Source organism: Allobosea robiniae (assembly GCF_900102525.1).
Lineage (GTDB): Bacteria > Pseudomonadota > Alphaproteobacteria > Rhizobiales > Beijerinckiaceae > Allobosea > Allobosea robiniae.
This window is the reverse complement of sequence record NZ_FNBZ01000001.1, coordinates 172,614-621,171: the sequence shown is the minus strand read 5'-3', so window position 1 is coordinate 621,171 and position 448,558 is coordinate 172,614. Positions and strand designations below refer to the sequence as shown.

Annotated in this window: 409 protein-coding genes, 6 tRNA genes, 3 pseudogenes and 2 riboswitches (1 of these 420 running past the window's edge); of the genes and pseudogenes, 229 read left to right on the top strand and 189 right to left on the bottom strand. The window is 66.3% G+C overall.

Translation table 11 applies throughout. The features are described 5' to 3' along the window. Positions 1 to 15 precede the first annotated feature (15 nt). The 10 genes and pseudogenes from BLQ70_RS02815 (at position 16) to BLQ70_RS02770 (ending at position 12,775) form a co-directional block, all read left to right on the top strand. Entirely contained in the window at positions 16 to 684 is a 669-nt protein-coding gene (locus BLQ70_RS02815) for a response regulator transcription factor (RefSeq protein WP_061964427.1), read from the top strand. 9 nt (positions 685 to 693) lie between these two features. Beyond that, entirely contained in the window at positions 694 to 2,073 is a 1,380-nt protein-coding gene (locus tag BLQ70_RS02810) for an ATP-binding protein (protein ID WP_091855714.1), read from the top strand. 67 nt (positions 2,074 to 2,140) lie between these two features. After that, positions 2,141 to 3,244, top strand: coding sequence for a c-type cytochrome biogenesis protein CcmI (gene ccmI, locus BLQ70_RS02805; RefSeq protein WP_091855713.1), 1,104 nt, complete (start codon positions 2,141 to 2,143; stop codon positions 3,242 to 3,244). Next, the gene (ccmE, locus tag BLQ70_RS02800) at positions 3,241 to 3,756 is read left to right on the top strand and encodes a cytochrome c maturation protein CcmE (protein ID WP_061964421.1); all 516 of its coding nucleotides are present in this window, start codon (positions 3,241 to 3,243) and stop codon (positions 3,754 to 3,756) included. The genes ccmI and ccmE overlap by 4 nt, the downstream gene beginning before the upstream one ends. Positions 3,757 to 3,763: 7 nt before the next feature. Next, positions 3,764 to 5,740: a heme lyase CcmF/NrfE family subunit gene (locus BLQ70_RS02795; RefSeq protein ID WP_091855712.1), complete on the top strand. Its 1,977-nt coding sequence runs from the start codon at positions 3,764 to 3,766 to the stop codon at positions 5,738 to 5,740. Between the two features lie 4 nt (positions 5,741 to 5,744). Then, on the top strand, positions 5,745 to 6,215 hold the full coding sequence (locus tag BLQ70_RS02790; protein WP_091855711.1) for a cytochrome c-type biogenesis protein: 471 nt from the start codon (positions 5,745 to 5,747) through the stop codon (positions 6,213 to 6,215). Between the two features lie 126 nt (positions 6,216 to 6,341). Beyond that, positions 6,342 to 7,502 (top strand): annotated as a pseudogene (locus tag BLQ70_RS02785) (trypsin-like peptidase domain-containing protein); the annotation flags it as partial. Positions 7,503 to 7,634: 132 nt separating this feature from the next. Continuing rightward, on the top strand, positions 7,635 to 8,318 hold the full coding sequence (locus BLQ70_RS02780) for a response regulator transcription factor (protein ID WP_061964415.1): 684 nt from the start codon (positions 7,635 to 7,637) through the stop codon (positions 8,316 to 8,318). Continuing rightward, complete coding sequence (locus BLQ70_RS02775; protein WP_091855710.1) at positions 8,302 to 9,804, top strand: sensor histidine kinase; 1,503 nt, start codon at positions 8,302 to 8,304, stop codon at positions 9,802 to 9,804. Before BLQ70_RS02780 ends, BLQ70_RS02775 begins: the two co-directional genes overlap by 17 nt. Positions 9,805 to 9,820: 16 nt before the next feature. Continuing rightward, positions 9,821 to 12,775, top strand: a complete 2,955-nt coding sequence (locus BLQ70_RS02770; protein ID WP_091855709.1) for a bifunctional [glutamine synthetase] adenylyltransferase/[glutamine synthetase]-adenylyl-L-tyrosine phosphorylase — start codon at positions 9,821 to 9,823, stop codon at positions 12,773 to 12,775. A gap of 3 nt (positions 12,776 to 12,778) precedes the next feature. On the opposite strand, the gene BLQ70_RS02765 is transcribed toward BLQ70_RS02770, so the two are convergent. From BLQ70_RS02765 to BLQ70_RS02755, 3 genes are all read right to left on the bottom strand, one after another. Beyond that, positions 12,779 to 14,938 (bottom strand): PAS domain-containing sensor histidine kinase, encoded by a 2,160-nt coding sequence (locus BLQ70_RS02765; RefSeq protein WP_244511881.1) that lies wholly within the window; start codon positions 14,936 to 14,938, stop codon positions 12,779 to 12,781. A 361-nt stretch (positions 14,939 to 15,299) separates the two neighbouring features. After that, a complete protein-coding gene (gene pepN / locus BLQ70_RS02760) occupies positions 15,300 to 17,945 on the bottom strand; it encodes an aminopeptidase N (protein WP_091855707.1) in 2,646 nt (881 codons plus the stop codon). A 79-nt stretch (positions 17,946 to 18,024) separates the two neighbouring features. Then, positions 18,025 to 19,473 (bottom strand): cation diffusion facilitator family transporter, encoded by a 1,449-nt coding sequence (locus BLQ70_RS02755; protein ID WP_091855706.1) that lies wholly within the window; start codon positions 19,471 to 19,473, stop codon positions 18,025 to 18,027. A gap of 104 nt (positions 19,474 to 19,577) precedes the next feature. Here BLQ70_RS02755 and BLQ70_RS02750 point away from each other — a divergent pair, with 104 nt between their 5' ends. The 6 genes from BLQ70_RS02750 to BLQ70_RS02730 all read left to right on the top strand — a co-directional run bounded on the left by BLQ70_RS02750 (position 19,578) and on the right by BLQ70_RS02730 (position 24,367). Further along, positions 19,578 to 20,027 carry a VOC family protein gene (locus BLQ70_RS02750; protein WP_091855705.1) on the top strand — a complete coding sequence of 150 codons (450 nt, stop codon included), beginning with the start codon at positions 19,578 to 19,580 and terminating at the stop codon, positions 20,025 to 20,027. A gap of 4 nt (positions 20,028 to 20,031) precedes the next feature. After that, positions 20,032 to 20,928 carry a PfkB family carbohydrate kinase gene (locus BLQ70_RS02745; RefSeq protein ID WP_091855704.1) on the top strand — a complete coding sequence of 299 codons (897 nt, stop codon included), beginning with the start codon at positions 20,032 to 20,034 and terminating at the stop codon, positions 20,926 to 20,928. 113 nt (positions 20,929 to 21,041) lie between these two features. Beyond that, a complete protein-coding gene (locus BLQ70_RS25525) occupies positions 21,042 to 21,389 on the top strand; it encodes a hypothetical protein (RefSeq protein ID WP_170843288.1) in 348 nt (115 codons plus the stop codon). 182 nt (positions 21,390 to 21,571) lie between these two features. After that, positions 21,572 to 22,459 (top strand): DUF1003 domain-containing protein, encoded by an 888-nt coding sequence (locus BLQ70_RS02740; protein WP_091855703.1) that lies wholly within the window; start codon positions 21,572 to 21,574, stop codon positions 22,457 to 22,459. 73 nt (positions 22,460 to 22,532) lie between these two features. After that, positions 22,533 to 23,561, top strand: coding sequence for an ABC transporter substrate-binding protein (locus BLQ70_RS02735; protein ID WP_091855702.1), 1,029 nt, complete (start codon positions 22,533 to 22,535; stop codon positions 23,559 to 23,561). 110 nt (positions 23,562 to 23,671) lie between these two features. Continuing rightward, the gene (locus tag BLQ70_RS02730; RefSeq protein WP_091856148.1) at positions 23,672 to 24,367 is read left to right on the top strand and encodes an urease accessory protein UreE; all 696 of its coding nucleotides are present in this window, start codon (positions 23,672 to 23,674) and stop codon (positions 24,365 to 24,367) included. A gap of 58 nt (positions 24,368 to 24,425) precedes the next feature. Here BLQ70_RS02730 and uxuA read toward each other — a convergent pair whose 3' ends face one another. Both uxuA and BLQ70_RS02720 read right to left on the bottom strand, forming a co-directional pair. Further along, the gene (uxuA, locus tag BLQ70_RS02725; RefSeq protein ID WP_091855701.1) at positions 24,426 to 25,622 is read right to left on the bottom strand and encodes a mannonate dehydratase; all 1,197 of its coding nucleotides are present in this window, start codon (positions 25,620 to 25,622) and stop codon (positions 24,426 to 24,428) included. 46 nt (positions 25,623 to 25,668) lie between these two features. Beyond that, the gene (locus tag BLQ70_RS02720) at positions 25,669 to 26,364 is read right to left on the bottom strand and encodes a GntR family transcriptional regulator (RefSeq protein WP_061964395.1); all 696 of its coding nucleotides are present in this window, start codon (positions 26,362 to 26,364) and stop codon (positions 25,669 to 25,671) included. Between the two features lie 178 nt (positions 26,365 to 26,542). Here BLQ70_RS02720 and BLQ70_RS02715 point away from each other — a divergent pair, with 178 nt between their 5' ends. From BLQ70_RS02715 to BLQ70_RS02700, 4 genes are all read left to right on the top strand, one after another. Then, positions 26,543 to 27,733 carry an extracellular solute-binding protein gene (locus BLQ70_RS02715; RefSeq protein WP_061964393.1) on the top strand — a complete coding sequence of 397 codons (1,191 nt, stop codon included), beginning with the start codon at positions 26,543 to 26,545 and terminating at the stop codon, positions 27,731 to 27,733. 90 nt (positions 27,734 to 27,823) lie between these two features. Next, entirely contained in the window at positions 27,824 to 28,891 is a 1,068-nt protein-coding gene (locus BLQ70_RS02710) for an ABC transporter ATP-binding protein (protein ID WP_170843326.1), read from the top strand. Further along, on the top strand, positions 28,888 to 29,778 hold the full coding sequence (locus BLQ70_RS02705) for an ABC transporter permease (RefSeq protein WP_244492694.1): 891 nt from the start codon (positions 28,888 to 28,890) through the stop codon (positions 29,776 to 29,778). Before BLQ70_RS02710 ends, BLQ70_RS02705 begins: the two co-directional genes overlap by 4 nt. 4 nt (positions 29,779 to 29,782) lie before the next feature. Next, positions 29,783 to 30,613 (top strand): ABC transporter permease, encoded by an 831-nt coding sequence (locus BLQ70_RS02700; protein WP_061964391.1) that lies wholly within the window; start codon positions 29,783 to 29,785, stop codon positions 30,611 to 30,613. Between the two features lie 34 nt (positions 30,614 to 30,647). Here the strand turns inward: BLQ70_RS02700 and BLQ70_RS02695 are convergent, their stop codons facing one another. Further along, positions 30,648 to 32,444, bottom strand: a complete 1,797-nt coding sequence (locus BLQ70_RS02695; RefSeq protein WP_170843287.1) for an ABC transporter ATP-binding protein/permease — start codon at positions 32,442 to 32,444, stop codon at positions 30,648 to 30,650. A 316-nt stretch (positions 32,445 to 32,760) separates the two neighbouring features. On the opposite strand from BLQ70_RS02695, the gene dusA reads away from it, so the two are divergent. After that, positions 32,761 to 33,768 carry a tRNA dihydrouridine(20/20a) synthase DusA gene (gene dusA / locus BLQ70_RS02690; RefSeq protein ID WP_091856147.1) on the top strand — a complete coding sequence of 336 codons (1,008 nt, stop codon included), beginning with the start codon at positions 32,761 to 32,763 and terminating at the stop codon, positions 33,766 to 33,768. Between the two features lie 100 nt (positions 33,769 to 33,868). Here dusA and BLQ70_RS02685 read toward each other — a convergent pair whose 3' ends face one another. The 6 genes from BLQ70_RS02685 to hisD all read right to left on the bottom strand — a co-directional run bounded on the left by BLQ70_RS02685 (position 33,869) and on the right by hisD (position 41,252). Beyond that, positions 33,869 to 35,452 carry an ABC transporter substrate-binding protein gene (locus BLQ70_RS02685; protein ID WP_091855698.1) on the bottom strand — a complete coding sequence of 528 codons (1,584 nt, stop codon included), beginning with the start codon at positions 35,450 to 35,452 and terminating at the stop codon, positions 33,869 to 33,871. Between the two features lie 7 nt (positions 35,453 to 35,459). Further along, positions 35,460 to 36,440, bottom strand: coding sequence for an aminotransferase class IV (locus BLQ70_RS02680; RefSeq protein ID WP_244492693.1), 981 nt, complete (start codon positions 36,438 to 36,440; stop codon positions 35,460 to 35,462). Further along, positions 36,430 to 37,926, bottom strand: coding sequence for a M81 family metallopeptidase (locus BLQ70_RS02675; protein ID WP_091855697.1), 1,497 nt, complete (start codon positions 37,924 to 37,926; stop codon positions 36,430 to 36,432). The genes BLQ70_RS02680 and BLQ70_RS02675 overlap by 11 nt, the downstream gene beginning before the upstream one ends. A 140-nt stretch (positions 37,927 to 38,066) precedes the next feature. Beyond that, complete coding sequence (locus BLQ70_RS02670) at positions 38,067 to 38,960, bottom strand: ABC transporter permease (protein WP_091855696.1); 894 nt, start codon at positions 38,958 to 38,960, stop codon at positions 38,067 to 38,069. Beyond that, the gene (locus tag BLQ70_RS02665) at positions 38,957 to 39,898 is read right to left on the bottom strand and encodes an ABC transporter permease (RefSeq protein WP_091855695.1); all 942 of its coding nucleotides are present in this window, start codon (positions 39,896 to 39,898) and stop codon (positions 38,957 to 38,959) included. Before BLQ70_RS02665 ends, BLQ70_RS02670 begins: the two co-directional genes overlap by 4 nt. A 16-nt stretch (positions 39,899 to 39,914) precedes the next feature. Beyond that, positions 39,915 to 41,252, bottom strand: a complete 1,338-nt coding sequence (hisD, locus tag BLQ70_RS02660; protein WP_091855694.1) for a histidinol dehydrogenase — start codon at positions 41,250 to 41,252, stop codon at positions 39,915 to 39,917. A 143-nt stretch (positions 41,253 to 41,395) separates the two neighbouring features. Here hisD and BLQ70_RS02655 point away from each other — a divergent pair, with 143 nt between their 5' ends. The 8 genes from BLQ70_RS02655 (at position 41,396) to BLQ70_RS02620 (ending at position 47,260) form a co-directional block, all read left to right on the top strand. Beyond that, a complete protein-coding gene (locus BLQ70_RS02655; RefSeq protein WP_091855693.1) occupies positions 41,396 to 42,214 on the top strand; it encodes a helix-turn-helix domain-containing protein in 819 nt (272 codons plus the stop codon). 205 nt (positions 42,215 to 42,419) lie between these two features. After that, positions 42,420 to 43,301 (top strand): PhzF family phenazine biosynthesis protein, encoded by an 882-nt coding sequence (locus BLQ70_RS02650; protein WP_091855692.1) that lies wholly within the window; start codon positions 42,420 to 42,422, stop codon positions 43,299 to 43,301. Between the two features lie 83 nt (positions 43,302 to 43,384). Next, the gene (locus BLQ70_RS02645) at positions 43,385 to 43,729 is read left to right on the top strand and encodes an ArsR/SmtB family transcription factor (RefSeq protein WP_091855691.1); all 345 of its coding nucleotides are present in this window, start codon (positions 43,385 to 43,387) and stop codon (positions 43,727 to 43,729) included. A gap of 23 nt (positions 43,730 to 43,752) precedes the next feature. Next, a complete protein-coding gene (locus tag BLQ70_RS02640; protein WP_061964372.1) occupies positions 43,753 to 44,187 on the top strand; it encodes an SRPBCC family protein in 435 nt (144 codons plus the stop codon). A 71-nt stretch (positions 44,188 to 44,258) separates the two neighbouring features. Beyond that, positions 44,259 to 45,011 (top strand): DUF899 domain-containing protein, encoded by a 753-nt coding sequence (locus BLQ70_RS02635; RefSeq protein ID WP_091855690.1) that lies wholly within the window; start codon positions 44,259 to 44,261, stop codon positions 45,009 to 45,011. A gap of 93 nt (positions 45,012 to 45,104) precedes the next feature. Then, positions 45,105 to 45,827, top strand: coding sequence for a DUF1428 domain-containing protein (locus BLQ70_RS02630; RefSeq protein WP_091855689.1), 723 nt, complete (start codon positions 45,105 to 45,107; stop codon positions 45,825 to 45,827). Positions 45,828 to 45,926: 99 nt separating this feature from the next. Continuing rightward, a complete protein-coding gene (locus tag BLQ70_RS02625) occupies positions 45,927 to 46,766 on the top strand; it encodes a sulfite exporter TauE/SafE family protein (RefSeq protein ID WP_061964365.1) in 840 nt (279 codons plus the stop codon). A gap of 11 nt (positions 46,767 to 46,777) precedes the next feature. Continuing rightward, positions 46,778 to 47,260 carry a GNAT family N-acetyltransferase gene (locus BLQ70_RS02620; protein ID WP_091855688.1) on the top strand — a complete coding sequence of 161 codons (483 nt, stop codon included), beginning with the start codon at positions 46,778 to 46,780 and terminating at the stop codon, positions 47,258 to 47,260. A 2-nt stretch (positions 47,261 to 47,262) separates the two neighbouring features. On the opposite strand, the gene BLQ70_RS02615 is transcribed toward BLQ70_RS02620, so the two are convergent. Both BLQ70_RS02615 and BLQ70_RS02610 read right to left on the bottom strand, forming a co-directional pair. Next, complete coding sequence (locus BLQ70_RS02615) at positions 47,263 to 47,451, bottom strand: DUF1289 domain-containing protein (protein ID WP_425284542.1); 189 nt, start codon at positions 47,449 to 47,451, stop codon at positions 47,263 to 47,265. After that, positions 47,436 to 48,281 carry an adenosylcobinamide-GDP ribazoletransferase gene (locus BLQ70_RS02610; protein WP_091855686.1) on the bottom strand — a complete coding sequence of 282 codons (846 nt, stop codon included), beginning with the start codon at positions 48,279 to 48,281 and terminating at the stop codon, positions 47,436 to 47,438. Before BLQ70_RS02610 ends, BLQ70_RS02615 begins: the two co-directional genes overlap by 16 nt. A 115-nt stretch (positions 48,282 to 48,396) precedes the next feature. On the opposite strand from BLQ70_RS02610, the gene cobT reads away from it, so the two are divergent. Beyond that, positions 48,397 to 49,416: a nicotinate-nucleotide--dimethylbenzimidazole phosphoribosyltransferase gene (gene cobT / locus BLQ70_RS02605; protein WP_244511880.1), complete on the top strand. Its 1,020-nt coding sequence runs from the start codon at positions 48,397 to 48,399 to the stop codon at positions 49,414 to 49,416. Here cobT and BLQ70_RS02600 read toward each other — a convergent pair. Beyond that, positions 49,413 to 50,531 carry a D-alanine--D-alanine ligase family protein gene (locus tag BLQ70_RS02600; protein WP_091855684.1) on the bottom strand — a complete coding sequence of 373 codons (1,119 nt, stop codon included), beginning with the start codon at positions 50,529 to 50,531 and terminating at the stop codon, positions 49,413 to 49,415. The genes cobT and BLQ70_RS02600 overlap by 4 nt on opposite strands. A gap of 91 nt (positions 50,532 to 50,622) precedes the next feature. Next, positions 50,623 to 52,140, bottom strand: coding sequence for a sensor histidine kinase (locus BLQ70_RS02595; RefSeq protein ID WP_061964359.1), 1,518 nt, complete (start codon positions 52,138 to 52,140; stop codon positions 50,623 to 50,625). 87 nt (positions 52,141 to 52,227) lie between these two features. Between BLQ70_RS02595 and BLQ70_RS02590 the strand changes: the two genes are divergently transcribed. The 6 genes from BLQ70_RS02590 (at position 52,228) to BLQ70_RS02565 (ending at position 55,596) form a co-directional block, all read left to right on the top strand. Further along, a complete protein-coding gene (locus BLQ70_RS02590) occupies positions 52,228 to 52,779 on the top strand; it encodes a thermonuclease family protein (RefSeq protein WP_162260055.1) in 552 nt (183 codons plus the stop codon). Between the two features lie 99 nt (positions 52,780 to 52,878). After that, positions 52,879 to 53,331 carry a hypothetical protein gene (locus tag BLQ70_RS02585; protein ID WP_061964357.1) on the top strand — a complete coding sequence of 151 codons (453 nt, stop codon included), beginning with the start codon at positions 52,879 to 52,881 and terminating at the stop codon, positions 53,329 to 53,331. A 96-nt stretch (positions 53,332 to 53,427) separates the two neighbouring features. After that, positions 53,428 to 54,039, top strand: coding sequence for a glutathione S-transferase family protein (locus BLQ70_RS02580; RefSeq protein WP_061964355.1), 612 nt, complete (start codon positions 53,428 to 53,430; stop codon positions 54,037 to 54,039). Beyond that, positions 54,039 to 54,506, top strand: a complete 468-nt coding sequence (locus BLQ70_RS02575) for a hypothetical protein (protein ID WP_061964353.1) — start codon at positions 54,039 to 54,041, stop codon at positions 54,504 to 54,506. The genes BLQ70_RS02580 and BLQ70_RS02575 overlap by 1 nt, the downstream gene beginning before the upstream one ends. Beyond that, positions 54,506 to 54,973 carry a hypothetical protein gene (locus BLQ70_RS02570; protein ID WP_091855683.1) on the top strand — a complete coding sequence of 156 codons (468 nt, stop codon included), beginning with the start codon at positions 54,506 to 54,508 and terminating at the stop codon, positions 54,971 to 54,973. The genes BLQ70_RS02575 and BLQ70_RS02570 overlap by 1 nt, the downstream gene beginning before the upstream one ends. Further along, positions 54,970 to 55,596 (top strand): uracil-DNA glycosylase family protein, encoded by a 627-nt coding sequence (locus BLQ70_RS02565; protein ID WP_091855682.1) that lies wholly within the window; start codon positions 54,970 to 54,972, stop codon positions 55,594 to 55,596. Before BLQ70_RS02570 ends, BLQ70_RS02565 begins: the two co-directional genes overlap by 4 nt. A gap of 9 nt (positions 55,597 to 55,605) precedes the next feature. Here the strand turns inward: BLQ70_RS02565 and BLQ70_RS02560 are convergent, their stop codons facing one another. The 3 genes from BLQ70_RS02560 to BLQ70_RS02550 all read right to left on the bottom strand — a co-directional run bounded on the left by BLQ70_RS02560 (position 55,606) and on the right by BLQ70_RS02550 (position 58,552). After that, positions 55,606 to 55,989, bottom strand: coding sequence for a porin family protein (locus tag BLQ70_RS02560; protein ID WP_091855681.1), 384 nt, complete (start codon positions 55,987 to 55,989; stop codon positions 55,606 to 55,608). Positions 55,990 to 56,127: 138 nt separating this feature from the next. After that, on the bottom strand, positions 56,128 to 57,222 hold the full coding sequence (locus BLQ70_RS02555; protein ID WP_061964347.1) for a TRAP transporter substrate-binding protein: 1,095 nt from the start codon (positions 57,220 to 57,222) through the stop codon (positions 56,128 to 56,130). 244 nt (positions 57,223 to 57,466) lie between these two features. Beyond that, on the bottom strand, positions 57,467 to 58,552 hold the full coding sequence (locus BLQ70_RS02550; protein WP_091855680.1) for a TRAP transporter substrate-binding protein: 1,086 nt from the start codon (positions 58,550 to 58,552) through the stop codon (positions 57,467 to 57,469). Positions 58,553 to 58,740: 188 nt separating this feature from the next. Between BLQ70_RS02550 and BLQ70_RS02545 the strand changes: the two genes are divergently transcribed. Genes BLQ70_RS02545 through BLQ70_RS02535 form a run of 3 tightly spaced genes read left to right on the top strand, consistent with a single transcriptional unit; the run spans position 58,741 to position 61,100 of the window. After that, positions 58,741 to 59,253 (top strand): GNAT family N-acetyltransferase, encoded by a 513-nt coding sequence (locus BLQ70_RS02545; protein ID WP_091855679.1) that lies wholly within the window; start codon positions 58,741 to 58,743, stop codon positions 59,251 to 59,253. Between the two features lie 18 nt (positions 59,254 to 59,271). Continuing rightward, positions 59,272 to 60,324, top strand: coding sequence for an agmatinase (gene speB / locus BLQ70_RS02540; RefSeq protein WP_091855678.1), 1,053 nt, complete (start codon positions 59,272 to 59,274; stop codon positions 60,322 to 60,324). Further along, positions 60,321 to 61,100: a hypothetical protein gene (locus BLQ70_RS02535; RefSeq protein WP_091855677.1), complete on the top strand. Its 780-nt coding sequence runs from the start codon at positions 60,321 to 60,323 to the stop codon at positions 61,098 to 61,100. The genes speB and BLQ70_RS02535 overlap by 4 nt, the downstream gene beginning before the upstream one ends. A 16-nt stretch (positions 61,101 to 61,116) precedes the next feature. On the opposite strand, the gene BLQ70_RS02530 is transcribed toward BLQ70_RS02535, so the two are convergent. After that, complete coding sequence (locus tag BLQ70_RS02530) at positions 61,117 to 61,791, bottom strand: spermidine synthase family protein (RefSeq protein WP_091856146.1); 675 nt, start codon at positions 61,789 to 61,791, stop codon at positions 61,117 to 61,119. Positions 61,792 to 61,970: 179 nt separating this feature from the next. Here BLQ70_RS02530 and BLQ70_RS02525 point away from each other — a divergent pair, with 179 nt between their 5' ends. From BLQ70_RS02525 to BLQ70_RS02510, 4 genes are all read left to right on the top strand, one after another. Further along, the gene (locus BLQ70_RS02525) at positions 61,971 to 63,173 is read left to right on the top strand and encodes an MFS transporter (RefSeq protein ID WP_091855676.1); all 1,203 of its coding nucleotides are present in this window, start codon (positions 61,971 to 61,973) and stop codon (positions 63,171 to 63,173) included. Positions 63,174 to 63,372: 199 nt separating this feature from the next. Further along, on the top strand, positions 63,373 to 64,146 hold the full coding sequence (locus BLQ70_RS02520) for a transporter substrate-binding domain-containing protein (protein WP_061964337.1): 774 nt from the start codon (positions 63,373 to 63,375) through the stop codon (positions 64,144 to 64,146). 74 nt (positions 64,147 to 64,220) lie between these two features. Beyond that, a complete protein-coding gene (locus tag BLQ70_RS02515; protein WP_061964335.1) occupies positions 64,221 to 64,931 on the top strand; it encodes an ABC transporter permease in 711 nt (236 codons plus the stop codon). Further along, a complete protein-coding gene (locus tag BLQ70_RS02510) occupies positions 64,928 to 65,644 on the top strand; it encodes an ABC transporter permease (RefSeq protein WP_091855675.1) in 717 nt (238 codons plus the stop codon). The genes BLQ70_RS02515 and BLQ70_RS02510 overlap by 4 nt, the downstream gene beginning before the upstream one ends. 7 nt (positions 65,645 to 65,651) lie before the next feature. On the opposite strand, the gene map is transcribed toward BLQ70_RS02510, so the two are convergent. Continuing rightward, positions 65,652 to 66,404, bottom strand: a complete 753-nt coding sequence (gene map / locus BLQ70_RS02505; protein WP_091855674.1) for a type I methionyl aminopeptidase — start codon at positions 66,402 to 66,404, stop codon at positions 65,652 to 65,654. 133 nt (positions 66,405 to 66,537) lie between these two features. Here map and BLQ70_RS02500 point away from each other — a divergent pair, with 133 nt between their 5' ends. Further along, positions 66,538 to 67,404 carry an NAD(P)-dependent oxidoreductase gene (locus BLQ70_RS02500; RefSeq protein WP_091855673.1) on the top strand — a complete coding sequence of 289 codons (867 nt, stop codon included), beginning with the start codon at positions 66,538 to 66,540 and terminating at the stop codon, positions 67,402 to 67,404. 23 nt (positions 67,405 to 67,427) lie between these two features. Here BLQ70_RS02500 and BLQ70_RS02495 read toward each other — a convergent pair whose 3' ends face one another. After that, entirely contained in the window at positions 67,428 to 68,609 is a 1,182-nt protein-coding gene (locus BLQ70_RS02495) for a multidrug effflux MFS transporter (protein ID WP_170843285.1), read from the bottom strand. Beyond that, complete coding sequence (locus tag BLQ70_RS02490; protein WP_091855671.1) at positions 68,606 to 69,508, bottom strand: DMT family transporter; 903 nt, start codon at positions 69,506 to 69,508, stop codon at positions 68,606 to 68,608. The genes BLQ70_RS02495 and BLQ70_RS02490 overlap by 4 nt, the downstream gene beginning before the upstream one ends. Positions 69,509 to 69,728: 220 nt before the next feature. Between BLQ70_RS02490 and BLQ70_RS02485 the strand changes: the two genes are divergently transcribed. Then, positions 69,729 to 71,474: a methyl-accepting chemotaxis protein gene (locus tag BLQ70_RS02485; RefSeq protein WP_170843284.1), complete on the top strand. Its 1,746-nt coding sequence runs from the start codon at positions 69,729 to 69,731 to the stop codon at positions 71,472 to 71,474. 162 nt (positions 71,475 to 71,636) lie between these two features. Here the strand turns inward: BLQ70_RS02485 and BLQ70_RS02480 are convergent, their stop codons facing one another. The 4 genes from BLQ70_RS02480 to moaA form a co-directional block, all read right to left on the bottom strand. Beyond that, positions 71,637 to 72,401, bottom strand: a complete 765-nt coding sequence (locus BLQ70_RS02480) for a hypothetical protein (RefSeq protein WP_091855669.1) — start codon at positions 72,399 to 72,401, stop codon at positions 71,637 to 71,639. Between the two features lie 10 nt (positions 72,402 to 72,411). Next, positions 72,412 to 73,842: a hypothetical protein gene (locus BLQ70_RS02475; protein ID WP_091855668.1), complete on the bottom strand. Its 1,431-nt coding sequence runs from the start codon at positions 73,840 to 73,842 to the stop codon at positions 72,412 to 72,414. 28 nt (positions 73,843 to 73,870) lie between these two features. Further along, a complete protein-coding gene (locus BLQ70_RS02470; RefSeq protein ID WP_113586040.1) occupies positions 73,871 to 74,470 on the bottom strand; it encodes a hypothetical protein in 600 nt (199 codons plus the stop codon). A gap of 75 nt (positions 74,471 to 74,545) precedes the next feature. Then, positions 74,546 to 75,559: a GTP 3',8-cyclase MoaA gene (moaA, locus tag BLQ70_RS02465; protein WP_170843325.1), complete on the bottom strand. Its 1,014-nt coding sequence runs from the start codon at positions 75,557 to 75,559 to the stop codon at positions 74,546 to 74,548. A 160-nt stretch (positions 75,560 to 75,719) separates the two neighbouring features. Between moaA and BLQ70_RS02460 the strand changes: the two genes are divergently transcribed. Continuing rightward, the gene (locus BLQ70_RS02460) at positions 75,720 to 76,082 is read left to right on the top strand and encodes a gamma-butyrobetaine hydroxylase family protein (RefSeq protein WP_061964315.1); all 363 of its coding nucleotides are present in this window, start codon (positions 75,720 to 75,722) and stop codon (positions 76,080 to 76,082) included. 42 nt (positions 76,083 to 76,124) lie between these two features. Here BLQ70_RS02460 and BLQ70_RS02455 read toward each other — a convergent pair whose 3' ends face one another. The 3 genes from BLQ70_RS02455 to BLQ70_RS02445 all read right to left on the bottom strand — a co-directional run bounded on the left by BLQ70_RS02455 (position 76,125) and on the right by BLQ70_RS02445 (position 78,763). Then, a complete protein-coding gene (locus BLQ70_RS02455) occupies positions 76,125 to 76,994 on the bottom strand; it encodes a hypothetical protein (RefSeq protein ID WP_091855666.1) in 870 nt (289 codons plus the stop codon). A gap of 79 nt (positions 76,995 to 77,073) precedes the next feature. Beyond that, on the bottom strand, positions 77,074 to 77,652 hold the full coding sequence (locus BLQ70_RS02450) for a L,D-transpeptidase (RefSeq protein WP_061964310.1): 579 nt from the start codon (positions 77,650 to 77,652) through the stop codon (positions 77,074 to 77,076). Positions 77,653 to 77,830: 178 nt separating this feature from the next. Further along, entirely contained in the window at positions 77,831 to 78,763 is a 933-nt protein-coding gene (locus BLQ70_RS02445) for a lytic transglycosylase domain-containing protein (protein ID WP_244511879.1), read from the bottom strand. Between the two features lie 154 nt (positions 78,764 to 78,917). Between BLQ70_RS02445 and BLQ70_RS02440 the strand changes: the two genes are divergently transcribed. Next, positions 78,918 to 79,976: a hypothetical protein gene (locus tag BLQ70_RS02440; RefSeq protein ID WP_091855665.1), complete on the top strand. Its 1,059-nt coding sequence runs from the start codon at positions 78,918 to 78,920 to the stop codon at positions 79,974 to 79,976. 223 nt (positions 79,977 to 80,199) lie between these two features. Further along, the gene (locus tag BLQ70_RS02435; protein ID WP_061964306.1) at positions 80,200 to 80,406 is read left to right on the top strand and encodes a hypothetical protein; all 207 of its coding nucleotides are present in this window, start codon (positions 80,200 to 80,202) and stop codon (positions 80,404 to 80,406) included. A gap of 68 nt (positions 80,407 to 80,474) precedes the next feature. Here BLQ70_RS02435 and BLQ70_RS02430 read toward each other — a convergent pair. Next, positions 80,475 to 80,549: transfer RNA gene (locus BLQ70_RS02430), tRNA-Val, on the bottom strand. 28 nt (positions 80,550 to 80,577) lie between these two features. Continuing rightward, positions 80,578 to 81,276 (bottom strand): phosphoglycolate phosphatase, encoded by a 699-nt coding sequence (gph, locus tag BLQ70_RS02425; protein WP_091855664.1) that lies wholly within the window; start codon positions 81,274 to 81,276, stop codon positions 80,578 to 80,580. A 157-nt stretch (positions 81,277 to 81,433) separates the two neighbouring features. Here gph and BLQ70_RS02420 point away from each other — a divergent pair, with 157 nt between their 5' ends. From BLQ70_RS02420 to BLQ70_RS02410, 3 genes are all read left to right on the top strand, one after another. After that, positions 81,434 to 81,808, top strand: coding sequence for a hypothetical protein (locus BLQ70_RS02420; protein ID WP_061964302.1), 375 nt, complete (start codon positions 81,434 to 81,436; stop codon positions 81,806 to 81,808). Between the two features lie 118 nt (positions 81,809 to 81,926). Next, entirely contained in the window at positions 81,927 to 82,628 is a 702-nt protein-coding gene (gene rpiA / locus BLQ70_RS02415) for a ribose-5-phosphate isomerase RpiA (RefSeq protein WP_061965507.1), read from the top strand. Between the two features lie 113 nt (positions 82,629 to 82,741). Further along, on the top strand, positions 82,742 to 83,239 hold the full coding sequence (locus BLQ70_RS02410) for a DUF2059 domain-containing protein (protein ID WP_061964300.1): 498 nt from the start codon (positions 82,742 to 82,744) through the stop codon (positions 83,237 to 83,239). An 87-nt stretch (positions 83,240 to 83,326) separates the two neighbouring features. On the opposite strand, the gene BLQ70_RS02405 is transcribed toward BLQ70_RS02410, so the two are convergent. Beyond that, complete coding sequence (locus BLQ70_RS02405) at positions 83,327 to 84,754, bottom strand: APC family permease (protein WP_091855663.1); 1,428 nt, start codon at positions 84,752 to 84,754, stop codon at positions 83,327 to 83,329. A 174-nt stretch (positions 84,755 to 84,928) separates the two neighbouring features. Here BLQ70_RS02405 and BLQ70_RS02400 point away from each other — a divergent pair, with 174 nt between their 5' ends. Further along, on the top strand, positions 84,929 to 85,972 hold the full coding sequence (locus BLQ70_RS02400) for an SDR family oxidoreductase (protein ID WP_091855662.1): 1,044 nt from the start codon (positions 84,929 to 84,931) through the stop codon (positions 85,970 to 85,972). On the opposite strand, the gene BLQ70_RS02395 is transcribed toward BLQ70_RS02400, so the two are convergent. The 3 genes from BLQ70_RS02395 to BLQ70_RS02385 form a co-directional block, all read right to left on the bottom strand. Further along, positions 85,953 to 87,452, bottom strand: a complete 1,500-nt coding sequence (locus BLQ70_RS02395) for a tripartite tricarboxylate transporter permease (protein ID WP_061964294.1) — start codon at positions 87,450 to 87,452, stop codon at positions 85,953 to 85,955. The two genes, BLQ70_RS02400 and BLQ70_RS02395, sit on opposite strands and share 20 nt — an antisense overlap. A 12-nt stretch (positions 87,453 to 87,464) precedes the next feature. Then, the gene (locus tag BLQ70_RS02390; RefSeq protein WP_061964292.1) at positions 87,465 to 87,944 is read right to left on the bottom strand and encodes a tripartite tricarboxylate transporter TctB family protein; all 480 of its coding nucleotides are present in this window, start codon (positions 87,942 to 87,944) and stop codon (positions 87,465 to 87,467) included. Positions 87,945 to 88,043: 99 nt separating this feature from the next. After that, on the bottom strand, positions 88,044 to 89,009 hold the full coding sequence (locus BLQ70_RS02385; RefSeq protein ID WP_091856144.1) for a Bug family tripartite tricarboxylate transporter substrate binding protein: 966 nt from the start codon (positions 89,007 to 89,009) through the stop codon (positions 88,044 to 88,046). Positions 89,010 to 89,234: 225 nt separating this feature from the next. On the opposite strand from BLQ70_RS02385, the gene BLQ70_RS02380 reads away from it, so the two are divergent. The 3 genes from BLQ70_RS02380 to BLQ70_RS02370 all read left to right on the top strand — a co-directional run bounded on the left by BLQ70_RS02380 (position 89,235) and on the right by BLQ70_RS02370 (position 93,578). Beyond that, a complete protein-coding gene (locus tag BLQ70_RS02380) occupies positions 89,235 to 90,491 on the top strand; it encodes an O-antigen ligase family protein (RefSeq protein WP_091855661.1) in 1,257 nt (418 codons plus the stop codon). A 9-nt stretch (positions 90,492 to 90,500) separates the two neighbouring features. After that, the gene (gene gor, locus BLQ70_RS02375) at positions 90,501 to 91,871 is read left to right on the top strand and encodes a glutathione-disulfide reductase (RefSeq protein ID WP_091855660.1); all 1,371 of its coding nucleotides are present in this window, start codon (positions 90,501 to 90,503) and stop codon (positions 91,869 to 91,871) included. A gap of 321 nt (positions 91,872 to 92,192) precedes the next feature. Then, positions 92,193 to 93,578 (top strand): class II 3-deoxy-7-phosphoheptulonate synthase, encoded by a 1,386-nt coding sequence (locus tag BLQ70_RS02370; protein WP_061964286.1) that lies wholly within the window; start codon positions 92,193 to 92,195, stop codon positions 93,576 to 93,578. Positions 93,579 to 93,654: 76 nt separating this feature from the next. On the opposite strand, the gene BLQ70_RS02365 is transcribed toward BLQ70_RS02370, so the two are convergent. Beyond that, complete coding sequence (locus BLQ70_RS02365; RefSeq protein WP_091855659.1) at positions 93,655 to 94,485, bottom strand: outer membrane protein; 831 nt, start codon at positions 94,483 to 94,485, stop codon at positions 93,655 to 93,657. Between the two features lie 153 nt (positions 94,486 to 94,638). On the opposite strand from BLQ70_RS02365, the gene gltX reads away from it, so the two are divergent. Next, the gene (gene gltX, locus BLQ70_RS02360) at positions 94,639 to 95,994 is read left to right on the top strand and encodes a glutamate--tRNA ligase (protein WP_091855658.1); all 1,356 of its coding nucleotides are present in this window, start codon (positions 94,639 to 94,641) and stop codon (positions 95,992 to 95,994) included. A 110-nt stretch (positions 95,995 to 96,104) separates the two neighbouring features. Here gltX and BLQ70_RS02355 read toward each other — a convergent pair whose 3' ends face one another. Further along, on the bottom strand, positions 96,105 to 97,427 hold the full coding sequence (locus BLQ70_RS02355; RefSeq protein WP_091855657.1) for an MFS transporter: 1,323 nt from the start codon (positions 97,425 to 97,427) through the stop codon (positions 96,105 to 96,107). 187 nt (positions 97,428 to 97,614) lie between these two features. Further along, positions 97,615 to 98,727 carry a DUF2865 domain-containing protein gene (locus tag BLQ70_RS02350; protein WP_162766322.1) on the bottom strand — a complete coding sequence of 371 codons (1,113 nt, stop codon included), beginning with the start codon at positions 98,725 to 98,727 and terminating at the stop codon, positions 97,615 to 97,617. A 321-nt stretch (positions 98,728 to 99,048) separates the two neighbouring features. On the opposite strand from BLQ70_RS02350, the gene BLQ70_RS02345 reads away from it, so the two are divergent. Then, on the top strand, positions 99,049 to 99,999 hold the full coding sequence (locus tag BLQ70_RS02345; RefSeq protein ID WP_061964276.1) for a phosphoribosylaminoimidazolesuccinocarboxamide synthase: 951 nt from the start codon (positions 99,049 to 99,051) through the stop codon (positions 99,997 to 99,999). 12 nt (positions 100,000 to 100,011) lie between these two features. On the opposite strand, the gene BLQ70_RS02340 is transcribed toward BLQ70_RS02345, so the two are convergent. Beyond that, positions 100,012 to 100,509 (bottom strand): MarR family winged helix-turn-helix transcriptional regulator, encoded by a 498-nt coding sequence (locus BLQ70_RS02340; RefSeq protein WP_061964274.1) that lies wholly within the window; start codon positions 100,507 to 100,509, stop codon positions 100,012 to 100,014. Between the two features lie 20 nt (positions 100,510 to 100,529). Further along, positions 100,530 to 101,615 (bottom strand): TRAP transporter substrate-binding protein, encoded by a 1,086-nt coding sequence (locus tag BLQ70_RS02335; RefSeq protein ID WP_091855655.1) that lies wholly within the window; start codon positions 101,613 to 101,615, stop codon positions 100,530 to 100,532. A 62-nt stretch (positions 101,616 to 101,677) separates the two neighbouring features. On the opposite strand from BLQ70_RS02335, the gene BLQ70_RS02330 reads away from it, so the two are divergent. From BLQ70_RS02330 to BLQ70_RS02315, 4 genes are all read left to right on the top strand, one after another. Further along, complete coding sequence (locus tag BLQ70_RS02330) at positions 101,678 to 102,688, top strand: fumarylacetoacetate hydrolase family protein (RefSeq protein WP_091855654.1); 1,011 nt, start codon at positions 101,678 to 101,680, stop codon at positions 102,686 to 102,688. Positions 102,689 to 102,781: 93 nt separating this feature from the next. Then, a complete protein-coding gene (locus BLQ70_RS02325) occupies positions 102,782 to 103,315 on the top strand; it encodes a hypothetical protein (protein WP_091855653.1) in 534 nt (177 codons plus the stop codon). 23 nt (positions 103,316 to 103,338) lie between these two features. Beyond that, positions 103,339 to 103,737: a lysozyme inhibitor LprI family protein gene (locus tag BLQ70_RS02320; protein WP_061964266.1), complete on the top strand. Its 399-nt coding sequence runs from the start codon at positions 103,339 to 103,341 to the stop codon at positions 103,735 to 103,737. Between the two features lie 91 nt (positions 103,738 to 103,828). Next, positions 103,829 to 104,338: a CreA family protein gene (locus BLQ70_RS02315; RefSeq protein ID WP_091855652.1), complete on the top strand. Its 510-nt coding sequence runs from the start codon at positions 103,829 to 103,831 to the stop codon at positions 104,336 to 104,338. A gap of 179 nt (positions 104,339 to 104,517) precedes the next feature. On the opposite strand, the gene BLQ70_RS02310 is transcribed toward BLQ70_RS02315, so the two are convergent. Continuing rightward, entirely contained in the window at positions 104,518 to 104,844 is a 327-nt protein-coding gene (locus BLQ70_RS02310) for a hypothetical protein (protein ID WP_061964262.1), read from the bottom strand. Positions 104,845 to 105,173: 329 nt separating this feature from the next. On the opposite strand from BLQ70_RS02310, the gene cysS reads away from it, so the two are divergent. After that, positions 105,174 to 106,634: a cysteine--tRNA ligase gene (gene cysS, locus BLQ70_RS02305; RefSeq protein ID WP_091855651.1), complete on the top strand. Its 1,461-nt coding sequence runs from the start codon at positions 105,174 to 105,176 to the stop codon at positions 106,632 to 106,634. Between the two features lie 103 nt (positions 106,635 to 106,737). Continuing rightward, on the top strand, positions 106,738 to 108,336 hold the full coding sequence (gene cimA, locus BLQ70_RS02300) for a citramalate synthase (RefSeq protein ID WP_091855650.1): 1,599 nt from the start codon (positions 106,738 to 106,740) through the stop codon (positions 108,334 to 108,336). A 130-nt stretch (positions 108,337 to 108,466) separates the two neighbouring features. Here cimA and BLQ70_RS02295 read toward each other — a convergent pair whose 3' ends face one another. After that, positions 108,467 to 108,805, bottom strand: coding sequence for a hypothetical protein (locus tag BLQ70_RS02295; protein ID WP_061964256.1), 339 nt, complete (start codon positions 108,803 to 108,805; stop codon positions 108,467 to 108,469). 177 nt (positions 108,806 to 108,982) lie between these two features. On the opposite strand from BLQ70_RS02295, the gene BLQ70_RS02290 reads away from it, so the two are divergent. From BLQ70_RS02290 to BLQ70_RS02275, 4 genes are all read left to right on the top strand, one after another. Further along, on the top strand, positions 108,983 to 110,893 hold the full coding sequence (locus BLQ70_RS02290) for an ABCB family ABC transporter ATP-binding protein/permease (protein ID WP_091855649.1): 1,911 nt from the start codon (positions 108,983 to 108,985) through the stop codon (positions 110,891 to 110,893). A gap of 96 nt (positions 110,894 to 110,989) precedes the next feature. Beyond that, the gene (locus tag BLQ70_RS02285; RefSeq protein ID WP_091855648.1) at positions 110,990 to 111,481 is read left to right on the top strand and encodes a hypothetical protein; all 492 of its coding nucleotides are present in this window, start codon (positions 110,990 to 110,992) and stop codon (positions 111,479 to 111,481) included. A 113-nt stretch (positions 111,482 to 111,594) separates the two neighbouring features. After that, positions 111,595 to 112,344, top strand: a complete 750-nt coding sequence (locus tag BLQ70_RS02280; protein ID WP_082617032.1) for a phosphatidylserine decarboxylase — start codon at positions 111,595 to 111,597, stop codon at positions 112,342 to 112,344. Positions 112,345 to 112,577: 233 nt separating this feature from the next. Then, positions 112,578 to 113,414, top strand: coding sequence for a CDP-alcohol phosphatidyltransferase family protein (locus tag BLQ70_RS02275; protein WP_061964250.1), 837 nt, complete (start codon positions 112,578 to 112,580; stop codon positions 113,412 to 113,414). 20 nt (positions 113,415 to 113,434) lie between these two features. On the opposite strand, the gene BLQ70_RS02270 is transcribed toward BLQ70_RS02275, so the two are convergent. Continuing rightward, positions 113,435 to 113,818, bottom strand: a complete 384-nt coding sequence (locus BLQ70_RS02270) for a hypothetical protein (protein WP_091855647.1) — start codon at positions 113,816 to 113,818, stop codon at positions 113,435 to 113,437. A 303-nt stretch (positions 113,819 to 114,121) separates the two neighbouring features. Between BLQ70_RS02270 and BLQ70_RS02265 the strand changes: the two genes are divergently transcribed. From BLQ70_RS02265 to BLQ70_RS02250, 4 genes are all read left to right on the top strand, one after another. After that, positions 114,122 to 114,730, top strand: coding sequence for a Maf-like protein (locus tag BLQ70_RS02265; protein WP_091856143.1), 609 nt, complete (start codon positions 114,122 to 114,124; stop codon positions 114,728 to 114,730). A gap of 97 nt (positions 114,731 to 114,827) precedes the next feature. Then, positions 114,828 to 115,649, top strand: a complete 822-nt coding sequence (locus tag BLQ70_RS02260; RefSeq protein ID WP_091856142.1) for an SDR family NAD(P)-dependent oxidoreductase — start codon at positions 114,828 to 114,830, stop codon at positions 115,647 to 115,649. Beyond that, positions 115,642 to 115,848, top strand: coding sequence for a DNA gyrase inhibitor YacG (gene yacG / locus BLQ70_RS02255; protein WP_091855646.1), 207 nt, complete (start codon positions 115,642 to 115,644; stop codon positions 115,846 to 115,848). The genes BLQ70_RS02260 and yacG overlap by 8 nt, the downstream gene beginning before the upstream one ends. 83 nt (positions 115,849 to 115,931) lie before the next feature. Beyond that, positions 115,932 to 117,212 carry an NAD(P)/FAD-dependent oxidoreductase gene (locus BLQ70_RS02250; RefSeq protein ID WP_091855645.1) on the top strand — a complete coding sequence of 427 codons (1,281 nt, stop codon included), beginning with the start codon at positions 115,932 to 115,934 and terminating at the stop codon, positions 117,210 to 117,212. 206 nt (positions 117,213 to 117,418) lie between these two features. On the opposite strand, the gene BLQ70_RS02245 is transcribed toward BLQ70_RS02250, so the two are convergent. Together BLQ70_RS02245 and BLQ70_RS02240 are read right to left on the bottom strand one after the other, a co-directional pair. Further along, positions 117,419 to 118,186, bottom strand: a complete 768-nt coding sequence (locus BLQ70_RS02245) for a TIR domain-containing protein (protein WP_091855644.1) — start codon at positions 118,184 to 118,186, stop codon at positions 117,419 to 117,421. 21 nt (positions 118,187 to 118,207) lie between these two features. Continuing rightward, a complete protein-coding gene (locus BLQ70_RS02240; RefSeq protein ID WP_091856141.1) occupies positions 118,208 to 118,714 on the bottom strand; it encodes a DUF4145 domain-containing protein in 507 nt (168 codons plus the stop codon). A gap of 1,854 nt (positions 118,715 to 120,568) precedes the next feature. Here BLQ70_RS02240 and BLQ70_RS02220 point away from each other — a divergent pair. From BLQ70_RS02220 to BLQ70_RS02205, 3 genes are all read left to right on the top strand, one after another. Continuing rightward, a complete protein-coding gene (locus BLQ70_RS02220) occupies positions 120,569 to 121,129 on the top strand; it encodes an HNH endonuclease (RefSeq protein ID WP_091855641.1) in 561 nt (186 codons plus the stop codon). A gap of 876 nt (positions 121,130 to 122,005) precedes the next feature. Next, entirely contained in the window at positions 122,006 to 122,737 is a 732-nt protein-coding gene (locus BLQ70_RS02210) for a recombinase family protein (protein WP_091855639.1), read from the top strand. Between the two features lie 793 nt (positions 122,738 to 123,530). Next, a complete protein-coding gene (locus tag BLQ70_RS02205; protein ID WP_091855638.1) occupies positions 123,531 to 124,193 on the top strand; it encodes a hypothetical protein in 663 nt (220 codons plus the stop codon). Positions 124,194 to 124,495: 302 nt separating this feature from the next. On the opposite strand, the gene BLQ70_RS02195 is transcribed toward BLQ70_RS02205, so the two are convergent. The 6 genes from BLQ70_RS02195 to BLQ70_RS02175 all read right to left on the bottom strand — a co-directional run bounded on the left by BLQ70_RS02195 (position 124,496) and on the right by BLQ70_RS02175 (position 128,783). Then, positions 124,496 to 126,178, bottom strand: a complete 1,683-nt coding sequence (locus BLQ70_RS02195; RefSeq protein ID WP_244511878.1) for a site-specific integrase — start codon at positions 126,176 to 126,178, stop codon at positions 124,496 to 124,498. 110 nt (positions 126,179 to 126,288) lie between these two features. Then, positions 126,289 to 126,383, bottom strand: a tRNA-OTHER gene (locus BLQ70_RS25520). Then, positions 126,378 to 127,094: a hypothetical protein gene (locus BLQ70_RS02190; RefSeq protein ID WP_091855635.1), complete on the bottom strand. Its 717-nt coding sequence runs from the start codon at positions 127,092 to 127,094 to the stop codon at positions 126,378 to 126,380. Before BLQ70_RS02190 ends, BLQ70_RS25520 begins: the two co-directional genes overlap by 6 nt. Beyond that, the gene (locus BLQ70_RS02185; protein WP_091855634.1) at positions 127,084 to 127,425 is read right to left on the bottom strand and encodes a hypothetical protein; all 342 of its coding nucleotides are present in this window, start codon (positions 127,423 to 127,425) and stop codon (positions 127,084 to 127,086) included. The genes BLQ70_RS02190 and BLQ70_RS02185 overlap by 11 nt, the downstream gene beginning before the upstream one ends. Positions 127,426 to 127,557: 132 nt before the next feature. Continuing rightward, complete coding sequence (locus BLQ70_RS02180) at positions 127,558 to 127,791, bottom strand: hypothetical protein (RefSeq protein WP_091855633.1); 234 nt, start codon at positions 127,789 to 127,791, stop codon at positions 127,558 to 127,560. Then, positions 127,788 to 128,783, bottom strand: a complete 996-nt coding sequence (locus BLQ70_RS02175) for a peptidoglycan-binding protein (RefSeq protein WP_244511877.1) — start codon at positions 128,781 to 128,783, stop codon at positions 127,788 to 127,790. The genes BLQ70_RS02180 and BLQ70_RS02175 overlap by 4 nt, the downstream gene beginning before the upstream one ends. 64 nt (positions 128,784 to 128,847) lie before the next feature. Here BLQ70_RS02175 and BLQ70_RS02170 point away from each other — a divergent pair, with 64 nt between their 5' ends. Further along, positions 128,848 to 129,642 (top strand): FkbM family methyltransferase, encoded by a 795-nt coding sequence (locus BLQ70_RS02170; RefSeq protein ID WP_170843283.1) that lies wholly within the window; start codon positions 128,848 to 128,850, stop codon positions 129,640 to 129,642. A gap of 253 nt (positions 129,643 to 129,895) precedes the next feature. Beyond that, a complete protein-coding gene (locus tag BLQ70_RS02165; protein ID WP_091855631.1) occupies positions 129,896 to 130,117 on the top strand; it encodes a hypothetical protein in 222 nt (73 codons plus the stop codon). Positions 130,118 to 130,121: 4 nt separating this feature from the next. On the opposite strand, the gene BLQ70_RS02160 is transcribed toward BLQ70_RS02165, so the two are convergent. The 6 genes from BLQ70_RS02160 to BLQ70_RS02130 all read right to left on the bottom strand — a co-directional run bounded on the left by BLQ70_RS02160 (position 130,122) and on the right by BLQ70_RS02130 (position 134,221). Then, a complete protein-coding gene (locus BLQ70_RS02160) occupies positions 130,122 to 131,024 on the bottom strand; it encodes a hypothetical protein (protein WP_091855630.1) in 903 nt (300 codons plus the stop codon). Between the two features lie 285 nt (positions 131,025 to 131,309). After that, positions 131,310 to 132,467 carry a hypothetical protein gene (locus BLQ70_RS02155; protein WP_091855629.1) on the bottom strand — a complete coding sequence of 386 codons (1,158 nt, stop codon included), beginning with the start codon at positions 132,465 to 132,467 and terminating at the stop codon, positions 131,310 to 131,312. Positions 132,468 to 132,512: 45 nt separating this feature from the next. Continuing rightward, positions 132,513 to 132,842, bottom strand: a complete 330-nt coding sequence (locus BLQ70_RS02150; protein ID WP_091855628.1) for a hypothetical protein — start codon at positions 132,840 to 132,842, stop codon at positions 132,513 to 132,515. 30 nt (positions 132,843 to 132,872) lie between these two features. Next, on the bottom strand, positions 132,873 to 133,364 hold the full coding sequence (locus BLQ70_RS02145; protein ID WP_091855627.1) for a hypothetical protein: 492 nt from the start codon (positions 133,362 to 133,364) through the stop codon (positions 132,873 to 132,875). A gap of 166 nt (positions 133,365 to 133,530) precedes the next feature. Continuing rightward, positions 133,531 to 133,606 (bottom strand) — tRNA-Phe (locus tag BLQ70_RS02140). A 408-nt stretch (positions 133,607 to 134,014) separates the two neighbouring features. Further along, positions 134,015 to 134,221, bottom strand: a complete 207-nt coding sequence (locus BLQ70_RS02130; protein WP_091855625.1) for a hypothetical protein — start codon at positions 134,219 to 134,221, stop codon at positions 134,015 to 134,017. A 158-nt stretch (positions 134,222 to 134,379) separates the two neighbouring features. Between BLQ70_RS02130 and BLQ70_RS02125 the strand changes: the two genes are divergently transcribed. From BLQ70_RS02125 to BLQ70_RS02115, 3 genes are all read left to right on the top strand, one after another. Next, positions 134,380 to 135,129 carry a FadR/GntR family transcriptional regulator gene (locus BLQ70_RS02125; protein WP_061964236.1) on the top strand — a complete coding sequence of 250 codons (750 nt, stop codon included), beginning with the start codon at positions 134,380 to 134,382 and terminating at the stop codon, positions 135,127 to 135,129. 7 nt (positions 135,130 to 135,136) lie between these two features. Next, positions 135,137 to 135,904: an SDR family oxidoreductase gene (locus tag BLQ70_RS02120; protein WP_210184240.1), complete on the top strand. Its 768-nt coding sequence runs from the start codon at positions 135,137 to 135,139 to the stop codon at positions 135,902 to 135,904. A 72-nt stretch (positions 135,905 to 135,976) separates the two neighbouring features. Further along, on the top strand, positions 135,977 to 137,176 hold the full coding sequence (locus BLQ70_RS02115; protein WP_091855623.1) for a mandelate racemase/muconate lactonizing enzyme family protein: 1,200 nt from the start codon (positions 135,977 to 135,979) through the stop codon (positions 137,174 to 137,176). Between the two features lie 72 nt (positions 137,177 to 137,248). Here the strand turns inward: BLQ70_RS02115 and BLQ70_RS02110 are convergent, their stop codons facing one another. Further along, positions 137,249 to 138,583 carry a dicarboxylate/amino acid:cation symporter gene (locus BLQ70_RS02110; protein WP_061964231.1) on the bottom strand — a complete coding sequence of 445 codons (1,335 nt, stop codon included), beginning with the start codon at positions 138,581 to 138,583 and terminating at the stop codon, positions 137,249 to 137,251. Positions 138,584 to 138,790: 207 nt separating this feature from the next. On the opposite strand from BLQ70_RS02110, the gene BLQ70_RS02105 reads away from it, so the two are divergent. Together BLQ70_RS02105 and BLQ70_RS02100 are read left to right on the top strand one after the other, a co-directional pair. Further along, a complete protein-coding gene (locus BLQ70_RS02105; protein WP_091855622.1) occupies positions 138,791 to 140,611 on the top strand; it encodes a sensor histidine kinase in 1,821 nt (606 codons plus the stop codon). Continuing rightward, on the top strand, positions 140,608 to 141,975 hold the full coding sequence (locus BLQ70_RS02100; RefSeq protein ID WP_091855621.1) for a sigma-54-dependent transcriptional regulator: 1,368 nt from the start codon (positions 140,608 to 140,610) through the stop codon (positions 141,973 to 141,975). Before BLQ70_RS02105 ends, BLQ70_RS02100 begins: the two co-directional genes overlap by 4 nt. Before the next feature lie 7 nt (positions 141,976 to 141,982). Here BLQ70_RS02100 and BLQ70_RS02095 read toward each other — a convergent pair whose 3' ends face one another. Further along, positions 141,983 to 143,179: a mandelate racemase/muconate lactonizing enzyme family protein gene (locus BLQ70_RS02095; protein WP_244511876.1), complete on the bottom strand. Its 1,197-nt coding sequence runs from the start codon at positions 143,177 to 143,179 to the stop codon at positions 141,983 to 141,985. After that, positions 143,176 to 143,934, bottom strand: coding sequence for a GntR family transcriptional regulator (locus tag BLQ70_RS02090; RefSeq protein ID WP_091855620.1), 759 nt, complete (start codon positions 143,932 to 143,934; stop codon positions 143,176 to 143,178). Before BLQ70_RS02090 ends, BLQ70_RS02095 begins: the two co-directional genes overlap by 4 nt. 78 nt (positions 143,935 to 144,012) lie before the next feature. Between BLQ70_RS02090 and BLQ70_RS02085 the strand changes: the two genes are divergently transcribed. The 9 genes from BLQ70_RS02085 to BLQ70_RS02045 all read left to right on the top strand — a co-directional run bounded on the left by BLQ70_RS02085 (position 144,013) and on the right by BLQ70_RS02045 (position 154,670). Continuing rightward, entirely contained in the window at positions 144,013 to 145,044 is a 1,032-nt protein-coding gene (locus BLQ70_RS02085; protein WP_091855619.1) for a succinylglutamate desuccinylase/aspartoacylase family protein, read from the top strand. Between the two features lie 57 nt (positions 145,045 to 145,101). Next, positions 145,102 to 146,640 carry an ABC transporter substrate-binding protein gene (locus BLQ70_RS02080; protein ID WP_091855618.1) on the top strand — a complete coding sequence of 513 codons (1,539 nt, stop codon included), beginning with the start codon at positions 145,102 to 145,104 and terminating at the stop codon, positions 146,638 to 146,640. A 212-nt stretch (positions 146,641 to 146,852) separates the two neighbouring features. Beyond that, positions 146,853 to 147,797 carry an ABC transporter permease gene (locus tag BLQ70_RS02075; RefSeq protein WP_091855617.1) on the top strand — a complete coding sequence of 315 codons (945 nt, stop codon included), beginning with the start codon at positions 146,853 to 146,855 and terminating at the stop codon, positions 147,795 to 147,797. Then, positions 147,797 to 148,645 (top strand): ABC transporter permease, encoded by an 849-nt coding sequence (locus BLQ70_RS02070; protein ID WP_091855616.1) that lies wholly within the window; start codon positions 147,797 to 147,799, stop codon positions 148,643 to 148,645. Before BLQ70_RS02075 ends, BLQ70_RS02070 begins: the two co-directional genes overlap by 1 nt. An 18-nt stretch (positions 148,646 to 148,663) precedes the next feature. Beyond that, a complete protein-coding gene (locus BLQ70_RS02065) occupies positions 148,664 to 150,151 on the top strand; it encodes a M81 family metallopeptidase (protein WP_091855615.1) in 1,488 nt (495 codons plus the stop codon). Between the two features lie 11 nt (positions 150,152 to 150,162). Beyond that, a complete protein-coding gene (locus BLQ70_RS02060; RefSeq protein WP_244511875.1) occupies positions 150,163 to 151,341 on the top strand; it encodes a mandelate racemase/muconate lactonizing enzyme family protein in 1,179 nt (392 codons plus the stop codon). Positions 151,342 to 151,376: 35 nt separating this feature from the next. Beyond that, positions 151,377 to 151,588, top strand: a riboswitch (cobalamin riboswitch). A gap of 213 nt (positions 151,589 to 151,801) precedes the next feature. After that, positions 151,802 to 152,839 carry an ABC transporter substrate-binding protein gene (locus BLQ70_RS02055; protein WP_091856139.1) on the top strand — a complete coding sequence of 346 codons (1,038 nt, stop codon included), beginning with the start codon at positions 151,802 to 151,804 and terminating at the stop codon, positions 152,837 to 152,839. Beyond that, complete coding sequence (locus tag BLQ70_RS02050) at positions 152,836 to 153,879, top strand: FecCD family ABC transporter permease (protein WP_091855613.1); 1,044 nt, start codon at positions 152,836 to 152,838, stop codon at positions 153,877 to 153,879. The genes BLQ70_RS02055 and BLQ70_RS02050 overlap by 4 nt, the downstream gene beginning before the upstream one ends. Beyond that, positions 153,876 to 154,670 (top strand): ABC transporter ATP-binding protein, encoded by a 795-nt coding sequence (locus BLQ70_RS02045; protein ID WP_091855612.1) that lies wholly within the window; start codon positions 153,876 to 153,878, stop codon positions 154,668 to 154,670. Before BLQ70_RS02050 ends, BLQ70_RS02045 begins: the two co-directional genes overlap by 4 nt. 10 nt (positions 154,671 to 154,680) lie before the next feature. Here BLQ70_RS02045 and ltaE read toward each other — a convergent pair whose 3' ends face one another. The 5 genes from ltaE to BLQ70_RS02020 all read right to left on the bottom strand — a co-directional run bounded on the left by ltaE (position 154,681) and on the right by BLQ70_RS02020 (position 160,086). Next, positions 154,681 to 155,712, bottom strand: a complete 1,032-nt coding sequence (gene ltaE, locus BLQ70_RS02040) for a low-specificity L-threonine aldolase (RefSeq protein WP_091855611.1) — start codon at positions 155,710 to 155,712, stop codon at positions 154,681 to 154,683. Between the two features lie 79 nt (positions 155,713 to 155,791). Continuing rightward, positions 155,792 to 157,171 carry an L-serine ammonia-lyase gene (locus tag BLQ70_RS02035; protein ID WP_091855610.1) on the bottom strand — a complete coding sequence of 460 codons (1,380 nt, stop codon included), beginning with the start codon at positions 157,169 to 157,171 and terminating at the stop codon, positions 155,792 to 155,794. A gap of 30 nt (positions 157,172 to 157,201) precedes the next feature. Next, positions 157,202 to 158,806: a gamma-glutamyltransferase gene (gene ggt / locus BLQ70_RS02030; protein ID WP_091856138.1), complete on the bottom strand. Its 1,605-nt coding sequence runs from the start codon at positions 158,804 to 158,806 to the stop codon at positions 157,202 to 157,204. 198 nt (positions 158,807 to 159,004) lie between these two features. Next, entirely contained in the window at positions 159,005 to 159,280 is a 276-nt protein-coding gene (locus BLQ70_RS02025; protein ID WP_091855609.1) for a hypothetical protein, read from the bottom strand. 83 nt (positions 159,281 to 159,363) lie between these two features. After that, positions 159,364 to 160,086 (bottom strand): haloacid dehalogenase type II, encoded by a 723-nt coding sequence (locus tag BLQ70_RS02020; RefSeq protein ID WP_091855608.1) that lies wholly within the window; start codon positions 160,084 to 160,086, stop codon positions 159,364 to 159,366. A 70-nt stretch (positions 160,087 to 160,156) separates the two neighbouring features. Here BLQ70_RS02020 and BLQ70_RS02015 point away from each other — a divergent pair, with 70 nt between their 5' ends. Further along, positions 160,157 to 160,759, top strand: coding sequence for a LuxR C-terminal-related transcriptional regulator (locus BLQ70_RS02015; RefSeq protein ID WP_210184233.1), 603 nt, complete (start codon positions 160,157 to 160,159; stop codon positions 160,757 to 160,759). Positions 160,760 to 160,827: 68 nt separating this feature from the next. On the opposite strand, the gene putA is transcribed toward BLQ70_RS02015, so the two are convergent. Then, positions 160,828 to 164,529, bottom strand: coding sequence for a trifunctional transcriptional regulator/proline dehydrogenase/L-glutamate gamma-semialdehyde dehydrogenase (gene putA / locus BLQ70_RS02010; RefSeq protein ID WP_091855606.1), 3,702 nt, complete (start codon positions 164,527 to 164,529; stop codon positions 160,828 to 160,830). Positions 164,530 to 164,677: 148 nt separating this feature from the next. Between putA and BLQ70_RS02005 the strand changes: the two genes are divergently transcribed. Next, on the top strand, positions 164,678 to 165,154 hold the full coding sequence (locus BLQ70_RS02005) for an Lrp/AsnC family transcriptional regulator (RefSeq protein WP_244511873.1): 477 nt from the start codon (positions 164,678 to 164,680) through the stop codon (positions 165,152 to 165,154). A 222-nt stretch (positions 165,155 to 165,376) separates the two neighbouring features. Here BLQ70_RS02005 and BLQ70_RS02000 read toward each other — a convergent pair. Then, positions 165,377 to 165,467, bottom strand: a tRNA-Ser gene (locus tag BLQ70_RS02000). Between the two features lie 215 nt (positions 165,468 to 165,682). Further along, a riboswitch (TPP riboswitch) is annotated at positions 165,683 to 165,784 on the top strand. A 77-nt stretch (positions 165,785 to 165,861) separates the two neighbouring features. Here BLQ70_RS02000 and thiO point away from each other — a divergent pair. Genes thiO through BLQ70_RS01980 form a run of 4 tightly spaced genes read left to right on the top strand, consistent with a single transcriptional unit; the run spans position 165,862 to position 168,433 of the window. Further along, positions 165,862 to 166,857, top strand: a complete 996-nt coding sequence (thiO, locus tag BLQ70_RS01995) for a glycine oxidase ThiO (RefSeq protein ID WP_091856137.1) — start codon at positions 165,862 to 165,864, stop codon at positions 166,855 to 166,857. Beyond that, positions 166,841 to 167,038, top strand: a complete 198-nt coding sequence (thiS, locus tag BLQ70_RS01990) for a sulfur carrier protein ThiS (protein ID WP_061964195.1) — start codon at positions 166,841 to 166,843, stop codon at positions 167,036 to 167,038. The genes thiO and thiS overlap by 17 nt, the downstream gene beginning before the upstream one ends. Position 167,039: 1 nt before the next feature. Then, positions 167,040 to 167,810, top strand: coding sequence for a thiazole synthase (locus BLQ70_RS01985; RefSeq protein ID WP_091855605.1), 771 nt, complete (start codon positions 167,040 to 167,042; stop codon positions 167,808 to 167,810). Positions 167,811 to 167,824: 14 nt separating this feature from the next. Then, positions 167,825 to 168,433, top strand: a complete 609-nt coding sequence (locus BLQ70_RS01980) for a thiamine phosphate synthase (protein WP_091855604.1) — start codon at positions 167,825 to 167,827, stop codon at positions 168,431 to 168,433. 115 nt (positions 168,434 to 168,548) lie between these two features. Here the strand turns inward: BLQ70_RS01980 and BLQ70_RS01975 are convergent, their stop codons facing one another. The 3 genes from BLQ70_RS01975 to BLQ70_RS01965 form a co-directional block, all read right to left on the bottom strand. After that, positions 168,549 to 168,863, bottom strand: a complete 315-nt coding sequence (locus BLQ70_RS01975) for an Rdx family protein (RefSeq protein ID WP_091855603.1) — start codon at positions 168,861 to 168,863, stop codon at positions 168,549 to 168,551. A gap of 134 nt (positions 168,864 to 168,997) precedes the next feature. Then, the gene (locus BLQ70_RS01970) at positions 168,998 to 170,491 is read right to left on the bottom strand and encodes a carboxypeptidase M32 (protein WP_091855602.1); all 1,494 of its coding nucleotides are present in this window, start codon (positions 170,489 to 170,491) and stop codon (positions 168,998 to 169,000) included. A gap of 103 nt (positions 170,492 to 170,594) precedes the next feature. Beyond that, positions 170,595 to 171,686 (bottom strand): NADH:flavin oxidoreductase/NADH oxidase, encoded by a 1,092-nt coding sequence (locus BLQ70_RS01965; protein ID WP_091855601.1) that lies wholly within the window; start codon positions 171,684 to 171,686, stop codon positions 170,595 to 170,597. 171 nt (positions 171,687 to 171,857) lie between these two features. Between BLQ70_RS01965 and BLQ70_RS01960 the strand changes: the two genes are divergently transcribed. The 4 genes from BLQ70_RS01960 (at position 171,858) to BLQ70_RS01945 (ending at position 177,566) form a co-directional block, all read left to right on the top strand. Beyond that, positions 171,858 to 172,649, top strand: a complete 792-nt coding sequence (locus BLQ70_RS01960; RefSeq protein ID WP_091855600.1) for an enoyl-CoA hydratase/isomerase family protein — start codon at positions 171,858 to 171,860, stop codon at positions 172,647 to 172,649. A 109-nt stretch (positions 172,650 to 172,758) separates the two neighbouring features. Then, the gene (locus tag BLQ70_RS01955) at positions 172,759 to 173,229 is read left to right on the top strand and encodes a MarR family winged helix-turn-helix transcriptional regulator (protein WP_091855599.1); all 471 of its coding nucleotides are present in this window, start codon (positions 172,759 to 172,761) and stop codon (positions 173,227 to 173,229) included. A 15-nt stretch (positions 173,230 to 173,244) separates the two neighbouring features. Further along, complete coding sequence (locus BLQ70_RS01950; RefSeq protein ID WP_091855598.1) at positions 173,245 to 174,438, top strand: efflux RND transporter periplasmic adaptor subunit; 1,194 nt, start codon at positions 173,245 to 173,247, stop codon at positions 174,436 to 174,438. Beyond that, positions 174,435 to 177,566 (top strand): efflux RND transporter permease subunit, encoded by a 3,132-nt coding sequence (locus tag BLQ70_RS01945; protein ID WP_091855597.1) that lies wholly within the window; start codon positions 174,435 to 174,437, stop codon positions 177,564 to 177,566. Before BLQ70_RS01950 ends, BLQ70_RS01945 begins: the two co-directional genes overlap by 4 nt. A 240-nt stretch (positions 177,567 to 177,806) precedes the next feature. Here BLQ70_RS01945 and BLQ70_RS01940 read toward each other — a convergent pair whose 3' ends face one another. After that, positions 177,807 to 179,045: an aspartate kinase gene (locus tag BLQ70_RS01940; protein ID WP_091855596.1), complete on the bottom strand. Its 1,239-nt coding sequence runs from the start codon at positions 179,043 to 179,045 to the stop codon at positions 177,807 to 177,809. Between the two features lie 133 nt (positions 179,046 to 179,178). On the opposite strand from BLQ70_RS01940, the gene ubiG reads away from it, so the two are divergent. After that, positions 179,179 to 179,940, top strand: coding sequence for a bifunctional 2-polyprenyl-6-hydroxyphenol methylase/3-demethylubiquinol 3-O-methyltransferase UbiG (gene ubiG, locus BLQ70_RS01935; protein WP_091855595.1), 762 nt, complete (start codon positions 179,179 to 179,181; stop codon positions 179,938 to 179,940). A gap of 3 nt (positions 179,941 to 179,943) precedes the next feature. On the opposite strand, the gene BLQ70_RS01930 is transcribed toward ubiG, so the two are convergent. Continuing rightward, on the bottom strand, positions 179,944 to 180,399 hold the full coding sequence (locus BLQ70_RS01930; RefSeq protein WP_091855594.1) for a MarR family winged helix-turn-helix transcriptional regulator: 456 nt from the start codon (positions 180,397 to 180,399) through the stop codon (positions 179,944 to 179,946). Positions 180,400 to 180,466: 67 nt separating this feature from the next. Between BLQ70_RS01930 and BLQ70_RS01925 the strand changes: the two genes are divergently transcribed. Continuing rightward, entirely contained in the window at positions 180,467 to 181,399 is a 933-nt protein-coding gene (locus BLQ70_RS01925) for a PLP-dependent cysteine synthase family protein (RefSeq protein WP_091855593.1), read from the top strand. A 3-nt stretch (positions 181,400 to 181,402) separates the two neighbouring features. On the opposite strand, the gene BLQ70_RS01920 is transcribed toward BLQ70_RS01925, so the two are convergent. After that, positions 181,403 to 181,705 carry a hypothetical protein gene (locus BLQ70_RS01920; RefSeq protein ID WP_061964173.1) on the bottom strand — a complete coding sequence of 101 codons (303 nt, stop codon included), beginning with the start codon at positions 181,703 to 181,705 and terminating at the stop codon, positions 181,403 to 181,405. Positions 181,706 to 181,905: 200 nt separating this feature from the next. Between BLQ70_RS01920 and ccrA the strand changes: the two genes are divergently transcribed. The 4 genes from ccrA (at position 181,906) to BLQ70_RS01900 (ending at position 186,849) form a co-directional block, all read left to right on the top strand. Further along, the gene (ccrA, locus tag BLQ70_RS01915) at positions 181,906 to 183,177 is read left to right on the top strand and encodes a crotonyl-CoA carboxylase/reductase (RefSeq protein WP_061964171.1); all 1,272 of its coding nucleotides are present in this window, start codon (positions 181,906 to 181,908) and stop codon (positions 183,175 to 183,177) included. 192 nt (positions 183,178 to 183,369) lie between these two features. Then, a complete protein-coding gene (locus tag BLQ70_RS01910; RefSeq protein WP_170843282.1) occupies positions 183,370 to 184,251 on the top strand; it encodes a DMT family transporter in 882 nt (293 codons plus the stop codon). 80 nt (positions 184,252 to 184,331) lie between these two features. Continuing rightward, entirely contained in the window at positions 184,332 to 186,008 is a 1,677-nt protein-coding gene (locus tag BLQ70_RS01905) for an acyl-CoA dehydrogenase family protein (protein ID WP_091855591.1), read from the top strand. Positions 186,009 to 186,108: 100 nt separating this feature from the next. Continuing rightward, positions 186,109 to 186,849, top strand: a complete 741-nt coding sequence (locus BLQ70_RS01900) for an SIMPL domain-containing protein (RefSeq protein WP_091855590.1) — start codon at positions 186,109 to 186,111, stop codon at positions 186,847 to 186,849. Between the two features lie 10 nt (positions 186,850 to 186,859). Here BLQ70_RS01900 and BLQ70_RS01895 read toward each other — a convergent pair whose 3' ends face one another. The 12 genes from BLQ70_RS01895 to BLQ70_RS01840 all read right to left on the bottom strand — a co-directional run bounded on the left by BLQ70_RS01895 (position 186,860) and on the right by BLQ70_RS01840 (position 199,379). Beyond that, a complete protein-coding gene (locus tag BLQ70_RS01895) occupies positions 186,860 to 187,765 on the bottom strand; it encodes a hypothetical protein (RefSeq protein WP_091855589.1) in 906 nt (301 codons plus the stop codon). Then, a complete protein-coding gene (locus BLQ70_RS01890) occupies positions 187,762 to 188,799 on the bottom strand; it encodes an aspartate carbamoyltransferase (protein WP_061964163.1) in 1,038 nt (345 codons plus the stop codon). The genes BLQ70_RS01895 and BLQ70_RS01890 overlap by 4 nt, the downstream gene beginning before the upstream one ends. Positions 188,800 to 188,840: 41 nt before the next feature. Continuing rightward, positions 188,841 to 190,784 (bottom strand): putative bifunctional diguanylate cyclase/phosphodiesterase, encoded by a 1,944-nt coding sequence (locus BLQ70_RS01885; protein WP_091855588.1) that lies wholly within the window; start codon positions 190,782 to 190,784, stop codon positions 188,841 to 188,843. A gap of 103 nt (positions 190,785 to 190,887) precedes the next feature. Continuing rightward, complete coding sequence (locus tag BLQ70_RS01880) at positions 190,888 to 191,109, bottom strand: hypothetical protein (RefSeq protein ID WP_091855587.1); 222 nt, start codon at positions 191,107 to 191,109, stop codon at positions 190,888 to 190,890. Between the two features lie 239 nt (positions 191,110 to 191,348). Then, a complete protein-coding gene (locus BLQ70_RS01875) occupies positions 191,349 to 192,203 on the bottom strand; it encodes an HTD2 family dehydratase (protein WP_091855586.1) in 855 nt (284 codons plus the stop codon). Then, positions 192,200 to 193,345, bottom strand: a complete 1,146-nt coding sequence (locus tag BLQ70_RS01870) for a CaiB/BaiF CoA transferase family protein (protein WP_091855585.1) — start codon at positions 193,343 to 193,345, stop codon at positions 192,200 to 192,202. Before BLQ70_RS01870 ends, BLQ70_RS01875 begins: the two co-directional genes overlap by 4 nt. A 209-nt stretch (positions 193,346 to 193,554) precedes the next feature. Next, positions 193,555 to 194,679 carry a zinc-dependent alcohol dehydrogenase family protein gene (locus BLQ70_RS01865; RefSeq protein WP_091856136.1) on the bottom strand — a complete coding sequence of 375 codons (1,125 nt, stop codon included), beginning with the start codon at positions 194,677 to 194,679 and terminating at the stop codon, positions 193,555 to 193,557. Positions 194,680 to 194,759: 80 nt separating this feature from the next. Next, positions 194,760 to 195,497 carry an ABC transporter ATP-binding protein gene (locus BLQ70_RS01860; RefSeq protein ID WP_091856135.1) on the bottom strand — a complete coding sequence of 246 codons (738 nt, stop codon included), beginning with the start codon at positions 195,495 to 195,497 and terminating at the stop codon, positions 194,760 to 194,762. A gap of 11 nt (positions 195,498 to 195,508) precedes the next feature. After that, entirely contained in the window at positions 195,509 to 196,252 is a 744-nt protein-coding gene (locus tag BLQ70_RS01855; protein WP_091855584.1) for an ABC transporter ATP-binding protein, read from the bottom strand. Continuing rightward, positions 196,249 to 197,244 carry a branched-chain amino acid ABC transporter permease gene (locus BLQ70_RS01850; RefSeq protein WP_091855583.1) on the bottom strand — a complete coding sequence of 332 codons (996 nt, stop codon included), beginning with the start codon at positions 197,242 to 197,244 and terminating at the stop codon, positions 196,249 to 196,251. Before BLQ70_RS01850 ends, BLQ70_RS01855 begins: the two co-directional genes overlap by 4 nt. Beyond that, positions 197,241 to 198,119, bottom strand: a complete 879-nt coding sequence (locus tag BLQ70_RS01845; RefSeq protein ID WP_091855582.1) for a branched-chain amino acid ABC transporter permease — start codon at positions 198,117 to 198,119, stop codon at positions 197,241 to 197,243. The genes BLQ70_RS01850 and BLQ70_RS01845 overlap by 4 nt, the downstream gene beginning before the upstream one ends. A 123-nt stretch (positions 198,120 to 198,242) precedes the next feature. Beyond that, the gene (locus tag BLQ70_RS01840; RefSeq protein WP_091855581.1) at positions 198,243 to 199,379 is read right to left on the bottom strand and encodes an ABC transporter substrate-binding protein; all 1,137 of its coding nucleotides are present in this window, start codon (positions 199,377 to 199,379) and stop codon (positions 198,243 to 198,245) included. A 248-nt stretch (positions 199,380 to 199,627) separates the two neighbouring features. Here BLQ70_RS01840 and BLQ70_RS01835 point away from each other — a divergent pair, with 248 nt between their 5' ends. Then, positions 199,628 to 200,893 carry an alkyl sulfatase dimerization domain-containing protein gene (locus tag BLQ70_RS01835; RefSeq protein WP_170843281.1) on the top strand — a complete coding sequence of 422 codons (1,266 nt, stop codon included), beginning with the start codon at positions 199,628 to 199,630 and terminating at the stop codon, positions 200,891 to 200,893. 13 nt (positions 200,894 to 200,906) lie between these two features. Here the strand turns inward: BLQ70_RS01835 and BLQ70_RS25515 are convergent, their stop codons facing one another. Further along, the gene (locus tag BLQ70_RS25515) at positions 200,907 to 201,428 is read right to left on the bottom strand and encodes a DUF4142 domain-containing protein (protein ID WP_170843280.1); all 522 of its coding nucleotides are present in this window, start codon (positions 201,426 to 201,428) and stop codon (positions 200,907 to 200,909) included. Positions 201,429 to 201,567: 139 nt separating this feature from the next. Here BLQ70_RS25515 and BLQ70_RS01825 point away from each other — a divergent pair, with 139 nt between their 5' ends. The 6 genes from BLQ70_RS01825 (at position 201,568) to BLQ70_RS26220 (ending at position 213,846) form a co-directional block, all read left to right on the top strand. Next, the gene (locus tag BLQ70_RS01825; RefSeq protein WP_170843279.1) at positions 201,568 to 202,323 is read left to right on the top strand and encodes a hypothetical protein; all 756 of its coding nucleotides are present in this window, start codon (positions 201,568 to 201,570) and stop codon (positions 202,321 to 202,323) included. Positions 202,324 to 202,428: 105 nt separating this feature from the next. Then, a complete protein-coding gene (locus tag BLQ70_RS01820; RefSeq protein WP_091855577.1) occupies positions 202,429 to 204,441 on the top strand; it encodes an autotransporter assembly complex protein TamA in 2,013 nt (670 codons plus the stop codon). Next, the gene (locus BLQ70_RS01815; protein WP_091855576.1) at positions 204,441 to 208,760 is read left to right on the top strand and encodes a translocation/assembly module TamB domain-containing protein; all 4,320 of its coding nucleotides are present in this window, start codon (positions 204,441 to 204,443) and stop codon (positions 208,758 to 208,760) included. The genes BLQ70_RS01820 and BLQ70_RS01815 overlap by 1 nt, the downstream gene beginning before the upstream one ends. 408 nt (positions 208,761 to 209,168) lie before the next feature. After that, complete coding sequence (locus tag BLQ70_RS01810; protein ID WP_061964132.1) at positions 209,169 to 210,464, top strand: porin; 1,296 nt, start codon at positions 209,169 to 209,171, stop codon at positions 210,462 to 210,464. Positions 210,465 to 210,732: 268 nt separating this feature from the next. Continuing rightward, positions 210,733 to 213,093, top strand: coding sequence for an OmpA family protein (locus BLQ70_RS01805; protein WP_091855575.1), 2,361 nt, complete (start codon positions 210,733 to 210,735; stop codon positions 213,091 to 213,093). 9 nt (positions 213,094 to 213,102) lie between these two features. Next, positions 213,103 to 213,846: an NADH-quinone oxidoreductase subunit E gene (locus BLQ70_RS26220; RefSeq protein WP_210184232.1), complete on the top strand. Its 744-nt coding sequence runs from the start codon at positions 213,103 to 213,105 to the stop codon at positions 213,844 to 213,846. A 6-nt stretch (positions 213,847 to 213,852) separates the two neighbouring features. On the opposite strand, the gene BLQ70_RS01795 is transcribed toward BLQ70_RS26220, so the two are convergent. From BLQ70_RS01795 to BLQ70_RS01775, 5 genes are all read right to left on the bottom strand, one after another. Then, on the bottom strand, positions 213,853 to 214,746 hold the full coding sequence (locus BLQ70_RS01795) for an alpha/beta fold hydrolase (RefSeq protein WP_091855574.1): 894 nt from the start codon (positions 214,744 to 214,746) through the stop codon (positions 213,853 to 213,855). Between the two features lie 84 nt (positions 214,747 to 214,830). Next, entirely contained in the window at positions 214,831 to 215,256 is a 426-nt protein-coding gene (locus BLQ70_RS01790; RefSeq protein ID WP_091855573.1) for a MarR family winged helix-turn-helix transcriptional regulator, read from the bottom strand. A 13-nt stretch (positions 215,257 to 215,269) separates the two neighbouring features. Next, on the bottom strand, positions 215,270 to 216,565 hold the full coding sequence (locus BLQ70_RS01785; protein WP_091855572.1) for an MFS transporter: 1,296 nt from the start codon (positions 216,563 to 216,565) through the stop codon (positions 215,270 to 215,272). Beyond that, entirely contained in the window at positions 216,562 to 217,716 is a 1,155-nt protein-coding gene (locus tag BLQ70_RS01780) for an amidohydrolase (RefSeq protein ID WP_091855571.1), read from the bottom strand. Before BLQ70_RS01780 ends, BLQ70_RS01785 begins: the two co-directional genes overlap by 4 nt. Positions 217,717 to 217,944: 228 nt before the next feature. Then, entirely contained in the window at positions 217,945 to 220,023 is a 2,079-nt protein-coding gene (locus BLQ70_RS01775) for a lytic transglycosylase domain-containing protein (protein WP_091855570.1), read from the bottom strand. 263 nt (positions 220,024 to 220,286) lie between these two features. Between BLQ70_RS01775 and dapA (BLQ70_RS01770) the strand changes: the two genes are divergently transcribed. Both dapA (BLQ70_RS01770) and smpB read left to right on the top strand, forming a co-directional pair. Continuing rightward, complete coding sequence (dapA, locus tag BLQ70_RS01770) at positions 220,287 to 221,180, top strand: 4-hydroxy-tetrahydrodipicolinate synthase (protein WP_091855569.1); 894 nt, start codon at positions 220,287 to 220,289, stop codon at positions 221,178 to 221,180. Between the two features lie 163 nt (positions 221,181 to 221,343). Then, complete coding sequence (gene smpB / locus BLQ70_RS01765) at positions 221,344 to 221,817, top strand: SsrA-binding protein SmpB (protein WP_091855568.1); 474 nt, start codon at positions 221,344 to 221,346, stop codon at positions 221,815 to 221,817. Between the two features lie 12 nt (positions 221,818 to 221,829). On the opposite strand, the gene BLQ70_RS01760 is transcribed toward smpB, so the two are convergent. From BLQ70_RS01760 to lepB, 5 genes are all read right to left on the bottom strand, one after another. Then, positions 221,830 to 222,462 (bottom strand): LabA-like NYN domain-containing protein, encoded by a 633-nt coding sequence (locus BLQ70_RS01760; protein WP_091855567.1) that lies wholly within the window; start codon positions 222,460 to 222,462, stop codon positions 221,830 to 221,832. Between the two features lie 139 nt (positions 222,463 to 222,601). Then, positions 222,602 to 223,147 (bottom strand): sugar O-acetyltransferase, encoded by a 546-nt coding sequence (locus BLQ70_RS01755; protein WP_091855566.1) that lies wholly within the window; start codon positions 223,145 to 223,147, stop codon positions 222,602 to 222,604. Between the two features lie 17 nt (positions 223,148 to 223,164). After that, the gene (gene era / locus BLQ70_RS01750) at positions 223,165 to 224,082 is read right to left on the bottom strand and encodes a GTPase Era (protein WP_061964108.1); all 918 of its coding nucleotides are present in this window, start codon (positions 224,080 to 224,082) and stop codon (positions 223,165 to 223,167) included. Further along, a complete protein-coding gene (gene rnc / locus BLQ70_RS01745) occupies positions 224,075 to 224,806 on the bottom strand; it encodes a ribonuclease III (RefSeq protein WP_244511872.1) in 732 nt (243 codons plus the stop codon). Before rnc ends, era begins: the two co-directional genes overlap by 8 nt. Then, positions 224,803 to 225,570 carry a signal peptidase I gene (gene lepB, locus BLQ70_RS01740; protein WP_061964106.1) on the bottom strand — a complete coding sequence of 256 codons (768 nt, stop codon included), beginning with the start codon at positions 225,568 to 225,570 and terminating at the stop codon, positions 224,803 to 224,805. The genes rnc and lepB overlap by 4 nt, the downstream gene beginning before the upstream one ends. Positions 225,571 to 225,788: 218 nt before the next feature. Between lepB and aqpZ the strand changes: the two genes are divergently transcribed. Continuing rightward, entirely contained in the window at positions 225,789 to 226,502 is a 714-nt protein-coding gene (gene aqpZ, locus BLQ70_RS01735) for an aquaporin Z (protein ID WP_061964104.1), read from the top strand. A gap of 107 nt (positions 226,503 to 226,609) precedes the next feature. On the opposite strand, the gene acpS is transcribed toward aqpZ, so the two are convergent. Both acpS and BLQ70_RS01725 read right to left on the bottom strand, forming a co-directional pair. Continuing rightward, a complete protein-coding gene (acpS, locus tag BLQ70_RS01730; protein WP_061964102.1) occupies positions 226,610 to 227,011 on the bottom strand; it encodes a holo-ACP synthase in 402 nt (133 codons plus the stop codon). 69 nt (positions 227,012 to 227,080) lie between these two features. After that, positions 227,081 to 227,830, bottom strand: coding sequence for a pyridoxine 5'-phosphate synthase (locus tag BLQ70_RS01725; protein WP_091855564.1), 750 nt, complete (start codon positions 227,828 to 227,830; stop codon positions 227,081 to 227,083). Positions 227,831 to 228,043: 213 nt separating this feature from the next. Here BLQ70_RS01725 and BLQ70_RS01720 point away from each other — a divergent pair, with 213 nt between their 5' ends. The 3 genes from BLQ70_RS01720 (at position 228,044) to BLQ70_RS01710 (ending at position 232,642) form a co-directional block, all read left to right on the top strand. Then, positions 228,044 to 229,753: an ATP-binding protein gene (locus BLQ70_RS01720; RefSeq protein ID WP_091855563.1), complete on the top strand. Its 1,710-nt coding sequence runs from the start codon at positions 228,044 to 228,046 to the stop codon at positions 229,751 to 229,753. A 102-nt stretch (positions 229,754 to 229,855) separates the two neighbouring features. After that, complete coding sequence (gene rpoZ / locus BLQ70_RS01715) at positions 229,856 to 230,245, top strand: DNA-directed RNA polymerase subunit omega (protein WP_061964096.1); 390 nt, start codon at positions 229,856 to 229,858, stop codon at positions 230,243 to 230,245. Positions 230,246 to 230,431: 186 nt separating this feature from the next. Beyond that, positions 230,432 to 232,642, top strand: coding sequence for a RelA/SpoT family protein (locus BLQ70_RS01710; protein WP_091856134.1), 2,211 nt, complete (start codon positions 230,432 to 230,434; stop codon positions 232,640 to 232,642). A gap of 112 nt (positions 232,643 to 232,754) precedes the next feature. On the opposite strand, the gene BLQ70_RS01705 is transcribed toward BLQ70_RS01710, so the two are convergent. Then, on the bottom strand, positions 232,755 to 233,594 hold the full coding sequence (locus tag BLQ70_RS01705; RefSeq protein WP_091855562.1) for a LysR family transcriptional regulator: 840 nt from the start codon (positions 233,592 to 233,594) through the stop codon (positions 232,755 to 232,757). 112 nt (positions 233,595 to 233,706) lie between these two features. Here BLQ70_RS01705 and BLQ70_RS01700 point away from each other — a divergent pair, with 112 nt between their 5' ends. The 3 genes from BLQ70_RS01700 (at position 233,707) to parC (ending at position 237,285) form a co-directional block, all read left to right on the top strand. Further along, positions 233,707 to 234,090 carry a tautomerase family protein gene (locus BLQ70_RS01700; RefSeq protein WP_091855561.1) on the top strand — a complete coding sequence of 128 codons (384 nt, stop codon included), beginning with the start codon at positions 233,707 to 233,709 and terminating at the stop codon, positions 234,088 to 234,090. Between the two features lie 65 nt (positions 234,091 to 234,155). Continuing rightward, the gene (gene recO, locus BLQ70_RS01695) at positions 234,156 to 234,917 is read left to right on the top strand and encodes a DNA repair protein RecO (RefSeq protein ID WP_091855560.1); all 762 of its coding nucleotides are present in this window, start codon (positions 234,156 to 234,158) and stop codon (positions 234,915 to 234,917) included. A gap of 121 nt (positions 234,918 to 235,038) precedes the next feature. Next, on the top strand, positions 235,039 to 237,285 hold the full coding sequence (gene parC / locus BLQ70_RS01690; RefSeq protein ID WP_091855559.1) for a DNA topoisomerase IV subunit A: 2,247 nt from the start codon (positions 235,039 to 235,041) through the stop codon (positions 237,283 to 237,285). A 157-nt stretch (positions 237,286 to 237,442) separates the two neighbouring features. Here the strand turns inward: parC and BLQ70_RS01685 are convergent, their stop codons facing one another. The 12 genes from BLQ70_RS01685 to hemB form a co-directional block, all read right to left on the bottom strand. Beyond that, complete coding sequence (locus BLQ70_RS01685) at positions 237,443 to 238,042, bottom strand: outer membrane protein (protein WP_091855558.1); 600 nt, start codon at positions 238,040 to 238,042, stop codon at positions 237,443 to 237,445. 91 nt (positions 238,043 to 238,133) lie between these two features. Then, on the bottom strand, positions 238,134 to 239,156 hold the full coding sequence (locus tag BLQ70_RS01680; RefSeq protein ID WP_091855557.1) for a DUF2336 domain-containing protein: 1,023 nt from the start codon (positions 239,154 to 239,156) through the stop codon (positions 238,134 to 238,136). A gap of 154 nt (positions 239,157 to 239,310) precedes the next feature. Next, complete coding sequence (locus BLQ70_RS01675) at positions 239,311 to 240,672, bottom strand: PepSY-associated TM helix domain-containing protein (protein ID WP_091855556.1); 1,362 nt, start codon at positions 240,670 to 240,672, stop codon at positions 239,311 to 239,313. 36 nt (positions 240,673 to 240,708) lie between these two features. Further along, positions 240,709 to 241,077, bottom strand: a complete 369-nt coding sequence (locus BLQ70_RS01670; RefSeq protein WP_091855555.1) for a hypothetical protein — start codon at positions 241,075 to 241,077, stop codon at positions 240,709 to 240,711. A gap of 81 nt (positions 241,078 to 241,158) precedes the next feature. Next, the gene (locus BLQ70_RS01665; RefSeq protein WP_244511871.1) at positions 241,159 to 242,355 is read right to left on the bottom strand and encodes a UxaA family hydrolase; all 1,197 of its coding nucleotides are present in this window, start codon (positions 242,353 to 242,355) and stop codon (positions 241,159 to 241,161) included. Further along, positions 242,352 to 242,666 (bottom strand): UxaA family hydrolase, encoded by a 315-nt coding sequence (locus tag BLQ70_RS01660; RefSeq protein ID WP_091855554.1) that lies wholly within the window; start codon positions 242,664 to 242,666, stop codon positions 242,352 to 242,354. The genes BLQ70_RS01665 and BLQ70_RS01660 overlap by 4 nt, the downstream gene beginning before the upstream one ends. Positions 242,667 to 242,696: 30 nt before the next feature. Next, positions 242,697 to 243,344, bottom strand: a complete 648-nt coding sequence (locus BLQ70_RS01655; protein ID WP_061965481.1) for an RraA family protein — start codon at positions 243,342 to 243,344, stop codon at positions 242,697 to 242,699. 112 nt (positions 243,345 to 243,456) lie between these two features. After that, positions 243,457 to 244,221 (bottom strand): arginyltransferase, encoded by a 765-nt coding sequence (locus BLQ70_RS01650; protein WP_091855553.1) that lies wholly within the window; start codon positions 244,219 to 244,221, stop codon positions 243,457 to 243,459. A gap of 114 nt (positions 244,222 to 244,335) precedes the next feature. Next, positions 244,336 to 244,809, bottom strand: coding sequence for an RDD family protein (locus tag BLQ70_RS01645; protein WP_170843278.1), 474 nt, complete (start codon positions 244,807 to 244,809; stop codon positions 244,336 to 244,338). Between the two features lie 58 nt (positions 244,810 to 244,867). After that, complete coding sequence (locus BLQ70_RS01640) at positions 244,868 to 246,112, bottom strand: threonine ammonia-lyase (protein ID WP_091855551.1); 1,245 nt, start codon at positions 246,110 to 246,112, stop codon at positions 244,868 to 244,870. A 42-nt stretch (positions 246,113 to 246,154) separates the two neighbouring features. After that, the gene (locus BLQ70_RS01635) at positions 246,155 to 247,495 is read right to left on the bottom strand and encodes a branched-chain amino acid ABC transporter permease (RefSeq protein ID WP_061964062.1); all 1,341 of its coding nucleotides are present in this window, start codon (positions 247,493 to 247,495) and stop codon (positions 246,155 to 246,157) included. Positions 247,496 to 247,661: 166 nt separating this feature from the next. Continuing rightward, positions 247,662 to 248,711, bottom strand: coding sequence for a porphobilinogen synthase (gene hemB / locus BLQ70_RS01630; RefSeq protein ID WP_061964060.1), 1,050 nt, complete (start codon positions 248,709 to 248,711; stop codon positions 247,662 to 247,664). Positions 248,712 to 248,934: 223 nt separating this feature from the next. Here hemB and BLQ70_RS01625 point away from each other — a divergent pair, with 223 nt between their 5' ends. The 4 genes from BLQ70_RS01625 (at position 248,935) to BLQ70_RS01610 (ending at position 252,723) form a co-directional block, all read left to right on the top strand. Further along, the gene (locus tag BLQ70_RS01625) at positions 248,935 to 249,990 is read left to right on the top strand and encodes an enoyl-CoA hydratase/isomerase family protein (RefSeq protein ID WP_091855550.1); all 1,056 of its coding nucleotides are present in this window, start codon (positions 248,935 to 248,937) and stop codon (positions 249,988 to 249,990) included. Between the two features lie 2 nt (positions 249,991 to 249,992). Next, positions 249,993 to 250,433 carry a DUF6163 family protein gene (locus tag BLQ70_RS01620; protein WP_091855549.1) on the top strand — a complete coding sequence of 147 codons (441 nt, stop codon included), beginning with the start codon at positions 249,993 to 249,995 and terminating at the stop codon, positions 250,431 to 250,433. A 230-nt stretch (positions 250,434 to 250,663) separates the two neighbouring features. After that, positions 250,664 to 251,176: a transcriptional regulator LdtR gene (ldtR, locus tag BLQ70_RS01615; RefSeq protein WP_061964053.1), complete on the top strand. Its 513-nt coding sequence runs from the start codon at positions 250,664 to 250,666 to the stop codon at positions 251,174 to 251,176. Between the two features lie 302 nt (positions 251,177 to 251,478). Further along, positions 251,479 to 252,723, top strand: a complete 1,245-nt coding sequence (locus BLQ70_RS01610; protein WP_061964051.1) for a L,D-transpeptidase family protein — start codon at positions 251,479 to 251,481, stop codon at positions 252,721 to 252,723. Positions 252,724 to 252,799: 76 nt separating this feature from the next. On the opposite strand, the gene BLQ70_RS01605 is transcribed toward BLQ70_RS01610, so the two are convergent. The 3 genes from BLQ70_RS01605 to BLQ70_RS01595 all read right to left on the bottom strand — a co-directional run bounded on the left by BLQ70_RS01605 (position 252,800) and on the right by BLQ70_RS01595 (position 255,187). Beyond that, positions 252,800 to 253,183, bottom strand: a complete 384-nt coding sequence (locus tag BLQ70_RS01605) for an Ig-like domain-containing protein (RefSeq protein ID WP_091855548.1) — start codon at positions 253,181 to 253,183, stop codon at positions 252,800 to 252,802. Between the two features lie 273 nt (positions 253,184 to 253,456). Further along, positions 253,457 to 253,810, bottom strand: a complete 354-nt coding sequence (locus BLQ70_RS01600; RefSeq protein ID WP_139163472.1) for a hypothetical protein — start codon at positions 253,808 to 253,810, stop codon at positions 253,457 to 253,459. A 165-nt stretch (positions 253,811 to 253,975) separates the two neighbouring features. Continuing rightward, positions 253,976 to 255,187 (bottom strand): MFS transporter, encoded by a 1,212-nt coding sequence (locus tag BLQ70_RS01595; RefSeq protein WP_091855546.1) that lies wholly within the window; start codon positions 255,185 to 255,187, stop codon positions 253,976 to 253,978. Positions 255,188 to 255,255: 68 nt separating this feature from the next. On the opposite strand from BLQ70_RS01595, the gene BLQ70_RS01590 reads away from it, so the two are divergent. From BLQ70_RS01590 to BLQ70_RS01535, 12 genes are all read left to right on the top strand, one after another. Further along, positions 255,256 to 255,720: a helix-turn-helix domain-containing protein gene (locus BLQ70_RS01590; protein ID WP_091855545.1), complete on the top strand. Its 465-nt coding sequence runs from the start codon at positions 255,256 to 255,258 to the stop codon at positions 255,718 to 255,720. Positions 255,721 to 255,841: 121 nt separating this feature from the next. After that, positions 255,842 to 257,140 (top strand): serine hydroxymethyltransferase, encoded by a 1,299-nt coding sequence (gene glyA / locus BLQ70_RS01585; RefSeq protein ID WP_061964041.1) that lies wholly within the window; start codon positions 255,842 to 255,844, stop codon positions 257,138 to 257,140. 41 nt (positions 257,141 to 257,181) lie between these two features. Next, on the top strand, positions 257,182 to 257,676 hold the full coding sequence (gene nrdR, locus BLQ70_RS01580) for a transcriptional regulator NrdR (RefSeq protein WP_061964039.1): 495 nt from the start codon (positions 257,182 to 257,184) through the stop codon (positions 257,674 to 257,676). 85 nt (positions 257,677 to 257,761) lie between these two features. Further along, complete coding sequence (gene ribD / locus BLQ70_RS01575) at positions 257,762 to 258,859, top strand: bifunctional diaminohydroxyphosphoribosylaminopyrimidine deaminase/5-amino-6-(5-phosphoribosylamino)uracil reductase RibD (RefSeq protein WP_170843277.1); 1,098 nt, start codon at positions 257,762 to 257,764, stop codon at positions 258,857 to 258,859. After that, entirely contained in the window at positions 258,859 to 259,506 is a 648-nt protein-coding gene (locus BLQ70_RS01570) for a riboflavin synthase (protein ID WP_061964035.1), read from the top strand. Before ribD ends, BLQ70_RS01570 begins: the two co-directional genes overlap by 1 nt. 34 nt (positions 259,507 to 259,540) lie before the next feature. Further along, complete coding sequence (gene ribH, locus BLQ70_RS01565; RefSeq protein WP_061964033.1) at positions 259,541 to 260,050, top strand: 6,7-dimethyl-8-ribityllumazine synthase; 510 nt, start codon at positions 259,541 to 259,543, stop codon at positions 260,048 to 260,050. Continuing rightward, positions 260,047 to 260,514, top strand: a complete 468-nt coding sequence (gene nusB, locus BLQ70_RS01560; RefSeq protein WP_061964031.1) for a transcription antitermination factor NusB — start codon at positions 260,047 to 260,049, stop codon at positions 260,512 to 260,514. Before ribH ends, nusB begins: the two co-directional genes overlap by 4 nt. Beyond that, complete coding sequence (gene thiL / locus BLQ70_RS01555) at positions 260,514 to 261,509, top strand: thiamine-phosphate kinase (RefSeq protein ID WP_091855543.1); 996 nt, start codon at positions 260,514 to 260,516, stop codon at positions 261,507 to 261,509. Before nusB ends, thiL begins: the two co-directional genes overlap by 1 nt. 36 nt (positions 261,510 to 261,545) lie before the next feature. Beyond that, complete coding sequence (locus BLQ70_RS01550) at positions 261,546 to 262,748, top strand: MFS transporter (protein ID WP_091855542.1); 1,203 nt, start codon at positions 261,546 to 261,548, stop codon at positions 262,746 to 262,748. 33 nt (positions 262,749 to 262,781) lie between these two features. Next, a complete protein-coding gene (gene allE / locus BLQ70_RS01545) occupies positions 262,782 to 263,582 on the top strand; it encodes a (S)-ureidoglycine aminohydrolase (protein WP_061964025.1) in 801 nt (266 codons plus the stop codon). A gap of 214 nt (positions 263,583 to 263,796) precedes the next feature. Then, on the top strand, positions 263,797 to 265,953 hold the full coding sequence (locus BLQ70_RS01540) for a sodium-translocating pyrophosphatase (RefSeq protein ID WP_091855541.1): 2,157 nt from the start codon (positions 263,797 to 263,799) through the stop codon (positions 265,951 to 265,953). Positions 265,954 to 266,179: 226 nt separating this feature from the next. Next, positions 266,180 to 267,106, top strand: a complete 927-nt coding sequence (locus tag BLQ70_RS01535) for a DMT family transporter (protein ID WP_091855540.1) — start codon at positions 266,180 to 266,182, stop codon at positions 267,104 to 267,106. Positions 267,107 to 267,191: 85 nt separating this feature from the next. On the opposite strand, the gene BLQ70_RS01530 is transcribed toward BLQ70_RS01535, so the two are convergent. Beyond that, positions 267,192 to 267,686 carry an outer membrane protein assembly factor BamE gene (locus BLQ70_RS01530; protein ID WP_170843276.1) on the bottom strand — a complete coding sequence of 165 codons (495 nt, stop codon included), beginning with the start codon at positions 267,684 to 267,686 and terminating at the stop codon, positions 267,192 to 267,194. A gap of 137 nt (positions 267,687 to 267,823) precedes the next feature. Between BLQ70_RS01530 and BLQ70_RS01525 the strand changes: the two genes are divergently transcribed. The 7 genes from BLQ70_RS01525 to sugE all read left to right on the top strand — a co-directional run bounded on the left by BLQ70_RS01525 (position 267,824) and on the right by sugE (position 272,572). Then, complete coding sequence (locus BLQ70_RS01525) at positions 267,824 to 268,369, top strand: ubiquinol-cytochrome C chaperone family protein (RefSeq protein WP_091855539.1); 546 nt, start codon at positions 267,824 to 267,826, stop codon at positions 268,367 to 268,369. Further along, positions 268,359 to 268,916, top strand: coding sequence for a YceD family protein (locus BLQ70_RS01520; protein ID WP_091855538.1), 558 nt, complete (start codon positions 268,359 to 268,361; stop codon positions 268,914 to 268,916). The genes BLQ70_RS01525 and BLQ70_RS01520 overlap by 11 nt, the downstream gene beginning before the upstream one ends. A gap of 114 nt (positions 268,917 to 269,030) precedes the next feature. After that, positions 269,031 to 270,089, top strand: a complete 1,059-nt coding sequence (gene plsX / locus BLQ70_RS01515; protein WP_061964015.1) for a phosphate acyltransferase PlsX — start codon at positions 269,031 to 269,033, stop codon at positions 270,087 to 270,089. A 12-nt stretch (positions 270,090 to 270,101) separates the two neighbouring features. Beyond that, positions 270,102 to 271,079, top strand: coding sequence for a beta-ketoacyl-ACP synthase III (locus BLQ70_RS01510; protein WP_091855537.1), 978 nt, complete (start codon positions 270,102 to 270,104; stop codon positions 271,077 to 271,079). Positions 271,080 to 271,269: 190 nt separating this feature from the next. Continuing rightward, positions 271,270 to 271,584: an integration host factor subunit alpha gene (locus BLQ70_RS01505; RefSeq protein WP_047573001.1), complete on the top strand. Its 315-nt coding sequence runs from the start codon at positions 271,270 to 271,272 to the stop codon at positions 271,582 to 271,584. Next, the gene (locus BLQ70_RS01500; RefSeq protein WP_244511870.1) at positions 271,581 to 272,108 is read left to right on the top strand and encodes a MerR family transcriptional regulator; all 528 of its coding nucleotides are present in this window, start codon (positions 271,581 to 271,583) and stop codon (positions 272,106 to 272,108) included. Before BLQ70_RS01505 ends, BLQ70_RS01500 begins: the two co-directional genes overlap by 4 nt. Before the next feature lie 155 nt (positions 272,109 to 272,263). Beyond that, a complete protein-coding gene (gene sugE, locus BLQ70_RS01495) occupies positions 272,264 to 272,572 on the top strand; it encodes a quaternary ammonium compound efflux SMR transporter SugE (protein ID WP_091855536.1) in 309 nt (102 codons plus the stop codon). A gap of 10 nt (positions 272,573 to 272,582) precedes the next feature. On the opposite strand, the gene BLQ70_RS25510 is transcribed toward sugE, so the two are convergent. The 4 genes from BLQ70_RS25510 to BLQ70_RS01480 form a co-directional block, all read right to left on the bottom strand. After that, entirely contained in the window at positions 272,583 to 272,753 is a 171-nt protein-coding gene (locus BLQ70_RS25510; protein WP_170843275.1) for a hypothetical protein, read from the bottom strand. An 88-nt stretch (positions 272,754 to 272,841) separates the two neighbouring features. Further along, complete coding sequence (locus BLQ70_RS01490) at positions 272,842 to 273,885, bottom strand: peptidoglycan-binding domain-containing protein (RefSeq protein ID WP_061964009.1); 1,044 nt, start codon at positions 273,883 to 273,885, stop codon at positions 272,842 to 272,844. Between the two features lie 157 nt (positions 273,886 to 274,042). After that, positions 274,043 to 275,008 carry a LysR family transcriptional regulator gene (locus tag BLQ70_RS01485; protein ID WP_091855535.1) on the bottom strand — a complete coding sequence of 322 codons (966 nt, stop codon included), beginning with the start codon at positions 275,006 to 275,008 and terminating at the stop codon, positions 274,043 to 274,045. A gap of 47 nt (positions 275,009 to 275,055) precedes the next feature. Then, positions 275,056 to 275,481, bottom strand: coding sequence for a DoxX family protein (locus tag BLQ70_RS01480; RefSeq protein ID WP_091855534.1), 426 nt, complete (start codon positions 275,479 to 275,481; stop codon positions 275,056 to 275,058). Between the two features lie 202 nt (positions 275,482 to 275,683). Between BLQ70_RS01480 and BLQ70_RS01475 the strand changes: the two genes are divergently transcribed. Continuing rightward, positions 275,684 to 276,616, top strand: a complete 933-nt coding sequence (locus tag BLQ70_RS01475) for a ring-cleaving dioxygenase (protein WP_091855533.1) — start codon at positions 275,684 to 275,686, stop codon at positions 276,614 to 276,616. A gap of 106 nt (positions 276,617 to 276,722) precedes the next feature. Next, positions 276,723 to 277,346, top strand: coding sequence for an alpha/beta hydrolase (locus BLQ70_RS01470; protein ID WP_091855532.1), 624 nt, complete (start codon positions 276,723 to 276,725; stop codon positions 277,344 to 277,346). A gap of 52 nt (positions 277,347 to 277,398) precedes the next feature. Here BLQ70_RS01470 and BLQ70_RS01465 read toward each other — a convergent pair whose 3' ends face one another. Further along, positions 277,399 to 277,641, bottom strand: coding sequence for a hypothetical protein (locus tag BLQ70_RS01465; protein ID WP_091855531.1), 243 nt, complete (start codon positions 277,639 to 277,641; stop codon positions 277,399 to 277,401). Positions 277,642 to 278,229: 588 nt separating this feature from the next. Between BLQ70_RS01465 and BLQ70_RS01460 the strand changes: the two genes are divergently transcribed. Both BLQ70_RS01460 and BLQ70_RS01455 read left to right on the top strand, forming a co-directional pair. Beyond that, positions 278,230 to 278,307: transfer RNA gene (locus tag BLQ70_RS01460), tRNA-Pro, on the top strand. 231 nt (positions 278,308 to 278,538) lie between these two features. Then, a complete protein-coding gene (locus tag BLQ70_RS01455) occupies positions 278,539 to 279,357 on the top strand; it encodes a class I SAM-dependent methyltransferase (protein ID WP_091855530.1) in 819 nt (272 codons plus the stop codon). A gap of 52 nt (positions 279,358 to 279,409) precedes the next feature. On the opposite strand, the gene BLQ70_RS01450 is transcribed toward BLQ70_RS01455, so the two are convergent. The 3 genes from BLQ70_RS01450 to BLQ70_RS01440 are packed head-to-tail and all read right to left on the bottom strand — an operon-like array spanning position 279,410 to position 283,361. Beyond that, entirely contained in the window at positions 279,410 to 280,570 is a 1,161-nt protein-coding gene (locus BLQ70_RS01450; RefSeq protein WP_170843274.1) for an acyltransferase family protein, read from the bottom strand. After that, positions 280,567 to 281,811, bottom strand: coding sequence for an O-antigen ligase family protein (locus BLQ70_RS01445; RefSeq protein ID WP_091855529.1), 1,245 nt, complete (start codon positions 281,809 to 281,811; stop codon positions 280,567 to 280,569). Before BLQ70_RS01445 ends, BLQ70_RS01450 begins: the two co-directional genes overlap by 4 nt. After that, positions 281,808 to 283,361, bottom strand: a complete 1,554-nt coding sequence (locus tag BLQ70_RS01440; RefSeq protein ID WP_091855528.1) for an undecaprenyl-phosphate glucose phosphotransferase — start codon at positions 283,359 to 283,361, stop codon at positions 281,808 to 281,810. The genes BLQ70_RS01445 and BLQ70_RS01440 overlap by 4 nt, the downstream gene beginning before the upstream one ends. Before the next feature lie 522 nt (positions 283,362 to 283,883). On the opposite strand from BLQ70_RS01440, the gene BLQ70_RS01435 reads away from it, so the two are divergent. Together BLQ70_RS01435 and mdtI are read left to right on the top strand one after the other, a co-directional pair. Then, entirely contained in the window at positions 283,884 to 284,237 is a 354-nt protein-coding gene (locus BLQ70_RS01435) for a DMT family transporter (RefSeq protein WP_082617017.1), read from the top strand. Then, positions 284,234 to 284,569 (top strand): multidrug/spermidine efflux SMR transporter subunit MdtI, encoded by a 336-nt coding sequence (gene mdtI, locus BLQ70_RS01430; protein ID WP_091855527.1) that lies wholly within the window; start codon positions 284,234 to 284,236, stop codon positions 284,567 to 284,569. The genes BLQ70_RS01435 and mdtI overlap by 4 nt, the downstream gene beginning before the upstream one ends. A gap of 9 nt (positions 284,570 to 284,578) precedes the next feature. On the opposite strand, the gene BLQ70_RS01425 is transcribed toward mdtI, so the two are convergent. Genes BLQ70_RS01425 through BLQ70_RS25230 form a run of 3 tightly spaced genes read right to left on the bottom strand, consistent with a single transcriptional unit; the run spans position 284,579 to position 286,600 of the window. After that, on the bottom strand, positions 284,579 to 285,745 hold the full coding sequence (locus BLQ70_RS01425) for a glycosyltransferase family 4 protein (protein WP_091855526.1): 1,167 nt from the start codon (positions 285,743 to 285,745) through the stop codon (positions 284,579 to 284,581). Between the two features lie 16 nt (positions 285,746 to 285,761). Continuing rightward, complete coding sequence (locus BLQ70_RS01420; RefSeq protein WP_061963985.1) at positions 285,762 to 286,322, bottom strand: polysaccharide biosynthesis/export family protein; 561 nt, start codon at positions 286,320 to 286,322, stop codon at positions 285,762 to 285,764. Further along, on the bottom strand, positions 286,322 to 286,600 hold the full coding sequence (locus BLQ70_RS25230) for a hypothetical protein (RefSeq protein WP_139163471.1): 279 nt from the start codon (positions 286,598 to 286,600) through the stop codon (positions 286,322 to 286,324). The genes BLQ70_RS01420 and BLQ70_RS25230 overlap by 1 nt, the downstream gene beginning before the upstream one ends. 95 nt (positions 286,601 to 286,695) lie before the next feature. Here BLQ70_RS25230 and BLQ70_RS01415 point away from each other — a divergent pair, with 95 nt between their 5' ends. Continuing rightward, positions 286,696 to 288,858, top strand: a complete 2,163-nt coding sequence (locus tag BLQ70_RS01415) for a GumC family protein (protein ID WP_170843273.1) — start codon at positions 286,696 to 286,698, stop codon at positions 288,856 to 288,858. A 14-nt stretch (positions 288,859 to 288,872) separates the two neighbouring features. Here BLQ70_RS01415 and BLQ70_RS01410 read toward each other — a convergent pair whose 3' ends face one another. After that, positions 288,873 to 290,099, bottom strand: coding sequence for a GNAT family N-acetyltransferase (locus BLQ70_RS01410; RefSeq protein ID WP_091855524.1), 1,227 nt, complete (start codon positions 290,097 to 290,099; stop codon positions 288,873 to 288,875). 183 nt (positions 290,100 to 290,282) lie between these two features. On the opposite strand from BLQ70_RS01410, the gene BLQ70_RS01405 reads away from it, so the two are divergent. Next, the gene (locus BLQ70_RS01405; RefSeq protein ID WP_244511869.1) at positions 290,283 to 291,296 is read left to right on the top strand and encodes a polysaccharide deacetylase family protein; all 1,014 of its coding nucleotides are present in this window, start codon (positions 290,283 to 290,285) and stop codon (positions 291,294 to 291,296) included. 344 nt (positions 291,297 to 291,640) lie between these two features. Here the strand turns inward: BLQ70_RS01405 and BLQ70_RS01400 are convergent, their stop codons facing one another. Then, a complete protein-coding gene (locus BLQ70_RS01400) occupies positions 291,641 to 291,847 on the bottom strand; it encodes a DUF2842 domain-containing protein (RefSeq protein WP_091855522.1) in 207 nt (68 codons plus the stop codon). Between the two features lie 116 nt (positions 291,848 to 291,963). Between BLQ70_RS01400 and BLQ70_RS01395 the strand changes: the two genes are divergently transcribed. Next, on the top strand, positions 291,964 to 293,049 hold the full coding sequence (locus BLQ70_RS01395) for a COX15/CtaA family protein (RefSeq protein WP_091855521.1): 1,086 nt from the start codon (positions 291,964 to 291,966) through the stop codon (positions 293,047 to 293,049). A gap of 68 nt (positions 293,050 to 293,117) precedes the next feature. On the opposite strand, the gene BLQ70_RS01390 is transcribed toward BLQ70_RS01395, so the two are convergent. The 3 genes from BLQ70_RS01390 to BLQ70_RS01380 form a co-directional block, all read right to left on the bottom strand. Then, positions 293,118 to 294,395, bottom strand: coding sequence for an O-acetylhomoserine aminocarboxypropyltransferase (locus tag BLQ70_RS01390; RefSeq protein WP_061963973.1), 1,278 nt, complete (start codon positions 294,393 to 294,395; stop codon positions 293,118 to 293,120). 87 nt (positions 294,396 to 294,482) lie between these two features. Then, positions 294,483 to 295,013 (bottom strand): CoA-binding protein, encoded by a 531-nt coding sequence (locus BLQ70_RS01385; protein WP_091855520.1) that lies wholly within the window; start codon positions 295,011 to 295,013, stop codon positions 294,483 to 294,485. 111 nt (positions 295,014 to 295,124) lie between these two features. Further along, on the bottom strand, positions 295,125 to 295,937 hold the full coding sequence (locus BLQ70_RS01380) for an enoyl-CoA hydratase (RefSeq protein WP_091855519.1): 813 nt from the start codon (positions 295,935 to 295,937) through the stop codon (positions 295,125 to 295,127). Positions 295,938 to 296,027: 90 nt separating this feature from the next. On the opposite strand from BLQ70_RS01380, the gene BLQ70_RS01375 reads away from it, so the two are divergent. Then, positions 296,028 to 296,456, top strand: coding sequence for a PaaI family thioesterase (locus tag BLQ70_RS01375; RefSeq protein WP_091855518.1), 429 nt, complete (start codon positions 296,028 to 296,030; stop codon positions 296,454 to 296,456). 23 nt (positions 296,457 to 296,479) lie between these two features. Here BLQ70_RS01375 and BLQ70_RS01370 read toward each other — a convergent pair whose 3' ends face one another. Together BLQ70_RS01370 and BLQ70_RS01365 are read right to left on the bottom strand one after the other, a co-directional pair. Continuing rightward, positions 296,480 to 296,887 carry a carboxymuconolactone decarboxylase family protein gene (locus tag BLQ70_RS01370; protein ID WP_061963965.1) on the bottom strand — a complete coding sequence of 136 codons (408 nt, stop codon included), beginning with the start codon at positions 296,885 to 296,887 and terminating at the stop codon, positions 296,480 to 296,482. Further along, the gene (locus BLQ70_RS01365) at positions 296,820 to 297,251 is read right to left on the bottom strand and encodes a MerR family transcriptional regulator (RefSeq protein ID WP_091855517.1); all 432 of its coding nucleotides are present in this window, start codon (positions 297,249 to 297,251) and stop codon (positions 296,820 to 296,822) included. Before BLQ70_RS01365 ends, BLQ70_RS01370 begins: the two co-directional genes overlap by 68 nt. Before the next feature lie 336 nt (positions 297,252 to 297,587). Here BLQ70_RS01365 and rplM point away from each other — a divergent pair, with 336 nt between their 5' ends. From rplM to BLQ70_RS25225, 4 genes are all read left to right on the top strand, one after another. Further along, positions 297,588 to 298,049, top strand: coding sequence for a 50S ribosomal protein L13 (gene rplM / locus BLQ70_RS01360; protein WP_061963961.1), 462 nt, complete (start codon positions 297,588 to 297,590; stop codon positions 298,047 to 298,049). Positions 298,050 to 298,051: 2 nt separating this feature from the next. Beyond that, positions 298,052 to 298,531, top strand: a complete 480-nt coding sequence (gene rpsI, locus BLQ70_RS01355; protein ID WP_061963959.1) for a 30S ribosomal protein S9 — start codon at positions 298,052 to 298,054, stop codon at positions 298,529 to 298,531. Positions 298,532 to 298,687: 156 nt separating this feature from the next. Beyond that, entirely contained in the window at positions 298,688 to 300,001 is a 1,314-nt protein-coding gene (locus BLQ70_RS01350) for a site-specific integrase (protein ID WP_091855516.1), read from the top strand. Positions 300,002 to 300,418: 417 nt separating this feature from the next. Beyond that, a complete protein-coding gene (locus BLQ70_RS25225; RefSeq protein ID WP_139163470.1) occupies positions 300,419 to 301,657 on the top strand; it encodes a hypothetical protein in 1,239 nt (412 codons plus the stop codon). 4 nt (positions 301,658 to 301,661) lie between these two features. Here BLQ70_RS25225 and BLQ70_RS01345 read toward each other — a convergent pair whose 3' ends face one another. Both BLQ70_RS01345 and BLQ70_RS01340 read right to left on the bottom strand, forming a co-directional pair. After that, positions 301,662 to 302,333, bottom strand: a complete 672-nt coding sequence (locus BLQ70_RS01345) for a DUF2290 domain-containing protein (protein ID WP_091855515.1) — start codon at positions 302,331 to 302,333, stop codon at positions 301,662 to 301,664. Beyond that, positions 302,320 to 304,479, bottom strand: a complete 2,160-nt coding sequence (locus BLQ70_RS01340; RefSeq protein WP_091855514.1) for a DEAD/DEAH box helicase — start codon at positions 304,477 to 304,479, stop codon at positions 302,320 to 302,322. Before BLQ70_RS01340 ends, BLQ70_RS01345 begins: the two co-directional genes overlap by 14 nt. A gap of 142 nt (positions 304,480 to 304,621) precedes the next feature. On the opposite strand from BLQ70_RS01340, the gene BLQ70_RS01335 reads away from it, so the two are divergent. Together BLQ70_RS01335 and BLQ70_RS25220 are read left to right on the top strand one after the other, a co-directional pair. Further along, positions 304,622 to 305,278: a recombinase family protein gene (locus BLQ70_RS01335; RefSeq protein WP_091855513.1), complete on the top strand. Its 657-nt coding sequence runs from the start codon at positions 304,622 to 304,624 to the stop codon at positions 305,276 to 305,278. A 140-nt stretch (positions 305,279 to 305,418) separates the two neighbouring features. Further along, the gene (locus BLQ70_RS25220; RefSeq protein WP_139163469.1) at positions 305,419 to 306,141 is read left to right on the top strand and encodes a hypothetical protein; all 723 of its coding nucleotides are present in this window, start codon (positions 305,419 to 305,421) and stop codon (positions 306,139 to 306,141) included. A 360-nt stretch (positions 306,142 to 306,501) separates the two neighbouring features. Here BLQ70_RS25220 and BLQ70_RS25215 read toward each other — a convergent pair whose 3' ends face one another. After that, on the bottom strand, positions 306,502 to 306,780 hold the full coding sequence (locus BLQ70_RS25215; RefSeq protein WP_139163468.1) for a hypothetical protein: 279 nt from the start codon (positions 306,778 to 306,780) through the stop codon (positions 306,502 to 306,504). A 90-nt stretch (positions 306,781 to 306,870) separates the two neighbouring features. Then, on the bottom strand, positions 306,871 to 307,473 hold the full coding sequence (locus BLQ70_RS01325; RefSeq protein WP_170843272.1) for a DUF2971 domain-containing protein: 603 nt from the start codon (positions 307,471 to 307,473) through the stop codon (positions 306,871 to 306,873). Positions 307,474 to 307,717: 244 nt separating this feature from the next. On the opposite strand from BLQ70_RS01325, the gene BLQ70_RS01320 reads away from it, so the two are divergent. The 6 genes from BLQ70_RS01320 to BLQ70_RS25505 all read left to right on the top strand — a co-directional run bounded on the left by BLQ70_RS01320 (position 307,718) and on the right by BLQ70_RS25505 (position 313,773). Next, the gene (locus BLQ70_RS01320) at positions 307,718 to 308,446 is read left to right on the top strand and encodes a competence protein CoiA (protein WP_280140785.1); all 729 of its coding nucleotides are present in this window, start codon (positions 307,718 to 307,720) and stop codon (positions 308,444 to 308,446) included. A 180-nt stretch (positions 308,447 to 308,626) separates the two neighbouring features. Beyond that, entirely contained in the window at positions 308,627 to 309,973 is a 1,347-nt protein-coding gene (locus tag BLQ70_RS01315; RefSeq protein WP_091855509.1) for a phospholipase D-like domain-containing protein, read from the top strand. A gap of 200 nt (positions 309,974 to 310,173) precedes the next feature. After that, complete coding sequence (locus tag BLQ70_RS01310; protein WP_091856129.1) at positions 310,174 to 310,926, top strand: SDR family oxidoreductase; 753 nt, start codon at positions 310,174 to 310,176, stop codon at positions 310,924 to 310,926. Positions 310,927 to 310,976: 50 nt separating this feature from the next. Next, positions 310,977 to 311,255 carry a hypothetical protein gene (locus tag BLQ70_RS01305; RefSeq protein WP_091855508.1) on the top strand — a complete coding sequence of 93 codons (279 nt, stop codon included), beginning with the start codon at positions 310,977 to 310,979 and terminating at the stop codon, positions 311,253 to 311,255. 376 nt (positions 311,256 to 311,631) lie between these two features. Continuing rightward, positions 311,632 to 312,567 carry an N-acetyl-gamma-glutamyl-phosphate reductase gene (argC, locus tag BLQ70_RS01300; protein WP_061963955.1) on the top strand — a complete coding sequence of 312 codons (936 nt, stop codon included), beginning with the start codon at positions 311,632 to 311,634 and terminating at the stop codon, positions 312,565 to 312,567. Positions 312,568 to 312,672: 105 nt separating this feature from the next. Continuing rightward, on the top strand, positions 312,673 to 313,773 hold the full coding sequence (locus BLQ70_RS25505; protein ID WP_170843270.1) for a helix-turn-helix transcriptional regulator: 1,101 nt from the start codon (positions 312,673 to 312,675) through the stop codon (positions 313,771 to 313,773). A gap of 303 nt (positions 313,774 to 314,076) precedes the next feature. Here the strand turns inward: BLQ70_RS25505 and BLQ70_RS01290 are convergent, their stop codons facing one another. Continuing rightward, entirely contained in the window at positions 314,077 to 314,925 is an 849-nt protein-coding gene (locus BLQ70_RS01290; protein ID WP_091855506.1) for a fumarylacetoacetate hydrolase family protein, read from the bottom strand. Between the two features lie 430 nt (positions 314,926 to 315,355). Between BLQ70_RS01290 and BLQ70_RS01285 the strand changes: the two genes are divergently transcribed. Continuing rightward, positions 315,356 to 316,699 carry an OmpP1/FadL family transporter gene (locus tag BLQ70_RS01285; protein ID WP_170843269.1) on the top strand — a complete coding sequence of 448 codons (1,344 nt, stop codon included), beginning with the start codon at positions 315,356 to 315,358 and terminating at the stop codon, positions 316,697 to 316,699. A 189-nt stretch (positions 316,700 to 316,888) separates the two neighbouring features. On the opposite strand, the gene phaC is transcribed toward BLQ70_RS01285, so the two are convergent. Then, entirely contained in the window at positions 316,889 to 318,706 is a 1,818-nt protein-coding gene (phaC, locus tag BLQ70_RS01280; RefSeq protein WP_061963946.1) for a class I poly(R)-hydroxyalkanoic acid synthase, read from the bottom strand. 115 nt (positions 318,707 to 318,821) lie between these two features. On the opposite strand from phaC, the gene BLQ70_RS01275 reads away from it, so the two are divergent. From BLQ70_RS01275 to BLQ70_RS01240, 8 genes are all read left to right on the top strand, one after another. Then, positions 318,822 to 319,184 (top strand): hypothetical protein, encoded by a 363-nt coding sequence (locus tag BLQ70_RS01275; protein WP_061963944.1) that lies wholly within the window; start codon positions 318,822 to 318,824, stop codon positions 319,182 to 319,184. A 183-nt stretch (positions 319,185 to 319,367) separates the two neighbouring features. After that, positions 319,368 to 320,588 carry an LL-diaminopimelate aminotransferase gene (locus BLQ70_RS01270; protein WP_091855504.1) on the top strand — a complete coding sequence of 407 codons (1,221 nt, stop codon included), beginning with the start codon at positions 319,368 to 319,370 and terminating at the stop codon, positions 320,586 to 320,588. 105 nt (positions 320,589 to 320,693) lie between these two features. Then, positions 320,694 to 321,125, top strand: coding sequence for a hypothetical protein (locus BLQ70_RS01265; protein ID WP_061963940.1), 432 nt, complete (start codon positions 320,694 to 320,696; stop codon positions 321,123 to 321,125). 83 nt (positions 321,126 to 321,208) lie between these two features. Next, the gene (locus BLQ70_RS01260; protein WP_091855502.1) at positions 321,209 to 322,027 is read left to right on the top strand and encodes a class I SAM-dependent methyltransferase; all 819 of its coding nucleotides are present in this window, start codon (positions 321,209 to 321,211) and stop codon (positions 322,025 to 322,027) included. Between the two features lie 69 nt (positions 322,028 to 322,096). Then, a complete protein-coding gene (locus tag BLQ70_RS01255) occupies positions 322,097 to 323,449 on the top strand; it encodes a homoserine dehydrogenase (protein ID WP_091855501.1) in 1,353 nt (450 codons plus the stop codon). Positions 323,450 to 323,555: 106 nt separating this feature from the next. Then, positions 323,556 to 324,554 (top strand): class II fructose-bisphosphatase, encoded by a 999-nt coding sequence (gene glpX, locus BLQ70_RS01250; RefSeq protein ID WP_061963934.1) that lies wholly within the window; start codon positions 323,556 to 323,558, stop codon positions 324,552 to 324,554. 229 nt (positions 324,555 to 324,783) lie between these two features. After that, positions 324,784 to 326,586 carry a single-stranded-DNA-specific exonuclease RecJ gene (gene recJ / locus BLQ70_RS01245; RefSeq protein WP_091855500.1) on the top strand — a complete coding sequence of 601 codons (1,803 nt, stop codon included), beginning with the start codon at positions 324,784 to 324,786 and terminating at the stop codon, positions 326,584 to 326,586. Positions 326,587 to 326,688: 102 nt separating this feature from the next. Continuing rightward, a tRNA-Glu gene (locus BLQ70_RS01240) sits at positions 326,689 to 326,763 on the top strand. Between the two features lie 82 nt (positions 326,764 to 326,845). Here BLQ70_RS01240 and BLQ70_RS01235 read toward each other — a convergent pair. The 10 genes from BLQ70_RS01235 to BLQ70_RS01190 all read right to left on the bottom strand — a co-directional run bounded on the left by BLQ70_RS01235 (position 326,846) and on the right by BLQ70_RS01190 (position 336,317). Further along, entirely contained in the window at positions 326,846 to 327,571 is a 726-nt protein-coding gene (locus BLQ70_RS01235; protein ID WP_091855499.1) for an aspartate/glutamate racemase family protein, read from the bottom strand. Beyond that, positions 327,568 to 328,716 carry a saccharopine dehydrogenase family protein gene (locus BLQ70_RS01230; protein WP_170843268.1) on the bottom strand — a complete coding sequence of 383 codons (1,149 nt, stop codon included), beginning with the start codon at positions 328,714 to 328,716 and terminating at the stop codon, positions 327,568 to 327,570. The genes BLQ70_RS01235 and BLQ70_RS01230 overlap by 4 nt, the downstream gene beginning before the upstream one ends. After that, on the bottom strand, positions 328,709 to 329,488 hold the full coding sequence (locus BLQ70_RS01225) for an amino acid ABC transporter ATP-binding protein (protein ID WP_091855497.1): 780 nt from the start codon (positions 329,486 to 329,488) through the stop codon (positions 328,709 to 328,711). Before BLQ70_RS01225 ends, BLQ70_RS01230 begins: the two co-directional genes overlap by 8 nt. Positions 329,489 to 329,502: 14 nt before the next feature. Beyond that, entirely contained in the window at positions 329,503 to 330,165 is a 663-nt protein-coding gene (locus BLQ70_RS01220) for an amino acid ABC transporter permease (RefSeq protein ID WP_061965471.1), read from the bottom strand. 161 nt (positions 330,166 to 330,326) lie between these two features. Then, positions 330,327 to 331,154 carry a transporter substrate-binding domain-containing protein gene (locus BLQ70_RS01215; protein ID WP_091855496.1) on the bottom strand — a complete coding sequence of 276 codons (828 nt, stop codon included), beginning with the start codon at positions 331,152 to 331,154 and terminating at the stop codon, positions 330,327 to 330,329. Between the two features lie 125 nt (positions 331,155 to 331,279). Further along, on the bottom strand, positions 331,280 to 332,188 hold the full coding sequence (gene dapA, locus BLQ70_RS01210; RefSeq protein ID WP_091855495.1) for a 4-hydroxy-tetrahydrodipicolinate synthase: 909 nt from the start codon (positions 332,186 to 332,188) through the stop codon (positions 331,280 to 331,282). Between the two features lie 21 nt (positions 332,189 to 332,209). Further along, a complete protein-coding gene (locus BLQ70_RS01205) occupies positions 332,210 to 333,613 on the bottom strand; it encodes an aldehyde dehydrogenase family protein (protein WP_244511868.1) in 1,404 nt (467 codons plus the stop codon). A gap of 7 nt (positions 333,614 to 333,620) precedes the next feature. After that, the gene (locus BLQ70_RS01200) at positions 333,621 to 334,907 is read right to left on the bottom strand and encodes an FAD-dependent oxidoreductase (RefSeq protein WP_139163465.1); all 1,287 of its coding nucleotides are present in this window, start codon (positions 334,905 to 334,907) and stop codon (positions 333,621 to 333,623) included. Further along, complete coding sequence (locus BLQ70_RS01195) at positions 334,900 to 335,163, bottom strand: 2Fe-2S iron-sulfur cluster-binding protein (RefSeq protein ID WP_091855493.1); 264 nt, start codon at positions 335,161 to 335,163, stop codon at positions 334,900 to 334,902. Before BLQ70_RS01195 ends, BLQ70_RS01200 begins: the two co-directional genes overlap by 8 nt. Further along, on the bottom strand, positions 335,160 to 336,317 hold the full coding sequence (locus BLQ70_RS01190) for an NAD(P)/FAD-dependent oxidoreductase (RefSeq protein WP_091855492.1): 1,158 nt from the start codon (positions 336,315 to 336,317) through the stop codon (positions 335,160 to 335,162). The genes BLQ70_RS01195 and BLQ70_RS01190 overlap by 4 nt, the downstream gene beginning before the upstream one ends. A gap of 155 nt (positions 336,318 to 336,472) precedes the next feature. On the opposite strand from BLQ70_RS01190, the gene BLQ70_RS01185 reads away from it, so the two are divergent. The 4 genes from BLQ70_RS01185 (at position 336,473) to ampH (ending at position 346,318) form a co-directional block, all read left to right on the top strand. Continuing rightward, on the top strand, positions 336,473 to 337,357 hold the full coding sequence (locus BLQ70_RS01185) for a LysR family transcriptional regulator (RefSeq protein WP_091855491.1): 885 nt from the start codon (positions 336,473 to 336,475) through the stop codon (positions 337,355 to 337,357). 37 nt (positions 337,358 to 337,394) lie between these two features. Beyond that, entirely contained in the window at positions 337,395 to 338,321 is a 927-nt protein-coding gene (locus tag BLQ70_RS01180) for a GAF domain-containing DNA-binding protein (protein ID WP_091855490.1), read from the top strand. A gap of 200 nt (positions 338,322 to 338,521) precedes the next feature. Continuing rightward, positions 338,522 to 345,118, top strand: a complete 6,597-nt coding sequence (locus BLQ70_RS26100) for an autotransporter outer membrane beta-barrel domain-containing protein (RefSeq protein WP_091855489.1) — start codon at positions 338,522 to 338,524, stop codon at positions 345,116 to 345,118. Positions 345,119 to 345,160: 42 nt separating this feature from the next. Beyond that, positions 345,161 to 346,318, top strand: a complete 1,158-nt coding sequence (gene ampH, locus BLQ70_RS01170; protein WP_091855488.1) for a D-alanyl-D-alanine-carboxypeptidase/endopeptidase AmpH — start codon at positions 345,161 to 345,163, stop codon at positions 346,316 to 346,318. A gap of 52 nt (positions 346,319 to 346,370) precedes the next feature. Here ampH and BLQ70_RS01165 read toward each other — a convergent pair whose 3' ends face one another. Then, positions 346,371 to 347,474 carry a YeiH family protein gene (locus BLQ70_RS01165; RefSeq protein ID WP_425284537.1) on the bottom strand — a complete coding sequence of 368 codons (1,104 nt, stop codon included), beginning with the start codon at positions 347,472 to 347,474 and terminating at the stop codon, positions 346,371 to 346,373. Between the two features lie 355 nt (positions 347,475 to 347,829). Here BLQ70_RS01165 and BLQ70_RS01160 point away from each other — a divergent pair, with 355 nt between their 5' ends. The 7 genes from BLQ70_RS01160 to BLQ70_RS01130 all read left to right on the top strand — a co-directional run bounded on the left by BLQ70_RS01160 (position 347,830) and on the right by BLQ70_RS01130 (position 358,831). Then, positions 347,830 to 350,652 carry a xanthine dehydrogenase family protein molybdopterin-binding subunit gene (locus BLQ70_RS01160; protein WP_244511867.1) on the top strand — a complete coding sequence of 941 codons (2,823 nt, stop codon included), beginning with the start codon at positions 347,830 to 347,832 and terminating at the stop codon, positions 350,650 to 350,652. After that, positions 350,649 to 351,194, top strand: a complete 546-nt coding sequence (locus BLQ70_RS01155) for a (2Fe-2S)-binding protein (RefSeq protein WP_091855486.1) — start codon at positions 350,649 to 350,651, stop codon at positions 351,192 to 351,194. Before BLQ70_RS01160 ends, BLQ70_RS01155 begins: the two co-directional genes overlap by 4 nt. Before the next feature lie 5 nt (positions 351,195 to 351,199). Continuing rightward, entirely contained in the window at positions 351,200 to 352,477 is a 1,278-nt protein-coding gene (locus BLQ70_RS01150) for a cytochrome c (RefSeq protein ID WP_091855485.1), read from the top strand. Between the two features lie 150 nt (positions 352,478 to 352,627). Continuing rightward, positions 352,628 to 353,812 carry a MalY/PatB family protein gene (locus BLQ70_RS01145; protein WP_091855484.1) on the top strand — a complete coding sequence of 395 codons (1,185 nt, stop codon included), beginning with the start codon at positions 352,628 to 352,630 and terminating at the stop codon, positions 353,810 to 353,812. A gap of 103 nt (positions 353,813 to 353,915) precedes the next feature. Beyond that, the gene (locus tag BLQ70_RS01140; RefSeq protein ID WP_061963901.1) at positions 353,916 to 354,929 is read left to right on the top strand and encodes an amino acid ABC transporter substrate-binding protein; all 1,014 of its coding nucleotides are present in this window, start codon (positions 353,916 to 353,918) and stop codon (positions 354,927 to 354,929) included. Positions 354,930 to 355,111: 182 nt separating this feature from the next. After that, positions 355,112 to 357,460 (top strand): molybdopterin guanine dinucleotide-containing S/N-oxide reductase, encoded by a 2,349-nt coding sequence (locus tag BLQ70_RS01135; RefSeq protein ID WP_170843267.1) that lies wholly within the window; start codon positions 355,112 to 355,114, stop codon positions 357,458 to 357,460. 93 nt (positions 357,461 to 357,553) lie between these two features. After that, positions 357,554 to 358,831 (top strand): NAD(P)/FAD-dependent oxidoreductase, encoded by a 1,278-nt coding sequence (locus BLQ70_RS01130; protein WP_091855483.1) that lies wholly within the window; start codon positions 357,554 to 357,556, stop codon positions 358,829 to 358,831. 22 nt (positions 358,832 to 358,853) lie between these two features. On the opposite strand, the gene BLQ70_RS01125 is transcribed toward BLQ70_RS01130, so the two are convergent. From BLQ70_RS01125 to BLQ70_RS01090, 8 genes and pseudogenes are all read right to left on the bottom strand, one after another. Further along, entirely contained in the window at positions 358,854 to 360,596 is a 1,743-nt protein-coding gene (locus BLQ70_RS01125; protein WP_091855482.1) for an ABC transporter ATP-binding protein/permease, read from the bottom strand. Continuing rightward, positions 360,593 to 361,483 carry a ChaN family lipoprotein gene (locus BLQ70_RS01120; RefSeq protein ID WP_091855481.1) on the bottom strand — a complete coding sequence of 297 codons (891 nt, stop codon included), beginning with the start codon at positions 361,481 to 361,483 and terminating at the stop codon, positions 360,593 to 360,595. The genes BLQ70_RS01125 and BLQ70_RS01120 overlap by 4 nt, the downstream gene beginning before the upstream one ends. Further along, positions 361,470 to 362,219, bottom strand: coding sequence for a ChuX/HutX family heme-like substrate-binding protein (locus BLQ70_RS01115; protein ID WP_170843266.1), 750 nt, complete (start codon positions 362,217 to 362,219; stop codon positions 361,470 to 361,472). Before BLQ70_RS01115 ends, BLQ70_RS01120 begins: the two co-directional genes overlap by 14 nt. 91 nt (positions 362,220 to 362,310) lie before the next feature. Then, positions 362,311 to 364,530, bottom strand: coding sequence for a TonB-dependent hemoglobin/transferrin/lactoferrin family receptor (locus BLQ70_RS01110; RefSeq protein WP_170843265.1), 2,220 nt, complete (start codon positions 364,528 to 364,530; stop codon positions 362,311 to 362,313). Between the two features lie 299 nt (positions 364,531 to 364,829). Next, the gene (locus BLQ70_RS01105; protein ID WP_091855478.1) at positions 364,830 to 365,366 is read right to left on the bottom strand and encodes a chromate transporter; all 537 of its coding nucleotides are present in this window, start codon (positions 365,364 to 365,366) and stop codon (positions 364,830 to 364,832) included. A gap of 72 nt (positions 365,367 to 365,438) precedes the next feature. Further along, the gene (locus BLQ70_RS01100) at positions 365,439 to 365,987 is read right to left on the bottom strand and encodes a chromate transporter (protein WP_091856125.1); all 549 of its coding nucleotides are present in this window, start codon (positions 365,985 to 365,987) and stop codon (positions 365,439 to 365,441) included. Positions 365,988 to 366,347: 360 nt separating this feature from the next. Then, positions 366,348 to 367,145, bottom strand: a pseudogene (locus tag BLQ70_RS01095) (endonuclease/exonuclease/phosphatase family protein); the annotation flags it as partial. An 88-nt stretch (positions 367,146 to 367,233) separates the two neighbouring features. After that, positions 367,234 to 368,679, bottom strand: a complete 1,446-nt coding sequence (locus BLQ70_RS01090; protein WP_091855476.1) for a phospholipase D-like domain-containing protein — start codon at positions 368,677 to 368,679, stop codon at positions 367,234 to 367,236. Positions 368,680 to 368,976: 297 nt separating this feature from the next. Here BLQ70_RS01090 and BLQ70_RS01085 point away from each other — a divergent pair, with 297 nt between their 5' ends. The 6 genes from BLQ70_RS01085 to BLQ70_RS01060 all read left to right on the top strand — a co-directional run bounded on the left by BLQ70_RS01085 (position 368,977) and on the right by BLQ70_RS01060 (position 378,245). Further along, positions 368,977 to 369,885: an ImuA family protein gene (locus BLQ70_RS01085; protein WP_210184231.1), complete on the top strand. Its 909-nt coding sequence runs from the start codon at positions 368,977 to 368,979 to the stop codon at positions 369,883 to 369,885. Continuing rightward, positions 369,791 to 371,335, top strand: coding sequence for a Y-family DNA polymerase (locus BLQ70_RS01080; protein WP_091855475.1), 1,545 nt, complete (start codon positions 369,791 to 369,793; stop codon positions 371,333 to 371,335). Before BLQ70_RS01085 ends, BLQ70_RS01080 begins: the two co-directional genes overlap by 95 nt. Then, on the top strand, positions 371,332 to 374,748 hold the full coding sequence (locus BLQ70_RS01075; protein WP_091855474.1) for an error-prone DNA polymerase: 3,417 nt from the start codon (positions 371,332 to 371,334) through the stop codon (positions 374,746 to 374,748). Before BLQ70_RS01080 ends, BLQ70_RS01075 begins: the two co-directional genes overlap by 4 nt. A 154-nt stretch (positions 374,749 to 374,902) precedes the next feature. Continuing rightward, on the top strand, positions 374,903 to 375,712 hold the full coding sequence (locus BLQ70_RS01070; RefSeq protein WP_244511866.1) for a phosphoadenylyl-sulfate reductase: 810 nt from the start codon (positions 374,903 to 374,905) through the stop codon (positions 375,710 to 375,712). Beyond that, positions 375,709 to 376,611, top strand: a complete 903-nt coding sequence (cysD, locus tag BLQ70_RS01065; RefSeq protein WP_091855473.1) for a sulfate adenylyltransferase subunit CysD — start codon at positions 375,709 to 375,711, stop codon at positions 376,609 to 376,611. The genes BLQ70_RS01070 and cysD overlap by 4 nt, the downstream gene beginning before the upstream one ends. Beyond that, on the top strand, positions 376,611 to 378,245 hold the full coding sequence (locus BLQ70_RS01060; RefSeq protein ID WP_091855472.1) for a sulfate adenylyltransferase subunit 1: 1,635 nt from the start codon (positions 376,611 to 376,613) through the stop codon (positions 378,243 to 378,245). Before cysD ends, BLQ70_RS01060 begins: the two co-directional genes overlap by 1 nt. A 9-nt stretch (positions 378,246 to 378,254) precedes the next feature. Here the strand turns inward: BLQ70_RS01060 and BLQ70_RS01055 are convergent, their stop codons facing one another. Genes BLQ70_RS01055 through BLQ70_RS01030 form a run of 6 tightly spaced genes read right to left on the bottom strand, consistent with a single transcriptional unit; the run spans position 378,255 to position 383,750 of the window. Next, positions 378,255 to 378,662: a RidA family protein gene (locus BLQ70_RS01055; RefSeq protein WP_091855471.1), complete on the bottom strand. Its 408-nt coding sequence runs from the start codon at positions 378,660 to 378,662 to the stop codon at positions 378,255 to 378,257. Positions 378,663 to 378,709: 47 nt separating this feature from the next. Continuing rightward, positions 378,710 to 380,350 (bottom strand): benzoate-CoA ligase family protein, encoded by a 1,641-nt coding sequence (locus BLQ70_RS01050; protein ID WP_091855470.1) that lies wholly within the window; start codon positions 380,348 to 380,350, stop codon positions 378,710 to 378,712. Between the two features lie 60 nt (positions 380,351 to 380,410). After that, positions 380,411 to 381,619 (bottom strand): acyl-CoA dehydrogenase family protein, encoded by a 1,209-nt coding sequence (locus tag BLQ70_RS01045; RefSeq protein WP_091855469.1) that lies wholly within the window; start codon positions 381,617 to 381,619, stop codon positions 380,411 to 380,413. Position 381,620: 1 nt separating this feature from the next. Beyond that, positions 381,621 to 382,457: an enoyl-CoA hydratase family protein gene (locus BLQ70_RS01040; protein WP_091855468.1), complete on the bottom strand. Its 837-nt coding sequence runs from the start codon at positions 382,455 to 382,457 to the stop codon at positions 381,621 to 381,623. Continuing rightward, a complete protein-coding gene (locus tag BLQ70_RS01035) occupies positions 382,457 to 382,993 on the bottom strand; it encodes a MarR family winged helix-turn-helix transcriptional regulator (RefSeq protein WP_061963868.1) in 537 nt (178 codons plus the stop codon). The genes BLQ70_RS01040 and BLQ70_RS01035 overlap by 1 nt, the downstream gene beginning before the upstream one ends. A gap of 1 nt (position 382,994) precedes the next feature. After that, entirely contained in the window at positions 382,995 to 383,750 is a 756-nt protein-coding gene (locus BLQ70_RS01030) for an SDR family NAD(P)-dependent oxidoreductase (RefSeq protein WP_091855467.1), read from the bottom strand. 239 nt (positions 383,751 to 383,989) lie between these two features. Between BLQ70_RS01030 and BLQ70_RS01025 the strand changes: the two genes are divergently transcribed. Beyond that, positions 383,990 to 386,320, top strand: a complete 2,331-nt coding sequence (locus BLQ70_RS01025) for a bifunctional salicylyl-CoA 5-hydroxylase/oxidoreductase (RefSeq protein WP_091856122.1) — start codon at positions 383,990 to 383,992, stop codon at positions 386,318 to 386,320. A 4-nt stretch (positions 386,321 to 386,324) separates the two neighbouring features. On the opposite strand, the gene BLQ70_RS01020 is transcribed toward BLQ70_RS01025, so the two are convergent. Next, complete coding sequence (locus BLQ70_RS01020) at positions 386,325 to 387,581, bottom strand: MFS transporter (protein WP_162260047.1); 1,257 nt, start codon at positions 387,579 to 387,581, stop codon at positions 386,325 to 386,327. Between the two features lie 461 nt (positions 387,582 to 388,042). Between BLQ70_RS01020 and BLQ70_RS01015 the strand changes: the two genes are divergently transcribed. Then, the gene (locus BLQ70_RS01015; RefSeq protein ID WP_091855466.1) at positions 388,043 to 389,140 is read left to right on the top strand and encodes a DUF2778 domain-containing protein; all 1,098 of its coding nucleotides are present in this window, start codon (positions 388,043 to 388,045) and stop codon (positions 389,138 to 389,140) included. Between the two features lie 15 nt (positions 389,141 to 389,155). Here BLQ70_RS01015 and BLQ70_RS01010 read toward each other — a convergent pair whose 3' ends face one another. The 3 genes from BLQ70_RS01010 to BLQ70_RS01000 form a co-directional block, all read right to left on the bottom strand. Next, complete coding sequence (locus BLQ70_RS01010) at positions 389,156 to 389,404, bottom strand: hypothetical protein (protein WP_091855465.1); 249 nt, start codon at positions 389,402 to 389,404, stop codon at positions 389,156 to 389,158. 28 nt (positions 389,405 to 389,432) lie between these two features. Further along, positions 389,433 to 392,126: a type I DNA topoisomerase gene (gene topA / locus BLQ70_RS01005; protein WP_091855464.1), complete on the bottom strand. Its 2,694-nt coding sequence runs from the start codon at positions 392,124 to 392,126 to the stop codon at positions 389,433 to 389,435. 216 nt (positions 392,127 to 392,342) lie between these two features. Beyond that, complete coding sequence (locus tag BLQ70_RS01000) at positions 392,343 to 393,467, bottom strand: serine hydrolase domain-containing protein (RefSeq protein WP_244511865.1); 1,125 nt, start codon at positions 393,465 to 393,467, stop codon at positions 392,343 to 392,345. A 151-nt stretch (positions 393,468 to 393,618) separates the two neighbouring features. On the opposite strand from BLQ70_RS01000, the gene BLQ70_RS00995 reads away from it, so the two are divergent. From BLQ70_RS00995 to dprA, 4 genes are read left to right on the top strand one after another with little or no spacing between them, the layout of a single operon-like run. Beyond that, positions 393,619 to 394,563 carry an aspartate carbamoyltransferase catalytic subunit gene (locus BLQ70_RS00995; RefSeq protein WP_091855463.1) on the top strand — a complete coding sequence of 315 codons (945 nt, stop codon included), beginning with the start codon at positions 393,619 to 393,621 and terminating at the stop codon, positions 394,561 to 394,563. A gap of 17 nt (positions 394,564 to 394,580) precedes the next feature. Next, positions 394,581 to 395,897 (top strand): dihydroorotase, encoded by a 1,317-nt coding sequence (gene pyrC, locus BLQ70_RS00990; RefSeq protein WP_061963854.1) that lies wholly within the window; start codon positions 394,581 to 394,583, stop codon positions 395,895 to 395,897. 29 nt (positions 395,898 to 395,926) lie between these two features. Further along, entirely contained in the window at positions 395,927 to 396,550 is a 624-nt protein-coding gene (plsY, locus tag BLQ70_RS00985; RefSeq protein ID WP_061963852.1) for a glycerol-3-phosphate 1-O-acyltransferase PlsY, read from the top strand. 16 nt (positions 396,551 to 396,566) lie between these two features. Beyond that, positions 396,567 to 397,778: a DNA-processing protein DprA gene (gene dprA / locus BLQ70_RS00980; protein ID WP_091856120.1), complete on the top strand. Its 1,212-nt coding sequence runs from the start codon at positions 396,567 to 396,569 to the stop codon at positions 397,776 to 397,778. 16 nt (positions 397,779 to 397,794) lie between these two features. Here dprA and BLQ70_RS00975 read toward each other — a convergent pair whose 3' ends face one another. Next, complete coding sequence (locus tag BLQ70_RS00975; protein ID WP_091855462.1) at positions 397,795 to 398,043, bottom strand: hypothetical protein; 249 nt, start codon at positions 398,041 to 398,043, stop codon at positions 397,795 to 397,797. A gap of 113 nt (positions 398,044 to 398,156) precedes the next feature. Next, positions 398,157 to 399,071 (bottom strand): AEC family transporter, encoded by a 915-nt coding sequence (locus BLQ70_RS00970; protein ID WP_091855461.1) that lies wholly within the window; start codon positions 399,069 to 399,071, stop codon positions 398,157 to 398,159. A gap of 248 nt (positions 399,072 to 399,319) precedes the next feature. On the opposite strand from BLQ70_RS00970, the gene BLQ70_RS00965 reads away from it, so the two are divergent. Then, a complete protein-coding gene (locus tag BLQ70_RS00965; protein ID WP_091855460.1) occupies positions 399,320 to 399,709 on the top strand; it encodes a hypothetical protein in 390 nt (129 codons plus the stop codon). Positions 399,710 to 399,789: 80 nt separating this feature from the next. Continuing rightward, entirely contained in the window at positions 399,790 to 400,191 is a 402-nt protein-coding gene (locus tag BLQ70_RS00960) for a hypothetical protein (RefSeq protein ID WP_139163463.1), read from the top strand. A gap of 69 nt (positions 400,192 to 400,260) precedes the next feature. On the opposite strand, the gene ruvX is transcribed toward BLQ70_RS00960, so the two are convergent. Beyond that, positions 400,261 to 400,767, bottom strand: coding sequence for a Holliday junction resolvase RuvX (gene ruvX, locus BLQ70_RS00955; protein WP_061963842.1), 507 nt, complete (start codon positions 400,765 to 400,767; stop codon positions 400,261 to 400,263). Between the two features lie 169 nt (positions 400,768 to 400,936). Between ruvX and BLQ70_RS00950 the strand changes: the two genes are divergently transcribed. Then, positions 400,937 to 401,521 carry a GNAT family N-acetyltransferase gene (locus BLQ70_RS00950; protein WP_244511864.1) on the top strand — a complete coding sequence of 195 codons (585 nt, stop codon included), beginning with the start codon at positions 400,937 to 400,939 and terminating at the stop codon, positions 401,519 to 401,521. Further along, positions 401,518 to 402,450: a hydroxyacid dehydrogenase gene (locus BLQ70_RS00945; RefSeq protein WP_091855458.1), complete on the top strand. Its 933-nt coding sequence runs from the start codon at positions 401,518 to 401,520 to the stop codon at positions 402,448 to 402,450. The genes BLQ70_RS00950 and BLQ70_RS00945 overlap by 4 nt, the downstream gene beginning before the upstream one ends. 82 nt (positions 402,451 to 402,532) lie before the next feature. Here the strand turns inward: BLQ70_RS00945 and argC (BLQ70_RS00940) are convergent, their stop codons facing one another. Together argC (BLQ70_RS00940) and ade are read right to left on the bottom strand one after the other, a co-directional pair. After that, a complete protein-coding gene (gene argC, locus BLQ70_RS00940) occupies positions 402,533 to 403,507 on the bottom strand; it encodes an N-acetyl-gamma-glutamyl-phosphate reductase (protein ID WP_091856118.1) in 975 nt (324 codons plus the stop codon). Positions 403,508 to 403,828: 321 nt separating this feature from the next. Further along, positions 403,829 to 405,544: an adenine deaminase gene (gene ade / locus BLQ70_RS00935; RefSeq protein ID WP_091855457.1), complete on the bottom strand. Its 1,716-nt coding sequence runs from the start codon at positions 405,542 to 405,544 to the stop codon at positions 403,829 to 403,831. Between the two features lie 122 nt (positions 405,545 to 405,666). Here ade and BLQ70_RS00930 point away from each other — a divergent pair, with 122 nt between their 5' ends. The 4 genes from BLQ70_RS00930 (at position 405,667) to BLQ70_RS00915 (ending at position 408,702) form a co-directional block, all read left to right on the top strand. After that, the gene (locus BLQ70_RS00930; RefSeq protein ID WP_091855456.1) at positions 405,667 to 406,365 is read left to right on the top strand and encodes a metal-dependent hydrolase; all 699 of its coding nucleotides are present in this window, start codon (positions 405,667 to 405,669) and stop codon (positions 406,363 to 406,365) included. A gap of 114 nt (positions 406,366 to 406,479) precedes the next feature. Beyond that, on the top strand, positions 406,480 to 406,767 hold the full coding sequence (gene gatC / locus BLQ70_RS00925; RefSeq protein ID WP_061963832.1) for an Asp-tRNA(Asn)/Glu-tRNA(Gln) amidotransferase subunit GatC: 288 nt from the start codon (positions 406,480 to 406,482) through the stop codon (positions 406,765 to 406,767). Between the two features lie 84 nt (positions 406,768 to 406,851). Continuing rightward, positions 406,852 to 408,366 (top strand): Asp-tRNA(Asn)/Glu-tRNA(Gln) amidotransferase subunit GatA, encoded by a 1,515-nt coding sequence (gatA, locus tag BLQ70_RS00920; RefSeq protein WP_091855455.1) that lies wholly within the window; start codon positions 406,852 to 406,854, stop codon positions 408,364 to 408,366. 129 nt (positions 408,367 to 408,495) lie between these two features. Further along, the gene (locus BLQ70_RS00915) at positions 408,496 to 408,702 is read left to right on the top strand and encodes a hypothetical protein (protein ID WP_091855454.1); all 207 of its coding nucleotides are present in this window, start codon (positions 408,496 to 408,498) and stop codon (positions 408,700 to 408,702) included. Positions 408,703 to 408,788: 86 nt separating this feature from the next. Here the strand turns inward: BLQ70_RS00915 and BLQ70_RS00910 are convergent, their stop codons facing one another. Both BLQ70_RS00910 and BLQ70_RS00905 read right to left on the bottom strand, forming a co-directional pair. Beyond that, positions 408,789 to 411,980, bottom strand: a complete 3,192-nt coding sequence (locus tag BLQ70_RS00910; RefSeq protein ID WP_091855453.1) for an efflux RND transporter permease subunit — start codon at positions 411,978 to 411,980, stop codon at positions 408,789 to 408,791. 121 nt (positions 411,981 to 412,101) lie between these two features. Then, positions 412,102 to 413,256, bottom strand: coding sequence for an efflux RND transporter periplasmic adaptor subunit (locus BLQ70_RS00905; RefSeq protein WP_091855452.1), 1,155 nt, complete (start codon positions 413,254 to 413,256; stop codon positions 412,102 to 412,104). A gap of 380 nt (positions 413,257 to 413,636) precedes the next feature. On the opposite strand from BLQ70_RS00905, the gene gatB reads away from it, so the two are divergent. The 4 genes from gatB (at position 413,637) to BLQ70_RS00885 (ending at position 416,989) form a co-directional block, all read left to right on the top strand. After that, entirely contained in the window at positions 413,637 to 415,133 is a 1,497-nt protein-coding gene (gene gatB / locus BLQ70_RS00900) for an Asp-tRNA(Asn)/Glu-tRNA(Gln) amidotransferase subunit GatB (RefSeq protein WP_091855451.1), read from the top strand. Between the two features lie 4 nt (positions 415,134 to 415,137). Next, complete coding sequence (locus BLQ70_RS00895) at positions 415,138 to 415,644, top strand: GNAT family N-acetyltransferase (RefSeq protein WP_061963820.1); 507 nt, start codon at positions 415,138 to 415,140, stop codon at positions 415,642 to 415,644. A 29-nt stretch (positions 415,645 to 415,673) separates the two neighbouring features. Next, positions 415,674 to 416,162, top strand: coding sequence for a GNAT family N-acetyltransferase (locus BLQ70_RS00890; RefSeq protein ID WP_091855450.1), 489 nt, complete (start codon positions 415,674 to 415,676; stop codon positions 416,160 to 416,162). Between the two features lie 119 nt (positions 416,163 to 416,281). Next, positions 416,282 to 416,989, top strand: coding sequence for a glutathione S-transferase N-terminal domain-containing protein (locus tag BLQ70_RS00885; RefSeq protein WP_091855449.1), 708 nt, complete (start codon positions 416,282 to 416,284; stop codon positions 416,987 to 416,989). Between the two features lie 131 nt (positions 416,990 to 417,120). Here the strand turns inward: BLQ70_RS00885 and BLQ70_RS00880 are convergent, their stop codons facing one another. After that, positions 417,121 to 417,507 (bottom strand): DUF2147 domain-containing protein, encoded by a 387-nt coding sequence (locus BLQ70_RS00880; protein WP_091855448.1) that lies wholly within the window; start codon positions 417,505 to 417,507, stop codon positions 417,121 to 417,123. Positions 417,508 to 417,861: 354 nt separating this feature from the next. Here BLQ70_RS00880 and BLQ70_RS00875 point away from each other — a divergent pair, with 354 nt between their 5' ends. After that, positions 417,862 to 418,131, top strand: coding sequence for a hypothetical protein (locus BLQ70_RS00875; protein ID WP_244511862.1), 270 nt, complete (start codon positions 417,862 to 417,864; stop codon positions 418,129 to 418,131). A gap of 42 nt (positions 418,132 to 418,173) precedes the next feature. Here the strand turns inward: BLQ70_RS00875 and BLQ70_RS26095 are convergent, their stop codons facing one another. After that, a complete protein-coding gene (locus BLQ70_RS26095) occupies positions 418,174 to 418,308 on the bottom strand; it encodes a hypothetical protein (RefSeq protein WP_274532841.1) in 135 nt (44 codons plus the stop codon). A gap of 164 nt (positions 418,309 to 418,472) precedes the next feature. Here BLQ70_RS26095 and ndk point away from each other — a divergent pair, with 164 nt between their 5' ends. Beyond that, complete coding sequence (gene ndk, locus BLQ70_RS00870; protein WP_091855446.1) at positions 418,473 to 418,895, top strand: nucleoside-diphosphate kinase; 423 nt, start codon at positions 418,473 to 418,475, stop codon at positions 418,893 to 418,895. A 112-nt stretch (positions 418,896 to 419,007) separates the two neighbouring features. On the opposite strand, the gene BLQ70_RS00865 is transcribed toward ndk, so the two are convergent. Next, positions 419,008 to 419,850, bottom strand: coding sequence for a MipA/OmpV family protein (locus BLQ70_RS00865; RefSeq protein WP_091855445.1), 843 nt, complete (start codon positions 419,848 to 419,850; stop codon positions 419,008 to 419,010). 1,078 nt (positions 419,851 to 420,928) lie between these two features. Between BLQ70_RS00865 and BLQ70_RS00855 the strand changes: the two genes are divergently transcribed. Together BLQ70_RS00855 and BLQ70_RS00850 are read left to right on the top strand one after the other, a co-directional pair. Then, the gene (locus BLQ70_RS00855; protein ID WP_139163462.1) at positions 420,929 to 421,291 is read left to right on the top strand and encodes a hypothetical protein; all 363 of its coding nucleotides are present in this window, start codon (positions 420,929 to 420,931) and stop codon (positions 421,289 to 421,291) included. Positions 421,292 to 421,478: 187 nt separating this feature from the next. Continuing rightward, positions 421,479 to 422,279, top strand: coding sequence for a helix-turn-helix transcriptional regulator (locus tag BLQ70_RS00850; RefSeq protein WP_082617002.1), 801 nt, complete (start codon positions 421,479 to 421,481; stop codon positions 422,277 to 422,279). Here BLQ70_RS00850 and purN read toward each other — a convergent pair. Next, positions 422,207 to 422,770, bottom strand: a complete 564-nt coding sequence (gene purN / locus BLQ70_RS00845) for a phosphoribosylglycinamide formyltransferase (RefSeq protein WP_425284557.1) — start codon at positions 422,768 to 422,770, stop codon at positions 422,207 to 422,209. The genes BLQ70_RS00850 and purN overlap by 73 nt on opposite strands. A gap of 56 nt (positions 422,771 to 422,826) precedes the next feature. Next, complete coding sequence (gene purM, locus BLQ70_RS00840) at positions 422,827 to 423,900, bottom strand: phosphoribosylformylglycinamidine cyclo-ligase (protein WP_091855441.1); 1,074 nt, start codon at positions 423,898 to 423,900, stop codon at positions 422,827 to 422,829. A 175-nt stretch (positions 423,901 to 424,075) separates the two neighbouring features. On the opposite strand from purM, the gene BLQ70_RS00835 reads away from it, so the two are divergent. The 5 genes from BLQ70_RS00835 (at position 424,076) to ppx (ending at position 430,341) form a co-directional block, all read left to right on the top strand. Beyond that, complete coding sequence (locus BLQ70_RS00835) at positions 424,076 to 424,606, top strand: CDP-alcohol phosphatidyltransferase family protein (RefSeq protein WP_091855440.1); 531 nt, start codon at positions 424,076 to 424,078, stop codon at positions 424,604 to 424,606. Positions 424,607 to 424,699: 93 nt separating this feature from the next. Continuing rightward, on the top strand, positions 424,700 to 425,809 hold the full coding sequence (locus BLQ70_RS00830) for an AI-2E family transporter (protein ID WP_091855439.1): 1,110 nt from the start codon (positions 424,700 to 424,702) through the stop codon (positions 425,807 to 425,809). A gap of 6 nt (positions 425,810 to 425,815) precedes the next feature. Beyond that, complete coding sequence (locus BLQ70_RS00825) at positions 425,816 to 426,514, top strand: P-loop NTPase family protein (protein ID WP_091855438.1); 699 nt, start codon at positions 425,816 to 425,818, stop codon at positions 426,512 to 426,514. A 121-nt stretch (positions 426,515 to 426,635) separates the two neighbouring features. Further along, positions 426,636 to 428,831, top strand: a complete 2,196-nt coding sequence (locus BLQ70_RS00820) for an RNA degradosome polyphosphate kinase (RefSeq protein WP_061965455.1) — start codon at positions 426,636 to 426,638, stop codon at positions 428,829 to 428,831. Then, positions 428,767 to 430,341, top strand: coding sequence for an exopolyphosphatase (gene ppx / locus BLQ70_RS00815; RefSeq protein ID WP_274532840.1), 1,575 nt, complete (start codon positions 428,767 to 428,769; stop codon positions 430,339 to 430,341). The genes BLQ70_RS00820 and ppx overlap by 65 nt, the downstream gene beginning before the upstream one ends. 184 nt (positions 430,342 to 430,525) lie before the next feature. On the opposite strand, the gene metC is transcribed toward ppx, so the two are convergent. Then, positions 430,526 to 431,716 carry a cystathionine beta-lyase gene (gene metC / locus BLQ70_RS00810; protein ID WP_091855436.1) on the bottom strand — a complete coding sequence of 397 codons (1,191 nt, stop codon included), beginning with the start codon at positions 431,714 to 431,716 and terminating at the stop codon, positions 430,526 to 430,528. A gap of 264 nt (positions 431,717 to 431,980) precedes the next feature. Between metC and BLQ70_RS00805 the strand changes: the two genes are divergently transcribed. From BLQ70_RS00805 to BLQ70_RS00780, 6 genes are all read left to right on the top strand, one after another. Beyond that, positions 431,981 to 433,003 carry an amino acid ABC transporter substrate-binding protein gene (locus BLQ70_RS00805; protein WP_061963792.1) on the top strand — a complete coding sequence of 341 codons (1,023 nt, stop codon included), beginning with the start codon at positions 431,981 to 431,983 and terminating at the stop codon, positions 433,001 to 433,003. Positions 433,004 to 433,162: 159 nt separating this feature from the next. Further along, complete coding sequence (locus BLQ70_RS00800; protein ID WP_091855435.1) at positions 433,163 to 434,188, top strand: amino acid ABC transporter substrate-binding protein; 1,026 nt, start codon at positions 433,163 to 433,165, stop codon at positions 434,186 to 434,188. Between the two features lie 381 nt (positions 434,189 to 434,569). Continuing rightward, a complete protein-coding gene (locus BLQ70_RS00795) occupies positions 434,570 to 435,757 on the top strand; it encodes an amino acid ABC transporter permease (RefSeq protein ID WP_425284556.1) in 1,188 nt (395 codons plus the stop codon). A gap of 10 nt (positions 435,758 to 435,767) precedes the next feature. Continuing rightward, entirely contained in the window at positions 435,768 to 437,147 is a 1,380-nt protein-coding gene (locus tag BLQ70_RS00790; protein WP_091855433.1) for an amino acid ABC transporter permease, read from the top strand. 20 nt (positions 437,148 to 437,167) lie between these two features. Beyond that, positions 437,168 to 437,962, top strand: coding sequence for an amino acid ABC transporter ATP-binding protein (locus tag BLQ70_RS00785; RefSeq protein ID WP_377848949.1), 795 nt, complete (start codon positions 437,168 to 437,170; stop codon positions 437,960 to 437,962). Positions 437,963 to 438,082: 120 nt separating this feature from the next. After that, a complete protein-coding gene (locus tag BLQ70_RS00780) occupies positions 438,083 to 438,364 on the top strand; it encodes a hypothetical protein (RefSeq protein WP_061963785.1) in 282 nt (93 codons plus the stop codon). Between the two features lie 84 nt (positions 438,365 to 438,448). Here the strand turns inward: BLQ70_RS00780 and BLQ70_RS00775 are convergent, their stop codons facing one another. From BLQ70_RS00775 to BLQ70_RS25500, 3 genes are all read right to left on the bottom strand, one after another. Beyond that, positions 438,449 to 439,609, bottom strand: a complete 1,161-nt coding sequence (locus BLQ70_RS00775; RefSeq protein WP_091855432.1) for a glycerophosphodiester phosphodiesterase — start codon at positions 439,607 to 439,609, stop codon at positions 438,449 to 438,451. A gap of 147 nt (positions 439,610 to 439,756) precedes the next feature. After that, positions 439,757 to 440,005, bottom strand: coding sequence for a DUF6719 family protein (locus tag BLQ70_RS00770; protein WP_210184230.1), 249 nt, complete (start codon positions 440,003 to 440,005; stop codon positions 439,757 to 439,759). A 220-nt stretch (positions 440,006 to 440,225) separates the two neighbouring features. Next, positions 440,226 to 440,363, bottom strand: coding sequence for a lipoprotein (locus BLQ70_RS25500; RefSeq protein ID WP_170843263.1), 138 nt, complete (start codon positions 440,361 to 440,363; stop codon positions 440,226 to 440,228). 180 nt (positions 440,364 to 440,543) lie between these two features. On the opposite strand from BLQ70_RS25500, the gene BLQ70_RS00765 reads away from it, so the two are divergent. The 3 genes from BLQ70_RS00765 (at position 440,544) to guaA (ending at position 444,277) form a co-directional block, all read left to right on the top strand. Continuing rightward, positions 440,544 to 441,842 carry an RsmB/NOP family class I SAM-dependent RNA methyltransferase gene (locus BLQ70_RS00765; protein WP_091855431.1) on the top strand — a complete coding sequence of 433 codons (1,299 nt, stop codon included), beginning with the start codon at positions 440,544 to 440,546 and terminating at the stop codon, positions 441,840 to 441,842. Between the two features lie 110 nt (positions 441,843 to 441,952). Beyond that, on the top strand, positions 441,953 to 442,639 hold the full coding sequence (locus tag BLQ70_RS00760) for an alpha/beta hydrolase (RefSeq protein WP_091855430.1): 687 nt from the start codon (positions 441,953 to 441,955) through the stop codon (positions 442,637 to 442,639). A gap of 69 nt (positions 442,640 to 442,708) precedes the next feature. Continuing rightward, positions 442,709 to 444,277 (top strand): glutamine-hydrolyzing GMP synthase, encoded by a 1,569-nt coding sequence (guaA, locus tag BLQ70_RS00755; RefSeq protein WP_091855429.1) that lies wholly within the window; start codon positions 442,709 to 442,711, stop codon positions 444,275 to 444,277. Between the two features lie 98 nt (positions 444,278 to 444,375). On the opposite strand, the gene BLQ70_RS00750 is transcribed toward guaA, so the two are convergent. The 4 genes and pseudogenes from BLQ70_RS00750 to BLQ70_RS00740 all read right to left on the bottom strand — a co-directional run. Further along, positions 444,376 to 446,256, bottom strand: coding sequence for an ABC transporter ATP-binding protein (locus BLQ70_RS00750; protein ID WP_425284555.1), 1,881 nt, complete (start codon positions 446,254 to 446,256; stop codon positions 444,376 to 444,378). Between the two features lie 54 nt (positions 446,257 to 446,310). After that, a pseudogene (locus BLQ70_RS26090) lies at positions 446,311 to 447,129 on the bottom strand (ABC transporter permease); the annotation flags it as partial. Next, positions 447,126 to 448,079, bottom strand: coding sequence for an ABC transporter permease (locus BLQ70_RS00745; protein WP_113587409.1), 954 nt, complete (start codon positions 448,077 to 448,079; stop codon positions 447,126 to 447,128). The gene BLQ70_RS00745 and the pseudogene BLQ70_RS26090, both read right to left, overlap by 4 nt. A 26-nt stretch (positions 448,080 to 448,105) precedes the next feature. After that, positions 448,106 to 448,558, bottom strand: partial view of an ABC transporter substrate-binding protein gene (locus BLQ70_RS00740; RefSeq protein ID WP_170843262.1) — the final stretch only. 1,119 nt of this gene lie beyond the right edge of the window; 453 of the gene's 1,572 nt are visible here — the last part of the coding sequence; the start codon falls outside the window, past its right edge; the stop codon is at positions 448,106 to 448,108.

Sequence of the window (448,558 nt, the reverse complement as noted above, 5' to 3'; positions counted from 1 at the left end):
TGGAGTTACCCGACCGTGAGATTGCTCGTCGTCGAGGACGACAAGGACCTCAACCGCCAGATCGTGACCGCGCTTGAGAATGCCGGTTATGCCGTCGATAAGGCCTTCGACGGCGAGGAGGGGCTTTATCTCGGCGAGTCCGAGCCCTACGACGCGGTGATCCTCGATCTCGGCCTGCCGAAGGTCGACGGCGTCGCCGTGCTGCAGGGCTGGCGCCGCGCCGGCAAGACCATGCCGGTGCTGATCCTGACCGCGCGCGACCGCTGGAGCGACAAGGTCGGCGGCTTCGATGCCGGCGCCGACGATTATGTCGTCAAGCCATTCCATATCGAGGAACTACTGGCCCGCGTCCGGGCGCTGCTGCGCCGTGCCACCGGGCACGCGACCTCGGAACTGGTCTGCGGCCCTGTTCGGCTCGACACCCGCGCGAGCCGCGTTGTCGTCGATGGAAACCCGGTGAAGCTCACCTCGCACGAATACCGGCTGCTCTCCTATCTGATGCACCATCAAGGGCGGGTCGTCTCGCGGACCGAGCTGGTCGAGCACCTCTACGATCAGGATTTCGACCGCGATTCCAACACGATCGAGGTCTTCGTCGGCCGCCTGCGCAAGAAGCTGGGCGTCGATGTCATCGAGACCGTCCGGGGGTTAGGCTATATCGCCGCCGCTCCGGAAAAGGTCTGATCGCGGGCGATGCCGCTCAAATCCCATCGCTATTCGCTGGGAGCGCGGCTGTTCTTCTCGGCGGCCGTCTGCTGCGTGCTGATCCTGGTGCTGGCCGGCGTCGGCCTCACCACCTTCTATCGCCGCTCGGCCGAGCGCGGCTTCGACGAGCGGTTGTCGGTCTATATCAAGCAGCTGGTCGCCGACCTTGCCGCACCGCCCGAGACCGAGCGCCAGACGGTCGGCGATCTCGGTGAGCCGCGCTTCGACCTGCCGCTGACAGGCTGGTACTGGCAGATCACCCGGCTCGACGGCGAGCGGCCGAATGTCCGCGCCTCGCGCTCGCTGGTCGGCGGGCAACTCCCCAAGCTGCTCGATCAGTCCATCGTGCCGAACAGCCGGGGGTTGCGCGAAAGCTATGTCTCGGGCCCGGACGATCGCCGCCTGCGCGTGCTGGAGCGCGAGATCGACGTCGGCGAGGACGGGCGCTTCACCGTCGCGGTCGCGGCGCCCGCCGACGAGATCGAGGGCGACATCCAGGATTTCCGCTTCGCGCTGGCGATGACCTTCCTGCTGCTCGGCATCGCCCTGGTCGCCTCGACGCTCGTGCAGGTGCGGTTCGGCCTGCGCCCGCTGGTGCGGCTGCGCGCTGCTGTCGGGACGGTGCGGACCGGCGAGAATCCGCGGATCGTCGGGCAATACCCGCCCGATCTCGCGCCGCTCGCGAGCGAGCTCAACCAGCTCATCGACGCCAATCACGAGATCCTCGACCGCGCCCGGACCCAGGTCGGCAACCTCGCGCATGCGCTCAAGACCCCGCTCAGCGTGATGATGAACGAGGCCGGCACGAGCGGTGACGGCCAGCTCTCCCAGACCGTCCGCGCGCAAGCTGCGATCATGCGCGACCAGGTCCAGTACTATCTCGACCGCGCCAGGGCCGCGGCCCTCTCGGGTGCGCTCGGCGGCGTGACCGAGATCGCGCCCTCGCTCGATGCCTTGCTGCGTACCTTCACCAAGATCTCGCAGGGCAGAGGTATTTCCGGCTCGCATGCGATCCCGCCCGGCCTGCGCTTCCGTGGCGAGAAGCAGGATCTGGAGGAGATGCTGGGCAATCTCCTCGACAACGCCTTCAAATGGGCGTCCTCGGCAGTCGAGGTTTCCCTTGCCAATGAGAAGACGGCCGATACCGAGCGGATCGCGCTCTTGATCGACGACGACGGTCCCGGTCTGCCGGCCGAGGCGATGGCCGAGGTTCTGAAGCGTGGCCGCCGGCTCGACGAGACGACGCCGGGTTCAGGTCTCGGCCTCTCCATCGTCGTCGATCTCGCCAAGCTCTATGGTGGCGGCCTGAGTCTTGATCGCTCGCCGCTGGGCGGATTGAGGGCGCGGCTCGAATTGCCTTCGGTTTAGAGGAATTCTTTGTCGCGTGACCCTTTGTCACCATGAACCCGAGCGGACGATTGAGTAAGAACGCCGCATGATGATCTGGGCCATCTTTGCAGCGATGACGGGAGCGGCGGTTTTTGCCTTGCTCTGGCCGCTCAGCCGTGGCCGGGCGCAGGGTTTCGCCGACGCGGCCGATGCCCGCAGCCTCTACCGCTCCCAGCTCAAGGAGATCGACCGCGATCTCGCCCGCAAGCTGATCGGCGACGAGGAAGCGCAGGCCGCCCGCACCGAAGCCGCCCGCCGCCTTCTGCGCGCCGCAGGCGACGAAGCCGATCCCACCGGCGAGACCGAGCCTTCGCTGCGCCGTCGCCGGGCGAGCTCCGCGCTGATGCTCTCGATCGTGCCGCTGCTGGCGCTGCTGATCTACGGCCTCTACGGCTCTCCCGGGCAGCCCGACCAGCCGTTGGCGGCGCGATTGGAGAAGGCCGGGCCGCAGCAGGATTTCGCCATCGTGCTCGCGCGGATGGAGGCCCATCTCGCCGCCAATCCCGGCGATGCGAAGGGCTGGGCGCTGCTGGCGCCGATCTATCTCCGCCAGGGCCGCTACGACGAGGCCGCGAAAGCCTTCGCCGCCGCGGTCCGCGCCGGAAAGCCCGATGCCGAGCTTTACGCCGGCCTGGGCGAAGCTCGCATCATGGAAACCGGTGGCATTGTGACCGCCGCGGCGCGCGAAGCGCTGGCCGAGGCCGTCAAGCTCGATCCGAAAAGCCCGCGAGCCCGCTACTATCTCGCCCTCGCCAAGGAGCAGGATGGCGACGGCGAGGGCGCGCAGGCGGCGCTTGCCCAGCTCCTCGCCGAAGCGCCCGCCGATGCCGACTGGTCCGGTGCCGTTCGCGCCCGGCTGGAGCGGATGCAGGCCGATGCCGGCCGCAAGGCGGTCGCTGCCCTTCCCGAAGCCGAGCGCCAGCAGGCGATCAAGGGGATGGTCGACGGGCTTGCCGAACGCTTGAGCACCGGGGGCGGCAGCTTGCCCGAATGGAGCCGCCTGATCCGCGCCCGCACCGTCCTCGGGGACAAGCCTGCGGCGCTTCAGGCCGTGAAGACGGCACGCGAGCGTCTGGCTGACGACAAGGCGGCGCTTGCAGCCATCGACGCTCTCGCCGATGAATTGGCCTTGAAGGAGGCCGCGCCATGACCCTAGCTCAGCCGACGCGGCCGCTCCCCGCAAAACGCCGCCTCACCCGCAAGCAGCGCAGATTGACCCTGATCGCGGCGGCCGGTGCCGTCCTGTTCCTGGCGGCCGGACTCGTCCTCTTCGCGATGCGCGACACCATCGTCTTCTTTTACGGGCCGACCGAGATCGCCGAGAAGGGCGTCCAGCCCGGAACCCGCATGCGTCTCGGCGGGCTGGTCGAAGCCGGCTCGGTCCAACGCAATGGCGGCCAGCGCATCAGCTTCAGCGTCACCGACGGCAAGACCTCGATCAAGGTCGGCTATGACGGCCTGCTGCCCGATCTCTTCCGCGAAGGGCAGGGCGTCGTCACCGAAGGCGTTTTCGAGGGCGCCGGACGCTTCAAGGCGGATTCGGTGCTGGCGAAGCACGACGAGACCTATATGCCGCGCGAGGTCGCCGACGCGCTGAAGAAGCAGGGGCATTGGCAGGCGGGAGGCTCCGGCTCCCCCGCTGCCGCGCCGGCAAAGCCGTGAGCCAAGCATGATCGTCGAGATCGGCCATTACGCGCTGGCGCTTGCGCTCGGCGTCTCCGTGATTCAGACGGTGGTGCCGTTCTGGGGCGTGTTCCGGCAGGACCGGACGCTGGCCTCGGTCGGCAGCAGCGCGGCGCTGGTCTCGTTCGCGCTGGTCGCCTTGTCCTTCGCCGCCCTGGTCACGTCCTATGTCCGCTCCGACTTCTCGGTCGGCAACGTCGTCGCCAATTCCCATTCGGCGCAGCCGCTGATCTACAAATTCACCTCCGTCTGGGGCAACCACGAAGGCTCGATGCTGCTCTGGGTGCTGATCCTGACGCTGTTCGGGGCGCTGGTCGCATTGTCGCGCCGCTCGCTGCCGCCGCGCCTGCGTGCCGGCGCGCTCGCCGCGCAGGGGCTCGTCGCGGTCGCCTTCCTCGCCTTCACTCTGTTCACCTCGAACCCGTTCCAGCGCCTGTCGCCGGTGCCGGCCGAGGGGCAGGACCTCAATCCGATCCTGCAGGATCTCGGCCTCGCGATCCATCCGCCGCTGCTCTATATCGGCTATGTCGGCTTCTCCATTACCTATGCCTTCGCGGTCGCCGCCCTGATCGACGGGCGCATCGACGCGATGTGGGCGCGCGCCGTCCGCCCCTGGACGCTGCTGGCCTGGACCTTCCTGACGCTGGGCATCGCGATGGGCTCCTACTGGGCCTATTACGAGCTCGGCTGGGGCGGCTGGTGGTTCTGGGACCCGGTCGAGAACGCTTCCTTCATGCCCTGGCTTGCCGGAACGGCCCTGATCCACTCGACCGTGGTGATGGAGAAGCGCGACGCGCTGAAGGTCTGGACGATCCTGCTCGCAATCCTGACCTTCTCGCTGTCGCTGCTCGGCACCTTCATCGTCCGCTCGGGCGTGCTGACCTCGGTGCATTCCTTCGCGACCGATCCGGCGCGCGGCCTGTTCATCCTCTTCATCCTGATCTTCTTCGTCGGCGGCTCGCTCGCGCTCTTCGCCTGGCGGGCGCCTCTGCTGCGGCAGGGCGGATTGTTCGCCCCGGTCTCCCGGGAAAGCGCGCTCGTCGTCAACAACGTCTTCCTGGCGACGGCCTGCGCCACCGTCTTCGTCGGGACGCTCTATCCGCTGCTGCTGGAGATGGTCACCGGCGACAAGATCTCGGTCGGCCCGCCCTTCTACAACGCGACCTTCGTGCCGGTGATGGTGCCGCTGCTGCTGTTGTTGCCGATCGGCCAGTCGCTCGCCTGGAAGCGCGGCGACCTGCTCGGCGCGGCCCAGCGCAATGCCTTTGCCTTCGGCGTCGCGGTGCTGGCGGCTCTGGCACTGCTGTCCTTCACCCGTGGCGGGCCGGTGCTGGCGCCGCTCGGCGTGGGCTTGGGCGTCTTCCTCGTGCTCGGTGCCGGCTTCGACCTCGCCGAGCGCATCGTCACCCGCGCCAGCGGCTGGCGGGCGATGCTGTCGCGGGCGCGTGGGCTGCCGCGCTCGGCCTGGGGCACGGCGCTGGCTCATGCGGGCGTCGGCTTGAGCATCATCGGCATCGCCGCTCAGGCCTGGAGCAGCGAGGCGATCACGGTTCTGAAGCCGGGCGAGCGCCTGACCAGCGGCCGCTACACCATCACGCTCGAAGGCATGTCGCCTCGCACGGGGCCGAATTTCCGCGCCGAAATCGCCCGCTTCCAGGTTTTCTCCGGTGATCGCGAGCTGGCGCCGATCGAGGCCTCCAAGCGTATCTATACGGCGCGCGCCATGCCGACGACCGAAGCGGGTATCCGGACGGATGGTCTGAGCCAGGCCTATGTCAGCCTCGGCGAGGCGCAGGATGGCGGCGTCGCGGTGCGCCTCTACGACAAGCCGTTGATCCTGCTGATCTGGATCGGCTCGCTCGTGATGGCGCTCGGCGGCGGCCTGTCGCTGACCGACCGGCGCTTCCGGCTGGCGGCGCCGAAGCGCGCCGCGCCCGCGGCCGCCGTGCAGCCGGCGGAATAGGTCGATGCGGCGGATCGCTCTCATCCTCGGTCTGATTCTGCTGGTCGCGCCGGTGGCTCAGGCCGTGCAGCCCGACGAGATCCTGCCCAACGCGGCGCTGGAGCAGCGGGCGCGCAGCATATCCGGCGGATTGCGCTGCCTCGTCTGCCAGAACCAGTCGATCGACGATTCCGACGCGCCTCTGGCCCGCGACCTCCGCATCCTCGTCAGGGAGCGTCTCGTTGCTGGAGACGACGACAAGGCCGTCGTCGATTTCGTCGTGGCCCGCTACGGCGATTTCGTCCTGCTGCGCCCGCCGCTCAACGCGCATACGCTGCTGCTCTGGGGCGCGCCTTTCCTGATTTTCCTGGCCGGAGCCGCTTTCGTCTGGCGTCGAGGCCGGCAGCGCGCCGGCGAGGAAAACGCCACGCCAGCGCCCCTGACGGACGAGGAGCGCAATCGCGTCGACAAGCTGCTGCGGGACGAACAGGGGTAAGGCGCGGCCAGCCGGGCCAACCTTACGAAATCGTCATCTTCAGGCCAAAGCCACGTAAGGCGGCGGGTCTCATGGTTCTCGTCACGAGCAGGGGAAAGCACCCTGTCGCTCCACGAGGTTCCCGCCATGACGACACACACTGAAAATCGCAAGTCCATCCTGAAGCGCGGCGCCCTTCTTGCCGGCACCGCCATCCTCGGCATCGGCCTCGCCGCCGGCATCGCCGACAGCGCCCTGATGCAGAACCACAATGCCATCGCCCAACCGATCCAGCTCTCGGGCGCGCAGACGGCGCTGCCCTCCTTTGCCGACCTCGTCGACAAGGTGAAGCCCGCCGTCGTCTCCGTCCGCGTCAAGACGCAGACCGCCGCCGCCGGCGACGATCAGAGCCTCGAAGACATTCCCCCGCAGCTGCGCCGCTTCTTCCGCGATCAGGAGGGTGCGCGCCAGGGCAGGCCGAAGCCGCAGGTCGGCATGGCCCAGGGTTCGGGCTTCTTCGTCAGCCAGGACGGCTATGTCGTGACCAACAACCACGTCGTCGAGAACGCTGTCGAGGTCCAGCTCGTCACGGATTCCGGCAAGACGCTTGATGCCAAGGTCGTCGGCACCGATCCGCGCACCGATCTGGCCCTGCTCAAGGTCAAGGACGCTGGCAACTATCCGTATGTCCAGCTCTCCGATGCCAAGGCGCGTATCGGCGACTGGGTGCTGGCGATCGGCAACCCCTTCGGCCTCGGCGGCACGGTCACGGCCGGCATCGTCTCGGCGCAGGGTCGTGATATCGGCTCCGGTCCCTATGACGACTTCATCCAGATCGACGCGCCGATCAACCGCGGCAATTCGGGTGGCCCGACCTTCAACCAGAACGGCGAGGTCGTCGGCGTCAACACCGCGATCTACTCGCCCTCGGGTGGCAATGTCGGCATTGCCTTCGCTATCCCCGCCTCGACCGTCCGTCAGGTCGTGGACTCCTTGAAGAAGGACGGCACGGTGGCGCGCGGCTTCATCGGCGTGCAGATCCAGCCGGTGACCAGCGAGATGGCCGATGCCATCGGCCTGAAGGATGCCAAGGGTGCGCTCGTCGCCGAGGCACAGGGCAACGGCCCCGCCGCCAAGGCCGGCATCCGTCGCGGCGACACCATCACCGCCGTCAATGGCGAGGCGATCAAGGACGCTCGCGAGCTTTCGCGCAAGATCGCGACCTTCGCGCCGGGTACCAAGACCACGATCACTCTCTTCCGCGAAGGCAAGTCGCGTGACGTGACCTTCGAGGTCGGCCGCCAGCCGGCGGCCTGATCGGAGCTGGCGGGTCCCTCGGTTCCCTGTCGCCCCAGCCCAGGGACTTTGCCGTCGCGGCGGCAGGCCGGATGCGTATCCTCCGGCCTGCCGTTTTCGCGTTTCTTGAGATAGGGTTGGTCTATGCGACTCCTGATCGTCGAAGATGATGCCGAGGCTGCGGCCTATCTGACCAAGGCTTTCCGCGAAGTCGGCCATGTCGCCGACCATGCCGCGGACGGGCTGGAAGGCTATGCCATGGCCGAGGGCGGCGGCTACGACGTGCTGGTCATCGACCGCATGCTGCCGCGCCTCGACGGGCTCTCGCTGATCCGCTCCCTGCGCGAGCAGAAGGACGATACGCCCGCCCTGATCCTCTCTGCACTCGCCCAGGTCGACGACCGGGTGAAGGGCCTGCGGGCCGGCGGCGACGACTACCTGCCCAAGCCCTATGCCTTCTCCGAGCTGCTCGCCCGCGTCGAGGTGCTAGCGCGACGCCGCGGTGCTCCAGCCGCCGAGCCTACGACCTATCGCGTCGGCGAGCTGGTGCTCGACCGGCTTGCCCATCGCGTCACGCGCGAGGGCCAGGAGATCGTCCTGCAGCCGCGCGAGTTCCGCCTGCTCGAATATCTGATGAAGCATGCCGGGCAGGTCGTGACCCGCACCATGCTGCTGGAGAACGTCTGGGATTATCATTTCGATCCCCAGACCAATGTCATCGACGTGCATGTCAGCCGCCTGCGCGCCAAGGTCGACAAGGGTTTCGAGCTGCCGATGATCCACACCATCCGCGGCGCGGGGTACATGGTCCGTGACAGCGCCCGCTGACGCCTCCTCGCACAAGCGCCAGCGCTTCCTGCCCACGCTGTTCCGCACGACCGCCTTCAAGCTGACGGCGGCCTATCTCGTCATCTTCGCGCTCTTTGCCGCCTTCGTCCTCGGCTATGTCGCCTGGAACGCCAAGCGCCTGCTCGACGACCAGATCCGCTCGACCATCGATGCCGAGATCCAGGGGCTGGCCGAGCAGCAGCGCCAGGGCGGCATCCGCCGTATCGTCAACATCGTCGAGCGCCGTTCGCGCGCGCCGGGCGCCTCGCTCTACCTCGTCACCACGCCGGTGGGAGAGCGCATCGCCGGCAATGTCGAAGCGATCCCGCCCGGCACGCTCGATCGCACCGGCGAGAGCGAGATCGAATATGCCCGCTCCAGCGAGACGGTCGACACACCGAGCCGCGCGTTGGTGCGCGTGTTCTTGCTGCCGGCCGGGTTCCGCCTGCTCGTCGGCCGCGACCTCGAGGAGCGCGATCGGCTCGGCATCGTCATCCGGCGCGCCGCCGGCTGGTCGCTGGCGCTGGTCCTTATCCTCGGCTGCTTCGCCAGCTGGTTCGTGGCCCGGCGTGTGCTGAAGCGCATCGACGGCATGAGCGAAACCGCGCATGGCATCATGGAGGGCGACCTGAAAGGCCGGCTCGCCATCACCGGCACCGGCGACGAGCTCGACCGGCTCGCGCTCAACCTCAACGCCATGCTCGACCGCATCGGTGAATTGATGGCCAGCATGCAGCAGGTCACCGACAATATCGCCCATGACCTCAAGACGCCGCTGACCCGGTTGCGCAACCGGGCGGAGGAGGCGCTGCGGACTGCGAAATCGCCGGATGAATTGCGGGCGGCGCTCGACGGCTCGATCGAGGAGGCGGACAACCTCATCCGTGTTTTCAACGCGCTCCTGATGATCGCGCGGCTGGAGGCCGGTCGCGTCAGCGACAACATGAGCGAGCTCGACATTTCCGAGATCGTCTCCGGCCTCGCCGAGCTCTACGAGCCGCTGGCCGAGGAAGCCGGCCTGTCGCTCGCCAGCGATGTCGCCCCTGGCCTGAAAGTCCGCGGCAATCGCGAACTGATCGGGCAGGCCCTGAACAACCTGATCGACAACGCCCTGAAATACGGCGCGCCGGAGCAGGGCGGCGACGGCACCGTGGCGGTCTCTGCCCGGACGATTGGCGATCAGGTCGAGCTCTCCGTCGCCGACCATGGCTCAGGGATTCCGGAGGCCGATCGCGGCCGCGTCTTCGATCGTTTCGTCCGGCTCGATACCAGCCGCAGTAAGCCGGGCTTCGGGCTCGGCCTGTCGTTGGTGGCCGGTGTGGTACGCCTGCATGGCGGTAGCCTCACGCTGGAGGATAATGCGCCGGGCCTGCGCGTCGTCATCCTCCTGCCCGTCGGCAGCCCCAAGCCTGTGGACACGCCGGCCCTCGCCGAGCCTGCCGCCTCGACAGCGGCGCCAAACCCTGCTGGCGTGCCGATCCACTGAGGCAGGACGATGAACGATGGCGGAACGGCTCTGTGACAGGCTCGAGGCTGCGCCGGTCCTGCCGGCGAAGGCCAAGGCCGATGCGCTGCTGAAGCGAGAGCTGATCGAGCGCCTCCATGACGAGGAAGCGGCCGAGGCGCTCAAGGCGCATCTGGCCGAGCATCGGCGCAGCGCGGCATTGGTCGCCGGCATCCTCGCCCATTCGCCTTTCCTGACGCAGATCATGCGCTTCGACCCGGCCGGGCTGCTCGCCAGTCTGACGGAGGCGCCGGAAGTCCGTCGCGACGCGCTGCTGGCCGGGATCGCGGCCTTCGCCGAGGCGGGCTGTGAAACTGCGGACCTGATGCGCGAATTGCGCCGCTTCCGCCGCGCCATGGCACTCCTGATCGCGCTCGCCGATATCGGCGGTGCCTGGGATGTCGAGACCGTGACGGGCGCGTTGACCGAGACCGCCGACATGGCGGCGCGCCTCGCCACCGACCACGTCCTGCGCCAGGCCGCCGATCTTGGCCGGATCAACCTTGCCGACCCAGCCAATCCCGGCCCCGGCTCCGGCCTCGTCGTGCTGGCGCTGGGCAAGCACGGTGCCGGCGAGCTGAACTATTCCTCCGATATCGACATCGTCGTCTTCTTCGATCCCGAGGCCGCTGAAGCGGCCGGCGTCGCCGAGCCCACGAGCTTCTTCGTCAAGCTGACCCAGCAGATCGCGCGCATCATCCAGGAGCGCACGCCGGACGGCTATGTCTTCCGCGTCGACCTGCGCCTTCGGCCCGATCCGGCCTCGACCCATGTCGCAGTCTCGCTGCCCTCGGCCTATTCCTATTACGAGACGGTCGGCCAGAACTGGGAACGCGCGGCCATGATCAAGGCGCGGCCGATCGCAGGCGATATCGAGCTCGGCCGGCGCTTCCTTGGGGATCTCGCGCCCTTCATCTGGCGCAAATATTTCGACTTCGCGACCATCGCCGACATCCACGCGATGAAGCGCCAGATCCAGACCGTGAAGGGCCACGAGACCATCGCGGTCGCCGGTCATAACGTGAAGCTCGGGCGCGGCGGCATCCGCGAGATCGAGTTCTTCGTGCAGACGCAGCAGCTCGTCTTCGGCGGCCGCCGCCCGGCCCTGCGCGGCCCGCGCACGCTCGAGATGCTCGGCGAACTGACGACCGAAGGCTGGATCACGCCGCAGGCCCGCGACGAGTTGTCGGAATCCTATCGCTGGCTGCGCACCATCGAGCATCGCCTTCAGATGCAGGCCGACGAGCAGACGCAGACCCTGCCCAAGGCGGCGGGCGATCTCGAAGCCTTCGCCCGCTTCTGCGGCTATCCCTCGACGGCCGCCTTCGGCAAGGCGCTGACCGCGCATGCGAAGTGCGTCGAAGGGCATTACGCCCTGCTCTTCGAGGAAGGGCCGAGCCTTGCCTCCGAGGCGGGGACGCTGAGCTTTACCGGCTCGGAAGCCGATCCAGAGACGATCGAGACGCTGGGCAAGCTCGGCTTCCGCGATGGCGCGACCGCCGCGGAGACGGTGCGCGGCTGGCATTTCGGCCGCCGCGCCGCCGTGACCAGCGCCCGCGCCCGCGAGGTGCTGACGGAGCTGACCCCGGCGCTGCTCGTCGCGCTCGGCCGTACTGCCGACCCAGACGGCGCGCTCGCCCATCTCGACAACGCCTTCGTCCGCATGCCGGCGGCGGTCGAATTGCTGACGCTGCTGCGCTCGCATGATTCCCTGCTGACGCTCTTCGCCGAGATCCTCGGCAGCGCGCCGCGCCTCGCCAAGGTCGCGGCCTTGCACCCGCATGTGCTCGACGGGGTCATCGACCCGGCCTTCGGGCAGGCGGTGCTCGATGTCGAAGCGCTGGAGCGGCGCATCCGCAATCATGTCGGCTCGCCGCCGCCCAGCGTCGAGGATGGGCTCGACCGCCTGCGCGACGCAGCCCGGCAGGAGAATTTCCTGGTCGGCGCGCGCCTCCTCTCCGGCGTCTATCCGGCGGAAGGGGCGGGGCAGGCCTATTGCGCTGTCGCCGAGGCCTGCCTGCGCGTCGCCTTCGCCGACACCCGCCGATCCTTCACGGAAGACCATGGCGCCATCGAAGGGGCGGAGACGGTCGTGCTCGGTCTTGGCCGGCTCGGCGCAGGCGAGCTCACGCCTTCATCCGATCTCGACCTGATCCTGCTCTACGACCGGCCAGAGGATGCCGGCGCGAGCGACGGGGCCAGGAGCCTCGATCCCGTCACCTGGCATGTCCGGTTCACCCAGCGCCTCGTCGCGGCACTGACAGTGCCGACGCGACGCGGCACGCTCTATCAGGTCGACATGCGCCTGCGCCCGACCGGCAACAAGAGCCCGGCCGCGACCCAGTTCGCCGGCTTCGAGGCCTATCATCAGGGCGAAGCCGAGATCTGGGAGGAGATGGCGCTGACCCGCGCCCGCGTCGTCGCCGGCGATGCCGGTCTGGCCAAGCGGGTGGAGGCCTCGATCCGCGCGATCCTGTCGCGCAAGCGCGAGCCGGCCAAGGTCGCAGCGGCGGTCGCCGAGATGCGCGCGCTGATTGCCAGGGAGAAGGGCGAGAAGGACCCCTGGGATCTGAAGCTCGCCGCCGGTGGCATCACCGATCTCGACTTCCTCGCCCAGTTCCTGCTGCTGGCCTATGCCAGCGAACACCCCGGCCTGATCGTCAACGACACGGCCTCGGTCTTCGCGGCAGCCAAGGCGGCTGGTCTGCTCTCGGACGGGGATGCCTCTGTTCTGCTCGAAGCGCATCGCCTGATCGGCGACGTCCAGCTCTGGCAGCGTTTCACCGTCGAGGAGGCCTTCGATCCCAAGGCCGTGCCGCCCCGGGTGCTCAGGAGAATCGCGACGGCCGTCGGCCGGCCCGATGCGAAGGTGATGAAAGCGGAGCTCGACGAGGTTCGCGGCGCGGTGAGGGCGATCTTCACCCGCGTGCTGTCGAAGGCGAAGGCTGGCTGACGCTCAAGCTGCCTGCGCGGTGATGCGGTCGGCGCCGCCGTCGAGCGGCAGGTGGATCATGACGATGGTGCCGGCGCCGATCGCCGAGCGCAGCCGGAGCGAGCCGCCATGCAGCTCGACGAGCGAGCGGGCGATGGCGAGGCCCAGCCCCGAACCCTTGTAGCTGCGCACCAGATCGCCCTCGACCTGCTCGAACGGGCGACCGACGCGGTCGATCTTCTCCTTGGGGATGCCGATGCCGGTATCCTCGATGAAGATGTTGAGCGCGCCGGGGACATGGCGGGTACGGACCGCGATCCGCCCGCCTTCCGGCGTGAACTTGGCGGCGTTGTCGAGCAGGTTGCCGAGGATCTGGTAGAGCGCGTGCGGGTCGGCTTCGAGATGGGTGTCGAGCGGGCCTTCGATGGCCAGCACGAGCTGCTTGCGTTCGACCTCCGGCTGGACCTTCCGCAGCGCCTGGTCGAGCACCGGGCCGAGAGCGATCTCGCTCTTTTCCAGCCGCAGGCGGCCGGATTCGATGCGGGACATGTCGAGGATGTCGTCGATGATCCCCAGGAGATAACCCCCGCTGGTGCGGATGTCGCGGACATAGTCGGTGTATTTCTCGCCGAGCGGGCCGAACAGGCCGTTCTCCATGATCTCGGAGAAACCGATGATGGCGTTGAGCGGCGTGCGCAGCTCGTGGCTCATATTGGCGAGGAATTCGGACTTGGCGCGGTTGGCGCTTTCGGCTGAAGCCTTTTGCTCGAGATAGCGCTCAGCGAGATCGGCGAGCTGCTGGGCCTGGGCTTCGAGTTTCTGGCGCGAGGCCTTGAGGTCGGTGACATGCATCAGGAGCTGGTGCTCGGACTGGGTCAGCCGCTCTTCCTGCTGCTTCAGCTTGGTGATGTCGGTGCCGACCGAGACCGAGCCGCCATCCTTGGTGCGGCGGCCGTTGATCTGCAGCCAGCGGCCATCCGAGAGGCGGGCCTCGTAGGAGGCCCCGGCCATGCCGCGTTGCACCCGCATCGGCTCGCGGTCGATCTGCGGCTGGGCCGAGAGCTCCATGATCTCGTCGTAGGAGGCGCCGGATTGCAGGGCGTCGGCCGGGAGTTGGTGGAGCTGCTGGTACTTGGCGTTGCAGAGCACGAGGCGGTTGTCGGCATCCCACAGCACGAAGGCTTCCGAGATCGCCTCGACGGCGTCGCGCAGGCGGGCATCGGAGGTGGCGGTGCGCTCGGCCATGCGGCGCTGCTCGGAGATGTCGACGACGATGCCGACGAGATGGCGCGCGCGGGTGCGGCGATCGATGACCAGCTCGGCACGAGCCTTGAGCCAGATCCATTCGCCGGTGGCGGAGCGGACGCGGAACTCGCGGTCGAGATGGTCGGCCTCGCCGCGGCTGATCGCGTCGGCGAGCGCATAGAGGTCGACATCGTCCTGGTTGATGAAGCTCGAGACCTCGCCGAAGGACATGTATTCGCCGGTGCGGTCATAGCCGAGCAGGGCATACATCGAATCCGACCAGTAGATGCGGCCCCGCGCGAGGTCCCAGTCCCACAGGCCGCAATGGCCGCGGTTGAGCGCGGTGTCGATGCGTTCGCGGACGCAGTCGCAATCCTGGTCGGCGGCGCTCGCCCGCTTCGACTGGAGCATGAAGGCGAGCGTGGTGACGCCGAGGATAAGGCCGGCGGAGCCGAACAGGATGATCAGGCCCGAGCGGCGGATCTGCCAGGTCGAGAGCGCCCGCGAGACCGGCTGCAGCACCGCGACCTGCCCGAGGGGGGCGGCGAGGTTGCGCACGCTGGCGAAGGCGTCGGCGCCGTTCGGCAGGGTAATGCGCATCACGCCGGCGCGGTCCCCGAATACGGTGAGAGGTTGGGTCTGGCCGAGGAAGTCGACGAGCGTGCGCTGCGTCTGGCCGATCACCGGTTCGCTGGCGATGACGCGGCCATCGGCGCCGCTGACATGGACGAAGCGGCCATGGGCCGCGAGGTGGCGGGCGGTGAGTGCAGCGAGGACGGCGGTGGGCTCCTTGCCCGCCAGCGTGGCGGCGTCGAGCTCCCGGGCGACCAGAGCCGAGACCAGGTCCATGTCGCCGGCCGCGTCGATGAGGGCGTCGTCGCGCATGGCCGAGGTCTGGATCAGCGCGCCGGCACCGAGAATGATGAGGAAAAGTCCCACAAACGCAGGGATTGCGGTGCGAAAGGCAGGTTCGAAGCTTTCGAAGCGATGATACAGAGGGTGCGTCAGCGAGCGCGCCACACCCAGAATCGTATCGGCGCGCACAGGTGCGCAGCCCGCGTTTGCACGCGACATGCCCGGTCCCCCTTCGGAACTTTACCGTCAGTAAGATCGGGAGACGTGCCGCATCCCCGCGAATCACCGTCAGTTGAATCCGGGCGCCTCGGTTTGTCTAGCCCTGAGTTGAGTCAGGAGTGTCGAATTCTCCTTTAGGTTGCAGTGCTTATGCCGATGAATCCTGCGCGGGTAATGAAACGTTAATCTTTTGGACAGGTCGGCGTTAACGATTCCCGGAGAGCGCTCAGGCGAGCGCTCTTTCGGCGATGTCGGCGACGTCCCGCGACAGGTTCGGCAGGGCAGCGACGGTGCTCAGCGCCTCCCGCGCCAGGCGCTTTCGGCCGGGCTCCAGCATGCGCCAGCTCTTGAACGAGCCGAGCAGTCGCGAGGCGACCTGCGGATTGGTCTTGTCGAGCGCGACGACGATATCGGCGACGAAATCATAGCCCGCGCCATCGGCCCGGTTGAACTGGGTCAGATTCGCCGCGAAGCCGCCGATCAGCGCCCGCACGCGATTGGGATTGCCGAGCGAGAAGGCCGGGTGCTGCATCAGCGTCTTGACGCGTTCCAGCGTGCCGGGCTCGGCGATCAGCGCCTGCGCCATCAGCCATTTGTCGAGTACGAGGGGTTCGCCCGCATAGCTTTTCGCGAAGCGCGCGATCAGGGCTTCGCGCCGCTCGCCTGGGATCAGCGTCATCGCGGCGAGCGCGGCGAGCCGGTCGGTCAGGTTGTCGCCGGCGACGAACTGCTCCTCGCAGAGATCGGCAGCTTCGGTCGGAGCGGCCAGCGCCGCCAGCCCGAGCAATTCGTTGCGCAGCGCCCGCCGTCCCGCCGAGGCCGCATCGGGGCGATAGGCGCCGCTGGCTGCGAGCGCGCCACGCAGGCCCGGCAATTCGCCGAGCAGGGCGGTGCCGATCGCGGTCGACAGTTTGCGATGGGCGGCGAAGATCGCATCCGGGTCGACATCCCCACCGATCTCACGAGCGATATCGGCCGGCGCGGGCAGGCGCAGCACCTGCGCCGCGAAGGCCGGGTCGGACAGCCCATCCGCCTTGAGGAAGCTACGCAGTGCTTCGCCGAGCTTGTCGGCGGTCGCTGCCAGCACGTCCGCATCGGCACCGGGCTTGCCGGCAGCCACGAGCACGCGCGTCGCGACGCTCTGGAGCGATTGCCAGCGATTGAAGGAATCGCTGTCGGCCGAGAACAGCCGGAGCAGGTCCGCATCCGACAAATCGAGATCGAGCCGCGCAGGCGCCGAGAAGCCACGCATCAGCGAGGGGATCGGCGCTTCCGCGACATCCTCGAAGGTGACCGACAGGGACGGCTGGTCGAGCACCACGAGCCCGTCGCCGGCATAGGCGTTCGAGGTCGTCTTCAGCGGCAGGTCGCCCTTCGCGCCGACGAGGCCGAGCTTGATCGGCAGCACGACGGGCTGCTTCTCGGTCTGGCCGGGTGTCGGCGGCGTGCTCTGCGCCAGGTCGAGCGTGTAGCGCTTCGCCGCGGCATCGTAGCGGCCGGAGGCGACGATGGTCGGCGTGCCCGCCTGCTCGTACCAGCGGGCGAAATGATCGAGGTTCTGGCCCGAGGCCTCGGCGAAGCAGCCGAGGAATTCCTCGATCGTCGCGGCCGTGCCGTCGCAGCGCTCGAAATAGAGGTCCATGCCGCGCTTGAAGGCGTCGTCACCGATCAGGACCTTGAGCATGCGGATGACCTCCGCGCCCTTCTCATAGACCGTCGGCGTGTAGAAGTTGTTGATTTCCTTATAGGCGCGCGGCCTGACCGGATGGGCGAGGGGGCCGGCATCCTCCGAGAACTGGGTCGAGCGCAGGGTGCGGACATCGGCGATGCGCTTCACCGGGCGCGAGCGCTCGTCGGCGGAGAATTCCTGGTCGCGGAAGACGGTGAGGCCTTCCTTCAGGCAAAGCTGGAACCAGTCGCGGCAGGTGATGCGGTTGCCGGTCCAGTTGTGGAAATACTCATGGGCGATGATCGCCTCGATCGAGGCGTAGTCGCCGTCGGTCGCAGTCTGCGGATCGGCCAGGACGTATTTGTCGTTGAAGATGTTGAGGCCCTTGTTCTCCATCGCCCCCATGTTGAAATCGGAGACGGCGACGACGTTGAACATGTCGAGATCGTAGTTGCGGCCGAAGACCTGCTCGTCCCAGCGCATGCAGCGCACCAGCGAATCCAGGGCCCAGCCGGCGCGATCGGCCTTCCCGGGCTCGACATAGACGGCGAGTTCGACCTTATGGCCGTCGGCGGTGACGTAATCCTGCCGGACATGGTCGAGCGCCCCGCCGACCAGCGCGAAGAGATAGGCCGGCTTGGGGTGCGGGTCGTGCCAGACGGCGAAGTGCCGGTCGCCGCCGGGCAGCTCCGCCGCCGCGACGAGATTGCCGTTGGAGAGCAGCACCGGCGCCTCGGCCTTCGCCGCTTCGAGCCGGACGGTATAGACGCTCATCACGTCCGGCCGATCGAGGAAATAGGTGATGCGGCGGAAGCCATCCGCCTCGCACTGCGTGCAATAGACCTTCGAGGAGCGGTAGAGCCCCATCAGCTTGGTATTGGCGGAGGGGTCGAGCTCGGTCTCGATCGTCAGCGTGAAATCATGCGCCGGCGGGGCGGGGATCGTCAGCGCCTGCGGCGTCACCGTGTAGACGGAGGCGTCGAGCGGCTTGCCGTCGATGGCGAGCGACTTCAGCACAAGTTCGTCGCCGTCGAGCTTGAGCGGCGCGCCGGGCTGGCCCTCCGGATTGGGCCTGAGCGCCAGCAGGGCGCGCACCCGCGTCTTCTGCGGATGCAGGCTGACATCGAGATCGACCGTGTCGATCAGCCAGTCGCTGGGGCGGTAATCCTCGAGGCGGATCAGCGGGGCATCTTCGGTACGCATGGGAACCCTGATGGCGAGAGTCAGGGTGCGTGTGTAGCCTTTGCCGGACGGGGCCGGAAGCCTCGTCCGGCGCGACGGGTCACTTTGCCCCGGCCGGAACCGCGGGCTCCGCATGGCTCACCAGCCGGCAGACCTGCGGCCGTGCGATCCGAACCGCGCGCTCGATCGCATCGACCGCGTCATGCACGGCGGCGACGTTAAGCCCCGGGTCGACGCGGCAATGGTAGTTGACGACCAGCCCCTTGGCCGTCTGGCGCACGCGCACGCTGTGGATGTCGTGGATCGGCCCGGAGAGCTTCGCAGCCTCGCCGGCGAGCGCCTTGCCGATATCCTCGACCGTTTCCCAGGCGGCGTTATGGCCGGCGGGCTGGCCCGTCTCCATCGGCTCGATATGGGTCTCGACCTCGGTCTCGCCGCCGAATTCGGCCCGGATCGCGCTTTCCAGCCGGGTCGCGATCTCATGCGCTTCGCCGAGCGGCAAGCCCTGGTCGACCTCCATGTCCAGGCTGACGGAAAGCTTGTCGCCGATCGAGTGGACGGTGACATGGTGCACCGGGATCTTGAGCTTGAGCGCGATCAGCAGCACGCGCTCCAGCGCCGTCTCGTCGTCGACCTGCACGGGATCGGCCGTGATCGTGATCTCGGCATCGGGCTCGACCTTCACCAGCGCCTCGCCGAGCTGGGCCTTGATCGCCACCACCCGGTCGAGCGGCAGGGTGCGCGAGACGCTGATGCCGATCTCGCCATGGACGCGCCCGCCGGTCGGACGCACCCGGAGCCAGTTGACGCCGACCACGCCCGGCACGCCGCGCGCGATCTCGCGCAGCTTTTCACTCATGCCCTCGGGAGCTGTGTCCATCAATGTATCGAGGACGCGCCGGGCGAGGCGATAGGCCGAAAAGGCGGTATAGGCCGCGATCGCGAAGGCGGCTGCGGTATCGGCCCGCTCGATGCCGTACCAGACGCCGATGAGGCCGACGAGCACCAGCGTCGAGCCGACGAAATCAGCCGAGAAATGCGTGGCTTCGGCGGCGAGCGCCTCGCTGCCGGTCTCCTTGGCGACCTTGGTCAGCGAGCGCCAGCGAATTGCGTCGACGATCATGGAGAGCACGAGCACGCCGATGACGAGCGGCGTCACCTCGACATGCGCGATGACGTTGGTCCAGAGCCGGTTGCCGGCCTCCCACAGGATCGCGCCGGCGAGCGTGAACAGGATCGCGGTCTCGACCAGCGCGGCCAGCGCCTCGACCTTGCCATGGCCGTAATGGTGCTCGTCATCGGCCGGCTTGTCGGAGGCGCGCACCGCAAACCAGGTGAACAGCGTCGAGCCGACATCGACCAGCCCCTGAAGCGCGTCGGTGAGCAGGGCGAGCGAGCCGGAGATGATGGCGCCGACGATCTTCGCTGCCGTCAGCAGGATCGTCGCCATCACCGAGAGGATCGCAGCGCGCTGCTTGATCTGCGCGATCTGTGCGGGCGTGGCGCGCACGGCCGGTGCCGTTTCCGGCCCGTCTTGCGTTGTCGTCATGGCGCGTCCTGTTCGGATGGCTTGGCGAGTTGGTCTGAAGTGCCGATGCTCTTGCCTGATTTAGGAAACGGATCAACCCTGCCACCACACAACGAGGATGACCGATGCGATATCTCCACACCATGGTGCGCGTGACCGATCTGGATCAGGCGCTGGATTTCTACGTCAACAAGTTCGGGCTGGTCGAAACCCGCCGCATCGAGAACGAGAAGGGCCGCTTCACGCTGGTCTTCCTCGCAGCCTCCGATGACCTGGCGGGAGCGAAGGCCGGCGCCTCGCGCGGCAGCCCGACGCTGGAGCTGACCTATAACTGGGACCCAGAAACCTATACCGGCGGCCGCAATTTCGGCCATCTCGCCTATGAGGTCGACGACATCTACGCGCTCTGCGACAAGCTGATGAAGGCCGGTGTCACCATCAACCGCCCGCCGCGCGACGGCAACATGGCCTTCATCCGCTCGCCGGACAACATCTCGATCGAACTGCTCCAGAAGGGTGATCCGAAGCCGCCGGCCGAGCCGTGGGCGAGCATGCCGAATACCGGGAACTGGTAAGGCCTTGGCTGGCGTCTTCTGCCTTGGTATCGCGACGCTGGACTATGTCTACAGCGTCGAGACCATGCCGACCCGTGGCGAGAAATACCGCTCGCGCGGGCTCGCCGTGGTCGGTGGCGGCTGCGCCGGCAATGCCTCGGTCGCGATCGCCCGGCTCGGCGGCGCCTGCTGGCTGGCGACGCGCCTCGCCGATGACCTGACCGGCGACCAGATCGTCGCCGATCTCGCAGCGGAAGGCGTCGATGCGGCCTTCGCGCGCCGGGTTTCCGGACTGCGCTCGCCCGTCTCTGCCATTCTGGTCGATGCCGAAGGCGAGCGCATGGTGATCTCCTATTCCGATCCGGCCATGCCGGAGGATGTCGCTTGGCTACCTTCGCGCTTGCCGGCGGGAGCAGGCGCCGTGCTTGCCGATACCCGCTGGGGCGAGGGGGCGCTTGCCGCCCTCAAGCTCGCGCGCGCCGCCGGCGTGCCCGGCGTGCTCGACGGCGACCGCCGGCCGCCGCATCCCGATCTGGTGGGCACGGCGAGCCATGTCGCCTTCAGCCAGCAGGCCCTGCGCGAGATTTCGGGCGAGGACGATCCGCGTGCCGGCCTCTCGAAGGTCGCGGCCGGCGTCCGGACCTGGCTTGCGGTCACGCTCGGCAAGGAAGGCGTGCTCTTCGTCGATGGCGGCGAGGTCCGGCACAGCCCGGCTTTCGTCGTCGACACCGTCGATACGCTGGGCGCAGGCGATGTCTGGCACGGCGCCTTCGCGCTTGCGCTTGCCGAAGGGCAGGACGAGCCGGCGGCGATCCGCTTCGCCTCGGCGGCCGCCGCGATCAAATGCACCCGCTTCGGCGGACGCAGCGGGGCCCCGCGCCGCGACGAGGTCGAGCGCTTCCTCGCGCAGGCCGGCGCCTAACGGTTTCGCCGCTCTCTTCCCCCCGTCCTCCAGCGTCGCGCAGCCGTCACGCGCGTCGGGCATCTGACCCGGCGCGCGCTGCCGCGCATCGGTCGAGCTCAGGAGAGAGCATCATGCTGGCGATCCAGGGTCTGAAATGCATCTACGACACCACGGGGAAGGGTTGGTCGATTGAGCTCGTTCTCCGGGCCGATGGGGAGGAGGCCGTGCGCCGCTTCGATGTCGACGGGGCCGAGGATGCCGAATTGCTGATCGAGGCCTTCGGGGATTCCTCGGCCAGCGCCTTCGATCCGGAAACCGGCGAGATCGTCTTCGGCTACGAATATCTCGACCTCGACGAGGAGGGCGAGGAAGAGGATGAAGACGAAGACGAGGGTGAGGAGGAAGAGGAAGCCGACGAATCCGAAGAGGATGACGAGGATTCTGACGAGACCGGCAAGGACGACAAGCCGAAGGGCTGAAGCCCCGCCTGAAGAGGGCTCTTCCAGCCCCGCGACGATCATGAGCCCGGAGAGGCAGCCGCCTCGCCGGGCAAGCTGTTTTGGGTCGTGGCTGCCATCGGCGCGGCGTTTTCGGGTGCTGGTATCGGCACGGGGATCAGGTGCAATCTGCGCAAGGCTTAAGACGCGATGACAGGCAGGGAATGACACAGGAACAGGATGACGATCGGGTCGCGGAGGCGCCGTCGGGCGCACTCGCGACCCTGGCCGATCCGGCGAGCCTCGCCGGCGCAGCCAGCAAGAAGCGCGGAATTTGCGCCATCAGCGGCCAGGAGATGGCGCGCCGGAACCTCGTCGAGGTCGGCACGCTGCGCCCGGCGCTCGCCGACCATATCCGCGCCGATTTCCCCGACATGCCCGATCACGCGCTGATCAGCCTGAAGGAGCTCGCGCGCTACCGCACCCGCTATGTCGAGGAAATCCTGCGCGAGGAGCACGGCGAATATTCCGATCTCGACCGCGAGGTTGCCGAAAGCATCGCCCGGCAGGAGACCATCGCCGAGAATACCGAGGATGATTTCGAGGAGCACCGCACGCTGGGCGAGCGCTTCTCCGACAATCTCGCGAGCTTCGGCGGCTCCTGGGCCTTCCTGATCAGCTTCGGGTTCGTGCTCGTCGTCTGGATGGCGATCAACGGCCTGATGGGCGACGCCAAGGCCTTCGATCCCTATCCCTTCATCCTGCTCAATCTGGTGCTGTCCTGCATCGCGGCGGTGCAGGCGCCGATCATCATGATGAGCCAGAAGCGGCAGGAATCGAAGGATCGGTTGCGCTCGCTCAACGATTACCAGGTCAATCTCAAGGCCGAGCTCGAAATCCGGCATCTGCACGAGAAGATGGACCATCTCGTCACCCGGCAATGGCAGCGCCTCGCCGAGATCCAGCAGGTCCAGCTCGAGATGCTGCAGGAAACGCAATTGCCGAAGACGCGGCTGAAGCGGCGCAAGAAGCCGGCGACCAAGAAGAAGCGCGCGCAGCCGGCCGAGACGGTCGCCATCGCCGCGGCCGACAAGCCGGAAGGCGAGGCTTAGTCGCCCCTCGCTTGACTCCCCATCCTCCCGCCGGTCATTTCGTCGGCAAACGAATCCGATCGGGAGGATCACCATGGTTGCTTCGCGTTTTGCGCCTGTTGGCGCGCTCTTGGCCGGCTTGGCTTTCTCGGCCCCGGCCTTCGCCCAGGGTCAGGTCACCGTCTATTGCTCGATCCTCGAGGAGCAGTGCCGCGAGGGCGCGGCGATGTTCGAGAAGGCGACCGGCATCAAGGTCGCGATGGTCCGCAAGAGCACCGGCGAGGTCTATGCGCAGGTCAAGGCCGAGGCCAGCAACCCGCGCGGCGACGTCTGGTGGGGCGGGCCGGGCGAGCCGCATCTCCAGGCGGCCGACGAAGGCCTGCTCGACGAGTACAAGTCGCCGAAGCTGCCGGAGCTGCATGATTGGGCGCAGCGCCATGCCGAGCAGTCCAAGTTCCGCACCAACGGCATTTATCTCGGCGCTCTCGGCGTCGGCTACAACACCGAGGTCCTCAAGAAGAAGGGCATCGCCGCGCCGAAATGCTGGGCCGACCTGCTCGATCCCAAGCTGCGTGACGAGGTCCAGATCGCGGATCCCAGTTCGTCCGGCACCGCCTATGTCTTCCTGGCGACGACGGTGCAGCGCCTCGGCGAGGAGAAGGGCTTCGAGTTCCTCAAGAGCCTGCACAAGAACATCAGCCAGTACACCAAGTCCGGCATCGCCCCGGTCAAGGCGGCAGCGCTTGGCGAGACGGCGGTCGGCATCGCCTTCATCCACGACATGCTGACGCAGAAGCTGCAGGGCGCGCCGATCGAGACGGTCGCCCCTTGCGAGGGCACTGGCTACGAGACCGGCTCGGTCTCGGTCATCAAGGGCGGCAAGAACCCTGAAGCGGCGCGCAAATTTGTCGATTTCACGCTCTCGCCCGATGCCCAGAACATCAACGCGAAGCTGAAGATCAACTCGATCCCGTCGAACAAGAACTCGCTGCTCTCGCCGGATGCGCCGAAATTCTCGGAGATGAAGCTGATCGACTACGACACCCCGCGCTGGGGCTCGCCGGCCGAGCGTTCGCGCCTGCTCAAGAAGTTCGACACCGAGGTCAAGGCGCTGCCGCGCTGAGGCCCCTGTGACATCCGAGCTTGGTAGCGCGGCCGCCGGTTTGTGCTACTAAGCTGCGATCCGGGCTCGGGCGCGTGGCGCCCTGGCCTCAAGCCATGGGATCGCCGCCGATGCTCCGCGCCACCTCCGTCCTTCGCAAGGCCGCCGTCAAGGCCGAGCGCGTCGTCGATACGCTGGCCCTCGGTCACCGCGACCGCACGATCAATGGCGTCAGTGTCCGCGCGACGGGCGGGTTGGAATTCGCGATCTCGCTCGACAAGGCGGCGACGCTGAACGACGGCGACGCGCTGAAGCTCGAAGACGGCACGCTGGTCCAGATCAAGGCGGCGCCGGAAAGCCTGCTGGAAATCCGCGCCGAGAACCCGCTGCGGCTGGTGCGTCTCGCCTGGCATCTCGGCGGCCATCACGTCCCGGCCGAGATGACGACTGACGCCCTCTACGTCCCGAACGACGCAGCACTCGGCGAACTGGTGCGCGGGCAGGGCTGTTCGATGACGGTGGTCGAGCGCCCGTTCCAGCCGGAGGCGGAAGTCCACCACCACGCCCATGGCGACGATTGCGGCTGCGGGCACGACCACCATGACCACCATCATGGCCATGACCACGGCCATGGGCATCATCACGACCATCACGGCCACGATCATGCACATGGGCACAAGCAAGAGCATGGTCACGAGCACCAGCATGCCCATGGCGAGGGTTGCGGCTGCGGCCATGACCACGATCATCACGGGCACGGCCACCACGATCATGGCCACGGCCACGGCGCCGCCCATGGCCACAAGGGCCATTCCCACGATCACTGAGGCCGCGGGCGCTTCGATAGTTTAGCAAAGGCGGGCCTTTTGGCCCGCCTTTCGCGTCTCAGGCCGCGTAGCCCTTGACCTGTGCAAGGGCGGCCATGACGCCGCGCAGCTCGGCCAGCCCGCGCAGGCGCCCGACGGCCGGATAGCCCGGGAAGCTGCCCTTGCCGACATCGTCGAGCAGTTCGTGGCCGTGGTCCGGCCGCATCGGGATCTGCCAGGCGCTGAGGCCGGCAGCCTTCCGGCGCTGCTCCTCGGCCATCAGCGCATCGACCAGCGCGACCATGTCGGTGTCCCCGCCGAGATGCTCGGCCTCCATGAACGAGCCGTCCGGGTCCTTGGCGACGTTGCGCAGATGCGCGAACCAGATCTTGTCGGCGAAGCGCCGGGCGATCTTGGGCACGTCGTTCTTCGGATTGGCGCCGAGCGAGCCCGAGCACAAAGTCAGCCCGTTCGCGGGGGATTCCACCGAGCCGAGGATGTAGGCGATGTCCTCCTCGGTCGAGCAGATCCGCGGCAGGCCGAACAGCGAGCGCGGCGGATCGTCCGGATGGATGCACATGCGGATGCCGACCTCCTCGGCGGTCGGGATGATCGCTTCGAGGAAGCGCTTCAGGTTGGCGCGCAGCTTGCCATATGTCATGCCGGCATAGCGATCGAGGATGCGGGCGAGGCCGGGCAGGTCGTAGCGGTCGAACGCGCCGGGCAGGCCGGCCATCACGCTGGAGAGCAGCCGGTCGCGATCGGCCTGCGAGGAGTTGTCGAACCAGGCCTTCGCCTTGTCCATCACCGCGGCGGAATGGCCCTCGTCGGCGCCCTTGCGCTTCAGCATGAAATGGTCGAGCGCGACATATTCATGCAGGTTGAAGCGCAAAGCCGTGCCGCCGCCCGGCAGCTTGTGAGCGAGCTCGGTGCGAGTCCAGTCCAGCACCGGCATGAAATTGTAGCAGATCACCTCGAGGCCGCAGGCGGCGAGGTTGCGCATCGACTGGCGATAGTTCTCGAAGATGGGTTCGAGGTCGCCCTCGCCGATCTTGACGCTCTCATGGATCGGCAGGCTCTCGACCACCTTCCATTCCAGGCCGAGGCTCTTGTCGGCGCGCACGATCGCCTGGCGCTTCTCGATCTCCTCGACGCTCCAGACCACCCCGTAAGGGATCTGGTGCAGCGCGTTGACGATGCCGGTCGCGCCGGCCTGCCGGGCCTGCGCCAGAGTCACGACATCGTCCGGCCCGAACCAGCGCCAGCATTGTTCCATGGTGTGATATCCTTGCAAGAGATGTCGCTGGTCGGGGACGCGGGCGTCAGGAGGCTTCGTGGGCGAGGCGGGAATCGTCGAAGGCGTCCGCATGGTCTTTCGCGATCGTGTCGATCGTCGCGAAGACGGTGCGCAGATGCGCGCGCATCGCGGCCTCCGCGCCTTTCGCGTCGTGCTTCATGACGCAGGCCGCTATGATCCTGTGCTCGTTCAGGATCACCTCGGACCAGGATGGCGTTTCCAGCGAGAGACAGCGCACCCGGTCCATCTGGGCCTTCATGCCTTCGATCATGCTCCAGACGGCGCGATGGCCGGCGATGCGCGAGATCTCGGCATGGAACACCTCATCGAGGCGGAAGATCTCGGTCCTGTCCCCCCGCTGCACGGCTTCCGCCTGCTCCTCGACCTGCGCCGCGAGCCGGCGGCAATCGGCGTCGCCGATGCGCTGCGCGGCCAGCACAACGGTGCGGCACTCCAGCGTCTCGCGCACGAACTGGCTGTCATGGACGGCGGCGAGGTCGATCGGCGCGACGAAGGTGCCGACCTGCGGCACGGCGACGAGGAAGCCTTCGTCGACCAGCCGCTTGAACGCCTCGCGCACGGGTGTGCGGCTGACGCCGAAGCGCAAAGCCATCCGCGCCTCCGACATCGCTTCACGCGGTTTCAGCGCGCCGCTGATCACGTCGGTGCGCAGCACGCTGTAGATCTGGTCCGTGCTATGACGGGTTGCAGGGTGGGCCATTGCCAAGCTCTCGACGACTAGTATACTAGGATACTGATCAACCGGGGGCTGCGTCAACTTGGCAGGTTCGTCGACTTGATAAGTTCCTGGATCGAGGGGCAGGAACGGGATCGCGGCGGCCGGATCGGCGCAGCATAATAAAGTTCATAAGCGGGCATCCGCATCGGGAGGAGAAATCATGGCTCACGACAGCATCAATCGGCGTCATTTCATCGGCGGCGTCGCCGGGCTCGGTGTCGCAGCGCATGCGCCGGGCGTGTTCGCGCAGCAGCTCAAGCTGCCGGCGGCTCCGCTCACCATCAGCGTGATCGACGTCGGCGGGGCGCTCGCCCTCGTCCAGACGCCGCTGGAGAACTATCCAAAGGCGAATCCCAAGGCCGTCTCGCGGATGGTCTTCACCAAGGCCCCGGCGCCAGAACTGCCGGCGAAGATCAAGGCCCAGCAGAACGCTGGCCGCGTCGATATCGACCTCGTCATCGGCGGCCTCGACGTGCTTTCGGCGGGCATCGAGCAGAAGCTTTGGGTCGAGCTGTTGCCGAGCCACGCATCCGAGTTGCCGAAGCCCGAGGATGTCTTCCTCAAGCCGGCGCTGGCCATGCACAATCTCGGCCAGGGCCAGGGCATGGCGATGGTCTATTACCCCTCCGGGCCGCTGCTCGAATATATGCCCGAGCGCGTCAAGCAGGTGCCCACCACGGCCGAGGAGCTGCTGGCCTGGACCAAGCAGAACAAGAACCGCTTCTTCTACGGCCGCCCGGCCAATTCCGGCCCCGGCCGCACCTGGATCATGGGTCTGCCCTACCTCCTCGGCGACAAGGACCCGAAGGATCCGGAGAAGGGCTGGGACAAGACCTGGGCCTATCTCAAGGAGCTCGGCGAGAACATCGAGTATTACCCCGCCGGCACCGGCCAGACGATGAAGGAGCTCGGCGACGGCTCGCGCGACATCATCATCTCGACCACTGGCTGGGACATCAACCCGCGCGTGCTCGGCATCGTGCCGAAGGAAGCCAAGATCCAGGCCCTGAAGGGGTTCCACTGGGTCACCGACGCCCAGTACATGATGATCCCCAAGGGCGTTTCCGACGAGAAGCTCAACGTGCTGCTCGACCTGATCCGCCACATGCTGACCCCGGCGCAGCAGGCCTATACCTATGACGAGGGCTATTTCTATCCGGGTCCGGCGGTGAAGGACGTGCCGCTCTCGATGGCGCCGGCCTCCAGCCAGAAGGCCATCGCCGAGTTCGGCCGCCCCGAATACGAGAAGCTGATCGCCGACAACCCGATGGAAACCCCGCTCAACCCCGACAAGATGGTGATCGCCTTCCGGATCTGGGACGAGCAGGTCGGCGGCGCCAAGAAGAAGTAAGACTGGTTGCGGCGGCGGGCTCCGGCACGCGCCGGGGACCGCCGCCGTCCTTTCGATCCCGTTTCTCAGATTCATCCGGAAGCCATGACCATCAACGCAGCTTCGTTCCGCGAGCTTCGGCTCGACCGTCTGAGCCGTGACTTCGGCACCCATAACGCGCTCAAGGACGTCTCGCTGACGATCGGCAAGGGCGAGTTCATCGCGCTGCTCGGCCCCTCCGGCTGCGGCAAGTCGACGACGCTGAACCTGATCGCGGGGCTGCTTCCGGCGACCGGTGGCGGCATCTGGCTCGACGACAGGCGCATCGATCCGCTGCGTCCGGAAGAGCGCGGCTTCGGCATGGTCTTCCAGAGCTATGCCCTGTTCCCGCATATGAACGTGAACAGGAATATCGGCTTCGGCCTGAAGATGCGCGGCCTGCCGCGCGCCGAGATCGACAAGCGCGTGGCGGAAGCCGCTGCGCTGGTGCGTCTGCAGGGCCAGACCGAGAAGCTGCCGGGCCAGCTCTCCGGCGGCCAGCAGCAGCGCGTCGCGATCGCGCGTGCCATCGTGGTCGAGCCGCCGCTGGTGCTGATGGACGAGCCGCTGTCGAATCTCGACGCCAAGCTGCGTCTCGAGATGCGCGCCGAGATCCGCCGCATCCACAACACGCTCGGCGCCACCACGATCTACGTCACCCACGACCAGGAGGAGGCGCTCTCGCTCGCCGACCGGATCGTGGTGCTGCGCGACGGTCAGGTTCGCCAGGTCGGCGCGCCGGAAGACCTGTTCATGCGCCCGGACCATCTCGACGTCGCCGAGTTCATGGGCTTCCGCAACAAGGTCAAGGGCAAGGTCGCGTCAGCGGGCGAGGGCAGGGCGACGGTCGCTGTCGGCGATGCGCAGCTTTCGGGCCGCGCGCGTCACACACTCTCCGCTGGTGCCGAAGGCTATCTGGCGATCCGCCCGGAGGATCTGCATCCGGTCGCGGCCGGGCAGGCCGGCCTCAAGGCGCAGGTCGTCTCGACTGAGTTCCGCGGCCGCGAATTCGTCGGCTTCGCCCGCATGGCGGATGGCACGGATCTGTCCTTCCTCGCCCATGACAAGCTGGCGCCGGGCGAGACCGTGACGCTCGCCGCCGATCCCGAGCGCGTCCTCGTCTATGGAGCGGCGGCGTGAGTGCGGACATCACCTCCATCCCGCTGAAGCAGCGGCTGGCGGCGCGCGGGCTGGACGGGCTGACGCTGCTCGTCGTCCCCGCGATCCTGTTCCTGCTGGCGCTGTTCATCTACCCGTTCCTGTACGGGCTCGTGCTTTCCTTCGAGCCGAAGCAGGGCGGCATCTTCGCCAACTACCAGCGCTTCTTCTCCGATTCCTTCCTCTATGGGACGATCGGGACCACGCTCTGGCTCGCCTTGCCGGTGACGGTCGCGACGCTGCTCTTGGCGATCCCGATCGCCTTCCGCGTCCGGCTGATGAAGAACCAGCGCCTGCTGACCACGATCCTGGTGATCCCGATCACGCTCGGAACCGTGCTCGTCGCTGAGGGCCTGCTGAACTATCTGGGGCCGCAGGGCTGGTTCAACCGCGTGCTGATGACCTTCGGCATCATCTCCTCGCCGGTGAAGCTGCTGCATAACTACTGGGGCGTGATGCTCTCGCTGGTCATCACCGGCTTCCCCTTCACCTTCCTGCTGACGCTGTCCTACCTCTCCGGCATCGATCCGGCGCTGGAACAGGCGGGCGCGACGCTGGGTGCCGGGCCGTGGGAGCGCTTCAAGCACATCCTGTTCCCGCTCCTGCTGCCGGGGCTCGCGATCACCTTCTGCCTGAGCTTCGTGCAGGCCTTCTCGGTCTTCCCCTCGGCCGTGCTGCTCGGCGCACCCTCGGGGCCGACCCGGGTGATCTCGATCGCGGCCTATCAGGCAGCCTTCGAGGAATACGACTACTCCATGGCTTCGGCCGTCGCGATGATCATGGGCGTGGTTCAGCTCGCCATCGTCGTCGTGGTCCTGGCCGCGCGCGGCATGCTGTATCGCGGCCCTGCCGGCGGCGGAAAGGGCTGATCCGATGGTTAAGGATACCCGTCTCTCGACGAAGCTCTGGGCCGCCGCCAACTGGACGTTGATCGGCTTCTTCATCGTCAACCTCTTCGCGATGATCGCGACGGTGGTGACCTCGTCCTTCTCGACGCGCTGGCTCGGCACCTGGCTGCCGGCCGGCTGGACGACGCGCTGGTATGCGGCCGCCTGGTCCGAGTTCCAGCTCTATGAGGTGCTGCTCGTCACGTTCCAGATCGTCTTCCTGGTGGTGGCGCTGTCAGGGCTGATCGGCGTGCCGGCGGCCTATGCGCTGGCGCGGCGGGACTTCCCGGGCAAGAAGCTCGTCATGCTGCTCTTCCTGCTGCCGCTGCTGGTGCCGCCGATCACCTTCGGCATTCCGCTGGCGACGGTGCTCTACCAGGCGGGCTTCGCCGGCCAGATGTCGGGCGTCGTGCTCGCCAATCTCGTGCCGACGGTGCCCTTCGTCATCCTGGTGATGATCCCGTTCATCGAGCAGATCGACACCAAGATCGAGTCGGCGGCGCGCGTCTTCGGCGCCAACACCTTCAAGCTCTTCGTGCATGTGCTGCTGCCGCTGCTGCTGCCTGGTATCCTCGCCGCATTGCTGCTGGTGCTGGTGCGCACCCTCGCGATGTTCGAACTGACCTTCCTGACAGCCGGCCCGACCAGCCAGACGCTCGTCGTCGCGCTCTACTACGCTGTCTTCGCCTCCGGTGTCCGCGCCGTGCAGTCGATCGACGCGATGGCGGTCATCTACATGGTCACCACCCTGATCTGGCTGGTGATCGCGCTCCGCTTCGTCAATCCGACGCAGATCGTCGCCAGGGCGAAGAAATGACCCGGATCGGCGGCGCTTAAGACGAGCGCCGCCGTCACGGACTGTCGTAAGGTTCCGGGCGTTCGTCCTCATTGTCGGCGCCGCGGCTCCTGAACAGCCGCCACAGCGATTTCCGCAGGCGCCTGGACGTCATGTGAGCGCCTGCAGGCCTGCGCTCCAGCGTGATCTTCTGGTCGTGATAATCCTCGAGGCCGGGACGGTGGCCGACGCTGATCAGCGTCGCCGCCGCGAGTTCCTCCTGGAACAGGTTCAGCAACGAAGCCTGGCTCTCCTCGTCGAGCGCCGAGGTTGCCTCGTCCATCACGATGATGTCGGGCTTTTGCAGCAGCAGGCGGGTGAAGGCGACGCGCTGGCGCTCGCCACCGGAGAGGATGCGGTCCCAGTCGTCTTCCTCTGCGTCGAGCTTCTTTGCGAGATAGCTCAGGCCGCAGCGTTGAAGCGCCGCGAGGACAGCCTCGTCCGTCACGGCGCGGTCCGCATCCGGATAGAGCAGTATGGTGCGCAGAGTGCCCTTTGGGAGATAGGGCTTCTGCGGCACGAAGGCGATCGACTGGCCGGCCGGTACCCGAATCGAGCCGGAGCCCCAGGGCCAGATCCCGGCTATCGCGCGGATCAGCGTGCTCTTGCCGGAGCCGCTCTCGCCCGCGATCAGCGCCTTCGCACCCTGCGCAATCGTCACGGTGGCATCGGCCAGGACGACGCGGCCATTGCTGTGGGCGATGGACAGGTTGTCGAGATGGATCGCGCCGTCATCGCTTTCGCCGAGCTCGATGCCGGTGTCCTTGTCCATGATCGTGCCGATATCCAGCGCCTCGATCTCCTCCATCAGCTCGTCGACACGGGTGACCGAGGCGAACCATTCGGCGAGCCGCACGAAATTGTCGACGAACCAGATCAATGCGGCCTGGACCGCGCTGAAGGCTGCGACGACCTGCACGACCGCGCCCAGCGTGACGTCACCGGACAGGAATTTCGGTGCGATCAGCAGGAGCGGCACGACAGGGAAGAGCGCGGCGTTAGTGTTGAGCACCAGCGCGATCACACCCTGCTGGCGCACGATCCTGAGCCAGGCCGCAACGACGTGGCCATAGCTTTTCCCGGCGGAGCTGCGCTCGTCGGCATCACCCCGGATCAACGCGATGCTCTCGGCATTTTCGCGCAATCGCGTCATCTCCGCCCGGAACTGCGCCTCCATCTCGTTCTTGTGAGCGACACGCGCAACGAGGGGGCGGCCGGCAAAATAGGCGGCAAGCGAAGCGACCACGGCATAGACTACGGCTGCGAGCGCCATATAGCTGGGGATCACGATCGTGGTCCCGCCGAGCGCGAATTCGGCCGAGCCGGCGACCTGCCAGAGGATTGCGGCGAAGGTCGCCGCCGTGACGAAGGCGCTGATCAGCCCGATCGCGAGCTCGACCAGGGGCTCGATGGCGAGGCGGACATCCTCGGCGATGCGGTACTCCGGAGCGGTCATGTTGTTGGCCAGGAAGCCCAGGCGATAATAGCGCTGGTCGGCGATCCACCAGCCGGCGAGGCGACGCGTCAGGTTCTCGCGCCAGCGCACCTGCAGCAGCATCCGGCTGACTACGAGGCCGGACATCGACAGCGCGGCGGCTCCAAGGAGAAAAGGCAGCCAGCCGACTGTCGCCCAGACGGCGCCGACATCGCGCTTTTCCAGAGCATCGAAGAACCAGCGGTTCCAGCGGTTGATGCCGACCGCGGCGCCGGTTTGCGCGGCGATGAAGACGAGAACGGTGATCGTCAGGATCCAGGCACGCCACCGTGCCCTGCCGCGCCAGTAGCGCAGCGCGATCCCGAAGAACTGACGCATACGCGAGCGTCGCAAAACGCGCGGAGCTTCGGCCATACCAACTCCGCTTCTTCCAGGGCTGTGCGGGACGAGGTGACGCGAGACCTCTGCCCTTCCAACCGCAGGCCGGCGGCACAGTTCCATGGCGTTCGTCTCGGACGATGCTCCGGCCGGAGCCGGAGTTTCGCCGCGCCCCTCGCGCATCTCCGCGAATTGAGCCATATACGCCCAAGTTTCGCCGCCTCGGTACCGTTTGACGGCACGGTCGCCATGGCAGCGTCTCCGCATGAATGAACAAGACACCGGCAGGCCACGCGCGTTGAATACACACATCCAGATGACCGCAGCTCGTGTCGAGGCGAGCTTCTGGCGCTTCTCCGTGGCGCCGATGATGGATTGGACGGACAGGCATTGCCGCGTCATCCACCGCCTGATGTCGCGCCACGCGCTGCTCTATACCGAGATGGTGACGGCGCAGGCCGTGATCCGGGGCGATCGCCAGCGCCTGATCGGCTTCGATGCGATGGAGCATCCCGTCGCGCTCCAGCTCGGCGGCAACGATCCCGCGCTGCTGGCGGAAGCCGCGAAGATCGGCGCCGATTTCGGTTATGACGAGATCAACCTGAACTGCGGCTGCCCCTCCGACCGGGTGCAGGGCGGGGCCTTCGGTGCCTGCCTGATGCGCGAGCCGGCTCTGGTTGGCGACTGCGTCGCCGCGATGAAGGCGGCGGTCTCCATTCCCGTCACCGTGAAATGCCGGATCGGCGTCGACGATCAGGACCCTGAAAGCGCGCTTGATGCGCTGACGGCCGCGGTGCGGGCGGCCGGCGTCGATGCCCTGATCGTCCATGCCCGCAAGGCCTGGCTGCAGGGGCTCTCCCCCAAGGAGAACCGCGAGATCCCACCTCTCGACTACGAGCGTGCCTATCGCCTGAAGGCGGCCAATCCGGACCTGCCGATCGCGATCAACGGCGGCATCAAGGCGCCCTCCGAGTGGCCGGCGCATCTGGAGAAGCTCGACGGCGTCATGATCGGCCGCGAGGCTTATCAGAACCCGGAGATCCTGCTTCAGGCCGATCCGCTGCTCTTCGGGCAGGAGGCGCCGGTGACGGACGCCTTCGCCATGCTGGAGGCGCTGGAGCCGTACATCGCTGCGCATCTCGAGCGGGGCGGGCGCGTGCATGCCTTCACGCGCCACCTCGTCGGCCTGTTCCCGGGCCGTCCCGGTGCGCGCGCCTTCCGCCGCCACCTGGCCGAGCGCTGCGTCGGCGCCGAGGCGACGCTGGACGACCTGCGCGCTGCCATCGCCCATGTGTCGCGCCACGAGGCCGCCGCGGCGGCCTGAACCGGCCCTGCTGGGAAAGGAAAAGCCCGCCGGAACTATCCGGCGGGCTTTTCCATATGGGCACGGGCAATGCCGCACGCCTGGTGAATGCGTCAGGTTTTCAGGCCCGGCGAACGTTCCAGAACAACGGAGACGACGCAGTCAGGATGCCTTGCAGGTTGCTGCGATAGGCCGTCTTCGGAATGATCTGCCCAAGTGGCACGACAGGCACGGTGTTGAGCGCGCTGCGCTGGATATCGTCGAGCAGCTTCTGTGCCCGCCCTTCATCGGTGCTGGCCAGCCACTGCGCGGTGAGGCTCTCCATCTCCGGGCTGTCGTGCCAGCCGAACCAGCCGGATGCGCCGGCTCCGCGGATATAGAGGTTCTCCGCCGGATTCGTGACCGAGGAGCCCGGCCAGTTGGTGTGGAAGATGCTCCAGCCGCCGCGTTCCACCGGCTCCTTCGAGGTGCGGCGCTGGACGACCGTGCCCCAGTCCATGGTCTGCACGTCGACATTCAGGCCGAGGCGCTTCAGCAGATCGGCGGTGATGTCGCCGAGCGGCGCGATCAGCGGATGATCCGCGGCGTGCAGCATGACGATCTTCTCGCCCTTGTAGCCGGAGGCCTCGATCGCGGCCCGGGCGGCTTTCAGGTCCGGCGGCTGCTTCATGATCCCGGCGCCGAGCTCGTTCACGCCCGGCAGGCCGCAGGGGAACATCGCCCGGCAGACGCGATAGCTGTCGGTATCGCCCGCCATCACCGTCTGCATGTAGTCGTCCTGCGTGACGGCCGCGAGGATGGCCCGCCGCAGCGCAGGGTTGTTGAACGGCGCCTCGAGATGGTTGAAGCGCATCCCGAGGATGAGGCCGTAGGGATCGAGCGTGCTGGTGGTGACGTTCTTGTCCGAGGTGAGCGTCGACATGAGGTCGGGCAGGGGGCGCTCCCACCAGTCGACCTCGCCGCGCTGAAGCGCGCTCGCTGCCGTCGCCGCATCGGTGATGACATGCCATTCGAGGCGGTCGAAATTCACGCGCTTGCCGCCCGCCGTCCAGTTGGCGGGTTCCTGGCGCGGCACATAGCCTTCGAACTTCTCGTAGACGATCCGCGAGCCGGGGACGAATTCGTTGGCGACGAAGCGGAACGGCCCCGATCCCACCATCTCCTTGACGGGCGTCATCGGGTCGGAATTTGCGATCCTCTCCGGCATGATGAAGGCGGCCGAGGAGTGCGGCTTGCCGAGAGCGCGCAGGAATTGCGGGAAGGGTCGCTTCAGCCTGACGCGGATCGTCTTGTCGTCGACGGCCTGCCATTCGTCGACGACCGTGCCCAGCGCCTGGCCGAAGCTGTCGCGCGTGCTCCAGCGCTTGAGGCTGGCGACGCAATCGCGCGCACGGACCGGCTCGCCATCGTGGAATTTGAGGCCGTCGCGCAGCTTGATCTCATAGGTCTTGCCGTCGTCGGCGGTCGTGGCGCCAGCGGCCATCTGCGGCTGCGGCCGCAACTGGTCGTCGACCGCGAAGAGGTTGTCGAACACGCAGTAGCCATGCGTGGTCGAGACCGCTGCCGTTGTCACCACCGGGTCGAGGATGGCGAGGTTGGTTTCCGGAATGAACTTCAGCGTGCGTGCCGCCGTACCTTGGGCGATAGCGGGGCGGGCGATGGCGGCAGCACCTGCCGCGCCGATGAACTGACGTCTGTTGAGCATGATGGTTCTACTCCGAGGCGAGGGCGGCGGGAACGGTGTAGTCGACGGGCTCGCCGAGCCAGCCATCGGCGCGGCGCTGCCAGTAGGCGGCGTGGATGCGGGCGGTGAACGGGCCGGGGCCGTTGCGGATGGCCTTGGCGTCGACCGAGGCGACGGGGAGAACCCCGCCGGCCGTCGTCGTGAGAAAGGCCTCGTCGGCATCGCGCAGGGCGGCGACGGGCACGTCGGTTTCCTCGACCGAGATGCCGAGATCGGCGCAGAGTTCCATCACCGTGCGCCGGGTCATGCCGTCGAGCATGCCGCTGCGCGGCGTGAGCAGCTTTTCGCCCTTGCGGACGAAGATGTTGAAGCCGGGGCCTTCGAGGAGATGGTCCTGTCCATCGGTCAGCACGACGGTTTCGGCGCCATGGTCGAAGGCTTCGAGCAGGCCGAGCTCGAAGTCGAGCCAGTGATAATGCTTGACCATCGGGTCGACCGAGGTTGCCGGCACGCGATGGCGGCTGCCGATATGGACGTGGAGCCCGCGCTGCTGCACCTCGGGCGTCGCGATCCAGACATAGGGAATGCAGAAGGCCTGGAAGCGCTGGGTGCAGAGCCGGATGTCGCGGCTGCCGATCGGGGGCCGGCCGCGCGTCATGATGATCTGCACATAGGCGTTGTCGTAGCCGGCCGTGGCGATCAGGGCATGGATCGCGCCACGGATCTCGTCCCGGCTGAGCGGGGAGGTCATGCGCAGGCGCTCCAGCGAGCGCCAGAAGCGGTCGAGATGATCGTCGAGCCTGAACAGCAGCCCGTCCCAGGCGGAGATCGTCTCCTGGCAGGCATCGGAGCGCAGGAAGCCCCAATCGAGCAGCGGCAGGCTGGCTTCGGCGACGGGCACGATCCTGCCGTCGATCCAGGCCGTGCCCGCGGCGAAGCGGGCCTCGACCGGAGGAGCGTTCCGGCTGCGCGATGGCGTCGGCCAGGAGAGCAAGGTGTCAGGCGTCACGGTGGTTCTCCATGAAAACGGGCTGCTGCTGGTCGTCGCAGGGCCAGAAAGGGCGCTTCTTCACTTGCCAGGCGATGCTCGCGAGGTCCGGCGCTGTCGGGCCGGCACCACCGACCATCACCCAGGAGGTGTCGGCATCGAGCAGGGTGCGGAAGTTCATCGGGTTCTTGAGGACGGCGATCTTGCAATCGCGGATATCGATGCCCGCCGCCCGATACTGCTCGTCGCCGTACTCGTAGGTCGCGTAGGTCGGCACCACGATCCGCAGCCTGCCCGCCCGCAGGACGGCGGTCGGCCCCATCTGGCCCGGCGTGCCGGCGCTGATGCCGCCTGTATAGGTGAAGTGGCCGTCATGCAGGCTCTCGACGACGACCTCCGTCTCGACCGGGGAGTGGAAGCGCGGGTCGAGCGAGGAGCCGATGCGCATGCGGGCGGTTTTGCCGATGCCGAGGTCGAAGGCCTCTGCCGCCGCGGCCGGATCGACGACAAGGACGGCCGACTCCGCATCGGGGCCGGCACGCAGCAGAGCCGCCAGCACGGCCGGCGCATCGCCGGGCGCCCCGCCCCCGACGCAGTCGGGCGCATCGGAAATCAGGACGCGGGCGGGTCGGTCGAGGGCTTCACGAACGGCTTCGTCGGGAGACAGGCACGCAAGCTCGAAGGCCCGGCGCCGGTCCCACATCGCCAGCACGATCTCTTCGGCGACAGCCGTTGCCGCGGCAGGGTCGGCGTCCGTGACCGCCACCCCGGCAATGCCGAGATCGTCGATGTCGAGCCAGGGCTGGACGGGGAAGTAGCTCGCGGCGAGCGCGCGCCCGTCCGCCTCGATCCGGCGAGCCAGTTCGCGGACCTGGGCCATCGGCGCATCACCATTGGTGGAGCCACCGACGACGGGCAGCAGGGCGTCGATGCGCCGGAGCCGCGTCACCGGCCTGATGCGCCCGTGCAGCGCTCCCGCGAGCAATTCTGCGGCGCGCCGCCCGGTGCCATGGGCGTCGACATGTGGATAGGTCTCGTAGCCGACGAGGATGTCGGCGTTGTCGGCCATGCGCGGCGTAACATGCGCATGCAGGTCGAGGCTCGCGGCGATCGGGATGCCCGGGCCGAGCGCCGCACGCAGGGCCGCGATGAGCGCGCCTTCGGGATCCGTTTCGCCCTCGCAGATCATGGCCCCGTGCAGGGCGAGGAAGACGCCGTCGACAGGCTGTTTCAGGATGCCCGCGACGATCCTGTCGAGGGTCTCGCGGTAGAAGGCGCCCTCGACGACGCCGCCGGAACCGCCATGGGCGACGAGGATGGGGACGATCTCGAGCCCCTCCTTGCGCAGCGCTTCGAGTGCGCCGGTAACCGCGAGGTCGCGCCCCTCGATCGCCGGGAGAACGCCGTCTCCTTCGACGAGCACCTTGCGGCTGAACGTATCCCGGCGGTTGATCTGCGACGAGAGCGTGTTGCCTTCGAATTCGAAGCTGGCCAATGCGACGCGCATGAACGTCCTTCCCTTTGATAGCTGGTTGGCGATGGACGCGATCCGGATCGAAGGCTGCCGGCTTCCCTTGTTTCTCGGCAGCTTCGGTTCTCGGTTCGCGAGGAGGGGCGCATCGCGCCACCCCGGTGTTTCGGTTCCCTTCAAAGGCGCTTGGCAATGCGCGGATCGAGGGAGTCACGCAGTCCGTCGCCGAGGAGATTGACCGCCAGGACGGTGATCGAGAGAAAGATCGCGGGAAACAGCACGATATGCGGCCGGACCTGCCAGAGCGCGCGACCCTCGGCCATGATGTTGCCCCAGGACGGCGTGGCGGGCGGGATGCCAGCCCCGATGAAGGACAGGATCGCCTCGACGATCATCGCGCTGGCGCAGATATAGGTCGCCTGCACCATCATCGGCGCGACTGTGTTGGGGAGGATGTGTCTGACGAGGATGCGCGGCACCCCTGCGCCGCAGGCGACGGCTGCCTCGACATAGGGCTGCTCGCGCAGCGACAGCACGACGCCGCGGACCAGCCGGGCGACGCGCGGGATTTCAGCGAGCGTGATCGCCAGGATGACGTTGCCGACCGATCCCCGCGTCAGCGCCATCAGGGCGATGGCGAGCAGGATCGGCGGGATCGACATCATGCCGTCGATGGCGCGCATGATGACGCCGTCGAGCTTCCTGACGAAGCCTGCGAGCACGCCGATCGCCAGCCCGGCGACCGAGGCGAGCACCGCAACGGAAAATCCCACGACGAGCGAGACGCGGGCGCCGTAGACGACGCGCGAATAGACGTCGCGCCCCAGCATGTCGGTCCCGAACCAGAATTGCTCCGAGGGCATTCGCGTACGCCGGGCCGGGGAGAGCTGCGTCGGGTCTATCGTCCAGAGCAGAGGGGCGAGGATGGCGCCCAGGGCGATGGCGAGCAGCAGCCCGCCGCCGATCGCAACCGAGGGGTGCCGGCGCAGATAGCGCAGGAAGCGTTTTTGCCGCGTCGCTCTCGCGAAGAGCCGGGTCGCGCCCGCTTCAGTGCCGGAGAGCGCGGTCAATAGCTGATCCTCGGGTCGACGAGCGTATAGGCGAGGTCGATCAGCAGGTTCACCAGCACATAGACGAAGCTGAACATCAGAACGACACCCTGAATGACCGGGTAGTCGCGCTGCAGGATCGCATCGACCGTCAGCCGGCCCAGCCCGGGAATCGCGAAGACGCTCTCGGTGACGACCGCGCCGCCGATCAGGAGCGCGATGCCGACGCCGATGATCGTGATCACCGGCACGGCGGCATTCTTGAGGGCATGCAGGAAGAAGACCTGCCGATGGGCCAGCCCCTTGGAGCGGGCGGTGCGGACATAGTCCTGCTGGAGCACCTCCAGCATGGTGGCGCGGGTGATCCGGGCGATCAGCGCGATATAGACGAAGCCGAGCGTGAGAGCGGGCAGGAGCAGGCTGCGAAGCCAGGGCCAGAAGCCCTCCGCCAGTGGCGCATAGCCCTGTACCGGCAGCCATTCCAGCTTGAGCGCGAAGACATAGGCGAGCAGGTAGCCGATGACGAAGACCGGCACCGAAAAGCCGAGCACGGCAAAGCCCATCGCCGCCTTGTCGACGAGGCTTCCCGCCTTCCACGCCGCGAGCACGCCCATCGGGACCGCGACGAACACGGCGACGATCAGGGTCAGCACCATCAGCGACAGCGTCGGCTCGATGCGCTGAGCGATGAGTTGCGTCACCGGCCGGGCCGTGAAGATCGACGCGCCGAGATCGCCTTGCGCGACGCGCCCGGCCCATTCCCCGAAGCGGACCAGATAGGGTCGATCCAGGCCAAGGCTCTGCCGGATGCGCTCGACCTCGGCCGGCGAGGCCTGGTCGCCGGCGACCACGGCCGCCGGGTCGCCCGGGGCGATGTAGAGCAGCGAGAAGACGAAGAGGGCGACGAAGCCCATCACCGGGATGGTCGCGACGATGCGCCTGATCATGAAAGACAGCATGACTGTTTCGCGTCGGTTACGGGGTTGTCGCTCCGGGGCCGTCGGCCGCCGTGCTCACGGCGGCGCCGTAAGGGACGTTGCGTCCGCCGAAGCGCCGGACGCGGATGTTGGCCTGCTCGGCATGGCCCACGAAGCCCTCCATGATGCAGAGTCGGGAGCAGACTTCGCCGATCAGAACGGAGGCTTCGTCGGTGAGCACACGCTGATAGGTGCAGGTCTTCAGGAACTTCCCCACCCAGAGCCCGCCGGTGTAGCGCGCCGCCTTCTTGGTCGGGAGCGTGTGGTTCGTTCCGATCACCTTGTCGCCATAGGAGACGGTGGTGCGGACGCCGAGGAAGAGCGAGCCGTAGTTCTTGAGATGCTCGAGGAAGTAGTCCGGGTCCGCCGTCATGACCTGGACATGCTCGGAGGCGATCCGGTCGGCTTCCTCGACCATCTCGTCGCGGCTGTCGCAGACGATGACCTCGCCATGATCTTCCCAGGCCTTGCGCGCGATCTCTCCCGTCGGAAGGATGGCGAGCAGCCGCTCGATCTCTCGCATGGTCTCGCGGGCCAGCTTCTCCGAGGTCGTGAGCAGGATGGCGGGCGAATTGACGCCATGCTCCGCCTGTCCGAGCAGGTCGGTGGCGCAGATTTCGCCGTCGACGGTCTCGTCGGCGATAACCAGCGTCTCCGTCGGGCCGGCGAAAAGATCGATGCCGACCCTACCGAACAGCAGGCGCTTGGCTTCCGCCACATAGGCATTGCCGGGGCCGGCGAGCATGTCGACCGGCTTGATGCTTTCCGTTCCGAACGCCATGGCGGCGATCGCCTGGACGCCGCCGAGGCAATAGATCTCGTCGGCGCCGCCGAGATGCTGGGCCGCGACGATCAGGGGGGCGACCTCGCCCTTGAACGGCGGTGCGCAGGTGATGATGCGCTCGCAGCCCGCGACCTTGGCCGTGACGACTGACATATGCGCCGAGGCGAGCAGCGGATATTTGCCGCCGGGGACGTAGCAGCCGACATTGGCGATCGGGATGTTCCTGTGTCCGAGGACGACGCCGGGAAGCGTCTCGACCTCGATGTCCCGGAACGCAGCGCGCTGGGCTTGCGCGAAATTGCGGACCTGAGCCTGGGCGAACTCGATATCCTCCCGCTGCCGCGTCGTCAGACTGTCGACGCAAGCCTGGATTTCACTGTCGCTGAGCCGATACGATGGACGGTCCAGCCCGTCGAACCTGTTGGCTAGCGCGCGAACGGCCTGGTCGCCACCCGTCTCGACCTGCTCCAGCAAGTCCTCCACCGCCTTAGTGAGGGCCTTGTCCTGAACCGCATCGCCGGAACCTGCAGCCGTCTTCAAGCGCTTGATCATCTTGGCCTTCCGCGAAATCTGATCCGGCGAGTGTCCTGTGCCGATGCGCCGGCTGACAATTTCGCAACAGCTTGATTGCTGACGCAAAGTGACGCAGTAGTTGCGTCGACCTGCTGCTGGGCAAAAAGGGGAGCGGGAACGCCTTGAAACCGAACGATGTGGAACGGTTCGCCGCGAACCTCAGGTTCCTCTGCGAGCGGCACGGCTCGATCACCGCCGTATGCCGCAAGATCGGGCTCAACCGGCAGCAGTTCAACAAATACCTCTCGGGTGTTCACTTGCCGTCGCCGGGCAATATCCGGCGGATCTCGCAGTTTTTCGGGCTGGGGCCGGCCGTCCTCTTCGCCGAGACCGACGAAGTCCGGATGCTCGTCGATGGCAATTATTTCCCGGTTCTGGATCGCTTGCGGGGCTCGCGCCAGTTCGACGATTTCATGAACGCCGCCGTGCTCGCCTCCAAGCAGGAATCCATTGATATAACAGGTGTTTACGATCGGTATCAGTATTCATCGATCTACAAGGGAGCGATCATTCGCTCCCTTCTGTGCATATACAACAACGAGAACCTCTATCAGCATTGCTATATCGAGCGGTTTCCGAGCGTGGATTCTCCCCCGAGGACCGATTACATCTTCAAGTATCACGGCTTTACGTTTCCGCTCGCCGGCAGGATTTTCTTCATCGATTTCGAAAGCGTGCAGAAGAACGAGCTGACGACATCGATTCTGATGCCCGTCCAGCGCAGCAAGACGAGGTTCATGTTCGGCATCGCCAGCGGCGTCGCGGCGACGATGCTGCGCGAGCCCTACGCCACCAGGACAGCCTTGCACTATCGGCGCTCGGGACTGATCCGCAAGGAAGACATGATAGTCGCGACGACCTTGCCGCCGGACGATCCCTCCATCCCGCGCGACATCCTGCAATATCTGGGCGATGGAGGGGATATGTTGAGAGCCGGTTGAGGCATCCAGACCGCGTCGCATGCGCAGACGGGGTGGAGAAACGATGCTGGACGATCTGCGCGCTGCCATAGCCCATGTGTCGCGCCACGAGGCCGCAGCCGCCGCCTGATTGCGCCGGTTCGTTGCGGGAAACGCGATTTGCTGCGAAGCCGTAGCAGTCCCTCGTAGCAGGGACGATTCCAGTTTCGACGGGGCGGGCAGGGCGATGGCGCAGGGCGGGATCAGGCTGGTCAACGTGTTCACGCATCAGGGGCAGGGCGGCAATCCCTGTCCGATCGTGATCGATGCGACGGCGTTGCAGGATGAGGACATGCGGGCGATTGCGGCCCGCTATGGCCATGAATCCGGCTTCGTCCGACCGCCCTCCGGCGCCGATTCCGATTTCACCTTCCGCTTCTGGGTGCCGCGCCACGAGATGGAGATGTGCGGCCATGCCACGATCGGCGCGCTCTGGTGCCTGGCGACGGCCGGCCGCCTCGATGCCGAGCAGATGCGGATCGAGACGCGCAGCGGCTCCGTGACCGGCTATGTCGAGAACCGTGAGACCGAGAACCCGACGGTCGAGATCAGCCAGCCGGTAGGCAAGGTCGTCGACCTCAAGCGCGCGCAGGAGGAGGACGTGCTCGCGACGCTCCGGATTTCGCGCAGCGATCTGCTCGACCTGCCGATCCAGAATGCCGTGACCTCGCGCGTCAAGACGCTGATCCCGATGAAGAGCCTCGCGCATCTTCAGGCGCTGACGACCGATATGGCTCTCACCGAAAAATGCTGCGAGCGCATCGCCTCGACCGGGCTCTACCCTTACGCCGTCGCGGATCAGGCGCAGCGCCGCTTCGAGGCCCGGCAATTCCCGAAATCCTCCGGCTATCCCGAAGATGCTGCGACCGGAATCGCCGCTGCAGCACTGGCCTTCGGACTGCTCAAGAACGATCTCGTCCCCCGCGACAGCGGCCGCATCACCATCCTGCAGGGCCGGGCGATGAATGCGCTCTCGGAAATCCGGGTCAGGATCGGCTTCGCCGACGGTCGGCCTGTCGGCTGTCTCCTCGGCGGCGAGGTCATGCCGGCGGACGACCACGCGGTCTGATCGCAATCTCTGGATTGTCGCTGGGGAGAGGCACAATCGCCCGTCCTTGACACGTATGGTCGCTGCTGCTTAAACTTAACTCGATGGTTAAGTTTCAGGATGCGCAGCTCGACCGGACCTTCTCCGCCTTGGCGGATCCGACGCGGAGGGCCCTGCTGGCGCGGCTGGAGCGGGAGGACGGGCTGTCCGTCAGCGAGCTCGCGAAACCGTTTCCGGTTTCGCTGCCGGCGATCATGAAGCATCTCGACGTCCTCTCGGATGCCGGGTTGCTGACGCGGACCAAGGCCGGGCGCACCGTGTCCTGCCACCTGATTGCAGAGCCGATGGAGGAGGCGATGGGCTGGCTGGCGCGCTATCAGCGGTTCTGGACCGAGCGGCTCGATGCGCTGGAGGCGCTGCTCGAAGCGCGGCGCAAGGGCGAAGGTTGAGGACGGGAGAGGGAACAGGGCGCATGCATCAACCGGTGACACCGAGCCTCACGATGAAGCGCCGCCTCAATGCGTCGCCGGCCGAAGTCTACAAGGCCTGGACCGACCCGGACCTGCTCGTCCGCTGGTTCGGTCCGGAGAATGTCGTGGCGCAGGAGGCGGAGATCGATCCGCGTGTCGACGGCGCCTATCATGTCGTGATGATCGAGAATACCGGCGAGCGCCACGAGGTCCTCGGCCGCTATCTCGAGGTGGTCGAGAACGAGCGCCTCGTCTTCAGCTGGTCATGGATCACGACACCCGAGCGCGTCTCGCGCGTCACCGTCACCCTGAAGCCGGACGGAGACGGCACGATCCTGACGCTTTTGCACGAGAAGCTCGCCGACGATGCCGCTGTCCGTGGCCACACCCATGGCTGGACCGGGACCATGGTCAAGCTCGAGGCCTATTTCGCCTGAGCGATTGCGTGTGGGAGCACGCCGAAGAAGCCGCCGGCACCACGCCGGCGGACAGCAGAGGAGAGGAGACGATGGAACACAGGATCGTATCCCGTGAGGAGTGGCTTGCCGCGCGCAAAGCCCACCTCGCCAACGAGAAGGAGCTGACCCGGCGGCGCGACGCGCTTTCGGCCGAGCGGCGCGCGCTGCCCTGGGTCAGGGTCGAGAAGGCCTACACCTTCGAGGGTTGGGATGGCGGCTTGTCGCTGGGCGATCTCTTCGCCGGCAACAGCCAGCTGATCATCTATCACTTCATGTTCGGGCCGGGCGCCCGGGAGGGCTGCCCGAGCTGCTCGTTCCTGGCCGATCATTTCGACGGCGCCAACCGGCATCTCAGGCACCATGACGTCAGCCTCGTCGTGGTCTCGCGGGCGCCCTATGCCGAGTTCCAGAATTTCCGGCACCGTATGGGCTGGGATTTCCCTTGGGTCTCATCGGCCAATAGCGACTTCAACTATGATTTCCACGTCTCGCCGAGCCCCGGGGAGAAGGCGGCCGGCCGCTACGAATACAATTACACGATGCATGACGGGCAGGGCGGCGAGATGCCGGGCTTCAGCGTCTTCTATCGCAACGACGCGGGCGAGATCTTCCATACCTACTCGACCTATGCCCGCGGCGGCGACCTCCTGATCGGCGCCCATAACTTCCTCGACATGACCCCGAAGGGGCGCAACGAGGTCGGAATCATGGACTGGGTCCGCCATCACGACCGCTATCCGGGCAAGCCGTTGGGCGCGGCGAGCTTCCAGCCGGAACTCGCGGTGAGCTCCTACAGCGACTGACAGCGGTTTTACGGATCCATTCCGGGTCCGTAGGGTTGATATCAACATTTTCGATGCGGCCGCCGCCGGCGACTGCGAGCAAGGAGAGATGCAATGGCCTATGTCGATGGTTTCGTCCTCGCGGTTCCCGCGGCGAACAAGGAGGCCTACCGCAAGCAGGCCGCCGATGCGGCGCCGCTGTTCCAGGAATTCGGCGTCCGGCGCCATGTCGAGACCTGGGGCGACGATGTCCCGGACGGCAAGGTGACGGATTTCAAAGGGGCGGTGAAGGCGACGCCGGACGAGGTCGTGGTCTTCTCCTGGTTCGAGTATCCCGACCGGGCGACGCGCGATGCCGCCAACGAGAAGATCATGAGCGATCCGCGCATGAAGGCGATGGGCGAGGCCATGCCTTTCGACGGCAAGCGCATGATCTATGGCGGCTTCGCCCCGATCCTCGACGAGGGCGAGGGCGGCGCGATGGGCTATCTCGACGGCGTCCTCGTCGCCGTGCCCGACGAGAGCAAGGCCGATTACCGCGATTTCTCGGCCAAGCACGCGGCGCTTTTCAAGGAATACGGCGCCCGCCGGATCGTCGATGCCTGGGGCGATGACGTGCCGGACGGCAAGCTCACCGATTTCAAGGGCGCGGTGAAGGCTGAAGCCGGCGAAACGGTCGTGTTCAGTTGGGTCGAGTGGCCGTCCAAGGAGGTGCGTGCCGCCGCCTGGGGCAAGATGATGGCGGACCCGCGCATGGAGGCGTTGAAGATGCCCTTCGACGGCAAGCGCGTCGTCTATGGCGGCTTTGCGCCGATCTTCGATACCGGCCGCGGCTGACGCCGCCGCACCGGATTCACGCAACGGCCATGCGGGGAACACCTTGCCCCCGCTGGTCAAATAGCCGAGAGATCGGGCGGCTTCACCGGATCTCTCGTCATGTTTGCTGGCATTCCCCTCGGCGATCTCGCCTTCCTCGCCGTCTCGCTCGTGCTGGCCGGCGCGGTTACCGGCCTTCTGGCCGGCGTCTTCGGCGTCGGCGGCGGCGCGGTCATCGTGCCGGTGCTCTACGAGATCTTCCGCGTCATCGGCGTGGCCGAGGAGATCCGCATGCCGCTCAGCGTCGGCACCTCGCTCGCGATCATCATCCCGACCTCGATCCGCTCCTTCAACGCGCACCGGGCCAAGGGGCTGGTCGATCTCTCGATCCTCAAGGTCTGGGCGGTGCCGGTGATCGTCGGCGTGCTTGCCGGCAGCTGGATCGCTCGCTTCGCGCCCGCCGATCTCTTCAAGATCGTCTTCGTGGCGGTGGCGACGGTCTCGGCGCTGCGCCTGCTCTTCGCGGCGGATCGCTGGAAATTCGGCGAGGACATGCCCGGCAAGCCGCTGATGGTCGCCTATGGCGGCATCATCGGCGTGCTTTCGGCGCTGATGGGCATCGGCGGCGGCCAACTCTCCAGCCTGTTCATGACTTTCTATGGTCGGCCGATCCATCAGGCGGTCGCGACCTCCTCGGGGCTCGGCGTGCTGATCTCGATCCCCGGTGCCCTCGGCTTCATCTATGCCGGCTGGCCGCAGATGGCCCTGGGCACGCTGCCGCCGCTCTCGCTCGGCTATGTCTCGCTGATCGGCATGATCCTGTTCATCCCGACCTCGATCTGGACGGCGCCGATCGGCGCGCGGCTGGCGCATCGGCTCTCCAAGCGCCGGCTTGAGATTGCCTTCGGCCTGTTCCTGCTCGTCGTCGCCAGCCGCTTCGTCTGGTCGCTCATCCACTGAGGCGGGCGGCGATGAGCGAGATCGCGATCCGGCTGCTGCGGCCCGAGGACCACAAGGCGCTGGCCGCATTGATGGTCGAGATGCAGGGCCATTACAGCGTGCCGTGCCCGGCGTCCGAGGAGATCCTCTCGGGGCTCGCGGCTTTGCCGGCCGGCGTGGATATCCTCATCGCCGTCAAGGGCGAGACGGTCCTTGGCTTCGCCTCGGCCTGCAATCTCTATCCGGGACCGGGCCTGAAGACCGGCTATTTCCTCAAGGAGATCTATGTCGCCGATGCCGCACGGGGCGCCGGACTCGGCCGCAAGCTGATGACGGCTCTGGCGGAGCTCGCCCTGGAGCGCGGTCATCGCCGCATCGACTGGACAGCCGATGCCGACGACGCCGCGCTGCTGCGCTTCTATGACGGGCTCGGTGCGGCTGCCTATCCGAAGAAGGTGTTCTATCGCCTGACTGGAGACGCGCTGGTCGGTCTGGCCGGCGCGGTCGAGGACTAATTTCAGCCTTTGCGATCGGCCAATCGCTCAGGCAACACCGCCATGATCGCCAGCCGCTCGGCCTCGCTCAGGCATCCCCATTGCGCGATCTCGGCGAGCGTCCGGCCGCAGCCCTCGCAGAGCTTGCTCGCGGGATCGATGACGCAGACCTTGATGCAGGGCGTCGAGGCGCCGTTCACCGCCCTGGCCACGCGATCGCGAGCGCAAGACCGAGATAGATCGCGATCTCGGCAAGCTGTTGGGCTGCACCGAGGATGTCGCCGGTCTGCCCGCCGATCAGGCGCCGCGCCATGCGCGACAGCACCGCCGCCGCGCCATGCGCCAGTCCGAAGCCGATCACCAGGCCGGCGATCGGCAGTTCAACCGCAAGCCCGATCCCGGTCGCGAGGAAGAGGCTCAAGCCCAGCGCGATCCGCGCCGTCAGAACAGTCGGCTGGCCGACCGCGGCGGCCGCACCGCTGCTGCGTGCAGCCGGCTGGGTTGCCAGCATGAAAAGGCCCTCGGCGCGGGACCAGGGGGCCGCGACGAGCAGCGCCGCCGCCGCCGCCCAGGCGCCGGAGCGGTCGAGGATCATCGCGATCAGGCTCGCCCGCAGCAGCAGCGACAGCCCCAGCGCCAGCGCACCATAGGAGCCGATGCGGCTGTCCTTCATGATCTCCAGCCGGCGCTCGGGCGTATGCCCACCGAACAGGCCGTCGGCGCTGTCGGCGAGCCCATCCTCATGGAAGGCGCCGGTCGTCAGGGCGAGCGCGGTCAGCGCGAGCGCCGCGACGACGAAGCCGCTGAGGCCCGCCAGCCCCGCGCCCAGCGCGACGAGCGCGGCCGGCGCGGCGATGGCCAGCGCAGCGAAGGGCAGGGCGCGCGGCACCTCGCGGAAATCCGGGATGGCGTGGCCGTCGCTCTCGCCCGGCAGCAACGGCACCGGCAGGCGCGACCAGAAGCGCAGGCAGATCGCGGTCGCGATTCCCCAGCCCGGCCAGTCCGGCGGGGGCGTCTCGATCGTCGTTTCCGCCTCAGCCATGTCCGCTGCGCTGCTCCATTCGATTGTCTTCACGCCTCCGACCCTATAGCAGCAGCGTCAATCCTGCCGCCATGCCGATGCGCTGATGCGGCGCCCTTGCGTGATGGATTTGACCATGGCCGCCTCCGGATTGCCCTTTGACGATATCCGCGAACTCATTGCCGCGATGCCCGGTCCCGACATGGAGGCCGCGAACGCGGTCCGCGCCCGTGATGCCAACCTGACCAAGCCGGCCGGCAGCCTCGGCCGCATGGAGGAGATTGCCGAATGGCTCGCGGCTTGGCAGGGCAAGGGGAAGCCCGCGGTCGACCGGCCACTCGTCTGCGTCTTTGCCGGCAATCATGGCGTGGTCGCGCAGGGCGTCTCGGCCTATCCGCAGGCGGTGACGCGGCAGATGCTGGAGAATTTCGCGGCGGGCGGCGCGGCGATCAACCAGATCTGCGCGGCCTACGACCTCGGCTTCAAGGTCTTCGATCTCGCGCTCGACCTGCCGACCGGCGATTTCACGCAAACCGATGCGCTCGACGAGCGCGCATGCGTCGCCACCATGGCCTTCGGCATGGAAGCGCTCGTCGGCGGCACCGACCTGCTCTGCCTCGGTGAGATGGGCATCGGCAACACCACCTCGGCGGCCGCGATCTATGCCGCGCTCTATGGCGGCGATGCCGCGCATTGGTGCGGCCGCGGCACGGGCGTCGACGACGAGGGCCTGAAGCGCAAGGTTGCGGCGGTGGAAGCCGGCCTTGCCCTGCATCGCGCCCATCTCAAGGACCCGCTCGAAGTGCTGCGCCGCCTCGGCGGGCGCGAGGTCGCGGCGATCTGCGGGGCGATCATCGCGGCGCGTTCGCAGCGCATCCCGGTCATCCTCGACGGCTATGTGGTGACGGCTGCCGCCGCGATCCTGCACGCCATCGAGCCGTCCACCATCGACCATTGCATCGCCGGCCATCTCTCGTCCGAAGGTGCCCATGCCGATGTGCTTGCCCGTCTCGGCAAGGTGCCGTTGCTGGCGCTCGACATGCGCCTCGGCGAGGGTTCCGGCGCGGCGCTCGCCGCCGGCCTCGTCAAGGCGGCGGCGGCGGTCCATTCGGGCATGGCGACCTTCGAGCAGGCGCAGGTCGCGCGGAAGGATTAGCCTTCGTAATCCGTCTTCAGGCCCGCCCGCTCGGCATGGCGCTCCTGCGCCAGCTCGATCAGGCGGGTGATGAGGGCGGGGTAGGGCAGGCCGGAGGCTTCCATCATCTTCGGATACATGCTGATCGCGGTGAAGCCCGGCAGCGTGTTGATCTCGTTGAAGAAGAAGGCGCCGCTCTGGCGGTCGAGGAAGAAGTCGACGCGCGCCATCCCGCTGCATTCCAGCGCCAGGAAGGCGTCGATCGCGAGCTGTCGCACGCGCGCCATCTGCTCGGCATCGAGCTTCGCCGGCAGATCGACGCTGGCGCCGTCCTGGTCGAGATACTTGGCCTCGTAGGAATAGAACTCGTGCTGCGGGCCGGCATTGAGCTCGCTGGCGACGCTCGCCACCGGCGGGTCGCCGTCGAGCACCGCGACCTCGATCTCGCGGGCGTCGATGCCCTGCTCGATGAGCACCTTGGTGTCGTACTGGAAGGCATCGTCCAGCGCGGAGCCGAGCGCTTCCCAGCTTTTGACCTTATGGACGCCGACGCTGGAGCCCATGTTGCAGGGCTTGACGAAGACCGGAAGCGTGAGCCGCCCCTGCGCCACCTTGGCTGAGCCTGTCGGATCGCGCCGCCAGTCGCGGCGCGACAAGGCGAGATAGGGCGCGACCGGCAGCCCGGCGAGCGCGGCCAGCCGCTTGGCGATGTCCTTGTGCATCCCGACAGCCGAGGCGAGCACGCCCGAACCGACATAAGCCGCGCCGGCCAGCTCCAGCAGGCCCTGCATGGCGCCGTCCTCGCAGAGCGGGCCATGGATCACCGGAAACACGACATCGACCGGCGCGATCGCCGGTGCCGTGCTGTCGGCCGGCAGGATGGCGGTGCGCCCGCCTTGCGGCTCCAGCCGGATCGCGGGTGAATTGGCGGGGATCGGCAGGCTCTCGGTATTGGCCGTCTCGATCCGGCGCAGGTCGTGGCATTGCCAGCGGCCTTGCTTGTCGATGCTGACGGGAACGGGCTCGAACCGGTCGCGGTCGATATAGCGCAGGACGGAGGCCGCCGATTTCAGTGACACCTCATGCTCGCCCGACTTGCCCCCATAGAGCACGGCGACGCGCGTTTTCCGGTTCATGGTCCGATAGTCCGAGAGGCTGGAGGAAATGCTTCGACGAGGCGGTGAAAGGATGTCGCCGACGGGTGGGGCGAGATTCGGGCGCTCGCGATTACGCCGCCCGGGTCTTCGGCTCGGGCAGGGCGGCGAGCGTGTCCATCACGCGCTCGGCCGGCAGGGTGATCGTGACCTCGGTGCCGGCGCGCGGCCTGGACTTGAGATGGAAGCCGCCGCCATGCAGGTCGATCAGACCCTTGACGATTGGCAGGCCGAGCCCCGAGCCCTGCTCGGCGGTCTTGATCGCGAGCGAGCCGCGCCCGAAGCTCTGCATGACGATCGGGATCTCGTTCTCGGGGATGCCCGGTCCGGTATCGGCGACGGAGACATATTGCCCGCCGGTCGCGGTCCAGCCGACCTTGATCGTGATCTCGCCGCCCTGGGGCGTGAACTTGATCGCGTTCGAGAGCACGTTGAGCACGGCCTGCCGGATCGCGCGCTCGTCCGCCCAGACGCGCGGCAATTGCGGCTCTGCCAGCGCGCGGATGCTCTGGCCCTTCGCCTTGGCGCGCAGCGCCAGCATGTGCTGGCAGTCCTCCACGACGCTGGGCAACGAGAGCGCCTCCTCGTTCAGCTCGTATTTGCCGGCCTCGATCCGCGACAGGTCGAGGATTTCGTTGATCAGATCGAGCAGATGCTGGCCCGATCCGTGGATATCGCCCGAGTATTCCTTGTAGGCGGCATTGGCATGCTCGCCGAAGATCTCGTTCTTCATCACCTCGGAGAAGCCGAGGATGGCGTTGAGCGGGGTGCGCAGTTCGTGGCTCATCGTGGCCAGGAAGCGCGACTTGGCGAGGTTCGCCTCTTCCGCCTTGCGCCGCGCCTCGTCCGAATTGGCGTTGGCGGTTTCCAGTTCCGCGATCAGCGCGTCCTTCTCGGCCCGGAAGACGATCGAATCGACCGAGCTCGCATAGAGGCGGTTGGCGAGGAAGATGAAGAAGAGCTGGGCCGAGGCCGCCATCAGCGCCATGGTGACGCTGTCCATGTCGCGCCGGTCCCAGAAGAAGACCATGATCCCGGCGATGATCGGGGTCAGCCCGGCATAGACCGCGATCGGGATCGTCGCCGAGAGCATCACGGTGAGCGCGCTGACGATCAAAAGGGCGGTGGTGACGAAGACCTTGGCGCCGGGCGCGTCGACCGGGACGAACAAGAGCAGCAGCAGCGACCAGGCCAGGCCGTGCAGGCCCTCGGCGAAGGCGAAGAGCCGGCGCCAGAGCTTCAGCCGGACGTCGTCGGGGACCTGGGCGAGAAAGCGCCGCGCGATCAGCACGATGATCAGCGTCGTGAGCAGCACCGCGCCGCTCCACACCGCGACGATCGGGGTCGGCAGCCAGAGGCAGGCGGCGGCGGCGATGCCGAGCACCAGAACGAACGTGCCGGCCGAGCCGGCGATCCGGTACTGCGCGAAGACACGCAGCAATTCGTTGTCGAAGGCGCGCTCCAGCCCGGTCGACGAGGTCAGCCGTTCGCGCGCGGACCTGACCTCGCGCGTGACCAGCTTCCGGCGCGCCACGGCCGAGGGGTCGGGTCCGCGCCCGCGCTGCACCTGTTCGGCCGTCACTTCCGTCATGGTCGGGAGCGTGTATCCTCATTCGGCCGCTGCGACATGCAGGGGCCGGCTCGCCATCATGGACACCAAATCGTTAAGCTCTTCCTGATGGCACCCTTCGGATTCGGTCGCTCCCGCTATGGACCTTTCGGCTGGCGCCGTGTCGGCCGGCCGGTTGACTTCGTCGTCGCGCTCGGCCTGCTTGGTTTTCTCGGCCTCGCCGGCGCGATCCTGCAATACCGCCTCGGCCCGGCGCGGGAACTCGTCGGCGCCGCCCAGGCGATCGACGGCGATTCGGCGCGCCTGCTCGGCGAGGAACTGCGGCTGGAGGGGATCGACGCGCCCGAATACCGCCAGAGCTGCACCGCGCGCGACGGCAGACGGGTGGCCTGCGGGCGTGAGGCGCGGCGCGCCCTGCAGGCGCTGTTCGCGCGCGGGGTCACGCGTTGCGAGATCGGCAAGGCCGACCGCTACGGCCGCGGGCTCGCCCGTTGCTGGCAGGGCGAGACCGACATCAACGCGACGCTGGTGCGCGAAGGCCACGCGGTCTCCTACGGCGCCTATCGCGCCGAGGAGGACGCAGCGCGGGCGGCCGGTCGCGGCATCTGGGCGACGCAGTTCGAGCGCCCGGAGGCCTGGCGCCGCAGCCAGGGCCGTTAGGAAGAGCCCATCGCAAATCGTTCAAATGACGGACGTCCTGTTCCGCGCCAGTTGCGATCTTCCGATCAGGCGGAAGCGCCGGGCTGGGAGGATTGAAACATGGTCGCGCCGTTCACCTATAATTTCTTCGGCCACCCCGAATTCATCTTCAATCTGAGCGGCTCGGTCGGGTTGAACGGCGCCAACAAGAGCGAGGATGTCCAGTTCATCCAGTTTGCTTTCAAGATTCTGGCGAGGCGCAGTCCCTTCGCGGAGCTGAACGCCGCGATCAAATCCATCGCCGTCGGCGAGCCCTGTGCTGGCCGGGAAGGCGACAAGCTCGTCACGGCGATCCGGGCCTACCAGAAATGCCGGGCAGGCCTGACGGCTGACGGCAAGATCAATCTGGTTCCCGCCAACACGAACGGAAAGCTCTATACGATATACGCGATCAACATGGATCTCGTCGTTGAAGAGGGGGTGGACTACCCTCGCGTCGACCGGGTGTCCGGCTGCCCGGCCCTTGTGAAACAGGCGATCAGGGACATCTTTCACGACACCAAGGGAGATTGAGCCGCTCCCGGTGTCCGCCCACGCCGCATACGCTCAACATGGTTGACCGCTGCGCCGCCGTCGTGATCGGGTGCCCTCCGACACGGAGGCTGTTCGATGAAGCTCTATGATGGCGGACGGGCGCCGAATCCACGGCGGGTCCGCATCTTCTTCGCGGAGAAGGGTGTGCCGCTGCCGGAGCTCGTGCCGGTCGACATCGCCCGCAAGGAACACCGGACCGAGGCCTTCACCAGGCTGAACCCCGCCCAGCGCCTACCCGTCCTCGAACTCGACGACGGCACCGCGCTCGCCGAGACGATCGCGATCTGCCGCTATCTCGAGGCGCTGCACCCGCAGCCGCCATTGTTTGGCCGGGATGCGAAGGAACAAGCCACCATCGAGATGTGGAACCGGCGCGTCGAGCTTGGCCTGTTCGCCAGCGTCGCCGCGATCTTCCGCCACAGCCACCCCTCGATGGCGGAGCTGGAGGACCAGGTGCCGGAATGGGCCGAAGCCAATCGTGACCAGATGGACGACCATCTCTGGCTGATCGAGCTGCAGCTCGCGGCCAATCCCTTCATCTGCGGCGAGGCCCTGACGGTGGCCGACATCACCGCCGGCATCGCCATCGACTTCATGAAGCCGTCGCGCGTGCCGCTGCCGGAGGATTTCGTCCATATCCGCCGCTGGCATGGCGCGCTGTCGGCCCGGCCGAGCTGGAAGGTCTGATGCTTCGCCTGGTCCTGGCCCTGCTTGCCGCCCTGGCCTCGTCCGTTCCGGCGTCGGCCGCCGAAAGGCTGAGCGGCGAGGCGATCGAGCGTGCCTTTCGCGGCAACACGGTCTCCGGCCGCTACACCAATGGCGGCTTCTTCACCGAGTATCACGACCCGAATGGCCAGGCGCTCGGCCACAATGGCTGGCAGGCCAATACCGATGCCTGCTGGATCACCAAGCCTGACCGCATCTGCTATTATTACGGTCCGCAGAGCGACCGGACGGTGCATTGCTTCTCGGTCGAGATGAGCGGCGATCTCTATGTCCTGCGCAACAGCGGCAACGGCATGGTCAATGCTCTGGCCAAGATCGAGCCCGGCAATCCCCGTGGTCATACCGATAACGGCACGCCGTGGTATTGCGACGGGCTGATCTCGCGGGGGACCGAGCCCCCGATGAGCCGGAAACTGGCGCGGCGCTGATGTCCCGGTTTGCAGGCCTCGCGATTCTTGCCTTGAGTCTGCTGGCGGCGGCCCAGGCCGCGGCCGTCGAGCGACTGAGCGGCGAGCAGATCAGGCAGCTCTTCGAGGGCAACACCGTCTCGGGCCGCTATTCCGGCAGCAACCTGCCGTTCAGCGAATATCATCACGCCGATGGCCGGGCGAGCGGGCATAATCGCAACGTGCCGAACACCGATGCCTGCTGGATCACGACCCCGGACGCCGTCTGCTATTACTACGGCCCGCAGGAGAAGCGCCGCACCTATTGCTTCACCATCGAGACCAGCGGTGACCTCATCGTCATCCGCAGCCGCCCGAGCGGCCGCATCAACGGCCTCGCCCGCGTCGAGAAGGGCGATCCCTACGGCTACGCCGCGAGGAAATCCGACTGGGTTTGCGACGGGCTGATCTCGCAGGTGCCGGCTCGGTCGCGGTTGGCGCGCCGATGAACGCGACGGAGCGGCTCGACGAGGTGCTGGCGGAGCTGCGTGCCTGCCGCATCTGCCGCGACGAGCCTCGCTACCTGCCGCCCCTGCCGCATCAGCCCCGCCCGGTCATCCAGGCATCGGTGACGGCCAGGATCTGCATCGCCGGCCAGGCGCCGGGCACGCGCGTCCATGCCAGCGGCCGGCCCTTCACCGACCCCTCGGGCGTGCGCCTCAGGAGCTGGCTCGGCATCGACGAGACGATTTTCTACGATGCGGCGAAGGTCGCCGTGGTGCCGATGGGGTTCTGCTTTCCCGGCCTCGACGCCAAGGGCGGCGACAAGCCGCCGCGCCGGGAATGCGCGCCGACCTGGCGAACCCGCGTCTTCGCGGCGCTTCCCCGGATCGAACTCGTGCTGGCGATCGGACGCTATGCCCAGAACTGGCACCTCGGCCCGAAGCAGGCCGCCAATCTCTCCGCCACCGTCGCCAACTGGCGCGAGATCCTCGCCAGGCCGGTCTTGCCGCGCGTCCTGCCTTTGCCGCACCCGTCCTGGCGCAACAATGCCTGGCTCAAGCGCAATCCCTGGTTCGAGGACGAGCTCGTACCGGCCTTACGGGAAGAGGTGGCGCGGCTGCTGCGCTGACAGATTGGTTCAGTAGCGGAAGGGGCTGGAATCGAGACCGCGATTGACCTGGCCGCGCACCCCGACGACCGAGCGGACGGGCCCCAGCGCCGTCTCTCCCCGGGTTTCCAGATAGACCAGCCCATCGGCCCGGCTGCCGTAGCCGTTGCGCGAACTCTTGCCGAACTCGGCGCGGACCGAACCGCCGGCCCGCACGCAGAATGCGGAGCCCTCCATCCGGACGAATCCGGCACCGTATTCGGGGCAGGGGCGGGTGGCGGCGCCGGGCTTGGGAGCGGGCTTGGCGTAGGCTTCATGCGGCGCGGGCTTTCGCGGCAGCGGTTCGCCGATCGACTGCGCCGAGGCTGCGGACGCGAGGCCGGACAGAAGCAGGGCAAGGGCAGTGCGGAGCATGGCTGGAATCCGGGGCGACGATCCCTGCTACTGAGCCAGCAAGGCGCAGTTGTGGCAAGGCCGCCGGCTCTCGGCCCGCCAATAGAAAACCCCGGCTTGCGCCGGGGTGAGTGTCCCTCGCGCTACGGCTCCGTTGGATCAGAGCTGGTTCGAAACGCGCGAGCGGATCAGGAAATTGTCGAAGGTGTATTCGGCGATCTGGAACCAGAGATATTCGTCGCCGCGGAACGCCGCCATCGAATCGTAGAGCTTCTTGAAGTCCGGATTCTTGGCGGAGGTTTCGGCATAGACCTCCTTCGAGGACTTCAGGCAGGCTTCGAGGATCTCCTGCGAGAACGGCCTGAGCTGGGCGCCGCCGGCGACGAGGCGCTTCAGCGCGGCCGGATTGCGGGCATCGTATTTCGCCTGCATGTCGATATTGGCCTGGGCGGCGGCCGTGGTGAGCAGCGATTTGTAGGTCTTCGGCAGCTCGTTCCATTTCTTGTCGTTGATGAAGAAATGCAGCGCCGCGCCGCCCTCCCACCAGCCGGGATAGTAGTAGTAGGGCGCAACCTTGTTGAAGCCGAGCTTTTCGTCATCGGCCGGGCCGACCCATTCGGCCGCATCGATCGTGCCCTTTTCGAGCGCCGGATAGATGTCGCCGCCGCCGATCTGCTGCGGCACGACGCCGAGCTTGCTCACCACCTGCCCGGCGAAGCCGCCGATGCGCATCTTGATGCCTTGCAGGTCGGCGACCGTCTTGATCTCCTTGCGGAACCAGCCGCCCATCTGGCAGCCGGTATTGCCGCCAGGCAGGGCGTAGATGTTCGCCTTCTTGTAGAACTCGTTCAGAAGCTCGTTGCCGCCGCCATGGTAGAACCAGGCATTCTGCTGGCGCGAATTCAGCCCGAACGGCACCGCGGTGCCGAAGGCGAAGGTCGGGTCCTTGCCGACATAGTAATAGGATGCGGTATGGCACATCTCGACCGTGCCGTTGGTGACCGCGTCCGCGGCTTGCAGGGCCGGTACGATCTCGCCGGCCGCGAAGACCTGGATCTGGAACTTGCCGTCGGTCGCTTCCGAGACCGCCTTCGCCAGCACCTCCGATGCGCCGAAGATCGTGTCGAGCGATTTAGGGAAGGATGATGTGACGCGCCATCTCACCTCGGGCATGGACTGCGCGATGGCCGGGCTGGCGATCACCCCGGCAGCAGCCCCGGCCCCGGCAACCTTCAGGAAATGACGACGACTCATCGATTTTGCCCTCCCCAAGGCCATGCGCGCCGGTTTTCCGGTCGTCGCGAACGCCTGTGAGGAAAGCAGGTCTGTTGGCGGGCGCAAGAGGAATTTGCATGGCAATCATGCAAATTCGTCATGAGTCGGCTGCGAACCTTTTCGAAGCGCGATCGATGAAGCCGCGCGTTTCCGCCGTTTCGATGAAAAAAGGCCCGGCTTTCGCCGGGCCTCCTGTCGATGAGCCGTCGTGGCGCCTGATCGCTCAGCGGGCGCGCGTGCGGACCTGGAAGACGTCGAAGCTGAGTTCGGCGACCTGCCACCAGAGATACTGGTCGGAGCGGAAGGCGGCCATGGCCTCGATCGCCTTCTTGAAGTCCGGGTTCTTGGCCGAGATCTCGGCATAGAGCTCGTTGGAGGCCTTGAGGCAGGCTTCCATCACGTCCTGCGGGAAGGGGCGCAGCTGCGTGCCGGCCGCGACCAAGCGCTTCAGCGCCGGCGGGTTCACCACGTCGTACTTCGCCGCCATCTGCGTGTTGGCATAGGTGCAGGCGGCGGTCAGCGCGGCCTGGTAGGCCTTCGGCAGGGCGTTCCACTTCTCCAGGTTGACGAAGGCGTGGACGGTCGGCCCGCCCTCCCAGAAACCCGGATAGTAGTAGTACGGCGCGACCTTCGCGAAGCCGAGCTTCTCGTCGTCATAGGGACCGACCCATTCGGCGCCGTCGATCGTGCCCTTTTCGAGCGCCGGATAGATGTCGCCGCCGCCGAGCTGCTGCGGCACGAGGCCGAGCTTCTGCAGCACCGAGCCGGCGATGCCGCCGATGCGCATCTTCAGGCCCTGGATGTCGGCGACCGACTTGATCTCCTTGCGGAACCAGCCGCCCATCTGCGCGCCGGTATTGCCGCAGGGCAGGCCGTAGGCGTTGAACTTCTTGTAGAACTCGTTGAACATCTCGTTGCCGCCATGCTGGAACAGCCAAGCGTTCTGCATGCGGGCATTGAGGCCGAACGGCACCGAGGCGGCGATCGCGAAGGTCGGGTCCTTGCCGACATAGTAATACGAGACGGTATGGGCCATCTCGACGGTGTTGTTCGTGACCGCATCGAGGGCCTGCAGCGCCGGAACGATTTCGCCGGCCGCGAAGACCTGGATCTGGAACTTGCCGTCGGTCAGCTCGGAGACCATCTTGGCCATGATCTCGGCGCCGGCATAGATCGTGTCGAGCGACTTCGGGAAGCTCGACGCCAGGCGCCATTTGATTTCCGGGTTCGACTGGGCGACGGCCGGCATGGCGACGGCGGTCGCGGCAGCGCCAGCCGCGGCGGTCTGGATAAACTGACGACGCTTCATCTAGACATTCTCCTCGGATGTTTGGCGGATGCGGGCGTTTCGAAACAGGTTCTGCCGCCCGGCGTTCGGAATCGGGTTGTAGCGAATGGATTTTCGAAGTGCGAGGGATTTCATCGCCGATTCCTGCGACTTTCGGCTAGTTTCCATCCCCATCTTGGCGGGCTTCTGCGGCAGTGGTTAAAGCGGGCATGATCGAGACCGAAAACCTGCGCCTGCGCCGTCCCGAAATCGGAGATCTCGAAGCGATCCATGCGATGCGCAGCGATCTCGCCATCGTCCGCTTTCTCGGCGGCCGGGCGCTCAATCGCGAGGAAGCCTGGCATCGGCTGACCCGCATCGTCGGCCACTGGGCCCTGCGCGGCTATGGCATGTTCGCGGTCGTCGAGAAGCGCAGCGGCGCCCTGGTCGGAGAGGTCGGCCTGTTCGACGGTTGCAGGGGTCTCTCCCCGGATTTCGACAATGCGCCGGAAGCCGGCTGGATTCTGGCCGGCGAGGCGCAGGGCAAGGGCTATGCGGGGGAGGCGGCGGCGGCTGCGCATCGCTGGTTCGCCGCCGCACATGGCGAGCAGCGCAGCGTCTGCATCATTGCGCCCGAGAATCTTGCCTCCTTCCGTGTGGCGCACAAGCTCGGCTACAAGAGCTTCGGACAGGTCGATTACCAGAACGGGCCGGTGGTGATGCTCGAACGCATTCCCGGCTGACGAAGCGGAGCGGGAAATATGGATCAGGACAGGCTCGCGAAGCTGCGGGAGCGCTATTCCGGCAGCGGCGGCGGCGAAATCCGCGACCCGCATTTCGCCAAGGTGGCTGCCGGCCAGTTCACCGGCGACCAGCGCAAATGGCCCTTCGCGGATGTCGCGACCTTCCTCGGCGCGCCCTATCGCCCTGACGCCCTTGCCGCGCCCGGCCTCGGCGGCCTCGATGTCGCGATCATCGGCGTGCCCATGGATCTCGGAGTCACCAACCGCGCCGGCGCACGCCTGGGCCCGCGCGCCGTCCGCGCGATCGAGCGCATGGGGCCGATGGACCATGCGCTGGGCTCCGCGCCCTTCACCATGCTCAAGGCGGCCGATATCGGCGACGTGCCGTTCCGCTCGCGCTATTCGCTGGAGAGCTGCCACGAGGATATCGAGGCGACCTTCAGGACGATCGTCGAGGCCGGCGTTTCGCCGCTTGCCGTCGGCGGCGACCATTCGATCACCTACTCGATCCTGAAGGCGGTCGGCGCGAAGCGTCCGGTCGGCATGGTCCATATCGACGCCCATTGCGACACCTCCGGCCCTTACGAGGGCTCGAAATTCCACCATGGCGGGCCGTTCCGGCAGGCTGTGCTCGACGGCGTGCTCGACCCGCAGCGGGTCATCCAGATCGGCATCCGCGGCGGTGCCGAATATCTCTGGGAGTTCTCCTACGAATCCGGCATGACCGTGATCCATGCCAACGAGGTCGACGATCTCGGCCTCGACGCGGTGATCGCCAAGGCGCTGGCCGTGATCGGCGACGGGCCGACCTATGTCTCCTTCGACGTCGATTCGCTCGATCCCGGCTTCGCGCCCGGCACCGGGACGCCGGAAGTCGGCGGCTTGAGCCCGCGCGAGGCCCTCGCGATCCTGCGGGCGCTGAAGGGGCGCGACATCGTCGCCGCGGATGTCGTAGAGGTGGCGCCGCAATACGACGCGACCAGCAATACGGCGCAATGTGCGGCCCAGGTGCTCTTTACGGAGCTCTGCCTGTTGGCTGAGGCGCGCGCTTCGGGAAAAGGAAGACCATGATTCGGATTCGATCGATCGCGCGGATCGCCGCGCTGAGCGGGTTGTGCCTGCTGGCCCCGGCTGCGCGTGCAGAAGTGCCGGCCAATGGGCAGGCCTATCTGGATGCGGCCCTCGCTTCCGTCGAATCGCTGCTCAGGCTCTACGATGGCAAGGGAGCTCTGCCGCGCCTGTCCGATCCGGTCGATGGCAAGGTTCTCGCCGATGTCTGGAATGTGCCGGCGATTCTCGGCAAGGCACCCTATGGCGCCGCCGATCTCCCGGCGCTGCACGATATCGTGCAGAAGCAGACCCGCGTCCTTCAGGTCTACGCGCTGTTCCAGCCGGGGCAGGGCCGAAAGGAGCCGGACCTGGCCGCGAACGCCGTCGAATTCCAGGATGAATTGACCCGCGCGCGCGTCTTCCTGCTCAAGGCGGCCGGCGGCACCTTGTCGGCGATCAACGATTTCTCCTTCAGGCTGAAGGAGGAAGACAAGACCGAGGCGCGCGCGCAGGGCTTGCGGCAGATGCGGCTCGGCCTGCAGGAGATCGTCGTCGGCGCGGCGCTGGCGCTGCGCGGCGCCGGGCTGAGCGATGCGAATCGCCTGCTGATCGCGCAGGCTTTCGCGGAGAATGCCGGGGGCATCGCCGCCGCGCTCGCACCGCCGGACCGCAACGCCCTCGTCGGCGCGCTCCAGGCGGTGAGCCCGACCCTGAAGCCGGAAGCGCAGAAGGCGGTTGCGGAATTTGCCTCTGTCGTGGCCGCCGCTCCCTGCGAAGGCTTCTGCAAGGTCAATTGAGACAGGCCCGGCCCTTTCAGGGCCGGGTTGCCAGCCAGATCACGTGGCGCGCCCCGCCGCCGGTGCGGCGGGCGCGTGCCGTCACCTCTTCGGTGGCGAAGCCGGCCTGGCGCAGCCGCCGGGTGAAGCCATGGTCCGGCCCCGAGGACCAGACCGCGAGAATGCCGCCGGGCCGCAGCGCGGCTTTGGCGGCCTGCAGCCCCGCCGCCCCGTAGAGCTGGTCGTTGCCGGCCACGGTCAACCCCTCCGGACCATTGTCGACATCGAGCAGGATGGCGTCGTGGCGCCCTTTGCCGGCCGCGATGGCCGCGGCGACGTCGGTGACACGCATCTGCACGCGGGCATCGTCGAGGCTGCCGCCGAAGACTGCGGCCATCGGCCCCCGCGCCCAGGCGACGACGGCGGGGATCAACTCGGCCACCTCCACCTGCGCGTCGTCAGGCAGCTTGGCGAGCGCGGCCCGCAAGGTGAAGCCCATCCCCAGGCCGCCGATCAGGATGCTCGGCTGCCGGCGCTGTCCCAGCCGGTCGCAGACCAGGGTCGCCAGCGCCTCCTCCGAGCCGCTGAGCCGGCTGTTCATCAGCTCGTTGCTGCCGAGCATGATCGAGAATTCGCTGCCGCGCTGCTTCAGCCGGAGGTCGCCGCTGCCGTCCGGCAGCGCTGCGGTATCGAGGGTGGTCCAGGGTATCACGTCGCTCTCGCCTGTCTGGGAAGCCGCCTTATAGCGCATTCGGCTCGAACGCCTGGAAGCCAAAACGATATGCGCTGATTGCATGAAATATCGTCACGCATGACGTTGATCGGTCGATGCTGCATGGCTATCTCATGTTGCGGCGCAGCATTGCGCCTGCTTCTCCGTGAAAGCCCGTCATGACACTCGCCGCGAACGATCGCAGCCTGGATGCGCCGGTATCCGCCCGTACGCCCGTCCCGGTGGGGCTGGTGCTGTTCGCGCTGGCCATGGGCGGCTTCGCCATCGGCACCACCGAATTCGCGGCGATGAGCCTGTTGCCTTACGTCTCGGCGGGGCTTGGCGTCGACGAGCCGACGGCCGGCCACGTCATCAGCGTCTATGCGCTCGGCGTCGTCGTCGGCGCGCCGCTGATCGCGGTGCTGGCGGCGCGGATTCCGCGCCGGACGCTGCTGATCGGGCTGATGGGCCTGTTCGCGCTCGGCAACGGGCTGAGCGCGCTCGCCCCGAACTATCACTGGATGCTGGTCTTCCGTTTCCTGAGCGGGCTGCCGCATGGCGCTTATTTCGGGGTCGCGGCGCTGGTCGCAGCCTCCCTCTCGGCGCCGAACCGGCGGGCGCAGTCGGTGGCGCGCGTCATGCTCGGTCTGACGGTCGCGACGATCATCGGCGTTCCCGTCGCAAGCTGGATGGGGCAGGTCCTGGGCTGGCGCTCGGGTTTTACCATCGTCTCCGCGCTCGCCTTGCTGACGGCCCTCCTGATCGCGCTGTTTGCGCCGCGCGATGCAGTGCAGCCTGGCGCGAGCCCATTGCGGGAGCTCGGTGCGCTGAGGCGCCGGCAGGTCTGGCTGACGCTCGCGACCGGCGCCATCGGCTTCGGCGGGCTCTTCGCCGTCTACGCTTATCTCGCTTCGACGCTGATGGCGGTGACCGGGGTCTCGCCCGCGCTGGTCCCGGTCGTGCTCGCGGTCTTCGGTCTGGGGCTGACGGCAGGCACGCTCGTCGCCGGCTGGGCGGCTGACAGGGCGCTCGTTCCCGCAACCGCGGGCATGCTGCTTTGGAGCGCCTTCTGGCTGGCGGCCTTTCCCTTCGCTGCCGGCAATATCTGGGCGGTGTCGCTGGTCATCTTCATGATCGGCAGCGGCGGCGGGCTCGGTGCCATGCTGCAGACCCGGTTGATGGATGTCGCCGACGACGCGCAGACGCTGGCTGCCGCGCTCAATCACAGCGCCTTCAACACCGCCAATGCGCTCGGCCCCTGGCTCGGCGGCATGGCGATCGCCGCTGGCTACGGCTGGACCTCGACCGGCTGGGTCGGTGCGGCGCTGGCGCTCGGCGGGCTCGCGATCTGGATCGTCGCGGTTCTCGACGCTCGCCGCTGAGTAGGGCGGCGGATCTCCGCCCTGCCTATAGCCCTGCTTCTTTGGTCGCATCCCGGCTCCAGGCGCGGATTTGGACGCGCAAGCTGCGAAAAGCTGCATCGCTCCCTCTTGCGAGTGGAATGAAACTGCGCCCAATCTGTCGCCACAGAACCGGACCGGGACAACAGCAAGACCGGCCGGCTGAATCTGCGGAGGTCCCATGAAGAGTTTCGTTCGTTTTATCGCGGCGGCGGCGTTGACGGTCGTCGGCGCGACAGGGGCGCTCGCCCAGGCCAAGGAGTGGAAGGAGATCCGGATCGGCACGGAGGGTGCCTATCCGCCCTACAACAACCTGAATGCCAAGAAGGAGCTCGAAGGCTTCGAGATCGATTACGGCAACCTGCTCTGCGAGAAGATGAAGGTGAAATGCACCTGGGTCGTGCAGGATTGGGACGGCATCATCCCGGCGCTGCAGGCCAACAAGTATGACGTCATCTTCGCCGGCATGAACGCGACCGATGAACGCAAGAAGCAGGTCGACTTCACCTCGGTCTACAGCAAGACTCCGATCTGGGTGATCGGCCCGAAGACCACCAAGTCGGACGACATCTCGCCGGCCGCCCTCAAGGGCAAGTCGATCGGCGCGCAGGGCTCGACGATCCACGCCAACTACGTCGAGAAATTCTACAAGGATTCGACCGCGCGGCTCTATCCGACGCAGGAAGAGGCCAATCTCGATCTGCTCAACGGCCGTCTCGACTATATCGTCGCCGACGCGCTCGCCCTTGCCGATTTCCTCAAGGGGAAGGGCAAGGATTGCTGCAAGAAGATCGCCGAGGTGAAGCGCGACGACGCCATCCACGGTCCCGGCGTCGCCGGCGCGGTCCGCAAGTCCGACACGGCGCTGAAGGACATGATCAGCAAGGCCATCGCCGAGACCATGGCCGACGGCTCGCACAAGAAGCTCGAGGACAAGTGGTTCAAGTTCGACTGATCTGACATCGACGATGATCACCCGCCGGCCGCATCGGGCCGGCGGGCTTCAGTTCCTCGCGCGCCGGCCCTCCCATGTTCGACAAATTCGCTCTGCTTGGCTTCGGGGCCGGCGGCTGGGGCCTGGCCCTGCTGCAAGGTGCCGCCAACACCATATCCGTCGCGCTCGCGACCCTGCCGTTCGGCCTGGCTCTCGGCCTGATCATCGCGCTGTTGAAACGTTCCGACAGCGTGTTTTTGCGCGCGCTGGCGACGATCTACACCACCGTCTTCCGCGGCGTGCCGGAACTGCTGACGCTCTACATCATCTATTTCGGCATCCAGGTGCTGATGCAGCGAATCTGGACCGGCTTCTCGATCCCGCCCTTCGTCGCCGGCATGGTCGCGCTCGGCCTCGTGCTCGCGGCCTTCTCCAGCGAGGTCTGGGTCGGCGCTCTGAACTCGATCCAGAAGGGCCAGCGCGAGGCCGCTTCGGCGCTCGGCCTGTCGAAGGCGCAGGCCTTCCGGCTCGTCGTCTTCCCGCAGCTGATCCGCGTGGCGCTGCCCGGCCTCGGCAACAACTGGATGGTGCTGTTGAAGGAGACTTCGCTGATCTCGGTCATCACGCTGCAGGACATCATGTTCATCGCGACGCGGGCCAATGTCGTGACCAAGGAGCCGTTCCTGTTCTTCGGCACGGCGATGCTGCTCTATTTCTTTTTCTCGCTGGTTTCCGCCTGGGGCATCGACAAGCTCGAACAGCGCACCAATCGCGGCCAGGCCGCCTTCGGCGGAGCGACGCGATGAACTGGTGCGAATATCCCGGTTATCTCGTCGGCAGCGAGGTCCTGCAGAACTACGGCTGCCGGATGGCGAGCGGCCTCTGGGTCACCTTCGAACTGGTGGTGATCACGGTCGCCATCGGCTTCGTGCTGGCGCTCGGCCTCGCCATTGCCAGGCTCTATGGACCGCGCTGGGCGCGGATGGCCGTCAGCGGCTACACCACCTTCCTGCGTGGCACGCCGCTGCTCTGCCAGCTCTTCCTCGTCTATTACGGCCTCGGCCAGTTCCGCGAGTTCTGGCAGGATGTTGGCCTGTGGTGGTTCTTCCGCGAGCCGTTCTACTGCGCGGCCTTCACCTTCACGATCAACACAGCCGCCTATCAGGCCGAGATCCTGCGCGGCGCCATCCAGTCGGTCCCGCGCGGGCAGTTCGAGGGGGCGCTCTCGCTCGGCCTGCATCGCTGGGCGACCCTGCGCCGCGTCGTGCTGCCGCAGGCGATGATCCTGGCGCTGCGCCCGCTCGGCAACGAATTGATCGTGATGATCAAGTCGAGCGCGATCGTCTCCCTGGTGACGCTGTTCGACCTGATGGGGGCGACGCGGCTGGCCTTCGCCCGCTCCTTCGATCTTTCGATCTACCTCTATGCCGCGCTGATCTATCTCGTGCTGGTCGAGATCATCCGGCGTGTCTGGGACAGGCTCGAAATCCGGCTGAGCCGCCACATGGCATTGCGCTGACCCGGCCTCAACCCGGCAGGGTCAGCACCACCGCGCCGCGAGGCGTCGCGACGACGGTATGCTCGTACTGGACGGTGGGCGCGCAAGGATCGCTGTAGAGCGTCCAGCGGTCGCCGTCGCCATGCTCGGCCCAGTCCGCGCCCAGCGACAGGAAGGGCTCGACGGTGAAGACGAGCCCGTTCGTCATGGTCCGGCGTTCTTTGCGATCCGGCCATGTCGCGATCTCCGTCGGCTCTTCGTGCAGCGAGCGGCCGACGCCGTGGCTCGCGAGATTGCGCACCAGCGTGTAGCCGTTCTTCTCGGCGAAGCGCCCGACGGCCTGCCCAATCCCTGCAAGCGGCTTGCCGGCGCCGACCTGGCCGATACCGGCCCAGAGCGCGCGGCGGCCGTCGCGGCACAAGCGTTCCAGTTTCGGCCTGACCGGCGGCACGGCGAAGGACGCGCCGGTATCGCCGAAGAAGCCGTTCTTCTCTGCGGAGACGTCGATATTGACGAGGTCTCCCGCGAGGATGCGGCGTTCGCCGGGAATGCCGTGGGCGACCTCCTCGTTGACGCTGATGCAGGTCGCGCCGGGGAACTCATAGGCGAGTTCCGGGGCAGGGCGCGCGCCATGGCGTTCGAGATAGTCGCGGCCGATCGCGTCGAGCTCGGCCGTGGTCATGCCGGGTTCGATCGCCTTGCCCATGGCCGCGAGCGCGCGGGCCACGATGCCGCCGATCTCTTTCAGCGCCTGCAATTCGTCGTCGTTCGATATGGTCATGAGCTGGAGCTAAGCCGCTGGTCCTCCGACCGCAAGGGAAAAGCCGCATGGGCGGATGGCGCGCAATCGCCTTCCCCGTCCGGCGTGCGCACGCTAAAGCGTGGACATCTTCGGAGAAAAGCGGGAGCTCGGCATGGCCAAAGTCGCATTCATCGGTCTCGGCGTGATGGGGTTTCCCATGGCCGGCCACCTCAAGGCCAAGGGGCATGAGGTCACCGTCTACAACCGCAACCCGACGAAAGCGCAGGAATGGGTCTCCCGCCATGGCGGCGTCTCGGCGCCGACCCCGGCCGATGCCGCGAAGGGTCAGGAGATCGTCTTCTGCTGCGTCGGCAACGATGACGACCTGCGCGCCGTGACGATCGGCGAGAACGGCGCCTTCGCCGGCATGGAGAGGGGCGCGATCTTCGTCGACCACACCACGGCCTCTGCCAATGTCGCGCGTGAACTCTATGAGGCCGCGAAGCAGGGCGGCTTCGGCTTCGTCGACGCGCCCGTCTCGGGCGGGCAGGCCGGCGCCGAGAACGGCGTGCTGACCGTGATGTGCGGCGGCGAGCCCGAGACCTATGCCCGGGTCGAATCGGTGATCGCGAGCTTCGCCCGCATGTGCAAGCTGATGGGCCCGGCCGGCTCCGGCCAGCTCACCAAGATGGTCAACCAGATCTGCATCGCCGGCCTCGTCCAGGGCCTGTCGGAGGGCGTCCATTTCGCCAAGCGCGCCGGGCTCGATGTCGAGGCCATGCTGGAGGTCATCTCGAAGGGCGCCGCCGGCTCCTGGCAGATGGAGAACCGCGGCAAGACGATGAACCAGAACAAGTTCGATTTCGGCTTCGCCGTCGACTGGATGCGCAAGGATCTCGGCATCGTCCTCGACGAGGCCCGCCGCAACGGCGCGCAACTGCCGGTCACCGCGCTGGTCGACCAGTTCTATGCCGAGGTCCAGAAGATGGGCGGCAAGCGCTGGGATACGTCGAGCCTGATCGCCCGCCTCGAAGGCTGAGATCACGCTGGCCCGGTCTCACATCAGCGACCGGGCCGCGTCCGCACGAAACCGACGGCGGCGAGGCCCGCCGTCGTCAGAAGCCAGATCATCAGGTTCATCGATTGTGGCCAGAGCGTCACGAGCCAGCTGATCAGCACGGTCAGCGCCGCGCTGAAGCCGAGCTGGACAGCCCCCAATAATCCCGCTGCCGAGCCGGCCAGTTCCGGGCGGGCCGACAGCGCTTCGGCCGTCGCGCCGGGGATGGTCATGCCATTGCCGGCCGCGTTCAGCGCCAGAGGCAGGAACAGCGCCAATGGCGACCACCAGGGCGTGAACGACAGGGCCATCGCCACGGCCGTTCCGATGAAGGAAATCACGAGGCCGCGGCGCACCATCGTCTGCGTGCCGACGCGCACCGCCAGCCGCGACATCGCGAAATTGCCGAGCATGTAGCCGAGCGCATTCAGGATGAAATAGGCGCCGTAGACGTCCGAGCCGCGGCCCATCGTCTCGACGACGATATAGGGCGTCGCTGCGATGAAGACGAAGAAGGCCGATGACGCAGACGATCCCGCTACGACGTTCAGCATGAAGTCGCGGTTGCGCACGAGCTCCGGAAAGACGCGGAAGACGCCGAGCAGTGAGCTCTGCCGGCCGAGATTGGGCGCCGTCTCGGGCAGGCGCGCGAGCGTGAAGACGAGCACGGCGACGCCGAACAGCGTCATGAACCAGAAGATCGCGCGCCAGCCGAAGGCGGTCTCGATCTGGCCGCCGAGCCAGGGCGCGAGCATCGGCGCCACCACCATCACCATGGTGACCGTGGCGATCTGGCTTGCGGCGTGGTCGCGGTCGGCGGTGTCGCGGATGATGGCGCGCGACAAGGCGAAGACCGCGCCGCCGCCGGCGCCTTCCAGCACCCGCGCGATCAGCAGGATATGGGTCGAGGGAGCGAGCGCGCCGAGCACCGAGCCCAGCACGAACAGGGCCACGCCCGCATTGACGCAGGGGCGGCGCCCGAAGCGGTCCGATAGCGGCCCGATGATGAGCTGCGTCACGGCGACGGCGACCAGGAACAGGGTCAGCGTGAGCTGGATGGTGGCGTAGTTCGTGGTGAAATGCCGGGCGAGCGCCGGCGTGGCCGGAGCGAGCAGGTTGAGCGCGATCGGCTGCAGCGCCGAGATCGCGACGAGGATCGCGAGTGTCGGCTTGACCGCCGCCGTCACGCCGCCGGCTTTCGCGTGAGCTTCAGGTTGGAATCCGGCCGCACGCGTTGGCGGTGCATGGTGTAGAGGCCGCTGCCGACGATGAGCGCGACGCCGATGGCGGCGTAGAGATCCGGCACGTCGCCCCAGACGACGTAACCCAGCACGGTCGCGAAGACGATGATGGCGTAGCGATATTGCGAGATCACGCCGACATCGGTGCGCCGGAAGGCGCTGATGATGAAGAAGGTGCCGATCGTCACCAGAACGGCGGCGAGCGCGATATAGACGGTTTCCAGCCGCCAGACCGGCAGCCACTCTTCGGTGAGGCCATAGGCGAGCGCGACGAGGCCGACCAGGATCGTCGTCGTCAGCGACACCACGGTCGAGGGGACTTCGGCGCCGATGGTGCGGGTCGTCAGGTCCCGGCCGGCGACGAGACAGGCGCTGATCACGGCGACGATGGCGGCGGCATTGAAGGATTCGGCACCCGGGCGCACCACGAACAGCACGCCGATGAAGCCGACGGTCAGCGCCATCGCGCGCCGCCAGCCGACGCTCTCGATCCGCAGCAGCACCGCCAGCGCGACGATGAGCAGCGGAGAGGCCATGTTGATCGCGGTGAGGTTGGCGAGCGGCATCAGGCCCAGCGACCAGCCGAAGGTCAGCGCGCTGAAGGCCTCGAGAACGCCCCGCTGCAGCACGCGCGGACGGAACGCAAGGTGCAGCCGGTCGCTTTCCCGCGCCGCGAAAACGAGCGCGAGTCCGACCACGACCGCGAAACCGGTCCTGAGTGCGATCGCCTGTCCGGCCGGATAGATCTCGCGAGCGAGCTTCATGAACACGTCGTTGACGACGAAAAGCGACATCGCGACGAGCATGAAGATGATGCCGCGGCGGTTTTCGGCAGCGCTGGCCAAGGGATGAAAATCCTGTTCGGGAGGCTTCAGGCCGGCAGCCTGTCCGTATGGCGCGGAAACCCAGCCATACAGGGGCTGGCGATGCGGGTCCAATGCGTCTCCGGCAGGGGCGGCGCGCGGCAGCGTGGAAGCCTTTGTTAACCAGCCGGGACCATAACCGGACCCGAGCTTGACCTATGGTGAGACTGGGTAGGGGATGCAGGGCAGGATTCGACGCTGGTTGGGCGCCCGAACTCCGGTGGAGGAAGTCCCCGCGGCGCCCTTGCCTGTGGAGGACGTCACGTCTCGGCAGGCCGCCGCGACCCAGCCTTATGACGTGTCCGCCCACGATGCCGTCGACGATATCGAGCGTGACATCCTGTTCGCGATGCAGCGACTGACGAAGGAATTGGGCGAGGTCGAGCAGCGTTCGACCGAGTCCGAAAGCGGCTCGCGTGCCATCCTCGAGAATGCCGGCAGCATGCGCAGCGCCGTCGGTGCCGCCAGCGAGAACGCCTCCGCTCTTGCTGCCGCGACCCATCAGGTTTCGCAGGCGGCGGAGCAGGTCGACGGAGCGGTGGTCAGCGTTCGCGACAGGCTTGATGCCGCCGTGTCGCGGGCTGGCGAGGCTGCGGTGATGCTGGATGGCCTGGCCGACGCAACGGGAGAGATCAGGGGCATCGTCGATTCGATCGCCGAGATCGCGCGCCAGACCAATCTCCTTGCACTCAACGCGGCAATCGAGGCCGCCCGCGCCGGCGAGGCAGGGCGGGGGTTCGGGGTCGTCGCCCACGAGGTCAAGATCCTCGCCGTGGAGGTCAGCGACGCCGTCGGCCATATCCGCGAGCGTGTCGACCGGCTGACCCGTGCCGCGCAGGGCTCGACCGGTATCGTCAACGACACCCTAGAGATCGTCCGGGGCGTCAATCCGATCATGGCGACGATCGGACGGGCGTCCCAGGAGCAGGTGAATTCGACCGCGGAACTCTCCCGCAACGCGCGGGAAACGGCGCTCTTCGTCGAGGGCGTTGCGCGCCGGGCCGACGAGATCGACCGGGTCGCGCACGAGACGGTGGCCGAGAACGAGCGCGCCCGCCGGGCCACGCAGAAGGGCAGCCGCCTGGTCGGCAACATGCTCAGGCGCTTCAAGCCCGTGCTGCGCCATTCGGCCTTCGCGGACCGGCGCCGCTTCGACCGCTTTCCCACGGCCCGCGGCGCGCATCTGACGCTCGGCAGTGCCGATGTGTCCGGCCGGCTGGTCGACCTCGGCCGGGGCGGTGCCTTGCTGGCCGGCTCGCATCAGGCCCGGTTGCCGACCGGTGGCGCCGGCGTGGTCACGATCGAGGGCTTGCCGCCGCTACCTTGCCGCATGACGGGGACCAGTGAGCTCGGCCTGCACCTTGCCTTCGCGGGCGATGCCGCTGCCGGCTGCGGCGAACTGGCGGGCATGATCGAGGAGATCGAACGCTCCTGGCGTCCGCTGATCGAGCGCGCCCAGGATTTCGCACGGGAGACCGCGGCGGCGATGGAAGACGCCATCGACCGCGGTTTGCTCTCCGAGAATGATCTGTTCGATCTCCGCTATGTGCCGGTCCCCGAAGTCGAGCCGCGGCAATATCTGAGCCCGAGCCTGCCGGTGCTCGAAACGGTCCTGCCGCCTTTGCTCGCCGATGCGCTCGGCTCCGACCGGCGTCTGGTCTTCGCCGTGCCGAGCGATCGCAACGGCTATGTCCCGGTGCATCATGCCGCCTGGTCCCAGTCGCCGCGCTCCGGCGATCCCGCCTGGAACGCCGCGTATGCCCGCAATCGCCGGATCGTCGACAGCCGCGCGGGCTTGAGCGCCGTCCGCTCCGTCCGCCCCTTCCTCGTCCAGCTCAGTCGGTACGAGCATGAGGACGGCCGCGCCGAACTGCTGAGCGAGATCAACGCCCCGCTGCGCGTCCGCGGCCGCCATTGGGGCGGTGTACGGATGGCTTACCGGCTTTGACGCGCTGATCCAGGACCGCCTGTCATCCCGTGCGCGCTGCGGCATGGAAATGCCGCTGCGCAGACACGGGACCGTCCTCCGGAAAAGGCGCCTTCTCGTCACGCGGTCCCGTGTCTGCGGAGCATCGCTTCGCGCTGCACCGCGCACGGGATGACAGCCCGCCTACAACCGGTCCCAGTTCACGCTGATATTGAGCTTCTGGAAGGCCTGTTTCCACAGCGTGGCGGTCTGCTCGAGCCGGGCCGGATCGTAGACGCCCTGGACTTGATGCACGCTCAGCTCCCAGGTCCCTGCGCCCGAATCCTGCCAGACCTTGCCGAGCAGCCGCCGCAAACGCTCCGGATCGCGCGCGCCGGCGGCATTGCCGAACATCGTGAACTGACCCGAGTTCTGCAGCATGTCGGAGACGAGCAGGAGCTTGCGGTCTCCGCTCGGGACGCGGTTCTCGCGGCGCGAGACGACATCCCCGATCGCCTCGACGATCGGGGACTGATTGCCCTTTCCGGGCTGGGTCAGCACGGTCAAAGCCTCGTCGAGCGGGCGGCCGAATTTCTCGACCCATTTGACGTATTCGCGCCGCGGGTTGCCGATCAGTTCGCTTGCGGTCTTGCCGGGGTTGCAGAGCGAGACCAGCGCAGGAAAACCCGGCTCGAACACGTCGTTGAACACATAGATCGACAGCATCCGGTCGGTCGGCAATTCGTCGCCGACCTGCTTGACCAATGTCTTGAGACGCCCGGCCTGCACCTCGCTCCATGGGTCGCTCTTGTCGACGAGGATGAGGGTGTGTCCGACGGGCCCGCTCTTCGGGCACAAAGTCTCCTGGTCGCGCGGCGGGCCGCGCAGCAGGGAGGGCGCCGCGAAGAAGCCGACGAGGCCAAGTCCGGCGAGCACGGAGGCGACGATCGCCCAGTTCTCGGTCTTCATCTGTCGACCTTTAGCGCGGCATTGCGGCGAAATCCTCCGCCGCCTGCTTCTGGGCCGCCTCGTCCTGCTCGAAGGCCTCGCGCCCCGCCTGCGCCGCCCTGAGCTTCACCTGCTCGATCTCGCCGGCAAGGTCGACGCCGCGCAGCAATACCAGCCGGTCCTTGAGCTTGGCTTCGATCAGGGCCGGCATGCTGGTGAGCTGCTGCTCGAAGTCGTCGATCTGGCGGCGAGCGGCGACATATTCCGGCAGCTCCGCCGGCTGGTCGATCTCGGCCAGATTGAGCGATTGCGTGAAATAGGCCGGGGGCAGGTCGGTGCGGACCCTGAGATTGGCCTCGCGATATTGCATCATCGCGGCGTCCTTGGCGGCGCGCAGTTGCCCGAGGCGGGAGGTATAGAGGTCGCGCGCCTTCTCGGCTGCCGCCTTCACGCCTTGCAGCTTGCCGAGTTCGTCACGGCAATCCTCGCGGAAGCCGTCGACCTGGGTGCGGATCGCTTCCAGCTCCGGCAGCAATTCGGCATCGAGCCGGCGCCGCTCCTCCTCGACCGCGCTCCAGCGCTGGCGCCAGCGCTTATAGGCGGTGGCATGGCCGGGATAGGTGCCGAAGGCGGTATAGCCCTTGGTCGCCGAGATGAAGGCGACGAGGCAACCGATGATGACGAGCGCGACCGACTTGATGTCGTAGATCGCGAACGGGTTTTCCATCATGCGCGGCATGACCTGGAAGGAGCGCGAATCCGGGTTGGCGATCAGCATCTCGCGGTAATGCCCGACGGCGAGGTTGAACAGCACGATCAGTCCGATCATTCCGGCATAGGCCGGCAGGGCCCAGAACAGGTGCGAGCTCTTCACATGCTGGCAATAGCGCGCCGGGCCGACACCCATGAAGAAGCCGAGCGCGATGTTGAGCGCCGAGATGATGACCGCGGTCGCAGCACCGCCGACCAGGCCGAAATCGCTGGCCTCGGCGAAGAAATTGCCGTTGAGCAGGCTCTCGATCACCAGCGGCACGACCAGGAAGAACAGGATGAACTGCCATTTGTCGAGCTTGGGATCGGCCCGGCGCTTGTTCTCGTAATTGAAGAAGGCGTATTCGCGCTTGGCCCGGAGCGCATCGTAGACGCGCTGCTCCAGCTCGCCGCCATGCTTGCTCAGCATCGCGCGCATCGTCGCCTCGACGCCGCGAACGCGCCCCTCGAAGCGCTGCTGCGTGAACAATTCGCGCCGGCTGGTGATCTGCGCCTGGATGGCATTGAGCCGCTCCGCCGCCTCCTGCCGCAGCGTGGCGAAATGCTCGCGCGCCCGGGCGACCAGCGTCTGCTCGGTCTGCGAGAGCATCGTCGCGTGGGCAGGCGGCTGGTTCTCGACCGCATCGCTCGCGCCGTGATGCCCGGCCTTGACCGACTCGGCCAGATGATGGGCCGTCGGAGCAGGCGTCATCCGCACGACTCGCGAGGTAGCACCATCGTCATTCGCCATGGGCGGCTCGCATCAGGAAATGGCGGGCCTCGACGACATCGACCCAGAAGTCGCGGAAACCGGGATAGGCCGGGCGCAGATAGGCGCGCTTGAACCAGATCGTCAGTGCCACGAGCCCGCAGAGGCCGAGCGTCGGCAGGACCGCGCCGGCAAGAGCTGGAATTCCCTCGGCAGACAGATGCGAAGCCATCAGCGCCAGCCCGAGCGCGCTCGCGATCGCCAGCAAGGCGAGGACACAGTGGCGCCCGGTGTCGTAGGCGAGTTGCAGGGCCGCGGTCATGATGACGATGGCGAAGGCCGCGCAGAGTTCGAGCACGGCAAGCCCCGCGACGACAGCCGCGATACCGGCCATGATTCCGGTCGGGGAGGCTGGCGACAGCACGAGGAAGACGCTGCGCGCCGAAGACCAGGCCAGGAACAGGCAGAACAGCAGCGTCGCGAGAAGAAGCATGGCGAGAAGCGGCAGGGCGCGCCGCAGGCTGGCAGCCATGATGGCGAGCCGCGCCGCATGGGTCTGCCTGATGGCATCATCGATCGCGCTCGCGGCCGCCTTGATCCGGCGGGCCATCGCCTTGAACTGTGACCGCATGCAACTCCACCCGTCGCAGGGACGGTGACCGCATTCGCCCGAAGGGTCAAGCGAGGGGCGGGCGCCCCGGCGGGCTCAGCCGCCGGTGACGCTCATGTGACGGCCGACGGCCGGGCCGGAATGGCGGCGATCGATGATGAAATCGTGGCCTTTCGGCTTGCGCGCGATCGCCTCGTCCATGGCGCGGAAGAGCAGGGCGTCATCCTGCGAGGCCCGGACGGGTGCGCGCAGGTCGGCGGCGTCTTCCTGGCCGAGGCACATGTAGAGCGTGCCGGTGCAGGTCAGCCGCACGCGGTTGCAGCTCTCGCAGAAATTATGGGTCAGCGGCGTGATGAAGCCGACGAGCCCGCCGGTCTCCTTGACGCGGACATAGCGAGCCGGTCCGCCGGTGCGGTAGGGATCGTCGACCAGCGTGTACTTGTCCATCAATCGCCCGCGCACGACCGAGAGCGGCAGGTACTGGTCGACGCGGCCGACCTCGATCTCGCCCATTGGCATCACCTCGATCAGGGTCAGGTCCATGCCGAGTCCGTGCGACCAGAGCATCAGGTGCTCGATCTCGTCGTCGTTGACGCCCTTCAGCGCGACCGCGTTGATCTTGACCCGCATGCCGGCTTTGCGTGCCGCCTCGACGCCGTCGAGCACGACCTTGAGATCGCCTCGGCGGGTGATCTCGCGGAACTTGTCGGGGTCGAGCGTGTCGATCGAGACGTTGATGCGGCGCACGCCGTATCCGGCGAGTTCGGCGGCATAGCGATGCAGCAGCGAGCCGTTGGTCGTCAGCGTCAATTCGTCCAGCGCGCCGGAAGTGAGGTGGCGCGAGAGGGAGCGGAACAGGCTCATGATGTCGCGGCGCACCAGCGGTTCGCCGCCGGTCAGGCGCAGCTTGCGGGTGCCGCGCGCGACGAAGGCGCTGGCGATCCGGTCAAGCTCCTCGAGCGTCAGCAGTTCCTTGCGCGGCAGGAACTTCATGTCTTCGGACATGCAATAGACGCAGCGGAAATCGCAGCGATCCGTCACCGAGATGCGCAGATAGGAAATCTTGCGGCCGAACGGGTCGACCAGGGGCGACCGCGTCAGCGGCTTCATGTCGTCGAGCAGCACGTCTGCCTCACGTTCCCGCATTGTGGAGCGGCCGGTCCGCACAGGATGCGGGCGCGCCTTCACATTGCTATAGCATGACATTGGCACTGCGCCCGTGAAGGTCAAGCGCCTGATCATGGTAGCCTGCGAAGGACGAATACCGCCCATGTCATCCTGGCCGACCGAACTGCGCCTCTCCAAGGACCGCCGGACCCTCCATGTCGCCTTCGAGGACGGTGCGCATTTCGCACTGCCGGCCGAGCTTCTGCGCGTCGAAAGCCCCTCGGCCGAGGTCCAGGGCCACCATCCCAGCCAGAAGACCATCGTGCCCGGCAAGGCCGAGGTCGAGATCCTCCGGGTCGAACCGGTCGGCCACTACGCCGTCAGGCTCGGCTTCGACGACATGCACGATACCGGCATCTATGCCTGGGATTATCTGCGCGATCTCGGTGAACAGGGCGAGGAGAAGATGCGGGCTTATGTCGCGGCCCTGGCCGAGAAGGGGTTGTCGCGCGAGCGGCGGCGGTAAGGAAAGGCTCCGGCTTTCGGCCGACGCCGCTTCGGCGCCAGCTCAGGATGGTGCCACGCCGCCGGAGTGGAGATCGCGCTCGAAAGCGAGATTGGCGGGTTCGAAGCACATCAGCCGCTTCCACTCATGCAGGCCGGGCGAGCCGTGCTCCATGGCGCCATACATGAACCAGCGCAGGCCTTGGGTTTCCGGCGCCTGCCGGTCCAGCAGCCAGCGTGTGGTCTCAAGGAACAACAGCTTCATCGCGCCCGATTGCAGGTAGTCGCCATGGCACATGATGTCATGCGTGCGGCAGAGGTCGCCGACGCGCCGCAACGAGAGATGGGCGACCAGTCGCGGGCCGCTTTCTTCCTGCACGAAGGCGCCCCAGGCCATCGTCCAGTGGCTGGGACAGGGCGGGGACGAGGGCGGCTCCCGCGTATCGGCGATGACGGAAGCCGGGCGGAACCATGCGCTCAGCACCGGCCCGCCTGAGCGGAAGCGCTTGGAGGCGCCGATCGCCGCGATGCTCGCCCTGTAGCTTTCGGGGCGGATAGGCGCGCAGGTGATCCCGAGGCGCGCCGCCTTCTTTGCAGCCCGCGGGATATTGCCGTGCGAACGCTTGGACACGGCGCGCAGATAGGTCTCGGCCGTGGGATAGCGCGTCATGTCGAGGAGCATCGCCGTCGGCACGCCCCGGCGCCGAAAACCCGCCCGCGGGGCGTTGCGGCTGTGAAACCGGATCGCGTCGTCGACGAGGAGCCCGCAGAGCGGATGGTCGCAGCGGTGAGGCGCTTCCGCACGGATATGGGCAATCGGCAGGGCGGCGCCGGGCGGGAGGTCGAAATTCCGCAACCGCGACTTGCGCGCTGCGGATTGCCAGGGTTCCAGCAGCTTATGCAGCCGGCTGGTGAGAAAGCGGGCAAGCGCCATAGGATGGTCGTTCCGGGCAGGGGCGGCCAACGAAAAAGGCCGGCGTCGCCGCCGGCCTCGTTCCAACCTTGCGTTCCGCTCAGCGGGCGACCACGACGCGGGTGCCGACCTTGGCGCGTTCGTAAAGGTCGATCACGTCCTCGTTCAGCATGCGGATGCAGCCCGAGGAGACCGCCTGGCCGATCGTCTCCGGCTCGTTCGAGCCGTGGATGCGGTAGAGGGTCGAGCCGAGATAGAGCGCGCGCGCGCCCATCGGGTTGTCCGGGCCGCCGGCCATGAAGCGCGGCAGGTCGGGGCGACGCTTCAGCATCGAGGCCGGCGGCGTCCAGGTCGGCCATTCCTGCTTGCGCGAAATGGTCTGCGTCCCCGCCCAGTCGAAGCCCGGGCGGCCGACGCCGACGCCGTAGCGCATCGCCTTGCCATCGGCCATCACGAAATACAGGCGCCGCTCGGCCGAATCGATCACGATCGTGCCCGGCCTCTGCTTCGTCGGATAGTCGACGATCTCGCGCGGAATGGCTGTGGCCTGTGCCTTGGCCGGGTCCACATACTGGACCAGCGGCTGGCGGGTCAGAGGGTCGATTTCGGCTCGGGCGGCGGAGCCCAGAGCGAGCAGGCCAAGGCCCGCGAGCGAGGCCAGACGGAGGGAGCGAATCATCGGAGGAACCTCGGGCGGGTCGGGACGGCGGATCGCGAGAATGACGCAGAAAAGTCAACGTCTCATCAACGTCCTGTCAGCTTCCCCGTGACCGTGCAATCGTGCCGCAATCACATCGCCGGGAGCCATCGAGCTTTGCCGCGATGCGTTGCGCGCATGCAACATCGCTGGATTGCCGTCAGCTCCGCAATACGACGCAGGCACCGCGATCGGACTGGATGCGCCGGCACAATGCGATCGCCTCGGCCCGCGTCGCGGCCGGCAGGCGCACCCGGTAGAAGGCACGGGTGCCGCGGCTGCGCAGGCGCGTCCCGATCACCATCGGCGGCAACGCCCCGATGATGGCGCGATGGCGGGCTCCGGCCCGCTGGAAGGTCGCCAGCGCCCGCGCCTTCGAGAAATTGCCGGCGAGCTGAACGCCCCAGGGTGCGAAGGGCGCTTCCGCGATAGCGGGAAGGGCAGGGCGAGACCGTCGGATCGCGACGAGCGTCGGCGCACAGCTCGCCTGCGCATCGCTGTCGCGCGTCGCCGGCGGCATCGGCGGCGAGCGCCCGTCGCCATTGGCGCGGTCGATCGCCTCGTCGGCCCAGTCCTCGGCGGTCCGGCCGGTGATGGCGAACACGTAGTTTTCGGTCTCGCCCGGCAGGAATCGGGCCTGCCCGGCCTTGCGCGCCGCAAGCCAGCCCGCGACGCGATTGGGCCCGCCGTTATAGGCTGCTGCGGCAAGGCCCCAGTTGCCGAAGCGGTCGCGCAGTTCCGCCAGGAAATGCGCTGCCTTGGGCACGGCCTGCTCGGGATCGAAGGGATCGGCGAGGCCGCGCTCGCGCGCCGTGCCGGGCATGAACTGGGCGACGCCCTGCGCGCCGGCCGGGCTGGTGACGCCCGAGCGGAAGCTCGATTCCTGGAAGATCAGGCGGGTCAGGAAGGCGGCGGGCACGCCTTGCGCCTTCGCAGCGTCGTCGATCAGACGGCACAGCGCATCCTGGATGCCGGACGATGCAGGCAACGGCTCTTCCGCCGCCTGTGCGGGGCAGGACAGCGCGAAGGCGAGCAACAGGGCTGCAAGCCCGCGCGGCAAGCGGATCGAACGGTGGAAACGGCCCGGCATCATCCGCCCTCTCTGCCATGTTCGGCTGCTTGCGGCCATCAGGCGCGCCTTTCGCGTTGTGACGAGGTGCCGGCCTGTGCGATGAGGACGCCGCGCGGTCGCCGGGTCATCGAGTGGCCGTGCCTCGGTTCGGTGAAGCTCGCAGCGGAAGGCCGGAATGGCGAAGGCCTGGATTCAGTGGTCGCGATGGTTCCTGGGAGCAGCGGTCGTCGGCGCAGGCGTGCTCTTCGCCTTCGTCGCGACGCTCGATCCCTTCGGCATGCGCGTTCATGCCGGGCAGGCGCCGCGGCCGATCATGGATATCAACCAGCGCTTCATGTACCCGCAGCTCGTCCGCTCCGGGCGTTTCGACGCGGCGGTGATCGGCACCTCGACGATGCGCCTGCTCGACCCCGAGGTTCTGTCGCGCCGCCTCGACGCCCGCTTCGTCAATCTCGCGATGAATGCGGCAACCCCTTGGGAACAGACGCAGATGGCGCGGCTCTTCCGGGAGCATGTCCAGGCGCCCAAGCGCCTGATCTGGGGCATAGACACGACCTGGTGCGAGGCCGACGCGACCGATGAGGCCAGGCGCCTGACGCCGCGACCGGTGCCGGGCTGGCTCTCCCGTGAGGTCGGCTGGAGCGACTGGCCGAAGCTGCTCAACCTGACCAATCTCGAGATCGCCGGCCGGCTGATGGCCTATAAGCTCGGCTGGTCGCGGGAGCGCATCCGCGGCGACGGCTACGAGGTCTTCACACCGCCGGAGGCGAGCTACGATCTCGCCCGGGCGCGCAGCCATATCTATGCGAGCCATGGCGGCGCGATCGCCGATCTGGCGCCCCTGTCGCCTGCGGCCGCCATAGCGCCGGCCGAGAGCGCCGGCTGGCACTTCCCGGCCCTGTCCTGGCTGGAGGAGAGCATTGCAGCCTTTCCGAAGGCGACGCAGGTGATGCTGGTGCTGCCGCCCGCTCATCTTGCGGCCTATCCGCGCCAGGGCTCGGCCGCCTGGCAGCGCTATGCCCGCTGCAAGGCGGATATCGCCGCGCTGGCCCGCCGCCATGGCGCTGTGGTCGTCGACTACGCCCACGCCTCGCCGATCACGGCGCAGGATGCCAATTATTGGGACCCGCTGCATTTCCGGCTGGCGATCGCGGCTCGATTCGGCGAGGAACTCGCGCAGATCGGCAAGGGTGGTACGGCGCGAGATGACGGCGCAGTGATCGTATTGCGCTGACCGAGTCGATCGGCAGCCCTGAGCTGCGGCGTTGAACCGGTTACCCTGCCGCAGCGACTACCTCACGGATGCACAATCCTGTTTTTGACTTTGCCCGCTGGCTCGCGCCGGCGGGCTTTTTGCGTTCGCGGGGAGCGGCCGGTATTGGAGCGTGATGGGTGGCGCATGCCGAACTCTGCCGTGCTGCCGTCGGACGCCCATCAGCACAGGATTGAAACCGATCATGCCGAAGCTCTGCAAGTTCACCTCGCCTGCCGATGGCAAGCCCGTCTACGTCAACCCGGAGCAGGTGGCGGTCGTCTATCAGTTCAAGGGTGAGCCGCCGGACACGATCATCGCCTTCCGGAAGGACTTCCTTCTCGGCGTCAGGGAGAGTGTCGACGAGGTCGTGGCGACCCTGGAGCGGGCGTCGTCGGATAAGGCCGGCTGACGCCCAGGCAGACTGCGGCTGGACGCCGCACCCAGATAGATGATGAGGTTTGGGAGCGTCCGGGAAAATGGTGGGCGATACAGGGATCGAACCTGTGACCCCTCCCGTGTGAAGGGAGTGCTCTACCGCTGAGCTAATCGCCCGAACCCGGCCTCTCCTAGTCGGCGCGCCTCATGCCGTCAAGGATGCGCGGGAAGGAGATTTGAGCACGCGGTCGACCGCCTCGGCCAGCTCGTCGAAATGCTGGATGACGAAATCCGGCTCCAGCGTCTCGATCGGCACATCGGTATAGCCGAAGGGCACGCAGATCGTCGGGATGCCGGCGGCGCGCGCGGTCGCGATATCCGTGCGGGAATCGCCGATCATCACGGCCCGCGCCGGATCGGCCTTGGCTGCCGCGATCGTCAGGGTGAGATGGCGCGGATCCGGCTTGAAATAGGGGAAAGAGTCGCGCCCGGCGACCGCGGCGAAGCGCCCGGAAATACCGAAATGGTCAAGGATAAGCCGTGTGTGCAGGATCGGCTTGTTGGTGCAGACCGCGAGCGCATACCCGTCGGCGGCGAGCGCATCGAGCGCTTCGAGCACGCCGTCGAAGAGATGGCTGTTTGCCGCGGTATCCTCGGCATAGATCGTCAGGAAATCCGCGAAGAGCCGCTCCAGCGTTTCGGCATCGAGCGGCCGGCCCGAAACCTTGAAGCCGCGTTCGATCAGGGCCCGGGCGCCCGCGCCGACCAGTTCGCGCGCCCGCTCCAGCGGCAGCGCCGCGAGGCCTTCGCGCACCAGGATCACGTTGAGGACCCGCATGATGTCCGGCGCCGTCTCGGCAAGGGTTCCGTCGAGATCGAAGACGACGATGGGAGGCAGGCTCATGGTCGGGACTTTCGAGGCGATGCGAGGGGGAAGAGCTTCGGTTAAAGGTCTTCGGCGCCGGGCTGGCAAGTCCCGTGATGACGCCTCCCCAAATTTGCCGCACGGGATGGTATCGTTGCCGCGATTCGTCGCGCGGCCGGCGACAGGGAAGATTGTCATGTCGAAGATTACGGGAATCGCAGGCGCGGTGCTGGGGATTGCGGGCACGCTGCTGGGCGCGGCGCCGGCCTGGGCCGGTCCTTTCGAGTTCGCGCCCGCGCCGCAGAACGATCTCAACCGCGTCTATCGGATCGACAAGGCGACGGGCGAGGTCGGCGCCTGCCAGTTCCAGCTCAAGGAGGGCGGTGTCGGCCTGACGGTCTGCTTTCCCTCGGGCGAGGGGGCCGGCCCGCAGGCGCCCAGCGATTACGGCCTGATGCCGTCGCGCCATGAGAAGGAAGGCGGCATCTTCCGTGTCAATATCCGCACCGGCGAGATGAGCATCTGCTACGTCTTCGACGACAAGACGGTGTGCACGCCCCAGACGAAATGAAGCCGGGAGCCCTCCGCGCGCTGGACTCGAACGCGGCCGCGGGGCAGGAGAGCGCCGTCGTCCGCCAAGGCTAGGATGGGCGGCGGGTGTTTTCCACAAGTTGAGCCGGACGAAGCTGATGACTGCCGACGACCTGAAGAAGCTGGCTGCCGCCCGCGCGCTCGAGCTCGTGCGGCCGGGCATGCGCCTTGGCCTCGGCACCGGCTCCACGGCGAAGCATTTCGTCGATCTGCTTGGCCTGCGTGTCGCAGCCGGCTTCGAGGTTCTCTGCGTCTCGACCTCTGAGGCGACGCAGGCCCAGGCGGTTGCGCTGGGCATTCCGATGTCGACGCTCGACGAGACGCCGGAGCTGGATCTCACCATCGACGGGGCCGACGAGGTCGATCCCCAGCTGCGCCTGATCAAGGGCGGGGGCGCGGCGCTGCTGCGCGAGAAGATCGTCGCGGCGGCTTCCGCCCGCATGATCGTGATCGCCGATGACGGCAAGCTGGTGCAAACGCTCGGGCGTTTCCCGCTACCGATTGAGGTTGTGCCCTTCGGGCTCGAGGCGACGCGCCGGGCCGTGGCGGCGGCCATCGCCGCCGCGGGCTCGGCAGGCCGGCTCTCGCTGCGCCAGCGGGCGGACGGCACGACGCTCGTCACCGATGGTGGCCACTATATCCTCGACGCCCATCTCGGCACGATCGAGCGCCCTGAGTTGCTCGCACAATCGCTGAACGTCGTGCCCGGCGTCGTCGAACACGGCCTGTTCATCGGGCTGGCCTCGGGCGCCATCCTGGCCGGTGCCGATGGGCTCCGGCTGCTCGGCAAGATCGAATGATTCCATTCCGGCGCAAGACACGCTAAGGAACGCGCCACAATGACCGATTCATCGTTGTCGGAGGCGCAATCGCGCGCTCCGGCGGTGGGTCGCTGATAAAGGGGTTTCAACGCATGATCCGTCGTTCTCTCGCCCGGGCTGCCCTTGGTCTGGCGCTCATCTGCGCAGCGCCCGCCTTTGCCCAGGCGCCGGCGCTGACGCCGAGCCATCTGCAGGTGGCGCGCGAGGTCGCGGACGTGACCGGCGTCACGGCCGGCATCACGAACATCTACGGCGAGTTCGAGAAGAGCGTACAGGACATCCTCGCGACCCGACCCGAGATGAAGAAGGACGCGGACGCCGTCGTCGCCGCCCTGAAGCCGGAAGCCGACAAGCGCGCCGACGAGATGGCCAAGACCGCGGCCGAGGTCTTCGCCCGGAAGATGACCGAGGCGGATCTCAAGGAGATCGCGGCCTTCTTCAAGTCTCCGGTCGGCCAGCGCTACAATGCGCTGCGGCGCGAGGCGATGGACGATCTGCTGCTCGTCCTGCAGCCCTGGACCGTGCAGACCAGCCAGTATCTGTTCGACCGCTTCTCGCAGGAGATGCGCAAGCGCGGCCACACTTTCTGAGCCCAGGCGTGGCCTGAGCCGCACGATGTCGAAAAGGGCCGGCGAGCATGCGCCGGCCCTTTCTCGTTGCGGAGCGTCCCGCTTCGGTCAGTTGACCGGGCCGCGGCCGCCGATGTCTTCCATCAGCGGGTCGCTGGGCAGGGTTCCGGTCTTGCGGTTGACGATGACGGTCACGACCCACAGCACCACGCCGACACCGATCAGCACGCCGGCGATCGTGTACTGGACCGACGCGCGTCCGGTCCACGGCCCGGCCAGGAAGGCGCAGGAGATCGCGCCGACGATCGGCAGGAAGGTCGGCGTGCGGAAATGTCCGTGCTCGACCTTGTCGTTGCGCAGCACCAGCACGGCGACGTTGACCACGGTGAAGACGCAAAGCAGCAGCAGCGCCGTCGTGCCGCCCAGCGCCGGCACCTCGCCGACGAAGGTGATCAGCGCGAACGCAAGCAGACTGGTGAAGCCGATCGCGACATAGGGCGTGCGGCGGGTCGGGTGGACCTTGCCGAGGATGGGCGGCAGCACATGCTCGCGGCTCATGCCATAGACCAGCCGGCTCGCCATCAGCATGTTGATCAGGGCGCTGTTGGCGACCGCGAACATGGTGATGAAGCCGAAGATCCAGATCGGGAAGTTCGGCGCGCCGGCCTGCACCACCTTGAGCAACGGCGTCTCGCCCTCGCCGAGCTGCTCGGGCGGGACGAGCGTGATCGCCGAGACCGAGACCAGCACGTAGATCACGCCGGTGATGAAGAGGCCGGCGAGCAGGATCTTGGGGAAGATGCGGCTCGGGTCCTTGGTCTCCTCGGCCATGTTGACCGAGTCCTCGAAGCCCACCATGGCGAAGAAGGCCAGCGTCGTCGCCGCGATCACCGGCCAGAACACGCCACCATCGGCCGTCGTCTTGAACTCCATCACGCGCGAGACATCACCCTGGCCGGCGGCGATCGCCATCATGCCGATGGTGATGATGATCAGCAGGCCGGTGAGCTCGACGCAGGTCAGCACGACATTGGCCTTCACGCTCTCGCCGACGCCGCGCAGGTTCACGATCGCGACGATCACCATGAAGCCCAGTCCGATCAGCGTGATGCCGATGCCGCCGGAGAGCCCCAGCCCGAACGCGTTGGACATGTTGGCGGCGAAGGCGCGCGAGGCGGTCGAGGCCGAGGTGATGCCGGAGCACATCACCGCGAAGGCGACGATGAAGGTGATGAAATGCACCCCGAAAGCCTTGTGCGTGTAGAGCGCGGCGCCCGCGGCTTGCGGATATTTCGTGACGAGTTCGAGATAGCTGAAGGCCGTCACCATCGCGACCGCGAAGGCGACGAGGAACGGCAGCCAGACGACGCCGCCGACCTGGTTCGCGACCTGCCCGGTCAGGGCATAGATGCCCGTGCCCAGGATATCGCCGACGATGAAGAGCAGGAGCAGCCATGGCCCCATGACGCGGTGCAGGCTGGGCTCGGCGGCGGTCTGGCCTTTCCCGGCCGGAGCGCCAAGCGTGGTGTCGCTCATCGATAGTCTCCCTCTGCCGCGGCATCGATGGCGATGCCGGCTCTGGGACAACACAGTTTCGCCGCGATGGTTCATCGGCTGGCCTGCTCTGTCCACTGGCCGGTTGCGCTCTGGCGTCATGGCGAAGCGGGCGTTATGGCCGGACGCTCGAACTGAAACACCGGAGCCGGCGACATGACCCGCGATCTCGTCCTCGTGACCGGAGGCTCCGGCTTCCTTGCCGGGCACTGCATCCTGTCGCTGCTCGAAGCCGGTTACGACGTTCGCGCGACGCTGCGCGACCCGGCCCGCGAAGCCCCTCTCCGGGAGGCGTTGCGCTCGGCGGGGATGGATGCCGGCGACCGCCTGCAGGTCGCGGTCGCAGACCTGATGAGGGACGAAGGCTGGGTCGAGGCAGCATCCGGTTGCGCCTATGTCCAGCACGTGGCCTCGCCGCTGGCCGCCGCCGCACCGAAGGATGAGGACGAACTGATCCGCCCGGCGCGGGACGGGACGCAGCGCGTCCTGCGGGCGGCGCACCGGGCCGGGGTGAGGCGCGTCGTGCTGACCTCGTCCTTTGCCGCGATCGGCTATGGTCGCGCCGTGAAGCGCCCCTATGACGAGCGCGACTGGACGAACGCGGCCGCGCCGGGGCTGGCTGCCTATCCGAAATCCAAGGCGTTGGCCGAGCGGGCTGCCTGGGATTTCGTCGACGGCGAAGGGCAGGGGCTGGAGCTTTCGGTCGTTAACCCCGTCGGCATCTTCGGACCGCTGCTCGGTCGGGACCTGTCGGCTTCGATCCTGCTGGTCAAGACCATGCTGGACGGCCGGCTCTGGGCGGTGCCGCGCCTGATGTTCGGCGTGGTCGACGTGCGCGATGTCGCCGACCTGCATCTGCGCGCCATGACCGACGCGGCGGCAGCCGGCGAACGCTTTCTGGCCACGGCCGGCGACTTCATGACGATGCAGGCGATTGCCCAGGCGCTGAAGGATGGCCTTGGCGAGAATGCCGCGCGCGTCTCGACCCGCGTGCTGCCGGACTGGCTGGTGCGTTTCGCAGCGCGCTTCAGCGCGACCGCGCGTCAGGCGGCGACACCCGAACTCGGCCGCAGCAAGAATGCGACGAGCGCCAAGGCGCAGGCCATGCTGGGCTGGCAGCCGCGCCCGGCCGCGGAGGCTCTCGTCGCCACGGGCGAGAGCCTCATCCGGCTCGGCTTCGTCAGTCCTCGGAAGCCTTAAAGCGGTTCAGCCCCTTCATCGCGAACGGTGCCACCAGCGCCAGGAAGGCGATGCCGAGCAGCGTCGCCGAGATCGGGTTCTCCAGGAGGATCATCGGATCGCCGAGGCTGATCTGCAGCGCGCGGCGCAACTGCGCCTCCGCCATCGGGCCGAGGATGAGCCCGACGACCATCGGCGCCACCGGATAGTCGTAGCGGCGCATCAGATAGCCCATGAAGCCGAAGGCGAAGAGCATGCCGAGCTCGACCGGCGAGCTGTTGACCGCCAGCGTGCCCATCGTCGCGAAGACGATGATGCCGGCATAGAGCCAGGGCTGCGGGATCGCCAGCAAACGGACCCAAAGGCCGATCAGCGGCAGGTTGAGGATCACCAGCATGACGTTGGCGACGAAGAGCGAGGCGATCAGGCCCCAGACCAGGTCAGGCTTCTCGGCGAAGAGCAGCGGGCCGGGATTCAGCCCGTATTGCTGGAAACCGGCGAGCATGATCGCCGCCGTCGCCGAGGTCGGCAGGCCGAGCGTCAGCAGCGGCACCAGCGTGCCGGCGGCCGAGGCGTTGTTGGCCGCTTCCGGTCCGGCGACGCCCTCGATCGCGCCCTTGCCGAACTCGTCCGGGTATTTGCAGAGCTTCTTTTCGGTCGAATAGCTCAGGAAGGTCGGCACCTCGGCGCCGCCGGCCGGCAGGGCGCCGATCGGGAAACCGAAGGCGGTGCCGCGCAGCCAGGGCGCCCAGGAGCGCTTCCAGTCTTCCTTGGTCATCCACAGCGAGCCCTTGATCGGAATGATCTCCTCGGGGTCGCGGAAGCGCTTGGAGGCGACGTAGAAGGCCTCGCCCACCGCGAACAGGCCGACGGCGAGCGTCGTGACCTCGACGCCGTTGAGCAGTTCCGGCACGCCGAAGGTCAGGCGCGCCTGGCCGGTGAGCTTGTCGATGCCGATCAGGCCCAGCGTGATGCCGAGGAACAGGCTCGTCAGGCCGCGCAGTGGCGAGTCGCCGAATGTCGCGGAGACCGTGACGAAGGCGACGATCATCAGCGCGAAATAGTCCCAGGGCCCGAATTTCACCGCGATCTGGACGAGCCAGGGCGCCAGGAACGCAAGGCCGATCGTCGCGATCAGGCCGGCGACGAAGGAGCCGATCGCCGAGGTCGCGAGCGCCGGTCCGCCACGGCCGGCCTTGGCCATCTTGGAACCTTCGAGCGCGGTCGCGAGCGAGGCGCTTTCGCCCGGCGCATTGAGCAGGATCGCGGTGGTCGAGCCGCCATACATGCCGCCATAGTAGATGCCGGCGAACATGATCAGCGACCCGGCCGGATCGAGCTTGAACGTCACCGGCAGCAGTAGCGCCACGGTCAGCGCCGGGCCGATGCCCGGCAGCACGCCGACGGCCGTGCCGAGGAAGACGCCGATCAGGCAGAACATCAGCTTGGCGGGCTCGAAGGCGACGCCGAAACCGTGCATCAGGGAGAGCATCGTATCCATGTCGGGCTCTCCTCAGAGGAACAGGCGCTCGAGCGGACCCGACGGCAGGATCAGCGTCAGGAGCTTGGCGAAGACGAGGTAGATGACGAGGCCGAGCACGAAGCCGATCACGGCGTCGACCAGCAGGCCCTGCCGGCCCATGCCGCGGGCGGTGCAGGCGAAGACCACGGCGATGGCGATGATGAAGCCGCCGCCGAGCCCGATGCAGGCGATCAGGAAGATCAGGCCGCCCGCGATCCAGAGCAGGGCCTTGCTGTCGGCCTCCTCGGGCCGCGGCAGGCCCTCGCGGAAGGCGACCACGAAATGCGCCAGGCCGAGGATGACGAGCCCCGCCGCGACGACATAGGGCATGGCCGTCGGGCCGACGCCGTATGTGGAGGTGATCGTCTGCTGGGAGGCGTCGTAGCCGACGAAGGCGGCGACGATCAGCAGCAGGACGCCCACCAGCAGGGCCGGCTTGTTGGCACCTTGCGTGCGCGTGTCGTTGGTCATGGCGTTCCCGCAGTGGTGGCCGGCGTCGTTCTTGGCGCTTCTGGCGGTTGGAAAAGGGGCCGGTTTCCCGGCCCCTGCTGGTTCTGGTGCGGTGCTGGCTTACTTCACCAGGCCGACATCGACCATGACCTTGGAGACGCGTTCGATCTCGCCCTTCAGGAAGGTGTCGAAAGCGGCGCCGCCGAGGAAGGAATCGTCCCAGCCGCGGGCCTTGAGGATTTCCTGCCATTCCTTCGACTTGACCATCTTCTCGACCGTGTCGGTCAGGGCCTTGGTCTGCTCGGCGGAGAGGCCGGGAGGCGCCACGACAGAGCGCCAGTTCAGGAGCTCGAGATCGATGCCCTGCTCCTGCAGCGTCGGCGCGTCAGGCGCGTTCTCGAGGCGCTTGGGCGAGGAGACCGCGAGCACGCGCAGCTTGCCGGCCTTGATCTGACCCTCGAACTCGCCATAGCCGGAGACGCCGGCCGTGACGCGCCCGCCGAGCATCGCCGCTAGGGCCTCGCCGCCGCCCGAGAACGGGATGTAGTTGATCTTCTTGGCGTCGGCGCCGACAGCCTTCGCGAACAGCGCCGCGAGGATGTGGTCGGTACCGCCGGCCGAGCCGCCGGCCCAGGTCACCTTCGCCGGGTCAGCCTTCAGGCGCTCGGCCAGGTCCTTGGCGGTCTTGAGCGGCGATTCCGTCGGCACGACGATGACTTCGGCCTCGGCGGTGAGGCGCGCGATCGGCGTGACCTGGGTCAGGTTGACCGGTGACTTGTTGAGTAGGATGGCGCCGACCATGACGAAGCCGTTGACCATCAGCTGGTCGCCGGCGCCCTTGGCGCCGATCAGCTGGGCGAGGCCGATGGTGCCGCCCGCGCCGGTCACGTTGTTGACCTGCACGCTCTTGACGATGCCGGCGGCCGTCAGCGCCTGCTGCATCGAGCGGGCCGTGCCGTCCCAACCGCCGCCCGGCGCCGCGGGGGCCATGATCTTCAGCTCGGCGAGCTGGGCGAAGGCCGCCGTCGAGAGGGCAGCCAGGGCCACCGCCGTCAGGGCCGTGCGCTTCAGGATGGATGTCAGCATGAATTCCTCCGCTTGCGGGGCTTTGCCCCCGGGTTTCTTGAGGCGCTCCGCCTGTGGCACCTTGCCGCGCCGGTCGTCAATTGCGCCTGATTGCATAATCGGAAGTCAAGAATTTTCGACGACAGGGCGTTTTCGCCGCATCTTCTATGCCTTTGGTTCTACGACTCGATCGATTGTTCAGGGCTGCCACTGGCCGCGCCCGGCAGGATCGCGTAAGCGCAGGCCATGAGCCCCCCGATAATTCCCGGCTTCCCGCCTTCTGAGCCGATTCTGTCGCGGCGTCTCGTGCGTCTCGGCACGGGCCTGTTGATCGCATTGCCGCTGGCCATGTGGCTCGCGAACCGCTCCGCTCCGCTTGTCCTGGGATTGGCTGCCCTGTGCTTTCTCGCGTCGGTGGTCGCGGCTGAGGGCTGGTCCTCGCTTCTGCAGCGTCTCCGGGCACGGCTGCTTGCGCCGGCCGGGCTGGCGCTCGGCGGTTTCCTGCTCTGGTCGCTGGCCACCATCGCCTGGAGCCACCGCATGGGGCCGAGCCTGGCGATGTGGGGCGAGCTCGCCCTGCCGATGGCGAGCGGCCTCGTCATCGCTGCCAGCGGCCGCTTCCATCCGGATCGGCGGGAAAGCCGCGCTCTGGCGGTTGCGATCGCCCTTGCAGGGGTCCTGATGATGGCAGAACTCGCAACCAACCTGTCCGTACGCATCGCGCTCGATATCGGCAAGCAGGTCACCTACATCTTCAACCGCCCCGTGCTGACCTGCCTTGTCCTGCTGCCCGTTGCGGTTGCGGGGCTCTCCTTGCGGTGGCGCGGCAGCGCGCTGGACTGGCTGCTGGCGGCGGCTGCGGTCGTGGTCGTCGCCATGATCTCCTTCGATTCCGAGAGCGGGGCGGCCGGCCTCGGTTTCCTGCTTCTCGCGCTGACCTGGCTCGCCGCCCGACTGCTGCCCCGCCTGATGCTCGCGCTCGTCGCCCTGGGTTTCGTCGCCACGATGGCGCTGGCGCCGGTGATGGGGCGCCTCGGTGATGAAGCGCTGCCGCAATCCCTGCATGAACGGCTCGCCAATTCCCATTCGCGCGACCGGGTCGACATCTGGCTGAGCTTCGGCGAGGCCATCCGGGCGCGCCCCGTGCTGGGCTCCGGCTTCGGCACGTCGCCCACACTGGATCGTCATCCGGTGGCGCTTGAAGTTTCGCCGCCGCGCCGCCAATTGCTCGCGGTCGGTCATCCGCACAGTGCGCCGGTCCAGGCCTGGGTCGAGACGGGCGCGATCGGTGCGGCCCTGCTGACGCTGGCTGGTCTGGCGCTGCTGTGGCGCCTGAGGCATCTGCCGGCGCGCGACCTTGCACCGCGCCTGGCGCTGGCAGCCTGCGCCTTCGGGGTGGCGACGGTGGCGCACGGGGCCTGGCAGGGGTGGTGGATCGCCGCGCTGGCGCTGGCGGCCGTCTGGTTTTTCTGCGGCGTGCCGTCTGCCGATCGGCACGATTGAGAGGATATCATGGCTGAGTTCGACGTCGATCTCTTCGTCATCGGGGCGGGTTCAGGCGGCACGCGTGCGGCGCGCATCGCCGCCGGCCATGGCGCCCGCGTGATGATCGCCGAGGAGGACCGGATCGGCGGCACCTGCGTCATCCGCGGCTGCGTGCCCAAGAAGCTCTTCGTCTATGCCAGCCGCTTCGCCGAGGATTTCGAGGACGCCGCCGGCTTCGGCTGGACGCTGCCGCAGGCGCCTGTCTTCGACTGGCCGACATTGCGCGATGCCGTGGCCAACGAGGTCACGCGCCTGTCCGGCCTCTATCGCAAGGGGCTTGAGGGCGCCAAGGTCGAGATCCGCGAGGAGCGCGCCGTCGTCGAGGGGCCGCATCGGGTCCGGCTGGCGAAGAGCGGCGAGGTCATCCGCGCCCGTCACATCCTCGTCGCGACCGGTGGCTGGCCCTCCTTCGATCCGCCGATCCCCGGTGGCGAGCTCGGCATCTCCTCCAACGAGATCTTCCATCTGCCGGCGCTGCCGAAGCGCCTGCTGGTCGTCGGCGGCGGCTATATCGCGCTCGAATTCGCCAGCCTCTTCGCCCGCCTGGGCGTCGCGGTGACAGTGCTGCACCGGGGCGACAACATCCTGCGCGGCTTCGACGAGGACATCCGCAACCGCCTGCGCGACGCGCTCGTCCATGCCGGCATCACCCTGCGGCTCGGCTGCACGATCGAGCGGATCGAGGAACTGCCGGACGGTGCCCGCCGCGCTCATTGCGCCAAGGGGGCGCCGATCGACGCCGATATCGTCCTCGTCGCCACCGGCCGCAGGCCGAATACGCGCGGCCTTGGCCTGGAGCAGGCCGGCGTCGCGCTCGGCTCGCTCGGCGAGATCGAGGTCGATGCGGCATCGGCCAGCAGCGTGCCCTCGATCCATGCCGTCGGCGACGTGACCAACCGGGTCAACCTGACGCCGGTCGCGATCCGCGAGGGCCACGCCTTCGCCGACAGTACCTTCGGCAGCCGGAACTGGACCGTCGACCATGCCACCATCGCCTCGGCCGTCTTCACGACGCCGGAGGTCGGCACTGTCGGCCTGTCGGAGGAGCAGGCCATAGCGGCGGGGCACAAGGTCACCGTCTTCGAATCCGGCTTCCGCCCGATGAAGGCGACGATCTCCGGCCGGCAGGAGCGCATCTACATGAAGCTCGTCGTCGACGCGCAGTCGGACAAGGTGCTCGGCGTCCATATCCTCGGCCACGATGCCGGCGAGATCGTCCAGGCCGTCGCGATCGCCGTGACGATGGGTGCGACCAAGGCCGATTTCGACCGCACCATCGCGCTGCATCCCAGCGCAGCGGAAGAGCTGGTGACGATGCGCACGCCGCGGGCGGGCTGAGGCAACGAGCCACCTTTGTCATTCCGGGTTCTTCGCTTCGCGAAGCCCGAGAATGACAAAGCTCGTTCCCGCCGCTGCGTTGAATCGCTCTGTGAAGCGCTTGAATCAGGGTGGCAGGCCGTTGCCGCGATAGGTCAACGGCTTCCGCTATTTCGTTGCGGAGAATCGCCTTTTCCGATGCGTTCGCTGAGCGACGACGCTGCCGGGAGCGCGGCCTTCCGCCAGATGGTGGTCATTCCCACATCATCGGTGTATAGCCGCCCCTTCGCGCTACCAAGAGGTTAACGTTGCGCGATCTCACAGTCAGGAGCACGTAGTCCCATGTCCGAGCGGTGGACGCCAGAGAGCTGGAGGGCCAAGCCCGTCCAGCAGATTCCGGAATATCCGGACCAGGCAGCCTTGAAGGCGGTCGAGCAGCAGCTCGCCGGCTTTCCGCCGCTCGTTTTTGCAGGCGAGGCGCGCAAGCTCAAACGGGCGTTGAGCAAGGTCGCCGCCGGCGAGGCCTTCCTGCTGCAGGGGGGCGACTGCGCCGAGAGCTTCGCCGAGCATTCGGCCGACAATATCCGCGATTTCTTCCGGCTGTTCCTGCAGATGGCGGTCGTCCTGACCTTCGCTGGCGGCTCGCCGGTGGTGAAGGTCGGCCGTATCGCCGGCCAGTTCGCCAAGCCGCGCTCGGCCCCGACCGAGACGATCGGCGGCGTCGAGCTGCCGAGCTACAAAGGCGACATCGTCAACGATAACGAGTTCACGGCCGAGGCGCGCATCCCCGATCCGCGTCGCCAGCTCGAGGGCTATCGTCAGTCGGCGGCGACGCTGAACCTGATCCGCGCCTTCGCGACCGGCGGCTATGCCAACCTCGACAACGCGCATCGCTGGATGCTCGGCTTCGTCAAGGATAGCCCGCAGTCGCATCGCTACCAGGAGGTGGCCGAGCGCATCACCGAGGCGCTGGACTTCATGCGCGCCATCGGCATCGATCCGGAGACCCATCCGGAGATGCGCACGACCGACTTCTACACCAGCCACGAGGCGCTGCTGCTCGGCTACGAGCAGGCGATGACGCGGACGGATTCGACGACCGGCGAATGGTACGCCACCTCCGGCCACATGGTCTGGATCGGCGACCGCACGCGTCAGATCGATCATGCCCATGTCGAGTTCTTCCGCGGCATCAAGAACCCGATCGGCCTGAAATGCGGCCCCTCGACCACGGTCGATGGCCTGCTCAAGCTGATCGACGTGCTCGATCCGCAGAACCAGGCGGGGCGGCTGACGCTGATCGCGCGCTTCGGCGCCGACAAGGTCTTCGACCATCTGCCGGCGCTGGTGCGGGCGACGAAGCGGGAAGGCCGCAACGTCGTCTGGTCCTGCGACCCGATGCACGGCAACACGGTCAAGGCCGCGAGCGGCTACAAGACCCGGCCCTTCGACCTGATCCTGGGCGAGGTGAGGAACTTCTTCGCCGTCCATGAGGCCGAAGGCACCCATGCCGGCGGCCTGCATCTGGAAATGACTGGCAAGAACGTCACCGAATGCACCGGCGGCGCCCGCGGCATGACCGATGCGGACCTCAACGACCGCTACCACACGTTCTGCGATCCGCGCCTCAACGCAGAGCAGGCGCTGGAGCTCGCCTTCATCGTCGCCGAGCTGGTCAAGCGCCAGCGCGCCGGCCGGGCGCGGCCCGAGGTCGAGGCGGCCGAGTAGGGCGTTTCGCCAGCGAACGAAAAAGAAAAGGCCGGGGCTTTCGCCCCGGCCTTTTTTACAGTCCGTCGATGATCGCTCAGAATTTCAGGGCGGCGCCGACACGGGCGGTATTGACGTTGACCGTCACGCCTTCGACGTCGTTGAAGCTGCTGAACAGATACTCGCCGCGGACCACAAAGTTGTCGGTGAGGGCGGCTTCCAAACCACCGCCCACCGAATAGCCGTAGCCCCAGACGTCCTTCTTCGCCCCGCCAAGAATGCGCGGCCAGCCGAAGTAATTGTTTCCGTTGGCGTTTGCCCAACCGGCAGCGACGGCGACGTTGGTGTCGAAGCGGCCGGCGGCGGCGCCGGCCGTGAAGTACGGCATCCACATGCCGTAGGCATAGCCGAGGCGGATACGGGCGTTGACGTAGTCGTTCAATCGCGCATTCTGGACGGAGGCGATCGCCATTGCACCAGAGCTCAGCAGGCGCGCTTCCAGCGTGGATGCGGATGTGGACTGGTCGATGCGGGAGTACTCCGCCTCGAAGCCGATGACCGCATCGCCGAAAGCCATGTTGTACCCGGCGAACACGCCGAAGCTTGTGCCACGATCGCTGCGGGGCGAGGTGAGGACGAGCTGTCCTGGATCGAGCTCGTTCAGGACAGTGGTGCCGTTATAGGCGCCTCTGGCGATGTCGAGAACGCCCTTGTCGGTGCGAAAACGTGTTTGCGAGAGGCCACCGAAGCCACCGAGATAGAAACCCGACCAATTGTAGGATCCGCCGGAGAATGTCGGAGCCGGTGGCGCGTCCTCGATCTGCGAGCCGCGCAGCACCGGATAATCGGCGGCGAGTGCGGGGGCGGTAAGTGTCGTGGCGGCGAGGGCGATGAGCCCGAAGCTTGGCGCGATGGAACGGATGCGCATCCTGATCTCCCCGAGCAGCGGTCCGGTTCCACCCGTTTCACCCTGCTCCAGGGATGATTCATGCCTCGGTAACCCTAATGTCGGGTTAACGATGGGGAACTTCGGTCAACGACGCGATTGTCGCGTGCCGGCAAACGCGCCATAAGCCGGGCCATGACACTGTCTGCTGCAATTCGGCCTCTGGTTCGCTTCGCGCCGTCGCCCACCGGCTACCTCCATATCGGCAATGCCCGGCCGGCGTTGTTCAACTGGCTGTTCGCCCGCCGGCATGGCGGCCGCTTCCTGCTGCGCTACGACGATACCGATATCGCCCGCTCGAAGGCGGAATATGCCGAGGCCATCGCCGAGGACCTGGGCTGGCTCGGGATCGTGCCCGATCAGGTGATCCGCCAGTCAGAGCGGCTGGCGATCTATGACGCCGCAGCCGAGCGCCTGCGCGGGGCAGGGCGGCTCTACCCCTGCTACGAGACGGCAGACGAACTCGACCGGCGCCGCAAGCGCCAGCTCGCCCGCGGCCTGCCGCCGATCTACGACCGCGCCGCGCTGAAGCTCACCGACGAGCAGAAGGCGGCCTTCGCGGCGGAAGGACGTAAACCTCATTGGCGCTTCCTGCTGGAGGCCCGCGAGGTCGCCTGGGACGATCTGGTCCGCGGCGCCTCGCATGTCGATTGCGCCTCGCTTTCGGACCCGGTTCTGGTGCGCGAAGACGGCAGCTATCTCTACACGCTGCCCTCCGTCGTCGATGACATCGAGACCGGCGTGACCCATGTCATCCGCGGCGAGGACCATGTCACGAACACCGCGGTCCAGGCTCAAATCTTCGAGGCACTCGGCGCGAGCCTGCCCGTCTTCGGCCATCACAACCTGCTGACCACGGCGAGCGGCGAGGGACTGTCGAAGCGCCTCGGACATCTCTCGCTGCGCGGCCTGCGCGAGACCGGCGTCGAGGCGCTGGCCGTGGCGGCGCTCGCGACGCTGGTCGGCACCTCCGATGCGGTGCGCCCGGTCGCGAGCCTGGACGAGCTCACCGGGTTGGTCGAACTCGCCCATGTCTCGCGCGCGCCGGCTAAGTTCGACGAGCACGAGCTGGAGACACTGAGCGCTCGCACGCTGCATCAGTTGCCACTGGCAGCGGTATCGGAGCGGTTGGCTGCGCTCGGCCTCCCGGTCGACGAGGCGTTCTGGCAGGCCGTGCGCGGCAATCTCGCGAAGCTGGACGAGGCCGCCCAGTGGTGGCGCGTCGTGCAGGGGCCGGTCACACCGGTGATCGCGGATCCGGGCTTTGCCGCGACGGCGGCTGAGCTGCTGCCGGCAGAGCCCTTCGATGCCACGACCTGGAAGAGCTGGACGCAAGCCGTCTCGGCCGCGACGGGTGCCAAGGGCAAGGCACTGTTCATGCCGCTGCGCCAGGCCCTGACCGGGCTCGACCACGGACCGGAGCTGGCCGCCCTGCTACCGCTGATCGGCCGGGAGAAGGCGCTGAAGCGGCTGGCCGACCAGAGCGCCTGAGCGCTCCCGCCGTCATTCTCGGGCCGCGCAGCGGATCCGAGAATCTCGTTCAGGATAGAGCAGTGGTTTCCGAGATGCCCGGGACAAGCCCGGGCATGACGGCTCTTTCCTCACTCATGCCGCTCCATCGCCGAGGCGTGCTTGGTGTCGCGCATGGTCGAATAGACCAGGAACGACAGGAAGATGATGCCGGCGAGGTAGTAGTAGAACCACTGCTCGTGGCCCTGCTGCTTGAAGAACAGCGCGATGGCCGGCGCGGTGCCGCCGAAGATCGAGACCGTCACGGCATAAGGCACGGCGACGCCGGTGGCCCGGATTGCGGTCGGGAACAGCTCCGCCTTCACCACCGCATTGATCGAGGTGTAGCCCGCCGTGAAGAGCCAGGCGCCGCAGAGCAGCAGGAAGGCGACGAAGGCCGATTTCGTCCCGGCCAGCGTGGTCAGGATCGGCACGGTCAGCAGCGTGCCGGCGAGCCCGAAGAAGATCAGCAGTGGTTTGCGGCCGATCCGGTCGGAGATCGCGCCATAGATCGGTTGCAGCACTGCCGCGAAGATCAGTGAGCCTGCGATGACATAGGTCGTGGTGATGTCGGAGAGGCCGACCGTCTGCTTGACGAAGGTCTGCATATAGGTGGTGAAGGTGTAGAAGGCGGCGGTGCCGCCGGCTGTCAGGCCGACCACGATCGCCACCTCGCGCGGATATTTCAGCAGGCCCTTGAGCGAGCTTTCCTTCTTCATCGTCGCCTTGGCGGCCTCGAAGGATTCGGTCTCGTGCATATGCCGGCGCATGAACATCGCGGTGACGGCGAGAATCGCGCCGATGACGAAGGGGATGCGCCAGCCCCAGTCGACGAGCTGCTCATGCGTCAGGAAGACGTTCTGGAGCAGCAGCAGCACCAGGATCGCGGTGAGCTGGCCGCCGATCAGCGTCACGTACTGGAAGCTCGAATAGAAGCCGCGATGCTCGGGATCGGCGATTTCGGTGAGATAGGTCGCGCTCGCCCCGTATTCGCCGCCGAGGCTCAGGCCTTCGATGATGCGCGCCAGCGCCAGCAGGGCCGGTGCCGCGAAGCCGATCGTCGCATAGGTCGGGGTGAAGGCGATGATCAGTGAGCCGAAACACATCATCAGCACTGACACCATCAGCGAGAGCCGCCGGCCATAGCGATCGGCGAGATGGCCGAAAAGCCAGCCGCCGATCGGCCGTACGATGAAGCCCGCCGCGAACAAGGTCGCGGCGTTGAGCTGTTGCACCACCGGATCATGCGAGGGAAAGAACGCCGGCGCGAAATAAAGCGCGAAGGCCGTATAGGCGTAGAAATCGTACCACTCGACGAGATTGCCGACCGAGCCGATGAAGATCGCCTTGAGGCGGCGTTTGGCATCGCCGAATTCGATGGGATGGGCGGGAGGTGTCGCAGTTGTCTCGGACATGGCGGCCTTCTGAGCTGGGGAGCGTCAGAAGCGGGCGCGCGGCGCGAGGGCCGCGGGACGGGTCTGGCGGCCTCCCGGAGGCGGCTTGGATGGCCCTGTTATGCGGCGGTTTCGGCTATGCGTCCAGCAGCCGGCGTGCCGTTCCGGGGTGGTCTTCCATGCGTCGCTGGCATGGAACTTTTCGCCTTCAGGGCCGCGCGACCTGCGGGCTCAGGTTGGGCGCGAGATTGGGCGCGACGATCCGCACCGCGCGGCGCTCGCCGGTCGTGCTGCGCGATTCGCTCTTCAACCCGTCCTTCTTGTCGAGCACTTTCTCACCCACCGCATCGGGGCCGACGCCGGCCGATTCGGTGCCGGATGTCGGCGAATCCTCGGATGGCATCGGCTTCTCGTCCGGGATTTCCGGAACAGGGGCCGGCGCCGGCGCCACCGCCTGGGCGGCTGCTCCCTTGCGCTTGGGATCGGGCTTCGGGCGCGACAGTTCGGCGGCGCGCTGCTCGCTGACGATGACGTCGCCCTTGCGCTTGTCGAGCAGGTATTCGGCATCCTTGAGGGCGGCCGACCAGCTCTGTCCCTGCCCGCGGCAGGTGCAGGCGGCATCGAAGCTGCGGGTATATTTGCCGGCATTGGCCAGCGAGGAATAGGGCTGGCCGGTCGCGCGCGAGGCAGCGTTCTGGATGTCGCCGCCGGTGCTCATGCCATAGGCCAGCGTCTCGGTGCCCGGGCAGAGCGCCTGGCACATCTCGTCGCCATTGCCGGTATTGTTCGAGAGCGGGAAGAAGAAGCCGTCGCAGGTCCGGACGCAGACGGTCTGCGGGCCGCCCAGGCGCGGCTTGGCCGGCTCGGTCGGCTGCTCGGGGTCGAGTTCGGGCAGGGTCGAATCGATTTCGCCGGGGCCTGGATCGCGCCCGAAGATCGTGTCGAAGAAACCGCGCGGCTGCCCCCGGCAGTTGTTGTTGATGGCCGCCGCGAGCTGGGCCCGGCGCTGCTCGATGCCGCCGCCTTCCGCCTGGCGCTGCAGCGCGCCGTACTGGTTCTGCAACTGGCCGAGCTGCTGGCGGATGAAATTGCATTGCGGCGGCGCCGAATCGAAGAAGCTGAAGCCGCGGTCGCAACCCATCGAGCGGTACTGGTCGCTGAGGCGCGCGAGCTGGGCGCCGACGCGCCGCGCGGCCTGCGCCGCACGGGGATCGCTGCCGCTCCGGCCCTGAAGGCCGTCCAGCTCGGCTCGCCAGGCATTGCAGGACGCCGACTGCGCCACAGCGGTGCCACCGAGGGCCGCCAGCATCAGAAGGGCCATGCCGAAGCGTCTGGAAAGTCGCAGCATCATCGCGGGTCGGGTCACGTCATCCATGGTCGAGCCGGCGGGCCGGCCCTGTTCGGGAGCTTTGGTCTAGAACACCCGCCAAACACGACGGAACTATGGAGCGGAGCCTCGCCTGATAGGCCGCGGGGACGCTCCATCGCGAGGGCCTCGCATGCCACATTCAGGCAGGCGCAGCAATCCGGGGACGCATGCGCCGCGCCGATGGTGGAAAACTTCCGTTCTGGTTAGAAGACCTGTGGCAGCGGCAAGGCCGCGCCGGCCTTCCGTGCAGCGCCAACGAGGCAAGCCCCGCCCATGTCCGATTATCTGCCTCTTCACGAAGCCGTCATCCCGGAGCTGCCGAACTATTATCGCGGCAAGGTCCGCGAGAATTACGACCTGCCCGACAACCGCCGCATCCTGATCTCGACCGACCGGCTCTCCGCCTTCGACCGGGCGATCGCCGCGATTCCGCTGAAGGGCCAGGTGCTGACGCAGACGGCGCGCTACTGGTTCGAGCAGACCGCCGATATCTGCCCCAACCATGTGCTGGAATACCCGGACCCGAACGTGGTGGTCGGCCGGCGGCTGGAGATCCTGCCCGTCGAGATGGTGGTGCGCGGCTATCTCGCCGGCACGACCGGCACCTCGATCCTGACCATGTACAAGCAGGGCCGGCGCGAGATGTACGGTATGACGCTGCCGGAGGGCCTGCGCGACAATGAGGCGCTACCGCAGGCGATCATCACCCCGACCAGCAAGGCTTTCGACGGCGGCCATGACGAGCCGCTCTCGGCCGCGCAGATCGTCGGCGAGGGTCTGCTGACGCAGAAGCAATGGGACGAGGTTTCGGCCTATGCGCTGGCGCTTTTCGCCCGCGGCCAGAAGCTCGCCCGCGAGCGCGGGCTGATCCTTGCCGACACCAAATACGAGTTCGGCACCGATGCCGAGGGCCGCATCGTGCTGGCCGACGAGATCCACACGCCGGATTCCAGCCGCTACTGGTTCGCGGAAACCTATCCCGAGCGCTTCGCTGCCGGCGGAAAGCCCGAATCCTTCGACAAGGATTTCGTGCGCAACTGGGTTGTGGCGCGCTGCGATCCTTATACGCAGGACCTGCCGCCGATCCCGCAGGAGCTGATCGACCAAACGTCGGCGGTCTATGTCCGGGCCTATGAGGCGATCACGGGCACGGCTTTCGCCTATCCGCCGAAGGGCGAGGACCCGGCGCAGCGCATCCGGCGCAATCTGGCGCAGTATTTCTGAGCGGCGGGGCGCTTAAGCCCCGTCTTCCTCGCGATAATTCCCGGCCAGGTGCCGGCCGCGCTCCGTCAGCGTCGAGAGCACGCGCTCGAACACCTTGAGCTCGTCGGGCGCGATGCCGTCGATCCAGCGGGCTTCGAAGCCGAGCGCCAGCGGTACGATCTGGTCGTAGATGCGCTTGCCCGCCGGCGTCAGCGCGACGAAGGATTCGCGCCGGTCCTGCCGGTTCTCGGCGCGCGAGACCAGCCCGCGCTTCTCCAGTTCGCCGACGGCGCGAGAGACCTTGGTCTTGTGCATCTGGGCGAGCTCGCCGATGTCGCGCGAGGTCAGCTTGCCGAACTCGCCGAGCTGCGCGACCACCCGCCATTCCGGGATGCCGATGCCGAAGCGTTCGCCATAGATGCGCCCGAGTGCGCGTCCGCCGAGCGTGCCGACGACGTTGAGGCGATAGGGCAGGAAGCGCTCCAGATGGAGCGCCTGTTCTTCCGGGGGGGCGGATGGTTTCCTTGTCATGGCGATGATCCGGCCACGCTTCAGCGCGCCTTCAGCCGGTTCATGAACGAGTCGTAGGACAGTTCCGCGATCTGCCACCAGAGCAGGTTCTCGCCGCGGAAGGCGACCATCGAATCGTAGCCCTTCTTGAAGTCCGGGCTCTTGGCGCTGGTCTCGGCATAATATTCTTCGGCCGCCTTCAGCGCCGCTTCCATTACCGGCAGCGGGAAGGCCTTGAGTTGCGCGCCCTGCGCCACGAGACGGCGCAGGCCGCCCGGATTCACGAAGTCGTATTTGGCCAGCATCCAGTTATTGGCGGCCTCGCAGGCGTTCTGGACGATTGCCTGATAGTGCTTCGGCAGCTTGGCCCAGGCGTCCTTGCCGATGATCAGGTGCAGCATCGCGCCGCCCTCCCACCAGCCGGGATAATAGTAGTATTTGGCGACGCGGATGAAGCCGAGCTTCTCGTCGTCATAGGGGCCGACGAATTCGGCCGCGTCGATCGCACCGCGCTCCAGCGCCGGATAGACGTCACCGGGCGCGATCTGCGTCGGCACCACGCCGAGCTTGGCGAGAACCGCCCCGCCCATGCCGCCGATGCGGAACTTCAGGCCCTTGAGATCGTCGATGCTCTTCAATTCGTTGCGGAAGAAGCCGCCCATCTGGCAGCCGGAATTGCCGCAGGGGATCGCATAGGCGTTGAAGCGGTCGAGCACGCCGTTCACGATCTGCTCGCCGCCGCCGAAGAACCACCAGCTATGCTGCTGGCGGGCGTTGAGTCCGAAGGGGATGCCGGTGCCGAGGCCCAGCGTCGGGTCCTTGCCGATGTAGAAATAGGTCGGCGAATGCGCGCATTCGACCGTGCCGGACGAGACCGCGTCGAGTGCCTGCAGGCCGGGCACGATCTCGCCGGGCGCGAAGACCTGGATCTCGAACTTGCCGTCCGTCGCCTCGGAGACGAGCTTCGAGAATTGCTGGGCCGTGCCGAAGATCGTGTCGAGCGATTTCGGGAAGCTCGACGTCAGCCGCCATTTCACCTCGGGCTGCGACTGCGCGATCGCCGGCATCGCGACCGTCGTCGCGGCGGCGGCCAGTGCCCCCGATTTCAAAAAGCTGCGACGTTCCATATGGTTTCCTCCCGAAGGCTGGTTATGCCTTTATTGGCGCGTCCGGGAAGGAATGAAAAGACATGAAGCTTGCCTCGCTCGCGCATGGCCGTGACGGCCGTCTCGTCGTCGTCTCCAGGGATCTGACCCGCGCCACCGATGCCTTTCCGGTCGTGCCGACGCTGCAGGCGGCGCTTGACGACTGGGGCCGCCACGCCCCGCGCCTCGCCGATCTCGCCGAGGGGCTCGAGCACGGCTCTGTCCCGTCCTTCCGCTTCCACGAGCATGACTGCGCCGCGCCGCTGCCGCGCGCCTATCAATGGCTCGACGGCTCGGCCTATGTGAATCATGTCGATCTCGTCCGGAAGGCGCGGGGAGCGACCATGCCGGAGAGCTTCTGGACCGATCCGCTGATGTACCAGGGCGGCAGCGATGCCTCGCTCGGCCCGCGCCAGGCCGTGCAGGCCCGCAGCGAGGAGGACGGCATCGATTTCGAGGCCGAGATCGCGGTCGTCACCGGCGACGTGCCGATGGGCGCGACCCGCGAGGAAGCACTCGGGTCGATCCGTCTCATCATGCTCGTCAACGACGTGAGCCTGCGGAATCGAATTCCCGGCGAATTGGCGAAAGGCTTCGGCTTCGTTCAGTCGAAGCCGTCCTCGGCCTATTCTCCGGTCACGGTGACGCCGGACGAGCTGGGCGAGGCCTGGCGTGAGGGCCGGCTGCATCTGCCGCTGCTCGCACTGGTCAACGGCACGCTCTTCGGCAAGCCCGATGCCGGCGCCGACATGACCTTCGATTTCGGCACGCTGATCGCCCATGCCGCCGCGACGCGCCGTCTCTCCGCCGGCACGATCATCGGCGCCGGCACGGTCTCCAATCGCGACGCCGATGGCGGGCCCGGTCGACCTGTTGCCGAGGGCGGGCGCGGCTATGCCTGCATCGCCGAGCAGCGCATGGTCGAGGCGATACGGAGCGGCGAACCGAAGACGCCCTTCCTGCGCTTCGGCGACACCGTCCGCATCGAGATGAAGGATGCCGCCGGCCATTCGATCTTCGGTGCGATCGAGCAGGAAATCCTGCCCCACGGTTGATCGAGTTCCCGGCTGCCACGGCTTGGCGGCAGCCGGGCGGCCGGATAACGTTGCGACCGCAGCGCCGATCCCAGACGCGAGAGCCGAGACGCCATGACCGAGACCGTGCCGTTCTATTCGACCGCCATCCCGCTGGCCTTCTTCGTCTGGGGGCCGGTCCTGGTGGTGCTGCTGTTCTGGGCGGTCGGTGTCTGGTCGAACCGTCAGGGCGTGCCGCGCATGCTGGAAAGCGACTGGGACGGCTACAGCGTCGCCGATGTCGAGAAGCTCTTCACGCTCTATGGCGAGGACAAGCGCGCGCGTTACCGCAACCGCGTGCTGCCGGCCGATGTCGCCTGCGCCTTCACCTATGCGATCGTCGGCGCCCTCATCGTCGCTGGCCTCAGTCTGCGCGGGCAGCCCTGGTGGGTGGCGGCGCTCTGCGGCGGTGGCTGGCTCATCGGCGGACTCTGCGATGTCGCGGAGAATTTCGCCGTGGCGCGGCTGCTCGATCGCTACCCGCAGGTCGATGGCGGCAATGTCGCCTTCGCCAGCACCATGACCCGGCTGAAGCTGGTTCTCTTCGCCCTCGGCGTCGTCGGTGCGCTCGCCGCCGCCTATCTCGTCTTCAAGCCGCTGGCGGGTTGATGGCCGCTGGAGGGAGATGCGTGATGAGACGACGACTGCCTGCGCTTCTGCTCTGGGGAGGCCTGTGCCTCTGCCTGGCTCGGCCGGCGGTGGCCGATGCCGAGCATGACCGCTGCATCGCCGCGTCCGACGGCACGAACACGTCCTGGGCCACCTGCGGCGCTGACCTGCTGAAGCGCGAGGACGGGCGACTCAACGGAGCCTGGAAGCGGGTCTTTGCCGGGCTGCCGGACGAGACGCGAAAGAACCTGCTCGACGAGCAGCGCGCCTGGAACGCCTTCAAGGAGACGAGCTGCCTGTTCTACCGCAGCGACGATTGGGGGCGGGAAGGGCAGGTGCTGCACTTCCCGCTCTGCCGTGCGGCGGTGATCGCCGAGCGCGTCAAGGCGCTGGAAGGTTACGGCACCTTCTTCAAGCAGTGACGGCGCGCTGCGAGGCTGGCATTCCGGCGCGAGCGCTACCATATCGCGTCGGCCCGAAGCCCGCCCCGTTCGAGACCTGCCGGAGTTCACGATGAGCCTGTCCCGCCGCCTGCCAGCCATGCTCCTCCTCGGTCTCGCCTGCGCCGGTCCGGCGATGGCGCAGGAAGACCTGATCTTCCGCAAGTCGACCGTCTGGAAGATGCTGACGCCGAACGACAAGCTCGCCGTCTATGGCGTCGACGATCCCATCGTCGAGGGCGTGGCCTGCCATTACACCGTGCCCGAAAAGGGCGGCGTCTCCGGCATGTTCGGCGTTGCCGAGGAGGTCTCCGAGGTCTCGCTCGCCTGCCGCCAGGTCGGTCCGATCAAGTTCAAGGAAAAGGCCGAGCAGGGCGATGTCGTCTTCCGTGAGCGGCGTTCGCTGGTCTGGAAGAAGATGCAGATCGTGCGCGGCTGCGATGCCAAGCGCAACGTGCTGGTCTATCTCGTCTATACAGACAAGCTGATCGACGGCTCGCCGCAGAACTCGACCTCGACCGTGCCGATCATGCCCTGGGGCAATTCGGGCGAGCCGCCGAAATGCTCGGACTGGATTCGGTGAGGCCGGGCGCTCGCCACGAAACGGGGCTCGGAATATACCAGCCCTCATCCTGAGGAGCAGCCGAAGGCTGCGTCTCGAAGGATGTTCCAGTTATCTCTAGAGCCTCCTGAAGCATCCTTCGAGACGCGCTCCTGCGGAGCGCTCCTCTGGATGAGGGCTCGGTAGATTATGGGCTTGTCTTACTCGCCGCAGGTGATGCTGAGCGGCTGCTCGGCCAGTTGCGCCGGGCTCTGCTTCGTCACCGATCCGGTGAAATCCTCGCGGGCGGCGACGCCGAAGGTGACCGCCTTGCCGAAGCCCTGCGATTCGCACCAGGCGTTCGCGACGATCTGGCCGCATTCGGCCCTGGAGGAGATGCAGTCGGCGACGCCGTAGCCGTCGCTGGCCGGGATCAGGAAAGTGCGCGGCTCGCTTGCGGCGGCTGAGCGGCTGCTCGGCATGATCGAGAGCGAGATGCCGGCGGCGACGACCCCGAGCAATCCGACAAAGGCCACGGCGCGGCGCATGAGGTGAAGTTCCTGATGGATCGCGGACGGAGAGCCCGCGAATCGGGAGGATGGTTCCGCCCGGTTAAATTTGAATGAACTGCGGCAATATCGAGGCGATGCTGCATTGCAGCAATCGGGCGCCCTCTTGACGGAAAGCCCGCGGAAAGGCAATCAGTTCCTCCCATGACGCGAGCCGCCATCAACAGCCTCTGCATTATTTGCCGCTAGCTTTCGCTGGCCGGCTGCTCACGTCCTCGTCCTGAAAACGAACCGACAAAAGCGCCCCGGCCAGCGGCCAGGCCCTTTTTCGTATTTCGCCGTTCGTTTCGTTCCAGGATTTCGCCCCGATGTCGCCGACCCTGAGGCTCTACAACACGCTGACGCGCACGAAGCAGGACTTCGCGCCGATCGATCCGTCGAATGTCCGCATGTATGTCTGTGGCCCGACGGTCTACGACTACGCCCATATCGGCAATGCCCGCCCGGTCATCGTCTTCGACGTGCTTTACCGGCTGCTCCGCCATATCTACGGCGCTGAGCAGGTCACCTATGCCCGCAACCTCACGGACGTCGACGACAAGATCAACGCCCGTGCAGCGCGTGACTATCCCGGCCTGAAGCTGAACGAGGCGATTGCCAGGGTCACTGAGACGACGACGGCGCAGTTCCACGCCGATATCGATGCGCTCGGCACGCTGCGGCCGACGACGGAGCCGCGCGCCACCGAGCATATCGAGGAGATGAAGGCGATCATCGAGCGCCTGATCGCGCGCGGCGTCGCTTATGTCGCCGAGGAGCATGTGCTCTTCCACGTCCCGGCCGTGGCGCATCTCGTGAAGGCGCCGAAATACGGCACGCTTGCCCGCCGCTCGCTCGACGAGATGCTGGCCGGCGCCCGCGTCGATGTCGCGCCCTATAAGCGCGACGCGATGGATTTCGTGCTCTGGAAGCCGAGCCGTGATGGCATCGATCCCGGCTGGCCGTCGCCGGCCGGCATCGCCACGCCCGGCCGTCCCGGCTGGCATATCGAATGCTCGGCCATGTCGATGGCGAAGCTGCTGACCCCTTTCGGCGGCGGTCTCACCTGCGACGATCCCGAGAAGAACGTCTTCGACATCCATGGCGGCGGCATCGATCTCGTCTTCCCGCATCATGAGAACGAGATCGCCCAGTCCTGCTGCGCCTTTGGCGGTGGCGAGGGGCAGTCGCGCATGGCCAATATCTGGATGCATAACGGCTTCCTGCAGGTCGAGGGCGAGAAGATGTCGAAGAGCCTCGGCAACTTCGTCACCATCAACGAACTGCTGGAAACGGATGTCTTCGGCGGTCGCAAATGGCCAGGCGAGGTCCTGCGCCTTGCGATGCTCAAGACGCATTACCGCCAGCCGATCGATTGGACGGTGAAGGCGCTGGAAGAGGCGGAGAAGACGCTGCAGGACTGGGCGGAAGCCGCGCAGGGCGCGGTGGCGTCCAAGCCCTCGGCCGAACTGCTCGACGCACTCGCGGACGATCTCAATACCGCCCGCGTGCTGGCTGAGCTGCATGCCTTGCGCAAGGCGGGGGACCTGCCGGCGCTGCTGGCCGGCCTCGACCTGCTTGGCATCGCTCTGCCGGAAGTGGCGGCCCCCGCCGTCGTCGCGCCCGAGGTGGAGCGCCTAATCGCGGCCCGTCTCGACGCCCGCCGCGCGAAGAACTTCGCCGAGTCCGATCGTCTCCGCGACGAGCTCGCCGCGATGGGCATCGCGCTCAAGGACGGCAAGGACCCCGCCACCGGCGAGCCGACGACCAACTGGGAGGTGAAGCGATGAGCCCGAAGATCCGCCCGGCTGGCTCGCTCTCCTTCGCCATCAAGCTGGTCATGCTGGCGATGGTTGTGCCGCGCGTCGTTCGCTTCAAATTGAGGCGGGAGCGATGAGCGCGGCCCGCGTCCATCTCTTCGACACGACGCTGCGCGACGGTGCCCAGACCACGGGCGTCGATTTCTCGCTCGACGACAAGCGCGCGGTCGCGGCGCTGCTCGACCGCCTCGGCGTCGATTATGTCGAGGGCGGCTATCCCGGCGCCAATCCGCTGGATACCGCCTTCTTCGAGCAGAAAGCGACGAAGCAGGCGAAATTCGCCGCTTTCGGCATGACCAAGCGGGCAGGGCGCTCGGCCGCGAACGACCCCGGCATCGCCGCGCTGCTGGAGGCGAAGGCTGACGCCATCGTCTTCGTCGCCAAGGCCTGGGATTATCATGTCCATGTCGCGCTCGAGATTTCGCTGGAGGAGAACCTTGCCGGCATCCGCGAGAGCGTCGAAGCGGCGAAGGCCGCCGGCCGCGAGGTGATGCTCGATTGCGAGCATTTCTTCGATGGCTACAAGGCCAATCCGGACTACGCGCTCGCCTGCGCCCGCACCGCCTATGAGGCTGGCGCCCGCTGGGTCGTGCTCTGCGACACCAATGGCGGCACATTGCCTGATGAGGTCGGTGCGATCGTGCGCGAAGTCGCGAAGGTCGTTCCCGGCGACAATCTCGGCATCCACGCCCATGACGATTGCGGCTGCGCCGTCGCCAACTCGCTCACCGCCGTCGAGGCCGGCGCGCGCCAGATCCAGGGCACGCTGAACGGGCTCGGCGAGCGCTGCGGCAACGCCAATCTCGTCACGCTGATCGGCGCGCTCAAGCTCAAGGAGCGCTATCGCGGCCGCTTCGAACTAGGTGTCGACGAGGATCAGCTCGGCGAATTGACCCATGTCTCGCGCGCGCTGGACGAGATGCTGAACCGCGCCCCGAACCGCCATGCGCCCTTCGTCGGCGCCTCGGCTTTTGCGACCAAGGCCGGCATCCACGCTTCCGCGGTGCTGAAGGATCCGCGCACCTACGAGCATGTCGCGCCGGAGGCGACCGGCAACACCCGCAAGGTCCTGATCTCCGATCAGGGTGGCAAGTCGAACCTCGTCGCCGAGCTGGAGCGCATCGGCGTCACGCTCGGCCGCGACGATCCGCGCCTCAACCGCGTGCTGCAGGAGGTCAAGGACAAGGAGGCACAGGGCTATGCCTTCGAAGGTGCCGACGCCTCGTTCTTCCTGCTGGTGAAGCGCATTCTTGGCGAGGTCCCGGATTATTTCGCGGTCGAGCGTTTCGCCGTGAATGTCGAGCGCCGCCACAATGCGCTGGGCGAGCTCGTCACCTTCTCCGAGGCGATCGTGAAGGTGAAGGTCGGCGACGAGGTACTGATCTCGGCGGCGGAGGGCGATGCCGGCCCGGTCAACGCGCTCGATATCGCGCTCCGCAAGGATCTCGGCCGCTACCAGTCGCTGATCGGGGGCTTGCGGCTGGTCGACTACAAGGTCCGCATCTTCCAGGGCGGCACCGATGCCGTAACGCGCGTGCTGATCGAGTCCGGCGACGAGACGGGCGAGCGCTGGACCACGGTCGGCGTCAGCGCCAACATCATCGACGCTTCCTTCCAGGCGCTGGTCGACTCGATCACCTACAAGCTGGTGAAGGCCGGCGCGACGGCGTGAGGCCTTGTGTCGTCATGGTCGGGCTTGTCCCGATCATCCACGTCTTCGCTTCGTCGATCGAATGCGGTGTCCAAGGCGTGGATGCTCGCCACAAGGGCGAGCATGACGGCGGAGTGCCTCGATCCGCGCCTCACTCCGTCAGGCGAATGACCCGGTCCCTGCACAGGTCCATATCGGCGTCGCTCTCGGCTTCGTCGTCGAACCGCGCCTGCACCGTATAGGAGCAGCCCTGCGGCTTGTTGAGCTTGAGCGCGATGCTCTTGCCGGGCGCCAGCGGCTTGGCGAGCTTGGCGACGAGACGCGGCTGATCGCCGGGCGTGGCGATCGCGAAAGTGCTCAGCGGCACGGCGCGCTGGTTGGTGATCGTGATCTGCGGATGTGGCCGGGAATTCTGCGCCGTGGCGGGCAGGGCGAGCAAGAGGGCGGCGGCGATGCCGATCCCGGAAGCGACAAGCTGTTGAGCCTTCATGGTGTTTCCTTCCCTGATGGCGGGCGTCGAGCGCCATGGCCGGGATCAGATACCCGGGATGGGGCGCTGGCAAGGCAGCTTTCGGGCAGCCTGCTGCATGTCCCCGGTGCAACGACATTCCCATGCAAAGGCGCGCGATTGCGTCTATACGGGCGCTCTAACTGGAATCGTTTGAAAATGTCCGCGCCGTCTGCGCCGTCCCCGGCGCCGAGCTTTCATCGCTCTGCCGTGATCCAGCCCGGTTCCGGCTTCTTCGCCACTTTCCGTGCGCTCTGGCCCTATCTGTGGCCGGCGGAGCGCGCCGATCTGCGCGGCCGCGTCGTCGCGGCCTTTGCGCTGATGGTGGCCGGCCGGCTCGTGCTGATGGGCGTGCCGTTCACCTTCAAATGGGTGACGGACGCACTGGCCGGCTCCTATTCCAATCTCGAAAAATGGCTGCCCTGGCTGGTCGGCGCGCCGCTGGCGCTGACGATCCTCTACGGTCTCGCCCGGGTCGGCGCGGCTGCCTTCGTGCAGTTGCGTGATGCGATCTTCGCGCCGGTCTTCATGCATGCGGTGCGTACGCTGGCCTTGCAGACCTTCGGCCATCTCCACCACCTCTCGCTGCGCTTCCACCTCGAGCGCAAGACCGGCGGGCTCACTCGCGTGCTGGAGCGCGGCCGCAACGGCATCGAGGAGATGGTGCGCCTCGGCCTCAATCAGCTCGTGCCTGTGATCATCGAGGTTTCGTTGATCATCGCCGTGCTGCTGTATCTGTTCGACTGGCGCTATGTCGCCGTGCTGGTCGCGATGGTCACGGCCTACATGACCTACACCATCAAGGCGACGGAGTGGCGCATCGCCATCCGCTTGGCGATGAACGAGTCGGATACCGACGCCAATGCCAAGGCGATCGACTCGCTGCTCAACTACGAGACGGTGAAGTATTTCGGCGCCGAGGCCCGCGAGACCGCGCGCTACGACCAGTCGATGGCGCGCTACGAGCGCAACTCGATCAAGTCCTACACCTCGCTCGCCTGGCTGAATTTCGGCCAGGCCGCGATCTTCGCAGTGGGGCTGACGCTGTCGATGGTGATGGCGGTGCGCGGCTTCCAGGCAGGCACCAACACGGTCGGCGACCTCATCCTGATCAACGCCATGCTGATCCAGCTCTATATTCCGCTGAATTTCATGGGCACCGTCTATCGCGAGATCAAGCAGGCGACGCTCGACATCGCCCAGATGTTCTCGCTCATCGGCCGCGACCCCGAGATCCAGGACAAGCCCGGCGCCCTGCCGCTTGCGGTCCCGGCGGGAGAGGTCGCCTTCGAGGACGTGCATTTCGCCTATGTGCCGGAGCGGCCGATCCTGCGCGGCGTCTCGTTCAAGGTCCTGCCGGGGCAGACGATCGCCATCGTCGGCCCGTCCGGCGCTGGCAAGTCGACGATCTCGCGCCTGCTCTTCCGCTTCTACGAACCGCAGGCGGGCCGAATCCTGATCGACGGCCAGCCGATCGCCGATGTCCAGCAGGTCTCGCTCAGGGCCGCGATCGGCATGGTCCCGCAGGATACGGTGCTGTTCAACGACACGATCGAGTACAACATCCTCTATGGCCGCCCCGAGGCATCGATGGAGGAGGTTGCGGAGGCCGCGCGCCTCGCCCAGATCGACCGCTTCATCCGCACGCTGCCGGAAGGCTACGCCACCTCGGTCGGCGAGCGCGGGCTGAAGCTCTCCGGTGGCGAGAAGCAGCGCGTCGCCATCGCCCGCACCATCCTGAAGGGGCCGCCGGTGCTCGTCCTCGACGAGGCGACCTCGGCGCTCGATTCCTTCACCGAGAAGGAGATCCAGGATGCGCTCGACCGGGTCAGCGAAGGCCGCACCACGCTGGTCATCGCCCATCGCTTGTCCACGGTGGTCAATGCCGACGAGATCATCGTGCTCGACAGGGGCCAGATCGTCGAGCGCGGCCATCACCGCGACCTTCTGGCCGCGGACGGCGTCTACGCCGCGATGTGGAACCGCCAGCGCGAGGTCGACGAGGCCAAGGCCACGCTCCAGCGCGCCACCGAAGCCGAGGGCGAGAGCGTCAGGGTGACACTGTCGTAAGAGCCAGGTTGGTGGCTCGCCGGCCAGTTTGAAACCGCTCGCAAGCACGGCCCCTTTCCTGCATGCTGCTCCGGCAGGGTGAAGCTGGGGGCTGCCATGTTCGATCCGACCACATTCGTGGGTTTCCACACCTGGCTGAGCCTGGTCGCCATCGTTGCCGGATTCCCGGTGACGGCCGGGCTGCTCCATGGACACACGCGGCCGGGCTGGACGGGAGTCTTCCTCTCCACCGCCTTCGCCACCAGCGCGACCGGCTTCGGCTTTCCGTTCAATGGCGTGTTGCCCTCCCACATTGTCGGGGCGATCCATATCGTGCTGGTCGCGATCGCGGGCTACGCGCTCTATGGGCGGCGGCTGGAAGGCGGCTGGCGCCGCATCTATGCGATCATGGCCGTGCTCTCCTTCTATCTGCTGATCTTCGTGCTGATCGCGCAGCTCTTCGGAAAGGTCCCGGCCCTGCATGCCCTGGCGCCGACGCAATCCGAGCCGCCTTTTGCCGTTGCCCAGGGGATCGTCCTCGTCATCTTCGCGCTGCTGACCTGGAAGGTGGCGGTGCGCTTCGTTCAGGTCCCGCACCGGGCGGCTTGACCGGAGCAGCCGCGACATCGCGCGCCGTCCATCGACGCCGGCCGGGGGCTTTCCCTTCGCGGCGGAACCTCCTAAATCAGCGCAACGCTTGCTGCCGGCCCCCGGCGGCGGCCATGCCATTCCCGTGCGCCCGGCGCCGGCAGCCCAACGGAACCCGCTTCATGTCCCTCGTCGATTCCGTCCGCAAGGTGATCGTGCCCATCCACAAGGAGGGCTATGTCTTCATCGCGATCGGCCTGGTGGCGACGATCATCCTCGCCAATCTCTGGTCGCCTTTCGGCTGGATCGGCGCGATCGTCACGATCTGGATCTGCTACTTCTTCCGCGATCCCGTCCGGGTCACGCCACAACGCGAAGGACTGGTGATCTCGCCGGCCGACGGCCGCATCAGCCAGATCGCGCAGGCCCTGCCGCCGCCGGAGCTCGAGCTGCCGGCCGAGCCGATGACGCGCATCTCGATCTTCATGAACGTCTTCGACTGCCATGTGAACCGGGCGCCGGTGCCCGGCCGCATCGCCAAGATCGCCTATACGCCCGGCCTCTTCCTCAATGCCGAGCTCGATAAGGCGAGCGACGACAACGAGCGCAATGCGCTGGCGATCGAGACCACATCCGGCATCGTCGGCGTCGTCCAGATCGCCGGGCTGATCGCCCGTCGCATCGTGCCCTTCGTCAAGGAAGGCGATGTGCTCGGCACCGGCGAGCGCTTCGGCCTGATCCGCTTCGGCTCGCGCGTCGACGTCTACCTGCCGACCCATGTCGTGCCGCTGGTCGGCGAGGGCCAGACCGCGATCGCCGGCGAGACCGTGCTTGCCGACATGAGCGGCAACGAACTGGTCACGCGCAGCTTCCGCGACATCTGAGGGCGCGACCGAAGGGCAGGGGCATCCCGTGCACGCTGCGGCATGCGAATGCCGCTGCGCAGACACGGGACCGTCCCCCGAAAGGGGCGCCCCCACCTGAACGCTGCCGGGAAGAACTCACTCTCCTGATGACGGTCCCGCATCTGCGCAGCGGCACTTCGCGCGGCAGCGCGTGCGGGATGACGCTTGGCTGAGCCTAGCCTGCGCTCCCAAAACCGCGTATTCCGGCTGACATGAGCGACCTGTTTCCTCCCTTCGAGCCCGAGCGCGTCGAGTCCAAGCGCGCCCGCTTCAAGCCGATTCCCTTCCGGCTGCTGGCGCCGAACGTCATCACGCTGCTGGCGCTCTGCCTCGGCCTGACCGCGATGCGCCTCATCGTCGAGGGCAAGCTGGAGACGGCGACGATCTGCATCCTGATCGCAGCGGCGCTGGACGGCATAGACGGTCGCCTGGCGCGCCTGCTCAAGGGCACCTCGCGCTTTGGCGCCGAGCTCGATTCGCTCTCCGATTTCGTCAATTTCGGCGTCGCCACCGGCTATGTCCTGTGGATCTTCGTCCTGCACGACCTGAAATCCTTCGGCTGGATCATCGTGCTGACGCTGGCCTGCGCCATGGCGCTCAGGCTGGCGCGCTTCAACGTGATGATCGACGATCCCGATCGCCCAGACTGGCAGAAGGATTTCTTCGTCGGCATGCCGGCCCCTGCCGGCGCGATCACGGCGATGCTGCCGGTCTATCTGCACATCATCGGTGTGCCCGTGCAGGAATACGGCGCGCTCTTCGTCGGCATCTACATCCTGTTCATCGCCTTCCTGACGATCTCGCGGATTCCCTGCTATGCCGGCAAGACGCTCGGCACGCGCGTGCCGCGCACCCAGGTGCTGCCGATCTTCGTCGCGGTCGTGATCGTTGCAGGCCTGCTCTTCGCCTACACCTTCGAGGTTCTGACGGTCGTCGTCGTCGCCTATCTCGCGCTGATTCCGGTCAGCGTGGTGCGTTACCGCAAGCTGGAGCGCGCGCATGCCCTGCCGGCGCCGGTCGCGGAAACCGCCTCCGATAGCCAGGCCTGACCGTCTGAATACAGGTCGGTTTAGCGGCGATATCCGCTGAGCCGGGCGGCGTTGGCGCGGGTGCGTCGCGCGAAAGGCTCCAGCGTGCTGTCGGCAACCTTGACCGCCGCCGTCGCCAGATCGAACTGCCCGGGCGGGTGGAGGGCAAGGCCCCACCAGAACGCGGTCGTCGCCTGCATGGCGGCAAGGCTGCTCTCGAACACGGCCGAGGCCTTCTCCATCACGGCCTTGGTGGCTTCGCGCTGACCACGGCTGTCGCCGAAGGCGCCTTTCATCAGCAATGGCATCCGCATGGCGATGGTCAGGCCGGCGTCGGCCTGCATCGACATCAGGCGTGCCGCAAGAGCCTGCGCCTCCGCCCCGGTCGCAAGGGCGGAGCCCGTCGATTTGCGCGATCTCGGCATGGTTAGGACTCCGGTAAGCCGACGAAACCAGGAGACGTAACGCCGAGGGGAAGGGAGTCTGCCGTCAAAGGCCCGGCTTGGCAATGCCTAGTATACCAGAGCCGTCGACCGTGACCGCATGGAACAGGCGTGCTCCGTCCGAAACCCGGAAGGCGATGTTCCGGCCGATACCGTCGTGGATGGATTTATCGCCCTGCCGAAATGCTCTAAGGCTTGATCCGCGCCGAAACCCTGCGGCCCGGATTCCTGTCGAGCAGCCTGTTGAGCCTTTTCTCCACTCCTAAACATCCCGGCTGGCGGCCGATGCTGGTTCTCGCGTCGGCGTCGCCGCGCCGCCTCGCGCTGCTGGAACAGGCCGGGCTGAAGCCGGATGCGCTGCTCCCCGCCGAGCTCGACGAGACCCCGCTGAAGGGCGAGCGCCCGCGCGATCTCGCCCGCCGGCTGGCGCGCGAGAAGGCGCAGGCCGCACGCGAGGGCGCGAAGGCCCGCGCCGATCTCGAAGGCTGCTATATCCTCGCCGCCGACACGGTCGTCGCCGTCGGCCGGCGCATCCTGCCCAAGGCCGAGATCGTCGACGAGGCGGCCGCCTGCCTGCGCCTGCTCTCCGGGCGGGCGCATCGCGTCTATACCGGCGTCGCGCTGGTGACGCCTTCGGGCACGGTCCGGGACCGCATCGTCGAGACGCGGCTGCGCTTCAAGCGGCTCTCCAGCGAGGATATCGAGACCTACCTCGCCTCGGGCGAATGGCGCGGCAAGGCCGGCGGCTACGCCGTGCAGGGCATTGCCGGCTCCTTCGTCGTCAAGCTCGTCGGCTCCTATAGCGGCGTCGTCGGGCTGCCGCTCTACGAGACGGTCAACCTTCTTGGCGGCGAGGGCTTCCCCATCCGCTTCGGCTGGATGAACGCAGCCTGATACGGCGCCGATGCGGGTTGCCGGATCACGTCTCGCGGCCGATCCTGCCGCCGGGAAACGCGTTGCACTGGAAAGCGCCGACAAGGGGGAAGCGGAGATGACGGGACGTCTGAGTGGCAAGGTCGCGATCGTGGCCGGGGCGGGATCGATCGGGCCGGGCTGGGGCAACGGCAAGGCGACGGCGACGACCTTCGCTCGCGAGGGCGCGAAGGTCGTCTGCGCCGACATCAACCGCGACGCGGCCGAGGAGACCGCCGGCATCATCCGCAACGAGGGCGGCGAGGCCTTCGCCATGCAGACGGATGTCACGAAGGCGGAGCAGGTCGCCGAACTCGTCGCCCATGCGCTCGGCCGCTATGGCCGCATCGACATCCTCGACAACAATGTCGGCATCGCCGAGGTCGGCAGCGTCGTCGATCTCGCGGAGGAGGTCTGGGAGCGCGTCTTCAGGGTCAACCTCACCGGCCCTTTCCTGGCGATGAAGCACGTCATCCCGGTGATGCAGCGCCAGTTCGAGGAGACGGGCGAGGGCGGTTCGATCATCAACATCTCGTCGATCGCCTCGATCCGCCACACGGGCGTCCCTTATGCCAGCTATTCCGCGACCAAGGCGGCGCTGAACCAGCTCACCCGCACGACGGCGGCGCAATACGCACCGCAGAAGATTCGCGTCAACGCGATCCTGCCCGGCCTGATGAAGACGCCGATGGTCGAGCATTCCGCCGGCCTCGCCGCCGTCTATGGCAAGGGCGATGTCGATGCGATGTGGGCCGCCCGCGCCGCGCAGGTGCCGATGGGCCATATGGGCGAGGCCTGGGACGTGGCCAATGCCGCGCTCTTCCTCGCCAGCGACGAGGCGCGCTATGTCACCGGCATCGAGCTCGTCGTGGATGGAGGAATCACGCTCAAATATGACTGACACCGAAAACGCCCCGCCGGCCGCGAAGCCCTGTCCGATCTGCGGCAAGCCGGCGGTCGCGCGCTTCAAGCCGTTCTGTTCGGCGCGCTGCGCCGATATCGACCTCGGCCGCTGGCTCAAGGGCAGCTATGTGATCCCCGGCGAGCCGGTCGACGAGGCGGAGGAGGGCGCGCCGCCGCAGCGCGAGGGCGAGGACTGAGTTCTCCCGCTGCGCCTCATGAGTGTCGCCATCCTGCGCCACGATGGTAGCCTTACCCATCCGGCTCCGGAGTGGTTCGACAGATGAGCAGCGGTCCTGAACCCCATATCGTTATTGTCGGCGCCGGTTTCGGCGGGCTGGAAGCGGCGCGCAACCTCGCGGACGCGCCGGTCAGGATCACGCTGATCGACCAGCGCAACCATCATCTGTTCCAGCCGCTGCTCTATCAGGTCGCGACCGCTTCGCTGCCGACCTCGGAGATCGCCTGGCCGATACGCTTCCTGCTGCGCGGCCATAAGAACGTCACGACCTTGCTCGGCACGGTCACGGGCGTCGACAAAGGCCACAAGCAGGTGCTGCTGGACGGAGCGCCGCCGATCGCCTTCGATACGTTGATCCTCGCGACCGGCGCCCGCCATTCCTATTTCGGCCATGACGAATGGGAGCCCTATGCGCCGGGCGTGAAGACGCTGGAGGACGCGACCCGCATCCGGCGGCGCATCCTCTCGGCTTTCGAGCAGGCGGAATGGGAAACGGACCCGGAGCGAAGGGCGGAATGGCTGACCTTCGTGATCATCGGAGCAGGGCCGACCGGCGTCGAACTCGCCGGAACCATCGCCGAGCTGGCGCATGACACATTGCGCGGTGATTTCCGCAATTTCGACACGCGCAGCGCCCGTGTGATTCTGGTCGAAGCCGGTCCGCGCATCCTGGCAGGTTTTACGGAAGATCTTTCCGCCTATGCCGAACGGGCGCTGAACGGCCTCGGGGTCGAGGTCAGGCTCGGCCAGCCGGTCTCCGAATGCCGCGCCGACGGCATCATGCTCGGCGGGGAGTTTCTACCGGCCCGGACCATTCTCTGGGCTGCCGGCGTCGCAGCCTCGCCGGCGGCGGAATGGCTGGGAGCGGCGGCCGATCGGGCGGGCCGAGTCCGCGTCGAGCCCGATCTCTCGGCTCCCGGTGAGCCCGCCATCTTCGTGATCGGCGATACCGCCTTCGTTGCGGGCGCCGACGGCAAGCCCGTGCCCGGCATCGCGCCGGCCGCCAAGCAGCAGGGGCGTTATGTCGCTGGCCTGATCAAGGCGCGGCTGCGGGGCAAGCCGGCTCCGCCTCCCTTCGGCTACAGGAACGCGGGCAATCTCGCGACGATTGGCAAGCGGGCGGCCATCGTCGATTTCGGCTGGATCAAGCTGCGAGGGCGCCTGGCCTGGTGGATCTGGGGCATCGCCCACATCTTCTTCCTGATCGGCCTGCGCAACCGGCTCGCCGTCGCGCTCAACTGGCTGTGGATCTATGTCAGCGGACACCGCAGTGCCCGACTCATCACGCAGCGCGAGCCAGGGGGCAGCCAGGACGCGCGGTGACGCATCACGCGAACTGCTTCAAGCCGCTGATGTCTTTGTGGAGCCGACCGCATAGCGGAAGAATGGTGCCCAGGGACGGACTGCGCTTTTGCGATCCTGTTTTGTTGAAACTAAAGCGAAATTCGGCGCAGTCAAGCGGACTTGTTACACGGCCGGGGCTCACGGTTTGATTCCACCTTTAGGAATCGAAGTGCTCCCCTAGCGTCCTAAAAATAATCGCTCCTCCGAGGAGGCCTCGGGGCTTCCTCAAACAGTATGAAGTCCTTACCTTTGATTCGCGCGACGTAATTCCATTGGGTCGCAGCTTCCTCAATGTAGAGCCGAGCGGAGCCGGACGCCAAACCGAGTTCCTTGTCTACATCATCGTATTTCAGTGCTTGCCTATTTTCGCTGGAGCTGCGGTGCCCCATCCAGGATTGGATTAGGGCAATGCAATCGTTTCGGTCATCCACTAAGGCGTTGTCGCTGCTTGATGCGATACTATCGCCGGAGGCCGCAGTAGCCTCGCGCTGTGTCAGAGAGCCTAGCTTTTTGATCGCCCGGAGGACGCGATTGCACGCGGGGCCTAATGCCGCTTGGAGATTGCCGTCTTGTCTATCCGCATCGAATGAGGCCGGCGTTAGTCCGGTCAAGTCCGTAGGTAGGTGCAGATCATCAACGCCTCGGGGGACCACCACGAAGCAGCGTTCTGCTCCAAGACGCCCGATGAAAAGGCCCAGCTCGAAAATTACATTGTCGCGGACTGTACGCTTCTTCACATCACGCATGGCTGTGATGTCGTCCGGCGAGAAGATGAACAGCCCGAAGTCACTTTCCTCAATCTGATCTAGCAAGGATGCCATCGCCGTACGCGACGGCTCAAAGACCCCCTGTGACCATACAGTTGGCTCAACCTCGTGCTCCAAGTTCTCCTGCGCAGCATAGGCGAGGTTAAGATGCTCAACCGAGGAGCCGATAAAGATTCTAGGTTTCATTTTCAGTCTCGCCCGCCACCTTCACTTCGCCGGAGGCTTGCCGGCTGCCGCAAGCTTCGCATTGAGCGCCGCCTTCCGGGCCGCCGCTTCCGCTGGCCTCACGTAGAAATGCTGGAAAAGCTCCTCGATAATCTCAAGGCACCATTCCGCTTCTTCTGGGTCCACATCGATAACCTGGAGCTGGGTCACATCGGTGATCGGATGCGCTGAGAAATTCCCAAAGTTCCTTATGGCATCCACGGTGTCGCGGATACTGGAGGGTATGCCCTTGGCCGGGTCCGCCTCATTAAGCAGGAGGTCTATCTCGGCGGCGAGGTCTCGGGCTTTGTAACCCTGTGCCCGGAGGATCGCCTGAAGGCAGCGGCGAGAGAGTGCGGCAGAAGCTTTGGGACTGATCGACAAAACAGAAGCAGCTTCCGCGTAATCGCTCGCTAAAACTGCTGGCACTTCCGAAGGTGGCGACCTCCGCCGCGATGCTCCCTTAGGATAGACGCGCTGCCACTTAGCCTCAGTGGGGATCAGGCCCATCTGAATATCTATCGTCTCGCAGTCGCACGCAGGGCACAGAGTCCCCTGGAGGTACCAATGCGCCTGAGTGACATTTTGGAGGATGCGCTCCACTTTCCAATTCGCGTGGATGCCAACTCCGCAGTGCGGGCACTTCATCTCATTCCCCAGCATCCACGTCAGACCTGTAGAGCCGCGCGAGGGGGTCAACCCCATGCCCGCCCGACTCTTGGATGAGCTGACTGTTGGTCATATGGAGCGCGAAGTTAAGCACATCGAGGGCCATATAGACTTGGCCACCCACAGGAATTTCCCCACACCATCGGCGGACTTGGTGATGAAACTCCTGGACCTTCGCCTGCATCTCCGCCGCCTTGCCCGGCCCTAGGCTGCGCTTCGTGCGCTGCACCACGGTTAGACCACCTCGCTCATTGCTCGCCAGCCTCCGCCATGAATGCCTCAAGGTCCCCCGGAAGCTCGCCATAACGCCCCAGCACAACGGCAGGCTCAAAGTCTCCTGACGCCGGGTCTCCAGTCCGCGAAAAGGCGATGGCTCCGGGATGATGCAGGGAGAGACCCCGAGCCCGGCTCTGGGCCTGCCAAGCGTTGAGCGCCTCCACGCCCCCTCCGGGCAAGAGGTCACCGTCCTCCGTGCGGACGATAGGCAGGGCCACATAGTACGTGATGGAGGCCATGGCAGGTCTGAGGCTCCCTTGATGCATAGGAACAAAAAGGGAACAATAGGACTCGCTCGGAGTCAAGCTTTGGGCTTAACCAGACCACCCAACGTCGCGAATGTGCTCAGCCTCCATCTGCAAAGCGTTCGGGGTCGGCGCCGGATCGTAGGCATGCACGAAGCTTCGCCCACCACACGAGGCCCAATCTCGGAGTATAGAGAGTGACCAGTCGCCGCCGTTTCCGGTTCGGCTAGGTGCATCGAACTCAATGATCCACCGCGCCGCCGAATGAGGTGACGCAAAGCGGCCAAGCAATTCGCCATTTCGATGAAGTAGTACGCTTCCCATCCCGATACCCCCTTGGACGGCTCCAAGGCGGCGGACGGCGAAAAGACATGAGGGTGCTCGGCGTCAGCCAAAGCGCGAATTAACGCACCTTGGAACCGGGCACTGACCCATGAGAGACCTTTGGTGAGCAGTATGTGGCTCGGTCTCGACGCAGAGCTAACACATAGATTGGGGCGGAACTTTGTGGCTTTGGGGTGAGACCCCCGACCTAAATCAAAGCTAGCTAGCATCGCGCAGCCAACGCAGCGTAAGCTTCCAAGAAAAGAGGATTTGGGGGAAACGCGATGCGTGCAGTCGGCAGAACGCTTGCCGCAATCTTGCTTTGGGTGGTCTCATGTGGGTTCGCCTTGGCGTTCGCCCCGAGCGACTTCCGGTCATGCCTCGTTAAGGAAGCCGGCACGAAGGAACGCCTAGACTGCTACGATATGATCCTGCCGCCCCAGCCCCGAGCCAGCTTCAAGACCGCCAAGACGATCAACGAATGCCGGCACGCTCGGGAGCAGGACGCACGGCTGGCCTGCTTCGACTCCTTCATGGTCTCGACAGGTCAGGCACGAAGCACCCGCTCCACAGTCTCAGAGCCGCCCATCTCCGCCACCCGCCCGGCTTCGAGCCCGCAGAGCACACCGCGAGCGACGGCATCAAGGAGCAGTGACACGAGCGATACGCTCCGGGCTGCCGCATCGATGGGCCATAAGGCTGTAAAGGCTTCGCGCAGGGCTTCCGGTCCATGCCCCTGTGGCAGCGGGAGGGTCTGCATCGGGCCGCGTGGCGGTCGCTACTGCATGACCTCAGGCGGTAACAAGCGGTACGGGCGATAGATTGGCTAGGATTGGAGTGGGAGGTTTGAATGACGCTATTTGAGATGCTCGTGGAAGCGCTAAGCCAGTTGCCGCAGCCGGCCCATATTGATGCGATCAAAGAGCGCGTGAAGGAGATCGCGGCGGCGCAGGGCATTGAGCGCAAGACTTTCTCAGTTCGGACGGTCCTAAGCCAGAACAAGGACGTCTTTAAGAATGTGAACCCCGGAAGTGGAATGTGGGCGTTAGCGGCAGGCGGGCCTTTGCCGGACGTCTGGGACGAGGGTTTGAACGATCTAGGCGAGCCGGAAGGCAAGCGCGTTCTTGTGGCTCACCTACGTGCCGAGAGATCGCGCAAGCTTGTAGCGGCATTCAAGGCCCGATTGCCCAACTTCAAGTGCACGGCTTGCAGCTTCGACTTCGAGGTACGGTATGGGGAGCTAGGCGCTGGTTTCATTGAGGCCCATCACATCGAGCCCGTCTCGAAGCTAAAGGGCGATAAAGCTCCTGACCTCAATCAACTTGCGGCCCTCTGCTCGAACTGCCACCGCATGATCCATAAAGCTGGCCTGATTAGCGTAGAGGAGCTTAAGAGGCGGATGCAGTTGTGACCCCCATCGGCACCTTCCCGGAGGGTCAACCACGCGAGAGACCACTTAACGTAGCGACGGATGCGCGTTTCCCCCATGCGGGGTCCGGGAATTCCTAAAGCGCCCGCAACTGCCCCCCATCCCCACCGATGCCGGAATGACCTGGAACCCACCCGCTATTGGCGCTGTGCCGGCTCTCGGGATGGCGAAGGGTGGTCTGTTGATGCTCAGGCTCCAAGGGGGCGACACGCGGCCTGCTCTCCTCGGAGCCCACTGCCTGCCTGCCTTCAGCGCCGCAGGATACGGAGGGACCGATAAATAATCGCGTATCCCTCACGCACACGGATTCCCCAAGTCGGGTTCAGGGCGAGAAAGCCGGCAGCCTGGGCTTCAGTCACGAACGCCCGAGCGAACCTCTTACGGTTCTCCGACCGAGGGAAGCACCGAAACAAGCCATCCGAATACCTATGGGCGGTCCTCGCAATGCCGCGCGTATTGGCCGTGATAGTAACCATCTTAAGTCCATTCTCCGAGGCATGATTGCCTTTCTTATATTATAGCGCCCAGCGAGCCCGCTGCGCTTGTTCATGAGCCAGCACAACGGCAGGTGCCGGAAGGCCTCGCCAATCCAACGCGCCGCTGATCGGCTGAGCTTCACTAGTAGATACCCAAGGGGTCCTCCATGTAAGAGGCCTCCTCTACGCGTGGGCTGACGACTTTCCCCCAGTGCCCCTCCCGCTTTCAGCAAACGGCTAGAGCGCCCAGGAGGCCCACGCGTCCGCGATGCCGTCCACTTGCACCACCTTCCGCCCGGCCCTTCCATCTTGCTTGACCGTGACTCCCCCACCTTTTACATCCGTGTCAACGACCGTTGATTAAAACGTAAAGGATCGAGCGATGGCTGATGGGGAGTTCGTTGCCTACTATCGCGTCTCCACCACGCGGCAGGGCGCTTCCGGGCTCGGGCTGGAGGCCCAGCGTGCAGCAGTCGAAAGCTACCTGAACGGCGGAGCTTGGCACATCCTCGCGGAGTTCACGGAAGTCGAGAGCGGCCGGAAGTCAGAGCGTCCCGAACTTCACAAGGCGCTGCACAAAGCCCGGCTTCATCGCGTCCCGCTCGTCGTCGCCAAAGTGGATCGCCTTGCTCGGTCCAAGGGGTTTCTGGAGCACATCCTGGAGAGCGGCGTCGACGTGCGCTTCTGCGACCTTCCAAAAATCGAGGGCGCAACAGGGCGCTTCATTCTTCAGCAGATGGCGGCGGTCGCGGAGCTGGAAGCCGGCCTCATCTCGGCACGCACCAAAGCCGCCCTGGAGGCTGCCAAGCAGCGCGGGAAGAAGCTCGGAGGCAATCGCGGCGTCAAGCTGGCGGAAGCAGCCCAGGAGGCCGGCAGAGCCGCACAGAGCGCACGCGCCAAGCTGCGGGGCCAAGACCTAGCGCCGGTGATTGCGGAGTTGCGCACGGCAGGAATAACCACGCTGTCGGGGATCGCCCAAGGTCTCACCGTTCGCGGGATACCTACGACACGCGGCGGCACAGTCTGGGCGGCGGTGCAGGTGTCGCGAGCCTTGAAGCACTTGGAGCCTTCGGGAGAGGTCACTACGGCCTGCTCACGGGAGTCAAGAACGTAAAGCCGCTCGTTCCCTCCCGGCTCTCATCGCCACCAACACCTCATCACGGCTGAGCACCTGGAGGCTGGCACCGGGTTTGACATCAAGTTCCCGCCGCTCGTGGAAGGCGCTGCGGCTGCGATGCGACGACCCTTTGAGTGACGCCGAATGGCCGTTTACTGAAAACATTGAGTTATTTCGCTTTAATAGGCGTATCTTATGGTAGGGACGCATAGTGCATACCTTGAAGCAGTGAGTGCGGCACTGTAATCATTGAGGAAATTTAGATTAATTCCCTTATCTTATGATAGGGACCCGATGGCTCACCGTAAGGTCGTGGTCGGCCGAGGAAAACAATAGTCTTACCTAGTGAGAGGGCGTCCAGGTTGACCTAATTGGGATACCTTATGATAGCGCGTGGCACTGGCTTAGTGCGGATCAATTCCCGCACCTTATGAGATAGCCCCACCGTCTAGACCCCAATAGCAGGTCAGGCCAAAGCACCCCCACCCACATGCGTCAGACACTATCTGTCGTCTGCAACTCGGTCACTTCAAGCACGGGGTCTATGGCGAGACGCGCGTCAGTGCTCACAGTGACCGACCTGCGATAGCCAGCAGAACTCCTTCCGGCAGCTTCACCATAGACCGGGACGGAGATCGCGACACCGAACGTAGACCTCAAGGCCCCACCCAAAATCCCACCTTTGAGACACCCTCAAAGCCTTCTGCCCAAGAGCAGAGGGAGGGCGGAGCTATGACGCCACCGGGACGCTCCCGGCATCACCCAAAACAAACCTCAAGGATCATCCCACATGACGCAACCCAAGTATCTCACGCCAGACGGCTATGAGGCTGTCGCTACTTACATTGGGCAGGCGGCAGACAGAGGCCCCGACCACCGACTTGACGAAAGCCTTTTGCTCAAACAGCCAGTCCACGGGCCTATTACCCACGTTGAGCTTGCCATGATTGATGAGCGACCTCAGGTCGCCGTTTCGATCCATGGCCGCAACCTCCGCTACTTCGACCCGTTGGACTTTTGCGCGGTTACCTTAGCCACCGCGTTCGGCATGGGCCTTAGCTGCAACGACACCGGGAAAGGCTGGACTTATCCGAGATGCCGGGTGGCCGAGCCGAAGAGCCGCGCCATTCACCTCCTGCGTATCCTCACCGATGCCCAGCCTTGGGAGGTCGCCAAGCAGCATCCGGCGGAAGGCCCGCGCCCCGACTACCACCACCTCTCTCGCCGGGGTCTATCGAAGCAATCCGTCCGCGAGGCGGCTTGGAAGCTGGGCAAACCCTCCCGCGTGCCGAGACTCGGACGCAAAGACTTCTACGATGCCGTCGAATGGTACTGGCAGCGCAACCACCTCAAGGCCGGCATCCCGGTTTCGCTCCCGGAGCACCTCAGCCTGATCAGGACGGCGTTGGAGTTTGGGGACCAGTTCGGAAGCCGCGAGGCCGCCAGCTACTAGCTCCCTCGCGAGGAGGGGGACCGGGGAGCTAGGCTTGTGGGATAGCCAAAACTTCCCGGTCCTTTGGGGCGCGGCCAGAGGCCAGCCATTACTGCCCTGACCCGAGGGCCAATGCCCCCAGGAAATGCGGCAGGTTTAACAGCACGTAGCCAGCCGCAAGGAACCAGAGGTATCGCTGCCACTTGGGCGTGCTTTCGGCTGTCGCTGTCTGCCATACGGCGGAAGCGATACCAAGCGTGGCTCCCCCGAGAGCGGGAAGGACGATAAGCGAGAGCAGTACGGTCAGAAGGCTTTCCATCGGGTCAGCCCTCCAGCTTCACGCGAGGGAACTTCGCCATAGCCAGCGCCATTGCCGCCACCGTCACGTCGCCATAGTCATCGCCGGCCGTCCTCGGTGCGTGGCCTTGGATGGCGTCCACAATGCGGCTTTCTATGCCGGCCGACCTCGCGACCGTCTTGAAGCGGTGCCGCCAGCCATGATTAGGCATCACCCGCTCATCTGGCACCTGCACGCGGGCGAACTCCGCGAGGCGGTTCTTGAGACCCCGTAACGGTCCCCGGACCTCGCCTTCCTCACCGACCTTAAGGAAGAGATGGCCGGCAGCCGCATCCTTCACGAACTGCACAAAGCCTTCGTCCACGAGATGCTGATGGAGCACCACGTCCCGTGCTTCGTCGGTTTTGACCGTGCCGGCATCGGGCGTAATGGTGATGACCCAGTTGTCGCCATCTTGGCGGAGGTCTTGCTTGCGTAGCTGCGCCATCTCCCCGAGGCGTGCCCCCGTGTAGGCGCAGAGCCAGGGCACCCAGCGCTTGGCGGCGGCTGTCTTTGGGGTCTCGTCAGTTTTCCGGTAGTCGTGGGCAGCCGTGAGGAGTTTGGCCGCCTCGTCGTCGGTGAACCCCTTGGAGCGCAGCTTTTTGGATTTGCCGAGCTTGATCGTAATGCCAGCCGCAGGGTTGGATGCCATGCGGCGATTGCTGACAGCCCACGCGAAGATCGTCTTGAGGCTCGCGAGATCGCTATCCTTCACGGTCTTGGCGGAGATAGGTTTGTTGGTGCGGGGGTTGATGCTGGAGAGGCGGTGGTCTTTGAAACCGATGACATTCTCCGGCGTCAGCCGGGCCGCATCATCATGCCCAAGGTAGGCCACCATCCCCGCCATGGTATTGCGATAACTCTCATAGGTGCTCAGCTTGCGGCCGGTGGCTTGCGCCTCTTTCCACCAGTCCTCCACCAGCCCCTTGAGTGAGACCGCAGCGGCAAGTCCAGAGGTGGGCAGGAGCTTGGACTGCTCCGCAGGAGACACCCATTCGGGGAAGCGCTGAGACTTCGGGTCCGGCGAATAGTCGCCCTCAGCGTTCCGGGCGCGATTCTCGAAGGCATCACGTAAAGCCTGCACGAAGGCGACCAGGAGCAGGAGCCGCGAGCCGGCTTCCACCGCTGCTATGCCCCGCGCCAACAATAGGCGGTCCACGAGAGGGCCAACCACGGGCTCCATTTCGCTGGGCACCGGGTTTGCGTGCAGGGCGCCTAGCTTCGCCACCATGGAGTGGAAGCCACTAGCCTCCTCGTCGGGAAAGACCCCGTGCTCCACCACCCAGTCATCGCGGTCTCGCCCCTGGCGACCGGGCTTGAGCGTGATCCCAATGGTCCGCGAGTTTGGCGTCTCCGAGGCCCACGCCCGATAAAGTTCACCGGCCAGCGCATGGGCCTGCCTGTTAGTGAGACTGATGGGTTTGCTGGCGCGGCGGCCCTGCCACACGGTCTCCAGGAAGGCCGCCACCGTCGCGTGCCGCACCTTGCCCTCACTGTGGTCTCGCGTTCGCAGGGAAAGCCGGATGGCCTTCATCGCGGGAGAGATGGCGAGGTGATGAAACTCACCATTGCCGAGCGGTATGGAGAGCTTGAGGCCGGCTGCTTGAGGCAGCACATCGGCGGGAATGCGCTGGGTGAATTGTATGAAGGAGGAGTCGCTGCGCTTCACTGAGCGGACGAGCCTATGGAGCATTGTTGCACACCGTTGTTACACGGTCGCATAGGCGCAAGTCGCTGGGAAGCCTTAAGTTCTTGAGATAAAACGGAGCTCAAGAAGAATGGTGCCCAGGGACGGAGTCGAACCGCCGACACTGCGATTTTCAGTCAGAGCCAAGTATCTGAAATGCTTATGGCGTGTTACCGGCGCCCTAAGCGCTCCCCTTCAAAAGCCCGAGCGACACGAGGCCGGCGCGGATCGCGTTCCCCTGTGCCGCCAGCGTCGCGGCCGCGTTCGCCTGGCTGCGGTTCAGGACCGTGAATTCCACCCAGCCCGAGCCCTCTACGAAAGCCGTCACGGCGGAAGCGGTGACGCCAATCGTCTGGCCGGCCGAGCCCTGATTTCCGGCGGTAATGGCCGTGCCTGCCACCGTGCCGCCGATCGTGTTCTGGTTCGCTGTCGTCAGCGCCATTACGCCGCCTGTCACGGACACGGCGTTCACCGAGGCAGTCAGCGTCGCAAGCTTTGATGCGGTGGAAGCGGGCTTGGCAGTACGAAACAGGGCCGAGATCACCGTGAAGTCGAAGGGCAGGGCGATCTTGAAGTCACCGGCCGCGATATCTGCAAGCTGCAGCGGGAGGATGATCGTCTGGCGATAGGTCGCGGCCGCAAGGCCGGTTGTCGGCGCGGCCGAGCCGCCCGAGTTGTCAGAGATGGCGGCCTGCGCGGCTCCTGCAGGCTGAGCGACCGGATCAGCACCAAAGAAGGAGCGCTGGGCCGCAGCCGTTCGCCCGAGCACGTTGCGCCAGAGAGACCCGAACGTGCGCTTGGCGTTCGGCGGGCCGCTCGTCGGCCGGACATAGAGCAGCTCGCCTTCGGCGGCATCGTCCGGCGCGTCGGGAGATTCGGAAGCGTGGTCATCGAGCATCCACCTTGCGTTCGATCCACTGCATGATGGCCAGGATCACCTTCACGTCGGCAGAGAGCTCATTGGTCTTCTGCCGATCGATCTCAGCCGAGCGCTTGATCTCCATCGTCTCTTCCTTGAACTGGCGCTTCGTCTCGGCCAGATCGTTGGTGAGGCGCGTGATCGCCGCCGCGGTCTGCACGTCGGCGGCTTTGCTATCCGACCAGAAGCCGAGATACTGAGTCTCGAGCGCAACCGCGACGGCAAGCAGCGCCGAAACGAAGTTCGGGATCAGCCTCTCGACGAACTTGCCGTCACGGTTGCCGATCATGGCCTCGACCTTCTCGTTCATCGCCAGCCGCACGCCTTCGCGCCATATTCGTTGTGCTTCAGGATCGAGACCTTGTCCTGCCGATCCATGGCGGCGGCGGCCTGTGCGCTCGGCCGGGTGGGAGAGGAAACGTCGCAGAAGTCCCCGGCGTTCCTACCGCCGCAGCCAGCGGCCGAAACGCTCGTCAACATCAGCATGGCCAAGACCGTCCACTTCATCGTCCAATTCCTTCTTGACCTGCCGGGCCTGCGCTCGCTTCTGATCCTGCTCCGCCTGCAGCGCGGCCTTGCCCTCGGAGCGGCCCTTCAGCCGCGCGACGAACAGGAGGCTGAGGGCGATGCCGACCGCTGAGGCCGCGCCTGTGATTTTCGACCAGAGCCAGGTCATGCCGTGATCTCCCGCTTGAGGTCGCGCACGGCCGCAATGATGCGGGCATGGAACAGGATGTCGAGCCCGCCCAGGACGATGCTCGCGCCGGCGATGGCGACGACAACGCGCCAGTCTCCGAGCAGGGCGGCGAACCTGCTCCCGCCGGCAAGCGCGATCTGGCCGATGCGCTCCCAGAAGCCGCCGGTCTTGTCGACTGGCTTGTCCAGGGCGGGCGGCGTCACCGCGACCGGCTTTTCCTCGACCACGGGCGCAGACGCGGCATCTGCCGGCTGATCGCCCTTCGCCGTGAAGGCCAGCAGTCGGGCATGGAGGGCGGCGCGCGTTTTCGGCCCGGCGCTGCCGTCGACGACGAGGCCGGCATCCTCCTGGAAGCGGCGGATGTCGTTGGCGTTGTAGCCGAGCAAGACGAGCGACGCGCGCGCCAAAAGCGCGAGGCGATCGGCGTAGCCGTTCAGGCCGCCATTGATCTTGACGGTGATGTTCTCGACATCGCCCTGATCGGCGAACCTGTTCAGGTTGCGCGTGTCCCAATACCAGAGCGGCCCGAGGTCCTCCCAAGGATCGGTGTTAATCAGGTCGGGGAAGCGCAGGAAGTCCGGCGCGCTGGCGTCGATATGCTTCCGGCACCAGTCGCGGAATGCCTTGGTGTTGGCGCGCCCGGTGATTTGCATGGCCGTATGGCCGGCGAACTTCCGTCCGTCGCCAGGCTGGGTGTTGCCAAGATCCGCCAGGCCTTCATAGCGCCGCTGCGCGTCGGTCGGCCCCACACCTCGCGATCGTGCCGGAACTCCCCGCTCTCGTGCATGAGCTGCGGGGTGAACTGCGCCAGCCGGTGCGGTTGGTCGAGGCCGAAGCGGCTGCCGTAGCGCGACAAGGCGACCAGAACGGAGCTCGCGTTCACCACGGCCGCTGCATTCAACGGCTTCCGCGCGATCTCCCGGACCTGTTCGATGGAAAGCTGCATCTGGCACCTCGTGATGCCAGACCATGGGCGGCAGCGGGATCAGCCGCACCGCACACGGGGGCGCCCACCCCCTTGCGGGCGGAAGTGGGATGACGCAGAAGTTCCAGCCGAGAGAGATGGAGCGACTGATGGCTGCGATAGCGCGCGTAGAAGGGCCTATGTTGAATGATCTGGCCCCGCCCCCGGACCGTAAAAGGCCCCTGAACTCACGCGAGCGGCGCGCCATCTATTCCCACAAGCTGAAAGTACCAGCAGAACTCAACGGCCAGGGCCGTATTGCCGAGCATCTATTGAAAGGGCTGTTCTACGAAGCCAATCTACTCGTGCACATCTGGCAGGCCGACATCCCGGGCATCTATTTGGACGTCGGCGCCAATGTCGGAAATCATATGGCGTTTTTCGCTCACAAGACGCGCGCAAGCCACGTTTTCGCTTTTGAGCCAGTTTGCGAACATGTCGGATCATGTCTCGACATCGCCCGTTTGAATGGTTTCCCCCACAAAGTCTCAGTCGTGCCTTTCGCGGTCGCTGAACACCCTGGCATGATCAATTTCACATACCAACTGCTGGACCATTACCCCAAGAGGACAGCCGCCGCCGTAAGATTGGACGACGTTGTCCCGCCGGGAGTGGGTCTTATCAAAATGGACATCGAAGGCGGCGAACCGGCGGCCTTGCGCGGCGCCACGAGGATTCTCTCTCAGGACCGCCCGGCACTATACATTGAGGCCCATGATGACGCTGCGCTGGACGAATTGATGAGCGTGCTCAGGCCTTTCGCCTATGAATTGACGGGCGCGGTCTTTAACGCATCGCCAACCTATGAGATCGTACCCAGCGAAAAACTCGAATATTTCGAGGACATCCAAAGTGAGCACAATTAATGCGCTCGATCGAAACCGCAGCAGACTATGATTTGGCACTGGCAACCCTGCGTCGCCTTATCCGATCTCCTGAAGGTTCGAGAGAAGACGAAGAGGGGGCTCGGCTCCTGACGCTTATCGAGAAATGGGAGACAGAACGCTTGGGCGAACCAATGAACCGCGTGTTCTCTCGCGACGGGCGTTCCTTTGTTACAACCGTCGAGCGCAGGCCTTAGGCATAAGCCTGAGGCCTCATAAGGCCAGGACCCCGACCATGGCGGCAAAGAGTGACCTCGAAACAGTCGAGGCCCTGAGCGACCTGAACAAGGCCTATCAGGCCGCGGTTGATGCCCCGTCCGAAAACCTTGTTGGCTGGGATGACCATGAGGCTTTCCGAGAGGCCATGCGCCGGCCAGTGAAGACCACAGACGCGGCCGGTGCGGCGCTCATTGCCAAGGCGCTAGGCGACGCAATCCGAGTCGGCTCGACAAACTGACGCGTTAAACCAGCGTCGTTGTCAAAGCCCCGGCATTATCGACAGCGATCCGATATCGTTTGGTCCCGTCTGGTGTTTTAATGATCGGCCCCTTGCCGGCCGTAAAGAACTCCAGATCGCCGCCAGCATCGAAACAAGTGTGCTCGTATTCCTGGTCGGCCGCTAATGAACCAACGCCAGTCATCACCGACAAGCCGACCGCCGACGCCGAAGCGCCCTGCTTCGCAACGAGACTCGCGCCACGCCGATCCGAGCCAGGACGGCCGAGAACGAGCGCGCCGCCATAGGCTCCCGCCCCCGCCGTCGCCATGACCGCAGACACGAATAGAGCGCCGAACTTTCCGGCGGCCGGTGTCGCAGCGAGATCGAACCCAGCGCTCGCGACCGTCAGCCCCGCCAAGAACCGTGCGGCATCGGGGCGTCCGACCCGGCGCTTGCCGCCCTGCTCGATATCGATGAACACGAGATCGCTGGCGGGCATGCCCTGGAATGTGGCGTTGCCGTTCACCCGCCCGATCAGTCGGAACGGACCAGTCAGGTTGCCAGCGATCCAGCGGCAGAGGTTCGTCGTGTAGCCGGTGATACCGTCGAGCTCGATCAGCATGTTCCCGACGTCGAACGTCGTGGACACCGCAATAGCGTTGGCGCCGGCACACGAACCAGCAACCCCGTAGATCCTCACATTAGTGACGGGTCCGCTGAATTGATTGATGCCGTCGACGTCATTGGTGCCGTCAATGTAAATGAACGCTGCATTTATGGCATCGCCCGAGAGGCCGAATACCTCGACATCGTCGCAGTCGTTCAGGATTGCGCCATACTGCCCCGAAACAAGGGCATCATTTCGGTAAAGCCGGATGAAGCCGACGCGCAAACCCCTGATATGCGTGAACCGCGTCGCGTCCATGTTGCCGATGGGCGCTCCATCGCCGCAATCGATCCCGACGACACCGGCGACCGTTCCGTTCCATGCTTTCTCGGTAACGCCGGGCGAGATGAGAAGCGATGGATTGATCTTGAACGGACACCCTCGGCAGTTCTCCGCGGTGATGACGCCGATCCGGTAGTTGCGCGTTTCGGCATCCGCGATCCGGGAACCGCCGATGCGGAAGGCATGCTCGTTGGAGCCCTCGATGTAGCACGGGCCGATATTCCAGTCGGCGCAGCCTTCAACGAGTACACCATTCTGCCCCTACATAACGCCGGCTGCATGGGAGCTGCGCCCCGTCATCTGCAGATAGCCGATATTGAAGGACAGATAGTTGAAGCGCGCTCCCGTCAGATAGCCATCACCGTCGATGATCCCGATGATGCCGCCGGCGGGTTGGGTCGGGGCCAGGGCTCGACCGTCGAACCAGAGCTGATCATCAAAGCGGCGCATCATGATCCGCTCGATACAAACGCCTTCGCCTGTTCCGGTGATAGCGCGACCCGCGCGCTGCACATCAGAGATCGCGAATAGCGACTTTCCTCGAACATTTTTGCCGACGCTGATCAGGTTGGCCGCCGTCTCAGTGCCCGGCGTGGTTGCGAAGATTTCATCGAAAATCACGCCGTCACTGATCGTCAAGGCAATCTGCCCGCCGGTCGTTGAACCATCGTGCCGCCATACAGCGCCTGAAGATCGAACAACGAGACCTGGCTTCAAGTCGACCATGTCGTATTCGTAGGTGACACCGCTCCGCAGCCGCAGCGCACCGCCGAGCGCCCAAGCCGCATCAGCCGCCGCCTGCACGCGGCTGAGTTCCGGCACGAGCGGGAACTGCTCTGGTCGGAACTCAAGCCCGTCGATCGGGAAGGGCACTCCTGCGATGATGCCGCCCAGTGCGTCGATCCGCTGATCCTGAAGGACAAGCTCGCCCTCTGCGGTCGTCACCCGTCCATCAAGCGCCGATACATCCGCCTGACGCGCCGCCGTTTCGTCGTCGATCCGGCCATCCAGCCGGACGATCTCGGATTTCCGCTTGGTCTCCTCGCGGCCGACGTCGCGGCGGAGTTCCTGATCGGTTGCCGTCAGAATGTTCAGTTCGGTGTTGTGATCGCGGGCCGGGATGCCGCGGCCTTCCGCATACTGCCCCTGCCGGCGCGGATCGCGAACGCCGTCGATGACGAGGGCGCCGGTGATCGGTGCGGCGAACGTAATCGAGCCGCTGACCCAGGTATTCGGCTCCCCGTAGAAGCCGCTCTCGATGGTGCCGCTGAAGGTCAAGCCGGTGACCTCGACATCGTCAAGCGTGACGCGGAGATCGGCGCCGGTGCCGTCGAAGACCGGGAAGTCGATCGGGAAGGGGCCAGTCGCAGCGACCGGCGCGTAGGACATCGAGCGTTCGGAGGCGGGGATCGTGGTCATTACGCGACATTCGCCGCGCCTTCATCGACCTGCACCGCACATGAATCAGCGCGGCGCCCGCTCCGGGATGCCGAGCTGATGGTTGACGCCCTTCTCGACCTCGTCGAGCAGCCGCCTGACGAAAAAGAGATTCTGGAACGGCAGCAGCCGGCGCACGGCGGTGGTGTCCGAGGCGTTCCATTCGCCTGTCGCGACTGAGCCGCCGATCTGCGCGAGGCGCTCGATCTTGTTCGCAGTCGGGCCGGCGAAGGTACCCAGCACCCCGCGGGACTGCATGCGCGACAGCGGCTTGTCCGCGCCGATCACGCGGTAGATGTCCGACTGGCCGCGCGTGAACTTCGCGCCCATGCTGTTGATCTCGTCGAACCAGCCCATGACGCCAGAGCGCGAGATGCCTTCCTTGACTCAGTCCTGCGGGCGCTCGCTGGCCTTCTGGCCGGAGACGAGCGTGTAAAGCCGATAGGAGAGCATGCCGAGCGTGATCGCGGCGAACAGGCCCTGCAACGTGTTCCAGTCCGAGCGCTGCAGGTTGGTGATCAGCATCCGCTCGTTGGCTGCCGCGATGAACGCCTTGAACTGCCCGAGCATGGACATGACGGGGCTCGACATCCAGAGCGGCTTTTCGAGGCCGGGCGTGATCACCGCGATATTGACCTCTCGCTGAAGGGCCGCCTCGAACGCCTTGGCCGCGTTGCGATCCTTCCACGCATCCGTGTTCGGCAGCCGGGAGCCGTCGACCTTGGAGCCGCCACCGTCCGCATAGGCGGCGTGGATGCGCCGGGCCATCGCGTCGTCGATGCCCGACTCGGCAAGGTTCGCGATGTCCCTGGCCGTGCGCTTGCCGAGCGCGATCCGCTCCGTGGCGCGCACCCAAGCCAGCACGACGCAGAAATACAACCGCGGAAGGCTGGTTCAGACCGGTCGTGTCGCAGAGCTCCGGCTTGCCCGACGCAAGGCCGAAAACGAGGCGTGAACAGAGCGCCCTAACACGCACCCTAACACCGAGCCTCGAACTGACTTAAGCCTTTGTCCGCATAGTACTGATTTCATTGCGGAAAGGCGATGGTGCCCAGGGACGGAGTCGAACCGCCGACACTGCGATTTTCAGTCGCATGCTCTACCAACTGAGCTACCTGGGCGAACCGGGAGCGGCGCGGGGCCGTCCGTGTTGGTGGGGGCGATATAGAGGCAGGCGCTCGGCCTGTCCAGTCACTTCCGCCGGCTTTCTTCACCGCGGCCGCCAACGGGCTTCCGGCCTGTGGATCGGATCGATGCAATCCGGTGCCGCCTGGTGGCGGATGCGATCCAGGAAGGCGCCGCTGCTTCCGGGATCGGCTGCGGCCGAGCACCGTGCGAGGCCATCGATGGCGGCAGGCGCCGCGCGCGGGCCTGCCCGATTCTCCGGTCGCGTCATGGCCATGACGCGACGGGGCGAAGCCGATGACATGGCTCATGACCTGGAACGAAGCTTCGTCCAGCTCGCAGGATTCGCGCTTCCAGCCGGTGGCGGTCAACACGGGCTGGCCCGGGCGACCGTGAGGGACCGGTCAGTCTTCCGAATCCTGGGCGATCGGCGTTTCGGCAGGACGGAAATGCTTGCCGTTGATGACGCGGACAAGGGTCCGCACGAGGGCGCTGACGACGATGACCAGCGGCAACGCGATCACGGCGTTGCCATCCAGCGCCAGCCAGATCGCAAGGCCGCAGCTCACGACGATCCCGAGGACGAGCAGGAGCTTCATCTGGATGAGCATGGTCCCAATGCGGGAATCGGGCAAGTTTTGCCCGCAAACGAGGTTCATCGCCGGCTTCGATCAGCAAACGACGCAGCGTTCGGAACCTGCGGAGAGGCATAACTTCGGTTGTCAGACAACTGATAACATGACAATGCTGCGCACAGCAGGAAACCGCCATGCAGTTGTCGTCCATCGGATCCAGGCCCAATCTCGCGAGCGATGCCGCCACCGCGCTGGCGACGTCGATCCGCTCGGGTGCCTTGCAGCCCGGCGCGCGTTTGCCTTCCGAGACCGAGCTCGCCCGCCAGCTCGGCGTCAGCCGGCCGGTGGTGCGCGAGGCCATCGCCTATCTGAAGGCCGACGGCATCGTTGAAACCCGCCGGGGGCTCGGGCTCTTCGTCAACCAGCAGGATTCCCTGCGCCTGCGGCGCGCGGAGATCGCGGCTTCCGAGCAGTCGATCCTGCAATTCCTGGAGTTCCGCCTCGGGCTGGAAGTGGAGGCGGCGCAATTGGCCTCGCTGCGCCATACGCCTGAGAATCTTGAGCATATGGGCGCCGCCGAGGCCGCGCTGAATGCTGCCGACGATGCGGGGGAGGACAGCTCCGCTCATGACCTGGCGCTCCATCTCGCCATTGCCACGGCCGCGCATAACCCGCTCTTCCTGACCGTGCTCCAGTTCGTCTCGAGCCCGCTGCTGAACTCGATCCGCAGCATGCGCGACAAGGATCGCGGCGAGGAGGCCAACGTCGCGATTCGCCGCGCCGATCATGCTGCGATCCTCGACCGCATCCGCGCCAGGGACCCGGCCGGGGCCGGCGAGGCGATGCGCAAGCATATCGGCGAATCCTATCGCCGTTACGCAGCCCAGCTCGCCGCGGGCGGCCCGATGCCGGCCCACCCGGCGCTCCAGACCAAAGCGAAATAGGACCTCCATCGTGACCTCACCTTTCGATCTCTCGGGGCGCACCGCGCTCGTGACCGGTTCCTCGCGCGGGCTCGGCCGTGCCATGGCCGAAGGGCTCGCGGCAGCCGGCGCGAGCATCATCCTCAACGGCGCCGATGCCGGGCGGCTCACCGAGGCGGTTGCGGCAATGACCGCGGCCGGCCACACCGCGCGCGGCCTCAACTTCGACGTCACAGACGAACAGGCGGTCGTGGCCGCCTTCGCCGCGCTCGATGCCGAGGGCATTGCGGTCGACATCCTCGTCAACAATGCCGGCATCCAGTTCCGCAAGCCGATGCTGGAGCTGGAGACGGCAGACTGGCGCCGCGTGCTCGACACCAACCTGACCAGCGCCTTTGTCGTCGGCCGCGAGGCCGCCCGCCGGATGGCGAAGCGCGGCCATGGCAAGGTCATCAATATCGGCTCGCTGACCAGCGAGCTCGCCCGCGCCACGGTCGCGCCCTACACGGTGGCGAAGGGCGGCATCAAGATGCTGACCAAGGCCATGGCGGCCGAATGGGGCGAGCTCGGCATCCAGGCCAATGCGATCGGCCCCGGCTACATGATCACCGACATGAACCAGGCGCTGATCGAGAACCCGGCCTTCGACGCCTGGGTGAAGGGCCGCACGCCCGCCCGCCGCTGGGGCCGCCCGGACGAGCTCGCCGGCACCTGCGTCTACCTCGCCTCCTCGGCCGCCGATTATGTCAGCGGCCAGATCATCTATGTCGACGGCGGCATGATCTCGGTGCTGTGAGCCTCCAATAGCCAACAAGCGGCGAGGGGCCTTGGCGCCCGCTCCCGAAAAGATCCAACAGGACGGAACGCCATGAAGATCACCGCCATCGAAACCCTGTGCGCCGAGGAATTCGGCAATGTGCTCTGGGTCCGCGTGCACACCGATTCCGGCCATATCGGCCTGGGCGAAACCTTCTACGGTGCCCGTTCGGTCGAGGCGCATATCCACGACACGCTGGCCGGCCGCCTGCTCGGTAAGAACCCGCTGCATATCGAAGCGCTGCATCGCGAGATGACCAACCTGCCGATGGCGCAGTCCTCGACCGGTGCGGAATCCCGTGCGACCTCGGCGATCGACATCGCGCTCTGGGACCATTTCGGCAAGATCTGCGGCCAGCCGGTGCATCAGATGCTCGGCGGGCTCTGCCGCGACAAGCAGCGCATCTACAACACCTGCGCCGGCACCCGCTATGTCCGCTCCAGCAACATCAAGCCGGTCTCGAACTGGAGCCTGGGCGACGAGGCCAGCCCCTATGAGGATCTCGACGGCTTCATGAACCGCGCCGATGTCCTTGCCGAAAGCCTGCTGGAGCAGGGCATCACGGCGATGAAGATCTGGCCCTTCGATCCCGCCGCGATCGAGAACCACGGCCTCCACATCACCGCCGAGCAGATGAAGAAGGCGGTCGAGCCCTTTGAAAAGATTCGCAAGGCCGTCGGCGACAAGATGGAGATCATGGTCGAGTTCCACTCGCTCTGGAACCTGCCGACCGCCAAGCAGATCGCCCGCGTGCTCGAGCCTTACAAGCCGACCTGGTACGAGGACCCGATCCGGATGAACTCGCCACAGGCGCTGGCCGAATACGCCCGCTCGACCGATGTCTGGGTCTGCGCCAGCGAGACGCTGGGTTCGCGCTGGCCCTACAAGGACATGCTGGAGCGCGACGCCGCCCATGTCGTGATGGTCGACTTGTGCTGGACCGGCGGCCTGACCGAGGGCCGCAAGATCGCGGCGCTGGCCGAGACCTGGCACCGCCCCTTCGCGCCGCATGACTGCATCGGTCCGGTCGGCTTCGTCGCGGCGGTCCACACCTCCTTCAGCCAGCCGAACACGCTGATCCAGGAATCGGTGCGCGCCTTCTATCGCGGCTGGTATCTGGAGCTGGTCACCGAGATGCCGCGGATCGAGAACGGCTATGTCTATCCGATGGAAGCGCCCGGCCTTGGTGTCGACCTGCTGCCGGCCGTCTACGAGCGCTCCGATCTGACCGTTCGCCGCTCGACGCTCTGAGACGACAGCGTTCGAAAACAAAAAAAGCCGCCGCCGGATGCCGGCGGCGGCTTTCGCTTTGTGAAGCCCGGCTTACTCGGCCGGAGCCATCAGCGGCTCGTCGAGGAAATCGGGCAGCTTGCCGGCAAGCGCCGCCTTCAGGCGGTTCTCGTCGAGTTCGCCTTCCCAGCGCGCCACCACGACCGTGGCGACGGCATTGCCGATGAAGTTGGTGACCGCGCGGCATTCCGACATGAAGCGGTCGATGCCGAGGATCAGCGCCATGCCGGCGACCGGTACGGCCGGAACAACGGAGAGGGTCGCCGCGAGCGTGATGAAGCCGGCGCCGGTGATGCCGGCAGCGCCCTTCGAGGAGAGCATCGCGACGAGCAGCAGCAGGATCTGGTCGCCGAGCGGCAGATGGATGTCCATGGCCTGGGCGATGAACAGAGCCGCCAGCGTCATGTAGATATTGGTGCCGTCGAGGTTGAAGGAATAACCGGTCGGGATGACCAGGCCGACGACCGAGCGCTTGCAGCCGGCCGCTTCCATCTTCTCCATCAGGCTCGGCAGGGCCGCTTCCGAGGAGGAGGTGCCGACGACAAGGAGAATCTCGTCCTTGATGTAGCGGATCAGCGCCAGGATCGAGAAGCCGTTATAGCGCGCGACGATGCCGAGCACGCCGAGCACGAAGACCGCCGCCGTGATGTAGAAGGTCAGGATCAGGAAGGCGAGATTGGCGACCGAGCCGATGCCGTAGCGGCCGATGGTGAAGGCCATCGCGCCGAAGGCGCCGATCGGGGCAGCCTTCATCAGGATCGCCACCAGCTTGAAGATCGGCGTCGAGAGCGCCTGCAGGAAGTCGAGCACGGGCTTGCCGCGCTCGCCGACCATCGCCAGGGCCAGACCGAACAGTACGGAGAAGAACAGCACCTGCAGGATGTCGCCCGAGGCGAAGGCGCCGACGATCGTGTCCGGGATGATGTTCTGCAGGAAGCCGACGACGCTCGCGTCATGCGCCTTGGCGGCATAGCCCTGGACGGCCTTGGCATCGAGGCTGGCCGGGCTGATATGCAGGCCGGCGCCGGGCTGGACCACGTTGCCGATGATCAGGCCGACGATCAGCGCCAGCGTCGAGAAGCAGAGAAAATAGATCATCGCCTTGCCGGCGACGCGCCCGACCTTCTTCATGTCGGTCATCCCGGCGATGCCGGTCGAGACCGTCAGGAAGATCACCGGCGCGATGATCATCTTCACCAGCTTGATGAAGGAGTCGCCGAGCGGCTTCATCGCCGTGCCCTGGTCCGGCCAGAAATGGCCGAGCAGGATGCCCGCCGCGATGGCGAACAGCACCTGCACATAGAGATGCTGATAGAATTTTCTGGGATGCGCCGGATGAGCGGGCGCGATGTCGATCGGGGTCGCCATGTTTTGCTCCTTGGGTCGGCGGTCGTCTTGGTTTTGTTCGAAACCGCTGCCCCTCTTTCGCAACCCGCGTGCCAACCAGGCCGTTTTCAAGAAATCAAAATAAACCAATGAGTTGCGGTTCATTTCGGAATCGTTTTGCGAGCGTTGCGGGCGGAATTCCGCACCCCGCCTCTTGATTTGTGCGGGATTCCGCACAACGACAGATGGATGAGCCGTTCCGGGCGCGATCCGTGGAAGAGTGCCGCAACGCTGCGCTGGCTGGTCTTCGGGCTGGTCGTCGCGGGGCTCGCGGTCGCCTCGCTTTTTACCGCCGGTGAGATCGGCCGCAGCCGCGCCATCGCCGCGACGGAGAGCCGGGCGACGGATGGCGGCACGCTGGCGCTTGCGATCCTGCGTGGCGAGCTGGAGAAGCAGCGCGCCCTGCCGGTGATCCTCGCCCGCGACCCCGATGTGCGGCAGGCCCTGACCGGCGGCAGCCGCCATGGGCTCGACCTCAAGCTGGAGGCGATCGCGAAGGAGGCCCGGGCAGCGGTGATCTATCTGCTCGGCCCGGACGGTGTCGCGATCGCGGCCAGCAACTGGAACGAGCCGACGAGCTTCGTCGGCAACGACTACAGCTTTCGCGACTATTTCAGGGGCGCGGTCGCGAATGGAGCGGCCGAGCAGTTCGCGCTCGGCACCGTCAGTCAGCGCCCCGGCCTCTATGTCACTCGGCGGATCGAGGAGGGCGGCCGCAGCCTCGGCGTCATCGTCGTCAAGGCCGAGTTCGACCGCGTCGAGGCCGATTGGCGCGCGCTCGGCGGCCAGACCTATGTCGTCGACAAGCGCGGCGTCGTGCTGCTCTCGACGGTCGAGGACTGGCGTTTCGGGGTCGAGGCGCCACTCGATCCGGCGACCGCGGCGGCGATCCGGGACTCGCTTCAGTTCGGCACCGCGCCGCTGACCTTGTTGCCCCTGCAGGAGCGCGGCGATCTCGTTCAGGGCGCTGGCGCCTTCGCCGGCCGCTATGTCCGCATGCGCCAGCCCGTCGCGACGACGGATTGGTTGCTCGAGGTGCTTCAGCCCGTCGATGCGGCGATCACCGCCGGGCGCTCGCAATCGCAGGCGCTGGTCGCGCTCCTGCTGATGCCGGGGGCGGCGCTGGCCGGTTTCGCCCTCTATCGCCGCCAGCGCAACCTCGCTCGGCAGGAGGCCGATGCCCGCTCCAAGGCCGAGCTGGAGGACCGCGTCGCCGAACGCACGGCCGAGCTCGCCGGTGCGAACGAGCGCCTCGTGGCCGAGATGGCGAAGCGCACGCGGGCGCAGGAACGGCTCTCCAATCTCCGCGAGGAGCTGGCCAAGGCGAACCGCCTCGCGACGCTCGGCCAGATCACGGCCGGCGTCGCCCATGAGGTCAACCAGCCGCTGGCGGCATTGCGTACCTATGCCGAGAACGCGCGCACCTTCCTCAAGCGCGCCGAGCCCGCGGATGCCGACGGAGCACTAATCCGCATCGTCTCGCTGACGGATCGAATCGGCACGATCACCGAGGCACTGCGCGGTTTCGCCCGGCGCGGCAAGGAACCGCTCGCACCGGTGCCGATCGGCACGATCATCGACGGTGCTCTGACCCTGCTCGAAGGCCCTCTGCGCCTGGCCGGCGTGACACCGCTCGTCACCGCCCCGCCGGAGCCGGTCCACGTCATCGCCCGTCCGATCGAACTCGAACAGGTTTTCGTCAATCTGCTGCGCAATGCGATCGAGGCCCTGATGGAAGGCGGGCAGGGCGGCGAGCCTGCGCTCGCGATCACGGTCACGCCGAAGGACGAGCGTGTCGAGATCGCGATCACCGATCGCGGCCCCGGCCTGTCGGAGCAGGCTCTGGCGCAGCTCTTCACGCCGTTCAGCACCTCCAAGCCCAAGGGGCTCGGCCTTGGGCTGGTGATCTCGCAGGACATGATCGTCTCCTTCGGCGGCACCTTGACCGCGACAAGCGCTCCCGGCGCCGGCGCCAGCTTCGTCATCACTCTCGAAAGGGCGGCGGCATGAGCGATTCCGCAGGCTCCATCGCCGCGATCGAGGTCTCCTTCGTCGACGACGATCCCGACCTGCGCGACGCCAATGTCCAGGCCTTGGGCCTCGCCGGGTTCCGGGCGGTGGCGCTGCCGTCCGGGGAGGCCGCACTTGAGCGGATCGGCCCTGATTACGCTGGCATCGTCGTCACCGATATCCGCATGCCCGGCATGGATGGGATCGAACTGTTCCGGCGCTTGCGGGCGCTCGATCCCGATATCCCGGTGATCATGATCTCCGGTCATGCCGATATCGCCACCGCCGTGGGCGCGATGAGCGAGGGTGCCTACGACTTCATCGCCAAGCCCTATGCCGGCGAGCGCCTCGTCGAGACGCTCCGGCGGGCCGCCGAGAAGCGTGCGCTCGTCCTCGAAAACCGGCGACTACGGGCGCTGGCCGAGCAGGGCGAGGAGGAGACAGCGCTCATCGGCGAGACAGCTGCGATCACGCGGCTGCGCCAGACCATCCGCGAGCTCGCCGATGTCGATGTCGATGTGCTCGTCCTCGGCGAGACCGGCACCGGCAAGGAGGTCGTCGCCGGCCTGCTGCACCGGCTCGGACGCCGGCGCGACAAGCCTTTCGTCGCGCTGAATTGCGGCGCGCTGCCCGACAGCGTCATCGAGAGCGAGCTGTTCGGCTACGAGCCCGGCGCCTTCACCGGCGCGCAGAAAAAGCGGATCGGCCGCATCGAGCATTCCAGCGGCGGCACGCTCTTCCTCGACGAACTGGAGAGCATGCCGCTCTCGGCGCAGGTCAAGCTGCTGCGCGTGCTGGAGATGCGCGAGATCGCACCGCTCGGCTCGAACGACCTGCGCCGCGTCGATCTCAGGGTTGTGGCCGCGACCAAGGCCGATCTCGGAGACCCCGCCCAGCGTCGCGATTTTCGTGAGGACCTCTATTACCGGCTGAACGTGGTGACGCTGCGTATCCCGCCTTTGCGCGAGCGCCGCCGCGATATTCCGTTGCTCTTCACCCGTTTCCTGGCGCGCGCGGCGGAAAAGTATCGCCGGCCGGTGCCAGCGCTGGATCGGGCGGTCGAACGTCATCTCGTAGAGAACGATTGGCCCGGCAATGTCCGCGAGCTCGTCCATTTCGCCGAGCGTGTCGCGCTTGGCCTCTCCAGCGATCTGCCGGCGCAATCAGCCCGCCCTGACGTTCCGGTCGCGAGCCTGCCGGATCGCCTCAATGCGATCGAGGCGAACCTGATCCGCGAGGCGCTGGAAGCCAATCGCGGCGATGTCCGCGCGACGTTGGAGATGCTCGGCATCCCCCGCAAGACCTTCTACGACAAGCTCACCCGCCACGGAATCGATCGGGCGGCTTACGCGATAACGGAGTGAGCGAGGCTCAGCCGAACAGCGCCTGCGGATCCGGCGTGTAGCGGCCGAGCTTGTCGCGATCGATTGTGACGCCGAGCCCCGGCAGGTCGGGAATCGTCAGCCAGCCTTCGGCATCGAGCGCGAAGGGCTTCGCCAGGATGCCGTCGACATAGGGGCTGCCGCCGATGAACTCGACGAGATCGGCATCCGGGAAGGCCGCGGCCATCTGCAGGTCGGCGGCGAGGCCAAGCGCCGTGTTCCAGCCATGGCCGACATATTTGATGCCGAGATCATAGGCCATCCAGGCGATACGGCGCTGCTCGGAAATGCCGCCGACCTTGGTGACGTCGGGCTGGACGATGTCGAGCGCGCCGGTCGTCAGCCAGGGAATGAAGCTCTGGCGCCGGGTCAGCACCTCGCAGCCGGCGATCGGCACGGGCGAGGAGCGGCGCAATTCGCGGTAATCGTCGATGGCGTCGGGCCTGACCGGCTCCTCGAACCAGCCGACCTCGTAATCGGCCAGCATCTCGGCCGTGCGCTTGGCCCATTTCAGCCCATGCGGCCAGAGCGCGTCGCTGGCGCCGGCATCGACGAAGAGCCTGGATTTCTCACCCGCCGCCTCGCGCGCCGCGCGCACGATCGCCTCATCGAGCTTGACGTCGAGCGCCCGGCCGAATGGCCCCCAGCCGATCTTGAAGGCGCTGAAACCCTTGTCGCGATAACCCGCGACGACATCCTTCATCGCCGCCGGCTCCTCCATCAGGAGCGAGCAATAAGGCTGCACGCGCTCGCGATAGCGTCCGCCGAGCAGGCGCCCGACGCTGAGCCCCGTCGCCTGGCCGAGGATGTCCCACATCGCGATGTCGATGCCGCTGATCGTATGGGTCAGCGTGCCGCCGCGCCCCATCCAGAAGGTGTTCTGGTGCAGCTTCTCGCTGACGAAATCGGGCGAGAGCGCATCGGCGCCGAGGAAGAGCGGCTCCAGCACCTTCAGGCCTGCCTGAACGAGCCGGCCATCGGTGAAGACGCTGCCATAGCCGATCAGGCCCTGGTCGGTATGCACCGCGATCAGCGCATGGATCGAATCCTCCGGCCGGATCTCCGCCGACCAGCCGCCCTTGGGGCTCTCGCCGAAGAGGGGAGCAGCCTCGATCCGGGTGATGCGGAAGGGCGGGAGCCCGGCTGCCCGGCCTGCTGCGCGCGTCTGGATGGGCTGGTCGTTCACGGCATATCCCTTTCCCTGCGGCGCTTGGCGACGATGGTCTCGTAATCCATCGCGTGGTTCATGACGGTGATGTGCTCGTCGAGCGTGCGGGTGATCACCGCGATATCGCCGGCCTCGAAGGCTGCGAGCAGGTCGACATGCTCCTCGACTACGCCAGCCATCGGCTTGCCGAAGGTGGCGAGGCCGAAGATGATCGTGCATTGCGGGGCCAGCGTCTCCCACAGGTCGAAGGTGACACTGTTGCCGCCGAGCCGGCAGAGCGCACGGTGGAAGTTGGTATCGGCGACCGCGACGCCATAAGCGCTGCCGCGCGCTGCCATCAATTCCATCTCGGCGACGGCGCGGCGCAACTCGTCAAGGTGATGGCCGCGGTTGCGACCGGCCGCGACGGCGCGCACCACCGCGCTGGCTTCAAGCGCAATGCGCGCCTCGATCAGGTCCGAGACGCGCTCGTTCGTCACCGGGCGGAGCCGAATGCCCTTGTAGGGCTCGCTGATCACGACGCCCTGGCTCTCGAGCAGGCGCAAAGCCTCGCGCACAGGCACGCGGCTGACCCCGAGCTTGCGGGCGAGATCGACCTCGACGATCCGGTCGCCCGGCAGGATCAGTCCTGCGGCCGCCCCGGCGATGATCGCCTCGATCGCATGGTCGACGAGCGTCTGCGGCTGCAGCGGCTGCCAATCGGGGGCGGCGCTTTTCGCTCGCTCCGGTGTCGCTGTTTCGGCTGCCCGCACTTGTCCGCCCGTATCCGTCATCCGGCTCTCTGCCTCTCGCTTGACAGGTCGTATGATCGTATACAATCATACGAAACGCAAGAGCGAGAGGGGTTCGCCATGGCGTCCGAAAGCCGGGTTCGTTGCGAGATTGATTTCGAGGTATCCGGGCGGCAGGCCGGTTATCTGCGGGCGCCGCTGTCGCGCAATACGTCCGGCTGGGGCGTCGTCGAAATCCCCGTGATCAGCGTGAAGAATGGCTCCGGCCCGACGATCCTGCTCACCGGTGGCGTCCATGGCGACGAGTACGAGGGGCAGATCGCTGTCTCGCGCCTCGCCCGCAGCCTCGATCCGGCGAAGGTGCAGGGGCGGGTCATCATGATCCCGGCGCTCAACATGCCTGCCGTCCTGAACGATACGCGCCTCTCGCCGGTCGACAACCGCGACATGAACCGCTGCTTCCCCGGCAATCCGCGCGGCACCTTCTCCGAGATGCTGGCGCATTTTGTCGACACCGTCGTGCTGCCGCTGGTCGATATCTCCGTCGATCTCCACACCGCCGGCCATTCCGGCGACTCCGCGCTCTCGACCAACATGCACTACGTCGCCGATGCCGAATTGCGCGAGCGCACCATGGCGGCGGCGGCGGCCTTCGGCGCTCCTTACAATGTCGTGTTCTGGGGCGTCGACGAGGGCGCGACCCTGACCTCATCGGTCGAGCGGCGCGGCATCCTCTCGCTCGGCACCGAGCTCGGCGGCTGGGGCCGCGTCAATGTCGAGGGCGTGCGCATCGCCGACCGGGCGCTGACCAACATCCTCAAGCATTTCGGCCTGATGGACGGCAAACCCGACACGACGCAGCGCGACGGTTCGCCCGGCACCCGCCACATGATGGTGCGCGATGCCGCCGGCTATTCCTTCGCGCCCGCGGGTGGTCTGTTCGAGCCGCGCAATGTCGTCGGCGATGCCTGCCGCGCCGGCGATCTCGCGGGTTACCTGCATTTCGTCGAGGACATCGATCGCGACCCGCTGGAGGTGCGCTATCGCCGCGACGGCGTGCTCTGGATGTCCGCCGGCCCCGGCCGCGTGCAGCGCGGCGATGCGGTTGCCGTCCTGATGGAGGATTACGACGCGGTGCGCGCCGCCGCCTGACCAACCTTACGCCTGAACCACCACGTGCCTGACCATCAATCCTGAGGGGACAAAAACATGGCAAAGCACATCATCGTCGGCGCGGCCCTCGCGGCGGCGCTCATGCTCGGAGGGGCACAAGGCGCGCTGGCCCAGCGCAAGGGCGGCGACGTCGTCATCGGCATCAGCCAGGCGCCGCCTTCGCTCGATGCGCAGATCACCTCGGCGCAGGCCTCGCGCAACGTCACGCTCCATATCTTCGAGACGCTCTATGCCCGCGACGAGAACGCCAAGCCCGTGCCGGAACTGGCCGAGGGCGTGACGGTCTCGCCCGATGGCAAGACCTATGTCTTCCCGATCCGCAAGGACGTGACCTTCCATAACGGCAAGAAGCTCGATGCCGCCGATGTCGTCGCCTCGCTGGAGCGTTATCGCAAGGTCGGCGCCTCGCCGGCGCTGGTCGCCGCGATCGACACGATCAAGGCGAGCGGCGAGCATGAGGTCACGGTTACGCTGAAGCAGGCGCAATCGACCTTCCTCGACAATCTCTCGTCGCCGCGCGCCCCGATCGCGATCTATCCCGCGAGCGAGGCCGCCAAGGAGGCCGGCAAGATCGAGATCATCGGCACGGGTCCGTACAAGTTCGTCGAGTACAAGCCGGACAGCCATGTCAAGCTGACGCGCTATGACGGCTATGCACCCAATCCGAAGGGCACCGGCCGCGACGGCTTCGCCGGCAAGAAGGAAGCCTTCCTCGATACCGTCACCTTCCGCTTCATGCCGGAAGGCGGCGCCCGCACCGCGGCGCTCGAAGCCGGCCAGATCCAGTTCAACGAAACCGTCGATGGTCCGACCGCGAAGCGGCTCGGCACCGACAACCGCTTCACCATCCACAAGATGGTGCCGTTCGGCCTGCAGGTGATCAAGTTCAACCAGGCGCAGGCGCCGGCCAACGACGTGAACTTCCGGCTCGCCGTCCAGGCGGCGCTCGACATGGAGGAGATCATGGCGATCTCCTATGCCGATATCTACCAGATGGACCCGAGCTGGCTCTATCCGGGTTCCGCCTTCCATTCGACGGTCGGCAGCGACAAGTACAACAAGCACGACCTGAAACTCGCCAAGGAGCTTCTCGCGAAATCCTCCTACAAGGGCGGCAAGGTCACCTTCATCACCGACAATCTGCGCCCCAATGTCGACACCGCGACGCTGGTTCAGCAGAAGCTGAAGGAGATCGGCGTTGAGGTGGATATTTCCGTCGCCGACTGGCCGACCGTCTCGAAGATCGGCTTCACGCCGACGGGCTGGACCTTCTGGACGCATGGTTTCGGCATCGAGCCCTATGAAGGTCCGGGCTCGGTGATGGCGCCTTGGGTCAACGGCCTCTCGCAGCAGGCGAAGGACCCCGAGATCGACCGCATCGCCGCCGCTTTCAACGCCGAGATGGACGAGGGCAAGCGCAAGGCGCTCTACGACGCCTTCCAGAAACACATGTACGACGCGGCAGTCGCGATGAAGGCCGGCAATTACGGGATCTTCCAGGCCTCCACGTCGAAGCTCAAGAACTTCAAGCCCTATCGCATCCCGCGCATGTGGGGCGTCTGGCTGGAGCCTTGAGCGCATGCGAGGTCGATGCCAGCCGTCGTAGGTACCGATCGCCGTCACATTAGCCGTGTCATCCCGGACAAGCCGCAAAGCGGCGCAGATCCGGGATCCATTCCTGAACCTTTGCCGGAAGCGTTCCGGAATGGATCCCGGTTCTCCCTTCGGTCGCCCGGGATGACGCGCACTTATCAGAACTAAGGCCTAACGCTCGGAAGGAGGGCGGCATGGGAAGCTTCCTGATCCGCCGGCTCGCGGGCGCCTTTCTCGTGCTCGTCCTGGTTTCGCTGATGTCCTTCGCGCTGATCTGGCTGGTGCCGGGGGATCCGGCGGCGGCTTTCCTCGACGCCTCGGCGACGCCCGAGCAGGTCGCCAAGCTGCGCAGCGCGCTCGGTCTCGACCTCTCGCTGCCGCAGCAGATGTTCGGCTGGTATGGCCGCATCCTCAGCGGCGATCTCGGTCAGTCGATCCTGCTCAACCGCTCGGTGACGGCGGCCCTGATCGAGCGCCTGCCGGTCACGCTCTCGCTGGCGGCGCTGGCGCTGGCCTTCGCCGTGTTCTTCGGCGTCGCGGCGGGCATCGTTGCTGCCGTCAATCACAACCGCTGGCCCGACCAGGCGGTGATGACGACGGCCCTGCTCGGGCTCTCGGTGCCGGATTTCTGGCTCGGCCTCGTCCTGGTGCTGGTCTTCGCCGTCTCGCTCGGCTGGCTGCCGAGCGGCGGCTTCACGCCCTTCCTGCAATCGCCGGCAGAATGGCTGCGCGGCATGATCCTCCCGGCACTGACGCTGGGGCTGGTCCAGGTCGGCTTCATCGCCCGGATGGCGCGCGCCTCGATGCTGGACACGCTCTCGCAGGATTATGTCCGTACTGCCGATGCCAAGGGGCTGGCCAAGCTCCATGTCGTCCTGCGCCATGCCCTGCCCAACGCGATGATCCCGATCCTCACCGTCATCGGCATCGTCTCCGGCGCTCTGCTCGGCGGCGCGGTCATCGTCGAGCAGGTCTTCTCGATCCCCGGCATCGGCCGTCTGATCGTCGGCGCCATCGCCTCGCGCGATTTCCCGGTGCTGCAGGGTGGCTTGCTCTTCCTCGCGGTCGTCTATCTCGCGATCAACCTCGTCGTCGACATCCTCTATGCCGTGGTCGATCCGCGCGTGAGGCTGGCCTGATGCAGGGCACGCCACTCGTCGGCCGCGCCCTCTGGGGGCGCCTGTTGCGCAATCGCTCCTTCGTGATCGGCGCCGTGCTGGTGCTGCTGATGGTCGCCGTCGCGCTTGCTGCCGATTGGCTCACGCCCTTCGATCCGCTCAAAAGCAATGTCCGGGCACGGCTCGCCGCGCCCAGCGAGATGCACTGGTTCGGCACGGATCATTTCGGCCGCGACATCCTCTCCCGCGTCATGATCGGCGCCCGCATCTCGCTCGCCATCGGTGCCTTCACGGTGGTGCTGGCCGGGATCGCCGGCACGCTGAGCGGCGCGATCGCCGGCTATTTCTACCATCTCGACCAGCCGATCATGCGAATCATGGACGCGCTGATGGCGTTTCCGTCGATCGTGCTCGCCATGGTTGTCTCTGCGGTGCTCGGCGCCTCGCTCACCAATGTCGTGATCGCGCTCGCCATCGCCACGACGCCGCATACCGCCCGCATCGTGCGCGCCTCGGTGCTGCTCGAAAAGGAGCAGGAATATGTCTCCGCCGCGCGCTCGATCGGCGTCGGCGAGATGACCATCCTGTTCAAGCATGTGCTGCGCAATGCTGCCGGCCCGCTGATCGTGCGGCTGACCTATGTCTTCGCCATCGCGATCCTCGCCGAAGCGGCTCTGTCCTTTGTCGGTGCCGGCCCGCCGCCACCGGCCGCCTCCTTCGGCTCGATCATCGCGCAAGGCCGCGATTTCATGCGCGAAGCGCCGTGGATCACGGTGTTCCCGGGCCTCGCGATCATCACCTGCGTGCTCGGCCTCAACCTGCTCGGCGACGGCCTGCGCGACGTGCTCGACCCCCGCCTGAAATTCTGAACCCGCCGGAGCCGCCCGATGAAGCGCATCCTGATCGCCGACTGCAAGCAGGAGATCTCCTCCTTCAACCCGCTGCCGTCGCATTACGAGAACTTCCTGATCCACCATGGCGACGGCCTCTACGTCCAGCGCGGCCAGAACCAGGAGCTCGGCGGCGCGCTCGCCGTCTTCGAGGCCCGGCCCGATATCGAGATCGTACCGACGATCTGCGCGCGCTCCGGCAGCGCCGGGCCGCTCTCGGCTACGGGCTGGAAAAAGCTCTCCGAGGAAATCCTCGCCGCGATCTTCGCCAAGCTCGACCGCATCGACGGCATCTATGTCTCGCTGCATGGCGCGATGGGCGCCGATGGCGAACTCGACCCGGAGGGCTATCTGCTGGAGAAGCTGCGCGAGCGTGTCGGCCCGGACATGCCGATCGTCATCTCGCTCGACCTGCATGGCATCCTGACCGACCGGATGCTCCGCAATGTCGACGGTTTCGCGATCTACTGGACCTATCCCCATGTCGACTTCGCCGATACCGGCCGGCGCGCCGCCGAACTCCTGCTGAAGCTGATGGCCGGCGGCATCAGGCCTGTCGCTGCCCGCGTCGTCATTCCCGCTCTCGTGCGCGGCGACGAGCTCATCACCAAGACCGGCTGCTATGGCGAGCTTCTGGCCGAATGCCGCCGGCTGGAGGAGGAGGGACGGGCGCTCGCGGCCGGCATCATGATCGGCAACCCCTTCACCGACGTGCCCGAACTCTGCTCGCAGGTGCTGATCCTCACCGATGGCGACAAGGCGGCGGCCGAGCGCGAGGCGATCCGGCTCGCCGAGGAATTCTGGCCCTTGCGCTTCCGCATGCAGGGCAAGCTCGTGCCGCTCGACCGCGCCATCGCCCAGGCCCGCAGCATCGACGGCCCGGTGATCTTCACCGATGCCGCCGACGCGACCTCCTCCGGCGCGTCCGGCGACAGCAACCTGATCCTCGCCGCTCTGCGCAAGGCCGGTTACGGCAAGCGCGTGCTCGCCCAGATCGTCGATGCGCCGGCTGCCGCTGCTGCGCACAAGGCCGGAATCGGCGCGACGATCACGGTCACGCTCGGCGGGTCGATCGATCCGGCGCGCTTTCCGACGATGCAGGTGAAGGCCAAGGTCAAGCTGCTCTCGGACGGCGAGGCGGCGCTGGAGACGATGAAGGCGCCCTTGAGCGCCGGGCCGACCGCGGTTCTGACCTGGGACAACGTGACCGTCGTGGTGATGAGTCGTTCGGTCAGCCTGTTCGACAGGGCGATGTACTACGCCAACGGCATCGACCCGACCGATTTCGACCTGATCGTGGTGAAGTCGCCGCACACCGAGTTCCACATGTTCGACCAGTGGTGCGCGCGGAACTTCAACATCGACGCTCCGGGCGCGACCTCCGCCAATCTCCGGAGTCTCGGCCACACGATCTGCGCCCGGCCGATCTACCCGCTCGATGAAGGCGTCGCCTTCGCGCCCCGCGCCACGATCTACGAACTGTGAGGATGAAGCCCGTGCCCAGGATCGAGGCCGTCGATTTCTTCTATCTCGCCATGCCCGTCGTCACCGACGAGGCCGATGGCAGCCAGGATGCGCTGCTGGTCAGGGTCGCGGCTGGCGGCCATGTCGGTTGGGGCGAATGCGAGGCGGCGCCGCTGCCCTCCATCGCCGCCTTCATCTGCCCGATGTCGCATGGCGTCTGCCGGCCGGTGGCCGATTCCGTGCTCGGCCAGAATCTGGAAAGCCCGGAGGACATCGCCCGCATCGCTGCCGCCGTCGCCTATAACTCGATGGACCTGCTGCAGGCGCCGCACACCTTCTCAGGCGTCGAGATGGCCTTGTGGGACATCCTGGGCAAGATGCGTTCCGAGCCGGTCTGGCGCCTGCTCGGCTACGCGAAAAGCCATCCCAAGACGCCCTATGCCTCGGTCCTGTTCGGCGACACGGCGCAGGAAACCCTTGAACGCGCCCGCGATGCTCGCAAGCGCAGCTTCCGCGCCGCCAAGTTCGGCTGGGGGCCGATCGGTCGCGGCAGCGTCGAGGCCGATGCCGAGCATTTCGTCGCGGCGCGCGAAGGGCTGGGGCAGGACGGCATCCTGCTCGTCGATACCGGCCAGATCTTCATCGAGGATGTCGAGCTCGCCGCGGCTCGTCTGCCCGCGATGGAGAAGGCGAACGTGCTCTGGTTCGAGGAGCCCTTCCATGCCAGTGCGCTCGAAGCCTATGGCGGTCTTGCCAAACGCAGTCCCAAGGTCCGGCTGGCCGGCGGGGAGGGCGCCCATAACGAGTCGATGGCCCGGCAGCTCATTGACTATGGCGGCATTGGCTATGTCCAGATCGATTGCGGGCGCATCGGCGGCATCGGCCCATCCAAGGCCGTGGCGGATTACGCGGTCGCCAAGGGCGTGACCTTCGTCAATCACACCTTCACCTCGCATCTGGCGCTCTCCGCCTCGCTCCAGCCCTATGCCGGTCTCGCTGCGCACGAGATCTGCGAGTATCCGGCCATGCCGAAGCCGCTCGCGACCGCGATCTCAGCCAATCACCTGGAGCGCGATACGAACGGGCAGGTCGCCGCGCCTGATACTCCCGGCCTCGGCATCGAGGTCGCGACGACCGCGCTGCGGGGCTACCTGCAGGAGGTCGAGATATCCGTCGACGGCAAGCGGCTCTACAGCACGCCGCGCCTCTGAAGCGATGTTCGCTTGACGGCGCGCCGCACCCTTATAGGGTGTGCGCCGATCGAGGTTCTCCGGGTTGCTCCCGGAGCTAAGAGGGAATTCGGTGAGGCACTTCCAGTGCCAAAGCCGAGGCTGCCCCCGCAACTGTAAGCGGCGAGCTCTCCGTCCATCGTCCACTGGCGCTTGCCGCGCCGGGAAGGCCGGGCGGAACCGGCATCGACCCGCGAGCCAGGAGACCTGCCCCGGTCGTCGAAGACGTCTTTCGGACGGGGTGTTCCGGAGCCTGTGTGTCGATGGTGGCCCTGCGCCGCTTGTCCGCCCCACATGCCCAAAGCTCCCCCGGCCGTCATCTCGGGGAGCGATGAAGTCCATGTTCATGAAGTCCACTGCACAGGCCACTCAAGGCGGCTTGACGTTTGCCTGCCGCGCACTCTATCAGAAATGCAACATTGTTACATTTCGGATGGCCTCGATGCCGGCTGCGCGCCCCTTCAATTCACTTCTTCGCCTGTCTGCCGCCGCGCTGTTCGGCGCTCTCGCCGCCGGCACGGCCACTGCGGCGCCCACCAAATATCCGCTGACGCTGGAGAATTGCCGCGAGACGATCACCTTCAACACCGCGCCCAAGCGCGTCGTGGCGATCGGCCAGACCCAGACGGAAATTCTCTATGCTCTCGGCCTCGGCGACCGCGTCGTCGGCACGGCGGTCTGGTTCTCGCCGGTGGCCAAGCCCTATGAGGCGGTCAACGCCAAGGTGAAGCGCCTCGCCGACAACGATCCGAGCTTCGAGGCGGTGCTTGCGCAGGAGCCCGACCTCGTCACCGCGATGTTCGAATGGCATGTCGGGCCGAACGGCATCGTCGGCAAGCGCGACCAGTTCGCCAAAGTGAAGGTGCCCACATATGTCTCCCCGACCGATTGCATCGGCAAGGACAATTCCGGGGCCGGCGACGGCGTTCGTACGCAGATGTTCACGATGGAGCTGGTCTATCGCAACATCCGCGAATTCGGCGCGATCTTCGATGTCGCCGACCGGGCCGAGACGCTCGTCGCTGAGCTCAAGGCCCGCGAGGACAAGGCGGTCGAGCAGGTCGCCAAGCTGAAGGCGCAGGACGTGCCGGTCGTCGTCTGGTTCTCCAGCAAGGACATCAAGGGCGACGGCTTCATGGCCGGCAAGAACGGCGTGCCCGCCTATATCCTGTCCAAGCTCGGCGCCCGCAACATCATCTCGACCAATGAGGAATGGCCGCTGGTCGGCTGGGAGAGCATCGCCGCCGCCAATCCGGCCGTGATCGTCACGGTGAAGATGGATCGCCGCCGCTTCCCGGCTGATGATATCGAGAAGAAGCTGGACTTCCTGAAGACCGATCCGGTCGCCAGCAAGCTCGATGCGGTGAAAAACAACCGCGTCGTCATCATGGATGTCGGGGCGACCCGCGCCGGGCTCGATACGGTCGACGGCATCGAGACGCTGGCCAAGGCGATCGCCGGCTTCGGGCTCTCGCGTTGAGCCACGCCGCCCATGGGCCGAACTGGCCGGCGCGGATCGGCATCGCGCTGGCCTCGCTGCTGGCGCTGACCTTCTCGGTCGCGCTGGCGGTGACGATCGGCGAGATGCGCATCCCGCTGGACACGGCCCTAAAGGCACTCGGCAACGGGCTGTTCGAGCTCGACTTCCCGGTCAGCGCGATCCAGCAGGGCGTGATCTTCGATTATCGCCTGAGCCGCGCGCTGATGGCGGGGCTCTGCGGCGGCGCGCTCGCTCTCTCGGGCGCGATCCTGCAGGCGCTGCTGCGCAACCCGCTGGCCGAGCCCTATATCCTCGGCATCTCGGCGGGTGCCTCGACCGGCGCCGTCGCGGTGCTGATCCTCGGCATCAGCATCGGCGGCACGGTGCTGTCGGTTTCGACCGGCGCCTTCATCGGCTCCTGCGCCGCGCTCGTGGTGGTCGCCATGCTGGCGGCGGGGGCGGGCGGGGCGAGCGACCGCGTCATCCTCGCCGGCGTCGCCACCTCGCAGCTGTTCAACGCAGCGACGGCGACGATCGTGACGACGCTCGCCAGTGCCGAACAGGCCCGCGGCGTCATGTTCTGGCTGCTCGGCAATTTCGGCGGCGTGCGCTGGCCCGATCTCTGGATGGCGGCGCCGGTCGCCTTCATCGGCTTCGGCATCTGCATGCTCCACGCCAAGGCGCTGGACGCCTTCGCCTTTGGCGTCGATGCGGCGGCCTCGCTCGGCGTCGCGGTGACGCGGGTGAAGGTCGTGCTTTTCGCGACGACGGCGGTGATGACGGCGGTGATGGTCTCGATCGTCGGGACGGTCGGCTTCGTCGGGCTGATCATCCCCCATGCCGCACGCTTCCTCGTCGGCTCCGGCCATGCCCGCCTGCTGCCGGCCTGCCTTGTCGTCGGCGCGATCTTCATGATCCTCGCCGACATCCTCTCCCGCATCCTGATCCCGCAGCAGATCCTGCCGATCGGCGTGGTCACCGCCCTGTTCGGCGCCCCTGTCTTCGCGCTCATCCTTTACCGTGCCCGGAGGCCGGCATGACGCTCGCCACCCGCGAGGTCCGCTGGGGTGCCGGCGGCCGGATGATCGTCGATGGCGTGACGCTGGAAGCGGCGCCCGGCCGGGTGCTCGGGTTGATCGGCCCCAACGGCTCCGGCAAGTCGAGCCTGCTGCGGTTGCTCTGTCGGCTACGCAATGTCGCGAGCGGCGTCGTCACCCTCGATGGAAATGACATCGCCGGCGTGCCGCGCCGCGAACTCGCCCGCCGCCTCGCCTTCGTCGAGCAGCAGGCGATGACCGAGATCCAGCTATCCGTCTGCGACGTCGTCCGCCTCGGCCGCACGCCGCATCGTGCCGCGCTCGCCTCCTGGGGCGAGGCCGACGAGGCTGCCGTCAACGAGGCGCTGGCGCGGGTCGGGCTGACCGAGCGCCACGATCAATTCTGGCACACGCTCTCAGGGGGAGAACGCCAGCGCGTCCATATCGCCCGCGCGCTTGCGCAGGAGCCGAGCGAGCTGATCCTGGACGAGCCGACCAATCATCTCGACATCCAGCACCAGCTCTCGATCCTGAGCCTCGTCCGCCGCCTCGGTATCACCTGCATCATGGCGCTGCACGACCTCAACCTCGCCGCCATGTTCTGCGACGAGATCGCGCTGTTGCATGACGGGCGCTTGCAGGCGGCCGGCGCGCCGGAGGAGGTCCTGACCGCCGAAGCGATCAAGGACATTTTCGGCGTTGCGGTCTCGATCCGACTGGGAGATTCAGGCCGCCGGCACATCGAGTATCTGATCGAGGCCGAGCCGCGGAAAGGCGTGCCCGGAAGCGGTTAAGGCGGGGCTTTTACTCCGCAGCCGCCTGCCGCTTGCCGAAGAAGCTCTCGCAGGCTTCGGCGACGCGCGCGACGGAGGCGTCGTTCACATCGAGATGGGTCACCCAGCGCAATGTGCCGTACCGTCCGCTAACGGCGATGCCGCGTTCGCGCAGGAAAGCGGCGAAGGCGGCGGTATCGAGCGCCTTTGGCGACATGAACACCATGTTTGTGCGGGCAGGCCCGGCGCCGAGCTCCGGGAAGCGCGCCAGCACGTTGGCGAGATCGGCCGCACGCCGGTGATCTTCGCTGAGCCTCGTGATATTGTGCTCCAGCGCGTAGATCGCGGCTGCGGCGATCACGCCGGTCTGGCGCATGCCGCCGCCCAGCATCTTGCGGATCCGCCGGGCCTTCTCGATGAAATCCTTCGGTCCGACCAGAATGGACCCGACCGGTGCGCCGAGGCCTTTCGACAGGCACAGCGAAACCGTGTCGAACTGCCCCGCGATCCAGGCGGCATCGCGGTTGCTCGCCGCGGCCGCGTTCATCAGGCGGGCGCCGTCGAGATGGGTGGCGAGGCCGCGCGAGCGGGCAAGCCCGGTTGCAGCCTCCAGATAGGCGTCGGGTAGCACCTGGCCGTTGAAGGTGTTCTCCAGCGCCAGAAGCCGCGTCATTGCGAAGTGGAAATCGTTCGGCTTGATCGCATTGGCGATGGCGTCGAGCGCGATCGTGCCGTCGGCCTCGTTCGGAAGAGGCTGCGGCTGGATCGAGCCGAGCACGGCCGCGCCGCCACCTTCCAATCGATAAGTGTGGGCCATCTGGCCGACGATGTATTCCTCGCCGCGGCCGCAATGGGCCATCAGCCCGGCGAGGTTCGCCTGCGTGCCCGTCGGGAAGAACAGGGCCGATTCCTTGCCGAGCCGTTCGGCTGTGATGGCTTCCAGGCGCTTGGTCGTCGGGCAATCGTCATAGACGGCGTCGCCGACTTCGGCCGCGGCCATGGCGGCCCGCATCCCTTCGCCGGGGCGCGTTACCGTATCCGAACGGAAGTCATCCACGATCATCGATCCGATCCTTGCAGGCTGTGCGTCCACCCTATCGGGCGCTCGCCCGATCCATCATGCAAAAATGACAGGGGAGGGCTCAGCATTCCGGCAGGTTGACCGCGAGCCCCCCGAGGCTGGTTTCCTTGAAGCGCTCGTTCATGGCCTCGCCGGTCTGCCGCATCGCCTCGATGCAGTTGTCGAGCGGCATGAAATGCGAGCCGTCACCGCGCAACGCCAGCGACGCGGCCGCGACTGCCTTGATCGCGCCGATGCCGTTGCGCTCGATGCAGGGCACCTGGACGAGGCCGGCCGCGGGGTCGCAGGTCATGCCGAGATGGTGCTCCAGCGCGATCTCGGCCGCGTTCTCGATCTGCGCTGGCGAGCCGCCGAGCACGGCGCAGAGCCCGGCCGCGGCCATCGCGGCGGCGGAGCCGACTTCGCCCTGGCAGCCGGCCTCGGCCCCGGAGATCGAGGCGTTGTGCTTGATCAATCCGCCGATCGCTGCCGCCGTCAGCAGGAAATCGGAGACCTTTTCCGGCTCCGCCCCGACGCAATGGTCGAGATAATAGCGCAGCACCGCCGGCACGACGCCGGCGGCCCCGTTGGTCGGAGAGGTGACGACCCGGCCGCCAGCCGCGTTTTCCTCGTTCACCGCCATCGCATAGACGCTGAGCCAGTCCGTCGACGCATGCGGCTGCGAGCGATTGGCCAGTTTCTCGGCCGCCAGTTGCCGGTGGATATGCGCTGCCCTGCGGCGCACGCGCAGACCGCCGGGCAATTCGCCCTCCTGGTTCATGCCGCGCTCGATGCAGTCGTTCATCACCGACCAGAGCCGGGCGAGGCCGCTTTCGACCTCTTCCGCCGGCTGGAGATGGATTTCGTTGGCGCGCTTCATCGCCGCGATCGACAGCCCGCTCTCCTTGGCCATGCGCAGCATCGTTGCCGCATTCGCGAATGGATAGGGCCAGGACGATGTCTGCGTGGAAGCGGTCGGCGCTTCACGCTCCTGCGCCGTCACCACGAAGCCGCCGCCGATCGAATAATAGGTCTCGGACAACAACTCCGCCCCGGCAGAATCGCGGGCGCAGAAGACGAGCCCGTTGGCATGTCCGGGCAAAGGCGGCCCGTAGTCGAAGACGATGTCGGTCGCGGGATCGAAGGCCAGCGGCGGCAGGCCGTCATGGCGCAGCAGGTGGCTGCGGCCGAGTTCGTCGAGCTGGCGTTCGGCCGCATCGAAGTCGAAGGCTGCCGGCGTCCAGCCGAGCAGGCCGAGCGCCACGGCCCGGTCGGTGGCGTGGCCCTTTCCGGTGAAGGCGAGCGAGCCGTAGAGCGTCGCCTTGACGGCTGCCGCGCGATCGCGCGCTGGGTCCCGGCGCAGCAGGTCGAGGAAGTGCCCCGCCGCCGTCATCGGGCCCATCGTATGCGAGGACGAGGGGCCGATACCGATCTTGAAGACGTCGAATACGCTCAGGAACATCCCCGCCCCCTGTCGAAGCCGGTCCGGAAATCAGACGGAGATCGCCATTCCGTCGCGCTGCGGGTCGGCCCCGCCCGAACACGTGCCATCGACGATCCCGATCGCATGAAGGGCTGCGAAAGGGAATGTCTGGGCCGAACGTTTGACGTCATATCCGGCGGCGGTGAGTTCGGCGCTGACATTGCGACGGATGCGGTTGGAGAGGTCGATCGTGTTCGAGACCGCCATGACCCGCGGTGCCGCGACGGCCTCGAAGGGCGACATGCCGAAATCGATCATGTTCATGATGCCTTGCGCGATCGCCGGCGCGATATAGCTGCCGCCGGGCGCGCCGATGACGATGCGGGGCGTCTCGCCGTCGAAGACGATGGTCGGCGCGGCGGAAGAGGCGCGGCGCTTGCCGGGCGCGATCGACGCCGCCCGGCCGGGGCGCGGGTCGAAGCGGCTCATCGTGCCGTTATAGATGAAGCCGAGCCCGTCCGAGATCGCGCCGGAGGGGCTACCCAGGGTATGGGTCAGCGCCACGGCGTTGCCCTCGCGGTCGACGACGGTGACATGGGTCGTCTCGCGCTGCGACTTGTCCAGCCTGTCGATGACCGCGCGCTCGCCGCGCCGGATCGCCTCCGCCTGCTCGGCGGCGTGCTCCTTCGAGATCAGCCGGTCGAAGGGCACGTCGACATAGGCCGGGTCGCCCATGAAGCGGTCCTTGTCGATGGTCATCCGCCGCATCGCCTCGGCGAGCAGGGTAATGTGCTCGGCGCTGCCGTGCCTGAGCGCGCCGATGTCGAAATTCTCGAGGATGTGCAGGATCTGCAGCATCGACATGCCGCTCGCCGGCGGCGGCGAGGTCGAGATCCGGTGGCCGCGATAGGAACCCCAGATCGGCTCGGCGACCGAGAGTTCATAGGCCGCGAAGTCGCGCTCGCTGATTAGCCCGCCCTGGGCCGCGAAATCCGCCGCCATCCGGGCGGCCAGCGCGCCATGGTAGAAATCGTCCGGGCCGCTCTTGGCGAGATGCTCCAGCGTGGCGGCGAGATCGGGGTTGACCAGCGTATCGCCGACGCGCCTGGGGCTGCCATCGGGCCGGAAGTAGACGTCGCGTCCGGTCTTGCTGTAGCGCAGCTTGTCGCCGGTATTGACCTCACCGCCGCCGCTCTGGTCCTGGCTCCAGAACCAGTGCATGTGCGGCCGGACGAGCACGCCTTCATGCGCCTGCCTGATCGCCGGCGCCATCACGTCGCGCCAATCCATCGTGCCGAATTGCGAGAGCGCATGGGCATAGCCCTTGACGCTGCCCGGCGTGCAGACGGCGAGATGGCCGAACTCGTTGATCCCGCCCTTGAGCAGGAAGGCGAAACCGTCCCGCGTCTGCCCCTGCAGATGCTGCAGCCACATGTCCGGCGTCGCGGCCAGCGGAGCTTTTGCATAGAACTCGACGATCTCATGGACGCCGCGGCGTGGCATGTAGACCTGCATCGAGCCGAATCCGCCGATGCCGCACATCAGCGGATCGACCACGCCCTGCATGAAGGCGCAGGCGATCGCCGCGTCGATGGCGTTGCCGCCGCGTTCCAGAACCTCGGCCCCGGCCTCCGCCGCTTCCGGCTGCGGCGCGACGATCATCGCGTTCTTCATCGTCGGCATCGGTGGCGTTTCCTCGTCCCGGTTCGCGTCGGCGGCATCATCCGCACCGCTGCGAATCCTGCGGCCCCATCACTGCCTCATAATGCAGCGCGGGGTCCATCCTGATCCCGGCGGCCTGCGGCGGGACAGGCATCCTTTTGGAACATGGGCGAGGCGGTCGAGCGGGACCATCGTCACGGGTCCGATGGTCTAGGCCGGCTTCCTGAGGTCGACGATCTTGATCGTTCCGCTCGGCTTGCGTTCATTCACCGCATCTTTGGAGATCTCGACGGGGTCCGAATGATGTTTCTCGGCCGCCAGGCCTTCGGGATCGTGCGGCTCGTAGGGAGCATGGGGACCGGTGGCGTGAGCCGAGCGCGGGTTCGGGCCGGCGCGGCTTTCGTTTTCGTCTCCTGGCTGCCCGGGCCTGCGAGCCGTGCTGAAGGCAGCCGGGACGCCGCTCGCCTGATCGGAAGCTTTGCTCATCGATCGATCCTCCTCGGAGGTGAACCTCCGCGGGGCCGATCGGGTTCCGCATAGGCCTTGCCGATGCCCGGCTGCCGGCAGGGTCAGCCGCCAAGCGCTTCCCGATGCGCCTTCGCGAGATCGGCCATGCTGTTGAAGCGGAAATCATATCTCGGCATGTCGCCCGGATGCATCGTCGCGCCGAAGCCGTCCTTGTCGTGGCGGCGATAGATCCAGCAGGAGGCCAGTCCGTGTCGGTTTGCCGGACCATGGTCGTGGAACATGCTCTCGGCGGTGTGCAGGATCTCGTGCTTCCGGATGCCCAGCGTCTCCAGCTTTTCGAACATGTAGTCGAAATTCCGATCTGCCGGCTTGTAGGAGCCGATATCCTCGGCCGTGTAGATCGCGTCGAAGGCGACCTCGAGCTTCGCATTGCTTGCGGCGAAGCTCTCATTGTCGACATTCGACAGGATCACGAGCTTGTAGTGGCGCTTGAGGTACCGGAGCGCTTCAGCGGAATCGGGGAAGGCCGGCCAGTTCTTGACCGATTGCCCGTACGCCACGCATTCCTCCCAGGACGCCGACAGGCCCCATTCCTCGGCGAGGCGCTTGTAGACGATCGGCAGCAGGTCCCGGTAGATCCGGGTCGGCGTCTGCAATTGCTGCGACGATTCATGCCGCGCATGCGCTTCCAACACCTGATCACGCGTGGGCGGGGTCGCGAGCCGGCTGGTGAGCGGCTTCAACCCTTCGAACATGCCGGTTTCCCAGTCGATCAGCGTGCCGTAGCAGTCGAAGGTCAGAGCCTTGAAGTCGGTCAGTTGCATCGGTCTTGTCCCTTCTCCGAAAAAGGCTAGGCTACCTAAATACCTAATTCTATAGGTATCGGACACTTAAGTGTGCGGCTGGCTTGTCGGCCTGAAAACCGGGCTGGAGGCGGTTCCGATGGATGTGGATTTCCGGCAGGCTTTCGAGAATGCCCCGGTCGGGCTTGTCGTGGGCCGCAATCGCATCATCCTGGCCTGCAATCATGAGTTCGCCAGGATATTCCGCGGATCGATCGGCGATCTCGTCGGCCGGACCTTCGAGCGGCTCTACCCGACGCAATCCGATTACGAGGAGACCGGAAAGCGCGTCGGCGCGCGCCTGTCCGATGAGCACAGCTATACCGATGACCGCGTGATGCGGCGCCTCGACGGCAGCCTGTTCTGGGTCAGGGTCAGCGGCTTCACCTATACGCCTGATGATGCGCACGGACATGCGCTGTGGGTGTTCTCCGAGCTCGCAAAGGCTGAAGCTGCCGGGCCGTCGCTGCGAACGTCGCTGACGCCGCGCGAACGCGACGTCGCCGCACTCCTGATCGAGGGCAGGACGGGCAAGGAGGCCGCCAAGGCACTGGGCATCAGCCCGCGCACCGTCGACATCTATCGCGCCCGGCTGCTCCGGAAATACAACGTCAACAGCACCAAGCGACTGGTCGAGCTTCTGCTGAGCGGCTGACCGTCCGGCAGGCCGTGGGGATGATGCCCACGGCCTGCCGGCTCGAGCGCTTTCCGTCTCCGGGAGCTTCAGCCGATCGTCATCAGGCTCGCATTGCCGCCGGCTGCCGTGGTGTTGATCGAGGTCGAGACCTCTTCCAGCAGCCAGTTCAGGCAATAGGCATCGGGATCGCGCTTCAGCTCCTCCGTGCTCGCCGCCTGGACCAGCACGAGCGGGCCGGACAGCCCGGCGATGCGGCGGTTCACCTCGCCGATCCGCTGGGTATCGCCCTCGACCAGCGCGCCCGAGAACGGGCCGTCAGCCTCCCAATCGGAAGTCCAGCTCACGCGCGCTTCCACCGCAGCCGGCAGGCCCGACAGCGCTCCCTTCAACCCGGAGGCCGCGTCGATGACGAGCTGGTTGCCGGTCGCCAGCGCCGCCGCGACCTGCCGATGGAGGCCTGCTTCCGTCTGCGGTGCGAGCAGGATGCGGCCGCGCGGGTGCAGCGCATAGAGATTGCGCTCGCCGACCGGGCCGGCCAGCTCGACATGCAAGCCCAGCGCCGAATGGCCGCCGGTCTCGCGGGCGGCATCCGCTTCCGCCTTCAGCCCCTTGCTCGCGAGCCAGGCGGCATATTCGAGCAGCGCCGGATCGATATGGACCGAGCTGTGCTGGGGCGGCACCGGCGCCTTGCGCACAAGGCGCCCGATATAGAGCGGCCCGCCGGCCTTCGGCCCGGTGCCGGAGAGGCCACGGCCGCCGAAGGGCTGCACGCCGACGACGGCGCCGATGATGTTGCGGTTCACATAGAGATTGCCCGCCTTGATGCGGCTTGTGACATGGGCGATCGTCTCGTCCAATCGCGTGTGCAGGCCGAAGGTCAGGCCGTAGCCGGAGCCGTTGACCTCGTCGATCAGCTTGTCGAGGTCCTGGCGCTCATAGCGGATGACGTGCAGGACCGGCCCAAAGACCTCGCGCTTCAGGTCGGTCAGGCTCTTCAATTCGACGATGGTCGGCGGCACGAAGGTGCCCTTCGCGGCGGCCTCCGGCAGCGGGAGCTGCTCGACCTTGCGGCCGAGGCCGCGCATGCGCGCGACATGCTCGTCGATTTCGCGCTGGGCACCCTCGCTGATCACCGGGCCGATATCGACACTGAGCTTGTCGGTGCGGCCGATGGTGAGTTCCTTGAGCGCGCCCTGCAGCATGTGCAGCGTGCGGTCGGCGATGTCCTGCTGCAGACAGAGCACGCGTAGGGCCGAGCAGCGCTGGCCGGCGCTGTCGAAGGCCGAGGCGATGACGTCGGCGACGACCTGCTCGGCCAGCGCGGAGGAATCGACGATCATGCCGTTCTGGCCGCCGGTCTCGGCGATCAGCGGGATCGGCTTGCCCTCGGCCGAGAGACGCTCGGCCAACTGGGCCTGGATGCCGCGCGCGACCTCGGTCGAGCCGGTGAACATCACGCCCGCCGTCTCCGCCGCGCCGACCAGAGCGGCGCCGAGGCGCCCGCTGCCCGGCGTGAACTGCAAGGCGCCGCGCGGGACGCCGGCCTCATGCAGGATCTTGACGCTTTCATGCGCGATGATCGGGGTGACGCCAGCGGGCTTGGCCATCACCGCATTGCCCGCGACCAGCGCTGCGGCGACCTGCCCGGTGAAGATCGCCAGCGGGAAGTTCCACGGGCTGATGCAGACGATCGGCCCGAGCGGCGCATGCGCCGGGCCCAGCGTCTTGCGCGCCTGGTCAGCATAATAGCGCAGGAAGTCGATCGCCTCGCGCACCTCGCTGATCGCATTGGCGGCCGATTTGCCGGCCTCGCGCATGGCGATGCCCATCAGCGTCTCGATGCGCGCCTGCATGATGTCGGCGGCGCGGTCGAGGCAGGCGGCGCGTTCGGCCGGGGGCACGGCGGCCCAGGCCTTGCCGCCCTCGGCGGCGAGGCGCGCGATCCTGGCGGCATCCTCGACCGCAAGCTCGGTGACCTGCCCGACGACGTCGGCATGATCCGCCGGGTTCAGGACCGGCCGCGTCGTGCCCGCGGTCGAGTTGTCCGCCAGCAGCGGCAGGGCATGCCAGTTCTGCCCGACCGTAGCAGTGAGATTGCTCGCGAGCTCGGCCAAAGCCGCCTCGTTGGAGAGGTCGATGCCCTTCGAATTGACGCGGTCGGCGCCGTAGAGGTCGCCCGGCAGCGCGATCTGATCGTGCAGCATGCCGATGACCGGCATCGCTTCGACCACGTCGACGGGGTCAGCGACGAGCGAGTCGATGGTCACGCTCGGATCGGAGATGCGGTTGACGAAGGAGGAGTTCGCGCCGTTTTCCAGCAGGCGCCGCACGAGATAGGCGAGCAGCGTCTCATGGGTGCCGACTGGCGCATAGATGCGGCAGGGCCGGTCGAGATTGTCCTTGCCGACGACCTCGTCATAGAGCGGCTCGCCCATGCCGTGCAGGCACTGGAACTCGTATTTTCCGACGGCAAAATCGTTGCCGGCGAGATGGTAGATCGTCGCCAGCGTCTGGGCGTTATGTGTCGCAAATTGCGGGAAGATCGCGTCGGGAGCTGCCAGCAGCTTGCGGGCGCAGGCGACATAGGCGACGTCGGTATGGACCTTGCGGGTATAGACCGGGAAATCGGCGAGCCCGTCGACCTGGGCGCGCTTGATCTCGGCATCCCAATAGGCGCCCTTGACCAGACGCACCATCATGCGCCGGCCGGAGCGGCGGGCGAGATCGATGATCCAGTCGAGCACGAAGGGGCAGCGCTTGCCATAGGCCTGCACCACGAAGCCGAGGCCGTTCCAGCCTTGCAGCGCGTTATCGAAGCTCAGCGCCTCCAGCAGGTCGAGCGAGAGCTCCAGCCGGTCGGCTTCCTCGGCATCGATATTGAGGCCGATATCGTAGCTCTTGGCGATCAGCGCGAGCTCGCGCACCAGCGGCAGAAGCTCCGACATCACCCGGCCGGCCTGCGCGCGGCTATAGCGCGGATGCAGGGCCGAGAGCTTGATCGAGATGCCCGGGCCTTCAAACACACCGCGCCCGTTCGCGGCCCTGCCGATCGCGTGGATCGCGTTCTCGTAGTCGCGATAGTAGCGGGCGGCATCGGCGGCAGTCGTCGCGGCCTCGCCGAGCATGTCGTAGGAATAGCGGAAGCCGCGCGCCTCCAGCGGCCGGGCGCGCTTCAGCGCCTCGTCGATCGTCTCGCCGGTGACGAATTGCTCGCCCATCATCCGCATCGCCATGTCGACGCCGCGCCGGATCACCGGTTCGCCCGCGCGAGCGATGAGGCGGGTGAGGGCAGCGGCGAGGCTGCGGTCATTCACGGTGGAGGTCAGCTTGCCGGTAACGACGAGGCCCCAGGTCGCGGCATTGACGAAGAGCGACTTGCCGCCGCCGACATGGGACTTCCAGTCGCCATCGGCGATCTTGTCGCGGATCAGCGCGTCGCGCGTCGCCGTGTCCGGGATGCGCAGCAGCGCCTCGGCGAGGCACATCAGCGCGACGCCCTCCTGGCTGGAGAGCGAATATTCCTGGACCAGACCCTCGACGCCGGTGCCCTTGTGTTTGGCCCGCAGCGCTTCGATCAGCTTGCGCCCGGTCGCGGCGATTTCCTGTTTGCTCGCCGGCGCCAGCTTCGCGGCGACCAGCAAAGGCGGAAGGCATTCAGTCTCGGGACGGCGATAGGCGGCGGTGATCGCCTGGCGCAGCGCCGACTGCTCGCGGATCGGCGGAGCGAAGCCCTCGAAAGGCGCCGGGCTGGAGGCGGTGTTGGCGGCGGCAGCGGTGGCTTGGCTCATGGCTTGTCCCGGCGGGTTCGAACACGACGGGCCGGGGGCGATACCCTCTCCCGTTCTTTGCGCGGGAGCTTATCATGAGCGCGATTCTCAGGCGGTCTAAATTTTGTTATCCTGCAGTCCGTCCAGACTTCAGATTTGAGGATTGCAAGTGAAAAAGCCTAAGGAAATACCGATCGAAGGCGATCTGGACGCCCTGGATCGCAAGATCCTCGACGTGCTCAGGGAGGACGGCCGGATCTCGATCGCCGAGCTCGGCGCGCGGATCGGCCTCTCCAAGACGCCCTGCCAGATCCGGTTCCGCCGGCTTGTCGACGACGGCTATATCGAGGGCTTCCGGGCAACACTCAACCCGGCGAAGCTGAAGCTCGATCACATCGCCTTCGCCGAGGTCAAGCTGTCCGACACCACGGAAAAGGCGCTGACGAAATTCAACGAGGAGGTCAAGAAGATCAGGGAGGTCGAGGAGTGCCACATGATCGCGGGGCGCTTCGATTACCTCCTCAAGATCAGAACGCCGGATATCCGGCGCTACCGGGCCGTGCTGGGCGAGAAGATCTCGAACCTGCCCCATGTCGCGAACACCTCGACCAATGTCGCGATGGAAACGGTCAAGGAAACCTGGTGAGGCCCTCGCGCTTGCGGTGTCGGCATCGCCGGTCGGCGGCCCTGCTTGATCGCGACGACCCAATCCAGCCGCCGACCAGCGCACCTGCCGGGCTGGGAGATCGCCGCAGCGATGAACAAGGTCCGACCGGGCGCTCGCGGATGCATGAGAGTGCACGCGCCCGTGCAACGCAACCGCATGCGAATTCAAGTTCAAGCGAACGAAGGAAGGGCAGAAAAAGAGTGGCGGAGACGGAGGGATTCGAACCCTCGATACCCTTGTGGGGTATGCTCATTTAGCAAACGAGTGCCTTCAGCCTCTCGGCCACGTCTCCGGCGAGAGGCTCTATGCCCGATTGCAGAGCCGTTTGACAAGCCTCGTCGGCAACTTCCTTCGCTTCGCCTGTGCATGCACGCGAAGCCGATCATAGAGCACTCCGTTGGTAATGGAGAGGCCAAGCGGCACGGACTGCTGCTGCGGGCTAAAGCTGCTGCACAGGAGCCCTGCATTGGCTCGTCTTGCTCCACCGTCGGGCAGCCATTAGATTGAGCCTGTCCGTTGGGGTGCCGAGAGGCTGAGAGGCGTGGTCAGCGCCAACCCATCGTACCTGATCCGGGTAATGCCGGCGAAGGGAACGGTCTTCGGCTCGCAGACACTTTGCTCGTGCCCAGGCCGCTGCCTTCCCGGGAGCAGGGAAGAGCATGACGGCAGAACGCCCTCATTCCAGCCTGAAGGTCGCGGTGGTCGGCGCTGGTGTCGTCGGCCTGGCCTGCGCCACCGAATTGCTGGCGCGCGGCGCGCAGGTCACGGTCCATGAGCGCGGTCCGCGCATCGGCGCCGAAGCCTGCTCCTGGTATGCCGGCGGCATGCTGGCGCCGTGGTGCGAGGGCGAGAGCGCCGAGGAGCCTGTGATCCGGCTCGGACAGCAGGCGGCCGATTGGTGGGCGCGCCATGCCGGCGGGGTCGTCCGCAACGGCACGCTCGTGGTCGCGCCGAGCCGGGATCGTTCGGAATTGCGCCGCTTCGGGCAGCGCACGAGCCATTTCGAGGAGATCGATGGCGATGCGGTCGCCGTGCTCGAGCCGGATCTCGCCGGACGGTTTTCGCGCGGCCTGTTCTTTGCGCGTGAAGGACATCTCGATCCGCGTGAAGCCATCGCCGCGCTGGCCGAGCGCCTCGTCGCGAACGGCGGCACAATCCATTTCGACAGCGCCGTCGAGCCCGTCGATCTCGATGCCGATACCGCCCTCGATTGCCGGGGGCTGGCGGCGCGTAATGTCCTGCCGGGCCTGCGCGGAGTAAAAGGCGAGATGCTGCTGCTGCGCAGCGACGATATCAGCCTGTCGCGCCCGGTCCGGCTGCTGCATCCGCGCATTCCGCTCTACATCGTCCCGCGCGCGGACGGGCTCTTCATGGTCGGCGCGACGATGATCGAGAGCGGCGAGCGGCGTCGCATCTCCGCTCGCGCCATGCTGGAACTGCTGGGCGCGGCCTATGCGCTGCACCCTGCTTTCGGCGAGGCGGAGGTGGTCGAGATCGGCACCGATGCCCGCCCGGCCTTTCCCGACAACCTGCCGCGGCTGACGCGTCGCGGCCGGGTGATCCATGTCAACGGGCTCTATCGCCACGGCTTCCTGCTCAGCCCCGCCATGGCGCGGATGGCGGCGGACGCCGTGCTGGACCCGCAAGCAACACCGGAGATGCTGCATGACCTTGCTGCTTAACGGCGCCCCGCAGGACGTCGCGGCGAAGACGCTGGCCGAGGCGCTGGCGGAGCTGGGCTTCGGCGGCCGCATCGTCGCGACCGCGGTGAACGGCGATTTCGTGCCGGCCCGCAAGCGCGCCGAAACGGCCCTGAGCGAAGGCGACCGCATCGAGATCGTCGCGCCGATGCAAGGAGGCTGAGATGGCATCCTTCTATGGCTTCGAGCCCCAGAACCCGCTGTTCCTCGGCACGGCGCAATACCCGTCGCCTGCCATCCTCGCGGAGGCTGTGAAGCGTTCCGGCGCGGAGGTCGTGACCGTGTCGCTGCGGCGGGAATCCTCCGGGGGCGCCGGCCAGGCCTTCTGGGCGCTGATCCGCGAGCTCGGCGTCAAGGTTCTGCCGAACACGGCCGGCTGCCACACCGTCAAGGAAGCCGTGACCACGGCGCAGATGGCGCGCGAGGTCTTCGGTACCGACTGGATCAAGCTCGAGGTGATCGGCGAGGACGACACGCTCCAGCCGGACGTGATCGCGCTGGTCGAGGCCGCGCGGATTCTCGCCGATGACGGCTTCAAGGTCTTTCCCTACACGACCGAGGATCTCGTGGTCGGCGGGCGCCTGCTCGATGCCGGCTGCGAGGTGCTGATGCCCTGGGGCGCGCCGATCGGGTCGGGCAGGGGGCTCAACAACCCCTATGGCTTGCGCAGCATGCGCCAGCATTTTCCCGACATCCCGCTCGTCGTCGATGCCGGTATTGGCCTGCCGTCCCATGCCGCGCAGGCGATGGAGATGGGTTATGACGGCATCCTGCTCAACACCGCAGTCGCCAAGGCGGGCGACCCCGCCGCGATGGCGGAGGCCTTCGCGCTCGCCATCCGCGCCGGCCGCCAGGCTTTTGCCGCACAGCCGATCGAGGCGCGCGACATGGCCGCTCCCTCCACGCCCGTCATGGGCAAAGCCTTCCTGGCCTGAAAGATCGCTCCCGCATGAAGCTCGATCCGTTCTACCCCATCTTCGACAGCGCCGACTGGCTGGAGCGGATGCTGCCGCTCGGCGTCAAGCTGGTGCAATTGCGTGTCAAGGACCGACCCGAGACCGAGGTCGCGCGTGAGATCGCGCGGGCGAAGACACTCTGCGCTGCGGCCGGTTGCGTGCTCGTCATCAACGACTACTGGAAGCTCGCCATCGCCGAGGGCTGCGACTTCATCCATCTTGGCCAGGAGGATCTCGACGACGCCGATCTCGGCGCGATCCGCAAGGCCGGCCTGAAGCTCGGCATCAGCAGCCATGACGAGCCCGAACTGGAGCGCGCCCTGGCGGCGAAGCCCGACTATGTCGCGCTCGGCCCGGTCTACCCGACGATCCTGAAGCAGATGCGCTTCGGCCCGCAGGGTCTTGAGCGGCTCGGCGAATGGAAGCGCCGGATCGGTGACTTGCCGCTCGTCGGCATCGGCGGCATCTCGCTGGAGCGGGCGCCGGGCGTCTTCGAGGCTGGCGCCGACATCGTCGCGGCGGTGACGGACATCACGCTGAACGCCGATCCCGAGGGGCGGCTGAAGGCCTGGATCGCGGCGACGCGGAAGCACGCTGCCTGAGAGGCGTCATTCTCGGGCGGAGCGAAGCTTCGACCCGAGCATCTCATGACGAGAAGGCACTGGTTTCCGAGATGCTCGGGTCAAGCCCGAGCATGACGGCCAACGAAAGGGCGCCTCAGCTCTCCGCCTCCGCCGACATCGTGTGACCGTCGACATGGCCGAGGCTGCGCTCGGGGTCGAGCCGGTCGCGCACGCGCTGCTTCAGCACCTTCGAATCCGGGAAGCCGCCATCGGCCTTGCGGTCCCAGATCAGTTCGCCGTCGTAATGGATCTGGAAGATGCCGCCGGTGCGCGGGATCAGCGCGACCTCGCCGAGATCCTGCCCGAAGGTCGAGAGCAGTTCCTGCCCGAGCCAGGCCGAGCGCAGCATCCAGTTGCACATCGAGCAATAGGTGATGGCGATGCGGGGGGCGGGCTTGGTCTGGATCATGAGCGGTCACCGAAGCAGGAGGTCGTCTCCGACATCCCGCTTCGGAAGCCCCGATGCAAGTCCGAAAGCTGCATGGCCGATCGGCACGAGGCGTTTGTCTAAGTCTTTGTTTCGAATAAATAAAATGAGTGAGCTTAGACCTCGTTGATATAGCGCTGGCGCAGGTGGGCCTTGAACACCGCGGCGTCGAGCGGGCGACCAGTCGCTTCCGTCAGCAGCTCGTCGGTCGGGAGCAGCGAGCCCTTGCCGTGGATATTGGCGCGCAGCCAGCCGACCAGCGGACCGAAATCGCCCTTGCCGATACCGGGCAGGATCGAGGCCTCCGCCTTGCAGGCGGCATCGAAGATCTGGGCCGCGGTCATGGCGCCGAGCGTATAGGTCGGGAAATAGCCCCAGCCGCCGGACGGCCAATGGATATCCTGCAGGCAGCCGAGCCGGTCGTTTGGAACGGTGACGCCGAGCAGGGACTTCATCCCGGCGTTCCAGGCAGCGGGCAGCTCGGCGAGCGCCATCTCGCCGGCGATCAGCGCCTTTTCCAGCCGGTAGCGCAGGATGACATGGGCGGGATAGGTGACCTCATCGGCATCGACGCGGATGAAGCCGGGCTCGACGCGGGTATAGCGATGCCACATCGCCGTGCTTTCCCACGCCGGCCCCGCACCTCCAAAACTCTCGCGCATCAGCGGCGCGGCGTAAGCCAGGAACTGGCGCGAGCGGCAGGCCTGCATCTCCATCAGCAGCGACTGGCTCTCATGCAGGCTCATGCCGCGCGCCGCGCCGACCGGCTGGTTGAGATGCGCTTGAGGCCGGCCCTGCTCGTAGAGCGCGTGGCCGGTCTCGTGCAGCACGCCCATCAGCGCCTTGGTGAAATCGGTCTCGTCATAGCGCGTGGTGATGCGGACATCGTTGTCGGCGCCGCCGCAGAACGGATGGGTCGAGATGTCGAGCCGGCCGCGCTCGAAATCATAGCCGAGCGCCGCCATGAACTTGAGGCCCAGCGCGCGCTGCGTCTCGGTCGCGAAAGGGCCTTCCAGCGCAGGCAAGGCAGGCCGGCGCGCCTGCACCGCCATCGCTTCCTGCGTGAAGCCCGGCAGGAAGGCGGCAAGATCGTCGAACAGCCCGTCGATCTTGGCGGAACGGCCGCCCGGCTCGTAATCGTTGAGCAGGGCATCATAGGCGGAGAGCCCGAGCTTCTCGCCCTTGGCTCGGCCGATCTGGCGCTGGAGATTTAGCACTTCGGCGAGATAGGGCAGGAGACCGGCGAAATCGGCATCGGCCCGCGCTTGGCGCCAGCGCATCTCGCAAGCGGAGATCGCCTTGCTCGACGCTTCCACCAGTTCGGAGGGCAGGGCGGTGTCGACCGTCCAGACGCGTCGGATCTCGCGCAGGTTGGCCTTCTCCCAGGCGCCGAGGCTGCCGTCGCTCTCGGCCTCGCCGAGCCAATCGCCGATGCGGGCATCGGTCGAGAGACCGTGGCGCATGACCTGGAGCAGGGCCATGCTTTCGGCCCGCGTCTCGGCCGCGCCCTTCGGCATCATCACATCGTTGTCCCACTGCAGGATGCCGATGGCATTCGACAGGGCAGCGATGCGGCCGAAATGGGCGGAGAGGTCGGAATAGGCGGTCATGCGGCTCTCTGATGTGGGAAGGGGCGGCGCAATTGAAGTGCTTTTCCCGGCCCGGACAAGCTGCGTCAGCAGCGCCGGGCCGGAATGACGATGGTGGTACGGTTCAGGCGAACAGCTTGGAATACTGGCGCGGCTGCGAACGTAGATACTGGTTCGGCGCCTTGACGGTGGCGCCGAGCTGGGCTGCCGCGTGCCAGGGCCAGCGCGGGTTGTAGAGGATGCCGCGCGCCAATGCGACGAAATCGGCCTCGCCGGTGCCGATGATCGCCTCGGCCTGCTCGGCCTCGGTGATCAGGCCGACCGCCATGGTGGCGATGCCCGTCGCCTCCTTCACGGCGCGCGCCAGCGGCACCTGATAGTTGGGGCCGAGCGGAACCTTTTGCGTGGCCGAGAGCCCACCGCCGGACATGTCGATGAAATCGGCGCCGCGCGCCTTGGCGGCTTGGGCGAAGGCGATGCTCTGCTCGATGTCCCAGCCGCCCTCGACCCAATCCGTGCCCGAAACGCGGAAGCCGACCGGATAGCCTGCCGGCACCACGGCTCGCACCGCATCGAGCACCGCGAGCGGGAAGCGCGTCCGGTTCTCCAGCGAGCCGCCATACTCATCCTCGCGCTTGTTCGAGAACGGCGAGAGGAACTGGTGCATCAGATAGCCATGCGCGCCATGCAGCTCGATCGCGGCGAAGCCGAGCCGGACGGCCCGGCGGGCCGAATCCGCGAAGGCTTCGATCAGCCGGCCGATATCGTCGCTTGTGAGGGCACGGGGCGGCCGCGGATAGGTCTCGAAGCCGATTTCCGAGGGGGCTTCGACCGTCCAGCCGCCCTGGTCGAGGCCGAGCTGGCCGCCACCCTTCCAAGGCTGGGCGAGAGAGGCCTTGCGCCCGGCATGGGCGAGCTGGATCGCAATCGGCATGTCCGACCAGCGGCGGGCGGAATCCAGCGCCTTGCCGAGCGCGGCTTCGGTCTCGTCGGACCAGAGGCCGAGGTCGAACGGGCTGATCCGCCCGTCCGGCTCGACGGCTGTCGCCTCGATGATCAGGAGGCCGGCGCCGGAGAGCGCGAGATGGCCGAGATGGATGGTGTGCCAGTCGCTGGCGCAGCCATCCTGTGCCGAATACTGGCACATCGGGGCGATGACGATGCGGTTGGCAAGCGTAAGGCTGCCGAGCTGATAGGGGCTGAAGAGCTGGCTCATGTCGGGAATGGGTCTCGAAGGGGCAGGTTTCCGGCACAGTCTAGAAGCCTTCGCGCCGGCAAGGCCAGTGGCCCTCGCGCAAACGCGATGCCCGATGCGTGCAGATGCACCTCGCGGCGCCGGCGCTCTCGATGCTAGCCTCGACGCGACCCTTCGCGCTTGGAGACCGCCATGTCCGACGCTTCCGATTCCGTTGAACTCACCCGTGACGGCGGCGTCGCCATCCTGACGCTCAACCGGCCGGCCGTGCTGAACGCCATCGACGCGCCTATGGCCGAACGCTTCCTCACGCAGGTGAAGGCGATCGCGGCCAGTGGCGACGTGCGTGCCATCCTGCTGCAAGGCAATGGCCGGGCGTTCTGCGCCGGCGGCGACGTCTCGCAGTTCCTCGCGGGCAGCGACATCGCGGCCGGCATCGAGGCGATCATGGCGCCGCTGCATGAGGCGCTGCGTCTGCTCGATTCCCTGCCGCAGCCTTCGGTTGCATGCCTGCACGGGGCCATCGCCGGCGGCGGCTTCAGCCTCGCGCTCGCCTGCGATCTCGCCGTCGCGGCCGATGATGCCCGCTTCACCATGGCCTACGCCCGGATCGGCGCGACGCCCGATCTCGGCGGCACCTACCGGCTCGCCCGCCTCGTCGGCCAACGCAAGGCGCGCGAGATCGCGCTTCTGGCGGAGACCTTCGGAGCGGAGGACGCGCTGAAGATCGGGCTCGTCAACCGCGTCGTGCCGGCTGCTCAGGCGCGTGACGAAGCCTTGGCGCTGGCCCGCAAGCTCGCGGCGGGGCCGACCGGCGCGTATGGCCGCATCCGCACCCTCCTGACGGAGGCGCCGGATGCCGATCTCGCTGACCATCTCGACGCGGAGCGCGACGCCTTCCGCGAGACGACGGCGACTGCCGATTTCCGCGAGGGCGTGACGGCCTTTCTGGAAAAGCGGTCAGCCGCCTTCACCGGCCGGTGATAGGCACGGCTGCAACGCCGGTTCACCTTTGCGTGCGTTGCACAATCTGCTCCTGAAAATGCCGTAATCTCACATATGATAAGCAGGCTTACGGTTGGGAGGCCTGTGAATGAAACGACCCCTGCGGCGGGAACTGATGTTCCAGCTCGTCGAAACCTCGCGTCTGCTCAGGACCTATGTTGAGCAGCGCGCCCGCCAGCACGGCACGACGCGGGCGCAATGGGGCGTGATGTCCCGGCTCAGGCGGCAGGAAGGGCTGAACCAGGCCGCCCTTGCCGAGCAGATGGACCTTCAGCCGATCTCGCTCGCCCGCCTGCTCGACCGCTTGCAGAGCCAGAACCTGATCGAGCGCCGCGAAGACCCTGCCGACCGCCGCGCCTACCGCCTCTTTCTCACCCCGGAAGGCCGGGCGCTGGTCGACGATCTCGATTCGGTGCGCACCGAGATCGCTCAGGAGGTGCTCGGCGGCGTCGAAGAGGCGGCGATCCTGTCGGCGCTCGAAACCTTGTCCGCGATCCGCGAACAGACCCGTACCCGATCCGAAGACAAGGCGCCGGCCTCTGCCGGCAACGCAGCCTGAGCGAGTGGACAGACAATGAAGCGTTCAGGATTGATCATCGGCGTCATCGTCCTCGGCCTCGCTGCCGGCGGCGCCTGGTATTTGCATTCGCGCACTCCTGAGGCCGCTCGCAGCGCGCGTGGCGGGAGAGGCGAGGGGGCCGCCGTGGCGGTGGTGTCCGCCGCCGCGATCCAGGCCGATTTCCCGGTGCGCAAGCACGCCATCGGCTTCGTCGAGACACCGGCGAGCGTGCTCGTGCGCTCGCGCATCGACAGCCAGATCATGGCCCAGCACGTCACGGACGGACAGTTCGTCAAGGCCGGCGACCTGCTCTTCACCCTCGATGATCGCGACATCAAGGCCCAGATCGCCAAGGACGAGGCGATGCTGGCCCGCGACGAGGCGACCCATACCCGCAATCTCGCCGATCTCGACCGCTACAGGCAGCTCTTCGCCCGCAATGCCGGCACGCAGGCGCAGGTCGATCAGGCGACGGCCGACGAGCGCAGCTCCGCCGCCTCGATCCAGGGCGACCATGCGACGCTCGACGCCGACCGGCTCAAGCTGGGCTACACCCGCATCACCGCGCCGATCGACGGGCGCATCGGCACGGTGCAGGTCACGCCGGGCAATCTCGTCAATGCCAGTGCCAACAGCAATGGCACCGGCCTGCTGACCATCACCCAGATGAAGCCGCTGCGCGTCTCCTTCGCCATGCCGGAGAGCGAATTGCCGACCCTGCAGGGAGCGCTCGCCGCCGCGAAGCCCGTGCCGGTCACCGCGCGCGTGCCGAATGCCGCCCGAACGGCAGCCGAGGGCAAGCTCAACTTCGTCGACTCGACCGTCGACGTCACCTCCGGCACGATCACCGCCAAGGCCGCCTTCGCCAATGACGACCTGAGCCTCTGGCCGGGGCAATATGTCGATGTCGAGATCATCCCGGAAACGCTTTCCGGCGTCACGGTGATCCCGACCGTCGCCGTGCAGACCGGCCAGAAGGGGCCTTACGCCTTCGTCATCAAGCCGGATTCCACGGTTGATCTTCGCCAGATCAAGGTCGCGCTCAGCGATGGCGAGCGCACGGCGGTCACTGAGGGCATCGCGCCGGGCGAGCGTGTCGTCACCGACGGCCAGATGCGCCTGAAGCAGGGCACGCGGGTGCGCGAGCGGGCGGCTGCGGGCGAGAAGCCGGCGCAGGCCACGCCGGTCGCTGAGGGCGCACGGTCATGAACGTCTCCGGTTTCTGCATTCGCCACCCGGTCGCGACCATCCTGATGTCGGTCTCGCTGGTGCTGGCGGGGCTCTTCGCATACCGCTTCCTCCCGGTCGCGGCGCTGCCACGCGCCGAGTTCCCGGTCGTCAACGTCTCCGCGCAGTTGCCGGGGGCCTCGCCGGATACGATGGCGACCTCGGTCGCGACGCCGCTGATCAAGCAGTTCGGCACCATCGCCGGCATCGATTCGATCTCGACCACGAATTCGCAGGGCTCCACCTCGATCGCGATCCAGTTCGTGCTGAACCGCGATATCGACGCGGCCGCCGCCGACGTGCAGGCCGCGATCGCCCGCACCCAGCGGCAATTGCCGGCCGAGATGACGACGCAGCCGAGCTACCGCAAGGTGAACCCGGCCGATGCGCCGATCATCCTGCTGGCGCTGAAGAGCGATGTGGTGCCGTTGTCGCAGCTCGACGCCTTCGCCCAGCAGGTCATCTCGCCAGCGCTCTCCACCGTGGACGGCGTCGCGCAGGTGCTGATCTGGGGCAGCCAGAAATATGCGGTGCGTATCCAGATCGACCCGACCGCACTCGCCGCGCGCGGTATCGGCCTCGACGAGTTGCAAGCCGCGATCACCGCGACCAACGCCAATACGCCGGTCGGCACGATCCAGAACACGGCCCAGCAGCTGACGATTCAAGCGAAAACACAGCTCGCCAATGCCGCGCAGTTCGCCAACGTCATCATCACGACGCGCTCGGGCAAGCCGGTGCGGCTCGGCGACGTCGCCAAGGTCATCGACTCCGTCGAGAACACCCAGACCCGCAGCACCTATGACGGCACGCCGGCGATCGTGCTCGCCGTGCAGCGCCAGCCCGACGCCAACACCGTTGAGGTGGTCGACCGCGTCAAGGCGATGATCCCGGCCTTCGAAGGCCAGTTGCCGGCGGCGGCCTCGCTCTCGCTGCTCAACGATCGCTCGACCTCGATCCGCCAGGCCGTGGACGACGTGCAGTTCACACTGCTGCTGACCATCGCACTGGTCGTCATGGTGATCTTCGTCTTCCTGCGCCGGGTGGCCGCGACCTTCATCCCGGCCGTTGCGGTGCCGATCTCGATCATCGCCACGCTTGCCGCGATGTACCTGCTCGGTTTCTCGATCGACAACATCTCGCTGCTGGGCCTGACGCTCTCGGTCGGCCTCGTCGTCGACGACGCTATTGTCATGCTCGAGAACATCGTCCGGCACATGGAGGAGGACGGGCTTTCCGCCTTCGAAGCCTCGCTGAAGGGCGCCAGCGAGATCGGCTTCACCATCATTTCGATCTCGCTTTCGCTGGTCGCGGTCTTCATCCCCGTCCTGCTGATGGGCGGCGTCATCGGTCGCATCTTCAACGAGTTCGCGGTGGTGGTGACGGTCTCGATCCTCGCTTCCGCCTTCGTCTCGCTGACGCTGACGCCGATGCTCTGCTCGCGCCTGCTCTCGGGTTATTCCGAGCACCACCAGGAGAACGCGCTCGGCCGCTGGCTGGAGAAGGGCTTCGACAAGCTGCTCGCCGGCTACGATGCCGGCTTGAAATTCTGCCTGCGCTTCCAGCCGGCGATGCTGCTCGCCTTCTTCCTGACCATGGCCGGCAGCGTCTGGCTGCTCCAGAGCGCGCCGAAAGGCTTCTTCCCGCAGGAGGATATCGGCCAGCTCCAGGTCTCGACCGAGGCGCGGCAGGACATCTCCTTCGAGGCGATGCAGAAGCTGCAGGCCGAGGTCGCCGACATCTTCCGCAAGTCGCCTTATGTGGCCCATGTCGCCTCGACCGTCGGCGGCAATGGCGGCGGCGGCAGCGCGCTCAATGCCGGCCGCCTCTTCGTCGAACTGAAGCCGCTCGACGAGCGGCCTCATATCCAGGCGGTGCTGGCCTCGCTCAGGCGCGATCTCGCCCAGGTGGCGGGCATCAACACCTATATGACCCCCGTGCAGAATCTGCGCATCGGCGCGCGCTCCTCGAAGAGCCAGTACCAGCTCGTCGTGCAGGGGCTCGACCAGCAGCAGATGAACGGCTGGGCGGTCCGCCTCGCCGACGCGATGAGCCGCGACCGCTCGGCCTTCGTCGATGTCACCACGGACCTGCAGGACAATGCCCTGCAGGCGACCGTCATCGTCGACCGCGACAAGGCCAATGCGCTCGGCATCGGCTCCGATATCCTGCGCTCAACGCTCTATTCCGGCTTCGGCGTCCGTCAGGTCTCGACGATCTACACCGCCGGCGATAGCTACGATGTGGTCGTCGAGTTCAACCCGAACGAGCACTGGACGCCGGAGCGGCTGAACGCCATCCGCATCCGCACCAGATCCGGCACGCTGGTGCCGCTCGGCGCCATCGCCCGAATCGAACGCACGGCCGGGCAGTTGACCGTCAACCAGCTCGGCCAGCTTCCGGCGGTGACGATCTCCTACAACCTGCCGGCCGGCGTCGCGCTCGGCGACAGCGTCAACCGCATCGAGGCGATCAAGGACGAGCTCGGCCTGCCCAAGTCGATCTCGACGACGCTCGCCGGCACCGCCAAGACCTTCCAGGACTCGCTCGCCAACCAGGGCCTGCTGATCGCCGGTGCGATCCTGACGATCTATATCGTGCTCGGCATCCTCTACGAGAGCTTCATCCACCCGCTGACGATCCTGACCGGCCTGCCATCGGCGGCGGTCGGTGCGCTCGGCGCGCTCAGGCTCTTCGACCTCGAACTCTCGGTCATCGCGATCATCGGCCTTCTGATGCTGATCGGCATCGTCAAGAAGAACGCGATCATGATGATCGACGTGGCGCTGGTGCTCAGGCGGGAGGGGAAATCGGCACAGGAGGCGATCCATCAGGCCTGCGTGATGCGCTTCCGGCCGATCCTGATGACGACGCTCGCTGCCCTGATGGGCACCTTGCCGATCGCGCTCGGCGCCGGCGCGAGCGCCGAACTGCGTCAGCCGCTCGGCATCGCCGTGGTCGGCGGCCTGATGATCAGCCAAGTGCTGACGCTGTTCATCACGCCCGTCCTGTTCCTCTACATGGACAGGCTGTCGGAAGGGCTGGTGAAGCTCGGCGGCTTCTTCCGCGGCACGAAGCACGCTCCGCCCGTCACGCATCCGGCGGAGTGAGCCGTTGTCCAGCCAAGAAGGGACTGCGTTGAAAACCTCTTCCGGCAGAAAGAGGGCAGGATAGGGGGAGGGGCCGTTGGACAGTTTGGCCGGAACCCACCCGCTCAACCGAGGAGGGAACGCTCTACCAGTCCAACGGCCCAAATTTCGCCGCCCGCCTCTCTCCCTCTTGCCGGAGAAAGGCCCGCGCGGCCTGTGTCGAGCCGGTCTCGTGGGAGAGGTATGAGTCCGATCGCTGCCTCAGGCCGCGTCGAGCCCATAGAGCGAGTGCAGCGTGCGCACCGCAAGCTCGGTATAGGCGGCGTCGATCAGCACCGAGAACTTGATCTCGGAGGTCGTGATCGCTCGGATGTTGATGCCCTTCTCGGCCAGCGCGCGGAAAGCGCGGGCGGCGACGCCCGCATGCGAGCGCATGCCGACACCGATCGCCGAGATCTTCACCACATCGGTCGCGCCCTGGATCTCCTGGTAGGAGATCGTGTCGTGCTTGCTTTCGAGCAGCGCCTTGGCGCGCTCGTAATCGGCTGTCGGCACGGTGAAGGTGATGTCGGTCGTCGCCTGGTCGTCCGAGACGACCTGGATGATCATGTCGACATTGATGTTGGCATCGGCGAGCGGGCCGAAGATCGCCGCGGCGACGCCGGGCTGGTCAGCCACGCGGCGGAGGGTGATCTGGGCTTCGTCCCGGGAGAAGGCGATGCCGGTGACGATGGGCTGTTCCACGATGTCGTCCTCGTCGCAGATGAGGGTGCCAGGATTGGGGTTTTCGGGGTCGTCGAAGGAAGAGCGCACATAGGTCGGCACGCGCTGCGTCATGGCGATCTCGACCGAGCGCACCTGCAGCACCTTGGAGCCGAGCGAGGCCATTTCGAGCATTTCCTCGAAGGAGACCTTGTCCATGCGTTTGGCCTTCGGCACCACGCGCGGGTCGGTGGTGTAGACGCCGTCGACATCGGTGTAGATGTCGCAGCGATCGGCCTTGAGGCCGGCGGCGAGCGCGACCGCGCTGGTATCGGAACCGCCGCGGCCGAGCGTGACGATGCGGTGCGTGCGCGGATTGACGCCTTGGAAGCCGGAGCAGACCGCGATCTCGCGGTTGCGGTCGAAGCCCGCAAGAATGCCGGCGCCGTCGACGCTCTCGATCCGGGCCGAGCCATGCGCGTCGGAGCCGTAGAGCGGAATCTGCCAGCCCTGCCAGGAGCGCGCCGGCAGGCCCATCTCCTGCAGCACGATCGCCATCAGCCCGGAGGTGACCTGCTCGCCCGAGGCGACGACGGTATCGTACTCGGCCTGGTCGAAGGCCGGGGCCGCTTCCTTGCACCAGCCGACCAGCTCGTTGGTCTTGCCGGACATGGCGGAGACCACGATCGCGACCTCGTTGCCGGCGTCGAACTCGCGTTTGACGTGGCGCGCCGCGTTCTTGATGCGCTCGACAGTGGCGACTGAGGTGCCGCCGAATTTCATCACCAGACGGGCCATGACGGTCTTTTCGATAGCTGACCCAGCCGAGGCCGGGTCGAAAGGTCGCCCTCGCACTTGCAGCGGGGCGGGTGTAGATGACGGGCGTCAGGCGCGGTGTCAATGCGGCATCGCATCAGCGAAGGACCGGTTCATGGCGGCTGAGACCCAGCGCATAAGCTCGACGATCGACCCGGCCGAGGTCGCCCGCTTTGATGGGATCGCCCGCGACTGGTGGGACCCGAAGGGCCCGATGGCCGTCCTGCACAAGTTCAACCCGGTCCGGCTCGCCTTCGTCCGCGATGAGGCCTGCGCGCATTTCGGCCGCGATCCCAGGCGGATGCGGGCGCTGGACGGCTTGAGCCTCGTCGATATCGGCTGCGGCGGCGGCGTGCTCTCGGAGCCGCTCGCAAGGCTCGGCGCCGAAGTCACGGGCCTCGATCCGGCGCCGACCAATATCGCCGTCGCTCGTGCCCATGCCGAGAAGGGCAGGCTTTCGATCGACTATCGCGAGGAGACGATCGAAGCGGTGGTGGAATCCGGCAAGCGCTTCGACATCGTGCTGGCGATGGAGGTCGTCGAGCATGTCGCCGATGTCGAGGCCTTCGTCGCGGCCTGCTGTGCCGCGGTGAAGCCGGATGGCCTGCTCGTCATGGCGACGCTCAATCGCACGCTGAAATCCTATGCGCTCGCCATCGTCGGTGCGGAATACGTGCTGCGTTGGCTGCCCAAGGGCACGCATGACTGGGAGAAGTTCGTCACACCAGCCGAGCTCGGGGGCGCCATCGAAGGCAACGGCTTCACGCTGGGGACGCAGACCGGCGTGGTCTTCAACCCGCTGACCGGCCGCTGGACCGCCGCGCGCGACATGGACGTGAACTACATGCTCGCCGCCAGCCGGGGTGGCGGAGCCTGACGTTCAACCCTCTTGCCCGGCGAGCCTTTCGCTCGCCTTGGCGATCTGTTGCAACAGATCCGGCGAGAAGAGCTCCGCGGCCCGCGCCTGAGCATCTCGCCAGGCCGGCAGCGCGCTCTGAAGGCGCCTGAGCCCTTCCTCCGTCAGCCAGACGGCGCGACGCCGCAGATCCTTCTCCACCGAGGCGATCTCGATCAGCCCGTCGCGCTCCAGCGCCCTCAGATTGCGGGACAGGGTCGAGGGATCGAGCCCGGCGCGTGCCGCGAGGGCTGCCATGCGATCGTCCGTGCTTGTCGCGACCAGCGCCATCAGCCCGATCTGGGCGAGGCTGAGCCCGCTCTCCCTCAGCGCCTCGTCATAAAGCAGCGTCGCGCGGCGCGCAGCCTGGCGTAGGTTCAAGCCCACGCAGCCGGTGGCCAGCGCCCGTAACTCCTCGCGAAATCCGCTTGCGTCCTTCATGGCGAATCAGAATTTACATGTAGATACAATAATTGCATATACATCTAATTACCTTCCGGGGATCGCCATGCCCATCGACATCCTGAGCCGCATCGGCGGTACCACGCTTCTGCCGCTCCGCCGGATCGTGCCGGCGAAGGGCGCGCGCGTCCTGCTGAAGCTGGAGAGCGAGAACCCGACCGGCAGCATGAAGGACCGGATGGCGCTCGCGATGATCGAGGCGGCCGAGCGCGACGGCCGTTTGCAGCCGGGGGGCAGCGTCGTCGAATACACGGGTGGCAGCACCGGCGTTTCGCTCGCCCAGGTCTGCGCGGTGAAGGGCTATCGCCTGCATATCGTCACCTCGGATGCCTTCGCTCGCGAGAAACTGACCCATATGCGCCTGCTTGGCGCCGAGTTGACGATCATCCCGAGCGAAGCCGGCCGCATGACCGAGAAGCTGACCAAGGACATGATCGAGGCGGCCCGCGGCATCGCGACAGAGACCGGAGCCTTCTGGACCGACCAGATGCGTAACACCGACCAGCTCGCGGCCTATGACAAGCTGGCCGACGAGATCTGGGAGCAGACGGAAGGCCGCATCGACGGCTTCGTGCAGAGCGTCGGCACGGCTGCGTCACTGCGCGGAACCGGCGAAGCGCTGCTCCGCCGTGACTCCAGGATCGCGCTGACGGCGGTCGAGCCGGCTGAATCCGCCGTGCTCTCCGGCGGGCCGACGGGTGCGCACAAGATCGATGGCATTGGGGCTGGCTATGTCGTTCCGCTCTGGCGGGCCGATCTCGTCGATGCGATCGAGCGGGTCTCGACGGCCGAGGCGGCGGCGATGGCGCTGCGCCTGGCACGGGAGGAGGGGCTGTTCGCGGGGACCTCGACCGGCGCCAATGTCACAGCCGCCTTGCGCCTGGCCGAACGCCTCGGCCCCGACGCGATTGTCGTTACGGTGATGTGCGATACCGGGATGAAATACCTGAACAGCTTCGGCGCGCAGCTCGCGAGCTGATGCTCACGGCCGGATGACGGCCATCCCGATCAGCAGCAGCAGGCCGGAACCTGTCGCTATCACGACCCGCAGGGCTTCGGCCGGAAAACGCGTCGGAATGCCGTAGCGGTGCCAGAGCCAGGCGCCGGCGAAGGCGCCCACCAGCAGGATGCCGGTGTTCAGCATCACGCCGAACCCGCCGTCGCCGAGCAGCAGGTCGGCGAGCCAGCCGAACAGCATCGCGCCGAGCACGATCATCGCGAGGACGATGACCACGGACATCAGGGGCATATCGGGCAGGCCGACCATCAGGAACAAGCCGCGCATCGTTTCTCCTTGGCGCCGCGCAGGACGTCAGCATCTCAGCAAACGATGAAGAAAGCGCAAGCGCCGGAAAGAAAGGGTTTTGCGCTGCAATGTGATTCCTTAGAGTAATGGCGCAGCGCAGCATAAGATGCATGATCGGCATCCCATACCGCCGACACGCTCCGGGCTGGGCAACGACGGAACAGAGCAGGGAGACGACCATGTCGAAGTCGCAGGCCGCCGTGAAGCCGCTCAAGGATCTCTACGAGCTCGACGAACTGCCGCCGCTCGGCCATGTCCCGGAGAAGATGTATGCTTGGGCGATCCGGCGCGAGCGCCATGGCCCGCCGCAGGACTCGTTCCAGGTCGAGGTCGTGCCGACCTGGTCGATCGGCGAGGAGGAGGTCCTGCTCCTCGTGATGGCCGGCGGTGTCAACTACAACGGCATCTGGGCGGGCTTGGGCCAGCCGATTTCGCCCTTCGACGTGCACAAGGCGCCGTTCCATGTCGCCGGTTCCGATTGCGCGGGCATCGTCTGGGCCGTCGGCTCCAAGGTGAAGCGCTGGAAGGTCGGCGACGAGGTCATCGTCCACTGCAACCAGGACGATGGCGACGACGAGGAGTGCAATGGCGGCGACCCGATGTTCTCGTCGACCCAGCGCATCTGGGGCTACGAGACACCGGACGGCTCCTTCGCCCAGTTCTGCCGGGTGCAGTCGCGTCAGCTCATGCAAAAGCCCAGGCACCTCGCCTGGGAGGAGGCCGCCTGCTACACGCTGACGCTGGCCACCGCCTACCGCATGCTGTTCGGCCATGCCCCGCACACGATCAAGCCGGGCGACAACGTTCTCGTCTGGGGCGCTTCGGGCGGCCTCGGCGTCTTCGGCGTCCAGCTCTGCGCGGCCTCCGGCGCCAACGCCATCGGCGTGATCTCGGACGAGACCAAGCGCGACTACGTGCTCGGCCTCGGCGCCAAGGGCGTGATCAACCGCAAGGACTTCAACTGCTGGGGCCAGATGCCCAAGGTCAATTCGCCCGAGTACAACGAGTGGACCAAGGAGGCCCGCAAGTTCGGCAAGGCGATCTGGGACATCACCGGCAAGAAGGATGTCGACATCGTCTTCGAGCATCCGGGCGAGGCGACCTTTCCGGTCTCCTGCCTCGTCGCCAAGCGCGGCGGCATGGTGGTGTTCTGCGCGGGCACCTCGGGCTTCAACATCACCTTCGACGCCCGCTATGTCTGGATGCGGCAGAAGCGCGTGCAAGGCTCGCATTTCGCCCATCTCAAGCAGGCAAGCGCGGCGAACCAGTTCGTCATCGACAGGCGCATCGACCCCTGCATGTCCGAGGTCTTCCCCTGGGACAAGATCCCGCTCGCCCATCACAAGATGTGGAAGAACGAGCATGCGCCGGGCAACATGTCCGTGCTGGTCTATGCGCCGCGCACGGGCCTGCGGACCTATGAGGATGTTGCCGAGGCGCTGGCGGGCTGAGCGTCGCGGAAGGGCGGCGGGCGTAAATCGCTTGTAATACGCAATCGGATTGTCTGTTCCGAGGCTGCGAATTGTCGTCGGTCCGCGATTGAGCCCATCGACGATGGAAGCATGGGGGTGGGGGCGCTTGCGCTCTGTCAGGTGCCGTCGATTGGCGCTAGAGACGGTGAGGTCCAGCGGTTCCGGGTTTCGATGTCCTCGCCTCTCATTCTGCGCGCGATCCCGCTGCTCTTCACCTTCCTCTGGTCCACGGGCTGGGTGGTCGCCGGCTATTCGGCCCGTCATGCCGATGCCCTGACCTTCCTCGTCGTGCGCTTCTCCTGCGCCGCGGCGCTGCTGACGCTGATCGCGCTTGCGACCGGCGCGCCATGGCCGCGCAGCCGCCGCGCCGTCATCGACGTGGCGATCACCGGAATCCTGCTGCACGGCATCTATCTCGCCGGCGTCTGGTGGGCGGTGCGCCATGGCCTGCCTGCCGGCATTTCCGGCCTGATCGCAGGGCTGCAGCCGATCCTGACGGCGCTCTTCGCGCCCGCGCTCGTCGGCGAGCGCATTTCGGGCATCCGCTGGCTCGGCATCGCCTGCGGCTTCCTCGGGATCGCACTGGTGCTGGAGCCGCAGCTCGCCAATGTCGAGCCGGCCGCGCTCTGGGGCATCGCCGTGCCGATGCTGATCAATATCGGCGGCATGTTCGCGGTGACCTTCGGTTCGTTCTACCAGAAGGCGCGGGTCATCTCCGGTGATCTGCGCACGATCACCGCGATCCAGTATGTCGCGGCAGGCCTTGTCGTGCTGCCCTTCGCGGTGGCCTTCGAGCCGATGCGGATCGACTGGAACCTGACCATGCTGCTCGTGCTGGCCTGGTCGGTGATCGTGCTCTCGATCGGCAGTATCTGGCTCTATCTGTTCATGCTCAGGCGCGGCGAGGTCTCGCGCATCGTCACCTTCCTCTATCTCGTTCCGGCGCTTGTCGCGGTCGAGGCGTGGCTGCTCTTCGGGGAGACGCTGACGCCGCTCCAGATTGGCGGCATGGCGGTGACGATCCTCGGCGTCGTGCTCGCCAGCCGGAAGTAGCCGTCTCCCCAAAAAGGAGGGTTTCGGTTTCCAGTGATCTCCCCTTATGCTGCGTCGCAACAAAGGGAGGGTCGAAGACCATGAATGCCAATACGGCCGCAAAGGCTGAGAATCGCGCGAATGCGATCGCGCTGATCGCGGCGGCGCTGCCGGGCTTCGAGACCCTGTTCCAGGAGGCCGTTGCGGCAGTGCGGCAGAAGGTGCTGGTCGATGGCCGCATCTCCTCCGCCCGCCTGGAGGCCGAGCAGCACGCCGCCCACGGGCTGTCCTGGCTCGCGACCTACGTCACGGCCCTGCGCGAACTCAAGGCCTATGGGGAGCGCCTCGAGGCCGAAGGCCGCTACGGTGCCGTCGAGGATTACGCCCTGCGCATCGGCGCTGGCGAATACGCTGCCCAGATCTTCGGCGGCATTCCGATGAGCCAGGGCGAGATCGTCAGGCTGCCGGCACTGGGCCTCTCGCAGAAGGCCATTGCCGCCGCCGGCTCGGCAGCCGTCGATGTCCTGATCGCGGAGGGCAATACGCCTGAGAACCGCGCCCGCTTCGTCGCGCTCTTCAGCCAGGACCAGGGTGCGGCCAGCATCGGCGACACCGGCCTCGACGAGACGCTCGAAGCGATCCGCTCGGAAATGCGCCGCTTCTGCGCCGCCGAGGTCACGCCGCATGCCCATGAATGGCATCTGGAGAACGAATACATCCCGATGCCGGTGGTCGAGAAGATGGCCGAGCTCGGCGTCTTCGGCCTGACCATCCCCGAGGAATTCGGCGGCATGGGCCTGTCGAAGGTCTCGATGTGCGTCGTCTCGGAGGAGCTCTCGCGCGGCTATATCGGCGTCGGCTCGCTCGGCACCCGTTCGGAGATCGCGGCCGAACTGATCCTGTGCGGCGGCACGCTCGCGCAGAAGGAGAAGTGGCTGCCGAAGATCGCTTCCGGCGAGGTCCTGCCGACCGCCGTCTTCACTGAGCCCAATACCGGCTCCGACCTCGCCTCTCTGCGAACCAGGGCGGTGAAGGAGGGCGATGTCTGGAAGGTCCATGGCAACAAGACCTGGATCACCCATCCCGTCCGCGCCGACATCATGACGCTGCTGGTGCGCACCGATCCCACGGAGCCCGGCTACAAGGGCCTCTCGATGCTGATCGCCGAGAAGCCGCGCGGCAGCGATGCCGATCCCTTCCCGGTCGCAGGCCTCACCGGCGGCGAGATCGAGGTGCTCGGCTATCGCGGCATGAAGGAATACGAGCTCGCCTTCGACGGCTTCGAGGTCAAGGGCGAAAACCTGCTCGGCGGCGTGCCGGGCCAGGGCTTCAAGCAATTGATGCAGACCTTCGAGGCGGCCCGCATCCAGACTGCCGCGCGCGCCATCGGCGTGGCGCAGTCGGCCTTCGATCTCGGCTTGCGCTATGCGCAGGAGCGCATCCAGTTCGGCAAGCCGCTGATCGCTTTCCCCCGTGTCGCCGACAAGCTCGCGATGATGGCGGCCGAGATCCTGATCGCCCGCCAGCTCACCTATTTCGCCGCCCGCGAGAAGGATGCCGACCGGCGCTGCGACCTCGAGGCCGGCATGGCCAAGCTGCTCGGCGCCCGCGTCGCCTGGGCAGCCGCCGACAACGCACTCCAGATCCATGGCGGCAACGGCTTCGCGCTGGAATATCCGGTCAGCCGCGTGCTCTGCGACGCCCGCATCCTCAACATCTTCGAGGGCGCGGCCGAGATCCAGGCGCAGGTCATCGCGCGGCGGCTGGTGGAGGAATAGCCGGCGCGGCGGCCTGCCGCGTCGCATCGTGATAATTTCGACAAGATGTCCCGGCTCGGATGCGCGGCCGGCCGATGGAGCCGGCAGATCAGGAGACATCATGTCGAATCGCCTTGCCTTCGCTCTGGCCGGAACCGTGCTCGTCGGCGCCGCCGCGCTGCTCTCCGCTCCCGCGATGGCCCAGCAGAATCCGGCCGGTCAGCAGCCGAGCCCGCGCATCAGCGTGATCGGGGAAGGCGAGGTCGGCGTCGCGCCGGACATGGCGATCCTCAACCTCACCGTCCTGCGCGAGGCCGATACGGCCCGAGCGGCACTCACCGCCAACAACGAGGCGATGAAGCAGGTGCTGGCCGCGCTGAAGGAAGCCGGAATCGCCGAGCGCGATCTCCAGACCGCGGGCCTCAACATCCAGCCGCGCTATACCCAGCCGGGCAAGGACCGCAATGGCGAGCCGAAGATCGCGGGCTACAGCGTCAGCAACGCGGTGACTGTCCGTGTCCGCAATCTCGCGGATGCCGGCGGCATTCTCGACAAGGTGGTGGGGCTCGGCGTCAACCAGGGCGGCGGCATCGCCTTCGTCAAGGACGATATCAAGCCGACGCTCACCGAGGCGCGCAAGCGCGCCGTTGCCGATGCGGTGGCACGCGCCAAGACTTTGGCGGAAGCGGCCGATGTGAAGCTCGGCAAGATCCTGTCGATCGAGGAGCAATCGATCATGCCGCGCCCGATGCCCTATGGCGGTGGCGTGCGCATGGCGGCGAAGGATGCCTCCGTGCCTCTGGAAAGCGGCGAGAGCACCTACCGGACGCAGGTCAACGTGATCTTCGAGATCGCGCCCTGACCTCGCGTTTCTAGGCGCGCCCGGCCTGTTCCGGGCGCAGCTTCGATCCGGGGGCGGCCGGCAAACTGGTGATGACGACGCCGCAGAGGACCCAGAGCCCCGGCAGCAGAAGCTCGGCCGGCGGCAATTCCGCCAGCAGCAGATAGGCGGCGAGCGTGATCAGCGGCACGCGCAGGGTGTCGCCGCTGCAGAGTTGCAGCGGCGTGGCATGGCGGGAGGCGTTGGCGAGCGCGGCCTGCGAGACGAAGCCGCCGACGATCAGCGCGAGCACGGCGCCGCCGATCACGGCAAGCTCGGGCAAGGCGAAGGCCAGCCGGTACGGCTGCGGCGGCGGCGACCACTGCTCCGGCACGAAGAACCAGAGCAGCAGATAAAGCGGCAGCTGGATCGTATGCATCAGCAGCACGATGGACAGCGTGCTGCGCTGTGCCGCCAGCCGTGCCAGCATGAGATTGGTGCTGGTCAGCGCCGCGACGGCGCCGATGGCGATGGCGAGGTCGCGATTGGGGACGGCGTCGAGCCTGAACACCAGCAAGCCGATCCCGGTCGCGAGCACGGCAAGGCCGACGGTTGCACCGGTGCCGGGTCGGCGGCGCAGGACCAGGAAGAGCAATACGCCTGCGAAGAGCGGACCGGTGAACTCGATGGTGGTGACGAGCGCGAGCGGCAGGTGCGCCAGGCTCCAGATCAGCGCGAGCGAGCCGACGAGATGCAGGATGCTGCGGGCGATATCCTCGCGCAGCTTCGGGGGGAGAATGGTGCGACGCTGTTCCGCTCCACCGGCCCAGACGGCCGAGCCTGCGATGGCAAGGCTGCCGATCGAGCGCAAGAGCCCGATCTCGATGACGGTGAGATAGCCCGAGAGCAGCCGGATGGAGAGAGCGATCGCGAGATAGGAGGCGAGATAGGCGCTCATCCACCCGAGGAAGGCCGGAAATCCTCGACCTGCCCCGTCCAGGGAATGCCCAGCAACATGCGCTCCAGGATGGCCATTCGCATCGGCACGGAGAGCTGGACCTGGCGGAAATAGCCTGCGTTCGGGAGGCTGTCGCATGAGGTGTCGAGCTCCGAGAAGCGCGGAAGAGGGTTGAGGATCAGTGTGTCCGAACGGGCATCCAGGACCTTGCGGGCGGTCAGTGTGAAGGGCTCGCTCTCTTTTTCCTTGTCGACGGCTTCATTGCCGAGGGAGGCGTGGGCGAATTTGCTCATGTCCTGCATCTGGATGCTGAGCACGTCATGGTCGAGCGTATGGCGGATGTCGTGGACGAGCCCGACCTGCGTGCCGAGATCGGCGAGCACGGTCATCGCCTCGCGCATCGCCGGGTTGAGCGGCGTATCCGGCAGGCAGCACAGCGTGAAGCGCTTCGGCGGGGAAAGGCGCAGCATCTTCACGAAGGAGATCGCGAAGCGGGCGCGTGAATCGCTCGACAGGGCGATGCTGAGATTCTCGATCGCGCCGCGCATCTGTCGGATCGCGAAGATGTCGACCAGAGCCTGGGTCGGGTGCTCGTCGGCGCCGTTGCCGGCATTGATGACCGGCAGATAGCTCAGCCGCCCGACGCGGTAGGGCATGTCCTCCATATGCGAGCGCACGATCAGCACGTCGCTGTAGAGCTCGACCGTATGGATATGGTCCTCGATCGATTCGCCGGTATCGGTGCCCATGCGGCTGCGGTCGGTATCATAGGCGTCGATCGACTGGTGGCCGAGCCGGGCGGCCGCGGTCTGGAAGCCGAGGCGGGTGCGGGTGCTGCGCTGGTCGAACAGGGTGGCGATCACCTTCGGCCGGCGGCGCGGGGCGGGCGGCTGCTCGGGCAGGGGCAGGCCGGCTTTTTCCAGCTCTTCTTCGTGGAGATGCCGCTCGGCGCGCGCGATGATGTCGTCGAGATCGAAGCGCGAGACGGCATCGGCGCTCAGCAGATCCTTCCCGCTCGGATAGTTCGGGCGCATCAGGGCCTCCGGCTCGCGCGATCGTCTGCGTCCGGGGCGCGTCAGGCAACCTGACTGAAGCGGCCCGGCTTGCGCGAGCCGGAACGCGAGCGCGTCGACCCCATTCGCCCCGTCGCCACACGATCGCCGATCATGGGCAGCAAATCCTCCGCTGTCATCGGCTGGGCGAAGATATAGCCCTGAATGCCGTGGACGGCGTGCTTTTCGATGACGGTGAGTTGCTCCTGCGTTTCCACGCCCTCGACGATGAGGCGCAGCTTCAGGTCATGCGCGAGTTGGGCGATTGCGTTCATCAGCGAATCCGCCTTGCGCGAGGTCCCGAGTTCCTGGGTAAAGGCCTGGTCGATCTTGATCGTGTCGATCGGCAGATGTGCGAGATAGCTGAGCGAGGAGTAGCCCGTGCCGAAATCGTCGAGCGCGATCCGCACGCCGAGCGCGCGCAGCGCGACGAGGCGCGAGACGACATGGTCGGGATCGTCGATCAGCGAGCTTTCGGTGATCTCGATCGTCAGCCGGTGAGGTTCGATGCCGCTCATCCGCAGGAGCGCCTCGACGACGCCAACGATGTCGTGGCCATGGTCGAACTGGCGGGCCGAGACGTTGACGCTGACGCCGACGCTGCGCGGCCAGGACAAGGCTGACCGGATCGCCTCGCCGAGCACCCAGGAGCCCAGCACGGTGATCAGCCCGGTCCGCTCGGCCAGCGGGATGAAGACCGCGGGGCTGATCATGCCGCGCCGTGGATGCTGCCAGCGCAGCAGCGCCTCGGCCATGGTCGCGGTGCCGGAGCGAGGGTTGTAGATCGGCTGGAAATGCAGCTCGAACTCGCCGCGGCGAATGGCGTCGCGCAGTTCCGTTTCGAGCGCCACGCCGTCTTCATGCTCATTGCGGATCGCATCGGTATACATGACGAAGCGGTTCCTCCCGTCGAGCTTGGCCCGATAGAGGGCGATGTCGACGCATTTCAGGGCCTCGTCGATCGAGGCGGCACAGCCGGCCGGCGCGATGCCCATGCTGGCTGTGGCGGTGACGTGGCGTCCGCCGATGACGCGCTGGCTGGCGAGCATCATGACGAGGCGGGCCGCCAGCGCGCTGGCACCCTCGGCATCGCGCGTGGTGGCGACCATGAATTCGTCACCGCCGGTGCGGGCGGCGATGTCGCCGACGCCGAGCTCGGCGAGCAGCGTTTCGCTGAAGCCCTGCAGCAGCGCATCGCCGATATCGTGGCCGAGGCTGTCATTGATGCTCTTGAAGCGGTCGATATCGATCGAGATCAGGGTCACCGGGCGGCCGGAAGCGGCCATCTGCCGGATCTCGCGCATGAAGCCGCGGCGATTGTAGAGGCTGGTGATCGTGTCGTTGACGGCCAGATGCTCGAGCTCGCGCATGGTGCGCAGCCGGGCGAGGAAGATCCGGTGGATCACCTGCGCACTCGAAAAGGTCAGGACGGCCGTGAGCGCGACTGAAAGCCCGATCACCAGATAAGCGGGGTCCCGCGTCCACAGCAAGGCGAACGTAAAAGGCGTGGCCGCCGCCAGCACCTGCACGCGGGTGATCACCGGCCGCGAGCTGTTGCGCCCGGAAATGCCGGCGAGATAGCCGATCGTCTGGGCGATCGCCAGCGCCGCGACGGGCTCGTAGGTATAGCGCAGAATGGCATAGCAGCCGAAGGCCGAGATCAGAGCGGCGGTCGACCAGGCGCCGGCCATGGCAAGGTTTTCGAGCGTGCCGATCTGGCGTTCCGTCGATGTCGCGAGGTGGATGCCCGTGTAGTAGCGGTGCGACAGGTAGCGGAACACGCCGATCGCGACCATCGCTGCCGCCATCAAGTGGAAGACGACATCGCCACCGGTCAGTAACGCGCTCGCGGCCATCACGGCCGCGACCGTGACGGTGCCGATGAAAATCGTGCCCGGCGTGGCATAAAGCGCTGCCACCAGTTCCGATTTCATGGCGAGATCGTTTTCGTGAACGTCGACGATCATCAGGCGTCCCGTCGCTGTGTCTGCTTTTTGGCCGGCGTAGGTGCTATTCTCGCTAAAAATCTATTAAAGAACTGTATGTCGCTTCGGAGGTTTCGCCGACAAATTATAATTCTACGCCGATATAGCGCGGCCGGCTGCGCAGACGGTACTTGGCGAAATCTTCAAACCCGCCTCTGGTCGGCTCCGCCTTCAGGCCTGCGGGCCATTTTCCGGCGCCGTGGGCGAGGTCGAGGATGCGGTGCGCTTCCGGCGCGACGCGCTGGCCATCGGCGCCGTAGCGCGAGGTTTGCGTGACATCGATCCGATAGGTCACGCCGTCGATCACGGCGAAATCGCATGCGGGGCAGGCTGGGCTGATCAGCGGCTGCTCGCTTCACTCAGCGCGGGCGATGCGGTTGAAGATGCCGGCAACGCGACCAGATATTCCCTTACGTCAGAATTGCTGACTTTCACGATCTGCACCGTATTCGGGTACAGGCAGGTGTCGGCGATACTCTTCAGCGCCGGCGGGCCAGCGGGGTTGACGATTCCGGCCTTGAGCGTCCTGCGGCGGTTGAGACGCTGTCACGCCGGGCGGTGGAAGCCTTCCATGCGCACCCGCCCGTCCGCGCCCTCGGTCCAGCCCCGGACGCTGCCATCCGCCTGCCGCTTCGCCTTCACCCGGAAGGTGCCGCCCGCGACGAGCGGGCTCAGGCCCCGGTAGTCGAGCCGGATCGGTGCGCCTCCGGTCAATGTCGCCAGGATGTTGGCGATCAGCGTCGCCTGGATCGGCCCGTGCACGACCAGCCCGGCATATCCTTCCGTCCCGGTCGCATAGGGGAAATCGTAGTGGATGCGATGGCCGTTGAAGGTCAGCGCCGAGTAGCGGAACAGCAGCAGCGGGCTGGCCTCGACCTCCCAGGTGAGGTCGGCAGGCTCGCCCTCGGCGGCGGGGCCCGGGGCGCCGGCAGCGGAAGCGCCCGGCTCCGCCGCCTCGCGATAGACGATGTCGTGCCGCTCGCGCAGCGCCACGCCGCGCTCGGTCGCGTATTCATGATGGACGGCGACGAAGCAGAGCGGGCCGCTGCGACCTTCCTTGTAGGCGATGTCGCCGATGCGGGAATGCCTGATGACGCGGTCGCCCTCGCGCAGCGGCGACAGGGTTTCGATCCGCCCGCCGGCCCACATCCGCCGAGGCAACGGCACCGGCGGCAGGAACTCGCCCTTGGCGGCATGCCCATCGGGTCCGCAGGCGCCGATATCCGAGATCGGCGGCGCCAGGCACCAGTGCAGCGCCAGCGGCGCCTCGCCGGGATGGTGAGGGGCGAGATGGCGGCCGAAGGTGGCGGCGAAGCTCTGCACCAGCCGCGGCGTGACGATGTCCTGCGCTTCCTCTGTCCTGCCGGTCCAGGCTGCGAGCTTGGCGATGTCGATGCTCATGAGGGGCTTTCCTCTGTCTGGCGGGCGAATTCGGCGCGCAGTGCCGCGTCGTGTTGGCCCAGCGCCGGAACCGGCCGCATTGCGACGCGCTTGCCATCGACGATAGCGGATGGCGCCAGCACCTCGACGGGGCCGTTCGGTGTCGGGACGGGCAGGGCGGTCGCCGCCGGATGGTCGATCAGTCCGCCCACGGTGGACACCGTGCCATAGGCGATGGCATGGCGATCCAGCGCGGCGGCGATATCGGCAAAGCGCCGCCGGCCAAGGAGCACCTGCACCTCGCCATCGAGGGTCGCGCGCTCCTTCACCCGCAGCACATTGGAGGCGAAGCGGGGATCGGCTGCGAGCTCGGGGCTTTCGAGCACGTCGCGGGCGAAGACCTGCCATTCCCGTTCGCTCTGGATCGAGACGAGAACCTCGCCGTCAGCGAGCGAGAACACGCCATAGGGCGCGATCGAGGGATGGGAGAGCCCGACCCGCGCCGGCTCGATGCCGCCATAGCGGCGGGTGAGATAGGGCACGTTCATCAAGTCGGCGAGCGTGTCGAACAGCGAGAGCGCGATCGCCGAGCCCTCGCCGGTGCGCGCCCGCTTCAGCAGCGCTTCGAGGATCGCGGCATAGGCCGCCTGTCCCGTGGCGATGTCGGCGATCGAGACGCCGATGCGCGACGGACCGGATTCGGCCGTGCCGGTGATGGCGGAGAGGCCCGATTCCGCCTGGATCAGCAGGTCATAGGCCTTGCGCCGCTCATGCGGCGTGCCCGGCGCATAGCCGGAGATGTCGCAGGTGATCAGCCGCGGATGGCGTTGCCGAAGCGTCCCGCTGCCGAGCCCGAGCCGGTCAGCCGCACCGGGCGCCAGATTCTGGATGAAGATGTCGGCCGACGCGATCATCGCCTCAACCAGCGCGAGGTCGTCAGGCTGTCGCAGGTCTACCCGGCAGGATTCCTTGCCTCGGTTGATCCAGACGAAATAGGAGGACTGCCCCTTGGCGAAGCCGTCATAGCCGCGCGCGAAATCGCCTTCCGGCCGCTCCAGCTTGATCACGCGTGCGCCGGCATCGGCGAGCTTGCAGCTCGCGACCGGCGCGGCCACCGCCTGCTCCAGCGCGACCACGACGATTCCTTCGAGCGCATTCGACATTGGCATCCCCTGGGCAGAGTGGAGAGGAAGAGCGCCCCGGTGACTGCAAGTCAAATGGGGCGGTTGGTTGGTGCGGGATGTGGCGTCTCGACAGATGGGAGCGCGGCGCCCGCGAGGCCGGCGCAACTTGAATCAACATGTCACGAACAGGCGCTATGTCTCTGATGGAATGCTGAAAGAGCCGCTGCCCAAGCTTGGCTTTGCCCGCCTCACATCCTGACGATATGCCGGATCGTGCGGCCCTCGTTCAGTGCGTCAAAGCCCTCGTTGATCTCGTCGAGGCTGCCGGAGCTGGTCCAGAGCTTGTCCACCGCCAGTCGCCCGCGCTGGTAGAGCTCGACGAAGCGCGGGATGTCGCGCGAGGGCACGCAGGAGCCGACATAGGAGCCCTTCAGCGTCCGCTCCTCGGCGACCAGCCTGACCGGCGAGAGCGACAGCGTATGGGCGGGGTTGGCGAGGCCGGCGGTGGTCGTCGTGCCGCCGCGCCGCGTGATCTGGTAGGCGAGGTCGAGCGCCCTGACCGAGCCGGCCATCTCCAGCCCGTGATCGACGCCGCCCTTGGTTGCCTGTTTGATCGCTTCGATGACATCCGGCGTGTCGGCCTTGAAGGCGTCGGTCGCGCCGAGCGCCATTGCGAGGTCGAGCTTGTCCTGCGCGAGATCGACGGCGATGACACGCGAGGCGCCGCAGGCGATGGCACCGAGCAGGGCCGAAAGCCCGACGCCGCCGAGCCCGACCACTGCCACCGTCTCGCCCGCTTTGATCCGCGCCGTGTTCACGGCGGCACCGACGCCGGTCAGCACGGCGCAGCCGAACAGGGCCGCGATCTCATGTGGGATATCGGCCTCGATCCTGACCAGCGAGCGGCGAGAGATCACCGCATGCTCGGCGAAAGCGGAAACGCCGATATGGTGATGCACCGGCTGGCCATCGACCGAGAGCCGGCGCCCGCCACCGAGCATCTCGCCACGGCCATTGGCGGCATTGCCGGGCTCGCACAGGGCAGGGCGTCCCTCGGCGCAGGGTGCGCAATGCCCGCAGGACGGCACGAACACCATCACCACCCGGTCGCCGGGCTTCAGGTCATCGACGCCCTCGCCGGTCTCGACGACCTCGCCGGCGGCCTCATGGCCGAGCACCATCGGCACCGGGCGCGGGCGGTTGCCGTCGATCACCGAGAGGTCGGAATGGCAAAGACCAGCGGCGCGGATGCGAACCAGAACCTCATCGCGCCCGGGCGGGGCGAGGTCGAGCTCCTCGATCCGCAATGGGCGGCTCTGCGCATAGGGCGCCGCAACCGGGCTCGCGTTCAGGACGGCGGCGCGAATCTTCATGGGGCGTCGGGCTCCGGTCTCGATATTCGTCGCCATCCCGACAGGAGAGGGCGCCGCTGTCAAAGCCTCAGGGCTAGCCTTCAGGCCGCGTCGGTCAATGTGCCGCCGAGGAAGAGCTGGCCGATGCGCGGATCGGCGAGGATCTCCGCCGCCGGCCCCTGCATGCGCGTGCGGCCGAGTTCGAGCACCAGACCCTCGTCGGAAATCTCCAGCGCCGAGCGGGCGTTCTGCTCGACCATCAGGATCGAGACGCCCTTGGCGCGAAGGTCTTTCAGGATGCCGAATGTCTCCTGCACCATCAGCGGAGAAAGGCCGATCGAGGGTTCGTCGATCAGCACCAACTTGGGGTCGAGCAGCAGGCCGCGCACGATTTCGAGCTGCTTCTGCTCGCCGCCTGACAGCGTCGAAGCCTGCTGGCCGGCCTTGGCGCGAAGCGCCGGGAAGCGATCGAGCGCCGCTTCCAGCCGTTGCGGCATGTCGGTGATCGCAGAGCCCGCGGCGACCGTGCCGAGCTCGATATTGTGGCGCACCGAGAGTTCGGGGAAGATGTTGCGCCCCTGCGGGACATAGCAGATGCCGGCTTCGAGCAGCTTGCGCTGGCTCCAGCCGGTGATGTCGCGACCGTCGAAGCGGATGCGGCCCTCGCGCAGCTTGATGAGGCCGAAGATCGCCTTGAACACGGTCGATTTGCCGGCGCCGTTCGGCCCGATGACGGTGGTGATGGCGCCGCGCTTCACCGCGAAAGAGGTGCCGTTCAGGATGGTCATGGCGCCATAGCCGCCGACCACGCTGTCGAGTTCGAGGATGGGGGTGTTCATCACCATGCTCCTCAATGTCCCAGATAGGCTTCGATCACGGCCGGGTTGGCGCGGACCTCGGCCGGCGTGCCCTCGGCCAGAACCTTGCCCTCGGCCAGCACGATCACGCGCGTGCAGAGCGACATCACGAAATCCATGTTGTGCTCGATCACCACGAAGGTCGCGCCCTGCTCGGCATTGATGGCGCGCAGCCGCTCCTTGAGATCGCCGAGCATGGTCAGGTTGACGCCGCCGGCCGGCTCGTCGAGCAGCACCAGGCGCGGGCCGGCCATGAAGGCCATCGCCGCGTCGAGCAGCTTCTGCTGGCCGTAGGAGAGGCCGCCCGCCTTGGCATCCGCGAGATGGCCGAGCTTGAAGAAGCCGATCATCTGCTCGGCCTTCTCCGATAGGCCTGCATCGCGCGCGCCGAACAGGCGGCCGAGCATCGAGCCCTGATGCTCCTGGCCAGCGAGGATCAGATTCTCGCGTACCGAGAGTTCCGGGAAGACCTGCAGCAGCTGGAAGGTGCGGCTGACGCCGAGCCGGTTGAGCGCGGACGGGCGCATGTTGGTGACATCGCGTCCGTCGAGCTTCACCGCCCCTCGCGTCGGTTCAAGCTGGCCGAGGATGCAGTTGAACAGGGTCGACTTGCCGCAACCGTTCGGCCCGATGATGCCGAGGATTTCGCCTTCCTTCACCGAGAAGGAGACGCCGTTCACGGCCTTGATGCCGCCGAAGGCCTTGTGCAGGTCGTGGACTTCGAGGACCGGGCTCATCGCGCGCCTCCGGTCTTGCGGCGGAGCGCGTTCCAGCCGCGTTCGATCAGGCCGCTGACGCCTTGCGGGCAGATGACGAGCAGCGCAAGCACGATTGCGGCGAAGATGATCAGGTAGAGCGAGCCGGCGAAGCGCAGCCATTCCGGCAGCACGACGCCGAGTAGCGCACCGACGAAGGGGCCGAAGAGATAGCCGGCCCCGCCCGCCACGACCATCAGCAACAGGAACAGGCTCTGCGACAGCGAGAAGGGCGATGGGTCGATGAACTCGACCAATGGCGCATAAAGCGCGCCCGCGAAGCCGCCATAGGCCGAGCCGATGGCGAAGGCGAGCAGCGTGTAGGCGCGGGTGTCGATGCCGAGGCTCGCGGCTCGGACCGGGTTCTCGCGGAGCGCCGTGAAGGCGCGGCCCCAGGGCGAACGGATCAGCCACCACAGCTTGAGCGACAGGATCAACGTGACCACGACGACGAAGCGGTGGAATTCCAGCGCGCCGAACAGCTTGATGCCGAAGAAATCAGGTCGGTTGATGTTGGAGATGCCGAAGACGCCACCGGTGAGCCATTGCTCGTTGCGCAGCACCAGCCAGATCAGTGTCGAGAAGGCGAGCGTGACGAAGGCGAGGTAATGCGTGCGGACACGCAGTGCCGGGAAGCCGAGCAGCAGGCCGACCGCGAAGGTCAGCAGGCCCGAGAGCGCGAAGGCGGCATACCAGCTCACCCCGTATTTCGTGGTCAGGATCGCGGTCGCATAGGCGCCGAGCCCCATGAAGGCGGCCTGTGCCAGCGAGGTCTGGCCGGCATAGCCCAGCGTCAGGTTGAGACCCATCACGCCGATGCTCATGACGAGCCAGAGCGAGAGCACATAGGTGCCGTAGCGACCCATCCCGACCGGCGCGAACCAGAGGATGATGGCGCCGAGGATGAGGCCGATCAGCGCGGCGTCGATCCGGCGGGCCGGGGCTGCGGAATTCTGGGCGGCGGGGGCGCTCATACGCGGCGCTCCTCCTTGCGGCCCATCAGCCCTTCCGGCTTGATCAGGATGATCGCGACGAGCAGCACGAGCGGCACCGCCAGCCGGTATTGCGACGAGACATAGGCGGCGGCGAGCGAATCCGCGACGCCGATCAGCAAGCCGCCGACCAGCGCGCCGCGCACCTGATTGAAGCCGCCGACGATGGCGGCGATGAAGGCGAAGAGGCCGATCGTCTCGCCGTTCGAGAACTTCGCCAGATAGATCGGGGAGATCAGGAGCGAGGCGACGACCGCGAGCGCAGCATTGAGCAGGAAGGTGAGCAGCACCATCCGCTCGACGGGGATGCCGAGGATACGCGCCACCGTCGGGTTCTGCGCCGTCGCCTGCATCTGCCGGCCGAGCCGCGTGCCGCCGACGAACCATTGCAGCAGGCCGATCGCGGCGAAGGCGACGACGATGATCGCGAGATGCTGCAGCGAGATCGATACGCCGAGCAGGTTGATCATGTCGGTCGGCACCAGCGAGGGGAAGCTTTGCGCCTCGGCCGAGAAGCCGTCCTTGGCGCCTTCCTTCATCACGATCGACAGCGCCATGGTGGCGATGGCGAGCGGCAGCACGCCATGCTTGATCATCGGGTCGACGACCACGAGCTTGAAGCCCGCGCCGAAGATCAGCAGGAAGACCGCGATACCGAGCAATCCACCGGCCCAGAGCGGCAGGCCCAGGAGCTTGACCGCGAGCAGGATCAGCACGGCCGGCAGCATGACGAACTCGCCCTGGGCGAAATTGATCGTCTGCGATGTCTGCCAGACCAGCGTGAAGCCGATCGCGGCGAGCGCGTAGATCGCGCCCGTGGCGATGCCGGCAATGAGATAGGCGATGAATTCGGCCATGGCTGATCTTGTGTGGTGCAGGAAGCGTCATGGCCGGGCTTGACCCGGCCATCTCGGAAACCAGCTTCTCGTCCTGAGATTCCCGGGTCGACGCTACGCGCCGCCCGGGAATGACGGTTTAGCTTACGGCTTGATCCGCGGCAGGGTGGTGTTGATCACCTGTTTGCCGTTGACCACCTCGGCCAGGAAGCTCTCGCGGTCGAGATCGCCGTTCTGCTCGATCACGGTGTCGATCAGGATGCCCGGCTCCTCGCTCGCCTTGATCGTCGCGCCGCGCAGCGTGTCGGCGAGGCCCTTCTTGTCGAGCTTCTTCTGCTTCTCGGTCGCCCATTTCACCATGAACACGGCCATGTATCCCTTCACGCCGTTATGGTCGGAGGCGAAGCCGTACTTTTCGCGGTAGCGCTTGCCGAATTCCTGCAACGCCGGGATCGGCGCGTCGGTCGAAAGGCCGACATGGCCCTTGGCGCCGTTGGCGGCGTCGCCGGCCAGCTCCAGTACCTTGGCGCCGAGCAGGGTGGTCTCGCCGATCATCGGCTTGGCGATGCCCTGCTGCTTGGCGGCGCGTAGGAAGCGGGCGCTCTCCTCTTCGTTCAGATAGACGAAGACGGCGTCGGCATTGGCGTTCTTCACCTTGATCGCATCGGCGGTGAAATCGGCCTGGCCCTGCTCGGTCGCGACGTCGACGGCGACCTTGATGCCGGCCTTCTCGAGTTCGGGCAGGATGGCATCGCGGCCGCCCTTGCCGAAGTCGTTATTGACCCAGACCACGGCGATCGAGCCGGCCTTGACGGTGTCCTTCAGGTACTTGGCGATCTTCGGCATCGCCGCCGTCTGGCTGAGCGAGGTGCGGAAGATGTAAGGATTGCCCTGCTTGGTGAAGCCGGCCGCCTCGCCGCCGACGATCTGGGCGATCTCGGCACGCTGCGAGATCTGCATGGAGGCGCCGATCGGTCCGGAGAAGATCGGGCCGAGAATGGCATAGGCGCCCTCGTCGATGCCGCGCTGCACGGCGGCGCGGGTGTTCCCCGGATTGGTCTGCGTGTCGTAATGCACGATCTCGACGGGCTTGCCGAGGATGCCGCCCTTGGCGTTGATGTCGGCGGCGGCCATGTCGGCGCCGTTCTTCCAGTTGGTCCCGGCGGCGGCGCCCGCACCCGACAATTCGATGACGTCGACCAGCTTGACCTTGTCCTGTGCCTGCACGGGCAGGCTGAGGGTGGCGCCGAGCGCGGCAGCCATGACCCAAAGCGATTTCATGTTCCTGTTTCCTCCCGGACGTGTCTTGTCGCATGCGCGGTCTTGATGCCGCGGGCGCTCGTCGGCTTTTTGCGCGGCTTTGGGGCGTGATGTCCAGAGGCGTCGAGGCCGGGCGGCGCCGAGGCTTTCGCTTTGCCGGGGATGGCGCTGGAACGGCCGCTGACGCGGGCTGTCAGCATGCGGCCGGATCGGCCTGCCGCGACGGGCCGATGGTGCTAGACAGGAGGAGCCTAGCCGGAGGACCCCGCATGAAACAGGACCCGTTGTTCGAACGCCTCTGGGATGGCACCGCCGCGATGGAGGAATGGACCGCCGCAGTCTCGCATGGCGCGATCACCCAGGTGGACGACAACATCATCACCGTTCACACGACCTATTTCTGCGGCAGCGTGACGGCGATCCGCACGGCGGAAGGCCTTGTGCTGATCGACACGGCCAAGCCCGACACCGCCAAGCAGACGCTCGACGTCATCCGCTCCTGGGACGATGCTCCGATCCACACGGTGATCTTCACGCATGGCCATATCGACCATACCAGCGGCATCAAGCTGATCGACGAGGAAGCCGAGCGCCGGGGCGTTCCACGTCCGCGCATCGTCGCCCATCGCAATGTCGCCCGGCGCATGCAGCGCTATGTCGACACGCACGGCTTCAACAGCTTCGTCCAGGGCCAGCAATTCAACATGCCCGGCTATGTCTATCCGATCGGCCAGCGCCGCCCGGACGCGGTCTATGACGATACGTTGTCGCTCTCGATCGGCGGGGAGAAGCTCGAACTCTTCCATGGCCGCGGCGAGACCGATGACGCGACCTTCGTCTGGTTGCCCGAGCGGCGCGTGTTGGCGAGCGGCGATTTCGTGATCTGGGTGTTCCCCAATGCCGGCAACCCCCGCAAAGTCCAGCGTTACGCCGCCGAATGGGCACAGGCGCTCCGGCGGATGGAAGCGCTCAAGCCGGAAACGCTGATCCCCGGCCACGGACCCGTCGTCTTCCGCGCGGAACGGGTGTCGCGGATGCTGAGCGACGGCGCTGAGGCGCTGGAGCATCTTGTCGGCGAGACGCTGGCGCTGATGAATGCGGGAGCGACGCTCGAAGACGTGCTGAGCAAGGTCAAGGTGCCCGCGAACTACCTCGCAAAGCCCTATCTCCTGCCGAAATACGACGATCCCGAATTCCTCGTCCGCAGCATCTACCATCTCAACGCCGGCTGGTTTGACGGCAACGCCGCCCATCTGAAGCCCGCCCGCACAGCCGAGTTGGCTGCTGAACTCGCTGATCTCGCCGGTGGCGCCCGCAAGCTGGCCGAGCGTGCCGAGACTCTGGCGGGGCAGGGGCAGAGCCGGCTCGCCGTGGCCCTGGCGGAACTCGCGGCGGCGGCCGCACCGGGCGATCCGCAGCTCCAGGCGATCCGCGCCGCGACGTTGCGCAAGCTGATCGACAGCGAATCCTCGCTGATGGGCAAGGCCTTCCTTGCCGTCTACGAGCGCGAGGCGGAAGGGCGCTCGAAGGGCTGAGGGCGGATTTTGTTTATGGCGTGACCGCCAGTTCCTGCGACTTCCGGTCGAGCGCGCGGAACACAGGCAGCGACTGCGCTGCAAAGCTCTTCAGCTCGGCGTCGTCCCCTTCGTTGGCGTAGCGCTCCATCATCCGCGCGGCTTCGCGATGCGTGCTGCGCTGGGCTTCGACATAGGCCTTGTCGAAGGCGGCGCCCTGCTTGTCGGTGAGGTCGCGCAGGAGGTCGAGATGGCGCCCGTCCGGCCGGTCGGGCAGGGCGATATCCGAACGCTTGGCGATGATGCGGCGCAGGCCGCTCGTCACCGCGCCCTGTTCGCTGGCGAGAGCGTGCGCGAAATCCTTGATCGCGGGCGAACTGCTCTTGTGCAGCGCCAGTGTCGCCGATTCCATGCCGAACATCTGGGCGATCGCGGTCTGGCGCACGAATTCCGCGGCCGGAACGGCGGACTGCGCTGTGGCGGCGGAGCCGAGCAGAACGAGGCCGGCGACCCCCTGCAAAAGCGTCCGCCGGGTACGAAGGATCATCTGGGTCATGTTCGGGGAACCGAAAAGCCGCCCGGAGGTTCCATGGCGCCGAAGCCGGGCACCGGTGCATCGCCTCGCCTTGTCGCGCCCGGCCGGCTGCGATAGCAGGACGTGACGCGCTTGCCCGTCCGGATGCAGAGGAATTCCCATGCCGACTACCATCGAGACCGTGCGCGATGCGCTGGTGAAGGCCCGCCGCGACCGCTCGCTGGCCGAGATCGCGAGCCTGCCGGTGCCGGCGACCCTGTCCGAGGGGCTCAAGGCGCAGGCGGCCGTGGGCGAGGCGCTTGGCCTGGCCGAGGCCGGCTGGAAGGTCGGCATCGCCGAAGACGGCACGGCGGTCGCCGGCCTGATGCCCGGACCCTGGCTCGCGCCCGGCGAGGTCTATGAGGGTGCGATAGGTGCCGAGCTGCGCATCGAGATCGAGATCGCGCTCAGGCTTGCCCGCGACGTGCCGTTCCGCCCGGGCCAGCCCTGGTCGCGCGCCGAATTGCTCGCCTGCTGCGACAAGGCCTATCTCGGTATCGAGATCGTCGAGAGCCGCCTCGCCAACTGGTCTGGCAATGTCGCGTTCCCGCTCTGGCTCGCCGACGCGATGGGCCATGGCGGCTACCTCATTGGCCCCGAGCTCGACATCGCCACGTTGGACGATCTCACTGGCCTCGGCTGCTTCATCTCGCTCAACGGCGTGACGATCTACGACCAGCCGGCCGTTCACGGTAACGGCGACCCGATGACGCCTTTCCTCGCCTGGGCCAACCGCCAGAGCGACGATCTCGGCAGCCTGAAGGCGGGCCAGATCGTGACCACGGGCAGCCTCTGCGGCGGCGTGCTCTCTCCCGGAAAGGGCGAGGTCGTGACACGACTTTCGCCGCTCGGCACCGTGACCTTAACCCTTCGTTAGCGGGAACGGTCGAGTCCTTGAGCATTGCGCATGTGGGCTCGCTGCCTATGATGGCGGCGGGCATGGGCATGATTTTGAGTGTGGCGGGGGTTGCTTGGAGGGTGGATGCGGTTCTGGCGTAGGGCAAGGCATGCGGTCGCGCTGAGCGGCGGCTGTGCGTTTGCCACACTGCTGAGCCTGCAGGCTGAACCTGCCCGGGCTTTCGACCTTTCGTCGCTCGACGTGTTCGGCCTCTTCACCAAGAAGGACGAGCCGCCGGCGCCGAGCCCGTCTGCCTTGCCCTACAAGCTCGAATTCGATCTCGGCGAGGCCGATGATGCCAAGGCCCTGACGCGCTCGCTGCAGGACGCCTCGCTGCTCTATCGCCTGCGCCAGGACGCCCCGCCCGACGGCGAGAGCCTGTCGCGCCGGATGGCGACCGATCTCAACCCGATGCTCGATGCGCTCTGGTCGCAGGGCTATTTCAACGCCGATGTGACGTTGATCGTCGACGGCGTCCCGCTCAAGGTCGGGGCCGAGCCCAACGCCACGCTGGTGCGGGTGCTGGAGGCGCATCGCAACCGCGACGCCGTGCCGATCACGGTCGTCGCCCGGCCCGGCAAGATCTTCGGCCTGCGCAGGATCGACATCGTCGAGCGCGACGAGTCCGGCTCCCCCGCGATCGCCGATGCGGTCAAGGTCTCTCGTCTGAAGGCCGGCGATCCCGCGACCGCTGCGGCGCTGCGGGCGGCGCAGGCGGCGCTGGTCGATCATATGCGGGCGCAATCGCGTCCGCTTGCCAAGGTCGTCGAGCTGCGCCCGGTCGTCGATCATGCCGCCGGCATCATGGACGTGACCTACGTCCTCGCGCCCGGGCCGCTCGCCGGCTTCGGCGACATCACGGTCGGCCAAACCGACGAGATCCCGCCGGAGGTCGTGCGCTCCTTCATCTATCTCGAACCGGGCGATCCCTACTCGCCGAAGGCGCTGGCCGATACCCGTCGCTCGATCGCGACGATCCCCGCCGTCGGCTCGGTCCGGCTCCGCGAGGGCGACAAGCTCGACGGTGCCGGCAATCTGCCGATCTTCGTCGAGGTGACCGAGCGGCCCAAGCGCCTGCTCGGCTTCTCGGCCCGCTATTCGACGATCGACGGCCCGGCGGTGAAGACCTATTGGGAGCACCGCAACCTGTTCGGCGGCGCCGAGCGCCTGCGGCTGGAGGCCAGCGTCTTCTTCGCGCCGCGCATCGACGGCACCAAGATCCAGCGCTTCGGCGACTTCAAGGAATCCGATCTCGGCGGCCGCTTCGCCTTCAGCTTCATGAAGCCGGCGCTCGGCGGCAGCCGCAATGACTGGCTGCTCGACGGCGTCGCGACGCGCGAGCGCGTCGGCCTCAACCGCTATGGCGGCTATACGGCGCGCTACGGCAACGTCACCTCGGCAATCCGCCACCGCTTCAGCGATACCTTCTCGGTCCAGGCCGGCATCGAGGTCGAGCGTGGCCAGACCAGCGACGTGCTGGGGCAGGTCGACTACACGCTGGTCGGTATCCCGCTCTCGGTGAAATACGATTCCACCGACAACCTGCTCGATCCGACGCGCGGTTTCCGCGCCACGGCCTCCTTCACGCCCTATCCGACCTTCCTCGGCTCAACGGTCGGCATCTATCAGACCAAGGCGGCGGTCTCCGGCTATTACGCGCTCGACGAGGACAAGCGCTACGTTCTCGCCGGTCGCGTCGGCTTCGGCTCGATTTCCGGCGCCAGCCTCGACGAGATCCCGGCGACGCGGCGCTTCTATGCCGGCGGCGGCGGCTCCGTGCGCGGCTATGCCTATCGCAGCCTGTCGCCGCTCGGCCCCTTCAGGCAGATCACCGGCGGCCGCAGCCTGCTGGAAGCCTCGGTCGAGGCCCGGATCAAGGTCACCGACACCATCGGCATCGTGCCCTTCTTCGATGCCGGCACCGCCTTCGAATCGAGCCTGCCGGACGGCAAGCAGAAGCTGCAGATGGCCGCCGGCCTGGGCTTCCGCTACTATACCGGCATCGGGCCGATCCGGGTCGACATCGCCGCGCCGCTCAATCCGCGCAAGGGCGACAAGCCGGTCGCGCTCTATGTCAGCATCGGGCAGGCCTTCTGATGCGCCGGCTCCTGACCATTCCGCGTCTCGCTCTCCTGGCCCTGCTGCTGACGGCGGGCTTCCTCTTCTCGGCGCATTTCGGTGGCTTCGCCCAGAACGCCCAGACCGATCGTGGCGTCATCGCCGACCTGATCTCCAAGGCCCTGTCGAGCAGTACGAGCCAGGTCTCGATCGGCGAGGTCAACGGCGCGCTTTCCTCGGATGTCGAGATCCGCGACATCGTGCTCTCCGATCGTGATGGCGCCTGGCTCAGGCTCGACCGCGTCCGCCTGATCTGGACGCGCAGCGCCCTGCTGCTGCGCCGGCTCGATGTCGACCGGCTGGAGATCGGCAAGCTCGAAATCCTGCGCAAGCCGGCGCCGCAGCCGGCCGGCGCGGCTCCGCCGAGCAATGAGCCGATCCTGCCCGAATTGCCGCTCAAGGTGATCATCCGGGCGCTCCAGCTCAACGAGCTCGCACTGGGCGAGCCGGTACTCGGCGTCGCCGCTCGCTTGAGCGCCAGTGGCGCGGCGCGGCTGGGGCCGCCCAATGAGGGGCTCGACCTCAAGCTCGAGGCGAAGCGGCTCGATATGGGCGGACTCTTTGACGTCACCATGTCCTTCGTGCCCGAAAGCACGCGCCTGCAGCTCGCGGCCAAGCTCGACGAGCCGGCGGGCGGCCTGATCTCGAAGGTCGCCGGCTTGCCGGGCGAGCCGCCGGTGAAGCTCGACCTCAAGGGCGATGGCCCGCTCGATTCTTTCCGCTCCAGTCTCGTCTTCACGGCAGGCCCGACCATCGGCGCCGACGGCTCCGCGACGCTCACCCGCGCCGGAACCGAACGTCAGCTCGCGCTGGCCCTCGATGCCCGCATCGAAGGGCTGATGCCGGCGCCGGTGGCGCCGGTCTTCGCCGGCTCGACCCGGCTCGATGGCTCGGTCGGCTTCCGCGACGATAGCGGCATCGACATCCGCAATCTCGCGCTGGTCTCGGCGCTGGCGCGCCTCGACGTGCTCGGCCGCTACAATTCCGACAAGACGCTTGATCTGCGCGTCACCGCGGCTTCGCGTCCCAACGAGGGCGGCCGCACGGTCGCGTCCGGCACCGAGATCGGCAAGCTCGCCTTCGACGCGACGATCCGCGGCCCGGTGGCCGGACCGACCGTCGTCGCGAAGCTCGACGCAAACGACGCCAAGCTACCGGCGGGGCAATTCGGCAAGCTCGCTCTTTCCTTCAACGCGACGCCAACCGGCACCATCGGCGAGCCCGGCACCCGCATCGCCCTGACCTCCGATGGCGAAGCCAGCGGCATCGTACTGGCCGACAAGGCGCTGATGCGCGCGGTCGGCGACAAGGTCACCTTCACCTTGCGCGGCACCGGACAGGATGATGGTACGGCCGATTTCGAGATGCTGAAGCTCGCGCTCTCCGGCGTCGAGCTGGATTACAAGGGCAAGCTCGGCCAGGCCCGCATGCTCGGACAGCTCAAGGCGGTTCTCCCCGATCTCGCCCGCTTGAGCGGGCTGGCCGGCCGCCCGCTCGGGGGCAGGGCGGATATCACCGCCGATCTCGACGCGACCCCGCGCACGAACAACTACACCGCGACGCTCGCGGGCAAGGCCGAACGCCTCGCCACGGGCGAAGCCGCGCTCGACCGCCTGCTCGCCGGTAGCCTGACGCTGGCCGGCCGCGTCAATGCGCTCGCCGGCGACTATACGGTGACCGGCCTGCGCGTCGCCGGCCAGCACGCGGCCTTCACCGCCGACGGCTCGATCGGACAGCAGCAATCCGACCTGAAGCTTGCGCTGAACCTGCCTGATCTCAAGCGCGCCGATCGGCGCCTGTCCGGTCGTGGTGACGTTACCGCCCAGATCACCGGTCCGCAGAACAGGCTCGATGCCACCGCCCGCATCGCCGTCGCCAACGCCACCGCGCTCGCCCGGCCGATCCCGCGCCTGACCATCGATGCCGTCGCGAAGGATCTGCAAGGTGCGCTCGACGCCAGCGTCACGCTGGCCGGCGAGGTCGATTCCAAGCCCGCGACCGGCTCGCTGCATCTCGCCCGCCAACCTGACGATGGCTGGAACCTCTCGACGCTCGATTTCGCCCTCGGCTCGGTCCGCCTGAATGGCGGCCTCACCCTCGATCCGGCGAGCCGTGCCGCCGGCCGTCTGACGCTCGCGGCGCGCAATCTCGACGATCTCTCGGCCCTGGCGCTGACCAAGCTCGGCGGCCAGCTCGATGCCGATATCGTGCTGGCGGCGCCGGAAGGCCGACAGGATATCGACCTGACGGCGCGCGGTTCGCGTCTCGTCGGCCCCTCGCTGACCATCGACAAGCTCGATGCCCGCGCCAATGCGAAGGATATCTACGGCCGCCCGATGCTTGACGCAGCGATCGCCATCGACCGCGCCGTTGCGGCTGGCGAGGCGATCAGCGGCATCCGCTTCGATTCGAAGGGCGCGCCCGACGCCAGCGCCTTTACGCTCAGCGCCAATGCTCGCGGTTTCGCGTTGAAGGGGGCGGGTCGGCTTGTTCCGGGCGAGCCACTGAAGCTGGAGCTCGCCTCTTTCGACGCGCGCCGCGATGGCCGCGCGATCACGCTCGCCAATCCCGCTGCATTCAGCTTCCCGGCCTCCGGCGTCGAGATCGCCAATCTCGCCCTGCGGATCGACAAGGGGCGGGTGACGCTCGACGGTCGCGCCGGTGAGACGCTCGACCTGCGCTTCGCCGCCCGTGACGTGCCGCTGTCCGCCGCGAGCATCGCAGTGCCCAGCCTGAAGCTCGGCGGCACGCTGAACGCCGAGGCGCAGGTCAAGGGCAGTCCGGGCGACCTCTCGGGCCCGTGGAAGCTCAGGATCGCGCAGCTCGTTACGCCCGAAACCCGTCAGGCCGGCCTGCCGCCGGTCGAGATCCAGGGCGAGGGCGCGCTCAAGGGCGATGCCGCCGGCATCTCCGCGACCGTCAACGCCGGCAAGGGCGCCAGCCTGACATTGCGCGGCACTGCGCCGCTCAACGCCACCGGCCCGCTCGACCTCACCGCACAAGGCCGGGTCGATGCCGCTCTCGCCAACACCATGCTGGCCGCAGGCGGCCAGCGCGTCACGGGCGCGGTCGCCCTCGACATGCGTGCCGGCGGAACTGCGTCGGCCCCGCGCCTCAGCGGCAACGCGACCTTGACCGGCGGCAGCTTCACCGACGCTCTGCAAGGCATCCGCTTCAACGCCATCGAGGCGCGGATCGCCGCCAACGGCGACAACCTGACGATCGAGCGCGCCTCCGCCCGGACGCCGAATGGCGGCACGATCTCCGCCAGCGGTCAGGTCAAGGTCGATCCGGTCGCCGGCTTCCCCGGCAATATCCGGATTCGCGGCGATCGCGCCCAGCTCGTCTCGAGCGGACTGGTCACCGCCGTGGCGGGGCTGAACCTCGAAATCACCGGCCCGCTGGCGCAGCGTCCCCGCCTCGGCGGCCGGATCGATATCGCCTCGCTCGAAGTCTCCGTGCCCGATCGCCTGCCGGCGACGCTTCGGCCGGTCGACGGCATCAAGCATGTCAATGCCAAGGGCGCGGCGGCTGCCCGCCTCGCCGCCGCGCGCAAGGCGCAGAAGGCCAAGGGGCGCGGTGGCCGTGCAGCGCCGGCCTTCGATGCGGCGCTCGCCCTGACGGTCTCCGCTCCCAGCAAGGTCTTCATCCGCGGTCGCGGCATCGATGCCGAGCTCGGCGGCGAGATTCGTGTCGGTGGCACCTCCTCCGCGCCCGCATTGGATGGCGGCTTCGAACTGCGCCGCGGGCGGCTCAGCGTCCTGACCCAGCGGCTCGATTTCAGCCGCGGCCGGCTGACCTTCGCCGGCGGGCTGATTCCCGACCTCGACTTCATCGCCCAGACCAGCGCCGGCGACGTCACCGCTCGCATCATCATCAGCGGCCCGGCCGACCAGCCGGTCTTCGCCTTCACCTCGCAGCCCGAACTGCCGCCTGACGAGGTGCTGTCGCGGCTGCTCTTCGCCCGTGCCTCGGGTTCGCTCTCGGCGTTCCAGGCCCTGCAGCTCGCCCAGGCGGCGGCGCAGTTCGCCGGCGGCGGCGGTGACGATACCTTCGAGCGGCTGCGCAAATCGCTCGGCGTCGACAATCTCGACATCCAGATGGGCGAGGGCGGGCCGACCGTGGGAGCCTCGCGCTATATCAGCGACAATGTCTCCGTTGGCGTGAAGGTCGGCTCCAAGCCGGAGGATAGCGGCGTCTCGGTCGGCATCGACGTGACCAAGCGCCTGAAGCTCCAGGCCGAGACCGGGGCCGATGGCAGCGCTGCTGTCGGAATCGGGGCCGAGTGGGAGTACTGAGCAGGCCGCGTTGCCCGAAGAGGGCGCGCGAAGGGATTCGGCCCGATTCTGCTTTTCAGGGACGCGATTCCCGGGCGAGGCAAGCCGAAAACCTCTTGTGCGGTGCCGTTTCGGTTAATGCTTGGTGAATTTTGCCGGTCAAAGCGTGGCTCCCCTGCAACACCGGTTTCCAAAGCACCCCATTCACAGGCTCGGGCGGCGGATCGAGGTTGATCGGCGGGGCGGCTTTCGTATGGTGGGAATGCGTCGGGACGTTCCCGGTCGCTGTTTTTCGCCTTCGCCTCCGAAATAGGTCGGTGACGCAGGCGAAAGACCGGGAACAGGCAGGTTCTGCGATCAGGCTAGAAAGCTTGGGGCGGGGGGCAGGCTGAAGCCCGAGGGTCTCGAAACTCTTTTGGAGGTTACCAAATGAAGCTCGTCAAGAGCCTCCTCCTCGGTTCCGCCGCCGGCATCGCCGCGGTCGCCGGGGCTCAGGCCGCCGACCTTCCCTCGCGGAAGGCCGCTCCGGTCGAATACGTTCGTGTCTGCTCCGCTTTCGGCGCCGGCTTCTTCTACATCCCGGGCACCGACACCTGCCTTCGCATCGGTGGTCGTGTTCGCGCCGAGTACACCTTCGGTGAGCGTTGGAACGCTGGTCAGGACTCGTACGGCACCCGCGCTCGCGGCCGTATCTACATCGACGCTCGTAACCAGACTGCCTATGGCACGCTGCGCACGTTCGTTCGTTACGACCTGACGACCAGCACCGGCTCGTACCGCTACGGCGGCTCGAACGCTGGCGCCAACCGCTTCTCGGGCGTCAACGGCGTCAACGACGACGCTGCCTTCCTCGATAGCGCCTTCGTTCAGCTCGGCCCGTTGACCGCTGGTAAGATCCAGTCGTTCTACTCGTTCTACGCGAACGACTACGGCTTCCAGGTCCTGCGCACCTCTGACCGCCAGGTCAACACGCTCGCCTACACCGCCACGTTCGGCGGCGGCTTCAGCGCCACGATCTCGCTCGAAGACCCGAAGACGACCAACCGTCGCGCCTCGGTTCTGGCCTATCAGGGCACGACCTATCCTGACGTCGTCGCTTCGCTGCGCGTCGATCAGGGCTGGGGCTCGGCTCAGCTGTCGGGCGCCATCGGTGACCGTGGCATCTACTCGTCGCCGTGGGCGGTTCCCGCCGGCAACGGTGCCAAGAAGGACGAGATGGGCTGGGCAATCCAGGCCGGCGTGAAGTTCAACCTGCCGATGCTGGCTGCTGGCGACGCCCTGTTCCTGCAGGCCGGTTACGCCGACGGCGCTCTCGAGTACCTCGGTTGGGGTGGCACGGCCGGTCACGGCCGCCTGGCTGCCTACACGGTCAACAACTTCGGCGCCAACGCTTTCGGCAACCTGAAGTCGAACACCGGCTACAACCTGGTCGCGGCTCTGCGCCACTTCTGGACCCCGTCGATCCGTTCGGACTTCTTGGCTTCGTACTCGGCTCTTCAGACGAACGACTTCGCGATCAAGTCGGTCGACCCGAAGGAGCTGATGCTCGGCGCCAACCTGGTCTGGATGCCGGTCGCCGGTCTCGACATCGGTGTCGAGGTCCTCTACTCGCGCACCGAGTACGGTGTTCGCGTTCCGGACGCCAAGGCCTTCGCCGTCAACGGTCGTACGATCAAGTCGGACGACGCCTGGACCGGCCGTCTGCGCATTCAGCGCGACTTCTGATCGGTCTCCGATCTCTAGTCAGGAAGCCCCGGGGAAACCCGGGGCTTCTTTTTTATGTGGGTTGTTCCGGCTTCACTGTTGACGGGAGCCCGTCCCCCGGCCTGATCTGGCATAGGCGTCCCAGCCACGATCCCGCCAGGGATCGTCTACGGGCGCCCGTTGAATCGATATCTGCGGATCGCTCGACAAGCCTTTGAGAAAACGAGGGCGATCCCGGTCATGGGGTACCGCGCCAGGCCCTCGGTTGGCGCGGCACAGGGGGCTGTGCATGTCTCAACCGGCGCGTTGGCTCTGGGGCCTGATCCCATTGGGCCTGTTGTGGGGAGCCGGCAATCTCGCGCTCGATACCGCGATCGAAGGTGATGTCGGGCTGCGTGCCGAGCAGGCCGTCGCTGCGGTCGCCGGCACGACGCCTGGTGCCCGCCCGGTCGTTGCCCAGGTCGATGGCCGCGACGTCACCATCGGCGGCGAGGTCTTGTCCTCGGACGGCGCGAACAAGGCGATGGCCCGGCTGCATGGCGAATTCGGCGTGCGCAGGACGCTTGGCGGGTTGTCTCAGGTCGTCGCCCAGAAGCCCTATTCCTGGTTCGCCAGCCGCCAGTCCGACAGTGTGACGCTCGGCGGCTTCGTGCCCGATCTCGACACAGCGGCCGCCAATATGGCGGTGGCATCGGCAGCCTTGCCCGGCCTGCGGATCGACGATCGCCAGACCGTCGCCTTCGGCGCGCCCGAGGGCTTTGCCGCAATGGCAGTGGCGATGCTCGCCGAGCTGCCGAAACTGGCCTCGGGCCGCGTCGCCCTCGACGACGGCCGCTTCTGTATCGAAGGCAAGGCGGCCAGCTCGGATTCGTTCCTGGCCCTCGAAGCGGCGGTGGCACAGGCGCAGCGGCCGGGCTTCCGCTCCGTCAAATGCGATATCGAGCCCCCGACCGTGGCCCCCTATCGCTGGAGCGCCGAGCATGAGGCCGGCGCAGCATTGGTCGTGCGCGGCTTCTACCCCGATCAGGACGCGCGCAAGCAGATGCTCGCGGCGGCGCGGCAGGCCTTCGGCGCCGGGGCTGCTCTTCGCGACGAGATGAAGCCGGCGCTCGGGGCGCCTTCGGCTTTCCTTGTAAAAGTGACGCGCGCCCTCGGCGATCTGGCGCGGCTTCGGCAAGGAAAAGCCGAGATCGACGGTGAGAATTACGCCCTGACCGGGAAGGGGCCGGAGACCTACGAGGCCTGCCAGGCCTTGCGCCTGCAGATCGCCCAGTTGGACGGGCCGGATTCGGTGGCTCGGGCTGCGATCGAATGTCCCCCAATGCCCTCACCGCCAGTGCCGGTCGTCGTGCCGATGCCGGAGGTGCCGGGGCTGATCCTGCATGACGTGCTGCCCGCTTCGCCCAAACCGCAGGGTTCTGCGTCCGCTCCGGCACCAGCTCCTGCAACGCCGCAAACCCCTGTCCCGCCGCCGGCAAGCACGCCGCCAGCGAGCACGCCGGTGGTGCCGCCCCGTGTGGCGGCGTCCGTGCCGCTGGAATGGAGCGCGGCTCGCAGTGACAGCGGCCTGCGCCTGAACGGGAAGTTGCCGGATGAGGCGGCGCGCACGAACCTGCTCGCCACGGTGCGGGGTCTCTTCGGCGACACGGCCGTCGACGATCGCATGACCGTCGAGCCGGCGTTGCGCTCCGATCTCGACCTGCCGGCCTCGACCGCCTTTGCGCTCGAGGCTCTGTCGAAGCTCCGGACCGGCTCCGTCAGCATCCGCGACAAGGTCTTTGCCATTGCCGGCGAGGCTGCGGATGCCGCGAGTCTTGCGGCGCTGCGCGACCTGTTCGCGCGCAATGCTCCCGCCGGCCTGGCATTGGCCGCCATGCCGGAGAGCGTCGTCGTGCGACCATACGGCTTGTCGCTATCGGCGGATCGGACCGGTTTGCGGCTCTCCGGATATCTGCCTGACCGAGCAGCGCAGGCTGCGTTGCGGGCATTGGTCGCGGATTCCCCGCTGAAGGACCGCTTCGAGGACGCGACGACCCTCATTCCGGGCGCTCCGGCCGGCTTCGCCGAGGCGGCCCGCGCCGTCCTCGCCGATCTGCTGCGGCTCGATCTCGGTTCGGCCTCCATCGTTGACGACCGCGTGACGCTGCGCGGATTGACCTGCCGTGACCTGATCAGAAGCGAGATCGAGACCAGCGCCGCAACCGGCCTGCCAGCGGGTTACAAGGCCGATGCGGTGGTGAGCCTGCGCCAGACCGGTTGCGTGGTCGATCCGCCGGCAAGCTGCCAGAACGATCTCGACGGGCTGACCAAAAGCAACACCGTTCTGTTCGGCCAGGGGACTTCGGTGGTGGAACTCGATGCCACGACCGAGCGCGTCATCGGCGAGGCCGCGACCATTCTCAAGAAGTGCCCGGGCTCCCCTGTCGTGATCGAGGGGCACGCCAATCGCGATGGCGAGCGGCGCGGCTTCGACAATATGGATCTGTCGTTGCGCCGGGCCTTGCGCGTGCGCGACGAGCTGGCGCGGCGCGGTATCGAGACAGGCCAGCTTGCCGTCAAAGGCTATGGCAGCACCCGGCCGCTTGTGCCGCATGAAGCGCCGGAAGCACGAGCGATGAACCGCCGCGTGCAGTTCACCGTGGCGAAGTAGGAGTCCGATATGCTCTATCTCGCCAGCCAGTTCCTCTGGTTCCTGGTCGCCGCCTTCGGCCTCGGCTTCGCCATGGGCTGGATCAGCCATGACGGCGGCAAGGCACGCTTCTGGAGCGGCGCCTGGACCGCGGTCGCCGCGTTCTGGGTCGCCGGTGCGGCGCTGACCTGGCTGCAGCTTCTGAACGGCATGCCGGCGACCTGGGTCGAGACCGCGCTGCTGTTCACGGCGGCCTACTGGCTGGGCTGCGTCTGCGCGAGCCTTCTTCGCAAGCCGGCCGCCCTGCGGGCTTCGCAGGCTGGTGCCGCGCCCGTCGCGGCCGCTTCTTCGCCGGCGGTATCGCCCGCGCGACCACAGGCCCAACTGCCGCCTGTCGAGAACGAGGCTGAACTGCCCGGCCAGCGACCGGCGGGATTCGTCGCGGCCCGCGACGGCAAGGCCGATGACCTGAAGCTGATCAAGGGCATCGGCCGGCAGAACGAGGGCCGTCTGCATGGCCTCGGCATCTGGCATTTCGAGCAGATCGCCGGCTGGACCTCCGAGAACGTCGAATGGGTTGGCGGCTATCTCGCCTTTCCCGGCCGGATCGAGCGCGAGGACTGGGTTGGCCAGGCGAAGCTCCTGGCGGCGGGAACAGAGACCGAGTTCGCCAGGCGGGCCAAGGCGGGCGAGGTCGAAAGCTCGCGCGATGACGGCACGGCGGGGCAGAGCAATGTCGCCGACATCGCCGAGGATGGGCGTTCGAAACCCTGAAACGGATCAGCCAGCGCGCCGCTCGGCCCGCGCGACCAGCTTGCCGATCCGCCGGATCATGTCCTTCGTGCCGAGCAGCGGGGCATGGCCCTGTCCAGGCGCGGTGTAGATCTCGCAGTCGGGATGGCGTTCCGCCATCTCCTCCAGCGTCTTCTCCGCCAGGAGATCGGAATTGGCGCCGCGTATCGCCAGCATCGGCACGGTCTTGAGCGCGTCGAAATAGGTCCAGAGCACCGGCAGGGGCGCTTCGAGATCAAGCTCTTCCAGCACCTTCATCAGCTTGACGTCGTAATCGGGCCTGAGCGCGCCGTCGCGATCCGTCCAGGTGCGGCGGGCCATCATCTCCCACTCCGCTTCGCCGAGGATCGGGAACTGCTGATCGGAGAGCCGTTTCAGGATCTCGGCGCCTTCCTGGAAGCTGCGCGGCACCGGCAGCTTGCCGACATAGCCACGGATGCGCAGCAGGCCGCGCGCGTCGATCACCGGGCCGACATCGTTGAAGACGACGCCGCGGATCATCGCGGGGCGCGCCGCCGCCAGCGCCATGGTCAACAGGCCGCCGCGCGAGGTGCCGACGAAGATAGCCTGCTCGATCCCGTTTGCGACGAGCACCTGGACGAGATCGTCGAGCTCGATGCGGATATCGTAGTTCTTCCAGTCCCTGTCGTATTCCGACAGGCCGCGGCCGCGGTAGTCGAGCGCGAGCACGCGACGCGGCTTGTCCTCGTCCTGCGACAAGGCGAGCGCCAATTCATGGAAGTCGGCAGCGGTGCGAGCGAAACCGGGCAGGCAGATGACCGGCAGCGCGGTCGCGGCGAGGGGCCCGTAATCGCGAAAATGCAGCTTGAGCCCGTCGCTGGCGCTGATGAAGCGGGAGGTGAAGCCGGTTTCGGACGTCATGGCGGACTCAAAGGCAGGCGCGGCGGGAGCGCACCTAACCATGGTCGCGCCGGGCATGAAAGCCGGCTCTCTGGATGCTCCGACTTAAGAAGCGCCCCAGCGGCGCAGCTTGGCCAAGCAATGGTTGAACTGGGCAAGTTCCTCCGGCGTCAGCACCGAGAGGAAATCACGCTCCATCTCCTCGCCGAGCCGGTCGGCTTCCTCACGGATCGCTTCGCCCTGCGCGGTCAAGTGCAGGGCGACGCGCCGCGCATCGGCGCTTTCCAGTTCGCGTTGGACCAGCCCTGCATCGACCAGCTTGCGCAGATGCTTGGAGACCAGCGTCTGCTCGATGAAGGTCGCTTCCGACAGGCTCCGGGATGAGAGCCCCGGCTGGTCGCCAATGGCCCGCATCACCCGCAATTCGCGGATATTGAGGCCGAGCCGCTCCTTGTAGACCTGCGAGGCCTTGGCCATCGCGGCCTGGCTCAACTGGTCGAGCCGGAAGGTCAGGAAGGAGTCGCGGACCATCTTGCTCCCTTGCTCAGCCTTGCGCGCGCGTTCGGCTGGCCAGTCCGAGCGCAAGCAGGGAGACTGCCGTGCAGGCGAGGAGATAATAGGACGGAACCATGTCCGAGCCCGTCTTTGCCACGAGCCAGGTCAGGGTGAAGGGCGCGAGCCCGCCGAACAGCAGCACCACGACATTGTAGGCGATCGACATGCCGGTCGAGCGCACCTGCGTCGGGAACATGCCGGCAAGGAGACCCGGCGTTGGTGCCCAGATCGCGGCGATCGAGAGCGCGCAGATCGCTTGCGCCGTGAGGAGCCGCTCGAAGCTCGGCTGCGCCACGACATAGGCGAGTAGCGGATAGGAGAGCAGAGCGAAGCTCAGCATGCCCAGGAGCCAGACGCGGAAGGCGCTCCAGCGATCGGCGAGATGGCCCATGATCGGCACAAAGATGAAGAGCAGGATGCCGCCGATCAGAGAGCTCAGCATGGCGCTGGTGAAGGGCAACTTGAGCTGGCGGATCACATAGCCCGGCAGGAAGATGAACCAGACATAATTCGAGGCCGTGCCGGGGATCATGATGCCGAAGCAGCGCAGCAGCGCGTTGCGGTGCTCGGCCAGCACGGTGCGGAATGGCGTCTGGCGGGTGCTCTGCTTCGTGTCCTTCTCGTATTCCGGGGATTCATCGACGAAGCGGCGGATGTAGAAGCCGAGCGGCGTGATCAGAGAGCCCAGCAGAAACGGGATGCGCCAGCCCCAGCCTTGCAGAGCTTCCGGCGTCAGCAGCGTCGCCAGCGCATAGCCGGAGAAGGCGGCGAGCGCGAGCGCCAGCGCCTGCGAGCACATCTGGAAGCTGCCGAACATCATCTTGCGGCCGGGCGGCGCGTATTCGACCAGCATGGCGGTGGCCGAGGCGAACTCGGCGCCGACCGAGATGCCTTGCAGGATGCGGGCGAGGATCACGAGGATGGGCGCGAGCATGCCGATCGTCGCATAGTCCGGCGTCAGCCCGATCAGCACGGTCGAGAAGCCCATGATCAGGATCATCACCGTCAGGATCGGCTTGCGACCGAGGCGGTCGGCATAGGTCGAGAGGAGCACGCCGCCGACCGGCCGGACGAGGAAGGAGATCGCGAAGGTTGCCGCCGTCAGCAGGGCCGAGACCAGCGGGTCGGAGGTCGGGAAGAAGACCTGGGCGATGATCGTGGCGAAGAAGCCGTAGACCAGGAAATCGTACCATTCGAGGCCGTTGCCGATCACCGAGGAGAGCACGGCGCGACGGACCATGGCCGGGGAGCGCGGCTCGGCGCTTGGGATGGCGGCGGCGGTCATGCGTTGGCTCCGGTCTGGCGCTCGACGAGGCGGCACAGGATGCTGGCGCCGACCGGCAGCAGGCGGTCGTCGAAATCGAAGGTCGGATGGTGGCACATCGCGCCGGGCTGGCCGAGGAAGATATAGGCGCCGGGCCATTGCCGCAGCATCAGCGCGAAATCGTCGGAGAAGGGCAGGGGCGTCAGGTCGGTCTGCACATTGGCCTCGCCGAGCACCTGTCCCGCGGCAGAGGCCGCCGCAGCGGCGGCACGAGGATCGTTGAGGCAGGGCGGGCAGCTCGCCTTCTTCACGCAGGTGATCGTGCAGTTCGACATCAGCGCGAAGCCCCGGCAGGCCGCATCGAGCTTGTCGACGATGCGGGCCTCCGTCTCGGGATTGTAGGTGCGGATCGTGCCGCTGAGCTCGGCGGAGTCGGGGATGATGTTCGAGGCCGTGCCGGCGACGAGCTTGCCGAGGCTGATCACGGCCGGCTGCATTGGATCGACATGGCGGCCGACGATCGAGGCGATTTCGGTCGCGAGGCGCGCCGCGACCTGCAGCGGGTCGTCGGTCGTATGGGGCGCCGCGCCGTGGCCGCCCTTGCCCTTGATCGTGATCTCGAACACGGTCGTGCCGCTCAGCGTCGGGCCAGGGCGCACCGCGGCGGTACCTTCCTCATAGAGCGGGATGGTGTGGAGCGCGTAGACCTCGGAGCAGGGGAAGCGTTCGAACAGGCCGTCCGCGATCATGCGCTCGGCGCCCTGGCCGATCTCCTCGGCCGGCTGGAAGATCAGATGCACCTTGCCGCGCTTCGGCGGGTTGGCGGCGAGATGGCGGGCCGCGGCGAGCAGCATCACGGTATGGCCGTCATGGCCGCAGCCATGGAACTGGTTCTTGGTGGTCGAGCGGTAGTCGAGCCCGGTATCCTCCTCCATCGGCAGCGCGTCCATGTCGGCGCGCAATCCGATGGCCGGCCCCTCAGCAGCGCCCCTGATGACGCCGACGAGGCCGGTGCCTCCGAGCCCGCGATGCACTTCGATGCCGAAGGAGGCGAGTGTCTTCGCGACGAACTCCGAGGTGCGGAATTCCTGGAAGGCAATTTCGGGATGGGCGTGAAGGTCGCGGCGCCAGGCCTCAAGCGTGGGCGCGAAATCGGCAATGTCCTGCAGCATCGAAATTCCTCCGCTGCCCCGCAGAGGTAGTTGAAAGTTTCAAATATTGCAATCGTCAGGGGAGATCGTTGCCGGGCTGGACAACGACGGTTGTCATCCCGGGCGCAGCGAAGCGGAGAGCCGGGATCCATTCCGGAGCGAGTATTGGAAAGGCTCCGGAATGGATCCCGGATCGGCGCGGCTGACGCCGCTTGTCCGGGATGACCGTGCGGTTGAGAAGAAGCGCTGCTAGTCCCGCTTGCCGCCGCGCTTCAGGTCGTAGTCGATCAGGTAGGCCGTGCGCTGGTTCAGGCGCTCGCGATAGACCTGCAGGTTCTCCATCACGCGCTGGACGTAGTTGCGCGTCTCGGAGAAGGGGATGCGCTCGACCCAATCGACGGCGTCGACCTCGGGATCGCGCGGGTCGCCATAGGCCGCAATCCATTTCTTCACATTGGGCGAGCCGGCATTATAGGCGGCGAAGGTCAGGACATAGGAGCCGCGCCACTCCTTGAGCAGGTCGTTGAGATGGGCCGCGCCCATCCGCGCCGCATAGAGCGGGTCCTGGCCCAGTTTCTGCCAGTCGAAGGGCAGGCCGGCGCGGCGCGCCGTCTCGCGCGCGGTCGCCGGCATCATCTGCATCAGCCCGCGCGCGCCGGCATGCGACATCGCGGTCGGGTCGAAGGCACTCTCCTGCCGCGCGATCGCATGGACGATGGCGCGCTCCATCGGATCGCCGAGCACGTCGAATTCCGGGATGCCATCGACCGGATAGGCGGCCATGTCGAGCGGGAAGCCGCGTTGCAGCGCCGCCTTGCCGATGCCGACCAGCGCACGCGCATCGGTCTCGCGCCGGGCAATGGCGGCGATCGCCTCCAGCGCCTCGGTGGTATGGAGGCGCTGCGCCAGGTCCTTCAGCATCAGCGTGGCGAGGTCGCGCTCGCCGATACGATAGAGCAGGCGCACGGCCCGGTGTCCTGGCAGGGTCTCGAGCCCGGCGGCGACCGTGCGCCGCAGCGGCAGGCCGGAAAGCCCAAGCTTCGCCCGCGCCAGCTGCCCGTAATAGGCGACCGGCTGCTCCGCGGCCTTGCCATAGGCGGCCCTGGCCTCATCCGCCTTGCCCAGTTCCTCATAGGCGCGGCCCTGCCAATAGGTGGCTCGTGCGACCGAGATCGGCGTCTCCGCAATGCCCGCTGCCGCGTCGAAATGCTTCAGCGCCACATCCGGCTTCTTGAGAAAGCGCAGCGCGACGAAGCCGGCACTCCATTCGGCTTCGATCCGCTCGGCCGCATCCTCGGCGCCGTGACCGGAGGAAACCTCATAGGCCTTCTGCGGCTGGCCGGCATCGAGGAGCTTGCGCGCGATGATGCGCCGCTCCTCCCACCAGCCATCGCCGTCGCCGAGCAGGGCCGGGTCGCGCGGGATCGCGGTCAGCGCCTTCACGGCATCGTCGAGCTTGTCGCCCCGCCGCGCCTGCTGTGCCTGCAGGAAAGCGAAGGAGACATCGCCGCGCAGTGAGGCTGGCACCGCTGAAATCAGTTTCTCGGAGATCGGCCGACGCGCTTTGGCGCTCGCCAGCCGCGCCTTGGCCAGCACGATATAATCGGGCGAGACCCGGGCGGCATTGCGCAGAGCCGCCTGACCGCTCTCCCGGAACAGGAAGCGCTCGGTGCGCAGGCGGTGATCGTCCTTGGTCAGCGCCGCCTCGAAATCCTTGAGCACGATCTTTTCGAGCGCCTGCCCGAACGAATCCTTGCGCCAGCTCTGGCGGATGATGTCGGCGGCTTCTTCGGCCTTGCCTTCCTCCTTGAGCGCGAGCGCCAGCGCGATCCGCCCGGCCGCCGAGACGGGCTGCTGGCCATGGAAGAAGGCGCGCACGATCGCCGGGCTCTTCTTCTCGGCGATCAGCGCCTCTTCGGCGCGGCGTCGAAAACGGGTCGTGGCCGGATAGTTCGGATGCTCGCGCAGGAAGGCGTCGATCCGCGTGAAGGGAACGGCGCCGGCATTGGCATGGATCGCCACCCATTCGAGCAGCGAACGCGCGGTGCGGTCATCGATGCGTGCCGCGAGATCGTCGCCCTCGGTAAGCGCATTGCGACGATAGGCGGCGACAGCCGCCTTCACGGCCTCCGCATTGATCGGGCTTTCGCCACGCAAGGCGTCGGCGGGATAGGGCGGCAGCGCGCTCGTCGTCTCGACATCGCCGAGCATGGCGAGCTTGCGCTGGCTGGCGAGCATGCCGTCGTCGCCCGCCTGCGTCGTCGAGGCGGAGAGCAGGGCAGGCAGCAGCAGGCCGATCAGTCTCCTCGCGGCGGCAGGCGAGGCCATGGCGGAACTCCAGGCTGGAGCATCGGACCGAAAAGTGGAATCCACTTTTCGGTCCGATGCTGAACCAAGATTTAGATCGCCACTTCGCGCCCGTTAGGGCGCTCGGCGATCTAATGCGGATATCTGTGATGGTCGGGGAAGCGGGTTGATGAACGCTTAACTATGAGGCCACGCATTTTCATGGCTTGCCGGCTTTGCCTTGGCGGGATGACGGTTTATGTGTGGCGGCCCCGCAACCCGCGTTTTCGTCCCAGGATCGTCCCATGACCAAGCACATTGCCTTCACCGGCTCGATGCCCGCTCTGGTCACGCCGTTCAAAGCCGGCAAGGTCGACGAGGTGGCGCTGCGCGCGCTGGTCGATTGGCAGATCGGCAACGGCTCGACCGGGCTCGTGCCCGTCGGCACCACCGGCGAGAGCCCGACGCTCTCCCATGACGAGCACAAGCGCGTCGTCGAGATCGTCATCGACCAGAACAAGGGCCGCGTCCCGGTCATCGCCGGCGCCGGCTCGAACAACACGATCGAGGCGATCGACCTCGCCGTCCACGCCGAGAAGGCTGGCGCCGATGCCGTGCTCGTGGTGACGCCCTATTACAACAAGCCGACCCAGGAGGGCATGTACCAGCACTTCAAGGCGGTGAACGATGCGATCGGGATTCCGATCATCATCTACAACATCCCGCCGCGCTCGGTGGTGGACATGTCGGTCGAGACGATGGCGCGGCTCTACGAGCTCAAGAACATCGCCGGCGTGAAGGACGCGACCGCCAATCTCGCCCGCGTCTCGCAGCAGCGCCACGCCTTAGGTGCGGATTTCATCCAGCTCTCGGGCGAGGACATGACCGCGCTGTCCTATATGGCGGCCGGCGGCCATGGCTGCATCTCGGTCGTCGCCAATGTCGCGCCGCGCCTCTGCGCCGACCTGATGGAAGCCGTCCAGAAGGGCGACTATGCGGGGGCGCTGAAGGTGCAGGACCGGCTGGTGCCGCTGCATGACGCGATCTTCAAGGAGCCCGGCCTCGCCGGGGCCAAGCATGGCCTCGCGCTGCTCGGCCGCATCGAGGAGGAGGTCCGCCTGCCGCTGATGCCGGTGACCCCGGCGACGGGCAAGGTCATTCGCGAGGCCATGGTTTTCGCCGGGCTGTTGAATACTTAAGTGAGATAGGTGGCCGCGCCGCCCGGCGCGGTTATTCGCTGGCCGATCGCGGCGGGCGGTAGAACGACAAGGTCGGCGTTTCCAGGCGCTTGGGTGCCGATCCCGAATCGGATTCTCAGGTTCTGGCAGCGCCGGTCGAGCAGCATGGATTCAGCGGAACGGCATGAAGAAACCTGATCCGGAGCGCTATCGCCTAGCAGCGGACAACCGCAAGGCGCGCTTCAACTACGAGATCAAGGAAACCGTGGAGGCGGGCATCGCCTTGCAGGGGACCGAGATCAAGTCACTGCGCGGCGGCAAGGCGACGATTGGAGAGAGCTATGCCGGCCCGATGGGGACGGAGCTCTTTCTGTTCAACGCCCATATTCCGGAATATCTCGAGGCGAACCGCTTCAATCACGAGGTCCGCCGGCCGCGGAAGCTCCTGCTTCACCGGCGGGAGATCAACAAGCTGATGGGCGCGGTCCAGCGCGAGGGCATGGCCTTGATCCCGCTCAAGGTCTACTTCAACGACAGGGGCAGGGCGAAGGTTGAACTCGGCCTCGGCAAGGGCAAGAAGCTCCACGACAAGCGCGAGACCGAGAAAGAGCGCGACTGGAACCGCGACAAGCAGCGGCTGCTGAAGGCGGGCGGGTAGGGGCCGCTGGCCTCACCCCTCGACCGGCTCGTCGCCCTGGCGAATGCCGTAGCGCCGCTCCAGTGACGGGTTTCCGGGAGTGCCCGGTGCGGCGCTGGCCCCTGTGCGATTGGCGCGCTCGGCCGGGTCGCGGCCGATCTTCTGCATGAGCTGGGCAAGGTCGACGAATTCGTCGCATTGCCGGCGCAACTCGTCCGAGACCATCGGCGGGTTGGTCGAGATCGTCGAGACCACCGAGACCTTGACGCCCTTGCGCTGCACGGCCTCGACCAGCGGCCGGAAATCGCCGTCACCGGAAAACAGGTAGATCTGGTCGAGATGCGGCGCGAGTTCGAGCATCTCGATCGCCAGCTCGATATCCATGTTGCCCTTGACGCGGCGCCGGCCAGTGGCGTCGGTGAACTCCTTCGCCGCTTTGGTGATGACCCGGTAGCCGTTGTAGTCGAGCCAGTCGACCAGCGGCCTGATCGAGGAATACTCTTCGCTTTCCACCAATGTGGTGAAATAGAACGCGCGGATCAGGTTGCCGCGGCCCTGGAACTCCCGCAACAGGCGCCGATAGTCCATGTCGAAGCCGAGCTGCTTCGAAGTCGCGTAGAGATTGGCGCCGTCGATGAACAGCGCGATGCGCGGTGCGGCGCTCATGGCAATCACTCCTGCTAAAATATCTTTAGGTATGAAAATGGGCACCAAACGCGTTCTAACAATGTCGTTTTGCGACTGAAATTTGACAAGTTACAAGGAGGAGCCGTGGCACACTGACGCAGTTCGGTTTTCCGTTACGTCAGGGTCGCAGGCGCGCCGGATTGCCGACCGCGGTGCCGCCGGCCGGCACGTCGCGCGTGACGACGCTGCCCGCGCCGATGATGGCATCGTCCCCGATCGTGACGCCGGGCAGGATGATCGCGCCGCCGCCGATCCAGACATTGCTGCCGATGCTGACGGGGCGCCCGAATTCCAGCATCTGCCGGCGCTGGCCGGGATCGCGCGGATGATCGGCAGTCAGGATCTGGACACCGGGCCCGATCTGCGTGCCATCGCCGATGGTGACCGCGACGACGTCGAGGATGATGCAGTTGAAGTTGAGAAAGACGCCGTCGCCGAGGCTGATATTGTAGCCGTAATCGCAATGGAAGGGCGGGCGGATGACGACGCCTTGCCCGACGTGACCGGGCGCCTCGCGGAGCAACGGCAGCCGCTGTTCTGGCGCCGTACCGGGCGCGTTGAAGCGCTCCATCCAGGCGGTGGTACGGAGATTATCCGCGACGAGTTCGGGGCTGTCGGCGCGATAGAGCTCGCCGGCCAGCATCTTGTCCTTCTCGCTGCGCATCGCGCCTTCCGTGCCGCTCAGCCTTTGCCCTTCGGAAATTCCAGCCCCATCTCGCGATAGCGTTCCGGGTCGTCGCTCCAGTTTTCGCGCACCTTCACGAACAGGAAGAGATGCACCTTGGCCTCGGCGGCCTCCGCGATCTCGACCCGGGCCTTCTGGCCGATCGCCTTGATCGTCTGGCCGCCTTCGCCGAGCACGATCTTCCGCTGGCCTTCGCGCTCGACATAGATCGTCTGCTCGATGCGGACGGAGCCGTCGGACTTCTGCTGCCAGCTCTCGGTCTCGACGGTGGAGCGATAGGGCAGTTCGTCATGCAGCCGCTCGAACATCTTCTCGCGGGTGATCTCGGCGGCGAGGAAGCGCAGGGGTGCGTCCGAGATCTGGTCTTCCGGATAGAGCCAGGGGCCGAGCGGCAGCCGCTTCTCCAGCCAGGCCAGGATGTCCTTGACGCCGTAGCCGGTCAGCGCCGCGACCATGAAGGTCGTCTCGAAGCTGCCGAGCTCGTTCACCTTGGCGGTGATTTCGAGCAGCTTCTCCTTCGGCACCGTGTCGATCTTGTTGAGGATCAGGAATTTCGGCTGCTTCAGCTCGGCGAGCTTCTCGAACAGCGCCGTGTTTTCCTCGTGGTCGAAGCGCGCGACATCGACGAGGACGCCGATCAGGTCGGCATCGGTGGCGCCGCCCCAGGCGCTCGTCACCATCGCGCGGTCGAGCCGGCGCTTGGGCGCGAAGATGCCGGGCGTGTCGACGAAGATGACCTGCGCCGTGCCGGAAAGGGCGATGCCGCGCACCTGCGTGCGCGTCGTCTGCACCTTGCGCGAGACGATCGAGATCTTGGCGCCGACGAGCTGGTTGAGCAGGGTCGACTTGCCGGCATTGGGCGCGCCGATCAGCGCGACGAAGCCGCAGTGCGTGGCTTGGTCGGATTCAGACATTGTCGCCTTCCGGGTTGTCGTTCCACAGGCCCTCTCGCCTGAGAAAGGCTTCGGCTGCGGCCTGCTCGGCCAGTCGCTTGGATGGGCCGCGCGCCTCGGCGTCGGCAAGCCCCGTGATCTTCGCCGCGACGACGAAGACGGGCGCATGATCGGGGCCGGAGCGGCCGCGCTCGCTATAGGTCGGCGTCGGGTAGCCCTTTCCTTGCGCCCATTCCTGCAGCGCGGTCTTGGCGTCGCGTAAGGGTCGGACCGGCTTCAGCATGCGTTCGCCGAAGGCGCGCTCGATCAGCGCGCGCGCCGCCTCGTAGCCGCCATCGATGAAGACCGCGCCGATGATCGCCTCGCACGCATCGGCCAGGATCGCCTTGTTCTTGCGGGCGCCGCCGAGGATCTCGCCTTCGCCGAGTCGCATGAACTGGCCGAGATTCCAGCCTTCGGCCACCTCCGCGCAGGTCTCCTTGCGCACGAGATCGGCGAGCCGGCGCGAGAGATTGCCTTCTTCCGACTGCGGAAACTGCCGAAACAGCAATTCGGCGACCGAAAGGCCGAGCACTCGATCGCCGAGGAATTCCAGGCGCTGGTAGCTCGCCAGCCGCGAGTCCTCGGCGCTCATATGGGTCAGCGCCGTCGCGAGAAGGCTCTGGTCCGCGAAACGATGCCCGAGCACGGCCTCGAGCCGCGCCGTATCCGGGGCCTTGCGCCCGCCGTCGCCTACCTTGCTCACTTGATGGAGCTGAACAGGCGGCTCCAGCGAACCGTGGAGGGCCATTCCCAGATCTTCCAGGCCGAGGCACCGTCGTCGATCGAGAAGAAGATGATCTCGGCTCGCCCGACGAAATTCTCGAACGGCACGAAGCCGACGCTGCGATCACGCGAGTCGAGCGAATTGTCGCGGTTGTCGCCCATCATGAAGAAATGGCCGGGCGGCACGATGAAGACCTGCGTGTTGTCGAAGGTGCCGGTATCGCCCTCGCGCTCGATGATCTGGTGGCTGACGCCGTTGGGAAGAGTCTCGCGATACTGGATCACCGGAGCGCTGCGGCCCCAATTGTCGGTCGTGACGAAATCGGCGATGCGCTCGCGCTTCACGGGCGTGTTGTTGATGTGCAGGATGCCGTCGATCATCTGGATGCGGTCGCCGGGCAGGCCGATGACGCGCTTGATGTAATCGGTCGAATTGTCGCTCGGCAGCTTGAACACGGCGATGTCGCCGCGCTTCGGCTCGGCCGCCCACACCCTCCCTGAGAACAGTGGCGGGCTGAACGGGATCGAGTGCTTGGAATAGCCGTAGGTGTATTTCGACACGAACAGATAGTCGCCGATCAGCAGCGTCGGAATCAGCGAGCCGGACGGGATGTTGAACGGCTGGAACAGCAGCGTGCGGATGACGAGCGCGATGAGCAGCGCCTGGACGACGACCTTGATCGTCTCGAGGACACCGCCCTCTTCCTTGGCCGCCTTGCTTTTGCTGTCGACGTCGTTGGCCACGCGGGCGCTCCTGAGGCTGCGATCCTGCGCGCGGTCTAGCCGACTATCGCGCCTGCGACAACGCGCAAGAGCGGGAGGGGGAGGGCATCGGCGGATGGCGCATGCGAATCGAGAATGGGAGAGTGGCGATATCAGGGCGGCTTTGGCCCCGGACACAGATTGACGGCCCGGATTTTCGCCAACAGCATCACGATTGCGCGTCAATGGGGGAATCATTCATGAGCACGAAGAAATTAGCCGCCGAAGCCATCGGCACGTTCTGGCTGACTTTTGCGGGTTGCGGCAGCGCGGTCATCGCCGCGGGATTTCCGAATGTCGGTATCGGGTTGCTCGGCGTTTCGCTGGCGTTCGGCCTCACGGTTGTGACGATGGCCTATGCGATCGGCCATATCTCCGGCTGCCATCTCAACCCGGCAGTGACGGTCGGCCTCGCGGCCGGCGGGCGCTTCCCGGCGGGGCAGGTCGTTCCTTATATCATTGCGCAGGTGGTCGGCGCCGTCGTGGCGGCGGCCGTTCTGTATCAGATCGCCAGCGGCGCGCCGGGCTTCGATCTTGCCGGCGGTTTCGCCTCGAACGGCTATGCCGAGCATTCGCCCGGCAAGTACAACCTCGTCTCGGCCTTCCTCATGGAAGTCGTGATGACCATGATGTTCCTCTTCATCATCATGGGCTCGACCCATGGCAAGGCGCCGGCCGGCTTCGCCCCGCTGGCGATCGGCCTCGGTCTCTGCCTGATCCATCTCGTCAGCATCCCGGTGACCAACACCTCGGTGAACCCGGCCCGCAGCACCGGCCCGGCGCTCTTCGTCGGCGGCTGGGCGCTGCAGCAGCTCTGGCTGTTCTGGCTGGCGCCTCTGATCGGCGGCGTGCTCGGCGGCGTGATCTATCGCTGGCTGAGCAACGAGCCGGAAGGCGAAATCACCGGCCGCTGAGCGGCCGGGCAGGCAGGTAGAGCCTCAAGGAAAGCCGTCGTCGTCCCGGGCGCATCGCGATGCGGTGCCCCGGAATGGCGGCGGCTTTCGCACGAAACGAGGGTGCCTCAGGCGACCGGCCGGGCCTCGATCACCACGAAGGCTTGCGCCAAAGGCGGATCGTCTGTCAGCGAGACATGGACGAAGGCTTCATGGCCCGGTGGAGTCATGGCCTTCAGCCGCTCGGCGGCGCCTCCGGTCAGGCGCAGCGTCGGGCGTCCGCCCGGCAGGTTGACCACCTCCATGTCGCGCCAGAAGACACCGGCGCGCAAGCCGGTGCCCAGCGCTTTCGAGCAGGCCTCCTTGGCGGCGAAGCGTCGGGCATAGGAGGCGGCACGGGTCGCGCGACGATCGGATTTCGTGCGCTCGCCTTCGGTGAAGACGCGTTCGGTGAAACGATCGCCGAACCGTTCGAGCGAGCGCTCGATCCGGCGGATGTCGCAGAGGTCGGAGCCGATGCCGAGGATCATGCTCGCGATGTAGCGCGCTTTTCGCCCGACAGGAACCGCTTCCGGAGCTGAAAAGGCGGGAGCGGTCGTTCAGCCCCCGGCGCGCCCCTCGTCCATCGCCTGCCGCATCCGACGGATCGCCGCTTCGAGGCCGATGAAGATAGCCTCGCCGATCAGGAAGTGGCCGATATTGAACTCGACGAAGGCCGGTACCCGGGCGAGCGAACGGGCCGTGTCGTAGTCGAGCCCGTGCCCGGCATGGACCTCGAGGCCAAGCTTCGCGCCCAGGGCGGCGCCGTCCGCCAGGCGCTGGAACTCGACCTTCGCCTTCGCTGCCTCGCCATCCAGGACGGCATGGCACCAGCTCCCGGTATGCAGTTCGATGACCGGCGCGCCGAGCTTGGCGGCCATTGCGATCGGCGCCTCGTCCGGCTCGATGAACAGCGAGACGCGACAGCCGGCCGCCTTCAGCCGGGCGATCGCCGGCGTCAGGTGGCTCTCCTGCCCGACGACATCGAGCCCGCCCTCCGTGGTGCGCTCCTCGCGCTTCTCCGGCACGAGGCAGGCCGCATGCGGCTTCAGCCGCTCCGCCAGCGCGATCATTTCGGGGGTGGCGCCCATCTCGAAATTGAGCGGCCTGGTCAGTTCGGTGGCGAGGCGCTCCATGTCGGCGTCGCGGATATGGCGCCGGTCCTCGCGCAGATGGGCGGTGATGCCGTCCGCGCCGGCGGCAATCGCGAGATGCGCCGCCCGGAGCGGGTCGGGCAGGGCGCCTCCGCGCGCGTTTCGCACCGTGGCGACGTGGTCGATATTGATGCCAAGACGCAGCCGATCGGCCATGATGCCCCCCTGTGTTCTTGCGTCCTGCTTAGACGAAAGCAGCGCACCGGCTCAATGCAGGGATTGTGATGCCGGGCTCACGAATTGTGATCGGTCCGAAAGCGTGCCGAACCATTACCATTCGATGAAGCGGAATAAACGCTCCGCGTGAAGGTAATCGTAACCGGAACTCCGTAACGTCGACATCCGACATTGCAGAATTCAATCGGGCCGATGCAACTCCCACTGAAGAACGCGACTTTCCACACGGATGTTCAGCCGGACAGGCGCGATGGCCATCAGCCGCCGGATCGGGCGCTCGGCCGCGTCATCGCTTGCGACGGCTCGCGTGCCACGATCCTCAGCGCGGTCTCGACCGGCAACTGGCTGGCGGCCGATGCCTGGGCCATCGGCCGTATGGTGTCGATCAACCTGGGTTCGAGCCGCATCGTCGCGCTGGTCTACAAGCTGCAGGCCGTCGACGACGCCTGGAGCGAGGCGGAGGAGAACCCGATCCGGGTCGAGGTGGAATTTCTTGGCGAGGTCTTGGAAAGCGCTGAGGGCCGGCTGCGTTTCCAGAGCGGCATCAGCAACTTTCCGCCCATCGGCGCGATCGCCCATCGCATCCGCTCCGGCGATCTCGCGCTCGTGCACGACCTCGGCGACCGCGCCGGCGTCGAGATCGGCCATGTCACGCAGGACGCGAGCATCCCTGCGACCGTCAGCGTCCAGGACATGCTCTCGCGCCATTTCGCCCTGGTCGGGACCACCGGCGTCGGCAAGTCGAGCGCGGTTGCGCTGCTGCTGCGCCGCGCCGTCTCCGTCCGGCCGCGCCTGCGCGTGCTGATCCTCGATCCGCACAACGAATATTCCAGCGCCTTTCCCGACCTCGCCCTGACCATCGACGGCGAAAGCCTCGATCTGCCATTCTGGATGTTCAAGCAGGATGAGCTGGCCGATGTCGTGTTTCGGGCGCGCGCCGCCCTCGACGACGAGCCGGACATCTTGCGCGAGGTCGTCTCGGCCGCGCGGGCGCGTTACCGCATGCCCAATGCGCAGGATAGGGCGCGCGATCTCGGCTCGAGCCTGTTGAAGCGTCCGCTGGATCTCGGCATCGCGCGCCAGTCGGCCGATACACCGCAGGTCGGGCCTGTCGATGCGGTCACCCCCTATCGGCTGAAGGACGTCTTCACGGTCATCGACGAGCTGATCGGCCTGCACGAGCAGCGCTGGCCCCGCGCGGCCCTGCGTTCGCTCAAGGTGCGGCTGGAATCGCTGCATGCCGATCCGCGCTACCGCTTCATGTTCGGGCGGGCGAACATGTACGAGACCGTCGCGCCGATCCTGGCCCAGATCTTCCGCATCCCGATGCATGGCCGGCCGATCACGGCGTTCCAGCTCGGCGGCTTGCCGGGCGAGGTCGTCAATGCGGTGGCCTCGGTGCTGTCGCGCCTGGCCTTCGATCTCGCCACCGCCAGTCAGGGCGCCTGCGAGATTCTGGTGCTGTGCGAGGAGGCGCATCGCTATGTCCCCTCGGACCCCTCGCTCGGCTTCTCCCCGACGCGCCAGGCCCTTGCCCGCATCGCCAAGGAGGGCCGCAAATACGGCGCCTATCTCGGCATCGTGACGCAGCGCCCCGGCGAGCTCGATCCGACCATCCTGTCGCAATGCTCGACCATCTTCGCGATGCGGCTGGCCAACGAGCGCGACCAGCAGATCATTCGCTCGGCGATCTCCGACGCCTCCGCCAGCACGATCAATTTCCTGTCCTCGATCGGCAATCGCGAGGCGATCGCCTTCGGCGAGGGCGTCGCCACCACGATGCGGATGCGCTTCGCCGAGCTCAAGCCGCACGAGCTGCCGGCGATGGGCGCGCGCGGCGGCGAGGTCACGAGCCGGTTCGAACCGACACTGGACGACATGGTGCGCCGCATGGGCTCCTGACACGGCGCCGGCGGCGAGTGAAATTCTTGCATCGCTGTGGCTTTGCCTGTAAGGCCGTGCTCAATCCATTCCCTGCATCGCTGAGATCGGAAGAAGCCGGCCATGGCTCGCGTTACCGTTGAAGACTGCATCGACAAGGTCGAGAACCGCTTCGAGCTGGTGCTGCTCGCCAGCCACCGCGCGCGGATGATCCAGTCGGGCTCGTCGATCCTCGTCACCCGCGACAACGACAAGAATCCCGTCGTCGCACTGCGCGAGATCGCCGACGAGAAGCTCAAGCCCGAGGATCTGAAGGAAGACCTGATCCACTCGCTGCAGAAGCATGTCGAGGTCGATGAGCCGGAGCTGGAGACCGTTCCGCTGCTCGCCAGCCCCACCAGCGCTGCGACGCCCGACAGCGAAGTCCAGTTCGACCGGATGAGCGAAGAAGACCTTCTGCGCGGCCTCGACGGCCTTGTGCCGCCGACCGAGAGCGCCGACGACGAGGACTGATCCTCGGTCAGGAAATCCGGTGCGCTGATCGAATGTGAATCGATTGTTCACCGTTTCCCGCTAAAGCCCGGCAGTGCCGGGCTTTTTTCATGGCCCCCTTCCGGAAAACGCCTTGCTGCCGCCAATGCCTGTGCAAATAATAATGTGTTGCAATGATCGCAGGATGAGGCTGGGGCCCGCATGGGCATGATGCGGCAATACGAGCTCGTTGACCGGGTCAGGAGCTACAATCCGAATACCGACGAGGACCTGCTCAACCGGGCCTATGTCTATGCCATGCGCGCGCATGGCACGCAGAAGCGCGCCTCCGGCGATCCGTTCTTTGCGCATCCGCTCGAAGTCGCGGCGATCCTGACCGATCTCAAGCTCGACGATGCCACCATCGTCGCGGCCGTCCTGCACGACACGGTCGAGGACACGACCGCGACGCTCGAAGAGATCGAGAGCATGTTCGGGCCGGATATCCGCCGGCTGGTCGATGGTCTCACCAAGATCAAGAAGCTCGATCTCGTCTCGAAGAAGGCGGCGCAGGGCGAGAATTTCCGCAAGCTGCTCCTCGCCATCGCCGAGGATATCCGCGTCCTGCTGGTCAAGCTCGCCGACCGGCTGCACAATATGCGCACCCTGCATTTCGTCCCGCCCGAGAAGCGCCTGCGCATCGCCGAGGAGACGATCGAGATCTACGCCCCGCTCGCCGGGCGGATGGGCATGCAGGAACTGCGCGAGGAGCTGGAGGAACTCTCCTTCCGCCACATCAAGCCCGAGGCCCATGCCACCGTGACCAAGCGGCTGGAGGAGGTGACGGTGCGGGAGGGCAAGGTCATCGGCGAGATCGAGGAGGACCTGAAGGGCAAGCTCGCCGCCAGCGGCATCCGGGCCGAGGTCTTCGGGCGCCGCAAGCGGCCCTATTCGATCTGGAAGAAGATGGAGCGGAAATCCGTCTCCTTCGAGCAGCTCTCCGACATCTTCGGCTTCCGCGTCATCGTCGCGAAGCCGGAGGATTGCTACCGCGTGCTCGGCATCGTCCACATGACCTGGCCGATGGTGCCGGGCCGCTACAAGGACTACATCTCGACGCCCAAGCAGAACGACTACCGCTCGATCCATACGACCGTCGTCGGGCCCGGCCACAGCCGCGTCGAATTGCAGATCCGCACCGACAACATGGACCGCATCGCCGAATACGGCATCGCCGCCCATGCCCATTACAAGGATGGCCGGGCCGGCGAGCCGATCAGCCTGGCTGACGAGAGCCGCGCCTATCAATGGCTGCGCCGCACCGTCGATCTGCTGGCCGAGGGCGACAGCCCTGAAGAGTTCCTCGAACACACCAAGCTCGAGCTCTTCCACGACCAGGTCTTCTGCTTCACGCCGAAGGGGCGGCTCATCGCCCTGCCGCGCGGCGCGACGCCGATCGACTTCGCCTATGCCGTCCATACCGATGTCGGCAACGGCGCCGTCGGCGCCAAGATCAACGGCCGCATCGCCCCGCTGCTGACCGAATTACAGAACGGCGACGAGGTCGAGATCACCCGTGCCGACGGGCAGGCCCCTCCGGCCGCCTGGGAATCGCTCGTCGTCACCGGCAAGGCCCGTGCCGCCATCCGCCGTGCCACCCGCACCGCGGTCCGCCGCCAATATGCCGGCCTCGGCCGCCAGATTCTTGAACGCGCCTTCTCGCGCGCCGAGCGCGCCTTCTCGGACGACAAGCTCAAGGCGGCGCTGAAGCGTCTCGCCCGCAACACCGTGGACGACGTGCTGGCAGCAGTCGGGCGCGGCGAGATGTATTCGGGCGACGTGGTCAAGGCGGTCTACCCGGATCTCGAACCGGAAAAGCGCGTCTCGACTGAGGGCAAGCCGGGCGCCGCTGCCGATGGCAAGGGCTGGTTCGAACTGCGCAAGGGCGAGAACCTCAAGTTCAAACTGCCGGGCGAGGAGCCGGACACTGCCATCCCGATTCGCGGTCTCGGCGGCGACCTGCCGGTGCGCTTCGCGCCGCAGGGCGGGGCGGTGCCGGGAGATCGCATCGTCGGCATCCTGACGCCGGGTGAGGGGGTGACGATCTATCCGATCCAGTCGCCGGCGCTCGCCGCCTTCGACAACGAGCCCGATCGCTGGCTCGATGTCCGCTGGGATCTGGACGACAAGGCGCCGCAGCGCTTTCCGGCCCGCATCGCCCTGAAGTCGATCAACGAGCCCGGCTCGCTCGCCCAGATCACCACGACGATCGCGGAGCATGACGGCAACATCGACTCCGTTTCGATGAACCGGCCGAACCCGGACTTCACCGACGTCACCATCGACCTCACGGTCTGGGACCTGAAGCACCTCTCGGCCATCATCAGCGAGCTCCGCGAGAAGCGCGTGATCAGCCGCGTGGAGCGCGTGGTCGGGTAGAGCGCTGCCAACGCCATCATGCTCGGGCTTGACCCGAGCATCTCGGAAACCAGAGCTAGCTGGTCATGAGATTCTCGGGTCGCCGCTTGTGCGGCGCCCGAGAATGACGGGTTTATCCCCGGAACGCCGCCGCCAACTCGCGCACGAAGGCGCCCGCGCGTGGCGTCGCGACATTGCTTCTGAGGACGACCTGCGATCCGCCGAGCGAGGGTAATCCCCAACCCGGACCGACATCCACGCTTCCCGTCGGCGCGATCCGCGCGGCCAGCGGCGAGATGCCGAGCCCGACCTGAACGGCGGCCGCGACCGCCGCCATGCCGCCGCCGACGAAGGCCTCGCGCCAGGCGATGCCGGCGCGATCGAGCGCGTCCATGCCGTGCCGGCGCAGGCGGCATTCGGCGACGAGGCTGACGAGCGGCACCGGCGCGTCGGCTTGCCTTACGAGATCAGGTGCCGCGAACCAGCCGACGGCGTCATTGCGCAGGACCTCTCCGGTGCGGCCCGGCCCAAGCCGGCGGACGACCACGACATCGAGTTCGCCCCGCTCGAATGCCTCCTCCAGAGCCCGTGACGGCTCGATCCTGAGATTGATGACGATGCCGGGATCATGGGCGGCCAGGCGCGCCAGCACCGCGGGAACCTCGGCACCAACAGCCTGTTCGCTGATGCCGACCGCAATATGCTCCGGCGCCACCGTGAAGGCCGAGAGCGCCTTGCCATGCGCCGCCAGCAAGTCGCGCGCGGCAGGCAGGAAGCGCTCGCCCTCGGCCGTCAGGCGGACGAGCCGGGGATGACGCTGCAGCAGCAAACGGCCGAGCCCGTCTTCCAGCCGTTTCACGCGCGTGCTGATCAGCGACTGCGTGGTGCCGAGCGCCTCGGCGGCGCGGGTGAAGCTTTTCAGTTCGGCCGCGCGCAGGAAGGAGGCGACGGCGTCGATATCCAGTGAAGTCATACATCATGATACCATATCATTGATATAGAGATAGATGTTGTTTTCAGATCATGGGAGCTGGCCTAGGGTTGCCCTCGAAAGGCGCTGTCGCGCCTCGACAAGGAAACGAGCCATGCCCCTGATCCGGATTTCCATGCGCCGTGGCCGCCCGGCCTCCGAGCCCGCCGCCATCGTCGACGGCGTCTACAAGGCGCTGCGCGAGACCTTCGAGGTTCCCGAGAAGGACCTCTTCGCCATCGTCCACCAGCACGACGCCGACGAGTTCGTCTTCGACGCCAACTATTTCGGCTTCAACCGCAGCGAGAGCCTGGTGATCATTCAGCTCACCGTCGCCAATACCCGCGGCGTGACGCAGAAGAAGAAGCTCTATGCGGCTATCGCCGCGAACCTCGCCCGCGAACCAGGCCTCAGGCCCGACGACGTCTTCATCAACCTCGTCGAGGTCAAGCGCGAGGACTGGTCCTTTGGCGGCGGCATCGCGCAATACGTAGCCTGAAGGCGCTGCGCGTATAGACAGCCCGCGGTTCCCTCCGAAGCGCTCCTGCCCTAAATCCTGTCCTCATGGAATGGACCGACGAGGGCACGATCATCGGCCTCAAGGCTCATGGCGAGAGCGCCGTGATCCTGGAGGTGATGACGCGCGGGCACGGCCGCCATCTCGGTCTGGTCAGGGGCGGGCGCTCGGCCAAGGCGCAAGCCTCGCTCCAGCCAGGCAATCATGTCTCGCTGACCTGGCGCGCCCGGCTCGACGAGCATCTCGGCGAGTACAAGGTCGAGCTCCTGACCTCTCACGCTGCCCGCTTGATCGCCGCGCCGGTCGCGCTCTACGGCCTCGGCACGATCACCGGCCTGCTGCGCCTCCTGCCGGAGCGCGATCCGCATCCCGGCCTCCATGAAGGGCTCTCCGTTCTCGTCGCCCATCTCGACGAGGCGGAGATGGCACCGGCCCTGGTCATCCGCTTCGAACTGGCGATGCTCACCGAACTCGGCTTCGGGCTCGATCTGGCGCGCTGCGCCGTCACCGGCTCGCCTGACGATCTCAGCCATGTCTCGCCGAAATCCGGCAAGGCCGTCAGCCGGCGGGCAGCGCAACCCTATCTCGATCGCCTGTTGAAGCTGCCGGCGTTTCTCGTCGAGGGGCAGGGCGGGCGCCGCCCTTCGCCGGCCGATATCCTCGCGGGCTTCGCCCTGACCGGCTTCTTCCTGCGCCGCCACATCCTGGAGCCGCGCGGTCTGCGCGAGCCTCCGGAGCGGGCGCGACTGGTCGAATTGGCGACGCGCGCTGCGGCGAATTCGCCCTCGGTCGAATCATCCACCGACTAAGCGCGAAATACCGGCTTCCGCGTTTGCGCGGGCCGCTTCGTACCTGCATTGTTCTGGCGGGGCGACTCGCGCTGTGCCATAGAGACCGCGCGAAATACGACGAGACGAGGGCTGACGCAGCATGGGCAAACCGGTCGATCCGCCGCCGGAAGATGAAGCCGAGCGCATCGATCTGAAATCGGCGCTCGAAGAGCGCTATCTCGCCTATGCGCTCTCCACCATCATGCACCGCGCCCTGCCGGATGCGCGCGATGGCCTGAAGCCGGTCCACCGTCGCATCCTGCATGCGATGCGGCTGCTCCGGCTCGACCCCGGCCAGGTCCACAAGAAATGCGCCCGCATCGTCGGCGACGTCATCGGCAAGTTCCACCCGCATGGCGACCAGTCGGTCTATGACGCGCTGGTGCGCCTCGCGCAGGATTTCGCCCAGCGCTATCCGCTCGTCGACGGGCAGGGCAATTTCGGCAATATCGACGGCGATAACGCCGCCGCCTATCGTTACACCGAAGCGCGCATGACCGAGGTCGCGCGGCTCCTCCTCGAGGGCATCGACGAGGACGCGGTCGATTTCCGCGAGACCTATAATGGCGAGGACGAGGAGCCGGTCGTGCTCCCGGCCGCCTTCCCGAACCTGCTCGCCAACGGCTCGCAGGGCATCGCGGTCGGCATGGCGACGTCGATCCCGCCGCACAACGCGGCCGAGCTCTGCGACGCCGCGCTCTACCTGATCCAGCATCCGGAAACCTCTTCCGAACAGCTCATGACCTTCGTGCCCGGCCCGGATTTCCCGACCGGCGGTATCATCGTCGAGACCCGCGCCTCGATGGCGGAGACCTACCGCACCGGGCGCGGCGCCTTCCGCACCCGCGCCCGCTGGGTGAAGGAGGATCTCGACCGTGGTGCCTGGCAGGTCGTCGTCACCGAGATCCCCTACATGGTCTCGAAGGGCCGGCTGATCGAGAAGATCGCCGAACTGCTCAACGACAAGAAGCTGCCGCTGGTCGCCGACCTGCGCGACGAGTCCGCCGAAGACATCCGCATCGTCATCGAGCCGCGCGCCCGCAATGTCGATCCCAACCTGATGATGGAATCGCTCTTCCGGCTCTCCGAGCTCGAAGCGCGTATTTCGATGAACATGAACGTGCTGACCGGCGGGCTGGTGCCGCGCGTGCTCGGGCTCAGTGAAGCCTTGCGTGCCTGGCTCGACCATCGCCGCGAGGTGCTGCAGCGGCGCTCGCGCTTCCGGCTCGGCCAGATCGACAAGCGCCTCGAAATCCTGCGCGGCCTGCTGATCGTCTATCTCGACCTCGACCAGGTGATCAAAATCATCCGCGAGGAGGACGAGCCGAAGATCGAGCTGATGCGGTATTTCGAGCTCACGGAAGTGCAGGCCAACGCGATCCTCGATACGCGGCTGCGCGCCTTGCGCAAGCTCGAGGAGATGCAGCTCAAGACCGAGCTCGACGAATTGACCAAGGAAAAGGAGCAGGTCGAAGGCCTGCTCGCTTCCGAGGCGACGCAGTGGAAGACGATCGCCTGGGATATCCGCCAGGTGAAGAAGACCTTCGGCCCGGAAACGGCGATCGGCAAACGCCGCACCGATTTCGCGGACATGCCGGACACCACCGATATCGACCTGACCCAGGCCATGGTCGAGCGCGAGCCGATCACGGTCGTGATCTCGAAGAAGGGCTGGATCAGGGCGCTGAAGGGCCATGTCCAGGACCGCTCCAGCTTCTCCTTCAAGGGCGACGACGCGCTCCAGACCGCCTTCTTCACCGAGACCACGGCGAAGGTGCTGGTGCTCGCCTCGAACGGCAAGGTCTTCACGCTCGATGCCTCCAAGCTCCCCGGCGGGCGCGGCTTCGGCGATCCGATCCGCCTGATGATCGAATTGGAGGAGACGGCCGAGATCGTCTCTGCCTTCCCCTACAAGCCGGGCTCGAAGCTCCTGATGGTGACGAGCGAGGGCAGGGGCTTCGTCGCGCCGGCCGACGATGTCGTCGCCAATACCCGTAAAGGGCGGCAGGTGCTCAATGTCGATGGCAAGACGGTCGCGATGCTGGCGGTGCCGGCCGATGGCGACCATGTCGCGATCATCGGCGAGAACCGCAAACTGCTCTGCTTCCCGATCTCGGAAGTCGCGGAGATGGGCCGCGGCAAGGGCGTGCGCCTGCAGCGCTACAAGGATGGCGGCCTCTCCGACGCGAAGACCTTCAACCTTGCCGAGGGGCTGACTTGGCTCGACACTTCCGGCCGGACCTGGACGGTGACGCAGGCCGACCTGCTGGAATGGCTTGGCCACCGCGCCGAAGCCGGCCGCCTGCCGCCCAAGGGCTTCCCGAAGAGCAATACGTTCGGGGGATGAGGGAGAGGCGCCCGCGTCATGCTCGGGCTTGACCCGAGCATCTCGGAAACCAGCGCACTCCCGGCATGAAATTCTCGGGTCAAGCCCGAGAACGACGCCAGATCAAAAGCTTATGCGAGAAAGCGGAATCAATCCCGTAACCGCCTGAATCAAATCCTCAGCGGATCGCCTCGCCGACGACGCCGACTTCGAGACCCATCGTGATCTTGTCGGTGACGGCCCAGAGCACGCCGGCGCGGGCCTCGGGCCGCACGGCGATGCTGCTGCGGCTGAAAGGCGAGGAGAAATTGGTGGCGCCGAAGCGCCAGGTCTCGTTGGCCGCGCTCATGCCGACCGTGGTGTAGAGCATGACGTCAGGCGTCACCAGGACGCCGGCCTTGACCTTGAAGGCGCCGGCGAGGTCGCGCGTATAGGCGGCATTGCCGAAGCTCGGATAGCCGTAGCCGCCCATGGCCGGCATGTAGTCGATCGCGCCGGCGATGCCATAGACGAAATTGCCTTCCCGCCGCATCGTCCCGGCTTCAAGCCCGATCGTCGGCCCGGCGCTGGTGCGCATGTGCTTGCCGCTGGTGACCTGGAAGCCCGAGGAGATTCGGGCATAGGACCCCTCCCATTTCGGCGAGAGGCTGGGCTGGTCCCAGGCGAAGGAGGGCAGCGGCGCGAAGCCGGAGAGAGGCAGGAGCGCCTGCGCCTCAGCCGATGCGCCCGCTCCCAGCAAGGCGGTGAGCGTCGCGGCGGAAAGAAGCGGAAATCTCACGTCGAAAGCGTCCTCGCGACAGCGTGCCCCGTTGGAAGCTAGCATGGAGCGGGGCGAATGTCGCGGTTTTGTGGCCGGGCCCGGCTGCGGCTCAGGCGATCTTGGTCCTGAGCTTGAGGAAGCGCAGGGTGCGTTCCGCTGTCGCGAGGTCGAGCTTGTCATAGGCGTCGACATCGTCGTCGACGTCGCGGGAGGAGAAATAGAGCCGCCGTGCCCGCAATTGCAGGATGGCGCGGAAGGCGGTGGAGCCGATACCGAGCGAGCGGCAGGCGACTGCGATGCCGCTGGAATCCCGCTGCATCAGCACGCGCAGCGCCTGTTCGATCGAGATGCCGCCGATTTCCGCGAGCACCTGCGAGAGGTGATAGGCGCGATCCTCGTCCGCCAGCATGGTGAGCACGTCGTCGACTTCGCGCACCTTGGCGGCGAGGTCGGAGAGCAGGAGCTTGACCTCGAGGCGTTGCTGGCGGGCCTGCCGGGCGAGCGAGACATTCGCGTCCGAGGCAGGCGCCGCGCCGCCGCCGTCAGAGAATTGCTCGACGATCCGCAATACGCGCTGGGCCCGGTTCGGCGCGAGATCGGAACGGCGGGCGAGCGCGTCGGTAATGGCGGCGTCGCCCTCGCCGCGTTCGAGCAGCCGGTCGAAGCCGCGGTCGGAAAAGGCCGCGCCTTCGTTGGCGCTGACTGTGTGCAGCACCTTCTGGTCGCCGCGCTCGACCAGGATGTCGGTGACGCCCTCGGACAGGCGCGCACGCTCGGCGATGGCGACGAGGTGCTGCTGCGACTGGCTGACGGCGATGGCGGCGAGGTCGGTATCGGTCAGGACCGGGGAAAGCGACAGCACCAGCCGCGCGACCTCGGCATTGCTGTCGCCGCCGAGCGTGACGGCGACATTATGCGGCAGGGTCGGCATGGTGGCGACGCGGTCGGCATAGCCCTTGCGATCCTCGTCGCCGAGATGGCCGAGCGAGCCCGTCGCGATCTCCCCGTAATGCTCCTTCGCGGCCTCGTTGGGGTCGTGGTCGAGCAGGAACAGGTCCGTGACGGCATGGAGAAGCTGCCGGCGCGAATCCGACGACATCTCCGCCGGCATCCGGGTCAGGTTACGCAGCATGATGGCTCCCACGGCAAAGCAGTGGCAGCACTCTGCGCAGGTCCGGCTTGATTTACTCTTAAGGCGACAACGCTCTTTATCTGAACAACGGGGCGATGGTGCCCCGTTGTTCAGACCGTGGAGGCCTGCCGCTCGGAGAGGCAGGCTCCTTCATTTATGCACCTATAGGTTGCATTTTTCTTACCAGAATACCGTCGACCGCGACCATGACGATGAGCGACAGCCCCACCAGCGGAAAGGCGAGCCCACCGATGGCGAGCAGTGCGACGACCCCCCGCAGCGTCGCCTTCTCCGCAGGCAGCGGCGGCACGCCGAGCGACCCTTGCGGACGCCGCTTCCACCACATCACCAGCGCGGAGACGCAGAGCAGGACGATAGCCAGGCAGGCAGCCAGCAGCACGAGCTGGTTCGCCAGCCCAAATTCCTGGCCCATATGGACATTGATGCCCCATTCCAGCGCCTTGCCGAGCGGGCCGTAATCAGCATAGCTCATGTCGATCAGGGGCTTGCCGCTATACTGGTCGAGATGGATGACGCGCTGGAGCGCCATGTCCTTCGGGTAGACCGAGCCGGTATAGACGCCGCCCGGACCGCCCGGGAGATTGACGGCATAGCCGCGGGTCAGGCCCAGACGGTCGAAGGCCGCGACGGCGGCGTCGAGGCCGATCGGTTCGCCCCCTGCAACCTGCGATACCGGTAGTTTGGCCTGCTCCAGCGACCATGTGGTCGGTGCGACATGGGCGAGATGCTCGTCCGACATCGGCAGGGCAACGCGGACACCGGCCGGATAGCCGAAATTATGGCCGTTGGCCCATTGGTTGACCTTGTTGCCCCACAGCACCGACCAGGGCATGCCGGTGATCGCCAGGAACAGGATGAAGCCACCGGCGACGAGCCCGGTCACGGCATGGAGATCGCGCCAGAACACGCGCTGGCGCGGCTTGCCCCTGACCGTGACCACGCCGCCGCTCTGCTTGCGCGGCCACCACAGATAGAGGCCGGTCAGCACGAGCAGGATCGCCCAGCCGCCGGCGATCTCGATCGCCCCGTTCGCGACCGGCCCGAAATAGGCGAGGCTGTGGATCTGCCGGATCACCCACATCACCGTGCCCTTGTCCGGAATCTGGCCGAGAACGCGGGCATCGTAGGGATCGACATAGACGACCATCCGCGTCCCGCCCGCGTCGCGGATGGTGACCTCGGCGGAGGCGGTCGCGCTTTCCGGCGGGGTATATTTCACGGCCTGGCCGGGGAAGGCCTTCACCGCTTGCGTCACGATTTCGCTGGGCGGCCGCTCGCCCGTCATGCGGGCCTCGACCTGTTTGACGTCGCGATGGATCAGGCCGTCGATCTCGGCCTTGAACAGGTAGAGCCCGCCAGTCACGGCCAGCAGGATGAGGAAGGGCAGGGTGATCAGGCCGGCATAGAAATGCCAGCGCCAGACGGCGCGATAGACGGATGCGACTGGTCGGCCCGCGCGTTCGGGCGCGGCCGTCGCCGTTGAGACGATTGTCATGGATAAATCCTGGTCTGAGCTGAAGGGAGAAGGGCTTCAGACCGGGAGAGGGGGAGCGCGGGCACCGAGCGGATAGCCCGGCGCAGGCGGCGCCGAGACTTGCTCGGACGGCAGATGGCGGGCGAATGCGACGGCGGGCCGGCGCGCCACGAAGACAGCAGCCGGAGATGGTGGCGGCAAGGCGATTGCCGCCGACAGGCACAGCGTCGCGCAGCAATCGGGCAGTTTCGCGCCGCCACTATCGGAAGCCGGGTCGAACGGGGCCGTCTGGCCGGGCGCGCAGAGCGGATGCACGAGGCCGGCGGAGGGCTGCGCCGACAAGCCGGCCGCAAGCGCGACCAGCGTCGTCTGCAGCACGAGGACATAGACGGCGACGAGCGCGATCGCGCTCCTCCGCCAGTTCATCCGTCCCGCCGTTCCCGTCATGGGACGAGGCTTAGCCAATCCGCTCGACCAGCGGAAGCGGGCTTCGTGACGCGCCTCGGCTCATGCCGGCAGGCAGGCCGGGCCGAGCGGCTCGAAGCTCTTGTAGGTCAGGATGAATTCCTGATGGCCCAGTTCTTCCGATTTGGTCCGACCGCCCTGGCCGAGCGAGACGACGAGATCGCGGATCTCGGTGCCGACCTCGTCGAGCCCGGCGCGGCCTTCGAGGATGCGCCCGGCATCGACGTCCATATCCTCGGACATCCGGCGATAGGTCTCCGGGTTGGCGCAGATCTTCACCACCGGCGAGATCGCCGAGCCGACGACCGAGCCGCGCCCCGTCACGAACAGCACGCAATGCGCGCCGCAGGCGATCAATTCCGCGATCTCGGCATTGTCATTGATATTGGGGAAGCCGAAGCGGACCTCGCCATCCGGCACGACGTCGAGCAGATAGAGCCCGCCATGCGGCGGCACGTCGCCGGGCTTGATCAGGCCGGAGATCGGCGAGGCCCCCGACTTGGCATAGGCGCCCATCGATTTCTCCTCGATGGTCGAGAGCCCGCCCTCGGCATTGCCGGCGGCGAAGGAGCCATAGCCCAGCGTCGCGTAGTAGCGCGCTGCCTTGGCCACGGATTTCTCCAACTCCAGGCCAAGTTCAGGTGTGATCGCGCGGGCCGCCATGATGTGCTCGCAGCCGATCAATTCGCCGGTTTCCTCGAAGATGCAGGCTGCGCCGTCCGCGATGAGCTGGTCGAAGGCTCTGCCTGCTGCCGGATTGCCGGTGATGCCGGAGGTGCCGTCCGAGCCGCCGCAGACCGTGCCGACCACGAGTTCGGAGACCGCCATCGGCACGGTCTCCTGTGCATCGAGCAGGGTGCGTTGCTCCTCGACCCAGGCGCGGCCCTCGCGGATCGAGGCGCGGGTGCCGCCCGTGCCCTGGATGATGATCGTCTTCACCGGGCGGCCGCTGGCGCGCACCACCCGCTCCAGCGCGTATTTGTTGAAGCTCTCGCAGCCGAGCGAGACGAGCAGCACGGCGCCGACATTCGGATGGGTGCAGAGCTGCTCCATCATCCGCTCGGCATAGGGGTTCGGGTAGCAGCCGGGGAAGCCGATGGCGTGTACGCCTTCCTCGCGCCAGGGCAGGGCGATTTCGCGGGCGACATGGTGGGCGCATTCGACGAGATAGGCGACCGCGACGGTGTTGCGGATGCCCTTGCGTCCATCGGACCGGAGATAGCCGCGCATCGCGCTCATACCGAGGCTCCCGCCTTGCGTTCGTCTTCGAGATGATAGGTCGGCGTGTAGTCGCTGCGCATGTTGTGGACGTGGACATGCGCGGCCGGCGCGATCGCCTCGGTCGCGACGCCGATCGGCGCACCGTATTTCAGGATCTTCTCGCCGGCGGCGATGGCGCGCCGCGCGACCTTATGGGCGAGCGCGATGTCGCGGTCGAGCGCGGCCGGGCCGGCGCCGGTCTCGACGCTCTCGCCGGCTTTCAGCCGAACCCGCGCGACGAGGACATTGTCGCGCGGGTCGAGCAGGATGAGGCGCGGATCGTGGGTCATGGTGAGCCGCCCTTCGAAGGAGGGATCGCGTCAGAACTTGCCGTATTGCAGATAGGCCTTCTGCGGATCGGTGCCGGCGAGGATCGCGGTGCGGACCTTGTTCTCGGCCGAGATCGCCGTCTCCGACTTGTCCAGCACCTCCTCGATGATCTCGACGGGAATGCGGACGACGCCATCGCGGTCGGCGAGGATGTAGTCGCCCGGCCGAATCCAGACCTCGCCGATCTTGATCGGCTCGTCCACGGCCTTGGGCAGCCATGCGCCGACGATGTCGCGCGGCGTATAGGCCTTGAAATAGGCCTGGAAGCCCATTTCGACCATGAACTCGGTATCGCGCGAGAGCCCGTCGATGACGCAGCCGCGCACGCCCTTGTTCTTCAGCGTCTCGGCCGAGAGCTCGCCCATCAGCGCGATCTCGTTGGTGTTCGGCTGGCAGACCCAGACATGGCCGGGCTTGGCGGCCGAGAGCAGGCCGGTCCAGCCCAGCAGCGTCTCATGCGCGTCGAACTCGCCGGTCTTGCCCTCGACGGTGAAGGCGGGGCCAGCGAGCTTCTGGCCGGGCAGGAGCGGGCGCAGTTCCGGCGGCAGGACGAAGTCCTTCAGGCCCATCGCCCGCATCGTGTCGTGGATGATGCCGGTATAGCAGCGCTCCAGCCTGTCGGTCAGTTCCTGGCTCATCATTCCTCCGGTTCGGCCCCTGTCGCGCGGATCTGCTGCCGGGCCGCTAGCGATAGAGTGTCGGGAGGAGCGAGGCGCGGCAAGCGCGTTTTCCGCGCGTCGCGAATGCGTTTCAATCGGTTGAATCGTTGTGGTCGACGCGCTCCCAGCCCTGCGGCATCAGGCGCTCCTGCGGCAGGAAGCGCGATTTGTAGGCCATCTTGGGCGAGCCCTCGACCCAGTAGCCGAGATAGACGTAAGGCAGGCCGAGCCGGCGCGCCCGGGCGATATGGTCGAGCACCATGAAGGTGCCGAGCGAGCGAAGCTCCAGACCGGGGTCATAGACCGAATAAACCATCGAGAGCCCGTCGCTGAGCGTATCGGTCAGGGCCATCGCGAAGAGATCGCCTTCGCCGCGTCCGGTGAAGCCGGAATCGGGGCCGCGGCGGCGGTATTCGATCAGGCTGGTCTCGACATGGCTGTCCTCGACCATCATCGCGAAATCGAGCGCCGACATCGTCGCCATGCCGCCATCGGGATGGCGCTCGTCGAGATAGGAGCGGAACAGGGAATAGTGCTCGGAGCGCGGCCGCGGCGGCAGGGCCTCGCCGATCAGGTCGCTGTTACGTGCAAGCACCCGGCGGAAACTACGCGACAGGCGGAAATCGTCGACGCAGACCCGGACCGAGACGCAAGCCCGGCAGATTTCGCAGGCCGGCCGGTAGGCAATGCTCTGCGAGCGCCGGAAGCCGCCCTGCGAGAGCACGTCGTTGAGCTCGCGCGCCTGCGAACCGACGAGGTGCGTGAACACCTTTCGCTCCTCGCGCCCCGGCAGATAGGGGCACGCGGTCGGCGAGGTCAGGTAGAATTGCGGGGCATCCCGCAATGGGCGCGTCACGTCGGTTGGCTCCCCGGAAGCTTCCACCTTCAATGTAGCATCGGCCGCACCGGCAACAAGCGCGGCGCGGCCGATCGGGAAGCGGTTCTCGGCTTTTTGATCTGGCTCAACCGGTCAGGCGCGCACGACGACCAGTCCGGTCAGCAGGTCGTGGCCCATGCGCCGGTCCGCGCGGGCGAAGCCGCAGGCGACGTCGACGAGCCAGAGCAGGAAGGTGCCGGCCGCGACATAGAACAGCAGCGCATGCACGGCAGCGGCCAGCCCGTCGGGGCGTCCGCCGGAAGCGGTCTCGACCCGCAAGCCCGCGATGCGCATGCCCCAGGTCGACTGCTTGCGCCCGCCGATCGTCAGCGCGGCATAGCCGAGCGCAGTCGCGACCGTGGCGATCGGAATCAGCAGCCAGGTCGCGCCGAAGGTGACGATGCCGAGCGCGAACAGCAGGAAGAAGACCAGCCAGCCCAGAAAGAACAACGCGACGATGTCGACGAGCCAGGCGAACAGTCGCGAGCCGAGAACGCCGCTGACGTTCTGGTAGGGACGCGGCTCCAGCGCCGTGATCGGCGGCTGGCCATGACGGGTATCGCTCATCGGGATTTCGATCCTCCATCGGCGCGCGGGAAATTGGCGCCCGGGAGATAATGTTTGATCAACGGGCCGGTTCCGCAAGACCGCGCGGCAGAATCCGCCGTGGTGCGAAGCCGTTTTTGGCGAGCGCATCCTCGATCGCGCGCGAATGCGCTGCCCCGCGCGTCTCCACCGTGACGTCGAGTGAGACGCCCTTGGCGGGCACGTCGAGGAAGAGGCGGCCATGGCTGACCTCGAGGATATTGGCGCCTTCCTCGCCGAGCAGGCTCGCGATCCGGCCGAGCAGGCCCGGCCGGTCGCTGGTGGTCAGGCGGAAGGCGACGATGCGGTCCTCGCGCTCCAGCTCGCGCACCATGATCGCTGCGAGCAGGCGCGTGTCGATATTGCCGCCGGTGAGCACGAGTCCGACCTTGCGACCGGCATAGCGCTCCGGTTCCTTGAGCATCGCAGCAAGGCCCGCCGCGCCCGCCCCCTCGGCCAGGCTGTGCTGAAGGCTCGCATAGGCGTTGACGGCGCGCTCGATCAGGTCCTCGCCGACGAGGACGATGTCGCCGACGAGGCTCGATATCACCGGCAGGGCGAGCTGGCCGACGGTCTTGACTGCGATGCCTTCGGCCAGCGTCGGCCCGCCGATCGGCTTGTCCTGCGCCTGCACGGCGTTGAAGAAGGACGGGTAGAGCGCGGCTTCGACGCCGATCAGTTCGATGCCCGGCTTGATCGCCTTGGCCGCGATCGCGTTGCCGGCCATCAGCCCGCCGCCGCCGAGCGGGATGACCAGCACGTCGAGATCGGGCTCGTCGGCCAGCATCTCGCGCGCGATCGTCCCTTGCCCCGCCATCACCGCCGCGTCGTCATAAGGGTGGACGAAGGTGAGCTGCTCGCTGCCTGCGAGCTCGTGAGCCTTGTCGGCGCATTCGTAGAGGGTCTCGCCATGCAGCACGACGCGGGCACCATGGGCGCGGGTGTTCTCGACTTTCACCAGCGGCGTCGTCTCCGGCATCACGATCGTCGCAGGCGTGCCGAAGCGCCTGGCGTGGTAGGAGACGGCCTGGGCATGGTTGCCCGCCGACATTGCGATGACGCCGCGCGCCCGCTCGGCCTCGCTCAGCGAGAGCAGCTTGTTGACCGCGCCGCGCTCCTTGAACGAGGCGGTCGCCTGCATGTTCTCGTGCTTCACCAGTACGGTCGCGCCGGTGAGCTCCGACAGGCGCGGCGCCGGCACCAGCGGCGTGCGCAGCACATGCCCCGCGATCCGACCGGCGGCTGCGTCGATATCCTCAGGGGTGATCGCGAAGCTCTCGCTCATGCTCGGGTCTCGATTCCGGTCGACGCAGGAGGAGAACAGGCCTCACACCCGTCGCGGCGTCAATTCGCCATCGCCGAAAAAGCCGCCGGGGCGCCAGATCAGCACGATGGCGAGCAGGCAATAGACGGCAAGGTCGCGCTGCTCGATCGGCAGCGTCGCCGACCAGACCGCCTCGAAGGCGGCGATGCAGAGGCCGCCGAGCGCCGCCCCGCTGACCGAGCCGATGCCGCCGAGGATCGCCGCGACAAGTGCCTTCAGGCCGAGCGAGAAGCCGCCCGCGAAGCCCATGCCGCCATAGATCGCGGTGACGATGACGCCGGCGATGCCGCAGGCCGCGCAGGCGATGATGACGGCGACGTCATGGACGGCGCGGGCATCGACGCCGAACAGCGCGGCGGTCTTCGCATCGTCCGACACCGCCCGCCAGGCGCGGCCATAGGCGGTGCGCCGGATCAGCAGGACGACGCCGAGCGTGGCACCAAGGCCGATGGCGGCAAGTGCCAGCGCGAGCGGATTCAGCGTGACCACGAAATCGCCGGCATGCGCCAGCGCGATCGGTGTGTTGAACACCGGCGGCAGCCAGCGCAGTTCAGGCCCCTGCGCCAGCCGGAGATATTCGGACATCGCGATGGCGAGCCCGATCGTGGCGATCAGCATCTGCTGGCCGGTGGCGCGTTCGAGATGACGCAGCACGAAGCGGCCCATGGCAAAGCCGTGCAGGGCGCAGACAGCGATCGCGACGGTGAAGGCGACGACAAGGCCCGAGATGGGCGTCGAGATCGCAAGCGAGAGCAATAGCGCGACCCCGACGACGGAGGCGAGCGCGCCGAGCGCAGCGAATTCGCCGAAGCTCAGGATGATCCGCCCGGTCAGGCCGTAGACAAGCGCATAGGCCGCCGCGAGCATGCCGTAGATCGCGGCAGAGGGCAGGGCGCTCAGGCCTTGCTGCAGGCCGTAGGCGAGGCCGGCCGGGATCGCCGGCAGCGTCTCGGCAGCGGGTTCGGCCGGGTCCGGCGGCGGCGACGCCCGATCCTCCAGATAGAAGCGTCGCAGCAGATAGAAGCTCGCATCGGCCATCGGCCGCCCATCGGAAGCGATGCCGACAAGCGCGCCGCGGCTCGGCCCGCTGCCCTCGCCGGCGAAGAGGCAGTCGATGCTGCGATGACGCGAGAGGCCGTCGCCGAGCTCGACCCGGTAGAACAGCCGCAGCGCCCGCGGCACCGGACCGTTGGTGGTCCGTTCGATCTCTATACGGGCGTTCGGCGGATTGAGCGGCGGGATCGCCTGTCGGCAGAGCCGCATCTGGTCGGTATCGAAATCGCTGCCGCAGCCCGCGAGGGCGAGCGTGACGACGGCCAGAATCGACAGGAGGAGCGGGCGCATGCCGGGCGACGGTAGCGCTTGCCGGGGCGCGCTGTCATCCCGTGGGCGGTGCAGCGCGCAGCTTTGCGCCGCAGACACGGGACCGTATGACGAGAAGACGCTTTTCCGGAGCACGGTCCCGCATCTGCGCAGCACTATCGTGCCGCAGCGCGTGCGGGATGACCCGTTACGCGCCGGCCTTCAGCTTCTTCGCCACGCGCGGCGCGAAATAGGTAAGCACACCGTCGGCCCCGGCGCGCTTGAAGGCGAGCAGGCTCTCCAGCATCGCCTTGTCGCCGTCGAGCCAGCCATTGTTCGCGGCGGCCATGATCATCGCGTACTCGCCGGAGACCTGGTAGGCAAAGGTCGGCACGCGGAAATGGTCCTTCACCCGCGCCACCACGTCGAGATAGGGCAGGCCGGGCTTGATCATGACCATGTCGGCGCCTTCTTCGAGATCGAGCATCACTTCCGCGATCGCCTCGTCGGAATTGGCCGGGTCCATCTGGTAGGTGCGCTTGTCGCCGACGAGCGTGGCATTGGTGCCGATCGCGTCACGGAACGGGCCGTAGAAGGCCGAAGCGTATTTCGCCGCATAGGCCATGATCTGCACGTCCTCATGGCCGTCGCCGTCGAGCGCGGCCCGGATCGCGCCGATGCGCCCGTCCATCATGTCGGAGGGCGCGATGACGTCGGCCCCGGCATCGGCGAGCGCGAGCGCCTGTCCGACGAGGATCTGGACGCTGGCGTCGTTGAGGACGCGCTCGCCCTCCATGACGCCGTCATGGCCATGCGAGGTGTAAGGGTCGAGCGCGGCGTCGCAGATGATGCCGATCCCCGGCACCTCGCGCTTGATCGCGCGCACGGCGCGGCACATCAGGTTGCCGGTATTGAGCGCTTCCGAGCCGGTCGGGTCGCGCAGGGCCTTGTCCACGAAGGGGAAGGGCGCGATGGCGGGGATGCCGAGCGCGGCCGCCTCGGCTGCCTGGCGCACGGCCTCGTCGATATTGAGCCGGTCGACGCCGGGCATCCATTCCACCGGCGAGCGGGCCTCGCTCGAATCCATCAGGAAGATCGGCCAGATCAGGTCGTCGGTCGTCAGCGCCGATTCCCGCACCAGCCGGCGCGACCAGTCCGCCTTGCGGTTGCGCCGCATGCGGCGCGTCAGGCCGAGCGAAGGCGCCTCGTCCTGACGGGACAGGGGAGTGGGGAAAGGCCGCACGACCCGGGATTCCATGGCAATTGCCTCAAGCGATAATCGGTACAGGCGCGGCTTTCGTCATGCGGGCGAAACCGGCCGACGCTTTCCATAACACATCGGAACGATTCCAAAACAGGGCGCATGGTCGCAAGTTTGCCGGCGTCACCTCAGTCATGGCCGCCCGCCGCCCGCAGATCCATCGCGTTGACAAGCCTTGCCCCGCCTTCCAGAACCGCAGCCCATCGAAGCGGGATCGGACATGATTCAGGATCGAGAGATCATCTGCGAGATTCGCGGCGCCGCCGGCGTCGTGGTGCTCAACCGGCCGAAGGCGCTGAACGCGCTGAGCCTCGGCATGGTCCGCGAGCTCGCCCGTGCGCTCGACGCCTGGGAGCACGATCCGCAGGTCGCGCGTGTCGTCGTCATCAGCACCAGCGAGAAGGCCTTCTCGGCCGGAGGCGATATCCGTTGGCTGCATGATTGCGGCAAGGCCGGGCGGCATGACGAGATGCTCGCCTTCTGGGGCGAGGAATACATCCTCAACCACCGCATCAAGACCTATCCCAAGCCCTATGTCGCGCTGATCGACGGTATCGTCATGGGCGGCGGCGTCGGCATCTCCTTGCATGGCAGCCACCGCATCGCCGGCGACCGCTATCTCTTCGCCATGCCGGAGGTCGGCATCGGCTTCTTCCCGGATGTCGGCGCGACCTATGCCTTGCCGCGTCTCGACGGCGGCTTCGGCAATTTCCTGGCCCTGACCGGCGAGCGCGTCGGCGCGGCCGATGCGATTTCGTCCGGGCTGGCGACCCATGGCGTGCCCAGCGAGCGGATGGCGGAACTCGCGGATGCGCTGACCCGGCCGGGCGCGATCGACGATATTCTCGCCGGCTTCACCTTGCAGCGCGGGCCGGGCCCCCTGCACGGCGAGCGGGCGATGATGGCCGAGGCCTTCACGGCAGCGACCTTGCCGGAGGTGATCCAGCGCCTGCGCCAGGCTGCGGAAAGCGGAAGTGGCTTTGCCGGCAAGCTGCTGCAGACCATCGCGGTCAAATCGCCGACCAGCGTTGCCATCGCTTTCGAGCAGATGCGCCGCGGCGGCGGCCTCGGTTTCGCGGAAGCGATGCGCACCGAATACCGCATCGTCTCGCGCATCGCCCGCGGCCATGATTTCTATGAGGGCGTGCGCGCCGTGGTGATCGACAAGGATCAGGCGCCACGCTGGCAGCCATCGACGCTCGATGCGGTCGATCCGGCCGCTATCGCTGCCTATTTCGCGCCGCTCGGCACCGGTGAACTGAAGCTGGAGGGCTGAGCTTGGGTTTGGGCGGAAACGGCGAGGCCCTGCGCGGCACCGGGACGGGCGAGGCCGAAGGCAAGCAGGCGAACCGGTGGCGGCTCGTCCTCGTCTGGTTCCTGCGCCTGCTCTCGGCCTTCTGGCTCGCCAAGGGACTGACGGCCTGGGCCGTCATCTTCGGCCTGCCCGGAAACCCGCAGCCGCCCTTCGAGAACCGCCTGCTGAGCTATCAGGCGATCATCGTCTATTTCGCGGTGATCGACCTCGTCGCCGCCGTCGGCCTCTGGCTGACCTCGACCTGGGGTGGCGTGCTCTGGCTGCTGGCCGCGATCAGCCAGATGCTGCTCGGCTTCCTCTTCCCGCGCTTCGTGCCGATGACGGCCTGGCTCGTCGGCCTCTATATCGGGCTGATCGCCGTCTATTTCCTGGCGACCTGGGCGGCCGAGAACGAGGCGGAATAGCGGGTGCCGCGACAGCCCGGCCACCACGCGCGGCCGGTCGATTGCGCCGAGTCATGGTAAGAATCGCTTTAGCTTAAGCGTTTCTGGCTTCACTTACGATTCACCCAAAGGGGTAAATCCCTGATTCATCCTGATATTTAAACTCGTTTTCATCCGGTCCAGCTTATGGTGTGTTTCAGAAGCGGACCGGGAGACAAATCCTGGCCGACACACAACAGGCGGGATATACCATGAAAGCGAGCGTCAAGACTTCTGAGGTTGCCAAGACTGGTGATGCAGATCTCAACGTGAAGCCTCTTTATCTTGAGTCCCTCACGCTGGTGGAGCGTCTGCATCGCCGCCTGCTCGACGTCATCAAGGATGAGTTCGAGCGCCGCGGCCGTGACGACGTCAACAGCGTGCAGGCGCTGCTGCTCTACAATATCGGCGATGCCGAGCTCTCGGCCAGCGAGTTGCGGACCCGCGGCTACTATCTCGGCTCGAACGTCTCCTACAACGTCAAGAAGCTGGTCGAGCTCGGCTATCTCCACCACGCCCGGTCGCGCATCGACCGCCGCTCGGTTCGCATCAGCCTGACCGAGAAGGGCGCGAGCGTGCACGATATCGTGAAGGGCGTGTACGACAAGCATGTCCGCACGGTCGAACAGATCGGCGGCATCGCGGCCGATGATTTCGAGCGGATGAACAACGCCCTGCTGCGCCTGGAGCGCTTCTGGACCGACCAGATCCGCTACAAGCTCTGAGATAAAGCGGTTTTCCTGACCGCATCATATCCGCCTGCCTGAGCGCGGCTGGGACGACGTCCCGGTCGCGCCGGCGCGTTTTCGGTCGGTGATGAGCCTCGACTGTGGTTTTGCTGCCATGCATGCGGCAAAACGTGGCCATGCCCTAAAATCGCCTCTGTCATCACGCCTCGTTAACTGTGCTAGGACACCGTCGATCGCCGAGAGGTCGCCGTCGCACCATTGCGTCGCCAGCGTCGCCCCATCAGGCGACGTTTTCTTGTGGCCTGCGTTGCAAGCGTGAAGCCTTGAAGAGGGAAGAGATGTCGCAATTGAGCCTGACCCGCCGCGAAACGGTGCTGGCCCTGCTTTCGGGCGCCGCCACGGTCGCCGCTGCACCGGCGCTCGCCCAGCAGGCCGAGTGGCGCCAGAGCTACGATGCCGGCGCGCGCAATGCCGTGGCGCGATCCTCGACGCCGATGCTGTCGGCCGAGGCTCTGCAGGCGACCGAGCAGGCGATCGTGGCCTATCGTGACCTCGCCGCGCGCGGCGGCTGGCCGCAGGTCCAGTTGCCCGATCGCATGGGCGTGGGCGCCAAGGGGCAGGGTGTCGTGACCCTGCGTCGCCGCCTGATCATCACCGGCGATCTCGATGCCGCGGCCGGCGACAGCAACATCTATGATTCCTATGTCGAGGCGGGCGTGCGCCGCTTCCAGTCGCGCGTCGGCCTGTCGACGACGGGCGCGATCAATCGTGCGACCGTCGCTGCCCTCAACGTGCCGATCGACCGCCGTATCCGCCAGCTCGAGACCAATGTCGTTCGGCTGCGTAGCTGGTCCGGCAATCTCGGCGGCCGCTATGTCGTGGCGAATATCCCGGCCGCTATGGTCGAAACCGTCGAGAACGGCCATGTCGCGACGCGCCATGCGGCCGGCGTCGGCAAGATCGACCGCCAGTCGCCCTTGCTCCAGACGCGGATCCCCGAAGTCAATTTCAATCCGACCTGGACGGTTCCCGCCTCGATCATCCGCAAGGATCTGATCCCGAAGATGCGCAAGGAGCCGGGCTATCTAACCGAGAACAAGATCCGCATCATCTCGTCCAGCGGCAGCGAGATTTCGCCCGCCAGCGTGAACTGGAATTCCGACGAGGCGACGCGCTACACCTTCCGGCAGGACCCGGGCGGCGAGTTCAACTCGCTCGGCTTCGTGCGCATCAACATTCCGAGCCCGCACGGTGTCTACATGCACGACACGCCGTCGAAGGGCATCTTCGGCGACGACTATCGCTTCGTCTCCTCGGGCTGCATGCGTGTCCAGAACGTGCGCGACTACGTCGCCTGGCTCCTGAAGAACACGCCTGGCTGGGATCGCGCCAAGATCGACGAGACGATCCAGTCCGGCCAGCGCGTCAACGCCCGCATCGCCGATCCGGTGGCGTGCTACTGGGTCTATATCACTGCCTGGGCCACGCCCGATGGCGGCGTGCAGTTCCGCGACGACATCTACAACAAGGACGGCCTCGGGCCGGCGCCGGTCGCGGCGCTGCAGGGCGATCAGGACATCTGACGCTCCGGTTTCGGCTGTGCTTTTCGAACCCGCCGGTGATCCGGCGGGTTTTTCTTTGAGAGCGGCTTCGCGGGGCTTAGCGCACGGTGACTGTGATGCATCCCGAAAGGGTGACGCCCGGTACCTTCGGCGTGGTGTTGCTGGTGCAGAACGTGTCGCTGCCCTGGAAACCCTTGTTGGGCGTGTAGGTCAGTCCGCTCCTTGTCACAGCGACCTTGCCCGAGCCGGGTGCTCTGGTGACGGTGACCTGGGTTGCCGGGATTCTCGTCTTGGCGGTTTCGTTGATCACACCCGGGAAGCTTATGCGGCACGTCTTGTCCGCCATGCTCATCCCGAATTGGCCGGCCCCGTTACCGGTGCCCCAGCCCCTTCCGTTGGTTCCGGTGCAGGCGGCTTGGGCAGACGAAAGCGCGGCATATCCGGCGGCGACGAAGGTGATCATGGTGATGAGAACGCGCATATCTTTCCTCCCTGAATCTATACGGAGACTACTTTCGGGCAGGAGAGGAGCAACGGCAAGCATTTCGTGAGGTTGAGGGGCCTCGACGGAAATGCAGGGCTGGCAGCGAAGGGATTATCGCCCGCTCAATAGCAGGTTCGCCGCCAAGGATGCTGGCAAGGCGGAGATCTTGACTGCCTCACTCTACGACAGGACAGGCCAGAGGCGGCTCAATGAGATATTCCACTGCGATTGAGCTGTGCCGGTTGCTTCCGAGGCCGGCGCCGGCAGGCTTCAGCGCGTCAGCCAGGATGGCATGACGTAACCGACGCAGCGCGCTTCTCCAGGCCCTGGATTCATGACCTCGAAGGCCGGGACGGGGCAGTTGTTTCGGGGCGCGGGGTTGCCGAGGCGCGTGATGCTGCCGTCGCCGTCGCCGTCAAACCAGCGATGGACGCTGGTCGAGCCGCCCGGGTAGTATTGCGTGGTCACCTGCCATCCTTCGGCTGCGGCATCCTGGCTGATCAGCGGCATCGACAGGACGAAGACGCTCGCGCTGCCGAGCAATACCTTCCTGACTTGCTTGGAGATCGGTAGAGTCGAAGTCGGAACACGGCTCGCGTTCTGTTTTGGGGCGTTCTGTGTCATCGAGAGGCATCCAGTGTTGCGCTAGGTCATGCGCAGCAAGCTGCAAGCCATAAATCGTTAACCATGATGGCGGCCCGATGTCTTTGCGTCGACGTCCGGTTCCGGCTCCTGCGATGCGGGCAGGAGGGGAGCCGGCCGACCGCTCCTCATCTTGCGAGAGGACGATCAACGCTTCGAGCGGACGATCGCCCCGAATCTCGCCAGCAGGGCTGCAAGCGCCATGATCGTCAGAAGCCAGGCCGTCCCGCGGAACAGTTCGCCATACCCATGGGCGGCGATCAGGGGCGTGCTGACCAGAGGCGAGCAGAACTGGCCGATGAAGATCGACGCGGTCAGGATGCCTCCCGCCATGCCCCTTGAGCGCCGGGGCGCGAGATCGAGCGCCATGGCGACGAAGCTCGGCGAAACCAGCGCATAGCCGGCCCCGATCAGGAGCGCCGCTGCAAACAGACCCGGCAGCGACGCCGTGCGCGACAGGAGCAGGAAGCCCAGCGCCATCGCGGCGTAGCCGATCGCGAAAACGCCCGCCGCACCGCTCGCCCGCCGGACATGCCGGTAGAGCAGGGCGGTGCAGCCGCCGGAGATCATCAGCAGGCCGAGGACCGTCCCGGTCATGACCGCGCTCTCGTAGCCCCGAGCCTCCAGGAAGAACGAGATCTGCGTCGGCATCAGGAAGAAGATCATGTTCGTCGCGCCCTGCAGCAGGACGAGCCCAGCGAGCAGGCCGCGCCAGGACGGGTGTCCGTCATGGTCGCTGGCAGGCATCGCGCCCGTCGCGGCAGCGACGCGCGGCGGCTCGACGATGGCCAGCCACATCAGCGGCAGGAAGATTGCGGCCAGCCCGTAGATCGCGAAGGGCAGGCGAGGTGACAGCGTCGCCGCCCAGCCGGCCAGCGAAATGAAGACCAGCCCGCCGAAATTCCGCGCCGAAATCTGCAGGCCGGTCAGCGCGTTGCGGTCGTCGCCGGTGAAATAATCGCCGATCAGCGCGGTCTGCGCCGTCATGATCAGCGCGACGGCGACGCCGAGCACGAGACGGCTTGCGAAGATCGACGGCAGGTCGGGCAGGACAAGCCCGGCGCTGCCCGCGATCACGAACAGCACGACGCCGACGAGAAGCATCGCACGCCGGCCGATCCGGTCGGCAGCGAAACCCGCGAGCGGTGCAAACAGAGCGACACTGAGCGAGGGCGCCGGCACCAGGAGCCGCGTCAGCAGCGCCGCGTTGGGGTCGTCGGCGAACAGGCGCTCGATGCCCGGAAGCGCGGGGCTGATCGTCGCGTTCGCCATGGTGGTGAGCGATGCGGCCATCAGCAGGGCGATGGCGCGCGAGTCCACCCAGATCGGGCTTTCTCGTGTTGTAACAATGCTTTCCATGATTTTTCCTCTTGCCGAATTCATGCGTTCGGCAGAGCCTACGAATTCAAGTCGACTTGAGGTCAAGCATGCTGTTGCTGGATATTGGAAAGGTCGCGGAGCGCTCGGGCGTGCCGGCCTCGACCCTGCGCTATTACGAGGAGGTCGGGCTCATTCGCTCGGAGGCGCGTCACGGCCTTCGGCGGCAGTTCGACCCCGATGTCCTGCTCAGGCTGTCGCTGATCGGGCTGGGCAAGACCGCGGGCTTCTCGCTGGAGGAGATCGCCGCGATGTTCGGCGCGGACGGAAAGCCGAACATCCCGCGCGAGCAGTTGCGGGCCCGGGCCGACGAGCTCCAGCGGCAGATGGTCGGGCTGAGGACCCTGCGCGATGCTCTGCGCCATGTTGCGGATTGCCGTGCGCCGACTCACCTGGAATGCCCGACCTTCCGGGCGCTGTTGCGCACGGCGTCGCGCCGCCAGCTCGCCTACACGCCGTCCCGGCCGGAGAAGGAGAAGAAAATGCTGTCGAAGCGGCGCGCTCCGGGCAATTGACCGCTGCGGCGATGCAGCTTTTCCCGCGCGCGATCTATCGCTTGGACAGCCCTCCGCCGCATGATAGGGGAGCCGCGACGAAGCCGGGCGCCCACCGGCCGTTGAACTTCAGGAGCCGGACATGACCGACGCCGCGCTGAACAAGCACCTCTCGAACTCCTTCTTCGGCGCTTCGCTGCATGACGCCGATCCCGAGATCGCCCGCGCGATCGACCTGGAGCTCGGTCGCCAGCGCGACGAGATCGAATTGATCGCCTCCGAGAACATCGTCTCCCGCGCCGTGCTCGAGGCGCAGGGCTCGGTGATGACCAATAAATACGCCGAGGGTTATCCGGGCCGCCGCTATTACGGCGGTTGCCAGTTCGTCGACATCGCCGAGAAGCTCGCGATCGAGCGCGCCACCCGGCTCTTCGGCTGCACTTACGCCAACGTTCAGCCGAACTCCGGCTCTCAGGCCAACCAGGGCGTCTTCATGGCCCTGATGCAGCCGGGCGACACCTTCATGGGCCTCGACCTCGCCGCCGGCGGTCACCTGACCCACGGCGCGCCGGTCAACCAGTCCGGCAAGTGGTTCAACGTCGTCTCCTACGGCGTCTGCGTGGTCGACCAGATGATCGACTACGACGCGATGGAGCGGCTTGCCGTCGAGCACAAGCCGAAGGTCATCGTCGCCGGCGGCTCGGCCTATGCCCGTCACTGGGACTTCGCCCGCTTCCGCGAGATCGCCGACAAGGTCGGCGCCTATTTCATGGTCGACATCGCGCATTTCGCCGGGCTCGTCGCCGGCGGCGCGCATCCCTCGCCGTTCCCGCATGCCCATGTCGTCACCACCACGACGCACAAGACCCTGCGCGGCCCGCGCGGCGGCATGATCCTGACCAATGACGAGGCTCTGGCCAAGAAGTTCAACTCGGCGATCTTCCCGGGTATCCAGGGCGGCCCGCTGATGCATGTCATCGCGGCCAAGGCGGTCTCCTTCCACGAGGCGCTGCAGCCGGAGTTCAAGACCTACGCCCACGCCGTCGTCGCCAATGCCAAGGCGCTGGCCGAAACGCTGAAGTCGAAGGGCTTCGACCTCGTCACCGGCGGCACCGACAACCACCTGATGCTGGTCGACTTGCGCTCGAAGAAGCTGACCGGCAAGGCGGCGGAAGCTGCGCTCGGCCGCGCCCATATCACCTGCAACAAGAACGGCATCCCCTTCGACCCCGAGAAGCCGATGACGACCTCCGGCATCCGCCTCGGCACGCCGGCGGCGACCTCGCGCGGCTTCGGCATCGCCGAGTTCAAGCAGGTCGGCGAACTGATCGCCGAGGTGCTGGACGGCCTCAGCCAGAATGGCGAGGAAGGCAATGCCGCTGTCGAGCAGGCTGTGACCGCCAAGGTCAAGGCGCTCACCGCGCGCTTCCCGATCTATTGAGGCTTCGTTGAAGGGGCTCTGAGAAAGGCTGGCGAACCGGAATGCGCTGTCCCTATTGCAGCTCCCTCGACACGCAGGTGAAGGACTCCCGTCCCACCGACGATCACGCCTCGATCCGCCGCCGCCGGGTCTGCCCCGATTGCGGCGGCCGCTTCACCACCTTCGAGCGCGTGCAGTTGCGGGAGCTCACCGTCGTGAAGCGTTCGGGCCGGCGGACGCCCTTCGACCGCGACAAGCTGGAGATCTCGATCGCGCATGCCCTGCGCAAGCGCCCGGTCACGCCGGAGCGGATCGAGCGCATGGTCAACGGCATCGTGCGCCAGCTCGAAAGCTCGGGCGAGGCGGAGATCCAGAGCTCGACCGTCGGCGAACTGGTGATGGAGGGGCTGAAAGGCCTCGACGACGTCGCCTATGTCCGCTTCGCCTCGGTCTACAAGAACTTCCGCGAGGCGAAGGATTTCGAGGAACTGCTCGGCCAGCTCGGCACCATCGACGAGGAGGGCATCTCCGCCCCGCCGCCGCGCGCCGATGACTGATCCCAGAGCGTTTTCGCGCGAAGCGGGCACCGCTTCGCATCGGGAAAATGCGCCAAAACAAAAATCTGCGATCGACCGCGCCTTCATGCGCCAGGCGATCGCCTATGGCGCGCGGGGTCTCGGCACGACTTCGACGAACCCGTCTGTCGGCGCCATCATTACCCGCGATACGCCGGACGGTCCCGTGGTGGTCGCGCGTGGCCATACCCAGCCCGGCGGTCGCCCGCATGGCGAGGCGCATGCCTTCTCGCGAGCCGGCGCTGCCTCGATGGGCGGCACGCTCTATGTCACGCTCGAACCCTGCTCGCATCGCTCGGTGCGCGGCGGCATTCCTTGCGTCGAACACACCATCCTGTCGGGCGTGAAGCGCGTCGTCTCCGCGATGTCCGACCCCAACCCCTTCATCGCCGGGCTCGGCCATGCGTTGCTGCGCACAGCCGGCATCGAGGTCACTGTCGGCGTGCTGGAGGAGGAGGCGCGGCAGGCCCATCGCGGCTATCTCACGCGCATCACGCAAGGCCGCCCGATGGTGACCTTCAAGATCGCCCGCACCGCCGATGGCTATGCCGGCGGAGCAGGGGGCGTTCCGCTCGCCGTATCGAGCCCGGTCGCCGGCGGCTGGGTCCATCTCCAGCGCGCGCATCACGATGTCATCATGCTCGGCATCGGCTCGGTCCTTGCGGACGACCCGCAGCTCACCGTGCGCCTGCCCGGCATGGCGGATCGCTCGCCGATCCGCGTCATCCTCGACACCCATCTGCGCCTGCCCCTAACCTCGAAGCTCGTCCGCACGGCCCATGAGGTTCCCGTCTGGGTGATCGCGGCCGAGACCGCTCCGATCGAGCCGGAACAGGCGCTGGTCGAAGCCGGCGTCGAGGTCATGCGGGTCTCGCTGGGGTCCGACGGCCATCTCGATCTCGGCGAGGCGCTGACCTTGCTCGGCACACGCGGGATCAACCGCGTCTTTTCGGAAGGCGGCCCGCGCATAGGCGAGAAGCTGGCGCTCGCGGGTCTGGCGGATGAGGTCATCGTCTCGACCTCTCCGAAAACGCTGGGGCAGCCCGGCATCCTTGCCGTGCGTCCGGGGCTTGCCGCTGCGCTGGCCGACCCCGATCTATACGCCCTTGTCGAGGTCGGTCAGATCGGTCACGACCGTTTCGAGCATTTCGAGAGGAGAGGCTGATGTTCACCGGCATCGTCACCGCCATCGGCGAGGTCGTGGAGGCGCAGCGCAAGGGGCCGAGCCTCAAGCGCCTCGCCATCGCCTGCCCCTATGAGGCCGAAGGCATCGCGATCGGCGCTTCGATCGCCTGCGCCGGCGTCTGCCTCACCGTCACCGCATTGCGCGCCCGCACGGATGGCGAGCCCGGCTGCATCTTCCAGGTCGAGGCTGCAGCCGAGACGCTGGCGAAGACGGTCGTCGGCACCTGGGAGCCGGGCACGCGGATCAATCTCGAGCGCTCGCTCAAGGTTGGCGACGAACTCGGCGGCCATCTTGTTGTCGGCCATGTCGACGGCCCCGGCCGCATCCTGAAGATCGACGCGATCGAGCCCGACCCCGACGAGCCCTGGGGGGCGACGGCACGCTTCCACATCCGCGCCCCGCAGGGGCTGGAGCGTTTCATCGCGACCAAGGGCTCGATCTGCCTCGACGGCACCTCGCTCACCATCAACACGGTGGAGGATGATGTCTTCACCGTGCTGCTGATCCCGCACTCCTTCGCGGTCACCACCTGGGGGGAGCGCAAGGAGGGTGACTCCGTTCATGTCGAGGTCGATCTGATGGCACGGTATGCCGCGCGGCTTGCGGAGGCGCGCCCGCAAGGGTAACGAGCCCGATCACGTTCCAAGAAGGACACAAGAAATGGCCGGACCCCGGCAGACCTCGGCCGACAAGGCCGCAACTCCTGCCGTCGAGATCGACGGCGCCCGCGTCCTCGTCGTCGAGGCACGTTTCTACGACAAGCTTGCCGATGAACTGCTGGCCGGCGCGACTGCCGTGCTGGAAGAGGCAGGCTGCCGCGTCGACGTCGTCACCGTCCCCGGTGCGCTTGAAATCCCCTCGGCGATCGTCATCGGCCTGCGTGCCGCCGACGAGTCAGTCGATCCCTATGAGGCGGTCGTCGCGCTCGGCACCGTCATCCGCGGCGAGACCGGCCATTACGACATCGTCGCCGGCGAAAGCTCGCGCGCGCTGATGGACCTCTCGGTCGCTTTTGCGCTCCCGCTCGGCAACGGCATCCTCACCGTCGAGAACGAGGCACAGGCCTGGGCTCGCGCCAACCGCTCGGACATGAACAAGGGCGGCGGGGCCGCCGAAGCGGCGCTCGCCGTGCTGCGCTACAAGCGCTCCCTGGCGGAGCCGTCCCAATGAGCCGCGCCGAGAAGCGGCGCGGGGCGCGGCTCTCGGTCGTGCAGGCGCTCTACGAGATGGAAATCGGCGGCCGCGGCGTCGTCGAGGCGATGGCCGAGTTCGAGCATTTCTGGATCGGCAAGGAGGTCGAGGAGATCGAACTGCCGCAAGCCGAGATCGCCTTCTTCCGCGACATCCTCGGCGGCGTCGTCCGCGAGCAGCGCCTGGTGGACCGCACGGTCGACGAACTACTGGCCAAGGACTGGCCGTTGAAGCGCGTCGAGGCCGTGGTGCGTGCGATCCTGCGCGCCGGCGCCTATGAACTCGCCTTCCGCAAGGACGTGCCGGCCCGCGCGGTGATCTCCGAATATGTCGCGGTCGCGCGCGCCTTCTACGAGGGCGACGAGATCGGCATGATCAATGCCGTGCTCGACCGCATGGCCCGCGACTTCCGCGCCGAAGAGTTCGACCCAGCCAGCGCCTGATGACCGAACCGTCCCGCCCCGGCGAATTCGAGCTGATCGCCCGCTATTTCGCGCCGATCGCCGGGCCGGGCGGCTTGGGGCTTCTCGACGATGCCGGCCTGCTGCGGCCCGGCCGCGGCTATGAGGTCGTGGTCACCGCCGACGCTCTCGTCGCCGGCGTCCATTTCTTCCCGGACGATTCCCCGGACGCGATCGGCTGGAAGGCGCTGGCCGTCAATCTCTCCGATCTCGCCGCCAAGGGCGCCAAGCCCGAAGGCTTCGTCCTGACGCTCGCTTTGCCGCGCGGCTGGACCGAGGGCTGGCTCGCCGATTTCGCGGGCGGCCTCGCCCGCATGGCCGAGGCGGCGGGCTGCCCGCTCATCGGCGGCGATACCGTTTCGACCAGCGGGCCCCTCACCCTCTCGATCACCGCATTCGGCACGGTTCCGGCCGGGCGGATGGTGAAACGCTCCGGCGCGAAGCCGGGCGATGTCGTGCTCGTCTCCGGCAGCATCGGCGACGGCGCGCTTGGCCTCAAGGTCCATGGCCCCGACAAGCCGGACTGGGTCGCTACGCTCGGCGCCGAGGATCGCGCCTTCCTCGCCGATCGCTATCTGCATCCGCAGCCGCGCCATGCTCTGGCGGACGCCTTGCAGCGCCATGCTTCGGCGGCGATGGACATCTCAGACGGACTCGTCGGCGATCTCGCCAAGCTGTTGAAAGCGTCGAGCGCAGGCGCCGAGATCGATCTCGACGCTATCCCGCTCTCGGGCCCGGCCCGCGCCGCGCTCATGGCCGCTCCCGCACTGGCGGAACTGGCCTGGACCGGCGGAGACGACTACGAAATTCTCTGCACGGCCTCGGAAAGGGAATATCCTGCTCTGGTTGCGGCGGCGGAAGGATCAATGCTTCTGCTGACGCCGATCGGGCGGATCACCGCCGAGGCCGGTGTGGTGACTTATCGCGGGAAGGGTGGGGCGCACAGCTTCGCGCAGGGCTCCTTCTCTCATTTCTGACGGCGGCGCATCACGGCGACCGCGAGGCGCGTTGTGATGAATCAGCATGTTCCGGCTCTTGATGGCGACGGGCTCGCAAAGCGCAATGCGCTGGTCCTCGCTGGTGCCCAGGCGCTCGGCGGCGCCAATCCGGCGATCATCGTCTCGCTTGGCGGCATTGTCGGGGCGCAGCTCGTGGCCGACCAGGCTTTTGCGACCGTGCCGGTCAGCCTGCTTCAACTCGGCATCGCTGCGGGCGTCATCCCGGCTGCGATGATCATGCGCCGGCTGGGCCGGCGCAGCGGCTACCTGATCGGAGCGCTCGTCGGCGCGGCAGGTGCGAGCATTGCGGCCGGCGGTGTCTCGCTGCGCCTGTTCTGGCTGTTCTGCCTCGGCACCTTCGTTTGCGGGCTCTATGGCTCCTTCGTCCAGAGCTACCGCTTCGCGGCGGCCGATACCGCGACCGATCATTTCAGGCCCCGCGCGATTTCCTGGGTCATGATCGGCGGCCTTGCCGCAGGCGTCATCGGCCCGCAATCGGTCTACTGGACGCGCGACCTGACGCCGGCCGCGCCCTTCGCCGCCAGCTTCATCGCCCAGGGCATGCTCGCGCTGGTCGCGATCCTGATCGTCTCGCGCCTGCGTGCGCCGCCGGTGGCCGCAGTCCGTTCAGGCGGCGGGCGTCCGCTCGGCGAGATCATGCGCCAGCCGAAATTCATCGCCTCGGTCACGGCCTCGCTCGTCGCCTACGGGCTGATGAGCTTCGTCATGACGGCCGCGCCGATGGCGATGGTCGCCTGCGGCCATTCGGTCGGCGACGCCACGCTCGGCATCCAGTGGCATGTGCTGGCGATGTTCGGGCCGAGCTTCTTCACCGGCCGCCTGATCGCTCGCTTCGGCAAGGGCACGGTCACAGCGGTTGGCCTCGGCCTGACCGCACTTGCCGCCGTCGTCGGCCTCACCGGCCTGAGCGTCGGCCATTTCTGGCTGGCGCTGATCCTGCTCGGCGTCGGCTGGAACTTCGGCTTCATCGGCGCGACGGCCCTGGTGACGGATTGCTACCGGCCGGAGGAGCGGGTGAAGGTCCAGGCGGCCAACGATTTCCTCGTCTTCGGTTCGGTCGCCATCGCCTCCTTCTCGTCGGGCGGCCTGCTCAGCCATGGCGGCTGGAATGCGGTGAACTGGCTGGTCTTCCCGCCGGTGATGGTTGCTCTCCTGCTGGTGGCATGGCAGCGCTTCCAGCGGCCCGCCACGGCCTGAGCCAGGCCCGCTAACCTCGATCGGAGCAAACTGATGAACAACCGCGCCTTCCCGCCCGCGACCGGCCAGGTTCCGCCCGGCGCCATCGGGCATAATCGCGGTGTCATCAAATCCAACTACGCCTTCATGCCACCGGAGGGCGTGCTGGTCAGCCGCCTGCCGCAATATCGCGACACGATCGTGCGCGTCCTCACCGGGCCGGTCATGGGCGCGGCCTTCGCTCAATACGTCCTCGAGATCGCGCCCGGCGGCGGTACGCCGGCCGCCTTCAGCGAAGACGGCATCCAGCACTTCTTCTATGTCCTCTCCGGCGAAGTCCGGATCGCCGTCGCAGGCGGTGCGATGCAGGCGCTCACGGCGGGCGGGTTCGCCTATCTGCCGCCGGCGACCGCGTTCACCCTGCGCAACGAATCGACGGAAGGCGTCCGCGTGCTGGCCCTGCGCAAGCGCTACGAGCCGGCGCCGGGGCTCGCCGTGCCGGAGCCGATCGTCTCGCATCAGGACGCCGTGCCGATGGCGAATCACACCGGCATGGAAGGGCGCGGCTTCCAGTTCCTGCTGCCCTATGGCGACATGCGCTTCGATTTCGAGATGAACCTGATGTGGTTCAAGCCGGGCGTCTGCTTCCCGGCGGTCGAGACCCATGTGATGGAGCACGGCCTCTACATGCTGGAAGGGCAGGGACTCTACCTGCTTGGCGCCGACTGGCACGAGATCTGGGAGCGGGATTTCATCTGGATGGGCGGCTTTTGCCCGCAGCAATTCTATCCGACCGGCTACGGTGACGCCTGCTATCTGCTCTACAAGAACGTCAATCGCGACCTCGCCCTGTGACGATCTACCGGTTCGCCTGACATTCGAGCGGATTTGTCAGTCGAGGCGTTTGCGCTCTTCGCCGAAACTTGCCACAAATTCGCCTGACACTGGCGACGCGGAGCGGGCCCTGAGTCTTGAGGGCCCGTTTTTTCGCTGCCTGACGTCCAATGCTGCAAAAAATGAGGAGCGACAGCGCTCCCGCCGACTGCAAGCTCTAGGGTCAGGAAATCGAATGTCAGCTCTGCTTCTCATCATCATATTGAGTGCGCTTTCCATAGCCTACGGCGTCTGGGCCTATGGCGATGTGATGAAGCGCGATGCCGGCAACCAGCGCATGCAGGAGATTTCCGGTGCGGTCGCCGAAGGCGCGCAGGCCTATCTCAAGCGCCAGTATCTCACGATTTCCATGGTCGGCGTCGTGCTCTTCATCGCGCTCGCCTGGCTGCTCGGCAAATGGGTGGCGATCGGCTTCCTGATCGGCGCGGTGCTCTCGGGCGTCGCCGGCTTCATCGGCATGAACGTTTCGGTGCGTGCCAATGTCCGCACCGCCCAGGCTGCGATGCAGTCGCTGGGCGAGGGCCTCGACGTCGCCTTCAAGGCGGGCGCGGTTACCGGCATGCTCGTCGCCGGCCTCGCGCTCCTTGGCGTCGCGGTCTACTACGGCGTCCTGACCTCCTATCTCGGCTTCGAGCCTTCCAGCCGCACGGTGATCGATTCACTGGTGGCACTGGGCTTCGGTGCCTCGCTGATCTCGATTTTCGCCCGTCTCGGCGGCGGTATCTTCACCAAGGGTGCTGACGTCGGCGCCGACCTCGTCGGCAAGGTCGAGGCCGGCATCCCCGAAGACGATCCGCGCAACCCCGCGACCATCGCCGACAATGTCGGCGACAATGTCGGCGACTGCGCCGGCATGGCGGCCGACCTGTTCGAGACCTATGCGGTGACGCTGGTCGCGACCATGGTTCTCGCCGCGATCTTCTTCGCCGGCCAGCCCGTGCTCGGCACGATGATGCTCTATCCGATGGCGATCGGCGCGGCCTGCATCGTCACCTCGATCATCGGCACCTTCTTCGTGAAGCTCGGCGCCAACCAGTCGATCATGGGCGCGCTCTACAAGGGCTTCATCGCGGCCGGCGTGCTGTCGGTCGGCGCGATCGCGGCGGTGAACTACGCCATGTTCGGCGGCTTCTCGGCCTCCTTCACTACGACGCAGAACGTCACCTTCACCTCGGGCAGCCTCTTCGCCTGCGCGCTGGTCGGCCTCGCGGTGACGCTGCTCATCGTCGTCATCACCGAATACTACACCGGCACCGGCAAGCGCCCGGTGGTCTCGATCGCCCAGGCCTCGGTGACCGGCCACGGCACCAACGTCATCCAGGGCCTAGCGGTCTCGCTGGAATCGACGGCGCTGCCGACCATCGTCATCATCGCCGGCATCATCGTGTCCTACAGCTTCGCCGGCCTGTTCGGCATCGCCATCGCGACGACGGCCATGCTGGCGCTGGCCGGTGTCGTCGTGGCGCTCGACGCCTTCGGCCCGGTCACGGACAATGCCGGCGGCATCGCCGAGATGGCGGGCCTGCCCAAGGAAGTCCGCCACTCCACCGACGCGCTCGACGCGGTCGGCAACACCACCAAGGCGATCACCAAGGGCTATGCCATCGGCTCGGCCGGCCTCGGCGCATTGGTGCTCTTCGCGGCCTATACCTCGGACCTGAACTTCTTCATCGGGGAAGCCAACAAGGCGGGATCGACGACCTTCCAGTACTTCAAGGGCGTCACGGTCGATTTCACCCTGTCGAACCCTTATGTCGTCGTCGGCCTGCTGCTCGGCGGCCTGATCCCCTTCCTCTTCGCCGGCATGGGCATGACGGCGGTCGGGCGCGCGGCGGGTTCAGTCGTCGAGGAGGTCCGCCGGCAGTTCAAGGAGAAGCCCGGCATCATGCAAGGCACGGACCGGCCCGATTACGGCCGCGCCGTCGACATGCTGACGCGCGCCGCGATCAAGGAAATGGTGGTGCCCTCGCTCCTGCCGGTGCTGGCGCCGATCGTGACCTATTTCGTGATTTACTGGATCGCCGGCAAGAACAACGCCTTCGCAGCCGTCGGCGCCATGCTGATGGGCGTCATCGTCACCGGCATCTTCGTCGCGATCTCGATGACCTCGGGCGGCGGCGCCTGGGACAACGCCAAGAAGAGCTTCGAGGACGGCTTCGTCGACAAGGACGGCGTGCGCCATCTCAAGGGCTCCGAGGCGCACAAGGCTTCGGTGACCGGCGACACCGTCGGCGACCCCTACAAGGACACGGCGGGCCCCGCCGTGAACCCCGCGATCAAGATCACCAACATCATCGCGCTCCTGCTGCTGGCGATCCTGGCGCATTCCTGATCGCAGGCAGCATCGAGACAATTACGAACCCGCGGCGCAAGCCGCGGGTTTTTCTTTGGACTCGCCGGAGAGCGGAAAATGTTTGAAGGCAATAGCTTGCGGACCTGACTTGAATCGGTTCGACAACCTCTTGAATCAAGCTCCGAAGCTACGGCCGGGTCCGTAGCGTTCCCGCATGCGCCGGTGCCGCCCCGCTGGCATGGTCCCGCCAACCCCAGGAGGACCCATGTCCACGCAAACGCTCGACCGCCCCGCCGCTGCCCCCAACCGCGCTGTGGAGTTCGCACTCCTGCTGGTGCTGGCCGTGCTCTGGGGCGGCTCCTACACCTTCATCAAGCTCGGCGTGGAGACGATCCCGCCGCTGACGCTGATCGCCGCCCGGACCCTGATCGCTGGCCTCGTTCTGCTCATGGTCGTCCGCTGGCGCGGCCTGCGCTTGCCGCGCGACCTCGCGACGTGGCGACTGTTCATCGTCCAGGCCTGCCTCAACAGCGTCGTCCCCTTCACCCTGATCGCCTGGGCAGAGCGCAGCGTCGATGCCGGGCTGGCGACGATCCTGAGCTCGACCAGCCCGATCTTCGTCGTCCTGCTCTCCTGCCTGTCGGCTTCGGCGGAACGCCTGCCGCGCCTGCGCCTGGCCGGCATCGCCGCCGGTCTCGCCGGCACCGTCCTGATCGTCGGCAGGCAGGCGATGTCGGGTTTCGGCGAGCAGCTCTGGGCCCAGCTCGCCCTGGTCGCCGCCAGCATCTGCTATGGCGGGGCGGCCTTGTTCGGACGCAGCTTCAAGGGGCTCGATCCGATCATGCCGGCTGCGGGTTCGCTGCTCTGCGGTGCGCTCGTCTTGCTGCCGCTCAGCCTGGTGCTGGACCGGCCCTGGACGCTGGCGCCCTCGGTGCAATCGATCCAGGCGCTGGTCGCGCTCTCGCTGATCTCGACCGCTCTGGCCTTCGTGATCTATTTCCGGCTGATCGCGCGGCTGGGCTCGGTCGCGACGACATCGGTCGCCTATCTGCGGGTGCCCACCGGCGTGCTGATCGGCATGGTCTTCCTCGGCGAGGCGCTGGTGCCGACCGCCTGGGCCGGGCTCGTCCTCGTCATCGCCGGCGTGCTGGCGATGACGTTGCCGCTGCGCAGTCGCTCGCCGGCAGCCTGATCGACCCTCAGTGCTGCGAAGGCGCAAAAAAACCCGCGGTTCGCACCGCGGGCTTTTGATGTCCGGTGACCTGAAGGCGCCCCGCTTACGAGCCGAGCGGGTTGAACTTGGTGACGCCCTTGAACAGGTTGCGCAGGAAGCTCTGCTCCTCGCCGCCCGTCGGGGTGGTGCGGCTGATGAAGTCGAAGATGATGCCGTCCTGCAGGCCGTAATGCGCGATGCGCTCGACCTTGAAGCTCTTGTTGAAATAGATCACCAGCACCTGCTGGTCGATGGTCTGCGGGTCCTGGAACTGGAACCGGCGACGCATCGTCTGGCTGATATAGTAGAAGGTCCGGTTGCCGATCGTCGAGGTGGTCGACGGGGTGCCGAGCGTCGTCAGCACGGCCTGCACGTCCATTCCCGGCTTGACCTGCGCGATCAGCGCATCGTCCATCACGAAGCCGCGCTTGAACTCCTCGTTGATGCCCGCCGAGGTCGGCAGCACGAAGCCGCCTGCATCGGGGCCGCAGCCTGCAAGCATGAGGGAGGTGGTCGCGAGGGCTCCGAGCAGAGCCGTGCGGCGGGTGATCTGGGTCATGCGGGCACGATCCGAAAGGCGAGCACGGCCCGGGACGATCCCAAGCCGCTTGTCAAAAGGGTAAGGGTTGGCGTAACGCCCGAGAATGGCTTTGGCAAGGCGAGTGCGCCCCGGCAGCAGCGGGCGGGAGTAAACAGGTGATTTTCGGGTTGTTCGGCAAGCGTGCCAATCGGCGCTCTCCTGTGGACACGCTGTTCGGGCGGGTCGCCGAGGCCTCGCGCCTGCCTGCGCTTTATATCGATGGGGGGATTCCCGACAGCTTCGAAGGCCGTTTCGAATCGCTGACCCTGCATGTCCTGCTGGTGCTGCGCAGGCTGCGTGAATTGCCGCCTCCGGCCGCCGATCTGGCGCAGGAATTCATCGATGCCTGCTTCGCTTATCTCGAGCTCGGTTTCCGCAATGGCGGCATCAGCGATGTCGCCGTGCCCAAGAAGATGAAGAAGATTGGCCAGATGTTCTACGGCCGGGTGCAGGCTTATGAGGCCGCGCTGGCCGCTCCCGGCCTGGAGGCACTGGCCGAAGCGCTGGGGCGCAACGCCTGCGCACCGGAAGCGGCGCCTGCGCTGGCTGCCTATGCCCGTGCCGCACAGGAGGCGCTCGCCACCGCCGATCTGGACGGCATCATGAACCGGGACAATCTCTTTCCCGCCTTCTCGGCCCGGGAGGTCGCTCATGACGCCTGATCGTGCCCCAGCCTTGCCGCTCAGCCATCCGATCCGGATCGAGGCGATCCGCACCCGAGGCACCGAGGTCGTGGTGCGGGCGGAGCCCGCGCAGCTGCCGGCCATCGCGGCGCAGCTCGGCCTCGTGTCCATCGAATTGCTGGAGGCGCGCCATGTCGTGTCGCGCAATGGCGAGCGCGTGAAGCTCGAAGGGCGCATCGCGGCCCGGCTCCACCAGGCCTGCGTCGTGACGCTCGAGCCGTTCCCGGTTCAGCTGGACATACCCGTCAAGCTCGATTTCACATCGGAGGAGGAGGCTGCGGCCTTCGCCCGGCGCAACGAGCGGGACGATACCGAGATCGATATCGAAGTGCTGCTGAACGAGGACGATCCGCCCGAGCCGATCATCGACGGCGTGATCGATCTCGGCGGGGTCACGCTGGAGTTCCTCGCGCTGGCGCTCGACCCCTATCCGCGCAAGCCCGGTGCCAGCTTCGACTCGTCCGCGGGCGACGCCGCCGTGGAATCGCCTTTCGCGGCGCTGGCAAAGTTGAAACGCGGTGACTGAAGCGCTTCGCGGCCCTTGCGCGGCTTGCGGCGCTGGCCCAAACCGCTATTGTCCGGCCGGCACTGAGCCGCCCCGGATTGAAGGTCGGCCATCTCCGGGACACGCCAGAATTCCATGACAAGACCGGTTACAATCGCGCTCGATGCGATGGGCGGGGACCACGGCCCGACCATCGTCATACCCGGCGCCGCGTTGATGCTCGAGCGCCGTCCGGATGCCCGATTCGTCATCTTCGGCGACGAGAAGCAGGTGCTTCCGCTGATCGACCAGCACCCGAAGCTCAAGGCGGTCACGACATTCCACCACACCGAGGTCTCGGTGAAGATGGACGACAAGCCGAGCCAGGCGTTGCGCTATGGCCGCTACAAATCCTCGATGTGGCGCGCGATCGACGCGACCAAGACGGGCGAGGCGGATGTAACGGTTTCGGCCGGCAATACTGGCGCGCTGATGGCGATGTCGAAATTCTGCCTGAAGTCGATGGCGCAGGTCGACCGGCCGGCGATCGCCTGCCTGTGGCCGACGGCCCGCGGCGAGAGCATCGTGCTCGATGTCGGCGCCACCATCGGCGCGGATGCGCGCCATCTCGTCGACCTCGCCGTGATGGGCGCGGCCATGGCCCGCGTCGTGCTCGATCTCGACCGGCCGACCGTCGGCCTGCTCAATGTCGGCGTCGAGGAGATCAAAGGCGTCGAGGCGGTCAAGGAAGCCGGCCGCATCCTGCGCGAAAGCAACCTGCCGCATCTCGCCTATCACGGCTTCGTCGAGGGCGATGATCTCGGCAAGGGCACGGTCGATGTCGTGGTCACCGAGGGCTTCACCGGCAACATCGCCCTGAAGACGGCCGAAGGCACCGCCCGTCAGATCGCCGATTACCTGCGCGCCGCGATGAGCCGCTCGCTGATGGCGAAGATCGGCTATGTCTTCGCCCGTGGCGCCTTCGCGGCGCTGAAGGACAAGCTCGACCCGCGCAAGTCGAACGGCGGCGTCTTTCTCGGGCTGGAAGGCATCGTCATCAAGAGCCATGGCGGTACGGATGCGATCGGCTTCGCCAGCGCCGCCGAATTGGGCTATGAAATGGCACGCGAGGACCTGATGGCGAAGGTCCGCGAAATGGTCGCCGCGAGCACGCGTCCGGAGCTGATGGCCGCGCAGCCCGCCGAGGCGGAATAGGGAACAACCTTCTTGTCCATCCTGCGCTCTCAAGTCGTCGGCTGCGGCTCCTACCTGCCCGCGCGCATCGTCACGAATGCCGAGCTGGCCGCCCGCGTCGACACCAGCGACGAGTGGATCGTCCAGCGCACCGGCATCCGCCAGCGCCATGTCGCGGCCGATGACGAGCCGACCTCGGTGGTCGGCCTCAAGGCGGCGCAGGCGGCGATCGCCGACGCCGGCATCGATCCGTCCGAGATCGACCTGATCATCGTCGCGACCGCGACGCCGGATCACACCTTTCCCGCCACGGCGACGCAGATCCAGGCGGCGCTAGGCATTACCGGCGGCGCGGCCTTCGACCTGCAGGCGGTCTGCTCGGGCTTCGTCTTTGCGCTCGCGACCGCCGACAAGTTCCTGACCACGGGCGGTGCCCGCGCCGCCCTGGTGATCGGCGCCGAGACTTTCTCGCGCATCCTCGACTGGGAGGACCGCGCCACCTGCGTGCTGTTCGGCGACGGCGCTGGCGCCGTCGTGCTGAAAGCCGCGCCGGGCGAGGGGACGCTTGCCGATCGCGGCATCCTCACCACCCATATCCGTTCGGACGGCCGCCACAAGGACAAGCTCTATGTCGACGGCGGCGCGGGCTCGACCAAGACGGTCGGCTTCCTGCGCATGGAAGGCAAGGAGGTCTTCCGCCACGCCGTCACCAACCTCGCCGAGACGGTACGCCACACCTTCGAGCAGACGGGCTTGTCTGGCGCCGATATCGACTGGTTCGTGCCCCACCAGGCCAACCGGCGCATCATCGACGCTACGGCCGACAAGCTCGGCATCAGCCACGACCATGTCGTCGTCACCGTCGACCGTCACGGCAACACCTCTGCGGCCTCGATCCCGCTTGCCTTGGCCGAGGCCCATGCCGATGGCCGCATCAAGCGCGGACAGCTCGTCCTGATTGAGGCGATGGGCGGCGGCTTCACCTGGGGCTCGGCCCTGATCCGCTGGTGACCCAGCGGTAGATAATTCACGAAAATTGTCATGAATCATCGTCATTTCGGGTCGGTTCTGGCCTAAGCCGGCACAATCGCCGCGCTTGAGGATTGACCCGCGCGACGGGGGCGCCTAGCGTCCGCCGTCCATAATGGCGAAGGGTTGGCGGTTTCAGGCCGCCGCCCGCAATACGCCTTGGAGGATATGAATGGCGGGGCAAACGGTCACTCGTGCGGACCTGTGCGAGGCTGTCTACCAGAAGATCGGCTTGTCGCGGACGGAGTCGTCGAAGCTTGTCGAGGCGGTGCTCGACGAGATCTGCGACGCGGTCGCGCGCGGCGAGAATGTGAAGTTGTCCTCGTTCGGATCGTTCGTCGTGCGAGACAAAGGCGAACGAATCGGGCGTAATCCCAAAACTGGCGTTGAGGTCCCGATCGAGCCGCGTCGCGTGATGGTGTTCAAGCCCTCGAACGTGATGAAGGCCCGCATCAACGGGCAGACGGGTGAGGGTGAGACTGAGTGAGCCTGGAGTTCCACGCCGGCGATACAGAGGCCGAATTGGACACCAAGAGCCCAGATGCCTTCCGGACCATCAGCGAGGTCGCCGAAGACCTCGACATACCCCAGCACGTCCTGCGTTTCTGGGAAACCCGCTTCAGCCAGATCAAGCCGCTGAAGCGCGGCGGCGGACGCCGTTATTACCGGCCTGACGACGTCGCCCTGCTCAAGGGCATCCGGCGCCTGCTCTATGGCGAAGGCTATACGATCAAGGGCCTGCAGCGCATCCTGAAGGAGCAGGGGCCGCGCCATGTCCAGGCGATCGGCCGGGGCGCGCCGATCGGGGCGATGAGCAGCGCAGCGCCGGCGGTCACGCCGGGCGGTCCTGGCGCCGCTGCCGAGGCGGGACCCGAACGGCTGGCGCCTTATCGGCAGCCCGTTCCCGAAGGGCTTGACGACATCTCGGTCCTCACGGCGGTGCTGAAGGAACTCGGCGAGTGCCGACGCATCCTCGAGCAGGCCCTGCAGCCGGCGCCGGACACGGCCTGATCCAGACTTGCGGTCGCGCCCGGGGCGTTTGCGCCGATGCAGGCGCGACGCGGGTTGATCGCTCCGCTCTTGACCATAGCTTCAAGGCCGAGGACGACCTGGCACGTCCCGTTTCCGGCGCGGATCGTCGCGCCTCATCGTTGGGGAGCGCCGGCATGGCCTGGCTTTATCTGTTCATCGCGGGCCTGTTCGAGGTCGGCTGGGCCATCGGCCTGAAATACACGCAAGGCTTCACCCGGCTCGTCCCGACCGTGTTCACCGGCGCCAGCATGGTCGTCAGCCTTGGCCTGCTCGGCCTTGCCTTGAAATCGCTGCCCGTCGGCACGGCTTACGCGGTCTGGACCGGCATCGGCACGGCGATCCTCGGCATCGCCCTGCTGGGCGAACCGGCGGGCGCCCTGCGGCTCGCCTGCATCGGCCTGATCGTTGCCGGGATCGTCGGGCTCAAGCTGGTCTCGGCGTAAGCGCCGGGGCTCAGCTCCGGCGCCAGGATTCCGGCCAGTAGCCGCCGCGCTCGATCAGGACGATCAGGACGATGATCGCGAGCGTGACCAGGATGGTCATGAGCTTCGCGTTCCAGGGCACGCCGCGGCCAATCAGCCAGATCAGGCTGAGGCCGATGATCAGGGGAATGACGATCTCCATCGGGCGAGCCTACAGCACGGAGCCGGTCGATGGGAAATTTTCCGTCGCCCTCGCTCGGCGGCCGGGATTCTGCCAAAGGCTGCCGGCGCTATTTTTTTTGGAACTCGATTCCGACGCGCAGGCCCACGGTGGAGGAGAAATCGAAGCCCGGCGGAAGGATGTTGATCCTGGCCCGGTCCGACCAGACCGAGGCCTGGATCGAGACGCCCGCATCGAAGCCTACGACGGCATCGATCTGAATCTGCCGGACTGGGCCAAGCCGCACTTCCGATTTCGTGATGTTGGCGATTGCCTTCGTCTCGATCTTGGCCCCCGCGGAGGCCTGGCCGATAGCCCCGCCCAGGCCGATGGCTCCTTTGATCGTCGTCCAGAAATTGGCCTGGGCTCCCAACTGCAAGCGGTTGGCGACATTGATCACAGGTGTCGAGATGCCGGCGGACGAACGAAACTCGACCGAGAGATTGCGATCTTCGATGCTGGCTTTAGGCACGAACTCGCTCTTGAAATAAGGTCGTATGAAACCGGGTAGCTGCGGTTGCAGGACCTTGTCGACCGAATAGCTGACGGAAAAGCCTTTGAAATCCTTGAACTCGCCGTAAAGATACAGGGTATGGGGCAGCCGAGGGTCGAATGTCGGCAGCTTGTCCAGGACATGGAACGGCCCCAGTTGCTTGACGCCGTGGGCGATCATCGTCGCGGTGCGCAGTCCCGGCTGCCGTAGCTCCAGTTGGGGCAGCTCGAGCCCTGTCTTTTCGAGCCGTGGCGCATCGGTCCAGAGTTTGACCAGCTTGTCGCGCGATAGCAGGGCGCCCGCCGCGTCGAGCAGCGGCGGCGGCGGCAGGCTCTTCCCGGTAAGCTCGAAGGCCTTCTCGGGAATCATCAAGGTCATGGTCTGCGTCAGCGAATGTTCGTCGAACAGGCGGGTCGCGGTGTCGTTGCCGACCTTGCCATCGTCCCCAAGCCCACAGGCGCGCTGGAAAGTCTTGACCGCGCTTTCGGTGTTGTCACCGAAGATGCCGTCGACCTTGAGGTTGTTCTTGCCGCCATTGACCATGTTGATCGTGTGCTGGACCGAGGCTGTATTGTTGCAGCGCGCCCCTTTGGCGATCGATTTCTTGGCAGGCTCCGGCATGTTCGGCCCCCGTCGCGGCTGGCCTGACAATCGCGGGCGGCCGCCAGCGCCGCGATTCCGGCAGCGCCCGAAACAGGCTGCCGCCTTCCTCCAGAGCTAACATTGCGGAAGCTCCGGCCTCGTCATTCACATGAGGGATGAGAGGCGAGGGACCCTGCTATGGAAGCTGGGATTCCGCAGGCGCACCGACCGGCGCCGCGGTCCGGCCGATCGGGCGCTCCCCCTCGACCAGCGGCTTCAACCGCCCGAGCTCGACCGCCAGGAAATCGAGGAAGAGTCGGACGCGGGGCGTATGCCGCATGTCCGGATGGGTCAGCAGCCAGAGGTCGGCTGCGAGATCGGGATCGGGCTCGCCGAACCGCCTGAGGCCGGGGCGCGTGTCGCCGATGAAGCAGGGCAGGAAGCCGATGCCGATCCCGGCCTCGACCGCCTCGGCGAGGCCGAGCACGGTATTGAGCTTGTAGACGACACGCTCCGGCGTGACGTGGCGGGCGAGATAGCGCACCGCGCTCAGCATGGTGAACTGGTCGCCGAGCGAAACCCAGCTGCGCTCCCACAGGCTTTCACGAGAGGGAAGCTCCGCATCGGGGAAATCGGCGGCACGGCCATAGAGCGCCCAGGCGATCCGGGCGGGCTTGCGGCCGACCAGCGTCTCCGGCGGATTGTCGGTGGCGCGGATCGCGACATCGGCGTCGCGCTTGGAGAGATTGGCGGCTTGGTTGCCGATCAGGATATCGAGCCGGATGTCCGGGCATTGCGCGAGGAAACGGGCGAAGAGCGGCGTCAGCAGGTCGACCAGCAGGGAGTCGTTGGTGGCGACGCGCAACTCGCCGGCCGGCTTGATCTCCTGCCCCGCGAGCTTGCGCGAGAAAGCGGTGATGTCGTCGTCGACGCGGCCGGCGAGCTGGATCATCTCCTCGCCGGCTGGCGTCGCGACATAGCCGCTGCGGTGACGCTCGAACAGCTTGGTGCCGAGCGCCTCCTCGATCTGGCCGAGGCGACGGAACACTGTCGAGTGGTTGACGCCGAGCGCTGCCGCGGCGGCCGGCAGCGCCCGTTTGTCGGCGATCGCCTTGATCAGGCGGAAATCGTCCCAGGCCAGAGGCTTCGCGGCTTGATTCATCCGCTCACTCTCGGCCAAGGGACGCTCCCCTTCAAGGCGGGCTCGCGTCACGCCAAGGCCGGCTTGGCGCTGATGGCCGAGCGCGTGCCGGTGACGGCAAGCGCGCCATCGCCGATCAGCACATGCGCGAAGGCGGTGAGCGCAAGGAAGGCCGGATATTCCCAGCCGCCATTCGGCGCATTGAAGACCCAGCCGTTCGGGGCGTGGATGGCGAGAGCGCCCAGCAGGACCGGCAGCAGCGCCGCTGAAACGAGACGGCCATGGAAGCCGATGAGGATGGCGATGCCGCCGATGAGCTCGGCCAGCATGATCGGCCAGGCGAGGAAGCCGGGCAGCCCGACCTGCCCAAGAAAACCGGCGAAGCCGGCGGGCGTGAAGATGACGAGCTTGAGATAGGCGTGGGCGATGAACATCAGGCCGAGCGCGACGCGCAGGCCAAGGGCGCCATAAGGAGCGAGGCGATTGTCGATCATGGGACGTCTCCTGAAACAGGACCGGTTGGTCTCGAGGCAGAAGATCGATCGGACTTATGCGCAAATCAAATTGTAGATTGGCGATAGTCACATTGCATCAATGCAATGAATTGCCTCTGGCGCTCGGCCGCTTCCATGCCGATCTTCCAGCCAACGGGGCGGATATCTGCCCATCGCGATCGAGAACACGGAGGAGCTTGCCATGCAGATCAACGGCCTTCATCACGTCACCGCCATCTCTGGCCCGGCGCGCCGCAATCTCGACTTCTATGCTCGGGTGCTCCGCCTGCGCCTCGTCAAGAAGACCGTCAATTTCGACGATCCCGGCACCTATCACCTCTATTTCGGCGATGTGGGTGCCGCGCCCGGCTCGATCCTGACCTTCTTCCCGTGGGAGCATGCCGCTCCGGGCCGCCTCGGCGTCGGCGAGACGCAGGAGACGGTCTTCCGGGTTCCGGAAGGTTCGATCGGCTTCTGGGCGCATCGCTTCGTCGAGCAGGGCGTGCCGCATGAGGTGCCGGTCAAGCGCTTCGGCGAGACCGTGCTGAGCTTCCGCGATCCGGACGGCATGAGGCTCGCCCTTGTTGGCCTGCCCGGTGTCGAGAAGGAACCGGCCTGGGCTGACGGCGGCATTCCCGCCGAGCATGGGCTGCGCGGCTTCCACAGCGTCAGCTTGCTGCTGGCCGAAGCCGCGCCGACGGGTGCCATCCTGAGCGACGTTTTCGGTTTCACCGAGATCGGCCGTGAGGACACGTTGATCCGTTATGCCGCGAAGGGCACGGCGGTCGGCGGGGTGATCGACCTGCGCGTCGCCGGCGGCTTCCTGCCGGCCCGGCAGGGCGCAGGGTCGGTCCACCATATCGCCTTCCGGGCGGCCGATGACGCCGCGCAGGAGGAGATGGTGCGCCGTCTCGTTCAGAACCACGGCATCAGCCCCACGGAACAGCGCGACCGGAATTATTTCCGCTCGGTCTATTTCCGGGAGCCGGGCCATGTCCTGTTCGAGATCGCGACCGATATCCCCGGCTTCGCGATCGACGAGCCCGCGGCCGAGCTCGGCCGTTCGCTGAAGTTGCCGCCTCAGTACGAGGCGCATCGCAAGGAGATCGAGGCGGTCCTGCCCGACCTCGGCTGACGAGACCCGCCGCCCGCCGTTCAGGCGGGCGGCGGAGCGACACCACGACGCCCTGCCTGCTTATCGCAAGGGGCAGGGCGGTTCCGCTCGATGAAGGGAGAGGACCATGACCGGCACGACCGTCGATACCGATTTCATCCATGTCTTCGAGCCGGGCAGCGATCCGGCCCGCAGGCCGCTCCTGCTCCTGCACGGCACCGGCGGCGACGAGCGCGACCTCCTCTCGCTCGGTCGCACCGTCGCGCCGGGAGCAAGCCTGCTCTCGCCGCGCGGCAAGGTTCTCGAAGGAGCGGCGCCGCGCTTCTTCCGCCGCCTGGCCGAGGGTGTCTTCGACGAGGCTGATCTCAGGCAGCGCACCGACGAGCTGGCCGATTTCGTGCTCTTGGCCCGGGAGCGCTACGGCCTGCCGGCGCCGATCGCGCTCGGCTTCTCCAACGGTGCGAACATTGCGGCGGCGCTGTTGCTGCAGCGGCCCGAGATCCTGGCCGGTGCCGCGCTTCTGCGCGCGATGGTTCCCTTCGCCGAGCCGCCGCGCGCCGATCTCACGGGCAAGCCGGTGCTGATCCTGTCGGGCGCGCTCGATCCGATCGTGCCGAAAGCCAATGCCGAAGCGCTGGCGCGCCAACTCGGTGAGAGCGGCGCCGCCGTCGAGCATCGCGCATTGCCCGCGGGGCATGGTCTCGGGCAGGCCGATATCGGCCTTCTCGGCGACTGGCTGGCGCGCAACTGATCAAGGGCGGCATCGGGAGCATCGGACTGATTACGGCATCCAGTCCGGTGCTCTAGGCCCGGGCGAGCACGTTTCCGACCGGGTCCGCCACGATGAGGCGGCGCGCCTTCCCGGCCTGCTCGGCCATCAGGGCCATGTCGATCCGTTGGCGATACTCCGCCCAGGACCCCAGGCTCAATCCGCAATTGGCGCAGGAGACCACGCTCGCATCGCTGAGCGCGTGCGGAACCGAGACGCCCGGCGAGCCGCAATCCCCGCAATGGAAACCATTTTGTCTCAACGCGATACCGTCCATGCTGATCGTCGACGCAGCGGCAATCCGCGTGCCGCGTCGGCATCAAAGGCCATCGCAGATGACCATTGCCTGAACGCGCTTCGTGATCGGAAGCCGGCGGCTATTCCACGGCGGAGGTCAGTTCGCGATGCTGGTTATGCTGGTTTCGCTCGGCTTCGGAGCGCGAAGAGACCAGGCGCAGGGCCGGGCGGACCGCCGGCTGCGCCGAAGCGAGATCTTTCCGCCCGGCGGCCGCACGCCGGATTTGGGCACGCCGCGCGATAAGCGACATCTGTTGCTTGTGTTTCATGATCGAATGACCCGGAGCCGCACTTTCATCATCGCTCCAACGCAAGTGTTCGCGCAGCCCCCATTTGGGGTGTCCGCTTTCGAAAGGCCGATGCGATGTCCGGATCCGGTTCCGAGAATGAGGATCAGGGCCGCGCCCGTCGATCGCCGATCCGACGCTCTAGAAGGCGGGTTCGGCGCCGTCGGCCTGACGGCAATCGCCTGGGCGATACGAGCCGTTGCCGTCATGCGACGGGATTGTTCATGATCGTCTCGAAGCGCATTGCATCTGCCGCGCCTCGCCACTATAAGCCGACCCGTCGGAGCGTAGCGCAGCCCGGTTAGCGCACTTGTCTGGGGGACAAGGGGTCGGAGGTTCGAATCCTCTCGCTCCGACCATTCAAATCCCTGAAAATCAACGGCCAGCCATCTCTCGCATGCTTTCGGGCGTCGCGAGGCGCCTTTGCGGCGCTATGAGCCGAGCCTGATTCGAGGCGATGGATTCGCCCTTCGCTCGCGCCGTTGCGGCTCCCGTGATTAACCCTTCCTTAGGCTTGTCGTTGCTCTCGCGCCGTCGCGCAGCCAATGTTGTGATCGGGGCGGGCAGGGCACGAAGAGGCGGAAGCGATCATGTCCATGGCGAGTCTTGCGATCACGGCCGCCGAGCCGGGCCGTCGGGAGATGACGGAAGCCGCCGGTTCGCTTGCGAATTTCTTCACCGAGATCAAGCCCGATTGGCACTCGCAATGGGCCTGGGATCACTATGAGGCGACCATCCTCGGACTGGCGCATCAGTTCGGCCTGCGCCGCGTCTGCGAGATCGGTGGCGGCCGCGATCCCCTGTTCACCCAGGACGAGGCCGCCCGCAACGGCATCGATCTCATCGTCAACGATATCGATGCCGGCGAGCTGGCGCTGACGGCGCGCGGACTCAAGACCGCACGCTTCGACATCGCCGGGGACCTGAGCGAGCCGGATGTCACGCGTGGCGGCTATGACATGATGGTGTCGCGCATGGTCTTCGAACATGTCGACGGGGTCGAGCGGGCCTGGGCCAATATCCATGAACTGCTGGCTCCCGGCGGCGTAGCGCTGGCCTTCTTCCCGACGCTCTGGGCGCCGGTCTTTGCCCTCAACCATGTCCTGCCGGAGAAGGTCTCGCACGCCATCGTCCACACCCTGTTCCCGGCGCGTCGCGACGGCGGCGGCGATCCGAAATTCCCCGCGCTCTATGATTGGTGCCGCGGCAACCCCGCCTTGCTCGAGCCGATGCTGAAGCGGGCGGGCTTCGCCGAAACCCATGTCCAGCGCTTCTGGGGGCACGGCTATTTCGACCGGATGCCGGGGTTGAAGCAGGTCGATCACGTCTTCAACGCGCTGGCGGCGCGTGTCGGTTGGAGCTTCGTGACGACCTATGCCTATGTCGTCGTCCGCAAGGGACGGGGCTGAGCACGCCTCGCCAGCTTCGAGACGGCGTCAACCGGGACTGAGAAGACCTGCCTCAGCCTGCGGTATGGCCGGCTTCGCCGTCTTTTGCCCAGCGTGATCTGTCCATGGCCGGACGCTGTTCGCGCGCCGTGCCCGTGGTGGAGGGGAAACGCAGCCTGCGCCCGATCGGACGTTCGACCCAGCGATAGAGCAGGGTGGATGCGACGGCTGCGACCGCGATGGCGACCGCGATGTAGATCTCCAGTGGCAGTGACCCGCCGACCAGCCTGATCCAGACCTCCCGGAGCGGGCGCAGCGCGAAGGGGTGGAACAGATAGAGGCTGTAGGAGGCATTGCCGAGCCCGGTGAGGAGCAGCGCCAGGCGCGGCGGGGCGCCGCGATAGAGCGCCGCTCCTGCGACGATCATCACGGCCGGGATGCCCCAGCGCAGCGCCGGCAGGGTGGTTTCCCCGGCGTCGAGGCCGTGAATCCTGAAGATGGCGGCGAAGCCGAGGACCACGAGCAGCGCAGCGCCCGGCCCCGGAAGGCTCACGCCTTGCCTGTGGAGCAGTGCCAGGAGGCAGCCGAACAGGAATTCGAGGATGATCTGCTGCGTCCAGAAGGCGAGCTGGACCTGCGCCGGCTGCAGCAGCATCCCCGCCAGGGCGAGGCCGCCAATAACGAGCGTGAGCGCGGCCATTCCGCGCCGCAGGGGCAGCAGCATCGCACCGGCAAACAGCACGTAGAAGAACATCTCCAGGTTGAGCGTCCAGCCCAGCGCCATCACAGGCCGGGTCTCGTCGCCGCCGCGCAGGCTCGGGATGAAGAGATAGGAGGCGAGGATGTGCTGCCAGTCGCCGAGCGGAACGTTCAGGAGCTGGGGAGCGGCGAGGCCGCCGAGCAGCAGGATGCTGGTCAGGAGCCAGTAGAGCGGCACGATCCTGGCGATCCGCCGGGTGAGGAATACCCGCCATGCCCCCGGCCGGCCGAACAGATCGGCCGAGGTGTGGACCATGATGAAGCCGGAAATCACGAAGAAGATGTCGACGCCGATGCCCCAGCGCATGAAGGACAGGTCGATGGCGGGCAGGCCCACGCGCGCGCCGATGGCTTCCGTCTCATGGGCGGCATGGCCGAGGACGACCAGCAGCGCCGCGATCGCGCGCAGGGCCTGGATGCTCTCGATCTGGCCGGATGGCGCCGTTTCGCTGGCCAATGGCGCAGCCGCCGTCATGAGCGCCCCCCCGCGCCGCCGTCGCCCGGCCCGAGTGCCGCCAGGCCCCAGATCAGGCCGAGCATTAGGTAGAGATGCCGCCAGTGGTCGCTGTCGATCTGGAAGCCCTGCAGGATGGTGACGAAGAGCACCGACCAGATCGCGATGGCGTGGAGCTGGGTCGGGCCGGGCCGGAACACCACCCGCCAGCCGACATAGCAGGTCGCCACCATCAGGCTGATCCATGACAGCCCGCCGAGCCAGCCATAGGAGGCGAAGGCGTTGATATAGACGTTGTGCGGGTCGGCCTGGTTGAAGAGCCAGCGGAACTGCAGCGGTCCGAAACCGTTCGGCGCGTCCAGCAGCATCGGGATGGCGCGCAACTGGTTGCCGAAGCGCCCCGTGACGCCCTGGTCATATTCCTGGTCGAGGCTGGCGCGCGCGTCGAAGACGTTGCGGATATCCTCGAAGGACAGTGCGACCAGGAGCGCGGCCACCATGGCGACGAGCGCTGCCAGCGACATGGTGACGATCCGGCGCCGGCTGGCGGCGCTCGGAGCGGTCAGGAAGGTGAGGGCGATCATGAGCGCCGTCGAGACGACGAGAACGCCCCAGGCGCCGCGCGAGAAGGTGAAGAACAGCGCGGCGAGCGGGATGCTCAGCGTGACCAGGCCGCGCGCCATGCCGACCTGGCCGGTCAGGATGCGCTGCAGCACATAGACGATCGGCAGGGCCAGATAAGGGCCCAGCACGTTGGGGTCCTTGAACGTTCCGGCGGCGCGGCCATAGAGCGTGAAGATCGAGCCGAGCCCGGCAATGTCGAAATAGCCGAGCAGCCCCGCAAACCCTGCGACCCAAGCGGCGAACAGCCAGCCGCGGCGCAGGGTCTCCAGCCGGCCGGCCGCATCCTGGGACATGATCCCGGCGACGAAGACGCAGGTGATCATCAGATAGACCGACACCGCGGTGAAGCGCACCGAGTCGCCGTCGCCCATCCAGGGAATGAGCGAGAGGATGCCGCCGATATTGTAGCCGAGCAGCAGGACCGCGAGCGGCAGAAGCTTTTGCGAGAACCGGATGCCGGTGAGCGCGAAGACGAACAGCGCCAGCAGGAAGACGACCTCGTAGGGCGAGGGCTCGACCAGGGCGAGGCCGCTGGCGGCGCCGAGCAGCCACAGGGTGCCGCGCTTGATGGCGGCGTAGGAAATCGCCAGGCGCGAGGCCCGGCCTGCCTGCGGCGGGTTTTGCGCCAGCGCGCTCAATAGGCGTTCTCGTTCTTGGTCAGGAGCGAGAACGGCGTCTTCACCAGGATGTAGAGGTCGAGCAGCACCGACCAGTTCTCGATATAGTAGAGGTCGTGCTCGACGCGCCGCTGGATCTTTTCCTCGGTGTCGGTCTCGCCGCGCCAGCCGTTGATCTGGGCCCAGCCGGTGATGCCGGGCTTGACCTTGTGACGTGCGAAATAGCCGTCCACCACCTGCTCATAGGCGCGGTTGGAGGCCTTGGCATGGATGGCATGCGGCCGGGGGCCGACCAGCGACAGGTCGCCCTTGAACACGACGTTCAGGAGCTGCGGCAATTCGTCGATCGAGGTCTTGCGGATGAAGCGGCCGACGCGCGTCACGCGCGGATCGTCCCTGGTGACCTGCTTGGCAGCGTTATGGTCGGCCATGTCGTTGCGCAGCGAGCGGAATTTCAGGACGTCGACGGTCTCGTTGTTGAAGCCGTACCGCTTCTGGCGGAAGAACACCGGCCCCGTGGTATCGAGCTTGATCGCGATCGCCGTCACCAGCATCACCGGCGAGAGCGCGATCAGGGCGAGCGTGCCGACGACCTTGTCGAACGCCCATTTGACGACGATATCCCAGTCGGCGATCGGCCGGTCGAACACGTCGAGCACCGGCACAGCGCCGAAATAGGAATAGGAGCGCGGCCGCAACCGTAGCTTCGACAGATGAGCCGAGAGGCGGATGTCGATCGGCAGCACCCAGAGCTTGCGCAGCATGGTCAGAAGCCGCGCCTCCGCCGAGATCGGCAGGGTGAAGATGACGAGGTCGAGCTTGGTGCGGCGTGCGAATTCGACGAGGTCGTCGATCGTGCCGAGCTTGGGATAGCCGGCGACGAGATCGGGCGAGCGCTCGTCGTTGCGGTCGTCGAAGACGCCGCAGATGCGCAGGCCCGTATCCTTCTGGCTTTCCAGGGCGCGGATCAGCGCTTCGCCGGCCTCGCCGCCGCCGACGATGGCCGTGCGCCGCTCCAGCCGGCCGGTGCGGGTGAGATAGCGCACGCCCGCCGTGGTGAGCACGCGCCCGGCGAGCAGGGCGCCGGCACCGGCGAAATAGAAACCGATCAGCCAGCCCCGCGACACCTGATCGCCGATCTTCAGGAAGAAGAAGGCCGCGAGCGCGACCAGGAACAGCATCGTCCAGCCGGCGACCAGGCGCACGCCGCTGCCGACGAAATGGCGCAGCGCTCCGATCGGGTAGAGTTGCAGCGCCTGGAAGACCGCAAGCGAGCCGAGAGCCAGCGCCGCGACCGTCACCTGATAGGGCAGCGTGTACTCGACCTTGCCGGCCGCATAGAGCCAGTAGATCAGCCCGCCAGTCCCGAGCACGGCGATCAGGTCGAGCAGCCGGGCCGCGCCTTCGATCATCACGGGCGACAGCGTCGGCTTGACGGGAATGGCCGCGATGCGCTCGGCCAGCGGGTGGAAGCGCCGCGTCTGGCCCTTGTCGGACCCACCGAACATCGCCGGCGAGGCCGAGGCGGCCGCATCCGCCTTCATCATATCGCGGACGTCGAAAGTCCCCATGACCCATACACCCTCAACTCGGAGCGTCGCGCCGGAGTGCGGCGATCCGGTTCGGCTGTATCCGAAATTGCTCTCGGAACATTTAACCCGACCGCTTGCTGTTTCGGCGGATTCGTAAGGCTCCGGAGCGCCGCGAAGGCGCTTGCCGCATGCTCTATGGAGGGTGCCAAAACGCGATGGCGAAAAAGTGGATTTTGTCTTGGTCGGCCAGTGATTTGGCGCAGGTTTAAAACGCCTGAAAAAGTTGCGATTTCCCGCAAGTGATTGTTATTGCAAGTGATCGCGTGTTGACAGAATAGAGCGGCGTAGGCATATTGGCTGTCGATGAGTGTCTGAGAAGCATATAACGCTCAAGAAGAGCGCCGCGCCCCGACAGGTGTTTTTTGCCTATGGCGTCGGTTGCTGGAGTTAAGCTCCGGCTCAGTCTTCTTTTCGGATTTGTCGATTTAAAACTCTAACGATTGCTTGGCTGTCCCTGCGTCGCACCCGTGACGTTCAGCGCCGGCTTCGCCCGTGTGCAACATGTCTTTTCATTGGTTGGTTCTGCTCGCGGCGATCGCCGTCGAGATCGTCGCGACGGCCGCGCTGAAGTCGGCTGTCTCCACCTCATGGCTCGTCGGCACGCTGCCGCTGATCCTGATCGGCTTCTCCTTCATCCTGCTCAGCATCGCGTTGCGGGTCATTCCGATGGCGGTCGCCTACGCCGTCTGGGAAGGGCTCGGCATCGTCGGCATCGCGCTGATCGGCCATGTGCTCTTCGGCGAGCATCTGACGGCTGCCCGCGCGGCCGGCCTGGCCGCGATCCTGGCCGGCATTCTCCTCATCGAGAACGGAGTGGGGCACGAACGCAGCGAGGGTGACGGGAGGCTCGTGTGACCGCCTCCTTCACGCAGGCTGCGCCTTTCCTCTGGCTGCTGCTGGCCGTCACGCTCGAAATCGGCGGCACCTATCTGCTCAAGCTCTCGGACGGCATGACCCGTCGCACGATGGGCGCTGGCGGTATCGTGCTCGTCATGGGCGCCTTCGCGGCGCTCGCCCAGGCGATCGAGGGCATGGACCTGTCGGTCGCCTATGCGGTCTGGGGCGGGGCGGGTCTGGTGATCACCGCGATCATCGGCGCGCTGGTCTTCGGCCAGCGCATCAGGCCGGTGGGCTGGCTCGGCATCCTGCTGGTGGTCTGCGGCGTCGTCGCGCTCAAGCTGGTCTGAGGCGGGGCTTCAGGCGATGCCGCGCGTCTTCAACGCATCGCGATAGGCGGCGATGACGCCGTCGATCATGTCGTCCAGGCGGAAGTTCTGGTGGACATGGCCGGCGAGGTCGGCCGCCTGGGCGAGGCGCTCGGCTTCCGGCGTATCGAGCATCGCCCGGATCGCCCCGGCAAGGATCGTCGGGTCGTTGGCCTGGATCAATCGCTGGCGATGTTTGGGGCCGTAGATCTCGCCGATACCGCCGACATCGGTCGAGATCAGCGGCTGGGCAGCCGCTGCTGCTTCCAGGATGACATAGGGCAGGGATTCGGCCCGCGACGGGATCACCATGGCGCGGGCGCGGGCCAGGGCCTTGCGGATGGGTGCCGGCGGCTCGAAGACGCACTGGTCGGCGACGCCGCGTTCGCGCGTCATCTGCCGCAATTCGTCCTCGTCCGGTCCCGAGCCGATGATGAGGATCCGCGGCATCAGCCCGTCGCGGCGGCGCAGCAGCGCCAGCGCGTCGATCAGCGTGTCGACGCCCTTGGCCGAGCGCAGTTCACCCAGATAGAGCAGGTCGAATTCCGCCGCGCCATGATCGATCGGCTCGAATTCCGCGTCGGAGACGCCGTTGAGCACCACCCGATGGTCCGTGCGCGGCACATGGCCGACATGGGCCTCGAAGCGCCCGGCGATGAAGCGGCTCTCGAACAGGAACATGTCGGTCGCGCCTTCGAGCAGGCGCTCGACGCTCATATAGACCTTATGCTCCACGCCGCCGGGCTTGTAGTTGAAGCTGCCGCCATGGGGCGTGTAGGCGGTGACATAGCGCCTACCGGGCGAGAACAGGGCGGGGATGCGGCCATAGACCCCGCCTTTCGAGCCGTGGCAATGCACGACATCCGGCGCGAGGCGCCGCCGCAGCGACATCTCCGACAGCTGCGCCTTGAGGTCGGTGGCGCTCGGATAGCGCGACATCGGCACCCGCGTCACGCCCAGCGTCAACTGCCCGGCGAGCTCGCGAAAGACTTCGTCGGCTCGTGCCCCGCCGGTGCTGGAATCGCAGAAGATGCCGACATCGTGCCCGCGCTCGACCTGGCCGCGGGCGACGTCGAGGACGTGTCGGAACAGCCCGCCAAGCGGTGCCCGAAAGACATGCAGGATTTTCAAGGGGCGGGAAGCCGGGCTGTCCGTCATGGGGCGCGGCGCGATCTCAGAACCAGCGTTCCTTGATGACGATGGTGTCGCCGGGCTGGACCGGATAGGTGATCGGCACGGTCGCGGTCACGGTCTGTCCCTCGATCTGGCGCGTCACCTCGGCAGAGGAGCGCAGGCCCCGCGGCGTGAAGCCACCGGCGATGGCAACGGCCGTCTGCACGGTCATGCCGTTCACATAGGGGAACTGGCCGGACGTGGTGACCTCGCCGAGCACGAAGAACGGCCGGTAGGTATCGACCTCGACCGAAACCTTGGGTTCGCGCAGATAGCCGCCGCGCAGCTTGGCCTCGACCGCCTGGGCGAGCTGCACCGTCGTGCGTCCCTGCGCCTCGACCGAGCCGATCAGCGGCATGGCGATGCGCCCGGCGCCGTCGACCGCGTAGATATTGGAGAGATTGTCCTGCCCGAAGACGATGATGCGCAGCCGGTCGCCACTGGCGAGCCGATAAGGCCCCGCCGGTTCGGCGAGCGCATAGTCCGACGCCGGATAGCGGGGCGCGCAAGCGCCCGCCATCATGGCGGCGGCCAAGGCGAGAGAGGCGAGACGTCGACTCATCACTGGCTTACCCGTGCAGAACTCGCCCGATCTTTAGGCCCGGTATGGTTAACAAAGGCTTCCCGTGGGCTGTTTTGGGCGCCGGGGCGGCGGAAGGATGGCGCAAGCGCCGCCATCCGGCCGGCGAGATCAAGGCCCAGAATGTCGCGCTCGGCGGACTGACGACGACCGTCAATAAGCTCGATGGCCAAGTCGAACGCCTGCACCGACAACGGCAAGTCTTGAGGTAAAATGCCTCCAGATAGATACCCGATGCCGCCAGTGATCATGATTAACAAATTGAGATTGTTAGCAGTTCATTAGGCTTACTGAGCGTTCAATGTCGCCCGCGTCCCTTCCACGGGGCGAGAGTTTTGCGTCGATAGGTGGGCCCATGACCGCTCAAGCTGGGATTGATGCGCGCGGCGCCGGCGAAGGCCGGGGCGACATGCTCGATCTCTCCGCCCTCTGGGCGGCGATCAAGCGCCGCAAGTTCTGGATCATAGCGCCGACGCTCGCCGCGCTCGGCCTGTCTTTCGTCGCGGTGAACGTGGTGACACCGCGTTATACCGGCGAAGCGAAGCTGCTGCTGGAGAGCCGCGGCGGCTTCTTTACGCTATCGGGCCAGGCGCCGGCCGATAGCAGTCAGTTCGATTCCGAGGCCGTGCAGAGCCAGGTCCAGGTCATCATGTCCCGCGACTTGGCGCGCGAGGCGATCAAGCGGATCGGGCTGGTCGGCAACGGCGAATTCGATTCGGGCGTCGGTGCGTTGAGCGCCCTGCGCAAGCTCGCCGTGATGATCGGGCTCGGCGGCCATCCGGCCGACCGCTCTCCCGAGGAGCGCGTCCTCGAGAAATATTATGACCGTTTGCTGGTCTACCCCGTCGGCCGTTCGCGCATCGTCTCCGTCGAGTTCACCTCGCGCGATGCGGCGCTCGCCGCCAAGGGCGCCAACACCATCGCGGAGACTTATCTGGAGCTCCAGGAAGCGGCGAAGCAGGAGAACGCCCGCAGCGCCTCGAACTGGCTCTCGACCACGATCGAGCCCCTGCGCAAGCGCGTCGCCGAAGCCGAGGCCAAGGTCGAGGATTACCGCTCGAGGAACGGTCTGTTCTCCGGCCCCAACAACACGACCATCTCCTCCCAGCAGCTTACCGACCTGTCGGCGCAGCTCTCCAGCGCTCGCAGCCAGCAGGCGGAGTCGCAGGCCAAGGCGGGGTTGATCCGCGACGCCATCAAGCAGGGGCGTACGTTCGAGATTCCGGATGTCGCCAATAACGACCTCGTCCGCCGGCTGATCGAGCAGCGCGTCAACCTGCGCGCCCAGATCGCGGCGGAATCACGCAGCCTCCTGCCGGAGCATCCGCGGATCAAGGAGCTCAACGCCCAGCTTCTCGATCTCGAAGGCCAGCTCCGCGCCGCTGCCGAGCGCACCGTGCGCACGCTGGAGAACGAGGCCAAGATCGCCGGCCAGCGCGTCGAGAGCTTCCAGGCCGCGCTCGACGGGCAGAAGAAGAACGTCTCAAGCGCCAATGACAGCGAGGTGCAGCTGCGCGCGCTGGAGCGCGAGGCCCGCACGCTGCGCGAACAGCTCGAGCAGTACATGCAGCGCTACCGCGAGGCCGTCGCGCGCGACACGATGAATGCGACGCCGGCCGATGCACGCATCATCTCGCGCGCGGTGGAGCCGACCGAACCTTCCTTCCCGAAGAAGGTGCCGGTGGTGCTGGTCGCGACGCTCGCGACCTTCCTGATCGCGCTTGCGACGATCGTGACCCGCGAATTGCTCAACGGCCAGGGCAGGTCTCTGCCGGACGCTCCGCGCGGACCGCGCTGGGTGTCCGCCGGCTCCTCGGAAGATGAGATGGAGACGCCTGACCCGGTGCCGGGTACGCCGCGCCATGCGCGTGTCGCCGGTCTGCTCACACATGCCGGAAAGCTCGGTCAGGCCCGGCTCGACCTCGACCGGCCCGAGCTGACCTTGGCGGAGATCGCGGAGCGGACCCACGAGCCGGCGCGCGGCATGGCGCCGCTGGCGCTGGTCCTGGATGGTGCCGGCGACGGGGCCGCCAGGCCGCGCGATCTCGCCGAACTGCTCGCCCAGCGCTGCCGCTGCGTGCTCGTCGACCTGTCCTCGGATCACGGGGGCGGGGAGGCCGGCTTCTCGGAGCTGCTTGCCGGCGAGGCCCTGTTCTCCGACATCATCACCCGCGCGTCGGGTTCGCGGCTGCATCGTATCGGCGCCGGCCGCGCTGGCCGCGCTGCGGTTCTGGCCGCACCCGATCTGGTCGACGTCGCGCTCGATGCGCTTTGCGAGACCTATGACTGGGTGCTGGTCGCCGCCGCCTCCAACGACGACGGCACGGTGCTGGCGCCGGTCGCCCGCCGGGCGCAGGCCGGGCTCGTCATGAGCGGGCAGGTCGGCAACGGCCATGCCCTCGAGACGGCCTACCGCCTGAGCGAACTGACCGAAGCGCCGGTCACGCTGATCCTCGACGCCGAGGGCGGCGTGCCCATGCCCCCGGTTTCGCGCACGGAAATGCCCGTCGGCGCCTGAGGAGCAGGGCGGCCCTACTCCTCCTCGGAGCGCCTGCTCCTGAGCCAGCCCGATGCGCGCTGGGCGAGCTTCAGCGCCATCGGCGAGCGCTTGATCCGCCGCTTCAAGTCGCGCTTCGTCCGGGCGATCCGGGCGAAGACGCGGCCCTTGAAGGTCAGGGGCAGGAAGCTGTCGACGAGATCGTCATGGTCGTCGCAGAAGGTGGTCTTGTAGCGGGCCTCGCCGACGCCGAGATCGAAGACCGCGACACCCTCGCGGGCTTTCAGACGGATCAGTTCGGCCAGCAGCAACTCCCCCGGGCTGGTCTTGACGGTTTCGCTGGCCATGTCGAACGAGGTCGCCATGCCGGAGAAGCGTTCGCCCTGGATCGTGCCGACATAGGTCGCCACCGAGCGGCCGGCCAGGTCGAGGGAATAGAGTTCGATCGCTGGGCGAGCGCTGCCGCATGCTATCGCCGCGCGCTCCAGGAAGGCGCGCATCGCCGGCTCGGCGAAGGGGTCGGGCACGCCCATGCTGCGGAAGCGCTCGGCCTTCTGTGACAGGAAGGCGTCGATGATGCGCGTGATCTCTTCGGGCGTTGCCGCTCGTACCAGCGTCGATGGCCCGAAATCCTTGAAGCGGCTGTGCTTGTTCTTGAGCTTCTTGCGGGCATGGCTGCTCATCGAGCGCCTGAGCGTCGCGTCCCCGTCCCCGGCGATCAGGGCGAGCTTGTAGGCGCGGCTCGGGCTCGGACCGGCGGCGAGTTGTGCCGCGGGATTGGTGACGCCCTGCCAGTTGACGGGCTGGTTGACGAAGGCCAGCGCATCGAGCCCGCCGATCGCGCTGCCGATCTCCGTCAGCATCTGCGCGGTCAGCGCTGCATCGAGCCGTGCGGCGAAACCCGGAGCGTAGAGCCCCATATGGTAGTTCGCGTGCTTGCCACCGATGAACTCGGCGAAGCGGAAGCCACTGCGCCCGGTGACGACAAGCGGCAGCAGGGCGCAGAGCGTCCCGGTGGCGTCATGCACCAGGGCGTAGCGGAAGGTCATGTCATGCGCCGCCCCGATCGTCTCGGCGAAATGCCTGACCCAGTCATAGCTCTGATAGGGCGTCACCAGCGCGCTCGCCTCGAACGCGCGCCAGATATCGGCGAGCGCCGCGATATCGGTCTCGATCGCGATCGAGGCCCACGGGCGTCGCGCGGCCCGGGCGGCGGTGACCGCGTCTGAGTTGGCCGATGTCGAAGCGGCGATGGCGGGCATGTTTCCTTCGCCCATGCGAGCAGAGCAGATGAGCGTCCTTAACCCGTCATTGTGAACGGATCGGACACACTCGCCCGGCCCGACTGCGCGATCGCGCGATAGCGTTAGCGGGGGGTTGCAAAGGGACGGTTGCAGTTGGCGGCGATGAACGGGCGTCACAGGGCCATCGCGGCCGCATTCCGGATGATGGCAGCGACGGGCGCCGATCGCTGGAGCCGCGGCGTTGCGCAAGGGCAGGGCGTGATCCTGACCCTGCATCATGTCCGGGCGGCGCAGACGCGTGGCTTCGCGCCGAACGCCCTGCTTGATATCACCCCGGATTTCCTCGACCGAGCGCTTCGCCTGATCCGGGCCGAGGGCTACGACATCGTCTCGCTGCAGGAGGCGTTGGCGCGCCTGCGCAATCCGAAGCCCGGCTGCTTCTTCGTCGCGCTGACCTTCGACGACGGCTATCGCGACAATGTCGAGGAGGCCTGGCCAGTCCTGGCCAGGCACGAGGCGCCCTGGACGCTGTTCGTGACGCCAGGTTTTGCCGACCGCACGGCGCGGCTCTGGTGGCTGGAGCTGGAGGAGGCGATCCGGGCCTTGCCGCGGCTCGATCTTGCCTTGCCGGATGGCCGTTTCACCGCCCGGACCGAAACCGATGCCGAGAAGAACCGCGCCTTTGCGAAGCTCTACTGGCGTCTGCGCCGTGGCCCGGAAGCGATTCTGCTCTCAGTGATTTCCGCTCTCGCGGCCGAAGCCGGCATCGATTCGGTCGCTCTCGTCGAGCGCGAATGCCTGCCCTGGGATACGCTGCGGGCCTTGTCCGGCGCACCGGGCGTGACGATCGGCGCCCATACCCTGACGCATCCGATGCTGGCGAAGCACGACGCGGATGTCGCGCGCCGCGAGATCGTGGGGAGCAAGGAGCGGTTAGAGGCGGAACTGGGCATCCCGATCCGCCATTTCGCCTATCCGGTCGGCGATCCCGGCTCGGCCGGGCCGCGCGATTTCGCGCTTGCCGCTGAGGCGGGCTTCGAGAGCGCGGTGACGACGCGGCCGGGTCATCTCCTTCCCGAGCATGCCGCCCATCTCCATGCCCTGCCGCGGGTCTCGCTCAACGGCCTTCACCAGAACGAGGCAGCGCTGCGGGCGCTCTTGTCGGGGTTGCCGTTCTGGTTGCGGAGCAGGGGGCGGAAAATTAAATCAGGCTAGCTTGATTGGAGTGTCGTTATGATTCCGCTTGGGCTGATTTTGCTGATATCGGCCATATTGTTTCTAGGTGGGTGGTTGCTATCAAATGATGAGCTAGTAAATTATGTGTCTGCGCTCAAGAAGGTATTGGGTGTGGTTATAGGGTTATCTGTATTCGTCGTTTATGGATGGTATTGGAGTAATATTAGATATTATAAAGATAATGGCGTTATAGGATGTATTCTGATTTTACTTTACGTATCAGGAATTATTATTAATATAAATCGAAAATGGGGAATTATTATATTCATAATAGCGTTTGCTGCAATTTTTATTTTCGATTCTGTTGTGATTAAGGGCGGTTCTTAGTCGTCTTTCCTCTCCATCCACTTGATCAGCGGCAGCAGCGGCAGCACCCAGGCGAGGCCGAGCACGATATAGGCGATGGTCTGCACCGGCTTCGATGCCTCGGTGATCCGCCCCTGCGCCAGCGCCATCGCGACGAGCGCATAGACGCAGACGAAGACGAAGATCAGCACGGTCCCGAGCAGCTTGCGGTTGCGTTGTTTCATCGGGCTCTCCACGGGGCAGACCTGGCTGCTGCGGCAATGCGGGCGTTGTCGCGCCGGAGCGACGGGTCTATGTCACCGGCAGCCGCGCTTGTGAAGCGATGCGCGCCTGAATATCCCTGCCTGCGACCGAAAGCCCGCCCGTGACCCTCGCCCTCGACCAGACGCGCGCCAACGCCAGGGCCGACCATGCCGGCATCCGCCGCTGGCTCTGGATCGTGGCCGGCCTCGTCTTCCTGATGGTCATGGTCGGCGGCGCGACGCGGCTCACCGGCTCCGGCCTCTCGATCACCGAATGGAAGCCGATCACCGGGGCGATGCCGCCGCTTTCCGCCGATGCCTGGGCCGAGGAATTCGGCAAGTACCGCGCGAGCCCGCAATACCAGCTCCTCAACGAGGGCATGAGCCTCGGCCAGTTCCAGTTCATCTACTGGTGGGAATGGGGCCACCGCCAGCTCGGCCGCTTCATCGGGCTGATCTATCTCGCCGGCTTCCTCGTCGTGGCCTTGCGCCGCCTGCTGCCCGCCCGGCAGACCGCGACGCTGTTCGGCATGGGCCTGCTGCTCGGCCTGCAGGGCACGATCGGCTGGATCATGGTCGCGTCGGGTCTCCAGCCCGGCATGGTCGCGGTCGCACCGGTCAAGCTGACGCTGCATCTGACTTTCGCCGGCCTGTTCTTCGCCTCGGTCGTCGCCTTCGCGACGACGCTGACGCCGCTGCGCCGGATCGAACCGGTGCGAGGCAGGGGAGCTGCATGGCTGCTGCTGCTGCTGCTCTTCGTGCAGATCGCGCTCGGCGGGCTCGTCGCCGGCTCCAAGGCGGGCTTCACCTTCAACAGCTGGCCGCTGATGGATGGCGCGCTGGTGCCGCCCGGCTCGCAGCTCTTCGCCCGGACGCCGTTCTGGGAGAACTTCGTCGACAATGTCGCGCTGGTGCAGTTCAACCACCGCATCGGCGCCTACATCCTTTTCGCCGTCGCGTTGTGGAATGTGCTGAGATTGCGCCGGGCGGCGCCGGGATCGGGCAGCGCCAGGCGTTCGACCGCCATCGCCGGGCTCGTGCTGGCGCAATCGGCGCTCGGCGTCGTCACGCTGTTGCTGGTGGTGCCGCTCTGGGCCGGGCTCGCCCATCAGGCGCTCGGCTTCGCCGTGCTGGCGATGGGCGTGGTGCATGTCACCCGCACCGAGCAGGCGTCGCGGGGATAAAAAGCCCTATTCGACAAAAAAAGGCGCCGTTTCCGGCGCCTTTCTCATGTCAGGAATGATGGTTCCGATCAGGCCAGCGCCTGATCCAGATCGGCGATCAGATCCTCGACATCCTCGAGTCCGATCGAGAGGCGCACCACCTGCGGCCCCGCGCCGGACGCGGTCTTCTGCTCGTCGGTGAGCTGGCGATGCGTCGTCGAGGCCGGGTGGATCACCAGCGAGCGCGTGTCGCCGATATTGGCGAGATGCGAGAACAGCTTGAGGTTCGAGACCAGCTTGACGCCGGCGTCGTAGCCGCCCTTGAGCCCGAAGGTGAAGACCGCGCCGGCGCCCTTCGGCGTATAGCGCTTGGCCAATGCCTCGTATTTATCGCCGGCCAGGCCGGGATAGCTGACCCACTCGACCGCCGGATGCTTCTGGAGGTGCTCGGCGACCTTCTGTGTGCTCTCGCAGTGCCTCTGCATGCGCAGCGGCAAGGTCTCGATGCCGGTCAGCAGCATGAAGGCGTTGAAGGGCGAGAGCGCCGGCCCGAGATCACGCAGGCCGAGCACGCGGGTCGCGATGGCGAAGGCGAAATTGCCGAAGGTCTCGCCCAGCACCATGCCGTTATATTCCGGCCGCGGCTTGGAGAGCATCGGGTAGCGGTCGTCGCCGACCCAGTTGAACGAGCCGCCATCGACGATCAGGCCGCCGATCGAGTTGCCATGGCCGCCGAGGAACTTGGTCGCCGAATGCACGACGATGTCGGCGCCGTGCTCGAACGGGCGCAGCAGGTAGGGCGAGGCCATCGTGTTGTCGACGATGAGCGGGATGTTGTGCTTTTTCGCGATCGCGCTGATCGCGGCGATGTCGACGATGACGCCGCCCGGATTGGCGATGGATTCGATGAAGATCGCCTTGGTCTTCGGCGTCACGGCGGCGGCGAAGCCTTCGAGGTCGTCAGGATCGGCCCAGATCACGTTCCAGCCGAAGTTCTTGTAGGAATGGTTGAACTGGTTGATCGAGCCGCCATAGAGCTTGCGCGACGCGACGAATTCGTCGCCCGGCTGCAGCAGCGCATGGAAGCACAGGAACTCGGCCGCATGGCCCGAGGCGACGGCGAGCGCCGCCGTGCCGCCCTCCAGCGCCGCGACGCGCTCTTCCAGCACCGCGTTCGTCGGGTTGCCGAGGCGGGTGTAGATATTGCCGAAGGCCTGCAGTCCGAACAGCGAGGCGGCATGGTCGACATCGTCGAAGACGAAGGAGGTCGTCTGATAGATCGGCGTGGCGCGTGCGCCGGTCGCTGCGTCGGGAGCCGCTCCGGCATGGATGGCGAGTGTGTGGAACCCCGGTGCGCGGTCGGTCATGGCTGCTCCCTATGGTCTGACGTCGAAAACGGATCGTTCGATTTAACGAACGGCTCGCGAGGCGTCAATTCGGAGCAGGCGGCGGGGTCAGGTGCCCGGCCGGTGGATCGTCAGCTTCTGGAAGCCCTTGCCGGCGAGCACCGGCTTCTTCGACGACAGGATGCGCGAATTGATGCCCTGCCAGCCGATTTCGCCGGAAAGACGGCCGTATTCGATCTTGGGACAACGGTTCATGATCACGGTGACGCCCTTCGCCTCGGCCCGCGCCGCGGCCTCGTCGTTGCGCACCGAAAGCTGCATCCAGATCACCTTGGGCAGCGGATCGAGCGCCAGCGCCTCGTCGGTGATCGGGCCGGCGGCTTGCGAATTGCGGAAGATCTCGACCATGTCGATCGGGCCGGGGATGTCCTTCAGCGCGGCATAGACCGTCTTGCCGAGGATCGTCTGGCCAGCGAGGCCGGGATTGACCGGGATCACGTCATAGCCGCGGTCGATGAGGTATTTCGTCACGATCCAGCTCGGCCGCGCCTCGTTGGCAGAGGCGCCGACCAGCGCGATCCGCTTCACGGATTTCAGGATGTCGCGGATCAGGCTGTCGGGATAGGCGTCGTGGGTCATGGGGGACACTCTGCGTCATTCTCGGGCGGAGCGAAGCGCAGACCCGAGAATCTCTTCGATAGGGGTTTCTGGTTTACGAGATGCCCGGGTCAAGCCCGGGCATGACGGCCTTCACCCCTCCCACACCGGCGCGCGCTTTTCCACGAAGGCGCCGATGCCTTCCTCGGCGTCCCGCGCCAGCATGTTCTCGACCATGACCGCCGAGGCGTGGTCGTAAGCTGCCTTCAACCCCATCTCGCGCTGCTCGTAGAAGGCGCGCTTGCCGATCTTGACCGTCGCGGGGGATTTCGAAGCGATGACCGCCGCGAGGCGCCGCGCCTCCGCCAGTGCGTCGCCGGCCGGCACGACGCGATTGACCAGCCCCATCCGGGCCGCTTCGTCCGCCGGCACCATCTCGCCGAGCAGGAGCATTTCCAGCGCGTGTTTGGCCGAGAGATTGCGCGAAAGCGCGACCATCGGCGTCGAACAGAACAGCCCGATATGGACGCCGGGCGTGCAGAAGCGGGCGCCTTCGCCTGCCACCGCGAGGTCGCAACTCGCGACGAGCTGGCAACCTGCGGCCGTCGCCGTGCCCTCGACGGCTGCGATCACCGGCTGGGGCAGGGCGGTGATCTGCTGCATCATGGCCGAGCAGCGCCCGAGGACATCCGTGAAATAGGCTCGGCCCCGATCGGGGTCGGCGCGATGGGCGGTCATCTCCTTGAGATCGTGCCCGGCGCTGAATACTGGTCCGGCCGCCGTGAGGATCACGACCTTGACCGATCGATCGGTGGCGATGGCGGCAAAGGTCTCGCTCAGCGCCGCCAGCATCGCTTCGCTCAGCGGGTTGCGCGCTTGCGGGCGGTTCAGCGTCAGCGTCGCGACGCCGCCGGCGTCCTGGCGCAGCAGGACGGGCGCGGCCTCCGGCTGATGATGGGCGTTCATGGCGCTTCCTTTCCGCATTTCCGCCTATTGTCGGAGCCGGCCCGCCATGCTGCAAGGGGAGAAGTCCCGCCTCAGCCTTCGGTTTTCCGCATGACGACCCGCATGAGCGCCTCCGAGATCGATGCCTATCTCGATGAGGTCTTCCCGCAGCTTCATTATGGCGGGCGCACCTATTTCATCGAGGCGGTCGGGCCGATGACGGCCCGGATGCGCTGCGACTATCATGAGAAGCATCTGCGCCCGGGCGGCACGATCTCGGGCCCGACCATGATGGCACTGGCCGATCTCGCGCTCTATGCGGCGATCCTCGCCCAGATCGGGCCGGTCGGCCTTGCGGTGACGACGAGCCTCAATTTCAACTTCCTGCGCAAGCCCGGCCAGACGGCGCTGATCGGCGAAGCCAAGCTGCTCAAGCTCGGCAAGCGGCTCGCAGTGGGCGAGGTCGGTCTCTATTCGCAAGGCGAGGTGGAGATGGTCTGCCACGCGACCGGGACCTATTCGATCCCAGTCGCGCGGTAACTGCTTGCCGCTCTTGTGCCGCCTCAGGCCGCTTGCTGGAGAGCCCGCGCCGCAAAGACCTCCTTTGCGGCGAAGAGCCCGTTGAGGGCGGCGGGAAAACCGGCATAGACGGCCATCTGGATCAGCACTTCCACGATCTCGTCGCGGCTGAGCCCGACATTCAATCCAGCCTCGATATGCACCTTCAGTTGCGATGTCGCATTGCCGAGCGCGGCCAGGGCCGCAATCGTCGCGATCTCCCGCTGTCTGAGATCGAGGCCCGAGCGCGTGTAGATGTCGCCGAAGGGAAATTCGACGATGTAGCGTGCAAAGTCGGGCGCGATATCGGCAAGCTGGTCGATCACCCTGGTTCCGGCTTCGCCGTCAATGGCCGCCAGGGCCTGCCAGCCTCTCTCGAACCGCTCGTTCGTGTCGTTCTGTTGTTGCGTCATGGTTCGTCTCCACCGTGTCCAAGCCGGCATAGCCGGCGATCTTGGTGTCGAGGACGGCAAGGCAGGCCTGAAGCTCGGCGACATGAGCCCGGACCTTGGCTCGATGCTCCATCAGCAGAAGGCGGCGGTCTTCCTCCGTTGCAGGGCCGCGTTCGCGCAGGCGTGCATATCGCAGCATGTCGCGGATCGGCATCCCGGTCGTCTTCAGACGGCCGATGAAGTCGATCCAGGACAGAATGGAGGCGTCGTATTCGCGGTGTTGGGACGAGGCGCGAGAGGCATAAGGCAGCAGCTTGATTCGCTCGTAATAGCGGATCGTATGCGCCGACAGCCCGGTGCGCCTCGCGAGGTCCCCGATCTTCATGGTTCGCCTTGTTCGTCGTGACGCAGACCTAGCTACATCTTTGAGTGCACTCTAAGTCAAGGGCGGGCCACGGCATTGGTTTGGCGATGCCTCAAGCACATCCTGTGTTCCAATTTGCCGGGCGAGCGCGTGATGGGGCAGGGAATGGTGCGGCGTTGGAGATGAAAGCGGTATCCTGATACCATTTCGTTCATCGCTATGAGAAAATTGCATTTTTCGGGTTTTGCGTTTTCGTGAATGCTTGACAGCCGGCTTCCTTGCCCCTATCCCGACGCCACACCGCCGCCGGGCTCTCCGGCGGCTTGTCCTTTTTTAACGCAACCGAAGGGTGCCGCGATGAAGACCGTCTCGCTCAAGCCCGCCGATGTCGAAAAGAAGTGGGTTGTGATCGACGCCTCCGGGCTCGTCGTCGGCCGTCTCGCCTCCGTTGTGGCGATGCGTCTGCGCGGCAAGCACAAGGCGGCGTACACCCCCCATGTCGACTGCGGCGACAATGTCATCGTGATCAACGCCGAGAAGGTCTCCCTGACCGGCCGCAAGCGCGAGCAGAAGAACTATTATCACCACACGGGCTTCCCGGGTGGCATCAAGGAGCGTTCGGCCAAGTTCATCCTGGAAGGCCGCTTCCCTGAGCGTATCCTCGAGAAGGCCGTCGAGCGCATGCTGCCGCGCGGGCCGCTCTTCCGCCAGATCCTTGGCAACCTGCGCGTCTACAAGGGCGCGGAGCATCCGCACGCTGCTCAGTCGCCGGAGGCGCTCGACGTCGCCGCGCTCAACAGCAAGAACAAGAGGGTCTGACCATGGCCGAGGTTCTTCAGTCTCTCTCCCAGCTCGGCGAAGTCGCCAAGCCCGAGCAGCCCGCCGCTCCCGTCCACGTCAAGAAGGTCGATGCGCAGGGCCGCGCCTATGCCACCGGCAAGCGCAAGAACGCGATCGCCCGCGTCTGGATCAAGCCCGGCTCGGGCAAGGTCACCGTCAACGGCCGCGACCAGGAGGTCTACTTCGCCCGCCCGGTGCTGCGCCTCGTGCTCAAGCAGCCGCTGCAGCTCGTCGACCGCGTGACCCAGTACGACGTCGTCGTCTCGGTCAAGGGCGGCGGCCTCTCCGGCCAGGCCGGCGCGGTGCGCCACGGCATCTCCAAGGCGCTGACCTTCTACGAGCCGGAGCTTCGCGGCCCGCTCAAGAAGGAAGGCTTCCTGACCCGCGACTCGCGTGTCGTCGAGCGTAAGAAGTTCGGCAAGGCCAAGGCCCGCCGCAGCTTCCAGTTCTCGAAGCGGTAATTACACTCTTCAAAAGAGTTTCAAAATCAGGAGGTTGGCAGAAATGCCAACCTCCTTTTTTGATTGACACACGTTCGTCAATGCCTTGACGCGTAAGAGATTCCAGTCTCAGTTTTTGACGTCTGCCGGACATGATCCGTTAGTGGCGAGGCTGGGATGGCTTACGAAAACAAGCATGTGTTCCGAGACGGACGCATCGTTCTCTACACGCGTAATGGCGGCGGAGTTTATCATGCACGCCTGTCGGTTGAGGGCGTCTCTGACTATGTGGTGAAGTCCACCAAGCATCGGTCGTTGGATCGGGCTCGTGAGTTTGCTGAAGACCTCTATGACGACCTTCGGTATAAGGTCCGCCATGGGGAAGAGATCGGCACTCATTCATTCCGAACGATTTGGGATCGCTGGCTTAAAGCGCATCAGGACACGTTATCATTCCACCGCAAGCGGTACATCACAGGGACGGCAACGCGTTACCTGTTGCCGTTCTTGGGCCAGAAGGTGGTTGGAGAAATCAACGACAAACTGATTGCGCAATATTGGACGTGGCGCATCAGCTATTGGCGCTCGGAGGAAGGCGAGACGAAGATCGCAAAGGCTTCCAAGTCCCGTACCACTGCAAAACGTCCCTACAAGCAGAAGCTCGGAAACGTCGCCAAAACGCCATCTCAAAAGACGCTCGATATGGAGCGCACTGTGCTCGGGCAAGTTCTAGGCTGGGCGCACCGAAATGGCATGATCAATCGCCTTCCAGAACTGAGGCCCCCAAGGATCAAGGCGGGTAGAGGTGTCGAGAGGCGGCCTGCATTCGAGTTGGACGAATGGAAGGCGCTGTATCGGTTTCTCCGCGAATGGGCGCGAGAGGGCTCTCCGCAGGACGGGTTTGCGGCGAAGAAGGGCCCCCATGAGCTTCACCGATGGCAGCGTGAGCTGCTGCGCAACTATGTCGTCTTCATGGGCTCAAGCGGCCTGCGGCCAAACGAAGCTCGCCAGCTAAGGTGGTGCGACGTCACGAGGCATCAGGACGCCAAGGGCAACGCTTATGTCGTCCTCCATATCGCGCCGGATACGAAAACAGGTGCGCGCGAGTGCGTGCCCTTAAGAAATGTGCCCACGCTTCTTGAGCGCATAAAGGCAAGCTCCAACCATACCCAGCCCGATGATTTGGTATTCTGCAATCGAAAAGGCGAAGCAGTTGAAAATTTTGGTAAAACGTTTAAGTCAGTTCTGAACAAATTGGGAATGTTGAAAAGTAGATTTGGAAAAGATAGGACTATATACAGCCTTAGGAATACGTATGCTACGTTTAGAATACGGTATGGCGGCATCGAATTCGATGATTTAGCTTCAAATATGGGGACGTCGCCGACGATACTATTTAGGCATTACCGACATATCCCGAATCCTGACATTGCGGATAAGTTGGGCGGGAAGCTCCATGCCGACCAAAGTAGAAAGGGCCTATACCTCTGATTGCCTTTGAGTAAACTGTCTGCCAAATTACGGATAAGCGTTGGCACGTTTCCTATTGTTGAATAGAGATTGGGGGAAAAATGCGGATTTTTACAAATTTGGCGTTTGCCATTGTTCCTTGTGTGCTGCTTGCAGTACCGTCTTATTCGCAAGAGATCGCTCCGATTGTCGGCAATTGGGTCGGGAAGGGCGTAAGCTGCAAGGCTATAAAGGACTCGTCAGACGAGAGAATTCTGAAAATTCGCAAGAGCACCGTCGAAGGTTATGAATCAAGCTGCAAGATTAGGTCCGTCAAGCGCTCCGATTCATCGTTCACTGTGAGCACGATTTGCGAATCCGAAGGCGAAGCCGTGCGTAATAATATGAGCATTGACCTTATTTCTAACAATGAGATCAAGGTAAAGGGAGGCTTCGACTATGTGCGTTGTCCGTAAGACAACGCTGATCGTAGTCTGTTTGTGTGCTTCGGTCGCGCAAGGGGCAAATGAACCTCGTTACATCGCAAGTGGCGGCAGGCAAGGGTTCTATTGGGAGGCATTCTTACTCGGCGATGAGAGTGCGGGCGTCGGTGCGATTCGCGACGTCAAAGTCTCGTTCATCACGAACGAGGGCAAAGCAACGGATGTCGAGTTTCTGGCAAACTGCAATCCGGGCAATCCGCATGTCGTTGATCAGGACGACAGAAAAACGGAAATCTCTCTCAGCGCACGACCATCGCAGGCAGAAATTCTGCCTTACGGCGTCTGGTATGCAAGCTGCCGAAAACAGTTCGGGCGGTTTTCGGAGCGAGGTTTAGACGGGAAGCGTCAGCTTTCCTCTAGCAAGCTGGCCTTTCCGATAGAGGGAGCCGAGCAAGTCGCAGAAATCAGACCGGATGCTCGATTGGCTCCGATGCGCGGTCTAACGCGTCTTACCATCAAGGTTGCGACACAACCCGAGACGGTCTTTGTCTATTGCTCCCCTAGCGTGCCAACGGTTTTTTGGCCCGATAGCAAGGGCAAGGTCGAGATCTCGGATGCTGATGAGGAAAGAGCTAGAAAGGGCGATGCCCTTGTAAGTCGCGCACTTTCGATCTGGGGGGCGGTGTGCCAGCGGCTGCCGGAGCAGTCAAAAGATCGGGTCGCTAAGGCCCAAGCGAGTGTTACGCCGAAATCTGCCGGAGGGGATAGGACGTCGGCTTCTGTAGTTCGAAGCCCGGCGGCAAAAAGTCAAAGCAGCGAAGCGCAGGCAAAAGTTGTAGGGGGTGAGGCGCCTAGCTTTACAGGCTCAAGAGAGCAAATCGATGCTCTTAAGTCAATGTATCAAATGTACATGTTTACCTCCCGGATTTGTGAAATTGTAAAAGAATACTCAGATGATTTAAGGCCACTAAAGCAAGTTATGTCCGATGTCGAAAAGATATACAAGGGAAATGGTATCGACACCGACAAGCTATGGAAGGAAGCTGCCGCGACATTATACGAAGCACAATTCGGACCTCAGCTAAAAATGATTGAGAATCTTGAAGGTATGGGCGGATTTAGCCTGCCGAGTGACAGGCGAAAGGCGGCGCCGCAATGTGCTCAGTTAATTTCGCTTACAAAATCCGGTGGGCTCGCAACTCTAAAGATTCTTGGAGCGAATAGCGACGTTTCAACAATGAAAAAAGATTTCTAACTCTCTATGCTGAGCATGCCTGTATATGAGTGTTTAACATCTCAGATTTCGTTATGCTGCTAGAGAATGTGTATTCTCTGCGCTTTATGTCGGAGCAATATTTTCTGAATGGTGTATTGTAAAATGCTCTAAGTATAAAATTTAGAAACAAGAATGGGCTCAAGGGGCCGGATACCGGTATTCGGCAATTCTTATATTGACCAATGGTCAGATGTGACATTGGGTGATCGTTCTCTACGAAATTATCGCGATCAAAATCAAATCTGATGGGGCTCGTTACAATATTTCTTGATACGATATCACCATACATCTCGTCCGTCTCGTAAATATCAGGATTGTTTTGATATTCGAGGAGGTCAGGTGATGGAAAGAACGCGAGGCGATGATTGATAAGCTCACGATTGCGGAACTGATACATCATTTGTATCAGGCCGCCGTCAATCATTTTAAGGTTGAATGATCTCTGGGAAACAAGAACAGCGTATGACTCGCTGTATGGAATATTCTTAAGAGTGACCGATAGATCACGCTCTTCCTCTCCAGATATGTCAATAGAAATCACTCCGCCTGCTCCAGTCCGCATCGCTGGGAAATTCTGATCCACGCAAAGCCCGGAAGAGATCAATTCAGACGTAAGTTCTCTAATCTCGGAAAGAATGCCCTCAGCCGTCGACATTTCCTGCTCCAGAGAGGATTTGCCGCAATTGGTTGAGCATATCCGGATCCAAATCCTCGACGCGAACGCGTCCTGCGGATAAATCAGAGACCAAATTCGTTATGCTCGACTTCGCTCCTTTGATAGATTTTTGCTCCTCCGGGGTAAGATCGCGATTGACGACACGCAGATGCTTGCGCATTTCTGCATTTGGATAAACGAATTGAAGTTCGTAATTGTGAGCAACCACGCGATCAAACTCTTGCTTGAGTCGATCCATATTTGGCCCAACCCCAAGAACCTTTACCCACGCTTTGCTGCGGGTGATGGCCGTGAAAAGCTGATTCCGGACTCTCCCCAGATTTCCCCATGATGTGAAACAATCCTGCGCGTTCATGACGTACACCATGCCGGCTTCATTGCCCTTGGCTCTAAAGATGCCTGTGAACGCGACTGACTGCTCGTCTGGCTTAAAGAAGATATCTGAAGAGCTATCGACACCGGCAACGTGCGATTGGATGCCACGTTCGAAAAGTATGGCTCTAGGCGCGCCGACTTGTTTCACTGTTGTAACAGGATCAGGGTTTATGACGATGATATCGTCATAAGATAGCTCGTCTTCCTTGAGGTTTTTCTCGATCTGGTCGGCAAGCCATTCAGCCTGCTCTGAAGGTTTGTCGAATCGGATAAATTCAACAAGCTGGTCAACTTCCTTGGGGTACTCAAGGAACTCCGGACTGGATGCGGGTGTTCGTTCGAGTGTGACCTCGGCATCATCCTCTAGCGCGCCAGCCTTAACGCGGTAGCCCACGTCCTCCCAGAGCTTGGCTCGATCAAACATTTGGATCAGCCCGGTCTTCATACCCGGAGCCGCTTGGCGATAGATACCAAAGCCAAGGGCATGTGCCGTAGCCAAAACTGGCCGGGAATTGCGATAGCACTTCTCTAAAATGATATCCTGACTGGGTTGGCCAGCCTGTGGCTCTCGGAAGACGACATTCGGCTGGCCGTTTGAGTTCACCCCGAAGAGAGTTTCTGGAGGCGGGAGGCTGCTCTCTGTGAGCGACTGCAACTCGTCGTAAGCGTAGACAAGGCGCCTGTCTTCTTTAAGCGAGAGATAGCAAAGCCTTAGAAAATTAGGGCTGAAATCCTGAGCTTCGTCGACCAAAATGACGTCAAAAATAGGTTTTGGATTGGATACCGCGTTCAGGGCGCTTTCAACTGCTCCTTCAAACGCGCCAGACAATTGAAAGTTTTGTTTTGCCGTTTGAAAATCCATAAAGGGAATACTGTTTGCCTCACAAAATTGGTAATATACACCAGTTCTGGTCAGTCCGCCGGGCGCGCCCCACGCATTGATTACCTGAACATTCTCCCACGTCGGGCCTTCGCCGGTTTGTTCATATACAAACGTTTCGATGAGGCGATGAAACTGGGCCTTGAGGGAGCGGGTGTTGAAAGTGACGGCAATCTTCCAGTCTGGATGCTGCGCATGGAGATAGGCTGCCTTTAGCGCAAGGATGATCGTCTTGCCGGAGCCGGCGAGTCCTCTAATGCGTTGGACACCGTCCACCGTCTCAATAACGGCTCTGCTTTGAAGCGAATCGAGATTGGCAATCGAGTCTTCGAGGAGCTTCAGATATGCCCCGCGCGAATGACCGTTTGCGACATTGCGGCGGCGGCGTCCTCGCCGGATGGTCGAGATTGACTGAATTACAGAATGGACAGCTTGATAAAGATCAGGCCTTGCCCATTCAATCGAATTAGCCACTTCTACGAGGTTAGAATCGTTTGCAACAAGATGTTCTGAATCGGTATTGGTATTGAGCACCATTGGGCAATATGTTATAACAGTAGGCACTGCTAAAAGAGTTCTTCCGCTCATCAGCGGTCGGTGTGCTCGAAATTTGGTCTCTAGATTGTTGGCGTAATCATCCTGAACGATTTTATATTCGCCAAGATCGCGGCCTTCTACCAGATGAAAAATTACTACTCCGTGCTTCGGGCTAACCCAAAGGGCGTCAATAGAGTTCACTCCATCTGCGCTCGCGAGAACTGGGTAGCCTACATAGACGACGCCTTCCTCGGGGAATGATTCAGCGAGTTTCGTCGCTAGCCGCTGGCTAGTGATAGGCTTTCGTGTGGAGCCCCAAATTATCTCAGTCATCTGTTTCGTCGCAGGCTTCGAGGGGAGGAGGTCTAGCACTAGCCCTGTTGGAGCGCCACCAGTGGGCTATGTAAAGCTGCTAATACACCTTTACAAAACCTGCTGTTTCTGTTACACCTTAACAGCATCAGAGGAGTGATAGGTGGCTGTTTTTGGGTACCTGAGGGTCTCGACTGAACGGCAGGCTTCCGAAGGTGAAAGTCTGCCGACACAGCGCCGATCTATCGAAGGCTACGCCATGATGAATGGCTACGCTGTTGATAGATTCTTCGAAGAGAAGGGTGTGTCGGGCTCGAAGCCCATCGCCGAAAGGCAAATGGGGGCGGCCCTTCTCTCAAGCCTCAGCGCGGGGGACGTGATTATCACGTCCAAGCTCGACAGAATGTTTCGTTCTGCGCTCGATGCGCTGGACGTCCTGAAGCAACTCAAAGCACGCGATGTCTCGCTGCATATGATCGACCTTGGCGGCGATGTGACCTCCAATGGCATCTCGAAGCTTGTCTTTACGATCCTGTCGGCTGTCGCTGAAGCAGAACGTGACCGTATCAGGGAGCGGATCGCTGATGTGAAAAGGGATCAGAGGCGGCGAGGGCGGTATTTGGGCGGTGCCGTGCCATTCGGCTACCTTCGGGATGCGGCGGGTCAACTGGTCCCCGAAATGGACCAGCAACGGGCGATAGATGAGGCTCGCCGGCTGAAAGCCAGCGGGCAATCACTCCGCTCCATCGCTGATGCGCTATCCCGCCAAGGTCATCAATTGTCACATGTTTCGGTGGCGCGCATTTTGAAGGAAGGTTAGCCAAGCTGAATGGGGCATTTATATCACATATTATTCTACTGTTGAGAATTAAGTTCATCGCGTTGGTGAATTCGATAAATAATTGAAAGTGATAATGTTTCAAGATCACAATATATGACAGTCTTTATGTAGTATGATTGATGATCAATAGCGATAATACCTATTATGGTAAAATAAATAAAGGCATTAATATAAGTAATATGGAATCAAAATCAATATCTAGTGCTATTAATAAGCTAAAATTACAATCCGATAAGGCCGCAGGGTTTCAAAGGGAATTTGCTGTAGACGGCGTCGCGGATTGGTATGCGGGAGAGGTCAGGTCTATAGTTCCTAATGTTTGCTTTACGCTGACGGGGTATTTTCCAAATTGGAGACCGCACAATGGACTGGCGAGCTCCGATGCGCAGTTGGTTAGAAGACAATTCGCTCGTTTCTATCGAAAGCTTGGAATAGCTTTATCGCCTGAAAAATTCGATAGGCGAAATGTTGAGAATTGGCCTCTCTTTTATGCTTTTGTCGAAACGCAGCAACGGGGCTCAAAGAGGCCCGTTCCCGCGCATATTCATGCCGCAGCGCACTTTTCGGAATTGCAACTCGCGTGGCTTGGTGACGGAACTGGCCGTGAGGGCTGCGTTGATGCTCGGAAATTGTGGCTAGAAACCATTGGTGCGTATCGCGACAGAGCTAATGAATCTTACAGTGAAGCCTACGCGCGCCAAAAGAGGTTGCACAACTTGTTTCAGCTGGACCTAAATCCAGATGAGAATACATCGTTTTATATTACAAAATTTTCTGGATTAGAAGAGAATGCCGCCAGAAGCATCAGGCGATCTGACCTGCTCTGCCTGTCCGGTCATTAATTACGCCGCGTCGTATTAATGCAGCTCCCGAATACACGATTAACGGCTGATCATCCGATTCAGCCAAGTGTCAACTGCGTCCAAAACGAACAATAGAGGATTTATCGAGTATGTGCAAATTAACAAATGATTTCATTGCAGAGGTAAGAGATGAAATCAGATATAAGTATGGTTATGATCTTAGTTTAGATCAAGTCAGAGAAATTGTAAGATTTGGAATTGAAATTGGATATTTTAGAGAGAAGTTAAATGAGAAATAATACTAAGAACGCTGCAAACAAATCTATGAATAGATTAACAATCTCAATTGGCCATGGCACCATGTCTCGCATCGACGCGGAGGCGAGATCATCCGCCCGATCAAAGGCATTCGTAATCCGCCAGATCATTAAGCGCCATTTCCAGAAAGGGGAAGGGGGCGCCAATGGCCAATGATAGCGAGAGATACGCCATGCTTGGGTACGCGCTCGCTACCGAACTGATGAAGCGCCGGAGGGCGGGCAGGACCGCTTCTGCTGCCGAGCTTGAACGGGCTGTGCTGGCGCTAATTTCGGCCAAGCCAGTGGGGGGCTTCAGACGGTTCATGAAAGAAGAAGCTGGGCGGGACTTCGACACGCGGAAATGACCGCTATGGGTCATCTGCCGGATGCTCCGAGGCTCCTGCGGTGTCCGATGTCAGTGGGGCTTCGCCTCATCAATGGCCGCCGCATCAGATATCCGGCGCCGAATTCAAAGATTGCAACCGCCTGCCTCGTCCTTCGGCCACAGGTCGCGATTTCGCTGGCGAACGATCTTGAAGCTCTTGAACGCTCGGCGAGCCTTGAAGACCTCAATCTGGTTGGCCGTATCGCCGATACCAGCGCGGATCACTTCCTCGGTCACATCGCAATCGGGGCCTATGATGACTCGCTGCAGTTTCATGCGGCTGCTGAAATCGCAAAAATAAAGGCCATTCTCGACGGTCTTTCCGCCAAGCGCCTCAAAAAGCCGCCATTCTTCCTCATACCGCCAATGCTCGTATTTCGCTCGGATCATGAGGCTCCGAATAGCATCCGGCGTTGAGCGGTTCAGGACCTGTCGAGTGGGGTAGTACTGGATTTCTGCGAGATACTGCTTCGGAACATCGAAGCCGAGGCAAATGCCTCGGTGCTTGTCGGCATAATGGCTCCATTGAACCGGGTTTTGCCAACTTGCGCTGAAGCAGATGATCCCGAAGTCGGCACTCATCCTCTTTTTCGTTTGAGTGATCGCGTTCCTGACATCCGGCCTCTTGCTCGTGAGCCAGTTCCATTCAAATGGATCGTTGAGATCGGCGATTGTCGCGATCTTCAAGCGCTTCCTTCTAAGATTGCTAAGAGCGTGATCCGCTCGCGTAAAATGATAGACGCGCACTCGATCCCCCCGGATTTCCTCGATTGCTGCATGCCGAAGTCGACTGCGCAACCTGCGGGTAAAATTCTGCATCCGCAGCATCAATCTGCTGAGGAGGCATTTACCTGCGTCAAGTTTGTCAGCAACTCTTTCGGCGGGTCGCCAATCGCGATGAAACGGAGGCAAGCGATTGAGATACGCGTCGGTGAATGGAGAGCGTCGAGAGGCAGAGCCTAAGCTCCATGGAACTTGTCCGAACTGCGACAGGGAAGTGATCGCCAAGTGCGGGCAGCGGCGGATTTGGCACTGGTCTCACCGAGGGAAGCTTGACTGTGATCACTGGTGGGAGCCGGAGACGGAGTGGCATCGCTCGTGGAAGGCCTTTTTCCCGCAGGCTTGGCAGGAGGTCATCCACATCGCCGCTGACGGCGAACGTCACATCGCGGATGTTAAGAACGACAAGGGCTTGGTTGTCGAACTCCAGCACTCGCCTATCGCTGCCGAAGAGCGGCTCTCGCGAGAGAGCTTTTACGAGCGAATGGTCTGGGTCGTGGACGGAATGCTTTACAAGCGCGATCTGGCTGCTTTCCGCAAAGCCGTGGACTTCGCCAGTGTGACTTCCGACAAGCAAAATCGGCTAATTCTGATACCTCTCACAGAGCGGGCTGAAATATTTCGGCGTTGGGCTCCTCTTCAATGCCCGGTTTTCGTCGATTTCGGGGACGAGGAGCTTCAAATCGGGGGCTTTGTGCCTCCTGAGCGCCTGCTTTGGCATTTCCTATTGGATCGAGGCACCGGACGCGTTGTGGTCGCTCCCGTTACGAGAGCGAGTTTTATAGAGTTCGCGTTGAACGGGAGCGATTTGCGATATCTTGCGCTGATGCGTCGCGATAATCCGCGAAGGCGCTACCGGGCGAGAATGTCTCGCTTTTGATCGTTCAAGCGCATCGCCAGAGCTCGTCGCTTCACGAGCCCCAACAGGCTCCAAAACCGCCAGAAACGAACTTACCGCTGGATAAAAACTGGGGACAACGTCACCGGCTTTAAATGATTCATGGCAGAAAGCGCCAAAGATACTCTTGAGGCAACCAAATATGGATGGCGAGGCGGGAGGATGAAGCTGATTCTGGGTGGCATCAATGGCCAATACCTGCGTGATATTTTTGACGGAATGCAGGGAAGTGTTGAAGAGGTTGTCGCTGCGGTTGCATACGCAACAAATGCTTCCCTGCTGTTCGACTGGTGTTGGGATAACAAAATACCATTGAAATTCTATGGTAGGTTGGATGAAGACATAGCAGTTGCTATCCCCGTTTTGCAGTCGTTTCTGGCGAGGCGGTCTGCTGCGTATACGTGCCGGCTCGTGCAGTGCCATCATGCAAAGGTGATTTGGTGGAAGGGGCTCGGCCTCTATATCGGATCAGCAAATTTAACTGACAGCGCGTGGCACTCCAATGTTGAAGCTGGATGTTTCTTTGAAGAGGAAGAAATAACTGATTTAATGTCGTTGGAGATCGAGAAAATATTCGAAACCTTAGAAAGAAATTCTACTCCGCTAACGGAAGAATTATTTCGAATAATGCGTATTAGGGCTTTCATGTTGGGAAAAATTGATACCGGCATTGGAGAATTCTGGAAAGAACCGAGTATCAAGAAGTGGGCTGGTCTTGTTAAAAACTCACCAAGCTCGGCGTTGGAGCAACGTCGCTCACAATTTTTGTCCGAATGGCACGCAACGCTTCAGGATATTCGTAATATCGGGGCTTTGGTAAGCGTCGCTGAAAACAGGCCCATTTGGGTCCCCGAGAAAGCGCCCGCAGGTGCTCAGGCTGACCAATTTCTGCATGCTCACTATTACGAACGCACCATCGACGAGCATCGCAAAACTCAATACCGAGCTCACTATGAGCGAAACAAAAGCCGACGCGAAGAGGCTCTTCAAGAGGCCGTCGAGTGGTGGCGAGCGCTCAAACACGCCCCCTCTAACGAAGAGACCATGCTAAGTGCCACGGCGCCCTTTTTGCGAAATTCGCTGACGGCAGAAGCGCTGACGGCGATGACGCAGGAGCAGTTTGAGGGAATCTGCTCGAAAGTGCATGCGATCACAGACTACGCACGGCGCGTGAGCAATGCGTCCGTCAAACTTCCGGGTGGACGGCGGTACTCGATCCCGGAGAAGATCAAGGCATTGGCCGCGCGCATCTGGATGGATAGCACGGGCAGTGGCGCGCATGTGAAGGAGCAACTTAACCACGTTCTTTATGGTGGCTCAGCGGAGGATTTGCCGACCCGCTTGTGGGCGGCTGTCAGCGATCCAAAGTGGAAAATTGACGGGCTTGGGATCAGCGCTTTGGGGGAGTTGGCTGGTTGGGCCATGCCGGATCGATTCCCGCCGCGAAATGGCCGGACGTCGAAAGCCCTAAAGTCGCTCGGTTACGATGTCGTCGTTCATGTCGAATAAAGGCGCCGCTTCTTTGGTTGACAAAAAATTCACAGAACAAATTCGTCTTCTTAATAGTTTGAATATGTTGGAGAATTAGAGAGTCTGGTTAGCGAAGCGCTGATCGTTTCCGGATCATCCGGTATGCGGAAGGGCGGCTCGCAAGAGCCGCCCTTTTCGTATTGGCTGGCACTGTCGCGCCCGATCTGCAGGAGCCTGCCATGAGCCGTCCCGTTCTTCTCGTCACCGGCGGCAGCCGCGGCATCGGTGCCGCGATCTGCATCATGGCCGCCGGGCGCGGCTACGACGTCGCGGTGAACTACCAGAGCAACGCCAAGGCCGCGGCCGAAGTCGTCGCGGCCTGCGAGGCGGCAGGCGCGAAGGCTGTGGCGCTGCAGGGCGACATGGCTGATGTCACCGACATCATCCGCATCTTTGCCGAGGCGAAGGCGGCGCTGGGCCCGCTGACCCATGTCGTCAACAATGCAGGCATCACAGGCAAATCCGGCACGCTGGCCGAGGCGGATACCGCCCTCATCCGCGAATGCATCGACGTCAACGTCACCGGGGCGATCCTTGTCGCGCGGGAGGCGGCCCGCGCGCTGATGGCGAACGAAGGCGTGCAGGGCAGGGCGATCGTGAACATCTCCTCCGTTGCGGCCGAGCTGGGCTCGCCCGGCGAATATGTCTGGTACGCCGCCTCGAAGGGAGCCGTGGATTCCCTGACCATCGGCCTCGCCAAGGAGCTCGCGCCGCACGGTGTCCGCGTGAACGCGGTGGCACCCGGCATCACCGAGACGGAGATCCACGCGCTGTCCACCGGCGAGGCTGGTCGCGTCGCCCGGATCGCGCCGCTGATTCCGCTGAAGCGCGCTGCGACGGCCGAAGAGATCGCCGAGGCGGTGCTGTTCCTGCTCTCGGAGGCATCGAGCTACACGACCGGCATCATTCTCAAGGTCGCCGGCGGGCGCTAGCTTCGGCGGCAGGCCTCGCGCAATCTGCGCCTCTGATGTAGCAAATGCCCATGCGCGTCCTTCTTGTCCTGATCGCCTTCGGCATGATCGCGGTGCCGGCCCTGCTGATGCTGGCGCGTGAGGAACTCCCGCGCGCGCAGCGCATCGGCCGGGCGCTGCTCGTCTTCCTGGCTCCGGCGGTGGCGCTCGGGCTGATCCACGGCGTGCCGGACCTCGATGGCCGGGCGCTCAACAACCCCAATGCCTGGACGATGCTGAGGCTCGTCCTGACCGCGCTCGCCCTGATCCTGCCCTGGTGCCTCTATGTCTGGCTGACCGCGCGCCGCTGACCGTTCGAGACGTCCACGGACGAAGCCACCGGCATGTCGAAACGATCCGCGAAAGCATTGAATCGCTTTGCGAGGAAAGACCGCGAAGCGATTCCCGCGCTTCAACTTTCGTGCCCGACAAGTCCATCGTCATTGCTTCGCTGCGCTCGCAGTGACGGGACCGGAGCGCAAGCTCCGATTGACAGCTCGCTCAAGCGCGAACATATACGAGGCCATGATGACGAGCTTCACCCGACGTCGCCCCTGCCAGGCCGCCCCGGCGCGCCCGCGATGACGTTCGGCTGAAGCCCGAATGCCCGCGACCGCGCCCGAGGCGCGGTTTTTTTATGCCCGAAGCCCATCCATTGCTGTGTCTGCCCAGCCACCGGGGATCCCGATGAGCCAGAACCTGAAAACCATCTTCATCGACGGCGAAGCCGGCACCACCGGGCTCGGCATCCGCGAACGTCTGGCCGCGGTGCCGGAGGTCGCGGTCAAGAGCATCGACCCCGACAAGCGCAAGGACCCCGCCGCGCGCAAGGACATGATGGCGAGCGTCGATCTCGTCGTGCTCTGCCTGCCCGACGAGGCTGCGAAGGAATCGGTCGCGCTGGCTGATCAGCTTGGCTCCGATGCGCCCAAGATCGTCGATGCCGCGACCGCACATCGCGTCGCTCCGGGCTGGGTCTACGGCTTCGCCGAGCTCGAGCCCGGCCATGCCGGGAAGATCGCCAAAGCCGACCGCGTCGCCAATCCCGGCTGCTATCCGACCGGCGCCATCGCGCTCTTGCGCCCGCTCGTCGATGCCGGGCTGATGGCGCAGGACCATCCGGTCACGGTCAATGCCGTCTCCGGCTATTCCGGCGGCGGCAAGTCGATGATCGAGGATTTCGAGACCGGCGTCGCTCCGGCCTTCGAGCTTTACGGCCTCGGCCTGCGCCACAAGCACCTGCCTGAATTGCAGGCCTATGCCCGCCTGACCCGGCGGCCGATCTTCGTGCCTTCCGTCGGCAATTTCCGGCAGGGCATGCTGGTCTCGGTGCCGCTGCACCTCGATGCGCTTCCCGGACGGCCCGGCATCGCCGATCTCCACCACGCCCTGGCCGAGCGCTATGCCGGCTCGACCTATGTCAGCGTCGTCCCGCAGGATGGCAAGGGCGGCAAGATCGAGCCGGAAGCGCTGAACGACACCAACAAGCTGGAACTTACGGTGTTCGGGCAGGACGATCTCGGCCAGGCGGTGCTGGTCGCGCGCCTCGACAATCTCGGCAAGGGCGCGTCGGGCGCGGCGGTGCAGAACATCCGCCTGATGCTCGGCCTGCCGGAGGGCTGAGCCGCAGCCTGTGGCTTTCACCTAAAAATGCATCTGATCTCCATCATTTGAAGGAGACATTTGCGCGCGGAGCGTTAGATTGTTGGTCCCGCGAGAGGGATGGACGTGGCAGGCAGCGAGTTCGAGAATGCGTTGATCGACGGCATCTACGAAGCCGCGATCGTGCCTGAGAGTTGGCCCGCCGTGCTCCGCGACACGGCCCGGATCGCCAGCTGCCGCGAGGCGCTGCTCGGAACGGTTCTGCATGACGACGTGCGTCTGCTCGCCTCGTCACCCGAATTCGGTGACGACTACGAGGAAGTCCTGCGCCGCATCCCGTTTGCGGTCAACGAGCGGGCGCAGCGCCTGCTCGCGCATGGACGCCACGGCTTCATCACCGACGAGGATGTTTTCAGCCGCGACGAGCTCGCGCGCGAGCCGGTCTATCAGGACTTCCTGATCCCGGCCGGATACGGCTCCGGGGTCGCGACGGTGATTGCGGCTCCGACCGGCGACACCACGATCGTCCATTGCGAGCGGACCTTTGCCGAAGGCACCGTCAATGGGCAGGCCATCGCCGCGCTGGATCGCTTGCGCCCGCATTTCGCCCGGGCCGGGCTGCTTGGGCGCCGGCTGGCCATGGAGCGCGCGCGCGCCGCTTCGCAGGCTCTCGAGCTGATGGGGCTTCCGGCGGCGGTTCTCGGTCTGCGTGGCCATGTGCTCGATGCCAACGCCCTGTTCCAGGACCTGATTCCAGGGGTGTTCCTCGATCGTGCGGCGCGCCTTTCCCTCGCCTACGGCCCGGCCGACGACATGCTTGCGACGGTGATCGCGGGATTCTCGCGCGCGGACCTGCCCCAGCCCGTCCGTTCCCTGCCGATTCCGGCCTGGCGCGGTACGAATCCGATGGTCGTGCATGTCGCGCCCGTGCGGGGCCGCGCACGCGACATCTTCTCCTTTGCGGGGGCCATCATCGTCGCCACGCCGGTTGCAGCGGGGGCGGGGCCTGATGCCGGCCTGATCGCCGGCTTGTTCGATCTGACTCCGGCCGAGGCGCGGCTGGCAGCGGCCATCGCCGCCGGACATCCGCCGCGGGCCGCGGCCGTGCGCCTCGGCGTGACCGAGGCCACGGCGCGCACGACGCTGAAACGCATCCTCGCCAAGACCGGCACGCGCCGGCAGGCCGATCTCGTCGGCCTGCTGAAGAGCGCGGCCGGGCCGCGCTGAGGTCGTTGCGAGCAGATCGGGAAATTCGTTCGCTGCCATCGGGAAAGTCGATGGCGCGGCCGGAATAAGCCGATTTTTCCGCCGGATATTCCGTCTAGAAAGCAAAAAGCCCCCATTTGGGGGTGGAAAATCGGTTCTGTGCAGCCATGGTGGGGCGGCTCGACAAGGCCGCAAGGCCTGGAGGCGGGCACAGCTTGCACTGCCGAAGCCGGGTCAAGCAGCTTCGGCAGTGCCTTTTCGCGCTGCCCGCATGCCGACGCTTCCCGCTGACATGAAAAGGGGCGCCGTAGCGCCCCTCCTGGATCAGCCCTTGTAGGGCACGAAGTTCTGCTTCTGCTCGCCGAGCCCCTCGATGCCGAGGGTGACGACCTCGCCGCCCTTGAGGAAGCGCGGCGGCTTGAAGCCGAGGCCGACGCCGGGAGGCGTGCCGGTGGTGATGACGTCACCCGGGTCGAGGCGCATGAACTGGCTGATATAATGGACCAGATAGGCCGCGCCGAAGATCATCGTCTTGGTCGAGCCGTTCTGCACGCGCTCGCCATCGACCTCGAGCCACATGCCGAGATTCTGGATGTCCTTGACCTCGTCGGTGGTGACGAGCCACGGGCCGAGCGGCCCGAAGGTCGGGCAGCCCTTGCCCTTGGCCCACTGGCCGCCGCGCTCCTGCTGGAAGGCGCGCTCCGAGACGTCGTTGCAGACACAGAAGCCGGCGATCGCGGCCATCGCGTCCTTCTCCTCGATATAGGAGCCGCCATCGCCGATCACGATGGCGAGTTCGACTTCCCAGTCGGTTTTCTGCGAGCCCTTGGGGATGATCACGTCGTCATTGGGCCCGACGATGCAGTTCGGGGCCTTGTTGAACAGGATCGGCTCCTTCGGGATCTCGGCGCCGGTCTCTGCCGCATGGTCGGCGAAGTTCAGGCCGACGGCGATGAAGTTGCGGACATCCGCGACGCAGGCGCCGATGCGCGGCGAGCCTGAGACCAGGGGCAGCGATTCCGGCGAGAGCGCCTTGATCTTGGCGAGCGAGGCCGCGGTCAGCGCCTTGCCGGCGAGGTCTGGAATGACGCCGGACAGGTCGCGCAACCCGCCCTTGGCATCGAGAAGGGCCGGTTTCTCCTGGCCGGGTGCGCCGTAGCGGAGCAGTTTCAAGGTGTTTCCCCCGTTTTCAAACGATCTAAATGGGTCGGGGATTCTGATCGGATGCCGGCCCGAAACACAAGCCCGTCACCGCGCATAGCGTATCCGCGGCGCGCAGGCGGCTGGGTTGTTGCCGGAATGCCACGACTCTTTTCAAAGCGAAGTTTCCGACGAAGGGAGCAGCCGGGGGGAAGGGCGGCCGAAGACACTCAAAACCGGCAATAGTTCTCATATAAACTATACCTTTCTGAACGATCCCGCTGAAGCTTGTTCAGAAAAGGTCATTTTTGGAGAGTTTTGGAAGATCACGGGTCCAAATGGGCAGCTCGTAAGGCGAATCCGTGGCACGTGAAGCAGGATTGCGGCCGCAAACGGCTCAGGTCATGCTTCGAATCAAGCGAGGTGTCTGGCCTCGAAAAACCTTGGAACCGGGATGGATTCGATGAAGGGCCTTGTTCGTACAGCCGCTGCCGCCTCGGTTTCGCTCGCTGCTCTCCTCGCGGCCGGAGCCGCCTCGGCGAGTTCCTTCGCCATCCGCAGCGGCCAGGGCGCCGAAGGTCTCGGCATGGCCTATGCCGGCTCGGCCTCGGGCGGCATCGGCATGAGCGCGATGGCCTGGAACCCCGCGACCATCACCATGTTCCCCGGCCGCACTAGCAACTGGAACTACACCTATCTCAACGCCAATGGCGACTATGAGCCGACGAGGCCCTCGCGGATCGGCGGTCCGGCCGCGCCGGCGCCGCTGAACCCGATCCAGTTCGGCACCGGCAATCTCGGTGGCGACGGCGCGATGATCCCTGCCTCGGCCAGCGCCTGGCAGCTCACCGACCGGCTCTGGGTCGGCATGACCACGGGCGCCCCCTATGGCCTGCGTTCCAAGCCTGAAAACCAGGTTCACGCCGCCCAGGTTTACGGGCGTTCGGCCAAGGTCACGACCATCAACGTCTCGCCGACCGTCGGCTACAAGGTCAACGACTGGCTCTCGGTCGGCGCCGCCCTGCAGGTCCAGTATCTGAGCGCCAAGCTGAAGCAGGCCGGTGGCCTCGGGCCCGCGGCATCCCCGGTCATTCTCGAAGGCGACACGATCGATTTCGGCTATCGCCTCGGCGTGACGCTGACCCCGTTCGAGGGAACCAATATCGGCGTGGCCTATCGTTCTGCGATCCGCCAGACGCTCGAAGGGTCGCTGGCCACGCCGACGCCGATCCTCGCTCGCTTCCCGGTCAAGGCCAACCTGAACCTGCCCGACTCGGTCGTCGTCGGCGTTTCGCAGGTCATCAACGACCAGTGGCAGGTCCATGCCGGGGTCGAGTGGACGAACTGGAGCCGCTTCCGCAACATCCCGATCGTCAACGAGCTCAACGGTCGTCCGCAGACCAGCCTGAATTTCCAGTATGACGACGCCTGGTTCTTCAGCGGCGGCGTCGAGTACAAGTACAGCAAGGACCTGACGCTGCGCGCCGGCATCGGATACGAGATGTCCGCGGTCAACGACCGCAACCGCACCATCTATATCTCCGATAATGATCGTCTCTGGCTCAGCGCCGGCGCGAGCTATCAGATCACCGACCGGATCAAGCTGGATCTCGGCTACACCTATATCGACGTGAAGAAGGCGTCGGTGAACTACAATCCGGGGCATCCGCAGTGGAACCCGGCCGTGCCGGTCTACTACGCCGCCGAAGCCAAGCCCTATGTTCATATCGCCTCGGTTGGCATCACCTACCGCTGGGACGATCCGAAGCAGAACATCCCGGTGCAGCCGGTGGTCCGCAAATACTGAGCGGGACCGTTTCCGCGACAAGAGCCGGCCTTCGGGCCGGCTTTTTTGTTGTTGGCGTTCCCAGCGGCCGTCATGCTCGGGCTCGACCCGAGCATCTCCTGACGCGAAGGCTCCGGAAGAACCAGACCTTCTTGAGATTCTCTGGTCTGCGCTACGCTCCGCCCGAGAATGACGGGGGGAGTTACTGCCCTACGCCTTCACCTTCACATAGGTGCCGGGCGCATCGGCGAGCGCCTTGAGCTTGCCGCCGCCGGGTTCGCGGGCTGGGACCTTCTTCGGCGCCTGGGCTTCAAGCCAGCTGAACCAATGCGGCCACCAGGACCCCGGATGCTCGTCCGCCTTGGCCAGCCAGTCGGCATAGCGGCCCTCCACCGGGCCGCCGGTCCAGTACTGGTACTTCACCTTCGCCGGTGAGTTGACGACGCCGGCGATATGACCCGATCCGGCGACGACATGTTCGACCGGCCCGCCGAAGCATTGCGAGCCGTTGAAGACCGACTGGGCCGGCGCGATATGGTCCTCGCGCGCCGCGAGATTGTAGATCGGGATCGTCACCTGCTTGAGGTCGAGCGCCTTGCCGCCGATCCGCATCCCGCCCTTGGACAGCTTGTTGTCGAGATAGCAGTTGCGCAGATAGAAAGAGTGGTTCGCCGCCGGCATCCGCGTCGAATCCGAATTCCAGTAGAGCAGGTCGAAGGGCGTCGGCGCCTTGCCCTTCAGGTAGTTGTTGACGGCATAGGACCAGATCAGGTCGTTCGGCCGCAGCATGTTGAAGGCGCCCGACATGCGCGCGCCGTCGAGATAGCCGGTCTTGGCCATCTGCTCCTCGATGGCGCGGATCTGCTCTTCGTCGACGAAGACCGAGAGCTCGCCGGCCTGAGAGAAATCGACCTGCGTCGTGAAGAAGGTCGCGCTCTCGATGCGCTTGTCGCGCACCGCTGCCATATAGGCCAGCGTCACGCCCAGCAGCGTGCCGCCGACGCAGTAGCCGATCGCCGAGACCTTCTTTTCCCCGGTCGCTTCCTCGATCGTGTCGAGCGCGGCGAAGATGCCCTCGCGCATATAGCTCTCGAAATCCTTCGCGGCATGTCGCGCATCCGGATTGACCCAGGAGATGCAGAAGACGGTCAGCCCTTGCGCCACGCACCAGCGGATGAAGCTCTTCTCCGGGTTGAGGTCGAGGATGTAGAACTTGTTGATCCAGGGCGGCACGATCAGCAGCGGCCGCTTCAGCACCTGCGGGGTCGAGGGCGCATACTGGATCAGCTCGATGATCTCGTTGCGAAAGATTACCTTGCCCGGCGTCGTCGCGATATTGACGCCGACCTCGAAGGAGCCGCCGTCGGATTGGCGGATCTTGAGTTCGCCGCCGCCGGCCTCGACGTCCTCGGCGTACATCTTCATGCCGCGCACGAGGTTCTCGCCGTTCTGCTGCATCGTCTCGCGCAGCAGTTCGGGATTGGTGGCGACGAAATTGGTCGGCGAGAGGGCGCCTGCGATCTGCTTGATGTAGAAACGGGCCTTCTCGCGCGTATGCGGGTCGAGATCGTCAGCCTTGTCGACCATGGTCTCGGCCCAGCGCGAGCCGATCAGATAGGCCTGCTTGATGAAGTCGAAGGTCGGGTGGTTCCAGTCGGGGTCCTTGAAGCGGCCGTCGCGCTTGTCCGGCTCGGCGACGGGCGCGACCTCCTCGCCGCTCGCACGCTTCAGCGCCGTGCTCCACAGGTTCATGAAGTCGCTGGTGAGGGACGCCTGCGCCTCGATGATCTTGGAGGGATCGTTGACCCAGCGCTCGGCGACGCGGCCGAGCGTCTTGACCATGTCGCTGGCCTCGTCGGCCTGGCCGGTCTTGGCCTCGCCGCGCTCGATCGGTTTGAGGTAGGCGGCGGTGATCTTGCCGTATTCCTCGACGAGCCGCCCCATATTCTGCGCGAACTGGTCGAAATCGGGAGCGGCGGCCTCGGCCGGGCCGGCGGTGTCCTTCGGCCTGTCGCTTTTCCCGCTCATGTCTCGCCCTTTCCCCCAGTCGTTATAGGATAGCGCATGGCGCTCCATTTTGGTCCTATTAAGGACGCAGCCGCTATGCTTTACCAAACAAAATCGACAACCGCTGGATGACCCGATGCCGACTGAAATCTCCGCGAAAAAGCTGCTCCTGATGCCGGCGGCGCTGGTCGTGGTCGGCACGGCGCTCGCCGGCTGCGGCAGCGACGAGGGCTTCAAGGGGGTCGCCGAGGCTGCGGGTCTGGCAACTACCCCGCAGCAATCGAAGGCCTTTGTCCGGGAGGCTCGCCCGACCGATCTCGAATATGTTCCGATCGGGTCGAGCGTGACCCGGGCGGCGCCGCGCAAGCCGGTCGAGGACTACAAGAAGATCGAGGCCGGGCTCGACGCCAAGCAGAAGGCCAACGAAGCGGCTGGCAACACGGCCAAGGCGCTGGGCGCGACGCCGCCACCGGAACCGGCGAAGATCCCGCAGAACTGAGGACAGGCTCGCTTCCAGCAGGGCGATGCGGCTGCTGACCAACTTCTCCGCACTGCGAATCGCACAATATTGCGTCATTGGCTCTGTCATGACGAAAGATGCGATGCTAAGCACCCTCGGCGCAAGGATGTAATCCGCGCGAAAACATGACACCGCCTCCGGGCGGCCGAGGACCTGTTCGAGATGACCGATTTTCACCGCATCAAGCGCCTGCCGCCCTACGTTTTCGAACAGGTCAACAAGATCAAGGCCGCCGAGCGCGCCAAGGGCGTCGACATCATTGACCTCGGCATGGGCAATCCCGACCTGCCGGCGCCCAAGCACGTCATCGAGAAGCTGGTCGAGACCGCTGGCAAGCCGCGCACCGATCGCTACTCCGCCTCGAAGGGCATCGGGGGCCTGCGCCGCGCACAGGCGAGCTATTACGAGCGCCGCTTCGGCGTGAAGCTGAATCCCGATACGCAGGTCGTCGCGACGCTGGGCTCGAAGGAAGGCTTCGCCAATATGGCGCAGGCCATTACCGGGCCGGGCGACGTCGTGCTGGTGCCGAATCCCAGCTACCCGATCCACGCCTTCGGCTTCCTGATGGCGGGCGGCGTGATTCGCTCCGTTCCGGCCGAGCCGACCCCGGCGATGTTCCCGGCGCTGGAGCGGGCGATGATGCATTCGGTGCCGAAGCCGATCGCGCTCGTCACCTGCTACCCGGCCAACCCGACCGCCTATGTCGCCTCGCTTGATTTCTACCGCGACCTCGTCGCCTTCGCGAAGAAGCACGAGCTGATCCTGCTCTCCGACCTCGCCTATGCCGAGGTCTATTTCGACGAGAACAACCCGCCACCCTCGATGCTGCAGGTGCCGGGCGCGATCGATGTCGCGGTCGAGTTCACCTCGATGTCGAAGACCTTCTCGATGGCCGGCTGGCGCATGGGCTTCGCCGTTGGCAACGAACGCCTGCTGGCCGCACTCGCGCGGGTGAAATCCTATCTCGACTACGGCGCCTATACGCCGATTCAGGTCGCGGCCGCCGCCGCGCTCAACGGCCCTGACGACTGCATCCGCGAGATGCGCGAGATCTACCGCAAGCGCCGCGATGCGCTGGTCGAGAGCTTCGGCAAGGCCGGCTGGGACTTCCCGGCGCCGGAAGCCTCGATGTTCGCCTGGGTCGCTATCCCCGAGAAGTTCCGCCATCTCGGCTCGCTGGAATTCTCGAAGCTGCTGATCGAGAAGGCCGAGGTCGCGGTCGCGCCGGGCATTGGCTTCGGCGAGCATGGCGACGACTATGTCCGCATCGCTATCGTCGAGAACGAGCAGCGCATCCGTCAGGCCGCGCGCAATATCGGCCGCTTCCTCAAGGGCGCCGATACGACCCTGCACAACGTCATCCAGATGCCGAAGGCGGGGTAGGGCACTTCGGCTGCGGCATCGCATGCCTCTGGACCGCGCCCGCAAAACATGGGAACCGATGCGGTGCGGACGGATCGCTCCGCATCGCGCCCGAGGCTCGTTTCCATGTCACGAAAAGGCCGTCTGCTCGGCGTCGCTTTCGCCGTCTTCGCGCTGGTCTGCTTCGTCGCGACCTACGACTATTCCAGGGGGCGTATCCCGCAGACGCGCTCGGCCCTGGTCTTGGATGTGCTGGCGGTGACCAATGGCCGCGAATGCGCCCGCGACGCGACCGAGATCGTCACTCGCTACATCCCGCTCGGGACTGGCCGGGCCGATGCCGAGCGCGTTCTCTCCGAAGTGACGATCGACCCGCCCAAACCGTGGTTCTGGACTCCCGCTGTCGAGAACAGCACCGTGTCCGAAGGCACGACGATCGAGGCGCTGCATACCATCAAGGCGACGGCCTTCGGCACCAACCTGCTGCGCATCTATCTCGGTTTCGAGGACGGCAAGGTCAAGCGCGTCGCCGCCGAGGTCGTCTGCCATTTTGGTTGAGACGCGGTCGATCCGAACAGGGTCGTTTCGCTAGGTCAGTCGCTGCGCTATCCTGTCTGAGGGCTGCAACGACAGGTGCTGCCATGGAAGCGACGGACAAGGTTTTCGCCGGTCCCGTTCCGCAGATTTACGACCGGCTGCTCGTACCCCTGATTTTTAAACCCTATGCCGAAGACCTGGCGGCCCGCGTGATGGCCGGGGACCCCCGGCGCATTCTCGAGGTCGCGGCGGGGACGGGCGCACTGACACAGGAAATGGCGGCGCGGCTCGATGGAGGAAGCATCGTCGCGACCGATCTCAACCCCGCGATGCTCGATCTCGCTGCCGCGCGATTCCCGAACGACGGCAGGATCACCTGCCGCCAGGCGGATGCGCTCGATCTGCCCTTCGCTGACGAGAGCTTCGACACTGTCACCTGCCAGTTCGGGGCGATGTTCTTTCCGGACAAGGCGAAGGGTTATGCCGAGGCGCGCCGCGTGCTGAAGCCGGGCGGGCGCTTTCTGTTCAATGTCTGGGACGCGGTCGAGAGCAACGATTTCACGGCGGTCATGCTGGATGCGCTGGCCGAGCTGTTTCCCCGCGATCCGCCGCGCTTTCTCGCGCGCACGCCGCATGGCTATCATGATGTCGGCACGATCGAGCTCGACATCATGTCTGGTGGCTTTCCGCGGCCGGAGATCGAGCGGGTTGAGAAGCGTTCCCGTGCCGATTCCGCCGCTGATGTCGCGATCGGCCTCTGCCAGGGCACGCCGATGCGTGGCGAGATCGAGGCGCGCGGCACGCCGGAGCTCGGAGCGGTTACGGAGGCCGTGGCGAAGGCTCTGGAGCGCCGCTTCGGTTCAGGCACGATCGAGGGAGCTCTCTCCGCCTTCGTGGTTTCGGCTCGGAAAGCCGAGGCTTGAGGCGGTTCCGGGAGCGTCGGAGTGTGGCTCTCCGTTGACACGAAACCCGCCTCATGCGACGCCGCGCGCATGACCAGCGTGCCTCTTTCGCCTGCCTCCCAGCCCCTGCGCGTCGGACTTGCCGGCCTCGGTACGGTCGGCGCCTCCACCTTGCGCATCCTGCGCCGGCAGGAAAATGCGCTTGCAGCGCGCTGCGGCCGCGCAATCCGGGTCACCGCCGTCTCGGCGCGCGACCGTAACCGCGACCGCGGCATCGATCTCGGCGGGCTCGCCTGGTTCGACGATCCGGTCGCGCTGGCGAGTTCGGATGATATCGACTGCTTCGTCGAACTGATCGGCGGCTCCGACGGCCCGGCCAAGGCAGCGGTCGAGGCGGCCCTGTCGGCCGGCAAGCATGTCGTCACTGCCAACAAGGCGCTGCTTGCCGCGCATGGCGTCGCGCTCGCCGACCTCGCCGAGAGCAAGGGCGTGGCGCTCGCCTTCGAGGCCTCCTCGGCCGGTGGCATTCCCGTCGTGAAGACCCTGCGCGAGGCGCTGGCCGGCAACAATGTCAGCCGCATCTCCGGCATTCTCAACGGCACCTGCAACTACATCCTCTCCCGGATGGAGCAGGAGGGGCTGACCTTCGAGGCCTGCCTGAAGGACGCGCAGCGCCTCGGCTATGCCGAAGCCGACCCGACCTTCGACGTCGAGGGCTTCGACACCGCCCACAAGCTTGCGATCCTGACCAGCCTCGCCTTCGGTACGAAGATCGACGCCGAAGCGATTCATGTCGAAGGGATTTCGGCGATCACGCCGCTCGACCTGAAGATGGCCGACGATCTCGGCTACCGCATCAAGCTGCTCGGCGTGGCCGAGCGGACCAAGACCGGGATCGAGCAACGCGTGCACCCGACCATGGTGCCGAAATCCTCCCCGATCGCGCAGGTGATGGGCGTGCTCAACGCGGTCTCGATCGACGCCGATGCGGTCCGCGAGATCACGCTGGTCGGCCCCGGCGCCGGCGGCGACCCGACGGCCTCCGCCGTCGTCGCCGACATCGCCGATGTCGCGCGCGGCACCGCCGGCCTGCCCTTCGGCCTGCCGATCGCGCGCCTGGAAGAGCCGAAGCGTGCCCCGATGCAGCGTCACGAGGGCGGCTATTATGTCCGGCTCGCGGTGGCCGACCGTCCCGGCGCCGCCGCGGCCATCGCGACCCGCATGGCCGAGGCCGATATCTCGCTGGAAAGCATCGTCCAGCGCCGCTCGCCCGAGGCCGTGACGCGCGATCCCGGCGGCCGCTCCGGCGCGCCGGTTCCGGTCGTGCTCATTACCTATGCCACGAGCGAAGCCGCCATCCGCGCCGCGCTCGAAAAGGTCACGGCCGACGGCCATGTCGCGGAACCGCCGCAAGTTATCCGCATAGAGCGGGAACAGGCCTAGAGCAGGATGCGTAAAAGTGGGAACCGGTTTTTCGCGCCAATCCTGCTCTGACACTATCTTGCTCTAGCGCCGTACCCGCCAAACTCATTGCAAGGGGACTTATTTCATGTCCGTCGATCTCCGCATCTCCCCCGACCAGATCATCGAGCGCTATCTCTCGATGGAGCTCGTGCGTGTCACCGAGCGCGCCGCCGTCGCAGCGGCCCGCCTGCGTGGCCATGGCAACGAGAAGGCGGCCGACCAGGCCGCGGTCGATGCGATGCGCCGTGAATTAAACCGCCTGCCGATCGATGGCGAGATCGTCATCGGCGAGGGCGAACGCGACGAGGCGCCGATGCTCTTCATCGGCGAGAAGGTTGGCAACAAGCAGGGCCCGAAGGTGCATATCGCGGTCGATCCGCTCGAAGGCACCACGCTCTGCGCCAAGGATATGCCCGGCTCGATCGCGGTGATGGCGATGGCCGGCGCCGGCAGCCTGCTCTATGCGCCCGACGTCTACATGGACAAGATCGCCTGCGGCCCCGGCTACGCCAAGGGCGTGATCGACCTCGACGCCTCGCCGGCCGACAACATCAACGCGCTGGCCAAGGCCAAGGGCGTCAAGCCGAACGAGATCTCGACGCTGATCATGGACCGCCCGCGCCATGCCAAGCTGATCGAGGAAGTCCGCAAGACCGGCTGCTCGATCCGCCTGATCACCGATGGTGATGTCGCCGGCGTGATCTTCTGCACCCAGCCTGAGAAGACCGGCATCGACCTCTATCTCGGCATCGGCGGCGCGCCGGAAGGCGTGCTCGCTGCGGCGGCACTCCGCTGCGTCGGCGGCCAGATGCAGGGCCGTTTGATCCTCGACACCGAAGAGAAGCGTGTGCGAGCGCACGGCATGGGCGTGCTCGATCCCAACAAGAAATACGACATGTCGGAAATGGCCTCGGGCGACGTCATCGTCTGCGCCACCGGCGTCACCGATGGCGGCATGCTTTCGGGCGTGCGCTTCGGCAAGGATTTCATCGAGACCGAGACGCTGGTCTATCGCTCGATCACCGGCACGGTCCGCCGCATCTATGGCGAGCACCGCGAGTTCTCGAAGTTCCAGCTCGATTGAGCTGAACCGAGTCGACGAGACGTCATTCTCGGGCTGATCCGAGAATCTCGTGCCGGAAGAGGCGTGAGCAGCCTCCCTCGTCAAGAGATGCTCGGGTCAAGCCCGAGCATGACGGTCCTCTGCCGGCTGCCTTTTCCACTTGTTTGCGGCGCGTAGGGCGGATGCCGACGGCCCGGCAAGGTCGACACAGGTTGACCTCGCCGGCCGCTTGCGCGACGCCGGATGCATCATGAGTCTGATGCCGCCCCGTGCCTTTCTCGGCGTGACCCGTTCGGTGCTCGGCCGCCCCTGGCGCGACCGGCTCGACATTGCCGGCCTCGGCCGCGCCGAGGCGCTGAGTCAGCTGCAGGGCCTGCCGGATATCCTCGCCCGCCTGCTTGCCGCGCGCGGCGTCGAGCCGGCTGAGGCCGCCCGCTTCCTCGAGCCGAAGCTGCGCGACGTCCTGCCCGATCCCGCTGTCCTGATCGACATGGAGGCCGCTGCCGCCCGACTGGCGCAGGCGGGCATGAAAGGCGAGCGCGTCGCGATCTTCGGCGATTACGATGTCGACGGCGCCTGCTCCTCCGCTTTGCTCGCAGGCTTCCTGGCCCAGGCCGGCGCCCGCCCGCGCATCCATATCCCCGACCGTCTGATCGAAGGCTACGGCCCCAACAGCGAGGCCATCCGCATGCTGGCGGGCGAGGGCGCAACCCTGCTCGTCACGGTCGATTGCGGCACCACCAGTGAGGAGCCGCTCGCCGAGGCGCGCAGGCTCGGCCTCGATGTCGTCGTGCTCGACCATCACCAGGCGCCGGAGCGGTTGCCTGCCGTCGAGGCACTGGTCAATCCAAACCGGCAGGACGATCTCTCCGGCCTCGGCCATCTCTGCGCCGCCGGCGTGGTCTTCCTCGCGCTGGTCGCGACCAGCCGGGCGCTGCGCCGACTGGACCATTGGGCGGCACGCGGCGGCGAGCCCGATCTGCTGGCGGCGCTCGATCTCGTCGCCCTGGCGACCGTCGCGGATGTCGTGCCATTGCAGGGCCTCAACCGCGCCTTCGTCCGGCAGGGGCTCGCCATGATGCGCAGCCGCACCCGGCCGGGGCTCGCCGCGCTGATGGACGTTTCCGGCCTCGACGGGCCGATCCAGCCCTGGCATCTCGGCTTCCTGCTCGGTCCGCGCATCAATGCCGGCGGCCGCATCGGCGATGCCGCGTTGGGCGCCCGCCTGCTCCTGACCGATGACGAGGTCGAGGCACGGACCATCGCGACCGAGCTCAACCGCCTGAACCAGGAGCGCCAGGAGATCGAGCGCCTCGCCGTGCTGGAGGCGGTCTCGCAGGCCGAGCACGAGCTTGCGGGCATGGCCGAGATGCCGGTGCTGCTCGCCGGCAGCGCCGACTGGCATCCCGGCATCGTCGGCCTCGTCGCGGCCCGGTTGAAGGAGCGCTTCCGCCGCCCGGCCTTCGCGCTGGCGCTGAACGGGGAGGGTGGGGCGACCGGCTCGGGCCGCTCGGTCGCCGGCGTCGATCTTGGCCGCGCCGTGCGCGCCGCCGTCGAGGCTGGCCACGCGGTCAAGGGCGGGGGCCATGCCATGGCGGCGGGCGTGACGCTGGCGGCTGGCCAGGCCAGCGCCTTCCACGCTTTCCTGAACGCGCATCTTCAGCGCGAGGTCGATGCGGTCGGCGATGCCGAGGCCCTGCTCGTCGATGCCGCGCTCAGCGCCGGCGGTGCCAGTCCGCGGCTGCTCGCCGAGATCGACAAGGCCGGCCCCTTCGGCTCCGGCAGCCCCGAGCCTGTCTTCGTCTTCCCGGCGCATCGGCTGACCGACGCTGTCGAAATCGGCACCGGCGGCCATGTCCGCATCAAGCTGCGTTCGGGCGATGGCGCCAGCATCGGCGGCATCGCCTTCCGCGCTGCGCAGGAGCCGCTGGGGCAGGCGCTGTTCGCCGCGCGCGGCGAGAGCGTGCACCTCGCCGCGACGCTCTCGCTCAACCGCTGGGGCGGGCGGGAAACGGCGGAACTGCGCATCCTCGATCTCGCCCGGCCGGTCTGAGAGGCTGCCGGCTATTTTCTTGTGATCGGGTGCTTGCGGAGGAGCAGGCCTGCCACTATACCTCGCCCCGCTTCGGCACGAACCCCACCGGTTCGCGGCAGAGCGGTCTTCGTCTATCGGTTAGGACACCAGCCTTTCACGCTGGGGAGACGGGTTCGACTCCCGTAGACCGCGCCATTCCCCCATTCCGGTGCAGAACTGCGAATATCGGCCCCCGCGAAGAAGAGGCGATGGCCTACGCGGCGCTGGGCGGCGCGTCTCAGCGGAAGCCCGGCGGCGATATCGCATGCCCGAACCACTCGACGAAACCGATGATGTCGAAGACCGGGCGGCCGGTTGCCGCGGCGATCGCGGCCGAATGGGGCGGTAGATTGGTGCATTCGCACAGAATCGCCCCGACATTCGGGTGACGATGCACCAGGGCCTGCGCGGCGGCGACGGCCTCGCGTTCCAGCTCGGCGAAGTCGGAAACACCGCCACGGTTGCCATAGACCGACCGGAACAGGGTGTCCGGCGGCAGCCCTGCGATCGGCGTGTCCGGGCGCACGCCCACGGCCGCGAGATGCTGCGCGCTCAGGGCCTCCGCCGCGAAAGTGAGGATGCCGACCTGCTGGCCGGCCGGCAGCATCGCCTCGATCAGCGGCGCCTGCAGCAGGCTGCTCGTCGCGACGGGGACAGGCAGTGCGGCGCAGAGTTCCTTCTGCAGCAGGGCCAGGAACCCGCAACTCGTCGTGATGCCGCGCACGCCGCAGGCGATGAGATCCTGTGCTGCCGCGATGAAGGGCTGCAGGAATTCCTCCGGGCGGCCATGGACGATCGCCGCCGGATCGGCGCCGCGCACCACGCGAAACTGCACCGGAAACCGCCATGTCCGGCCATTGCCGATATCGCCCGGCAGCCGGCGGAAATGCGTGTCGAGCATCAGCACGCCGATGCTCAGATCGTTGACGGCAGCGGTCGGCGGGCGTGTCGTGGCATCGGTCATGAGAGGGGCTCCGATAAGCTCTGCTGCAGCGCTGTTGCCGAGGCTTCGAAGAACCAGGCGAGGAAGCGGTTCTCCCGCAGCAGCGCAAAGGGAATGTCCTCCTGCGCGAGGAGCCCGGACTTCCCGATCGAACCGCAACGGAGAAGGTCCAGCACGGCCGCGACATGGGACGCAGCGGTGCGCCGCATGGCGCCGACCACGACGCCGCCGATCTCTACCGGCTCGATCTCTCTCAGAAAATGCTCGGCGATCTCGCTGCCGTCATGGCCGGAGGTCGCGACGATCGAGATCAGCAGGCGATCATCCGCGATCTCGGGCAAGCCGTTGAGGAAGAGATTGCGCAGCAGATAGAGGCGCTCGCGCAGCTTCAGCTCGTCCAGCAGGAACGCGATGGAGTCGGCATGCCCGGGATAGCGGATCGTATAGGAGACCAGGCTCGCGACCTTCCCCGCCAGGCGCTCGCAGAGCGTGTCGGGAATGGCGCTCGAAACGAAGGCCTCATAATCGCAGGAACCGAGGCGCAAGGGGCTGCAGCGCGACATTGGCGCGAGCTCGGTCTTGTGGCCGTCGATCAGGGCGACGGAGGGGCGCGTGTACTCGCGCAGCGTCGCGTCGATATCCCAGATCAAGCCGTAGCCCAGGCGGCCGGACGGCTGCTGCGGCAATCCGCCGATCCGCACCGCGATGTCCGGCTCGTTCCCGCAGCGCGAGGCGAGGTCCAGCACCAGCCCCGAAACCAGGCCCGGAGAGATGCCGCATTGCGCGACGAAGCAGCTGGAGGCGACCTCGGCCTCGCGCCGGATAGCCTCCAGTGCAGTCCCGTCGTCGCCGAGGTCGAGATAATGCGTGCCGTGGCGCCGGGCCGCCGCAGCCACCATCGGTGTCGCCGAGGATGGCAGCGCTGCGACGACGGCATCGGCGCCGGTCAGGAGCTGATCGAGCCGGGCCGGGTGGCTGGGATCGGCGTCGGCGAGCGGGAGCCCAAGCTGTTTGACCCTTCGGCGTCCAGGTTCCGTCGGATCGGCCATGAGGACGTCGAATTCCGGCTTCTCGCGCAGGAGCAGCGCCAGCGCCGTGCCGATGCGGCCGGCGCCGATGATGGCGACCTTGAAGCGCCGCCTGCCGTTTTCCTGCCGGTCAGGCATGGAAGCGGGCGAGGAACGACTTGAGACGTTCGTTGTCGGGGGCGTGCAGAACGTGATCCGGGCTGCCCTGTTCGGCGATACGCCCATCTTCCATGAAGACGACGCGGTCGGAGACATCGGCGGCGAAGGAGATCTCGTGCGTGACGAGGACCATCGTCATGCCCTGTTCGGCGAGGCTGCGCACGACGCCCAGCACCTCGCCGACGAGCTCGGGATCGAGCGCACTGGTGATCTCGTCGAGCAGGAGCGCGTCCGGCTGCATGGCAAGTGCCCGGGCGATGGCCACGCGTTGCTTCTGCCCGCCCGAAAGCTGGTCAGGTCGCGCATCGCGCTTCTCGGCGAGGCCGACCTTGGCGATATAGTCCATCGCAATGTCGACCGCCTCTCCGCGCGGCTTGCGCTGCACGGTGACGGGGCCTTCGATCACGTTCTCCAGCACGCTCATATGCGGAAACAGGTTGAAGTGCTGGAACACCATGCCGACATGGCGCCTCAATTCGCCGAGGCCGAGGAGCTGGCCGTCGCCGCGGAATTTCGGGACGACGCGGCGGCCGCGATAGAGGATCTCTCCGCTGTCCGGCACCTCGAGCATGTTCATGCAGCGAATGAAGGTCGACTTGCCGGAGCCCGAGGGGCCGATGATCGCGACGACCTCGCCGCTCGTCAGGGACAGATCGATGCCGTGAAGGACGGGAAACGCGCCGAAGCTCTTGGTGATGGCGCGGGCTTCGAGGACGGTTTCGCGGGCGCCGGATGTGGGGAGGGTGGTCATGGGATGGTCCTCGCTCAATGGCTGCCGCGCGTCCGGCTCTCGACGATGTCGGCGAACTTCGTGATCGGGAACAGGATGACGAAATAGAGCACCGCGAGGACGGTGTAGGATTCCAGCGGGCGGTAGGTCTGCCCGTTGACGATGCTGGCCATATAGGTGAGCTCGGCCACCGAGATCACCGAGATCAGCGAGGTGTTCTTGAACTGCGTCACCGACTGGTTGATGAAGGCCGGCATCATCCGGCGGATCGCCTGCGGCAGCACGATGCGCCGCATGACCTGCCAGCCGGACATGCCGATCGCGGCGCCCGCTTCGGACTGCCCCTTGTCGATCGAGACGATGCCGCCGCGGAAGACCTCGGCATAGAATGCCGCCGCATAGAGCGAGAGCGTGATCAGCGCCGCCGCCCAGTTGGCCAGGTCGAAGCCGAGCAGCAGCGGCAGGGCGTAATAGATCCAGAGCAGTTGCACGAGCAGCGGCGTGCACCGGAACAGTTCCTGAAAGCCCTGCGCCAGCCAGCTCAGCGGACGGATGCCCGAGAGCCGCGCGAAGCAGAGGAGCAGCCCGAGGACCAGCCCGATGGCGATGGAACTCACCGTGTAGACGATGGTGATCCAGGCGCCCCAAAGGAACAGGTCGCTCGCCTGGAAGATCGGGGCGAAGCTCCACGTGTACATGTCATGCCAATCTTTGTTGGAAACGGCCCGAAAGCAGGATGCGAAGGTCGGCAAGCCGTTTTCGCGGTTATCCTGCCCTCATTCGCGACGGGAGTCCGGTTCGGGTTTCAGGCGGATCATGGTGACTCCGCCTGAAATCATGCAGCCTGACCGGGCCTTGTTCAGCCGCCGAAGCCGAAGCCTTCGGGCATGTCGTCGAGCGTGATGCCGAAGGGCGCCAGGCTCTTGACGATCCAGGTCTGGTTGTTGCCGATGCGGCGGTTGTACTCGGCCCAGGCGGAGATGAAGGCTCGCGACTTCTCGTCGGCTTTCCAGTTCATCGCGACCACGGACGGAGTCGAGAGCACCGGCGACGGCACCATCACCTTGCCGATGCCGCTCGCCTTCTTGCTCATGACGAGGCCGTTCAGCATCGTGTTGACCAGGCCATCGGCCTTGCCGGTGACGACAGCCACGATAGCCTCGTCGCGCGACTTGAAGCGCAGCATCTTCGCCTTGGGCAGGTACTGCTGGGAGATGAGATCCTGCGACGAACCCAGATCGACCGCGAAGGTGTATTTCGGATCGTTGAGCTCGGCCCAGCTCAGCTTCGAGAGTTCCGCCTTGGGCGAGACGATGATGAAGCTGTTGAAATAGGTCGGGTTCGAGAAGGCGACCGAAAGCGAGCGCTGCGGCGTGGCCGTGACGCCGAGCGCGAGATCGGCCTTGCCGCTCTGCACGTCGAGGATGGAGTTCGGCCAGCTCGACTCGACGACCTCCAGCTTGACGCCGAGGGTGTTGGCGATGTCGCGGGCCATCTCGATGGCGAAGCCGCGCCATTCGCCGGTGCGCGGGTCCTTGTTGAAGTAGGGGTCCTCGTTGATGATCCCGGGAATGCGCAGCACGCCGCGCGCGCGGATCGCCTCGATGGTGTCCTCGGCCCGGGCCGAGGATTGAAGTGCCAGCAATCCAAGGCCGGCGGCGCAGATGGCGCGAATGATCGACTTCATGAGATTTCCACTCCGTTCCCTTTGCCGATGTTTTTCGGTCTTGTGCTGGTTGCTAGGACGGCAAAAGCCTATGCGACACACTTGAGCGGACAATGCGAGAGTAGGACACCCTCCTACCGGTTTTCTTATATGTTCGGGTGGCTCGCGAAGGCCTTCAGGCTTGCTTCCAGCACCTTGAGGTTCTCCGGGCGCAGGGGCGCAAGGGGGGCACGCAGTTCGTTGCCGATCAGGCCGGTTCTCGCCAGCGCGGTCTTCACCGGCACCGGGTTGCTCTCGATGAAGAGGTCGCCGATCAGGTCGAACAGCGCCTCGTGGATGCGGCGGGCCTCGTGCGGGCCGCCCTCGAACCAGGCCCGGCACAAAGCCACGATCTCGGCTGGGAGCAGGTTCGAGGCCACGCTCGTCACGCCGTCGGCGCCGAGCGCCAGGAAAGGCAGGGTCAGCCCGTCATCGCCCGAATGGATCACGAAATCCTGCCCGAGTGCCAGCCTGAGTTCCGTGATGCGCTCCGCCTTGCCGCCCGCTTCCTTGATGCCGACGATGTTGGAATGAGCCGCCGCGAGCCGGGCCGCGGTCGCGGGAGCGATCTCGACGCCGGTGCGCCCTGGCACGCTGTAGAGCATGATCGGCAGGCCGACCGCGCTGGCGATGGCCGAGAAGTGATCGAACAGCCCGTCCTGCGAGGGCTTGTTGTAGTAGGGCGTCACCAGCAGGAGGCCGTCCGCGCCCGCCGCCTCGGCGCGCACCGCCTTGCCGATCGCGAGCTGCGTCGCGTTCGAGCCTGCGCCGGCCATGACGAAGGCCCGCCCGTGCGCCGCCTTGACCGTGGTGCGGATGACGGTGTCGGCTTCCTCGTCGCTCAGCGTCGCGGCCTCGCCGGTCGTGCCGACGGGCACCAGCCCGGCGACACCGGCGGCGATCTGCGCCTCGATGAGATTCTCGAGCGCGGGAATATCGAGCCCCCCGTCGCGGAACGGCGTGACCAGCGCAGTGAAGACACCGGTGAGCCGGCGGCGCAGTTCTGGATCGATCATCGGCTTAACTCCCCTGCGTCGTCAGTCGATGACGACCTTGATTTCGCTCATTTCACGCAACGTCATGTGGATGCCCTCGCGGCCGAGCCCGCTCGACTTGATGCCGCCGAACGGCACGTTCTCGGCGCGGAAATCGGGCCCCTCGTTGACCATGACGCCACCGACGCGCAGCCGGCGCGCAACGCGCTTCACCAGCGCATGGTCATTGGTGAAAAGCCCGGCCTGCAGCCCGTAGGCGCCGCCATTGATCTCGGCGATCACCGCTTCGGGATCGTCGAAGGGGCGCACCGCGAGCACCGGCCCGAAGGTCTCGGACCGGACGAGTTCCGTCTGCGCCGGAACGGCATCGATGAGGGTCGGCGCGAACAGCGTGCCGCGGCGGCTGCCGCCGGCGACGATCCGGGCGCCATCCGCGACCGCGAGCTTGACGCGCCGCTCGACCTCGGCCGCAGCCGGCTCGTCGATGACGGTGCCCATGACGGTTGAGGCATCGGCCGGATCGCCGGTCGAAACCTGCGCGACCTTTGCGGCGATGCGCTCGATCATCGTCTCGCGGATGGCATCGTGCAGGTAGAGGCGCTTCACGGCCGCGCAGCTCTGGCCGGCGATTTCGAAGCGGTGGGTGATCGCGACCTCGGCGGCGCGGTCGAGATCCGCATCCGGCATGACGATCAGCGGGTCGTTGCCGCCGAGTTCCATCAGGCAGCGCACGAGGCCCGAGGCATTCTTCAGCGCCAGGCCCGCCGCCGGCCCGCCGGTGAAGCTGAGCAGGTCGATATCGCCGCTCGCGATCATCGCCGCGACATCGGCGCCGCCATGGACCACGCTGAACAGGCCGGCGGGAAAGCCCGCCTCCTCGGCCAGCTCCGCCAGTCGCTGGGCGGCGAGCGGAGCCTTCGGCGAGGGCTTGGCCACGACGGCGTTGCCCGCCGCGATCGCGGGGCCGAGCTTGTGGCAGAGCAGGTTGAGCGGATAGTTGAACGGCGTGATCGCGCCGAGGACGCCTGCCGGCTCATGGGTGATCACGGCCTGCTTGTCCGGCGCGCCCGGTACGATGGCCGTCGGCAGCACCTCGCCATGAAGCACGGTCACGGCATCGCCGCTCAGCCGCAGCGTGTTGCGGGCGCGACGAACCTCGTTGCGCGCCTCGGTGATCGTCTTGCCGACCTCCGCGCAGATCGTCCGGGCCATCGCCTCGGCCTCGTCGCCAAGGCGTTCAGCGAGGCGATGGAGCAGGTCCTTGCGTTCGGCAGGCGTGCTGAAGCGGAAGCTCGCCCAGGCCTTGCGCGCCCGGCGCAGGGCGTCGGCGACGGCGATCTCGTCGGCCTGGCGAACCTGACCGATGACGGAGCCGTCGAACGGATTGGTGACCTCGACCATGGAGGCGGCGGTGGCCCGGGCAGGCTTGGCGAGGGACAGGGGCACGGTCAGGTCACTCCGTTTCATCGGTTGTCAGGCGGGCGAGCGCTGCGACCGAAACCGGTCGCAGCGGCCAGCGCGGGGGGATTGCGGCCGGAAGCGGCTGGCCGCGCAGGGCTGCGATCATCGGGCCGCAGAAGCGGCCCTGGCAGGCGCCGAGCCCGAAGCGGCCCATCAGCCGGATCTCGCGGGCGGAAGCGTCCGGAGCCAGAGCCGCAAGCTCCGCATAGCTGCGGCCTTCGCATCGGCAGATCAGTGTCTCGGGGGCGGGCACGACGGGCTCGCTATGGAGCGCCTGGGTGAGGGCGGCCTGGAAGCCGCGCGCCCGGATCAAGCCCCGCTCGTCCGATCGCATGCGCCGCGTGGCCTGGCCGAGGCGGGCGAGCACCTGCGTTGCAGCACGGCGGCCATCGAGGATCGCGGCATCGGCTCCGAGCGCTTCCCGCCCGTCGCCGGCGAGCAGGACCGGCACGGCCGCGTCGGGGTCCGGCAGCGGAATGCCCGTACGGTTCGGCTCGATGCCGTCATGGATCAGCAGATGCCGCACGCGCAGGACTTGCCGCTGATCGCCGACCCGGATGCCGACCTTGAGCCCGTCGCCATCCGGCTCCGCCTGCGTGACGATCGCTCCGCAGCGATAGGGCACGCGGCTCGTAGCGAGCGTCGTTGCATAGGCCGCAGCCTCGCTCATCGGGCCCCATGACAGAGCGAGTCGGGCCAGCGCCGCCGGGGCGTTCCAGGGGCGGCCGCGCTCCAGCACGGCGACGGGCGGATTGCCGGCCTTGGCAAGCTGGGCCGCCAGAGCGGGCAGAAGCGCCCCGCTGCCGGCCACCAGGATCGGGCCTTCCGGAGGGCGGCCGGTTTCCTTGAGCAGCACCTGCGCGCCGCCGGCGCTCATCACGCCAGGCAGTTCCCAGCCGGGGAAGGGGCGGATCGTCTCCACGGCGCCGACGGCGATGATCGCCGCGCGGGGGCGGCGCGCGAAGACGCAGGCCGCGCGACGATCGTCGAACAGGAAGCGCCCTTCGCTGTCGACCCCGAGAAAGATGGTCTCGGTCCGGGTCTCGATCCGGCCGGCGCAGGCTTGCAGCCGGGCCATCAGCCCGGCCCAGTTGCGGCGATGCCGGGCAGGGCGCCAGACATGGCTGTCGTTGCCCGCGGCCGGCTGGCGATGGATGGCGCCGCCGAACTGGTCTCGCTGCTCGATCAGGAGGACGGGCAGCCCGGCTTCCGCGATGGTCGCGGCGGCGCTCGCGCCTGCCGGCCCGGCGCCAACGACGAGGATGGGAGCCTCACGCATGTTGGGCCCCGACAAAGGGCAGCGAGCCGAGCCGAAGGCCCTCGCGCGCCGGCGTTAGGCAGGCCTCGACCGGTGCCGCGCCCATCACGGCGACGACGCAGGCCTGGCAGGCGCCTATTCCGCAGAAGACGCGTCCGCCTGGCACATTCGACGGCTGGCCGAGATCGGCAAGGCCGGCACGCAGCAGCGCCGCGGCGATCGTCTCGCCCGGCTGGAAGGCTACCGGGTCGCCGTTCCAGAAGAAATGGCTGGTCATGCGTGGACCTCGGCCCGGACCAGGCGTTGCGGCGACAAGGAGGACAAGTCGGCTTCGGGTCTCTCGCCGAGCAGCAGGCGGGCGGCGCTCGCGCCCATGAACGGGCCGAGGCAGATGCCGTCGCCTTCGAAGCCGGTGGCGATGACCACGCCCGGGCGATGCGGATGCGGGCCGACGATCGGCAGGCCGTCGCGGGATGCCGACCTGACGCCGGCGAAGCTGCGCAGGACGCGGCGGGCCGCCAGCGGCGGGTAGAGATCGAGCGCCTCCCGCAGGATCGCCGCGATCGTCACGGCATCGGTGCTGTGGTCGCTGCGATGGTCCTCGCGGCTGCCGCCGATGAGGAACTGGCCCGTCATCAGCGGGTCGATCACCAGCCCGATATGGCTGTTGTCGCGTACGATGCCGCGTTTCGCCGCGAGATATGAAGCAGCCATCAAATGACCGTCGATGGCCGGGCCGGCAGTTGTCGCTCGATCGGTGACGGCCATCTGGCCCTTCCGCGGGATCAGGATCTCACCGAGGCCGAGCAGCGGCGCCGAGCCGATGCCCGCTGCGACGAGCACCGCATCGGCCGGAAGGAATTCGTCGCGGATCAGGACGCCGCAGGCGCGGCCGGCCCGCATGACGATCTCTGAAACGGGCGCGTTGCGGCGGATGTCGACACGGCTCGTCGCCAGCAGGCGCTGCGTGATCTCGTAGCCCAGCGCATGCCCGTCATCGGGAATCTCGAGCGCGGCGCAGACGCTGTCGCCGAGGCCCGGAATGCGCGCGAGAAGCGTCGCGCGATCGACCTCGACGACGCGTTCGCCCGCGGCCGCCAGGTCCGCGCCATGCCGGGTGACGAGATCGGCCTCGATGGCCGTGCGGGCGACGAGGAAGGTCGAGCGACGGTGGAATAGGCCGCGAAACAACCCGTCCCGCTCGTGGCGCACGTAGAAGGCGCGCGCATGGCGGGCGAGATCCATCATCGGGCCTGGCCGCTTGCTCGCCACCGAGACCGCTCCGTCCGAGGCGCCGGTCGCGCCCGCCGCCGGTCCGGAAGCATCGAGCAGCGTCACCCGCGCCCCTGCGGCGGCGAGGAAATGGGCGGCGGAGGCGCCGACGATCCCCGTGCCGATCACGGCGACATGAAGGGGTGAAGAGGAGGCCATGCAGAAGCGGTTCGTCCCGTAAAGCGATGGCCCGAACCTCGTCGGCTTCACCTATGGGGTCGATCCAAATCATCCGCCTCGACTTGCATCATTGTTTGCAAGTCACCGAAGCCAGGCTGTTGTAGGAGATGTGACGCACCGGCCGAGGGGGGCGCATGCGCGAAGCCAATCTGACGCTCATCCAGACGTTCTTCATCGTCGCGCGCGACGGCTCGTATTCCGCCGCCGCCCGCAAACTCGGCATGAGCTACCAATCGGCCGCGAACCATGTCCGTCGGCTCGAGCAGCTGTTGAGCGAACGGCTGGTCGTCTCCGAGCAGGGCGCGAAGACGGTGACCCTGACGCCGCGCGGACGCAGCCTCTACAAGCTCCTGCTGCCGGAGCTCGACACGATGCTGACCCGGCTTGACCGGACGCTTCAGAAGGAGCGGCCGGTGCTGCGCATCGGCTTGCCGCAAGCGATCTTCTTTTATCTGATGCCGCCGATCCTGGCGCAATTCCGCGCTCTTTTCCCGCAGGTCGAGATCATCGCCTTCGAGCGCGATACCGCCCTGCCGGAGATGATCCGCGATGGCAGCCTCGACCTGTGCATTACCGAGCGCTATTTCGGCGACCCCAATGTGCCGCAGCACCTCGTCTGCACGTATCGGCCGGCGCTCGTTTTCCCGCGCGAATGGGGCGCGCCGCCACAAGGAGAGATCAGGCAATGGGTCCAGGGGCGCCCCTTCGTGACCTATGAGCCCGGCCAGCTTCTGCGTAACCTTGCCATCGACTACCTGCAGGCGGGCGATACCGAGATGGAGATCGCGATCTCGACTTCGGGGAGTTCGAGCGTCAAACGCTGCGTCGAGGCAGGGCTCGGCTATGCGATCATCCCCGCCTGGTGCATCGACGGCACCGAGACCACGATTACCGCGATCGATCTGCCGGAACTGCCCGAGATTCCCATTTACTTCGGCGAAGCCAGCTTTCTGGCACGGAACCCGTATGTCGTTGCGCTAAGGCAGCTTTGCGTGGGTTTCACTTCCGTGATGGGATGAAGTCCCTGTCGGCACGCGCCACGAAGCTCTGTCCCCCATGCGCTCTTTCGAAAATGTCCCGGTCGGCGAGCCCTGCGGATCCGGAGCGGACTGGCCGTTCCTGGCGGCACGGCACCTGCTGAGAGAACCGGCATGGGACGCGATCTCCGGCATCCTGAAGGATCTTGGCACGCGGGCCGATGTCGATCGGGCCTGGATGTTCGAGTATGACGATGGCCTGCTGCGCTTCCACAACACCCATGAATGGTGCCGGGACGGTGTGTGCTCTCATGTCCAGGACCTTCAGGACGCCCCGGTGACCATGATCGGCTGGCTGCATCGCTCCCTGGTGAAGGGCGAAGCGGTCATGATCCACGATGTCGAGCGCTTGCCGCGGCTCGCCGGCCCCCTGGCGACCGAAATGCTGCGACAGGACGACAAGAGCGTCCTGAGCGTGCCGGTCTTCGGCAAGGGCAGGCTGCGGGCCTGTATCGGCTTCGACATGACGCGGACGCGGCGGACATGGAACGCGAGCGAGGCGGGCTCGCTCGCAGCCTGCGCCGAACTGATCGGCCTGGCGCTCTACAAGCAAACTGCCGAGGGGCTTCCGCCGCCCGGGGCGCAGGCGCGCAGCGTGGGCGCATTTCCGCCGCTGCTCTATCTGCGCCGCGCCGGCGAGGTCCGGGGCGTCACGCCGGGCGAGATTCTCGGCCTGCGCTCGGCCAGGGACTATACGCAGGTCTGGTTGATCGGGGGCTCCGTCATGCTCGATGCCCGCCCATTGGGCTTGTGGACCGCGCTCCTGCCCGCGGCCGACTTCCTGCGCATTCACCGCACCGCGATCGTCAACCTGAAGCATGTCAGCAAGATCGGACCGGCAGGCGCGGGCAATGGCAAGTGGACGGTGCAGCTGCGCGCCAGCGAGGCGGTCTGGAGCGTCTCGCGCTCTTACCGGCAGGCTCTCCGGGAACGCCTCGGCATCTGATTCGCGGCAGGTTCGGGGCAAACGGTTTCAAGGCATCCTGCCGGCGCGGCGGTAAGGCCGGATTAATCCTCGTGCGAAATGGCATGTCGATTCGTCGGCACCAGCCGGCGATCGGTCGAAACGGGCTTGCCAGCCAGGGCTTCGGTTGCCTCCATTCGCGGACTTTCCGGCATCGGCCGAGCGTTTCGAGGGGTACCGTGATGCGCAGGAGCTTCGGTCTCTCGTCGCGCTGGCTATCCTGTTCCGTCTCCGGCCTGGCATTGGTGACGGCTGCCGACCTGCTTGCCGGCATGCCGGCGCTCGCCCAGAGCTGTCCTTCAGGCGCCGTGATCTGCATCGACAACTCGGGAGCCAGCGGGCGCGACGGGAAATCGGCCGGAAACCACAATGACAACGGCGAGAACGGCCAGTCGGGACGCGACATCACGACCCAGATTCCGTCACTCGGAGTGGCTTCGACCATTCCCGGTCAAGGCGGCGTCCTGCTGCGCAGCAATGGTGGCAAGGGCGGCGAGAGCTCGGACCGCCACAACCATTGGGGCGGCAATGGCGGCGACGGAGGCGCGATCACAGTCATCGCGCGCCCGACGCCGCAGATCCCCTCCGGCCCGTTCTTCAGCCAGCTCGGGCCGGGGCTGACGCTGATCTCGCTCGGCGGCAATGGCGGGGCGACGAGCATCGTCACCGGCGGCCACAGCTATGGCCAGGCGGGTCATGGCGGAAAGCTGACGACGGATCTGACTCTCTCCAATGCGACCGTCACGGGGCATTTCCTGTGGGCGACCACTGCGGGCGGCTCGGCCTTCGACGCGGCGGCGCGGCATCTGGCGGTCAACGAGAAGGCCGGTGACGGCGGACGCGGAGGCGATATCGCTTCGACAATCGCCGCCGGCACGATCACGGTCCTGGGGCCAAGCATGGTCGGAGCCGCGGTCGGACTTGCCTCGAGCGGCGGGAATGGCGGCGGCGGCCGCGGCAACAGCGTCAATCCCAATTACGATGGCGAATCGGGCCTTGGCGGCGCCGGCGGGCGGATCGACCTGACCTTCAGCGGTGTGCTGATGACGGCGACCGGCGGCATCGCAACCAGCAGCGTGGGCGGACATGGCGGCTCCGGGTTGCCGGCGGGGGCGTTGAGCTCCGGCAGTGCCGGCGGTGCCGGCGGCCAGGGCGGCGACATCAACATCATCCTGCGCGGTACGGCTTCGCATATCACGGCGACGGGAGACGGCGCCTTCGGCGTCCGCGCCACGAGCATCGGCGGTAACGGCGGCGATGGCAGCAAGGGCCATGTCGCGGGGCCGGAAGGCTATGACGGGGGCAATGGCGGCGGCACCGGCCGGATCACCATCTCGAACGCGATCGGCATCACCACGATCGGCCGCGACAGCTATGGCATCGGCGCCTTTGCCACGGGCGGGAAGGGCGGTGCCGGCGGTAACGACCATGGCGTGATCTGGTCAAGCGGCGGCAGTGGCGGCAGCGGCGGCAGCGATGCCGCGATCAGCATCACCAATGCGGGCGCGATCAGCGCCGGCGGCGGCGCGCCGGAGAACAGCGAGAATGCCAAGGGCATCGTCGCGCGCAGCATCGGCGGCGGCGGTGCCACCGGTGGCAGCACGCAGGGCGGCTTCGTCTCCGCCGGAGGCAGCGGCGGCAATGCCGGCGATGGCGGCCTGGTCACGGTGACGAATACGCGCTCCGGCAGCATCGCCACCCATGGCGCCTTCGGCACGGGGATCGACGCGATGTCGATCGGCGGCGGCGGCGGCGATGCCGGCATCGCGCGCGCCATCAGCGTCGGGCCGCTCGGCGTCAGCCTTGGCGGCAGCGGCGGCGGTGGCCGTTCGGGCGGCGCCGTCTCCGTCGGCAATAGCGGCGTGGTCGCGACCTTCGGCGCCAATGCCACCGGCATCAGCGTCAAGAGCATCGGCGGCGGCGGCGGCAGTGGCGGCGCCGCGAACCTGATCGCGATCGGGGTCGGGCTCAATGTCGGCGTCAATATCGGCGGGAGTGGCGGCAGCGGCGGCAATGGCGGCACCGCCAGCCTCGTCAACGAGGGCGAGGTTACGACGGCCGGCGCACAGAGCATCGGCGCGACCGTACAGAGCATCGGGGGCGGCGGCGGTAATGGCGGTTCGGTCTGGACGAAGCAACTCACCGTGGGCGTGCCGATCAGCGGCAGCCCGACAGGGCCTGCGGCCGCCGCGCTGAGCGTCGCTATCGGTGGGGCCGGCGGCAGTGGCGGGACCGGCGGAAGTGTCGACGCCCAGCAATTGGGCGCGATCAGGACGGCAGGTGCCGGCGCGCATGGTCTCGTCGCCCAGAGCGTTGGCGGCGGCGGTGGCATCGGCGGCTCCACTGCCACGCAGAGCCTGACGCTGCTCGCCGCCTCGCAATTCACCACCGGCGTCGCCGTTGGCGGAGCAGGCGGCATCGGCGGCGCCGGCGGCGCGGTCAACGTCCTGACCAGGGGCGCGATCGCAACCGGTGGCGACAACGCCCGGGGTATCATTGCGCAGAGCATTGGCGGGAGCGGCGGTGTCGGCGGCAGTGCGCTGGCCGAGGTCAGCGGCGCGCAGATCGTGCCCCTGCCGGAAGGAACGCCGCAGGCTGCGCCGACGACGTTCGGCGTCGCGACCTCGGTTGGCGGGCATGGTGGCCTCGGTGCGATCGGCGGCAGCGTCGTCGTCAGCAATGAGGGGACGATCACCAGCACGGGCATCGCCGCGGCCGGCATCTATGCCCAGAGCGTGGGCGGCGGTGGCGGGGCGGGTGGAAGTTCCCAGGGCAAGACCAGCCCGTCGCAGCGCGGGACCAGCGCGATCACGGTCGGCGGCACCGGCGGCAGCGGCAATCACGGCGGCTCGGTCACGATCGCCAACCGCGGCACCGTCTCGACGGCCGGCGAGATGTCCTATGGGATTTTCGCGCAGAGCATCGGCGGGGGCGGCGGCGATGGCGGCAATGCGGAGCGGCTCACCGGCAATTCGTTGGCATCCGCGATCGGCGGTGACATCAGCGCACTTTTCCGCCTGATCAGCACATTGCGCGCGGTCTCGGCCGACAAATGGGTGACGAGCCAGTTCACGCCCTCTTTCACCAGCAATGTCACGGTCGGCGGCAATGGCGGTAGCGGCAGCCATGGCGGTACGGTCGCGATCGACAATGCCGGAACATTGCGGACGGCAGGAACCGGCGCGCATGCGATCGTCGCGCAGAGCATCGGTGGCGGCGGCGGCAATGGCGGCAGCGCCGATTCCCATGCGATCAGCACGCTGACGACGACCCTGGTCGATGCGCTCGGAACGCTCGCCGCTGCCGGCGCGAATTTCCGACAGTTTCCCGAGACCTTCGGCCTCAACCTCAATCTCGGCGGGCGCGGCGGCGGCTCCAGCGATGGCGGCGCGGTCAAGGTCGCCAATAGCGGCACGATCGAAACGGGCGGCGCCGGAGCAGCCGGCATCTTCGCCCAGAGCATCGGCGGAGGCGGCGGCAATGGCGGCAGTGTCGGCCGCAGCGTCGAGGACATCGCCAGGGATCTGTTCTCCGATGCCAACATGCGCACGACCGTTCTGCGCGCGCTGCTCGACGCGGTTCCGCTCCTGCAGGCGCAAGGCGGGGCCAGCCTGTCCTTCAATGTCGGCGGCGCCGGCGCTAGCGGCGGCGATGCCGGCCATGTCGAGATCATCAATGGCGGCCAGATCGCGACCCATGGCGATCAGGCGCCGGGCATCTTCGCCCAGACGGTCGGCGGTGGCGGCGGCAATGCCGGCAGCAGCCATACGGCGCTCGGCAACCAGTCCTTCAATATCGGCCTGAACATCGGCCGCGGCGGCGGAGCCGGCGGCCATGGCGGTGGCGGACTACGCGTCGCCGATGATCCGACCGACTATGCGGTCGTGATCGAGAACCGCGGGCGGATCAGCACCTTCGGCGTGGATTCACCCGGCATCCTTGCCCAGAGCGTCGGCGGCGGCGGCGGGCGCAGCGCGTCCCGCTTCGGTGGCGGTGCCGGCGTCGGCAACATGCCGATCTCGCTCAGCGGTGCGACCAAGGTCGGAGCCTTCGGCGCGAACGGGCACGGCGGCAATGTCTTCGCCCGGTCGACTGGCCGAATCGAAACCTCGGGCCTGCTGTCGCACGCGATCATGGCCCAGAGCATCGGCGGTGGCGGCGGCGCGGCGAGCCTGGTGTTCGACCGCCCCGCCTCCGGCTCGCACGACATCACGCTCGGGGCGGAAACTGGGCGTGGCAAGGCCGATGGCGGCAAGGTCAGGGTCGCCGTCGACGGCCTGATCAGGACCTCCGGCGACCTCGCCTTCGGCGTTCTCGCCCAGAGCGTCGGCGCCGGCGGCGGCTATGTCGCAACGGCGGCCACGCAGGGCGCGCTCGCCTTTCCGATGACGCTCACCCTCAATGCCACCCGCGGCGTGCAGGGCTGGGGGCAGGACATCGCCGTCGCCTTGGGCAAGGACGGCGATCTCACGACCACGGGCAAGGCGGCGCATGGCATCGTCGCCCAGAGCGTCGGTGCCGGCGGCGGCATGGCCGCGCTGACGACGCAGCCGGGCCTCGCCACTCTCAATCCGGTCTCCCTCTTCGGTTCGGTGACCTATGGCGACGGCGGCGCGGTCGGCGTCAGGATCGACGGATCGGTCGAGACCTATGGACAGGGCTCCATCGGCATCCTGGCGCAGAGCGTCGGCGGCGGCGGCGGCATTGCCGGGGACCTGTCGTCGATCTCCTACGGTCCCGGTTTGGTCCGGTCCGCGCCCGGCAACGTCCAGGGTGCAGGTGGCAATGGCGGTGCGGTGAAGGTCGCCGTCGGGGACAATGGCTGGATCGCAAGCTTTGGTGCTCGCGCTCCCGCCATCGTGGCGATGAGCCTCGGCGGCGGCGCTATCTTCAAGGATGGCGGCATCCTGCTCGAGGCGAACCAGGGCAGTTGGGGGACCAACACAAAGGGCGGCAAGGTCGAGATTACCGTCGGGCGCGATGCCGTCGTGCATGCGGGCGGGGCCGGGGCGCCGGCGATCGTCGCGGTCAGCATGAGTGCCAGCCCCGACGTGAACAACCGCTCGACGCCGATTGCGATCAGCATCGCGCCCGGTGCGCATGTCACCAGCGAGCGGGATGCCGCGATCCTCGCGATCAGCGAGTTCTACACACGCGTCGACAATGCCGGCGTGATCAGTGGCAAGGTCGCCGGGCGCTCGACGAATGGCGGCCTGTCAATCAGCAACAGCGGGACCATGATCGGTGATATCCTTACCACCGGAGATCCCTTCAACAGCGACATCGACAACCGGCCCGGCGGCGTCCTTGCAATGGGCGCGCAATATCAGACACGGCTGTACAACTCCGGGACGATCAATCCGGGCGGTGCGGTGGCACATGGCGGAAGCATCGCCACGACGCGGATCGCGAGCGTCTTCGAACAGAGCCCGGGCGGAATCTATCAGGCCGACGTCGATTTCGGCGCCGGCACCGCCGACATGATCTCCGTAGCAAGCTCGGGCACGGCGCCGTCACTGGCCGGCCAGCTTGAACCGCAGCTCCAGAAGCCCCGGCCGGGCGTCTCGCTGCAGGTCGCGCATTTCGACGATCGGCCGACCGGCGCCTTCGCGATCAAGAGCGCGACGACCGCCTATAGCTACCGGATGCTTCAAAGCCCGGACGGGCGCGACCTTTTCCTGACGGTCGACGGCCATTTCGGGCTCGCCAATGGCGGCCTGAGCGCCGACCGGTCGCGCGTCGCGAAGCACATCCAGGCGCTGTGGGACAGCGGCGACATGCGGGCAGGCCCATTGTTCGATGCTTTCACGAGCGTCGAGTCGCTCGCGCATCACGGCAGCGTCGTCGATGCGATCGCCAATGATGGGGTCGGCGCGCGGTCCGCCAACCAGATCAACGAAGCCTTCGCCTTCTTCAACCGGCTGATGAGCTGTCCGGCCTTCACGGGGCCCGGTGCGGCGCTCTCCGAAAGCGATTGCAACTGGGCGCGGGTCGGCTCGAACTGGATGCGCCGCGGCAGCAGCGCCGGCGATAGCGGCTTTCGGATCAGGCAGACGACGCTGAGCCTCGGGGCGCAGCGAGAGTTCGCACCCGGTTGGTTCCTTGGCGGCGCGGCGAGCTATGGCTTCGGGCGGACCAGCACGGCGGCGGGCTCGACGAGCGACAATGACAGCTTCATCGGGGGGCTCACGCTGAAGCGCCAGCTCGGCCCCTGGCAGTTCGCCGCGGCGGTACAGATCGGCCGCGACATGGCGAAGACGTCGCGCCGGGCGCCGGGAGGCATCGCCACGAGCGAGCCGCAGCTCGATTTCGGCGGTGGCCGCCTGCGCGCCGCCTACCAGATGGATTTCGGCAGCTGGTACGCCAAGCCCTTCGTCGATCTCGATCTCAACTACGCGGTGCAGCGCGGCCATCGCGAGAGCGGGGCCGGCTGGTTCGATCTCGCGGTCCATCGCAGCGATCGTTTTACCGTCATGGCGACGCCGAGCCTCGAGATCGGCATGCGCCACGACCTCGAGGGCATGACGTTGCGCTCCTATCTCTCGGCGGGTGTCAGCATCCTGCCGACCAGCGACTGGACGTCGAAGCTGCATCTCGCCGCCTTCGATGCAGCCCCCTTCACCCTCGTGACGGGGCTGCCGAAGACCTATGGCAACGTCTCGGCCGGCCTGGAGCTGGTCACCGCGAAAGGCTTCGAACTCCGCGCCGAATACACGGCGCGCGCCGCCAGCCGCTATCTCGACCAGTCGGCGACCCTGCGCGCGGCCTACCGGTTCTAGACCCCTGTACCCGGCGCCACATCGGAATGACACGGAGCGATCATGACATTCATCGGCAAGGCGGGCGCCGCATTGGCGGCGCTCCAAATCCTGACGGCAACGGCGGGTGCGCAAACCAAGGACCTCGCGCTGCGCGATGCCGTCTCGATGGCGGCCACGGCGATGTTCCTGAACTCCGGCGCGCCCGGCCTGATCGTTGCCGTCGTCCATGGTGACGAGACCGAGATCGCTGGCGTCGGCGAGACCGCGCCGGGTAGCAAGGTCGAGCCGGACGGGCGCTCGATCCTGCGCCTCGGCTCGATCTCGAAAGTGCTCACCGGCGATCTCCTGGCGGATATGGCGGCACAAGGCGGCGTCGGCCTGAGCGATCCGTTTACCCGTTACGCGCCGCCCGGAAGCAGCGTGAAATCCTTCGGCGGCCAGCCCTTCACCTTGCTGGATCTCGCGACGCATTCGGCGGGACTGCCGCGCGAGTTGCGTGATCCGGCCGTCACGGGCGAAGGCAACCCGTTTGCCGCCTACAGGGGCGACTACTACTGGAACTGGATGCGGCAGAACGCGCCGGCTTATGCACCGGGCACGACCGCGATCTACTCAAATGTCGGCTTCGGCCTGCTCGGCGAGGCTCTCGCCCAGGCCGGCGGCAAATCCTTCCCCGACCTACTCCGCGACAGGATCACCGCGCCGCTCGGCATGGCCGATACGGTCGCCCGGCTTTCGGACGCGCAGAAGCCGCGCCTGATGACGGGGCTCGACGTGTTTGGCAATCCCGACCCGAACTGGGAGGCGACGCCGATCATGGCGGCCAGCGGCGGGCTCTATTCGACGGCCGACGATATGGCGCGCTGGATGCGCTGGCACCTTTCAGGCGAGGCTCAGGCGACGATGGCGCTGGCCCACGCGCTTTGGCGCCCGCATGACGGCTTGCGCCGCGCTGTCGGGGTCGAGGTCACGGATTCGGAAGGCATGGGGCTGGGCTGGGTCGTCAGCCGCGCCCGCGACGGCGTGCCGCTACTGCTCGGGAAGAGCGGGGGGCTCGGCGGATTCATGACCTATGTCGTGCTCGCGCCCAATCGCAAGCTCGGCATCTTCGTGGCGGCAAGCCGCGTCAATTTCGCGATGTTCGAGGGTATCCGGCAATCGGTCCGAAATCTTGCAGCGGAGCTGGCTCCGGCGGGTTCCCAGGCGCCGGCTCGCTGAAGGTATCTCTGCGGCCCGCATCGTTCCCGCATTCGCGCCAGCCGCTGTCGGCTCAGCTGATCCCGAGCAGGCGGATCAGGCCGAGGCTGATGATCGCCAGGATGATCAGCGAAAGGGTGACTGCGGTGGTGACGCGTCCGCCGGCCCTGGCAACGACACGGACATCGACTCCCAGGCCCAGAGCCGCCATCGAAACGATGGTCAGGACGGTTGCGATGTGGGAAATCGGGCCGAGCGCGGCCTCCGGGATGAAGCCATGCGTGCGCAGGGCTGCCATCGCCAGGAAGGCGATGATGAACCACGGGACCAGCTTGTTGAAGGCGATGCGCTGCCGCGTGGCGCTGTTCCCGACCGCGCCTGCCGGAGCCGTCCCGGTCGCGTCGTCCTGCAGCCTGTGCCGCAGCAGCGACAGCACCAGGACGACAGGCCCGAGCATGAGGACACGGACGAGCTTGACGAGCGTCCCGATCTGGACGCTGGCGGTGGCGACAGGCGCGGTCGCGGCCAGCACCTGCGGGACGGCATAGACCGTCAGCCCGGCCAGGACGCCGTACTGGGTTTCGGACAGCCTGAGCAGCGGAACGAGCAGCGGCAGGCCGAGCACGACCAGGACGCCTAGCACCGCGGTGAAAGCAATGGAGGCGGCAACGTCCTTGCCGTCCGCGCCGATGACCGGTGCGACCGCGGCGATGGCGGAGTTGCCGCAGATCGAATTGCCGCAGGCGACGAGGACCGCCATGCGCTTCGGCAGACCGAGCGTCCGCCCGATCAGGAAGCTGAAGGCGAGGGTTAGCGCCACCACCACTGCGATGCCGGCGATCAATGCCGGCCCGGCGGCGACGATCATCGCAGCGTTCAAGGACGCGCCGAGCAGGACGATGGCAATCTCCAGGACGGTTTTCGCCGAGAATGCGATCCCGGCGCGCCAGGTGTCCGAGGGCGTCCAGACGGACCGGACAGCGGCGCCGATCAGGATTGCCAGCACCAGGGCCTCGAGCCAGGCCCGGCCCGTGGTCGCAGCCTCGACGTGCTCCAGCGCGAAGGCGATCGCGCTGATGCCGACGCAAAGGCCCAGGCCGGGCAGGATTCGTCCCACTCCCCGCGATATCGAACCGGGAGACAGGGGCAAAGGATTGGAAGAACGCATGGTAGCCATAGGGAAATTGTCCTCTCCGCTGACCTAGCCGGAGAAGAATTCAGCTGTCCATTGCATTATTCCGACCGTTTCGTTTCATCAGATCGAACGATGGGTGCTCGGCGATGTCAGCCGCTTCTTTGGAAGAGCCTGTCGGCCATGGGCGCGCGGCCGCATGGCGACGTTCGAGGCCCCCTTTCGAGGGTTCCCTGCGTTCAGGCCCGCAAGATTCCGGCCGTCATCCGCCCTCCCACGTCATGCGACCCTCCGGCTCCGGCACTTGAAATCAGAACAATTCAAGTATCTCGTAGGCCAGCTCGTCGGTGCCGTCGCGTCGGCAAGTGGAATCGGTTCGCCAGCGGGCGGAGGATCGGACGTGAAGACAGGCCTGTCCCGCAGAAGCTTTCTCAAGGCCGGCGCAGCCGGCGTTGCCATCAAGGTTTCGCTGCTGCCGTCGCCCACGCAAGCGGAGCTGATCGAGACGCCGCCGCGTCCCGGCGCCGATTGGCTCGCTGCCGGTGGCAAGCCGAAATACCGCCTCGACGCGATTGCCAAGGTGACCGGCGGCAAGACCTTCTCGCGCGACTATCGGGCGCGCGACCTCGCAGGCTGGCCGAAAGAGCAGGCGCACGCCTTCACGCTCAAGGCGACGCGGGTCGATCGCGTCTTCGACGGCATCGATCTCGGCCTGCTCGGCGATGACCTGAAGCCCGACCGGCTCGTCCTGCATGAGGATCTCGTTGCCGATGGCGTCGCGATTCCCGTGCCCGGCTTCTATGGCGACGTCTTCTTCGTTCCCAAGGGCCAGACGGCCCGGCTGCTCGGCCAGCCCGTCGCCATGCTCATCTATCACGACTTCGCCCGCTACGACGCGGCCAAGCGCAAGCTGCGCTTCAACGACAAGGTCGTGCGCTACGGTCCCGAGGGGCCCTCGACGACGCCGGGGCCTTACGGCGCTGCGCGCTATGTCCGGATCGACGGTGGGACCCCCGACGCCGAGGACCGTTACTCGTCGCTCAAGGAGACGACGATCCGCGCCGGCTTCAAGGGCGAGGAGCCGCAATGGCCCGCCGCCGGCGACGGCGATGCGATGGCCCGCGGCATGGCGGCGGCGGTCGAAATCGAGCGCGAGATCGCCGCTGCCGGCGATGACGCGCTGGTGCTGCGGCGTTCCTTCACCAGCCAGTCCGCCGATGCCTCGGCCATGGAAGCCGATAACGGCAATGTCTGGTACGACCGCGCCAGCGGCCTGCTGCACGCGCTGATCGCCACCCAGTCGCCCTACGAGGTGGCGGAGATGGCGGCCCATATTGTCTCGAAGTCGACATTCCCGCTGAAAAGCATCGACCTCAAGATCGGCTACACCGTCGGCTACGGCACCAAGGACCACGCGATCTTCCCGTATTACTGCGTGCTCGCCGGGCTTTATGGCGACGGCCGCCCGGTCAGGCTCGCCAACGACCGCTACGAACAGTTCCAGACCGCGCTGAAGCGCCATGCCTTCCAGATGGAGAAGGTCATGGTCATCGACCGCAAGACCGGCCGGTTCCGGGCGATGACCGGGCGCTACCGCACCGATGGTGGCGGGCGCGAGAACTTCTCGGTCTCGGTCGGAACGGTCGGCGCGACGGCGGCGCAGTCGATCTATTACCTGCCGAAGAGCGATTTCTCGGCGACGATCGTCTCGTCGCGCGCGGTCGATGCCGGTTCGATGCGCGGCTACGGCACGCTCCAGACGATGGCGGCGACCGAGATGATGGTCGATGAAGCCGCCGAGGCGCTCGGCCTCGATCCCGTGGAGTTCCGGCGCCGCAACGCGCTGAAGGCGGGGATGAAGAACTCGCAGGGCGCGATCCCCTCCGGCGCCATGCGCCATGGCGAGATCCTCGACCGGGCGCAGCAGCACCCGCTCTGGGCGAACAGGCAGACGCGCAAGGCTGCCTTCGAGGCCGCCAATCCCGGCAAGAAATACGGCGTCGGCTACGGCCATGTGCACAAGGACTACGGCACCGGTGCGGAGTCGGCGCTCTGCGCGCTCGAATTCGATGCGACCGGGCGATTGAAGCTCTCGCATGTCGCGCATGAGATCGGTACGGGCGCCACGACCTCGCAGGCGGTGATGGCCGCCGGCCTGCTCGGGCGGCAACCCGACGAGACCGAGTTCGGCAAGGTGCGCTGGCCGCAGATGCCGCTGGAGACCACCGACGAGCCCTACACGCTCTCCCAGGAGGAAGAGGACAAGCGCAAGGCCAATCCGCGCTGGACGCCGAGCTTCACCTCGCCGATGAGCGCCTCGAACAGCGTCTATTATCTCGGCCATGCGACGCGCGAGGCCGCGCGGGTACTGGTCGATCTCGCGATCTGGCCGGCGGCGCGCTCGCTCTGGTCGCGCGGCATCGGCGGCGGCCAGATGGCGCCGGAGGCGGTGCGCCGCGAGGATCTGCGTATCGTTGATGGCAGGGTCACGGCCGCAGCGATGCAGCCGCTCGCCTTCGCCGAGATCGCGGCGGAAGCGCACCGGCTCGGCCTCGTCACCGGCGTCACCGTGCACAGCTTCAACCGCTGGCAATGGGCCGAAGCGGAATTCGACCTGCCCGATACCGGAAAGCGCCGCTTCGCCATCGACGCGCTCGCCGTGAAATATGGCGAGGGCGCCCCGGCCGCGCGCCGGGATTTGATGACGCAGGACGGCTGGCATTTCGTCGAACGTGCCGCGGTCTTCTACCCGCCGGCGCAGCGCAACAATGCCGGCGTCACCTATTACGCGCCGATGGCGACGCTGGCCGAGATCGTCGTCGATACCGGCAGCGGCGAGATCAGCCTGCTCTCGCATCACTCGATCCTCGAATGCGGCAACCAGATCGTGCCGGAGCTGGTCTCCGGCCAGATCCAGGGCGGCATCGCCATGGGCATCGGCCACGCGCTGAAGGAGTATCTGCCGCTTCATGAGGACGGACCGGGCGACGGCACCTGGAACTGGAACCGCTATGAATTGCCGGTCTCGAAGGACGTCGCCGTCTGGTCACAGACATCGGAGGTATTGCCGCCGCTCTCCGACACCGATCCGCCCAAGGGCATGGCAGAGGTGGTGATGATCGCCGTCGTGCCGGCGATCGCGAACGCCGTCGCCCATGCCATCGGCAAGCGCTTCTACAGCCTGCCGATCACATCCGAGAAGATCCGGGAGGCGCTGGCATGACCATCGCGATGAAGCCGCTCTCCCTCACCATCAACGACAAGCCCGTCGGGCCGATCAACGTGCCCGAGACGATGATGATGCAGGATTTCCTCTTCGAGTATCTCGACCTGACCGGCTCGCGCATGGGCTGCGGCCAGGGCATCTGCCATGCCTGCACGGTGGTGCTGGAGAAGCCCGATGGCTCGCTCGAGGAGATGCGCACCTGCATCACCGGCGCGCACTGGTTCGCCGGGCGCAAGGTCAGGACCGTGGAAGGGCAAGCTAAACGCGACGCCAGCGGGACCATCACCGCGCTTTCGCCGGTCCAGCAGGCCTTCATCGAGCATTTCTCGTTCCAGTGCGGCTATTGCACGCCGGGCTTCGTCACCGGCGCGACGGTGCTGCTCGACCAGTTGAAGCGCAATCCGGTCAGGCGCGAGGCGCTGGAGCAGGTGATCAGCGAGGCGCTCGACCGCCATATCTGCCGCTGCACCGGCTATGTCCGCTATTTCGAGGCCGTGCGCGACCTCGTCCTCAAGACTCCCGGCTTGGTAAAGGCGTAGTGCGCATGGCGAGGAAACTGCTTCTGGCGGTTCTGACGATCGCCGTCCTCGGGGTGCTTGCGGCGGGAGCCGTCTTCCTCGGCCTGTTCGAACGCAGTGTCGTGGCCAAGGATATCGAGCAGCCGCTCTCGGCCGAGCAGATGAAGACGCTGGCCAAGCGCGGCGCCTATGTCGCCGTCGCCGCCGATTGCTATGCTTGCCACGTCACCAAGGGCGGCGCGCCCTGGGCAGGTGGTCTGCCGTTCGAGACACCGTTCGGGACGATCTATTCGACCAATATCTCACCCGACAAGGAGCACGGCATCGGCGCCTGGACGCGGGCCGAGTTCCACCGCGCGGTGCGCGACGGCGTCGGCAAGCAGGGCCATCTCTACCCGGCCATGCCTTATGCTTCCTATCGCAAGCTGACGGTCGAGGACGTCGACGCGGTCTATGCCTTCCTGATGAGCCGCGAGCCGATGAAGGTGGCGAACAAGGCCAATCATCTGCCCTTTCCCTTCAACATCCGGCAGGGCTTGGCCTTCTGGAACCTCGTCAACCTGTCTTCCGATACCAAAACGGAGATCGCCGGCCGCTCGGCTCAATGGAATCGCGGCCGCTATCTGACCGACGCGCTCGCCCATTGCGGCGAATGCCATACGCCGCGCAACCTCACGATGGGGATGAAGGACAGCGCCTATCTGCAAGGCGCGGAACTCGAAGGCGTCGTCGCGCCCGACATCACCAAGGCCGGGCTGACGCGGATGGGCTTCGATCCGCTGGTGTTCGCGAGCTTCATGAAATCGGGCATCTCGGCGCAAGGCGCTATGACCAACCAGATGTTCGAGGTCGTCCATTTCTCGACCCAGTATTTCACCGCCGACGACCTCGCTGCGATGTCGGCCTATCTCTTCGATCTCGACAAATTGCCGGAGCGCACGACCCCGCCGGCGGCGCCGCAGCCCGTTGCCGTTTCCGCGGATGTCGCGGCCTCGGCGCGCGCCAGCTATCTCGCCGTCTGCGCCAGTTGCCATGGCGGCGAAGGGCAGGGCATTCCGCATGTCGTGGTGCCGCTCGCGACCAATGCCTCGCTGCGCCTGGCGGATGCGCGCAACCTCAACAAGGTCATCCTCTCCGGCATTCCTGCCCAACGCTTCCCGGGGCTTGAGCGCATGCAGCCCATGCCCGGCTTTGCCGCGCATCTCACCGACCAGCAGGTCGCCGATCTCTCCAACTGGCTGCGCGCAAGCTGGGGCGGCCAGCAACCGACTGTCACGGCGGAGGAGGTCCGCAAGCAGCGTTGAGGAACGAGGTCGGGCATCACCCATCGCCCATCGCCTCTGCCCCGCGGCGAATGCATTCCCCGTTCTCCCGGGTTGCGCCCGGCAGCGGCTGTGTTCTCCCGCGGGACCTGCTAGGGGAAGGATATTCTCCGTGTTAGCCGGCAGGGTCTCATGCAGTTTTCTCCCAATTTCGACGAGCGGATCGATCGCCGCGGCACCCATTCGGCCAAATGGGACAAGATGGAAACCGTCTATGGCGTGCCGGCCGATGGCGGCATTGCGATGTGGGTGGCGGATATGGACTTCCGCCCGCCGGCCTGCGTCCAGACCGCGCTCGATGGCATGAACGCCCATGGCATCTACGGCTATTTCGGCGATGACCGGGCCTATCTCGCGGCGATCCGCTGGTGGATGTCGAACCGGCACGGCTGGGAGGTCTCGCCCGACTCGGTCTTCACCACGCATGGCCTCGTCAACGGCACGGCGCTCTGCGTCGAGGCCTATACCAAGCCCGGCGACGGCGTCGTGCTGATGACGCCGGTCTATCACGCCTTCGCGCGTATCGTGGCCTCGTCCGGGCGGCGCGTCGTCGAATGCCCGCTGGCGCTGGAGGAAGGACGCTACGTCCTCGACATCCCCGCCTGGGATGCCGCGATGACCGGCACCGAGCGCATGCTCATCCTGTGCTCGCCGCATAATCCGGGCGGGCGCGTCTGGACGCGCGACGAATTGCGGGCGATCGCCGATTTCTGCAAGCGCCACGACCTCATCCTCGTGTCGGACGAGATCCACCACGACCTGGTCATGCCCGGCCAGAAGCACATGGTGATGCCGGTCGCGGCGCCCGAGATCATGGACCGTCTGGTCATGATGACGGCGACGACCAAGACCTTCAACATCGCCGGCGCCCATATCGGCAACGTCATCATCCCCGACGAGCGGCTGCGCAACCTGTTCCGCGGGCGCATGGAAGCGCTCGGCATCTCCCCGAATTCCTTCGGCATGGCGATGGCGACCGCGGCCTACAGCCCGGAGGGCGCCGCCTGGGTCGATGCCCTCAACCTCTATCTCGACGGCAACCGCCGTATCTTCGACACCGGGATCAACGCGATTCCGGGCGTGCGCTCGATGCCGCTCGAGTCGACCTATCTCGCCTGGGCGGATTTCTCGGGAACGGGGATGGATACGGCCGAGTTCACGGCGCGCGTCGAGAAGCAGGCGAAGATCGCCATCAATCACGGCCCGACCTTCGGCAAGGGCGGCGAGAGCTTCCTGCGCTTCAACCTGGCGACGCCGCGCGATGTGGTCACGGAGGCGGTCGAGCGCCTGAAGCTCGCCTTCGCCGACCTGCAATAAGACGGAACGGCAAGCTTCCGGAAGGAAAGGCCCGTGCTGCCGATTGACGGAAGCCGGGCCGCGTGGAACATCGTCGGCACTACCGTAATATGGGGATGGAACAATGAAGTTGACCTTGGCGCTTGCCGCTGCTGCCGTTTGCGCCGTTTCGGTGTCGGCCGAAGCGCAGACCCTGAAGACCATTCAGTCGCGCGGCGTCCTGAACTGCGGGACCGGTGCGAATCTCGCCGGCTTCGCGGTTCCGGACGCGAATGGCGTCCTGACCGGCATCAACGCCGATTATTGCCGGGCGCTGGCCGCGGCCGTCTTCGGCGACAAGTCCAAGGTGAAGTTCATCCAGCTCCCCTCGAAGGACCGGATCACGGCGCTCCAGTCGGGCGAGACCGATCTCATCGCCGCCACCACGACCTGGACCATGAGCCGCGACACCACGCTCGGCCAGAACTTCCGCGCGACCTACTACTATGACGGCCAGGGCTTCATGGTGAAGAAGTCGCTGAACATCAAATCGGCGAAGGAGCTCAGCGGCGCCTCGATCTGCATCCAGCAGGGCACCACGACCGAGCTCAACACCGCGGACTATTTCCGCAAGAACAACATGAAGTTCGAGCCGGTGACCTTCGCCACCAACAACGAGGCGACCGAGGCCTATGAGAGCGGCCGCTGCGACGCCTTCACCACGGACGCGTCCGGCCTTTATGCCGAGCGCATGCGCTTCAAGGCCCCGGCCGATCACATCGTGCTGCCGGAGACGATCTCGAAGGAGCCGCTGGGCTACGTCACCCGCCATGGCGACGACCAGTGGTTCGACATCGTCACCTGGGTCCATTTCGCGCAGGTCACGGCCGAGGAACTCGGCGTGACCCAGGCGAATGTCGACGAGATGCGCGAGAAGTCCGACAATCCGGAGATCAAGCGCCTGCTCGGCAAGGAAGGCACCTTCGGCGAGGCGCTCGGCCTCAAGAACGACTGGGCCTATAACGCCATCAAGGCGACCGGCAATTACGGCGAGATGTTCGAGCGCAATCTCGGCCAGGGCTCGCTCCTCAAGATCGCGCGCGGCCAGAATGCGCTCTGGACCAATGGCGGCCTGCAATACGCGGCGCCGATCCGCTGATCACGACGCGATCCGGTTGACGGAACAGGGAAAGGCCCGGCTGCGACGAGCAGCCGGGCCTTTCTGCATGGGGCCAAGCGTGCGGCGCTTGTCCGCAATCCGCGAAAACCCCTTGCGATCGTTCGCGGACCAGCGGAATGAGGGAGGGGCTGTTTCAGTCCGAAAAGGTGAGGGTAAAGGCGATGACGGCTCCGATCGTTCCGGCAAGCGAAGCTGTGGCCGAAAGCGAGGCGTTCCGCCCGCATACCTCGCATTGGGGCGTGTTCTCGGCCCGCATGAAGGAAGGGCAGCTTGAGGTCCGTCCGCATGAGGGTGATCCCGATCCCAACGAGATCATCCAGAATTTCCCGGCGGCGCTGCGCCATCGCGCCCGCATCGCGCAGCCGATGGTCCGCCGCGGCTGGCTGGAGAACGGGCCGGGTCCCGACGATCGCCGCGGACGCGACGAATACGTGCCGATGTCCTGGTCTGCCGTGCTCGACAAGCTCGCGGCCGAACTGCGCCGCGTGCGCGACGATTTCGGGCCCGGCGCGATCTTCGGCGGCTCCTATGGCTGGGCCAGCGCCGGCCGCTTCCACCATGCCCAGAGCCAGATCCACCGCTTCCTGAACACCTCGACCGGTGGCTATGTGAAGTCGGTCAACAGCTATTCCTCGGGCGCCTCCTCCGTCCTCGTGCCGCATATCATCGGCGACTACGAGGACCTGGTGAAGCGCAACGTCTCCTGGGAGCAGATCGCCGATCACAGCGAGATCGTGCTCGCCTTCGGCGGCATGGCGCTGAAGAACAGCATGGTCGCCGGCGGCGGCACCAGCCGCCATGTCGAGCGCGGCGCGATGGAGCGGGCGCAGGAGCGCGGTTGCGAATTCGTGCTGGTGAGCCCGCTGCGCAGCGACCTGCCGGCCGGAGCCAGGGCCGACTGGGTGGCGAACAAGCCCGGCAGCGACACGGCGTTGATGCTGGCGCTGGTCCACACGCTCGTCGTCAACGGCCTGCACGACCGCGCCTTCCTCGACCGCTACACGGCCGGCTGGCCGGTCTTCGAGCGTTATCTGCTCGGCGAGACCGACGGCCAGCCCAAGGACGCGAACTGGGCCGCTCCGATTGCCGGCCTGCCGGCCGAGGAGATCGTCGCGCTGGCGAAGCGCCTCCACGGCAAGCGCGCGCTCATCGTCGTGGCCCATGCCCTGCAGCGCGCTGCCCATGGCGAGCAGCCGGTCTGGATGGGCATGGTGCTCGCTGCGGCGCTCGGCCAGATCGGCCTGCCCGGCGGTGGCTATGGCTACGGCCTCGGTGCCATCGCCTATTACGGCCGGCGCTACAATGCCGTGCCGATGCCGACCTTCTCGCAAGGCAGGAACCCGATCAGCGACTACATCCCGGTTGCGCGCATCGCGGACATGCTGCTCAACCCGGGCACGACCTATCGCTATAACGGCCAGACCCGGACCTATCCCGAGATCAAGCTGGTCTATTGGGCCGGCGGCAACCCGTTCCACCATCATCAGGATCTCAACCGCCTGCGCGAGGCCTTCGCCCGCATCGACACGCTGGTCGTGCACGAGCTCGCCTGGACCGCAACCGCGCGCCATGCCGATATCGTGCTGCCCTGCACGATGACGCTGGAGCGCGAGGATATCGGCGGCAACCCCAACGATCCGCTGCTGGTGCCGATGCACCCGGTGGTCGCGCCCTATGGCGAGGCCCGCGACGATTACGCGATCTTCGCCGATCTCGCCGAGCGCCTCGGCACCGGCGAGGCCTTCACCGAGGGCCGCACCGCCCGGCAATGGCTGGAGCATCTCTACGAGCCGACCCGCACGGCTCTTGCCGAGAAAGGCCTGCCGGCGCCGAGCTTCGCCGAATTCTGGGCGGGCGAGGGTTTCGACCTGCCGCAGCAGCCGGATGATGGCGGCAATCTGCGCGCCTTCCGGGCCGACCCGGACGCTTCGCCGCTACGGACCCCGAGCGGCAAGCTGGAGATCTACTCCGAGACCATCGCCGGCTTCGGCGAGGCGGATTGCCCCGGCCACCCGACCTGGCTCGGCGCGACCAATGTCCCCGATGACGCCAATCCCTATGTGCTCGTCGCCAACCAGCCGCGGACCCGCCTGCACAGCCAGTTCGATTTCGGCGGCCACAGCAACGACGCCAAGCATCGCGGGCGCGAGATCGCGCATATGCATCCGGACGATGCAGGCCTGCGCGGCATCGCCGATGGCGACATCATCCGGCTCTCGAACGAGCGCGGCGCCTGTCTGGCCGCCGTCCATGTCACCGACGGTATCCGCAAGGGCGTGATCCAGTTGCCGACCGGCGCCTGGTACGACCCCGCCGACGCGAACGAGGACAAGCCGCTCTGTGTCCACGGCAATCCGAACGTGCTGACCCGCGATATCGGCACCTCGGCGCTGGCGCAGGGCTGCACCGGGCAGCTCACCACAGTGCAGGTCGCGCGCTTCGACGGCAATCTGCCGCCGATCCAGGCCTTCGATCCGCCGGGGTCGCGCACGGCGGAAGCCGCCGAGTAAACACCGAAATCCGCGATCCGCCGCTGGGAAAACCGGTGGCGGAGCGCGCGCGCCGACGACGAAACAACCCGCCGCCTGCCTCCGCGAGACCGCATGTCCTCCTATATCGACACCTATTACCGCCGCACCCTCGCGACGCAGGAGAGCTATCCGCCGGCCGAAGGCACGCTGAAGACGGATATCTGCATCGTCGGCGGCGGCCTGGCCGGCCTCACCGCCGCGCTCAACCTTGCCCGCGCCGGCCGCTCCGTCCTGTTGCTGGAGGCGCAGCGCGTCGCCTGGGGCGCGTCGGGCCGCAATGGCGGCTTCGTCAGCCCGGGCTATGCGACCTCGCTTGCCGCGATCGAGCGCCAGACTGGGCGCGAGCAGGCCGACGAGCTCTATCGCTTGACGATGGAAGGCGTCGAGATCGTCCGCGGCAATATCGAAAGCCTCGCGATCACGGAAGCGGCTCCGTCGCCGGGCATCATGAAGGTCGTCCGCTATGACGGTGGCGCCGGGCTTCAGGCCGTGCGCGACACGCAGGAGAAGCGTTTCGGACGCAAGCTTCGCTATCTCGGCCGCGACGAGACGCGCGCGCTCCTGAATTCGCCAAAATACCACGCCTCGCTCGCGGCCGACGATTCCTTCCATTTTCATCCGCTGAACTATGCCCGCGCGCTCGCCCGCGAGATCGTCCGGCTTGGCGGCAAGATCCATGAAGGCTCGCCGGTCATCTCCTGTGAACTCGACGGCGCCGTGAAGCGGCTGAAGACGGCCAAGGCGACGATCGAGGCCGAGCAGGTGCTGTTCACCACCGGCGGCTATACCGGCGACGTGCTGCCGGCGCTGCGGCGCGCCTATATCCCGATCGCGACCTATGTGCTGCTGACCGAGGCTGCGCCGGACCTGATCCGCCAGGCGATCCGCATCGGTACCGGCGTCGGCGACGACCGGCGGGCGGGTGACTATTACCGCACGGTCGAGGGCGGCTCGCGCATCCTCTGGGGCGGGCGCATCACCACGCGCACGACCGAGCCCGGCGACGTCGCCGCGATCCTGCGCCACGAGATGGTCACGACCTATCCGCAGCTCGCCGAACTCAAGGTCGAGGCCGCCTGGTCCGGCCTGATGTCCTATGCGCGCCATCTCATGCCGCAGATCGGCCAGTATCGGCCGGGCGTCTGGTACTGCACGGCCTTCGGTGGCCACGGCATGAACACCACCGCGATCGGTGGCACCGTCATCGCCGAGGCGATCCGGGGCGCCAGCGACCGCTACAAGCTCTTCGCGCCCTTCGGCCTGGTCTGGAACGGCGGTCCTTTCGGCACCGCCGCCGTCCAGTTGACCTATTGGGGCTACCAGGCCGCCGACCTGATCCGCGGGCGATAGCCGCGGCGAGCCCCGACGCCACTCAGCCTACCGGTTCGACCTGCACGACGGCCGTGGCGAGACCGGTATCCGCTCGCGACGGCGGCCGCGCGAGTTCGATCATCCGGAGCGAACCGAGGCCCTGTGGCGCGCGATGCGCGATCAGGATCAGGGCGCTCGCGGGCAGTGCCTGCCGTAGCGCGGCGAGCACCTGCGCCTCGCTCTCGGCATCCAGCGCGCTGGTCGCCTCATCGAGCACGAGCCAGTCGGGCTCCTGAAGCAATGCGCGCGCCAGGGCGAAGCGCTGGCGCTCGCCCCCGGAGAGGCCGCGCCGCATGTCCATCCAGCCTTCCGCGTCGAGCGGCCAGAGCGCTTCCAGCCCGACGGCGGCGAGCGCCTCGCGCAGCCTCTCGTCGTCGACGGCCTCCGGCGATTGCGGATAGGCGAGGGTGGTGCGGAGATCGCCGAGCGGCAGATAGGGTTGCTGCGGCAGGACGAGGATGCGTCCCTCCGGCTGTTCGATCCGGCCCTCGCCATATATCCAGAGCCCGGCGATGGCCTTGGCCAGCGTGCTCTTGCCATGGCCGGAAGGCGCTGCGAGCCAATAGCTGCCGCCGGCCTCCAGCATGAGATTCGGGATCGGCGCGAGATGGCGTCCCGCGGGCGTCGCGAGCATGAGATCGCGCAGCCGCAGCCTCGCCTCGCCCGTCTTGTGCAGGGCAGGGCCCGCCACCGGCGCGGCGGCGCCTTCGGCAGCTCTCATGAAATGCGACAGGCGGCTCGCTGCCGCTGCGAGTTCGATGAGGTCGCGATAGGAGAACACGAACCAGGACAGCGTCGTCACCACGTTCTGGAAGGCCGAGCCGATCTGCATCAGCCCGCCGAAGGTGACGCGCCCGGCAAGATAGGCTGGCAGCGCCAGGAAGAGCGGGATGCGCAGCACCGTCTGGAAATAGGGCCGCGTGAAGAAGCCGAGGATCAGCTCGCGATTGGCCAGCCTCTGCCAGTTCCCGGCGATCGCGCCGAAGCGCTCGCGGAACAGCCTTCGCTCGGCCGGCTCGCCATTGGCCAGCGCCACGGCCTCGACATGCTCGCGCAGCCTGACCAGCGAGAAGCGGAAATCGGCCTCGCGCCGCTGCTGCTCGATGTTGAGCGCCTTCAGCGGGCGCCCGAGCCCATGCGTGATGAAGGTGGCGATCGCCACGTAGAGCGGCGCGGCCCAGACCATGTAGCGCGGGATTTCAATCGCGTAGCCGAACAGGCTGAACGACAGCGCGAACGTTGAAAGCGACCAGAGGATCGAGACATAGGTCACCAGCGCGACGCTGTTCGTGGCGAGCTCCATGCCTTCGATCGTGAGTTTCTCGACGAAGATGCGGCAGTCCTCGGCGATGCGCTGGTCGGGATTGTCGAGCCCGTGGTCGGTGCGCTCGCGCAGATGCCAATAGGCCTTGCCGGCAAGCCAGCGGTCGAGCGCCGCCTCGGTCAGCGCGCGCCGCCAGCGGATCTGCACCATCTTGCGCAGATAGGCGCTGGAGAGATGCAGGCCCACGCTGATCGCGATGAGGCCGAAGAAGATCGCGATCTGCCGCAGCGCGCCGTCGACATCGAGCTTCTGCAGCGCGTTGTAGAAATCTGCGGTCCAGGAAATCAGCCGGACCATGACTTGAACGCTGGCGAGGCCGAGCCCGAAGATCAGCAGGAAATAGAGCGCGCCGACCTTGCCGCCCGGCCCGGCGATGCAAAGCCGGGTCAGCCCGACGATCTGCGAGAGCACGGCCCTCATGACGCGGCCCGCGTCGTCCGCCGCGATTGCGGAGGCTCGGGCGTATCGAGTCGGAAGAGCGCGTCGGCGATGCCGGCCACGGCGCTGGGGTCATGGGTTGCGGCTGTCTCCGGCAGCAGTACCGCGACATCCTCGATGCCGAGATCGCGCAGCTGGAACGGCGTGCCATGGCCGTATTCGAGATGGCCACGCCCGATGATCCCCACGACTAGCGGATCGTCCTCCGTTGCCGCGAGATGGTCGGCGATCCGGCAGGCGAAGGAGCGATCCCAGCACTGCTGCGCCCGCACGAAGCGGTCGAACCGCTCCGGCGCCATCGCTTCCGGTCGGGCCGATCCGCTGAACCGGCCGGTGATCGCCGCGAGATAGGCACGATAGCCCTCGGTCGCAGGGGCGGCCGGCGTGACGCCGTCCCGCTCCTCGACCGGGATCGCTTCCCAGCCGACCTGTCCGACCCGTGTGACCAGAGGCCGATGGCAGTTCAGCGCCAGCATCTTCACCCGCTGCTGCCGGCAGAAATGGAACAGCGGCAGGTAAAGCTCGGGATCGAAACCCCAGACCTCAGCCCATTCGCTGCGCTCGATGAAGGTCGCGGTATCCAGCTCGCCTGCGACCCAGGCGTCGAGCACTGGCTGGATGCGCAGCGGGAACATCTCGTACCCGACCGCCATCTGCGGCCGCAGCAGGTGCAGGCAGGTCGCGACATGGAGCTGCCAGCGATGGATCTCGGCGACGTCATGCGTCTCGCCGAGCAGGACGACGCGCTTGCGCGCCATCGCCTGCATCAGTTCGCCCTGCGCCAGCAGCCGGCCCGACTCCGGGCAGAGCCAGCTAGCGCGCGGATGGGCGAAGCTTGCGACGGCCGGGCTGGCGTCAGCCGCGGGCATCGACACCCGGCACCTCTGCGAAAGCCGCCGCCGGACCGCGCAGGACGAGGCCGAAGCTCTTGCCCTCGGCGTCGCGGGCCTGAAGGGAAACGACGCCCCCGCTTTCCGTTCGCGCCCAGTCCGACACCGCGCCGGCCTTGAGATGCAGATGGAAATCGCCCTGCATGATGTTGACGAAGCCCATCGCCGGCTTCGGCTCGGGCAGGGCGCCTTGCCAGTGCTGGAACAGGCCGGCGCGCTCGATATCGATGGCGATCGCTTTGCCGCTGGCCAGGATCGCCGCGAAGCTGCGGGCGCCGAGATCGTCCTCCGGCACCTCGGCGGAGCCGCCGCTGCCCGGTGCCTCGCGCTGGACCGGCTCCAGCACCTCGCCGGCGCCGAGCGGCTCAAGCGCCTTGTCGAAGGGCTCGAGCCCGTCGAGACCGATCAGGCTGAACAGCGTCTCGCCGGCCGCATCTTGGCATTCCAGCCGCGGCAGCACGCGCTCGCGCATCTTGCTGGTCCGGTCGGCGACGATGCTGACGACGGTTGCAAGATCGATGCGGCTGTCATGGAAGGCGCCGGACAGGCGGGCTTCGTTCCCGGCGATCGTCACGGTCTCGACTGCGCCCATCCGTTCATGGGTGGCACCGCCGGAACGGGTGCTCAGCATGACGCGGCCCATGGCGGGCAGGCTCTGCAGGATTTCGGCGGGCGATTGCACGAGCTTTTCGCGCGGGTTGGTCTCGTTGCTCATGATGGTCTCCAAAAGGGTTGCGACGCCCCGGGGTCTCGGCCGGGGCGCCGCTGATCCGCCGGGCTTTTGGCGTCCGGCGTCTCGAACAGGATCAGAATTCGACGGAAGCGGAGAGCTTGAAGGTGCGCCCCGGTGCGGTCTGCAGTTCCAGTGGGTTGGCGGCGGCAACGCAACTGGCCGGGCTGGTGCAGACAGCCGCCGTCTTCGCATAGGTTGTTCCGCCGACCAGGTTTGCGAAGTAGCGCTTGTCGAAGATGTTATCGACGCCGCCGCGCACGGTGATGGACGAGGTCGGCTTCCAGCTCAGATAGGCGTCGAACACCGAATAGCCGCCCTGCTTGAAGAGGGTGGGCGAGCTTGCCCGGGTGGCGCCGCCCGCGAAGGTGCCGATCACTTCGGCCTCGAGCCCGTATTCGGGCATCATGTATTTCAACCCGGTGACGGCCTTGAACGGATTGACGTCGAAGGGCGTGACGGGGAGGCCCGCCTCGATGCGCTGCTTGCCGTATTGGTAGCTGAGCGTCGCGCTCGCCAGCCAGCGCTCGTGGAAGCGCCATTCGGCGGAGGCCTCGATACCGGAGATCTGCACCTGCGACAGATTCCGGGAGGTGTAATCGTTGGTGCCGGGGATGTTGTACAGGGACTGGATGAAGTCCTTGTAGCGCGCGTGGAAGACGCCGACCGAGAACCAGCCATCCGCGAACTTGCCACGGAAACCGGCTTCGTAGGAGCGGACGCTTTCCGGCCGCAGGTCAGGGTTCGGGATCAGGTTGAAGCCCGTCGACGGCAGCGAGGTATAGAGCTGCTCGGCCGTCGGCATCTTGAAGCCTTCGGCATAGCGGCCATAGATCGAATAGGTGTCGTCGAGCTTGAAGATCGTGCCGATCTGCGGGACCAGCCGGTGCGAGGTGAGTTCGCGCGGCTCCTTGCCCACCGCGATCTGGTAGCCCGGCCCCGGCTTGGGATCGATGTTATAGTTCGCGTAGCGCAGGCCGGGCGTGATCGTCCAGCGGCCGGACAGCAGCTCGATCTCGTCCTGGAGATAGAAATCGTAGCGGTTCGTCGTCGAGTTCGCAAAGTTGAAGCCGCCGGCGATCGTCGTCGTCGTCACGCCCGTGGCGAGATTCCTGACGTCGTCCTGGCGCTTGTAGTTCGTCTTGGTGATGTCGCCCTGGAAGCCGTAGGTCAGGCGATGGAAGCTCGGGCCGAGCCCGAAGCTCGACTTCGCCTGGATGTCGAGCTGCGAGAACTGCTCGGAATAGTCGTGCAGGCCGCGTGTCAGGCGCTGTTGGCCGTTGGCGAGTGTCTGCAGGTTGTTGGTGACGAAGGTCCGCTCCTGCGGCGAGAACGAGGCCTGCCAGCGCACGGAATCGAGGAAGCTCAAGCCCGCCTGCCATTCGTGCTCGAGCGCGACCCGCTTGCGGCTCTTGACCTGGTTGCGGATGTTCGGCCCGTTGCGGATGCCGGAACTCACGACGTTGTAGTTGTAGAGCTGGTTCACCGTCGAATCGCTGTCATAGTATTCGCCGGTCAGCTTGAAGGTGTGGTCTGTTGTCGGCTTGAAGACGAGCTTGGCGAAGCTGTTCCAGACAGTGACGTCGAGCGGATTGAGCCGGTCGCAGCCGAGGAAGCGCATCGTTGGCACCGGGCAGCCCCAGCGGCCGCCATCGGCGCGCGCCTTGGTCAATCTTGCCTCTTGGGCGCTCTTCTGGCTGACGCCGACGATGCCCTCCAGCATCGGCGAGAAGCGGAAGGCCGCGATCCCGGTCTTCACGAAGGATCGGTCGAGGCTGTCATAGCTGGTGCTCAGCCTGGCGGCGTAGGGCTTGTCCTTGCCCTTCAGCAGGTCTTCCGGATCGAGCGTGCGGTAGGCGACGATGCCGCCGAGCGCGTCCGCGCCCCACAGCACCGAGCCCGGCCCGCGTACGATCTCGACATTCTTGAGGAAGGGCAGGTCGACGAAGTCGCGGTTGCCGTCGGTGACGCGCTCGATCACGCGCGAGCCGTCGACCTGCATCTGCACCCGGTTGCCGCCGACGCCGCGGATGGTGAAGCCGCCGTAATTGCCGAACGGGTCGGTGCTGCTGGTGATGCGGTTGACGCTGACGCCCGGCTGGTAGCGCACGAGGTCCTGCGTGTCGCGGGTGATCCGCTCGTCGAGTTCCTGCCGCGTGATCACGCTGACGGTGCCGGGAACATCGAGAGCCTGCTTCTCGCCGCGCGATGCCGTGACCGTGATCTGGTCGAGCGGGATCATCTGCTCGCTGCTGGGCGCATTGACCTGCGGCGCTTGCGTTTGCGCCTGTGCCACCGAAAGAGCTGTTGTCGACAGCAAAGCTGCCAGGAAAGTCAGTCTAGAATTATTATTCATTACGTAACCCCAGTCCCATGTCCGGGGCGTGTAATAGTCTTCTCAAAGGATTCGCAAGTTGATTCTTTGCGCGATGGCAATATAATAATTGCTATAATTCAAAAGAAAAGCCTTCGATATAATATAGTTATTACAATAACCTGTTGTGTAAAGCCCTATCTGAACAAATGGAGAGAGAATTTGTTCAATGCTCCGTGGCCAGTGAAGCTGGAGCTTTGGCTCGACTCCGCGGGCGGCGGTCAGATCAGTGCCAGCAGGTGCAGCCCGACGAAACAGCCGGCGCCGCCGGCGATCAGCAGGAGCGGATTGACCGGCGTCAGCATCAGCAGGGCTGTCGAGACCAGCGCGATGCCGCGGCCGAGCCAGCCGCTGTCGAGGGACTGGATCAGCACATAGCTCGCCGCCAGGATCATGCCCGCAGCGACCGGTCGCAAGCCCCTCTCAAGCGCGCGCAGCAGGCGGGCGCCCTCGTAGCGCGACCAGATATGGGCGACGCCGTAGATCAGGAAGGCGGTCGGCCCGAAGATGCCGGCGGTGGCGGCGAGCGCGCCCCAGAACCCGGCGATCTGCCAGCCGATCAGCGTCGCCAGCAGCGAGCCCGGCCCCGGCGCCAGCCGCGCGATCGCGAAGGCGTCGACGAATTGCGCGGCGCTCATCCACTGATGCACCTCGACGATCTGGCGATGCATGTCGGCGATGGCGCTCTGGCCGCCGCCGATGGTCACCAGCGAGAGCGGCAGGAAGACGAGCAGGATGCTGAAGGGCAGGGATTGCATCGGCCTAAAGTATTTTCGAGCGAAGTGGGCACCGGTTCGCGTGAAGAAAATGCGACTGAAACAAAAAAGAGCTCAACCGTCCCGGTAGGTCACGGCGACGCTGAGCGAGCCGAAGCCGAGCACCGTCCAGAGCAGCGGCCATTTCAGGATCGCGACCGCGACGAAGGTCGCGGCCATGATCGCGAGCGGGAAGACCCGGCGCGGCACCCGTCGCGCGGCGGTCAGCCCCATCGCCAGCGACAGGCCGATCGCGCCCGAAGCCGCGCCGCTTAGGGCGACATGGCTGAGTTCATAGCCGCTGAGCGAGGCGAAGGCGCTGCCGATCAGGACGATGACGAAGGCGGCGGGCACGACGATGCCGAGCCAGGAGGCGATGGCGCCGTTGCGTCCGCCGAGCTTGTAGCCGATCCAGATCGCCATGTTGGTGACGTTGACGCCGGGCAGGGCCTGCGCGACCGAGAGCCCGTTGAGGAAATCCTCTTCGCTCATCAGGCGCCGGCGCTGCACGAATTCCCGGAGCATCCAGCCGCTCAGGCCGCCGCCGAAGCTGGTCAGCCCGATCCGCGTGAAGATCAGGAAGAGCTGCGGCGCGCTCGGGCGCTCGGCCAAGTTATCCGGCATCTGATTCTGCGCCATGGTACGGCTGATGAATCCAGAAAGCAGGCTTCACCGGGATTGGCCAGCGCTGAAGCGCATTGCCGGCATGAAGCCGTGCTCTGCAACGCTTCGCGCAGGCGGCGGTCGTTAGCGAGTCGGAGCGTCCGACCGTCGCAAGGTGCGCTTGACGGCGCGCTTCAATTGGGCGCCGGCCTTGCGCACGAGTTCGCGATTGCTGCCCGCGCGTCCCTTGCCGCCTGGCGAGGACGCGGGAAGGGGCAGGGGCGTCTCCTTGGCATGCAAGGCTGCCCTGCCGGGGCCCGGCGGCTCGGCCGGCGCGATCATGAAATCGGGGCCGCTGACCGGCAGTGCCGCCATGGCCGGATCGACGAAGGCCTTGATCGGCAGATGGTCTGAGGCGATGCGCGCGAGCGGCGTATCGTGGACCGCGACTTGCGACAGGATTTCCGGGCGGTTGGCGATGATCCGGTCGAGCGCCAGCAAGGGCAGCCCGGCCGGGAAGCTCGGGACCGGAACCGGCATCGCGCCGAAGGCGGCATCAAGCGCGCTCAGTGCCGAGCGGCCGCCGAGGCGCCATTCGTTGAGATCGCCGAGCAGGAGGGTGGGGCGCTCGTCCCGGCTGCGCATCAGGTCGATGATCATCCGGGCCTGCTGCGAGCGCGAGCGCCTGAGCAGGCCGAGATGGGCCGCGACGATCCGAAGTGCCGCGCCGCTCTCGAGGTCGATATCGACGACCAGCGCGCCGCGCGGCTCCAGCCCCGGCAGCGAGACCTGATGGACGTCGCGCACCAGCCCCTGCCGGAACAGCACGACATTGCCGTGCCAGCCATGCGCCGCGGCATTGGTGCTTTCCACGGGAACGGGGACGAGGCCGGTCTCGTCTTTCAGCCGGGCGAGGTCGAGCAGGCCGTGGCGGGCGCCGAAGCGCTTGTCGGCCTCCTGCAGGGCGATGACATCCGGCGCGATCTCGCGGATCACCTGCCCGATCCGGCCGGGATCGAAGCGGCCATCGACGCCGACGCATTTATGGACGTTGTAGGAGGCGACCAGCGTGCCCCCGGAACGACCGTTCTCTCCGGCCGAAACGGTGCCGGGGCGGTTGTTGCGCTGGCGCAGCGAGGCGATGATGCTGGCGGGCAGGCTCTGGTTCTTCTTCTGCATCGCTCCGCCGGCTCGTGCTCCGGACCCGCCTTGGTGGGGCGGGTAACGGTTTAGGCGCCTCTAGCATCAGGGATATGACTGCTTCGGCTCAGAGATAGGGCGAGCCGAGCCAGATCAGCCTGTCGATCAGACGCATGACATAGGGCCGGGCGCGCAGGCCGGCAAGCGTGACCGGGGTCGCAGTCGACATCACCGTCTCGATCCGGCGCTCGATCGCGCGGGCGAATCCATGGTCGAGAACCTCGAGGTCGATCTCGAAGTTCAGGCGCAGCGAACGCGGGTCGAGATTGGAGGAGCCGACATAGGCCCAGCTCCCATCCACGGCGAGGAGCTTGGAATGGTCGAAGGCGCCGGTGGAGCGCCAGATCCGGCAATAATTCTTCAGGATCTGGTCGAATTGCGCGGTCATGGCGCGGTCGACCAGCACGAGGTTGTTGACCGAGGGCACGACGATATCGATGTCGACGCCGCGTCGCGCCGCGGTGACGAGCGCGCTGATCAGTTCCTGGTCGGGCAGGAAATAGGGCGACATGATCTTGACCGACTGGCGCGCCACCGACAGTGCACCCATCAACAGCTTGTGATTGGTTTCCAGATAGGAATCCGGCCCCGTGGGCACCGCGCGCGCCAGCACCGGCATGCCGCTTCGCGCCAGCGCCGGAATCTCCCAGGCCGGGCCGGCCAGTGCTTCGCCGGTGGCGAAGCACCAGTCCTCGGCCGCGACGGCGAAGAGATCGGCCACCACAGGCCCCTCGATGCGGAAATGCGTGTCATGGGCGAAGGCGTCGCCGGCGAATTCGCGGGTGAAACCCTCGCGAATGTTCATCCCGCCCATGAAGCCGATGATGCCGTCGACGACGATGATCTTCCGGTGCGTCCTGAGATTGGCATAGGGCAGCCGCAGGCCCATGATGATGTTGCCGTTGAAGACGTCGACCGCGACCCCGCCCTCGCGCAGATGCCCGGCGATGCTCGGCACCGAATAGCGCGCTCCGACCGCGTCGATCAGCACCCGGACCGCGATGCCGCGTTTCTGCGCCTCGATCAGCGCATCGGCGATGCGCAGGCCGATCGGGTCCCGGTCGAAGATGTAGCTTTCCAGGATGATGCTGCGCTCAGCCGCCGCGATGGCGGCGAGCATCGCGCCATAGGCCTCGTCACCGGTCTCCAGCGTGTCGATGCGGTTGCCGGTGGTCAGCGGGTGGCGGGCGACGCGGTCGCCGAGCGTCTTGAGCGCGAGGAAGCGCCGGCCGAAATGCGTCGCGACCGCCTCGTCCTCGACATGGAAATCGGCCGCCGCCATGCCATGGCCGGGGCGCTGGGCCAGGATCGAGGCGCGGCGGATGCGGTTGACCCCGGCGATGGCGTAGAGCAGCGGTCCGATGATCGGCGAGAGGATGATGACGCCAACCCAGCCGATGGCGGCGCGCACCTCGTCCTTGGTCATCACCGCATGCGCGCCGGCGACCGCCGACAGTGCGATCGTGATGACCGCGAGGATATGCGGCCAATAGCTCGAGAGAATCCCCCACATGCCGCTGAGGCTAGAGCATTTCCGAGCGAAGTGGGCGTCGGTTCGCGTGAAGAAATTGCGATAAATGAAAACCGAGAGCCTCGGCGGAGCGGATATTCCGGGCGCTGCTCTTCCGAATGCGCCTCTGCACATGTCAGCGCCGTGGTCTCGAGAGCTGTTTGCGCAAGCAGCTTCGGAATGACGAGACCCGCCCCGCGTCACTCTCTGGCAGGGGCATGGGGAAGGCGGGAAGACTCGACTCGCCTTCCGGTGGGGAGCGTTCTATAAAGAACAAAGAGAGAACAGAAGCCTTGCCCCATGTCCGAAACCGCCTCGACCCTGTCCGATCTGCGCCGCAGCCTCTCAGAGGCCGCCTTGCGGGGCGGGCCGGTTGCGGCCGGGCGGATCGGCCTCGGCGTGCCTGCGCTGGACGAAGTCCTGAACGGCGGGCTCGCACGGGCGGCGCTGCATGAGGTCTACGCTGCCGAGGTCGCCGATCTCGCCGCCGCGACCGGCTTCGCGCTCGGCCTCGCGCTGCGGGCGGGGGCGGCAGATGAGAAGGCCGGAGCATTTTCGAGCGAAGCCGCCCCCGGTTCGCGTGAAGAAACGCGGAATGGCTCCAGCGAGCGTTCCATCCTGTGGGCGCGGCAGGATTTCGTCGATGCCGAAGCCGGGCGATTGCACGCGCCGGGATTGAACGAATTTGGCCTCGATCCGTCACGCCTCCTGTTGGTGCGGGCGCGCGACGGCGAGGGCGTGTTGCGGGCTGGCGCCGAGGCGGCGCGCTGTTCGGCGCTCGGGGCCGTGCTGATTGAGCCCTGGGGCGAGCCGCGCCCTTTCGACCTGACGGCGAGCCGTCGTCTCGCCCTGGCGGCGGAAGCCTCGGGCGTGCCGGTACTGCTGCTGCGCGTCGCGGCGACCGAGGCGCCGAGCGCGGCGCGCACGCGCTGGCAGGTGAGGGCGCTGGCCTCGCGGGCCTTGGAGGCGAATGCGCCGGGCGCGCCGGCCTTCGCCCTGAGATTGCTGCGCCAGCGCGGCGGCGTGGCCGAGCGTGAGTGGCGTGTGGAGTGGGACCGTGACCGACATCGCTTTGCGGAATGCAGCCTTTTCGATCGATCTTTCCGGACGGACCATGCCGCGCCGCTATCTCGCCCTCTGGTTCCCCTTTCTGGCGACGGACAGATTGCGGCGGACGGGCGCGATACCCGCCTCCGGCGCGCTGGCTGAGAAGCCGCACGTGCTGACCGAGATGCAGGGCAATGCCCTGCGCCTCGTCGATTGCGACCGGCGCGCCGTCGATCTCGGCCTGACGCGCGGGATGACGCTGGCCGATGCTCGCGCTCGCATTCCCGATCTCGTCGCGCTGGAGACGCAAGCTCAGGCCGATTGCGAATTCCTCGAAGCGCTCGCCGGTTTCTGCGACCGTTTCACGCCGCTTGTCGCGCTCGACGAACCGCATGGCCTGATCCTCGACATCACCGGCTGCGCCCATCTCTTCGGCGGCGAGAGGGGGCTCGGTAATCTGGCTGGGCGCGCCATGCAGCGCGGCGGCCTCAAGCTCAAGGCCGCCATCGCCGGCACGCCCGACGCCGCCCGTGCCTGCGCGCGGCACGGTCTCGGCGGCATCATCCCGCCCGGCCAGGAGGAGGCGTGGCTCCGCCCGCTGCCGACCGCCGCGCTGGATACCGACGCCGAGACCGTGATCGCGCTCTCCCGTGCCGGCCTCAAGACGCTGGCTCATCTCGCGGAGCGCCCTTCGGAAACGCTCTCGGCCCGCTTCGGCGAGGCGATGGCGGTCAAGCTCCGGCGTATCCTCGGCCATGAGGACCGTCGCATCACGCCGCTGCGCCCGCCGCCCGATTGCGTGGTCGAGCGCCATTTCGCCGAGCCTTTCGCCGACACGGCGAGCCTCGAGGCTGTCGTCGTCAGGCTGATCGGGGAGGCGGCGCGGGTGCTGGAAGCCCGCGGCGAGGGCGGTCGCGTCTTCGAGCTCGGCTTCTTTCGCAGCGACGGCGCGGTGCGCCGCCTCGCCCTCGAAACCGGCCGACCTTCGCGCGATGCGAAAGCACTGCTCAGGCTCTATCGCGAGCGCATCGAGACCCTGTCCGATCCGCTCGATCCCGGCTTCGGCTTCGATGCGATCAAGCTCGCAGTGCCACTCTGCGAGCCGCTCGACACGCCGCAGCATAGCCTTGACGGCCGTGCCATCGAGGAGGAGGCGGTGGCCGATCTGGTCGATCGGCTCGTCACCCGCTTCGGCCGCGACCGGGTGCTGCGTTTCGCGGCGCAGGATACGCATCATCCCGTCCGCGCCGCCAAGGCGCTCTCGGCCGCCGCGCCATTGCCGGATGCAGCTTGGTCCGCACCGGAGCCGCAGGAGCCACCGACCCGCCCGCTCCAGCTCTTCGAGCCGCCCCAGCCTGTCGAGGCCATCGCGGAAGTACCGGATGGCCCGCCGATCCGCTTCCGCTGGCGGCGCCTCATCCATGACGTCGCCCGCGCCGAAGGTCCCGAGCGCATCGCGCCCGAATGGTGGCGCGACGGTTCGGACGAACCGATGCGCGACTATTATCGCGTCGAGGATGCTGAAGGGCGCCGTTTCTGGCTCTACCGGATCGGCTTCTACGAGGCCGGAAACAACCCGCCGCGCTGGTTCCTGCACGGGCTCTTCGCATGAATCAGATTGCGAACAGCTTCGCCGAACCCGTTGCCGCCTCGCATTTTTCGTTCCTGCGCGGCGCTTCGCCGGGGCCGCATATGGTGCTGACGGCGCTGCTGCTCGGCTACTCCGGCATCGGCATCGCCGACCGGAACACGGTGGCGGGCGTGGTGCGTGCCTGGGCGGCGCTGAAGCAGTTGCGCGAGGACGGCCTGCCGGCACCGGACAAGATCCGGGAAGGTGGCAGCCCCGGTGAGTATTACTGGGTCGAGAACGCCGAATTCGCCGCCCTGCCTTTCACCCCGGCGCAGATGAAGGCGAAGGCGGAGCGCTTCAAGCTCGCGACCGGCACCCGCCTCGTCTTCGCCGACGGTACGCCAGACATCGTCGTCTATCCCGCCAATCGTGACGGCTGGGGCCGGCTCTGCCGCCTGCTCAGCCATGGCAATCTGAAGGACGGCGTGAAGAAGGGCGAATGCCGCCTCGTCCTCGACGATCTCCTCAATGATGCCCGTGACCTGCTGCTGATCCTGATGCCCGGCCGCAGCCTCGATGGCCTGCCCGCATTGCTCGCCCGGCTCGACGATGCCGCACCCGGCGCGGTCTGGCTTGCCGCCAGCATGCACCGGCGCGGCGACGACCGCCGCCGCCTTGCGCGCCTCAAGGCCATCGCCGCTGCGACCCGCACGCCGCTGATCGCGAGCAATGACGCGCTCTACGGTTCCATCGCTCAGCGCGACCTGCAGGATGTGCTGACCTGCATCCGCGAGGGCGTCACCATCGAGCGAGCGGGGCGCCTGCTCGAATCCAATGCCGAGCGCCATCTCAAGCGACCGCAGGAGATGGCTCGCCTGTTCCGCGACGCGCCCGAGGCCATCACCGAGACGCAACATCTCTTCTCCCGCATCGAGTTCGATCTCGGCCAGCTCAAATACGAATATCCCGACGAGCCGATCCCACCCGGCTGGAAGGATCAGGACTGGCTGGTGGAGCTGGTCCGCCGCTGCTGCCTGATCCGCTATCCCGACGGTGTGCCGGAGAAGGTCGAGAAGCTGCTGGCGAAGGAACTTGATCTGATCGGAAAGCTCGACTACGCCCGCTATTTCCTGACCATCCGCCAGATCGTCGAATTCGCCGAGAGCAAGGGCATCCTCTGCCAGGGCCGCGGCTCTGCCGCCAATTCCGCCGTCTGCTACGTGCTCGGCATCACTGCCGTCGACCCCGCCGAGAATGACGTTCTGTTCGAGCGTTTCATCTCGACCGAGCGCAAGGAACCGCCCGATATCGATGTCGATTTCGAGCATGAGCGGCGCGAGGAGGTGATCCAGTGGATCTACTGGAAATACGGCCGACATCGCGCCGGAATCGCCGCGACCGTGATCCATTACCGGCCGCGCAGCGCCATCCGCGAGGCCGGCAAGGTACTGGGCCTGACCGAGGACGTCACAGCCCGCATCGCCGATACGAACTGGGGTAGCTGGGGCAGCGAGATCGGCGATGCCCGCGTCCGTCAGGCCGGGCTCGATCCGACCAATCCGACGATCCGCCGCGCCGTCGATTTCGCCACCCGGTTATTGGGCTATCCGCGCCATCTCTCGCAGCATGTCGGCGGCTTCGTCCTGTCGCGCGGGCGCCTCGACGAGACCGTGCCGATCGGCAACGCGGCGATGGAAGACCGCACCTTCATCGAATGGGACCGCGACGACATCGACGAGCTCGGGCTGATGAAGGTCGATGTGCTGGCTCTGGGCATGCTGACCTGCATCCGCAAGGCGTTCGACCTGATCAAGGAAAATGGGGGAGAGGATTACGCGCTCGCCGACGTCAAAGGTGGCGACGAAGTGACTTATGACATGCTCTGCGAGGGCAAGTCGCTCGGCGTCTTCCAGGTCGAGAGCCGCGCCCAGATGAACATGCTGCCGCGGCTCAGGCCGCGGGAGTTCTACGACCTGGTCATCCAGGTCGCGATCGTCCGCCCCGGTCCGATCCAGGGCAACATGGTCCATCCCTATCTGAAACGGCGGGCGGGGATCGAAGAGGTGACCTATCCGTCGCCTTCACCGGAGCATGGCAAGGCCGACGAACTGGTTGCCGTGCTCGACAAGACCAAGGGCGTCCCGCTCTTTCAGGAGCAGGCGATGAAGCTCGCCATGGTCGCCGCCAAATTCTCAGACATCGAGGCCAACGGCCTGCGCAAGGCGATGGCGACCTTCCGCAATGCCGGGACGATCCATCATTTCCAGGACATGATGGTCGAGCGCATGGTGGCGCGCGGCTATGAGCGCGATTTCGCCCAGCGCTGTTTCGAGCAGATCAGGGGCTTCGGCAGCTATGGCTTCCCGGAAAGCCACGCGGCTTCCTTCGCCAAGCTGGTCTACATCTCCTCCTATCTCAAGAAGCACTACCCGGCCGCTTTCGCCTGTGCGCTGCTGAATTCCCAGCCGATGGGCTTCTACGCTCCCGCCCAGATCGTCCGGGAGGCGGAGGAGAACGGCGGCGTCGAACCGCGCCCGGCCGATGTCAATTCCAGCCTTTTGGACAACAGCTTGGAGGCCGTTTCGGAATCAAGTTCTTATCGCGATCGGCCGCGCCGGGAGGGCGGGAGGGATCCCTTCGCCCTGCGCCTCGGCTTCCGCCAGATCGACGGCTTCAAGGATGAGTGGGGCCAAGCCATCGCGGAGGAACGGGAAGTGCGCGGCCCCTATCGCGATGTCGAGGAACTGATGCGCCGGGCCAATCTCCCGGCTCGCGCCATGCGCCTGCTCGCCGATGCCGATGCCTTCCGATCGCTCGGGCTGGACCGCCGCGAGGCGCTCTGGGCGGTGCGCCGCTTGCCGGATGATCCCGCGCTGCCGCTCTTCCAGGCCGCGCAGGCCCGCGAGTTGGGCTCGGAACGGAGCATGGCGCTGCCGGTCATGCCGCTGGCCGAGCATATCGTCGCCGATTACCAGACCGTCCGGCTCTCGCTGAAGGGGCATCCGATGCAGCTCCTGCGCCCGCGCTTCCGTCGCGAGGGCGTGCTGAGCTGCGCCGAGACCGAGGCGAAGCCCGATGCCGCCTTCGTCCGCACGGCGGGAATCGTGCTGGTGCGGCAGCGGCCGGGCAAGGGCAATGCCATCTTCGTCACGCTGGAGGACGAGACCGGCATCACCAATGTCGTGATCTGGGCGCGATTGTTCGAGCGTTTCCGCCGCGAGGTCATGGGCGCGCGGTTGATGCTGGTCGAGGGCAGGGTGCAGAAAAGCGTCGAGGGCGTCACCCATCTCATGGCCCAGCGCATCGCCGACCGCTCGATCGACCTGCTCTCGCTCTCAGATACGCATCGCGCCGAGGTTCCGATGCCCATCGACGAACTGAAGAACCCGCCTTTGCCGCGCCATCGCCACCCGCGCAACGTCCGCATCCTCCCGAAATCGCGGGATTTCCATTGAGTTTGCGCAGCTAAGGGGCGTGCAGAGCACTCACCAAAACAAACTTCTCCAATGGAAGTAAAATAAGAAAAAACACGCTACCGGCTGTAAATTGAACCTTGGTCGTCATGGGTATAAGTGGTTCGTTCGATTTACCGAACAGGCGGCCACGACCATGGCGAACGGCTTCGGCTCGGACGAACCCTCGACGACAACGCCGGCAGAGGCGCTGCTGATGCATCGCGCGGCCGCGCTCGATGCGGCGTTCGGCAAGGCGGACGTGCCCGCGCGCGTTTCCGGCATCGTCGCGGAAGCGAACGGTCGCGTGGTCTTCACCACCTCCTTCGGCCTCGAAGACCAGGTCCTCACCCATTTCATCGCGACCGCAAAGCTGCCTGTCACCTTCGCGACGCTCGATACCGGCCGGCTCTTTCCCGAGGTCTATGCACTCTGGCAGGAGACCGAGGAGCGCTACGGCATCCTGATCCGCCCGTACTACCCGCGCCATGACACGCTTGAACTCCATGTCCGCCAGAACGGCATCAACGGCTTCTATGCCTCGCGCGACGCCCGCAAGTCCTGCTGCGATATCCGCAAGGTCGAGCCTCTGGGCCGAGCGCTCGCCGGTGCCGATATCTGGCTGACTGGCCTACGCGCTGATCAGTCGGCGGCGCGAGGCGGGGTGAAGCTGGCCGAGGCCGATGCGGCCCGCGGCCTCGTCAAGGCGAGCCCGCTCATCGACTGGTCGCGAGAGCGCGCGCTCGCCTTCGCGCAGCAGAACGATGTGCCGGTCAATCCGCTGCACGCGCAAGGCTTCGTCTCCATCGGCTGCCAGCCCTGCACTCGCGCCATCCGCCCCGGCGAGTCCGAGCGGGCCGGCCGCTGGTGGTGGGAGGACGATGCGGCCAAGGAATGCGGCCTGCATGTCGGGCAGGACGGGAAACTGGCGCGTGCCCAGGCCGCACCGGCGGAGGCGCGCGCATGATCCAGCTCAGCCATCTCCAGAAGCTCGAGGCGGAAGCGATCTTCATCATCCGCGAGGTCGTAGCGACCTGCGACAAGCCGGTGCTGCTCTATTCGATCGGCAAGGATTCCGCCGTCCTGCTGCATCTCGTGATGAAGGCGTTCTATCCTGCCAAGCCGCCTTTCCCCCTGCTCCATGTCGATACGACCTGGAAATTCCGCGAGATGATCGCCTTTCGCGACGAGACGGCGCAGCGGCTCGGGCTCGATCTGATCGTCCATATCAACCGCGAGGGCGTCGAGGCAGGGATCAATCCTTTCAGCTCTGGCTCGCGCGTCCATACCGACGTGATGAAGACGCAAGGGCTGAAGCAGGCGCTCGACCTCCACAAGTTCGACGCCGCCTTCGGCGGTGCGCGCCGCGACGAGGAGAAGAGCCGGGCCAAGGAGCGCGTCTTCTCGCTGCGCTCGCCGGAGCATCGCTGGGACCCGAAGAACCAGCGGCCCGAACCCTGGCAGCTCTTCAACACCCGCAAGCATCGCGGCGAGAGCTTTCGCGTGTTTCCGCTCTCCAATTGGACCGAGCGCGATGTCTGGGATTACATCGCGCTGGAGAACATCCCGGTCGTGCCGCTCTATTTCGCGGCGCCGCGCCCGGTCGTCCGGCGCGACGGCGCCTGGATCATGCGCGACGACGAGCGCATGGAACTGCGCCCCGGCGAGACCATCGAGACCCGCATGGTCCGCTTCCGGACGCTGGGCTGCTACCCGCTGACCGGCGCCGTCGAGAGCGAGGCGGCGAACCTCACCGACATCATCGCCGAGATGCGTTCGTCACGATCCTCCGAGCGGGAGGGCCGCGTCATCGACCATGACGGCTCGGGCTCGATGGAACAGAAGAAGCAGGAAGGCTATTTCTGATGGGCTTCGCGCTCGCCAAGAAGAAGGCACCGAAACCGGTGCAGACGCCGCTTCCGGCCAACGATGCGCCGGCATCATCCGAAACCGGCCAGCATTCGCTGCTGCGCTTCATCACCTGCGGTTCGGTCGATGACGGCAAGTCGACGCTGATCGGCCGCATGCTCTACGAGGCCGGCGCGGTCTTCGACGATCAGCTCAGCGCTCTCGACAGCGATTCCCGCAAGTTCGGCACGCAAGGCGAGGCGCCTGATTTCGCTTTGCTGGTCGACGGCCTCTCGGCCGAGCGCGAGCAGGGCATCACCATCGATGTCGCTTATCGCTATTTCGCGACGCAGACGCGCAGCTTCATCGTCGCCGACACACCCGGCCACGAGCAATATACCCGCAACATGGCGACGGGGGCCTCGACAGCCGATCTTGCCATCATCCTGGTGGATGCACGCAAAGGCCTGCTGCCGCAGACGCGCCGCCATTCCTTCATCGTCTCGCTGGTCGGCGTCCGCCATGTCGTGGTTGCCATCAACAAGATGGACCTCGTCGGTTATGACGCCGCCGTCTTCGAACGCATCGCGGAGGATTACCGCGCGGCGGTGAAAAGCCTCGGCTTTGCCTCGATCCGCTTCATCCCGGTCTCGGCCCGCGACGGCGAGAACGTCATGCGCCCGTCGACGCTGATGTCCTGGTATGATGGCCCGGCGCTACTGCCCTATCTTGAGGGCGTCGCGGCCGCTCGCGCTGCCCCCAGTGACGAAGGCTTCGTCCTGCCGGTGCAATGGGTGAACCGGCCCGATCTCGATTTCCGCGGCTATGCTGGTACGCCGGTTGCTGGTCGCGCTCGTGTCGGAGACCCCGTCGTCGCGCTGCCCTCCGGCCGCACCAGCCGCATCGCACGTTTGATCGGCGCAGCCGGCGAGGCAAGCCAGATCGCTGCCGGTCAGGCCGCGACGGTCGCACTGGAGAACGATATCGACATCTCGCGTGGCGACGTCATCGCCGCTGCCGGGGCGGCGCTGCCGGTGAGCCGCGGCCTGAAGGCACGCCTGCTCTGGACGGGCGAGCGGGCCATGCTCGAAGGCGGCCAATTTCTGGTGAAGCTCGCGACGCAGAGCGCCAATGCCACGGTCGAAGCACTGCATCACAGCATCGATATCGAGGGTTTCCAGCCGCTGCCGGCGCAGAGCCTGGGCATGAACGGCATCGGTCTCGTCACGCTCCGGCTCGATCGGCCGCTGGTCTCGCTGCCCTACGCGCAGAGCCACCAGCTCGGCGGCTTCATCCTGATCGACCGGATCAGCAACGAGACGGTGGCCTTCGGCTTCGTCGAACCCGCCGAGGGCGAGGCTCGACAGGCCGTTGGGGAGGGCGGGGCGCTGGCGCAGGCGAAGCGCGGCGTTCTTCGCGTCGTCGGCCGGCGGGGCACGCCGGACCGCCGGGCATGGCTTGCCGGGATCAGCTGGCGTGTGTTGAGCACGGCCGGGCTGTTCGCGGCAGCCTTCGTGCTGACGGCCAATGCGGCCGCGTCCCTGGCGCTCGCCTTCGGCGACATCCTGCTGCGTCCCGGCTTGCGGGCGCTGCATATGCGGCTCTGGCGCAAGGCGCCGGTCGGGGCGTTGCAGGACGGCGCGGGGATTTAGGGCGCGGGGTCAGGCCCCCACCACCGCCGTCGCCTCGATCTCCAGCAGCGCCTCCGGCTCGACCAGTGCGGTGACGGCGACCACCGCCATGGCCGGGAAATGCCGGCCGAAGACCTCGCGATAGGCCGGCCCCATCTCCCTGAGGCTGGCGCGATAGGTCGCGATATCCGTGACATACCAGGTCAGGCGCACGATATCCTCGACGCGCCCGCCGCCGGCCTCGACCACCGCCCTGATATTGAGGAAGGTCTGGCGCAACTGGCCGATGAAGCCCTCGGCGAAGACGCCTTGCGCGTCCCAGCCGACGAGCCCGCCGGTCACCAGCACGCGGCCTTCCGCCACCATGCCGTTGGCATAGCCGCGCGGCTGCGGCCAGCCTTCGGGCAGGATGGCGCGGGATTGCGGAAGGTCGGACATGGCGTATCGCCTCGGTTTCGGCCGTTCAGGCTCTGTTGACGGGAAAATCAAGTCTCGTCCTGGGCCATCTGGCGCAGGGCGAAGCGTTGCAGCTTGCCGGTCGCTGTTTTCGGCAGGGCGGCGACGAATTCGATCGCGCGCGGGTACTTGTAGGGCGCGATGCTGGCCTTCACGTGCTCCTGCAGCGCCTTGGCCAGCGTGGTGTCACCGGTGACGCCCTCGCGCAGCACGACATAGGCCTTCACGATCTGTCCGCGCTCGGGGCAGGGCGCGCCGACCACGCCGCATTCGGCCACGGCTTCATGCATCAGCAGGCAGGCTTCCACCTCGGGACCGGCGATGTTGTACCCGGCCGAGACGATCATGTCGTCGGAACGGGCCTGGTACCAGAAGTAGCCATCCGCATCGCGCAGATAGGTGTCGCCGGTGATGTTCCAGCCGTCGAGGACATAGACCGCCTGGCGCGGGTCGGCGAGGTAGCGGCAGCCGGTCGGGCCGCGCACGGCGAGGCGCCCGGGCGTGCCGTCCGCCACATCGCGCCCCTCGGCGTCGACGATCTTCGCCTCATAGCCCGGCACCGGAGTTCCGGTCGCGCCCGGCCGGATCGCCTCGCGCGGCGCGCCGATGAAGATATGCAGCATCTCGGTCGCGCCGATGCCGTCGAGCAGCGGCATGCCGGTCCGCGCCTGCCAGGCATCGAAGGTCGCCTTGGGCAGCGCCTCGCCGGCGGAGACGCAGGTGCGGAGCGAGGCGATGTCGCGCCCGTCGAGCTTGTCGAGCATGGCGCGATAGGCGGTCGGCGCCGTGAAGACGACGCTGACCTTGTGGCGCTCGATTGCGTCGATCAGATCGGCCGGGCCGGCTTTCTCGGGCAGCACCATCGCCGCGCCGATCCGCATCGGGAAGAGCACGAGCCCGCCGAGCCCGAAGGTGAAGGCGAGCGGCGGCGAGCCGGTGAAGCGATCGTCCGGCGAGGCCTTCAGCACGCGGGCGCCATAGCAATCGCAGATCGCCAGCATGTCCTGGTGGAAATGCATCGTGCCCTTGGGCTCGCCGGTGGTGCCGGAGGTGAAGGCAATCAGGCAAACATCGTCGCGCGCGGTGTCGACGGCCGTGAAATCCTCGTAGCCGGGCTGCGCCATCAGCGCTTCCAGTTCGCTGCCTGCACCGCCGAAGGCGACGATGCGGGCGAGCTCCGGCGCTTGCACCCTGGCGGTCTCCAACTCGGCCGTTAGGCGATGGTCGCAGAGCGCGAGCGCGATCCTGGCCTTGCGCAGGGGATAGGCGAGCTCGCCCGCGCGCAGCATCGGCATGGTCGCGACCGCGACGCCGCCGGCCTTGATCACGGCGAGATAGGCGGCGACCATCATCGGCGTGTTGCCGGCGCGCAGCAGTACGCGGTTGCCGCTGACCATGCCGAGATCGCGGGTCAGCACATTGGCGATGCGGTTCACCACCTCAGTGAGGTCGGCATAGCTCCAGTGCAGGTCGTTGGCGATCACGGCGGTGCGCCCGCCATGCCCCTCGTCGACATGCCGGTCGAGCAGCTCCACGACGCAGTTCAACCGCTCGGGGTAGGCGAGCCCCGCCTCCTCCAGCCTCAGATCGGGCCAGCTTTCGCGCGGCGGCAGGTTGTTCCGCGCGAAGCTGTCCTGATGCCCCGATCTCGCGAATCCGGTTGCTGTCATGGCGTTCCCCTGCGAGAGCCCGATCCGAACAGGCCGCCAGCCCGATCGGTGAATCCGGCTCTAACGATCTGCTCTTCCGGCATGTGATTTCAGGAGGTCGCGCGCGATCACGACCTTCTGGACTTCCGAGGCGCCCTCGTAGATGCGCAGGGCCCGGATCTCCCGGTAGAGTTCCTCGACCTTGACGCCCTTGGTGACGCCGAGCCCGCCATGGATCTGCACAGCCCGGTCGATTACCTTCTGGGCGTTCTCGGTCGCGACGAGCTTGGCCAGCGCTGCCTCGCGGGTGACGCGCGCCGCGCCCCGGTCCTTGGTCCAGGCGGCGCGGTAGACGAGGAGAGCGGCGGCATCGACCTCGGCAGCACTGTCGGCGATGGCTGCCTGCGAAAGCTGGAGATCGCCGAGCGTGCCGCCGAAGAGCTTGCGGCCATTGGCGTGGGCGAGCGTCTCATGCAGTGCCCGGCGCGCGAAGCCGAGCGCGGCAGCGCCGACGGTCGAGCGGAAGATATCGAGCGTCGCCATCGCGACCTTGAAGCCGTCGCCGGGCCCGCCGATGCGGTTCTCGAGCGGCACGCGGCAGCTTTCGAAGCGCAAGGTGGCCAGCGGATGCGGCGCGATCACCTCGATGCGTTCCGCGATGGTGAGGCCGGGTGTGTCGGCCTCGACCAGGAAGGCGGAGAGGCCGCGCGCGCCCGGGGCCTCGCCGGTGCGAGCGAAGACGATATAATGGTCGGCGATGCCGCCATTCGAGATCCAGCTCTTCTCGCCGTCGATGCGGACATGGGTATTGCCGTCCGGCGTCGCGGTCGTCGCCATCGCTGCGACATCCGATCCGGCTTCCTTTTCGGACAGCGCAAAGGCGGCGATGCGCTTGCCGGCAGCGACATCCGGCAGGATGTGCCGCTTCATCGCCTCGGAGCCGGCGATCGAGATCGCGCCGGTGCCGAGTCCCTGCATGGCGAAGGCGAAATCGGCGAGCCCGTCATGCGCGGCCAAAATCTCGCGGGCGAGGCAGAGCGTGCGAACATCGAGTTTTTCGGACAACCCGCCATAGGCAGCCGGCACGGCCGCCTTCAGGAAGCCCGCAGCACCTAAAGCTGCGACGCGCGCCCGGCAGGCCTCGTCGACATCATCATGCGGCAGGTCGGCGAGATAGGAATCGGCCCAGCCGGACAATTCGGCGGCGAAAGCGCGATGGCTCTCCTCGAAGACCGGCCAGTCCAGCGTGTCGCCGAGGATGTCGAGGCCGAGAGGAGAAGCGCTGCTCATCTCAGTTGCCCTCGAAGACCGGCTTCTGCTTGTTGGCGAAGGCGTGATAGGCGCGGGAAAAGTCTTCGGTCTGCATGCAGAGCGCCTGCGCCACGGCTTCCGCCTCGATCGCGCTCTCGACCGACATCGCCCATTCCATTTCGAGCATGCGCTTGGTCATCGCATTGGCGAAGGTCGGGCCATCAGCCAGTTCGGCAGCGAGCGTCTGCGCTTCCGGCAGCACGGCCTCGGAGGCGCAGATGCGGTTGAGAAAACCCCAGCGCTCGGCTTCCTCGCCCCTGAGCACGCGCCCGGTATAGAGCAGCTCCGCGGCACGGCCCTGGCCAATGATGCGCGGCAGCATCGCGCAGGCGCCCATGTCGCAGCCGGCGAGGCCCACGCGGTTGAACAGGAAGGCAATCTTGCTGCCGGCCGTGCCCAGCCTGAGGTCCGAGGCCATGGCGACGATCGCGCCCGCGCCGGCACAGACACCGTCGATCGCCGCCACGATCGGCTGCGGGCAGGCCCGCATCGCCTTGACCAGCTCGCCGGTCATCCGGGTGAACTTGAGCAGGTCCTTGGTCTCCATCGCGACCAGCGGCCCGATGATCTCGAAGACGTCGCCGCCCGAGGAGAAATTGCCGCCGGCGCCGGTCACCACGATCGCCTTGGCCGCCTCTTCCTTCTGCGCGGCGAGGAAGAAATCCGTGAGTTCGCGGTAGCTTGCGAAGGTCAGCGGATTCTTTTTCTTAGGCCGGTTCAGCGTCACCGTCGCGACCTTTCCGGAGACCGAGAGGCTGAAATGCTCCGGCGTGAAACCCGCCAGCGGCAGGGTCGTGGCATTGGCGATCTCTGCCATCAGGCGTCTCCCTTGGCGGCTTCGCCGGCCCGCCCCGCAATGGCGCGATGCAGCGAGGTCTTGGTCTCTCCGAGCAGCCGGAAAAGCTGCGCGATGGCGGGCTGGTCGAGTCCGGCGAACAACTCGGCGATCCAGTCCTCATGGCGCTCGGCCATGGCGCGGAAGACCTTGCGACCCTGTGCGGTCAGGGTGAGGATCTGCACGCGCCGGTCCTGCGGGGCGGAGCGCTTGTCGACCAGCCCATCCGTCACGAGGCCGGCGACGACGGCGGTGACATTGCCGTTTGAGACCATCAGGCGCTGCGAGACCTCGCCGACGGTCATGCCGACCGCGGTCTTGTCGAGCTGGGCCATCAGGTCGAAGCGCGGCAGCGTGGTCTTGAACTCCTCGCGCAGCCGGTTGCGGATCTCGGTCTCGATCAGAGTCGAGCAGGTCAGCATCCTCAGCCACAGGCGGAGTTCGTCCTTGTGGTCGCCGGGGCGCTCGCTGGCCTTGGTCTCGCGGTCCAGCACGAGGGCGGAAGAGGGCGTTTCCATCTCAGAACTCCCCGCCATTGATCATGAGCGACTGGCCGGTGACGGCATCGCTGACCGGCCCGCACAGGTAGAGCACGGCGGCGGCGACCTCTTCCGGCGCGATCAGCCGGCCTTGCGGATTGTCCTTGATCATCGCCGCGAGCGCCTCTTCGCGGCTCTTGCCGGTCTTGTTGGCGACATTGTCGATGCTGGCGGTCGCCATGTCGGTATCGGCATAGCCCGGACAGACCGCGTTGACGGTGATGCCGGAGCGCGCCGTCTCCAGCGCCAGTGACTTCACCAGCCCGATCACGGCATGCTTCGCCGCCGTATAGGCGCTGACATACGGATAGCCGCGATGCCCCGCCGTCGAGGCGATGGCGATCAGGCGGCCGCGGCGGTGCTCCAGCATGGCCGGCAAAGTGGCGTGGAACAGGTTCACCGTGCCGATCAGGTTGATGTCGAGCATCCGGCGGAAGCGCTCGTTGTCGCTGCGCATGAACGGGCCGGTTTCGACCGCGCCGGCATTGGCGATGGCGATGTCGAAGGCTGGTTCGCGCGAGAGCTGGTCCAGCGCCGCGGCAACCGAGGCTTCGTCGCGCACGTCGCAAGTTGCGTAATCGGCCGCGACGCCAGCTGCGACGGCCTCCCGCAAGGTCGCCTCGTCGCGCCCGAGGATGCTGACCCTGGCTCCGGCTGCTGTCAGCCCGGCGGCGATGGCTCGGCCGATGCCGCGTCCGCCGCCCGTCACCAGTGCACGCTGTTCCCGCAGTGTCATGGCCGCTCGACCTCCGGATGAGAATATATTTTAAGTCTGAAGGAATTTGCAAGCAGCCTGATGGCAGCCGCGATGCAAGGGAATTTCGAGCGCAAGCTGGCAGTCCGGCAGGGCGCTTTTGAGTATCGAGCGGCCTGGCCCCGCGGTGGCTGCCGCAAAATCCTCTTGAGGACAAAAACATTTCAGGCTTAAAATAATTTCTCAAGCCGGATCGACCCGGCTCCCGGATGGAGGCGTCGATGCGTATCGCGGTCGTGGGCGGAGGGCCGGCGGGGCTCTATTTCGCGCTCCTGATGAAGCGGGATTGGCCGGAGCTGACGGTCGACGTCTTCGAGCGCAACCAGCCGGACGACACCTTCGGCTTCGGCGTGGTCTTCTCCGACCAGACGCTCGATACGTTCAAGATTGCGGATGCGCAGAGCTATGCCGCGATCCGAGACAATTTCGCCTACTGGGACGATATCGAGATCCACTTCAAGGGCGACACCTTCCGCGTGCCCGGCAACGGCTTCTGCGGCTGCTCGCGTCGCTCGCTCCTGATGCTGGTGCAGGCGAGGGCGCGCGAGCTCGGCGTCAACCTGCATTTCGGCAGCGAGATCGCCGATGCCGAGACATTGAAGCGCGATTACGACCTCGTCGTCGGCGCCGACGGCATCAACAGCCGCATCCGCGAGAACTGGCGCGAGCGCTTCCAGCCGCAGACCGACCTGCGCCCCAACCATTTCACCTGGATGGGCTCGACCCGTCCCTTCGACGCCTTCACCTTCTTCTTCAAGGAGACGGAGCACGGCGTCTTCATCGCCCATTGCTACCAGTACGAGGCCGGCCGCTCGACCTGGGTGCTGGAGACCGACCCCGAGACCTTCGCGAAGGCTGGCCTGGGCGCCATGGACGAGGCGCAGTCGGCAGCTTTCCTCGAAGGCGTCTTCGCCGAGGAACTGCAGGGCCACAGGTTGATCACCAACCGCTCGCTCTGGCGCAATTTCCCGATGATCCGCTGCCGTCATTGGGTGGTCGGAAATGTCGTGCTGATTGGTGACGCCAAGGCGACGGCGCATTTCTCGATCGGCTCAGGCACCAAGCTCGCGATGGAGGATGCCATCGCCCTGCACAGGGCGATGGGGCAGGCGAAGCTCGATGTCGCGGCCGGCCTGAAGCTGTTCGAGACGCAGCGCCGCGAGGAGGTCGAGAAGACCCAGCACGCGGCCGACGTCTCTCTGGTCTGGTTCGAGGAGCTCAAGCGCTTCTGGGATTTCGAGCCCCTGCGCTTCGCCTTCGGCCTGATGACCCGCTCCAAGGCAATCACCTATGACAATCTGGCGCTGCGGGCGCCGGACATGGTTGAGGCTGTCGACAAGCTCGTCGCCGACGGGCTCGGGGATCTGGCCAAGCGACGCAAGGACGGCGCGCCGGTGCCGCCGGCCTTTCAGCCGTTCAAGCTGCGCGAGATGCGGGTCGAGAATCGCATGACGCTCTCGCCGATGTGTCAGTACTCGGCGCAGGACGGCCTGCCTGATGATTGGCACCTGATGCATTACGGCTCCCGCGCCATCGGCGGCCCCGGCCTGATCTTCACCGAGATGACCTGCGTCGCGCCCGATGCGCGTATCACCCCCGGCTGCACCGGGCTCTGGAACGATGCGCAGGAAGCCGCCTGGAAGCGGATCGTCGACTTCGTCCACGCCCACTCGACGGCGAAGATCTGCCTGCAGCTCGGCCATGCCGGCCGGAAGGGCGCGACTAGGCTGATGTGGGAGGGCATGGACCGACCGCTGCCGGAAGGCGCCTGGCCGATCGTCTCGGCGTCGCCCTTGCCCTACTACCCGGAAAGCCAGGTGCCGCGCGAGATGACCCGCGCCGACATGGACCGGGTCAAGGCGGAATTTGTCGCGGCCGCCGGGCGCGGCGAACGGGCCGGCTTCGACATGCTGGAGCTGCACTGCGCCCATGGCTATCTGCTGGCGAGCTTCCTCTCGCCGCTGACCAACAAGCGCACCGACGAATACGGTGGCTCGGTCGAGAACCGCCTGCGCTATCCGCTGGAGGTCTTCCGGGCTCTGCGCGAGGCCTGGCCGCGCGAGAAGCCGATGTCGGTGCGCATCTCCGCTACGGACTGGGCCGAGGGCGGCCTCTCGGCGGCCGATTCCGTCGCCATTGCCGAGGCTTTCGCCACTGAGGGCTGTGACCTCGTCGACGTCTCGACCGGCCAGACCGCGCGGGAATCGCGGCCCATCTACGGCCGCATGTTCCAGACGCCGTTCTCGGACCGCATCCGCAACGAGGCTGAAGTCGCGACCATGTGCGTCGGCAACATCACGACAGCCGATCAGGTCAACACCATTATCGCAGCTGGCCGCGCTGACCTCGTAGCGCTCGGGCGGCCGCACCTCGCCGATCCGTCCTTCGTGCTGCGCGCTGCCGCCTGGTACGGCGTCGATACCGACCAGCCGGTGCAGTACGGGCCCGGCAAGGACCAGCTCATGCGCAACACGCCGCGGGAGCGCGAGGAACTCGAGACGCTGAAGCTGAAGGCCAAGCCCAGCCGCCACGCGCCGGTCATCGAGGCCTGAAACTCTATTTTGCGCCCTGCGAACGCCCGGAAGGTGAAACCTCCGGGATGGTCGGCGCCGTGGCAGGGCGCTCGCCGAACGGGCTGGCCGAAGGCGGGTTGCGCCGCAGCCGGAAGGCGAGATAGGCCGCAGCCGCCGCCGAGAGCAGGCCGAGATAGGCCAGCAGCCCGTTCGGCCCGACCGTCTGCATGAAGGCGGCGGCGACCAGGGGGCCGATCGCCGAGCCTGTCGCCCAGAGGAAGAGCAGTTGCGCCGAGAGGCCGAGCGCCCGTTCGCGGCCGAGCCGGAAATAGGCATGCGCGACGGCGACCGTGTAGATCGGCATCGCCCCCGCGCCGATCAGGGCGAAAAGCCCGAACAGCCAGAAGCGCGTATGAGGCACGGAGAGCCAGAGCACGACGCCGAGCGCCAGCGAGCAGAGCACGACCGAGACGGTGGCGGTCAGCATGATCTTGCGGCTCTCGACGCGGTCCGCCAGCAGCCCGAGCGGCCATTGCAGCACGAGCGCGCCGATCTGGATGCCGGCGGTCAGCAGGATCGCCCAGGCTTGGTCGAGGCCGATCAGGATGCCGTAGGCCGGTGCGATATTGGTCAGCGCGCCGCCCATCAGCCCGACATAGAGACAGCCGATCACCGAGGCCGGCGCGTATTGCCACATCGTGTTGAGCCGGACCGAGACGACCTCGCCCGATTCAGGTCCCTTGGCGCGGGTCATGCCGACCGGGATCAGTGCGATCGAGAAGGTCGCGCTCGCCAGCAGGAAGACATCGTGCGATTGCAGCGAGACATAGCCGACACCGATCTGCGAGCCGATCAGCGCCAGGCGGTTGAGGATCTGGTAGAAGCCGAACAGGCGCCCGCGCTGGCCGGCCTTGGCCTGGCCGCTGATCCAGCTCTCGATGCAGATCGCATGGCCGGCGCCGGCGAAGCCCATGCCGAGCCGTGAGATACCCCAGAAATCGAGCGATGTGAGCGCGAAGCTGATCGTCAGCACCGCCTGCAGCGCGGCGAAGACGCCGAAGGCGCGGATATGGCCGACACGGCGGATGAAGGCCGGGATGACGAAGCAGCCGGCGAGAAAGCCGACGGAATAGGCCGAGCCGACAAGGCCGATCAGCAGCGGCGCCTTCTGCTCCAGCGCCATCTTGAGCGGCACGACCGTGTTCACGATGGTCGAGGCGATCTGCAGGATCAGAGCGCCGCTGACGATTGCGCCGAGCGCTGCGACGGAACTCGTCCGGGGCTCGGCTGGCTGGCTCACGGCGGTCCCGGCCTCCGGCGCAGCGGCCACGGAATCCTGCGATTCCGGCGGCTGCAACTCCTGCGGTTGCGATGCTTGCGACATATCCGATTCGAAGGCCGGTTGGTGAGAAATAGGTTGGAATTGCAGCCTCGCCCGAAAAAATGGGCCAATCGGGGCAGGTCGCGAAAAAATCCCGTCTTTCTTCCTCCATCGTCCGGTCTCGATCGTGCCGTCTTCGCGTGGCCTTGGAGGCGCGCGCCGGGCCCTGTGCCGCCGCGCGCGAACCGCGAAAAATTATCGATCCGGTTCACCGGCGATTAACCAAGGCGGCGCCTTATCGATACGGAACGAAGTTTGGGTTCTCCCGGCATGTCCTGTCACACCGCGATGCGCACCGCGCCTCCCTCGGTCGAGGCGCGTGCGGCCGTGCTGTGCCTGCGGCCGCCGGGCGTGGCGTAAGCGTATCGAGAGTGCGGCGGATGACGTATGCGACCTATGTGCGGGAAGGTGGCGCGCCCTATGTGCGGCCGCGTCGTCGCCGCAGGCCCTTGCTGAAGGGGCTTCTCCTCGCGCTCGCCCTGAGCGGCGGCGCCATGTCCGGATTCTGGATGCTGGGGCAGGGCGCGCCCGGCCCCGATGCGGAGAAGATGCCCGCCGCAATCGCCCACAAGGGATCGGCCGGTCATGTCGCGCAGCAGCCGGCGGCCTATAGCGGCCTGCTCGATCCCTCCCTGTCGGGCGGCAAGGGTACGTCCTTCGTCCAGGGCGCTCCCGTCCGCTCCGCGTTCCAGCCGGCGGCCCCGGTGCCGCCATCCTCGTCGCTCGCGGCTGTCGCTCCCGCGGAGCCCGCCTTGCCGCTGCCGCCGCAGCCTCCGGTCACGCTGGCGGAGAAGGCCGCTCCCATGCCGGTGCCGCGCCCCTTGGATCTGCTGCCGAAGGCCGGTCCGCAGCAGCTCCAGCCGCAACAAGCCCAGCCGCGCGTCGCCCAGCCGACGACGTCGCGTCGCAACCGGACTGCCGCCGCAGCGCCGACGCCAGGGGACAACCGCAGCTTCTTCGAGAAGCTCTTCGGCGTGCAGAAGCAGCAGGAGCCGGCCGGGACCGTGCTCGCCTATGCAGCGCCGCAGGACGACATCATCGATCGTGGCCGCATCACCCGTCTCAGCCCCTCGGCCGGCACCCCCACGCGCACCGCCGAGGCCGGCACCGCGATCTACGATATCGCGGCCAAGATGGTCTATCTGCCGAATGGCGAGCGACTGGAGGCTCATTCAGGCCTCGGCGAGATGATGGACGACGTCCGCTACGCCCATGTCCGGATGAAGGGCGTCACCCCGCCGCACACCTATACCTTGACCGAGCGCGAGGCACTGTTCCACGGCGTGCGCGCCATTCGCCTGAACCCGGTCGGCGGCAGCGGCGCGATCCACGGCCGGGCCGGGCTGCTCGCCCATACCTATCTGCTCGGCCCGCGCGGCGACTCGAACGGCTGTATTTCCTTCAAGGATTACGATCGCTTCCTGCAGGCCTTCCTGCGCGGCGAGATCAAGCGCATCGTTGTGGTGGCGAGCCTCTGAGCGCAGGCGACTGCGCTAAGGCCGCTGCTGACGATTTGCCGTCCGCAACGCGATCCCGGTCGCGGTCAGAACGCAGCCCAGGAAGAAGGGCGGGACGAAGACCATAAGGGCTTCGGTATCCTCCCAGCGAAAGCGGAAGCGGGAGAGGCTGCAGCCGCCCGAATGCAGGCCGCAGGCGAAGAGGTTCAACGCGACCCAGCCCGCGAAGGCGACGAGGCAGAGAACCGCCCCGCCTCCGATCAGAAGCCAGCTCGCGCGCCGCATTCAGGCTTCTCCGTGAGGCGCGGCGCGGTTAGCCGCGCGCCGCCTTCGGCGTCTTCTTCTCCGTCGCGTTCGGCTCGGCCGCTTTCTTGGCCGCCGTCTTGGCCGCAGTCTTCTTGGCAGGCGCCTTCTTTGCAGCCGCCTTCTTGGCCGGAGCCTTGGCCTTGGCTGCACCGCTGGCGGCCTTCGGCTTACCCTTGCCGCCCTTCGCCTCGGCCTTGGCGTTCGCCAGTTCGATCGCCTGTTCCAGCGTGATGCTCTCCGCGGTCATCGTCTTGGGCAGGGTCGCGAAGATCTTGCCCCAGGCGACATAGGGGCCGTATTTGCCGGCCTTGACCTCCAGCGCCCCGCCGGCGGGATGGTCACCCAGCGCCCGGCCCGGCGTTGCCGCCCGGCCGCCGCGCCCACCGCCGGCCTCCTTGGCGACGATCAGGTCGATGGCGCGGTTGGCGCCAAGCTCGAGCACGTCGTCGTCCTTGTCGATATTGGCGTAGACCTTGCCGTGCTGGACATAAGGCCCGAAGCGCCCGATGCCGACGAGGATCGGCTCGCCGCTCTCGGGATGCCGGGCGACTTCGCGCGGCAGGGAGAGGAGCGCCAACGCCTTCTCCAGCGTGACGCTCGACGGGCTCATGCCCTTGGGCAGGCTGGAGCGCTTGGGCTTCTCGCCCTCGCCGAGCTGGATATAGGGGCCGAAGCGGCCGTCGCGCAGCGTGACTTCGAGGTTCGTCACCGGATCGGTGCCGAGGATGCGCACGCCGGGCGTGCCCTGGCCGCCCTCGGCCGAGGCCTCGCCATCGGCGGCCGGGACGGAGAGGGGCCGCGTATAGCGGCATTCCGGGTAGTTCGAGCAACCGACGAAGGCGCCGAACTTGCCGAGCTTGAGCGAAAGCTGGCCGTTGCCGCAGGTCGGGCAGACCCGCGGATCGGAGCCGTCGGCCTTCTTCGGGAAGATGTACTCGCCGAGGATGCCGTTCAGCGCTTCCAGCACATCGCCGACGCGCAGGTCCTTGGTCTCGCCGATCGAGGCCTGGAACTCGTCCCAGAACGCGCGCAGCAGCGCCTTCCAGTCGACTTCGGCGTTCGAAACGCGGTCGAGGTTCTCCTCGAGATTCGCGGTGAAGTCGAACTCGACATAGCGCTTGAAGAAACTCTCCAGGAACGCCGTGACCAGCATGCCCTTGTCCTCGGGCACGAGGCGCTTCTTCTCGATGCGGACATATTCGCGGTCGCGCAAAGTCGAGAGCGTTGCGGCATAGGTCGAGGGCCGGCCGATGCCGAGCTCTTCCATGCGCTTGACCAGGCTCGCTTCCGAGAAGCGCGGCGGCGGCTCCGTGAAATGCTGGTCGGCGGCGATGTCGCGCTTCTCCAGCGGGTCGCCGGCCTTCATCGCCGGCAGCTTCTTGGAGTCCTCGTCTTCCTCGTCGTCGCGGCTTTCCTGATAGAGCGTCAGGAAGCCGTCGAAGAGCACGACCTGCCCGGAGGCGCGCAATTCTAGGTTGCGGGCGCCGACCTTGGCCGCGATGTCGACCGTCGTGCGCTCCATCTCGGCCGATTCCATCTGGCTCGCGATGGTGCGCTTCCAGATCAGTTCGTAGAGCTTGGCCTGCTCGGGTTCGAGCTGGCGCGCGACCATGGCCGGCAGGCGGCCGAGATCGGTCGGGCGGATGGCCTCGTGGGCCTCCTGCGCGTTCTTGGCCTTGACCATGTATTTGCGCGGCGCGTTCGGCACGTATTTGGCGCCGAACTCCTTGCCGATGACGTTGCGCGCCGCGGTGATCGCCGAGGGGTCCATGTCGACGCCGTCGGTACGCATATAGGTGATGAGGCCGACGGTCTCGCCGCCGATATCGACGCCTTCATAGAGCCGCTGGGCGAGCTGCATCGTCCGCGCCGGGGCGAGGCCGAGCTTGCGCGAGGCTTCCTGCTGCAGCGTCGAGGTCTGGAACGGCGGTTGCGGATGGCGCTTGACCGGCTTGGCTTCGACCTCGCTGACGGCGAAAAGCGCGGTTTCCAGTGCCGCCTTGAAGGCCTTGGCCTCGGCTTCGTTGCCGATATCGAGCCGGGTGATCTTCTTGCCGTCGGCGCCGACGAGCCGGGCTTCGAAAGTCTGGCCGGATGCGGTCGCGAGTGTCGCCACCAACGACCAGTATTCGCGGGCCCGGAAGGCCTCGATCTCGCGCTCGCGGTCGCATACTAGGCGCAGCGCCACCGACTGCACGCGGCCGGCCGAGCGCGCGCCCGGGAGCTTGCGCCACAGCACCGGGGAGAGCGTGAACCCGACGAGATAGTCGAGCGCGCGGCGCGCCAGATAGGCATCGACCAGCGCCTGGTCGATCTGGCGCGGATTGGCCAGCGCCTTCTGCACGGCGTCCTTGGTGACGGCGTTGAAGGTGACGCGCTCGACGGGAATGCCTTTCAGCACCTTCTTCTGGTTCAGCGCCTCCAGCACATGCCAGGAGATGGCCTCGCCCTCGCGATCCGGGTCGGTGGCGAGGATCAGCTTCTCGGCGCCCTTCACGGCGCGCGCGATCTCGGCGACCTGCTTGGCACCGCGGCCCTCGATCTCCCATTTCATGGAGAAGTCATTGTCGGGCTCGACCGAGCCATCCTTGGCCGGCAGGTCACGGATATGCCCGAACGAGGCGATGACCTCGTAATCGGAGCCGAGATATTTGTTGATCGTCTTGGCCTTGGCCGGCGACTCGACGACGAGGAGCTTCATGATTTTCGTGTCTCGATAACAGCCTTGATCAGAGCGCGGAACCGGCCGTAACGGACGGTCCCGCGACCCGCAAGACCGCTGCGGTTCGGAAGATGCGCGCGAAAGTGGTTCAGCGCGCCGGCTCTGTCAAACCCCGAATGGATGACAACGACGATCGCCGGCCCGCTGATGCAGCGGTGAGACATGGGGGCGATCGCCGGCTTTGCAAGCGGGGCGTCAGCCCCGCGCCGCCACCAGCCGGTCGATGAAGCCGTCGGTCTGGGCGCCGTTGATCCAGCGCAGCACCGCGACGACGTCCTGCTCCGGATCGACCCAGATCACGTTGCTGCCGGCGCCCAGCGCCGAGAAGGACGCGGCCGGCACGCCGGGGCGCGCCGCCAGCCACCAGAGGTAGCCGTAATTGGCCAGGGTGGGCGAGGGCGTCAGCATGCGCCTGACCCAGTCGCGCGACAGGATCTGCCGGCCGCCCCAGTCGCCCTCGCGGCCGATCAGCAGGCCGAAGCGGGCATGGTCGCGCGCGCCGATGAACAGCCCGCCGCCCCAATGGCCGCCGCCCGGCACCGACTGGATCGAGCGTCCGTCGATATCCGTGAACGAGGTGCTGTAGCCCTCCCAGCGCCAGTCCGGCGAGGCGCCGATCGGGTCCATGACCCGCTCGCGCAGCACCTCCGGCAACGGGCGGCGGAAGCGCTCCAGCAGCGCATAGCTGAGGACGTTCACGCGCACGTCATTATATTCGTAGAACGAGCCCGGCGTCTTGAGTTCGCGGCGCTGGCCCTTGCGGCTGTTGTCGGCGCCGGGGCCGATCTGGCGGTTATGGTCGACCTGGTCGGACTTGCCGAAGATCTCGCCCTGCCACTCGCTCGATTGCTGCAGCAGGTGCCGCCAGGTGATCTGGCCGTTATGGGCGCCGGCGAAGACCGGGCCGGCGACCGTCGCACCGACCGGCTCCTCGACATCCTTGATCAGTCCATCATCGAAGGCGATGCCGGCGAGCACAGCGAGATAGCTCTTGGCGATCGAGAAGGTCATGTCGGTGCGGGCGGTGTCGCCCCATTCGGCGACAATGCGCCCGCTCTTCAGGATCAGCCCTGCCGGGCCGCCGCGCTCGCGCACCGGGCCGACGATCTCGGTCCAGGGGCCGCGCTCGTTCCACTCGACATTCCCGACATAGCTGCCATCCGGATAGTACAGGCTGCGCGGCCAGGGGCTCTCCTGCTCGCGGGCGAACTCGACCGCGGCCTTCAGCCTCTCCGGGTCGAAGCCGGCCTCGGCGGGCGCGATCGTCTGCCAGAGGGCCCCATTGGGGGCGGGAACGAAGGCGTCGGTCGGGCTGGACAAGGCGGTATCCTCACACGGCGGAAAACCCGATTGGTAGCGCCGTTTCCGCGAAAGCTCCAAGACCCGCAAGACAACACCCACAGGACATGTGTCCTCCCAGCCGGGAGGAGCTTGCGCCGCACCCGACTCGCGCCTAAACAGCCTGCTTCAAATGACATCGCCAGCACCGCTCTATCCGCACCGCCATCTCCTCGGGATCGAGGGGTTGTCCCATCTGGACATCGAGGCGCTGTTGGACAGGGCCGAGGACTATGTCGCGCTCTCCCGCCAGGTCGAGAAGAAGGCGGCGACCTTGCGCGGCCGCACCCAGATCAACCTGTTCTTCGAGCCCTCGACCCGGACGCAGGCCTCCTTCGAGCTGGCCGGCAAGCGCCTCGGCGCCGATGTCATGAACATGTCCGTCGCCTCTTCTTCGGTGAAGAAGGGCGAGACGCTGATCGACACCGCCGCGACGCTCAACGCCATGCGGCCGGACATCATCGTCGTGCGTCACCATGCGGCCGGCGCGGTCAACCTGCTCGCCCGCAAGGTTGGATGCTCGGTGGTCAATGCCGGCGACGGCGCCCATGAGCATCCGACGCAGGCGCTGCTCGACGCATTGACCATCCGCCGCAACAAGGGCCGCATCCAGGGCCTGACGGTGGCGATCTGCGGCGACATCCTGCATTCGCGCGTCGCCCGCTCCAACATCATCCTGCTCAATGCGCTGGGCGCGAAAGTCCGGCTGATCGCGCCGACGACGCTGCTGCCGGTTGGCATCGAGCGCATGGGCGTCGAAATCTTCACCGATATGAACAAGGGGCTGGAGGGCGCCGACATCGTGATGATGCTGCGCCTCCAGCTCGAGCGCATGCATGGCGCCTTCGTGCCCTCGCCGAAGGAGTATTTCCGCTATTACGGGCTCGATCACGAGAAGCTGGAGCGCGCTCAAGCTGACGCGCTGGTGATGCATCCGGGCCCAATGAATCGTGGCGTCGAGATTTCTTCTGCGGTCGCCGACGGCGCCCAGTCGCTGATCCGCGAGCAGGTCGAGATGGGGGTCGCCGTCCGCATGGCCGTGCTCGACGCGCTGGCCCAGCATCTGCCGAATGCGTAAGCGTAAAGAGAGCGGACATGGCTGACACGCAGGACATCGCGACGCGGGACTTGGCGATCGTCAACGCTCGCCTGATCGACCCCGCAACCGGTCGCGAAGAAGCGGGCTCCGTCCTGCTCCGCAACGGCATGATCGCTGCGGTCGAATGGCAGGGCGCCCCCGCTACGGGCGAGGGCGTGCGCCGCATCGATGCGAAGGGCCAGGTGCTGACGCCCGGCCTTGTCGACCTCCGCGCCTTTCTGGGCGAGCCTGGCGCCGAATTCCGCGAGACGCTCGGTACCGGCTCACAGGCCGCGGCCGCCGGCGGCGTCACCACGGTCGTCTGCCGCCCGGATACCAATCCGCCGATCGACGACCCCGCGATCATCGATTTCGTCAAGCGCCGCGCCCGCGACAAGGCCGTCGTCAACGTCCTCTCCTGTGCCGCCCTGACCAAGGGCCTGCATGGCCAGGAGATCACCGAGTTCGGCCTGCTGCTGGAAGCCGGCGCGGTCGCCTTCTGCGACGGCGCCAGGGGCCTGCGCAATCCGCAGGTCATGCGCCGGGCCATGATCTATGCCCGGAATTTCGACGCCCTGATCATGAACCATGTCGAGGACCCCGAGCTGCGCGGCTCGGGCGTGATGAACGAGGGCGAGTTCGCCAGCCGCAAGGGCCTGCCGGGCATACCCGTAGAGGCCGAGACGGTGATGCTGGAGCGCGACATCCGCCTCGCTCGCGCGAGCGGCGCCCGCTACCACGCCGCGATGATCTCCTGCGCGGAATCGGCCGAGCTGGTGCGTCGTGCCAAGCAGGACGGCGTGCGCGTCACCTGCGGGGTCTCGATCAACAACCTCACCCTCAACGAGAACGACGTCGGCGAGTACCGCACCTTCTGCAAGGTCACGCCGCCGCTGCGCCACGAGGACGACCGCCTCGCGATGGTCGCGGCGCTGGCCGAGGGCGTGATCGACGTCGTCGTCTCCGATCACGATCCCCAGGACGTCGAGACCAAGCGCCAGCCCTTCGCCGAATGCGCCGACGGCGCGCTCGGCATCGAGACCATGCTCTCGGCTGCCCAGCGCATGGTCCAGGCCGGGCAGATCGGCCTGCCGCAATTGCTCGCCGCCTTGTCGGCGCGGCCGGCCGCCTTGCTCGGGCTCTCCGCCGGCAGGCTCGCTGTCGGGGCGCCCGCCGACCTCGTTCTGTTCGATCCCGAGGCGCCCTTCGTCGTCGACAAGCGCAAGCTCAAGTCCCGCGCCAAGAACTCGCCCTTCGACGAGGCACGGCTGGAGGGCATCGTGCAGGCGACCTTCGTCGGCGGCCGGGTGGTCTACGAAGCCGAGCCGGGCTAGGCTACCTGCGAACCGGGGGAACGGGCGGCATGACGGATGTTCTGAACTGGGGCCTCTCCGGCTCCGCCACGCTGATCGCCCTCGTCGTCGGCTATCTCTTCGGCTCGATCCCCTTCGGCATCATCCTGACCAGGCTCGCCGGTGGCCCGGACCTGCGTAGCATCGGCTCCGGCAATATCGGCGCGACCAATGTGCTGCGCACCGGCAACAAGAAGCTCGCGGCGGCCACTCTCGTCGGCGACATGCTGAAGGGCACGGTGGCTGTCCTGGTCGGCGCGCGCTTCCTCGGCGGCCCCGAGGCCGCGCTGGCGGCCGGCGCCGGCGCCTTCCTCGGGCATCTCTTCCCGGTCTGGCTGGGCTTCAAGGGCGGCAAGGGCGTCGCGACCTATCTTGGCGTGCTGATCGGCGTGAAGGCTTCGATCGCGCTGGTCTTCGCAGCGATCTGGCTGAGCCTGGCCTATCTGTTCCGCTATTCCTCTCTCTCGGCTCTGGTCGCGAGCGTGTTGACGCCGCTCCTGCTCTGGTTCTGGGTCGGGATGCCGAAGGCGGCGCTCGTCATGGCCGGGCTCACCGTCCTACTCTGGATCATGCACCGGGAGAACATCGCCCGGCTATTGGCCGGACGCGAAGGCAAGATCGGCCAGAAGGGCTGACAGGGGCATGGCTGGGATCGTCCTCTCCGATCGCCAGCGTTTCGATTGGTTGCGGTTGATCCGCAGCGAGAGCATCGGCCCGCGCAGCTTCCGCACCCTAATGAACCGTTGCGGCGGCGCGGCCGCGGCACTCGATGCGCTGCCCGACCTCGCCCGGCAGGCGGGCCGCACGATCCGCATCTGCCCGGCAAGCGAGGCCGAGCGCGAATTCGAGGGACTGTTGCGCCTCGGCGGCCGCTTTATCGCGCTCGGCGAAGCCGGATATCCCGTCCCGCTGCAGGCGATCGATTCGGCCCCGCCCTTGCTGGCGGTGCTCGGGCGCGGCGACATCCTGCAACGCCCTGGCGTGGCCATGGTCGGTTCGCGCAACGCCTCGGCCGCGGGGATGAAGTTCACGGCGCGGCTCGCCCGCGAACTCGGCGAGGCCGATTTCTCCGTGGTCTCGGGGTTGGCGCGCGGCATCGATACGGCAGCCCATGAGGCTAGCCTCGAAACCGGCACCGTCGCCGTGCTCGCCGGCGGGCTCGACGAGATCTACCCGCCGCAGAACATTCCGCTCGCCCGCCGCATCCTGGAGCGCGGCGCGCTGATCAGCGAGATGCCGCTCGGCTGGGTCGCGCGGGCGCGCGACTTCCCCCGCCGCAACCGCCTGGTCTCGGGGCTGTCGCTCGGCACGGTCGTGGTCGAGGCGGCGCGCCGTTCGGGCTCCCTGATCACCGCGCGCTTCGCCAACGAGCAGGGCAGGCTGGTCTTCGCCGTTCCGGGCTCGCCGCTCGATCCGCGCGCCGAGGGCGGCAACCACCTGATCCGGGAAGGGGCGACGCTCTGCGCCGAGGCGGCCCATGTCATCGAAGCGCTTCAGCCCTTGCGCCAGCGCGAGCTCGACCTGTCCTTCCCGGTGCAAGCCATGCGCGAGGTCATCGGAGAGCCCGCCTCCGAGGCGATGTGGGACGAACTCGACCTGCCCGAGATCATGCCGGCGCCCGGCTATGCCCGGCATGAAGACGGCTTCGAGCCGGAGCCACCGTCATCATTGCAGGCGAAGGGCGATCCCGATTCCGGCCGGCTCGTGCTCGATCTTCTCGGCCCCACTCCGATCGGACTTGACGATCTCGTCCGTGCCAGCGGGCTTGCGGCCCGCGAGATCGGTCATATCCTCGTCGAGCTGGAGCTCTCGGGAACGATACGGCGCCACCCCGGCGGGGCATTGTCGCGCAACCTGCCCTGAACCGGCCCGGCCGGTTTCAATGACGCTCGCTGCGCGGCGATGCCAGTCGCTCGACTTCCGCCGACGCCTCGATTCTGGCCATTTCGAGAAAGTAGCTGAGGGCGCTGAGCCTGGCATCGCGGGCCATGGCGCGGAGTTCCGCCGCCATCCCCTCGATGAAGCAGGCGGCCTCCAGCGGCGACATTGGCCGGCTGGGAATATCGTCTTCGCCGTGCCCTCCCGGATCGGGCTCAAGTGCGACCAGCTTGGAGACTTTGTGTTTCATGGCGAATGGATTCCCTCGCATAATCGGGGATCGACTCGTCCGGCGGGCTTTGCTTCCCGGACAGATATGCAATCATAGATTGCATTTATGAATGAATTTCAAGTTTCCGTATACTATGCCAGAAGAAAGACCGCTGCCGGAAGCGTCGCCAGGGCGAGCAGCGTCTGCAGCGTCGTGATCTCGGCCATCAGCGGTGCGTCGCCGCCGAGATCGCGCGCCAGGAAATACGCGGCGGTGGCCGTCGGGACGGCGCCTGCGACCACTGTCATCGCAAGGGCCGGGCCGGTGACGCCGAACCAGCCGGCATAGAGCCAGGCCAGCACCGGCATGACCGCGAGCTTGAGCCCGACGGCAACGGCATGCGCCAGCCGCGGCCGGGCCAGGCGGTCGAGGTCGAGCGCCGAGCCGACCACGAGCAGCCCGATGCCGAGCGAGGCGCGCCCGAGTACGTCGAGATAGCCGGTGAAGGCGGTGGGCAGCAGCCACTGCACCTGGTTGAACACGAGGCCGACCGCCGAGGACCAGATGAAGGGGTTGTAGAGAATCGAGCGGATCATCGCGCTCAGGCTCATCGGCTTGCCGCTGGCGAACCGGGCGAGCACGAAGACGCACATGACGTTGAGCAGCGGGATCATCGTGGCGACGGCGATCGCCATCAGCGTCGTGCCGGTGCGGCCCTGCAGGCCGGCCGCCAGCGCGAGGCCGACGAAGCTGTTCCAGCGCACCGAGCCCTGGAAGATCGAGGTGAAGGCCGGTCCCCCGATACCGGCCTGCGCCAGCAGCGGGCGGGCGAGCAGGAGCAGGGCGGCGACGCTGAGGATGGCGAGGACGAGGCTCGCGCCCATGCCGAGGACCGGAACGCTGCGCAGGTCGGCCATGGCCAGCGTATGGATCACCACCGCCGGAAACAGGACCTGGTAGGTCAGGCGCTCGACGCCGATCCAATGCGCCGGCGAGACGATGTTGCGCGCCTTCAAAAACCAGCCCGTCGCGATGACGAGGAAGACGGCGATCAGGCTATCGAGCATGGAGGGGCCGGAAACGAGGGCGGGGCAGGAGGCCGTGGCGAGAGGCTGTCGGGAACAATGGAGATGGGCAGCCGTTTTACTGTCGAACTGACCTGTCCCTGTCATGCCCGCTCGTGGCCGGCAAGGGCGCGGGAGAAGGACCGTCCTGTCCCTGCCGCAATGCTGCCGCGATTGGTTCAGGTCCCATTCAACCGGATTGCCCCATGCTGGCTCCAACATTGGGTGATCTCGTGAAAGGAGATGCCGTCATGATGTCTCTGAAGAAGAAAGTCGCTGTTGCGCTGACCGCCGCGAGCGTTGCCGCAGGCAGCTTTGCCGTTCCCGCCATGGCGGCCGAAACGCGCGGCTTCGACGCGGCGCGCCTCGACAAGGCCCAGGCCGAATATACGCAGTATCGCTACCGTCACGGCTATCGTGGCCATTGGCGCGGCTCGTCGCGCGGCGCGGCGGTTGCCGGTGCGATCGGTCTCGGCATCCTCGGGGCCGCGGCGATCGCGGCCAACAGGAATGCTTATGCGGGGCCGAGCTACTATTACGACGATGGCTATTATGCGCCGCCGGCGCCGGTCTATGTCGCGCCGAGGCGCTACTACGCCCCCTATGGCTATCAGCCCTATGATTTCCGCGACTATCGCTGAGATCGATCGCAGCTAGACCGGCAAGGCCCGCGCCGTCGCGCGGGCCTTTCTGTGTGACGATATATTTGGGATTTGGCGTCATGAAGCGCGGTCATGGACTTTCCGATGGGGGTATCGCCACGATGAAATCGCTTCGACAGACACTGGTCGCAAGCCTCGGTCTGGTCGCGCTGGCCTGGGCTTCCGCTCAGCCGGCCGTCGCCCAGTATTACGGCGGCCAGGGCAACGGCTACGAGCGCCGTGGCCAGGAACGCAACGGCTATGACCGCAACGGCTATCAACGCAACGGCTATGAACGCCGCGACTCCTGGCGTGACGATGATCGTGGCTCGCGTTTCGGCCGGGACGACGGGCGCGGTGGCTACGGTCGCCGCACGCAGAATCCGATAGCCGGGATGAGCCTTGAAGAGCAAAAGCGCGCGGTCAAGAACGAGCGCGAGGCGCAGAAGAAGGCGTTCAAGCGCGGCCAGATCTTCCAATAGGTCCAGGCTGGCGCGACGCCGGCAAGGACGGCTTTCCAGAAGGCCGCTTCGCCATCCGGCGGGCGGCCTTCAGTCGTATTGGCTTTCGTCTTCGCCATCCTCCTGCGGTCCGAGCCGGCCCAGCCGGTCGAGCGCGCCTTGCAGGATATAGGCGGCCGCCATCTTGTCGACGACGGCGGCGCGCTTGGCGCGCGAGGCGTCGGCATCGAGCAGGGTCCGCGTCACGGCAAGCGTCGACATGCGCTCGTCCCAGAACACGATCGGCAGTTCGGTGAGGGGAATGAGATTGCGCACGAAGGCGCGGGTCGACTGCACGCGCGGTCCTTCCGTGCCGTCCATGTTGAGCGGCAGGCCGATGACCAGCCCGGCGACCTGGTGCTTGCCGGCGATCTTCAGCAGCGCTGCTGCATCGAGCCCGAACTTGACCCGCTGGATCGTCTCCAGCGGCGTCGCGATCTGCCGCTCCACATCCGAGAGCGCCAGCCCGATCGTCTTGCTGCCGAGATCGAGCCCGAGCAGCCGGGCATGCGCCGGCAGGTCGAGGAAGGCTTCGAGCGGGACGACGGCGCTGGTCATGGCATGGCGGTATCACGCGCCGGCCGGCCTCGCGAGCGATACCTTTTCCGATGCGCCCGGAGAATGACGAGTTCCCGGCGGCTGTAGCGCGGAAGCCATCGCGCATCGCCGGCTATCAGGCTATATCCGCGCGCTTGAAAAGCGGCGTTGCCGCATAAAGGATAGTACCGTGCCGGCGCGCATCTCGCTCCATGTTCCCGACAAGCACCTGCTTGGCGCCTATCAGGCGGCGTTGCGCGGCGGCTGGTCGCCGAATACGACGCGCAACGTCGCGCCCGAGCATCTCGCTGCCATTGCCGCCGATCCCGACGCTTTCCTCGCCGAGATCCGTGGCGGCCCCGGCCGCATCCGCCTGCCGGATGGCCGCGAGGTCGACCGCATTCCCGGCCCGACGCGCTGGATCTTCGCCGAGGATCGTCCCGAGCGGCCCTTCATCGGTTCGATCAACCTGCGCTGGCAGGAGGATGCGGCGGGTCGCCCGATCCTCGCCCTGCCGGAGCATGTGCTCGGCCATGTCGGCTACACCATCCTGCCGGCCTTCGCCGGGCGCGGCTACGCGACGGCGGCGCTTGCGGCGATGCTCGGCGTGGCGCGCGAAGCCGGGCTGCCCGAGATCAGCATCACCTGCGACGCGACCAACCAGGCCTCGCGCCGCATCATCGAGAAGAATGGCGGGCGGCTGGTCGAGACCTTCGTCGCGCCGCTCTACGGCCCCGATCAACGCCTCCGTTTCAGCGTCAGCACTGCATCATGACCGATATCGTCATCACCGAGTTCATCGACGACACCGCTCTCGCCAACCTGAAAGCGCGGTTCGCGGTCCATTACGACCCCGAGCTCTATGCCGATATCGACGAGATGGCGCGGCTTTTCGCCGATGTCCCGGCCGTGATCGTGCGCAACCAGACGCAGGTGCGTGGCAAGGTGCTGGAAGCGGCGAGGGCGCTCAAGGTCATCGGCCGCCTCGGCGTCGGCCTCGACAATCTCGACATGGAGACTTGCGCCGCCCGTGGCATCCGCGTCTTCCCGGCGACCGGCGCCAACAGCCTCTCCGTCGTCGAATATGTCATCGGCACGACGATGGCCCTGCTGCGCGGCGCCTATTACGCCAATGCCGCGATGCTGGCCGGCGAGTTTCCCAAGACCAGGCTGATCGGCCGCGAGATCGCCGGCAAGCTGATGGGCCTCGTCGGCTTCGGCTCCATCGCCCGCGACGTCGCCCACCATGCCCGCGCGATCGGGATGGAGGTCGCTGCCTACCATCCGCGCCTTCCCATCGATGATCCGGCCTGGAGCGGCGTGCGGCGACTGGAGCTCGACGAATTGCTGGAGCAGGCCGACATCATCAGCCTGCATGTCCCGCTGACCTCGGAAACCCGCGGCATGATCGACGCCAAGGCCTTCGCCCGGATGAAACCGGACGCGATCGTGATCAACACGGCGCGCGGCGGCATTCTGGACGAGGCGGCTCTGGTGAAGGCGCTCAAGGCCGGCAAGCTCGGCGGCGCGGCGATCGATGCCTACGAGCAGGAGCCGCTCGGCAAGGACGCCGCCAAGGTCTTCGCCGGCGCGCCGAACCTGATCCTGACGCCGCATATCGCCGGCAATACGGTGGAATCGAACGGACGTGTGTCCGGGCTCGTCGCCGAGAAGGTCATGGCGGCGCTGGACGAGCGGATTTAGGGCGATCTGGACAGCCGGGAGCGACGGCTTTCGCCCCTGGCCAACCCTCGAGGCGGATTGAATAATCGCCTCGAGGCCCGTTTCATGGCCAGACAGGTGCGCCGTCCAGGCCCGTGCTTTCCGGTAGACCGCAGATCAGGTTCGCATTCTGCAGCGCCTGACCAGCTGCGCCTTTACCGAGATTGTCGACCACGCCCATCGCGATGATCAGGTCGCGCTCCGGGTCGGCCGCATAGCTGACGAATGCGAGATTTGAGCCGGTCGCCCATTTGGTCTGCGGTGGCTTGTTGGTCACGCGGACGAACGCCCGCTCGGCATAGAAGCGCCGCGCCGCGTCCAGGCACTCGTCCGTGGTGGCGCGGCCGCGGCAGTAGATGGTGGCGAGGATGCCGCGAGTCATCGGCACCAGATGGGGCGTGAACACCAGCCCGGCCGCGCTGCCGCCGCTCAGCCGTTCGATCGTCTTGGCGATCTCGGGCATATGGACATGCTTGAGCAGGCCATAGGGCACCAGGTTCTCGTTGCTCTCGGCATAGCCGAACTTGCTGTCGCCGCCCCGGCCGGCACCGGAGATGCCCGTCTTGACGTCGATCACGATGTTGCCGGGCTCGATCAGCTTGTTGACCAGCAGCGGGGCCAGCGCGTTCAGCGTCGCCGCAGGAAAGCAGCCGGGGTTGGCAACGCGGGTCCGGCCCTCGATCTCAGCCGGCCAGATGTCGGCCAGGCCGTATGCCCAGCCCTCGACATAGCGGTGGTCACCGCCGATATCGACGATCTTAACGTCCTTGGGCACGCGCGCCAGCGCGTCGGCCGAGGCGCCCGTGGGCAGCGACGCGAAGAGCACGTCGAGCTTCGGTAAGGTCGCAGGCTCCCACTTCTCGATCACCAGTCCGGCCAGCTTGGTCGGGACACCGGGGAAGCGATCCACCAATCGGCTGCCGGCGCTGCTGTCGCCGGCCGCGTAGACCAGCTCGAAAGACGGGTGGCTCGCGATCAGGCGCAATGCTTCGCCGCCGCCGAAGCCACTGATCCCGACAATGCCGACGCGAATGCTCATGATGATGTCCTTCTGGGGTTCGGGCAAAAGAAAACCCCCGGAGCCGAGGGCTGCGGAGGTTCGGGAACACGGGCCGGGGGCCGCTTCGGCGGATGAAGCCTACGGTGAGGCTGTCATCATGCGGAAGGGCACTGATCGACGCGCAGCCGGAAGAGCCGCCGCTTGTGTGAAGCAGCGTCGGCGTCGATCACAGAGGTTCCGGTTTCCGCGCATGTCCCGCGACACTGTCGCTGCCCCTATTCATCGTCAAGCGAAAACTCCGCGTTCGCCGCAACGCGGACGCTGCGCGCTCAGCAAGCGTTCCAGCTCGCCATCAAAAGCTCACACGAAATCGAACCGGTCGACATCGACCAACCCCTTGTCGGTGATCTTGAGATGCGGGATCACCGGCAGGGTCAGGAAGGCGACCTGCAGGAAGGGCTCGGCCAGCACGACGCCCAGCGCCTTCGCCGCGGCGCGTAGCTTTTCAAGGTCGTGCCTGACTGCCTCGAAGGGCTGCTCGCTCATCAGCCCGGCGACCGGCAGGGCCAGTTCCGCCGCGACCTTGCCGCCATCGGCCACGGCAAAGCCGCCGCCGATCTCGATCAGCCGGTTGGCAGCAGCCGCCATCGAGGCCTCGTCGACGCCGACGACGCAGAGATTATGGCTGTCATGGCCGACGGAGGAGGCGATGGCGCCACGCTTCATGCCGAAGCCATGGACGAAGCCGCCCGCAATGCCGCCATTCTTGCCGTGCCGCTCGATCACCGTGACCTTGATCGCATCCTGCGCGAGGTCGGGCAGGGCCTCGCCGTCGTGCGAGGGCAGGGCCATCGCCAGCCGCTCGGTGATGATCCGCCCGGGCACCACGCCGATCACCGGCGTCTCGCCGTCGCGGGCCTTCACCGCGAAATCGGCCGGGGTGAGCTTGCGGCTCTTCACGCTGCCGAGTCCGACCGGCGCGATCGTCGCCCGGTCCGCGAACAGAGACTCCTCGACCAGCCGGCCGCCGGTCAGGACCCGCTTCACCGAGCAGGCGGCGAGGTCCTCGACCAGCACGATATCGGCGCGCTTGCCCGGCCCGATGAAGCCGCGATCGAACAGCCCGAAATTCTGCGCCGCCGACAAGGAGGCGATGCGATAGGTCGCCAGAACATCCGCACCCTCGGCAATGGCGGTGCGGATCATGTAGTCGAGATGGCCCTCCTCGCCGATATCGAGCGGATTGCGGTCATCGGTGCAGAAGGCGAGGAAGGGCGAGGCGTCGCGCGAGATCAGCGGGATCAACTGATGCAGGTCCTTCGAGACCGAGCCCTCGCGGATCAGGATCGCCATGCCCTTGGCAAGCTTCTCGCGGGCCTCGTCGGCGGTGGTCGTCTCGTGGTCGGTGCGGATGCCGGCGGCGAGATAGGCGTTGAGATCCTTACCCCGCACCAGCGGCGCATGGCCGTCGATATGGCGATGCGAGAAGGCCGCGAGCTTGGCGAGGCAGCCGGGATCGCGATGGATCACGCCCGGAAAATTCATGAACTCGGCCAGTCCGATCACCTTGGGGTGATCCATCATCGGCGTCAGGTCGGCGGCTTCGAGTCGGGCGCCTGCGGTCTCCAGATGCGTCGCAGGCACGCAGCTCGACAGGTTGACGCGCAGATCCATCCGCATCGCCTCGGCGCAGGCGAGGAAATAGCGGATGCCCTCGGTGCCGAGCACGTTCGAAATCTCGTGCGGGTCGCAGATCGCGGTGGTGACGCCATGCGGCAGCACGCAGCGCTCGAATTCGAGCGGCGTCACCAGCGAGGACTCGATGTGCAGATGCGTGTCGATGAAACCGGGCACGGCGATCAGGCCCTTGGCGTCGATGACGCGCCTGCCTTCGTAGGTGCCGTAGGTCCCGACGATGGTGTCGCCGCAGATCGCGATATCGCTCTCGACCAGCGCGCCGGTGACGAGGTCGAGCAGTCTCGCGCCCTTGATGACGAGATCGGCCGGCTCGTCGCCATGCCCCTGGGCGATCCGGCGGGCCAATTCTTGACTGGAGACCGTGGCTGCGTCGGTCATGGGGCGATTCCGTAGGTTTGACATCGCGCCAGCCTGCCTCTCTCCGCCCGCAATGTCGACTTGGTCGGCGGCCCGGATCGGCCTAGATAGAGGCCGGCATTTCGAAAGCCCGGAGCCTTCGCATGAAACTCACCTGGTACGGCCATTCCGCCTTCCGCGTCGATCTCGACGGCGCTGCCATCCTGATCGATCCGTTCTTCACCGGAAATCCGGCCTTCGAGGGCGATGTCGCCGCGATCTCCAAGGGCGTCAGCCATATCCTGGTCACCCACGGCCATGGCGACCATGTCGGCGACACGCTCGATATCGCCGGGAAGACCGGTGCGACCGTCATCACGAACTACGACCTCGCCATGCATCTGGCCTCGCAGGGGCTCAAGAGCTTTCAGCCGATGAACACCGGCGGCACGGTTGGTCTCGGCCCGTTCAGCGTCACGCTCACCCGCGCCGATCATTCGGCCGGCATGGGAGAGGGCGGCGTCAACGTTCCCGTCGGCAGCGCCAATGGCGCGATCATCAAGGCCAAGGGTGAGAAGACGCTCTGGCACATGGGCGATACCGACATCTTCTCGGACATGGCGCTGCTCAGCGAGATCCATGGCGTCGAGGCCTGTATCTGCCCGATCGGTGACCGCTTCACCATGGGCGGCAAGGTTGCGGCTCTGGCCATGACCCGCTTCGTCAAGCCGAAGCTGGCGATCCCCAGCCATTACGGCACCTTCCCGATCATCGACCAGAATGCTGACGCCTTCGTCGCCGGCATGCAGGGCAGTGGCATCGACGTGATCCTGCCGAAGAAGGGCGAGGCTTTCGCGATCTGAGCCGGAGAATCCGGCCTGATCGCTCAATGCTGATTTACGTTTGCCCGTTCGCCGCGCTATAGCGCGGCGAACCGTTTTCCGGCGCGTGATCCGCGCCCTCTTCAGGAGTCCGCCATGTCGGTCGATCTCGCCACCGTCAAACGCGTCGCGCATCTCGCGCGCATCGCCGTGCCGGAGGCCGATCTGCCCAAGCTGCAAGGCGAGCTCAACGCCATTCTCGGCTTCGTCGAGCAGCTCAACGAGGTGAATGTCGACGGCGTCGAGCCGATGACCTCGGTGACGCCGATGGCGATCTTGCAGCGCGAGGACGTGGTCAATGACGGCGAGATCGCCAACGCGATCGTCGCCAACGCCCCGGCCTCCGAGGACAACTATTTCATGGTGCCGAAGGTGATCGAGTAAGCGCGAGGCGCGCCTGTTCGATCGTCCCGGAGGCGCGAAGCGTCATCCGGGATCACCATCTGCATACAGAACGGAACTGAAACCGTGACCGATCTCACCCGCCTGACGCTGACCGAGGCCCGCGACGGCCTGAAGGCCAAGACCTTCTCCGCGACCGAACTGACGAAGGCGCATATCGCCGCCGTCGAGAAGGCCCGCGCCCTCAATGCCTATGTGCTGGAAACGCCCGAGCACGCCCTGAAGCAGGCTGCTGCCTCCGACACGAAGCTCGCCAAGGGCGAGGCTGGCCCGCTCGAAGGGCTGCCGCTCGGCATCAAGGACCTGTTCGCGACCAACGGCGTGCGCACCACCGCCTGCTCGAAGATCCTCGGCAACTTCGTGCCGGCCTATGAATCGACCGTGACGAGCCAGCTCTGGCGCGACGGCGCGGTGATGCTCGGCAAGCTCAACAATGACGAATTCGCCATGGGCTCGTCGAACGAGACCTCGGCCTTCGGCAATGTCGTCAATCCATGGCGCCGCAAGGGTTCCAATGTCGGTTCTGGCGCCGGTGGCGCCGTCGAGGGCAACCATCTCGTGCCGGGCGGTTCGTCGGGCGGTTCGGCTTCGGCTGTCGCCGCCGGTCTCTGCTTGGCCGCGACCGCGACCGATACCGGCGGCTCGATCCGCCAGCCGGCGGCCTTCACCGGCACGGTCGGCATCAAGCCGACCTATGGCCGCTGCTCGCGCTGGGGCACGGTCGCTTTCGCCTCCTCGCTCGATCAGGCCGGGCCGATCGCCAAGACCGTGCGCGACGCGGCGGTGATGCTGCGCTCGATGTCGGGCCACGATCCCAAGGACACCACTTCGGTGAACATGGCCGTGCCGGATTACGAGGCCGCGGTCGGCCGTTCGGTGAAGGGCATGAAGATCGGCATCCCCCGTGAATACCGGCTGGACGGCCTCAATGCCGAGATCGATGCGCTCTGGCAGCAGGGCATCGAATGGCTGAGGGCCGCAGGCGCCGAGATCGTCGAGATCTCGCTGCCGCACACCAAATACGCCCTGCCGGCCTATTACATCGTCGCCCCGGCCGAGGCCTCCTCGAACCTCGCCCGCTATGACGGCGTCCGCTACGGCCTGCGCGAGCAGGGCAGGGACATCGTCGAGATGTACGAGAAGACCCGCGCCGCCGGCTTCGGCGCCGAGGTCAAGCGCCGCATCATGATCGGCACCTATGTGCTATCGGCCGGCTATTACGACGCCTATTACGTCCGGGCTCAGAAGATCCGCACGCTGATCAAGCGCGATTTCGAGGCGGTCTATGCGCAGGGCATCGACGCGGTGCTGACGCCGGCGACGCCGTCGGCTGCCTTCGGCATCGGCGAGAAGGGCTCGGCCGATCCGGTCGAGATGTACCTGAACGACATCTTCACGGTGACGGTGAACATGGCCGGCCTGCCGGGCATCGCCGTGCCCGCTGGCCTCGACGCGCAGGGCCTGCCGCTGGGCCTTCAGCTCATCGGGCGCCCCTTCGACGAGGAGACCTTGTTCTCGCTCGGCGAAGTGATCGAGCAGGCGGCGGGCCGCTTCCCGGTCTCCGAGCGCTGGTGGGGCTGAGCGGAGTTCGGCCCCCGGGCTGCTGACAGAACACTTCGCCATCCGGACGCTTGGTGAAGCCGCCCCGTCCCGGGATGGCATGGGCTGCGCTTGGCCGTTAGGCTGCTTGCCTCTTCAAAGGAGACGGCGATGATCGTCAGCCGCGCGATGGCCTATGCCTGCCTGATGGTGTTCGCCGGCATGCTCGTGCTCATCGCCGGGCTGATGATCCTGCTGACGATCGTCCAGATGGCGCGTGGCGAGACGATTCCGGATTTGGGCGCTAGAGCGATCGGCGCGGTGATCGCCGCCGGCCTTGCGCCGCTCTGCCGGGCATTGGCGCGACGTCTGGTCTAGGCCCGCCGGGCAGGGGCGACGAACGAAAAAGGGGCCGCATCGCTGCGGCCCCTTTCCTGTTTGGCTGTCCCGGGCCTTCCGTGGCCTCAATGCGCCCCGGTCGGCTGCCCCGCCGCGGCCTTGCGCTTCGTCCCGCGCAGATCCGCCAGCCAGCGCACCATCACGTAGAACACCGGCGTGAAGATGAGGCCGAAGAAGGTCACACCCAGCATGCCGGAGAACACCGCGATGCCCATCGCCTGGCGCATCTCGGCGCCGGCACCGACCGAGACTGTCAGCGGCAGCACGCCGAGGATGAAGGCCATCGAGGTCATCAGGATCGGCCGCAGGCGGGTCTTGGCGGCTGCGATTGCCGCGTCGCGGCGGTGCATGCCCTCGTCCTCGGCCTGCTTGGCGAACTCGACGATCAGGATCGCGTTCTTGGCTGCAAGGCCGACGAGCACCACCAGGCCGATATCCACCAGGATGTTGCGGTCGAGCCCGGCATAGTTCACCCCGAACATCGCCGCCAGGATACACATCGGCACGATCAGGATGACCGAGAGCGGCAGGAGCCAGCTTTCGTAGAGCGCCGCCAGCAGCAGGAAGACGAATACCACCGCCAGCCCGAAGGCGATCACCGCAGTGTTGCCTGCGAGCTTCTCCTGCAGCGCGATCTCGGTCCATTCGAAGCCGAAGCCGGCTGGCAGCCGCTCCGCCGCGATCTTCTCGACCGCCGCGATGCCCTGTCCGGTCGAGAAGCCGTGTGCCATCGAGAGCTGCACCTCCGCCGCCGGATACAGGTTGTAGCGCGGCACGCGATAGGCGCCGGTCGTGTCGTGGAAGGACGCGACCGAGCCGATCGGCACCATCTCGCCATCCGCATTGCGGGTCTTGAGCGTGGCGACGTCGCGCGTAGTCAGGCGGAACGGGTTGTCGGCCTGCGCCGTGACGCGGAAGGTGCGGCCCAGCAGGTTGAAGTCGTTGATATAGGCCGAGCCCATATAGACCGACAGGGTCTCGAAGATGCGCGTCACCGGCACGCCGAGCATCTCCGCCTTGGTGCGGTCGATATCGGCATAGATCTGCGGCGTCTTGGTCGAGAACAGCGTGAAGGGCTGCTGGATGCCCGGGACCTGCGCGGCCGAGCCGGCGACGGTCCAGGCCGCTCCTTCAAGCGCCGCAAGCCCGCGTCCGCCGCGATCCTGCACATAGCCCTTCAGGCCGCCGCCGGTGCCGATGCCCGGAATGGCCGGCGGCTCGATCAGCAGGGTGAAGGCCTCGGTGATCCCGAACATCTGCTGGCGCAGATCGTTCAGGATGCCCTGTGTGGTGAGGCCCTGCTTCTCGCGATCCTTGAACGGAGAGAGGGTGACGAAGGCGACGCCCGCGTTCGGCGCGATCGTGAAGGTCGCTCCGTCGAGACCGGCGAAGGCGACGGTATGGGCCACGCCGGGGCGTGACTGCAGGATCTCGTTGGCCTTGCGCAGCACCGTGTCGGTACGTTGCAGCGAGGAACCCGGCGGCAACTGGATCACGGCGATGAAATAGCCGCGGTCGAGTTGCGGCACGAGGCCGGTCGGGGTCTTGCGGATATCGTAGACGGTTGCCGCGATCAGGCCGGAATAGACGATCAGCAGGATCACTGCGATCCTGATGAGCCGCGAGGTGACGCGGCCATAGGTTCGCGACAGCCAGTCGAAGCCGGCGTTGAAATAGTGGAAGAACCAGCGGACCGGCGCGCCCAGCTTGTAGAGGAAGCCGTGCTGCTCGTGCTCGTCATGCTTCTTGTGCGCCTTGAGCAGCACCGCCGACATCGCTGGCGAGAGCGTCAGCGAGACGAAGCAGGAGATTGCCGTCGAGGCTGCGATCGTCACCGCGAACTGCTGGTAGAACGTGCCCTGCAGGCCGCTGATGAAGGCGGTCGGGATGAACACCGCGCAAAGCACGAGCGCGATGGCGAGCAGCGCGCCGCCGACCTCGTCCATGGTCTTGTGCGCGGCTTCCTTGGGCGTCATGCCCTCGGCCAGATAGCGCTCGACATTCTCCACCACGACGATCGCGTCGTCGACGACGATGCCGATGGCCAGCACGAGCGCCAGCAGCGAGATCGTGTTGAAGGAGATGCCGACCGCACTCATCACCAGGAAGGTGCCGACCAGCGAGACCGGGATCGCGACGATCGGGATGATCGCGGCGCGCCAGGTCTGCAGGAACAGGATGACCACGATCACGACGAGCACGACCGCTTCGAGCAGCGTCCGCACGACGGCGTCGACGGATTCGCCGATGAACTCGGTCGGGTTGTAGATGATGCGGTGCTCGAGGCCGACCGGGAACTGCTTGGCCATGTCGGCCATCGTCGCGATCAGCTTGTCCGAGGTCGCGAGCGCGTTCGAGCCCGGGCGCTGGAAGACGCCGATGGCGACGGTGTTCTTGTTATCGAGATAGGCGTTGGTGGTGTAGTCCTGCGAGCCGAGCTCGACGCGGGCGATATCGCGGACGCGGATCGTGCCGCCATCGGCGTCCGAGCGCACGACGATGTTCTCGAACTCGGCGATATCCGTCAGGCGGCCGAGCGTGTTGACCGAGAGCTGGAAGGCCTCGTCCGACTTCGCCGGCGGCTGGTTCAGAGCGCCGGCCGCGACCTGGACGTTCGCCGCCCGGAGCGCGGCGACGACGTCGCCGGCCGTCAGGTTGCGCGCCGCCACCTTGGCCGGGTCCAGCCAGATGCGCATCGAGAAGTCGCGTGCGCCGAAGACCTGCACGTCGCCGACGCCGTCGACGCGGGTCAGTACGTCCTTCACGTAGAGCGAGGCGTAGTTGGAGATGTACTGCGCGTCGCGCGACCCGTCCGGCGAGATCATGTTGATGACCATCAGGAAGTCGGGCGAGGCCTTGCGCACCTGCAGGCCGAGCTGGCGCACTTCCGCCGGCAGGCGCGCTTCGGCCTGCGAGACGCGGTTCTGCACCAGCACCTGGGCCTGGTCGACATCGACGCCGGCCTTGAACACGACGTTGATGGTCACGCGCCCGTCGCCGGTCGACTGCGACGTGATGTAGAGCATGTCGTCGACGCCGTTCACCTCCTGCTCGATCGGCGTCGCCACCGTGGCGGCCACCGTCTCGGCCGAGGCGCCGGGATAGGTCGCGGTGATCGACACCGTCGGCGGCGCGATCTCGGGATATTCGGCGATCGGCAGCGAGCGCTGCGCGATGGCGCCGGCGATCGTCAGCAGCACCGAGAGCACGGTGGCGAAGATCGGCCGGTCGATGAAGAAATGGGCGAAGCGGAACATGGGAATGTCCTGGCCGGAATAAGGCGGGCGGGCGCCCGTTGGCGTCCGTGATTCGATGCCGGGCCAGGCAGGGCCCGAGAGGCGGGCACCGGCTTTTGCGGAAAGCCGGTGCGGCAGGCGCTCAGTTGGTCGTCGCGACCTTGATCTCGCCGGGCTGCGGGGCGACGGTGACGCCCGGGCGGACCATCGGATTGGCGGTGCCGCCGACGATCACCTTGTCCTCGGGCGTCAGCCCGGACCGGATCACCCTGAGGCCTTCGCTGAGCGGCCCGAGCACAACCGGCTTCGGCACGACCTTGTTCTCGGGGCCGAGCGTCAACACGATCTTGTGGGCCTGGTCCGAGGCGATGACCGTGTCCGGCACCAGCAGCGCGTCGGATTCGCCGGCGTAGAAGCGCAGGCGTCCGAACACGCCCGGCGTCAGGAACTGGTCCTTGTTCTCGAACACGGCGCGGCCGCGGATCGTCGCCGAACGGGCGTTGAGCGCGTTGTCGAGGAAGTTGACCTTGCCGCGGCGGCCCCATTTGGGTTCGTCGGACAGGCGCACCTCGACCACCGTCCCGGCATCCTTGCTGGCCCCGTCGCGCGGATTGCTCATCCGGGCATAGCGCAGGTAATCGGCTTCCGAGACGTCGAAGGTGAAGTAGATCGGCGCGACCGCGACGATGGTCGTCAGCAGCGACGCACCCGACTGGCCGCCGGCGATCAGGTTGCCCGGATCGACGCGGCGGTTCGAGATGCGCCCGGCGAGCGGCGCGCGCACCTCGGTCCATTCGAGGTTGAGCTCGGCGTTCTTCAGGTTCGCCTCGGCACCCTGCAGCGACCCGACCGCACTGTTCAGGTTGGCGCGGCGCTGGTCGACGTCGCGCGCCGTGATCGTGCGGTTCTGGGTCAGGCCCTCGGCGCGCTCGACTTCGTTCTGGGCGAGCTCGACCTGGGCCTTGGCGCGCGCGACTTCGGCGCGGGCCACGTCGACGGCCAGTTTGTAAGGCCGCTGATCGATGGTAAAGAGCAGGTCGCCCTTCTGGACGAGCGAGCCGTCGGAGAAATGCACGCTGTCGATGAAGCCGGAGACGCGGGCGCGCACGTCGACCTGTTCACTGGCCTCGAAGCGACCGGTGTACTCGTCCCAGTTGGTGATGCGCTTGGCGAGCGGGTTGGCGACCTGGACCGGAGGGGCCGGAGGAGCCCCCTGTGCGGCGGCGTCGAAAGCCGTCAGGGCGGTCGACGTGAAGATGGCGGTGAGCACCAGACCGATGAAACGGCTGCGTGACATGACGGAACTCCGGGTAACGAGCCGGCCCAACCAATGAGGGTTTCCGGCATTTTGCGCAAGAAGGGGTGGCGAGTGACGAATGTCAAGAACCATCACCCGTCAATCGGCGCGATATAGCGCCACATAAGCCACATTCCCGCCATCTGGTTGCAGGAGCGCAACGCGACGGGCCTTTTTCGCCTCTCGTGAGTGCCGTGCCGGTGCAACGGATGCTTGCCGCCCGCCCGCCGACATCGTAACGCGTAGGCGCTGGAGCACGCGCCGATCAGATTGCGTTGCAATATGATCGGGTCACGCGTCCTCTAATATAACTTGGAGACGGATTCACCGATCAGGTTTCGACGTGATCGGATCCGACTCTATCAGCCGGAAGAGTCCAGATGAACGCGCATGCCCGCCCCGCCGACCCGAAGAAGCTGATCAAGGGCGCGACCGGCGATTGGGAGATCGTGGTCGGCATGGAGATCCATGCCCAGGTCACCTCCAATGCCAAGCTGTTCTCCGGCGCCTCGACCGGCTTCGGTGCCGAGCCGAACGAGCATGTCAGCCTCGTCGACGCCGCCATGCCCGGCATGCTTCCGGTGATCAATGCGGAATGCGTCAGGCAGGCGGTGCGTACGGGCTTGGGCCTCAACGCGCAGATCAACAACCGTTCGGTCTTCGACCGCAAGAACTACTTCTACCCGGACCTGCCGCAGGGCTACCAGATCAGCCAGTACAAGAGCCCGATCGTAGGCGAGGGCGAGATCGTCGTCGATCTCTCGCCGACCGAGCAGATCACCGTCGGCATCGAGCGGCTGCATCTGGAGCAGGATGCCGGCAAGTCGATCCACGACCAGCACCCGACGATGAGCTTCGTCGACCTCAACCGTTCCGGCGTCGCGCTGATGGAGATCGTCTCCAGGCCCGACCTGCGCTCGGCCGAGGAGGCCAAGGCCTATGTCACCAAGCTGCGCACCATCCTGCGCTATCTCGGCACCTGCGACGGCGACATGGAGAAGGGTAACCTGCGCGCCGACGTCAACGTTTCCGTCCGCAAGCCCGGCGCGGAGCTGGGAACCCGCTGCGAGATCAAGAACGTCAACTCGATCCGCTTCATCGGCCAGGCGGTCGAGACCGAGGCGCGCCGCCAGATCGGCATCATCGAGGATGGCGGCACGATCGATCAGGAAACCCGCCTCTACGATCCCGGCAAGGGCGAGACGCGTTCGATGCGCTCCAAGGAAGAAGCGCACGATTACCGCTACTTCCCCGATCCGGACCTTCTGCCGCTCGAATTCGACGATGCCTTCGTCGAGAGCCTGAAGGGTGCGCTGCCGGAACTGCCGGACGCCAAGAAGGCGCGCTTCATCGCGACCTACGGGCTCTCGCCCTATGATGCCTCGGTGCTGGTCGCCGAGCGTGAGCAGGCCGATTATTTCGAGGAGGTCGCCAATCCTGCTGGCAAGCCGGGTCGCGACGGCAAGGCCGCCGCCAACTGGGTCATCAACGAATTATTCGGCCGGCTCAACAAGGAAGGCAAGGACGTCACGACCTCGCCAGTCTCGGCCGCGCAGCTCGGCGGGCTCGTCGACCTGATCGGTGAGGGCGTCATCTCCGGCCGCATCGCCAAGGATCTGTTCGAGATCCTCTGGACCGAGGGCGGCGACCCGCGTGAGATCGTCGAGACCCGCGGCATGAAGCAGGTCACCGACACCGGCGCCATCGAGAAGGCCGTGGACGAACTGATCGCCGCCAATCCCGACAAGGTCGAGCAGGTCAAGGCCAAGCCGACCATGCTGGGCTGGTTCGTCGGTCAGGCCATGAAGGCCTCGGGTGGCAAGGCCAATCCGCAGGCCCTGAATGAGATCCTGAAGCAGAAACTCGGCATCGAGTGATCATGTGACGCCAGCCGATCTCGTCATCCGCGACGCCGAAGCCGCCGATCTCCCGGCGGTCAGGGCGCTTTTGGTCGAGACCTGGCACGCCACCTATGACGGCATCTATGGCTGGCAGCGCGTCGCCGAGATCACCAATGCCTGGCACTCTCTCGAGAACCTGAAGGCGCAGCTCGGCCGCGATGAGGGCGTCTTCCTCGTCGCGCTGGTCGGCGAGGAGATCGTCGCGACGGCCTCGGCCCGGCAGGAGCGTGACGGCGCGGCCCTGCTGACGCGGCTCTATGTCCTGCCGACCCGGCAGGGCGTCGGCATCGGGCGCACCTTGCTGCAGGTCGCGCTGGCCTGCTTTCCGGAGGCGCCGGTGGCGCGGCTCGAGGTCGAGAGCCAGAACGAGCCGGCCATCACCTTCTACGAGCGCATGGGCTTCTTCCTGCAAAGGCAGGCGCGCTTCGACGGGCGTGACGATACGCCCAATACGCTCCTGATGGCGAAGCGCCTCTTCGTCGCCTGACGCAGGCGCCCAACAAACGAGACAGGCCTATGACGAAAACCGACGCTTCCGAAATCCGCATGCGCGAGGCGGCGAGGGCCGACGTATCGCGCGTCGCAGAGCTGATCATGCATGGCGCTTCCGTGCAGAAGCGCACGCCGGGAGAGATCGTGGCCGAGGCGCAGGACCCGGTCTATCTCAAGGCCTTCGATGTGATCGCGGCCAACCCCTACAACACGCTCTTCGTCGCCGAGCATGAAGGCAAGGTCGTCGGCACCTACCAGATCACCATTCTGCCGGGCCTGGCCGAGCGCGGGCGCATCCGCGCCAAGATCGAGAGCGTCCATGTCGCGCCGGAATGCCGGGGGCGGGGGATCGGTGCGATCATGATGCGCCATGCGCTTGCCTTCGCCGCGGAGAAGGGCGTCGGCCTCGTCGAACTGACCTCGCACAAGGCCCGGCCCGACGCGCATCGCTTCTACGCTGGCCTCGGCTTCGAGCAGAGCCACGAGGGCTTCAAGATGGCGCTCTCGCCCTGAGCGAGCCCGCCGTGAGGGCATGGCGCGGTCGCGCCGAAAGCGCACCGCAGCCCCTTACGGGGCTTTCGCAGGCTTCCTAGGTTCGGAGACGAGGCCTCCCGCCTGAAAGGAAGCGACCGATGTCCGCAGCCCCCGCCAAGCCGATCGACCTGTATTACTGGCCGACGCCGAACGGCACCAAGATCACGATCATGCTCGAAGAGACCGGGCTGCCCTACGCCATCGTTCCGGTGAACATCGGCAAAGGCGACCAGTTCAAGCCGGACTTCCTCGCGATCTCCCCGAACAACCGCATGCCGGCGATCGTCGATCCCGACGGGCCGGGCGGCAAGCCGATCTCGGTCTTCGAATCCGGCGCGATCCTGCAATATCTCGGCCGCAAGACCGGAAAATTCTATCCGCAGGACGAACGCGGCCGCGTCGAAGTCGACGAATGGCTGTTCTGGCAGATGGGCGGTTTCGGCCCGATGCTCGGCCAGACCCATCATTTCCGCCTCTACGCGCCCGAGCCCGTGCCCTACGCCATCGATCGCTACACCAACGAGACCAACCGCCTCTATGGCGTGCTGAACAAGCGTCTCGAAGGCCGCAACTATATCTGCGGCGATTATTCCATCGCCGACATGGCCTGCATCGGCTGGGCCCGTGGCTGGGAAAAGCAGGGCCAGGACCTGAAGCAGTTCCCGAATGTCGCACGCTGGCTGGAGACGATGCAGGCGCGCCCGGCTGTGCAGCGCGGGCTGAAGGTCGGCGAAGAGCTGCGCAATCCGGCGGGCATCAGCACGCCGGAGGAAAAGGCGATCCTGTTTGGCCAGAAGGCGCGCTGAACACGGGCCGTCATGCCCGGGCCTGACCCGGGCATCTCAGGACGAGAGGTCGCCTCTTCCGGCATGAGATCCTCGGGTCTGCGCTTCGCTACGCCCGAGGATGAGGTTTTCCCGCCGTTGGCGGCAAAACCTCAATTCATTCGGTTCCACTTCACCGAGCGGCAGATCAGCCCGCCCATGACGCAGCCGGCGGTGGTCAGCGTGCTGCCCGAGAGCGTCATCGTCCCCGAATAGGTCTTGCCGTCCTCGGGATTGAAGGCGCTGCCGCTCCACTTGTTCGCGCCGTTCGGCTTCATGTCGTAGAAGATGCGCTGGCCGACCTTGGCCGGCCCGTTCGTCTCCTTGAGCCAGGAGAGCGAGCCGCAGATGGCCTCGCCACACTTCGTGAAGCGCACGCGCGAGGCGCCTGTATCGCGCTCCCAGGTGCCGACCACGTCCTGCGCCGCAGCAGTCGTGACGCCCGCCAGCAGGCCGAGCGTCGCGAAGGCGGCAAGCTTCGATCCGGTTCCGTGATGCATCCGATCCTCCCGTGTTCCGACCAGCTATGCCTGCATGGTTCAGATATGAACTATATCCGGGATCGGGTCCGTCTCCAAGCTGCCGCAGCGGAAGAGGTTTCTGCCGCTTCCGCCGCGCAAGGTGAATCCATTCTCAATGCGCCCCAGGGTGACGCAAGATCAGGGTATTGAGATTATTGCGAATTTCGCGATTCCGGGGTGAATCCTTCGTTGATTTAACCGCCCGCTTACGTCTCGTTGAGACTCGATTCATCGCGAAATTTAGGAGGCATTTTAAAGATCGGACCCACTCTCGCAGTCATCAGCCGGGGCCTTTGGACGGGTGGCCGGCACAACGACAAGAGGGTGGTTGTCATGGCACGCATGGAGATGAACGCTGTTCCTGCTTCGCTGGTGATCCCGGCGGAGGTGTCGGCGGAAGCCTATTACGAACTCGGGCTGATGCACGCCTCGGGGCGGGCGGGAGCTGTCGATCTGGTCAAGGCGCAGATGTGGTTCAACGTCGCCTTTGCCCGCGGCTGCGCCCGGGCAGCGGTGCACCGTCAGGAACTGGCGCTCGAGATGAATCGCGACGAGATCGCCTCGGCCCTGCGCGAAGCCCGCGCTTTCCTGACGCGGCACTGAGGCCACGTTCGGTATCCGGAGGATGCCGCCCTGCTGCGCCGTTCAGAACGCCGCGATGCCGCCGGAAGGCGGGGGCTGGTTGCCCCTGCGGTCGCGGGTGATGGAGTCCGGTGTCACGAGCAGGATTTGACAAAGCATTGCCAGGCAGCTGGCGAAGGCGAGAGCAATGAGCACCATGGATCGGCTCCTTGTCGTCAACGCCCGATCCTAACATGGAATTGATCCGCCGGCTCATGGATTCCGGGCATGATGGCCCGGCGCACAAGCCTTGTAGGGTGCGAAGGTGGTCGCTATAAGCGCGCCACATTTCCCTTCTCCGTACCCCTTCCAAGGATCGATCGATGGCTGTCCAGCGTACCTTCTCCATTCTCAAGCCCGATGCGACGAAGCGCAATCTCACCGGCGCGGTCAACGCGGTCATCGAGAAGGCCGGCCTGCGCATCGTCGCGCAGAAGCGCATCCAGATGACCAAGGCCCAGGCCGAGGCCTTCTATGCGGTCCACTCGGCCCGTCCGTTCTTCGGCGAGCTCGTCGAGTTCATGACCTCCGGCCCGGTGGTCGTGCAGGTTCTGGAAGGCGAGGACGGCATCGCCAAGTATCGCGAAGTGATGGGCGCCACCAACCCGGCCAACGCTGCCGAGGGCACCGTCCGCAAGCTCTTCGCCCTCTCGGTCGGCGAGAACACCGTGCACGGCTCGGACGCTCCGGAGACGGCTGCGATCGAGATCGCCCAGTTCTTCGCTGGCAACGAGATCGTCGGCTGATCCCAGCCGCAGCTTGAAAAGCAGAAAGGCGGGCCGGTATCCGGCCCGCCTTTTCTTTTGCGGTTTGGGGACGTCATGGCAGGGGAAGCCCCCGCCATGGCGCGGCGGCTCGTCAGAGCCCGAAGGAGTAGCTCGTTCCCGTGTCGAACGAATAGCTCGCCGACAGGCCGAAGGTGAGCGAATCGCGTGAGCCGAACGGCCTGACGATCGGCGAGCGCGTGGCGTCGCCGACAAGGCGCTTGTATTCGACATAGGCCGTGGTCTTGAGCTGGTCGGACCAGTGATAGGTCACTTGTGCCAGGGCGCCGACCGTGTGGACGCCTGCGTTGTAGCGCTGCAGCAGGCCGCCCGTGCCCGGCTGGGCGCCGCGAGTGCCGAAATAGGTCCGGACGTAGTCGGCCGAGGTGATCCGCATGCGCGGGCCGATGCCGAGCGTCCATTGTCCGACGGTCGAGAAGGCGTCGAGCTTGAAATCGGCGACGACGCCGTCATGCGCGACGACGCCGCGGCGCAGGTCGACGCGGCCGCGAAGCCAGGAGGTCGGGTAGAACTCCGCGAAGCCGCCGAGCTCGGCGCCGAACTTGGTCGCAGGCACTGCCACGAGGGCCGGATTGACCTTGGCCGAGCGCTTCCAGAGCAGGTCGCCCGAGAAGCCGATGCGCCAGCCCTGGCCGGAGAAGACGCCGATGCTGAGCATCGTATCGTCCTCGGCGCTCCACCAGGTGCTCTTCAGGCCCTTGCCCAGCGAGATGATCGGGCGGGCCCGGAAGACGTAATCGTCCGAGCCGGTGTAGTCGGGCTGGTAGCGTACGCCGGCGCCGACCGTGATGTACCAGTTCTGCGCCGACTGGGGGGAAGTCAGGGTCGAGTAGTCGCTCGACTGGGCCTGGGCATAGCCAGGCAGCGACAGGGCGAGGCAGGTCGAAAGACCTGCCAGATACGCAACGCAACGCATGATCCAGAACTCCGACGCGACGGCGTCTCCGATAGGGTATGCCCGCAATCTGGCGGAGGAGGTTTAATGCGCGGTTAAGGTTCCCATTTCGTTATCTTCAACATTTTCAAGTGGTTGATCTTAGGGGTCTTTCACGCGTCGTCAGCTTCTGCGCGGTTTCGCTCTGTCCCGGCGGCGAGGCGGGACCAAGCTGCCGGCTGGCCGACACGCCATGTCGAGCCGTTCGAAGGCGCAAACAGCACTCCGCCTCCGGCTGCCAAGCCTCCGCGTGCATACTGGCCCTGCCGAAACGAGGGTGGCGCATCGCTTGATGGCTTCTTATCTATGCTGCGATGCACAATTCATGCTGCGTCGCAGCTAGACGGTGAGGCTGACATGGCAAAAAGGAACTCCGGCTCGGTCCGCCGGCGCAAATCCTCCGAACAGCGGAGGCAGTGGCGCGCGGTCGTCGAAGCGTGGAAGCAGGGCGGCCTCGAGTGGCAAGGCGCTTGGGGACCGCCGCCCAGCCAGATCGGCTGCTTGTGCCCGCGCTCCATTCTGATCGAGCTCGGACTGGCGGTGCCTGTGGCCGCCTAGAGGCGACGGGCAGGGCTCGCGGTGCGGGGCGGGGCAGGCCCGGATACCGCCCGTTAATCGATGGCGGGGAGAATGATCGCAAGGCCGGGAATGGCGGCCGAAAGGCGCTCCAGGAGCAGCGGCGATCATGGAACTGGCGATCCTCTGGCTGCTCTGTGCGGCCGTGTTCCTCGAGCTGGCGGACAGTGCGCCCGAGGCCGACTGAAGCTTCGGCTCGAAAAGGGGCATGCGGTTCTCGGGAAAGGCGATGCAGGACCGGGAACGGCCGCATTGACCGTGTCGGCATCGGCCAGGCGGTCCTCTCAAATGGCCGGAACCTGCGGGCTCCGAGCGGATTGTGCCGCCGGTGCTGCGAACGCCTGCTCTGGGGCGCGCCGCCCATGAATCGGTAGTCCGGCGATGATCCGCCTCTTGACCTCGGGCTCGCTCTATGGCCATGCCGGGGCAGGGGCTCGGCATCGTGGTCTTCGATGCGCTCCGTTCTCGAAGGGCAGGCGGAATCATGAAGATGCGGCGGATGGGTGCGGTCGTTCTGGCCGGTGGACTGTCGATTCTGGCGAGCGTTTCGGCCTATGCCGCAAGCAGCTCGACGACCTTGCCGCCGCCCGACCCGACGGCGAAGAACCTGACCCCCTACATGATCCAGCTGCGCGCCTTCGACGCCTGCCTGATCACGCAGTCGCAATTGATGGGCACCACGCGCGAAGCCGTCCACACCCCCTGCAGCTGCTACGCCAAGGGCACGGTCAACGCGATGACCAAGGACGAGATCCAGGCCTTCCGCGACACCGGCTATTTCAACGACACGGCCCGCCAGAAGGGCCTGCATTTCATCGACCAGTGCAAGCTGAAGCGCCCGTTCTGAACTGACGGCTGCGCCGGCTCGCCGGCGGCATCCCTCTCGCGACGGCCGCCTTGCTGCTGACACGCTCCTGACAGAAGTTGTCAGCGCGGTCGAGCCATTCTGCCGCAGGTCCACATCGTTGCCCGTTCGATCGTCTCGGTCGAACGGCGTGGGTGCTGGATCGGGAGACGAGTGGGGAGACGCCGCCGTGCAGCGCGCTGAACGATTGCTCGACATGATCCAGAGCCTGCGTCGCCGCAGGCGCCCGGTGACGGCCGAGACGCTGGCTTCCGAGCTCGACGTCTCCGTGCGTACGGTCTACCGCGACATCGGCGCCTTGGTGCGCCAGGGCGTACCCGTGCGCGGCGAGGCCGGCATCGGCTACGTGCTCGACGCAGGCTTCGACCTGCCGCCCCTGATGCTCTCGCCCGACGAGATCGAGGCCGTGCTGGTCGGCATGCGCTGGCTCAGCGAACGGGCCGACCCGGTGCTCGCGCGGGCTGCCGAGGATGTGGTCAGCAAGGTCGCGGCAGTGCTGCCGCCGCATCTGCGGCCGATCCTGCTCGATGGTGCGCTGTTTGCGGCGTCTCACCCCGGCGACGTCCCGGCCGATCAGGTCGATGTCGCTGCCGTGCGTGCCGCCATCCGCAACGGCCGCAAGCTCTCGATCCACTACAGCGACGAGAGCGGCCAGGCGACGCAGCGAATGATCTGGCCGATCGGCATGACGTTCTACGAGCGCGTGCGCGTCGTCATCGCCTGGTGCGAGCTCCGGCAGGCCTTCCGCCATTTCCGCACCGACCGCATGACCGGCCTCGCCGCGCTGGAGGAGCGCTATCCCGCGCGCCGTGCCGATCTCTTCCGCCGCTGGCAGAAGGAGGAGGAGAGGGCGAAGGAGGAGTGGGAGCGCTGCAAGCGCGAGGGCGATGCTGCGGCTCAGCCGCGGATCACGACGCCGTCTTCAAGCTTGGCCCGGCCGGACGCGACCTCCGCCAGCGCCGCCGGATAGAGCTTGTGCTCCTCGACGAGGACGCGCTGCGACAGCGTTTCCTCGTCGTCATCAGGCAGGACCGGCACCTTGGCTTGCAGGATCACCGGCCCGGCATCGAGTTCCGGCACGACGAAATGCACCGAGCAGCCATGCTCGGCAACGCCGGCCTCTAGCGCCTGGCGATGCGTATGCGTGCCCTTGAACAGCGGCAGGAGCGACGGGTGGATGTTGATCATCCGGCCTTCCCAGCGCGCCACGAACCAGGGCGTCAGGATCCGCATGAAACCGGCGAGCACGAGCAGGTCGATCTGGTTCACCCGCAGCGCTTCATCCACGGCGCGCTCAAAGGCCTCGCGGTCTTTGCCGAAGGGGCGATGATCGATCGTCGCCGTGGCGATGCCGAAATCGCGTGCCCGGTCGAGCCCGGCGACATCGGGAATGTTCGAGATGACGAGTGCGATCTCGGCCGGATATCCCGGCGCCTGCGCCGCTTCGGCCAGCGAGACCATGTTCGAGCCGCGCCCGGAGATCAGCACCCCGACGCGCTTGCGGGGAGGCGTGGCGCTCACAGCGAGAGCTTGCCGCGATAGCTGACCTGCTCCTCGCCGCTGGCGACAGGCACTATCTCGCCGAGCTTCACCGGCGCTTCGCCTGCGGCCTTCAGCGCGGCGAGAACCTCATCCGCCTTGCCGGCGTCAGCCGCGACGATCATGCCGATGCCGCAGTTGAAGGTGCGCAGCATCTCGCGCTCGGCGACGCCGCCGACTTGGGCGAGCCAGCCGAACACGGCCGGGACCGGGATGGCGGTGAGATCGAGCGCGACGCCGAGCCCCTCCGGAAGGACGCGCGGAATATTGTCGGGGAAGCCGCCGCCGGTGATATGCGCCAGCGCCTTGATGCCGTCCGTCGCTTTCAGCGCCTGCAGCAGCGGCTTCACATAGATCCGGGTCGGCTCCAGCAGCGCCTCGGCGAGGCTTTTTCCGGGCGCGAAGGGGGCGGGCGCCTCCCAGCCGAGACCGCTGACCTCGACGATGCGGCGAACCAGCGAATAGCCGTTGGAATGCACGCCGGAGGAGGGCAGGCCGAAGACCACGTCGCCGGGCTTCAGGTCCTCGCGCGGTAAAAGCGTGCCGCGCTCGGCGGCGCCGACGGCGAAGCCCGCGAGGTCGTAATCCTTCTCGGCATACATGCCGGGCATCTCGGCGGTCTCGCCGCCGATCAATGCGCAGCCGGCCTGGCGGCAGCCATCGGCGATGCCACGGACGATCTCGACGCCGACCTTCGGGTCGAGCTTGCCGGTGGCGTAATAGTCGAGGAAGAGCAGGGGCTCGGCGCCCTGGACGATCAGGTCGTTGACGCACATCGCGACGAGGTCGATGCCGATCGTCGCGTGCAGCCCGCTCTCGATCGCGATCTTGACCTTGGTGCCGACGCCGTCATTGGCCGCGACCAGGATCGGATCGCTGAAGCCGGCGGCCTTGAGGTCGAACAATCCGCCGAAGCCGCCGATCTCCGCATCGGCGCCCGGCCGGCGCGTCGCGCGCACCAGCGGCTTGATCTCGTCGACCATGGCGTTGCCGGCGTCGATATCGACGCCGGCCTGCGCATAGGTCAGTCCGTTTGCGCCGGGCTTGCTCATTGCGTTTCGCCTTCCTTCTGCTCGCGCGAGCGATAGGCAAGCGCGCCCGCGCTGGCAAGGCATCTGCGCCGGCTTTGTCGATTTCTCACAGGCGAGGCGACGTCATTCCGACTGGACGCAGGATCTCTGTCCGGAGAGCATTGGTCTTTTCCGCGGTTCGCGCGAAACTGCCGCCATGACGATCCCCAACCTGATCACCATCGGTCGCCTGTTCCTGGTGCCGCTGGTCATCGTCATGATCGTCGGTGCGAACTGGCAGGCAGCTTTCATCCTCTTCGTCGTCGCCGGCATCTCGGATGCGGTCGACGGCTTCCTCGCCAAGCGCTGCGGCATGGCGAGCGAGCTGGGAGCGTGGCTCGACCCCGTCGCCGACAAGGCGCTCATCGTCTCGATCTACATCACTCTGGCGATCGTCGGCGCGATCCCGGTCTGGCTCGTCGTCCTCGTGGTCGCGCGCGACCTGATGATCGTATCGGCGGTGATCCTGTCCTGGCTGCTCGACAAGCCGTTGACGATCGCGCCGATCGTCGTCAGCAAGCTCAACACCGCCGCGCAGATCGGCTTCGCCGCGCTGGCGCTCGGTTCGCGCGCCTTCGGGATCGAGCTCGGCGCTGCCGCTCTGGTCTGTGAACTCCTCGTCGCTCTGTTGACGGTCGCCTCGATGACGGCCTATCTCGCCTTCTGGCTGCGCCACATGGCAGGTTGACGGGGCTTTATCCGCCATTGCGGCTTGGAACCCCGGGCCTCGATGCACATTTGTCTTGTCCCGCCGGCCGTGAGACGCGAGAGAGGCTGATCGATGACGTTGCAACGCCAGATCGGCTTCTGGGTCGGCTCCCTTCTCGTATTCGTCCTGGTTCTGGTGATGCTGCGGGACGTGATGCTGCCCTTCATTGCGGCACTGGCGCTGGCCTATCTGCTCGACCCGCTCGCCGACAGGCTGGAGCGCATGGGCATGAACCGGCTGGCGGCGACGATCGTCATCCTCGTCGTCTTCCTGCTCATCTTCGTGCTGGGGCTGGTGCTGCTGGCGCCGCTGCTCGGCCAGCAGCTTGCCGGCCTCGTTGCCCGCCTGCCGGGCGACGCCGCCAAATTGCAGGCGCTGGTGCTGGAGAAGGGGGCGCCCTGGCTGGAGCGCTTCGGCGGCGCCGACCTGACCAAGGAAGCGCAGAATTCGCTCGGCAACCTCGTCGGGGACGGCATGAAATGGGTCGGCGGCCTGCTGCAATCGCTCTGGAGCGGCGGCACCGCCATCGTCGGGGTGTTCTCGCTCCTGGTGCTGACGCCGGTCATCGCCTTCTACCTGCTGGTCGACTGGGACCGCATGGTCGCGACCGTCGATAGCTGGCTGCCGCTCGACCATCGCGACACCATCCGCAGCCTGCTGCACGAGATGGACATGGCGATCGCCGGCTTCCTGCGCGGGCAGGCACTGGTCTGCGTTCTGCTCGGTGGCTTCTATGCGATCGGCCTCAGCGTCATCGGCGTGAATTTCGGCGCGCTGATCGGCATCATCTCGGGCTTCCTCTCCTTCATCCCCTATGTCGGCTCGCTGACGGGGCTCGTGCTTTCGGTCGGCGTCGCGACGGTGCAGTTCTGGCCGGACTGGACCTGGCCGCTGGCGACGCTCGGCGTCTTCCTGGCCGGGCAATTCCTCGAGGGAAATATCTTCCAGCCGAAATTCGTCGGTGATTCCATCGGCGTGCATCCGGTCTGGCTGATGTTCGCGCTGCTTGCCTTCGGCTCGCTGTTCGGCTTCGTGGGCTTGCTGCTTGCCGTGCCGCTCGCGGCTGTCATCGGCGTGCTCTGCCGCTTTGCGCTGAGGCAATATCTCGCCAGCAATCTCTATCACGGCGGCGATGCTACCCGCGCTGCGGCGGCGAAGGCGCGCGTCGACGCCGACGCCTGAGACGCCATGTCCGACATTCCGCCACGCCCGCGCCAGCTCGCCTTCGACCTGCCGGTCGACAGCCGCCATGGCGTCGAGGATTTTCTTGTCGGCTCTTCCAACGAGGCGGCTTACAGCCTGATCGAGAGCTGGCCCGCCTGGCCGGAGGCCTGGCTGCGCCTGACCGGGCCGGAAGGGGCCGGCAAGACCCATCTTGCCGCGATCTGGGCCCGCGCCGCCCATGCCTGGACGATTTCGGCAGCGGAGCTGAACGAGGCGGAGGTGCCCCACCTCGTGTCCGGCGGGGCGCTGGTGATCGAGGATTGCGATGCCGGCCGCCTCGACGAGCGAGCCCTGTTTCACCTGATGAACGCGATCAAGGCGCGCGGCGGCTTCCTACTGCTGACGGCGCGAAGCGCGCCCGATCTCTGGGGCGTGAGCGTGCCGGATCTGCTGTCGCGGCTTCGGCTGGCGCCGGCCGCGACGATCGAGCCGCCGGATGACGGGCTGCTGCGGGCACTGCTGGTCAAGCTCTTCATCGACCGCCAGCTCGTGGTCGATATCGCCGTGATCGACAGCTTGGCCATGCGGATGGAACGTTCCTTCGCCGCCGCGCGGCAGGTCGTCGATCGGCTCGACCGGCTCGCGCTCGAACGCGGACGCCGGGTGACGCGCCCGCTGGTGCAGGAGGCGCTGGCGGAACTGTTCCCGGAGGAGCCGGGTTGAACCCGGCCATCTCTGCGCAGGCCGCATGCTTCAAATCATGTCGCTTGTCATCGAACCGTCGCACTAGAATGGCTTCAACGGCGGCATGAGCGGCAAGACGACCAGGACGCGAGTGAAGCGCATGACCCTCGACACGGTGATCGACGAGTCGGAGAAGCTCTCCAGCGAGGCTGATGCGGCGCCCCTGCGCCAGCAGCCGGAGCGTTTCATGAACCGTGAGCTCTCCTGGCTCCAGTTCAATCGCCGCGTCATGGAGGAAGCCTCGAATCGCAGCCACCCGCTGCTGGAGCAGCTGCGCTTCCTCTCGATCTCCGCGAACAATCTCGACGAATTCTTCATGGTCCGCGTCTCCGGCCTGCGTGAGCAGCTCAAGGCCGGCGTGACCACGCGCAGCCAGGACGGCCTGACGCCCGCCGGCCAGCTCGTCGCCATCGGCGAGGCCGTCGCGGCACTGACCGCCGACCAGCAGGCGCGCTGGGCCGAATTGCGTCATGAGCTGCACGAGAACCGCATCCACCTGCTCCAGCCCGGCGATATCGGCGCGCAGGACCGAATCTGGCTGGAGGACTACTTCCTCAATTACATCTTCCCGGTGCTGACGCCGCTGGCGATCGACCCGGCGCATCCCTTCCCCTTCATTCCCAATCTGGGCTTCACCATCGCGCTGGCGCTGGAGCGCAAGAATGATGGCCGTCAGCTCGACGCGTTGATCCGCGTGCCCACCAAGATCGACCGCTTCATCGAATTGCCGGACCTGGCGCGCGAGGGTTTGCATCGCTTCATCGCGCTCGACGACGCGGTCTCGCTGTTCATCAGCAAGCTCTTCCCCGGCTACGAGGTGAAGGGGGCGGGTTCCTTCCGCATCATCCGCGATTCCGATCTCGACATCGAGGAGGAGGCCGAGGACCTCGTCCGCGTCTTCGAAACCATGCTCAAGCAGCGGCGCCTCGGCGTGGTGATCCGGCTCGAGCTCTCGACCGGCATGCCCGACCATCTGCGCCGTTTGATCGTGCGCGAGCTCAAGGTCGACAGCGACGAGGTCGTCGAGGTCAACGGCCTGATCGGCCTGACCGAGCTCTCGCAGCTCGTCGGCGTCGACCGACCGGACCTGAAGTTCAAGCCGTACAATGCCCGTTTCCCCGAGCGTATCCGCGAGCATGGCGGCGATTGCTTCGCTGCGATCCGCCAGAAGGACCTGCTCGTCCACCATCCCTATGAGAGCTTCGACGTCGTCGTGCAGTTCCTGCAGCAGGCGGCGCGCGATCCCAATGTCGTCGCGATCAAGCAGACGCTCTACCGCACCTCATCGAACTCGCCGATCGTCAAGGCGCTGACGGAAGCGGCCGAGGCCGGCAAGTCGGTGACGGCACTGGTCGAGCTCAAGGCCCGCTTCGACGAGGAAGCCAATATCCGCTGGGCCAAGGAGATGGAGCGCGCCGGTGTCCAGGTCGTCTATGGCTTCATCGAGCTGAAGACCCACGCCAAGCTCTCGCTGGTGGTGCGCCGCGAGGCGGGGCAGCTCGTCAGCTACTGCCATATCGCGACCGGCAACTACCACCCGATCACGGCGCGCATCTATACCGACGTCTCCTTCTTCACCGCCGATCCGGTGATCGCGCAGGACGTCGCGCGCGTCTTCAACTTCATCACCGGCTATGCCGAGCCGGCCGGGCTGGAGCGCATGGCCGTCTCGCCGACTGGTCTGAAGCAGCGTCTGCTCGCCGATATCGCCGAGGAGGTCGCCCATGTGAAGGCCGGCCGCAAGGGCGCGATCTGGGGCAAGTGCAATTCGCTGGTCGATCCGGAGATCATCGACGCGCTCTATGACGCGAGCCAGGCCGGCGTCGAGATCGACTTCGTCGTGCGCGGCATCTGCTGCCTGCGGCCGGGCGTGCCCGGCTTGTCCGAGAATATCCGCGTCAAGTCGATCATCGGCCGCTTCCTCGAGCATACGCGCATCTACGCTTTCGGTGCCGGCCACGGCATGCCCGGACCCAAGGCCAAGATCTACATCTCCTCGGCCGATCTGATGCCGCGCAATCTCGATCGTCGCGTCGAGGCGCTGACCCCGATCCTGAATCCGACGGTGCATCAGCAGTTGCTGGATCAGATCATGTTGGCCAACCTGCTCGACAACGAGCAGAGCTGGACGATATTGCCCGATGGCGGCTCGCGCCGCATTGTCCCCGCGCCGAACGAAGAGCCGTTCAATGCGCATAAGTACTTCATGACGAACCCGAGTCTGTCCGGACGTGGAAAATCGCTCTCCAATTCAAGTCCCCGCTCCCTCGCACGCCGAGGGGGACGCAAGGCCTGAGCCCAGGCACGCGCCGGGGCGGCTCGCGCTCTCCCATACCATTGCCATCGTCGATATCGGCTCGAACTCGGTCCGTCTTGTCGTCTACGAGATGCTGGCGCGCGCGCCCGCCCAGGTCTTCAACGAGAAGGAGATGGCGGGTCTCGGTCGCCAGGTCGCCACGACGGGACGCCTCGCCGACGATGCCATCGCCAAGGCGATCAACGCGCTCGTCCGCTTCCGCATCCTCTGCGAAGCCATGCATGTCGGGGAACTCCGCGTCATCGCGACGGCGGCGGCGCGCTATGCCAGCAACGGGCCCGAGTTCATCGCGCGTGCCGAGGAGGCGATCGGCCAGCCGATCGAACTGATCTCGGGCGGGCGCGAAGCCGTGCTCTCCGGCCTCGGCGTGATCTCGGGCTTCGATGTGCCGGACGGTGTCGTCGGCGACCTCGGCGGCGGCAGCCTGGAGCTGATCTCGGTCAAGGGCGGTTCGGTGGGGCAGGGCGCCAGCGTGCCGCTCGGCGGTCTTGCCTTGCTCGACCGCTCGAAGGGCTCGCTGAGAGCTGCCGAGAAAATCGTCAAGGACGAACTCGACAAGCTGCCGCAGCTCGCTGCAATGAAGGGGCGGGACTTCTATGCCGTCGGTGGGACCTGGCGCGCGCTTGCCACCCTTCATCAGCACCGCATGGCCTATCCGCTCAACGTGATGCACGGCTATGCCGTGCCGACGCGCGACGTCGCCGATTTCGTCAAGCTGGTCGAGCGGGCCGATGCCTCGGTGCTCGATGCGATCGATTCGGTTTCGTCGGCCCGCCGTCCGCTGCTCGCCTATGGCGCGCTGGTGCTCGATGAGCTGATCAAGCGCGGCAAGCCGCGGGGCATCATCATCTCGGCGCAGGGCGTGCGCGAAGGCCTGCTGCACGAGCAGCTCTCGCCGGAGGAGCAGAATGCTGATCCGCTCTTGCAGGCGGCGCGTGACTACAACCTGCTGCGCGCACGCGATCCGCGCCATGCGGCCGAGCTGATCAATTGGACCCGCGGCATCCTCGAAACGGCCGGCCTGCCGCAGGACGAGCCATCCGGCCGGATGATCGAGACCGTCTGCCTGCTTTCCGATATCGGCTGGCGCGCCCATCCGGATTATCGCGGTGAGCAGAGCATGAACGTCATCGCCCATGCCTATTTCACCGGCATCGACCATGTCGGGCGGGCTTTCCTGGCGCTGGCGATCTTCCACCGCTATGCCGGGATGAAGGCGAGCTCGCCGGGGGCGGCCGGACTGAAGACGCTGTTGCCGCCGGCCATTCTCGCGCGGGCGCTGCTGATCGCGGCGATCTTCCGCGTCGCCTATCTGCTTTCGGCCGGCATGGCGGGCATCCTGCCGCGCATCCCGGCGGCCTGCGTCGACAATCGCCTGCTGCTGCGGTTTCCCGACGATCTGTCGGCGCTGGCAAGCGAGCGTGTCGAGGGGCGGCTCAAGCAGCTCGCGAAGCTGCTCGGCCGCGATTTCGAGATCGGCAGGCTCTGAGGCCTTCCCCTGCCGTCATTGCGAGGAGCGAAGCGGCGAAGCAATCCAGGGGTCGTAGAGCTCCGCCGCCCTGGATTGCTTCGCTGCGCTCGCAATGACGCCGAAGGTTCCGGCGCCTTCTCGTCCTGAGATTCCGGGGTCGAAGCTGCGCTTCGCCCGGGAATGACGGCCGGGTGGCCCAAGCTCAGCCGACCGCCCGCAACCGCGCGAAGCCGGCATCGAGATCGGCCTTGAGGTCCTCGATGTCCTCCAGCCCGATATGGATGCGGATCGTCGGGCCCTTGAAGCCGGGCTCGGTCGCAGTGCGATAGCTCTTGCAGTCGAAGGGCAGGACGAGGCTCTCATAGCCGCCCCAGGACGCGCCGATCCCGAACAGCGTCAGCCCGTCCAGCATCGCGCCGACGGCTTTCATCGAGACCGGTTTCAATTCGAAGGTGAAGAGCGAGGAGGCGCCGGTGAAATCGCGCTTCCAGATCTCGTGCCCGGGCGCGCCCGGCAGGGCAGGGTGCAGGACCTGAGCGACCTCGGGCCGCCCGCGCAGCCATTCCGCCATGGCGATGCCGGCTGGCATCTGCTCCTTCAGGCGGATTGCCATCGTGCGCATGCCGCGCAGCGTCAGGAAGGCGTCTTCCGGGGCGATGATCAGGCCGAGCTGGCCCCAGGTTGCGCGCAACGCCTTGAACAGCTCCGGCGTGCGGGCCGAGACGGTGCCGATCAGCACGTCGGAATGGGCGGCGTAATATTTGGTGCCGGCCTGCACGGAGAGGTCGACGCCGAAGCCATGGGCATCGAAGAACAGCGGCGTCGCCCAGGTGTTGTCCATCGCGACGAGAATGTCGCGCTCATGCGCAGCCGCGACGATGGCCGGGATATCCTGCATCTCGAAGGTCTGCGAGCCCGGAGCCTCGGTCCAGATCGCCCTGGTGTTCGGCTTGAACAGCTTGACGATGTCGGCGCCGACCAGCGGGTCGTAATAGGTCGTCTCGACGCCCATCCGCTTCAGGAAGGTATCGCAGAAGATCCGCGTCGGCCGGTAGACGCTGTCCGTCACCAGAACGTGATCGCCGGCCGAGAGCATGGCGAGAAAGGCAAGTGTGCAGGCCATCAGGCCCGATGGCGTCACGACGACGCCCGCGCCGCCCTCGATCGTGTTGGCGGCGGCGATCAGCGCGTCGATCGTCGGGTTGCCGTCCGTGCCGTAGGTGTAGCGCGCCTTGCGCACCAGGAAGTCCTCGGTGTTCGGATAGACCACCGTCGAGCCTCGTACGATAGGCGGATTGACAAACCCGTAGCTGTCGGCGGGGTCGCGGCCTGCCAGGACGAGGCGCGTGCGCTCGCCGAGGCGCGCAAATTCAGGCGAAGTCAGCTTTTTCATGGAAAGGCACGGCCAAAAAACGGAAAAATTGTGGCCGGGCTTGACCACTCCCCACAAACTCGCATGTGATATATGCAGCGAACAAGGGGCGGCTCATGCGTATGGCGGTTGCTTGACGCTCATGAGTCGCTCTGGCAATCGACGCGATGATATGGGGACGCCGCGCGAAAGCGGGATGAACCGAGCGGCGAAAAAGCCGCCGGCGGCGGGACCAGACAAATCTTCCGGCATCAGCCGGACAGGGGTTCCAACGGGAGAGTACCGATGAAGAAGTTTGTAGCAGCCGCCCTTGCAGCAGGCATCGGCCTGGCGATGTCCGCGACGGGGGCTTCGGCCCAGGCCACGCTGGCGCAGGTCAAGCAGCGCGGCATTCTCAACTGCGGCTCGAACACCGGCCTCGCCGGCTTCGGCGTGCCGGATGCGCAGGGCAACTGGAAGGGGCTCGACGTCGATCTTTGCCGTGCCATCGCCGCGACGATCTTCAACGATCCCAGCAAGGTGAAGTTCATCCCGCTCTCGGCCAAGGATCGCTTCACCGCGCTCCAGTCGGGCGAAGTCGACGTGCTCGTCCGCAACTCGACCTGGACGATGACGCGCGACGCCTCGCTCGGCCTGCTCTTCACCGGCGTGAACTATTATGACGGCCAGGGCTTCCTGGTCCGCAAGAAGCTCGGCGTGAATTCGGCGCTGCAGCTTTCGGGCGCGTCGGTCTGCACCCAGCAGGGCACCACGACCGAGCTCAACCTCGCCGACTATTTCCGTGCCAACAACCTCAAGTACGAAGTCGTCGCCTTCGCGACCTCGGACGAGACGGTCAAGGCTTACGATGCCGGTCGCTGCGACGCCTTCACCACGGACGCCTCGGGCCTCTATGCCGAACGCCTGAAGCTGACGAACCCCGACGAGCATCTCGTTCTGCCCGAGATCATCTCGAAGGAGCCGCTCGGCCCCTCCGTCCGCAACAATGACCCGCAGTGGTTCAACCTGGTGAAGTGGACCCATTTCGCCATGCTGAACGCCGAGGAGCTCGGCGTCACCCAGGCGAATGTCGATCAGCAGCTGAAGTCCGAGAACCCCGAGATCAAGCGTCTGCTCGGCACCGAGGGCAAGTTCGGCGAGCAGATCGGCCTGACGCCGGACTGGGTCGTCCGCATCGTCAAGCATGTCGGCAACTACGGCGAATCCTTCGAGCGCAACGTGGGCCAGGGCTCGCTGCTCAAGATCGCCCGCGGCCAGAACGGTCTCTGGACCAAGGGCGGCCTGCAATACGCCCCGCCGGTTCGCTGAGAGGCATGCGGGGCGCCGGTTGTCTGACCGGCGCCCCGTTCTCGCATGCGCTCGCCGAAGCGGTCCTCGTTGATCGGCCGCGATCATCTGAATGTCGATTGCCGGGTGGTGTCGCCGCTGCTGTCACCCGGGTCTGATTCCGCCATGGGAAAGGCCAGGATGCCGACCATCCTTGCGCTGGCATTGGCCGCCATGGCCGCCCTCGCGCCCGACAGTGGACGAGCGGCGCCCGCCGGCGGCCTGCTGGAGCAGGTCAGGCATCGCGGCGCCGTCATCTGCGGCGTGGCTCCCTCGCTGGCGGGGTTTTCCATTCCCGACAGGCAGGGGCGCTGGACCGGTTTCGATGTCGATCTCTGCCGGGCCGTCGCGGCCGCGATCTTCGACGATCCCGAGAAGGTGAAATTCATTCCCCTCCTGTCGAAGGACCGCTTCACCGCGCTCCAGACGGGCGAGGTCGATCTTCTGTCACGCACCTCGACCTGGTCGATGGCGCGCGATGCCGCACTCGGTCTCAACTTCACCGGCATCAATTTCTATGGCGGCGAAGGCTTCATGGTTCGTGCCAGGCTCGGTCTGACTTCTGCCTTGCAGCTTGCGGGCTCGTCCGTCTGCACCGAGCAGGGCACCACGACCGAGCTCAATGTTGCCGACTTCTTTCGCAGCCACGGCCTGAAATACGAGATCGTCACCTTCAAGGGCAGCGAGGAAACCGTCGACGCCTATGCCAGCGGCCGCTGCGACGCCTATGCCTATGACCGGGCCGGGCTGGCGATCCAGCGGATGAAGCTGGCAGCGCCGCAGGAGCACGTCATCCTGCCCGAAACGATCTCGAAGGAGCCACTCGGCCCCGCCGTGCGCCATGGCGACGACCAATGGTTCGACCTGGTGAAGTGGACGCTCTTCGCCATGGTCGATGCCGAAGAGCTGGGCGTGGGCCAGGGCAATGTCGATTCCATGCGGGCCTCGGAGCAGCCTGACGTCCGCCGGCTGCTCGGCCTGGAGGGTCATTTCGGCGAGGCACTCGGCCTGGATCGCGACTGGGCCTATCGCATCGTTCGCCATGTCGGCAATTATGGTGAATCTTTTGAGAGAAATCTCGGTCGGGACTCGCCTCTGAAGATCGAACGTGGCCAGAATGCGCTGTGGACCAAGGGGGGCCTGCAATACGCTCCGCCGATCCGCTGAAGACGACCGGAGGGCGGCCGGTTCGAAAGATGACGGGACAGGGCGAGGCAGCCCTGTGCGAGACGAAGGAATCGAGGCAGGGGTCGCGCCGGTTGGCGCGAAGCTTGCTGGCTGGCCGAGGGCGGGACGAACCCGCTCCGAACAGGGGAACCGCATGAGGAACATCATCGCGCCGGCGGCCGCCGGTGCCGGATACCTGTCGCAGAGCAACGCGCTGCGCCGGGCCGGGACGTAAGGGAAGGGCGCGCGGCCTGCCGGCCGGGCGCCGTTCGCAAAACCAGAAGAGTGGCACGGACAACAAGACGACAGCAGCGCAACCGCACCGCTGCAGGATCGCCGGCCACGACAAGCGAAACAAAAAGGGCGTGACAGGTGTCGAGCATTCCGAGCGAACAGGTATCACCCGGCAAGGCGTCGTTATTCTACGACCCGAAGGTCCGGGGCTATGTCTATCAGGCTGCTCTGGTGGCGATCGTCGTCTTCCTGATCTGGTCGGCGGCTTCGAACGCGATCGAGAACCTGCGCGCGCAGAAGATCGCCTCCGGCTTCGGCTTCTGGCACAACGCCGCCGGCTTCGACATCAACCAGAAGCTGATCCCGTTCTCGGCCGCGGGCGGCTCGACCTATGGCGACGCCTTCATCGTCGGCCTGTTGAACACGCTGCTGGTCGCCGGGCTCGGCATCATCTTCGCGACCTTCCTCGGCTTCTTCGTCGGTGTCGCCCGGCTGTCGAACAACTGGGTCATCTCCAAGCTGGCGATGATCTATGTCGAGGTCATCCGCAACATCCCGCTGCTGCTCCAGCTGTTCTTCTGGTACAACGCGGTGCTGAAGCCGCTGCCGAACCCGCGCCAGTCGATCGCGCTGCCGGCTGGAGCGCTGCTCAACAACCGCGGCCTTTACCTTCCCGATCCGCACCTGGGTCCCGGCGGCAGCCTGATCATATGGGCGTTCCTGATCGGTCTCGTCGCCACCTTCATCTTCCGCTCCTGGGCGCACAAGCAGCAGGCCGCGACCGGCAGGCAATATCCGATCGGCTGGGTCGCGCTCGCCCTGATCGTGGTCGTGCCGACGCTGATCTATTTCGTCCTGGGCCGGCCGGTCACCTTCGTCTATCCCGAACTCGCCGGCTTCAATCTGCGCGGTGGTGTCCAGATCTTCCCGGAATTCGTCGCGCTGTTGATCGGCCTGACGACCTATACGGCCGGCTTCATCGCCGAGGTCGTGCGCGCCGGCATCCTCGCGGTGTCGAAAGGGCAGACCGAGGCCGCCCATGCGCTGGGCCTGCGCAACGGGCCGACGCTGAAGCTCGTCGTCATTCCGCAGGCGATGCGCGTCATCATCCCGCCGCTGACCTCCAACTACCTCAACCTGACCAAGAACTCGTCGCTGGCGGTGGCGATCGGCTATCCCGATCTCGTCCAGGTCTTCACCGGCACGGTGCTGAACCAGACCGGCCAGGCGGTCGAGGTCGTGGCGATCACGATGGCGGTCTATCTGACGATCTCGCTGGTGACATCGCTGTTCATGAACATCTACAACAAGCGCATGGCGCTGGTGGAACGGTGAGGGCCGCGCGATGACCGACGCAACAACCGAAAACGCGCCCTACGCCTTCGTCCGCAGGGAAACCCTCGAGCAGGAGCCGGCACCGCTCTCCGTCGCCGGCCCGCTGGCCTGGATCAGGACGAACCTGTTCTCGAGCCCGCTCAATATCATCCTGACGCTGCTCTGCGTCTGGCTGGTGATCGACACGGTTCCGGGGATGATCCGCTTCTACTTCCTCGATGCGGTCTGGACCGGCGCGAACCGCGACGCCTGCCTCGCCGACAAGGTCGGGCGCCCGGTCGGCGCCTGCTGGGCCTATATCGCGGACCGCACCCAGTACTTCATCTACGGCTCCTATCCGGTGGCGGAGCGCTGGCGGGTCAACATCGTCTTCGCGATGTTCGCGCTCGGCGTGGTCTGGCTGCTCTGGAACAAGATGCCGCTGAAGAAGGTCGGCTTCTTCTTCTTCTTCGTCATCATGCCGGCGAGCGCCTTCATCCTGCTGCTCGGCGGCGAGCGCGCGGAGAGCTTCCTGCGCTTCCTGATCCTCGTCACCTTCGCGCTGGCGGTGCTCTATCTGGTGCTCTCCTTCGCGCCGGGGCTGATGAAGTTCTGGATCGGCGAGGGCCAGCTCGCGGTCGAGGAGGCCATGCCGGCCTGGCAGCGCTTCTACCGGCCCAAGCGCCTGATCCTGATGTCACTCGTCGTCTTCGGGCTCCTGGCGGTGCTCGCCGACAGGATCGGGCTGCCGCGCGTCGATACCGGCCTCTGGGGCGGCATGACCGTGACCTTCCTGATCTCGGCGGTCGGCATCGTCTTCTCGCTGCCGCTCGGCGTGCTGCTGGCGCTCGGCCGCCGCTCCAAGCTGCCGGCGATCCAGCTGCTCTCGGTGATCTTCATCGAGTTCGTGCGCGGCGTGCCGCTGATCACGGTGCTGTTCATGGCGAACACCATGCTGCCGCTCTTCGTGCCGCAGGAATATTCGCCGGACCGTTTGCTGCGGCCGCTGATCGGCGTCGCGCTCTTCGCTGCCGCCTATATGGCGGAGGTGGTGCGCGGCGGCCTGCAGGCGATGCCGAAGGGCCAGTACGAAGGCGCGATGTCGCTCGGCCTCGGCTACTGGCAGATGATGCGCCTGATCATCCTGCCGCAGGCGCTGCGGATCGTCATTCCCGGCATCGTCAACACCTTCATCGGGCTGTTCAAGGACACGACGCTGGTCACCATCGTCGGCATCTTCGACTTCCTGCGCACCATCGAGGCGACGCTGATCGATCCGACCTGGGCGACGCCGACGACACGGTCGACAGGCTACGCCTTCGCCGCCATCTTCTATTTCCTGTGCTGCTGGGGAATGTCGCGCTACTCGATCGCGGTCGAGAAGCGCCTCGCCGCCGGCCAAAAACGTTGAGAGGGACGACAACCATGGCAATGGCAGAAACCAAGACGACCGACTCCCGCCCCGCGGCCCTTAAGCAGACCTCGCTGAACACGGCGACGGCGGTCGAGATGATCGGCGTCAACAAGTGGTACGGCGAGTTCCACGTGCTGCGCGACATCAACCTGAAGGTCAGCCGCGGCGAGAAGCTGGTCATCTGCGGCCCGTCCGGCTCGGGCAAGTCGACGATGATCCGCTGCATCAACCGGCTGGAGGAGCATCAGAAGGGCCAGATCATCGTCGATGGCACGGAGCTCACCAACGATCTCAAGAAGATCGACGAGATCCGCCGCGACGTCGGCATGGTCTTCCAGCACTTCAACCTGTTCCCGCATCTGACGATCCTCGAGAACCTGACGCTGGCGCCGATCTGGGTGCGCAAGATGCCCAAGAAGGATGCCGAGGAGATCGGCATGCACTATCTCAAGCGCGTCAAGATCCCCGAGCAGGCCCATAAATATCCGGGCCAGCTCTCGGGCGGCCAGCAGCAGCGCGTGGCGATCGCCCGCTCGCTCTGCATGAGCCCGAAGATCATGCTGTTCGACGAGCCGACCTCGGCGCTCGATCCCGAGATGGTCAAGGAGGTGCTCGACACCATGGTCTCGCTGGCCGACGAGGGCATGACCATGCTCTGCGTCACCCACGAGATGGGCTTCGCCCGCCAGGTCGCCGACCGCGTCATCTTCATGGATGCCGGCCAGATCGTCGAGATGAACACCCCCAACGAGTTCTTCAAGAACCCGCAGCACGAGCGCACCAAGCTCTTCCTCTCGCAGATCCTGCACTGAGAGCGGGTATTCCCATCGAAAACCGCAAGCGCGCCGGCTCTGCCGGCGCGTTTTGCGTTTCAGGGGAGGTCGGAACGAATCCTTGCGTAACCGGTTGGTGACGGGAACGGAGGATACGTCATGAAACGTCTTGTTCCTGCCCTGCTCGTCGCGCTTCTGATGAGTGGCGGAGCCTATGCCCAGTCGATCAATGTCGGCCCCGGCGGCGTCAGCGTCGATACGCGCTCGCCGCGCGAGCGGGCCATCGATCGCGAAATCCGCGAGGAGCGGCGCGACCGGTACGATCGTCATCGCGAGCGTGAATGGCGCCGTGCGAATTCGCGCCGCGACTGCCGCACCGTGACGACCGAGCGCGAGACCCCGCGCGGCGTTGTGCGCCGGACGACCCGCGTCTGCGATTGAGTTCAGCCGTGCCGGAAGGCGCGACATCTGCCCATGAGAAGGCCCGCGACGCCTGGCGTCGCGGGCCTTCTGCCAAGATCGGGCTTACTTGCCGTCGCGCGCCTTCACGGCCTGATCGGGGAAATCCGAGAACAGTCCGTCGAGGCCGAGCGCGAAGAACGCCTTGTACTCGGCGCCCGCATCGCCCTTGAAATCGGAGGTCAGCCGCTTCGGCTCGCTGCGGAAGGTCCAGCTATGGACCAGCAGGCCGGCGGCATGGGCGTCCTTCACCACATTGGTCGGCGCGATCAGCGTGCGGTCGCGCTCGTCGATCGCGCCGTCGCCATTGAGGTCCTGGGGCTTGCCGTCGGCGCCGATCGTCTGCCTGGCGCCGATCAGATAGGGCTTCCAGGGGCCGACGCCGTCGGCATAGGTCGCGATCTCCTTGAGGCCCTCGGCCGAGAGCATGTCCTGGAAGGTCCGCTTGTCGCCCAGCACGGCGAAATCATAGGGCCGGTCGAAGGGCGCGACGAGCGTGACCTTGCCGTCCTTGTCGACGCCGTCGCCATCGATGAGCTGGACAAGGCGCAACTGCGTCTTCGGGCGCAGGTATTTGAGGTTCGCGGTCTCGAAGCTCTGGATGAAGACCGGCGCGGTCTTGTCGCTCCAGCCGGCGGCCTTGAGCATGTCCAAAAGCTTGTCCTCGAAGGCGAGGCCGAGCGCGGCGTGATAGGTCGGATGCTTGGTCTCGGGATAGATGCCGATGGTGCGGCCGGTGCGGGCGCTTTCGGCCTTGGCGAGGTCGATCACCTCCTGGAAGGTCGGGATCTGGTACTTGCCGTTATGGGAGGGGTCGCGATCGGCGAAGGCCTGCTTCGCCTTCAGCGTCTTGATCTCGGCGGCGGTGAAGTCGTTGGCGAACCAGTCGGTGGTGTCGACGCCGTCGACCTTGCGCGTGGTCTTGCGATTGGCGAATTCCGGGCGATCCGCGACATCGGTCGTGCCTGATAGCATCGGCTCGTGGCGGACGACGAGCACGCCGTCCCTGGTCGAGACGAGGTCGGGCTCGATGAAGTCGGCGCCCTGCTCGATCGCGAGCTTGTAGCCTTCGATCGTATGCTCGGGCAGGTAGCCGCTGGCGCCGCGATGGGCAATGACCAGCGGCTTCTGGCCAGACAGCGTCGGAGCCCCCTGCGCAAGCGCGATCGGTGCCTGGAAGGACAGCGCGGCAAGGAGCGTGGTCGAGAGAAGGAAGTTCTTTGTCATGGCCTGACCCGGTCTTGCGGAAATGCCGGCGAACTTAGGTCGGCGGATATGACGCCGGCATGAAGGCTGGCGCTTGGTGAATCTGGGGCGGGTCTGGGGCGCCGCGCGGAAGCGTGTGGCGCGGCGTCTGGTCGAAACTGTCGCCGCTCAACCGCGCGGAATGCAACGACGTTCACGCTCCGTCGATTGGCCTTGCCGGGCCCTGAGGCCCGGATTTGTGCCGCCGGTCACCTCGAGGATCTGTCCTCGCGGGCATCTGCCGTCATCGACCAGTATCTTTTGACCGGCTCGGATCAGCCCTTTGGCCGGCTCGTGGCGATAGATCTGCTGGGCTGCCGCCGCATCTGCCAGCGCGAGCGATAGAAGAGCTAGCGAGATAGCCCCGAAGCGTATCATCGACCGTTCCTCCACCCTAGTGGAAGGCTAGCATCGGCGCTGTCCCGATGACAGTTGGCCGAAAGTTGAGCGGCCGCGTGCCTCGGGTCTTCTACCGATCGCGTCGCCCATATAAAAACCCGCCCCGACGAAAGCCGGCGCGGGTTTTGGTGCGATTGCCGATGCGGGCGGGATCGGGCGGCCGCTTCGACGCAGCCAGCCTTTGCCGCTCCGCGAAATCTCAGCGGCGGTTCTCGAGGGTCGTCTTGGCGTCAAGGCGCTTGGAGGCCGGCGGGGTGTAGTCCGGCTGCTGGGTGGCGCAGGCGGCGAGGCCGAGCGCGACGAGGCTCAGGATGACGATGCGGCTGGCGCTTTTCATGTGTGTGTATCCCAATGGCCGCGACATGCGGTTGCATCGTCTTTCCGCTTGTGGAACGACCGCGTCAAGAGTGTGGCAATGGGAGGCTTATGCCCCGGCGTCATGCTTGAATCGGTCGAAACATGTTCGACACCGTGTTTGCGGCGCCCGGAAGCCGTCCGGCGCCAGGATTGAAACGTCATGACCCCAGCCGCCCGGATCAGTGCTGCCATCGAGGTGCTCCAGGATATCGTCGAGCGCCGCCGGCCGGCCTCCGATTCCCTGAAGGACTGGGGCCTGTCGCGCCGTTTCGCCGGCTCGAAGGACCGCGCAGCCATCGCCTCGCTGGTCTATGATGCGCTCCGGCGCAAGGCCTCCTCCGGCTATGCGATGGCGTCGGAGACGCCGCGTGCGCTCGTCCTCGGCATGCTCGCGGGTTTGCGCGGCCTCGGCGTCGCGGAGATCGCGGAACTCTGCTCTGGCGAAAACCACGCGCCGGAACCCTTGAGCGACGACGAGACCGCGCTTCTCACGGCTTTCTCGGTCGAGGGCGCGCCCGAATGGGTGCAGGCCGACGTGCCGGAATGGCTCTGGCCTTCTTTCCGGGCGGGATTGGGCGAGGTCGCCATCGCTGAGGGCGAGGCGCTGGCCGCGCGCGCGCCGATCGATCTGCGCGTCAATCGCCTGAAGGCGGGCAGGGACGCCGTGTTGAACGATCTGGCCCATCTCGAGCCGGAGCAGGGACCCTGGTCTCCGGATGCGCTGCGTTTCCAGCCCGGCCATGACGGGCGCGGCCCTTCGCTGCAGACCGAGCCCGGCTTCTTCGCCGGCGCTTTCGAGATCCAGGACGAGGGCTCGCAACTGGTGACGCTGCTCGCCGGTGCCCGGCCCGGCCAGACCGTGATCGACCTCTGTGCCGGAGCAGGGGGCAAGACGCTGGCGCTCGCGGCGTTGATGGCCAATCGCGGCAGCCTCTACGCCACCGATCTCGACAGCCGTCGCCTCGCACCCCTGCATGACCGGCTGGCGCGCTCGGGCGCCGGCATCGTCGAGGTTCGCATTCCCCGCTCGCGCGGCCACGAGCCCTTCGCCGATATCGCCGGACAGGTCGATCTCGTCCTGGTCGACGCGCCTTGCACCGGCTCCGGTACCTGGCGGCGCAACCCGGATGCCAAATGGCGGGTGCGCCCGGGCGCACTGGCCGAGCGCATCAAGGACCAGGCCGAGGTGCTGGCCCGCGCCGCCAGGCTGGTGAAGCCGGGCGGTCGCATCGCCTACATCACCTGCTCGGTGCTGCCGGAGGAGAACGACGAGGCCATCCGCGCCTTCCTCGCCAAGCATGCGAGCTTCTCCGCAATCGCGCCGATCGACGTGCTCAGGGGCGCCGAAAGCGACTTCTCCCTGCTCGCCCGCTTCGCCACCACCCACGGCCTGCAGCTCTCGCCGCGGCGCACCGGCACGGACGGGTTCTATCTGGCCTGCCTGACGCGCAACGCGTGAGCGTTAGCGGCTGCGCTTCCGCATCGACACTGCGCTGAAACTCTGCGAGGTTTCCATTCGGCGACGTGTTCAGCCGGAGCCCTTGACCGGCTGCGATGGGAGATCGTGGCATGTCCGACAAGCCCGCAATCGTTCTGGTTCATGGCTTCTGGGGCGGGGCCGCCCACTGGTCGAAGGTCATTCTCGAATTGTCGCGGCGCGGCCATGCCGATCTTCACGCCGTCGAGAATCCGCTGACCTCGCTGGCGGATGATGCCGAGCGCACCCGCAAGATGGTGCGGCAGATCGCAGGCCCTGTCGTGCTCGTCGGCCATTCCTATGGCGGCAAGGTCATCACCGAGATGGGTGACCTGCCGAACGTCAAGGCGCTGGTCTTCATTGCGGCCTTCGCGCCCGATGCCGGGGAAAGCGCCGGCGGTATCAGCCAGGCCAGGCCGCCGCAGGCCTTCCCTAACATCGCACCGGATAGCGACGGCTATCTCTGGATCAAGCCGGACAAGTTCCGGGAGAGTTTCTGTCAGGACCTGTCGACCGACGAAGCCCTGGTGATGGCGATCGCGCAGAAGGCGCCGCTCGGCTCGACCTTCGGCGACGCCGTGACGGCCCCGGCCTGGAAGAAGAAGCCGAACTGGTATCAGATCTCCAGCGCCGACCGGATGATCGCGCCCGAAAACCAGATCATGATGGCGCAGCGCATGCGTCCGCAGAAGACCCTGAGGCTCGACGCCAGCCACGCCTCGCTCGCCTCGCGCCCGGCCGAGATTTCTGACCTGATCGAGGATGCCGCCAAGGCCTAGCGGTAGGGCCGCCATGCGTTCGGGCGCGGCCCCGTTGCGCGCGCCCGCGCGATCCATTAACGGAACGCGATGACGAGCGCTCAGCCCCATCACGACTCCATCCTCATCATCGATTTCGGCTCGCAGGTGACGCAGCTCATCGCGCGGCGCATCCGCGAGATCGGCGTCTATTGCGAGATCGCCCCGTTCCAGTCCGCTTCCGAGGCCTTTGCCCGCATGAAGCCGAAGGGCGTCATCTTCTCGGGAGGCCCGGCCTCGGTGCCGGACGAGGGTAGCCCGCGCGCTCCCGAAGCGGTCTTCTCGGCCAATATCCCGCTGATGGGCATCTGCTACGGCCAGCAGACCATGGCGCATCAGCTCGGCGGCAAGGTCGAGGGTGGGCACGCTGCCGAATTCGGCCGCGCCGATGTCGAGATCGTCACGCCCTCGGCGCTGTTCGAAGGTGTCTGGGAGCAGGGCGGCCGCTATCCGGTCTGGATGAGCCATGGCGACCGGGTCACGCAACTCCCGGCCGGTTTCACCGTCAAGGCGACCTCCGAGAACGCCCCCTATGCCGTGGCGAGCGACGAAGCGCGCCGCTTCTACACAACGATGTTCCACCCCGAGGTGGTCCATACCCCCGATGGCGGCAAGCTGCTGCGCAACTTCGTCGTCGATATCTGCGGCTGCAAGCCGGATTGGAGCATGTCGGCCTATCGCTCCGAGATGCAGAAGAAGATCAAGGAGCAGGTCGGAACCGGCCGCGTCATCTGCGGGCTCTCCGGTGGCGTCGATTCCGCCGTGGCGGCGGTGCTGATCCACGAGGCGATCGGCGACCAGCTCACCTGTGTTTTCGTCGACCATGGCCTGATGCGGATGAATGAGGCCGAGGAGGTCGTCCGCCTGTTCAGGGATCACTACAACATCCCGCTGGTCCATGTTGAAGCCGAAGAGCTTTTTCTCTCCGAACTTGCCAAGTGCGGCGCCGATCCGGAAGCCAAGCGCAAGACCATCGGCCGGCTCTTCATCGATGTCTTCGATGCCGAAGCCGCCAAGCTCGGCGGCGCCGATTTTCTGGCGCAGGGCACGCTCTATCCCGACGTGATCGAGAGCGTCTCCTTTTCCGGCGGCCCCTCCGTGACGATCAAGAGCCACCACAATGTCGGCGGCCTGCCCGAGCGCATGAAGATGAAGCTCGTCGAGCCGCTGCGCGAGCTGTTCAAGGACGAGGTTCGCGTGCTCGGCCGCGAGCTCGGCCTGCCCGAGGCCTTCGTCGGCCGCCATCCCTTCCCGGGGCCGGGCCTCGCCATCCGCTGCCCTGGCGAGATCACCAAGGAGAAGCTCGACATCCTGCGCAAGGCGGATGCGATCTATCTCGACGAGATCCGCAAGGCCGGCCTCTACGACGTGATCTGGCAGGCCTTCGCCGTGCTGCTGCCGGTGCGCACCGTCGGCGTGATGGGCGATTACCGCACCTATGACCATGTCTGCGCGCTGCGCGCCGTGACCTCGGTCGACGGCATGACGGCGGATTTCTATCCCTTCGACATGAACTTCCTCGGCCGCGCCGCGACCCGGATCATCAACGAGGTCAAGGGCATCAACCGCGTCGTCTACGACGTGACGAGCAAGCCGCCCGGCACGATCGAGTGGGAGTGATTGGGGTCACTCCAGGCGCCCCCCAAATTGCGTTGGGGCACGCTCTAACGCGTTGAAGCCGGACAGGATGGCTCCTGCGACGAGCGGGGCCGGAGCAACTATGTTGCGTCGCGCGCCCACTCGTCTCCCCAGATCATGACCGAGTGCCCGGGCGAGACTGTCCGGTACTGGCGGATCGGAGGTTCGAAATCGGCCGGCCTGATCGGGCTTCTGATCTCGGCGTTGGAGACGAGCCGGGGCTGGTGGCGGCGCTCCGGGTCCGCGACCGGCACCGCGGCGAGCAGCCGTTTCGTATAGGGATGCTGGGGATTGCCGAAGATCGCGGCACGGGGGCCGATCTCGACGATCTCGCCGAGATACATCACCGCCACACGGTGGCTGACACGCTCCACCACCGCCATGTCATGCGAGATGAACACGTAGCTCAGCCCCATCTGGGCCTGCAGGTCGAGCATCAGGTTCACCACCTGCGCCTTGACCGACACATCCAGCGCCGAAACGGATTCGTCGGCGACGATCAGGCGCGGTTCGAGCGCCAATGCGCGGGCGATGCAGATGCGCTGGCGTTGCCCTCCCGAGAATTCGTGAGGATAGCGGCGGGCCATGTCGGCCTGCAGCCCGACCCGCTCCAGCAGGTCCGCGACCTTGTCCCGGGCCTTGGCCGGCGTGGCGAGGCCGTGGATGACGAGCGGCTCGGCGATCGCCCTGCCGACTGTCTCGCGCGGGTTGAGGCTGCCGAACGGGTCCTGGAAGATCATTTGGATGCGCCGGCGCTGTTCGCGCAGTTCGTCGGCGCCCAGCTTTAGCATGTCCACGCCGTCGAGCAGGATCGAGCCGGATTCCGGCTCGACCAGCCGCAGCAGGGAGCGGCCCGTGGTCGACTTGCCGCAGCCGGATTCCCCGACCAGCGCCAGGGTCTCGCCCGCGCGGAGGTCGAAGGAGACGTTCTCGACCGCGTGCACACGCCCCGTGATCCGGCCGCGAATGGCGGAGCGGATCGGGAAGCGCGTCGTCAGATTGCTGACCTGAAGGAGAGGGCGCTCCTGGTCCCTGACGGTGTCTGGAACCTCCGTCGGAATATCAGACGTGCCGGTGCTGCGATCCACGATCGGGAAGCGCATCGGCCGTTCGCGGCCGTTCATGGCGCCGAGCTTCGGCACCGCGGCGAGCAGCGCCTTGGTGTAGGGATGCTGCGGCCGCCGGAAGATCTCGGCGGTGGTCCCGGCTTCGACCGCCTCGCCATTGAACATGACGACGGTCCGGTCGGCGATCTCGGCAACCACGCCCATGTCGTGGGTGACGAAGAGGATCGCCATGCCCTCTTCCTTCTGGAGATCCTTGATGAGTTCGAGGATCTGCGCCTGGATCGTGACGTCGAGCGCCGTGGTCGGCTCGTCGGCGATCAGGAGCTTCGGCTTGCAGGCCAAGGCGAGCGCGATCATCACGCGCTGGCGCATGCCTCCCGACAATTCGAAGGGGAACTGGTCGAGGCGGCGCTCCGGGTCCGAGATGCGGACCTTGCGCAGCATCTCCAGGGCGAGCCTGCGCGCTTCCGCCTGCGAGCAATCCCGATGCGCCAGGATGGCCTCGGCGATCTGGTCGCCGATCCGGTAGACCGGGTTGAGGCTGGTCATCGGCTCCTGGAAGATCATCGCGATATCGCTGCCGCGCAGCGAGCAGGCCGTCTCGTCCGGGAGGTCGGCCAGGTCGTAGGTCTGGCCCGATTTCGCCGCGAAGGCGATCCGCCCGCCGGTGACCCGCGCGACGCCCTTCGGCAGCAGCCCCATGATCGACAGGCTGGTGACCGATTTGCCGGAACCGGATTCGCCGACCACCGCCAGCGTCTCGCCGCGCCTGAGATCGAAGGAGATGTCCTTCACTGCGGCCACGGCGCCGTTCGGCGTGGCGAACTCGGTCCGCAACCCCGCCACGGAGAGCTGGACGCCCTCGGGAAGGCGGACGTCGTTGCGACCCTGCAGGCCGCCCGTGCCTTCCTTGGCCTCGGGCAGGCCCTTCAGCTTGGTCGTGCGCGGATCGAACACGTCGCGCACCGCGTCGCAGAGAGCGTTGACGATGAAGATCGTCGTCACCAGCGCGGCGCAGGGCCAGACCAGGCCGAGCGGATTGATCTCCAGATAGGCGCGCGCACCGCGGATCATCAGGCCCCAGGACGGCGTCGGCGGCACGATGCCGAGCCCGAGGAAGCTCAGTCCGGACTCGACCACGATCGCCGAGGCGACGACCAGCGAGAACTGCACGAAGAGCGGCGCGGCGATGTTGGGGAGGATCGTCCGCCGCAGGATGCGCGACGGGCCCGCGCCGATGGCGCGCATCGCCTCGACATATTCCTTCTGCCTGACGGCGCGGACCTCGCCATAGGCGATCCGGGCGAATTCCGGCGCATAGAAGACCGAGAGCGTGACGATCAGCGTCGCCGTGCCAGGGCCGGTCAGGGCGATGACGAGCAGGGCCAGCAGGATCGGCGGGAAGGACAGCATAAACTCTGCCGTGCGGACGGTGAGCACCTCGGCGATGCCGCCGAAATAGCCGCCGATCATGCCGGCGCTGACGCCGACGAGGGCCGCCACCGCGCCGGTCGCGAGAGCAACGCTGAGCGAGACCTGCGCGCCGTAGAGCAGCCGGCTCAGGACGTCGCGGCCGAACTCGTCCTGCCCCAACCAATGTTCGACCGAGGGCGGTGCCAGCCGCCCGCCGATATCCAGGGTCAGGGGGTCGTAGGGAGCGATCACCGGCGCCAGGACGGCGATCAGGATCAGGATGAAAAGCGCGATCAGCGACGGCGCGAGATGGCGCGCCTTGGGATTCCGCCACAGGGTGAGCAAGCCGTTCATGACGCGCGCACCTGCGGATCGAGAACCGAATAAAGCACGTCGACGACGAGATTGAGCAGGATGAAGAGCGTCGCCGTGACGAGCACCACCCCCTGGACCTCGGGATAGTCCCGGTGCTCGACGGCCCTGACGAGGAAGCCGCTCATGCCCGGCCAGTTGAAGATGAACTCGACGAGCACGGTGCCGCCGAGCATCGAGCCCATCTGGAGGCCGGTCACCGTCAGGACGGGCCCCAGTGCATTGCGCACGACGTGGCGGCGCAGGACGCGCGGTTCCCGCAGGCCCTTCGCCCGCGCCGTGCGCACCCAGTCCTGCTGGAGCACGTCGAGCACGGTCGAGCGCGTCATGCGGATGATGATCGCCGACAATCCGACGGCGACCGCTGTCGCCGGCATCAACAGCAGCGTGAGATGCGTCGCCGGGGATTGGCTGAACGGCACGAATCCGCCGGCCGGCGCGATGCGCAGCAGCAGCGCGAACACCAGGATGAACAGGGTGCCGAGCACGAAGGTCGGCACCGACAAGGCGAGGCTCGTCGCGGTGCCCAGCACCCGGTCGATCCCGCGACCCCGGTTGCGTGCGGCCAGCACGCCGAGCGGGATTCCCACGAGCAGGGACAGGATCGTCGCCGCGCCGATCAATTCGAGCGTGCGCGGCAGGCGCTGCGCGATGTTCTTCAGGACCGGCTCGTTGTCGAGGAAGCTCCTGCCGAGATCGCCGCGCGCCAGGCGCGACAGATAGCTCGCATACTGCTCCGCGAGCGGGCGGTCGAGGCCGAGGCGCGTGCGCAGTTCGGCCGCGACGGCGGGGTCGGGCTTGCCGCCATCGGCCGAAAGCATGACCTCGACCGGATCACCCGGCACGACATGCAGGATCATGAACACGGCGGTGGCGACCATGAAGATCATCACGGCGGCCACCGCGCACCTTTTCACAATGTAAGCGAGCATGATGCGGCTCTGTGCCCTCTGCCCGCTCAGCTGACCGAGGCGGTGTCGAAGGCCATGCCGACCTGATTGTTCATCTGGTCCGACAGCACCTTGAAGCCCTTGACCCGGTCGCGCACGCCCCAGCCCTGCGCCCGGAAATTGAGGAAGGTGACGGGAACGCTGTCGGCGACCGCACGCTGCAGCTCCGCATAGATCTTCACGCGGGTGGCGGTGTCGCTCTCGTGGCGGCCCCTGTTCAGCAATTCGTCGAGCTTGGGGTCCGACAGGCCGAAGGAACGGCGATAGGAATCGGAGCCGGAGCCGAAGAAGGCGGTCAGATCATCGGGATCGCCGAGGTCCGGCCCACCGCCATTGACGGCGAAATGATAGCGCCCCTCATTGCCCTGGCTGACCCGGACGCCCCATTCCGGCAAGCTGAGCTTCACCTGCATGCCGACAGCCGCCAGATGCTGCTGCATGATCTCGGCGATGTCCTTGTG

Excerpts from the sequence above, each read along its gene's own strand:
- BLQ70_RS02810 (WP_091855714.1), top strand. The coding sequence starts at position 694 with ATGCCGCTCAAATCCCATCGCTATTCGCTGGGAGCGCGGCTGTTCTTC.
- ccmI (WP_091855713.1), top strand. The coding sequence starts at position 2,141 with ATGATGATCTGGGCCATCTTTGCAGCGATGACGGGAGCGGCGGTTTTT.
- ccmE (WP_061964421.1), top strand. The coding sequence starts at position 3,241 with ATGACCCTAGCTCAGCCGACGCGGCCGCTCCCCGCAAAACGCCGCCTC.
- BLQ70_RS02795 (WP_091855712.1), top strand. The coding sequence starts at position 3,764 with ATGATCGTCGAGATCGGCCATTACGCGCTGGCGCTTGCGCTCGGCGTC.
- BLQ70_RS02790 (WP_091855711.1), top strand. The coding sequence starts at position 5,745 with ATGCGGCGGATCGCTCTCATCCTCGGTCTGATTCTGCTGGTCGCGCCG.
- BLQ70_RS02780 (WP_061964415.1), top strand. The coding sequence starts at position 7,635 with ATGCGACTCCTGATCGTCGAAGATGATGCCGAGGCTGCGGCCTATCTG.
- BLQ70_RS02770 (WP_091855709.1), top strand. The coding sequence starts at position 9,821 with ATGGCGGAACGGCTCTGTGACAGGCTCGAGGCTGCGCCGGTCCTGCCG.
- pepN (WP_091855707.1), bottom strand. The coding sequence starts at position 17,945 with ATGCGTACCGAAGATGCCCCGCTGATCCGCCTCGAGGATTACCGCCCC.
- BLQ70_RS02755 (WP_091855706.1), bottom strand. The coding sequence starts at position 19,473 with ATGACGACAACGCAAGACGGGCCGGAAACGGCACCGGCCGTGCGCGCC.
- BLQ70_RS02750 (WP_091855705.1), top strand. The coding sequence starts at position 19,578 with ATGCGATATCTCCACACCATGGTGCGCGTGACCGATCTGGATCAGGCG.
- BLQ70_RS25525 (WP_170843288.1), top strand. The coding sequence starts at position 21,042 with ATGCTGGCGATCCAGGGTCTGAAATGCATCTACGACACCACGGGGAAG.
- BLQ70_RS02740 (WP_091855703.1), top strand. The coding sequence starts at position 21,572 with ATGACACAGGAACAGGATGACGATCGGGTCGCGGAGGCGCCGTCGGGC.
- BLQ70_RS02735 (WP_091855702.1), top strand. The coding sequence starts at position 22,533 with ATGGTTGCTTCGCGTTTTGCGCCTGTTGGCGCGCTCTTGGCCGGCTTG.
- BLQ70_RS02730 (WP_091856148.1), top strand. The coding sequence starts at position 23,672 with ATGCTCCGCGCCACCTCCGTCCTTCGCAAGGCCGCCGTCAAGGCCGAG.
- uxuA (WP_091855701.1), bottom strand. The coding sequence starts at position 25,622 with ATGGAACAATGCTGGCGCTGGTTCGGGCCGGACGATGTCGTGACTCTG.
- BLQ70_RS02720 (WP_061964395.1), bottom strand. The coding sequence starts at position 26,364 with ATGGCCCACCCTGCAACCCGTCATAGCACGGACCAGATCTACAGCGTG.
- BLQ70_RS02715 (WP_061964393.1), top strand. The coding sequence starts at position 26,543 with ATGGCTCACGACAGCATCAATCGGCGTCATTTCATCGGCGGCGTCGCC.
- BLQ70_RS02700 (WP_061964391.1), top strand. The coding sequence starts at position 29,783 with ATGGTTAAGGATACCCGTCTCTCGACGAAGCTCTGGGCCGCCGCCAAC.
- BLQ70_RS02695 (WP_170843287.1), bottom strand. The coding sequence starts at position 32,444 with ATGCGTCAGTTCTTCGGGATCGCGCTGCGCTACTGGCGCGGCAGGGCA.
- dusA (WP_091856147.1), top strand. The coding sequence starts at position 32,761 with ATGACCGCAGCTCGTGTCGAGGCGAGCTTCTGGCGCTTCTCCGTGGCG.
- BLQ70_RS02685 (WP_091855698.1), bottom strand. The coding sequence starts at position 35,452 with ATGCTCAACAGACGTCAGTTCATCGGCGCGGCAGGTGCTGCCGCCATC.
- BLQ70_RS02675 (WP_091855697.1), bottom strand. The coding sequence starts at position 37,926 with ATGCGCGTCGCATTGGCCAGCTTCGAATTCGAAGGCAACACGCTCTCG.
- BLQ70_RS02665 (WP_091855695.1), bottom strand. The coding sequence starts at position 39,898 with ATGCTGTCTTTCATGATCAGGCGCATCGTCGCGACCATCCCGGTGATG.
- hisD (WP_091855694.1), bottom strand. The coding sequence starts at position 41,252 with ATGATCAAGCGCTTGAAGACGGCTGCAGGTTCCGGCGATGCGGTTCAG.
- BLQ70_RS02650 (WP_091855692.1), top strand. The coding sequence starts at position 42,420 with ATGGCGCAGGGCGGGATCAGGCTGGTCAACGTGTTCACGCATCAGGGG.
- BLQ70_RS02645 (WP_091855691.1), top strand. The coding sequence starts at position 43,385 with ATGGTTAAGTTTCAGGATGCGCAGCTCGACCGGACCTTCTCCGCCTTG.
- BLQ70_RS02640 (WP_061964372.1), top strand. The coding sequence starts at position 43,753 with ATGCATCAACCGGTGACACCGAGCCTCACGATGAAGCGCCGCCTCAAT.
- BLQ70_RS02635 (WP_091855690.1), top strand. The coding sequence starts at position 44,259 with ATGGAACACAGGATCGTATCCCGTGAGGAGTGGCTTGCCGCGCGCAAA.
- BLQ70_RS02630 (WP_091855689.1), top strand. The coding sequence starts at position 45,105 with ATGGCCTATGTCGATGGTTTCGTCCTCGCGGTTCCCGCGGCGAACAAG.
- BLQ70_RS02625 (WP_061964365.1), top strand. The coding sequence starts at position 45,927 with ATGTTTGCTGGCATTCCCCTCGGCGATCTCGCCTTCCTCGCCGTCTCG.
- BLQ70_RS02620 (WP_091855688.1), top strand. The coding sequence starts at position 46,778 with ATGAGCGAGATCGCGATCCGGCTGCTGCGGCCCGAGGACCACAAGGCG.
- BLQ70_RS02610 (WP_091855686.1), bottom strand. The coding sequence starts at position 48,281 with ATGGCTGAGGCGGAAACGACGATCGAGACGCCCCCGCCGGACTGGCCG.
- cobT (WP_244511880.1), top strand. The coding sequence starts at position 48,397 with ATGGCCGCCTCCGGATTGCCCTTTGACGATATCCGCGAACTCATTGCC.
- BLQ70_RS02600 (WP_091855684.1), bottom strand. The coding sequence starts at position 50,531 with ATGAACCGGAAAACGCGCGTCGCCGTGCTCTATGGGGGCAAGTCGGGC.
- BLQ70_RS02595 (WP_061964359.1), bottom strand. The coding sequence starts at position 52,140 with ATGACGGAAGTGACGGCCGAACAGGTGCAGCGCGGGCGCGGACCCGAC.
- BLQ70_RS02590 (WP_162260055.1), top strand. The coding sequence starts at position 52,228 with ATGGCACCCTTCGGATTCGGTCGCTCCCGCTATGGACCTTTCGGCTGG.
- BLQ70_RS02585 (WP_061964357.1), top strand. The coding sequence starts at position 52,879 with ATGGTCGCGCCGTTCACCTATAATTTCTTCGGCCACCCCGAATTCATC.
- BLQ70_RS02580 (WP_061964355.1), top strand. The coding sequence starts at position 53,428 with ATGAAGCTCTATGATGGCGGACGGGCGCCGAATCCACGGCGGGTCCGC.
- BLQ70_RS02575 (WP_061964353.1), top strand. The coding sequence starts at position 54,039 with ATGCTTCGCCTGGTCCTGGCCCTGCTTGCCGCCCTGGCCTCGTCCGTT.
- BLQ70_RS02570 (WP_091855683.1), top strand. The coding sequence starts at position 54,506 with ATGTCCCGGTTTGCAGGCCTCGCGATTCTTGCCTTGAGTCTGCTGGCG.
- BLQ70_RS02565 (WP_091855682.1), top strand. The coding sequence starts at position 54,970 with ATGAACGCGACGGAGCGGCTCGACGAGGTGCTGGCGGAGCTGCGTGCC.
- BLQ70_RS02560 (WP_091855681.1), bottom strand. The coding sequence starts at position 55,989 with ATGCTCCGCACTGCCCTTGCCCTGCTTCTGTCCGGCCTCGCGTCCGCA.
- BLQ70_RS02555 (WP_061964347.1), bottom strand. The coding sequence starts at position 57,222 with ATGAGTCGTCGTCATTTCCTGAAGGTTGCCGGGGCCGGGGCTGCTGCC.
- BLQ70_RS02550 (WP_091855680.1), bottom strand. The coding sequence starts at position 58,552 with ATGAAGCGTCGTCAGTTTATCCAGACCGCCGCGGCTGGCGCTGCCGCG.
- BLQ70_RS02545 (WP_091855679.1), top strand. The coding sequence starts at position 58,741 with ATGATCGAGACCGAAAACCTGCGCCTGCGCCGTCCCGAAATCGGAGAT.
- speB (WP_091855678.1), top strand. The coding sequence starts at position 59,272 with ATGGATCAGGACAGGCTCGCGAAGCTGCGGGAGCGCTATTCCGGCAGC.
- BLQ70_RS02535 (WP_091855677.1), top strand. The coding sequence starts at position 60,321 with ATGATTCGGATTCGATCGATCGCGCGGATCGCCGCGCTGAGCGGGTTG.
- BLQ70_RS02525 (WP_091855676.1), top strand. The coding sequence starts at position 61,971 with ATGACACTCGCCGCGAACGATCGCAGCCTGGATGCGCCGGTATCCGCC.
- BLQ70_RS02520 (WP_061964337.1), top strand. The coding sequence starts at position 63,373 with ATGAAGAGTTTCGTTCGTTTTATCGCGGCGGCGGCGTTGACGGTCGTC.
- BLQ70_RS02515 (WP_061964335.1), top strand. The coding sequence starts at position 64,221 with ATGTTCGACAAATTCGCTCTGCTTGGCTTCGGGGCCGGCGGCTGGGGC.
- BLQ70_RS02510 (WP_091855675.1), top strand. The coding sequence starts at position 64,928 with ATGAACTGGTGCGAATATCCCGGTTATCTCGTCGGCAGCGAGGTCCTG.
- map (WP_091855674.1), bottom strand. The coding sequence starts at position 66,404 with ATGACCATATCGAACGACGACGAATTGCAGGCGCTGAAAGAGATCGGC.
- BLQ70_RS02500 (WP_091855673.1), top strand. The coding sequence starts at position 66,538 with ATGGCCAAAGTCGCATTCATCGGTCTCGGCGTGATGGGGTTTCCCATG.
- BLQ70_RS02480 (WP_091855669.1), bottom strand. The coding sequence starts at position 72,401 with ATGAAGACCGAGAACTGGGCGATCGTCGCCTCCGTGCTCGCCGGACTT.
- BLQ70_RS02475 (WP_091855668.1), bottom strand. The coding sequence starts at position 73,842 with ATGACGCCTGCTCCGACGGCCCATCATCTGGCCGAGTCGGTCAAGGCC.
- BLQ70_RS02470 (WP_113586040.1), bottom strand. The coding sequence starts at position 74,470 with ATGCGGTCACAGTTCAAGGCGATGGCCCGCCGGATCAAGGCGGCCGCG.
- moaA (WP_170843325.1), bottom strand. The coding sequence starts at position 75,559 with ATGAAGCCGCTGACGCGGTCGCCCCTGGTCGACCCGTTCGGCCGCAAG.
- BLQ70_RS02460 (WP_061964315.1), top strand. The coding sequence starts at position 75,720 with ATGTCATCCTGGCCGACCGAACTGCGCCTCTCCAAGGACCGCCGGACC.
- BLQ70_RS02455 (WP_091855666.1), bottom strand. The coding sequence starts at position 76,994 with ATGGCGCTTGCCCGCTTTCTCACCAGCCGGCTGCATAAGCTGCTGGAA.
- BLQ70_RS02450 (WP_061964310.1), bottom strand. The coding sequence starts at position 77,652 with ATGATTCGCTCCCTCCGTCTGGCCTCGCTCGCGGGCCTTGGCCTGCTC.
- BLQ70_RS02445 (WP_244511879.1), bottom strand. The coding sequence starts at position 78,763 with ATGATGCCGGGCCGTTTCCACCGTTCGATCCGCTTGCCGCGCGGGCTT.
- BLQ70_RS02440 (WP_091855665.1), top strand. The coding sequence starts at position 78,918 with ATGGCGAAGGCCTGGATTCAGTGGTCGCGATGGTTCCTGGGAGCAGCG.
- BLQ70_RS02435 (WP_061964306.1), top strand. The coding sequence starts at position 80,200 with ATGCCGAAGCTCTGCAAGTTCACCTCGCCTGCCGATGGCAAGCCCGTC.
- gph (WP_091855664.1), bottom strand. The coding sequence starts at position 81,276 with ATGAGCCTGCCTCCCATCGTCGTCTTCGATCTCGACGGAACCCTTGCC.
- BLQ70_RS02420 (WP_061964302.1), top strand. The coding sequence starts at position 81,434 with ATGTCGAAGATTACGGGAATCGCAGGCGCGGTGCTGGGGATTGCGGGC.
- rpiA (WP_061965507.1), top strand. The coding sequence starts at position 81,927 with ATGACTGCCGACGACCTGAAGAAGCTGGCTGCCGCCCGCGCGCTCGAG.
- BLQ70_RS02410 (WP_061964300.1), top strand. The coding sequence starts at position 82,742 with ATGATCCGTCGTTCTCTCGCCCGGGCTGCCCTTGGTCTGGCGCTCATC.
- BLQ70_RS02405 (WP_091855663.1), bottom strand. The coding sequence starts at position 84,754 with ATGAGCGACACCACGCTTGGCGCTCCGGCCGGGAAAGGCCAGACCGCC.
- BLQ70_RS02400 (WP_091855662.1), top strand. The coding sequence starts at position 84,929 with ATGACCCGCGATCTCGTCCTCGTGACCGGAGGCTCCGGCTTCCTTGCC.
- BLQ70_RS02395 (WP_061964294.1), bottom strand. The coding sequence starts at position 87,452 with ATGGATACGATGCTCTCCCTGATGCACGGTTTCGGCGTCGCCTTCGAG.
- BLQ70_RS02390 (WP_061964292.1), bottom strand. The coding sequence starts at position 87,944 with ATGACCAACGACACGCGCACGCAAGGTGCCAACAAGCCGGCCCTGCTG.
- BLQ70_RS02385 (WP_091856144.1), bottom strand. The coding sequence starts at position 89,009 with ATGCTGACATCCATCCTGAAGCGCACGGCCCTGACGGCGGTGGCCCTG.
- BLQ70_RS02380 (WP_091855661.1), top strand. The coding sequence starts at position 89,235 with ATGAGCCCCCCGATAATTCCCGGCTTCCCGCCTTCTGAGCCGATTCTG.
- gor (WP_091855660.1), top strand. The coding sequence starts at position 90,501 with ATGGCTGAGTTCGACGTCGATCTCTTCGTCATCGGGGCGGGTTCAGGC.
- BLQ70_RS02370 (WP_061964286.1), top strand. The coding sequence starts at position 92,193 with ATGTCCGAGCGGTGGACGCCAGAGAGCTGGAGGGCCAAGCCCGTCCAG.
- BLQ70_RS02365 (WP_091855659.1), bottom strand. The coding sequence starts at position 94,485 with ATGCGCATCCGTTCCATCGCGCCAAGCTTCGGGCTCATCGCCCTCGCC.
- gltX (WP_091855658.1), top strand. The coding sequence starts at position 94,639 with ATGACACTGTCTGCTGCAATTCGGCCTCTGGTTCGCTTCGCGCCGTCG.
- BLQ70_RS02355 (WP_091855657.1), bottom strand. The coding sequence starts at position 97,427 with ATGTCCGAGACAACTGCGACACCTCCCGCCCATCCCATCGAATTCGGC.
- BLQ70_RS02350 (WP_162766322.1), bottom strand. The coding sequence starts at position 98,727 with ATGGCCCTTCTGATGCTGGCGGCCCTCGGTGGCACCGCTGTGGCGCAG.
- BLQ70_RS02345 (WP_061964276.1), top strand. The coding sequence starts at position 99,049 with ATGTCCGATTATCTGCCTCTTCACGAAGCCGTCATCCCGGAGCTGCCG.
- BLQ70_RS02340 (WP_061964274.1), bottom strand. The coding sequence starts at position 100,509 with ATGACAAGGAAACCATCCGCCCCCCCGGAAGAACAGGCGCTCCATCTG.
- BLQ70_RS02335 (WP_091855655.1), bottom strand. The coding sequence starts at position 101,615 with ATGGAACGTCGCAGCTTTTTGAAATCGGGGGCACTGGCCGCCGCCGCG.
- BLQ70_RS02330 (WP_091855654.1), top strand. The coding sequence starts at position 101,678 with ATGAAGCTTGCCTCGCTCGCGCATGGCCGTGACGGCCGTCTCGTCGTC.
- BLQ70_RS02325 (WP_091855653.1), top strand. The coding sequence starts at position 102,782 with ATGACCGAGACCGTGCCGTTCTATTCGACCGCCATCCCGCTGGCCTTC.
- BLQ70_RS02320 (WP_061964266.1), top strand. The coding sequence starts at position 103,339 with ATGAGACGACGACTGCCTGCGCTTCTGCTCTGGGGAGGCCTGTGCCTC.
- BLQ70_RS02315 (WP_091855652.1), top strand. The coding sequence starts at position 103,829 with ATGAGCCTGTCCCGCCGCCTGCCAGCCATGCTCCTCCTCGGTCTCGCC.
- BLQ70_RS02310 (WP_061964262.1), bottom strand. The coding sequence starts at position 104,844 with ATGCGCCGCGCCGTGGCCTTTGTCGGATTGCTCGGGGTCGTCGCCGCC.
- cysS (WP_091855651.1), top strand. The coding sequence starts at position 105,174 with ATGTCGCCGACCCTGAGGCTCTACAACACGCTGACGCGCACGAAGCAG.
- cimA (WP_091855650.1), top strand. The coding sequence starts at position 106,738 with ATGAGCGCGGCCCGCGTCCATCTCTTCGACACGACGCTGCGCGACGGT.
- BLQ70_RS02295 (WP_061964256.1), bottom strand. The coding sequence starts at position 108,805 with ATGAAGGCTCAACAGCTTGTCGCTTCCGGGATCGGCATCGCCGCCGCC.
- BLQ70_RS02290 (WP_091855649.1), top strand. The coding sequence starts at position 108,983 with ATGTCCGCGCCGTCTGCGCCGTCCCCGGCGCCGAGCTTTCATCGCTCT.
- BLQ70_RS02285 (WP_091855648.1), top strand. The coding sequence starts at position 110,990 with ATGTTCGATCCGACCACATTCGTGGGTTTCCACACCTGGCTGAGCCTG.
- BLQ70_RS02280 (WP_082617032.1), top strand. The coding sequence starts at position 111,595 with ATGCCATTCCCGTGCGCCCGGCGCCGGCAGCCCAACGGAACCCGCTTC.
- BLQ70_RS02275 (WP_061964250.1), top strand. The coding sequence starts at position 112,578 with ATGAGCGACCTGTTTCCTCCCTTCGAGCCCGAGCGCGTCGAGTCCAAG.
- BLQ70_RS02270 (WP_091855647.1), bottom strand. The coding sequence starts at position 113,818 with ATGCCGAGATCGCGCAAATCGACGGGCTCCGCCCTTGCGACCGGGGCG.
- BLQ70_RS02265 (WP_091856143.1), top strand. The coding sequence starts at position 114,122 with ATGCTGGTTCTCGCGTCGGCGTCGCCGCGCCGCCTCGCGCTGCTGGAA.
- BLQ70_RS02260 (WP_091856142.1), top strand. The coding sequence starts at position 114,828 with ATGACGGGACGTCTGAGTGGCAAGGTCGCGATCGTGGCCGGGGCGGGA.
- yacG (WP_091855646.1), top strand. The coding sequence starts at position 115,642 with ATGACTGACACCGAAAACGCCCCGCCGGCCGCGAAGCCCTGTCCGATC.
- BLQ70_RS02250 (WP_091855645.1), top strand. The coding sequence starts at position 115,932 with ATGAGCAGCGGTCCTGAACCCCATATCGTTATTGTCGGCGCCGGTTTC.
- BLQ70_RS02245 (WP_091855644.1), bottom strand. The coding sequence starts at position 118,186 with ATGAAACCTAGAATCTTTATCGGCTCCTCGGTTGAGCATCTTAACCTC.
- BLQ70_RS02240 (WP_091856141.1), bottom strand. The coding sequence starts at position 118,714 with ATGGGCCTGATCCCCACTGAGGCTAAGTGGCAGCGCGTCTATCCTAAG.
- BLQ70_RS02220 (WP_091855641.1), top strand. The coding sequence starts at position 120,569 with ATGACGCTATTTGAGATGCTCGTGGAAGCGCTAAGCCAGTTGCCGCAG.
- BLQ70_RS02210 (WP_091855639.1), top strand. The coding sequence starts at position 122,006 with ATGGCTGATGGGGAGTTCGTTGCCTACTATCGCGTCTCCACCACGCGG.
- BLQ70_RS02205 (WP_091855638.1), top strand. The coding sequence starts at position 123,531 with ATGACGCAACCCAAGTATCTCACGCCAGACGGCTATGAGGCTGTCGCT.
- BLQ70_RS02190 (WP_091855635.1), bottom strand. The coding sequence starts at position 127,094 with ATGCTCGATGACCACGCTTCCGAATCTCCCGACGCGCCGGACGATGCC.
- BLQ70_RS02185 (WP_091855634.1), bottom strand. The coding sequence starts at position 127,425 with ATGAACGAGAAGGTCGAGGCCATGATCGGCAACCGTGACGGCAAGTTC.
- BLQ70_RS02180 (WP_091855633.1), bottom strand. The coding sequence starts at position 127,791 with ATGACCTGGCTCTGGTCGAAAATCACAGGCGCGGCCTCAGCGGTCGGC.
- BLQ70_RS02175 (WP_244511877.1), bottom strand. The coding sequence starts at position 128,783 with ATGGTCTGGCATCACGAGGTGCCAGATGCAGCTTTCCATCGAACAGGT.
- BLQ70_RS02170 (WP_170843283.1), top strand. The coding sequence starts at position 128,848 with ATGACGCAGAAGTTCCAGCCGAGAGAGATGGAGCGACTGATGGCTGCG.
- BLQ70_RS02165 (WP_091855631.1), top strand. The coding sequence starts at position 129,896 with ATGGCGGCAAAGAGTGACCTCGAAACAGTCGAGGCCCTGAGCGACCTG.
- BLQ70_RS02160 (WP_091855630.1), bottom strand. The coding sequence starts at position 131,024 with ATGGACGCGACGCGGTTCACGCATATCAGGGGTTTGCGCGTCGGCTTC.
- BLQ70_RS02155 (WP_091855629.1), bottom strand. The coding sequence starts at position 132,467 with ATGACCACGATCCCCGCCTCCGAACGCTCGATGTCCTACGCGCCGGTC.
- BLQ70_RS02150 (WP_091855628.1), bottom strand. The coding sequence starts at position 132,842 with ATGGGCTGGTTCGACGAGATCAACAGCATGGGCGCGAAGTTCACGCGC.
- BLQ70_RS02130 (WP_091855625.1), bottom strand. The coding sequence starts at position 134,221 with ATGCTCATCCAGATGAAGCTCCTGCTCGTCCTCGGGATCGTCGTGAGC.
- BLQ70_RS02125 (WP_061964236.1), top strand. The coding sequence starts at position 134,380 with ATGCAGTTGTCGTCCATCGGATCCAGGCCCAATCTCGCGAGCGATGCC.
- BLQ70_RS02115 (WP_091855623.1), top strand. The coding sequence starts at position 135,977 with ATGAAGATCACCGCCATCGAAACCCTGTGCGCCGAGGAATTCGGCAAT.
- BLQ70_RS02110 (WP_061964231.1), bottom strand. The coding sequence starts at position 138,583 with ATGGCGACCCCGATCGACATCGCGCCCGCTCATCCGGCGCATCCCAGA.
- BLQ70_RS02105 (WP_091855622.1), top strand. The coding sequence starts at position 138,791 with ATGAGCCGTTCCGGGCGCGATCCGTGGAAGAGTGCCGCAACGCTGCGC.
- BLQ70_RS02100 (WP_091855621.1), top strand. The coding sequence starts at position 140,608 with ATGAGCGATTCCGCAGGCTCCATCGCCGCGATCGAGGTCTCCTTCGTC.
- BLQ70_RS02090 (WP_091855620.1), bottom strand. The coding sequence starts at position 143,934 with ATGACGGATACGGGCGGACAAGTGCGGGCAGCCGAAACAGCGACACCG.
- BLQ70_RS02085 (WP_091855619.1), top strand. The coding sequence starts at position 144,013 with ATGGCGTCCGAAAGCCGGGTTCGTTGCGAGATTGATTTCGAGGTATCC.
- BLQ70_RS02080 (WP_091855618.1), top strand. The coding sequence starts at position 145,102 with ATGGCAAAGCACATCATCGTCGGCGCGGCCCTCGCGGCGGCGCTCATG.
- BLQ70_RS02075 (WP_091855617.1), top strand. The coding sequence starts at position 146,853 with ATGGGAAGCTTCCTGATCCGCCGGCTCGCGGGCGCCTTTCTCGTGCTC.
- BLQ70_RS02070 (WP_091855616.1), top strand. The coding sequence starts at position 147,797 with ATGCAGGGCACGCCACTCGTCGGCCGCGCCCTCTGGGGGCGCCTGTTG.
- BLQ70_RS02065 (WP_091855615.1), top strand. The coding sequence starts at position 148,664 with ATGAAGCGCATCCTGATCGCCGACTGCAAGCAGGAGATCTCCTCCTTC.
- BLQ70_RS02055 (WP_091856139.1), top strand. The coding sequence starts at position 151,802 with ATGCCGGCTGCGCGCCCCTTCAATTCACTTCTTCGCCTGTCTGCCGCC.
- BLQ70_RS02045 (WP_091855612.1), top strand. The coding sequence starts at position 153,876 with ATGACGCTCGCCACCCGCGAGGTCCGCTGGGGTGCCGGCGGCCGGATG.
- ltaE (WP_091855611.1), bottom strand. The coding sequence starts at position 155,712 with ATGATCGTGGATGACTTCCGTTCGGATACGGTAACGCGCCCCGGCGAA.
- BLQ70_RS02035 (WP_091855610.1), bottom strand. The coding sequence starts at position 157,171 with ATGTTCCTGAGCGTATTCGACGTCTTCAAGATCGGTATCGGCCCCTCG.
- ggt (WP_091856138.1), bottom strand. The coding sequence starts at position 158,806 with ATGAAGAACGCGATGATCGTCGCGCCGCAGCCGGAAGCGGCGGAGGCC.
- BLQ70_RS02025 (WP_091855609.1), bottom strand. The coding sequence starts at position 159,280 with ATGAGCAAAGCTTCCGATCAGGCGAGCGGCGTCCCGGCTGCCTTCAGC.
- BLQ70_RS02020 (WP_091855608.1), bottom strand. The coding sequence starts at position 160,086 with ATGCAACTGACCGACTTCAAGGCTCTGACCTTCGACTGCTACGGCACG.
- putA (WP_091855606.1), bottom strand. The coding sequence starts at position 164,529 with ATGAGCCAAGCCACCGCTGCCGCCGCCAACACCGCCTCCAGCCCGGCG.
- thiS (WP_061964195.1), top strand. The coding sequence starts at position 166,841 with ATGACCTTGCTGCTTAACGGCGCCCCGCAGGACGTCGCGGCGAAGACG.
- BLQ70_RS01985 (WP_091855605.1), top strand. The coding sequence starts at position 167,040 with ATGGCATCCTTCTATGGCTTCGAGCCCCAGAACCCGCTGTTCCTCGGC.
- BLQ70_RS01980 (WP_091855604.1), top strand. The coding sequence starts at position 167,825 with ATGAAGCTCGATCCGTTCTACCCCATCTTCGACAGCGCCGACTGGCTG.
- BLQ70_RS01975 (WP_091855603.1), bottom strand. The coding sequence starts at position 168,863 with ATGATCCAGACCAAGCCCGCCCCCCGCATCGCCATCACCTATTGCTCG.
- BLQ70_RS01970 (WP_091855602.1), bottom strand. The coding sequence starts at position 170,491 with ATGACCGCCTATTCCGACCTCTCCGCCCATTTCGGCCGCATCGCTGCC.
- BLQ70_RS01965 (WP_091855601.1), bottom strand. The coding sequence starts at position 171,686 with ATGAGCCAGCTCTTCAGCCCCTATCAGCTCGGCAGCCTTACGCTTGCC.
- BLQ70_RS01960 (WP_091855600.1), top strand. The coding sequence starts at position 171,858 with ATGTCCGACGCTTCCGATTCCGTTGAACTCACCCGTGACGGCGGCGTC.
- BLQ70_RS01955 (WP_091855599.1), top strand. The coding sequence starts at position 172,759 with ATGAAACGACCCCTGCGGCGGGAACTGATGTTCCAGCTCGTCGAAACC.
- BLQ70_RS01950 (WP_091855598.1), top strand. The coding sequence starts at position 173,245 with ATGAAGCGTTCAGGATTGATCATCGGCGTCATCGTCCTCGGCCTCGCT.
- BLQ70_RS01945 (WP_091855597.1), top strand. The coding sequence starts at position 174,435 with ATGAACGTCTCCGGTTTCTGCATTCGCCACCCGGTCGCGACCATCCTG.
- BLQ70_RS01940 (WP_091855596.1), bottom strand. The coding sequence starts at position 179,045 with ATGGCCCGTCTGGTGATGAAATTCGGCGGCACCTCAGTCGCCACTGTC.
- ubiG (WP_091855595.1), top strand. The coding sequence starts at position 179,179 with ATGGCGGCTGAGACCCAGCGCATAAGCTCGACGATCGACCCGGCCGAG.
- BLQ70_RS01930 (WP_091855594.1), bottom strand. The coding sequence starts at position 180,399 with ATGAAGGACGCAAGCGGATTTCGCGAGGAGTTACGGGCGCTGGCCACC.
- BLQ70_RS01925 (WP_091855593.1), top strand. The coding sequence starts at position 180,467 with ATGCCCATCGACATCCTGAGCCGCATCGGCGGTACCACGCTTCTGCCG.
- BLQ70_RS01920 (WP_061964173.1), bottom strand. The coding sequence starts at position 181,705 with ATGCGCGGCTTGTTCCTGATGGTCGGCCTGCCCGATATGCCCCTGATG.
- ccrA (WP_061964171.1), top strand. The coding sequence starts at position 181,906 with ATGTCGAAGTCGCAGGCCGCCGTGAAGCCGCTCAAGGATCTCTACGAG.
- BLQ70_RS01910 (WP_170843282.1), top strand. The coding sequence starts at position 183,370 with ATGTCCTCGCCTCTCATTCTGCGCGCGATCCCGCTGCTCTTCACCTTC.
- BLQ70_RS01905 (WP_091855591.1), top strand. The coding sequence starts at position 184,332 with ATGAATGCCAATACGGCCGCAAAGGCTGAGAATCGCGCGAATGCGATC.
- BLQ70_RS01900 (WP_091855590.1), top strand. The coding sequence starts at position 186,109 with ATGTCGAATCGCCTTGCCTTCGCTCTGGCCGGAACCGTGCTCGTCGGC.
- BLQ70_RS01895 (WP_091855589.1), bottom strand. The coding sequence starts at position 187,765 with ATGAGCGCCTATCTCGCCTCCTATCTCGCGATCGCTCTCTCCATCCGG.
- BLQ70_RS01890 (WP_061964163.1), bottom strand. The coding sequence starts at position 188,799 with ATGCGCCCGAACTATCCGAGCGGGAAGGATCTGCTGAGCGCCGATGCC.
- BLQ70_RS01885 (WP_091855588.1), bottom strand. The coding sequence starts at position 190,784 with ATGATCGTCGACGTTCACGAAAACGATCTCGCCATGAAATCGGAACTG.
- BLQ70_RS01875 (WP_091855586.1), bottom strand. The coding sequence starts at position 192,203 with ATGAGCATCGACATCGCCAAGCTCGCAGCCTGGACCGGCAGGACAGAG.
- BLQ70_RS01870 (WP_091855585.1), bottom strand. The coding sequence starts at position 193,345 with ATGTCGAATGCGCTCGAAGGAATCGTCGTGGTCGCGCTGGAGCAGGCG.
- BLQ70_RS01865 (WP_091856136.1), bottom strand. The coding sequence starts at position 194,679 with ATGAAGATTCGCGCCGCCGTCCTGAACGCGAGCCCGGTTGCGGCGCCC.
- BLQ70_RS01860 (WP_091856135.1), bottom strand. The coding sequence starts at position 195,497 with ATGAACACCCCCATCCTCGAACTCGACAGCGTGGTCGGCGGCTATGGC.
- BLQ70_RS01855 (WP_091855584.1), bottom strand. The coding sequence starts at position 196,252 with ATGAGCCCGGTCCTCGAAGTCCACGACCTGCACAAGGCCTTCGGCGGC.
- BLQ70_RS01850 (WP_091855583.1), bottom strand. The coding sequence starts at position 197,244 with ATGAGCGCCCCCGCCGCCCAGAATTCCGCAGCCCCGGCCCGCCGGATC.
- BLQ70_RS01845 (WP_091855582.1), bottom strand. The coding sequence starts at position 198,119 with ATGGCCGAATTCATCGCCTATCTCATTGCCGGCATCGCCACGGGCGCG.
- BLQ70_RS01840 (WP_091855581.1), bottom strand. The coding sequence starts at position 199,379 with ATGAAATCGCTTTGGGTCATGGCTGCCGCGCTCGGCGCCACCCTCAGC.
- BLQ70_RS01835 (WP_170843281.1), top strand. The coding sequence starts at position 199,628 with ATGAAACAGGACCCGTTGTTCGAACGCCTCTGGGATGGCACCGCCGCG.
- BLQ70_RS25515 (WP_170843280.1), bottom strand. The coding sequence starts at position 201,428 with ATGACCCAGATGATCCTTCGTACCCGGCGGACGCTTTTGCAGGGGGTC.
- BLQ70_RS01825 (WP_170843279.1), top strand. The coding sequence starts at position 201,568 with ATGCCGACTACCATCGAGACCGTGCGCGATGCGCTGGTGAAGGCCCGC.
- BLQ70_RS01820 (WP_091855577.1), top strand. The coding sequence starts at position 202,429 with ATGCGGTTCTGGCGTAGGGCAAGGCATGCGGTCGCGCTGAGCGGCGGC.
- BLQ70_RS01815 (WP_091855576.1), top strand. The coding sequence starts at position 204,441 with ATGCGCCGGCTCCTGACCATTCCGCGTCTCGCTCTCCTGGCCCTGCTG.
- BLQ70_RS01810 (WP_061964132.1), top strand. The coding sequence starts at position 209,169 with ATGAAGCTCGTCAAGAGCCTCCTCCTCGGTTCCGCCGCCGGCATCGCC.
- BLQ70_RS01805 (WP_091855575.1), top strand. The coding sequence starts at position 210,733 with ATGTCTCAACCGGCGCGTTGGCTCTGGGGCCTGATCCCATTGGGCCTG.
- BLQ70_RS26220 (WP_210184232.1), top strand. The coding sequence starts at position 213,103 with ATGCTCTATCTCGCCAGCCAGTTCCTCTGGTTCCTGGTCGCCGCCTTC.
- BLQ70_RS01795 (WP_091855574.1), bottom strand. The coding sequence starts at position 214,746 with ATGACGTCCGAAACCGGCTTCACCTCCCGCTTCATCAGCGCCAGCGAC.
- BLQ70_RS01790 (WP_091855573.1), bottom strand. The coding sequence starts at position 215,256 with ATGGTCCGCGACTCCTTCCTGACCTTCCGGCTCGACCAGTTGAGCCAG.
- BLQ70_RS01785 (WP_091855572.1), bottom strand. The coding sequence starts at position 216,565 with ATGACCGCCGCCGCCATCCCAAGCGCCGAGCCGCGCTCCCCGGCCATG.
- BLQ70_RS01780 (WP_091855571.1), bottom strand. The coding sequence starts at position 217,716 with ATGCTGCAGGACATTGCCGATTTCGCGCCCACGCTTGAGGCCTGGCGC.
- BLQ70_RS01775 (WP_091855570.1), bottom strand. The coding sequence starts at position 220,023 with ATGGCCTCGCCTGCCGCCGCGAGGAGACTGATCGGCCTGCTGCTGCCT.
- dapA (WP_091855569.1), top strand. The coding sequence starts at position 220,287 with ATGACCAAGCACATTGCCTTCACCGGCTCGATGCCCGCTCTGGTCACG.
- smpB (WP_091855568.1), top strand. The coding sequence starts at position 221,344 with ATGAAGAAACCTGATCCGGAGCGCTATCGCCTAGCAGCGGACAACCGC.
- BLQ70_RS01760 (WP_091855567.1), bottom strand. The coding sequence starts at position 222,462 with ATGAGCGCCGCACCGCGCATCGCGCTGTTCATCGACGGCGCCAATCTC.
- BLQ70_RS01755 (WP_091855566.1), bottom strand. The coding sequence starts at position 223,147 with ATGCGCAGCGAGAAGGACAAGATGCTGGCCGGCGAGCTCTATCGCGCC.
- era (WP_061964108.1), bottom strand. The coding sequence starts at position 224,082 with ATGTCTGAATCCGACCAAGCCACGCACTGCGGCTTCGTCGCGCTGATC.
- aqpZ (WP_061964104.1), top strand. The coding sequence starts at position 225,789 with ATGAGCACGAAGAAATTAGCCGCCGAAGCCATCGGCACGTTCTGGCTG.
- acpS (WP_061964102.1), bottom strand. The coding sequence starts at position 227,011 with ATGATCCTCGGCATCGGCTCCGACCTCTGCGACATCCGCCGGATCGAG.
- BLQ70_RS01725 (WP_091855564.1), bottom strand. The coding sequence starts at position 227,830 with ATGGCCGATCGGCTGCGTCTTGGCATCAATATCGACCACGTCGCCACG.
- BLQ70_RS01720 (WP_091855563.1), top strand. The coding sequence starts at position 228,044 with ATGCAACTCCCACTGAAGAACGCGACTTTCCACACGGATGTTCAGCCG.
- rpoZ (WP_061964096.1), top strand. The coding sequence starts at position 229,856 with ATGGCTCGCGTTACCGTTGAAGACTGCATCGACAAGGTCGAGAACCGC.
- BLQ70_RS01710 (WP_091856134.1), top strand. The coding sequence starts at position 230,432 with ATGATGCGGCAATACGAGCTCGTTGACCGGGTCAGGAGCTACAATCCG.
- BLQ70_RS01705 (WP_091855562.1), bottom strand. The coding sequence starts at position 233,594 with ATGACTTCACTGGATATCGACGCCGTCGCCTCCTTCCTGCGCGCGGCC.
- BLQ70_RS01700 (WP_091855561.1), top strand. The coding sequence starts at position 233,707 with ATGCCCCTGATCCGGATTTCCATGCGCCGTGGCCGCCCGGCCTCCGAG.
- recO (WP_091855560.1), top strand. The coding sequence starts at position 234,156 with ATGGAATGGACCGACGAGGGCACGATCATCGGCCTCAAGGCTCATGGC.
- parC (WP_091855559.1), top strand. The coding sequence starts at position 235,039 with ATGGGCAAACCGGTCGATCCGCCGCCGGAAGATGAAGCCGAGCGCATC.
- BLQ70_RS01680 (WP_091855557.1), bottom strand. The coding sequence starts at position 239,156 with ATGCTGCGTAACCTGACCCGGATGCCGGCGGAGATGTCGTCGGATTCG.
- BLQ70_RS01675 (WP_091855556.1), bottom strand. The coding sequence starts at position 240,672 with ATGACAATCGTCTCAACGGCGACGGCCGCGCCCGAACGCGCGGGCCGA.
- BLQ70_RS01670 (WP_091855555.1), bottom strand. The coding sequence starts at position 241,077 with ATGAACTGGCGGAGGAGCGCGATCGCGCTCGTCGCCGTCTATGTCCTC.
- BLQ70_RS01665 (WP_244511871.1), bottom strand. The coding sequence starts at position 242,355 with ATGAGCGCGATGCGCGGCTATCTCCGGTCCGATGGACGCAAGGGCATC.
- BLQ70_RS01660 (WP_091855554.1), bottom strand. The coding sequence starts at position 242,666 with ATGACCCACGATCCGCGCCTCATCCTGCTCGACCCGCGCGACAATGTC.
- BLQ70_RS01655 (WP_061965481.1), bottom strand. The coding sequence starts at position 243,344 with ATGAGCCAGGAACTGACCGACAGGCTGGAGCGCTGCTATACCGGCATC.
- BLQ70_RS01645 (WP_170843278.1), bottom strand. The coding sequence starts at position 244,809 with ATGAGCGATACCCGTCATGGCCAGCCGCCGATCACGGCGCTGGAGCCG.
- BLQ70_RS01640 (WP_091855551.1), bottom strand. The coding sequence starts at position 246,112 with ATGAGCGAGAGCTTCGCGATCACCCCTGAGGATATCGACGCAGCCGCC.
- BLQ70_RS01635 (WP_061964062.1), bottom strand. The coding sequence starts at position 247,495 with ATGCGCCCGCTCCTCCTGTCGATTCTGGCCGTCGTCACGCTCGCCCTC.
- hemB (WP_061964060.1), bottom strand. The coding sequence starts at position 248,711 with ATGGAATCCCGGGTCGTGCGGCCTTTCCCCACTCCCCTGTCCCGTCAG.
- BLQ70_RS01625 (WP_091855550.1), top strand. The coding sequence starts at position 248,935 with ATGATTCAGGATCGAGAGATCATCTGCGAGATTCGCGGCGCCGCCGGC.
- ldtR (WP_061964053.1), top strand. The coding sequence starts at position 250,664 with ATGAAAGCGAGCGTCAAGACTTCTGAGGTTGCCAAGACTGGTGATGCA.
- BLQ70_RS01610 (WP_061964051.1), top strand. The coding sequence starts at position 251,479 with ATGTCGCAATTGAGCCTGACCCGCCGCGAAACGGTGCTGGCCCTGCTT.
- BLQ70_RS01605 (WP_091855548.1), bottom strand. The coding sequence starts at position 253,183 with ATGCGCGTTCTCATCACCATGATCACCTTCGTCGCCGCCGGATATGCC.
- BLQ70_RS01600 (WP_139163472.1), bottom strand. The coding sequence starts at position 253,810 with ATGACACAGAACGCCCCAAAACAGAACGCGAGCCGTGTTCCGACTTCG.
- BLQ70_RS01595 (WP_091855546.1), bottom strand. The coding sequence starts at position 255,187 with ATGGAAAGCATTGTTACAACACGAGAAAGCCCGATCTGGGTGGACTCG.
- BLQ70_RS01590 (WP_091855545.1), top strand. The coding sequence starts at position 255,256 with ATGCTGTTGCTGGATATTGGAAAGGTCGCGGAGCGCTCGGGCGTGCCG.
- glyA (WP_061964041.1), top strand. The coding sequence starts at position 255,842 with ATGACCGACGCCGCGCTGAACAAGCACCTCTCGAACTCCTTCTTCGGC.
- nrdR (WP_061964039.1), top strand. The coding sequence starts at position 257,182 with ATGCGCTGTCCCTATTGCAGCTCCCTCGACACGCAGGTGAAGGACTCC.
- ribD (WP_170843277.1), top strand. The coding sequence starts at position 257,762 with ATGCGCCAGGCGATCGCCTATGGCGCGCGGGGTCTCGGCACGACTTCG.
- BLQ70_RS01570 (WP_061964035.1), top strand. The coding sequence starts at position 258,859 with ATGTTCACCGGCATCGTCACCGCCATCGGCGAGGTCGTGGAGGCGCAG.
- ribH (WP_061964033.1), top strand. The coding sequence starts at position 259,541 with ATGGCCGGACCCCGGCAGACCTCGGCCGACAAGGCCGCAACTCCTGCC.
- nusB (WP_061964031.1), top strand. The coding sequence starts at position 260,047 with ATGAGCCGCGCCGAGAAGCGGCGCGGGGCGCGGCTCTCGGTCGTGCAG.
- thiL (WP_091855543.1), top strand. The coding sequence starts at position 260,514 with ATGACCGAACCGTCCCGCCCCGGCGAATTCGAGCTGATCGCCCGCTAT.
- BLQ70_RS01550 (WP_091855542.1), top strand. The coding sequence starts at position 261,546 with ATGAATCAGCATGTTCCGGCTCTTGATGGCGACGGGCTCGCAAAGCGC.
- allE (WP_061964025.1), top strand. The coding sequence starts at position 262,782 with ATGAACAACCGCGCCTTCCCGCCCGCGACCGGCCAGGTTCCGCCCGGC.
- BLQ70_RS01540 (WP_091855541.1), top strand. The coding sequence starts at position 263,797 with ATGTCAGCTCTGCTTCTCATCATCATATTGAGTGCGCTTTCCATAGCC.
- BLQ70_RS01535 (WP_091855540.1), top strand. The coding sequence starts at position 266,180 with ATGTCCACGCAAACGCTCGACCGCCCCGCCGCTGCCCCCAACCGCGCT.
- BLQ70_RS01530 (WP_170843276.1), bottom strand. The coding sequence starts at position 267,686 with ATGACCCAGATCACCCGCCGCACGGCTCTGCTCGGAGCCCTCGCGACC.
- BLQ70_RS01520 (WP_091855538.1), top strand. The coding sequence starts at position 268,359 with ATGACGCCTGATCGTGCCCCAGCCTTGCCGCTCAGCCATCCGATCCGG.
- plsX (WP_061964015.1), top strand. The coding sequence starts at position 269,031 with ATGACAAGACCGGTTACAATCGCGCTCGATGCGATGGGCGGGGACCAC.
- BLQ70_RS01505 (WP_047573001.1), top strand. The coding sequence starts at position 271,270 with ATGGCGGGGCAAACGGTCACTCGTGCGGACCTGTGCGAGGCTGTCTAC.
- sugE (WP_091855536.1), top strand. The coding sequence starts at position 272,264 with ATGGCCTGGCTTTATCTGTTCATCGCGGGCCTGTTCGAGGTCGGCTGG.
- BLQ70_RS25510 (WP_170843275.1), bottom strand. The coding sequence starts at position 272,753 with ATGGAGATCGTCATTCCCCTGATCATCGGCCTCAGCCTGATCTGGCTG.
- BLQ70_RS01490 (WP_061964009.1), bottom strand. The coding sequence starts at position 273,885 with ATGCCGGAGCCTGCCAAGAAATCGATCGCCAAAGGGGCGCGCTGCAAC.
- BLQ70_RS01485 (WP_091855535.1), bottom strand. The coding sequence starts at position 275,008 with ATGAATCAAGCCGCGAAGCCTCTGGCCTGGGACGATTTCCGCCTGATC.
- BLQ70_RS01480 (WP_091855534.1), bottom strand. The coding sequence starts at position 275,481 with ATGATCGACAATCGCCTCGCTCCTTATGGCGCCCTTGGCCTGCGCGTC.
- BLQ70_RS01475 (WP_091855533.1), top strand. The coding sequence starts at position 275,684 with ATGCAGATCAACGGCCTTCATCACGTCACCGCCATCTCTGGCCCGGCG.
- BLQ70_RS01470 (WP_091855532.1), top strand. The coding sequence starts at position 276,723 with ATGACCGGCACGACCGTCGATACCGATTTCATCCATGTCTTCGAGCCG.
- BLQ70_RS01465 (WP_091855531.1), bottom strand. The coding sequence starts at position 277,641 with ATGGACGGTATCGCGTTGAGACAAAATGGTTTCCATTGCGGGGATTGC.
- BLQ70_RS01455 (WP_091855530.1), top strand. The coding sequence starts at position 278,539 with ATGTCCATGGCGAGTCTTGCGATCACGGCCGCCGAGCCGGGCCGTCGG.
- BLQ70_RS01450 (WP_170843274.1), bottom strand. The coding sequence starts at position 280,570 with ATGACGGCGGCTGCGCCATTGGCCAGCGAAACGGCGCCATCCGGCCAG.
- BLQ70_RS01440 (WP_091855528.1), bottom strand. The coding sequence starts at position 283,361 with ATGGGGACTTTCGACGTCCGCGATATGATGAAGGCGGATGCGGCCGCC.
- BLQ70_RS01435 (WP_082617017.1), top strand. The coding sequence starts at position 283,884 with ATGTCTTTTCATTGGTTGGTTCTGCTCGCGGCGATCGCCGTCGAGATC.
- BLQ70_RS01425 (WP_091855526.1), bottom strand. The coding sequence starts at position 285,745 with ATGACGGACAGCCCGGCTTCCCGCCCCTTGAAAATCCTGCATGTCTTT.
- BLQ70_RS01420 (WP_061963985.1), bottom strand. The coding sequence starts at position 286,322 with ATGAGTCGACGTCTCGCCTCTCTCGCCTTGGCCGCCGCCATGATGGCG.
- BLQ70_RS01415 (WP_170843273.1), top strand. The coding sequence starts at position 286,696 with ATGACCGCTCAAGCTGGGATTGATGCGCGCGGCGCCGGCGAAGGCCGG.
- BLQ70_RS01410 (WP_091855524.1), bottom strand. The coding sequence starts at position 290,099 with ATGCCCGCCATCGCCGCTTCGACATCGGCCAACTCAGACGCGGTCACC.
- BLQ70_RS01405 (WP_244511869.1), top strand. The coding sequence starts at position 290,283 with ATGATGGCAGCGACGGGCGCCGATCGCTGGAGCCGCGGCGTTGCGCAA.
- BLQ70_RS01400 (WP_091855522.1), bottom strand. The coding sequence starts at position 291,847 with ATGAAACAACGCAACCGCAAGCTGCTCGGGACCGTGCTGATCTTCGTC.
- BLQ70_RS01390 (WP_061963973.1), bottom strand. The coding sequence starts at position 294,395 with ATGACCGACCGCGCACCGGGGTTCCACACACTCGCCATCCATGCCGGA.
- BLQ70_RS01385 (WP_091855520.1), bottom strand. The coding sequence starts at position 295,013 with ATGACCCACGACGCCTATCCCGACAGCCTGATCCGCGACATCCTGAAA.
- BLQ70_RS01380 (WP_091855519.1), bottom strand. The coding sequence starts at position 295,937 with ATGAACGCCCATCATCAGCCGGAGGCCGCGCCCGTCCTGCTGCGCCAG.
- BLQ70_RS01375 (WP_091855518.1), top strand. The coding sequence starts at position 296,028 with ATGACGACCCGCATGAGCGCCTCCGAGATCGATGCCTATCTCGATGAG.
- BLQ70_RS01370 (WP_061963965.1), bottom strand. The coding sequence starts at position 296,887 with ATGACGCAACAACAGAACGACACGAACGAGCGGTTCGAGAGAGGCTGG.
- BLQ70_RS01365 (WP_091855517.1), bottom strand. The coding sequence starts at position 297,251 with ATGAAGATCGGGGACCTCGCGAGGCGCACCGGGCTGTCGGCGCATACG.
- rplM (WP_061963961.1), top strand. The coding sequence starts at position 297,588 with ATGAAGACCGTCTCGCTCAAGCCCGCCGATGTCGAAAAGAAGTGGGTT.
- rpsI (WP_061963959.1), top strand. The coding sequence starts at position 298,052 with ATGGCCGAGGTTCTTCAGTCTCTCTCCCAGCTCGGCGAAGTCGCCAAG.
- BLQ70_RS01350 (WP_091855516.1), top strand. The coding sequence starts at position 298,688 with ATGGCTTACGAAAACAAGCATGTGTTCCGAGACGGACGCATCGTTCTC.
- BLQ70_RS25225 (WP_139163470.1), top strand. The coding sequence starts at position 300,419 with ATGTGCGTTGTCCGTAAGACAACGCTGATCGTAGTCTGTTTGTGTGCT.
- BLQ70_RS01345 (WP_091855515.1), bottom strand. The coding sequence starts at position 302,333 with ATGTCGACGGCTGAGGGCATTCTTTCCGAGATTAGAGAACTTACGTCT.
- BLQ70_RS01340 (WP_091855514.1), bottom strand. The coding sequence starts at position 304,479 with ATGACTGAGATAATTTGGGGCTCCACACGAAAGCCTATCACTAGCCAG.
- BLQ70_RS25220 (WP_139163469.1), top strand. The coding sequence starts at position 305,419 with ATGATCAATAGCGATAATACCTATTATGGTAAAATAAATAAAGGCATT.
- BLQ70_RS25215 (WP_139163468.1), bottom strand. The coding sequence starts at position 306,780 with ATGACCCATAGCGGTCATTTCCGCGTGTCGAAGTCCCGCCCAGCTTCT.
- BLQ70_RS01315 (WP_091855509.1), top strand. The coding sequence starts at position 308,627 with ATGAAGCTGATTCTGGGTGGCATCAATGGCCAATACCTGCGTGATATT.
- BLQ70_RS01310 (WP_091856129.1), top strand. The coding sequence starts at position 310,174 with ATGAGCCGTCCCGTTCTTCTCGTCACCGGCGGCAGCCGCGGCATCGGT.
- BLQ70_RS01305 (WP_091855508.1), top strand. The coding sequence starts at position 310,977 with ATGCGCGTCCTTCTTGTCCTGATCGCCTTCGGCATGATCGCGGTGCCG.
- argC (WP_061963955.1), top strand. The coding sequence starts at position 311,632 with ATGAGCCAGAACCTGAAAACCATCTTCATCGACGGCGAAGCCGGCACC.
- BLQ70_RS01285 (WP_170843269.1), top strand. The coding sequence starts at position 315,356 with ATGAAGGGCCTTGTTCGTACAGCCGCTGCCGCCTCGGTTTCGCTCGCT.
- phaC (WP_061963946.1), bottom strand. The coding sequence starts at position 318,706 with ATGAGCGGGAAAAGCGACAGGCCGAAGGACACCGCCGGCCCGGCCGAG.
- BLQ70_RS01275 (WP_061963944.1), top strand. The coding sequence starts at position 318,822 with ATGCCGACTGAAATCTCCGCGAAAAAGCTGCTCCTGATGCCGGCGGCG.
- BLQ70_RS01270 (WP_091855504.1), top strand. The coding sequence starts at position 319,368 with ATGACCGATTTTCACCGCATCAAGCGCCTGCCGCCCTACGTTTTCGAA.
- BLQ70_RS01265 (WP_061963940.1), top strand. The coding sequence starts at position 320,694 with ATGTCACGAAAAGGCCGTCTGCTCGGCGTCGCTTTCGCCGTCTTCGCG.
- BLQ70_RS01260 (WP_091855502.1), top strand. The coding sequence starts at position 321,209 with ATGGAAGCGACGGACAAGGTTTTCGCCGGTCCCGTTCCGCAGATTTAC.
- BLQ70_RS01255 (WP_091855501.1), top strand. The coding sequence starts at position 322,097 with ATGACCAGCGTGCCTCTTTCGCCTGCCTCCCAGCCCCTGCGCGTCGGA.
- glpX (WP_061963934.1), top strand. The coding sequence starts at position 323,556 with ATGTCCGTCGATCTCCGCATCTCCCCCGACCAGATCATCGAGCGCTAT.
- recJ (WP_091855500.1), top strand. The coding sequence starts at position 324,784 with ATGAGTCTGATGCCGCCCCGTGCCTTTCTCGGCGTGACCCGTTCGGTG.
- BLQ70_RS01235 (WP_091855499.1), bottom strand. The coding sequence starts at position 327,571 with ATGACCGATGCCACGACACGCCCGCCGACCGCTGCCGTCAACGATCTG.
- BLQ70_RS01230 (WP_170843268.1), bottom strand. The coding sequence starts at position 328,716 with ATGCCTGACCGGCAGGAAAACGGCAGGCGGCGCTTCAAGGTCGCCATC.
- BLQ70_RS01225 (WP_091855497.1), bottom strand. The coding sequence starts at position 329,488 with ATGACCACCCTCCCCACATCCGGCGCCCGCGAAACCGTCCTCGAAGCC.
- BLQ70_RS01220 (WP_061965471.1), bottom strand. The coding sequence starts at position 330,165 with ATGTACACGTGGAGCTTCGCCCCGATCTTCCAGGCGAGCGACCTGTTC.
- BLQ70_RS01215 (WP_091855496.1), bottom strand. The coding sequence starts at position 331,154 with ATGAAGTCGATCATTCGCGCCATCTGCGCCGCCGGCCTTGGATTGCTG.
- dapA (WP_091855495.1), bottom strand. The coding sequence starts at position 332,188 with ATGATCGATCCAGAACTGCGCCGCCGGCTCACCGGTGTCTTCACTGCG.
- BLQ70_RS01200 (WP_139163465.1), bottom strand. The coding sequence starts at position 334,907 with ATGCGTGAGGCTCCCATCCTCGTCGTTGGCGCCGGGCCGGCAGGCGCG.
- BLQ70_RS01195 (WP_091855493.1), bottom strand. The coding sequence starts at position 335,163 with ATGACCAGCCATTTCTTCTGGAACGGCGACCCGGTAGCCTTCCAGCCG.
- BLQ70_RS01190 (WP_091855492.1), bottom strand. The coding sequence starts at position 336,317 with ATGGCCTCCTCTTCACCCCTTCATGTCGCCGTGATCGGCACGGGGATC.
- BLQ70_RS01185 (WP_091855491.1), top strand. The coding sequence starts at position 336,473 with ATGCGCGAAGCCAATCTGACGCTCATCCAGACGTTCTTCATCGTCGCG.
- BLQ70_RS01180 (WP_091855490.1), top strand. The coding sequence starts at position 337,395 with ATGCGCTCTTTCGAAAATGTCCCGGTCGGCGAGCCCTGCGGATCCGGA.
- BLQ70_RS26100 (WP_091855489.1), top strand. The coding sequence starts at position 338,522 with ATGCGCAGGAGCTTCGGTCTCTCGTCGCGCTGGCTATCCTGTTCCGTC.
- ampH (WP_091855488.1), top strand. The coding sequence starts at position 345,161 with ATGACATTCATCGGCAAGGCGGGCGCCGCATTGGCGGCGCTCCAAATC.
- BLQ70_RS01165 (WP_425284537.1), bottom strand. The coding sequence starts at position 347,474 with ATGGCTACCATGCGTTCTTCCAATCCTTTGCCCCTGTCTCCCGGTTCG.
- BLQ70_RS01155 (WP_091855486.1), top strand. The coding sequence starts at position 350,649 with ATGACCATCGCGATGAAGCCGCTCTCCCTCACCATCAACGACAAGCCC.
- BLQ70_RS01150 (WP_091855485.1), top strand. The coding sequence starts at position 351,200 with ATGGCGAGGAAACTGCTTCTGGCGGTTCTGACGATCGCCGTCCTCGGG.
- BLQ70_RS01145 (WP_091855484.1), top strand. The coding sequence starts at position 352,628 with ATGCAGTTTTCTCCCAATTTCGACGAGCGGATCGATCGCCGCGGCACC.
- BLQ70_RS01140 (WP_061963901.1), top strand. The coding sequence starts at position 353,916 with ATGAAGTTGACCTTGGCGCTTGCCGCTGCTGCCGTTTGCGCCGTTTCG.
- BLQ70_RS01135 (WP_170843267.1), top strand. The coding sequence starts at position 355,112 with ATGACGGCTCCGATCGTTCCGGCAAGCGAAGCTGTGGCCGAAAGCGAG.
- BLQ70_RS01130 (WP_091855483.1), top strand. The coding sequence starts at position 357,554 with ATGTCCTCCTATATCGACACCTATTACCGCCGCACCCTCGCGACGCAG.
- BLQ70_RS01125 (WP_091855482.1), bottom strand. The coding sequence starts at position 360,596 with ATGAGGGCCGTGCTCTCGCAGATCGTCGGGCTGACCCGGCTTTGCATC.
- BLQ70_RS01120 (WP_091855481.1), bottom strand. The coding sequence starts at position 361,483 with ATGCCCGCGGCTGACGCCAGCCCGGCCGTCGCAAGCTTCGCCCATCCG.
- BLQ70_RS01115 (WP_170843266.1), bottom strand. The coding sequence starts at position 362,219 with ATGAGCAACGAGACCAACCCGCGCGAAAAGCTCGTGCAATCGCCCGCC.
- BLQ70_RS01105 (WP_091855478.1), bottom strand. The coding sequence starts at position 365,366 with ATGCAATCCCTGCCCTTCAGCATCCTGCTCGTCTTCCTGCCGCTCTCG.
- BLQ70_RS01100 (WP_091856125.1), bottom strand. The coding sequence starts at position 365,987 with ATGCCGGATAACTTGGCCGAGCGCCCGAGCGCGCCGCAGCTCTTCCTG.
- BLQ70_RS01090 (WP_091855476.1), bottom strand. The coding sequence starts at position 368,679 with ATGTGGGGGATTCTCTCGAGCTATTGGCCGCATATCCTCGCGGTCATC.
- BLQ70_RS01085 (WP_210184231.1), top strand. The coding sequence starts at position 368,977 with ATGTCCGAAACCGCCTCGACCCTGTCCGATCTGCGCCGCAGCCTCTCA.
- BLQ70_RS01080 (WP_091855475.1), top strand. The coding sequence starts at position 369,791 with ATGCCGCGCCGCTATCTCGCCCTCTGGTTCCCCTTTCTGGCGACGGAC.
- BLQ70_RS01075 (WP_091855474.1), top strand. The coding sequence starts at position 371,332 with ATGAATCAGATTGCGAACAGCTTCGCCGAACCCGTTGCCGCCTCGCAT.
- BLQ70_RS01070 (WP_244511866.1), top strand. The coding sequence starts at position 374,903 with ATGGCGAACGGCTTCGGCTCGGACGAACCCTCGACGACAACGCCGGCA.
- cysD (WP_091855473.1), top strand. The coding sequence starts at position 375,709 with ATGATCCAGCTCAGCCATCTCCAGAAGCTCGAGGCGGAAGCGATCTTC.
- BLQ70_RS01060 (WP_091855472.1), top strand. The coding sequence starts at position 376,611 with ATGGGCTTCGCGCTCGCCAAGAAGAAGGCACCGAAACCGGTGCAGACG.
- BLQ70_RS01055 (WP_091855471.1), bottom strand. The coding sequence starts at position 378,662 with ATGTCCGACCTTCCGCAATCCCGCGCCATCCTGCCCGAAGGCTGGCCG.
- BLQ70_RS01050 (WP_091855470.1), bottom strand. The coding sequence starts at position 380,350 with ATGACAGCAACCGGATTCGCGAGATCGGGGCATCAGGACAGCTTCGCG.
- BLQ70_RS01045 (WP_091855469.1), bottom strand. The coding sequence starts at position 381,619 with ATGAGCAGCGCTTCTCCTCTCGGCCTCGACATCCTCGGCGACACGCTG.
- BLQ70_RS01040 (WP_091855468.1), bottom strand. The coding sequence starts at position 382,457 with ATGGCAGAGATCGCCAATGCCACGACCCTGCCGCTGGCGGGTTTCACG.
- BLQ70_RS01035 (WP_061963868.1), bottom strand. The coding sequence starts at position 382,993 with ATGGAAACGCCCTCTTCCGCCCTCGTGCTGGACCGCGAGACCAAGGCC.
- BLQ70_RS01030 (WP_091855467.1), bottom strand. The coding sequence starts at position 383,750 with ATGACACTGCGGGAACAGCGTGCACTGGTGACGGGCGGCGGACGCGGC.
- BLQ70_RS01025 (WP_091856122.1), top strand. The coding sequence starts at position 383,990 with ATGCGTATCGCGGTCGTGGGCGGAGGGCCGGCGGGGCTCTATTTCGCG.
- BLQ70_RS01015 (WP_091855466.1), top strand. The coding sequence starts at position 388,043 with ATGACGTATGCGACCTATGTGCGGGAAGGTGGCGCGCCCTATGTGCGG.
- BLQ70_RS01010 (WP_091855465.1), bottom strand. The coding sequence starts at position 389,404 with ATGCGGCGCGCGAGCTGGCTTCTGATCGGAGGCGGGGCGGTTCTCTGC.
- topA (WP_091855464.1), bottom strand. The coding sequence starts at position 392,126 with ATGAAGCTCCTCGTCGTCGAGTCGCCGGCCAAGGCCAAGACGATCAAC.
- BLQ70_RS00995 (WP_091855463.1), top strand. The coding sequence starts at position 393,619 with ATGACATCGCCAGCACCGCTCTATCCGCACCGCCATCTCCTCGGGATC.
- pyrC (WP_061963854.1), top strand. The coding sequence starts at position 394,581 with ATGGCTGACACGCAGGACATCGCGACGCGGGACTTGGCGATCGTCAAC.
- plsY (WP_061963852.1), top strand. The coding sequence starts at position 395,927 with ATGACGGATGTTCTGAACTGGGGCCTCTCCGGCTCCGCCACGCTGATC.
- BLQ70_RS00975 (WP_091855462.1), bottom strand. The coding sequence starts at position 398,043 with ATGAAACACAAAGTCTCCAAGCTGGTCGCACTTGAGCCCGATCCGGGA.
- BLQ70_RS00970 (WP_091855461.1), bottom strand. The coding sequence starts at position 399,071 with ATGCTCGATAGCCTGATCGCCGTCTTCCTCGTCATCGCGACGGGCTGG.
- BLQ70_RS00965 (WP_091855460.1), top strand. The coding sequence starts at position 399,320 with ATGATGTCTCTGAAGAAGAAAGTCGCTGTTGCGCTGACCGCCGCGAGC.
- BLQ70_RS00960 (WP_139163463.1), top strand. The coding sequence starts at position 399,790 with ATGAAGCGCGGTCATGGACTTTCCGATGGGGGTATCGCCACGATGAAA.
- ruvX (WP_061963842.1), bottom strand. The coding sequence starts at position 400,767 with ATGACCAGCGCCGTCGTCCCGCTCGAAGCCTTCCTCGACCTGCCGGCG.
- BLQ70_RS00945 (WP_091855458.1), top strand. The coding sequence starts at position 401,518 with ATGACCGATATCGTCATCACCGAGTTCATCGACGACACCGCTCTCGCC.
- argC (WP_091856118.1), bottom strand. The coding sequence starts at position 403,507 with ATGAGCATTCGCGTCGGCATTGTCGGGATCAGTGGCTTCGGCGGCGGC.
- ade (WP_091855457.1), bottom strand. The coding sequence starts at position 405,544 with ATGACCGACGCAGCCACGGTCTCCAGTCAAGAATTGGCCCGCCGGATC.
- BLQ70_RS00930 (WP_091855456.1), top strand. The coding sequence starts at position 405,667 with ATGAAACTCACCTGGTACGGCCATTCCGCCTTCCGCGTCGATCTCGAC.
- gatC (WP_061963832.1), top strand. The coding sequence starts at position 406,480 with ATGTCGGTCGATCTCGCCACCGTCAAACGCGTCGCGCATCTCGCGCGC.
- BLQ70_RS00915 (WP_091855454.1), top strand. The coding sequence starts at position 408,496 with ATGATCGTCAGCCGCGCGATGGCCTATGCCTGCCTGATGGTGTTCGCC.
- BLQ70_RS00910 (WP_091855453.1), bottom strand. The coding sequence starts at position 411,980 with ATGTTCCGCTTCGCCCATTTCTTCATCGACCGGCCGATCTTCGCCACC.
- BLQ70_RS00905 (WP_091855452.1), bottom strand. The coding sequence starts at position 413,256 with ATGTCACGCAGCCGTTTCATCGGTCTGGTGCTCACCGCCATCTTCACG.
- gatB (WP_091855451.1), top strand. The coding sequence starts at position 413,637 with ATGAACGCGCATGCCCGCCCCGCCGACCCGAAGAAGCTGATCAAGGGC.
- BLQ70_RS00890 (WP_091855450.1), top strand. The coding sequence starts at position 415,674 with ATGACGAAAACCGACGCTTCCGAAATCCGCATGCGCGAGGCGGCGAGG.
- BLQ70_RS00885 (WP_091855449.1), top strand. The coding sequence starts at position 416,282 with ATGTCCGCAGCCCCCGCCAAGCCGATCGACCTGTATTACTGGCCGACG.
- BLQ70_RS00880 (WP_091855448.1), bottom strand. The coding sequence starts at position 417,507 with ATGCATCACGGAACCGGATCGAAGCTTGCCGCCTTCGCGACGCTCGGC.
- BLQ70_RS00875 (WP_244511862.1), top strand. The coding sequence starts at position 417,862 with ATGGCACGCATGGAGATGAACGCTGTTCCTGCTTCGCTGGTGATCCCG.
- BLQ70_RS26095 (WP_274532841.1), bottom strand. The coding sequence starts at position 418,308 with ATGGTGCTCATTGCTCTCGCCTTCGCCAGCTGCCTGGCAATGCTTTGT.
- ndk (WP_091855446.1), top strand. The coding sequence starts at position 418,473 with ATGGCTGTCCAGCGTACCTTCTCCATTCTCAAGCCCGATGCGACGAAG.
- BLQ70_RS00865 (WP_091855445.1), bottom strand. The coding sequence starts at position 419,850 with ATGCGTTGCGTTGCGTATCTGGCAGGTCTTTCGACCTGCCTCGCCCTG.
- BLQ70_RS00855 (WP_139163462.1), top strand. The coding sequence starts at position 420,929 with ATGAAGATGCGGCGGATGGGTGCGGTCGTTCTGGCCGGTGGACTGTCG.
- purN (WP_425284557.1), bottom strand. The coding sequence starts at position 422,770 with ATGGTCTCGCTGGCCGAAGCGGCGCAGGCGCCGGGATATCCGGCCGAG.
- purM (WP_091855441.1), bottom strand. The coding sequence starts at position 423,900 with ATGAGCAAGCCCGGCGCAAACGGACTGACCTATGCGCAGGCCGGCGTC.
- BLQ70_RS00835 (WP_091855440.1), top strand. The coding sequence starts at position 424,076 with ATGACGATCCCCAACCTGATCACCATCGGTCGCCTGTTCCTGGTGCCG.
- BLQ70_RS00830 (WP_091855439.1), top strand. The coding sequence starts at position 424,700 with ATGACGTTGCAACGCCAGATCGGCTTCTGGGTCGGCTCCCTTCTCGTA.
- BLQ70_RS00825 (WP_091855438.1), top strand. The coding sequence starts at position 425,816 with ATGTCCGACATTCCGCCACGCCCGCGCCAGCTCGCCTTCGACCTGCCG.
- BLQ70_RS00820 (WP_061965455.1), top strand. The coding sequence starts at position 426,636 with ATGACCCTCGACACGGTGATCGACGAGTCGGAGAAGCTCTCCAGCGAG.
- metC (WP_091855436.1), bottom strand. The coding sequence starts at position 431,716 with ATGAAAAAGCTGACTTCGCCTGAATTTGCGCGCCTCGGCGAGCGCACG.
- BLQ70_RS00805 (WP_061963792.1), top strand. The coding sequence starts at position 431,981 with ATGAAGAAGTTTGTAGCAGCCGCCCTTGCAGCAGGCATCGGCCTGGCG.
- BLQ70_RS00800 (WP_091855435.1), top strand. The coding sequence starts at position 433,163 with ATGCCGACCATCCTTGCGCTGGCATTGGCCGCCATGGCCGCCCTCGCG.
- BLQ70_RS00790 (WP_091855433.1), top strand. The coding sequence starts at position 435,768 with ATGACCGACGCAACAACCGAAAACGCGCCCTACGCCTTCGTCCGCAGG.
- BLQ70_RS00785 (WP_377848949.1), top strand. The coding sequence starts at position 437,168 with ATGGCAGAAACCAAGACGACCGACTCCCGCCCCGCGGCCCTTAAGCAG.
- BLQ70_RS00780 (WP_061963785.1), top strand. The coding sequence starts at position 438,083 with ATGAAACGTCTTGTTCCTGCCCTGCTCGTCGCGCTTCTGATGAGTGGC.
- BLQ70_RS00775 (WP_091855432.1), bottom strand. The coding sequence starts at position 439,609 with ATGACAAAGAACTTCCTTCTCTCGACCACGCTCCTTGCCGCGCTGTCC.
- BLQ70_RS00770 (WP_210184230.1), bottom strand. The coding sequence starts at position 440,005 with ATGATACGCTTCGGGGCTATCTCGCTAGCTCTTCTATCGCTCGCGCTG.
- BLQ70_RS25500 (WP_170843263.1), bottom strand. The coding sequence starts at position 440,363 with ATGAAAAGCGCCAGCCGCATCGTCATCCTGAGCCTCGTCGCGCTCGGC.
- BLQ70_RS00765 (WP_091855431.1), top strand. The coding sequence starts at position 440,544 with ATGACCCCAGCCGCCCGGATCAGTGCTGCCATCGAGGTGCTCCAGGAT.
- BLQ70_RS00760 (WP_091855430.1), top strand. The coding sequence starts at position 441,953 with ATGTCCGACAAGCCCGCAATCGTTCTGGTTCATGGCTTCTGGGGCGGG.
- guaA (WP_091855429.1), top strand. The coding sequence starts at position 442,709 with ATGACGAGCGCTCAGCCCCATCACGACTCCATCCTCATCATCGATTTC.
- BLQ70_RS00745 (WP_113587409.1), bottom strand. The coding sequence starts at position 448,079 with ATGCTCGCTTACATTGTGAAAAGGTGCGCGGTGGCCGCCGTGATGATC.